Source organism: Sorangium sp. So ce385 (assembly GCF_051474135.1).
Lineage (GTDB): Bacteria > Myxococcota_A > Polyangia > Polyangiales > Polyangiaceae > Sorangium > Sorangium cellulosum_D.
On record NZ_CP150337.1, the window covers coordinates 7,557,360 to 8,018,732 of the forward strand.

Annotated in this window: 362 protein-coding genes (1 of these 362 cut by a window edge); 197 read left to right on the top strand and 165 right to left on the bottom strand. The window is 72.6% G+C overall.

The genetic code is table 11. The features are described 5' to 3' along the window. Together WME83_RS27410 and WME83_RS27415 are read right to left on the bottom strand one after the other, a co-directional pair. Positions 1-3,152 carry the 5' portion of a trifunctional serine/threonine-protein kinase/ATP-binding protein/sensor histidine kinase gene (locus WME83_RS27410; RefSeq protein WP_437312641.1) on the bottom strand. Its footprint begins 2,149 nt before the window's first position, so 3,152 of the gene's 5,301 nt are visible here — the first part of the coding sequence; its start codon is at positions 3,150-3,152; its stop codon lies off the left edge, out of view. Between the two features lie 479 nt (positions 3,153-3,631). Further along, positions 3,632-4,255 carry a TetR/AcrR family transcriptional regulator gene (locus WME83_RS27415; protein ID WP_437312642.1) on the bottom strand — a complete coding sequence of 208 codons (624 nt, stop codon included), beginning with the start codon at positions 4,253-4,255 and terminating at the stop codon, positions 3,632-3,634. 281 nt (positions 4,256-4,536) lie between these two features. On the opposite strand from WME83_RS27415, the gene WME83_RS27420 reads away from it, so the two are divergent. Together WME83_RS27420 and WME83_RS27425 are read left to right on the top strand one after the other, a co-directional pair. Beyond that, positions 4,537-6,045, top strand: a complete 1,509-nt coding sequence (locus WME83_RS27420) for a serine/threonine-protein kinase (protein ID WP_437312643.1) — start codon at positions 4,537-4,539, stop codon at positions 6,043-6,045. Positions 6,046-6,055: 10 nt separating this feature from the next. Continuing rightward, entirely contained in the window at positions 6,056-7,135 is a 1,080-nt protein-coding gene (locus WME83_RS27425; protein ID WP_437312644.1) for a hypothetical protein, read from the top strand. Between the two features lie 6 nt (positions 7,136-7,141). Here the strand turns inward: WME83_RS27425 and WME83_RS27430 are convergent, their stop codons facing one another. Then, on the bottom strand, positions 7,142-8,596 hold the full coding sequence (locus WME83_RS27430; RefSeq protein WP_437312645.1) for a PQQ-dependent sugar dehydrogenase: 1,455 nt from the start codon (positions 8,594-8,596) through the stop codon (positions 7,142-7,144). Between the two features lie 235 nt (positions 8,597-8,831). Between WME83_RS27430 and WME83_RS27435 the strand changes: the two genes are divergently transcribed. The 15 genes from WME83_RS27435 (at position 8,832) to WME83_RS27505 (ending at position 24,256) form a co-directional block, all read left to right on the top strand. After that, complete coding sequence (locus WME83_RS27435; protein WP_437312646.1) at positions 8,832-9,482, top strand: cytochrome c3 family protein; 651 nt, start codon at positions 8,832-8,834, stop codon at positions 9,480-9,482. Positions 9,483-9,577: 95 nt separating this feature from the next. Continuing rightward, positions 9,578-12,604 (top strand): TAT-variant-translocated molybdopterin oxidoreductase, encoded by a 3,027-nt coding sequence (locus tag WME83_RS27440; protein ID WP_437312647.1) that lies wholly within the window; start codon positions 9,578-9,580, stop codon positions 12,602-12,604. Beyond that, the gene (nrfD, locus tag WME83_RS27445; protein WP_437312648.1) at positions 12,601-13,944 is read left to right on the top strand and encodes an NrfD/PsrC family molybdoenzyme membrane anchor subunit; all 1,344 of its coding nucleotides are present in this window, start codon (positions 12,601-12,603) and stop codon (positions 13,942-13,944) included. The genes WME83_RS27440 and nrfD overlap by 4 nt, the downstream gene beginning before the upstream one ends. Next, positions 13,944-14,477 carry a DUF3341 domain-containing protein gene (locus tag WME83_RS27450; protein ID WP_437312649.1) on the top strand — a complete coding sequence of 178 codons (534 nt, stop codon included), beginning with the start codon at positions 13,944-13,946 and terminating at the stop codon, positions 14,475-14,477. Before nrfD ends, WME83_RS27450 begins: the two co-directional genes overlap by 1 nt. Further along, positions 14,474-15,094 carry a c-type cytochrome gene (locus WME83_RS27455; protein ID WP_437312650.1) on the top strand — a complete coding sequence of 207 codons (621 nt, stop codon included), beginning with the start codon at positions 14,474-14,476 and terminating at the stop codon, positions 15,092-15,094. The genes WME83_RS27450 and WME83_RS27455 overlap by 4 nt, the downstream gene beginning before the upstream one ends. Beyond that, positions 15,091-16,278 (top strand): hypothetical protein, encoded by a 1,188-nt coding sequence (locus WME83_RS27460; RefSeq protein WP_437312651.1) that lies wholly within the window; start codon positions 15,091-15,093, stop codon positions 16,276-16,278. Before WME83_RS27455 ends, WME83_RS27460 begins: the two co-directional genes overlap by 4 nt. After that, complete coding sequence (locus tag WME83_RS27465) at positions 16,275-16,667, top strand: hypothetical protein (protein ID WP_437312652.1); 393 nt, start codon at positions 16,275-16,277, stop codon at positions 16,665-16,667. The genes WME83_RS27460 and WME83_RS27465 overlap by 4 nt, the downstream gene beginning before the upstream one ends. Next, entirely contained in the window at positions 16,667-17,503 is an 837-nt protein-coding gene (locus tag WME83_RS27470; RefSeq protein ID WP_437312653.1) for an SCO family protein, read from the top strand. Before WME83_RS27465 ends, WME83_RS27470 begins: the two co-directional genes overlap by 1 nt. Further along, positions 17,500-18,591, top strand: a complete 1,092-nt coding sequence (gene coxB / locus WME83_RS27475; RefSeq protein WP_437312654.1) for a cytochrome c oxidase subunit II — start codon at positions 17,500-17,502, stop codon at positions 18,589-18,591. The genes WME83_RS27470 and coxB overlap by 4 nt, the downstream gene beginning before the upstream one ends. Further along, entirely contained in the window at positions 18,588-20,249 is a 1,662-nt protein-coding gene (locus WME83_RS27480) for a cytochrome c oxidase subunit I (protein ID WP_437312655.1), read from the top strand. The genes coxB and WME83_RS27480 overlap by 4 nt, the downstream gene beginning before the upstream one ends. Then, positions 20,221-20,895 carry a cytochrome c oxidase subunit 3 family protein gene (locus WME83_RS27485; protein WP_437312656.1) on the top strand — a complete coding sequence of 225 codons (675 nt, stop codon included), beginning with the start codon at positions 20,221-20,223 and terminating at the stop codon, positions 20,893-20,895. The genes WME83_RS27480 and WME83_RS27485 overlap by 29 nt, the downstream gene beginning before the upstream one ends. Positions 20,896-20,910: 15 nt before the next feature. Continuing rightward, the gene (locus WME83_RS27490) at positions 20,911-21,249 is read left to right on the top strand and encodes a cytochrome C oxidase subunit IV family protein (RefSeq protein ID WP_437312657.1); all 339 of its coding nucleotides are present in this window, start codon (positions 20,911-20,913) and stop codon (positions 21,247-21,249) included. Between the two features lie 245 nt (positions 21,250-21,494). Further along, the gene (locus tag WME83_RS27495; RefSeq protein ID WP_437312658.1) at positions 21,495-22,202 is read left to right on the top strand and encodes a hypothetical protein; all 708 of its coding nucleotides are present in this window, start codon (positions 21,495-21,497) and stop codon (positions 22,200-22,202) included. Between the two features lie 206 nt (positions 22,203-22,408). Continuing rightward, positions 22,409-23,320 (top strand): hypothetical protein, encoded by a 912-nt coding sequence (locus tag WME83_RS27500; RefSeq protein WP_437312659.1) that lies wholly within the window; start codon positions 22,409-22,411, stop codon positions 23,318-23,320. Between the two features lie 102 nt (positions 23,321-23,422). After that, the gene (locus WME83_RS27505; RefSeq protein WP_437312660.1) at positions 23,423-24,256 is read left to right on the top strand and encodes a ferritin-like domain-containing protein; all 834 of its coding nucleotides are present in this window, start codon (positions 23,423-23,425) and stop codon (positions 24,254-24,256) included. Positions 24,257-24,478: 222 nt separating this feature from the next. Here WME83_RS27505 and WME83_RS27510 read toward each other — a convergent pair whose 3' ends face one another. From WME83_RS27510 to WME83_RS27525, 4 genes are all read right to left on the bottom strand, one after another. Then, positions 24,479-26,260: a glucuronyl esterase domain-containing protein gene (locus WME83_RS27510; RefSeq protein ID WP_437312661.1), complete on the bottom strand. Its 1,782-nt coding sequence runs from the start codon at positions 26,258-26,260 to the stop codon at positions 24,479-24,481. Between the two features lie 909 nt (positions 26,261-27,169). After that, a complete protein-coding gene (locus WME83_RS27515) occupies positions 27,170-28,177 on the bottom strand; it encodes a Rieske 2Fe-2S domain-containing protein (protein ID WP_437312662.1) in 1,008 nt (335 codons plus the stop codon). Between the two features lie 62 nt (positions 28,178-28,239). After that, entirely contained in the window at positions 28,240-28,848 is a 609-nt protein-coding gene (locus tag WME83_RS27520; RefSeq protein ID WP_437312663.1) for a TetR family transcriptional regulator, read from the bottom strand. Between the two features lie 104 nt (positions 28,849-28,952). Next, a complete protein-coding gene (locus tag WME83_RS27525) occupies positions 28,953-29,465 on the bottom strand; it encodes a GNAT family N-acetyltransferase (protein ID WP_437312664.1) in 513 nt (170 codons plus the stop codon). 494 nt (positions 29,466-29,959) lie between these two features. Between WME83_RS27525 and WME83_RS27530 the strand changes: the two genes are divergently transcribed. Next, positions 29,960-30,553 (top strand): hypothetical protein, encoded by a 594-nt coding sequence (locus WME83_RS27530; RefSeq protein ID WP_129577094.1) that lies wholly within the window; start codon positions 29,960-29,962, stop codon positions 30,551-30,553. A 476-nt stretch (positions 30,554-31,029) separates the two neighbouring features. Then, positions 31,030-32,241 (top strand): hypothetical protein, encoded by a 1,212-nt coding sequence (locus tag WME83_RS27535; protein WP_437312665.1) that lies wholly within the window; start codon positions 31,030-31,032, stop codon positions 32,239-32,241. Positions 32,242-32,295: 54 nt separating this feature from the next. Here WME83_RS27535 and WME83_RS27540 read toward each other — a convergent pair whose 3' ends face one another. Then, positions 32,296-33,822 carry an FAD-dependent oxidoreductase gene (locus WME83_RS27540; protein ID WP_437312666.1) on the bottom strand — a complete coding sequence of 509 codons (1,527 nt, stop codon included), beginning with the start codon at positions 33,820-33,822 and terminating at the stop codon, positions 32,296-32,298. Positions 33,823-34,005: 183 nt separating this feature from the next. On the opposite strand from WME83_RS27540, the gene WME83_RS27545 reads away from it, so the two are divergent. Further along, a complete protein-coding gene (locus WME83_RS27545; protein WP_437312667.1) occupies positions 34,006-35,712 on the top strand; it encodes a protein kinase domain-containing protein in 1,707 nt (568 codons plus the stop codon). Positions 35,713-35,914: 202 nt separating this feature from the next. Continuing rightward, positions 35,915-41,086, top strand: coding sequence for a translocation/assembly module TamB domain-containing protein (locus WME83_RS27550; protein ID WP_437312668.1), 5,172 nt, complete (start codon positions 35,915-35,917; stop codon positions 41,084-41,086). A 28-nt stretch (positions 41,087-41,114) separates the two neighbouring features. Here WME83_RS27550 and WME83_RS27555 read toward each other — a convergent pair whose 3' ends face one another. Next, on the bottom strand, positions 41,115-41,612 hold the full coding sequence (locus WME83_RS27555; RefSeq protein ID WP_061621555.1) for a hypothetical protein: 498 nt from the start codon (positions 41,610-41,612) through the stop codon (positions 41,115-41,117). Between the two features lie 78 nt (positions 41,613-41,690). Here WME83_RS27555 and WME83_RS27560 point away from each other — a divergent pair, with 78 nt between their 5' ends. Beyond that, positions 41,691-42,449, top strand: a complete 759-nt coding sequence (locus tag WME83_RS27560) for a class I SAM-dependent methyltransferase (RefSeq protein WP_437312669.1) — start codon at positions 41,691-41,693, stop codon at positions 42,447-42,449. Positions 42,450-42,468: 19 nt separating this feature from the next. Here the strand turns inward: WME83_RS27560 and WME83_RS27565 are convergent, their stop codons facing one another. From WME83_RS27565 to rpsO, 5 genes are all read right to left on the bottom strand, one after another. Beyond that, positions 42,469-43,527, bottom strand: coding sequence for a hypothetical protein (locus WME83_RS27565; protein ID WP_437312670.1), 1,059 nt, complete (start codon positions 43,525-43,527; stop codon positions 42,469-42,471). Between the two features lie 84 nt (positions 43,528-43,611). Continuing rightward, the gene (locus tag WME83_RS27570) at positions 43,612-45,567 is read right to left on the bottom strand and encodes a protein kinase domain-containing protein (RefSeq protein WP_437312671.1); all 1,956 of its coding nucleotides are present in this window, start codon (positions 45,565-45,567) and stop codon (positions 43,612-43,614) included. Further along, complete coding sequence (pyk, locus tag WME83_RS27575) at positions 45,564-46,991, bottom strand: pyruvate kinase (RefSeq protein WP_437312672.1); 1,428 nt, start codon at positions 46,989-46,991, stop codon at positions 45,564-45,566. Before pyk ends, WME83_RS27570 begins: the two co-directional genes overlap by 4 nt. A gap of 332 nt (positions 46,992-47,323) precedes the next feature. Further along, positions 47,324-49,597, bottom strand: coding sequence for a polyribonucleotide nucleotidyltransferase (gene pnp / locus WME83_RS27580; RefSeq protein WP_437312673.1), 2,274 nt, complete (start codon positions 49,595-49,597; stop codon positions 47,324-47,326). Between the two features lie 513 nt (positions 49,598-50,110). Further along, positions 50,111-50,377, bottom strand: coding sequence for a 30S ribosomal protein S15 (gene rpsO / locus WME83_RS27585; RefSeq protein WP_437312674.1), 267 nt, complete (start codon positions 50,375-50,377; stop codon positions 50,111-50,113). Positions 50,378-50,778: 401 nt separating this feature from the next. Here rpsO and WME83_RS27590 point away from each other — a divergent pair, with 401 nt between their 5' ends. Further along, positions 50,779-52,341 carry a serine/threonine-protein kinase gene (locus tag WME83_RS27590; RefSeq protein ID WP_437312675.1) on the top strand — a complete coding sequence of 521 codons (1,563 nt, stop codon included), beginning with the start codon at positions 50,779-50,781 and terminating at the stop codon, positions 52,339-52,341. A gap of 23 nt (positions 52,342-52,364) precedes the next feature. Here WME83_RS27590 and ruvX read toward each other — a convergent pair whose 3' ends face one another. Then, the gene (gene ruvX / locus WME83_RS27595; RefSeq protein ID WP_437312676.1) at positions 52,365-52,793 is read right to left on the bottom strand and encodes a Holliday junction resolvase RuvX; all 429 of its coding nucleotides are present in this window, start codon (positions 52,791-52,793) and stop codon (positions 52,365-52,367) included. A 114-nt stretch (positions 52,794-52,907) separates the two neighbouring features. On the opposite strand from ruvX, the gene hisS reads away from it, so the two are divergent. The 3 genes from hisS (at position 52,908) to WME83_RS27610 (ending at position 56,708) form a co-directional block, all read left to right on the top strand. Further along, complete coding sequence (hisS, locus tag WME83_RS27600; RefSeq protein ID WP_437312677.1) at positions 52,908-54,194, top strand: histidine--tRNA ligase; 1,287 nt, start codon at positions 52,908-52,910, stop codon at positions 54,192-54,194. Continuing rightward, positions 54,191-55,972: a hypothetical protein gene (locus WME83_RS27605; RefSeq protein ID WP_437312678.1), complete on the top strand. Its 1,782-nt coding sequence runs from the start codon at positions 54,191-54,193 to the stop codon at positions 55,970-55,972. Before hisS ends, WME83_RS27605 begins: the two co-directional genes overlap by 4 nt. Positions 55,973-56,075: 103 nt before the next feature. Next, positions 56,076-56,708, top strand: a complete 633-nt coding sequence (locus WME83_RS27610) for a COMM domain-containing protein (protein ID WP_437312679.1) — start codon at positions 56,076-56,078, stop codon at positions 56,706-56,708. Between the two features lie 57 nt (positions 56,709-56,765). Here WME83_RS27610 and WME83_RS27615 read toward each other — a convergent pair whose 3' ends face one another. The 8 genes from WME83_RS27615 to WME83_RS27650 all read right to left on the bottom strand — a co-directional run bounded on the left by WME83_RS27615 (position 56,766) and on the right by WME83_RS27650 (position 66,900). Then, positions 56,766-59,054 carry a SecDF P1 head subdomain-containing protein gene (locus WME83_RS27615; RefSeq protein ID WP_437312680.1) on the bottom strand — a complete coding sequence of 763 codons (2,289 nt, stop codon included), beginning with the start codon at positions 59,052-59,054 and terminating at the stop codon, positions 56,766-56,768. Between the two features lie 190 nt (positions 59,055-59,244). Further along, complete coding sequence (locus tag WME83_RS27620) at positions 59,245-59,922, bottom strand: DNA alkylation repair protein (protein ID WP_437312681.1); 678 nt, start codon at positions 59,920-59,922, stop codon at positions 59,245-59,247. Positions 59,923-59,995: 73 nt separating this feature from the next. Continuing rightward, positions 59,996-60,391 (bottom strand): transposase, encoded by a 396-nt coding sequence (locus WME83_RS27625; RefSeq protein WP_437312682.1) that lies wholly within the window; start codon positions 60,389-60,391, stop codon positions 59,996-59,998. Positions 60,392-60,395: 4 nt separating this feature from the next. Then, positions 60,396-61,046: a hypothetical protein gene (locus WME83_RS27630; protein WP_437312683.1), complete on the bottom strand. Its 651-nt coding sequence runs from the start codon at positions 61,044-61,046 to the stop codon at positions 60,396-60,398. Positions 61,047-61,742: 696 nt separating this feature from the next. Beyond that, on the bottom strand, positions 61,743-63,923 hold the full coding sequence (locus WME83_RS27635; RefSeq protein ID WP_437312684.1) for a hybrid sensor histidine kinase/response regulator: 2,181 nt from the start codon (positions 63,921-63,923) through the stop codon (positions 61,743-61,745). Positions 63,924-63,970: 47 nt separating this feature from the next. Continuing rightward, positions 63,971-66,382 carry a hypothetical protein gene (locus WME83_RS27640; RefSeq protein ID WP_437312685.1) on the bottom strand — a complete coding sequence of 804 codons (2,412 nt, stop codon included), beginning with the start codon at positions 66,380-66,382 and terminating at the stop codon, positions 63,971-63,973. A gap of 56 nt (positions 66,383-66,438) precedes the next feature. Next, positions 66,439-66,633 carry a hypothetical protein gene (locus WME83_RS27645; RefSeq protein ID WP_437312686.1) on the bottom strand — a complete coding sequence of 65 codons (195 nt, stop codon included), beginning with the start codon at positions 66,631-66,633 and terminating at the stop codon, positions 66,439-66,441. A gap of 33 nt (positions 66,634-66,666) precedes the next feature. After that, positions 66,667-66,900: a hypothetical protein gene (locus WME83_RS27650; RefSeq protein WP_437312687.1), complete on the bottom strand. Its 234-nt coding sequence runs from the start codon at positions 66,898-66,900 to the stop codon at positions 66,667-66,669. Positions 66,901-66,999: 99 nt separating this feature from the next. On the opposite strand from WME83_RS27650, the gene WME83_RS27655 reads away from it, so the two are divergent. Beyond that, positions 67,000-68,250 carry an MFS transporter gene (locus WME83_RS27655; protein ID WP_437312688.1) on the top strand — a complete coding sequence of 417 codons (1,251 nt, stop codon included), beginning with the start codon at positions 67,000-67,002 and terminating at the stop codon, positions 68,248-68,250. A gap of 58 nt (positions 68,251-68,308) precedes the next feature. Here the strand turns inward: WME83_RS27655 and WME83_RS27660 are convergent, their stop codons facing one another. After that, entirely contained in the window at positions 68,309-73,030 is a 4,722-nt protein-coding gene (locus WME83_RS27660; RefSeq protein ID WP_437312689.1) for an nSTAND1 domain-containing NTPase, read from the bottom strand. A 1,481-nt stretch (positions 73,031-74,511) separates the two neighbouring features. Further along, positions 74,512-75,411 carry a hypothetical protein gene (locus WME83_RS27665; protein WP_437312690.1) on the bottom strand — a complete coding sequence of 300 codons (900 nt, stop codon included), beginning with the start codon at positions 75,409-75,411 and terminating at the stop codon, positions 74,512-74,514. 173 nt (positions 75,412-75,584) lie between these two features. On the opposite strand from WME83_RS27665, the gene WME83_RS27670 reads away from it, so the two are divergent. The 3 genes from WME83_RS27670 (at position 75,585) to WME83_RS27680 (ending at position 78,495) form a co-directional block, all read left to right on the top strand. Then, positions 75,585-77,015, top strand: coding sequence for an MATE family efflux transporter (locus WME83_RS27670; RefSeq protein ID WP_437312691.1), 1,431 nt, complete (start codon positions 75,585-75,587; stop codon positions 77,013-77,015). A 175-nt stretch (positions 77,016-77,190) separates the two neighbouring features. Next, the gene (locus WME83_RS27675; RefSeq protein WP_437312692.1) at positions 77,191-77,793 is read left to right on the top strand and encodes a carbonic anhydrase; all 603 of its coding nucleotides are present in this window, start codon (positions 77,191-77,193) and stop codon (positions 77,791-77,793) included. A 111-nt stretch (positions 77,794-77,904) separates the two neighbouring features. After that, on the top strand, positions 77,905-78,495 hold the full coding sequence (locus tag WME83_RS27680) for a Uma2 family endonuclease (RefSeq protein WP_437312693.1): 591 nt from the start codon (positions 77,905-77,907) through the stop codon (positions 78,493-78,495). 6 nt (positions 78,496-78,501) lie between these two features. On the opposite strand, the gene WME83_RS27685 is transcribed toward WME83_RS27680, so the two are convergent. Beyond that, entirely contained in the window at positions 78,502-82,116 is a 3,615-nt protein-coding gene (locus WME83_RS27685) for an SNF2-related protein (protein WP_437312694.1), read from the bottom strand. 69 nt (positions 82,117-82,185) lie between these two features. Then, the gene (locus tag WME83_RS27690; protein ID WP_437312695.1) at positions 82,186-83,268 is read right to left on the bottom strand and encodes an NADH:flavin oxidoreductase/NADH oxidase; all 1,083 of its coding nucleotides are present in this window, start codon (positions 83,266-83,268) and stop codon (positions 82,186-82,188) included. A 446-nt stretch (positions 83,269-83,714) separates the two neighbouring features. Between WME83_RS27690 and WME83_RS27695 the strand changes: the two genes are divergently transcribed. After that, the gene (locus tag WME83_RS27695; protein WP_437312696.1) at positions 83,715-84,596 is read left to right on the top strand and encodes a hypothetical protein; all 882 of its coding nucleotides are present in this window, start codon (positions 83,715-83,717) and stop codon (positions 84,594-84,596) included. Positions 84,597-84,712: 116 nt separating this feature from the next. On the opposite strand, the gene WME83_RS27700 is transcribed toward WME83_RS27695, so the two are convergent. Continuing rightward, positions 84,713-85,909: an FAD-dependent oxidoreductase gene (locus tag WME83_RS27700; protein ID WP_437312697.1), complete on the bottom strand. Its 1,197-nt coding sequence runs from the start codon at positions 85,907-85,909 to the stop codon at positions 84,713-84,715. A gap of 123 nt (positions 85,910-86,032) precedes the next feature. Here WME83_RS27700 and WME83_RS27705 point away from each other — a divergent pair, with 123 nt between their 5' ends. Together WME83_RS27705 and WME83_RS27710 are read left to right on the top strand one after the other, a co-directional pair. Then, on the top strand, positions 86,033-87,067 hold the full coding sequence (locus tag WME83_RS27705) for a LysR family transcriptional regulator (protein WP_437312698.1): 1,035 nt from the start codon (positions 86,033-86,035) through the stop codon (positions 87,065-87,067). Between the two features lie 458 nt (positions 87,068-87,525). Beyond that, positions 87,526-88,557, top strand: coding sequence for a serine/threonine-protein kinase (locus tag WME83_RS27710; protein ID WP_437312699.1), 1,032 nt, complete (start codon positions 87,526-87,528; stop codon positions 88,555-88,557). An 85-nt stretch (positions 88,558-88,642) separates the two neighbouring features. On the opposite strand, the gene WME83_RS27715 is transcribed toward WME83_RS27710, so the two are convergent. The 3 genes from WME83_RS27715 to WME83_RS27725 form a co-directional block, all read right to left on the bottom strand. Continuing rightward, positions 88,643-89,308, bottom strand: a complete 666-nt coding sequence (locus WME83_RS27715; RefSeq protein WP_437312700.1) for a hypothetical protein — start codon at positions 89,306-89,308, stop codon at positions 88,643-88,645. 172 nt (positions 89,309-89,480) lie between these two features. Beyond that, the gene (locus WME83_RS27720) at positions 89,481-90,164 is read right to left on the bottom strand and encodes a hypothetical protein (RefSeq protein ID WP_437312701.1); all 684 of its coding nucleotides are present in this window, start codon (positions 90,162-90,164) and stop codon (positions 89,481-89,483) included. 468 nt (positions 90,165-90,632) lie between these two features. After that, positions 90,633-92,060 (bottom strand): serine/threonine-protein kinase, encoded by a 1,428-nt coding sequence (locus WME83_RS27725; protein WP_437312702.1) that lies wholly within the window; start codon positions 92,058-92,060, stop codon positions 90,633-90,635. Between the two features lie 29 nt (positions 92,061-92,089). Between WME83_RS27725 and WME83_RS27730 the strand changes: the two genes are divergently transcribed. Next, positions 92,090-96,145 (top strand): protein kinase domain-containing protein, encoded by a 4,056-nt coding sequence (locus WME83_RS27730; RefSeq protein ID WP_437312703.1) that lies wholly within the window; start codon positions 92,090-92,092, stop codon positions 96,143-96,145. A 44-nt stretch (positions 96,146-96,189) separates the two neighbouring features. Continuing rightward, positions 96,190-97,914, top strand: a complete 1,725-nt coding sequence (locus WME83_RS27735; protein ID WP_437312704.1) for a hypothetical protein — start codon at positions 96,190-96,192, stop codon at positions 97,912-97,914. Between the two features lie 5 nt (positions 97,915-97,919). Here the strand turns inward: WME83_RS27735 and WME83_RS27740 are convergent, their stop codons facing one another. The 4 genes from WME83_RS27740 to WME83_RS27755 form a co-directional block, all read right to left on the bottom strand. Beyond that, complete coding sequence (locus WME83_RS27740; protein WP_437312705.1) at positions 97,920-99,353, bottom strand: sigma 54-interacting transcriptional regulator; 1,434 nt, start codon at positions 99,351-99,353, stop codon at positions 97,920-97,922. Positions 99,354-99,521: 168 nt separating this feature from the next. After that, positions 99,522-100,643, bottom strand: coding sequence for a hypothetical protein (locus WME83_RS27745; RefSeq protein ID WP_437312706.1), 1,122 nt, complete (start codon positions 100,641-100,643; stop codon positions 99,522-99,524). A 52-nt stretch (positions 100,644-100,695) separates the two neighbouring features. Then, positions 100,696-101,802, bottom strand: a complete 1,107-nt coding sequence (locus WME83_RS27750; RefSeq protein ID WP_437312707.1) for a serine/threonine-protein kinase — start codon at positions 101,800-101,802, stop codon at positions 100,696-100,698. A gap of 172 nt (positions 101,803-101,974) precedes the next feature. Beyond that, positions 101,975-104,611 (bottom strand): protein kinase domain-containing protein, encoded by a 2,637-nt coding sequence (locus WME83_RS27755; protein ID WP_437312708.1) that lies wholly within the window; start codon positions 104,609-104,611, stop codon positions 101,975-101,977. A 170-nt stretch (positions 104,612-104,781) separates the two neighbouring features. Between WME83_RS27755 and WME83_RS27760 the strand changes: the two genes are divergently transcribed. Then, a complete protein-coding gene (locus WME83_RS27760) occupies positions 104,782-106,341 on the top strand; it encodes a serine/threonine-protein kinase (RefSeq protein WP_437312709.1) in 1,560 nt (519 codons plus the stop codon). A 443-nt stretch (positions 106,342-106,784) separates the two neighbouring features. Further along, positions 106,785-107,270 (top strand): hypothetical protein, encoded by a 486-nt coding sequence (locus WME83_RS27765; RefSeq protein WP_437312710.1) that lies wholly within the window; start codon positions 106,785-106,787, stop codon positions 107,268-107,270. Positions 107,271-107,528: 258 nt separating this feature from the next. On the opposite strand, the gene WME83_RS27770 is transcribed toward WME83_RS27765, so the two are convergent. After that, positions 107,529-108,686, bottom strand: coding sequence for a hypothetical protein (locus tag WME83_RS27770; protein WP_437312711.1), 1,158 nt, complete (start codon positions 108,684-108,686; stop codon positions 107,529-107,531). A gap of 269 nt (positions 108,687-108,955) precedes the next feature. Here WME83_RS27770 and WME83_RS27775 point away from each other — a divergent pair, with 269 nt between their 5' ends. The 8 genes from WME83_RS27775 (at position 108,956) to WME83_RS27810 (ending at position 118,006) form a co-directional block, all read left to right on the top strand. Then, positions 108,956-109,438 carry a peroxiredoxin gene (locus WME83_RS27775; protein ID WP_437312712.1) on the top strand — a complete coding sequence of 161 codons (483 nt, stop codon included), beginning with the start codon at positions 108,956-108,958 and terminating at the stop codon, positions 109,436-109,438. Between the two features lie 117 nt (positions 109,439-109,555). Continuing rightward, positions 109,556-111,571: a DUF4139 domain-containing protein gene (locus WME83_RS27780; protein WP_437312713.1), complete on the top strand. Its 2,016-nt coding sequence runs from the start codon at positions 109,556-109,558 to the stop codon at positions 111,569-111,571. Between the two features lie 374 nt (positions 111,572-111,945). Further along, positions 111,946-112,515 (top strand): hypothetical protein, encoded by a 570-nt coding sequence (locus WME83_RS27785; RefSeq protein ID WP_437312714.1) that lies wholly within the window; start codon positions 111,946-111,948, stop codon positions 112,513-112,515. A gap of 1 nt (position 112,516) precedes the next feature. After that, positions 112,517-113,740, top strand: a complete 1,224-nt coding sequence (locus WME83_RS27790; RefSeq protein ID WP_437312715.1) for a matrixin family metalloprotease — start codon at positions 112,517-112,519, stop codon at positions 113,738-113,740. 499 nt (positions 113,741-114,239) lie between these two features. Beyond that, positions 114,240-115,160: an SUMF1/EgtB/PvdO family nonheme iron enzyme gene (locus WME83_RS27795; protein WP_437312716.1), complete on the top strand. Its 921-nt coding sequence runs from the start codon at positions 114,240-114,242 to the stop codon at positions 115,158-115,160. A 321-nt stretch (positions 115,161-115,481) separates the two neighbouring features. Next, positions 115,482-116,342, top strand: coding sequence for a mechanosensitive ion channel family protein (locus tag WME83_RS27800; protein ID WP_437312717.1), 861 nt, complete (start codon positions 115,482-115,484; stop codon positions 116,340-116,342). Between the two features lie 123 nt (positions 116,343-116,465). Continuing rightward, on the top strand, positions 116,466-117,278 hold the full coding sequence (locus WME83_RS27805; protein ID WP_437312718.1) for a mechanosensitive ion channel family protein: 813 nt from the start codon (positions 116,466-116,468) through the stop codon (positions 117,276-117,278). An 86-nt stretch (positions 117,279-117,364) separates the two neighbouring features. Further along, a complete protein-coding gene (locus WME83_RS27810; RefSeq protein WP_437312719.1) occupies positions 117,365-118,006 on the top strand; it encodes an HD domain-containing protein in 642 nt (213 codons plus the stop codon). 2 nt (positions 118,007-118,008) lie between these two features. Here the strand turns inward: WME83_RS27810 and WME83_RS27815 are convergent, their stop codons facing one another. Then, entirely contained in the window at positions 118,009-118,968 is a 960-nt protein-coding gene (locus tag WME83_RS27815) for a diacylglycerol/polyprenol kinase family protein (protein ID WP_437312720.1), read from the bottom strand. 807 nt (positions 118,969-119,775) lie between these two features. Here WME83_RS27815 and WME83_RS27820 point away from each other — a divergent pair. Next, the gene (locus tag WME83_RS27820) at positions 119,776-123,726 is read left to right on the top strand and encodes a M36 family metallopeptidase (RefSeq protein WP_437312721.1); all 3,951 of its coding nucleotides are present in this window, start codon (positions 119,776-119,778) and stop codon (positions 123,724-123,726) included. 158 nt (positions 123,727-123,884) lie between these two features. After that, on the top strand, positions 123,885-124,544 hold the full coding sequence (locus tag WME83_RS27825) for a carbonic anhydrase (protein ID WP_437312722.1): 660 nt from the start codon (positions 123,885-123,887) through the stop codon (positions 124,542-124,544). Positions 124,545-124,644: 100 nt separating this feature from the next. On the opposite strand, the gene WME83_RS27830 is transcribed toward WME83_RS27825, so the two are convergent. Beyond that, the gene (locus WME83_RS27830) at positions 124,645-126,864 is read right to left on the bottom strand and encodes a cytochrome c peroxidase (RefSeq protein WP_437312723.1); all 2,220 of its coding nucleotides are present in this window, start codon (positions 126,862-126,864) and stop codon (positions 124,645-124,647) included. Positions 126,865-127,096: 232 nt separating this feature from the next. Continuing rightward, positions 127,097-129,118: a lipoxygenase family protein gene (locus tag WME83_RS27835; RefSeq protein ID WP_437312724.1), complete on the bottom strand. Its 2,022-nt coding sequence runs from the start codon at positions 129,116-129,118 to the stop codon at positions 127,097-127,099. A 667-nt stretch (positions 129,119-129,785) separates the two neighbouring features. Between WME83_RS27835 and WME83_RS27840 the strand changes: the two genes are divergently transcribed. From WME83_RS27840 to WME83_RS27850, 3 genes are all read left to right on the top strand, one after another. Continuing rightward, entirely contained in the window at positions 129,786-130,673 is an 888-nt protein-coding gene (locus WME83_RS27840) for an SCE4755 family polysaccharide monooxygenase-like protein (protein WP_437312725.1), read from the top strand. 290 nt (positions 130,674-130,963) lie between these two features. Continuing rightward, positions 130,964-132,841 (top strand): DUF885 domain-containing protein, encoded by a 1,878-nt coding sequence (locus WME83_RS27845; protein WP_437312726.1) that lies wholly within the window; start codon positions 130,964-130,966, stop codon positions 132,839-132,841. Positions 132,842-132,963: 122 nt separating this feature from the next. Continuing rightward, positions 132,964-133,206 (top strand): hypothetical protein, encoded by a 243-nt coding sequence (locus WME83_RS27850; protein ID WP_437312727.1) that lies wholly within the window; start codon positions 132,964-132,966, stop codon positions 133,204-133,206. A 94-nt stretch (positions 133,207-133,300) separates the two neighbouring features. On the opposite strand, the gene WME83_RS27855 is transcribed toward WME83_RS27850, so the two are convergent. Next, positions 133,301-133,825: a hypothetical protein gene (locus tag WME83_RS27855; RefSeq protein WP_020737493.1), complete on the bottom strand. Its 525-nt coding sequence runs from the start codon at positions 133,823-133,825 to the stop codon at positions 133,301-133,303. 148 nt (positions 133,826-133,973) lie between these two features. On the opposite strand from WME83_RS27855, the gene WME83_RS27860 reads away from it, so the two are divergent. The 3 genes from WME83_RS27860 (at position 133,974) to WME83_RS27870 (ending at position 138,216) form a co-directional block, all read left to right on the top strand. Further along, a complete protein-coding gene (locus WME83_RS27860; protein ID WP_437312728.1) occupies positions 133,974-134,900 on the top strand; it encodes a hypothetical protein in 927 nt (308 codons plus the stop codon). A 69-nt stretch (positions 134,901-134,969) separates the two neighbouring features. After that, positions 134,970-136,532, top strand: a complete 1,563-nt coding sequence (locus WME83_RS27865) for an ATPase domain-containing protein (RefSeq protein WP_437312729.1) — start codon at positions 134,970-134,972, stop codon at positions 136,530-136,532. Further along, positions 136,525-138,216: an ATP-binding protein gene (locus WME83_RS27870; RefSeq protein WP_437312730.1), complete on the top strand. Its 1,692-nt coding sequence runs from the start codon at positions 136,525-136,527 to the stop codon at positions 138,214-138,216. The genes WME83_RS27865 and WME83_RS27870 overlap by 8 nt, the downstream gene beginning before the upstream one ends. Before the next feature lie 36 nt (positions 138,217-138,252). Here the strand turns inward: WME83_RS27870 and WME83_RS27875 are convergent, their stop codons facing one another. Next, complete coding sequence (locus tag WME83_RS27875; RefSeq protein WP_437312731.1) at positions 138,253-138,981, bottom strand: hypothetical protein; 729 nt, start codon at positions 138,979-138,981, stop codon at positions 138,253-138,255. 141 nt (positions 138,982-139,122) lie between these two features. Beyond that, entirely contained in the window at positions 139,123-140,415 is a 1,293-nt protein-coding gene (locus WME83_RS27880) for an ABC1 kinase family protein (protein WP_437312732.1), read from the bottom strand. A 31-nt stretch (positions 140,416-140,446) separates the two neighbouring features. Between WME83_RS27880 and ybaK the strand changes: the two genes are divergently transcribed. From ybaK to WME83_RS27895, 3 genes are all read left to right on the top strand, one after another. Then, positions 140,447-140,935 (top strand): Cys-tRNA(Pro) deacylase, encoded by a 489-nt coding sequence (gene ybaK / locus WME83_RS27885; protein WP_437312733.1) that lies wholly within the window; start codon positions 140,447-140,449, stop codon positions 140,933-140,935. A 127-nt stretch (positions 140,936-141,062) separates the two neighbouring features. After that, positions 141,063-141,887: a hypothetical protein gene (locus tag WME83_RS27890; protein WP_437312734.1), complete on the top strand. Its 825-nt coding sequence runs from the start codon at positions 141,063-141,065 to the stop codon at positions 141,885-141,887. A gap of 204 nt (positions 141,888-142,091) precedes the next feature. Then, positions 142,092-143,309, top strand: coding sequence for a serine/threonine-protein kinase (locus WME83_RS27895; protein ID WP_437312735.1), 1,218 nt, complete (start codon positions 142,092-142,094; stop codon positions 143,307-143,309). Here the strand turns inward: WME83_RS27895 and WME83_RS27900 are convergent. After that, entirely contained in the window at positions 143,298-143,819 is a 522-nt protein-coding gene (locus tag WME83_RS27900) for a DUF2243 domain-containing protein (protein WP_437312736.1), read from the bottom strand. The two genes, WME83_RS27895 and WME83_RS27900, sit on opposite strands and share 12 nt — an antisense overlap. Positions 143,820-144,064: 245 nt before the next feature. Between WME83_RS27900 and WME83_RS27905 the strand changes: the two genes are divergently transcribed. After that, entirely contained in the window at positions 144,065-144,841 is a 777-nt protein-coding gene (locus WME83_RS27905) for a hypothetical protein (RefSeq protein WP_437312737.1), read from the top strand. A 149-nt stretch (positions 144,842-144,990) separates the two neighbouring features. Here the strand turns inward: WME83_RS27905 and WME83_RS27910 are convergent, their stop codons facing one another. Continuing rightward, positions 144,991-145,347 carry a hypothetical protein gene (locus tag WME83_RS27910; protein ID WP_437312738.1) on the bottom strand — a complete coding sequence of 119 codons (357 nt, stop codon included), beginning with the start codon at positions 145,345-145,347 and terminating at the stop codon, positions 144,991-144,993. Between the two features lie 198 nt (positions 145,348-145,545). Further along, positions 145,546-146,334 carry an SDR family NAD(P)-dependent oxidoreductase gene (locus tag WME83_RS27915; protein WP_437312739.1) on the bottom strand — a complete coding sequence of 263 codons (789 nt, stop codon included), beginning with the start codon at positions 146,332-146,334 and terminating at the stop codon, positions 145,546-145,548. Positions 146,335-146,623: 289 nt separating this feature from the next. On the opposite strand from WME83_RS27915, the gene WME83_RS27920 reads away from it, so the two are divergent. The 3 genes from WME83_RS27920 (at position 146,624) to WME83_RS27930 (ending at position 148,480) form a co-directional block, all read left to right on the top strand. Beyond that, positions 146,624-147,115, top strand: a complete 492-nt coding sequence (locus WME83_RS27920; RefSeq protein WP_437312740.1) for a polymorphic toxin-type HINT domain-containing protein — start codon at positions 146,624-146,626, stop codon at positions 147,113-147,115. Next, positions 147,112-147,285, top strand: coding sequence for a MopE-related protein (locus WME83_RS27925; RefSeq protein ID WP_437312741.1), 174 nt, complete (start codon positions 147,112-147,114; stop codon positions 147,283-147,285). Before WME83_RS27920 ends, WME83_RS27925 begins: the two co-directional genes overlap by 4 nt. A 250-nt stretch (positions 147,286-147,535) precedes the next feature. Continuing rightward, the gene (locus WME83_RS27930) at positions 147,536-148,480 is read left to right on the top strand and encodes a hypothetical protein (protein WP_437312742.1); all 945 of its coding nucleotides are present in this window, start codon (positions 147,536-147,538) and stop codon (positions 148,478-148,480) included. Between the two features lie 49 nt (positions 148,481-148,529). Here WME83_RS27930 and WME83_RS27935 read toward each other — a convergent pair whose 3' ends face one another. Together WME83_RS27935 and WME83_RS27940 are read right to left on the bottom strand one after the other, a co-directional pair. Further along, positions 148,530-150,362, bottom strand: a complete 1,833-nt coding sequence (locus tag WME83_RS27935; RefSeq protein ID WP_437312743.1) for a DUF6178 family protein — start codon at positions 150,360-150,362, stop codon at positions 148,530-148,532. 51 nt (positions 150,363-150,413) lie between these two features. Further along, positions 150,414-154,289, bottom strand: a complete 3,876-nt coding sequence (locus tag WME83_RS27940) for a serine/threonine-protein kinase (RefSeq protein ID WP_437312744.1) — start codon at positions 154,287-154,289, stop codon at positions 150,414-150,416. A 446-nt stretch (positions 154,290-154,735) separates the two neighbouring features. Between WME83_RS27940 and WME83_RS27945 the strand changes: the two genes are divergently transcribed. The 12 genes from WME83_RS27945 (at position 154,736) to WME83_RS28000 (ending at position 170,117) form a co-directional block, all read left to right on the top strand. Next, positions 154,736-155,002 (top strand): hypothetical protein, encoded by a 267-nt coding sequence (locus WME83_RS27945; RefSeq protein WP_437312745.1) that lies wholly within the window; start codon positions 154,736-154,738, stop codon positions 155,000-155,002. Continuing rightward, the gene (locus WME83_RS27950) at positions 154,999-155,142 is read left to right on the top strand and encodes a hypothetical protein (RefSeq protein ID WP_437312746.1); all 144 of its coding nucleotides are present in this window, start codon (positions 154,999-155,001) and stop codon (positions 155,140-155,142) included. The genes WME83_RS27945 and WME83_RS27950 overlap by 4 nt, the downstream gene beginning before the upstream one ends. Before the next feature lie 68 nt (positions 155,143-155,210). After that, complete coding sequence (locus tag WME83_RS27955) at positions 155,211-156,035, top strand: SDR family oxidoreductase (protein ID WP_437312747.1); 825 nt, start codon at positions 155,211-155,213, stop codon at positions 156,033-156,035. A 301-nt stretch (positions 156,036-156,336) separates the two neighbouring features. Then, the gene (locus WME83_RS27960) at positions 156,337-157,017 is read left to right on the top strand and encodes a universal stress protein (RefSeq protein WP_437312748.1); all 681 of its coding nucleotides are present in this window, start codon (positions 156,337-156,339) and stop codon (positions 157,015-157,017) included. Positions 157,018-157,173: 156 nt separating this feature from the next. Beyond that, the gene (locus tag WME83_RS27965; protein WP_437312749.1) at positions 157,174-163,938 is read left to right on the top strand and encodes an RHS repeat-associated core domain-containing protein; all 6,765 of its coding nucleotides are present in this window, start codon (positions 157,174-157,176) and stop codon (positions 163,936-163,938) included. Between the two features lie 53 nt (positions 163,939-163,991). Next, positions 163,992-164,531, top strand: coding sequence for an SMI1/KNR4 family protein (locus tag WME83_RS27970; RefSeq protein ID WP_437322050.1), 540 nt, complete (start codon positions 163,992-163,994; stop codon positions 164,529-164,531). A gap of 10 nt (positions 164,532-164,541) precedes the next feature. Further along, positions 164,542-164,802: an HNH endonuclease gene (locus WME83_RS27975; protein ID WP_437312750.1), complete on the top strand. Its 261-nt coding sequence runs from the start codon at positions 164,542-164,544 to the stop codon at positions 164,800-164,802. Continuing rightward, positions 164,799-165,086 (top strand): hypothetical protein, encoded by a 288-nt coding sequence (locus WME83_RS27980; protein WP_437312751.1) that lies wholly within the window; start codon positions 164,799-164,801, stop codon positions 165,084-165,086. The genes WME83_RS27975 and WME83_RS27980 overlap by 4 nt, the downstream gene beginning before the upstream one ends. Positions 165,087-165,094: 8 nt before the next feature. Next, on the top strand, positions 165,095-166,354 hold the full coding sequence (locus WME83_RS27985) for a TonB family protein (RefSeq protein WP_437322051.1): 1,260 nt from the start codon (positions 165,095-165,097) through the stop codon (positions 166,352-166,354). Between the two features lie 516 nt (positions 166,355-166,870). Continuing rightward, positions 166,871-167,560, top strand: coding sequence for a phosphoenolpyruvate--protein phosphotransferase (locus WME83_RS27990; RefSeq protein ID WP_437312752.1), 690 nt, complete (start codon positions 166,871-166,873; stop codon positions 167,558-167,560). A gap of 294 nt (positions 167,561-167,854) precedes the next feature. Continuing rightward, positions 167,855-168,850 (top strand): hypothetical protein, encoded by a 996-nt coding sequence (locus WME83_RS27995; RefSeq protein WP_437312753.1) that lies wholly within the window; start codon positions 167,855-167,857, stop codon positions 168,848-168,850. A gap of 196 nt (positions 168,851-169,046) precedes the next feature. Then, a complete protein-coding gene (locus WME83_RS28000) occupies positions 169,047-170,117 on the top strand; it encodes a hypothetical protein (protein ID WP_437312754.1) in 1,071 nt (356 codons plus the stop codon). 19 nt (positions 170,118-170,136) lie between these two features. On the opposite strand, the gene WME83_RS28005 is transcribed toward WME83_RS28000, so the two are convergent. Next, the gene (locus tag WME83_RS28005; protein ID WP_437312755.1) at positions 170,137-170,859 is read right to left on the bottom strand and encodes an MBL fold metallo-hydrolase; all 723 of its coding nucleotides are present in this window, start codon (positions 170,857-170,859) and stop codon (positions 170,137-170,139) included. A gap of 138 nt (positions 170,860-170,997) precedes the next feature. After that, complete coding sequence (locus tag WME83_RS28010; RefSeq protein ID WP_437312756.1) at positions 170,998-172,980, bottom strand: hypothetical protein; 1,983 nt, start codon at positions 172,978-172,980, stop codon at positions 170,998-171,000. Between the two features lie 344 nt (positions 172,981-173,324). Here WME83_RS28010 and WME83_RS28015 point away from each other — a divergent pair, with 344 nt between their 5' ends. Both WME83_RS28015 and WME83_RS28020 read left to right on the top strand, forming a co-directional pair. Beyond that, positions 173,325-174,335, top strand: coding sequence for an STAS domain-containing protein (locus tag WME83_RS28015; protein ID WP_437312757.1), 1,011 nt, complete (start codon positions 173,325-173,327; stop codon positions 174,333-174,335). 1,441 nt (positions 174,336-175,776) lie between these two features. Further along, on the top strand, positions 175,777-176,412 hold the full coding sequence (locus WME83_RS28020; RefSeq protein WP_437312758.1) for a hypothetical protein: 636 nt from the start codon (positions 175,777-175,779) through the stop codon (positions 176,410-176,412). 114 nt (positions 176,413-176,526) lie between these two features. Here WME83_RS28020 and WME83_RS28025 read toward each other — a convergent pair whose 3' ends face one another. Then, positions 176,527-177,051 carry a hypothetical protein gene (locus WME83_RS28025; protein WP_437312759.1) on the bottom strand — a complete coding sequence of 175 codons (525 nt, stop codon included), beginning with the start codon at positions 177,049-177,051 and terminating at the stop codon, positions 176,527-176,529. Between the two features lie 791 nt (positions 177,052-177,842). On the opposite strand from WME83_RS28025, the gene WME83_RS28030 reads away from it, so the two are divergent. Continuing rightward, positions 177,843-179,402: a sugar ABC transporter ATP-binding protein gene (locus tag WME83_RS28030; protein WP_437312760.1), complete on the top strand. Its 1,560-nt coding sequence runs from the start codon at positions 177,843-177,845 to the stop codon at positions 179,400-179,402. After that, the gene (locus tag WME83_RS28035) at positions 179,399-180,478 is read left to right on the top strand and encodes an ABC transporter permease (protein WP_437312761.1); all 1,080 of its coding nucleotides are present in this window, start codon (positions 179,399-179,401) and stop codon (positions 180,476-180,478) included. Before WME83_RS28030 ends, WME83_RS28035 begins: the two co-directional genes overlap by 4 nt. 49 nt (positions 180,479-180,527) lie before the next feature. On the opposite strand, the gene WME83_RS28040 is transcribed toward WME83_RS28035, so the two are convergent. Then, positions 180,528-182,294, bottom strand: a complete 1,767-nt coding sequence (locus WME83_RS28040; RefSeq protein WP_437312762.1) for an FG-GAP-like repeat-containing protein — start codon at positions 182,292-182,294, stop codon at positions 180,528-180,530. 136 nt (positions 182,295-182,430) lie between these two features. Here WME83_RS28040 and WME83_RS28045 point away from each other — a divergent pair, with 136 nt between their 5' ends. Continuing rightward, complete coding sequence (locus tag WME83_RS28045) at positions 182,431-183,783, top strand: CotH kinase family protein (RefSeq protein WP_437312763.1); 1,353 nt, start codon at positions 182,431-182,433, stop codon at positions 183,781-183,783. Positions 183,784-183,806: 23 nt separating this feature from the next. Here WME83_RS28045 and WME83_RS28050 read toward each other — a convergent pair whose 3' ends face one another. Beyond that, positions 183,807-184,754: a hypothetical protein gene (locus tag WME83_RS28050; protein ID WP_437312764.1), complete on the bottom strand. Its 948-nt coding sequence runs from the start codon at positions 184,752-184,754 to the stop codon at positions 183,807-183,809. 186 nt (positions 184,755-184,940) lie between these two features. On the opposite strand from WME83_RS28050, the gene WME83_RS28055 reads away from it, so the two are divergent. The 4 genes from WME83_RS28055 to WME83_RS28070 are packed head-to-tail and all read left to right on the top strand — an operon-like array spanning position 184,941 to position 189,949. Beyond that, positions 184,941-185,705, top strand: coding sequence for a polyphosphate polymerase domain-containing protein (locus WME83_RS28055; RefSeq protein WP_437322052.1), 765 nt, complete (start codon positions 184,941-184,943; stop codon positions 185,703-185,705). Then, positions 185,702-186,394 carry a DUF4956 domain-containing protein gene (locus tag WME83_RS28060; RefSeq protein WP_437312765.1) on the top strand — a complete coding sequence of 231 codons (693 nt, stop codon included), beginning with the start codon at positions 185,702-185,704 and terminating at the stop codon, positions 186,392-186,394. The genes WME83_RS28055 and WME83_RS28060 overlap by 4 nt, the downstream gene beginning before the upstream one ends. Before the next feature lie 2 nt (positions 186,395-186,396). Continuing rightward, on the top strand, positions 186,397-188,454 hold the full coding sequence (locus WME83_RS28065; RefSeq protein ID WP_437312766.1) for an HlyD family secretion protein: 2,058 nt from the start codon (positions 186,397-186,399) through the stop codon (positions 188,452-188,454). Between the two features lie 55 nt (positions 188,455-188,509). Next, a complete protein-coding gene (locus WME83_RS28070) occupies positions 188,510-189,949 on the top strand; it encodes a TolC family protein (RefSeq protein WP_437312767.1) in 1,440 nt (479 codons plus the stop codon). A gap of 107 nt (positions 189,950-190,056) precedes the next feature. Here WME83_RS28070 and WME83_RS28075 read toward each other — a convergent pair whose 3' ends face one another. Continuing rightward, positions 190,057-191,478, bottom strand: a complete 1,422-nt coding sequence (locus WME83_RS28075; RefSeq protein WP_437312768.1) for a glycoside hydrolase family 5 protein — start codon at positions 191,476-191,478, stop codon at positions 190,057-190,059. Positions 191,479-192,300: 822 nt separating this feature from the next. Here WME83_RS28075 and WME83_RS28080 point away from each other — a divergent pair. The 5 genes from WME83_RS28080 to WME83_RS28100 all read left to right on the top strand — a co-directional run bounded on the left by WME83_RS28080 (position 192,301) and on the right by WME83_RS28100 (position 199,060). Further along, complete coding sequence (locus tag WME83_RS28080; RefSeq protein WP_437312769.1) at positions 192,301-193,455, top strand: hypothetical protein; 1,155 nt, start codon at positions 192,301-192,303, stop codon at positions 193,453-193,455. A 299-nt stretch (positions 193,456-193,754) separates the two neighbouring features. Then, positions 193,755-194,288 (top strand): hypothetical protein, encoded by a 534-nt coding sequence (locus WME83_RS28085; protein ID WP_437312770.1) that lies wholly within the window; start codon positions 193,755-193,757, stop codon positions 194,286-194,288. Between the two features lie 966 nt (positions 194,289-195,254). Beyond that, positions 195,255-195,995, top strand: coding sequence for an alpha/beta hydrolase family esterase (locus WME83_RS28090; RefSeq protein ID WP_437312771.1), 741 nt, complete (start codon positions 195,255-195,257; stop codon positions 195,993-195,995). A gap of 99 nt (positions 195,996-196,094) precedes the next feature. Continuing rightward, positions 196,095-197,441 carry an extracellular catalytic domain type 1 short-chain-length polyhydroxyalkanoate depolymerase gene (locus WME83_RS28095; RefSeq protein ID WP_437312772.1) on the top strand — a complete coding sequence of 449 codons (1,347 nt, stop codon included), beginning with the start codon at positions 196,095-196,097 and terminating at the stop codon, positions 197,439-197,441. Positions 197,442-197,806: 365 nt separating this feature from the next. Beyond that, positions 197,807-199,060: a PAS domain S-box protein gene (locus WME83_RS28100; RefSeq protein WP_437312773.1), complete on the top strand. Its 1,254-nt coding sequence runs from the start codon at positions 197,807-197,809 to the stop codon at positions 199,058-199,060. 174 nt (positions 199,061-199,234) lie between these two features. Here the strand turns inward: WME83_RS28100 and WME83_RS28105 are convergent, their stop codons facing one another. After that, the gene (locus WME83_RS28105; protein WP_437312774.1) at positions 199,235-199,807 is read right to left on the bottom strand and encodes a class I SAM-dependent methyltransferase; all 573 of its coding nucleotides are present in this window, start codon (positions 199,805-199,807) and stop codon (positions 199,235-199,237) included. 58 nt (positions 199,808-199,865) lie between these two features. Here WME83_RS28105 and WME83_RS28110 point away from each other — a divergent pair, with 58 nt between their 5' ends. Further along, the gene (locus WME83_RS28110; protein WP_437312775.1) at positions 199,866-200,336 is read left to right on the top strand and encodes a MarR family winged helix-turn-helix transcriptional regulator; all 471 of its coding nucleotides are present in this window, start codon (positions 199,866-199,868) and stop codon (positions 200,334-200,336) included. Positions 200,337-200,547: 211 nt separating this feature from the next. Here WME83_RS28110 and WME83_RS28115 read toward each other — a convergent pair whose 3' ends face one another. From WME83_RS28115 to WME83_RS28140, 6 genes are all read right to left on the bottom strand, one after another. Continuing rightward, on the bottom strand, positions 200,548-201,399 hold the full coding sequence (locus WME83_RS28115) for a DUF1554 domain-containing protein (protein WP_437312776.1): 852 nt from the start codon (positions 201,397-201,399) through the stop codon (positions 200,548-200,550). Positions 201,400-201,622: 223 nt separating this feature from the next. Beyond that, complete coding sequence (locus tag WME83_RS28120) at positions 201,623-202,858, bottom strand: aldose epimerase family protein (protein ID WP_437312777.1); 1,236 nt, start codon at positions 202,856-202,858, stop codon at positions 201,623-201,625. Positions 202,859-202,957: 99 nt separating this feature from the next. Next, entirely contained in the window at positions 202,958-204,532 is a 1,575-nt protein-coding gene (locus tag WME83_RS28125) for a pectate lyase family protein (RefSeq protein WP_437312778.1), read from the bottom strand. A gap of 251 nt (positions 204,533-204,783) precedes the next feature. After that, positions 204,784-205,650, bottom strand: a complete 867-nt coding sequence (locus WME83_RS28130; protein WP_437312779.1) for an alpha/beta hydrolase family protein — start codon at positions 205,648-205,650, stop codon at positions 204,784-204,786. Between the two features lie 54 nt (positions 205,651-205,704). After that, entirely contained in the window at positions 205,705-206,589 is an 885-nt protein-coding gene (locus tag WME83_RS28135; protein WP_437312780.1) for an AraC family transcriptional regulator, read from the bottom strand. Positions 206,590-206,662: 73 nt separating this feature from the next. After that, positions 206,663-207,766, bottom strand: a complete 1,104-nt coding sequence (locus tag WME83_RS28140; protein ID WP_437312781.1) for an endonuclease/exonuclease/phosphatase family protein — start codon at positions 207,764-207,766, stop codon at positions 206,663-206,665. Between the two features lie 991 nt (positions 207,767-208,757). On the opposite strand from WME83_RS28140, the gene WME83_RS28145 reads away from it, so the two are divergent. After that, positions 208,758-209,249, top strand: a complete 492-nt coding sequence (locus tag WME83_RS28145; RefSeq protein ID WP_437312782.1) for a nucleotidyltransferase — start codon at positions 208,758-208,760, stop codon at positions 209,247-209,249. Positions 209,250-209,251: 2 nt separating this feature from the next. Here the strand turns inward: WME83_RS28145 and WME83_RS28150 are convergent, their stop codons facing one another. After that, positions 209,252-209,941 (bottom strand): MmcQ/YjbR family DNA-binding protein, encoded by a 690-nt coding sequence (locus WME83_RS28150; RefSeq protein WP_437312783.1) that lies wholly within the window; start codon positions 209,939-209,941, stop codon positions 209,252-209,254. Between the two features lie 274 nt (positions 209,942-210,215). On the opposite strand from WME83_RS28150, the gene WME83_RS28155 reads away from it, so the two are divergent. Further along, positions 210,216-211,199: a PAS domain-containing protein gene (locus WME83_RS28155; protein WP_437312784.1), complete on the top strand. Its 984-nt coding sequence runs from the start codon at positions 210,216-210,218 to the stop codon at positions 211,197-211,199. A gap of 46 nt (positions 211,200-211,245) precedes the next feature. After that, complete coding sequence (gene manA / locus WME83_RS28160; protein ID WP_437312785.1) at positions 211,246-212,445, top strand: mannose-6-phosphate isomerase, class I; 1,200 nt, start codon at positions 211,246-211,248, stop codon at positions 212,443-212,445. A 75-nt stretch (positions 212,446-212,520) separates the two neighbouring features. Here manA and WME83_RS28165 read toward each other — a convergent pair whose 3' ends face one another. The 6 genes from WME83_RS28165 to WME83_RS28190 all read right to left on the bottom strand — a co-directional run bounded on the left by WME83_RS28165 (position 212,521) and on the right by WME83_RS28190 (position 219,607). Then, entirely contained in the window at positions 212,521-213,861 is a 1,341-nt protein-coding gene (locus WME83_RS28165) for a GNAT family N-acetyltransferase (RefSeq protein WP_437312786.1), read from the bottom strand. A 72-nt stretch (positions 213,862-213,933) separates the two neighbouring features. Further along, on the bottom strand, positions 213,934-214,716 hold the full coding sequence (locus WME83_RS28170; RefSeq protein ID WP_437312787.1) for a metallophosphoesterase family protein: 783 nt from the start codon (positions 214,714-214,716) through the stop codon (positions 213,934-213,936). Then, complete coding sequence (locus WME83_RS28175) at positions 214,682-215,917, bottom strand: carboxylate--amine ligase (protein ID WP_437312788.1); 1,236 nt, start codon at positions 215,915-215,917, stop codon at positions 214,682-214,684. The genes WME83_RS28170 and WME83_RS28175 overlap by 35 nt, the downstream gene beginning before the upstream one ends. A 2-nt stretch (positions 215,918-215,919) precedes the next feature. Beyond that, on the bottom strand, positions 215,920-217,050 hold the full coding sequence (locus tag WME83_RS28180) for a polysaccharide deacetylase family protein (RefSeq protein ID WP_437312789.1): 1,131 nt from the start codon (positions 217,048-217,050) through the stop codon (positions 215,920-215,922). Between the two features lie 64 nt (positions 217,051-217,114). Then, on the bottom strand, positions 217,115-218,440 hold the full coding sequence (locus tag WME83_RS28185) for a glycosyltransferase (RefSeq protein WP_437312790.1): 1,326 nt from the start codon (positions 218,438-218,440) through the stop codon (positions 217,115-217,117). Between the two features lie 759 nt (positions 218,441-219,199). Next, on the bottom strand, positions 219,200-219,607 hold the full coding sequence (locus WME83_RS28190) for a hypothetical protein (protein WP_437312791.1): 408 nt from the start codon (positions 219,605-219,607) through the stop codon (positions 219,200-219,202). A 691-nt stretch (positions 219,608-220,298) separates the two neighbouring features. Here WME83_RS28190 and WME83_RS28195 point away from each other — a divergent pair. The 3 genes from WME83_RS28195 to WME83_RS28205 all read left to right on the top strand — a co-directional run bounded on the left by WME83_RS28195 (position 220,299) and on the right by WME83_RS28205 (position 226,304). Then, on the top strand, positions 220,299-223,649 hold the full coding sequence (locus WME83_RS28195) for a GAF domain-containing protein (protein WP_437312792.1): 3,351 nt from the start codon (positions 220,299-220,301) through the stop codon (positions 223,647-223,649). A gap of 359 nt (positions 223,650-224,008) precedes the next feature. After that, positions 224,009-225,511, top strand: coding sequence for a carboxylesterase/lipase family protein (locus tag WME83_RS28200; RefSeq protein ID WP_437312793.1), 1,503 nt, complete (start codon positions 224,009-224,011; stop codon positions 225,509-225,511). 160 nt (positions 225,512-225,671) lie between these two features. Continuing rightward, positions 225,672-226,304, top strand: a complete 633-nt coding sequence (locus WME83_RS28205) for an NUDIX hydrolase (RefSeq protein ID WP_437312794.1) — start codon at positions 225,672-225,674, stop codon at positions 226,302-226,304. A gap of 97 nt (positions 226,305-226,401) precedes the next feature. On the opposite strand, the gene WME83_RS28210 is transcribed toward WME83_RS28205, so the two are convergent. Next, positions 226,402-228,522 (bottom strand): TonB-dependent receptor plug domain-containing protein, encoded by a 2,121-nt coding sequence (locus WME83_RS28210; protein WP_437312795.1) that lies wholly within the window; start codon positions 228,520-228,522, stop codon positions 226,402-226,404. Between the two features lie 325 nt (positions 228,523-228,847). Between WME83_RS28210 and WME83_RS28215 the strand changes: the two genes are divergently transcribed. The 8 genes from WME83_RS28215 to WME83_RS28250 all read left to right on the top strand — a co-directional run bounded on the left by WME83_RS28215 (position 228,848) and on the right by WME83_RS28250 (position 239,485). Continuing rightward, complete coding sequence (locus tag WME83_RS28215; RefSeq protein WP_437312796.1) at positions 228,848-230,308, top strand: carotenoid oxygenase family protein; 1,461 nt, start codon at positions 228,848-228,850, stop codon at positions 230,306-230,308. Between the two features lie 883 nt (positions 230,309-231,191). Beyond that, positions 231,192-232,400: an epoxide hydrolase family protein gene (locus tag WME83_RS28220; protein WP_437312797.1), complete on the top strand. Its 1,209-nt coding sequence runs from the start codon at positions 231,192-231,194 to the stop codon at positions 232,398-232,400. A gap of 4 nt (positions 232,401-232,404) precedes the next feature. Further along, positions 232,405-233,115: a hypothetical protein gene (locus WME83_RS28225; RefSeq protein ID WP_437312798.1), complete on the top strand. Its 711-nt coding sequence runs from the start codon at positions 232,405-232,407 to the stop codon at positions 233,113-233,115. A 484-nt stretch (positions 233,116-233,599) separates the two neighbouring features. Beyond that, complete coding sequence (locus WME83_RS28230; protein ID WP_437312799.1) at positions 233,600-234,637, top strand: hypothetical protein; 1,038 nt, start codon at positions 233,600-233,602, stop codon at positions 234,635-234,637. A gap of 153 nt (positions 234,638-234,790) precedes the next feature. Next, a complete protein-coding gene (locus WME83_RS28235) occupies positions 234,791-235,795 on the top strand; it encodes a hypothetical protein (RefSeq protein WP_437312800.1) in 1,005 nt (334 codons plus the stop codon). Between the two features lie 246 nt (positions 235,796-236,041). After that, positions 236,042-236,635 carry a hypothetical protein gene (locus WME83_RS28240; protein ID WP_437312801.1) on the top strand — a complete coding sequence of 198 codons (594 nt, stop codon included), beginning with the start codon at positions 236,042-236,044 and terminating at the stop codon, positions 236,633-236,635. Positions 236,636-236,804: 169 nt separating this feature from the next. Continuing rightward, positions 236,805-238,163 carry an AAA family ATPase gene (locus WME83_RS28245; protein WP_437312802.1) on the top strand — a complete coding sequence of 453 codons (1,359 nt, stop codon included), beginning with the start codon at positions 236,805-236,807 and terminating at the stop codon, positions 238,161-238,163. Then, positions 238,160-239,485, top strand: a complete 1,326-nt coding sequence (locus WME83_RS28250; RefSeq protein WP_437312803.1) for a vWA domain-containing protein — start codon at positions 238,160-238,162, stop codon at positions 239,483-239,485. The genes WME83_RS28245 and WME83_RS28250 overlap by 4 nt, the downstream gene beginning before the upstream one ends. A 108-nt stretch (positions 239,486-239,593) precedes the next feature. Here WME83_RS28250 and WME83_RS28255 read toward each other — a convergent pair whose 3' ends face one another. The 4 genes from WME83_RS28255 to WME83_RS28270 all read right to left on the bottom strand — a co-directional run bounded on the left by WME83_RS28255 (position 239,594) and on the right by WME83_RS28270 (position 242,487). Then, positions 239,594-240,439: a class I SAM-dependent methyltransferase gene (locus tag WME83_RS28255; RefSeq protein WP_437312804.1), complete on the bottom strand. Its 846-nt coding sequence runs from the start codon at positions 240,437-240,439 to the stop codon at positions 239,594-239,596. Between the two features lie 157 nt (positions 240,440-240,596). Next, positions 240,597-241,037: a hypothetical protein gene (locus WME83_RS28260; protein WP_437312805.1), complete on the bottom strand. Its 441-nt coding sequence runs from the start codon at positions 241,035-241,037 to the stop codon at positions 240,597-240,599. Continuing rightward, positions 241,034-241,915: a TIGR02587 family membrane protein gene (locus tag WME83_RS28265; protein ID WP_437312806.1), complete on the bottom strand. Its 882-nt coding sequence runs from the start codon at positions 241,913-241,915 to the stop codon at positions 241,034-241,036. Before WME83_RS28265 ends, WME83_RS28260 begins: the two co-directional genes overlap by 4 nt. A 92-nt stretch (positions 241,916-242,007) precedes the next feature. Next, positions 242,008-242,487 (bottom strand): hypothetical protein, encoded by a 480-nt coding sequence (locus WME83_RS28270; protein WP_437312807.1) that lies wholly within the window; start codon positions 242,485-242,487, stop codon positions 242,008-242,010. Between the two features lie 172 nt (positions 242,488-242,659). Here WME83_RS28270 and WME83_RS28275 point away from each other — a divergent pair, with 172 nt between their 5' ends. Continuing rightward, positions 242,660-243,403: a hypothetical protein gene (locus WME83_RS28275; protein WP_437312808.1), complete on the top strand. Its 744-nt coding sequence runs from the start codon at positions 242,660-242,662 to the stop codon at positions 243,401-243,403. A gap of 67 nt (positions 243,404-243,470) precedes the next feature. On the opposite strand, the gene WME83_RS28280 is transcribed toward WME83_RS28275, so the two are convergent. The 3 genes from WME83_RS28280 to WME83_RS28290 all read right to left on the bottom strand — a co-directional run bounded on the left by WME83_RS28280 (position 243,471) and on the right by WME83_RS28290 (position 246,743). After that, positions 243,471-243,935, bottom strand: a complete 465-nt coding sequence (locus WME83_RS28280; protein ID WP_437312809.1) for a MerR family transcriptional regulator — start codon at positions 243,933-243,935, stop codon at positions 243,471-243,473. A gap of 41 nt (positions 243,936-243,976) precedes the next feature. Next, on the bottom strand, positions 243,977-244,960 hold the full coding sequence (locus WME83_RS28285; RefSeq protein WP_437312810.1) for an aldo/keto reductase: 984 nt from the start codon (positions 244,958-244,960) through the stop codon (positions 243,977-243,979). Positions 244,961-245,072: 112 nt separating this feature from the next. Further along, the gene (locus WME83_RS28290) at positions 245,073-246,743 is read right to left on the bottom strand and encodes an NTP transferase domain-containing protein (RefSeq protein ID WP_437312811.1); all 1,671 of its coding nucleotides are present in this window, start codon (positions 246,741-246,743) and stop codon (positions 245,073-245,075) included. Between the two features lie 215 nt (positions 246,744-246,958). On the opposite strand from WME83_RS28290, the gene WME83_RS28295 reads away from it, so the two are divergent. From WME83_RS28295 to WME83_RS28305, 3 genes are read left to right on the top strand one after another with little or no spacing between them, the layout of a single operon-like run. Further along, a complete protein-coding gene (locus WME83_RS28295; RefSeq protein ID WP_437322053.1) occupies positions 246,959-247,420 on the top strand; it encodes a (2Fe-2S)-binding protein in 462 nt (153 codons plus the stop codon). Continuing rightward, positions 247,417-249,552, top strand: a complete 2,136-nt coding sequence (locus WME83_RS28300; RefSeq protein ID WP_437312812.1) for a molybdopterin cofactor-binding domain-containing protein — start codon at positions 247,417-247,419, stop codon at positions 249,550-249,552. The genes WME83_RS28295 and WME83_RS28300 overlap by 4 nt, the downstream gene beginning before the upstream one ends. Positions 249,553-249,561: 9 nt before the next feature. After that, positions 249,562-250,155: a hypothetical protein gene (locus tag WME83_RS28305; protein WP_437322054.1), complete on the top strand. Its 594-nt coding sequence runs from the start codon at positions 249,562-249,564 to the stop codon at positions 250,153-250,155. Between the two features lie 10 nt (positions 250,156-250,165). On the opposite strand, the gene WME83_RS28310 is transcribed toward WME83_RS28305, so the two are convergent. Continuing rightward, complete coding sequence (locus WME83_RS28310; protein ID WP_437312813.1) at positions 250,166-250,900, bottom strand: SDR family oxidoreductase; 735 nt, start codon at positions 250,898-250,900, stop codon at positions 250,166-250,168. 241 nt (positions 250,901-251,141) lie between these two features. Here WME83_RS28310 and WME83_RS28315 point away from each other — a divergent pair, with 241 nt between their 5' ends. Beyond that, positions 251,142-252,104: an AraC family transcriptional regulator gene (locus WME83_RS28315; protein ID WP_437312814.1), complete on the top strand. Its 963-nt coding sequence runs from the start codon at positions 251,142-251,144 to the stop codon at positions 252,102-252,104. 108 nt (positions 252,105-252,212) lie between these two features. Continuing rightward, positions 252,213-252,746, top strand: a complete 534-nt coding sequence (locus tag WME83_RS28320; protein ID WP_437312815.1) for an EF-hand domain-containing protein — start codon at positions 252,213-252,215, stop codon at positions 252,744-252,746. A 36-nt stretch (positions 252,747-252,782) separates the two neighbouring features. On the opposite strand, the gene WME83_RS28325 is transcribed toward WME83_RS28320, so the two are convergent. Further along, the gene (locus WME83_RS28325) at positions 252,783-253,589 is read right to left on the bottom strand and encodes a hypothetical protein (protein WP_437312816.1); all 807 of its coding nucleotides are present in this window, start codon (positions 253,587-253,589) and stop codon (positions 252,783-252,785) included. 498 nt (positions 253,590-254,087) lie between these two features. Between WME83_RS28325 and WME83_RS28330 the strand changes: the two genes are divergently transcribed. After that, the gene (locus WME83_RS28330) at positions 254,088-254,627 is read left to right on the top strand and encodes an ester cyclase (RefSeq protein ID WP_437312817.1); all 540 of its coding nucleotides are present in this window, start codon (positions 254,088-254,090) and stop codon (positions 254,625-254,627) included. Positions 254,628-254,733: 106 nt separating this feature from the next. On the opposite strand, the gene WME83_RS28335 is transcribed toward WME83_RS28330, so the two are convergent. After that, positions 254,734-257,067 (bottom strand): SdrD B-like domain-containing protein, encoded by a 2,334-nt coding sequence (locus WME83_RS28335; RefSeq protein WP_437312818.1) that lies wholly within the window; start codon positions 257,065-257,067, stop codon positions 254,734-254,736. A 533-nt stretch (positions 257,068-257,600) separates the two neighbouring features. Here WME83_RS28335 and WME83_RS28340 point away from each other — a divergent pair. Further along, entirely contained in the window at positions 257,601-257,741 is a 141-nt protein-coding gene (locus WME83_RS28340; protein ID WP_437312819.1) for a hypothetical protein, read from the top strand. Positions 257,742-257,923: 182 nt separating this feature from the next. Here the strand turns inward: WME83_RS28340 and WME83_RS28345 are convergent, their stop codons facing one another. Next, complete coding sequence (locus tag WME83_RS28345) at positions 257,924-258,760, bottom strand: helix-turn-helix domain-containing protein (protein ID WP_437312820.1); 837 nt, start codon at positions 258,758-258,760, stop codon at positions 257,924-257,926. A 144-nt stretch (positions 258,761-258,904) separates the two neighbouring features. On the opposite strand from WME83_RS28345, the gene WME83_RS28350 reads away from it, so the two are divergent. The 6 genes from WME83_RS28350 to WME83_RS28375 all read left to right on the top strand — a co-directional run bounded on the left by WME83_RS28350 (position 258,905) and on the right by WME83_RS28375 (position 263,845). After that, entirely contained in the window at positions 258,905-259,768 is an 864-nt protein-coding gene (locus tag WME83_RS28350; protein WP_437312821.1) for an SDR family NAD(P)-dependent oxidoreductase, read from the top strand. 58 nt (positions 259,769-259,826) lie between these two features. After that, positions 259,827-260,963: a penicillin-binding transpeptidase domain-containing protein gene (locus WME83_RS28355; protein ID WP_437312822.1), complete on the top strand. Its 1,137-nt coding sequence runs from the start codon at positions 259,827-259,829 to the stop codon at positions 260,961-260,963. 38 nt (positions 260,964-261,001) lie between these two features. Then, positions 261,002-261,634, top strand: a complete 633-nt coding sequence (gene nth, locus WME83_RS28360; protein WP_437312823.1) for an endonuclease III — start codon at positions 261,002-261,004, stop codon at positions 261,632-261,634. Positions 261,635-261,641: 7 nt separating this feature from the next. Continuing rightward, positions 261,642-262,325 (top strand): uracil-DNA glycosylase, encoded by a 684-nt coding sequence (gene ung / locus WME83_RS28365; protein ID WP_437312824.1) that lies wholly within the window; start codon positions 261,642-261,644, stop codon positions 262,323-262,325. Between the two features lie 7 nt (positions 262,326-262,332). After that, the gene (locus tag WME83_RS28370; protein ID WP_437312825.1) at positions 262,333-263,097 is read left to right on the top strand and encodes a YkgJ family cysteine cluster protein; all 765 of its coding nucleotides are present in this window, start codon (positions 262,333-262,335) and stop codon (positions 263,095-263,097) included. Positions 263,098-263,227: 130 nt separating this feature from the next. Then, complete coding sequence (locus WME83_RS28375; RefSeq protein ID WP_437312826.1) at positions 263,228-263,845, top strand: glutathione S-transferase family protein; 618 nt, start codon at positions 263,228-263,230, stop codon at positions 263,843-263,845. Between the two features lie 71 nt (positions 263,846-263,916). Here the strand turns inward: WME83_RS28375 and WME83_RS28380 are convergent, their stop codons facing one another. Together WME83_RS28380 and WME83_RS28385 are read right to left on the bottom strand one after the other, a co-directional pair. After that, entirely contained in the window at positions 263,917-265,539 is a 1,623-nt protein-coding gene (locus WME83_RS28380; protein ID WP_437312827.1) for a DUF1552 domain-containing protein, read from the bottom strand. Between the two features lie 276 nt (positions 265,540-265,815). Further along, positions 265,816-266,709: a phosphotransferase family protein gene (locus WME83_RS28385; RefSeq protein ID WP_437312828.1), complete on the bottom strand. Its 894-nt coding sequence runs from the start codon at positions 266,707-266,709 to the stop codon at positions 265,816-265,818. A 188-nt stretch (positions 266,710-266,897) separates the two neighbouring features. On the opposite strand from WME83_RS28385, the gene WME83_RS28390 reads away from it, so the two are divergent. The 7 genes from WME83_RS28390 (at position 266,898) to WME83_RS28420 (ending at position 273,502) form a co-directional block, all read left to right on the top strand. Beyond that, positions 266,898-267,830 (top strand): PP2C family protein-serine/threonine phosphatase, encoded by a 933-nt coding sequence (locus WME83_RS28390; RefSeq protein WP_437312829.1) that lies wholly within the window; start codon positions 266,898-266,900, stop codon positions 267,828-267,830. A gap of 238 nt (positions 267,831-268,068) precedes the next feature. Further along, positions 268,069-268,914, top strand: coding sequence for an aldo/keto reductase (locus WME83_RS28395; protein ID WP_437312830.1), 846 nt, complete (start codon positions 268,069-268,071; stop codon positions 268,912-268,914). Between the two features lie 290 nt (positions 268,915-269,204). Beyond that, a complete protein-coding gene (locus tag WME83_RS28400) occupies positions 269,205-270,356 on the top strand; it encodes a hypothetical protein (protein ID WP_437312831.1) in 1,152 nt (383 codons plus the stop codon). A gap of 82 nt (positions 270,357-270,438) precedes the next feature. Continuing rightward, the gene (locus WME83_RS28405; protein WP_437312832.1) at positions 270,439-270,972 is read left to right on the top strand and encodes a TetR/AcrR family transcriptional regulator; all 534 of its coding nucleotides are present in this window, start codon (positions 270,439-270,441) and stop codon (positions 270,970-270,972) included. Continuing rightward, a complete protein-coding gene (locus WME83_RS28410) occupies positions 270,969-272,000 on the top strand; it encodes an SDR family NAD(P)-dependent oxidoreductase (RefSeq protein ID WP_437312833.1) in 1,032 nt (343 codons plus the stop codon). The genes WME83_RS28405 and WME83_RS28410 overlap by 4 nt, the downstream gene beginning before the upstream one ends. Positions 272,001-272,018: 18 nt before the next feature. Next, positions 272,019-272,834, top strand: a complete 816-nt coding sequence (locus WME83_RS28415; RefSeq protein WP_437312834.1) for a hypothetical protein — start codon at positions 272,019-272,021, stop codon at positions 272,832-272,834. Between the two features lie 95 nt (positions 272,835-272,929). After that, positions 272,930-273,502: a hypothetical protein gene (locus tag WME83_RS28420; protein ID WP_437312835.1), complete on the top strand. Its 573-nt coding sequence runs from the start codon at positions 272,930-272,932 to the stop codon at positions 273,500-273,502. A gap of 76 nt (positions 273,503-273,578) precedes the next feature. Here WME83_RS28420 and WME83_RS28425 read toward each other — a convergent pair whose 3' ends face one another. Then, the gene (locus tag WME83_RS28425) at positions 273,579-275,042 is read right to left on the bottom strand and encodes a thioredoxin family protein (protein WP_437312836.1); all 1,464 of its coding nucleotides are present in this window, start codon (positions 275,040-275,042) and stop codon (positions 273,579-273,581) included. Positions 275,043-275,221: 179 nt separating this feature from the next. Here WME83_RS28425 and WME83_RS28430 point away from each other — a divergent pair, with 179 nt between their 5' ends. The 5 genes from WME83_RS28430 (at position 275,222) to WME83_RS28450 (ending at position 279,643) form a co-directional block, all read left to right on the top strand. Beyond that, on the top strand, positions 275,222-275,644 hold the full coding sequence (locus WME83_RS28430; RefSeq protein WP_437312837.1) for a hypothetical protein: 423 nt from the start codon (positions 275,222-275,224) through the stop codon (positions 275,642-275,644). Between the two features lie 213 nt (positions 275,645-275,857). Further along, positions 275,858-276,517: a hypothetical protein gene (locus WME83_RS28435; RefSeq protein ID WP_437312838.1), complete on the top strand. Its 660-nt coding sequence runs from the start codon at positions 275,858-275,860 to the stop codon at positions 276,515-276,517. Positions 276,518-276,789: 272 nt separating this feature from the next. Beyond that, the gene (locus WME83_RS28440) at positions 276,790-278,835 is read left to right on the top strand and encodes an OPT family oligopeptide transporter (protein ID WP_437312839.1); all 2,046 of its coding nucleotides are present in this window, start codon (positions 276,790-276,792) and stop codon (positions 278,833-278,835) included. A gap of 272 nt (positions 278,836-279,107) precedes the next feature. Continuing rightward, positions 279,108-279,359, top strand: coding sequence for a hypothetical protein (locus WME83_RS28445; protein ID WP_437312840.1), 252 nt, complete (start codon positions 279,108-279,110; stop codon positions 279,357-279,359). Positions 279,360-279,406: 47 nt separating this feature from the next. Beyond that, positions 279,407-279,643: a hypothetical protein gene (locus WME83_RS28450; protein WP_437312841.1), complete on the top strand. Its 237-nt coding sequence runs from the start codon at positions 279,407-279,409 to the stop codon at positions 279,641-279,643. Between the two features lie 27 nt (positions 279,644-279,670). Here WME83_RS28450 and WME83_RS28455 read toward each other — a convergent pair whose 3' ends face one another. Further along, entirely contained in the window at positions 279,671-280,408 is a 738-nt protein-coding gene (locus tag WME83_RS28455; protein WP_437312842.1) for a cysteine hydrolase family protein, read from the bottom strand. Positions 280,409-280,550: 142 nt separating this feature from the next. Here WME83_RS28455 and WME83_RS28460 point away from each other — a divergent pair, with 142 nt between their 5' ends. Further along, on the top strand, positions 280,551-281,471 hold the full coding sequence (locus tag WME83_RS28460) for a LysR substrate-binding domain-containing protein (RefSeq protein ID WP_437312843.1): 921 nt from the start codon (positions 280,551-280,553) through the stop codon (positions 281,469-281,471). A gap of 150 nt (positions 281,472-281,621) precedes the next feature. Here the strand turns inward: WME83_RS28460 and WME83_RS28465 are convergent, their stop codons facing one another. Then, entirely contained in the window at positions 281,622-282,830 is a 1,209-nt protein-coding gene (locus WME83_RS28465; RefSeq protein WP_437312844.1) for a PAS domain-containing protein, read from the bottom strand. Between the two features lie 566 nt (positions 282,831-283,396). Here WME83_RS28465 and WME83_RS28470 point away from each other — a divergent pair. The 3 genes from WME83_RS28470 to WME83_RS28480 all read left to right on the top strand — a co-directional run bounded on the left by WME83_RS28470 (position 283,397) and on the right by WME83_RS28480 (position 286,084). Beyond that, positions 283,397-284,263 (top strand): ABC transporter ATP-binding protein, encoded by an 867-nt coding sequence (locus WME83_RS28470; RefSeq protein WP_437312845.1) that lies wholly within the window; start codon positions 283,397-283,399, stop codon positions 284,261-284,263. Next, positions 284,256-285,089: an ABC transporter permease gene (locus tag WME83_RS28475; protein WP_061625845.1), complete on the top strand. Its 834-nt coding sequence runs from the start codon at positions 284,256-284,258 to the stop codon at positions 285,087-285,089. Before WME83_RS28470 ends, WME83_RS28475 begins: the two co-directional genes overlap by 8 nt. 65 nt (positions 285,090-285,154) lie before the next feature. Next, a complete protein-coding gene (locus tag WME83_RS28480; RefSeq protein WP_437312846.1) occupies positions 285,155-286,084 on the top strand; it encodes an aldo/keto reductase in 930 nt (309 codons plus the stop codon). A gap of 83 nt (positions 286,085-286,167) precedes the next feature. Here the strand turns inward: WME83_RS28480 and WME83_RS28485 are convergent, their stop codons facing one another. The 9 genes from WME83_RS28485 to WME83_RS28525 form a co-directional block, all read right to left on the bottom strand. Beyond that, complete coding sequence (locus WME83_RS28485) at positions 286,168-287,091, bottom strand: alpha/beta fold hydrolase (protein WP_437312847.1); 924 nt, start codon at positions 287,089-287,091, stop codon at positions 286,168-286,170. After that, complete coding sequence (locus WME83_RS28490; protein ID WP_437312848.1) at positions 287,088-287,720, bottom strand: TetR/AcrR family transcriptional regulator; 633 nt, start codon at positions 287,718-287,720, stop codon at positions 287,088-287,090. Before WME83_RS28490 ends, WME83_RS28485 begins: the two co-directional genes overlap by 4 nt. 279 nt (positions 287,721-287,999) lie before the next feature. Further along, positions 288,000-289,274 (bottom strand): radical SAM/SPASM domain-containing protein, encoded by a 1,275-nt coding sequence (locus WME83_RS28495; protein ID WP_437312849.1) that lies wholly within the window; start codon positions 289,272-289,274, stop codon positions 288,000-288,002. A gap of 4 nt (positions 289,275-289,278) precedes the next feature. Then, positions 289,279-289,728, bottom strand: a complete 450-nt coding sequence (locus WME83_RS28500; protein ID WP_437312850.1) for a hypothetical protein — start codon at positions 289,726-289,728, stop codon at positions 289,279-289,281. A 352-nt stretch (positions 289,729-290,080) separates the two neighbouring features. Next, positions 290,081-291,337, bottom strand: coding sequence for an RNA polymerase sigma factor (locus WME83_RS28505; protein WP_437312851.1), 1,257 nt, complete (start codon positions 291,335-291,337; stop codon positions 290,081-290,083). Beyond that, positions 291,337-291,678: a YciI family protein gene (locus tag WME83_RS28510; protein ID WP_061625839.1), complete on the bottom strand. Its 342-nt coding sequence runs from the start codon at positions 291,676-291,678 to the stop codon at positions 291,337-291,339. Before WME83_RS28510 ends, WME83_RS28505 begins: the two co-directional genes overlap by 1 nt. Positions 291,679-291,762: 84 nt before the next feature. Continuing rightward, the gene (locus tag WME83_RS28515; protein ID WP_437312852.1) at positions 291,763-293,094 is read right to left on the bottom strand and encodes a hypothetical protein; all 1,332 of its coding nucleotides are present in this window, start codon (positions 293,092-293,094) and stop codon (positions 291,763-291,765) included. 220 nt (positions 293,095-293,314) lie between these two features. Further along, complete coding sequence (locus WME83_RS28520) at positions 293,315-294,247, bottom strand: matrixin family metalloprotease (protein ID WP_437312853.1); 933 nt, start codon at positions 294,245-294,247, stop codon at positions 293,315-293,317. A gap of 15 nt (positions 294,248-294,262) precedes the next feature. Next, a complete protein-coding gene (locus WME83_RS28525; RefSeq protein WP_437312854.1) occupies positions 294,263-296,161 on the bottom strand; it encodes a hypothetical protein in 1,899 nt (632 codons plus the stop codon). A gap of 121 nt (positions 296,162-296,282) precedes the next feature. On the opposite strand from WME83_RS28525, the gene WME83_RS28530 reads away from it, so the two are divergent. Next, entirely contained in the window at positions 296,283-296,909 is a 627-nt protein-coding gene (locus WME83_RS28530) for an FKBP-type peptidyl-prolyl cis-trans isomerase (RefSeq protein WP_437312855.1), read from the top strand. Between the two features lie 79 nt (positions 296,910-296,988). Here the strand turns inward: WME83_RS28530 and WME83_RS28535 are convergent, their stop codons facing one another. The 3 genes from WME83_RS28535 to WME83_RS28545 all read right to left on the bottom strand — a co-directional run bounded on the left by WME83_RS28535 (position 296,989) and on the right by WME83_RS28545 (position 299,601). Then, positions 296,989-298,104 (bottom strand): pyridoxal-phosphate-dependent aminotransferase family protein, encoded by a 1,116-nt coding sequence (locus tag WME83_RS28535; RefSeq protein WP_437312856.1) that lies wholly within the window; start codon positions 298,102-298,104, stop codon positions 296,989-296,991. A gap of 48 nt (positions 298,105-298,152) precedes the next feature. After that, positions 298,153-299,010, bottom strand: a complete 858-nt coding sequence (locus WME83_RS28540) for a serine/threonine protein kinase (protein ID WP_437312857.1) — start codon at positions 299,008-299,010, stop codon at positions 298,153-298,155. Positions 299,011-299,175: 165 nt separating this feature from the next. After that, positions 299,176-299,601, bottom strand: a complete 426-nt coding sequence (locus WME83_RS28545) for a tellurite resistance TerB family protein (protein ID WP_437312858.1) — start codon at positions 299,599-299,601, stop codon at positions 299,176-299,178. A 127-nt stretch (positions 299,602-299,728) separates the two neighbouring features. Between WME83_RS28545 and WME83_RS28550 the strand changes: the two genes are divergently transcribed. Then, positions 299,729-300,463, top strand: a complete 735-nt coding sequence (locus WME83_RS28550) for a tetratricopeptide repeat protein (RefSeq protein WP_437312859.1) — start codon at positions 299,729-299,731, stop codon at positions 300,461-300,463. Between the two features lie 28 nt (positions 300,464-300,491). On the opposite strand, the gene WME83_RS28555 is transcribed toward WME83_RS28550, so the two are convergent. Beyond that, positions 300,492-300,860, bottom strand: coding sequence for a hypothetical protein (locus tag WME83_RS28555; RefSeq protein WP_437312860.1), 369 nt, complete (start codon positions 300,858-300,860; stop codon positions 300,492-300,494). A 12-nt stretch (positions 300,861-300,872) separates the two neighbouring features. Further along, positions 300,873-301,229: a hypothetical protein gene (locus WME83_RS28560; RefSeq protein WP_044986239.1), complete on the bottom strand. Its 357-nt coding sequence runs from the start codon at positions 301,227-301,229 to the stop codon at positions 300,873-300,875. Between the two features lie 187 nt (positions 301,230-301,416). On the opposite strand from WME83_RS28560, the gene WME83_RS28565 reads away from it, so the two are divergent. Further along, positions 301,417-302,127 carry a nucleotidyltransferase family protein gene (locus WME83_RS28565; protein ID WP_437312861.1) on the top strand — a complete coding sequence of 237 codons (711 nt, stop codon included), beginning with the start codon at positions 301,417-301,419 and terminating at the stop codon, positions 302,125-302,127. Here WME83_RS28565 and WME83_RS28570 read toward each other — a convergent pair. From WME83_RS28570 to WME83_RS28580, 3 genes are all read right to left on the bottom strand, one after another. Next, positions 302,116-303,261: a DegT/DnrJ/EryC1/StrS family aminotransferase gene (locus WME83_RS28570; RefSeq protein WP_437312862.1), complete on the bottom strand. Its 1,146-nt coding sequence runs from the start codon at positions 303,259-303,261 to the stop codon at positions 302,116-302,118. The genes WME83_RS28565 and WME83_RS28570 overlap by 12 nt on opposite strands. 74 nt (positions 303,262-303,335) lie before the next feature. Next, positions 303,336-304,334, bottom strand: a complete 999-nt coding sequence (locus tag WME83_RS28575; RefSeq protein ID WP_437312863.1) for an SDR family NAD(P)-dependent oxidoreductase — start codon at positions 304,332-304,334, stop codon at positions 303,336-303,338. Positions 304,335-304,493: 159 nt separating this feature from the next. Continuing rightward, entirely contained in the window at positions 304,494-304,805 is a 312-nt protein-coding gene (locus WME83_RS28580) for a hypothetical protein (RefSeq protein WP_437312864.1), read from the bottom strand. Positions 304,806-305,037: 232 nt separating this feature from the next. Between WME83_RS28580 and WME83_RS28585 the strand changes: the two genes are divergently transcribed. Further along, positions 305,038-305,898 (top strand): endonuclease/exonuclease/phosphatase family protein, encoded by an 861-nt coding sequence (locus tag WME83_RS28585; RefSeq protein ID WP_437312865.1) that lies wholly within the window; start codon positions 305,038-305,040, stop codon positions 305,896-305,898. Between the two features lie 208 nt (positions 305,899-306,106). Continuing rightward, positions 306,107-306,997: a cysteine synthase A gene (cysK, locus tag WME83_RS28590; RefSeq protein ID WP_437322055.1), complete on the top strand. Its 891-nt coding sequence runs from the start codon at positions 306,107-306,109 to the stop codon at positions 306,995-306,997. Here the strand turns inward: cysK and WME83_RS28595 are convergent. From WME83_RS28595 to WME83_RS28610, 4 genes are all read right to left on the bottom strand, one after another. Then, a complete protein-coding gene (locus tag WME83_RS28595) occupies positions 306,985-308,589 on the bottom strand; it encodes a complex I subunit 4 family protein (RefSeq protein ID WP_437312866.1) in 1,605 nt (534 codons plus the stop codon). The genes cysK and WME83_RS28595 overlap by 13 nt on opposite strands. After that, positions 308,586-310,034: a proton-conducting transporter transmembrane domain-containing protein gene (locus tag WME83_RS28600; RefSeq protein WP_437312867.1), complete on the bottom strand. Its 1,449-nt coding sequence runs from the start codon at positions 310,032-310,034 to the stop codon at positions 308,586-308,588. Before WME83_RS28600 ends, WME83_RS28595 begins: the two co-directional genes overlap by 4 nt. Beyond that, entirely contained in the window at positions 310,024-313,098 is a 3,075-nt protein-coding gene (locus WME83_RS28605; protein ID WP_437312868.1) for a YbcC family protein, read from the bottom strand. The genes WME83_RS28600 and WME83_RS28605 overlap by 11 nt, the downstream gene beginning before the upstream one ends. A gap of 76 nt (positions 313,099-313,174) precedes the next feature. Continuing rightward, positions 313,175-314,824, bottom strand: a complete 1,650-nt coding sequence (locus WME83_RS28610) for a SulP family inorganic anion transporter (protein ID WP_437312869.1) — start codon at positions 314,822-314,824, stop codon at positions 313,175-313,177. A gap of 291 nt (positions 314,825-315,115) precedes the next feature. Here WME83_RS28610 and WME83_RS28615 point away from each other — a divergent pair, with 291 nt between their 5' ends. Next, complete coding sequence (locus WME83_RS28615) at positions 315,116-315,703, top strand: RNA polymerase sigma factor (RefSeq protein ID WP_437312870.1); 588 nt, start codon at positions 315,116-315,118, stop codon at positions 315,701-315,703. Between the two features lie 17 nt (positions 315,704-315,720). Then, the gene (locus tag WME83_RS28620; protein ID WP_437312871.1) at positions 315,721-316,308 is read left to right on the top strand and encodes a hypothetical protein; all 588 of its coding nucleotides are present in this window, start codon (positions 315,721-315,723) and stop codon (positions 316,306-316,308) included. 289 nt (positions 316,309-316,597) lie between these two features. Here the strand turns inward: WME83_RS28620 and mazG are convergent, their stop codons facing one another. Beyond that, positions 316,598-317,452, bottom strand: a complete 855-nt coding sequence (mazG, locus tag WME83_RS28625; RefSeq protein ID WP_437312872.1) for a nucleoside triphosphate pyrophosphohydrolase — start codon at positions 317,450-317,452, stop codon at positions 316,598-316,600. Between the two features lie 284 nt (positions 317,453-317,736). Between mazG and WME83_RS28630 the strand changes: the two genes are divergently transcribed. Then, complete coding sequence (locus tag WME83_RS28630; protein ID WP_437312873.1) at positions 317,737-318,834, top strand: hypothetical protein; 1,098 nt, start codon at positions 317,737-317,739, stop codon at positions 318,832-318,834. A gap of 340 nt (positions 318,835-319,174) precedes the next feature. On the opposite strand, the gene WME83_RS28635 is transcribed toward WME83_RS28630, so the two are convergent. Together WME83_RS28635 and WME83_RS28640 are read right to left on the bottom strand one after the other, a co-directional pair. Then, complete coding sequence (locus WME83_RS28635; protein ID WP_437322056.1) at positions 319,175-320,092, bottom strand: transposase; 918 nt, start codon at positions 320,090-320,092, stop codon at positions 319,175-319,177. A gap of 382 nt (positions 320,093-320,474) precedes the next feature. Further along, complete coding sequence (locus tag WME83_RS28640; RefSeq protein ID WP_437312874.1) at positions 320,475-321,731, bottom strand: flavin-dependent oxidoreductase; 1,257 nt, start codon at positions 321,729-321,731, stop codon at positions 320,475-320,477. A gap of 101 nt (positions 321,732-321,832) precedes the next feature. On the opposite strand from WME83_RS28640, the gene WME83_RS28645 reads away from it, so the two are divergent. Next, the gene (locus tag WME83_RS28645) at positions 321,833-323,485 is read left to right on the top strand and encodes a ferritin-like domain-containing protein (RefSeq protein ID WP_437312875.1); all 1,653 of its coding nucleotides are present in this window, start codon (positions 321,833-321,835) and stop codon (positions 323,483-323,485) included. Here the strand turns inward: WME83_RS28645 and WME83_RS28650 are convergent. Together WME83_RS28650 and WME83_RS28655 are read right to left on the bottom strand one after the other, a co-directional pair. Then, the gene (locus WME83_RS28650) at positions 323,446-324,909 is read right to left on the bottom strand and encodes a hypothetical protein (RefSeq protein WP_437312876.1); all 1,464 of its coding nucleotides are present in this window, start codon (positions 324,907-324,909) and stop codon (positions 323,446-323,448) included. The genes WME83_RS28645 and WME83_RS28650 overlap by 40 nt on opposite strands. After that, on the bottom strand, positions 324,909-325,976 hold the full coding sequence (locus WME83_RS28655) for a hypothetical protein (RefSeq protein ID WP_437312877.1): 1,068 nt from the start codon (positions 325,974-325,976) through the stop codon (positions 324,909-324,911). The genes WME83_RS28650 and WME83_RS28655 overlap by 1 nt, the downstream gene beginning before the upstream one ends. 292 nt (positions 325,977-326,268) lie before the next feature. On the opposite strand from WME83_RS28655, the gene WME83_RS28660 reads away from it, so the two are divergent. After that, positions 326,269-327,309 carry a hypothetical protein gene (locus tag WME83_RS28660; protein WP_437312878.1) on the top strand — a complete coding sequence of 347 codons (1,041 nt, stop codon included), beginning with the start codon at positions 326,269-326,271 and terminating at the stop codon, positions 327,307-327,309. A gap of 40 nt (positions 327,310-327,349) precedes the next feature. Here WME83_RS28660 and WME83_RS28665 read toward each other — a convergent pair whose 3' ends face one another. Next, positions 327,350-327,886: an FHA domain-containing protein gene (locus WME83_RS28665; protein ID WP_437312879.1), complete on the bottom strand. Its 537-nt coding sequence runs from the start codon at positions 327,884-327,886 to the stop codon at positions 327,350-327,352. A gap of 704 nt (positions 327,887-328,590) precedes the next feature. Here WME83_RS28665 and WME83_RS28670 point away from each other — a divergent pair. Beyond that, complete coding sequence (locus WME83_RS28670; protein WP_437312880.1) at positions 328,591-330,711, top strand: glycoside hydrolase family 52 protein; 2,121 nt, start codon at positions 328,591-328,593, stop codon at positions 330,709-330,711. Then, positions 330,708-331,745, top strand: a complete 1,038-nt coding sequence (locus tag WME83_RS28675) for an NAD-dependent epimerase/dehydratase family protein (RefSeq protein ID WP_437312881.1) — start codon at positions 330,708-330,710, stop codon at positions 331,743-331,745. Before WME83_RS28670 ends, WME83_RS28675 begins: the two co-directional genes overlap by 4 nt. A 166-nt stretch (positions 331,746-331,911) precedes the next feature. Here WME83_RS28675 and WME83_RS28680 read toward each other — a convergent pair whose 3' ends face one another. The 3 genes from WME83_RS28680 to WME83_RS28690 all read right to left on the bottom strand — a co-directional run bounded on the left by WME83_RS28680 (position 331,912) and on the right by WME83_RS28690 (position 335,108). Then, positions 331,912-333,174: a pectate lyase family protein gene (locus WME83_RS28680; protein ID WP_437312882.1), complete on the bottom strand. Its 1,263-nt coding sequence runs from the start codon at positions 333,172-333,174 to the stop codon at positions 331,912-331,914. Positions 333,175-333,524: 350 nt separating this feature from the next. Continuing rightward, entirely contained in the window at positions 333,525-334,055 is a 531-nt protein-coding gene (locus tag WME83_RS28685; protein WP_437322057.1) for a hypothetical protein, read from the bottom strand. 345 nt (positions 334,056-334,400) lie between these two features. After that, complete coding sequence (locus tag WME83_RS28690; protein WP_437312883.1) at positions 334,401-335,108, bottom strand: SDR family NAD(P)-dependent oxidoreductase; 708 nt, start codon at positions 335,106-335,108, stop codon at positions 334,401-334,403. Positions 335,109-335,438: 330 nt separating this feature from the next. Between WME83_RS28690 and WME83_RS28695 the strand changes: the two genes are divergently transcribed. Genes WME83_RS28695 through WME83_RS28705 form a run of 3 tightly spaced genes read left to right on the top strand, consistent with a single transcriptional unit; the run spans position 335,439 to position 338,091 of the window. Further along, the gene (locus tag WME83_RS28695) at positions 335,439-336,479 is read left to right on the top strand and encodes a sulfonate ABC transporter substrate-binding protein (protein WP_437312884.1); all 1,041 of its coding nucleotides are present in this window, start codon (positions 335,439-335,441) and stop codon (positions 336,477-336,479) included. Next, the gene (locus tag WME83_RS28700; RefSeq protein WP_437312885.1) at positions 336,476-337,270 is read left to right on the top strand and encodes an ABC transporter permease subunit; all 795 of its coding nucleotides are present in this window, start codon (positions 336,476-336,478) and stop codon (positions 337,268-337,270) included. The genes WME83_RS28695 and WME83_RS28700 overlap by 4 nt, the downstream gene beginning before the upstream one ends. A gap of 2 nt (positions 337,271-337,272) precedes the next feature. Further along, positions 337,273-338,091 (top strand): ABC transporter ATP-binding protein, encoded by an 819-nt coding sequence (locus WME83_RS28705; RefSeq protein ID WP_437312886.1) that lies wholly within the window; start codon positions 337,273-337,275, stop codon positions 338,089-338,091. Between the two features lie 14 nt (positions 338,092-338,105). Here WME83_RS28705 and WME83_RS28710 read toward each other — a convergent pair whose 3' ends face one another. The 13 genes from WME83_RS28710 to WME83_RS28770 all read right to left on the bottom strand — a co-directional run bounded on the left by WME83_RS28710 (position 338,106) and on the right by WME83_RS28770 (position 355,008). Further along, a complete protein-coding gene (locus WME83_RS28710; RefSeq protein WP_437312887.1) occupies positions 338,106-338,513 on the bottom strand; it encodes a hypothetical protein in 408 nt (135 codons plus the stop codon). Next, a complete protein-coding gene (locus WME83_RS28715) occupies positions 338,513-341,044 on the bottom strand; it encodes a hypothetical protein (RefSeq protein ID WP_437312888.1) in 2,532 nt (843 codons plus the stop codon). The genes WME83_RS28710 and WME83_RS28715 overlap by 1 nt, the downstream gene beginning before the upstream one ends. Positions 341,045-341,127: 83 nt before the next feature. Continuing rightward, positions 341,128-342,750 (bottom strand): hypothetical protein, encoded by a 1,623-nt coding sequence (locus tag WME83_RS28720; RefSeq protein ID WP_437312889.1) that lies wholly within the window; start codon positions 342,748-342,750, stop codon positions 341,128-341,130. Beyond that, a complete protein-coding gene (locus WME83_RS28725) occupies positions 342,747-343,952 on the bottom strand; it encodes an aKG-HExxH-type peptide beta-hydroxylase (protein WP_437312890.1) in 1,206 nt (401 codons plus the stop codon). Before WME83_RS28725 ends, WME83_RS28720 begins: the two co-directional genes overlap by 4 nt. A gap of 16 nt (positions 343,953-343,968) precedes the next feature. Next, a complete protein-coding gene (locus WME83_RS28730) occupies positions 343,969-345,267 on the bottom strand; it encodes an HlyD family efflux transporter periplasmic adaptor subunit (protein WP_437312891.1) in 1,299 nt (432 codons plus the stop codon). 2 nt (positions 345,268-345,269) lie between these two features. After that, a complete protein-coding gene (locus tag WME83_RS28735; protein WP_437312892.1) occupies positions 345,270-347,489 on the bottom strand; it encodes a peptidase domain-containing ABC transporter in 2,220 nt (739 codons plus the stop codon). 101 nt (positions 347,490-347,590) lie between these two features. Continuing rightward, on the bottom strand, positions 347,591-348,094 hold the full coding sequence (locus tag WME83_RS28740) for a hypothetical protein (RefSeq protein WP_437312893.1): 504 nt from the start codon (positions 348,092-348,094) through the stop codon (positions 347,591-347,593). A gap of 50 nt (positions 348,095-348,144) precedes the next feature. Beyond that, entirely contained in the window at positions 348,145-348,288 is a 144-nt protein-coding gene (locus WME83_RS28745) for a hypothetical protein (protein WP_437312894.1), read from the bottom strand. A 592-nt stretch (positions 348,289-348,880) separates the two neighbouring features. Next, positions 348,881-350,032: an STAS domain-containing protein gene (locus tag WME83_RS28750; protein WP_437312895.1), complete on the bottom strand. Its 1,152-nt coding sequence runs from the start codon at positions 350,030-350,032 to the stop codon at positions 348,881-348,883. 48 nt (positions 350,033-350,080) lie between these two features. Then, on the bottom strand, positions 350,081-351,619 hold the full coding sequence (locus WME83_RS28755) for a glycoside hydrolase family 26 protein (RefSeq protein ID WP_437322058.1): 1,539 nt from the start codon (positions 351,617-351,619) through the stop codon (positions 350,081-350,083). A 365-nt stretch (positions 351,620-351,984) separates the two neighbouring features. After that, on the bottom strand, positions 351,985-352,695 hold the full coding sequence (locus tag WME83_RS28760; RefSeq protein ID WP_437312896.1) for a zf-TFIIB domain-containing protein: 711 nt from the start codon (positions 352,693-352,695) through the stop codon (positions 351,985-351,987). 49 nt (positions 352,696-352,744) lie between these two features. Beyond that, positions 352,745-353,227, bottom strand: coding sequence for a hypothetical protein (locus WME83_RS28765; protein ID WP_437312897.1), 483 nt, complete (start codon positions 353,225-353,227; stop codon positions 352,745-352,747). A 245-nt stretch (positions 353,228-353,472) separates the two neighbouring features. Continuing rightward, positions 353,473-355,008, bottom strand: coding sequence for a leucine-rich repeat domain-containing protein (locus WME83_RS28770; RefSeq protein WP_437312898.1), 1,536 nt, complete (start codon positions 355,006-355,008; stop codon positions 353,473-353,475). A 9-nt stretch (positions 355,009-355,017) separates the two neighbouring features. Here WME83_RS28770 and WME83_RS28775 point away from each other — a divergent pair, with 9 nt between their 5' ends. The 3 genes from WME83_RS28775 (at position 355,018) to WME83_RS28785 (ending at position 357,585) form a co-directional block, all read left to right on the top strand. After that, positions 355,018-356,034, top strand: a complete 1,017-nt coding sequence (locus tag WME83_RS28775) for an aldo/keto reductase (RefSeq protein ID WP_437312899.1) — start codon at positions 355,018-355,020, stop codon at positions 356,032-356,034. A 63-nt stretch (positions 356,035-356,097) separates the two neighbouring features. Continuing rightward, positions 356,098-356,898: a helix-turn-helix domain-containing protein gene (locus tag WME83_RS28780; RefSeq protein WP_437312900.1), complete on the top strand. Its 801-nt coding sequence runs from the start codon at positions 356,098-356,100 to the stop codon at positions 356,896-356,898. Between the two features lie 132 nt (positions 356,899-357,030). Beyond that, the gene (locus WME83_RS28785; RefSeq protein WP_437312901.1) at positions 357,031-357,585 is read left to right on the top strand and encodes a dihydrofolate reductase family protein; all 555 of its coding nucleotides are present in this window, start codon (positions 357,031-357,033) and stop codon (positions 357,583-357,585) included. A gap of 138 nt (positions 357,586-357,723) precedes the next feature. On the opposite strand, the gene WME83_RS28790 is transcribed toward WME83_RS28785, so the two are convergent. The 4 genes from WME83_RS28790 to WME83_RS28805 are packed head-to-tail and all read right to left on the bottom strand — an operon-like array spanning position 357,724 to position 362,411. After that, positions 357,724-358,935: an ABC transporter permease gene (locus WME83_RS28790; protein ID WP_437312902.1), complete on the bottom strand. Its 1,212-nt coding sequence runs from the start codon at positions 358,933-358,935 to the stop codon at positions 357,724-357,726. Beyond that, positions 358,929-359,660 (bottom strand): ABC transporter ATP-binding protein, encoded by a 732-nt coding sequence (locus WME83_RS28795; RefSeq protein WP_437312903.1) that lies wholly within the window; start codon positions 359,658-359,660, stop codon positions 358,929-358,931. The genes WME83_RS28790 and WME83_RS28795 overlap by 7 nt, the downstream gene beginning before the upstream one ends. A gap of 1 nt (position 359,661) precedes the next feature. Then, a complete protein-coding gene (locus WME83_RS28800; RefSeq protein WP_437312904.1) occupies positions 359,662-360,909 on the bottom strand; it encodes an efflux RND transporter periplasmic adaptor subunit in 1,248 nt (415 codons plus the stop codon). Further along, positions 360,906-362,411: a TolC family protein gene (locus WME83_RS28805; RefSeq protein ID WP_437312905.1), complete on the bottom strand. Its 1,506-nt coding sequence runs from the start codon at positions 362,409-362,411 to the stop codon at positions 360,906-360,908. The genes WME83_RS28800 and WME83_RS28805 overlap by 4 nt, the downstream gene beginning before the upstream one ends. A gap of 116 nt (positions 362,412-362,527) precedes the next feature. On the opposite strand from WME83_RS28805, the gene WME83_RS28810 reads away from it, so the two are divergent. The 7 genes from WME83_RS28810 to WME83_RS28840 all read left to right on the top strand — a co-directional run bounded on the left by WME83_RS28810 (position 362,528) and on the right by WME83_RS28840 (position 371,460). Then, positions 362,528-363,250: a response regulator transcription factor gene (locus tag WME83_RS28810; protein WP_437312906.1), complete on the top strand. Its 723-nt coding sequence runs from the start codon at positions 362,528-362,530 to the stop codon at positions 363,248-363,250. A gap of 52 nt (positions 363,251-363,302) precedes the next feature. Beyond that, positions 363,303-364,655, top strand: a complete 1,353-nt coding sequence (locus WME83_RS28815) for a sensor histidine kinase (RefSeq protein ID WP_437312907.1) — start codon at positions 363,303-363,305, stop codon at positions 364,653-364,655. 87 nt (positions 364,656-364,742) lie between these two features. Beyond that, positions 364,743-365,981, top strand: coding sequence for a cytochrome P450 (locus WME83_RS28820; protein ID WP_437312908.1), 1,239 nt, complete (start codon positions 364,743-364,745; stop codon positions 365,979-365,981). A 542-nt stretch (positions 365,982-366,523) separates the two neighbouring features. Further along, positions 366,524-367,243, top strand: a complete 720-nt coding sequence (locus WME83_RS28825) for a hypothetical protein (RefSeq protein ID WP_437312909.1) — start codon at positions 366,524-366,526, stop codon at positions 367,241-367,243. Between the two features lie 81 nt (positions 367,244-367,324). Then, the gene (locus tag WME83_RS28830; protein ID WP_437312910.1) at positions 367,325-368,767 is read left to right on the top strand and encodes a DUF2252 domain-containing protein; all 1,443 of its coding nucleotides are present in this window, start codon (positions 367,325-367,327) and stop codon (positions 368,765-368,767) included. Between the two features lie 625 nt (positions 368,768-369,392). Then, positions 369,393-370,154 (top strand): helix-turn-helix domain-containing protein, encoded by a 762-nt coding sequence (locus WME83_RS28835; RefSeq protein ID WP_437312911.1) that lies wholly within the window; start codon positions 369,393-369,395, stop codon positions 370,152-370,154. A 91-nt stretch (positions 370,155-370,245) separates the two neighbouring features. Further along, positions 370,246-371,460, top strand: a complete 1,215-nt coding sequence (locus WME83_RS28840; protein ID WP_437312912.1) for an FAD-dependent monooxygenase — start codon at positions 370,246-370,248, stop codon at positions 371,458-371,460. A gap of 374 nt (positions 371,461-371,834) precedes the next feature. Here WME83_RS28840 and WME83_RS28845 read toward each other — a convergent pair whose 3' ends face one another. Together WME83_RS28845 and eutB are read right to left on the bottom strand one after the other, a co-directional pair. Continuing rightward, complete coding sequence (locus WME83_RS28845; protein WP_437312913.1) at positions 371,835-373,535, bottom strand: tannase/feruloyl esterase family alpha/beta hydrolase; 1,701 nt, start codon at positions 373,533-373,535, stop codon at positions 371,835-371,837. Between the two features lie 198 nt (positions 373,536-373,733). Beyond that, positions 373,734-375,980, bottom strand: coding sequence for an ethanolamine ammonia-lyase subunit EutB (gene eutB, locus WME83_RS28850; RefSeq protein WP_437312914.1), 2,247 nt, complete (start codon positions 375,978-375,980; stop codon positions 373,734-373,736). 744 nt (positions 375,981-376,724) lie between these two features. Here eutB and WME83_RS28855 point away from each other — a divergent pair. Continuing rightward, a complete protein-coding gene (locus WME83_RS28855; RefSeq protein WP_437312915.1) occupies positions 376,725-377,579 on the top strand; it encodes a hypothetical protein in 855 nt (284 codons plus the stop codon). 109 nt (positions 377,580-377,688) lie between these two features. Here the strand turns inward: WME83_RS28855 and WME83_RS28860 are convergent, their stop codons facing one another. Further along, positions 377,689-378,234 (bottom strand): response regulator, encoded by a 546-nt coding sequence (locus tag WME83_RS28860; protein ID WP_437312916.1) that lies wholly within the window; start codon positions 378,232-378,234, stop codon positions 377,689-377,691. A gap of 25 nt (positions 378,235-378,259) precedes the next feature. Here WME83_RS28860 and WME83_RS28865 point away from each other — a divergent pair, with 25 nt between their 5' ends. Beyond that, positions 378,260-379,588 carry an ATP-binding protein gene (locus WME83_RS28865; protein ID WP_437312917.1) on the top strand — a complete coding sequence of 443 codons (1,329 nt, stop codon included), beginning with the start codon at positions 378,260-378,262 and terminating at the stop codon, positions 379,586-379,588. 149 nt (positions 379,589-379,737) lie between these two features. Beyond that, positions 379,738-381,777, top strand: a complete 2,040-nt coding sequence (locus WME83_RS28870; RefSeq protein WP_437312918.1) for a membrane dipeptidase — start codon at positions 379,738-379,740, stop codon at positions 381,775-381,777. Positions 381,778-381,894: 117 nt separating this feature from the next. On the opposite strand, the gene WME83_RS28875 is transcribed toward WME83_RS28870, so the two are convergent. Continuing rightward, positions 381,895-382,299 carry a hypothetical protein gene (locus tag WME83_RS28875; RefSeq protein WP_437312919.1) on the bottom strand — a complete coding sequence of 135 codons (405 nt, stop codon included), beginning with the start codon at positions 382,297-382,299 and terminating at the stop codon, positions 381,895-381,897. A 687-nt stretch (positions 382,300-382,986) separates the two neighbouring features. Between WME83_RS28875 and WME83_RS28880 the strand changes: the two genes are divergently transcribed. After that, complete coding sequence (locus tag WME83_RS28880; protein ID WP_437312920.1) at positions 382,987-383,268, top strand: pyrimidine/purine nucleoside phosphorylase; 282 nt, start codon at positions 382,987-382,989, stop codon at positions 383,266-383,268. Between the two features lie 600 nt (positions 383,269-383,868). On the opposite strand, the gene WME83_RS28885 is transcribed toward WME83_RS28880, so the two are convergent. Together WME83_RS28885 and WME83_RS28890 are read right to left on the bottom strand one after the other, a co-directional pair. Beyond that, positions 383,869-387,732: a serine/threonine-protein kinase gene (locus WME83_RS28885; RefSeq protein ID WP_437312921.1), complete on the bottom strand. Its 3,864-nt coding sequence runs from the start codon at positions 387,730-387,732 to the stop codon at positions 383,869-383,871. 45 nt (positions 387,733-387,777) lie between these two features. After that, positions 387,778-387,921: a hypothetical protein gene (locus tag WME83_RS28890; protein WP_437312922.1), complete on the bottom strand. Its 144-nt coding sequence runs from the start codon at positions 387,919-387,921 to the stop codon at positions 387,778-387,780. Between the two features lie 386 nt (positions 387,922-388,307). Between WME83_RS28890 and WME83_RS28895 the strand changes: the two genes are divergently transcribed. The 6 genes from WME83_RS28895 (at position 388,308) to WME83_RS28920 (ending at position 396,108) form a co-directional block, all read left to right on the top strand. Continuing rightward, entirely contained in the window at positions 388,308-389,198 is an 891-nt protein-coding gene (locus WME83_RS28895) for a serine/threonine-protein kinase (protein WP_437322059.1), read from the top strand. 680 nt (positions 389,199-389,878) lie between these two features. Then, a complete protein-coding gene (locus WME83_RS28900; protein ID WP_437312923.1) occupies positions 389,879-390,043 on the top strand; it encodes a hypothetical protein in 165 nt (54 codons plus the stop codon). Positions 390,044-390,172: 129 nt separating this feature from the next. Further along, the gene (locus WME83_RS28905; protein WP_437312924.1) at positions 390,173-391,324 is read left to right on the top strand and encodes a CgeB family protein; all 1,152 of its coding nucleotides are present in this window, start codon (positions 390,173-390,175) and stop codon (positions 391,322-391,324) included. 93 nt (positions 391,325-391,417) lie between these two features. Then, the gene (gene rlmN / locus WME83_RS28910) at positions 391,418-392,587 is read left to right on the top strand and encodes a 23S rRNA (adenine(2503)-C(2))-methyltransferase RlmN (protein ID WP_437312925.1); all 1,170 of its coding nucleotides are present in this window, start codon (positions 391,418-391,420) and stop codon (positions 392,585-392,587) included. A 186-nt stretch (positions 392,588-392,773) separates the two neighbouring features. Beyond that, positions 392,774-394,174: an acetyl-CoA carboxylase biotin carboxylase subunit gene (locus WME83_RS28915; RefSeq protein WP_437312926.1), complete on the top strand. Its 1,401-nt coding sequence runs from the start codon at positions 392,774-392,776 to the stop codon at positions 394,172-394,174. 137 nt (positions 394,175-394,311) lie between these two features. Continuing rightward, positions 394,312-396,108 carry a phospho-sugar mutase gene (locus WME83_RS28920; RefSeq protein WP_437312927.1) on the top strand — a complete coding sequence of 599 codons (1,797 nt, stop codon included), beginning with the start codon at positions 394,312-394,314 and terminating at the stop codon, positions 396,106-396,108. Positions 396,109-396,213: 105 nt separating this feature from the next. Here the strand turns inward: WME83_RS28920 and WME83_RS28925 are convergent, their stop codons facing one another. Continuing rightward, positions 396,214-396,990 carry a chlorite dismutase family protein gene (locus tag WME83_RS28925; RefSeq protein ID WP_437312928.1) on the bottom strand — a complete coding sequence of 259 codons (777 nt, stop codon included), beginning with the start codon at positions 396,988-396,990 and terminating at the stop codon, positions 396,214-396,216. 528 nt (positions 396,991-397,518) lie between these two features. Here WME83_RS28925 and WME83_RS28930 point away from each other — a divergent pair. After that, entirely contained in the window at positions 397,519-398,124 is a 606-nt protein-coding gene (locus tag WME83_RS28930) for a hypothetical protein (protein WP_237244180.1), read from the top strand. Between the two features lie 304 nt (positions 398,125-398,428). Continuing rightward, positions 398,429-399,175, top strand: coding sequence for a TenA family transcriptional regulator (locus WME83_RS28935; RefSeq protein ID WP_437312929.1), 747 nt, complete (start codon positions 398,429-398,431; stop codon positions 399,173-399,175). Positions 399,176-399,675: 500 nt separating this feature from the next. Here WME83_RS28935 and WME83_RS28940 read toward each other — a convergent pair whose 3' ends face one another. The 5 genes from WME83_RS28940 to WME83_RS28960 all read right to left on the bottom strand — a co-directional run bounded on the left by WME83_RS28940 (position 399,676) and on the right by WME83_RS28960 (position 405,515). After that, the gene (locus WME83_RS28940) at positions 399,676-400,029 is read right to left on the bottom strand and encodes a response regulator transcription factor (RefSeq protein WP_020737686.1); all 354 of its coding nucleotides are present in this window, start codon (positions 400,027-400,029) and stop codon (positions 399,676-399,678) included. A 306-nt stretch (positions 400,030-400,335) separates the two neighbouring features. Further along, positions 400,336-401,946, bottom strand: a complete 1,611-nt coding sequence (gene aroB, locus WME83_RS28945; RefSeq protein ID WP_437312930.1) for a 3-dehydroquinate synthase — start codon at positions 401,944-401,946, stop codon at positions 400,336-400,338. Between the two features lie 5 nt (positions 401,947-401,951). Next, positions 401,952-403,136 carry a chorismate synthase gene (gene aroC, locus WME83_RS28950; protein WP_437312931.1) on the bottom strand — a complete coding sequence of 395 codons (1,185 nt, stop codon included), beginning with the start codon at positions 403,134-403,136 and terminating at the stop codon, positions 401,952-401,954. 52 nt (positions 403,137-403,188) lie between these two features. Beyond that, positions 403,189-404,121, bottom strand: a complete 933-nt coding sequence (gene murI / locus WME83_RS28955; protein WP_437312932.1) for a glutamate racemase — start codon at positions 404,119-404,121, stop codon at positions 403,189-403,191. Continuing rightward, complete coding sequence (locus WME83_RS28960; protein WP_437312933.1) at positions 404,118-405,515, bottom strand: homoserine dehydrogenase; 1,398 nt, start codon at positions 405,513-405,515, stop codon at positions 404,118-404,120. Before WME83_RS28960 ends, murI begins: the two co-directional genes overlap by 4 nt. Before the next feature lie 56 nt (positions 405,516-405,571). Between WME83_RS28960 and WME83_RS28965 the strand changes: the two genes are divergently transcribed. From WME83_RS28965 to ribA, 3 genes are all read left to right on the top strand, one after another. Next, on the top strand, positions 405,572-407,515 hold the full coding sequence (locus WME83_RS28965; RefSeq protein WP_437312934.1) for a type VI secretion system contractile sheath domain-containing protein: 1,944 nt from the start codon (positions 405,572-405,574) through the stop codon (positions 407,513-407,515). Positions 407,516-408,234: 719 nt separating this feature from the next. Next, positions 408,235-409,683, top strand: a complete 1,449-nt coding sequence (locus WME83_RS28970) for an FAD-dependent oxidoreductase (RefSeq protein ID WP_437312935.1) — start codon at positions 408,235-408,237, stop codon at positions 409,681-409,683. A 260-nt stretch (positions 409,684-409,943) separates the two neighbouring features. Next, positions 409,944-410,702, top strand: coding sequence for a GTP cyclohydrolase II (ribA, locus tag WME83_RS28975; RefSeq protein WP_437312936.1), 759 nt, complete (start codon positions 409,944-409,946; stop codon positions 410,700-410,702). Positions 410,703-410,805: 103 nt separating this feature from the next. Here ribA and WME83_RS28980 read toward each other — a convergent pair whose 3' ends face one another. The 3 genes from WME83_RS28980 to WME83_RS28990 all read right to left on the bottom strand — a co-directional run bounded on the left by WME83_RS28980 (position 410,806) and on the right by WME83_RS28990 (position 413,082). Continuing rightward, entirely contained in the window at positions 410,806-411,300 is a 495-nt protein-coding gene (locus WME83_RS28980) for a hypothetical protein (RefSeq protein WP_437312937.1), read from the bottom strand. A gap of 317 nt (positions 411,301-411,617) precedes the next feature. Next, complete coding sequence (locus WME83_RS28985; protein ID WP_437312938.1) at positions 411,618-412,475, bottom strand: phosphatase PAP2 family protein; 858 nt, start codon at positions 412,473-412,475, stop codon at positions 411,618-411,620. A 28-nt stretch (positions 412,476-412,503) separates the two neighbouring features. After that, positions 412,504-413,082, bottom strand: a complete 579-nt coding sequence (locus WME83_RS28990) for a TetR/AcrR family transcriptional regulator (protein WP_437312939.1) — start codon at positions 413,080-413,082, stop codon at positions 412,504-412,506. Positions 413,083-413,373: 291 nt separating this feature from the next. On the opposite strand from WME83_RS28990, the gene WME83_RS28995 reads away from it, so the two are divergent. After that, positions 413,374-414,594 carry an acyl-CoA dehydrogenase family protein gene (locus WME83_RS28995; RefSeq protein WP_437312940.1) on the top strand — a complete coding sequence of 407 codons (1,221 nt, stop codon included), beginning with the start codon at positions 413,374-413,376 and terminating at the stop codon, positions 414,592-414,594. 222 nt (positions 414,595-414,816) lie between these two features. Here the strand turns inward: WME83_RS28995 and WME83_RS29000 are convergent, their stop codons facing one another. From WME83_RS29000 to WME83_RS29020, 5 genes are all read right to left on the bottom strand, one after another. After that, positions 414,817-415,788, bottom strand: coding sequence for a phosphotransferase enzyme family protein (locus tag WME83_RS29000; protein WP_437312941.1), 972 nt, complete (start codon positions 415,786-415,788; stop codon positions 414,817-414,819). Positions 415,789-415,813: 25 nt separating this feature from the next. Continuing rightward, complete coding sequence (locus WME83_RS29005) at positions 415,814-416,338, bottom strand: hypothetical protein (protein ID WP_437312942.1); 525 nt, start codon at positions 416,336-416,338, stop codon at positions 415,814-415,816. A 250-nt stretch (positions 416,339-416,588) separates the two neighbouring features. Next, positions 416,589-417,161: a glutathione S-transferase family protein gene (locus WME83_RS29010; protein WP_437312943.1), complete on the bottom strand. Its 573-nt coding sequence runs from the start codon at positions 417,159-417,161 to the stop codon at positions 416,589-416,591. Between the two features lie 179 nt (positions 417,162-417,340). After that, the gene (locus WME83_RS29015) at positions 417,341-418,012 is read right to left on the bottom strand and encodes a class I SAM-dependent methyltransferase (protein WP_437312944.1); all 672 of its coding nucleotides are present in this window, start codon (positions 418,010-418,012) and stop codon (positions 417,341-417,343) included. A 12-nt stretch (positions 418,013-418,024) separates the two neighbouring features. Beyond that, positions 418,025-418,507 (bottom strand): DUF1348 family protein, encoded by a 483-nt coding sequence (locus WME83_RS29020; RefSeq protein WP_437312945.1) that lies wholly within the window; start codon positions 418,505-418,507, stop codon positions 418,025-418,027. 390 nt (positions 418,508-418,897) lie between these two features. On the opposite strand from WME83_RS29020, the gene WME83_RS29025 reads away from it, so the two are divergent. Beyond that, positions 418,898-419,287 carry a hypothetical protein gene (locus WME83_RS29025; protein ID WP_437312946.1) on the top strand — a complete coding sequence of 130 codons (390 nt, stop codon included), beginning with the start codon at positions 418,898-418,900 and terminating at the stop codon, positions 419,285-419,287. 173 nt (positions 419,288-419,460) lie between these two features. Here WME83_RS29025 and WME83_RS29030 read toward each other — a convergent pair whose 3' ends face one another. From WME83_RS29030 to WME83_RS29040, 3 genes are all read right to left on the bottom strand, one after another. Then, positions 419,461-420,993 carry a dipeptidase gene (locus WME83_RS29030; protein WP_437312947.1) on the bottom strand — a complete coding sequence of 511 codons (1,533 nt, stop codon included), beginning with the start codon at positions 420,991-420,993 and terminating at the stop codon, positions 419,461-419,463. A 119-nt stretch (positions 420,994-421,112) separates the two neighbouring features. After that, positions 421,113-422,195 carry an MBL fold metallo-hydrolase gene (locus WME83_RS29035; RefSeq protein WP_437312948.1) on the bottom strand — a complete coding sequence of 361 codons (1,083 nt, stop codon included), beginning with the start codon at positions 422,193-422,195 and terminating at the stop codon, positions 421,113-421,115. Beyond that, positions 422,192-422,767: a TetR/AcrR family transcriptional regulator gene (locus WME83_RS29040; RefSeq protein ID WP_437312949.1), complete on the bottom strand. Its 576-nt coding sequence runs from the start codon at positions 422,765-422,767 to the stop codon at positions 422,192-422,194. Before WME83_RS29040 ends, WME83_RS29035 begins: the two co-directional genes overlap by 4 nt. A gap of 451 nt (positions 422,768-423,218) precedes the next feature. On the opposite strand from WME83_RS29040, the gene WME83_RS29045 reads away from it, so the two are divergent. Next, positions 423,219-424,598, top strand: coding sequence for a serine/threonine-protein kinase (locus tag WME83_RS29045; protein ID WP_437312950.1), 1,380 nt, complete (start codon positions 423,219-423,221; stop codon positions 424,596-424,598). Between the two features lie 54 nt (positions 424,599-424,652). Here WME83_RS29045 and WME83_RS29050 read toward each other — a convergent pair whose 3' ends face one another. Further along, on the bottom strand, positions 424,653-426,170 hold the full coding sequence (locus WME83_RS29050; RefSeq protein WP_437312951.1) for a dockerin: 1,518 nt from the start codon (positions 426,168-426,170) through the stop codon (positions 424,653-424,655). A gap of 59 nt (positions 426,171-426,229) precedes the next feature. Then, positions 426,230-426,640: a hypothetical protein gene (locus WME83_RS29055; protein WP_437312952.1), complete on the bottom strand. Its 411-nt coding sequence runs from the start codon at positions 426,638-426,640 to the stop codon at positions 426,230-426,232. A 446-nt stretch (positions 426,641-427,086) separates the two neighbouring features. Between WME83_RS29055 and WME83_RS29060 the strand changes: the two genes are divergently transcribed. The 19 genes from WME83_RS29060 to WME83_RS29150 all read left to right on the top strand — a co-directional run bounded on the left by WME83_RS29060 (position 427,087) and on the right by WME83_RS29150 (position 445,920). Beyond that, positions 427,087-428,220, top strand: a complete 1,134-nt coding sequence (locus WME83_RS29060; RefSeq protein WP_437312953.1) for a phosphotransferase — start codon at positions 427,087-427,089, stop codon at positions 428,218-428,220. A 39-nt stretch (positions 428,221-428,259) separates the two neighbouring features. Then, positions 428,260-429,582 (top strand): aminotransferase family protein, encoded by a 1,323-nt coding sequence (locus WME83_RS29065; protein WP_437312954.1) that lies wholly within the window; start codon positions 428,260-428,262, stop codon positions 429,580-429,582. Further along, positions 429,579-431,342 carry a 1-deoxy-D-xylulose-5-phosphate synthase N-terminal domain-containing protein gene (locus tag WME83_RS29070; RefSeq protein ID WP_437312955.1) on the top strand — a complete coding sequence of 588 codons (1,764 nt, stop codon included), beginning with the start codon at positions 429,579-429,581 and terminating at the stop codon, positions 431,340-431,342. The genes WME83_RS29065 and WME83_RS29070 overlap by 4 nt, the downstream gene beginning before the upstream one ends. Next, a complete protein-coding gene (locus tag WME83_RS29075; protein WP_437312956.1) occupies positions 431,323-432,714 on the top strand; it encodes a glycosyltransferase in 1,392 nt (463 codons plus the stop codon). Before WME83_RS29070 ends, WME83_RS29075 begins: the two co-directional genes overlap by 20 nt. A 51-nt stretch (positions 432,715-432,765) precedes the next feature. Continuing rightward, on the top strand, positions 432,766-433,611 hold the full coding sequence (locus tag WME83_RS29080) for an SDR family oxidoreductase (protein ID WP_437312957.1): 846 nt from the start codon (positions 432,766-432,768) through the stop codon (positions 433,609-433,611). Beyond that, positions 433,608-434,303 carry a DUF1349 domain-containing protein gene (locus tag WME83_RS29085; RefSeq protein ID WP_437312958.1) on the top strand — a complete coding sequence of 232 codons (696 nt, stop codon included), beginning with the start codon at positions 433,608-433,610 and terminating at the stop codon, positions 434,301-434,303. Before WME83_RS29080 ends, WME83_RS29085 begins: the two co-directional genes overlap by 4 nt. Before the next feature lie 35 nt (positions 434,304-434,338). After that, positions 434,339-435,535 (top strand): MFS transporter, encoded by a 1,197-nt coding sequence (locus WME83_RS29090; RefSeq protein WP_437312959.1) that lies wholly within the window; start codon positions 434,339-434,341, stop codon positions 435,533-435,535. Continuing rightward, positions 435,532-436,527, top strand: a complete 996-nt coding sequence (locus WME83_RS29095; protein ID WP_437312960.1) for a methyltransferase — start codon at positions 435,532-435,534, stop codon at positions 436,525-436,527. Before WME83_RS29090 ends, WME83_RS29095 begins: the two co-directional genes overlap by 4 nt. A gap of 20 nt (positions 436,528-436,547) precedes the next feature. Continuing rightward, positions 436,548-437,399 carry an endonuclease/exonuclease/phosphatase family protein gene (locus tag WME83_RS29100; RefSeq protein ID WP_437312961.1) on the top strand — a complete coding sequence of 284 codons (852 nt, stop codon included), beginning with the start codon at positions 436,548-436,550 and terminating at the stop codon, positions 437,397-437,399. A 26-nt stretch (positions 437,400-437,425) separates the two neighbouring features. Further along, positions 437,426-438,064: a sugar O-acetyltransferase gene (locus tag WME83_RS29105; RefSeq protein WP_437312962.1), complete on the top strand. Its 639-nt coding sequence runs from the start codon at positions 437,426-437,428 to the stop codon at positions 438,062-438,064. Beyond that, the gene (locus WME83_RS29110; protein WP_437312963.1) at positions 438,061-438,816 is read left to right on the top strand and encodes an HAD family hydrolase; all 756 of its coding nucleotides are present in this window, start codon (positions 438,061-438,063) and stop codon (positions 438,814-438,816) included. Before WME83_RS29105 ends, WME83_RS29110 begins: the two co-directional genes overlap by 4 nt. A 2-nt stretch (positions 438,817-438,818) precedes the next feature. Then, on the top strand, positions 438,819-440,540 hold the full coding sequence (locus WME83_RS29115) for a glycoside hydrolase family 13 protein (protein WP_437312964.1): 1,722 nt from the start codon (positions 438,819-438,821) through the stop codon (positions 440,538-440,540). 274 nt (positions 440,541-440,814) lie between these two features. Further along, positions 440,815-441,279 (top strand): cupin domain-containing protein, encoded by a 465-nt coding sequence (locus tag WME83_RS29120; RefSeq protein ID WP_437312965.1) that lies wholly within the window; start codon positions 440,815-440,817, stop codon positions 441,277-441,279. 177 nt (positions 441,280-441,456) lie between these two features. After that, positions 441,457-441,624, top strand: a complete 168-nt coding sequence (locus WME83_RS29125; protein ID WP_129581665.1) for a ribbon-helix-helix protein, CopG family — start codon at positions 441,457-441,459, stop codon at positions 441,622-441,624. Beyond that, positions 441,614-441,967: a hypothetical protein gene (locus WME83_RS29130; protein WP_061624660.1), complete on the top strand. Its 354-nt coding sequence runs from the start codon at positions 441,614-441,616 to the stop codon at positions 441,965-441,967. Before WME83_RS29125 ends, WME83_RS29130 begins: the two co-directional genes overlap by 11 nt. Positions 441,968-441,981: 14 nt before the next feature. Beyond that, positions 441,982-442,839: a class I SAM-dependent methyltransferase gene (locus WME83_RS29135; protein ID WP_437312966.1), complete on the top strand. Its 858-nt coding sequence runs from the start codon at positions 441,982-441,984 to the stop codon at positions 442,837-442,839. Between the two features lie 21 nt (positions 442,840-442,860). Then, on the top strand, positions 442,861-443,073 hold the full coding sequence (locus WME83_RS29140) for a hypothetical protein (protein WP_437312967.1): 213 nt from the start codon (positions 442,861-442,863) through the stop codon (positions 443,071-443,073). After that, positions 443,070-444,086: a type I glyceraldehyde-3-phosphate dehydrogenase gene (gap, locus tag WME83_RS29145; RefSeq protein WP_437312968.1), complete on the top strand. Its 1,017-nt coding sequence runs from the start codon at positions 443,070-443,072 to the stop codon at positions 444,084-444,086. The genes WME83_RS29140 and gap overlap by 4 nt, the downstream gene beginning before the upstream one ends. Positions 444,087-444,384: 298 nt before the next feature. After that, entirely contained in the window at positions 444,385-445,920 is a 1,536-nt protein-coding gene (locus WME83_RS29150) for a cellulose binding domain-containing protein (RefSeq protein ID WP_437312969.1), read from the top strand. A 60-nt stretch (positions 445,921-445,980) separates the two neighbouring features. Here WME83_RS29150 and WME83_RS29155 read toward each other — a convergent pair whose 3' ends face one another. The 6 genes from WME83_RS29155 to WME83_RS29180 all read right to left on the bottom strand — a co-directional run bounded on the left by WME83_RS29155 (position 445,981) and on the right by WME83_RS29180 (position 453,075). After that, positions 445,981-446,964 (bottom strand): HTTM domain-containing protein, encoded by a 984-nt coding sequence (locus WME83_RS29155; RefSeq protein WP_437312970.1) that lies wholly within the window; start codon positions 446,962-446,964, stop codon positions 445,981-445,983. After that, entirely contained in the window at positions 446,961-447,512 is a 552-nt protein-coding gene (locus WME83_RS29160) for a hypothetical protein (protein WP_437312971.1), read from the bottom strand. Before WME83_RS29160 ends, WME83_RS29155 begins: the two co-directional genes overlap by 4 nt. A gap of 103 nt (positions 447,513-447,615) precedes the next feature. Further along, a complete protein-coding gene (locus tag WME83_RS29165; protein ID WP_437312972.1) occupies positions 447,616-448,101 on the bottom strand; it encodes a hypothetical protein in 486 nt (161 codons plus the stop codon). 260 nt (positions 448,102-448,361) lie between these two features. Continuing rightward, the gene (locus WME83_RS29170) at positions 448,362-449,576 is read right to left on the bottom strand and encodes a serine hydrolase domain-containing protein (RefSeq protein ID WP_437312973.1); all 1,215 of its coding nucleotides are present in this window, start codon (positions 449,574-449,576) and stop codon (positions 448,362-448,364) included. Between the two features lie 328 nt (positions 449,577-449,904). Beyond that, positions 449,905-451,530: a hypothetical protein gene (locus tag WME83_RS29175; RefSeq protein WP_437312974.1), complete on the bottom strand. Its 1,626-nt coding sequence runs from the start codon at positions 451,528-451,530 to the stop codon at positions 449,905-449,907. A gap of 147 nt (positions 451,531-451,677) precedes the next feature. Continuing rightward, a complete protein-coding gene (locus WME83_RS29180; protein WP_437312975.1) occupies positions 451,678-453,075 on the bottom strand; it encodes a hypothetical protein in 1,398 nt (465 codons plus the stop codon). A gap of 52 nt (positions 453,076-453,127) precedes the next feature. On the opposite strand from WME83_RS29180, the gene WME83_RS29185 reads away from it, so the two are divergent. Continuing rightward, the gene (locus WME83_RS29185) at positions 453,128-454,525 is read left to right on the top strand and encodes an amidase (protein ID WP_437312976.1); all 1,398 of its coding nucleotides are present in this window, start codon (positions 453,128-453,130) and stop codon (positions 454,523-454,525) included. Here WME83_RS29185 and WME83_RS29190 read toward each other — a convergent pair. Together WME83_RS29190 and WME83_RS29195 are read right to left on the bottom strand one after the other, a co-directional pair. After that, positions 454,514-455,962: a B12-binding domain-containing radical SAM protein gene (locus WME83_RS29190; protein ID WP_437312977.1), complete on the bottom strand. Its 1,449-nt coding sequence runs from the start codon at positions 455,960-455,962 to the stop codon at positions 454,514-454,516. The two genes, WME83_RS29185 and WME83_RS29190, sit on opposite strands and share 12 nt — an antisense overlap. A 254-nt stretch (positions 455,963-456,216) precedes the next feature. Beyond that, a complete protein-coding gene (locus tag WME83_RS29195) occupies positions 456,217-457,263 on the bottom strand; it encodes a glycosyl hydrolase 53 family protein (protein ID WP_437312978.1) in 1,047 nt (348 codons plus the stop codon). 458 nt (positions 457,264-457,721) lie between these two features. On the opposite strand from WME83_RS29195, the gene WME83_RS29200 reads away from it, so the two are divergent. Continuing rightward, entirely contained in the window at positions 457,722-459,248 is a 1,527-nt protein-coding gene (locus WME83_RS29200) for an amidohydrolase family protein (protein WP_437312979.1), read from the top strand. Positions 459,249-459,291: 43 nt separating this feature from the next. Here the strand turns inward: WME83_RS29200 and WME83_RS29205 are convergent, their stop codons facing one another. Further along, on the bottom strand, positions 459,292-460,137 hold the full coding sequence (locus WME83_RS29205) for a methyltransferase domain-containing protein (RefSeq protein WP_437312980.1): 846 nt from the start codon (positions 460,135-460,137) through the stop codon (positions 459,292-459,294). Between the two features lie 73 nt (positions 460,138-460,210). On the opposite strand from WME83_RS29205, the gene WME83_RS29210 reads away from it, so the two are divergent. After that, positions 460,211-460,681: a helix-turn-helix domain-containing protein gene (locus WME83_RS29210; RefSeq protein WP_437312981.1), complete on the top strand. Its 471-nt coding sequence runs from the start codon at positions 460,211-460,213 to the stop codon at positions 460,679-460,681. 35 nt (positions 460,682-460,716) lie between these two features. Further along, a complete protein-coding gene (locus WME83_RS29215; RefSeq protein ID WP_437312982.1) occupies positions 460,717-461,361 on the top strand; it encodes an SMI1/KNR4 family protein in 645 nt (214 codons plus the stop codon). Positions 461,362-461,373: the final 12 nt, after the last annotated feature.

Below are 461,373 nucleotides of genomic sequence, written 5' to 3' on the forward strand. Positions count from 1 at the left end.
TTGGTGCGCTTGGCGAAGCGCAGCGACGCGGGCAGCTCGTCGAGCAGCCCGCGCGCGCTCGCGCCGCGGAACAGCGGGTTGAGCAGCAGGTAGATGAGGAAGTAGCCCGCGAACTGCAGGTCCCCCGCGTCCAGGCCCGCCCGGTAGCCGTCCCGGAACAGCGCGTCCGTCTCCGACAGCGGCCGCACCCACGACTGGATGTTGTTGCCGAGGATGTAGCAGGCCCGGCAGAAGTCGCCCTGCATCCGGAACCGAAGGCCGATGTCCGCCGCCAGCCGGCCGAACGCGTAGCCCTGGTGGTAGTCGCCGTAGAAGTGCCCGATCAGGCCGCCGTACATGGCGAAGCCGTACGACGCCTCGGGCGTCAGGCCGTGCTCGAGCGAGATCCGCACGATGCTGCAGCACGCGAAGAAGTTCAGCTTCTCGAGCTTGAGCATGTACAGCGGGGCCATCAGCTCGTTGAGCACGCCCACCGCGAGCCGCTGGCTCTCGTCTTCGATCTCCTCCGCCTCGATCAGCGACGCCGGCGCCCGGCCGCCGAGCAGCTGCTCGACCCGCGCCGCCTCGGCCTCGACCAGCGCGTCGAGCTCCGCCGCGCTCGCGCGCGACGGCAGCGCCACGCCGACCAGCGCCAGCGCCTCCCGCCCGGCCTCCACCGTGTCGGTGAAGCGCCCGCGCATCGTGTACTGCACCATCCGCAGCTTCAGCAGGTCGGCCTTCTCCACCGCCGTCCTGGCGTAGCCGAGCGCCTCGGTGACGAGCGCCTCGGCCGCGTCCATCGCCCCGAGCAGGTACTCCACCTCGGCCAGCTGCCGCAGCAGGGCGAACGCGAGCGCGTAGTGCGACGCGAACGCGCCGGCCGGCAGCAGCCCGCGGCCCGCCTCCAGGTAGCGCCGCGCGGCGGCGTACGCGGTCGCCTGCTTGGCGCGAACGGCCGCCTCCAGGTTGAGCTGCGCGATCGCGAGCCGCTCCTCGACCGACTGCACGAGGCCGAGCCCCCCGTCGAGCTGCTCGACGATCTCGAAGATGCGCTCCGAGCGCTCCTCCGGCGCCGCGGCCGCGAGCAGCCGCCGGCCGATCCGCAGGTGGACCGCCTCGCGCTGCGGCCTGTCGATCAGCCCGTAGACGGCCTGCTGCACGCGGTCGTGCAGGAAGCGGTAGCGGCCCGCGGCGGCCTCGCCGGGCGCGCTCGAGGGCTCGCCGACCGGGAGGATGTACTCGTCGCGGATCGCCGGCACGAGGCGGCGCGCGACCTCCGCCCGGTCGAGGCCGGCGATGACCGCGAGCGTCTCCAGGTCGAACGTGTTCCCGATGCACGCGGCGAGCCTCAGGAGCTCGACCGTCCCGGCGTCGAGGCTGCGCACCCGCCCGCTCATCAGCTCGACGACGTTCTCGGTGAACCCGCGCGCCTCGATCTTCTCGATGTCCCACCGGAAGCGCCGCTCCTCCGGGCAGAAGGAGACGAGCCCGTCGGCGTCGAGCGCCTGCAGGAACTGCCGCGCGAAGAACGGGTTCCCCTCGGTCTTGTGCATGACGAGCCAGGCGAGCGGCTCCACCGCCCTCGGATCCTGCCTCAGGGTGTCGGCCACGAGCCGGGTCAGCGACGCGAACGACAGCGGGAAGAGCTTGATCGTGTTCACCGTCACCGAGGTCGCCTGCACGGACCTCAGCGTCAGGTGCAGCGGGTGGCTCTCGTTCACCTCGTTGTCGCGGTACGCGCCGACGAGGAGCAAGGGCCCGAGATCCTCGCCGCCGTGGAGCCCCTCGAGCAGCCAGAGGGAGCCGGCGTCGGCCCATTGCAGGTCGTCGAGGAACAGGACGAGCGGCTGCTCACGGTCGCAGAACGCCTTGAGGACCCCGCGGAACGCCAGCAGGAGGCGGTGCTGCGCCTCCGCCGGGCCGAGCTCGGCCGGCGCGGGCGGGACGTTCCCGGCGCCGAGGACGATCCCGAGCTCGGGCAGCACCTCGACGAGCAGCGACGCGTTCCTCCCGAGGCGCTTCAAGAGCGACTGCCGCGCGGCCTCGACGCGCTCCGCGCTCTCCGCAAGCACCTGCTGGAGCAGGCTCCGGAGCGCCTGGATCACCGCGGAATAGGGGATCCCGCGGTGGAGCCGGTCGAACTTGCCCGAGATGAAATAGCCGTGCTCCCGCGTGAGCGGCTTGTAGATCTCGTGCACGAGCGACGTCTTGCCGATCCCGGAATAGCCCGTGATCATGATCATCTCGCGGCTGCCGGCGAGCGCCCGCTCGAAGATCGACAGGTACTGCTGCGCCTCCCCTTCGCGGCCGTAGAGGCGCTGCGGGATGCGGAAATGACCGGAGACGTCGTGCTCGCCGGGCGGGAACGGGTCGATCCGCCCGGAATCGCGGAGCGCGCGCTGGCACCGCTCCAGGTCCTTCGACAGCCCCTCTGCGCTCTGGTAGCGCTCCTCCGCGTCCTTCGCGAGGAGCTTCATCACGATGGCCGACACGGCCGGAGGGACGGAGTCCTCGGGCAGCGGCGCGGGCGGCCGGGCGAGGTGGGCGTGCATCCACTCGAGCGGCCCCGAGGCGTCGAACGGCAGGCGCCCGGCGAGCATCCCGTAGAACACGACCCCGAGCGAGTAGAGGTCTGTGCGCCAGTCGAGGGTCCGGTTCATCCGGCCCGTCTGCTCCGGCGACATGTAGGGGAGTCTGCCCTCCTCGACCGTGCTCTGCACCTGCGGGTGCTCCTTGCGGAGCCGCGTCGAGAACATGAAATGCGTGAGCCGGACCGCGCCTGTCTCGGGGTCGACGAAGAAGCTCTGCGGCTGGATGTGCTTGTGGATCACGCCGCCGCCGTGCACCTCGGCGAGCGCGTCGGCCATGCGCGCCGCCCACGAGAGGAGCTCCTCGATCCGGAGCGGAGCGCGCGCGAGGAGCGCGTCGAGGGGCACGAGCCCCTCGTCCTCGAAGACGAGCACCGGTGTCTCGCCGGAGAGCTCCACCCGCGCCGGGCTCAGCGCGCGCGCGCCGTCGAGAGAGCGGGTGATCTCGAGTTCGTTGAGCAGCGCAGAGGCGGCCGCAGCAGCCGTGTGACGAGGTGAGTCGAGGTGCCCCTTGAGCAGCACGCGGCGCTCGTCGCTCTCCCGCACGGCGCGCACGAGGCTCCACCGCTCATTTGTCGTCTGCACAACCTCTTCGCTTCGATAGCCCACAGCTGCTTGCAAGGCTCTGCTCCGATCTGGCGAGGCGCTGACTGCCCTCCAGCAAGGGGCGGATAATAAGCCGCCGATCCGCGGCTGTCACAGAAATTGTCGAAACTCCAGGGAGAACTCGGCGTCTGTCGATGTCTGCGCGTGCTTGCCCGAGTTTTCCCGCGTTTTCCCGCGCTTTCCCGCGCTTTCCCGCGCTTGCGCGTGTTTGCGTACGTTTGCGCTCGAGACCATCGAGCCAGGGAGTGCGCACAGAGGCCCTGACGGTGCGCGGATCGAGGTCTCTCGTGCCCGGAGGACGCGAGCTCGCGCCGCGCAGGCGCGTTGCGCGGCCCGTCAGACAGCCTCGCTGGCCCGCGCGGCGGCCGGGGCGGCGACTTGGGATCTCGGGCCCTCCGCGCGGCGCCCGCCGGGGCAGGTGGGCCGGCCCCGCGAGCGGGGATACGCCGGCGCCGCGGTCAGCGCTTCGGCGTGGGGGCGGGCGCGCGGCCGACGAGGCCGTAAAGGACGATCCGGTGGACCGCGGACAGCATCGCCAACGCTTCCTCGCGGGAGCTCTGGAACAGCCACGGAGGGGAGAAGCTCGCGTAGGCGCGGAGGAGCGCGCGCGCGGCGAGCTCGGGGTCCTCGGCGTCGAGCTCGCCCGCGCGGGCGCCGCGGGCGATGAGGTCGCGGAGGAGGGCGCGCTCCTCGTCGAGGAAGCGGGCGTGGGCCGCCTTCACGGCGCGGCTCTGGCAATGCACGAGGTCGCAGGCGTGCGCGCCCGAGCCGGCGAGCTCCAGGAAGGAGCGCGCGCGGGCGTCGAACACCGCGCGCAGCCGGTCGCAGAAGGGCAGGTCGTCCACGGCCGCGGCGGCGCGCATGGCGGCCATGACGGCGCGGTGCTGGCCCTGGGAGAGCTCCTCGACGATGGCGTCCTTCGAGGCGAACTCCAGGTACACGGCGCCGACCGCGATCTCGGCCTCGCGCGCGATGTCGGCGACGGTGGTCTTGGCAGGCCCGTACCGGCGGAGGAGCCGCTCTGTCGCCTCGAGGATCCGCTGACGCCGCTCGCTCGCGCCGCCGGGGTGACCGTGCTCCATGGCGTGAGCGATGTTCTCTCGGATTCACGCCCGGGGGAAGCGTCCCGGCGAGGCGTCGGCGGGAACACCCCGGGGGGCGGCGCGGGCCCCGCGCGGGCGCCGGAGGAGGCGCGGGCCGCGTGGGCGGCGCGCGGGGCCGGGGGAGGCGCGCGACGGAGCCGAGCCATGACGTTGATTGCCGTCCGCCCGGCGGCTATCGTGGGCTGGCTTTGCGCCGGTTTCTCCGCGAAGATCGCGCGTTTCACGCGATCCGCGATCCGGCGTGCCGAAGGGACCGATCGATGACGAGCACCGCGCCGACACACGACGAAGCCGGAGGGCTGGTTCGACAGGGGCAGGTGATCGCCGGCAAATACCGCGTCGAACGGGTGATCGGCGTCGGCGGGATGGGCGTCGTCGTCGCCGCCACCCACCTCCAGCTGGAGGAGCAGGTCGCGATCAAGCTGCTCCTGCCCGCGGCCGCCCACTCGCGCACGCTCGCCGAGCGCTTCGTGCGCGAGGCGCGCGCCGCGGTGAAGGTCAAGAGCGAGCACGTCGCCCGCGTGACCGACGTCGGGACGCTCGAGTCGGGCACGCCGTACATGGTGATGGAGTACCTGTCGGGCAGCGACCTCGCCGACGCGCTCCGCGCCGGCGGGCCCATGCCGCCGCAAATCGCCGTGGAATACGTGCTCCAGGCTTGCGAAGCGCTCGCCGAGGCGCACGCCGCGGGCATCGTCCACCGCGACCTCAAGCCGGCGAACCTGTTCCTGACGCGGCGCGCCGACGGCTCGCCGTGCGTGAAGGTGCTCGACTTCGGGATCTCGAAGGTGGCGACCGGCGGCGCTGATCCGCGGATCACCGACACCACGGCCGTCATGGGCTCGCCGCTCTACATGTCGCCGGAGCAGCTCAAATCCGCGCGCGACGTCGACGCGCGCACCGACATCTGGTCGCTCGGCGTCATCCTGTTCGAGCTGCTCGCGGGCGCGCCGCCGTTCGACGGCGCGACCATGCCGCAGCTCTGCGTGGCGATCATGCAGGGGATCCCGCGCCCGCTCGCCTCGTTCCGCCCCGACGTGCCCCCGGCGCTCGAGGCGGTGATCCAGCGGTGCCTGGAGAAGCTGCCGGAGCGGCGGTTCCGCGACGTCGGGGCGCTGGCCGAGGCGCTCGCGCCGTTCGCGAGCGGGCGCGCGCGGGTCTCCATCGACCGGATCAGCGGGATCTCGCGGAGCTCGGCGCCGTCGCGGCCGGACGCCGCGGCGCGGAGCGGGGCGGTCTCGCCGACGATGGCGAGCACCTCCGCGCCGTGGACGGGGACGGTCGTGCGGCGGAAGCGGCCGGTGGGGCTCGTCGCGCTGGCCGGCATCGGCCTGTCGCTCGCCGTCGCGCTCGGGATCTTCGGCTTCCTGAGCGCCCGCGCGGGCCGCGACGGCGCCCCGGCCGAGCCGTCCGCCAGCGCCGCTGCGGCGCCGTCGCCGGCCGGCTCCGCCGCGCTGCCCGACGCGCCCGCGGGATTGCCGCCGGCCGGCTCCGCGGCGCCGCCCGACGCGCCCGTGGCGCTCTCGCCGGCCGTCACGCCCGGCGGCGTCGAGGCGCCCCCGCCGGCGGAGGCGGCAGCGCCGGGCTCGGCCGCGGCCGCCTCCGCGGCGCCGGCCGGCGGCAAGCCCGCGGCGGCGCGCCCGGCGAGCGCCGCTCCTCGCCCCGCACCCGCGGGCGCCGCGGCCGCGCCGCAGCCCCGGACCCCCCGGCCGGCCGCCGCTCCGGCCGCCGCGCCGGCGAGCGGCAACCTGTTCGACGATCGCAAGTGAGGACACGACCATGACGAGCCTGCCCATGCAGCACCTCGGGCGCCTGCTGGCGCTCGCGATGTTCCTTGCCGCCCTCGTGGGCGGCGGCCGCGACGCCAGGGCCGATACGGCGGCGGCGCAGGCGCTGTTCGACGCGGCCCGGCAGCTGATGGCCCAGGGCAGGCACGCCGAGGCGTGCCCCAAGCTGGAGGAGAGCCAGCGGCTCGATCCCGGCATCGGCACGCAGTTCAACCTCGCGGCCTGCTACGAGCAGGTCGGCCGGACGGCGAGCGCCTGGTCGACGTTCCTCGACGTGGCGGGCGCGGCCAAGGCCGCCGGCCAGCTGGAGCGCGAGAAGGTCGCGCGGCAGCGCGCCACCGCGCTGGAGCCGAAGCTCATCCGGCTGACGATCACGGCGCCCGCGGACGCCCCGGCCGACCTCCAGGTGAAGCGCGACGGCGCCCTCGTGGGGCGCGCGCAGTGGGGCACGCCGGTGCCCGTGGATCCCGGAAAGCACACGGTCGAGGCCTCCGCCGCCGGCCGATCGCCGTTCGTGAAGACCGTCGAGCTCAACAAGGCCGGCGCCTCGGAGACGGTGGCCGTCCCGCCGCTCGCGGGCGCGCCGGCCCGCGCCGCCGCCCCGCCGGTGAGCGGCCCCGCCGCGCCGCCGGCGCGCGCCGCCGCGCCGCCGGCGAGCGCGAGCGGCGCCGCGCTCGCGCCCGTGGCCGGGCGCGCTCCATCCCCCCCGCCGCAGCCGCTGACCCGGCGCCGCAGCAAGGGGATGATGGTCACGGGCATCGTCCTGACGAGCATCGGCGCCGTGGCCCTCCTCGGCGGGGGCCTGGCGCTCGCCGCGAGCTCGGCCACGGACACGGACCCGGAGTACACCGACCCGTTCGAGGAAGAGCTCGGCTACGAGGAAGATGCCAGCGCGACGGAGGCCGGGGTTGCGCTCATCCTCGGCGGGGTCGTCTTCGCCGGCGTCGGCATCCCGCTCGCCATCATCGGCGGCCGCAAGGTGCCGGTCCAGCCGGAGAAGAAGGCCGCCTCCGCGCCGCCGCCCGAGCTCGTCCTCGGCCCGCGCTACGCCGGGCTCCGCTGGTCCATGTGATCGCCATCACTCCGGATCGATGCGGTACACGGTGCCGCCGCCGAAATCCATGACGTAGACCTCGCCCGTGCCGTCCTGCCCGAAGCTGGCGAGCTTGAAGCGGAACGACCCGAGATCATCCGTCCGGTCGACGGGGGCGGACGCCACCCCGCCCTCGTACGTCAGCGTCCAGATCCGGCCGCTGCAGTAGTCGCCGAACAGATAGCTGCCCCGGAGCCAGGGGATCTTGCTGCCCCGGTAGACGTAGCCGCCGGTGACCGAGCAATCCTCGATCACCTGCCCGGCATGGCCGTATTCGGCGGCGGGGAGCGTGGTGGTGCCCTCGGGATCGCAGTCTTCCGCCGGCGAGAAGCAGTGCGCGCCCTCCATGAGGCGCCAGCCGTAGTTCCTCCGGCCCTGCCCCGCCGGCTCGATGTTGATCTCCTCCCAGAGCCGCTGTCCGACGTCGGCGATGTAGAGATCGCCCGTGCACGCGTCGAAGCTGAAGCGGTACGGATTGCGCAGGCCATAGTCCCAGATCTCGGGCAGGACGCCCTCGCCGGTCATGTTCCCTTCCGGGATGCGGTACGGGTGCGTCGAGACGTCGATGCGAAGGATCTTCCCGAGCAGCGTCGTGAGATCCTGGCCATTGCCGATGGGCGAGTGGCCGGCGCCGGTATCGTTGCTGTTCCCGCCGTCGCCGAGCCCGAGATAGAGAAAACCGTCGACCGGGCTGAACTCGAGCGAGCCGCCGTTGTGGTTGCGCGCCGGCTGCGCCTGCTCGAGGTAGGTGGCCACCGGCGTCGGATTGGCCACGTCCGGGCGCTCGCCCCGCGCGAACTCGACGACGCGCGTGTCGCCGCCCGTCTCCTTGTCGGAGTAATGGACGAAGAAGCGGCCGTTGCTCTCGTACTCCGGGTGGAAGGCGAGCCCGAGGAGGCCGCGCTCGTCCGCGAAGACGAGGAGGTGCCGGATGTCGAGGAAGACCGTCGGCTCGGTCGCCCCCGCGTCGAGGACGAGGATCTGACCGGGCTGGGTCACGATGAAGAGCCGCGTGGGGTCGCCCGGCGCGGATTTCACGAGGATCGGGGATTCGAGGCCGGTGACGAGCGGGGTGAGCTTCAGCGCGCCCTCGTCCTCGGACGGCGGCGCGCAGCTCAGCCGCGCGCCGCCCCCGCCGCTCGCGCCAGCGCCGCCGTCACCGCCCGCCCCGCCGTCACCGCCGGCCCCGCCCTCGCCGGCGCCGCCCCCGCCGGAGCTGCCCCCGGCATCGCCGCTTCCGCCGGCGCCGCCGTCACCGCCCTCGCCCGCGCCGCCCCGGCCCGGCCCGCCGGTCGAGGAGGCCGAGGAGGCCGCGCCGCCGGTGCCGAGGGGCAGCGGGGAGAGCGATTCGTCGCCCGCGCACGCGAAGAAGGCGAGCCCGGCCGCCACCGGAAGCGCGATGACCAGGAGGGGCGATAGGGCAGAGTTCGATGGCCTCATCGCGGCAAGATATCGCAGATCTCCGTCCCCCGAGGCGAAGATCTGGTGTTCGCGGCCGGCGCTCGCGCGCACGGCGCAATCGAGCGCACGCCGGACGGCGCTGCTCCGGGATCGCCTGAGCGCCCGGAATCCCGGCGCGCGCGCGAGACGAGATCGCGAAACGACCCCGGCGATCTCCGCATCGATGGAGATGGCCGCCTCGCCGCCCATCGAGCGAGGCCGGCTACACGAGATCATGGCATCCGTCTTCCCGCGCTGGAGCAACACCGCCTTCCGAATCGCCATCGCCGCCGTCCTCCTCGGCGGCGCGGCGGCCGTGGCAGCGCCGATGATCTACGTGCGCACGGACTGGAACACCGGGCGGAACCTGCCCGTGCAGCAGCCGGTGCAGTTCGACCACAGGCACCATGTGCAGGACGACGCGATCGATTGCCGGTTCTGCCATTCCACGGTCGAGCGCGCCGGCACGGCGGGGATGCCGCCGACCGCGCTCTGCATGGAGTGTCACAGCCAGATCTGGAATCAGAGCCCGAAGCTCCAGCTCGTCCGGAGCAGCTTTTTTTCGAACACGCCCATCGTCTGGAACCGCGTCACCAACATCCCCGACTTCGTGTACTTCAGCCACGCGATCCACGTGAACAAGGGGGTGGGCTGCGTGACCTGCCACGGACGCGTGGACCAGATGCCCGACGTCCGGCAGGCGACTCCGATGACGATGGGCTGGTGCCTCGACTGCCACAGGGCGCCGGAGCGGCACCTCCGCCCGCCCTCCGCCGTCGTGGACATGGAGTGGGACGCCGGCCCCGACGCGGAGCGGATCGGCCGCCAGATCGCGCGGGAGCTCGGCGTGAGGCGCCTCGAGCACTGCTCGACCTGCCACAGGTGAGCGCGCGGGAGCAGGCGGAGGCGAGGAGACGGCATGCAGCGAACAGCGGAGAGCACTCGATCCGGCGGCGCCGGCCGCCGAGGACCTGAAGAGGGATGATGGCTGATCAGAGACAGACCCCCTGGAGCGCGGCGCTCGACGGCAAGACGGGCAAGGCATACTGGCGCAGCCTCGCGGACCTCCTCGAATCGCCGGAGCTCCGCGAGGCCGCGGCGCGAGAGCTCCCCGGCGGCGAGGGCGACCCGGGCGCCGTGAGCCGGCGGGGCTGGCTCAAGCTCCTCGGCGCGAGCATGGCGCTCGCGGGCGTCTCCGGGTGCCGATCGAGGCCCGCGGACAAGATCGTGCCTTATGTGACGAACCCGCCGGAGGTGACGCCGGGGATCCTCCGGTACTACGCCACGAGCCTGGAGCTCGACGGGTTCGCCACAGGCATCCTCGTCGAGAACCACGAGGGGCGGCCGACGAAGGTCGAGGGCAACCCGGAGCACCCGGCGAGCCTCGGCGCGACCGGCGTCTACGAGCAAGCGTCGGTGCTCGGCCTCTACGATCAGCACCGGGCGCGCGCGGCGCGGCGCGGCGCGGCGCCGGCGGCGTGGCAGGCGTTCATCGATCAGTTCGGCGCGGCGCGGGGCGACCGCGGCGCCGGGCTCCGGTTCGTCCTCCGGCCGACCGGCTCGCCGCTCGTCCTCGACCTCATCGGCCGCGTCCAGGCGCGCCATCCGGCCGCGCGGTTCACGTTCTACGCGCCCGCCCGGTCGGCCGACCCGGCGCGCGGGGCCGCGCTCGCCTTCGGCGCGCCGCTCCAGGCCCAGTACGACTTCCGGGCGGCGGACGTCATCCTCGCGCTCGACGCCGACTTCCTCGCGTCGATGCCGTTCAGCGTGCCGTATGCGCGCCAGTTCGCCGAGCGCAGGCGCATCGGCTCGCCGACGGGCACCATGAACCGCCTCTACGTCGTCGAGCCCGGGCTGAGCCCGACCGGGAGCATGGCCGACCACCGGCTGCGCAAGCGCCCGAGCGAGGTGCCGGCGCTCGCCGCGGCGATCGCGGCGGAGCTCTTCGCGGTCGGCCCGCGCCCCGGATCCATCCCACCCCAGGCGCTCGGCGCGCTCGAGCCGCTCCGGGCGCACGTGCGCGCCGAGGAGCAGCCGTTCGTCCGGGCGCTCGCGCGCGACCTCGCGCGCGGCGGCGCGGCGAGCGTCGTCGTCGCGGGGGAGCGGCAGCCTCCGCCGGTCCACGCGCTCGCGCACCTCATGAACGCGGCGCTCGGCAACGACCGCGCCGCGTGGGTCACCGGGTCGACCCTGATCTCGGCCGGCGCCGCGGAGCAGGAGCTCGCCGCGCTCGCCGACGAGATCCGGCGCGGCGGCGTCGATACGCTCGTGATCCTCGAGAACAACGTCGCCTACACGGCGCCCGCGGATCTCGAGCTCGCGGCGCTCCTCCGCTCCGTCCCGAACCGCGTCTACCTCGGGCTCTACGAGGACGAGACCGCGGCCGCCTGCAGCTGGTTCGTGCCCGCCGCGCACGAGCTCGAGGCCTGGGGCGACGCCCGCGCCTACGACGGCACGGTCTCGCTGGTCCAGCCGCTCATCGAGCCGTTGTTCGATGGCAAGACCGCCTCCGAGGTGCTCTCCGTGTTCGCGGGCGAGCCGCGCCGGAACGCGCGCGAGCTCCTGCGCGACGCCTGGTCGGCGCGGCGGGGCGGCGCCGACTTCGACGCGTTCTGGGAGGAGGCGCTCCGGCGCGGGCTCGTCGAGGGCACCGCGGCCCCGCGCGAGGCCGCCGCCCTGCGGCCCGACGGGGCGCTCGCGGCGCTCGGGCAGCTCGCCGCGGCGGTCCCGGCGCCGGCGAACGTCCTGGAGGTCGCCTTCTCGGTCGACGCCAACGTCTATGACGGCCGGTTCGCCAACAACCCGTGGCTGCTCGAGCTGCCCGATCCGATGACCAAGCTGACCTGGGACAACGCCGCGCTGCTCAGCCCGGACACGGCCAGAGCGCTCGGCGTCGAGAGCGAGGATGTGGTCGATCTCGAGCTCCGGGGGCGGACGATCTCGATACCGGTCCTCGTCGCGCCGGGACACGCCGACGGCATGGTGTCGCTCGCGCTCGGCTACGGGCGGAGCGGCGCCGAGTCGATCGCCGCCGGCGTGGGGGCCGACGCGTACCGGCTCCGCACCGCGGACGCGCCGTTCTTCGCGGCGGGCCTCTCGGTGCGCAAGCGGCCGGAGGAGAAGCACCGGCTCGCCCTGACGCAGACGCACTTCGGCCTGCGCGGGCGGCCCATCGCGCTCTCGGTCCCCCTCGCCCTCTACCGCGAGCACCCCGATTTCACGGAGGCGTTCAAGGGGCCGGTCCCGTCCCTCCTGCCCGCGGTGCCAGCCTCCGGGGTGGCGCTCGCGCAATGGGGCATGACGATCGATCTCTCGATCTGCACCGGCTGCAGCGCGTGCGTCGCCGCGTGCCAGGCCGAGAACAACGTCCTCGTGGTGGGCAGGGACGAGGTCCTGAACAGCCGCGAGATGCACTGGCTCCGCATCGACACGTATTACTCCGGCGACCCGCGCGACCCTGGCGTCGTCCACCAGCCCATGATGTGCCAGCACTGCGAGAAGGCGCCGTGCGAGTACGTGTGCCCGGTCAACGCGACCACGCACAGCCCCGACGGGCTCAACGAGATGACCTACAACCGCTGCGTCGGGACGCGGTTCTGCTCGAACAACTGCCCCTACAAGGTCCGCCGCTTCAACTGGTTCGATTACCACGAGCTCCACGCCTACAACACGGGGCTCGCGAGGCTCCAGCGCAACCCCGACGTGACCGTGCGGGAGCGCGGCGTCATGGAGAAGTGCACGTACTGCGTCCAGCGGATCCGCCGCGCGGAGATCGCGGCGCGCGTCGAGCAGCGCGGGATCCGCCCGGGCGAGGTCGTCACGGCCTGCCAGCAGGCCTGCCCGACGCGGGCGATCCAGTTCGGGGCGCTCGAGCACGCAGAGACGCCGATGGTCGCGTGGCGGAGCGAGCCGCGGAGCTACGCGGTGCTGCACGACCAGGGGACCCGGCCGAGGACGATGTACCTCGCGCGCGTCGACAACAAGAACCCGGAGCTCGGCGAGCCGTGACACACCCCCTCATCCTCGGGAGGCCCACCGACGAGGCCCTCTCGGAAGAGCTGCTGTCGGTCGTCTGGAAGCCGCGGTCGCGGCTCTGGTGGGCGGCGCTCGCGCTCACCGGCGCAGGGACGATCGTGCTCTTGACGGCCGTCGCCTACACCATCACGAGCGGCATCGGCGTCTGGGGCAACAACATCCCGGTGGGCTGGGCGTTCGGGATCATCAACTTCGTGTTCTGGATCGGGATCGGGCACGCCGGGACGTTCATCTCGGCGATCCTGCTCCTGCTCGAGCAGCGCTGGCGCACGAGCATCAACCGGTTCGCCGAGGCGATGACCCTCTTCGCGGTCCTCCAGGCAGCCATTTACCCGCTCCTGCACCTCGGGCGGCCGTGGTTCGCGTACTGGCTCATCCCCTACCCTTCCACGCTGAGGGTCTGGCCTCAGTTCAAGAGCGCGCTGCCCTGGGACGCGGCGGCGATCTTCACGTACTTCACGGTCTCACTCGTGTTCTGGTACCTCGGGCTCGTCCCCGACTTCGCGTCCCTGCGCGATCGGGCGCCCGATCGCCGCCGCCGGGTGATCTACGGCATCCTGTCGCTCGGCTGGCGCGGCTCCGCGCAAGGCTACCGCCATTACCGCCTCCTCTACGGCCTCCTCGCCGGCCTCGCGACGCCGCTCGTCCTCTCGGTGCACTCGATCGTGAGCAGCGACTTCGCGATATCGCTCGTCCCGGGGTGGCACTCGACCATCTTCCCCCCGTTCTTCGTCGCGGGCGCCATCTTCTCCGGCTTCGCGATGGTGCTCACGCTCCTCATCCCGGCGCGCCGGATCTTCCACCTGGAGCGCGTCGTCACCCAGCGGCACCTCGACAACCTCAGCAAGCTGACGCTCGTCACGGGCTGGATCGTCATCTACTCGTACATCATCGAGCTCTTCGCGGCCTGGTACAGCGGCTCGGAGTACGAGATGTATCAGTTCTTCGTCGCGCGCCCCAGCGGGCCGAACGCCGCCGTGTTCTGGGCGCAGATGTTCTGCAACGTCGCCGTCCCGCAGCTGCTCTGGTCCTCGCGCGTCCGCAGCAACCTGATCCTGCTCTGGATCATCTCGATTCTCGTGAACGTCGGGATGTGGTCGGAGCGGTTCGTGATCATCGTCATGGGGCTCCAGCGCGAGTTCATCCCGTCCGGGTGGCACGCCTACGGCCCGACGTGGGTCGACATCTCGATGTTCGCCGGGACGTTCTGCTTCTTCCTGTTCCTCTTCCTCATCTTCCTGCGCCTGTTGCCGTTCATCCCGGTGGCCGAGGTCAAGGAGCTGAACCGCGAGCTCGGCAAGGAGGAGCACTGATGCGGAGAGGTCTGCTCGCCGAGTTCGAGACGCCGGAGGCGATGCTCCGGGCGATCGCGGAGCTCAGGAGCCGCGGGTACCGGCGCCTCGACGCGTTCACGCCGTACCCGGTGCACGGCCTCGACGAGGCGCTCGGCCTGCGCCGCTCGCCGCTCAACTGGATCGTCCTGCCGTTCGCGCTGGCGGGCGCCGCGGGGGGCTACCTCGTCCAGTGGCACAACAACGCGTACGACTATCCCCTCATCGTGGGCGGGCGGCCGGGGCACGCACCCCCGGCGTTCGTGCCGATCACCTTCGAGATGACGGTGCTCGCCGCCGCCCTGACGGGGTTCGTCGTGATGCTCGTCCTCACGCGGCTGCCCGAGCTCTGGAGCCCGATCTTCGACGTCCCGGGGTTCGAGCGCGCCACCATCGATCGATTCTGGATAGGCATCGACGCCCGCGACCCGGCGCTCATCAGCCCCCTCGCCGAGCGCGATCTCACCGATCTCGGCGCGCTCGCCGTCGCCTGGGCCGGGAAGGAGCGCACATGAAGCGCGGCCGCCTCCTCCTGGCCGCGGCGCTCTGCCTCTCGTGCACCCCGTCGACCCCGGCCGATCCGGAGCCCGGGGACGCCGACGCGCTGGACCTCGAGCGCATGCTCCGCCAGGCGCGCTACGCGCCCTACCAGCCATCGGAGCTCTTCCAAGACGGCGCCGTCATGCGCCGCCCGCCCGAGGGCACCGTGCCGCACGACCGCGTGACCGGCGATCCCGGGCTGACGCGCGGGGTCGCCGGCGGCGCGTACGTCACGCGCATCCCGGTCCCGGTGACGCTCGACCTGCTCCGGTACGGCAAGCAACGCTACGATATCTTCTGCGCCACCTGCCACGGGATCGCCGGAGACGGCGAGTCGGAGGTCGCGCGCAACATGACCCAGCGCCGCCCGCCGTCGCTCGTCGACGCGCGCGCGCAGGCGTTCCCGCCCGGCCGCATCTACCAGTCCATCGTCCAGGGCTACGGGCTCATGCGCTCCTACGAGCCGCAGATCCCGCTCCGCGAGCGCTGGGCGATCGTGGCCTACATCAAGGCGCTCGGGAGGAGCCGCGCCGCCGCGCTCGACGCGCTCCCCGAACCCCTCCGCGAGCGCGCTCGGAAGGAGCTCCCGTGAACCTCCGCATCCCCGTCTTCCGGGGCGGCCGCGCGATCGTGACGCGGTCGCTCGGCCTCGCCCTCGTCGGCGCCGCGCTGCTCGTGGCCGGCGCGTTCGTGGACCGCGAGCGGCTCTTCTACGCCTACCTCGCGGCCTACGCCTACGCCGTGACCACCGCGGTCGGCGCGCTCATCTTTCTCATGATCTGCAACGCCATGGGCGCGACGTGGCCGGTGGCCGTCCGCCGCCTCGCGGAGGCGATCGTCGGGTCATTGCCGCTCCTCGCCGCGCTGTTCATCCCGCTCCTGTTCGGGCTGGACGCGCTCTACGGCGACTGGCTCCACCCCGAGACCATCGGCGAAGAGCACGTGAGGGAGATCGTGCTCCACAAGCGGCCCTACCTGAACCTCCCCTTCTTCCTCGTCAGGACCGCGATCTACTTCGCGGTGTGGCTCGCCTTCGGCGCCCTGCTCCGGCGCGGCTCGCTCCGGGGCGACGCGACGCCCGCGCTCGCGGCCGGCGGCCGCCTCCGCCTGATCAGCGTCGTCGGCCTCCCGCCCGTCGCGCTCGCCCTCTCGTTCGCCTCGTTCGACTGGCTCATGTCCCTCGCGCCGACGTGGGTGTCGACGATGTTCCCCGTCTACGTCTTCGGCGGCGGCTTCGTCGCGGCGATAGCGCTGCTCACGGTGCTCGCGTTCGCCGCCGAGCGCGGTGGGCTCCTGCCCGGGCTCCGCGCGTCGCACTACTACGCCCTCGGCCGGCTGCTCCTCGCGTTCACGATCTTCTGGGCCTACGCCGCCTTCTTCCAGTTCATGCTGATGTGGATCGCGAACAAGCCCGAAGAGGTCGAGTTCTACCTGCGCCGCTCCCACGGCCCGTGGCGGACCGCGACGCTCGTCCTCGTGCTCGCGCGGTTCGTGATCCCCTTCGCGATCCTGCTCAATTACCGGATCAAGCGGCGGCCGGCCTGGCTGTCGGCCGTCGCCGCCTGGGTCCTCGCCGCGCATTACCTCGACATGCACTGGCTCGTCGTGCCCGAGGCCCCCGGCGGCGGCGCGCCGCTGCACTGGCTCGATCTCGCGGCGCTCCTCGCCGTGGTCGGCCCGTGCGTCGCGTTCGCCGCGCTGCGCCTGCGCGGCAAGCCGCTCGCCCCCATCAACGACCCGGCGCTGCCGGCCGCCTTCCGTTACGAGAGCGTATGACGACCCATTACCGCCGTCCCGACGTTCGCCAGGAAGAGGATCTCCTCCCCTGGCGGAGGATCCTCGCCGTCGCGTTCACCGTCGTCGTGATCTTCGTCATCCTGGGCGTCTGGTCGTGGGTGCTCCTGCGCGGCCGCGAGGCCGAGCTCCGCCCCGCGGGCAGGAGCCTCGCCCGCGCCAGGGAGGGCTTCGAGCCGCGCGGCGAGCTGTCCGGGGTGGATCAGCGCGTCTTCCAGCGCGATTCCGTCGGCGAGGAGGGGTTCGGCAAGATGCTGGACCGCAGGAAGCGCGAGGAGCTCGGCCGCTTCGGCTGGGCCGACCGGGGCCGCGGGATCGTGCAGATCCCGATCGAGGACGCGATGAACCTCGTCGTGGAGGAGAGCCGCTGATGAGGATGCACCCCGTGTCCACCGCCGCGCTCTTCGCCCTCGTGTTCTCGCGCGCGCCGCTCGCCGCCGCCGTGGATGCGCCGTCGCTCCCGCCCGCCGCGCGCGAGGCCGACATCGACGAGCGCCTCGGGGGCGCCGTGGACAAGGCCCTTCAGTTCACGGACATGGACGGACGGCGCGCGCCGCTCGCGGAGCACTTCGACGGGCGGCGGCCGGTCCTCCTCGTCCTCGCCTATTACCGCTGCCCGACGCTCTGCGGCCTCGTGCTGCGCGGCCTCGTCGCCGGCATGACGAAGCTCGATTACCGGCTGGGCGAGCAGTACCGCGCGCTCACGGTGAGCTTCGATCCGCGGGATACCCCGGAGTCCGCGGCGCGGAAGCGCGGGGCCACCCTGTCGGCGCTCGGCATGACGGGCGCCCCCGACCGCGGGGCCTGGCCGTTCCTCACCGGCGAGCTCCCGGAGATCCGCGCGCTCGCCGGCGATCTCGGCTTCCGGTTCGCGTACGACGCGCGGACCGAGCAGTACGCGCACCCCGCGGCGGTCTTCGTGCTCACGCCGGACGGCCGCATCTCCCGCTACCTCTATGGCATCGAGTTCTCCGCCCTCGACCTCCGGCTCGCCCTCCTCGAGGCCAGCCGCGGGCAGGTGGGCACCTCGTTCGACCGCGTCATCATGACGTGTTATCGCTACGACCCCGCGAGCCGCCGCTACGGCCCTTATGTGGCCGGCTTCCTGCGGATCGGCGCGGCCTCCATCCTGACCTGGGTCGTCGCGCTGGTCGCCTTTTTCGGCTGGCAAGGGCGGCGGCGCAGGCGGCGGGAGGGCGCGCGATGAACGAGCTCCTGCGTCAGCTGCTCTTCCTGCCCGAGCAGCGCTCCTCGCTGGCCGGCGAGATCGACTGGCTGCACTACTTCGTCATCGTGGTGACGATGGGGGGCGCCTTCCTGATCACGCTGATCGGCGGGTATTTCCTCATCCATTATCGCCGTCGGGTCGGGAGCACCACGCGGCCTCACCCCGGGGTGTTCGCGCGGCCGGCGCTCTTCGTGGAGACGGTGGGGCTCCTCAGCCTCGGCTTCGTGTTCCTCACGTTCTGGAACATCGGCACGCGCCAGTTCGTCGACCTGCGCACGCCGCCGGAGGACGCGCTCGACGTCTACGTCACGGCCAAGCAGTGGATGTGGAAGTTCAGCTATCCGGGGGGAGAGAGCATGATCTCCGCGCTCTACGTGCCTGCGCGCAGGCCGGTGAGGCTCGTCATGACGTCGCGCGACGTCATCCACAGCTTCTTCGTGCCCGCGTTCCGCATCAAGCAAGACGTCCTGCCGGGCCGGTATACCACCGTCTGGTTCGAGGCGAGCGAGCCCGGCGCCTACCCCATCCTCTGCACCGAGTACTGCGGCACGAGCCACTCCGAGATGCGCGGCCAGGTGATCGCGCTCGACCCGGCCGACTACGAGCGCTGGCTCGCGGGCGGCGCGGCGAGCACCCCGGCGTTCGCGCAGCAGGCCGCCGCCCAGGCGGAGCAGGAGCGCGCGGCGGCCGAGCCCACGATGCCGCTCCGCGGCCAGCAGGCCGCCGCCCGGCACGGCTGCTTCCGCTGCCACACCCTCGACGGCACGCTGCACGTCGGCCCCACCTGGGCCGGCCTCTACCGCTCCGTCGTGCCGCTCGAGAACGGCGGCGAGCGCATCGCCGACGAGGCCTACATCACGGAGTCGATCATGGATCCTCTCGCCGTCCGGCACCGCGGCTTCCTGCCGGTCATGCCGTCGTACCTGGGGCAGATCACGCCGCCCGAGGTCGCCGCGATCATCGAGCTCATCAAATCGATCCGCGACGTGCCGCGCGGCCCTGTGGTGCCGTGGGACGGCGTCAGCGGAGGCGGCGCCCCCGCGCCGGGAGGGAGGACGACGCCATGATAGCCCATGAGGTCGAGGGGACAGCGCCCGTTCACGGCTCGCACGAGCTCGATTACCTCCGCGCCGGCGCCGGCGTGCGCTCGTGGCTGCTCACGACCGATCACAAGCGCATCGGGATCATGTTCTACGCGCTGATCATCCCGATGCTCCTGCTCGGCGGCGCCTTCGCGCTCGTCCTCCGGACGGAGCTCTTGACCCCCGGGCCCACGGTGATCGACGCGTCGACCTACAACCGCATGTTCACGCTCCACGGCGTGGTCATGGTGTGGCTCTTCATGATCCCGTCGATCCCGAACATCTTCGGGAACTTCGCCCTCCCGCTCATGATCGGCGCCAAGGACCTCGCCTTCCCGCGCCTCAACCTGGCGAGCCTCTACGTCTACGCGATCGGCGCCGTGGTCACGCTGGCCGCGGCGATCGCCGGGGGCGCGGACACCGGGTGGACGTTCTACCCGCCGTACAGCACGACCACGCCCGCCGGCGTCATGCCGGTCGTCATCGGCATCTTCATCCTCGGCATCTCGTCGATCATGACGTCGGTGAACTTCATCGCCACGACGCACACCATGCGCGCCAGCGGGCTCGACTGGGGCCGCCTGCCGCTCTTCGCGTGGGCGATCTACAGCACGAGCATCATCATCCTGCTCGCGACGCCCGTCCTCGGCCTGACGATCCTGCTCGTCGGGCTGGACCACATCTACCATTTCGGCATCTTCGACCCGACGCTGGGCGGAGATCCGGTGCTGTTCCAGCACCTGTTCTGGTTCTACTCCCACCCTGCCGTCTACATCATGGTGCTCCCGGCGCTCGGGGTCATCAGCGAGGTGGTCTGCACCTTCTCGCAGCGGCAGCCGGCGTCCTACTGGGCGATCGCCCTCTCGTCGCTCGGGATCGCCTTCATCGGGTTCACCGGCTGGGGTCACCACATGTTCGTGGCCGGGATGAGCGAGCTCAACGCCGGGATCTTCGGCGCGCTCTCGATGTTCGTCGCGATCTTCTCCGCCATCAAGGTCTTCACCTGGGTGGCGACGCTGCAGAAGGGGTCCATCCAGTTCAGCACCCCGATGCTCTATTTCTTCTGGTTCCTCTTCCTCTTCGTCTTCGGCGGCATGACCGGCGTCGCCACGGCGACGCAGTCGCTCGACGTGCACTGGCACGACACCTACTTCGTCGTCGCCCACTTCCATTTCATCATGGTGGGCGGCACGCTCACCGCGTTCCTCGCGGCCGCGCACTACTGGTTCCCCAAGATGTTCGGCCGCATGTACTCCGAGTCGATGGGGCTGCTCACCTCGTTCGGCGTGTTCCTGGGGTTCATCCTGACGTTCCTCCCGCAGTTCCTGCTGGGCAACGCCGGGATGCCGCGCCGCTATTACAGCTACCCGGAGCAGTACCAGTGGCTGAACGTCCTCTCGACCGGCGGCGCTTACCTGCTCTCGGGCGCGCTCCTGCTCGCGCTCTTGAACCTCCTCATCGCCCTGCGCTGGGGCAAGCGCGCCCCGGCCAATCCGTGGAGGTCCCGGAGCTACGAGTGGGCGACGCCGCCCCTCCCGCCGGCGCACAACTTCCCCGCGACGCCGATCGTCGAGCGCGGCCCGTACGACTACCACCTGAACGACGAGGAGGCCCATGCCCGAATCTCAGCCGACGCCCGTTGAGCCGCAGCCGCTCGCCCCGGCGCGGCTCGCCATGCAGTTCGAGGATCTCGAGAAGCAGACCCACGCCGCGCACTTCGGGATGTGGATCTTCCTCGCCAGCGAGGTCCTCCTCTTCGGCGGCCTCTTCGGCCTGTACGCCGCCTACCGCGCGGTCTTCGGCGCCGATTTCATGGCGGCGATCGCCCACAACAACGCCGTCATCGGGACGGCCAACACGGCGATCCTCCTCACGAGCAGCCTCCTCGTGGCGATGAGCGTCTACGCCGTGCGCCTCGACCAGCCCGCGAGGGCCGGCCGATTCCTGCTCGGCGCCATCGCGCTCGGCCTCGCCTTCCTCGCGCTGAAGAGCGTCGAGTACGCCGCGCACTTCCGCGAGGGGATCTTCCCCGGCGCCGGCTACCGCTTCGAGGAGCTCCCGCAGGCGGGCGCGAAGGTGTTCTTCACGCTCTATTACCTGACGACCGGGCTCCACGCCATCCACGTCACGGCGGGGCTCGTGGTCCTCGGCTGGCTGGCGTGGGGGTGTTTCCGGCGCCGGTACGGCGCGGGCAACGAGACGCACGTCGAGCTCGGCGGGCTCTACTGGCACCTCGTCGACGTGATCTGGATCTTCCTCTGGCCGATGCTCTACCTGATGCACCGCTAAGGGCACGCAGCGCTCATGATCGTAAAGCACCTCTCCTCGCGGACCTACGTGATCGTCTGGCTCGTCCTGATGGCGCTCACGCTGGCCTCGTACCTCCTCTCGCTGGCCCACCTCGGCCGGGCCGACGTCGTCGCGGCGCTGCTCATCGCCACGGCGAAGACGGTGCTCGTGCTCCTCTTCTTCATGCACCTCATCGAGCAGCGCTTCGCGAACGCCCTGCCCATGATCGTGTCGGCCCTCCTGCTCGGCCTGCTGTTCACGCTGATGCTCACCGACGTGTCGAGGCGCGAGACGTTCTCGCGCGGCCCGGTACCGCCGGCGCCCCCGCCCGCGGCCGCGGCCCCGCCGCGGTGACGCGGGGTCGCCCCGTCGGGGGGCGCACGACGCCGATCTCACGGCGTCGGCCGCCGCCCGGGTGACGCCGATCTCACGGCGTCGGCCGCCGCTCGGGCGATGCCGATCCCACCGCATCGGCCGCCGCTCACGTGGGCTATCCACGGCCCCGGTTCGGTCCTACAAACACGTGCTCTCGGCGCTGCGCGGCGGCCAGGTGGAATGGCGCCTGCGCCAGGGGCATTGCACGTTCGGCAGGAGCGACCATGAAGAGGTGGGTTGGACGGGCCGCGGTCTCGTGCGGTCTCGCCGCGGCGGCGTGCACCGCCGGCCCGGCGGACGCGCCGTGGGTCGCGGAGGGCGACGGGTCTCTGGTGCTCGACTGGGCGGCGCGCGCCCCGGCGGCGCTCCGCGGCGCCCCGGGGAACGACGCCCCGGCGGCGCCGTGCGCCGCGCGGGTCCTCCTCGCGGAGGGCTTCGCCGACAACGCGGCCCGGTGGAGCCTCGCGGCCGGCTGGGAGATCGGCCCGGCGCGGGCGTCCAGCGGCCAGCGCGCGGGGTTCCCCGATCCCGCGAGCGATCACACGGCGTCCGGCGACAACGGGGTCGCCGGCGTGCTCCTCGGCGGCGGCCCGAGCGTCAACGCCTCGCACCCGCAGCGTTACCTGACGAGCCCGGCCGTCGACGCGGCCGTGAGCGGGCGAGTCACGCTGTCGTTCTGGCGCTGGCTGAACACGACCTACCGCAACAAGGCCCGTGTCGAGGTCTTCGACGGCGCGCGCTGGAGGATCCTCTACGAGTCTCCTCTCGAGGACGTCGCCGAGTCCGCGTGGACGAACGTCACGTACGATCTCACGCCCTACAAGAACCGGAGTCTCCGGGTGCGGTTCGGCTACAGCGCCGTGCTCGCCTTCGGCGGCGCGCCCACGTCCGGCTGGAACATCGACGACGTGCAGATCAGCGCGTGCCGGTAGCCGACCGCGGTTTGCCGCAGAGCTCGGGAGCGCGGCAGAAGAGATCGACCACCATCAACTATTTGCGCTCTCATCCGAGCTCGCTCCGGGCACCTGCGACGCTCGCCTTCGGATCGTCCTGGCATCTCGCTTGCTCAGCCCAGCACGAAAAGCGCGCAAGGACAGAGCTTGCGCCGGGTTGTGCCACAGAAAGGACATCGCAGGCCATGGCCATCCAGAAGAAGCGCAAGGTGCTCCGGACCCCCTTCGTCGTGACCGTCGCCGCGGCAGCCTCGTTCGCGGGCGCCGTGGCCCTTCCGGGGTGCGACCCCACCGTGCAGGAGGGCAGCTGCCCCGCGGAGAGGCCGGAAGAAGGGTCGAGCTGCGACGCGGACGACGTGTCCTGCTCGTACCTCGACGACTGCGACAACCCCATCGACTACACGTGTACGGGCGGGGCGTGGCAGATGGGGCCGGAGATGTCCTGCAACCCGCCGCCGCCCCCGGAGTGCCCCGAGGCGTTCCCGGAGACCGGCAGCGCGTGCTGGCAGATCGGGGCGAGCTGCGCCTATGGCAACCCGCCCGACTGCCCCGAGCCGACCATCGTGACCTGCGGCGAGGACGGCACGTGGTCCGTGACGGTCGCGGTCTCCTGCAACCCGCCGCCGCCGGCGTGCCCCGAGGCGACGCCGGAGGACGGGGCTCCCTGCGCGGGAGGGCTCGGGACCTGCGGCTACATGATGCCCACCGGCTGCGGGCCGATGCCGATCGACGCGGCGTGCGTCCTGGAAGGGGACACCTGGCGCTGGCAGGTGCACGAGGTCTTCTGCAACCCGCCGCCGCCGGAGCACTGCCTCACGGCCGCCACCGCGGAGGCGTGCGCGGGCCTCGGGCCGACCTGTCAGTGGCTTGTGCCAGGCTGTGCCGATGGCGACGGAGCGCCGGCGCTGCCCGCGGTGGGCTGCTTCCCGAGCCTGCCGTGCGAGACCGACGCTGCGTGTCCGGCCGGGACGCTCTGCCAGGAGGTCGTCGTCGACCCCTGCGGTGCCGCGTCTGGCGACGGGGCGACCTGCGCCGCGTGCGGGTTGTACAAGAATGTCTGCATGCCGCCCTCCGCGGCGACCGCCGCGGGGAAGTGAGCCCCTCCGCGGCCGGCGCGCCCCGCCAACGGCGCTGCGCCGCGGCCGGCGCGCCCCGCCTCTCGTCTTGCCGCTCCCCGACCCCGCGCATAGCGTGACCCCATGACGGACGCCCCCGACGCAAAGCACGACAGCACCGCGGCCGCGGAGCAGGCGCCGCGCGAGACGCCATCGCCCGTCGCTCGCGCGCCCCTTCCGCTTCCGCCCGCGAGCGACGCCGTGCGCGCCGAGTGGGGGCGGCGCATCGAGGCCGAGTATCGCTCGGCGGCGATCACGCAGCACCTCACGCTCTGGCTCATCCAGATGGGCGCGTCGCCGGATCTCATCGACGACGGCCTGCGCATCGTCAAGGACGAGCTCGCGCACGCGCGCCTCAGCCATCGCGTCCACGGCCGCGCGGGCGGCGGGGCCTTGCCGGCGCTGCGCCGCGAGACCCTCGGCCTCAAGGGCGGCGGCGACGAGCCGCTCGAGGTGGCGGTCGCCCGGGCGGGCGTGGAGGTGTTCTGCCTCGGAGAGACGGTCGCGGTCCCGCTCTTCAAGGTGCTCCGCGAGGGGTGCACCGTCCCGGTCGCGCGCCGGGCGCTCGACCGCATCCTCCGCGACGAGGTGCGGCACCGCGACTTCGGCTGGACGCTGCTCCGCTACCTGCTCGAGCTGCCGTGCGCGCCGGCCGTGCGGCAGCTGGTCGAGCGCGAGCTCCACGCCATGTTCGCACGGCTGCGCAGGAGCTACATGCCCCCCGGCGGCGCGAAGCGCGCGTCGATCTCGGACGACGATCGCGCGTGGGGCCTGATGCCGGTCGCCCGCTACGGCGAGATCCTCGAGCGCGCCATCGAGCGGGACTACGTGCCCCGCTTCGGCGAGCACGGCGTCGACGCGGCCGCCGCGTGGCGCCGCTCGGCGAGCGCGCCGGACCGGGCCGCCGCGCCCACCTGAGGTGGTCGGCGCGCTCGCCGGCGTCCTGAGCCGCGGTGTCCCCCACGGGGATGAGGTGGGGCGTTCGCGAGGCGAAGGGGCGGCGAGGCACGTGGACTCGAGGGGGCCCGAGAAAGCGCGGCCCGTCGGGGTCGAACGGGCCGCTGCCGGCGAGCACGCCGTCGCGTGCGCAGGGTGGGGCGCCGCGCCCGAGAGAGCCCGGCGCTTGGAGCTCGATGACGACTACGGCAGCGTCGGCGTCGTCCAATCCCTCCACTCTGACAGGTTGCCGGTCGCCTTGCTCGATGCCGAGATGACGCCAGAGCTGCTTCCAGTCTTCGTCAAGAATTTACGGATGTTCTGCCGCAGGGGCTCGTTCCACTCGGTGCGCTGCGCGCAGTGAGAGCCGTCCGACACCGCCGAGATGTAGGAGATATTGCCCTGCGCGCCCAGCGCCTTGTACACCTCTGCGCCGGCCAGCGCGGCCACGTGCGCAGACTTGGGACCGAGGTTCGCGATGTGCGGGTTATCCATGATGAAGAGGCCGCGCGGCGCGACCATGGCCACCACTTCATGCGTGTCCAAGGGCAGAGACGTGACCCTGCTGGTGAACGATCCGAACGCGTCACCCAGCCAGTAGGTCTCGCCGTAGGCGCTGCTCGGGCTCTGGGCTCCTTCCCCGGGGATCCCGCGCCAGATCGGGACGCCGCCGCTGCCGGACTCGATCGGCAGGGTCAAGGCGATGCGCTGGTCGAAGGCGCCGATCGTGAATGCCCCCTTGCCGAAGCGGGAGCACCCCGAGACCCCGACGGCATCCGCTTTGAGGATGGCGCCGCCCGATTGCTCGATGACGTCGAGGATCCGGCTGACGCCCCAGGACCACGCGGCCAGGAGGCCCGTGGTGCTGTTCGAGCCGTAGATGTCGTAGAACGCCCCTCGCTTGGCGCTTCGCGACCCAGATTCGCTTCCGACGGCGTAGGGATCGTAGTTGATGATGGCGACGCCTTCGCCCTTGACGAGGCTGGTGTTCAACGGGAATCCGAGGAAGCCTCCCCCCAGGCCGACGATCGCCGGGAAGGGCCCCGAGCCGCTGCCAGGCAGCTCGACGCTGGCCGTGAAGCTGGTCCTCTTGCCTTGATGAGACACGTTGACGGTGATGCTGGTCTTGGAGACGGTCCCCGTGACGCTCTCGGGCTTCGGCGGCTTCGTGCCATAGATGTACTTCTCGGCTTGTTTTTTGATCTCTTGCCTTCGGCAGCGCCAATCGGCCTTGGTGGAGATGCGCGATCCGTCGAGCTTCTTGAACGGGTCGGGCAGCTTGGCGATGGCGGGGAGGCCCCCTGCGTCCGGCAGGCTGGAAACTGCACAATCGGTCCCCTCATCCTCCGCGAAGCCCCCGCCGGAGCCGCCGGAGCCGCCGGAGCCGCCAGCGCCACCGGAGCCGCCAGCGCCACCGGAGCCGCCCGCGCCGCCCGCGCCGCCCGCGCCGCCAGCGCCACCGGTGCCTGAGCTGCTCGACGTGCTGCTGCTGGAGCTGCTCGACGCGCTGCTGCTGGAGCTGCTCGACGTGCTGCTGCTGCTGGAGCTGCTCGACGTGCTCGACCCGCCGCTGCCGCTGACCGACACCAGCGAAGGCCTCCCGGTGCCGTTCGCGCAGAAGCCCCAGCTCGTCGACGCTGCCGCTTTCAGCGTGCCATTATAGGTCTCATTGACCACGCTCAGCTGCCCGCCCGACGGCGTGCCGCGCGCGCCCCAGGAGTTGCTCACCGTGGAGCCGTTGAGCGCGACCACCATCCCCCAGGCGGTGGTCTGGCTGCCGCTCGTGTTGGTCACGGTGACGTTCGCGCAGTAGCCAGTACCCCACTGCGACTGAAGCGCCAGCTCCGCCGATATTGTACCGTCCGGGCTTTTCAGCCCGGAGTCCAGCAACTCGATGTCCTCGTCCTCGAGGTGCTCACCGCCGCACGCCGTCAGGCCGCATGCGAGCGAAGCAGAGAGATAGCCAAGCAAGCGAGTGATGCGCATTCAGGTTCTCCATGTTCGGACCGTTCGAGCCGCGGTCATCCTCTCAAGAAGGGGATGTGCACCAGAGAGACGCCTGCGAGCTCTCCCGATCCATCGGTTAGGGATCAAGATTCCCGGCCAGCGCGCTTTTGATCACGGTTGCGCCCGCGGGCCTGTGCCGACCACATGCCTGGCGCGCATGACGTTGGTCGGAGCGATACTCACATCGCGGTCGCCCTGCGAGGTGAGGCCGGGCCGGGCATCGGAGGAAGCAAGAGAAGCTCGGACGCGGAGCCGCACGAAGCGAGTCCCTCCGGCAGCGACATCACCCCGAATCGGCCCCTGAGCGCCTGGCCGAGAACGGTCCAGGTGACCAAGGGGGATTAGGCCATTTACGCAGACGCGCGTTAAAAGGCAAGACTCTTTTCGTCATCATGGCCGTTTTGCCGCGCAGCGTACGGCCACATTCCTCCCTTGCGGTGAAGCTTCACGAACAACCGCGCTGGACCGTCGCGGTGGCGTTGTACAGCACCTCTGGCAGGGCGATGCCCGGGGGGCGCGGGATACAACAGCATCGCTCGACCGCCGAGCCCGTCGATGCGTGACGGTCCACCACGAGACGACATGTGTCACGCCGCCCACCGGGCTTGGTCGTGCGGCTCTTCATCCATGAGACATTTCCAGTGGAGGGCGCTTTGGTCACGCTCTTCAGCTGCAGCTCGCGTTCCTTGCGGTGCTGGCGCTGAGCCCGACCCCCGATGCAGGGCTGTTGAACACTTCGCGCACTGTCGCAAGAGGGGCGGTCTCGACGATGGGCAAAGCGACTGGACAGCCGAGCTCGGCTCGCTGGTCGAGGCTTCCGCCGGGCGCGGGCGGGTGCAGGCTGCGCGGACGCGGCGGCGGAGGGCGCCCCGTTGGGCCACGCCGGAGCTACGCCATCACCCGGAGCACCCGCCGCTCCGGCAGGCTCGCGCGCCGCTGCTCCCACTCGCCGCGCGCCGCCCACTCGAGGATGCGGCGCAGGAGCAGCGCGGGCGCGTCCGCCTCGACGTGGTGCTCGCGGAGGTCGCCCTGCCCCGCGGCGGCCGCCTCCGCGCTCTCCATCAGGACCCGGTCCTGCCGGAGGATCGCCGGCTCTTCCCGGCGAAAGCGCGCGCGCGCCCCGAAGGGCAGCGCCCTCGCGATCATCCACTCCAGGCGGCACCGGTCGGCCGCCGTCGGGACGAAGTGCAGCACGATCCGGCGCGCGGGCCCGCCCAGCGAGCGGACCTCGACGCGGTCGGGGAGCTTGAACGACAGCAGCGTCTCCGGCGACCGCCGCCCGGCCGCGCCGCCGTCCTCGCGGATCGGCCCGCGCAGCGTCATCCCGTCGGGCGTCGGCCGCATCTCGAGGAGCTCCTCGCGCAGGCCCCGGAGCAGCGCCGTGTAGAACTGCCAGTGCGTCCACGGGTGCGCGAACGCCGGATGACACCAGTCGAGGTTGTTCTCCAGCCCCTTGGCCGACGCACACCCGAGCTCCACCGAGCCCTGGTCCCAGCGGTGCGCCGCGAAGCCCTCGATGCCGGGCACGGGCGGCGGCGCGCCGCCGCCGTCGCCGCCGAGCCAGACCCACACATACCCGTCCTGCTCCGCGCAGGGGAACGCGGGGACACCGCACCTCTCCGGGACGCGCCTGCCGCCCGCGAGCGACGGGATATGCACGCACGCCCCGCCGCCGCCGTACCTCCAGCCGTGGTATCCGCACGCGAGCTCCCCCCGGGTCACGCGCCCGAGCGACAGCCTCACGCCGCGGTGGCAGCAGCGATCGGCGAGCGCGCGGGGGCGGCGGCCGTCTCCGCGGAACACGACGATGTCCTGATCGAGCACCCGGACCGCGCGGGGGGCGTCCCCGAGCTGCGATGAGGGGCAGGCAACATACCAGTACTCCCTGAGGAACATGACCTCACCTCCAGCAAACATTCACGGATGTATGTAAATCGCCAAAAAAAACAGCGCCTGTCTCAGCGCCGGAGCCCGCGGACGAACGTCGCGACCATGCGGCGCACGGCGGCCTTCGACGCCAGCGCCTTCGGGTCCATGAGGTGCAGCGCGGTCGCGCCGTTGACGAGGCTGACGGCCGCGAGCGCGGCCGCCTTCGGGTCGGTGGCGCGGTCGATCTGGCCGGCCGCGATCCCCTTGCGCACGAGGTCGGCGATCGTGTCGACGAGGCGGCGCACGCTCGCGATCTTCTGCTGGAACGCCGGCTCGAGCTCGGGCAGGAGCTCGGTCTTGAACAGCGTGATCGAGACGACCGCGCGGTACTCCGGATCTTCGTCCAGGTACTCCAGCGATCGCGTGAGCAGGCGCTCGATCGACTCGAGCGGCGAGTAGCTCGGGGAGAGCGCCTCGGCGAAGACCTCGTTCGCCCTGGCGAACCGCTCGCCGACGAGCGCCGCGTAGAGCTCCACCTTGCCCTTGAAGTGCCAGTAGACCGCGCCCCGCGTGAGCCCGGCTTCCGCGGCGACGTCCTGGAGCGTCGCCGCCGCGTACCCCTTGCGGCTGAAGACGAGCAGCGCCGCGTCGAGGATCTGCTCGCGGGTCGCGGCCGCCTCCTCCTTCGTCCGTCGCACCCGGAGGTTATACATTCACGGATGTATGTTTGCAAGCCCGGCCGCCGCCCGGGCTGAGGAGCGGCCCGCGGCGGGCCGCCGTCCTTCCGGAGGACCGCGGGAGATCAGGCGTTGAAGAGGTCGAACTCGGGGCCATAGCGCACCACGCCCCGGGCGCGCGAGAGCGCGTGCTCGGCGAGCTCCATCGCCATGAACGCCTCGTCGGCCGCGTACTCGTTGCCGAGGCCGTAGAGGCTGGCCTTCCTGAACCCGAATCGGGCGTAGTACCCCGGCTCGCCGAGCACGACGATGAACGCGTAGCCGGCGCCCCTGCACGCCTCGATCCCTCGCCGCGCCAGCGCGGAGCCCACGCCGCGCCCCTGGAGGTCCGGCAGGACGGCGAGCGGCGCGAGGCCGACGCCCCCCTCGGGCGCGCCGCCTCCGGCGATCGTCACCGGGCTGAACAGGACATGTCCGACGATGCCCCTCTCCGTCTCCGCGACCAGCGAGACCGCGGCGCGCCCCGCGCCCCGGAGCCTGTCCACGAGCTCCGCCTCGAGCGCCGACGGAAACGCGGCGAGGTGCACGCCGCGGATCCCCGCCTCGTCGCCCGCCCGCTCGGGCCGGATGGCCATCATCGCCCCACCCCGCTGCCGCCGGCGCCCGGCGCCATCCTTCGCCCGCGGTCAGCGTCAAGCGCCAAGTCGCCCCCGGCTGTGACAGACCACGTCCGACCCCGCCCACGTGGAGAGAGCGCCCCGAGGACTCCAGTTCTCCACAGGCTTTCTCCACAGGAAAAGCCCAGCGGCAACAGTTGGATTCTGTCGATTACCATCGCAGCGCGCGCCTCCTCTCGTCATGGCCCTCGCGGAGCCTAGCCGAACCTCGCGCGGGCGGGCGAGCCGGCGTCCGAGGCTCGCGCGCAAGTACTCGTATTTGCTTGACTTTTAAGCACCTGGATCCCGGCCGTCCGACCCTGACGGGTTGGGACAATGTCCGTCCGATCGATCCCTTTTCGGACGGGTCGAAGATGGCTATCCATGGTAGACATCAAAAACGCGGCGCGACGGCGTGTCTCTCGCACGACGCGTGTAAATGGCGCGCCGGAACGCTTCGTTTTGGAGGAGACTTCATGGAAAAGATCTCGCTCACGTACTTTGTCGACTTCGTTCTCAAGGCCGGGACGCCCAAGCTGACCGGCGTCAGGGAGTTCAAGGAGCGGAAGGACGAGCTCCACACGGACTTTTACAGGCAGGTGCGAGAGGCGATCGTCGACATGCACAGGAGCGGAAAGCCCACCAGCGTGCTCGACGGCTTCCTCGCCGCCCAGCACGACGAGCGGCGTCGCCGCATCTACCCGTCGGTGGTGAATGGATACCGCAAGTTCCTCGCCTCGGCGAAGATGACGTGGTTCGAGCCGCCGGCGTCGACGTACCGCCTCGGCGATCTCGAGATCAACGTCAATCCGGAGCTCGGGCTCGTCATCGACGGGACGCCGCACGTGATCAAGATGTATTTCCGCGGCGAGCCCCTGTCGTCGAAGCGCGTGTCGGTCGTGCTGAACCTCTTGATGAACGGCCTCGCCGAGAGCACGCCGGGCGGCGCCTTCGCGGTGCTCGACGTGCGGAACGCCAAGATTCACACCTTCAAGGTGCCGAACCCGCGGCTCAACCTGCTGCTCCGCGGCGAGGCGGCCTCCTTCGCCACCATCTACACGGGGCTGTGACCGGCGCCGCGGCGGCGCGCATCGCACCACGTCATCTCCGGGCGTCCACCGGGCCCGGGGCGCCCACCGCGCCGCCGGCGTCGCCGCGCCCTCCGCCGCCCATCCCGGCGGAGGGCGCGGCGCGCGCGCCCGCCCAGCGCGGGGGCCCACGCGGCGGCCCACGCGGTGGCCCACGGCGGTGGACGGTGTGGCGGACGGTCGCTGCGATGCCGCCATGCGGCGTCGCAGCGACGCCGCGGCGCCGTCACGCGGCAGCAGCAGAAACCTGCAGCGCTGCGGCCGCGACGACGCCGCACAGGCAATCAGCTGTAGGAGATCTACGCCTCTGGCCACATCGCAGCACGCACAAGCAGAGCGAAATGACCGATTCCGTGAAAGAGAACTACGATCAAGCCGGTAGCTTCAGTTATCCTCAGTCTGCCATGGACCGTCGCGCGCAGATCACCGCAACCCCGCTTCATGTACCCAGCATTCTTGTGGTCCTTGATCCGGCGTGGCCGGCGCTCTTCAGCCTGTGCCTCGCGGTGGCGCCGGGCTGCGGGGTGCTCCTGCACCGCTGCGACGCGGCCACGGCCGCGACGATCGCCGCCGAGCGGCGGCCGCTCGCGATCGTCCTGTCGAACGGCGTCTACGCGATGGATCCGGCCGAGTTCGACGCGCTCGCCCGCGACGTCCACTCGACGCTGCTGCGGCTCGACGAGGAGGTCAGCGAGCGGGAGCTGGAGGCGATGCTGAGCGGCGCGCTGCGCGAGACGCGCGAGATGAACGCGCAGCGCGAGGCGGCGCGGCGCGACGAGGGCAGCGGGCGCTACACGGTGATCGGCGCGCAACGCAGCGAGACCGTCGGCGCGATGAGCGCCGTGGACGCGCGCGCGGCGTCGCGGCCGGGCGCGAGCGCCGATCCCCGGCTCGCGCCGCGGCACCGCGATTCGTCGCCGGGCCCGAGCACGATGCCGCCGCCGTCGTCGCGCGCCGGCGCCCCGCCCTCGGTCCGGCTGCCGCTGCCGAGCAGCCACCCGGTCACCCCGGTGCCTCCGTCCAGCGTGCCCCCGTCGTTCCGTTCCCCGCCCTCGGTGCGCTCGGCGCCGCCGTCGTCGCGCGCGCAGGCGCCCGCGTACGCCTCGGGCGTGCCTCGCTCGGTCCCGCCGCCCGCCTCGCGCCCGCTCTCGAGCCTGCCGCCGGCCCACCCGACCGTCGCGAGCGCCCCGCTGTCGGTCCCGCCCCCGTCGACCCGCGCGGCGGCCGCCTCGGTGCGCGCCGAGCTGCGGTCGAGCCCGCCCCCGTCGACCCGCGCGCTGCCGAACGCGCCGCCGCCCTCGTCGCGCGCGCCGGGGGGCCCGGTCGCGCGCCGGCCGACGCCGATGCCGCCGTCGAGCTCGCAGGCCGGGCCGCCTTCCTCCACGCGGACGCTGCCGAGCCCGCCGTCCGTGCGGGGCATGTCGACCTCGCCCGCCTCGGTCCGCTCGACCTCGCCCGGCCGGATCCCGGGCACCGAGCCCCCGCCGTCGATCCGGACGATGGGGCCGCTGTCGGCCCGCCTGGCCCCGCCGTCCTCGGTGCGCCCCGAGCTGTCGCCGCGCTCGGGCGTGCGGGAGCGGGGCAGCGAGGAGCTCGACGCCGTGTTCGAGGATCAGAAGCTGCCGCTCGACGCGCTCGCGCGCGGCAACCGGGGCAGCTCGACGCGCTGAAGCGCCGGGGCGACGCTGTCCGGCGAGCGCAGCAGCTCGCCGGACGGCGCCGACCTACGACCCTCGACCCTGGCCGCGCGGGCGCGCGACCCACGACACGGTGGAGGCCGCGACGCGCCCGAGCAGATCGCCGGCGATGTCGATGAGCGCGGGGGGCGCGGGGGCGCCGAGATCGCGGCCCAGGTCGACGAGGATGCGGTCGACGCACTCCATCGCGCTCGAGGCGGCGAGCTCCATGCCGGCGCCGCGCCCGCCGGCGGCGCGCCCCGCGAGGTAGAGCCCGCGCACGGGCGTGTACACCGCCGGCCGCGCGCGGCCGACCTGGCCGGGCGTCTGCGCGGTCCCGGCCGCGAGCTCGGCGCCCGGCCCGCGCTCGTCCCCGGGCGAGCCGTCGACGAAGACCGCCTCGGAGAGCAGGCCGGGCACCGCGCCGGCGAGCGCGCGCAGGAGCTCGTCGACCGTCGCGGGGGGCGCGCCGGGCGAGGCGCCGCCGCTCGCGCCGGACACGGCGCACGCGCAGAGGAGCTCATGCCCGGGCGGCGCGAGCGACGGATCGAAGCGCGTCGGCGCGACGCAGTAGAACGGCAGCGCCGGCGCGCCGCCGCCGAGGCCGGCGAGCGCGCCCGCCGCGGCGAGCCGCCGGCGCAGCCCGATCTTCACCTGGACCTGCCTCGGCTGCGGCCTCAGCGCGCGGACGCGCGCCACGTATGCCTCCGGGAAGTGCGGCTCGCCCACGAGCTCCGCGACGGTGGACGCGAGGCCGGCCGTGCTCACCACGATGCGCGCCGACAGGGTCGTCCCGTCCTCGAGCTCCACGCCGCGCACGCGCCGATCGCGCACGAGCACGCGTCGCACGGCCATGCCCGTCCGCACGGCGGCGCCGAGCTCGCGGGCCAGGCGGCAGAAGACGTCGGGGACCCGGGCCGCGCCGCCCTCGGGGTAGCTCTGCCGTCCGGAGCGGGCGAGCTGGCGCAAGGCGAGGAGCGCCTCGCCGGCCGACGCCTCGGATCCGGGCAGCAGCAGCGGCAGGCCGAGCAGCCCGCCGAGCCGGGCCGCGGCCGCGGCGCGCGGGAGGAAGCGGGCCGCGTACGCCTCGGCCGTGACGTCGTCGCACGCGGCCAGATCCATGTCGCGCATCGCCGTCGCGTGCGCGAGGAGGCGCGCGGCGCGCGCGGCCTCCAGGGGCGTGAGCTCGAGGGCGCGCGCGAGATCCAGCGCGGACGCGGCCAGCCGCCGGAGATCCGCCGGGAGGGCGACGCGACCGCCGCGCTGGGCCCCGCGCGCGGCGCCGGCGAAGCAGAGCGCGGCGGGCTCGCCGCTCTGGCGGAAGGCGATGGCGTCGCCCTGGCCCACGCGGCGGAGCACGTCGCCGAGCGGGCCGTCCTCGCCGCGGCAGAGCATGTGCGTGCCTGTATCGACACGGAAGCCGTCCCTCTCGACCGCCGCAGCGGAGCCGCCCAGGCGGCGCTCCTTCTCGGCGAGGAGGGTCGGGATGCCGGCGTGCGACAGGAGGAGCGCCGCGGCCGCGCCGCCGACGCCCGAGCCGATCACCACCGCGCGCAAGGGGACCTCGTCGTCCATGACGTCGCGAGAACATAACGCGGCGAGCCCGCGCGCGGCGTATCGCGCAGCACCGTCCGGCATCTCGCGAAGGGCGCGACACCCGCCGCGAGGCGCGCGACACCCGGCGCGAGGCGCGCGGCGAGCGTTGACCCTCGAGAGCAGCCGCCCGTAGAGTGTAGCCTTGCAGCCGACGTGCCCGCCATGAAGACCTGCCCGCAGTGCCACCAGCGCTATCCGGCCGAGAGCACCTTCTGCTTCATCGACGGCTCGTCGCTCGTCTCCGAGAAGGACCCCCGCATCGGGATGTCGATCGCGGGCCGCTACGTCATCGAGCAGGCGCTCGGGATCGGCGGGATGGCCACGGTTTACCGGGCCTACAACAAGCTCATCGGCACGCCGTGCGCCATCAAGATCCTGAACCGCGAGTTCGCGCAGGACACGACGACGCGCGAGCGCTTCCGGCGCGAGGCGCGGCACGCGCAGCGGCTCGCGCACCCGAACATCATCGAGATCTTCGATCAGGGCGACACCGACGACGGGCTGCCCTTCCTCGTGATGGAGCTGCTCCAGGGGACGAGCCTCGCCGACGTGGTGGAGCGCAGCCGGGTGCCGCTCGCGCGGGCGCTGCCCATCTGGGTGCAGATGGCGCGCGCCCTCGGCCGCGCGCACGACTTCGACGTCGTGCACCGCGACCTCAAGCCCGAGAACGTGTTCCTGCTGAAGGGCGACTGGGTGAAGCTCCTCGACTTCGGCATCGCCCGGTGCGCGCAGGACGCGCGGCTCACGAACCTCGGCGAGATCTTCGGCACGCCGCAGTACATGGCGCCCGAGCGCAGCACGACCATCGACGCGGGCCCCCCGGCCGACCTCTACTCGCTCGGGGTCATCATGTTCGAGATGATCACGCAGCGGCTGCCGTTCGACGCGCCCGATCCCGCGAGCTGGATCCTGAAGCACCTGAACGAGCAGCCGCCGCACCTCCAGGACCTCGCGCCGGAGATGCCCGACGCGCTCGACCGCCTGGTCAACGCCCTCATGGCGAAGGACCCCTCGGCTCGCCCCGTCGACGCGTACCGCGTGCTCGCGGAGCTCGAGGAGATCGCGGCGGCGAGCGGGATCGCCCTCCCCCCGCCGCCCGAGGCGATGCCGCGCGACTCGGCGGTGCGATCGCGCGGCGCCGGGCGCGATCCGTGGGTCAGCCGGCTCGATCTGTTCGAGAAGATGACGGCCCGCGCCTTCGGCGCGTCCGCGCCGGCGGAGATCCAGCGGCAGCTCGAGGGGCTGCGGGGCCTCGTGCGGGAGCACGTCGAGCTCCGCTCGAGGGCGCTCGACGAGCAGCGGCGCCTCGAGGGCGTCGCCGAGGAGTGGCGCGACGGCCGGCTGCAGATCGGGCGGGCGATGGACGCGCTCACCGTCGACGCCTCGCTCACGCGCGAGGAGGCCCGCTCGTTCCGCGCCAGGGTGGCGCCGCTCAACGCGGCGACGCAGGCGTTCGTCCCCGCGGTGCTGAGCGCGCACAAGGAGGCCGTGCGCTGGGAGGGCCGGTGCGGGTTCGCCGAGCCTTACCTCGAGCTCGCCGCCAGCTACCGCCGGCTGGCCGAGCTCGTCGAGGGCTGGTACGCGTCGCGCAAGGCGGATTACGAGGCGGAGAGCGAGGCGATCGCCCGCGAGCACGAGGTGGCCGAGGTGGACGCGCAGATCAAGAAGCTGCGCGAGCGCCTCGAGGAGCTCGATCGACAGCTCGAGGCGCGGCGCCGGGAGTCCCAGGAGCGCATCGCCGAGATCGGGCGCAGGGCCGATCAGCTCGACGCGGAGCTGCTCCACCTCGCCAGCCGCTTCTGCGCGCCGCTCCGGTCCAAGCCGGAGCTCGGCACGCTCTTCGTGGAGCTCGAGCGGCTCGCCGGCTGAGCGCTCCGGTCCGGCGCGCCCCGGACGCGCCGCCGGCGGTGGGCGAGCCGCCCGGCGGGCGGATCCCCGGCGAAGCGCGCCGATCCGGCGCGGACGCGCCCGCGCCGGGGTCGCGCCGGCGCCGCAGCAAGCCTCCGTCGCCCGGAATCGCGCCGCGCGCCAGCACGGTCGCCGCGCCTCGCGCGTACTAAGCTAACCCCCCGTGACGCCCGCCCCCGCAGAAGAGCCGCGGCGCCCCTCGCCGCGCGCCCCGGGACGCATGCGCCGCGCCGCGTCCGCCGCGGCGGCGGCGCTCGGGCTGGCCCTGGTGTTCACCGGCGCCGCGGCCGTCGGCGTCGCGCTCCACCTCGACACGCCCGCCGCGCGCCGCGTCGCCCGCGACGCCACGAACCGGCTGCTCGGCTCCCTCTTCTACGGGCGGATCGTCGCCGACGAGATCGACAGGCTCGGCCTGAACGGCGTGCGGATCCGCTCCGCGGTCGCGATCGACCCGCGCGGGAACAAGGTGATCCGCGCGAGCGGCATCGCGGCGCGCGCCGACGTGCTCGCGATCGTCCGCGGCGCGCTCCTCGGGACGGGCGCGCTCCGCGTCGAGGTCCCGTCCATCCGGGTCGAGCAGATCGAGGTGCTCGTCCAGGACAACGGCGCCGACGGGGTCACCCTCGGCGACACGTTCGCGCCGCTGCCGCCGAGCCGCCCGCCGTCGTCGGCGCCCGAGGCGCCGCCGCGCGAGGTCGTCGTCGCGCTCTCGCGCATCGAGATCGGGCGGGGGTGGGTCCACGGGCAGCTCGCGCCGCCGCGCGTGCTGGACGCCGACATCAACCGGCTCGTCGGGTCGGTCCACGTCGGCCCGGACGGCGTGGCGGTCGACGTGGACCAGACCGGCCTCGTGGACCGCGCGTTCCTGCCCGCCCGGACCGCGGGCACGGCGAACTACCACCTCCGCGCGGGCGAGAAGGTCCGGATGTGGAGCAGCTTCGCCGGCCGGCTCGCGGACGTCGAGATCACCGCGCGGGCCGTGCTCGACGAGGATCACCTCGAGGCGCACGCGAGCGTCCCGCGCGCCACGCCGGAGCAGCTCCGGAGCCTCCTGCCGGATCACCCCCTCACCGAGCCGGTCGCCGCGCGCGTCGCCCTGAACGGCCACCTCCCCCAGCTCGACGTGACGGCCTCGTTCTCGGCGGATCCGCCCGGCCCGGCGGGGGGCAGCGTCGCCCTCGCGGGGCGGCTCGACGTGACGGGGCCCGTCCGGCTCGACGCCGACGTGCAGGCGCGCGACGTGGATCTGCGGCTCTTCGGCGTGCGCTTCTCGTCCGATACGACGGGCGGCGAGCCCGGCGTGGCGCCCGCACGGACAGGCGCAGCGCCCGCACGGACAGGCGCGGCGCCCGCACGGACAGGCGCGGCGCCCGCACGGACAGGCGCAGCGCCCGCACGGACAGGCGCAGCGCCCGCACGGACAGGCGCAGCGCCCGCACGGACAGGCGCAGCGCCCGCACGGACAGGCGCAGCGCCCGCACGGACAGGCGCCGCCGCGACCAAGGCCGCGCCGGAGACCGGCCGCGCGCCGGAGGAAACGGCGACCTCGATCACCGCCGACGGCCGGGTGCGCGTCGAGCTCGGCGACGAGTTCCGGCTCGCCGTCGAGGCGCGGACGGAGCCGACCGAGCTGCTCGGAGAGCGGGTGCCGGCGGCGGACGTCCACCTCGTGCTCGACCGCGGCGAGCTCCACGTGCGCACGCACCTCCACGAGCCGGGCGCGCCGATCGACGCCGCCGTCGCGCTCCTGCCGGGCGGCCAGGGCATCCGCTTCGCGGCCACCGCCGACATCCCGGCGATCGCCGCGGCCCCGCGCCTCGCCGGGCCCGTCGACGGCGCCGGCCGCGTGCGCGTCGAGGGGAGCCTGCGCGACGGAACGCTCGACGCGCAGGTCGAGGGCGCGTTCGCCAGGCTCCGGGTCGGCCCCGACGTCGCGCTCGCCAGCGCGCGCTTCGCGGGGCGGGTCACCGGGCCGCTCGACGCGCTCGCGGTGAGCGGCTCGCTCTCCGGCCAGGAGGCGCTCGCCGGCGGCCGCACGTTCGACGAGGTCACGGCGCAGATCTCCGGCCCGCTCGCCGCGCCGAAGCTCCGCGCGACGGTCACCGACGGCGACGACGCCCTGGAAGCCTCGGCCCGGCTGAGCTCCGCCACCCTCGCCCTCCGCGACATCGAGCTCCAGCTGAAGCGCGACGGCGCCGTGGTCGCCGGGAAGATCGCGGCCATCGACCCGTCGGCCGGAGGGCTCGCCGTCGAGGGGCTCGAGCTCGCCTCCCCCGAGCTCGGCTCGCTCAAGGGCCGGCTCGCGGTGCGCGGCGACGACGTGACCGGGCGGCTCCAGGGCGATGACATCGACCTCGGCCGCCTCGCGCGGATGCTCGGGGTCCCGCTCCGCGTGCGCGGGCGCGCGGACGTCGACGTCGCGCTCGACCACGACCGCAAGACCGGGCGCTCGGGCCACGTGCGGCTCGATCTCACGGGCGGCGAGGTCGCGTTCCTGTCCGGCGTCTCGGCGCGCCTCACGGCGACCTTCGAGCACGACCAGCTCAAGGCCGACGGGCTCGTGCGCATCGACGCTGCGGCGCCGCAGCCCACCGGAGGACGCGCGGCGAACGGCGCGTCGAGCGATATGTCGAACGGCGCGTCGAGCGGCGCGTGGGCGGGCGCGCTGCCGCGGTGCGCCGGCACCCTCGCGAGCGTGCGGGTGTCCGGCGCCGAGGGCACGCTGAAGGGGCCTCTCCTGCGCGCGGAGACGTGGGCCGGCCTGGTGGGGCAGGCCGAGGTCGCCACGGACGACTGGGACCTCGGGTGCCTCGCGCGGCTCATGCCGATCGCGCACATCGTGAGCGAGGTCCGCGGCAGGCTCACGACCCGCTTCCGGGTGTCGCGCGCGCCCGGCGAGGCGTTCCCCTCGCTGCACGACGTGCTCGTGAGGACGCAGGGCCTCGCGCTCGCGGGGCCTCACCGCCTGGGCGCCGAGCGCCCCGCCTGGGACTCGCGCTTCATCGACGCGCAGCTCAAGGGCTCGCTCGACGGGACGACCGGCAGGGCCGAGGCCGCGCTGACCCTGTACGACGGCGGGCTGCTCGCCGACGCGTCCGGCTCGATCGACCTCGACCTCGCGGCGCTCGCCGGCCCGCCCGCGGGCCGGTGGCCGTCGCTCCTGCGCGCGCCCATCGCCGCGCAGGTCTCCTTCCCGCGGCGCGCCGTGGACGAGCTCACCACCCTCCCCTCGTTCGTGCGCGACGCGCTCCCGCCCCTCGCCGGCGAGCTGCGGATCGACGCCTACGCGGGCGGCACCCTCGCGCGCCCGTCCCTGACCGCGCGCACCCTCTGGTGGGGCCTCACGTACGCGCCGCCGGGCGCGACGGGCGCGACGGAGCTCCTCTTCCCCACCGATCTCGACGCGTGGCTCACGTACGACAGCGAGAAGGCCACGCTGGACGCGCACGTCACGCGCGGCCCGGACGAGATCGCGACCGCGCGCGCCGAGGTGATCGCGCCGCTCGACCGCCTCCTCGCGGACCCCTCGCCGCGCGCGCTGCGCGGCGCGCCCCCGCCCCCGGCGTGGACCGGCCGCTTCCGCGCCACGCTGCGCGACGTCCCGCTCGGCGAGATCCCGCTGCTCGGCGACAGCGGCATCGGCGGGCGCGTGAGCGGCGAGATCGAGATGCGTGACCTCAACGTCGCGCCCGCGCTCACCGCGCACCTCACGCTGCCGGGGGTCACGATCGGGAGCGATCTCGCCTTCGAGCGCGGCGTGCTCTCGCTGCGGATCGATCCAAAGCGCGGCACGGACCGCGGGGAGCTCCGCGTCACCGAGCTCGCGCTCGAGGGCCCGCGCGGCGGCAGGCTCCGGGCCAACGCGTACGCCAGCGTGCGCTTCCGCCACGGGTTCCTCCCGATCCCCGACGGCGAGCGCACCGACCTCGCCCTCTCGGCGGAGCGCTTCCGGCTCGCGGCGCTGCAGCCCCTGGTCGGCGGGCTGCTGAGCAAGATCGACGGCACCCTGGACGGCGACCTGCGCGTCGAGCTCGGCGGCGCGTCCGGCGACGAGGGGGGCAGCGTCCGCGCCCACCTGGAGGTCCGCGACGGGGTCGTGCACATCCCCGAGCTCGGGCAGGAGCTGCGCGACGTCGCCGCCCGCGTCACCGCCGACGGCGGCGTCGTCCGGATCGAGGGCTTACGCGCGGCGGGCACCACCGGGTTGGCGCACGGATGGGCGCTCCTCCGGCTCAACGGGCTCGCGCTGCGCGACGGGGCCGGGGCGCTGACCATCGCCGACGACCAGGCGCTCCCGCTCACGCTCGAGGGGGTGCCGCTCGGGACCGCCTCGGGGATGCTGTCGTTCATCGCGGAGAAGAAGCCCGGCGAGCTCGCGCTCTACGCGACGGTCCCGAGGCTCCGCGTCACGCTGCCGGCGACGAGCAGCCGCGACGTGCAGCCGCTCGGCGACAACCCCGACATCTCCGTCTCCCACCCGCTCGGGCCGGAGAAGCAGAAGCGCGCCGCGGACGCGCTCCGCTACGCGATGACGTTCGACGTGCGCGACGCGGCGGTCAGCGGCGCGGGGCTGCGGCTCTGGCTCCGGAGCGCCGAGGACGCGCCGCCGCGGGTGGTGATCGGCGAGGACGTGCGGGTGTCGGGCGGCATCGTGATCACGCGGGGCGCGCTCGAGATCTACGGCAAGGCGTTCGAGATCGAGGGCGGGCGCGTTCGCCTGCGCGAGGAGGAGGCGTCGAACCCGCACCTGAACGCGACGGCGCACTGGGACGCCCCGGACGGCACGCGCATCCACGTCGCCTTCAACGGCAACCTCCGGCCCATCACGGAGCGGTCGCTGCGCTTCACCTCGAGCCCGCCGAGCTCGCAGCAGGACATCCTCGCGCGCCTCCTGTTCGGCGCCGACTTCTCCGAGGGCGCGCAGGCGGCGGGCGCCGAGACGCCCGCGGGGCTCGCCGCGGGCGGCGTCGCCGCGTCGGTCGGCAGCGAGCTCGCGGCGGCGCAGTTCAACGCGCTCCTGAGCGGCATCGCGCCGCTGCGCGGGCTGTCGACCCGGTTCGGGACGACGGCGGACGGCACGCTGCGGACGAGCCTCGTCTACCGCCTGAACGACGACCTGACCGCGCAGGCCACCTTCCAGGAGGGCTCGGTGCAGGGCACGACCAGCGAGAGCGGGCCGGCCCCGGGGGGGACGGCGAGCGAGCGCGGCACGCGCACCGAGGTCACCATCGACTGGCGCTTCGACGAGCACTGGACGCTGCGCGGCACCGTGGGCGTCGACGAGCGCCAGACGACCTCGGGCATGCTCGACCTGCTCTGGCACTACCGGTACTGAGCGGCGCGCGGGGCGCCAGCGCGCCGCGCTACCCCGCGGCCCGCGCGGGCAGCCGGATCTCGCGCCCGGCGACGCGGAGCGTGGGCGGCTCGGCCTCGACGAGCAGCGGGGCGAGCTGCGACTGCGCGTGGCGCGAGAAGCGCGCCTCGAGCGCGCCGCCGCGGGCGCGCGCGTACACGACGCCGTCCTCGCCGAGGGAGAGCGTCCCCGGATCGAGCGGCTCCTCGGTCCCGTCGAACAGGACCAGCGTGACCGCGCCGCCGTCGCCGATCCGGAGCGCGTCGACGAAGAGCGGGGCGTCGTCGGCCTGGAAGTAGCACCAGTCGTAGCCGTTCGAGAGGATCGGACGGCCGTCGTCCGGGTGCCGCGCGATCCACGCCCTCAGCCCGCGCTCGAGCGCGGGGTGGTCGACGCGGGCGCCGTCGTGCCAGAAGCGGCCCTCGCGGTCGAGCCGGATCGAGCTCTCGCGCGACGTCCCTGGGGGCGGCGCGAACCGGAAGAAGTCAGGATGGTCGCCGGGCTTCATGGGTCACCTCGCAGGAGAGATGCGGCCCGGCGCGGCGCCGCGCAAGCCGCGCGCGCCGGGGAGTACTATAGCGAGCCCATGCGATCCCAGACGGACGAGGCAAAGGCCGACGAGCACCTGCGCGCGACGCGGGCGTACTACGACGAGTTCTCCGCGCGCTACGAGGACCGGCGCGGGGGCCGCGACGTCGGGGGTTACCACGATCTCGTCGACGCGCTCGAGGTCGACTTCGTGCGGCGCTTCGGCGAGGACCGCGACGTGCTCGAGGTCGGGTGCGGCACCGGTCTCCTGCTCGCGCGGATCGGCGCGTTCGCGCGCTCCGCGCGCGGGGTCGACCTCTCGCCCGGCATGCTCGAGCGCGCCCGCGAGCGCGGCCTCGACGTCGTCGAGGGGAGCGCGACCGCCCTGCCCTTCGCCGACGAGAGCTTCGACGTCGCCTGCTCGTTCAAGGTGCTCGCCCACGTCGAGGACGTGCGCCGCGCGCTGTCGGAGATGGCGCGCGTGGTGCGGCCCGGCGGCCACGTGATCGCGGAGTTCTACAACCCCTACAGCCTGCGCGGGCTCGTGAAGAAGCTCGGCCCGGCGGGCGCCATCAGCGACCAGACCCGCGAGAGCGCCGTCTACACGCGCTTCGACGCGCCGCGCGCCGCCGCCGCCTTGATGCCGGAGGGCGTGCGCGTCGTCGCCTCGCGGGGCGTGCGCATCGTGACCCCGTTCGCGGCCGCGATGCGCGTGCCGGGGCTCGGCCGGCTCCTGCGCCGGGCGGAGTGGGCGCTGTGCGACACGAGGCTCGGGGAGCTCGGCGGGTTCTGGATCGCCGCCGCGCAGAAGGCGTGAGCCGCGCCGCCGGCCCCGGTCAGAACCGGCCGAGGAGCCCCGCGTAGAGGCCGCCGGGGAGCGCGGAGATCGTCGGCGCCGCGGAGAAGCCCGGGGGTGGGGGCGGCACGCGGCGCGTGCGGAAGGAGACCCGCTCCGGGATGAACGTGATCTGCGCGTGGGCGATCCCCGCCGCGACGAGCGTCGCGAACGTCCCGAAGGCCACGCGGTTGACCGCGGCCGCGGTCTCGATCCGGCTGTTCAGCGCGTCGATGTCGACGGCCTGCGCGGGGGTGCCCGGCGCCCTGGGCCGCGGCGTGACGTCGACGTTCGTGTAGCTCGACAGCGCCAGGGCCGACACGATCGACGTCCCGCCGGCGACCGCCTGGCCGACCAGGAAGAACCAGCCGAGCCCCTCGTCGCCGTTCTGGAACTGCCCCACGCCGAACGGCAGCATCGCGATCCAGCGGGAGTTCCGCTCCACGACCCGCTCGCGCCCGGCGAGCCGGCGGAGCTCGGCGACCCAGCGGCGCTCGTCGTCGCGGCTCCGCTCGATCCGCAGCCGCTCCGCGCGCTGCGCCTCCGCCTTCTGCCGGGTCATCTCCTCGATCCGCGCCCGGATGCGCGCCCGGACCGCGATGAACCGGTCGATGACCTCGGGCTGGAACACCGCCGGGTTCGGCGAGTACACCGGGTTGTCGAGGAGGATCTGCTCGATGTAGGCGTCGGCCTCGCTCGTGCGCCGCAGCGCCACGAGCGCCGCGGCGGCGAGGCCGCGCGCCCGCTCGACCAGGGCGGGATCCGAGATCCGGCACGGCTTGCCCTCGACCTCGGTCGCGCCGCGCTCGCAGGGCGGGCTCGCGGGGTCGAGCATCGCCGCGAAGCGGGTCACGGCCTCCTCGTAGTGCCCGGCGTCGAAGCGCGTCTTGGCGAGCTCGAACTGCTGCATGTCGTCGGCGGCCGCCGGGCCCGCGCAGAGGAGCGCGAGGGCGCCCGCAGCGGCCGCTGCGAGGCGCCGCGGCGCGAGCAGGGCGCGGCCGCTCCCGACCGATGGGAAGCGAGCGCCGGGAGATTTCCCGCCTGGAGTTCGCGCAGCCATGCGGAGGGGTGCGCCGTGATGTAGCGGAGTTTGGGCGGGGATGCTGAGATTTCCGGCGCCGACGCCGCAATGAAGGCGTCGCCGTCAGCCGGACGGCCAGGAAACGGTGTTCGACTCGCCGGCCACGAGCGTGACGTTGCCGACGAGCGGCGCCGCCTCCGGCGTCGGGGGCGTGAAGATGCAGCGCCCGCTCCAGAACACGTCGCTCAGGGTCACGGTCTGCGGGGCGCCCGCGAAGCCGATCAGGCCGATCTGCGGGCACTGGTACTGCGCGCTCGGCGGCGCGCCGCTCAGGACGACCGTGCTGGGCAGGATCTCCAGCTTGTGGACGATCCGCTGCGGCGCGGCGACCCCGGGCTTGGGCGCGACGACCGAGATGACGCCCGAGTACGGCTTGCAGCACCGCGAGTTGGGCACGCTGATGTCGACGCTGTGCGCGCCGACCTTGAGCGGCGTGACCTTGTTCGCGCCGAACCAGTTGATCTCGACCCCGTCGAGCACCAGCTTGGCGCCGCTCGGGACGATCTGGAAGACGACGTCGCGGACCGCCGGCGCCTCGGCCGGGGAAGCGGCCGCCGACGCGACGGGCGGCGGATGAAACCGCGGGCGGGGCCGCGGCGCGATCGCGACCTCCGCGGCGCTCGGCGGGACCTCCGCGGCGCTCGGCGCGACCGCGCGTACGTTCGGCGGCGGGCTCAGGGCGTCGATCGGCGCGTGCCGCGGCGGCTCGCCCGCGAGGGGCGCGTCGCCCTCCGGCGGTGCCCCCTCCGGCGGTGCCCCCTCCGGCGGTGGAGAATCGCGCAGCGCGCGCGCGACGCCGAACGCGGCGACGCCGAGCCCCACCGACGCGAGCGCCACGAGCAGCGCGCGCCGCGCGAGCTGTCGCCGGCTGCGGCTCGCGTTCAGCTTCGCGATCCGCTTGAGGATGGTGAGGTCGTTCGGCGCGAGGGCGAGGGCCCGGTTGTAATCGGCGGCCGCGCCCGGCACGTCGCCGCGCTTGCGGCCGGCCTCCGCGCGCGCCACGAGGCGCGGGACGAGCCGCGCGGCGTGCCGCTCCGCGTAGCCCGCGGGGTCGGCGAAGTACGCGGCGAGCTCGGCGCGCGGCTCCGCGACGCCGAGCTCGCCGAGCTCGGCGCGGATCAGCTCGGCGAGCGCGCGCGGGCTCGCCGTGCGGCCCGCGATGTCGTGCGCGAGGGCGCCCGCGACGATCCGGCTCCAGCGCGCGCCCACGGCGGGCCGCTCGCGCTCGGCCTCCGGGTAGACCCCCTCGATCACCTTGCGGAGCACCTGCGCCGGGTTCTTGCCCTCGAACGGCAGGTGCCCGACGAGGCACTCGTAGAAGAGCACCCCGAGCGCGAAGACGTCGGTGCGCGCGTCGACCTCGCCCCCCTCGATCTGCTCCGGCGCCATGTGCGCCGGCGAGCCGAGCACCTGCCCGGTCGACGTGACGCCCTGGGCGTCGAGGATCTTGGCGATGCCGAAGTCGGTCAGCTTGATGACGACGCTCGCGCCGTCCCAGCTGCCGCCCGGGCGGTCGGACGGCAGCTCGACGAGCACGTTCTCCGGCTTCACGTCGCGGTGGATGATCCCCGACGCGTGCGCGTGCTCCAGCGCGTCGCACAGCTCGAGCACCACGGCGGCGCCGATCTCGGCCGGCATGTCGCGGTGGGCGCTCAGGATCTTGCGCAGCGTGGAGCCGCGGAGCAGCTCGACGACGAGGTAGCGCTCGCGATCCTGCTCGCTGGAGACGTCGTACACCTCGACGATGCCGGGGTGGCGCAGCTTCGCCGCCGCGCGCGCCTCGGCGACGAAGCGGGCGCCGACCTCGGCGTTCTCGCGGAGGTGCTTGTGGATGATCTTGACGGCGACCTCGCGGCGGAGCCGCGGGTCGCGGGCGCGGTAGACCGTGGCCATCCCGCCGTGGCCGAGCTCCTCGATCAGCTCGTATTTCTCGAGCTTCGGGAGGCCTTCTGCGCCCGCGTGTCTGGAGAGGGATTCCTGCTCGCCCGTCGAGCCCCTATCGCGGGCGAGCACGCTCATTCAACGACCTTCACCCGAATCGCGTTGGTCGACCCCGAGACGCCGACCGGAGCGCCGAAGATGGTGACGAGCTTGTCGCCGGGCGAGACGAGGCCGTTCGCCAGCAGCTGCCCGGTGGCGCGCTCGATCATCTCGTCCGAGTTGCGGAGCGCGTCGACGGGGAACGGCACCACGCCCCAGAGCAGCGCGAGCCGCCGGCGCGTCGTGTCGTTCGGCGAGAAGGCGACGATCGGCACCACGGGGCGCGCCTTCGACGCGTACCGCGCGGTGAGGCCGCTCTCGGTGAACGCGATGATGAGCTTCGCGCCGATGTCCTTCGCGATGTCGCACGCGGCGCGCGCGGTCGCCTCGGCGACGTTCGCGCGCTGGCCGGGCTGCTCGCTCGAGAGGTAGCGGTAGAACGAGCTCTGCTCGGCCTCGGTGACGATGCGGGCCATCATCCGCACGACGAGCGGCGGGTGCGCGCCGGTCGCGGTCTCCTGCGAGAGCATGACCGCGTCGGTGCCGTCGAAGACGGCGGTCGCCACGTCGCTCGCCTCGGCGCGCGTCGGGCGCGTCGCGGTCACCATCGACTGGAGCATCTCGGTCGCGACGATGACCGGCTTCTGGTGCACGCGGGCGAGGCCGAGGATCTCGCGCTGGATGATCGGCACGCGCTCCGGGTTGAACTCCACGCCGAGATCGCCGCGCGCGACCATGACCCCGTCCGAGGCGAGGATGATCGACTCGAGGTTGTCGATGGCGCCTGGCGTCTCGATCTTGGAGACGATCGGCGTCGGGCGGCCCCAGGCCTCGCAGATGTCGCGGACGTGCCGGACCTCGTCCGCGTTGCGCACGAACGAGAGGGCGACGTAATCGACCCCCTGCGCGAGGCCGAAGCTCAGGTCGGCCTTGTCCTTCTCGGTGAGGGCGGAGATCCGCACGCGCCTGGCCGGCAGGTGCACGCCCACGCGATCGCGCAGGCGTCCGCCCTGCGTCACGCCGGCGTGGACGCGCTCGCCCTCGACCTTGGTGACGGTGACCACCACGCGGCCGTCGTCGATGAGGACGACGTCGCCCGGCTGCAGGTCGGAGGCGAGGCCCTCGTAGAGGATCGGGATCTCGCCGGGCGTGGCGACGGGGCTGTCCCGGTTCGCCTCGACCAAGGTAACGGAAGCCCCGTCAGCGACCTCGAAGGTGTTGCCGGGGAAGCGACCGGCTCGGATCTTCGGGCCGCAGAGATCCTGCAGGATCGCCACCGGCTTTCCGCAGGCCTCCGCAGCCGCGCGGACCGTGGCGATTGCTTTGCCATGATCCTCATGCGAGCCGTGAGAGAAGTTGAGTCGAGCGACATCCATACCGGCGCGGATGAGCTGCTCCAGCGTCGTTTGAGAGTCACACGAAGGGCCAATGGTACAGACGATTTTCGCTCTGCGTACGAGCACGGGCGGAGCATGCCACGAGCAGGGGTCGCGACACTACCCTGATTGTGAAGGAGCCATGCGGACTTCATCGGATTCCAACAAAGCCGCGGGATGGACGAGCCCAGACGCCGCGCGCGCGTCGGCGCAGCAGCCGAGCGCGCGGGCCCGCGGCGGGCGGCGCGCGTCACGCAAGGCCGCGGGCGCCACGCAAGGCCGCGGGCGCCGCGCGAGGCCGCAGGCGCCGCGCGAGGCCGCGGAACGCTGAAAATCAGGCGGTCGCTGTGAGGGGGGTGAGCGACGGGGAGGCCGGCGCGCGCCGCAGCGCGGCATGACCTCCCCGCGGGATCTCGTGGCTAGGAGCGTCGCTCGCGGCGCTCGCGCGGCGGCGGCCCGCCGCGATCGCGCTCCATGCCGGGCCGCGGGCCGCGGTCGCGGTCGCCGCCGCGCCCGCCGCCCGGGCCGTCGCGCCGCGGCGGCGGGCCGGCGTCGCGCGCCTGCGCCATGCGCTCGCGCGCCCGATCGCCCTCCTCGCCCTCCGGCAGCGGGAGCAGCTCGCGCCGGCTCAGCCGGATCTTCCCGTCGCGATCGACGCTCAGCACCTTCACGTCGACCGAGTCGCCCTCCTTGAGGACGTCCTCGACGCGCTCGACGCGCGTGTGGGCCATCTCCGAGATGTGCAGCAGGCCGTCGGTGTTCGGGAGAATCTCGATGAACGCGCCGAAGTCGGTGATGCGCTTGACCGTCCCCTTGTACGTCGCGCCGACCTCGGGCTCGGCCGTGAGCCCCTTGATGATGTCGAGCGCCCGCTTCACCGCGTCGGAGTCCGACGACGCGACGTTCACCGTGCCGTCGTCCTCGACGTCGATCGCGACGCCGGTCTGGTCGACGATGCCCTTGATGGTCTTGCCGCCGGGGCCGATGATGAGCCGGATCTGGTCGGGCTTGACGCGCACCGTGGTGATCCGCGGCGCGTACTGGCTGAGCTCGGGCCGCGTGGTCGGCAGCGTCTCCAGCATCCTGTTCAGGATGTGGAGCCGCCCCTCGCGCGCCTGATCCAGCGCCTGCATCAGGATCTGCCGGCTCAGGCCGGCGATCTTGATGTCCATCTGGATCGCGGTCACGCCGCGCGCCGTGCCGCAGACCTTGAAGTCCATGTCGCCGAGGTGATCCTCGTCGCCGAGGATGTCCGAGAGCACCGCGTAGCGCTGGCCCTCCATGATGAGCCCCATCGCGATGCCGGCGACGGGCGACTTGATCGGCACGCCCGCGTCCATGAGCGAGAGGCACCCGCCGCAGACCGCCGCCATCGACGACGAGCCGTTCGACTCGAGCGTCTCCGACACGATCCGGATCGTGTAGGGGAACTGATCCGGCGGCGGGATCATCCGGGAGAGCGCGCGCTCGGCGAGCGCGCCGTGGCCGATCTCGCGACGGCCGGGGCCGCGCAGCGGCTTCGTCTCGCCGGTCGAGAAGGGCGGGAAGTTGTAGTGGAGGTAGAAGCGCTTCCACGTCTCGCCCATCAGGCCGTCGATCTTCTGCTCGTCGGTCGAGGTGCCGAGCGTCGTCGTGACGATCGCCTGCGTCTCGCCGCGCTGGAACAGGGCGCTGCCGTGCACGCGCGGGAGCAGCCCCACCTCGCACATGATCGGCCGGATGCTCTTGCCGTCGCGGCCGTCGATGCGCCGGCCCTCCTCGATCACGTACGTGCGGACGACGTGCGCCTTGCGCTCCTCGAACTCGGCCTTCACGAGCCCCTGGAGGGGCAGGAACTTCTCGGCGCCGAGCTCGGCCGACAGGGTCTCGGTCAGCTTCTTCTTGAGCGTGCTGTAGCCGTCGTAGCGCGCCTTCTTGTCGGTCACCCGCGTCGCCGCCTTGAGGTCCTGGTCGACGATCTGGGCGACGCGCTGCTTGACGTCGTCCGGCAGCGCCGGCGCGACGAACTCGCGCTTCGGCTTGCCCACCGCGGCGCGCATCCTCTCGATGAGGTCGATGACCGGCTGCGCCGTCTCGTGCGCGAACATCAGCGCGTCGATGATCTCGGCCTCGGTCGCCTCCGCGGCGCCGCCCTCGACCATCACGATCGCGTCGCGCGAGCAGGCGACGACGAGGTCGATGTCGCACCGCTCGATGTCGGCGACCGTCGGGTACGCGACGAACTCGCCCTCGAGGCGGCCCACGCGCACGCCGACCACCGGACCGTGCCAGGGGATGTCCGAGATGTGCAGCGCGGCGCTCGCGCCCGTCAGCGCGAGGACGTCGGCCTTGTTCTGCTTGTCGCTGGACAGGACCGTCGCGATGATCTGCGTGTCCCGCTTGAAGCCCTCCGGGAAGAGCGGGCGGAGCGGGCGGTCCATGAGGCGGCTCGAGAGGATCTCCTCCTCGCGCTGGCGCGCCTCGCGCTTGAAGAACCCGCCGGGGATCTTGCCGGCGGCGTACGTCTTCTCGACGAACTCGCAGGTGAGGGGGAAGAAGTCGAGGCCCGGCCGCTCGTCCTGCGAGACGGCGGTCACGAGCACCATGGTATCGCCGTAGGTGACGAGCACGGCCCCGTGGGCCTGCTTCGCCAGGCGGCCGGTCTCGAGGGTGAGGGCGCGGCCGCCCACCATGACGGATTCACGAACGAACATCAGGATTTCAGCTCTCTCTCGCGCGATCGCGAGGGCCGCTGCGTGCGGCGCTACGCCGAGCGCGAGGGGCTGCTCTTCTTCCTCGATTCCTGCGCAGGAGCCGCGCTGCTGCGCACGAAGCGAAGACGAAGACGCGCGGAGCCCGCGCTCGGGAACGGCGAGGCCGAGCGCCCCGCCGTCCCGTGGTCAATGAATGTGCTCCTTAAAGCGTTCGCTCCGCTCTCGCCAGCGCAAAACGCATCCGTTCAGGGGTGCGTGCCGCAAAACCTCACGAACGGAAGGGCCGGGACGCCGGCCGGCGCCGCGGGGGGTGCGCGGGTATTGAGGATGGGGGTCGGCGAGCTGCGCGTGGCGGGCGGACAGGCCGGCCGGCCTCGGCCGATGCTCGCACCTGCCCCGACACGAGGGGCAGGAGGCAGACGGACCGCCGGCAAGAGGCAGACGGGCGCCGCGCGGGCGCGCGGCGCCTCGGGAGCGCGCCGGCGAGACCGGCGCAATCTGCCCGGAAATCCGCTACTTGCGGAGGTTGAGGCGGTTGATGAGGCTGCGGTAGCGCTCGATGTCGACGCGCTTCAGGTAGTCGAGCTGACGGCGGCGCTGGCTCACCAGCTTCAGGAGGCCGCGGCGGGAGTGGTGGTCCTTCTGGTGGGTGCGGAAGTGCTCCTGCAGCTGGTTGATCCGCTCGCTGAGGAGCGCGATCTGGACCTCGGGCGACCCGGTGTCGCCCTCGTGGATCGCGTACTTCTGGATGATGTCCGTCTTCTGGATCGAATGCAGCATGGCTGGCTCTCCATGGCCTCTCCGGTGCGCTGCCGAGCGCCCGGGCCGGCGCGTCTTCACGACGCCGGCGACTGGCCAAGCGACGCCTGAAGGCGAGCCCCGCGCCCGGAGCGGCGGGAGCCCGCGAAATTCAGGCCAGTGAGCTGAGGAGCGCGCGAGTATACGCAGGCGCGCCGGTCCGTCAACGCGCCCGTCAACGCGGTCGACGCGGCCCGCGCGATTTGTCACCCCCAGAACGGCCGATTGGCTACCCTCGGTCAGCGATGCCCGGCACCCTCCGGCCCCCCGAAGACGCTCCCCGACTGCAGTCGGACCCTTCCCGACCGCAGTCGGACCCGCGCGGCTCCCGACCGCAGTCGGACGCACGCGGCTCGCAGTCGGACCTGCATATCGCGCACGCGATGACGAGCCTCTCGACCTCCGCCACCGCGCTCCCGAGCTCCGGGAGCGACAACGCGACGCCCAAGGTTTGCCCCACCTGCGGGGTGCGGTACCCGGCCGAGTTCAGGGTGTGCCCGCGCGACGCCGCGACCCTCGACGACTCCGTGGACGACGCGCTCCGCGACGACCTCGTCGGCAAGACGCTCAACGAGACGTACACGGTCGTGCGCGTCGTCGGCGAGGGCGGCATGGGGCGCGTCTACGAGGCGCGCCACACCCGGATCTCGAGCAAGCGCTTCGCCATCAAGATGCTGCACCCGGAGTACGCGCGGCAGCCGCAGGTGATCTCGCGCTTCCAGCGCGAGGCCGAGGCCGCCGCCGCGGTGCAGAGCCCGTACGTCGTCACCGTCTTCGACGTCCACCGCACCGCGGAGGGGCGGCCGTTCCTCGTCAACGAGTTCCTCGAAGGCAAGGAGCTCGCCGACTACCTCACGGAGGTCGGCAAGATGAAGATCGGCCCCGCCGTGCGCATCGTCCGGCAGATCTGCAAGGCGCTCGCCGCCGCGCACGCGAAGGGCGTGGTGCACCGCGACATGAAGCCGGAGAACGTGTTCCTCACCGGCGACCTCGCCACGCCCACGGCCAAGGTGATCGACTTCGGCATCTCGAAGGTCGACGACGCGCCGGGCGCCGCGCTCACGCAGACCGGCATGATCATGGGCACGCCGTCCTACATGGCCCCGGAGCAAGCCCGCGGCGAGCGGGTCGATCACCGGGCGGACATCTACGCCGTCGGCGCCATCCTCTACTGCGCCCTCACCGGCAGCCGCCCGTTCGACCGCAACGATCCGACCGCGACCCTGACCGCGGTGCTCACCGAGGACCCGCCGCGCCCGCGCTCGCTCGAGCCGAGCATCCCCGAGCCGCTGGAGATGATCATCCAGCGCGCGATGGCGAAGGAGCCCAGCCACCGCTACCAGACGATGGACGAGCTCGACGCGGAGCTCGCGCTCTACGACACGAGCGAGCCCGAGCCGCGGGAGCTGAGCTCCCCCGTCGTCCAGCCCGGGCCGCGCACGTCGCTGCCGTCGGCGCCGCGCGCCGCGACGATGCAGCTCCGCCAGGCGCAGCAGGTGAGCATGGCGAGGCCGCTCATCCTGCTGCTCTCGGTGCTCGGCCTCTTCTGGGTCGCCGGCGGCCTGATCACGCTGGTCACCGCGATCATCCGCCTCTCGCGCGGCGGCACCGTGACCGACAACCTGACCGGCCTCGAGGCGGTCCTGCTCGCGTCCGGCATCGGCTTCGCGCTGATCACCCCCGCGCTGATCGGCGCGCGCCACGTGCGCCGCAACGTGTGGAACAACAGCATGAAGTCGGTCGACCTGGCCGACAACATCCGCCGGCCGATCGTCGTCGGGCTGTGCGCCTACGGCTTCGCGTCGCTGCTCGTGCGGGTCGTCGAGGCCGTCGTCCTCCGGCGCGCGGCCGGCGTCGCCTGGCCCATGTGGGACGTCGTGCTGTTCGCGATCGGCGCGGTCGGGGCCGCCGGGGCGTACCTCTTGCTCCGCAGCGAGAGCCGGTAGCCCGGCCGGCGAGAGGCCCGCGCCTAGCCGCGCCCGCCGTCGAGCCAGGCCTGGAGGAGCAGCGCCGCCGCCGCGCCGTCCACCCGCTCCTTGCTCTTCCGCCCCGAGACGCCCCCGTCGCGCAGCCGCCGTGCCGCCTCGACCGTCGTCAGCCGCTCGTCGATGAGCTCCACCTCGACCCCGGTCGCGTCGGCCAGCGCCTGCGCGAAGGCCGCGGCCCGCCGCGCGGCGGGCCCCTCGTCCCCGTTCATCTCCAGCGGCAGCCCCACCAGGAACCGCGTAATCCCTTCGTCCCGGGCGAGCGCCGCGAGCGCCTCGAGGAGCGCCTTCCGGTTCCGCCCGTCGAGCAGCGGCCGCGGGTGCGCGTAGAGCCCGAGCTCGTCGGTCACCGCCACGCCCACGCGGGCCTTCCCAAGATCGATCGCCGCAGCGCGCGTCTTTGCCTTCGCCATGCCTCTCGGACCCAGCACATAGCCCCAAGACGGTGAGCCGGCGAGACCCGAGCGCACCGGGAAGCCTCCGACCGGCTTGACCCGCTCGCCAGCTCCGACCATAAGCGCCGCGCGATGGAACTGCGCGCGGTACGGGGGATGAACGACATCCTCCCCGAAGAGGTGGAGCGCTGGCACAAGCTCGAGGGGGCCTTCCGCCTCCACGCGGAGCTCCACGGCTATGCCGAGGTGCGCACGCCGCTGCTCGAGCCGACGGAGCTCTTCCAGCACCAGATGGGCGAGACGACGGACGTGGTCGAGAAGGAGATGTACTCCTTCGAGCGCCACGGCGATCGGCTCACGGTGCGGCCGGAGGGCACGGCCGGCGCGGCGCGCGCGTACGTCGAGCACGCGGTCCACGCCAAGGAGCCGGTCACCCGCTGGTACTACCTCGGGCCGATGTTCCGCGGCGAGCGGCCGGCGAAGGGGCGCTACCGCCAGTTCTACCAGGCCGGCTGCGAGCTCTTCGGCGATCCCGGGCCGCTCTGCGACGCCGAGACGATCGACCTCGTCGCGACGTTCCTGCAGCGCATCGGCGTCGGCGACTTCGTCGTCCACGTGAACTCGCTCGGCAGCGCGGGCACGCGCGAGCGCTACCGCGAGGCGCTGCTCGCCTACTTCACGCCGCGCAAGGGCGAGCTCAGCGAGGACTCGCAGCGCCGCCTCGAGAAGAACCCGCTGCGCATCCTCGACTCGAAGGACCCGCGCGACCACGAGGTGTCGCGCGACGCGCCGTCGACGCTCGACCTGCTCGACGACGCCGACCGGGCCCACTGGCAGGGCGTGCTGCGCTGCCTCGACGTGCTCGGCGTGAACTACGTCATCGACCGGTCGCTCGTGCGCGGGCTCGACTACTACACGCGCACGCTCTTCGAGGTGAAGGCGACCTCGAGCGATCTCGGCGCCCAGAGCACGCTCGCGGGCGGCGGCCGCTACGACAACATGGTCGCGGGGCTCGGCGGGCCGAGCGTGCCGGCGATCGGCTTCGCGATGGGGATGGAGCGGCTGCTCACGGTGATGGCCGACGCCCCCGCGCGCCGCAGGCCCGGCTGCTTCCTCGCCCCGCTCGGCCAGAGCGGCGCGGACCGCGCGCTCCTGCTCGCGAAGCAGCTGCGCGCGCTCGGCGTCTCGGTCGAGCTCGACGGGCGCGGCGGCCGGCTCAAATCGATGCTCCGGCGCGCGGACGCCCTCGGCGCGCGGCTCTGCGTGATCCTCGGCGACGCGGAGGTCGAGCGCGGCGTCATCCAGATCAAGGATCTCGTGGCGCACCTGCAGGAGGAGATCCCGCTGGAGGGCGCGGCCCGCGTGCTCGCGGATCGGGCCCTCGAGGCGTCGCCCGGCGGCCAGCGGGGAGCGCGTTGACCTCCGAGGCGATGGGAGCGCAGGGCTGCTCGCGGGGGGCGCGCGGCGCTCCGGCGGACGAGGCGCGGGGCCGGGCGCGGCGCGCGGGCGCGGCGCTCGCGCTCGCCGCGGCGGTGGCCGCGCTGGCGGCGCCGTCGGTCGCGGCGGCGCAGGTCAGCTTCGGTCAGCCCGGCATGGGGCCGCCCCCCTCGAGCGCGCCGCAGAAGCCGCCGCCCGGCACGCCGGAGACGCACGCGGCGCCGACCTCGGAGGAGAGCCCGATCCAGACGCAGGAGCCGACCCTGCCGGAGGACCCGCTGGCGATCCCGCCGCAGGTCAAGAAGCAGATCGGCACGAACGACCCCGGCGAGTGGGAGGTCGGGCGCGCGGCGGAGATCCAGCGCGACTGGTACGGGCTCTACTACGGCGAGAAGAGCGGCAGCTACCAGTTCCGGACGCTCTTCCCCCTGTGGGCGGAGCGCAAGATGCCCGGCGACCGCGCCACGATGGTGACGCCGCTCTACTACAACCGCCGGAGCAAGGACGTCGACGCCGACGTGCTCTTCCCGTTCTTCTGGAAGCTGCGGGACCAGAACACGTACACGACGATCGTCGGCCCGTTCATGCACCGCGAGCGCGAGGGGCGCCCCGCGGGCCCCGGGCGCAAGGCGGAGCCGGGCCGGCACGACAACTGGCTCGCGCCCCTCTTCTTCGAGGGCAAGAGCGACGACGGGAGCGGCTACTTCCACATCCCTCCCCTGCTCACCTTCACGCACCACACGGCGCGGAGCGGCTTCAACCTGGTCGGCCCCCTCTTCTGCAGCTGGAAGGGCGGCCCCGCGTGCGACGCGCGCTCGGCCGACAAGATCGATCTCGGCCTGGCCCCGCTCTACTTCTACGGTCGCGACGAGAGCAGCGAATACGAGGTCATTCCGCCGCTCTTGCACTACTACCATTACAGCGACATCGGAGACCGCTCGACGAACGTCTGGGGTCCTCTGATGTGGCAGCACTCGCGCAAGGGCGACGTGTTCAACGTCATGCCCTTCTACTGGCACAGCTGGGGCAAGAACTACGATCGCACCACGCTGTTCCCGTTCTTCCATTACGGCTACGAGGGCAACTCGAACCTGCTCGTCACGCCGCTCTTCGTGAAGGCGCGCGGCGAGGAGGGAGAGAGCACCTTCGCGACCTGGGGCTACGCCCGCTATCGAGGGCGGACGGAGCTCGACATGATCACGCCGCTCTTCTGGCAGTACCGGGATCCGGACATCGATCTGGAGCGGACGTTCCTGCTCCCGTTCTATTACCGGAACACCTCGCCGCGCAGCGACGATCTCGTGCTCTTCCCGTTCTATGGCCGCTTCAAGCGCCACGGGTTGAGCGACACGACGTGGCTCACGCCGCTGGTCCGCCACACGCGGGATCTCACGGGCTGGGAGACGGACATCTACCCGTTCTTCTATTCGGGTCGAAACCGCAGCTCCACGCACCTCGTGGTCGCGCCGTTCCTCTGGGACTTCGCGTCGCCGACGTCGCGCACCACGATCGCCCTGCCGGTCTACTTCCGGTTCGCGGACCAGAACTCGGTGACGCAGGTCGCGCTCAACACCTTCTACCGGGAGCGGCGGGTTCGGACGGGCATGGAGTGGGAGTTCCATTTCTTCCCCGTGTTCTCGTACGGCGAGACGCCGGGCGGGCACTGGTGGAACCTGCTGTACGGGCTCGCCGGGTACACGCGCGAGGGCACGATGTCGAAGATGCGGGCCCTCTACGTCCCGATCCAGCTGAGCGAGTGATCCGGCCGAGCGCCGCGCTGACGGTCTCGGCCCGCCCGCGCGGCGGGCGGCCGCGCGGCGGTGGACATCGCCGCGGAGGTCGGCAATCGTTGGCGCGGTCGCGATGAGCACCTCCGCGCGCGAAGCGCCCTCCCCCCGCCCCGAGCTCGCGAGCCTCGGCGGCGCGCCGCCGCCCCCGGAGCTCGCCGCCGACCTGCGCCGGCTCCTGGACCTGCCCGAGGGCGCGCGGCAGCGCCTCTGGGAGGCGCTCGGGCCGAGCCTCGGCGAGCCGGTGCCCGCCGCCGTCGAGCGGCTCCTCGACGGGTTCTGCCGCCGGCACGAGGTCGGCTCCGAGGCGCTCGCGCGCGTGCTCAAGGCGTGCCGCTTCCTCGTGCGCGAGGCGAGCAAGCGCGACCTCGACCGCGCCGCGCTCGCGGCCGACCTCGCGGCGCTCGCGCCCGGCGAGGGCGCCGAGGAGATCCAGGCGATCCTGCTCGCCGGCTACGACCAGGCCCGGGCGGTCGTGCGGCGGGAGATCGTGCGCGGCGCGCTGCTCGACCACGGCAAGCTGCTCACCGGCGTCGACTGGCGCGTCGACTCGATCGCGGCCGCGAGCCGCGGGGCGAAGATCGCGGCGCCCGTCGTCCTGCTCACGCTGAGCTACCAGGAGGGCGACCAGCGCTCCCGGATCACCCTGCAGGCCACCCCCGACCTGCTGCGGGAGCTCCAGCAGATCTGCGCGCAGATCCTCGGCTGACACAGGACGCTCAACTCGATCAGGGTCCCTGCTTTCGCGCCGCGTTGCCGGCCTCGATCATTTCGATGAGGACCTCGCGCGAGGCGGCGTCGCTCCGAGCACGGCGGCCAGCTCCTCCGCCTGCGCCATCTGCTCGGCCGGGTCGCCGGGGGCCATCGTGATCTGCACGTGTCCCCCGGTGATCGCCTGCTGGACCACCGGCGCGCTCAGGACGATGCCGTCGACCACGATCGCGATCCGGCGCTTGACGGACTCGCGCGAGAGCTCCGTAAAACGCTCGCCGCCCTCATCTGTGAGCTCGACGGACACATAGGCGCCGCCACGCTCGTCCAGCGCCGCGCGCGCGCTCGCGACGTCGTGCCCGGTGATGGTCGCCGGCCATCGGACGATGTACGTGCGCCAGCCGACGTGCTCGAGGTTGTCCTGCTCGTCGCGCTCGTACAGGTACCCCGCCAGGAAGCGCCGGCCGGACGGCACCGGGTACTTCGCTTCCACCCAGGCCAACAGCCGGGCGCGCGCCGCGTCGAGGGTCTCGGTCTCGCCCGGAACGATGCGCGCGAACGTCCGCGGTGTGGTCCGGCCCGGGCCGACCGGCGTGTTCTCGACCCTCAGCGAGACGCCGGGAGCCAGAGGCTCCGGCGGCGCGCCGAGCGCGGGGACGTCGATCTCGTCGTCGACGGCGAGCACCTGCAGCGCGTCGGGGCGCGGGGACGCGGCGGCCGGGCTCTCCGGGCCGAGCTCGGCGCTCGTCGGGAGCAGCAGGAGCCCCGCGGAGAGCAGCGCGACCGCCCCGATCGGGAGCGCCGCGGCGGACGCCCGCCGCCCCGCGCCCCGCGCCCGCGGCGGCGCGGCAGGCGCGACGGGCGCGTCCTCGTCGGCCTCGCTGGCCGGGTCGTCGTCCTCCTGGTCGCGGGCGCGGGGCAGGAAGGCCGCCGCGAGGCACTCTTCTGCGCGCTTCGCGGCGCCGCGCGGGACCATGAGGACGATGGGCACGTAAGGGCCGAAGAACTGGAGTAGCCGCCGCTGGTGCTCGCCCCGCGCGTGGACCGGGATGCCGGCGGCCTGGAGCGCCGCGCGCGCGGCGTCGAGCGCATAGGGCCGGTGCTCCGGCCACACGGGCGCGAGATCCGGCAGGGCCCGCCGCGCCCGCCACTCGGCGGCGATGTCGAGCGCGAGCGCCGTCGCCAGCGCGAGCGCGACCGCGTTGAGCGCGTGGCCCGACACTCGCCAGGTGACCTCGGAGACCGCGAGCAGCGCGACGACATAGACGAGCGTGCGGGCGACCGCGCGAGGCATGGCGGCGCGCGCCTCGGCTTCGAGGGCGCCGCGCGATCGCCCCTCGGGATCGGTGGCCGCCGCGACGGCGGCGACGCGCGCCGGCGCGTGAAAGGCCCACGAGAGCGCGACGCCAAGCGCGATGACGGCGAGCAACGCAGCGGCTGTGCCCGCGCGCTCGCCGCTCAGGAAGCGCGCCGCGCCGTCGAACGACGCGCCCAGCCAGGTGCCGACCAGGCCCGGCACCGTCACGAGCGACGCGGCCAGCGTGAGCGGGACGATGCCGCTCGCGGGCGTGGCGATCGAGAGCGGCGGCGGCGGCGGGCGCTCCGCCGCGGCCCGGTAGCTCCCGCCGCCCTCGTCCGCCGGAGGCGCCGCGACCGGCGGCGGCGAGCGCAGCGCGTAGCAGGTCGACAGCACCACGAACACGGCGCCGAGCGCGAGCGCGCCGAGCTCCACCGGCGTGAGGGGCTGGGGCAGGAGGCGCGCCGCCGGCGACGCCGCGGCGCGACGGAGGAGGCGCTCCGCGTCGTCGAGCAGCGGGGACAGGGCCGTGAGCACCGCGAGGCCGCTCGCGAGACCATAGGCGCTGACGGCGTCCGCGAGCACGAGCGCGCACACGGCGCCGGCCACGAGCGTCACACCGAGGAGCAGCGACGAGGCGATGCCGACCGCGCCGATGCCCACCGAGGAGGCGAGCGTGGCGATGCCCGATGTCTGGGCGATGGCGATGACCAAGCCGAGCAAGAGCGCGGCGCGCCCGAGCTGGGCCCGGCCGGTTGGGCCCCCGTGCCGCAGCGCCGCCCAGCGGGGGACGACGAGCGCGGCGAGCTCCACGAGCATGGTGGACGCGACGAACGGCATCACGCCGAGCGCGAAGACGCTCATGGATCCCGGCGCGGCTTTCCCTTCGATCTCGGGCGGAAGATCGACGCCGGGCAGCCCGATCTCCTGCCCGAGCCTCAGGAGGAGCGGCGCGGCGAGCGTCAGCGCGAGCCCGCCCCAGAGCGCGGCTGGAGACGCACGGCGCGCAGGGTCATGGACAAGAATCGAGGAGGTCGATCGTGTCATAGGGCCCCACCCCCCGGGGCGACCGAGCTAGGAGAGCAGCGCGCCGGAGCGAGCACAAGGATGCCGTCGCGACGGCCGCGAGCCGCTTGCGTTCGAGGAAACGCCGGTGGGGTCGACGGAGAGGCGGGGCGCGGCAAGACCCGTCGAGCATCGCCGCCGCTACGGCGCTGGATCGGGGCGCGCCGCCCCCTCACCCGACCCGCGTCTTCTCCGCCTTCTGCCGCCGCACCATCTCCGCGATCCAGATCGGCGCGAACGGCGGCGTGCAGCCCGGCGACGCCGGGTAGTCCTTGAGCACCTCGAGCCGCTCGCCGATGGCCACCGCGCGGGCGCGCAGCCCGGGGTTGCGGATGCCGATCTCGGCGAGGCAGTGGTTCATCGACCACTGCTTCGGGCCCGGCGCCGCCTTCATCTCCGCCTCGATCTGGTCGAGCAGCGCGGGGAGATCGAGGCCGGCAGGGCTCTTCACGACGCGGTCCGTCGTCAGGCTCCAGCCGGCGCGCCCGACCAGCGCGCTCGCCGCGTCCTTCCAGCGGAGGCGCAGCTCCTCGACGTGGCGCGACGCCTTCACCACGTTGACGATGAACCAGTCGAGCAGCTTGGGGTAGCCGATCTCCCGGACCATCGCGTCCAGCTCGTCCGCCGAGAGGGCCTTCGGCTTGAACACGAGCGTCGCCAGGAGGCGGGCGTCGGGATCGCCCGTGCGCCACAGCTCGCCGGCCAGGGCGTTGTCCGCCTTCAGCCGCTTCGCGAGCGCGCGGAGCTCGGTGAGGTTCACGCCGTGGGCGTCTCCGGCGCGGGCGTTGACCTCGCGCATCCTCTCGTTGCCCAGCGCGTCGAGTTCCCGCATGACGTCGGAGAGCTTCATGGGCCGTAGCTAGCCGTCCGCGCGGGCGCCGTCCAGCGTCGATCACCCGCGCGCCCGCGCGGACGGCGGGCCCTCACACCACCCGGAATCCGTCGCACGTCTCGCAGCGCCTCGTGAACTCGTCCAGCACCTGACGATTGGTGCTGTCGTTCCCGTGCTGCTCCGCCGGATCGCGGGAGAAGGTCCCGTCATCCGGCTCGGTCGTGCGCCGCCCGTCCAGCAGAAGCCGCTCACCCTCCTGGAGGGTCGGAAGCGATCGGAGCGGGTACTCGTGGTCACGATAGCCGCGGGCCCGGCGCACCAAGGTCTCCCAGTTGTTGTTCAAGGCCTCGGTACGCCCGGTTGCTGGGTGGTGGTCACCCAGCGCCACGATCTGCTCCCAGTTGTCGATGAGCGAATCGTGCAGCTCTCCGTTGGACGCGCGGCTGGTTCGACCACTGCGGTCATCGCGCCAAACGGGGATGAGCACCGCTCTAGATGGAGGCCGGATAGGAGACCTGTGCGCCGACGATGGTGAAACTTCCGGTGTTCGTCTCGCCGTTGCCGGCCGCATTGCCGCGCCCGAAGCCGAAATGCCAGATGTCGTTATCATTCAATGCGCTGCTCACCGTGACGCTGCTACCGAAGTACCACGTGGAGAACGCGCTGCTCCATTTGGCGGTCCAGGTCTGGGACTTCATCAGGTTCAAGTAACCGCTCGCAGCAGGGTACGTGACGAGCGCCCCGTTCTCGGTCTGGCTGAAATCCAACGAGTCCCAGCCCGTTGGCGAGCCGTTGAAGTCCACGATGGCGCCTCCCGCCTTGAGCTGCCAGCGATAGTTGTTGGGGACACTCGCCGACGGAACGGCGAAGTAGAGGGTCACCTTGACAGGTTCGGTGGACTGGTTCAGCGCCGCATCGGACGGTTGTGGCAGCACGAGCGTTACGAGCCCAGCCCCGGTGGCAGGGACGCTGAGCCCGTAGCCCACCCGGGTGATGCTGCTCGAGGAGTACGCCAGCGAGGCGGCGGGGAAATAGACATCCTTCCGGACGGTGGTCTGCGCGAAGGCGCTTTCGGCTCCGATGAGGGTAAGGGTCAGCGCGACAAGGGATGCCAGGAACGTGCTTCGGAGAATGAATTTCATTGTTCGTCCTTGTGTCTGGGCCGTCGGCCATCGGCCGCGAGTCGCCGATAGCGAGCGGCAGATCGATCTCGTCGACGGAGCCCTGCGTCGGGCGCAGTATGGTCATCGGGGTGATATGCGGCTCGACCGGGCGAACCAGGCAGCCCAGGGCGCCCCATATGCCCATGAGGACGAGGCTCCTCGCAAAGTCGCACACTCACGCCCTGCGCGGGTGAGCTCCTATACATGTTCCATAATTTAGCTTTTCTGTTCGCTCAAGGAGATCCGCCCGCTGCCGTAGAATGAGCAAGATTCAGACGTGAATGAAGGAGGGCTGGATTGAATGGCGCGAGCACGCGGCCGAGGGCCTCGAGGGCGCGCCCGACACCCAGCTTCTCCGCCCGCCCAATAGCGTATCTGTCCCGCTGCGGCTCCGAACCCGCGTACGCTCGACCCGGCAAGCTGCTCACCGGCGTCGACTGGCGCATCGACACGATCGCGGCCGCGAGCCGCGGGGCGAAGATCGCGGCGCCGTCGTGCTGCTCACGCTCAGCTACCCGGAGGGCGAGCACCGCTCCCGGATTACCCTCCTGGCCACGCCCGACGTGCTGCGGGAGCTCCAGCAGATCTGCGGCGCAGATCCTCGGCGGATCGCACGCGTCACCGCTGACAGCGCGCGTCAGCGAAGGCCGCGCGCGCCACCGAAGGCCGCGCGCGTCACCGCGACCTCGTGCTCTCCCGCTCCTCGGCCCGGTTCGCCGTGACGACCTCGGCGATCGCGCTCAGCGCGTCCTCGGCGGAGAACGGCTTCTCCAGGAGCGGCCGCCCCGACGAGGCGAGGAACCGCTCCACGTCGGCGCCGAAGCCCACGCCGGTCATGAAGATGAACCCCTGCGCGAGCGCCGGATCGCTCTCGCGGATCCGCGTGTAGAAGACGTCGCCCGACATGCCGGGCATCCGCAGATCGCAGAGCACCACGTCGAACCGCTGGCCGCCCGCGAGCATCCCCATCGCCGCGTCCGCGCTCGGCGCGAGCGCCACCTGGTGCACCCGGCCGAGCTGCTCGGACAGCGCGCGCGCCAGCGACGCCTCGTCCTCGACCACCAGCACCCGCGCCCGCTTCGACACGAGCCGCGGCACCGGCGCGACGCTCGGCGTCGCCTCCTCCGCGCGCCCCGCCGCCGGCAGCGAGATGACGAAGCGCGCCCCGCCCGGCGGCTCGCTCCCCGGCACCGGGCTCTCCGCCGTGATCTGCCCGCCGGCGCGCTCGATGATCTCGCGGCTGATCGACAGCCCGAGCCCCGTGCCGACCTCGGGCCCCTTCGTCGTGAAGAACGGCGTCCAGATGCGCGGCAGGTTCTCCTCCGCGATGCCGCCGCCGGTGTCGGTCACCACGATCTCGACCGTGTCCCCGTCGCTCCGCGTCTCGACCGTCACGGTCTGATCGCGCGCCTCGATCTTCGAGCTCGGCTTCGGGATCGCCTGGGCCGCGTTGACGAGCAGGTTCACGATGACCTGCCCGAGCCGGCCGTCCTCCATCAGGATCGGCGGCACCTCCGACAGGTTCTTCACGATCTGCGCCCGCTCGATGATCTGGCCGCGCGTCAGGCTCAGCGCCGACTCCACGGTCCGGTTCGCGTCCGTCAGCGTGCGCCGCGACCCCTCGGGCTGCGGCGGGCTCGCGAACAGCTTGAGGTCGCGGACGATGTCGACGATGCGCTTGATCGAGTCGCGCAGCTCCCGCAAGAGCTCCGACGCGCTCGAGGCGGCCGCGCCCTCCATGCGCACGTTCGGGCCGCGCAGCAGGCGGTCGAGCATGTCCAGGCCGAGCAGGATGAACGCCGCGGGGTTGTTGATCTCGTGCGCCACGCCGGCCGCCAGCGTGCCGAGCGTCGACAGCCGATCGACCTGGATGAGCCGCGTGCGCGCCGCGTGCTCGGTGCTCACGTCCGCGAGCACGCCCTCGATCGCCACCACGCGGCCGCGATCCGAGACCAGCGGGTACACCGTGCCGCGCGCGGTGATCGCGTCGCCGCCCCGACGCCTGAGGCGCGCCTCGTAGGACGACGAGGGCGCGCCGAGCTTGGCCCGCGCCACCGCGTCCTCGAAGCACATCACGCCCTCCGGGTCGGCGTGGGCCTCGCCGAGGAAGCCCGGCGTCTTCAGCGCCTCGGCCACCGGCACCCCGAGGAGCCGCTCGGCGTGGCGGTTCAGGAACGAGAGCTCGCCGGTCTCGGGATCGAGCCGGAAGATGATGAGCGGCGCGTTGTCGAGGAGGTTCCGGTGCTGCTCCTCGAGCTCGCGGATCCTGAGCAGCCGCTCGGCGGCCTCGCGCTCGCCGGCGACGACGCGCAGCGAGCGATCCAGGCCGGCGCCGAGCGCGCCGGCGATCTCTTCCAGGAGCTCGGCCGGCGCTGCGGCCGCCGCCGCGGCGTCCGCGTAGCCGAGCACGAGCGCCGCCACCACGGTGCCGCCGCCGGCGCGCGCCGCGGCCTCGGCGCCGGGCGGCGCGGCCCGCACCGGGAAGGCGACGTACGCGAGGCACCCCTCGGTCGGCCCCAGCCCAAAGAGCGCGTCCCCCGCGCGGGTGTCGTCGCAGGTGAACGCCTTGCCCTCGCCGAACACCCGCCGGAAGAGCGCCGCCGGCGCGGGGAGCAGCGCGCCGAACGGCGCGGCGGCGAGCGTCTCGCCGCGGATGACCGCGTGCGCGCGGAGCTCGCCCTCGGGCTCCGGGAACAGCACCGCGAAGAGCTGGAACGCGGCGAACCGGGCGACGGCGTCGGCGAGCTCCTCGAACGGCCTCGGCAGGAGGAGGTTCGAGTGGCGGGCCACGACGGTGAGGACAGCGTTCAGCGCGACGAGGCGGCGGGACCTCTCGCTCGCAGGCGCATCGTGCATCGCCACGACATCTCACCACGTCGGCGCGCGGGGACGAGAGGCATTCTTCACTTTTGTCCGTCCGGCCTGTCGGATAGGGTCGCCGGGGGCGCGGGCCGGGGTGCCGCGCGGTCGCACCGCTCGAGCAGCCGGAGGGCGGCGTCCCGGCGCTCCTGGCTCACGGCGGGCCCGGCGCCGGCCGCCCCCTCGTGGGCGGCGTACTGGGCGAACATCCGGCGCGCCGTCTCGGCGTCGCCGACGCCGCACGCCGCCACGAGGCGCAGCCGCTCGGCCTCGATCCAGACCCGCTGGATGGGCAGGTGGGCCCCGAGGGCCCGGTCCAGGCGATCGGCCGCCTCGTCGAAGCGGCCGTCGTTCAGGTACTGGCGGCCGAGGAGGTAGCTCGGCAGGCCGTCGCCGGGCGCCTGCGCGGCCCAGGCGCCGAGCAGCTCGGCCGCCCGGAGCCGGTCCGGCGCGCCGCCGCGGGTCCCGATCAGGAGCTCGACCACGGCCGCGCGGGCCCGCTCGTCGTGGGCGGCGGCGATCTTGACGTCGAGCGTCCGCAGCCGGTCCTCGTCGACGAGGCGGCCGGCGACCTCCTGGTACCACGCGACCGCGCGCTCCCGGTCGCCGGCCGAGAGCGCGACGTCGCCGAGCCGCTCCGCCGCGCGGTCGCGCAGGTGGCGCGGCACCGACGCGTCGCCGGCGATGACCTCCAGCTCGCGCACGCCCTCCCCCCGGCTGCCGGGCGCGTCGCTCGCGAGCCGCGTCTCGGCGATGGCGACGCGCGTCGCGGGGCTCTGGTCGAGCGCGAGGACGCGCCGGTACTCGGCGATGGCGCCCTCGTGGTCGCCGCGCGCGCGCAGCTGCTCCGCCTTCTGCGCGCACGCGTCGACCACGTGCGGGCAGCGCCGCTCGAACACGGCGGGCCGATCGAAGCGGGCCTTCGCCTGCGCCCTGGCCGCGTCCGGGAGCGACAGCGCGTCGAGCTCGGCGTGCCACGCGCGCTCCATCTCGGCCCACGAGGCGCCGGTGAGCTCGGGCAGCGGCTTGCCGCCGTACCAGGCGCGGACCGCGGCGGGCCCGTACGTCGCGCGCACGTGGCCGACGAAGGCGCCGCTCACGGTGTAGGCGGTCGACGAGTTCTCGGCCAGGAACCCGAGCGCGAACAGGCGCGCCAGCGGCGGCAGGATCCCGAGATCTTTCATGGCCTTGGCCCACTCGCTCGGGCTCAGGTCCTCGCCTTCCCTGGGCGAGCCGGCGACGGCGATCCCCTCGATGAGGCCCGGGTCGGGGAGCCACCCGCCGAGCCGCCCGGCGACCTTGAACGGGCCGCGGGCGGAGGCGCCGGCGAGCACGTGCATGATCTCGTGCCCGAGCGTCGGGTGCGGGTAGCCGGCGGCCTGCAGGTACACCTCGCGGCGCCACGGCTTCGCCACGTACGTGCGCGACGCGCCCATGAGCGCGCCCTTCTGCGCCGCGCTCTCGAACAGGTAGGCGCGGACCCGGAGCGGCGCGCCGCCCTGCTCCGCGGGCGCGCCGAGCCAGCGCTCGCCGGCCGCGACGTGGGCGTCGCACTCGCGCACGAAGCGCTGGGCGTCGGCCTCGCGCATGCCGCGCGGGTAGACGACCTCGCAGCGCTGGCCCTGCGAGAGCGCGCCGAGCTCGGCCGCGATGGTCTCGGAGGTCTGGAAGTGGCCGAGGCGCGCGCCTTCGAGGAGGTTCGCGGCGCTGAGGGCGGCGCACGCCGCGCCGAGGAGGAGCAGCCCGGGGCGCCCTTGCAGCTGGAACGACAGCCGGCCGCTCGCGTCGTGGACGAGGTGGTGGGCGAGCGCGGACGCGGCGACCAGGGTGGCGAGCGTCCCGGCGCGGTAGGTGAGCAGCCCGGAGGCGTCGACGATCGTGTCGTAGAGGGTGCCGCTGAAGAAGCCGACGAAGGGGTCGTAGGCGAAGACGATCGGGCTCGTGTAGAAGCGGACGGCGCTCACGCCGATCGAGGCGAGCGGGGCGGCGAGCGCGGCGAGGACGGCGACGAGCCGGCGCCGCCACGTGGGGGGCGCGGGCGGCTGGGGCGCGGCGTCGTCGCGCCGGATGCCGGCGGCGAGCTCGCCCGCGACCGCGCCCCAGGCGCCGCCGAGGGCCGCGCCGAGGCCGGGCCCGAGGGCGAAGTGCGCGGAGCCGCCAAGCACGTCGCAGAAGCCTGCGCGGAGGCCGTGCGCCAGGGTGGTGGCGTACGCGACGACGGCGAGCAGGGCGCCGTTCGCGACGCCGCGGCGGAAGGCGTCGAGCGGCAGGGGCCGGTGGGCGGCGACGTCGAGGGCGGTCGCGATCGCCGCGGCGCTCGGCACGAGCAGGCCTGCGGCGAGCGCGCTCTCGTAGCCGGGGCCGTCGAAGAGGGGCAGGAGGCCGACGAGCGCCATCGCGATCGCGACGAGCGCTGCGGCGAGCCTGGTGGCTGGTGAACGCAGCAGCGGGGGCATGGGCGCGGGGGCTCCAGGGCTGCTTTCGTAGTCGCGCCTGCCCGGAGAGGCGACCCTCATTTCGCGCTGCGGAGAGCGTCCAGGGCCGCGCGCAGCACCGCGGCGTCGGCGCGGTCCTTGTCGCGCATGCCTTCTTTGGTCTTCAGCAACCCTTCGAGCCCGAGGACCCGTAGCCGGACACCGTCGATGAAGCGCTCCTCCACGTAAGGCTCCAGCTCGGCCCATCCGTGGCCGCGGGCCGACGGCATCATGTGACGTCGTCCCACGTTGCCGGGCGCGAGCATTCAGCCACGGCGCGCGCGCTCGATCATGGCCTCGACGGTCCAGCGCAGCCTGTCGACCTCCATCTCGGCGTGGCTGCGGTACATGAAGATCCCTTTGGGGGCCCGTGTTCGGTAGCGGGCCATGGTGGCGAGGGCGTCGCGCGATTCGAGCGGCGGGGGCTCGCCGAGCGGCGGCGCGGTGCGCCGACCCACGACGCGGAGAAAGACTTCGCCAGTACGCTCGTCGCGGTCCATAGCCCTCGTGTAGCACGCCTCTCGGGCCAGCCGGATGGTCGCGGGCCACCGCGGCGCTCCGTCATTCCCTCTTTTCTGCTCTACTCGCGCCCCCGCCCCATGTCCCCTCCCCCCGCCGGCCTCTCCCGCCACCCCGATTTCCTGCGCCTCTGGGCCGCGCAGGCGGTGAGCGCGCTGGGCAGCCGCGTCAGCCGGACGGCGCTGCCGGTGATCGCCATCGTGAGCCTCGGCGCCGACGCGGCCGGCGTCGCGGCGCTCTCGGCGATGTCGACCGCCCCGGGCGTCCTCGTGGGGCTCTTCGCGGGCGGGCTCGTCGACCGCTCGCGCAAGCGGCCGCTGCTCATCGGCGCGGATCTCGCGCGCGCCGCGCTGATCCTCTCGGTGCCGATCGCGGCCTGGGCCGGCGCGCTGACGCTCGTCCAGCTCTCCGCGGTGGCCGCGCTGGTCGGCATGGCCACCTCCCTGTTCCAGATCGCCGACAACGCGTACTTGCCGGCGCTGGTCGGGCAGGATCGCCTGGTCGAGGCGAACGCCCGGCTGGAGGGGACCGAGGCGGCCGCGGAGATCGCCGGCCCCGGCGCCGCGGGCATCCTGATCCAGGTGCTCACCGCGCCGGTGACGATGGTGGCGGACGCGCTGTCCTACCTCGGGTCGGCGGTGCTCCTCGGGCGCATCCGGGCGGTCGAGGCGCCGGCCGCGCCTGCGGGCGACGCGGCCGAGGGGGGCGCCTCGCTGCTCGAGGATCTCCGGGTGGGGCTGCGCCACGGCCTCGGCCACCCCGTGGTCGGCGCGACGTTCCTGGCCATGGGCGCGCAGGCGCTCTTCAGCGGCGGGGTCTTCTCCGCGCTGTACATGCTCTATCTCCTGGAGGGCCTGCGGCTGGATCCCGCCGCGGTCGGGCTGATCATCAGCGCGGGCGGCGTCGGCGCGCTGGGCGGCAGCGTCGTCGCGGGGTGGCTGGGCCGCCGCGTCGGCCCCGGGCCGGCGATGATCCTCAGCCTGGTGGTGGGTCAGGCCGGCGCCGTGCTCATCCCGCTCGCCGCGCACCTCGGGCGGCTCGCGGTCCCTGCCCTCGTGCTGCACCAGCTCCTCGGGGACGCTTTCCTCGTGGCGTTCATGATCCACGCCGTGAGCGCCCGGCAATCGATGCTGCCGCTCCACGTGCTCGGCCGGGTCAACGCCACGCTCCACGCGCTCACCGGCGCGCTCTTGCCGGCGGGCACGCTCGCGGCCGGCTGGCTCGCGGGTCGGATCGGCGTCGAGTCGACGGTGTGGTGCGGCGTCATCGCGGGCCTCGCCGCGCCGCTCCTGCTGCTGCGGCCCGCGGTGTGGCGGCTGCGGGCGGCCTGAGACGACGGCTGTTGCGCGGGCGCGCCCCGCGGCGAGCCGCGTTGTTCGCCAGCCGTTCTTATGGAGATCCCGGAGCGGCCGAACGAGCCTCCTCGACGCGGCGTAGACAGGCATCGTGATGGGCCCGTGCGGTGGCTTCGGGAACCCGGAGGAGCTCAATCCTCCGCTCGATGGGCATGCAGTAGGTGGTCGCAGCCCACAGCTTCGGGTCATCGACGCCGCGGAACGGCTCGAGATCGGTCCACACCCGCGCGGCCTTGTCGTCGGACGCGCTGACGATGCGCTTGCCATCCGGGCTGAACGCCACGCGATTGACCGGGGAATCGGAGCCGCGAAGGACCAGGGGCTCGCCGGTACCATCCGCATTCCACACCCGCGTCGTCTTATCCTTCGACCCAGTGACAACGCGCTCACCGTCGGGGCCGAACGCGGCTGAATAGACCCGATCCTCGTGCCCCCGAAGCACCAGCGGCTCGCCCGTGCCATCGGCGTTCCACACCCGCGCGGTCTTGTCGTACGACGCCGTGACAATGCGCTTGCCGTCAGGGCTGAACGCCGCGCCCAAGACCCAATGCTCGTGCCCCCGAAGCACCAGCGGCTCGCCCGTGCCATCGGCGTTCCACACCCGCGCGGTCTTGTCATACGACGCGGTGACGATACGCTTGCCATCCGGGCTGAACGCCGCCGAAAAGACGCCATTCTCATGCCCTCGAAGCACCAGAGGCTCGCCCGTGCCGTCGGCATTCCACACCCGCGCGGTCTTGTCCCATGACGCGGTGACGACGCGCTCGCCGTCAGGGCTGAACGCAGCCGACCACACTCGATCCTCGTGCCCTCGAAGCACCAGCGGCTCGCCCGTGCCATCGGCGTTCCACACCCGCGCGGTCTTGTCATACGACGCGGTGACAACTCGCCCCCCGTCGGGGCTGAACGCCGCAGAAGAGACCGCGTCTTCGTGCCCTCGAAGCACCAGCGGCTCGCCCGTGCCATCGGCGTTCCACACCCGCGCGGTCTTGTCGTACGACGCGGTGACGACTCGCCCCCCGTCGGGGCTGAACGCCGCAGAAGACACCGCGTCTTCGTGCCCCCGAAGGACCAGCGGCTCGCCTGCATCACCGGCATTCCATACCCGCGCGGTCGCGTCGTATGAGGTGGTAACAATGCTCTTGCCGTCGGGGCTGAACGCCGCGAAATAGACTCCATCCTCGTGGCCGCGAAGCGCCAGCGGCTCGCCCGTGCCGTCGGCGTTCCACACCCGCGCGGTCTTGTCCGCAGACGCCGTGACGATGCGCTTGCCGTCAGGGCTGAACGCCGCCGAATAGACTGGGGCGTCATGGCCGTGAAGCACCAGCGGCTCGCCCGTGCCATCGGCGTTCCACACCCGCGCGGTCTTGTCCGCAGACGCCGTGACGATGCGCTTGCCGTCAGGGCTGAACGCCGCTGAATAGACCCCATCGCCGTGCCCCCGGAGCACCAGCGGCTCGCCCGTGCCGTCGGCGTTCCACACCCGCGCCGTCTCGTCCCATGACGCGGTGACGATGCGCTTGCCGTCAGGGCTGAACGCCGCTGAATAGACCCCATCGCCGTGCCCCCGGAGCACCAACGGCTCCCCCGTGCCGTCGGCGTTCCACACCCGCGCGGTCTTGTCCCATGACGCGGTGACGATGCGCTTGCCGTCAGGGCTGAACGCAGCCTCCAGGACCTCAGCATCGTGACCCCGGAGCACCAGCGGCTCGCCCGTGCCGTCGGCGCTCCAGACCCTCACGGTCCTGTCTTGCGACGCGGTGGCAATGCGTCTGCCGTCGGGGCTGAACACCGCCGACCAGACCCGATCCTCGTGCCCCCGGAGCACCAGCGGCTCGCCCGTGCCGTCGGCATTCCACACCCGCGCGGTCTTGTCCCATGACGCGGTGACGATGCGCTCGCCATCCGGGCTATAGGTCGCATGCACGACTCCATCCGGGTGGATGAGCACTGCGCGAGCCACCCCGCTGCGGAGCGCCCAGCGTGCGAGGACAGACCACTCTCGCGGCACATCAGGTGCCTCGATCTCGCGCAGGATCGCGACCACGGTCGTAGGATCGGCCTGCAGCTCGCGCGCCGCAGCCATACGGGTGGCGTTGCGCGCCTGCAGGGCTTCGGCCTGCGCACGGGCCGTCTCCTGGTCGGCGCGCGCGGCCTGCTGCTCGGCGCGCGTGGCTTGCCGGTCAGCGCGAAGCGCGAGATACGACACCATGAGCGCGATCGCGCTGAGCGCGGCGATCACCCCCATCGCGAGCCGCCGGCGCAGGCGCCGCGCGCGCTCGGACAGGGCCACGACGGCCAGGAGATAGCGCTCCTCGCGCTCGCCGAGCCCGAGGCGCCAATCGGCCCCCTGCTCGGCGCGACGGCGCTCGTACCACGCTCGGGCGTGGTGGGCCGCCTGATCGCGCCAGAGCAGGCCCTCAGCCCAACCGCTCGCCTCCCACTGCGCTGCCGCAGCACGTAGCTGGGCCAAGAATTGCGCGTCTTGCCCGCTCTCGGCGAGCCACTGCCCGAGCTTTGCCCACCGGTCGATCAGGGATTCATGGACGAGCTCCACGGTCGTGCCCTCGCGCTCGCCGCCCGTCTCGATGAGAAGGAGCCGCGCGCTGGCCAGGTGCTGGACGACCTGCGCGATCGCGCCGCCCGTGCGCCTGTCGCCGCCCTGAGCGAGCGCGCAGAGCTGCTCCATGCTCACCACCGCGCGCGTGCGCTCGGGCGTGACCAGCCGCAGGAACACCACCCGGGCCAGCCGCTGCTGGCGCGATGGCAACCCCGAGAGCACCGCGTCCGCGTGGGCGGTCAAGGCACCGGCGACGCCGCCGAGCTGTTCATAGCCGCCTCGCGTCAAGAGCCGACGCTCGCGATCCCGGGCCTCCCAGAGCTTCGCGGCCGTGAATTGAAAGAGCGGCAAGGGGCTGCGCGTGCTCTCCAGCGTGTCCAGCATGTGCTCGACCATCTCCGCGGTCTCGAAGCGATAACCGGCCGCCTCGATCGGCCGCGTCAAGGCTTCGCGCAGGCGCTCGCGCCCGAGGGGCGGCAGGAACGAGAGCCCACCGGTGATGTCGGCCATGAAATGGTGTTCATCGGCCATGCGATCGAGGAAGTCCGAGCGAATGGCGAGCAGGACGCGCAGGGGCGACGAGGCATCATCGGCCGCGCCTTCCAGGCACGCGGCGAACGCGGCCCGCTCCTCGGGCGCGGCGCCGAGCGTGTAGAGCTCTTCGAACTGATCGACGAAGAGCAGAATTCGGTACGTTTTCCCCTCACGGCGACAGCGCGCCCGCAGCCGGGCGCCGAGATAGCCCGGCTGCGCACACAAGGTGGCGACGAGCCCGTCGTGATCGGAGAGCTCGACCGAGCCCTCTGCCCTGCCGGCGAGCTCGGAGTCGGCCACCTGCACGAGCACATCGGCGAGCGCCGACAGCGGCCGGCGCCCCGGGCGCAGGATGAACGTCTCCCAGCGGCTTTCCGAGCGCTTCAAGGCTGGGATCACGCCCGCACGCACGAACGACGACTTGCCCGCCCCGGACGGGCCGGCGACCGTGAGGAGCGGCTGGTTGCGCAGGCGCGCCGTCATGGCGCTGACGTCGCGATCGCGGCCGAAGAAGCGCGCAGCATCCGCCTCCTGAAATGCCGACAGCCCCGCGAACGGGCTCTCACCTTCGCCGAGGTCGGGCGCCTTCCGGCCGGGCAGGAGCGCCTCGAGCCCGGCGAGGAGCTCCTTGGCCGAGCCGATGCGCTCGACCCTTCGCTTCTTCAGGCAGCGGTCGACGAGGGCGCCGAGCGCGCCCACGTCCGGCCGCCGCGCGCTGACGTGGGGCATGGGGGCATCGAGATTCACGACCTCCGCGAGGCGTGCGAGCGAGAATGGGTCGAGGGGGTGCGCCCCCGCGAGCAGCGTGTACAGCACGATTCCCACGGCCCAGAGGTCGGCGCGAGGATCGATGTTCCAGCCCAGCAGCTGCTCGGGCGACATGTAGGCCGGCGTGCCGGCGAACGCGCTCTCCTGGCTCGGGGCACCGCCTCCGAGCGGCGCCAGCGCGCCCGTGATGGTTGATATCATCGCGGCGTCGAGCTGCTTGGCAATGCCGAAGTCGAGCACCTTGATGCATCCTGCGTCGTCGAGGAGAATGTTCTCCGGCTTGAGATCGCGGTGAACAATCCCGAGCTCATGCGCGCATACCAGCGCTCGGACCACCGGAACCATGAGCTCGACCGCCACGCCAGGCGCCATCGGGCCGGGCTGTCCGGGCGCGGCGGGCGCCCCGGATGCGCTGGGGTGCGCGCGGCGGGCCAGCCATTCACTCAGCGTGCGACCCTTGATGTACTCGAGCACGAGGTAGGGGTGTCCACGGATCTCGTCCACCTCGTGAATCACGACGATGTTCTCGTGCCTGCATCGCGCCGTAGCGCGCGCCTCGGCCAGCAAACGCGCGGTCCCAGGCCCACTATGCTCTAGCAGGAGCTTGATCGCGACGAGGCGGCCGAGCTTCGTGTCACGGGCCAGGTACACGATCCCCATGCCGCCCTGGCCCAGCTTACGGATGATCTCATAGTGCTTGATCGTGCCGCCGACGCCCGCGAGCGTCGGCTCCGCCGGCGTCGCGCCAGCCGGCGTCATCGCACCCTGCACCGGCAGGAGTGCGGCCTCATGCGCTCGCTCCTCGGGTATCGGGTTGGCCGCGGGCTCCGTGGGCGCGAGTTCGGAGAGCGCGAGCGTGCGCTCGGCCTCTTCACCAGGAGCTGCGCTCGACATGGGGCAGTCCGGCTGTCGCCACGCAAGAGCCTCGGAGTGAAGGTCCGCCTCCTCGCTCGGCTCCCGGCCCTCCTGTCCGCTCTCCTCCTCGCCGATGCCTACCCCATGATTCCTATAGCGATAGCATGATCTTCATGCATCGTCCGGTGTTGATGGCGCAGGTGCCTCGTTGGCTGCCTTTGCCACCATTTCAGGTCAATCGATGTTCTTGCGATTCCAAAGCAGAAGTCTCTTCCTACGGGCGTCTCGCCACTGGGCTGTGCTCATGGCGACCGAGCGCCGCGGCGCCGATAAGAATCCTCCCTTTGGACCGGGCTGCCTGGCTCGCGGGTCGTACCGGCTGGAGGCGGCAGTCTGGGCTGGCCTAGTCGCAGGCCTCGCCGCGCCGCTCGTGCTGCCTCGACCCGCGGTGTCGAGGCTGCGGGCGGCCTGGCGCAGCTGTCCGTGGACCGACCATGCGGCGAGCAGCCAAGGACGCCGAGAGAGAAGAGCGAGACGAAGCGTTTCTCTCTCTCTTGGCGTCGTTGGCGCCTTGTTCCAATCATCTCGTAGGGACGCCGCCACGGCGCGTCGTTCTCCCTGCCGCGGAGCCCCGAGCTGGTGCGCCCGAGGTGGATCATCCTCGCAATGCGCCCCATTGCACGGCCCTGCGCCGTGCCGCCGGGACGTGCGGCCTCGGCCCGGGGGGCACGAGCATTTGCTCAATGACGCAAACCATTGCGGAAGGGAGCAACCGGTTGCGGAGCCCCACGGTGAGCTGGCGCCGCGAAGGATCCTTTCGGCCGCGCGGCATCTGTGCGCCTCATGGGATCCCGCGCGGCCGGCGTGGTGTCCTGAACCACATCGAAGGGCTCCTGGCCCCCTGGACCGACCGCCTCGGGTGCCGCAGGCGGCTCGGTCGCGCCCGGGCGATAGGCACGGGATCGCTCCCTGCGCAGCGATCGCCCCCGCTGCCGGGTGGGAGGGGTCCCGAGCCGGTCTGGAGAAGCGCCGGTGCGGGGCTGGAGAAGCGCCGGTGCGGGGCTGGAGAAGCGCCGGTGCGGGGCTGGAGAAGCGCCGGTGCGGGGCTGAAGAGCGCTGGAGACGATCTGGCGCGCGCCAGCGCCGCAGCGAAGAGCGCCGGAGCCGGTCTCGAGACCGGCGAGGCGGGGTCTGGACACCGCCGCAGCCGGTCCGGAGAGCGCGGAGCGAGGTCTGCGCACATCTCGAGACCCCCCTCGGCCGTTCTCGAGACCCCCTCGGCCGTTCTCGAGACCCCCCTCGGCCATTCTCGAGACCCCCTCGGCCGTTCTCGAGACCCCCCTCGGCCGTTCTCGAGACCCTCTCGGCCGTTCTCGAGACCCCCCTCGGCCGTTCTCGAGACCCCCTCGGCCCCTCTCGAGACCCCCTCCTCCGGCTCCCCGGACCGGCTTTCCGCTGCCGCCGCGCCGTCCCGCCGGCCTCCCCGGCGCCTGGCGGGCACGGCGGCGCCCGGCGCCGCGTCAGCCGAGCTGCGGCTCCGCGCCCGCGACCTCGCCCTCGGCGCCGTCGTCGTCCCCGTCGAGCGGCGGCTCCTCCTCGACCACCTCCCCGGCGGCGGCCGCCGCGCGCTTCATCACCGTGAGGCCGAGCTGGATCTGCGCCTTGACCGAGAAGACCTGCCGGAGCGTCGTCGCCCAGTCGTTGAACCAGTCGCGCAGCCCCTCGAGCGCCTCCCGCTGCTCCCTCCGGGCCCGCTCCAGCTCCGCCGCCGGCACCCGGGGCGGCTGCTGCTGCGCGCCGGCGCCGGCCTCCAGCCGCGCGAGCTGCTCGCGCACCTGCTGCATCCTCGCCTCGGTCAGCCCGCGCGCCGTGAGCGTCTTGTGGACCTTCTTCGCGTCGCCGTCGCTGTTCCTCGCCAGCCCCTCCACCCGGCGAAGGAACGTCCCGACCGACAGGATCACCGCCGGCCCGAGCGGCTGCTGCTCCAGGTTCTTGAAGAACGCGGCCTCGAACCCGTCGCGCCGCTCGCGCGGCACCACGCGGCGGATGATCGCCCGCGCGCGCGGGAACCACGTGTTCTCGAAGGTATCGACCTCCTGGAGCAGCCGCATCCGCTCCGCCCCCTCCATCACCCCGCCGCTCGAGACCTCCACGAACAGGTGCTCCAGCGGACGCTGCTCGCCCGAGGCGAGCTTGAACAGCCGCCACCCCTCGCGGTGCTCCTCGGCCGTGTAGCCCTCGCGTCGGGCCCGCTCCACGAACGGCGCGGCCTGGACGTTGACCAGGAGCTTGAGGGCGCGGCCCAGGAGATCCTGCTCGGCCGCGGTCAACACCAGCGGCAAGGACACCTCGGACGGCTCCGAGGCCGCGCCCCGCGCCCCCGGCTGCTTGGAGGCGCTGGCGGACTTCGCTTTCGGCATGTCGTTCTCCTCTCGCTGGCGCAACCGCGGGAAGGACCGAAGCGCTCAGCGGCCGGCGCGGACTGCAAGCCGCGCGCCAGCGGGCATGGACTGTCGCCGCGCGTCCGCTACGTTACGCCGCGCCCCACGCCTCCACGACCCCTCTTTCCGCCCGCCCGCGGGCGAGGAGCCCGATGAAACCGACGTTCGGCACCGATCTGACGACCGGCAGCATCCCCCGACACATCGTGACGTTCTCGCTCCCGATGCTCCTCGGGGGCTTCCTCCAGACGACCTACAGCTTCATCAACGCCATCTGGGTCGGCCAGTACCTGGGCACCGTCGCCCTGGCGGCCGTCACCGTGAGCTTCCCCGTCGTCTTCACGATCTTCGGCGTCGGGATGGGGCTGACCCTGGCGACGAACATCCTCGTCTCGCAGACCTTCGGCGCCAAGCGGTTCGACGAGCTGAAGCGCGTGGTGGACGGCTCCACCGTGCTCATCTACGGCGTCGGCGTCCTCTTGACCGTCCTCGGCGAGATCTTCACGCCCGAGATCCTCCGCGCGATGGACACGCCGGCCGAGGTGCTCGAGCCGGCCGCGCACTACCTCCGCGTCTACCTGCTCTCGCTGCCCTTCAGCTTCGGCATGTTCGCGCTGAGGAGCATGCTGCAGGGGACGGGGGACTCGAAGACTCCCCTCTATTTTCAGCTCGGCTCCGTCCTGCTCACGACGGTGCTCGACCCTCTCCTCATCTTCGGGAAGCTGGGGCTGCCGGCGCTCGGCCTGAACGGGACGGCCTGGGCCACGATCGTCTCTCAGGTCCTCGCGCTCGTGGCGCTCAACGCATATCTCCACGTGAAGAGGTCACCGATCTCGCCGAGGTGGCCGCGCTTCGGCCAGCTCGGCCCGACGATCCGGCGGACGCTCCGCATCGGCGTGCCGGCGGCCGTGCAGCAGTCGGTGGTGTCGCTGGGCATGGTGGTGGTGACGGGGATCGTGAACGGGTTCGGAGAGGTCGCGACCGCGGCGTTCGGCGCGGCCTCGCGCATCGACCAGATCGCGTTCCTGCCCGCGATCAACATGGGAATGGCGATATCGACGCTCGCCGGGCAGAACCTGGGCGCGGGGCACCACGGCCGCGTGCGCGAGATCTTCCTGTGGGGCTGCGCCTTCAGCGCCGCGATCACGCTCGCGTGCTCGGCGGCGGCCATCGTCTTCCCCGAGGCGCTCCTCCGGGTGTTCATCGCCGATCCGGTCGTCATCGACCTCGGCGTCTCGTACCTGCACATCGTGGGCGCGTCGTATGTGCTCTTCGGCCTCTCCTTCGTGAGCAACGGCATCATCAACGGCGCCGGCGCCACCCTGGTCACGACTGCGATCTCGCTGCTCGGCCTCTGGGTGGTCCGCGCCCCGCTCGCGTACTTCCTCTCCCGCGAGATGCGCAGCGTGAAGGGGGTCTGGTACGCCATCGCGGCGAGCTTCCTCGTGTCGCTCGCCGCGAGCCTGGCCTACTACGCCTCGGGGCGCTGGAAGCGGGCCGTCGTCCACCCCGCCCCCCCGGCGGACGCGGCGAGGCAAGCCGACCCCGCGAAGGCGTTCGCGAACGAGGCCGGCGAGGCGTGAGCCGCCGGCTGCGCAGGCCGCTCGTCCGGCGGCGCGCGAGGCCCGCCGCCGGCGCCGGGCGGTGACGCGCGGGGCCCGTCGACGGCGCCAGCCGGCGGCGCGCGGTGATCGGGAACCGGAGGCGCGCTCGTTCCGACCCATGCCGGAGGACCGCTCCGGTCCGCGAGGAGAACCGATGCAGCGCTCGTACGACACTTCCCTCGAGGGCCCGGCCTCGCGACGGCGGCGGCGCATCCCCGCCACGCTGGATCCCGGCCGCACGCTGCTGGTCTCGTGCTTCGACGCGGCGCTCCCCCTCGAGCGGATGGGGCTGTCCGCTCGAGGGGTGTCGTGCGCGCAGGTGCGGTCGCCGGCGCACCTCGTGGCGCCCTGGAGCGACAAGATCGCGAGCGAGAACGCGCCGCTCCTGCTCTCGCTCTCGATGCGGGAGACGCACGACGTCGTGATCTGCGGCCACGTCCGGTGCGCGGCGCTCGAGGTGCTCCTCGACGAGGAGCGCGACCGAGGGGCCTTCGGGCTCATGGCGCAGGTGCCCGCGGCGCGGGCGACGATGGACCTCGTGCGGCGCAACTACGGCGGGCTCGACAGGGAGTCGCTCCGCGAGGTGATGGCGCAGGAGAACGTGCTGACGCAGCTCGATCACCTGCTCACCTATCCGCCCCTGTCGCGGGGCGACGGGCCGCGCGTGCACGCCTGGCTCTACGACGAGCGCGACGCGTCGCTCTGGGGCTACTCCTTCGAAGAGTCGCAGTTCGCGCACCAGATCTCGCTCCGGTGAGGAGACGGTACGCGGGGGGCGCGCGCTCAGGCGGGCGCCGGCGCCCCGGTGAGGCGGTGCGCCCGTCGGGCGCGGCTTGCCTGGCCGCGCGCCCGCAGGCAGGCTGGGCCCATGGGCCAGCCCGCCGAGAAGCCCCGCCGCGCCACGTACGCCGACCTGGAGGCCGCGCCGCCGAACAAGGTGGCAGAGCTGATCCGCGGCGTGCTGCACGTCTTCCCCCGGCCGGCGCCGCGGCATGCGCGCGCCGCGTCGAGCCTGGGCATCGAGATCGGCGGCCCCTTCGACCACGGCAGGAATGGCCCAGGCGGATGGTGGATCCTGGATGAGCCCGAGCTGCACTTTCCCGATCCGGAATCGCCGGGCGACGTGGAGGCGGTCGTGCCGGACATCGCCGGCTGGCGCCGCGAGCGCATGCCCGAGCTCCCCGTCACCCCCTACTTCTCGCTCGCTCCGGACTGGATCTGCGAGGTCCTGAGCCCCTCGACAGAGCAGCACGATCGCAAGGAGAAGATGCCGCTCTACGCGCGCGAAGGCGTGCCGCACGCGTGGCTCGTCGATCCCATCCAGCGGACCCTGGAGGTCCTCTCGCTCGGCCCGGACCGCGGCTGGATCCCGATCGCCACCCACCGCGACGCCGCGCGCGTCCGCGCCGCGCCGTTCGAGGCGATCGAGCTGGAGCTCGCCGTGCTCTGGGCGACGTAGCGCTCCTCAGGCGGGCGCGGGCGCCGGCGCCCCGGCGCCGGGATCCTCGTCGAGCGCGGCGGCGCGCTCCACCTCGCCGCCCTCGCCGCCGTCCGGCCCCCGGAGCCGCGCCGAGAGCATCCCCAGGAGCTCCTGCGTCGAGAGCTTGCCCGCCGCGTCCTTGCCGGCGAGGACCTGGGCCGCGAGCGAGCGCTTCTGCTCGTGCAGCGACAGCATCTGCTCCTCGATCGTCCCGAGCGCCACCAGGCGGTAGATGGTGACCGGCCGGCGCTGGCCCAGCCGGTGCGCGCGATCCGAGGCCTGATCCTCGACCGCGGGGTTCCACCAGGGGTCGAGGTGGATCACGTTGGTCGCCGCCGTGAGGTTGATGCCGAAGCCGCCCGCCTTGAGCGAGATGAGGAAGAGCGGCGCCGCCCCCTCCTGGAACTCGCGCACCCGCTCGCCCCGCGCCCGCCGCGGCGTCTCGCCGTCGAGGTAGACGTACGCGACGCCGCGCGCCTCGAGCGCCTCGCGCACCAGCGCGAGGTGCGAGGTGAACTGGCTGAAGACGAGCGCGCGCTGCCCCTCCGCCCGCAGCTCCTCGACGAGCTCGAGGAAGCGCGCGAGCTTGGACGAGGCGAGCGCCGAGCGCTCGTCGTAGAGCCGCGGGTGCGAGGCGAGCAGCCGCAGCCGCGTGAGCGCCGCGAGCACCTCGACGCGCCGCTGCTGCTCCCGACGGACCGACCGGCGCGTCTCGAGATCGGAGAGCGCCGCGAGGCGCGCGTCCTCATACAGCTGCCACTCGGCGCCCGAGAGGACGACCGGCACGCGCACCTCGGTGCGCGCCGGGAGCTCGGCCTCCACCTGCGCCTTGGTCCGCCGCAGGAGGAAGGGGGCGAGCACGCGCCCGAGCGCGGGCGCCGCGGCAGGGTCGCCGTGCCGCTCGATCGGCGCGGCGTACCGATCGCGGAACGCGTCCCAGCTGCCGAGGAGGCCGGGAAAGACGATCGTGAACAGGCTCCAGAGCTCGCCGAGGTGGTTCTCGAGCGGCGTGCCGGAGAGCGCGATCGTGAAGTCCGCCTGGAGCGCCCTCGCGGCGCGCGCGCGCAGGGTGGTCGCGTTCTTCAGGCTCTGGGCCTCGTCGAAGACGACCGTGGCGAAGCGCCGGGCCGAGAGGCGCGCGGCGTCGCGCACGAGCAGGCCGTAGCTGAGCACCAGGACGTCGCCCGGGCCGAGCCGCGCGAGCGCGCCGTCGCGGTCGGCCTCGTCCGCGTAGAGCGTGAGGCGCAGCGAGGGCGCGAAGCGCTGCGCCTCGTCCCGCCAGTTGAAGGCCACCGACGTCGGGGCGAGGACGAGCGCCGGCCCGCGCTCGGCGCGCTCGAGCAGGACGGCCAGCGCCTGCACGGTCTTGCCGAGGCCCATGTCGTCGGCGAGCACGCCCCCGGCCCCCCAGGCCGCGAGCCGCACGAGCCAGCGGTAACCGTCGACCTGGTACGGGCGGAGCTCGGTCCCGAGCGCCGCGGGCACGGCCGGGCAGAGGTCGCCGGCGGCCGCGGCGCGCTCGAGGAGCCGCCGGTAGGCGCCGTCGCCGTCGAGCGCGGCGCCGGCCCGCTCGAGCTCCCACAGCACCCCGGCGGCCGAGGGGCCCACCGCGAGGCCGTGCCGGGTCTCGTGGACATGGTCCGACAGGCGCTCGAGGTGCGCGCGCAGCGCCTCGCCCAGCTCCACGTAGGTCTGCGCCTCGACCTGCACGTAACGCTCGCCGCGCCGCGCGGCGTCGAGCAGCCGCGCGAGCTCCACGCGCTCGCCCCCGACGCTCAGGCCGCCGAGGACGCCGAACCACTCGCGCCGCCGCTCGAGGACGATCTTGAGCGCCTGGGGGCCGCGGTTCGCCACCGCGCGGAGCGGCGCGCCCACCCACTCGAGCTCCGGCGGCGGGTCGCGCGCCGCGCAGGCCGCGAGCAGGTCGAGCGCGCCGTGCGCGCTGGCGAAGCGGTAGTGGAAGCGGCGATCCTCGAGCGGCTCGGCCCCGGCGAGCGGGAGCTCGGCGACGAGCGCGGCGGCGAAGCCCTCTTCCTGGGCGAGGTCGCGCACCGCGTGCAGCGCCTTCTCCCCGCGCCGCACGTGCACGTCGCGGGCGCCCGCGCCCGGCGCGAGGGCCGGGCCATCGGCGAGCGGCCGGATGCGCAGCTCGACCTCGACCGCGCCGCGGGGCTGGGCCGTGAGGCGCAGCACCGGGCTCAGCGCGGGCGGGACCGACTCGCCCATCACGCTGCGCGGCATGGCGACGGGCACGCGCTGCGCCCACCGCGCGAGCGCGGCGAGCAGGGCGGCGTGGCTCTCGGGCGGGAAGACGTTGCCCTCGCGCAGGAGCACGTCGAGGAGCGACCGGACCTCGGCCTTGACGTCGAGCAGCGTGAGCCGGCGCGCGCCCTGGTCCCAGTCCCAGAGGAACAGCACCTCCTCGGGCCGGGCGCGGCGGACGCGCTCGAGCAGCGGAGGGGGCAGCGCGGTGCCCTCGACGCCGGCGCTCACCCGCACGGCGCCGTGGCGCTCCTCGGCCACGAGGCCCACCGGCGTGCGCTCGATGCGCACCGCGACGTCGGGCGCCTCGCCGAGGACGAGGCGCGGGTGGCCGATGAGCGCGTCGAGCAGCGCCCGCGAGGCGAACGCGTCGCCGTCGGGCAGGAGCGCCGCGATGCGGGCGTCCTCGGCGGAGAGCTTCGCGCCGTGCTCCAGGAGGAGGCGCTTCTTGCCGACGCGCGCGCCGGCGCCGCGCTGGCCCTTCTTGCCGACGCGGTGGATCCAGGGGGCGACCGCGACGCCGGCGCCCTCGACGACGTCGAGCCGGAAGGTGAGCTCGACGCCGGCGCGCGCGCCGGGGCCCTCGTCGAACGCGCGGTCGAGCGCCAGCAAGGTGCGCTCCCAGGGGGGGCGCCCGAGCTCGTCGAGCGCCTGGAAGAAGGCCTCGCCCGGGGGCTGGCGGAGCCAGAGCAGCGCCGCGTCGATGGCCGCGAGCACGTGCACGCAGTCGGCCGCGCCGCAGCCGCACTCGGCGCGGGGCGCGCCGGGGGCGAGGGTCAGCCGCGCCTCGGGCCGGACGAAGCCGGCGCCCACGCGCTGCGCTTCGTAGGGCAGCGGGTCGTCGAGGCGGAAGCCGGGCAGCGCCGCGTCGAAGCGCAGGGCGGCGGCCCGGAGCGCGCGCTCGGGGCGCGGGGCCACGGCGTCGGGGACGCGGGCGCGCAGGGCGCAGAGGAGGGCGTGCGCCGGCTGGGCCCGCGGCTCGTCGGGCGCCCGGAGCAGCGCGGGGACGGCGGCGCGCGCGGCGGCGGCGGCGGCGCGCTCGTCCTCCAGGAAGCCGAGGACGGCGGGCGGCAGCGCGTCGCGGAGGCGCGAGGGCGCCAGCCACTCGAGCGAGCGCGCGAGCTCGTCGTCGCTGGCGAGGTCGATGAGGCGCCGCCGCGCGCCGAGGATCCGCAGCTCGGGCCAGAGGGCGGGATCGACGCGCGGGGCCACCGCCTCGAGGTTCAGCCGGGCGACGTGCGCGATGGCGTGGCGCGCGAGCCACGACAGGAGCGCCGCCCGGGTCGCGAACGGCGCCTCCGGCGCTCCGGGGGGGACGGGCTGGGGGTCGCCGGGCATGGTCGGGCCGCGCAACGTGGTGGGAGCGCGGGCGTGGTTCAAGGGGTTTTGGCGCGCCGCCCGGCGCCCTCAGCGCTTGAGCCAGTGGCCGTACGGCGGCGGGAGGACGCGGCTCGGCTGCTCCACGCCGAGCTTCTTCGCCGCGTGGTAGGCCCAGTGCGGGTCGTCGAGCAGGGCGTGGGCCAGCACGATGAGGTCCGCCTGGCCCTCTTTCAGGGCCGCCTCGGCCTGCTCCGGCTCGTTGATGAACCACCCCGCCGCGACCGGCACGCCCGCCTCCTTGCGGAGGCGTCCGGCGTACGGGAGCAGGAAGCCGGGGCCCCAGGGGATCTTGGAGACATCGGGGACCACGAACCCGTGGCTCGCGTCGAGCAGATCGAGGCCGGACGCCTTGAGCCGCTTCGTCAGCTCGATCGACTCCTCGATCGTGACCCCGCCGTCCACCCAGTCCGTGATCGAGAGCCGGACGGTGAGCGGCAGGCGCTCCGGCCAGACGCTCCGCACCGCCTCGAACGTCTCGATCAGGAAGCGGATCCGGTTCTCGAACGCCCCGCCGTACTCGTCGGTGCGCGCGTTCGAGAGCGGCGAGTAGAAGCTGTGCGCCAGGTAGCCGTGCGCGAAGTGCAGCTCGAGCCACTCGTAGCCCGCCTCGACGGCCCGGCGCGCGGCGGCGACGAAGGCGCCCTTCACGCGGTCGATGTCTGCCTTCGACATCTCCCTGGGCACCTGGGGGAGGTACGCGCCGAACGGCTTCGCCGAGGGCGCCAGCGTCTCCCAGGCGCCTTCTTCCTTCGTGAGGTGGTCGTCGCCCTCCCACGGCCGGTTGGCGCTCGCCTTCCTCCCCGCGTGCGCGAGCTGGATGCCCGGCACCGCGCCCTGCTCCTTGACGAACGCGACGATCCGCCGGAGCGGCTCGATCTGACCGTCGTCCCACAGCCCGGCGTCGCGCGGGCTGATCCGGCCCTCCGGGGACACCGCCGTGGCCTCGGCGATGGCGAGGCCGACTCCGCCTCTCGCCATCGAGCCCAGATGGACGAGGTGCCAGTCGGTCGCATGGCCGTTCACGGAGGAGTACTGGCACATGGGAGAGACGACAACGCGGTTGCGCAGCGTAACGTCCTTCAAGCGAAAGGGCTCGAACAAGCTCGCCACAGAAGACCTCCTTGCAAGAGGCGCGCAGCGTTGCAGCCCGGACGCTCGAGCGCAAGCGGAGGGGTCCTCCGGCCGTGGCGCCGCGGCCTCCGTGCGAGGCGCACGAGCCGACTGTCTCACCGTTGGCACACGTGAGACACTTCGAGACAGACGTGAGACACCACGGCCGCGATGTTCCCCCGGCGGCGGGCCGCGATTTGCGCGCGAGCTGTGCCAGATCTCGCTGGCACGGAGGCTGCTCATGAGGGGCGAAGACAGGCGCGACGATGGAGCGCCGCTCCCCGAAGGACGCGCCTCGGGGAGCCGAGACAGAAGAGCCCTGAAGGTGGCCTGGGCGGTGGCGTCAGGGGTGTCCTCCCCTGGCGGCGCCTGCGCGCCAGGCTGCCGCGCGACCGCCGCGCCGGCGGCCGCATGTGGGCTCGAACAAGCACGACGCGGAGGTTCTGATGCGCCACACGGGACTGGCTTTCTTGCTCATGGTGATTGGACTCGTCGGCTGCAAGGCGGAGGGCGACGGCGACGTCGGGGAGACGCAGGATCCGCAAACGAAGCAGGAGTGCGGCGGCTTCCTCGGGACCAGCTGTCCCGACGGGCTCGAGTGCGTCGACGACCCGAGCGACGATTGCGACCCGGAGCACGGCGGCGCCGACTGCATCGGTGTCTGCGTCGAGCCGAAGCCCGTCATGTGCGGCGGCTTCGCGGGCTTCCCCTGCCCCGACGGGCTCGAGTGCGTCGACGACCCGAGCGACGACTGCGACCCGGAGCACGGCGGCGCCGACTGCGCCGGCGTCTGCGTCGAGCCCAAGCCCGCCATGTGCGGCGGCTTCGCGGGCCTCCCCTGCCCCGACGGGCTCGAGTGCGTCGACGACCCGAGCGACGACTGCGACCCGGAGCACGGCGGCGCCGACTGCGCCGGCGTCTGCGTCGAGCCCAAGCCCGCCATGTGCGGCGGCTTCGCGGGCCTCCCCTGCCCCGACGGCCTCGAGTGCGTCGACGACCCGAGCGACGACTGCGACCCGGAGCACGGCGGCGCCGACTGCGCCGGTGTCTGCGTCGAGCCCAAGCCCGCACCCGTCATGTGCGGCGGTATCGCGGGCTTCCCCTGCCCCGACGGGCTCGAGTGCGTCGACGACCCGGCCGACGACTGCGACCCCAAGCACGGCGGCGCCGACTGCGCCGGCGTCTGCGTCGAGCCCAAGCCCATCATGTGCGGCGGCATCGCGGGCTTCTCCTGCCCCGACGGGCTCGAGTGCGTCGACGACCCGAGCGACGACTGCGATACGGCCACCGGCAGCGCCGACTGCGCCGGCATCTGCGTGGCGCGTTGATCCGGCGCGCGCCCCCGGTCGCGCCACAGCCGCCCTGACACGGCACGAAGGTACGCGCTGCCCGTGTACAGACATCCTCGCCGACGCCCTCGCGCCTGCCCGAACGGCGGAGCGAGCTAGACCCGCCCCTCCCAGTCGATCCGGTACGCGTACGCGCGCTGCTGAGCGGCCGCGCCGAGCCGCAGGAACAGCGGCAGCGCCCGGTCGCGGAGCCACTCCGCCACCGGCCCGGAGACGGCCTTGCGGCTGCCGTTCCGGCGCGCCTGCCGGACGATCGCCTCGACGCGCGGCCGCCGGAGGCGCTCGAACGCCGCGAACGCCGGCTCCGGGTCGGGCTCGTCCCGGAGACACCTCGCGAGGAGCATCCCGTCCTCCATGGCGAGCGAGGCGCCCTGGCCGGCGTGCGGGGTCGCCGCGTGCGCCGCGTCCCCGATCAGGCAAACCCGGCCGGCGTGCCAGCGCGGCATCGTCAGGATGTCGTGCAGCAGCCACGGCCCGAGGACCTCCGGGGTCGCGCGCACCACGTCCGCGATCCAGCCCGGATCGCCCTGGTGCAGCGCGAGGATGCGCTCGCGGAGCGCGTCCGGCGGCGCGGCGTCGCCGTGCGCCGGAGCGGGCTCGCCGCTGTTGTGGAACCACCACACCTCGCCGCCGGGCGCCGCGAATGCGCCGAAGAACGCGCGCCGGCCGAACACCATCACGTTCCAGCCAGGCTCGAGCGGCGCGCCGGGGCAACGCGCGAAGCCGCCGAAGTCGATGAGCCCGGTGTAGCGCGGCTCGGGCGCGCCGGGCAGCGCCCGCGCCCGCGTGCGCGAGCGGAACCCGTCGCACCCGAGGAGGACGTCGCCGCGCGCCTCGCCGCCGCCGCTGAAGCGCGCGACGACCTCGCGCGGATCCGAGGCGTCCACGTCCTCGAGCCGCGCGCCGTACCGGATCGCGACGCCGCGCCGGGCCGCCTCCTCCGCGAGCGCGGCGTGCAGCGCCCCGCGGCGGATCATGACGAGCCCCGCGCCGAAGCGGCGCGGCGCCTCCCGTTGATCGATCACCCCGACGCGCCGGCCGCGCGCGTTCTCGAACCGGAGGCCCGCGCACGGCGCGCCGAGCGCCTCCACCGCGCCCGCGATGCCGAGCTCCGAGAGCACGTTCATCCCGTTCGGCGCGATGCCCAGGAACGCGCCCTCCTGCTCCGCAGGCGCCTCGCGCGCCTCGAAGATCGTCACCTCCACGCCGATGCGCCGCAGGAACATCCCGAGCACCGGGCCCGCGATGCCTCCGCCGATCACGATCGCCCGCCGCACGCCTCGCTTCGTCATCTCACCACCTCCACCCTGTCCGCCGGTCGAGCCACGCAAGCTCGATGTCCGATGTCCGGGCCAGCATGCGTGTGACAGGCATTCATTGCCAGTGATGGTTCGTGATGCTAATCGTCACGGATCGTGAACTTACCGGCGCTCGATCTCAACCTCCTGCTGGTGCTCCACGCGGTGCTCGAGGAGCGGAGCGCGGCGCGCGCGGCGCGGCGGCTCCACGTCACGCCGTCGGCCGTGAGCAACTCGCTCGCGCGGCTGCGCGCGCAGCTCGGCGACCCGCTCGTCGTCCGGAGCGGGCGCGGCCTGGTCGCGACGCCCCGCGCGCAGCGGATGATTCCGCGGCTCCGGGCGGCGTTCGGCGAGCTCTCCGGCGCGATCGAGGGCGACCGCGCGTTCGACCCGAAGACGACCTCGCGCGCGTTCGCGATCGCCTGCTCCGACCTCGATCAGATATGCAGCCTGCCGGCCATCGCGCGGGCCTTCGCGGCGGAGATGCCGCGCGCGGTCCTCCGCGTCGCGAGCGTCGACCACCTCGAGGCGGCCGGGGGGCTCGCCGGCGGCGAGATCGACGCGGCGATCGCGCCTGCTCACCCGCTGCCGCCCGGCCACCACGCCGCGGACCTCTACGAGCAGGACAGCGTCTTCGTGGTCCGCCGCGGCCACCCGTGCGCCCGCGGCCCGATGACGCGCGAGGTGTTCAATGCGATGCGCCACATCGACATCCACGTCGCGCTCGGGCGGGGCGGCATCGGCAACCGGGCCGCCCGCGAGCAGCTCGCGGCGCACGGGCTGCGCCGCGAGATCGCCATGACGGTCCCGAGCTTCTCCGCCGCCGCGGTCGCGGCCGCGAATACCGATCTCATCGCCGGCATGCCTCGCCGCCTGGCCGAGGCGCTCGCCCGCCTCGCCCCGCTCGCGATCATCGAGCCGCCGATGCCGGGGTTCTCTTCGAGGATCCAGCTCGTCTGGCACGAGAGGACCCACGAGGACGAAGGCGCGCGCTGCTTCCGCGAGATCGTCATCTCCGCCTTGGGTGAGCCCACGCCCCCGCGCGCGCACCCGCGCCCCCGGGCGGGGCGCTCGCAGGAGGGGGCAGCCTCCCGCGCCCGGCGCGAGCAGAAAGGTGGGAAGACGGGGAGGCGGGTCAATCCCTCTTCCTGACTTCCCACCTTCTGTGATCCGTTCGATGAACGGCAGGCTGCCTGGGGGCCGGGCCGCTCGTCGGAGCGCAGACACCGACGTCGAGCGCCACCGTAGGCCCCTGTGAGCGCAAGTCCGCAGCTGGCGCTCTGCGGGAGGCGCGCTGTCCGGCATTTCCTGAATCCCAACTTCGCGGTACGCTCCGGGCATGCCCCGGTCCCTGGCCCCAGCGCGTCGCCCGAGAGGAGCACCGACGCATCTGGGACACAGAGGCGGCACGGAGGTGCTCGATCGTGTTCCAGCCATCCTCGTTCGATCCCCAGCCCGATTCCCAGAGAAGAGACGGCGCGCGCGCCGCGGCCGCGCTCGCTGACCGACCCGCAGACTCCCGCCCAGCCTCCTCGCGCCGCGCCGGGCGGCTGCGAGGCCGCCTCGTCGGCGGGCGTTACCGGCTCGAGCACCCGCTCGGGCGCGGCGCCATGGGCGAGGTCTGGCGCGCGCACGACTGCGTCCGGCGCGCCGATGTCGCGCTGAAGTTCCTCGTGGTCGCGCGGAGCGGCCGGAACCTCGACGCGATCGAGCGGTTCCGCCTGGAGGCGCGGGTCGCGGCGCGGCTCGGGCAGAGGACCGGCGGCGTCGTCGCCGTCCACGACGCCGGGGAAGACCCGGCGGCAGGGCCGTACCTCGTCATGGAGTACGTGCGCGGCAGGTCGCTGCGGCAGCTGCTGGACGAGCGGGGAAAGATGCCGGCCGTCGAGCTCACGGCGCTGCTGCGGCAGCTCGGAGAGGCGCTGTCGGTGGCGCACGGGCTCGGCATCGTGCACCGGGACATCAAGCCGTCGAACATCCTGCTCGTCGACGGGAGCGACGGGCACCTACGCACCAAGATCACCGATTTCGGGATCGCCAAATGGGTCGGCCAGGATCGGCCGACCGACTTCCGCCGCCGGACCGCGGACGGGGTGGTGCTCGGGACGCCCGCGTACCTGAGCCCGGAGCACACGTGCGACGGGCTGGCGGGCCCGCAGCTCGACCTGTGGTCGCTCGCGGTCGTCGCGCACGAGGCGCTGACCGGGCAGCAGCCGTTCCCGGGCCGCAACCTGGCCGCCGTGCTCGCCTCCATCCTGGTCGGCGCGCGGCCCCCGGTGACCACGCTGTGCCCGGAGGCGCCGCCCGCCCTGGAGGCGTGGTTCGCGCGCGCGTTCGCGATCAGCCCGTCGGAGCGGTTCCCGAGCGTCGAGGCGATGATCGGCGCCTTCGCGGCCGCGGCCGGTGCGCCTGCGGCGTCGACCGCTGCGTCGCGGGCGCGGCCAAGGCGCCTGCGACTCGCGGCGGCCGGCGCCGCAGCGGCGCTCGGGGCGGCGCTCGCCGCGGGCCTCCTGTGGGAAGGGACTGGGGCCGCCGGCGCGCGCGGCAGCGTGGAGGAGGCCCTCCGCGCCGCCGGGCGGGCGGTCCACGCGGCGCAGGCCGCGACGGCGCGCCTCCTGGAACGGCGGGGCGCAGATCCCTGATCGCGCGCCGCAGTGACGGGGCACCGCCCTTACGGTGCGCCGCCTCCCCGGCCGGTCGCCGGGGCCTCCCCGGCCGGTCGCCGGCTCAGCCGAGGAGCGGCCGGAACTCGTCGGGGAGGACGCGCCGCGCGGCGGCGCTCCGGAGCGCGTCGCGGCATGCGTCGCACGCCGGGGCGTGCTCGCGGAAGCTGTCCGTGAGGCCGTCCACGCGGAAGATGCCGGCGGCCGCAGCCTCGGTGTCCGGATGAACATGGAACTCCACCGGCACGCCGAGCGCATAGAGCGGCGCGCCGTCCCGCCGCAGCGCATAGAGCGTGAAGGGCGTGTCGTCGCGCGACCGCCACCCGTCGATGGAGTAGAGACAGGGCGCCTCCCCCGCGGCGCCCGCGTGCCGGCGGAGAAAGCACAGGTCGCCCGCGTACGAGACGAGCTCGTCGAGGTCGGTCGCCACCGAGACGGGGATCGCGCGCTCGAGCCACCGCTCGAGGGCGAGCCACACGGCCGCGAGGACCTTCGGGTCGGAAGCGGCGTGCTCGTCCACCACGAACGCGACGTCGGGGTCGCTCGCCTCCGAGGGGCCGCGCACGCCGTAGAGCGACGCGAGGGCCGAGAGCGCGACCTCGGCGTCGAGCGGCGCGCCGGCGCGCTCCGCGTCGCACGCGGCCGCGAACGCCGCGGCGTCGATCTGGGTCGCGAGCCCGGCGCGGCGCAGGCGCTCGAGCGCGTCCTCGGGGCGCAGGAGGGTCGTCATGGGGTCAGCTCGTCCATCGATGTCATCCGGCCGATGCCGCCGCGGGTCCTCGACTCACCCCGGGGCGGCCTCGCTTGATGATGCCTTATCCGGCCGCGAAAAGAGAACCCCCGCTCGGAGCCGGCGCCGCCGGGCCCCGAGGCCCCGGCGGACGCGCCGGCAGCCGGCCCGCTCAGGGCTGCAGATCTCTGCAGTGGATCTTCAGCGTCCGGATCTTCCCCTCGACCTCGTCGAACCGCAGCGCCAGCCCCGTCATGACACTCTGGGCCGGGCAGCTCAGGCTCACCTTGCTCCCGGCGTACCCGAACGCCCAGCTCGTGACGGAATACGAGCCGAGGGCGAGGGCTGTAGCATTCCAGTTCAGCGGAGCGTACACGATGCGCACGTCCTTCACGTAGTCGTTGTCACCGTCCACCTTGAGATCCAAGCCGATCGGATAGTTGTCGTTCACGACGTCGAGCTGGAACACCCCGGTGCGGAAGAGAGGGGCCTCGAAGATATTGCTCGTCGCGAACCCGCCCGTCCGCGGAAGCGCGGGATCCGTGAGGTCGAACTCCCGGCACTCGCCGGTCATCCTCGCGACGAACTCGTCAGGATCGGCGATGGCTTCCTGATGCACGTTGATGCCAGTCAACATATATCCATCACCATGATCTTCGTAACAGTGGATATGCTTCCAGGCCGAGAGGTTGGCGTTCAGGCCCGAGCTCCAGAGATCGATCGACGGGGTGGAGCTGACGATCCAGCTCTCCGCGAGGGGCGGGGCATCCACCGCGAGATCCGGGGCAGCCGCATCGACGGCGCAGCCGGCAGCGGACAGGGCGAAGAGCGCGAATGCAGAGCGAGCGATGGGCATGACGATGTCTCCTCAGCTATCGTGTTGTCGAGGCCGAGGCGCCCGGCCGCCCGGCGGGCCAGGATGGCCCGGTCGCGGCGGCGCCTCGCGGCGGGGCGCCATCGCAAGCGCCTTGCCAGCGCGCGGGGGACGCGACGCCGCGACATCCGCTGAAAGCCACGAGGCAGCCACCGCGAGCCTCTTTGACGTCTCCGGACGCCGAAAACCTGCGAGACGACGCGCGCACGAGGGCCGCGCGCCCCTCGCCGCGCTGCGACACGGCAGCGCCGCGCTGGCGTCCCTTCTGCCGCACGCGGGCTGTCCCCCTGTCACATCGCCGCTGTCACACCGTCCCCTGTCACACCCCTTGTGGCAGGGACGATGTGACAGCGGGCTCCCTCACCACCCGGCGGCGCTCAGGGCGACGCCGCGCTCGCGCGAAGCCGCGCGGGGCGGCCACCGCGCAGGCACCGCCCCAGACGACGCCGCTCAGGGCGAGACCCGGCGCAGCCCGCCGCCCGCGGCCGTAAAGGGCGGGCGCTCGCGCGCCTCGGCGAGCCCCCCGGCGAACGCGTCGGTCACGAACACGCCGGCCCCGGTCGGCCCCGGCGCCCAGCGGCGCAGCGCCTCGGGCGCGGCCGCGTGCAGCAAGAGGCGCGGGAGGACCTCGGCGCTCGCGCCGGCCCGCGCGCCGAGCTCCGCCCAGAGCTCGAGGACCCACCCGAGCGCCCGAGCCGGCGCGCGCTCGTACGACGCGGGCAGCGTCGCGAGCAGCGCGTCGGCGCTCTCGATCTCGAGCGTCGCCCCGATCCGGAAGAGCGCCGCGCGCGCCGCCTGGAGCAGGCGCTCCACGTCGGCGAGCGCGTCGTCGCCGGCGTCGTCCGGCGCGGCCAGCCGGGCCTCGACGAGCAGCGCGGTGCTCGGCCCGAGCGGCGCGCCGACGCCGCCGGGCGCCGCCGCGCCCCCGGTGGCCGGCGCGGCGACCGCCCCGCGCAAGGCCGCGAGCAGCTCGGGGACGCTCGCGTACCGGTCCGCCGGCTCCTTCGCGAGGCAGCGGCGCACCACGGCGTCGAACGCGGCCGACACCGGCGCGCGCTCGCTCGGGCGGGGCGGCGGCGCGCGCAGGTGCATCTCCTCGGTCTCGACCGCATCGGCGCCCTGGAACGGCAGCTCGGCCGTCACGAGCTGGTAGGCGAGCAGGCCGACGGCGTAGATGTCCGTGCGCGCGTCCACCGCGCCGCCGAGGATCTGCTCCGGCGCCATCGTGAGCGGCGTGCCGAGGATCACGCTGCTGCTCCGCTCGCCCCGCGCGCCGGGCGCAGGGTGGAGGAGCTTGGCGATGCCGAAATCGACGAGCTTGACGCCGCGCGCGCCGCCCCCGCCGGCGGCAGGGCGGATCATGACGTTCTGGGCCTTCACGTCGCGGTGCACGACGCCGATCGCGTGCGCGGCCGCGAGCGCGCCGCAGACCTCCTCGAGCAGCGCGACCGCCTCGGCCGGGGAGAGGGCGCCCCGCGCGCGCAGCTCGTCCGCGAGGGTCCGGCCGTCGACCCACTCCATCGCGATGTACGGCCGGCCGTCGTCGAGCGCGCCGACGCCGCGGACCTCGACGATCGACGGGTGCCTGAGCCGCGCGAGCACCTCGGCCTCCTGCTGGAAGCGCCGGAGCATCGCCGGCAAGAGCGACAGCTCGCGGCGGAGCACCTTCAGCGCGACCGCCGCGCCGCCCCCGATCGGCCAGGCGCGGTGCACGACGCCGAAGCCGCCCGCGAGGCGCACCTCGTCGAGCAGGTAGCCCCCGACCACCGCGCCCGCGGGGAGCGCGCCGCCCGCGACGGTCGTCTGCAGCTCCTCCGGACGGCCGGAGATGACGGCGGTCGCTTCGGGTTCAAGGGCGAGCTCGGCAGGCGTCAGCACGGCAACCTACCCCAGTATACTCGCGCCCCATGCGCTGCCCCGAGTGCCATCGCCGCCTCGCCGCGCGGGCCGGCGCCGCGTGCCCGGGGCATCCGCTGGCGAGGCCGCCGGCGCGCGCCGCGGCCGAGGCGGTCGATCCGGAGCCGCCCCCGCGCGTGCCCGGGTTCCGCGTCGAACAGATGCTCGGGCAGGGCGGGTTCGCGCGCGTCTACGCGGCGACGCGCGAGGGCGACGGCCGCGCGGTGGCGCTCAAGGTGGCGCGGCGGCAGGACGACGGCCGGATCGCGCGCGAGGCCGCGGCGCTCGCCCGCCTCGCGCCCCCGGCGGCGCCCGCGCTGCTCGGCCGCGGCCGCGCCGCCGACCTGCGCCCGTTCCTCGCGCTGGAGCGGCTCGCGGGCAGCTCGCTCGCGTCGCGCCTCGCGGACCTGCCGGGCGCGGGCGCGACGCCGCCCGACGAGGCGGCCGGGCTCGCGCGCGCGATCGCGGCGGCCCTCGACGCGGTGCACGACGCGGGCCTCGTGCACCGCGATCTCAAGCCCGAGAACGTGTGGCTGCGGCCCGGGGGAGAGGTCGCGCTGATCGACTTCGGCCTCGCGGCGCCGGCGCGCGGCGCGGACGACGCCGATGGCGCGACGGGCGCGCTCGGCCCGGACCTGACGCGCACCGGCGCGATCCTCGGGACGGCGGCGTACATGGCGCCGGAGCAGTGCCTCGGCGCGGGCGGCGTGGGCCCGCGGGCGGACGTCTACGCGCTCGGCGCGGTGCTCTTCGAGCTGCTCACCGGCCGGCCGCCGTTCGTGGGCGAGGCGGCGGAGGTGCGGCAGGCCCACGTGGCGCGCCGGCCGGATCCGCCCTCGTCGTTCGCGCGGCTCCCGCCGGCCGTCGACGAGGTCGTCCTCCGCTGCCTGGCGAAAGACCCCGAGGCCCGTCCGGCCCGCGCGGGCGACGTGGCGCGCGCGCTCGCGGCGGCGCTGGAGGCGCGCGCGGCGCCGTGCGGCGGGCGCACGATCTTCTCGGGCGTGCACGCAACCGGCTCCGACGCGCGCGCAACCGGCTCCGACGCGCGCGCAACCGGCTCCGACGCGCGCGCCCCCTCGCCCGCCCAGCGCCGTCCCGTGGCGCTGGTCGCCCTGCGCACGCGCGAGCGCACAGGCGCGGTCGCCGCCGACGTCGCGCGCGCGGAAGGCGGCATCCTGGCGCGGTTCCGCGGGGAGCACACGGTGCTCGCCTTCCCCGCCGCCGCGGACCCCGGCGAGGGGGTGCGCGCGGCGGTGCGCGCGGCCCGGCGCCTCGTCGCCGCCGGCCTGGCGGAGCCATCCCTCGTGGTCCACCTGGCGCCGCTCCGGGTGCGCGAGGGCGCGCACGGCGTCACGCTCGCAGGCACCGCGCTGGAGACCGCGGAGGCGTGGGGGGCCGGCCCGGAGCACGCCGGCGCCACGCCGCCGGCGATCCTCACGCCCGAAGCGCAGCGCGCGCTCGCCGAAGGCCCGCACGGCGCGCACCCAGCCCCCCACGCCGCGCTCGCCGACCCGCGCGACGCGCTTCCCGGCGAGCCCGCCGAACCCCCCCTGCGCGGCCGCGACGCGGCCCTCGCCGCGGCCCTCGCCGCCGCGACCGAGGCGCTCGCCGGCGGCGGGCCAGCGCTCGTCACCGTGCTCGGCGCGGAGGGGCACGGCAAGACCCGCTTCCTCGGCGCGCTCGCGGCCGCGCTCCGCCAGGGCGGCGCGATCGTGCACGCCGCCGCCGCGCCCGGGCCGGAAGCGGCCGAGCGCGGCGCGACCCTCGTCGCGCTGCTCCGGGCGGCCCTCGGCCTCCCGGAGAGCGGCGCGCTCGACGCGACCGTCGGCGCGGCGCTCGCACGCCGCCTTGGCGCGCCGGAGGCCGCCCGCGCGTGGCCGGCCGTGGGGCTCGCCTTCGGGTGGCTCACCGGCCGGCATCCCGCGGCCGCGCCCCTGCTGGAGGCGGCGGGCGCGCGCCGCCACGCCGAGGCCCGGGCGCTCGCGGCCGCCCTCGCCGCCGCCGCGCCGCTCGCGCTGCTGCTCGACGACGCCGACCGCGCGGACGCGGCCGCGCTCGACGCGCTCGAGCTGGCCACCGCGGAGGGCAGCCCGGCGCGCCTCGCGATCGTGCTCGCGGCCCGGCCCTCGATCGCGTCGCTCCGCCCGGGGCTGGGCGAGCGCGCCGCCCGCCGCCTCGCGCTCGACCTCGGGCCCCTCGACGCCGACGCCGCGGGCGCGGTGCTCCAGGACCACCTGCGGCCGGTGGAGTTCGTCCCGCGCGCCGTGCTCGATCACCTGCGCGCGCTCTCGCGCGGCGTCCCGCGCGATCTCGTGGAGGTCGCCTGCGCCCTGCGCGTCGGCGGCGCGATCCGGCGCGCCCGGGGCGGCGAGGGCTGGACCCTCGCGCCGGACGAGCTGCTCTCGCTCTCCGCCGCGCCGCTCGGCGAGCGCCTCGCCGCGCGCGCGCTCGCGGCGCTGCCGCCGCCGCTCGTGGACCTGCTCGAGCGCGCGGCGGTCCTCGGCGACGACCTCTCCCCGGCCGAGCTCGAGGCCGCGCTCGACGCCCCGGGCGCGCCCCCGCCGGTCGGCGCGCTGGACCCCGGCGTCGGCCTCGCGCGCCTCGCCCGGGCCGGCGTGCTCGTCGCGCTGCCGGCGTCGCCGCCGCGGTATGCCTTCCGGCACCCGCTGCTGCGCGAGGCCGTCGAGGCGCGCATCCCGCCCGCCCGCCGCCGCGCGCTGCACGCCGCCGTCCTCCGGCGCCTCGCCGGCGCGCCGCTCGCCGCGGGGTCGCGCGCCCGGATCGCTCGCCACGCCGCGGCGGCGGGCGAGGCGGCCGCCGCGGCGGCGGCGCACGCCGAGCTCGCGGAGGAGGCGCTCGCCCGGCACGACGTCGTCGAGGCCGAGCAGCGCTTCACCGCGGCCCTGCGCCTCTTCGACGGCGGCGACGCCGCGGCCCGCGGCCGGGCGCTCGCGGGCCGCGGCCGGGCGCGCTACCGCCTGCAGCGCTTCGGCGAGTCGCTCGCCGATCTGCGCGCCGCCCGGGCGCTCGCCGAGGCCGCGGGCGACCGCGGCCGCGCGGCCGAGCTCCTGCTCGAGGAGGCGACCGCGCTCGACTGGCTCGAGGACTTCCCCGCCTCGGCGGCGGCCGCGGCGCGCGCGGCGGAGCTCTGCGCGGGCCTCGGGGACGCGCGCCTCGACGCGCGCTGCCTGCTCGCGAGCGGCCGCTCGGACTGCCGCGGCCAGCGCGTCGACGACGGGATCCCCAAGCTGGAGCGGGCCGCCCGCGGCGCGCTCGCCCTCGGCGACCACGAGGCGCACGTCATCGCGCGGCTGTTGCTCGTCGGCGCGCTCTCGGTGGCCGGCCGCCTCGACGAGGCCGAGCGCCACGGCGAGACCGTCACCCGGGCCTGCCTGCGCGCCGGCGACGTCTTCCACCTCTGCACCGCGTACATCAACCGGCTCTTCATGTGGGTGAAGCGGCGCGACGAAGGCCGCGCGCTCGAGGACCAGCGGGAGGCGGTCCGCCTCGCGCGCGAGCTCGGCCACGCCCAGCTCGAGCGCATGGCCACGCTGAACCTGTCCGAGCTGCGCTACTGGATGGGCGCGCTGGACGAGGCCCTCCCCCTCGCGCGCCGGTGCCTCGACCTCCAGCGGCGCTACGTCAACCAGCGCCCTTCGCCGGACGACGCCCTGCTCCTCGCCCGCATCCAGCTCGCCCGCGGCGAGCACGAGGAGGCGGCCCGGCACCTGGCCGAGGCCCGCGCGAGCCTCCCCGAATCCGAGCTGACCCCCTGTGCCCGGACGCTGGCATGCCTGGTGCAACAGACCCTGGACGACCGGGCAGCCGGTCGGTTCGACGCAGCGGGGTGGCGCGCGCTCGTGGAGGAGGCGCGGCGCACCGCGATCCTTCATGAGCACGCGGAGGCGTTGCACGGCGCGGTCCTCTCGGCCCTCCGGGCGGGCGCCGCCGGCGATGCGCTCGTGTTCCTGGAGGAGGCGAGGTCGATCTCGGCGGGGTTCTGGGAGCGGCGCTTCGACGAGCTCGAGCGCGCGCTCCTCGCGCTGAGGGCGAACGTCGGCGCGTGAACCGGTCAGCCGGCTTGCCCGAGCGCAGAAAGGAACCTGACCGCGTGAAGATCTACCGGACTCCTGGGTTGTTCGTGTTCTGTCTCGGGCTCTCGATCGCCGGCGCCGGCGCGGGCTGCGTCGTCGGCGAAGGCGCAGCCTCCTTCGACGCGCCGCCGGTCTCGGTGCGGGCGGCCGGCACCGGGTCGTCCACCACCGGGCCGGCCACCACCGGGCCGGCCACCACCGGGCCGGCCGGCGACCTGGTGGGGACGTGGATCGACGCGGTGCAGGGCGTGTACGGCAACGGCCTCTCCGCCGCGGCGCTCACCCGCAACGCGCTGATCACGAACGTCCGGGCCAACCCCGTCATGGTGACCGTCCCGCTCGCGACCGAGAGCTACGCCGACGAGGGCGGCGAGCCCGAGCTCCGCTTCCAGCTCCGCCACGAGCCCACGCGCGAGGTGATGCGCTATCTCGTCTCCTGCGCCCTGGACGAGGGACAGAGCGTCTCGTACACCGACACGTCGACCGGCGAGGAATACACGTTTCCCGGCGAGATCGGGATATGCCCCCAGTGGGCCGAGGGCGGGATCGGGCCGAAGTGCCGGCAGCTCCTCACGGCGTGCATGCTGTCGCGGGTGAACGCCCTGGGCCGCCATGTCACCCTCTCGATGCGAGGCCAGGCGTTCCAGGAGGATCGGCCGGAGCTCCTCACGCCGGCATCGTCCGTGCGCGTGGTGACCGTCACCGAGGACGGCGAGCCCATCCCGAGCTTCGCGCGGTGCACGACCGAGACCTCGGGCGCATCACGCGACTGCGGCTGGACGGCCGGGCACATCGGGACCTGCACCCCGGGCTCGTACGTGTACATCGGCGTCGGCGGCGAGCCGCTGGGCGACTGCGAGGCCGACCCGTCGAGCGCCGCGGGGCTGCCAGAAGGCGACACGGTGGTCCGCGTCTGCAGCGGCATCCGCGGCTGCGACAGCGGCTCACCCGACCACCTCGAGCCGAGCGAGGTGCGCTGCAGCGGCCGCAGCGAGCCGGCGCTCCACTTCAGATGCCCTGTCAGCGGCCATTTCAGCGTCATGAACGCCCCGCGGACGAGCGGGGGCGGCGGCGCCCCGGGGCTGGGGAAGGTCCTGGGCCCGGCGCTCCAGAAGCACAAGCGTTTCAGCGTCACGAGCCACGTGCAGCCGGTCCCACCGCCGCCGCCCGGCGCCATCTCCATCATCGAGGCGTCGTTCAAGCCCGCGGAGTACCCCGCGCCGGAGGCGCGCGTCTTCCGCTGGCGCGAGGGCGCGTTCTACGGGAGCTTCTGGGGGAACAAACCGCTCCATCACCGGCTCGAGGAGGGGATGAACGAGGTGACGGAAGACGGCGAGTTCCATGGCGCTCCTGGCTCCGGGGAGTCCATCTTTCGACACGCCTTCGCCTGCACGGGCGAATACTGGACCGAGCAAGCTGCCTACGTGGAGGCCCGCCTCTGCGCCGGCGCCGGGGAGGACAAGGACTGCGTCGCGACCTCGGTCGGCGCCTGCGGCGATGCGCATTCCTTCACGGACTGTCCGCCGCTCGACCAATGCTCCGTCGCCGACGGGGGGCGCGTGGAGGGGGACGGCGATTTCCAGCAGTGCAAGGGTATCGCCGGTGGCATATGGCGCCATCCGATCACGGTCTATCTCAACCACCCGTCGGACGTCATCCGGGAATCGCCGATTGCGCGGATGGTCGCCGGCGCGCCGTACGTCAACGCGCCGCTCTGCCCTGGCACGGAGGACGCGCCGTAAAGCGCTCAGCCGTCCCGGTAGTCCGCGGGCTCGATGCCGTAGCGCGCGATCCAGCGGTGGATCTGCGTCCGCCCCTTGCCCATCGCCCTCGCCACCGCGCTGATGTTGCCCCGGTGCTCGCGGAGGAGGCGGATCAGCGCCTCGCGCCGCGCCCCGTCCTCCGCGGCGGGCCGCGGCCGCTCGCTCGGCGGGGCCTCGGGCCTCGAGGCCTCGGGCGGGAGGCTGCCGCGCGAGACGACGACGGGCGGCGGCAGGTGATCGAGCTCCACCCTGCCGCTGCCCGCGAGCACGATCGCGGTCGCCAGGCACTTCTCCAGCTCCCGGACGTTGAGCCGCCACTCGCGCAGGAGGAGCACGCGCGCCGCCTCGCAGCTCAGCGAGATCTCCCCCGCCCGGTCCGGGGCGGCGCGGCGGAGCAGGGCGGCGATCAGCAGGCCGAGGTCCTCCCGGCGCTTTCGCAGGGGCGGCAGCTCGAGCACGAAGCCCGACAGGCGCGCGAAGAGATCGCCGCGGAAGTCGCCGCGCTCCACCATCGCCGGGAGGTCGCGGTGCGTGGCCACGACCACGCGCAGGTCGACCTTCACCGGGCGCGTCGCGCCGACGGCGACGACCTCCGACTCCTGGAGCACGCGCAGGAACGCGGTCTGCGACGCCGCGGGCAGGTCGCCGATCTCGTCGAGGAAGAGCGTGCCCCGATCGGCGGCGCGGATGAGGCCCGGCCGGTCCTCGGCGGCGCCCGAGAAGGCGCCCTTCTTGTGGCCGAACAGCTCGGACTCGATGAGGCTCGCGGGCAGCGCGCCGCAGTTGATGGCGACGAACGGGCCGGGCCGGCCCGAGAGCGCGTGGATGGCGCGCGAGACGACCTCCTTGCCGGTGCCGCTCTCGCCCTGCAGCACGACCGGGATGTTCGCCGGCGCGACGGCCCGGAGCGCGGCGAAGCGCTCGACCAGCGCCGGCGCGAAGGTGGCGAGCCCGAACGGCTGATCCGGCGCCGACGCCGCCTCGCAGAGCGCCTCGCCGGGCGCGGCGACCTCGCGGAACAGAAAGAACGTATGCCCGAGCTCGATCAGGTCCCCCTCGGAGAGGAGCGCGCTCCGCTGCGGCGCGCCGTTCACGAACGTGCCGTTCGTCGAGCCGAGATCCTCCAGGCGCAGCCGGCCGCCCTCGCGTGTGATCCGCGCGTGCCGCGACGACACCCAGCCGTCCTCGAGGCGCACGTCGAGCAGCGCCCGCTCCCCCTCGGTCCGCCGGTCGATCGAGCGCACCGGGCCCCGCCCGAACCGCACCTCGTCGACCCCGTCGAGCGGGAGCCGCGCGGGCGCATCCAGCGGCCGCTGGCACTGCAGGACGAGGAACAGGAACGGCCGCGGCTCGGCGCCCGAGCCGGCGCGCCGCTGGGTGCGGACCAGCGTGGTCGGCTCGTCGCGCGCCGCGCTCACGCGGCCCGCCCCGGGGAGGGCGCGGCCGGAGGAGGCGCCGGGAGTTCGACGTGAGCCTGCATGCTGCAGGCCCACGATCTACCACGCCCCGGCCGGCGGCGGCCGACGACGTGACCGCCGCCGCGCGCCGTCACGCCGGGCTCACGGCGACACGGCGGCTCGGCGCGATCAGCGGTAGGGCCCGTGCGGGCCGGGCGCCGCGAGCGCGGCGACGAGGGCGATGGCGCGCTCGATCCGGTCGCGCCCCGTCTCGAGCGCGCCGAACACCAGCGTGACGGCGGCCTCGTCGCCCAGGATCGCCGCCGGGCGGAGCGCGACGATCTCGCGCTGGAGCTCGTCGCCGAGGCGCCGCGCCAGCCGGTCCGGCGCCTCGGCCTGCACCTCGTAAGCGACGGAGAGGGGCTCGTCGCCGCGCGGGCGGGGCGCCCCCTTCGCCGCGGCGCGCCTGGCCCGGCGCCTCGCGGCGAACCGCTCCGAGGGGGACGCGGCGCGGGCGGCGCGCACCTGGGTGCCGAACGGTCCCTTCTTCCCATCCCGCCCGAACTCGACGGTCACGCGCCGGCCGCGGTGCTCGAGCTCGATGGTCACCTCGCCCTCGGACGAGATGGTGCCGGCGCCGGGCGAGAGGCGCCCGCCGAGCTCGTGCGCCAGCGCCCGCAGCTCCTTCGTGAGCGCCCGCCCGCGGCCGGCGAGGAGCGCGGCGGCGCGGATGGCGCTCGCGAGCCTCTCGGCGTCGTCCTCCAGCCCGGCGCGGACCGCGGTGAGCCGGTGCGACTCGAGCGTGACCTGGTAGTCCGTGGCCGCGCGGAGCGCCGCGCGCAGCTCCGGGGTGAGCCACCAGCGCGCGAGCGTCGCGCTGCTCGCCTTCACGACGAAGGCGCCGTCCTCTGCCCGATCGCCGACGTCCACCCGCCTCGCCCGGAAGGGCCCGCCGCTCGCGCCGCCGAGCCGCTGCTCGTTGACCCGGAGCCTGAGGCCCGACGGGTTCCGCGCGGTGCTCGTGATCCGCGTGCGGTAGCGCACGGCGAGCACGTCGCCGTGATCGATGTCGTGGTCGACGAGCAGCGCGACGTTCTCGAGCACGACGGAGATCTGCATCCGCGGGTCGCCCGACGGGCTCGGGCCCGACCTGAACTGCCCCCCGACGAGGGCCGCGGCGCGCTGCCAGACGGGCCGGGCGAGCCGCCATCGAACCTCGGCTGCCCGCCTCGCCTCCCCTCGCGCCCCCGCGAAGCACCTCGCGAGCCCCGCGATTCCCGAGAGGATCATCAGGAAGAAGACGGGCTCCATCCCCGGACATCCTATCCTCCCGGACGGGCGCGCGCCCCTGCGTGCGCGCCGCTCAGCCGCGCGAGCGTCCCCGCGGCATCAGGAAGCCGCTCGGGTCCCCCTCGCCGACCACCCCCGCCGCGTGCATCGAGCGCAGCGTTGCGATGATCTCCGGCGTGACGACCGGCCCGCCCGGCGCGTAGTACGGCGGCAGCGGCCGCAGCGGCTCCGGGAGGATCTCGGCGACCCGCGCGCCGATGGCCGCGCCCGACGCCGCGTGCCCCTCGCGCTCGGCCGCGTCGCGCAGCGCCCGCGCGAATTCCGCCGCCGTCGGCCAGCGCGCGTCGCGGTCGCGCTCGACCGCCCGCGCCACGGCGGCCGTGACCGCCGGCCCCACGCCCTCGCGCTCGCTCGAGAGCGGCGGCACCTCGCGCTCCAGCACGGCGTGCAGGATCGACAGCATGCTGCTGCCGATGAACAGCCGCCTGCCCGCCAGCACCTCCCACGCCACGACCCCGAGGGAGAACACGTCCGAGCGCCGATCCAGCGGCCGCGCGTGCGCCTGCTCGGGCGAGAGGTAGCTCAGCTTCCCCTTCACGGTCCCGGTCTTCGTCCGCGTCGTGCGGCGCAGGGCGTACGCGAGCCCGAGATCGCAGATGGACGCCCGCCCGTCCACGCCGACGAGGACGTTCGACGGCGAGATGTCCCGGTGGATCACCTGGAGCAGCTCCCCCGAGCTGTCGCGCGCCTCGTGCGCCGCGTGCAGCCCGTCGGCCGCCTGCGCGATGAGCTCGAGCGCGTCGCCGATCTCGATCATCTCCGGCGGCCGCGTGAGGTGCTTCAGGGTCACCCCCACCACGAGCTCCATCACGAGGTAGGGCGCGCCCCCGTCGTCGAGACCGCAATCGAGGATCGGCACGAAATTCGGGCTCGCGATGCGCGACGCGATGCCCGCCTCGTCGAAGAGCATCGCCGCATACCCCGATTCGGACCGCAGATCGGCGCGGATCCGCTTCACCGCGACGAGCGGCTCGCGCGGGGCAGCCGCGCCGCCCGCGCCCCCGTCGCCCAAGCCCGCCGCGCGGGCGCGACGGGCGATGAAGACCTCGGCCATGCCGCCCACGGCCAGCTGCAGCAGCAGCTCGTAGGGACCGACAGTGCCCAGACCAGACGACTCCATGCTCGATACTCTGGACGGCCAGGTATCACGTCAATGGAAATCCATCAACCCGGCCATTTTACGTTACGCGCCGCCGTCGCGTGACGCTTTGTCGCGCGTTGCGCGCTATTCCCCAGCTTCCCAGCTTCCCAGCTTCCCAGCTTCCCTGCCTCCCCCTGCTTCCCTGCCGCCCTCACGCCGGGCCGCGGGCGAGCGCCTCGCCGGCTTCGCGCTCGGGCTCGCCGCCCCGCTCGACGTGCTCGGCCAGGACCCGCTCGTCGGTCTCGCCCACCGAGCGCAGCCAGCGCGCGGCGGCGCGGTGGCCGGCGGCGCGATCGCCGTCGGTGAGCATCCCGTAGGCGGCGTCGCGCACGAGGCCGTGGCGGAACGTGAGCTCCTCGTGCCCCGGGTAGCGCGACACGCCCCGCCGGGCGACGAGCTCTTCCGAGAGCAGGCCCTTCAGCCAGCGATCGAGCGCCTCGGCCGACGTGCCGGCGCCGAGCAGCTGCCGCACCCCGTCGGGCCAGAAGCTGCCGCCGAACAGGCTCGCCGCGCGCAGCGTGCGCCTCGCCTCGGCCGGCAGCGCCTCGATCCGCGTGTGCATCAGCGCCACCACCGTGGGCGGCAGGTCGCTCCGGCCCTCGGCCCGCGCGCGCATCAGCTCCTCGAGGAAGAACGGGTGGCCGTCCGCGTGCTCGACGAGCCGCGCCACCTCGGACGGCGCGAGCTCGTCGCCGAACACGCTGCGGACGAGCCGCTCGGCCGCCCGCGGGCTCAGCGCGCCGAGCTTGATGTGCTGCACGCCGCGCGCCGCCCACAGCCCGGGGAACGTCTCCATCACGCTGTGGCGCGCGAAGCCGAGCACGAGCAGCGGGCGATCCGCGAGCGAGAGGAGCGCCTCGTCCAGCACCGACACCGAGGCGTGATCGCTCCAGTGCATGTCCTCGAGCACCGCCACGACCGGCCCCTCGGCGCACCGCGCGGCGAGCCAGTCGAGCACGGCGCGGCGCGCCTGCTCGCCGAGGAAGACCGCGTCCCCCCGCGCGGCGTCGAGCTCGGGGTCCGGATCGTCGAACGGCGTGCCCGCGATCTCGCCGAGGAAGAACGCGATGCGCCGCGCCTCCGCGGCCGGCACGGCGCGCGCCACGTGCTCGCGGATCTTGCCGCGCCGCGCCTCGATCGCCTCGCCGGGCAGGCATCCCGCGGCCGCGAGGACGATCTCGCCCAGCATGCCGAACGGCGCCCCCGCGCCGATCGGGTCGCCGCGCGCCACGTAGACCGACGCGCGCGCGTCGGCCTCGCGCACCGCGCGGACGAGCTCGCAGCGCAGGCGCGTCTTGCCGATGCCCGCCTCGCCGAGCACCAGCGCGGCGCGCGCCACGGGCTCGTCGGCGCTCTGCTCGTAGAGGCCGCGCAGCATCGCGAGCTCGCGGTCGCGCCCGACGAACGCGGTAACGCGGCCGAGGAGCGTGCGCTCCGGCTCCGTGCCGTCGCGCTCGCCCGTCAGCAGGAACGAGGGGCCGTCGCCGATCACCTCGAAGCGCGGGGCCGCGAGCCCCGCCGTGACCTCGTCGATGCGCACGTCGGCCCCGGCCTCGCGCAGGCAGGCGACCGCGCGGTCGATCACGTCGCCCGCGGGCAGGCGCTCGCCCACCTGCGCCCGGCCGGTGGCGAGCGCGACCGGGCGCCCGGGCAGGCGCGCCTTCATCGCGAGGGCGCACTGCGCGGCGCGCGCCGCGAGGTCGAAGGCGACCATCGTGCCCGAGCCGCCGCGGCCGGTGAACGCCTCGTCGGTCTGCGAGGACAGGAGCACCATCCGCGTGCCGCCCGCGAGCCGCACCCGATCGCCGCCGAACGCCTCGGCGACGTCCGCGACGACGCGCTCGACGCCTCGATCGCTCGCCGGCTCGGGGTCCGCGGCGCCCAGGTCGACGAGGACGACGCTGATGAGCCGCCGCTCGTCGCCCGTGACCGACGCCGGCGCGCCGTCCCCGCCCTCGCCGGGCGCGTGCGCGAGCTGGGCGCGCGTCTCCGCGAGCGCGGCCGCGGCCGCGCGGCCGTCCGCGGGGCGGGCGGACGGGTCCTTCGCCAGGAGGCGCGCGACGAGCTCGTCGATGGCGGGCGGCACGTCGGGGCGCCGATCGGCGAGGCGCGGCGCCTCCTCGAGGAGGATGCGGCACATCTCGGCGAGCGGGTCGTCGGCCGCGAAGGGGCGCTGCCCGGCGAGGCTCTCGAAGAGCAGCACCCCGAGCGCGAAGACGTCGGCGCGCGCGTCGACCTCGGCGTCGCCGCGCGCCTGCTCGGGCGCGACGTAGCCGAGCGAGCCGACGAGCGAGCTGGCCTCCGTGACGAGGGTGGTCGACGCCGCCGCCCGCGCGACGCCGAAGTCGAGCAGGACGACGCCGTCGACCCTGCCGTCGCGGAGGAGCACGTTGCTCGGCTTGAGGTCGCGGTGGGTGATCCCGAGCGCGTGCACGGCGGCGAGCGCGTCGGCGATCTGGTGGGCGACGAGCAGCGCGTCGGCGACGGGGAGCGGCCCCTCGCCGAGGCGCGCGTCGAGCGTGACGCCGTCGAGCCACTCCATCGCGAGCCACAGGGCGCCGTCGTCGCTCGTGCCGTGGGCGATGTGCTGGACGATGAGCGGGTGCTGCACGGCCTCGAGCAGGCGCGCCTCGCGCCGGAAGCGGGCCGCGAGCTCCGGGGGCGCGACCTTGAGCGCCACGGGCCGGCCGGTGAGCTGGTCGGTCGCCCGGTAGACCGTGCCCATCCCGCCGGCGCCGGCAAGGCGGTGCACCTCGAACCGGCCTGCGACCAGCGTGCCCTCGCGCATATGGCGAGAGCTTATCCGAGAGCCCCTGCCACGTCCGCGGCCTACGCGCTCGGTGGTGACGGTTCGGGGTGTTTGTTGTACGCTGTGCGCGTAGACGCCCGGAGGACCGCGCTTCGCGCACAGGACGCCTTCTCGGGTCGGCGGCTCGGCTGAGTGGAGAGGCACCCCCGATGAACCCCGGACAGCAGGTGACGAGCACGCTCAGGCTGGCGCGGGAGCTCGGCAAGGGGGCGATGGGGAGCGTGTGGGTGGCCGATCACCTCGCGCTCGGGACGCAGGTGGCGGTGAAGTTCATGTCGCCGGCCTACGCGGACCAGAGCGGCTTCGTCGAGCGCTTCCGGCGGGAGGCGATGGCGGCCGCGCAGATCAAGAGCCCGCACGTCGCGCAGGTCTTCGATCACGGGGTCACGCCGGACGGCGTGCCGTACATCGTGATGGAGCTGCTCGAGGGGGAGGACCTGAAGAGCCGCATGCAGCGGCTGGGCGCGCTGCCGCCGGTCGAGGTCGCGGCGATCGTGGCGCAGACGGCGAAGGCGCTCGGGCGGGCGCACCAGCTCGGGATCGTCCACCGCGACGTCAAGCCGGACAACATCTTCCTGCTCGACGTCGAGGGCGAGCTGTTCGTGAAGGTGGTCGATTTCGGGGTGGCGAAGCGGGTGCAGGGCGCGCCGCAGGGCGATCTCGGCATGACGTCGACCGGGAGCATGCTCGGCACGCCGCTCTACATGAGCCCCGAGCAGCTGCTCAGCGCGAAGCACGTCGATTTCCGCGCGGATCTCTGGGGTCTCGCGGTGGTCGCCTACCACGCGCTCACCGGGCAGGTGCCGTTCCGGGGCGAGACGCTGGGCGCGCTGTCGGTCGTGCTCCACACCGGGATCTTCACGCCGCCGAGCGCGATCCGGCCGGAGCTCACCCCGGCGATCGACGCCTGGATGAAGCGGGCGCTGGCGCTCGATCCGGCGGCGCGCTTCGCGTCGGCGCGGCAGATGGCCGAGGCGCTGGAGCACGCGGTCCTCGGCCTCGCGCGCACGCCGTTCACGAGCGAGCCGTCGTCCGGCGGGGACCGGGCGAGCCACGGGGGCGCGCCCGGGAGCGGGTCGCAGCCAGTGCTGTTCGGGCCGCCGGTGCCGCCTTCGCCGGGCGCGCGGCTCTCGACCACCGGCACGCCGTCGTCGGCGCCGGGCGCGCGGCTGTCGAGCACGGGCACGCCGGGGCGGACGCTCGCCGGCATGGCGACCTCGGGGACGGACGGGCCCCGCAAGTGGGCGCCGGCCATCCTGGCGGGGGCGCTCGCCGCAGGGGCGGCCCTGTCGGTGGTCGTGTTCCTGGTGGCGAGGCCGCCGTCCAGCGTGGAGGAGCCTTCGCCCTCGGCCGACCCGGCGCCCCAGCAGGCGGCGTCGGGCGCGGCGCAGCCGGCTGGGCCCGCTGCGCAGGGCGGCGCTGTGGCGCCGGGGCAGATCGCGCCGGCGGAGCCCGCGGCGGAAGCCACGGTCGAGCCCGCGAAGGCGGACACGGCCGCGGCCGGCGCCCAGGCGGCCCAGCCGGCCGCGGCCGGCGCCCAGGCGGCCCAGCCGGCCGCGGCAGGACTCCGGACGGGCGCGACCGCGGCCGGGAAGCCCGGCGCAACGGCAGCGCCGCGCGGCGCCGCGGACGGCCGCGGCCGGCCCGCGACGACGGGCCGCCCGGCGGCGACGAAGCCGCCGCCGCTTGAGGACACGATCGGCTTCTGAGGCGACCTCGCGCTGCCGCGCCCCAGCCGGGAGTGCTCAAAATTGACCATGAAGGCGGGAAGAAAAGATCCCTGATCTTCCTGCCTTCTCGCCTTCATGGGAGCTCTCTCCGGGCACATGTGAGCACAACCCTCCAGCCGCCCCAGGCGTTCCGCGAACGCCGGCGCGCGCGGCCGGACCGGCCGGACGAGGCCTCTCGTAACGGCGTTCTTGCGCCGTTCGCTTTCAAAGCTGGAATATCGAGCAGCGCCGGCGAAAGTTGCCATCAGAAGGCGAGGCAGGGCGGGCGCAGTGCGACATCCCGCCTCGCTCGGCCGGCGTCCGGGGGCCGCAAATATCGAAGCAATCGCACGGCTGCGTGCCAATTCCGAATTGGCATGGTCCGTGCGGTATCCGCCGCGGGGGCCCGGAGCGGGGACGCGCTCACGCGAAGGAGGTCTCTCATGGCGAAGCTCGTAATTGGCCTGGTGCAGACGCGCGACGAGGCGGAAGCCGCGGCGGAACGCATCATCGACTGCGGCTACACGCGACAGGACGTCAGCCTGCTGATGACCGACGCCACGCGCCACAGGTGCTTCAGGGTTCCGGACGGAACCCCGCCGGCGCACACGTTCGGCGCCGCCATCGCGATGAGCGCCGTGGTCCCCGACCTCGGATTCGTCGTGGCCGGCCCGCTCGCCGCCGTGGTGGCGACCGCGGTCGGCGCCGGGATCACCGGCGGACTGCGCGAGATCCTCATCTCCGCAGGCGTCCCGAAGCACTGGGCGGAACGCTACGAAAAGGGCGTCAAGCAGGGCGGGATCCTCGTGAGCGTATTCGCCCACGGCGAACGGGACGTGGGCGTGCTCCACATGGTCCTTGACGACCCCAGCATGTACCCGGTCCGCCCCGCCATCACCGGGCGCCAGGCGTACGACACCTATCTCTGATCGGAGCGAGCACACGCACCGAGGCGCCCCACGCCGCAGGCGCGGGGCGCGACGCTCATCACCATCGCTTCAATAGAAATTCGCGTGGCAAAGCGCCCCACGCCCAGGTCGGCGGGCTCGGACGCACGGCCTATCCATTGAATAGAAACGCGCGTGGCGAAGCGCCTCATCGGGAGGTGGGGAGTCGGCGACGGCATCGTTCTCCCACCGTCCTGTTCGACCGTTCCATGGCGGACGCCCAGCCGCCCGCGCGTCGGCTCAGCCCCCGAGGGACCTGAGGCGCGCGCGCAGCATCAGCGCCCCGATGAGGTCTTCCTCCGCGTCGCTCCGGCGCGACCAGCCCAGCGAGAGGTAGCGCAGGAGCTCGCCGAACGTCGGACCGGCCGGCGTCGCGCTCGTGCCGCCGCGGACGACCCAGAGCGCTTCGCCGTCGGCCCCGAGCGCGAGGATCGCCCGCTGGGCCGCGCCGCCGCCGAGCGCCGAGCCCGAGAGCCGCGCGATCGGGTAGAGCTGCCGCGCGGCCGCCGCGTCCCAGCCGGGCTCGCGCTCGTGGCCGAGGAGCTCGTCCTCGCGCAGGAAGCGCAGCGTGCCCTCGACGGCGCCGATCGCGAGCTCCCGGTAGAGATCCTCCGGATCCGCCGGATCGGCCCAGTCGTAGGCGCGCGCGAACGCCGCGTACGTCGCCGGCGGGGCGACGCCGCGGACGGGCGGCGGGGGCTCCGCCTTCGCGCCGCGGCCGTCCTCGCGGCGGAGCACCCGGTTGAGCCGCTTCACCTCCGCGGCGATCGACCCCGGCCCCGGCTCGACGAGGTGCACCGCGACCCGGCGCTCGGGCGCGAAGAGGCCGCCCATGAGCGCGCCGAGCACCGGCGCCCCCAGCTCGGCCGCGAGGAACGTGGAGCCGCGGTGCGGCCGGATCGCGCGATCCGTCGCGTCGCGCTCCTCCTGGGCGGTCGCGGTCTCCGGCAGGTCGACGTCGACGGCGACGAGATCGCTCCGGTCGGGCGTCTCCACGCCGGCCTCGAGGCCGTCCTCCCCTTCCCGCACGAAGTGGCGGACGAACCCGCTCGCCTCGAAGCGCCAGCCGTCGTCGTGGACGACCTCCTCCGAGAACACGAGCGCGAAGATCGTCGCGCCCGCGTGGCCGAGCCCTTCGGCCGCGTCGAGCACGGCGACGGGCGGGGAGAGCTCGTCCTCGAAGAGCTCGGCGAGGTGGTCGAGCTCGTCGCCGCCGCCCGCGGGCTCGCCGCTCGAGTAGTACGCGGCAGCGTAGCCGGGCACGCCCGGGAGCGGCGCGACGAACAGGCGCGGCGAGGCGACGTCCCAGCCGCCGAGCGCCACGGCAAAGCCCTGGGACAGCGCGCGGTCCGGGATCTCGGCGGGTCGAAAGATGAGCGCAGCGAACGTGGTGGCCATGGGGCGCCCAGGGTAGCCCGATCGGCCGCCCGCGGCCGGTGTCCGGCGCGCGCTGCGCGCCTTCGGGGCCGCCGCTCGCTCGAGCTCTCCCGGGCGCGGTCGGGCGCGGGCACGGTCCCCGGGAGACGCCGAGTCCCCCGGCCGGGCGCCTGCCGGGAGATGACGAAGAAGCTCCGGAGCGAGGAACCGCCGCCGCGCGCGCCGCCGGCGGGTCTCCGCGCGGCCCCGCGGCCTTGGACGCGGCGCGGCGCATCGGGTAGAGGACCGCCATGCTCGGCTCCTCCCCCCTGTCCGTCGGTGAGATCGCCCCTGACTTCACCCTGCAATCGCAGAAGCGAGAGGCGGTGAAGCTCTCGGATTTCCGGGGCAAGAAGGCCGTCGTCCTCTTTTTCTATCCCAAGGACGACACCCCGATATGCACCGCGGAGTCGTGCGCTTTCCGCGATCGTTACGACGCGTTCGCGGAGGCCGGCGCCGAGGTCATCGGGGTGAGCGCCGACTCGGAGGGATCCCACGAGCAGTTCGCGCAGAAGCACCGCCTGCCCATGACGCTGCTCAGCGACCCCGGCGGGCAGATCGCGGCGCGCTACGGCGTCAAGCCGCTCTTGGGGCTCCTCCCGGGCCGCGTGACGTTCGTCATCGATCGCGAGGGGGTCGTTCGACATGCCTTTTCTTCCCAGCTCCGCGCGGCGAGGCACGTCGAGGAGGCGCTCGCCGTCGTGAAGCGGATCGAGGCCTCCGGCCGCGGTTGACGGGCGCCGGGGGCGGCGCGCGAACTGCCCTCGTCGCCCGTCGTTGACGCCCTCGAGAGGGGCGTTATGAACCCCCACGGCGGGGCCATCGCACGCCTCCGCCGGGGGGAGGCGACGATGGATCATCACTTGTGGACGACAGCGACGCTGGCGGCCGACGCGACCGGTGTTGCCCCGCCGGGGGCCGCGGTGGGCGCGCTCTCGCTGCGCCGGGTCGTGCTCTCGACCGGCGGCGTCGGCTATTTCGAGTACGAGGCCCGCGTGCGCGGCGACGCCGAGCTCCGGCTCGAGGTGCGGCTCGATCAGGTCGACGATGTCCTGAAGAGCATCGTCGTCTATGACGATCGCGGCGTGACCGGGAACATCACGCTCCCCGGGAGGGAGCCGCTGCGCGACCTGTTCCGCGAGCTCCCGTTCGACGAGGGAGCGCTGGAGTCCGAGGCCGCCCTGCTGAACGCCCTGCGCGGCGCCGAGGTGCGGACCCGCGGGCCCGAGGGGATCGTCGCCGGGCGGATCGTCGCGGTCACGGCGGCGCAGGTGGCGCTGCCGGGCGGCGGCTCGGAGAACCGGCACCGGCTCGCGCTGATGTCGGGCGGCGCGCTGAAGCAGGTCGTCCTGGAGGAGCTCGAGAGCGTGGAGTTCTCCGAGGAGCGGCTGCGGCAGCAGGTCGGCGCGGCGCTGCTCGGGCTCTCGACCCGGCGCCAGCGCAACCGCCGCGAGCTCGTCGTGCGCACGGCCGGCGAGGGCGAGCGGGTGGTCCGGGTGGCCTATGTCATCGAGGTGCCGCTCTGGAAGACCTCGTATCGGCTCACCGTGCCGGAGGACGCGCAGGCGAAGACCGGCGCGCTCTCCGGGTGGGCGGTCGTGGAGAACCAGACCGGCGGCGACTGGGAGAACGTGGATTTCACCCTGGTGTCGGGCAACCCGGTGACGTTCCGCCAGGCGCTCTACGAGATCTACTACGTGTCCCGCCCGGAGGTGCCCGTCGACGTCGCCGAGCGGGTGCTGCCGCGGCTCGACGACGGCGCCGCGGCGCTCGCGGCCAGGGCGGCGCGGCACGCGGGCTACCAAGGCCTCGCGGGCCCCGCCGGGGCCCCCGCGCCCGCCGAGAAGGGCGTGGCCGAGGAGAAGGCCCAGGATCGCGCGCCGGAGCGCAAGGAGGCGGCGACGCAGGTCGTGTTCCACTTCCCGGCGCCCCTCACGATCGCGAGCGGGCAGACGGCGCTCCTCCCGATCGTCGAGCGCGAGATCCCGGCGGAGCGCGTGGGGCTCTACCAGCGGGAGGCGAGCGCGCACCGGCCGCTCGCCTCGGTGCGGCTGCGGAACGACAGCGACACGAGCCTGCCGCCCGGCGCGATGACGGTCTACGAGCGCTCCGCCGGGGGGGTCGTCACCTACGCGGGCGACGCCCGGCTCGCGGCGCTGCCGCCGGGCGAGTCGCGGCTCGTGAGCTTCGCCGTCGACCTGAAGGTGCGCATCGACCGCGAGGAGCGGGCCGAGGAGGCGATCGCCCGCGCGAGGATCCAGGGCGGCGTGCTGGAGCTCGTCCGGACCGCCCGCAAGGTGACGCTCTACACGATCGTCGGCGCCGCGCGCGAGCCGCGCGTCGTGCTCATCGAGCACCCGCGCCTCGCCGGCTGGGAGCTCGCCGAGCCCAAGGAGGGCGTCGAGACGACGCGCGACCGCTACCGCATCCGGCGGGAGGTGGCCGCGGGCGAGACGGCGCGGCTCACGGTCGCGCTGGAGCACCCCGTCTCGCACACGATCACGCTCACGAGCCTCTCCGACGAGCAGATCGGGGTGTACCTGTCCTCGCGCGAGATCCCCGAGGCGCTGCGCGCCGTGTTCGCGCGGATCGCGGAGCTCAGGGCGGCGATCGAAGGCCACCGGCGCGCGCTCTCGGCGCTGGAGGCCGAGCTCGCGGCGCTGCGCAGCGAGCAGGAGCGCGTGCGCGAGAACCTCAAGGTCGTGCCCGCGGGGAGCGCGCTCCAGGAGCGGTACCTCAGGGCGCTGAGCGAGCAGGAAGACCGGATCGCCGCGATATCGGCGAAGCTCCCGGGCGCGCGGGAGGCGCTGGCCAGCGCGGAGCGGGCGCTCGCCGACTACGTGCGCGACCTGTCGCTCGCGCCCTAGGGCTCCCCGGCCGCGGGCCCGACGGTGCGCGGCCCGGGCAGCAGCTCCCGGGCGCGGTGACGATCTCCCTCCCGTCGCAGCGACATGACGAGCTCGCCCTCGAGACGAACAGCACGCCACAGGCACCGCACAAATTTCGGCCCACCACCCGCGCGGTGAGCAACTGCGCGGATGACGGGCGCGGATGACGGGCGCGGATGACGGGCGCGGATGACGCGCGCAGATGACGGCATGACGCCATCCAATCGCGCGATGTTCCGTCTCCACGACAGATGTACTGCACCGCAGCACGGAGAGCACGAACTCCGTCTGATTCCCGTATAGCCGCCGCGCGCGCTTCGAGATAGAACAGAGGGTCTTAAGGAGTCATCGACATGAAGAGAAGCGTGAATGCAGTGCTCTCCCTGTCCGCTGCCGCCGCTCTGCTCTGCCTCGGCGCGCCCGCCGACGCGACGACGGCCGTCCTGCTCTCGCGCGAGGAGCTCGTGCGCAAGTCGGCGACCGTCGCGCGCGTGACCGTCGGCAAGTCGTACACGACGGAGTCCGAGGACGGGAGATCGATCGTGACCCGCACCGAGCTCACGGTCACTCAGCCGCTCAAGGGCGGCGCGGACAACGGGGGTCGGAAGGTGATCGTGCTGGAGCAGATCGGCGGGACCTACAACGGCAAGACGCAGCGCGTGCTCGGCGACGCCAGCCTCTCGCAGGGCGAGGACGCGGTGGTCTTCCTGCGCCCCGGCGACAAGGGGCGATGGCACTTCACGGCGCTCGCGCTGTCGGTCTATCACGTGGACACGAAGGGCCTGGCGCGGCGCAGCCTCGAGGGGCTGCACCTCGTCCGGCGGAACGGCGGCGCGCTGGTGCCCGCGCAGGCGCCGGCCGAGGAGATCGAGCCCGTCGAGAGCCTCATGACGGACGTGGTCCGCCTCGCGGGAGTGAAGTGAGGTGAGGCGCCGCATCGCCCTCGCCGCCGCCCTCGGCGCCCTCTCGTCCCTCGCCGCCGCTGGCGAGGCCGCCGCGTGGACGCCGCTCGACCCCAGCACCCCCCGTTGGGGCCAGATGCCCGTCGGCTACTACATCAACCAGTCGACGATCCCGGGCCCGATCGCCGGCATCGCCGTCTCCCGGATCCAGGCCGGGTTCGAGGCGTGGTCGAGCGTGGGGTGTACTGAGTGGGGGGTCACCCTCCTCGGCGACACCACCGATCGCTACAACTACAGAGACGGCAAGAGCGTGTTCCACTGGATCAGCGACTCCTGGCCGGCGTCGCTCGGCGACGTCAACTCGGTCATCGGCGTCACGACGCCGGCCTGGGGTTTCGGCAACGCCATCGTGGACGCCGACATGGTCTTCAACAACGTCGGGTTCTGCTGGAACGACACCGGCAACGACGGATGTGTCGACACGCAGTCGATCGCCACGCACGAAGAGGGACACTTCCTCGGCCTCGGCCACTCCGACGCGCGGGGCGCGACGATGACCGCGTACTACGTCGCTGGCGCGTCGATCCGCTCCCTCGAGGACGACGACATCGACGGCGTGTGCGCCCTGTACCCCGTCGGCGGGACGACGGCCGCGAGCTCCGCGAGCGCCACGAGCGGCGGCGGCAGCGGGTGCAACAGCTGCTCCAACGACTCCCTCGCGGGCGTGTGCAGGGCGCGGTACGACGCCTGCGGCGCGTCGGTCCCGTGCCGGGAATTCGCCGGCTGTTACTCCGAGTGCGAGGACGACGCGTGCGCGCAGCGCTGCGTGGACGATCATGAGGAGGGCGCCAGCATCTACGTCCGCATCATCGAGTGCATCTGCGGCGAGTGCTCGGCGGAGTGCTCCACCGAGTGCGCCGGCGTCGACGGGGGCGGCGGAGGTGGCGGCGGCGAGGGTGGCGGCGACGGCGGCGCGAGCGCGAGCAGCACGTCGTCGACCTCCTCGGCCGGCGGCGGATCGACCACGAGCGCGACGGCGAGCTCGTCGGCCGCCTCGAGCAGCGCCTCGGGCAGCGGCGTGGGCGGCGGCGGCGCGTCGCCCGACGACGCGCCGACGGGCGACGACGGGGAGTCCGGCAGCGACTCCGGGTGCTCGTGCTCGACGAACGGCCGCTCGGCCGACCTCGGGGGGGTCATGCTCCTCGGCGTGCTCGGCGCGCTGGCCTCGCGACGGCGCCGGCGCTGAGCGCTCGCCCGCGGGCATTCCGGGCGACCGCCGACCGGCCGTGGGCGCGGCGACGCGTCCGCGGCCCTCCAACCCCGCAAAACTGACGTAGGGCGCGCATGTCGCGCGCAAGACGGTGTGCCGCGGTGGCCGGGCGCTGGCCGGCCATCCCGGCCGTCCGGGCGGCCATTCGAGCCGCCCTGGCGGCCACACCGCGGGTCGACGACGGGCCGCGCAGCCGCATGGCCCGCGATACACCGGGCACGGCCGTAGGCCGGGATTTTGCAATCTCTCCACCCGGCTCCCGACGCTCGCGGGACGAACGAGGCGAGCTCGGTACAAGTCTTGGCCCACGCATGTGCGCTGATGTAGGCAAACGTGGGAAGAGGTCATTGTGCGAACCCAGGGCATCACGGTACTACTGACACTGCTTGGCGTTGCGGCCTCTGGCTGCAGCAGTCACCCGGACACGGAGGGAAGGGGCGCTCGAAACGGCGAGATGCGCGAGCTTTCCGGGGGGATGTCCGAACCCCCGCAGTCCGAGCTTCCGCCGTCCGAACCCCCGCAGTCCGAGCTTCCGCCGTCCGAACCCCCCCAGTCCGAACCCCCGCTGGTCGCGTCGCCGGAGATCGAGACCGACGGGCCGCTGGACGAGCCCACGACGGACGAACCCCCGGCGATCGAGGCGCCGGTCACCCTGCCCGGAAGGACCGAGGGGTGCCCCGGCGGTATGGTGCGGGTGGAAGGCGAGTATTGCCCCGCGGTGGTGCAAGAATGCCTCGAATACCACCCCGAGTGGACGAAGCGCCACGGCGAGCCGGGCGTGGCCGCCCGGTGCCTGCGTTTCCGCGAGCCGTCGCGGTGCGTCGCCAAGAAGAACGAGAGCCTCTCGTTCTGCATGGACCGGTACGAGTACCCGAACGTCCCGGGCGAGCTGCCGCGCACCCTGACCTCGTGGGAGCAGGCCGCCGATCTCTGCGAGGCGCAGGGCAAGCGGCTGTGCACCGAGGCCGAGTTCAACTTCGCCTGCGAGGGCCCCGAGGCGCTGCCGTACGTCTATGGCTACGAGCGGAACGCCGAGACGTGCAACCAGGACCGGGAGTACCGCTTTCCAGACCACTCGCAGCGGCTGCTCCACCACGAGGCCTGCATGCAGAACGAGCGATGCGCCGCGGAGCTGGCGCGGCTGGACGGCCGCGAGCCGGCCGGCTCGCGCGCGGAGTGCGCCTCGTGGGCGGGCGTCTACGATCTGAACGGCAACGTCAACGAGTGGGTGGTGCGCACCGACCAGAAGGCCCCCTACCGCAGCGGCCTCAAGGGCGGGTGGTGGGGTCCGATCCGGAGCCAGTGCCGCCCGATGACGACCTTTCACAAGGAAGACGACTACGGCTACGAGGTCGGCTTCCGCTGCTGCGCCGACGTGGAGCCGCAGGCGACGTAGGGCCCAGCGGGTCCGCGGCGCAGATCCCGGCATCCTGACCGCAGAGGGGAGCGACCGTGCGCGGGCGCGGCAGGACCCGCGGGCGCCGGCGCGCGAGGGGGACGCGCCGGCGCCTCGAGGCGCGGCCGGGCGCCGGCCCTGCGGCCGCTGAGGTGCGCAGGCCGCAGGGCTGATGCTCGAAGATCTCTGCCGCCCCTCTCGCGGACCGGCCTCGTGGCGTGATAGAGCTGCCCGCCGGGGGAAGCTCTCTCAGGGCGAGATGCGCACGCGCCTTGCACAGGGCGCCCCGCGAGCGGCGCGCACGTCGCCAGGAGGCTTGAGATGGACGAGAGAGTTCAGCGATACATGGACATGGGGGTCGCGCTCGGGGTGAGCGTCGGCACGAAGATCGTGGGCGCGATCCTGGTCTGGGTCATCGGCCGGATGATCATCCGGGGGGTCCTCTCGGTCATGCAGCGCAGCTCCGCGCTGAAGAAGCTCGACGTCACGCTGGCGCATTACCTGGAGTCGGCGGCGTCCGTGCTGCTGAACATCCTGCTCGTCATCGCGGTGCTCAGCGTCTTCGGCGTCGAGACGACCACCTTCGCCAGCCTGCTCGCCGCGGTCGGCATCGCCATCGGCATGGCGTGGTCCGGGCTCCTCTCGAACCTCGCGGCGGGCATCTTCATGATCCTCCTGCGCCCCTTCAAGACCGGCGATGTCGTGACGGCCGGGGGCGTGACGGGCGCCGTGCACTCGATCGGGCTCTTCGCGACCGCCCTCGACACGGGGGACAACGTCCGCACCATCGTGGGCAACGCCAAGATCTTCAGCGACACGATCCAGAATTTCAGCGCGAACCCGTTCCGCCGCGTCGATTGCACGGCGCAGCTCGCGCACGGCGCGGATCACGAGACGGCGATCGCCCGGCTCAAGGCGCGCCTCCCGCTCATCCCGAACGTGGTCAGCGAGCCCGCGCCCGTCGTCGAGATCCTCGAGTTCAATCTCTCCGGGCCCGTGCTGGCCGTCCGGCCCTTCTGCCACAGCAGTGCTTACGGCGACGTCTTCTTCGCCACCAACAAGGTGATCCGCGAGGAGCTCGGCAAGCTGGGGCTGCCTGTCCCGAGCCAGCACGTGCAGATCAACCAGCTCGCGGCCGCGCCTCCCCGCGGCGCGGGCGCCGAGGCGCACCCGACGGCCTGACGCGCCGCCGGCGGGCCGCGCGCGGCGGCCCGCGCGGGGGCGGCGCGCGACGGGCCTTGAGCCCAAGGGGCAGATCCTCTACGCCCGGGGGGGCCCGTGCTCCGCCCGCGCGGCCATCGCCCCATGAACATCGAGGAACTGGTACCTTCCCTCGCCACGCTCAAGGCGATCGCCACCGCGATCGTCATCCTCGTCGCGGGGTGGCTCGCGAGCAAGTGGGCGTACCGGATCGCCGTCAAGACGCTGTCCAGCACCCACCTGGACCAGGCGCTCGCGCGGTTCCTGGCGTCGATGCTCCGCTACATCGTGCTCGCGGCGACGTTCATCGCGTCGATGGAGACGGTGGGCATCCACACGACGAGCCTCGTGGCCGTGGTCGCCTCGGCCGGGCTGGCCGTGGGGCTGGCGCTGCAAGGGAGCCTGAGCAACTTCGCGAGCGGCGTGCTGATCCTCTTCTTCAAGCACTTCCAGCTCGGGGACAAGGTCGCCATCGGGGACCACAGGGGCATCGTCGAGGATATCGGGCTCTTCAACACCACGCTCGTGTCGACGGACAACGAGAAGATCGTGATCCCGAACGCCTCGGTGACGAACGGCCCCATCGTGAACTACTCGGATCGAGGGCTGCTGCGCGGCGCCGTCACGATCAACGTGGAGGGCCGGCTGCGCGACCTCGGGCCGTCGATGGAGGCCCTGGTGCGCGCGGCCAAGCGGGCCGGCGGCGTGGCGCCGGAGCCGGCGCCGACGGTGCTCTTGACCGACATGGAGGACGGCTCGCTCGACCTCACGCTGACGGCCTGGTATCGCGCCGTCGAAGAGGACGAGAGCATGCACAACCTCCGCGTCGCCGTGCTCGAGGAGCTCGACGCGGTGGGCGTCAAGCTGATGAACCGGACGCAGCTCATCCTCCATCAGCGGAGCAAGATGTCATCCTGACACGGAGTTGCCGTACGAGCCTCGAAAGGCCCTCGCTCTCCCCGTCGATGTTGCTCGCGCTCGTCTCGGTGAGTAAGAGGCGAGGGATGAAGGACTGGGAAGCGCTCTTCGCGAAGAAGCTCGAGCAGACCGATCTCGGCAAGGATCCGGCCCACGATCTGGCGCATTTCACGCGGGTGGTCGCCACGGCCAAGGCCCTCGCGGCGGACGAAGGGGCCAGGCTGGAGGTCGTCGTCCCCGCGGCCTGGCTGCACGACCTCGTGAACGTCCCCAAGAACGATCCCAGGCGCTCCCAGGCCTCGCGGCTCTCCGCGGAGGAGGCGCTGCGCTTCCTCCGGAGCGTCGCGTACCCCGAGGCCTTCCTCGACGACATCGCCCACGCCATCGAGGCCCACAGCTACAGCGCGGGCATCGAGCCGAGGACCCTCGAAGCCAGGGTCGTCCAGGACGCGGACCGGCTCGACGGGCTGGGCGCCATCGGGATCGCCCGCTGCTTCGCCGTGGGCGGGCTGCTCGGGGTGCGGTTCTACGATCCCCAGGATCCGTTCGCCGAGCGGAGGCCGTGGAACGACCGCGAGAACGCGATCGACCACTTCCATGTGAAGCTGTTCAAGACCGCCGAGAGCCTGAGGACGACCGCCGGGCGCCGCGAGGGGGCGCGACGGGCGGAGTTCATGAGGCAGTACCTCGCTCACCTCGCGATCGAGATCGGCGGCGAGGCGCCCTGAGCTCAGCCCGCGCCGGCGACGGTCACCGCGGCCGCCACGGCGACCGGGATCGTGAAGTTGTCGTCCATCCGCGACGAGAACAGCTCGGTGGCCGCCCCGGCCAGGCCGGCGACGGCGGCCAGGAGGAGCCGCGAGGAGAGCGACGCGGGGCCGAGCGCCCACATCACCGCGAGGGAGCTCAGCGCGCCGGCCGCGAAGAAGGCGAGCGTCCCCTCCAGCGAGCGGCCGTCGCGCAGCCGCGTGCGGCCGAAGCGACGGCCGATGAGCGCCGCCGCGGGGTCGGCCACCGCGAGCACCACCACGGCGAGCGACTGGCTCAGCCGCGTCCCGAACAGCGCCAGCAAGAGGAGCGCCGTCATGTACCAGGTCGACGAGTTCACCCGGTAACGCTCATGCGGGTGCGCCACGAGCCGGAAGACCCGCATCAGCCGATCGTTGACCCGCTCGCTCACCCGGCGCGCGATCTCCATCGACCACGCCGCCGCCGCGAAGGCGCCGCTCACGGCCACGAGCCAGCCGCGCTCGGGCAGGAGCTGGACCAGCCCGAGCACCGCCAGCCCCGAGCCCACGTGCCACAGGCTGCGCGCATGGTTCGTCGGCCGGACGCTCGGCGGCGCCGCGACGACCCCGCGCAGCGTCAGCAGCAACGACTCGTAGGCCGGCTGGACCTCGCGCTGGAACGCGATCCACGCCGCCTTGGGCGAGGGCGTCCCGGACGGGGTCGCGCGCTCGACCGCCGCGAGCAGCGCGCGGAGGCGGTCGCGGAGCCGATCGAGCGCGCCCCCCGCGTCGTCGCGCTCGGCCGCCACGACGAGCTCCCGGAGCCGCAACACCACCCGATCGACCCGGGCGCGCACCTCGGGCTCGTCCCGGAAGACGAAGACCGCGGGATCAACCTGACGTAGAAGAGCGCAGAGCTCTTCGGAGACGAGCTTTGTCTCGACGTGCAAGGCGTGGATCACGTTGGCTTTTATGAGAATAGTCTCCGGAGCCCGCGCGGCATGTCAGCGCTTTGTCATACCGCAGGGGCGTACGTGGGCTGGCTCGCCGCGCCGGCGCAGCTGAGGCGGGCGACAGCGCGCACGGCCGCGTAGCCGCCTTCACGCTCGAGCCCTTGCGGCACGGGCGACGCCGCACGAGCCGTGGCTGCGCGGCCGACGCCGCGCGAGCCCGCGCAGCGACGACGCACTGCATGATCCGGGGCCTCCGAGCCAGCCCTCCCCCAGCTTCCCCCTCCTCAGCTCCCCCTCCTCAGCTCCCCCTCCTCAGCTCCCCCTCCTCAGCTCCCCCTCCTCAGCTCCCCCTCCTCAGCTCCCCCTCCTCAGCTCCCCCTCCTCAGCTCCCCCTCCTCAGCTCCCCCTCCCGGCCCGATTCCGGCGGAGGCGGCGGGCGCGACAGCGTCCGCTCCTGCCCAGGTCGGGCGAGCACGGCACGCGCGCGGCCGATGCGCCCACGGCGCAGGCAGCGATCACGACAGTGCAATTCATGGATTCATGGCGTGGAGCGCGACGCTATCCTCTTTATTCCATGCCAGGATCGGAGCCGCCGGACTCGCGCCCTGACGAGCGCTGCGCCGAGATCGCATGAGAGGCGCCTTACGGCTCTGGACAGGGCGCGACCGGTCGCGCTTCCCCTGCACGCACGCTGCGGCTAGGGTGCCCCGCGTCGCTGATTCGACGGGTGGGCGCGAGGCGCCCGGGACGCAGCGCGCGGCCGTCGCGCGCGTGGCCAACAGGCGTCGTTCCCTCGGAATCGGAGAATCGAGGAACATGAAGGTTTCAGTTCGGTACACCGCGCTGTCGTTCGCGCTGCTCGCCGGTCCCCTCGCCCACGCGCGGGAGCGTCCGAATCACGATGCCTACTTCAGGGAGCCGCCGGCGCTGCCCCCCGGCGTGGCGCGCGTCGCCAGCGACGACGCGCCGGGCGCCGTCGTCGCGTCGATCGACCCGCAGCGCGGGGTGCCGACGTTCGTGTGGGCGACCTCGCCGGAGCACCGCCCGCCGGCCGCGACCCACAGCACGGCCGAGGCCGCCGCCCGCTGGTACGCGCAGCAGTACGCGCGCCTCTACCAGCTGCCGCAGGCCGCGCTCGACACGGCCGTGGTGCGCCACGTCCACGACACCGGGCGCGGCGGCATCCTCGTGACGCTGGGCCAGGACGTCGACGGGATCCCGGTCTTCCGCAGCGAGCTCAAGGTGCTCATGAAGCGCGACCTCACGCTCGTCGCCCTCGGCGGCAACCTGCACGCGTCGGCCGTCGCGCTGCCGCCCGGCGCCGGCTCCCTCCGGCCCGGCTCGAAGCGCAGCCGCGCGTTCGCGGGCCCGCCGGCGCAGGCGGTCGTCCGCGCCGTGCGCGACGCGCACCGCATCGACATCAAGACGGCCGATCTCCGCGACCTCGGCGAGGCGAAGGGCGGATATCGGCTCTTCGACATCGCGGACACCGCGCACGCGCGCCAGCGCGCCGGGAGCCTGCGCTTCGCGCAGCCGGCGCGGGTCAGGAAGGTGCTGTTTCCGCTGCCCGACCGGCTCGTGCCCGGCTACTTCGTCGAGCTCGTCTCGGGCGACGCCGGAGGGACGAGCTCCGACGCGACAGCGTGGGTGTTCGGGGCCAGCGACGGGCGGTACCTCTACCGGGAGAACCTCTCCCACGCCGCGACCTTCGATTACCGGGTCTGGGCGGAGGACGACGACAAGCACACCCCGCTCGGCGGGCCCCTCGCGGACATGTCGCCGCACCCGACCGGGCGGCCCGACGGCCATCTCCCGCGGTTCATCGCGCCGAGCCTCATCTCCGTCGAGGGCTTCAACACGAACCCGGACGGCCGGGCCGACCCGTGGCTGCCGGGCGACGCGACCTCGACCCAGGGCAACAACGTCGACGCCTACGCGGATCACAACGCGCCCGACGGGTTCTCCAGCGGCGATACGCGCGCGGAGCTCTCGGGGCCGGGCGCGTTCGACTACACCTACGATCTGCGCGCCGAGCCGCTCGCCGGGCCCGAGCAGATCATGGCGGCCGTCACCCAGGTCTTCTACGTCACGAACTGGCTCCACGACTGGTATTACGACTCCGGCTTCACCGAGGCCGCGGGCAACGCCCAGCGCGACAACCTCGGCCGGGGCGGCCTCGACGGCGACCCGTTCCTCGCCGAGGCGCAGGACGACGCGACCGGCGGCAGCCGCGACAACGCGAACATGGATGCGACGTACGACGGCGCGTCGCCGCGGATGCAGATGTACCTGTGGACCGGGCCGGACCTGCGGTCGCTCAGCGTCACGCCGCAGAACGCCAATTACGCGTCGAACACCGCCATGTTCGGCCCCCAGCGCTACGAGGTGACCGGCGATCTCGCGCTCGGCGAGGACGACGCCGCGCCCCGGGGCGACGCGTGCGGGCCGATCACGAGCGACGTGGCCGGCAAGATCGCCCTCGTCGACCGCGGCGGGTGCACCTTCTCGGAGAAGGCGCGCAACGCGCAGGAGGCCGGCGCGGTCGGCGTCATCATCGCCAACAACCGCGAGAGCGACGGGGCCCCGCGGCTCGCCGGCGACGACCCCGACGTGACGACGCCCGCCCAGAGCGTCTCGCTGGAGGACGGCAGCGCGCTCAAGGCGGCGCTCGCCGGGGCGCAGGCGCCGCTCCGGGTCACGATGACCCGAGAGCCCAGCGTGGAGCGCGACGGGACGATCGACAACACCATCGTGGCGCACGAGTGGGGCCATTACATCCACCTCCGTCTGGTCGCGTGCGGCACCCAGATGTGCGGCGCGCAGAGCGAGGGGTGGGGGGACTTCATCGCGCTGCACATGGCGCTGCGCGACGGCGACGACCTCGACGGCGCTTACCCGCTCTCGAGCTACGGGAGCGCGGCGCTCGGCGACAGCTACTTCGGCATCCGCCGCGCGCCCTACTCCGTCGATTTCGCCAAGAACGGGCTGACGTTCCGGCACATCGCGGACGACGAGCGCCTCCCCGACCACCCGCTCAACGTCACGGCGCCGCAGAACTCCGAGGTGCACAACGCCGGAGAGGTCTGGGCGGCCATGATGTTCGAGGCCTATGTCGCGCTGATCCGGCACGGCAGCGGCCTGACGCCGCCGCGCGCGTTCGAGCAGACCCGGCGGCGGATGAGCGATTACGTGGTGGCCGGGATGAAGCTCGCCCCCGCCAACCCGACCTACACCGAGCAGCGCGACGCGGTGCTGGCCGCCGCGCTCGCCAGCGGTCAGGGCGACTTCCGCGCGATGGCGGAGGCGTTCGCGCGGCGCGGGGCCGGCACGTGCGCCGTGTCGCCGCGCGTCGACGCGCAGGGCCTCTCCGGCGTGGTCGAGAGCTTCAAGGTCCAGCCCGAGATCGCGCTGGTCCGCGCGGAGCTCGACGACAGCGCCGGCTCCTGCGACCGCGACGGGCTGCTCGACGCGGAGGAGTCCGGTACGGTCACGATCGAGATCGTCAATCGCGGCGCGGCGCCCCTGACCGGCGCGGTGGCGTCGATCGAGGGGCCGGGCGGCGGGGTGACCTTCCCGGACGGCGCGCGCGTGTCGTTCGGCGACATCGCGCCGTTCGCGACCGGGACCGCGACCGTGCCGGTGAAGCTCGACCGGAACATGAAGCCCGCCGAGGACCTGAAGCTCAACCTGACGCTGAAGAGCGCCGAGGCCTGCACGCCGACCCGGGTCGAGGCCCTGGTGCGCCGCGTGAACTACGATGAGGTCCCCGGGTCGTCGGCGGTCGACGGCGTGGAGACGCAGAGCACGACGTGGACCGTCGACGGGCTCTCCGGCGAGCTCGTGTGGTCGCGCGCCGAGGGGACCGCGCCGAACCGCGTGTGGCGCGGCGTCGATCTCGGGACCCTGTCCGACGCTGCGCTCGTGTCGCCTCCCCTGGAGGTCAGCGAGACCGAGCGCTTCGCGCTGACGTTCGCGCACCGGCACCAGTTCGAGGCGAGCGACGGCACGTTCTGGGACGGCGCGGTGATCGAGATCAGCGCCGACGGCGGCGAGACGTGGGTCGACGTCGCGAAGACCGCGGATCCGGGCTACGGCGGGAGGATCACGGCCGAGTCGGGCAATCCGCTGGCCAGGCGGAGGGCGTTCGTCGGCGAGAGCGCGTCGTGGCCCGAGCTCGACAGGGTGTCGGTCGATCTGGGGACGGCGTTCGCCGGAAAGACGGTGCGGGTGCGGTTCCGGGTCGGCACCGACGAGGCCGCGGGCGACACCGGCTGGGAGATCGACGACATCGGGTTTGCGGGCGTGAAGAACAAGCCGTTCGCGACGCTCATCGAGGACACCGCCTCTTGTCAGCGAGGGCCGGCGGCCGACGCCGGCGCGGATCAGGCGGTCGCGGTCGGAGAGCTGGTGACGCTCGACGCGTCGGGGAGCTCGGATCCCGAGGAGGACGAGCTGACGTTCTCCTGGACGCAGACGGCGGGGCCGGCGGTCGAGCTGCTGGGCGACGGCGCGCGGGCGACCTTCGTGGCGCCCGAGGTGGCCGCGGCGACGACGCTCGCGTTCGAGGTGAAGGTCAGCGACGGGATCCTGGAGGCGGCCGACCAGGTGAGCGTGGTGGTCGATCCGGCGAGGGAGCCGTCGCCGCCGGAGGAGGGGTGCGGGTGCGCGATCCCGGGGGGAGCGCCGCGCGCTCCGCTGGGCGCGCTCGGGGCGGCGGCCGCCGTCGCGGCGCTCGCGGCGCGGCGGCGGCGCGGCGCGGGGAGGTGATCCCCGCGCGGGCCGCGCCCCCGCGCTGGGCCCGAGCGCGGCGTCGGCGGTGACCAGGTCGCGACCAGGTCGCTCGAAGGCCGAATCCCATGCACGCACCACGGCGGGTGACAGCCCATTGACGCCCGCCGCGCGCTCCACCACGGTGTCCGGCCGTCATGAGCATCACCGACCCCCCGCCCGCCCTGCCCCCCATGTCCGCCGGTCAGGCGCTGGAGCGGCTGATCGAGGGCAACCGGCGCTTCGTGGACAACGATCGCAGCGAGCACGTGGTGCTCGGCCGGCGAGAGCGGGCCGCGCTCGCGGAAGGGCAGCGGCCGTTCGCCATCATCCTCTCCTGCTCGGACTCGCGGGTGCCGTCCGAGCTCATCTTCGACCAGGGCCTCGGCGACCTGTTCGTCATCCGGGTGGCGGGCAACGTGGTGGCGCCTTCGCTGGTCGGCAGCGTGGAGTTCGCCGCCGCCGCCTTCGGGACGCGCCTCGCCGTGGTGATGGGCCACTCGCGCTGCGGCGCCATCAAGGCCACGCTGGGCGAGCTGCTCCAGGAGGAGAGCGGCGGCGTCCTCACCGACAACATCCGCGACATCGTCGAGCGCTGCCGCGCCCCGGTGCAGACGGTGGTGAGCGCCGCCGGCCGCCACGCTCCCAGGGATTTCCTGATGCGCGAGGCGGTCCGCGCCAACGTGCGCAACTCGTGCGATCACCTCCGGCACGGCAGCCGCCTGCTCGAGCGGCTGTGCGCCGAGGAGGGCATGCGCATCGTCGGCGCCGAGTACGCCTTGGAGACCGGCGAGGTGACGTTCCTCGATCGCGCGTGACGCTCGATGACGCGCGATGACGCGCGATGACGCCGACAGCGCGCGATGACGCCTGATTCCGGCGCTTCCCGCGAGGCCGAGCCTCCCGGGGCGCCGGCGCTCACGGCGCCGCGCGGTTCGTCACGATCGCGCGAGACGCCTCGTCGAGCTCGATGTCGGCGCGGGGGATCTCGCCGGTCAGGCTCCCGAACCAGCGGACGATGAGGTAAACCTCCCTGTCGCGCAGCTCCTTCCCGAGCTGGTGTCTCGCCATCATCCTCACGGCCTCCTCGAGCGAGGAGACCGAGCCGTCGTGAAAATAGGGCCCTGTCTGGGCCACGTTGCGCAGGCTGGGCACGCGGAAGACCATCCAGTCGGCCCCGCGCCGCGTGATCTCGTAGCGGCCCCTGTCCTTCGTGTTGGGCCACGGCTTCACGAGCCCGGCCTTCTGGTACATCGTCGCGCCGATGTCGGGCCCGAAGTGGCAGGAAATGCAGCCGGTGTCGACGAACGCGTTGAACCCCGCCTTCTCCTCGCCGCTCAGCGCGGTCTTTTCGCCCTCGAGGAAGGCGTCCCAGCGGCTCCTCGTGAACAGCGTGGCCTCGAAGGCCGCGAGCGCCTCCGCCACGTTGTGGAACGTCACGGCGTCGCGCTGCTCGGGAAACGCGAGCGCGAACGCCCGCGCGTATCCCTCGGACGAGCGCAGCGCCGCCTCGATGCCCTCGGGCGTCGACGCCATCGCGTTCCGGGACAGGAGCACCTCCTTGGCCTGATCGACGAGGCTGTTCTTCCGGCCATCCCACAAGAACGCGAAATAGCCGGCGATGTTGTAGATGCTCAGCGTGTTCCGCGGCGGCTCGCGGCCCTCGCTCCCCCGCGATAGCTTCCTGCGATCCACGCCCCAGGTGTCGAGCGGGTGGCACGAGGTGCAGGCGACGTCGTGGTGCCCGGACAGGCGCGGGTCCTGAAAGAGCATCCGGCCGAGCTTGATCTGCGCTGCGGCGGCCGGATCCAGCGGCGTCGTGGGCCCCGTGGGCAGCGGCGCGAAGCTCTCGAGCCGCTCCGGGGCGATCTCGTCGGGCGGCGGCTCCGGCGGCGCCATGCGCGAGAGCGCCCAGGCGAGCGCCGCGGCGGCGGCCACCGCGAAGGCCAGGACCGCCGAGGACGACCGCCGAGGCCGCGCGGTCGCGAACGCGCTCGCGTCCGCGGTGAGCCGCGCGTCCGGAGCCCCCGCCCCGGCGGCCAACGTGACGACCGGGCTCACCGACCGGTGCGCGCCCGGCGGCGCGTCGGACGCCGTCCGCTGCGCGGCGCTCGCGTGCGGCGGCAGCCGCGCCGTGGCGCCCTCGTCGCGGGCGCGCGCCCGGTCCCCTCGCGCCGGCGAGAGGGGCTCGGTCGGCTCGAGCGACGGCTCGCAGCGGTCGCGCGGCGCCGAGCAGCGGCGGATGTGCTCGACCGAAGCGCGGGCCGCCGGCGTCCCGAACGGCGCGATCGCCTGGGCCAGCTCGGCGATCGTCTGCGGGCGCAGGAGCCGGTCCTTCTCCAGGCAGCGCAGGATCGCGCCCTCGAGCCCCGCCGGCACGTCGATGCCCCACGCGCTGACGGCCGCCGGCGGGGCCTCGTGGCTCACGAGCAGGCTCTCCGGCGTCCGGCCGGCCTCGAAGGGGCGGCGCCCGGTGAGAAGCTCGTAGAGGATCACGCCGAGCGCCCAGATGTCGGCGCGCGCGTCTGCCCACTTCAAGCCGAGCGCCTGCTCGGGCGCCATGTACGGGATCGAGCCCGCGATCAGGTTCGGGCTCGTGAGGCTCCAGGCCTCGTCGTCCGCGGCGCACTTCGAGAGGCCGAAATCGAGCACCTTGAGGAGCGCGACCCCGCGCTCGTCCCTCGTCAGGAACAGGTTCGCCGGCTTGAGGTCGCGGTGGACGATCCCGCGCGCGTGCGCCTCGGCGATCGCCTCGCAGGCCTGCAAAACGAGGTCCACGGCCTCGTCGACCGGGAGGTGGTCGCGCTGGCGGAGCACCTCGCGGAGATCGTGCCCCGTCAAGCGCTCCATGACCAGGTAGGGCGTGCCCGCGTCGAGCAGCCCTGCGTCGAGCACGCGCACCACGTGACTGCCCTGGAGCGACGCGGCCGCGCGGGCCTCGCGCAGGAAGCGCTCCACGGCGCTGGCCGACTGCATGCAGCCCGGGAGCAAGAGCTTCAGCGCGACCGGCTGCCGGAGCGCCAGGTGCTCCGCGGCGAGGACCACGCCCATGCCGCCGCGCCCGAGCACGCGCTCGACTCGATACTTGTCCGCGAGGATCTCGCCCGGCGCTGGGACTCCAGGGATGGATGCGTCCATGTTCTCTCGACGAGGTGGCGACGCGGAGAGGCGGCCGCGGCCTCCCGGGCTCGGCAGCGCGATCGATGCGATCCTGCGGGCGGGAACATGGGCGAGGCGATCCCCACCGGCAAGGGTCCAGAGCGGGCGAGCGGCGATGTCCGGCGGAGCCGGTCTCCCCGCCGAGCCGCCGTATCGGGATCTTCCTCCCGCCCTCCTGCCCGGACGGCGGCGCCGGCCCGCCGCGACAGCGTCAGATATTGATGCTCTGCGGGATCTGCGACGGCAGGAGGACGACGTACGGGTAGCGCTGGAGGTTGCGCTTGCCGATGGTCGCCTCGATCTCCATCAGCTCGCGCTGGAACGCCTCGAGGGGCTCGCGGATCCGCGCGTCGGTGAAATACGCCCCCGGGATGTTCCGGTCGTAGTCGCCGAGCCGCGAGTAGTAGACGCCGCCGAGGAGCATCATCACGTTGATCTGGAGCAGCGCCTGCTGCAGGGGCGGCAGGTGCTGGAAGATCTCCGAGGACGGCAGGCCCTCGGTGATGCTCGGCGCCGGGGCGTAGGCGGCGAGCGGGAGCGCCGGGGTGAAGCTCATGAGGGAGCTCTGCGGGAAGTTCACGGCCGCGTGCTGGGCGCTGGCAGTGAAGATCACGTGCGTCAGCAGGTCCGCCAGGTAAGCGACGGTGCGGATCGCCCCGTCCTCGCCGATGTCTTTCAGGCCGCATCCCGAAGGGGAGGACAGCTCGGCCATCCAGCCTTGCAGCTCGTAATCGCCCAGCACGTCTGCGTCGCTCGTGTAATAGACCGCGAGGTACCGCGACACCCACGTATGAATCGCGTCCCAGAGCAGCATCGCGTCGTCCCGGTAGGGGTAGCTCGGCAGGGTGCTCGGGTCGTCGACGCCGCGGTGCGCGAGCGCCACCGGGAGGAACTGCTGATTGACGCTGTAGCCCAGCACGGCGTCGACCGCGAGCTGGGTGGACGACGCGATCGTCCCGGCGAGCAGGTTGTCCACCGGGCCTCCCGGGGCGATGAGATCGGCCTCGGCGGCGTTGTTGATCGCCAGGGTGCCCTGAAAATGCGGCGTGAGCAGGACGTTGACCGGGTGCTCGGGCGCGAGCTGCCGCGGGGTGGCCATCGCGAACGCCTCCATGACGAGGTGGGTCTGCCCGAGGTGCGAGATCAATTCATGGAAGTTCCCGTCGGCGACCTGCACGTGGAGCTTGGCCACCTCCCACGCCACGCCGTCCGAAGGGGTGAAGATCGGGCTTGCCGCGCCCGGCGTCTGCGCGCACTGGATGGCCACCGCGCGGAGCAGGCGGCTCGGCGAGCCCGCGGCGGGCACCGCGAAGAGCGCGAGCGGCGCCTCGACGTACTTCTGCTGATCCGGCGCGGTCCCGGGCACGAGCTGCGAGAGCAGCTTGTAGTCGGCCAGGTAGAGGCGCCCCTCCTCGCCCGCCCTCGCCAGGGAGTCGTCCTTGCCCATCACCGAGCGATAGTGCGCGTCGGTCACGGGGAAGCTCGCGCCGGGCGACGCGACGCGCTTGAGGACGAGCGGGTTCGGCCCCGCCACCCGCATCCAGGCGAAGATCGAGTCGTCCTGGTAGACGCTCGCGATCTCGGGCAGGCGGAACGTCTGGAACTCCGAGACGTAGTCGTACACGCTGGTCGCCTGCCCGTACATCCCGACCAGACTGAGAAGGAGCTTCCCCGCCGCGCTCAGCAGCGTATCCAGCAGCGATTTGATGATATCGCCCACGTTCTTGGTGGAAAGGTTCGTCGCGCCGAGGACGCTCTCCAGGGCGCGGTCCTCGGCCGCCGCGACGAACTTCTGCGCGAACCCCTCGACCAGCGCGACCGCCGGCGCTCGCGGCGGCGGCGCGGGGGCCCGCTCGGGCTCGCCATGGAGCGGCGTGAGCGTCAGGGTGAGCTCCCGATGGCGTTGCTTGAGATCGTGGAGGACGCCCTGGATCCTGGCGCTCGTCGCGTCGTCCAGCGGGGCGCCCTTCGGGCTGCGGAGCGAGCCGTCGGAGCCCACCAGCTTGGACGCCTTGGCCACCACGTTGCCGACGAGATCGAGGATGACGAGCGCCGCCGATCCCACCAGGATGGGGGCAAACCCCTGTCCGTTCGGAACGCTCTGAGCCACGCCGAGGGGCGATAGACGGGAGTCGTGGTTGTAGACGTACGTCTGCTGGGCCCGAGCGAGCTCGCTCTTGCGCTGCTGCTGCTCCGCGGGAGAGTCGTTTTGCGGCAGGGACGGGTTACTCATGACGCCCTCGATGTTGGAGGAACTGCGAGGAGCACCACGCTACGCCGGGTCCACACGACTGACAATCGGGCGCGTGGCCTGATCTGCAGATCGGCAGTCGAGAGATGCCGGGCGCGCACCTCGCGCTCACGCCCGCACGACTCGCGCTCACGCCCACACGAAACGAGAATCGACCACAGGGCCGCGGAGGCCATGAAGGCAATCCGGTGACATCGCTGCGTCGCCTGGCGGCGAGGTACGGAGCCCGGGCAGCGCGCCCGGCCGGCCCGGGGCGCGAGCCACCCCCTGAGCGAAGGAGGGCGGCGCGGCCGGTCGAGCCCATCGAGCCGTCCGGCGCGGCGGCGTGGCCGACGGCGCGCCACGGCGGCTCCCGGATCGACGGCGCTCTGCCGGCGCCGGCGCTGCCGTCCCGAGGCCGGCGCGAGGCGCGGCGCTGCGCCGCCGCGGTCCGGCGACCGCTGACAGCGGCGAGTTCGAGCTTGGTTGTCGTCGGCGCGGCGATCGCGAGCTCGGGTGTCGTCGCCGCGGCGAGTTCGGGCTTGGCGGCGGACAAGCGGTGGTGGAGAGTAGCCGCCCGCGACGCCCTCGGAGGAGAGGCAACGAGTCTCCACGGGCGCGGCCGCGAGACCACCTCCTGACCTAGAGAATTGCGATGCAAACATCACGAATGAGACCCAGGGCGCCGTGGCGCGCGCCCGCGGCAGCGACCCTCGCCGCGGCGGCCCTCGCCGCGCTCGACCCGGCCGTGGCCCACGCCCACTTCGCCCTGCTCGAGCCCGCTTGCTACTCGGAGCAGAGCAGCCTCGGCGACCCGCAGAAGAGCGCACCCTGCGGCCAGGCAGACCCCGGGAACCCGATCGAGCTGACCGGCGAGGTGACCACGTATGTCCAGGGTCAGACGATCACGCTGAGGATCGACGAGACGATATTCCACCCGGGCCATTACCGCGTGTCGATCGCCGAGAATCCGGAGTCCCTCCCCCCGGATCCGGCGGTGACCGCGGGCGCCACGCCGTGCGGCTCCACCGTCATCGAGACCGATCCTCAGCTCCCCCTCGTGGCGGACGGCCTGCTCGTCCACACGTCGGCGTTCACGGGCGAGCAGACCGTCGAGATCAAGCTCCCCGACGATCTGACCTGCGACAACTGCACGCTGCAGGTCAGCGAGTTCATGTCGAACCACGGGATCAACAACCCGGGCGGCTGCTTCTATCACCACTGCGCGATCGTCACGATCCTCCCGCGCGAGGGTGAGCCCACCGGGTCCGGCGGCGCGGGCGGCGCAGGCGGCGACTCCGGCGAGGGCGGCGCTGCATCGAGCAGCGTGAGCAGCGGCGGCGCCGGCGACGGCGGCAGCACCGCGTCCTCCGGCGGCAGCGCCGGCGACGGCGGCGCCGGCGCGAGCGGCGACGGCGGCAGCGCCGGCGCCGACGCGTCCGACTCCTCCTCTTCGTCGGGTTGCGGCTGCCGCGTCGGCGCCGCCGAGGACCCGACGATCGCCACCGTCGCAGGCCTGCTCGCGCTCGGGCTCCTGCGCTGGCGCCGCCGCCGCTGAGCACATCGGCGCGTGAGCTCGGCGCGCGCGCCTGCGCGGGACGCGCTCCGTGGCGCGTCCCGCAGGCGACCCGCTCCGCGCCGGAGGAGGGCACGCCGTGAGATGCGCCCGATCCGCCGGGCGATCGCCGCGCGCGCGGGTTGGAGAAGCACGCTGTAAACCGCGGAGTTCATGAAGAACAACACAGGTCGCGCGGGCGGCGCGCCACGGCAGCGAAAGGCGCGCTCGCGGAGCCGTCGCGTGTCTTCGTCGTGATTGGCCCGCGGCGGCGCCTGTGCCAGAGGTGCGATATGGCCCTGCGCGCCCTCCGCCCCTTCGCCGTCGTTCCCCTGCTCGTGGCCGCGTGCGCCCGCGAGGCGCCGCCTCCCGCGGCCGCGCCGGCTCCCCTGCCCTCGCCGGCGCCGCCGGCCGTAGCGAACGCGAGCGCGAAGCCGGCGCCGCCCGCCGCGCCCGCGGCCGCCCCGCGCACCCCGGCGTGGGTCGAGCGCAGCAACGAGCACGCGCAGGTGCTCCTCGACGTGCTGGCGCGGTTCTCGCCGGAGCACGCCGGCGCGGCGGGGATCGAGCGCGCGGACGGGGAGATCACCGATCTCTCGCCGGGGGTCGAGGCGCGGGAGCGCGCGGCCTACCGCGCGGCCGTCGTCGAGCTCCAGAAGCGGCGAGAGGCCGAGAAGGACCCGGCGGTCGCCGAAGATCTGCAGATCCTGCTGGACGCCGCCGATCGCGCGGTGCGCGGCTCGGAGCTCGACGAGAAGCACCGGGTCTCGTACGTGCACGTGACGGGGCTCGTGTTCACGGGCATCTCGGTCCTGCTCGACGACCGGAACCCGCCGGCGCGGCGGGCCATGGCCCTCACGCGGCTCCGGCGCTACGCAGGCCTGGAGGCGGGCCACGCGCCCATCGCCGAGCAGGCCAGGGCCAGGCTCACCCAGGACCTCGGGAAACCCGGCTTGCTCGCCCCGTCCAGGATGGAGATCGAGCGGCACCTCGCCACGAACGCCCGCGTGCGGGAGGGCATCGGCGAGCTCTTCCGGAAATACGCGATCAGCGGCCACGAGGAGCCGCTCGCCGCGCTGAACCGCCAGCTCGAGGCGTACGACGCGGCGCTGCGCGCCGACGTGCTCCCCCGGGCGCGGGTCGGCTTCGCGCTGCCGCCGCCGCTCTATGCGTTCGCGCTCGAGTCGTACGGCGTCGATCTCCCGCCCGCCGAGCTCGCGTCCCTGGCCCACGCCGCCTTCGACGATCTGAAGGCGCAGATGCAGAAGCTCTCGGTGTCGGTCGCCGCCGCGCGCAAGCTGCCGAGCGCGGATTACCGCGACGTGATCCGCGCCCTGAAGCGGGAGCAGCTGGTGGGCGAGGCGATCTTGCCGCATTACAAGGAGCGGCTCGCCCAGATCGAGGCCATCCTCCGGAAAGAGCGCCTGGTCACCCTGCCCGAGCGGCCGGCGCGCATCCGGCTCGGCACCGCCGCGGAGAGCGCCGAGATGCCTGCGCCGCACATGCGGCCGCCGCGGCTGCTCGACAACCAGGGCGAACAAGGGGAGTTCGTGCTGCCGCTGAGCCTCCCGGCGCCGCCCGGCGCCGCGGCGGGGCTGCGGAAGGTCGACGATTTCACCCACGCCGCGGCCTCGTGGACGCTCACCGCGCACGAGGCGCGCCCCGGGCACGAGCTCCAGTTCGCCTCGCTGGTCGAGCGGGGCGTCTCGATCGCCCGGGCGATGTTCGCGGACAACAGCGCCAACGTGGAGGGGTGGGGCCTCTACGCCGAGGCCATCCTGCTCCCGTACATGCCGCCCGAGGGTCAGCTCGTCTCGCTGCAATACCGCCTGCTGCGGGCCGCGCGCGCCTTCCTGGACCCGGAGCTCCAGGCCGGCAAGATCACGCCCGCGGCCGCGCGCGCCTTCCTGGAGAAGGACGTGGTGCTGTCGGCGCCGTTCGCGCAGTCCGAGGTGGAGCGCTACACGTTCCGCGCGCCGGGGCAGGCGACGTCGTATTTCTACGGGTTCACCCGGCTGATGGAGCTCCGGGCAGAGGTCGAGTCCAGGATGGGCCCTCGCTTCGACGCGCAGCGGTTCCACGATTTCGTGCTCGCCCAGGGGATCCTGCCGCCGAAGCTGCTGCGCAAGGCGGTGATCGAGCGGTTCGTGGGGGCTCAGCCGGCGCTCTGAGCGAGGGCGAGGCGAGCGCCGGGCGCGAGAGAACGCGGCCTCGATCTCGCCGGGGCTCCCCTTGCGGCGCGCCTCGCCGGCTCCAGCTGTCGAGGAGGGCACCGGAGCGGCGGAGGGGACGCATGGAAAGGAGCAAAAAGGCGGCGGTGAAGCGACAGCCGGAAGCGCCCGAGGGCGCCGCGGCCGGCTCCGAGCAGCCGGAGGAGGCGCGCGAGGAGCGGATCCCGGAGACGCCGGTCGACCGCGGGGGCGCGCTCTCGCCGCGCGAGGCGCCGGACGCGCCGGTCGAGCCGGAGGACGAGGCGTCGGACGAGTCGTTCCCGGCGAGCGATCCGCCGGCCTGGACGACAGGCCATTCCGGCTGAGCCCGGCGCTCGGCGGCCCTCTCGTTCGCGGCCGTCGTTCGCGACCTCGAAGGGCGCGTGACCGGCGAAGGGCGCACGACCGGCTGCGCGCCCGTCAGGCCTCGGGAACGCCCCCTTCGAGCCACCTGCGCGCGCTCTCGGTGGTGAGCTTGAAGTCGGCGGGCACCCGCGACCGCGACACGACCTCCCCCGCGGCGTCGTGCACGGTGAGGATCGCGTGGGGGTCGTCCTCGTCGGGCACCACGTCGAGGTCCACCCGCACCCGCGCGCCGCCCTCGACCGCCACCGTCACGTTCCGGTGGAGCTGCGCCCGGCGCTGCTGGACGTGCCGCGCCAGCACCTCGTTCGCCGTCTTCACCAGCGTGGCGAACGCGCTCGCGTCGAGCGGTTTCGGGTTCTTCTTGTCGCGCCCCATCGTCCACGGCCCCACCAGCGAGGGCTCGCTCTGGCCGTCGCACGTCATCTCGACGGCCCACCCGTCGTCGTCCTCGTTCTTGATGACCCGCGCCGTCCACCCCTGGCCCCTCCACAGCTTCGGGTCCTGGTCCTCGGGGCGAACGGGGCGCGCCTGCCCCACCTCGTCGTGCGTCTCGTCGGTCGCGTCGTGCGTCGTGGCCATGGGCGCCCCGATGTACCCGCTCGGCACGCGCCGCGTCCACCCCGTCCGGCGCGCCTCGGTCATTTCCTGTCAGCCGCCGGAGACCCGCGAGATCCCTGTGGAGCCCCGACGAGCTGGCCCGGAGCAGCCGAGCTGCGACACTCCCCGCATGCTCCTCCCCCGGCGCCCCTTCCTCGCCCTCTGCGCCGCCGCCCTCGCCCCGCGCGCCGCCCTCGCCGACCCGGCCGGCGCCCCTTCCGCCGCGCCGCCGCCTCCGGCGCCCGCCGCCCCGCCGGCCTTCGACGTCCGCGACCTCCAGGTCCCCGGCGAGCGCGCCCTCGGCCGGCGGTTCACGCTGCTCGTCCCGCGGCACCTCGCCCCGGGCGAGCGCGTGCCGCTGCTCGTGCTCCTCCACGGCCTCGGCGAGACCGGCGACGAGCGCCTCGGCGCCTTCGCGTGGCTCGAGCGCTACGGCCTCGGGTCCTCCTACGAGCGGCTCCGCCGCCCGCCGCTCGGCCGCGCGTCGCGCCGCAAGGACTGGACCGACGCGCGGCTCGCCGAGGTCAACGCCGCCCTCGCGGCGCGGCCGTTCCGGGGCCTGGCGGTCGCGTGCCCGTACACGCCCAACGTCCACAAGGCCCCGAACCCCGCCGCGGCGCTCGACGGCTACGCGCGCTGGCTCGCCGAGGTGGTCCTGCCCCGCGCCCGCGCCGAGGCGCCCGTGTTCGACGACGCGGCCCGCACCTCGCTCGACGGCTGCTCCCTCGGCGGCTTCGTCGGCATCGAGGTCTTCCTCCGCAGGCCCGAGCTCTTCGGCGCCTGGGGCGGCGTGCAGTCCGCCATCAGCGCCCACCGCGCCCCCGCCTACGCCGACCGGCTCGCCAGGGCCGTCGCCGCGGCCGGCCCGCGCGATCTCCACCTGCTCACCAGCAAGGGCGACCCGTTCCACGACGCGAACGCCGCCCTCGCGGCGCAGCTCGCGAAGCGATCGATCCCCCACACGCTCCGCGTCCTGCCGGGCCCGCACGACCAGCCGTGGCTCCGCGAGGCCGGCACGATCGAGATGCTCCTCTTCCACGACCGCCGCCCGCGCTGAAGCGTCCTCCCGAGCCCACCGGCCCCGTGCCCGTGGGACACGCACCGGAGGGCAACCCATATTGCCCGGATGGGGCGTCAATCGAACCATCCAACCGAGCTCCGCCATGAACAGGCGAGCTCGGGTGTCGACGGTCTGGACGAGATCCTGAGAGGCGGTTTCCCGCGCGGAGAGGTGCACCTCGTCCAGGGCGGCTCCGGGACCGGCAAGACCACGCTCGTGCTGCAATTCCTGCTCGCCGGCGAGAGGGCCGGCGAGAGCGGCCTGTACATCACGCTCGCCCAGACCAAGAGAGGGCTCGAGGCGATCGCTCGCTCGCACGGGTGGTCGCTGGAGGGCGTGGCCGTGCACGACCTGTCGCTCGGCGACATCGCAGATCAGCTCGCCCCGGAGCAGACGGTCCTGCACACGGCCGAGGTCGAGCTGGGCGAGCTCACCCGGCGGCTGCGCCAAGCGGTCGAGGACACGCGGCCTTGCCGCGTCGTGCTCGACTCGATCGGCGTGCTCGGCCTGCTGGCGGGCAGCAGGTCGCGGTTCCACCGAGAGATGGTGGCGCTGCGGCAGTTCCTGGCCGGGTACGGGTGCACGACGCTGTTCGTCGGCGAAGGGCCGTTGGAGCCGGAGCTGGACCGCCACGGCAGCGCCGAGTTCTACAGCCTGACCGGCGGCGCGATTTACCTGGAGCAGAGGGCGCCGGACTACGGCGAGGTCCGCCGGCGCCTCCGGGTGCTCAAGGTGCGCAGCGTCCCGTTCCAGGGCGGATACCATGATTTCCGGATCCAGACAGGCGGGATCGTGGTCTATCCGCGCCTCGGGATGCGCCACTCCGACGATTACGACGAGTTCCGGCAGATTCGAAGCGGCCTCGGGCCGCTCGACGACCTGCTCGGAGGCGGGCTGGAGCACGGCACCACCTGCTTGTTCATCGGTCCGGCCGGCTCCGGCAAGAGCACGCTCGCCGCGGTCTACGCCGAGGCGGCCGCCCGGGCGGGCGTGGGGGGCGCCGTCTTCCTCCTCGAGGAGCGCCCGGAGACGTTCAAGGCGCGGTCGACGAACGTGGGGCTCGACCTCCAGTCCCACCTGGACAGCGGCCGGCTGACGATCGAGCAGGTCAGGACGGCCGAGATCACCCCGGGCGAGTTCGCGCACAAGGTCCGCGCGGCCGTGGAAGACCGCAGGGCCAGGCTCATCGTGATCGACAGCCTCATGGCGTACTTCAACGCGATGGCGGACACGTCGATGCTTCCGGTGCAGATGCACGAGCTGCTCAATTTCCTGAACCGCAGCGGGGTGCTCACGATCCTGGTCACGTCCCATGAGTGGTTGATGGGCATCGGGTCCAGACAGCCGGTGGACGTCAGCTATCTGTCGGACTCGATCATCGTCCTTCAAATGTTCGAGTCCGACGGGCGCATCCGCCGGTGTCTGGCGGCCGTCAAAAAGCGCCAGGGCGAGCACGACACGACGATCCGGGAGCTCAGCATCAGCCCCCGGGGCGTGCATGTCGGGGAGGAGCCGCTGCGGCACCTGCACAGCATCCTCAGCGGGAATCTGGTGCCTGCCGACCTGGATCCGCGCCGAGACGGCGGCGGGCGCCAGGCGCCAGGCGAGGAGGACGGCGGCGGTGGGTGACGGCGGCGCCGCGACCTGCAGCGAGCGCGTCCTCGTGCTGGCGCCGGTCGGGCGGGACACACCGCTGCTCTGCCAGGTCCTCGTCCGGGCCGGGATCGAGGCCGCCCCGTGCGGCCACGGGGACGAGCTCGCGAGAGGCCTGCTGGACGGCGCCGGCGCCGCGTTGCTGACCGAGGAGGCGCTCTCGCCGATGGCCGTGTCGGCCCTGCTCGCGGGGCTGGCCGCGCAGCCCTCGTGGTCGGATGTGCCCGTCCTGCTGCTGGCCGGCGCGGAGCCGCTCGCGCCCCGCAGCGCGCAGGCCGTCGCGGCGCTGCGCTCGGCCGGCAACCTGACGGTCCTGGAGCGGCCGGTCCGGGAGCTGACCCTGGTGACGGCCGTCCAGGCAGCGCTCCGCGCCCGCCGGCGGCAGCTCGAGGTCCGCGACCTCGTCGAGCGCGAGCGGGCCGCGCGGCAGGCCGCAGAGACGGCGCGGCAGCAGGCGGAGGACGCATCGCGGGTCAAGGACGAGTTCCTCGCGAACGTGTCCCACGAGCTCCGCACCCCGCTGAACGCGATCTTGCTGTGGACCCACCAGCTCACCGGCAATCCTGCGGACGCGCGGAAGGTGGCGCGCGGGCGCCTCGCGATCGAGCGCTGCGCCCGCGCGCAGTCGCGGCTCGTCGAGGACCTGCTCGACCTGGCGCGGATGGCCTCGGGCAAGCTCCGGCTGAGCTTGCAGGACGTGGATCTGGCGCAGATCGCCGAGGCGGCGGTCGAGGTGGTCCGCCCCGCGGCGGAGGCCAGGCGCATCCAGCTCGACGCGGCGCTCGCTGCCGGGCTCGGCCGGGCGCGCGTCGATCCCGAGCGGATCCAGCAGGTGCTCTGGAACCTGCTGAGCAACGCCGTCAAGTTCACCCCGCCGGGCGGGCAGGTGCGGCTCTCGGTACGGCGCGACGGCGGCGAGGTCCGCATCGAGGTCGCCGACACGGGCCGCGGCATCCGCCCCGAGCTCTTGCCGCACATCTTCGAGCGCTTCCGGCAGGGCGACGCGGCGACGCAGCGCCGGCACGGGGGGCTCGGGCTCGGGCTGGCCATCTGCCGCCAGCTCGTCGAGCTGCACGGCGGCACCCTGTCCGCGGACAGCCCCGGGGAGGGGCGCGGCGCGGTGTTCACGGTGGCGCTCCCCCTGGCCGACGCCGTGCCCCGCGACGCCGGATCCCGCGCCGCCTGGCCGGCCGCGGCGGCTCCGCGGGAGGCGGCCGCCGCGCGGGCCGGAGCCGGGCCGGCCGCAGCCGCGCGGCCGCTGGAGGGGGTCCGGGTGCTCCTGGTCGAGGACGACGGCGACGCGCGGGAGGTGCTGGTCTGCACGCTGGAGGCGCAGGGGGCCGAGGTGATGGCCGTCGGCTCGCCCCAGGCGGCGCTGGACGCGCTGGAGCCGGCGGCGAGCCCCGCGGAGAGGCCGCAGGTGCTGCTGAGCGACCTGGGCATGCCGGGGATGGACGGCTACGAGCTGCTCCGCCGGCTGAGGGCGCTGGAGGGCGCGCGGGGCGACCGGCCGCTTCCGGCCGCGCTGCTCACGGCGTACGCCCGCCACGACGACCAGGCGCGGGCGCTCTCGGCGGGGTTCGCCGCGTACCTCGCCAAGCCGATCGAGCCGGAGCGGCTCACCGCGGTCGTCGAGCAGCTCGCCCGACGGCGCGGCTGAGGGCAGGCGCGCCCTCGCGGTCGAGCGCCTCGCGGGTCACGGGTGAAAGCCGCAGTCCTCCGCGCACTCGCCGCGCACCCACTCGAGCAGCGCGTCGAAGCAGGTCGCGCTCAGCGCGGGAACACCGATAGGACAAGAATCCCCCCCGGAACTGATGAAGGTATAGAAGTGCTCGATGTCGTCGTCCGAGGAGCAGGAGGACCCGAGCGGCTCGGCACCCGTGAGGCATTCCGCGCAATACCCCTCGAATTCAACGTGCGAGCAGAAGTTGTCCGACGTGATGGGCGCCTCGGCGGGAAACGGGGCCTCGATCTGGCGCCCGTCGAGCGCGGCGAACACCAGCCGCGCCGGCTCCTGCTCGGCGCTCTTGCTGAAGCCCATCTCGCAGCGCAAGGAGCCCGAGGACGGCAGATTCACCGCCGGGCACGGATTCGTGATCCATCGAAAGGGCACCCAGCCGAGCGAGAACCCATCCGTGCTCGTCACGGAGAAGCTCTCCGGCGTCACCGGCAGCGGCAACGTATCCTGATTCCTGAGGACCAACGAGACCCGCAGCGCCGATGCGTCCTGGTTCCATTCAACGATCTCGAGCGCCAGGATCTCGCCCTCCGGCGCGGTCGTCCCCGTGCAGGCGGTCGTGCCGCCGCCCCCGCCGGAGGTCGTCCCGCCGCTCCCGTCGTCGGGCGCGTCGTCCGACGACCCGCCACAGGCGGCGGCGAGCACGGCGAGCGCGGCGATTGTGCTTCGATGAGCGAGTCTGTTCATGTGACCCTCCAAGGCCTGCCCCGATCGAGGGCCGCGGCCGCCCCTTATAGCGCCGAGCGCTCCCGGCAGAAGCCGTCGAGCCGCTCTCCGACGCGCCCCGCCAGCGGCCGCTCGCGCCGGGTCGCGCACGCGCCGAAGGCCTTACTCGAGCAGCCCCGCCTCCCGCAGGAACGCCCGCTCGACCGCGGCGTAGTCGACCTCCACGTCGAGCCGCGCGAGCACCGAGTAGAACCCGAACTGGAGCCGGTTCAAGAACACCATCCCCGGCGGCAGCTGCACGAACCCGCTGTCCTTCACCAGGATCTGCTCCTTGATCGCCTTCACGCCCTCCACGAGGCTCGTCACGTAAGCCCGCGTGACGCGGAACGGCGCGCTGAACAGCGGCTCGAAGCACCGCCGCGTGTACGCGAGCGACATCTCCTCGAACCGCCCGCCCCGCGTCCCCAGGATCAGCGCCGCGTGCCGCGCGAACGCCGCCTCGTCCTTCCGCAGCGCCGCGAGGTGCATCCCGCGCCCGTGCTCGAGCCGCGCGCCGTCGAGCGGCTCCACACAGCCGAAATCGAGGAACGTGACCCGGCCGTCCGCGTGAAAGAGGTAGTTGCCCGGGTGCGGATCCGCGTTGAACATCCCGCCGACGAGGTTGCCCTTGAAGACGAACCGCCAGAGCGCCTCGGCGTGCGCGCGCCGGGTGCGCTCGTCGCGCGCCGCGGCCTCCTCCAGCGTCGCGCCGCGCGCGAGCTCGGCGGTGAGCACGCGGCGCGACGAGCGAGACGCGATGACCTCGGGGATGTGAATCGTCGGATCGCCGCGGTGCACGCCCGCGAAATACCGCTGTCGCTCCGCCTCGAGGGTGTAGTCGAGCTCCTCGAGGAACCGCGCCCTGACCTCCTCGAGCACGCGCTTCGAGTCGAGCGCCTTGGGCGCCACCGCGCCCACCATCGCCTGGATCATGCCGGCGTTCTCCAGGTCGCTCGCGAGCGCCCGGTCGATCCCCGGGTGCTGGACCTTCACGGCGACCTCGCGCCCGTCCGCGAGCGCCGCGCGGTGCACCTGGCCGATGGACGCGCTCGCGAACGGCGCGTCGTCCCACGCCGCGAAGAGCTCGTCGACCCGGGCCCCGAGGTCCTCCTCGACGACGGCGCGGACGGCCGCGGGCGAGGACGCCGGCGCGGCGGCGCGGAGGGAGCGCAGCGCGGCCTCGTACGCCGCGCGCTGCGGCTCCGGGATGATGCCGTCGACGTAGCTCGCCATCTGGCCGACCTTCGCGGCGAGCCCGCGCATCGTGCCCAGCACCTCGGCGACGTGCGCCGCGGCGTCCGCGGCGGCGTCGCCCCGCCGCGCGAGGAGGTGCGCCGCCCCCGCGCGGGCGCCGAGGCCCGCGAGGCGGACGAAGCGGTTCAGCCGGCCCTCGGGGAGCTTCTTCTCGGTCGTCATCGGCCCGGCCGGCGCGTATAGCATGCCCCGCATGAAGACCAACGCGGCGCGCATCCTCGACAGCCTCGGCGTCCCGTACGAGCTGCGCACCTACGAGGTCGATCCGAGCGACCTGACCGCGAGCACCGTGGCCAGGAAGATCGGCCTGCCGCCGGAGCAGGTGTGGAAGACGCTGGTGGCGCGCGGCGACCGCCACGGCGTCTGCTTCGCGGTGGTGCCGGGCAACGCCCAGCTCGACCTCAAGGCGATCGCGCGGCTCACGGGAGACCGGAAGGTCGACACCGTGCCCCTCAAGGAGGTCCAGCCGCTCACGGGCTACATCCGCGGCGGGGTCACGGCGCTCGGCGCGAAGAAGGCCTATCCCGTCTATGCCGACGAGACGATCGAGCTCTTCGATGTCGTCTCCATCTCGGCCGGCGTGCGGGGCACCCAGATCCTCGTCGCCCCCGGCGACTACCTGCGCGCGACGAAGGCCGCGGTCGGCGCCATCGTCGCCGCCACCGGCGGCGACGCAGATTGACGCCGCCACCGGCGGCGACGCAGATTGACGTCCCCGGCGGCGACGCAGATTGACGGCGCGCGCCGCCGGATCGCGGTATGCTGGCACGGCTCGGCTCCGGGCCGAGCCCGGGGCGGCGACGAGGGATATGACCAGAGCGGCCTGCGACGTGCGCGACCCGAGCGAGCTGACCACCGCCGAGCTGCGGCAGCTGTGCCAGGGCAGCCACCCGTGGGAGCTCGGGCTCGGGGCCGTCCAGCTCGTCGCGTCGGCCGCGGCGGGGGGCGCCGTGCTCGCCGCGGCGGCCGCCTGCATCCCCGGGCTGGTCCAGTGCATCAGCGTGGGCCCGGCGTTCGCGGCGGGGCTCGCGGTGTGGGAGTCGCTCGGGGCGGCCAGATCGTGGCTCCCGGGCGCGGCGTACCGCGAGGAGCTCGCGTTCCGCGCGTGGCACGCGGGGCTCTTCCCCTGGGCGCAGCCCCACGCGCTGCGCCGCTGGGCGAGGCGCGCGATGGCGCGCCGGCCGGCGCCGGACTGGCTCCTCGTCCTCGAAGGCATCGCGCCGGCCGGCGGCGGGCGCCGCTGGGTCAAGGTCGAGCTCTCGCTCTCGCCGTCCTCCGACGGCCCGTTCCGCTCGCAGGCCATCGGGCACGCGCTGCTCCACCCGGGCGGCAGCGGCGCGGCCGAGCCGCGCGAGCGGCGCCTCGCGCCCGAGGAGCTCGACGACCTCGGGCGCGCGCTCGCGGAGCTCCCCGACGGGCTCTCGCTCGCCCCCCCCGCCTGGCCCCGGAGCCCCGCGGCGTTCAGCGGCCACTGCGAGCTGCTCATCGCCAGGAGGGAGCCGTTCGCCGTGGTCCAGCTGACGTGCGCGTTCCCGTCGCGCGAGGCGGGCGTGCAGCCGCCCTCGCTGTCCCTGCTGCACCGCCTCGCGCAGATGGCGTGGGGCGAGGGCAGCCCCGCGCGGGCGGAGCGGTGATGGCGCGGGAGCGCGGCGCCGCGCCGAAACCCATCTCCCCGGCTCGGCGACCCACCTCCAGAGCGCCGCACGGGTCGAGAGGGTGAGCGCTGTTGACGTGTCTCGCACGTGTCTCGCACGTGTCTCGCCAGGGCGCCGGCGGCGCGCCCGTCCACGGGAGACGTCGTTGCCGCACCAGGGTCGCTTCGCTAGGCTGCACTGCGATTGATCGGCCAGACGATTGACCGCAAATACAAGCTCGTGCGCCTCCTCGGCCAGGGGGGGATGGGCTCCGTGTACGAGGCGGAGCACACGACCACGCAGCTGCGCGTCGCGGTCAAGGTCATGAGCACGCGCCACCTCCTGCCCGGCAGCGAGGGGGTGAAGCGCCTCCGCCGCGAGGCGCGGGCGGCGAGCGCGATCGACAGCGAGCACATCGTGCAGGTGCTCGACGCCGGCACCGACGAGGAGACGGACACCTCGTACATCGCGATGGAGCGCCTCCACGGGAAGGACCTCCAGCAGCGCATCGACGCGGTCGGGCCCCTCCCGCCCGACGTGGTGCTGCGCATCGGCGCCCAGGCGCTCGCGGGCCTGCAGAAGGCGCACGAGGCGCGCATCGTCCACCGCGACATCAAGCCGGCGAACCTCTTCCTCGCGAGGCGCCCGGACGGGTCGCTCACGGTCAAGATCCTCGACTTCGGCATCGCCAAGATCCTGGCCGATCCGCTGGCCATGGCGCACACGACGGGGCTGACGCACACCGGCAGCGTGCTCGGCTCGCCGCTGTACATGTCGCCCGAGCAGGTGCAGTGCGGCCGCGACGTCGATCACCGCACCGACCTCTGGTCGCTCGCCAGCGCCCTCTACTGCGCCCTCGCCGGCCACGCCCCGTACCAGCAGGTCGGCACGCTCGGGAAGCTCGTCTACACGATCTGCAGCACGCCGCCGCTGCCGCTCCACGAGATCGCCCCGTGGGTCCCGGTCGAGGTCGCGGCGGTCATCCACGGCGCGCTCGCCCTGGATCCCTCGGCGCGCTACCCGAGCGCCGCGGCCATGCTGGCGGCGATGCGCCCGCTGCTCACGGGCGGCACCGCGCTCGACCCGTCGATGATGAAGGCCGAGCGCCGCGCGAGCGGGCCCGCGTCGAGCGCTCCGTCCCCCGCGCTGGCGTGGCCCGGCGGCGAGCCGCTCGGCAGCTCGATCGAGGCGGCCGCGCCGGCCCCGGGGGGCGAGACCACGGCGTCGCTCGACATGACCTCTGCCGCCGAGGGCGAAGGGGCCGTCGCGCAGGGCGACCCGATGACCACGCTCGCCGTGCCGCTGCCGCTCACGGCGGCCGCCGTGACCGAAGCGCGCGACGTGTCGCTCGACGCCGCCGACCGCGCCGGCGATCCGGCCCGGCGCCTGCCCCCGCCCCGCCGCGCCCCCTCATCCCGCTGACAGCCCGGCACGCGCGCCGCGGGGCGCCGCGCGCATCAGGCGCAGGCCGCCGAGCACGAGCAAGCCCCCGGACGCGAGGAAGGCCAGATCCCAACCCAGCTGGCCTGGCCCTGGACGGACGTGGTGAATCTGGAGGAGGTGATGATCGATCACCCCCTCGACCAGGTTGAACAGCCCCCAGCCCACGGCGGCGGCGCCGGGCAGGAGCCGCCCCGGCAGCAGGGCGCCGCCGCTGCGCAGCGCGCCCCAGAGCTTGCTGACTCCTGCCACGGTGAGACCGAATGCGACAACGCTGAACAGGCCATCTGCGAAGATGTTCCTCCGCACGTCGTCGATGGTCGCGCCCGGATGGCAGCTGAAGCAGATCAGGTGGTGCCACTGCAGGAGCTGATGGAACAGGATTCCATCGATGAGCCCGCCCGCGCCCAACCCGAAGAGCACGCCGGCCGTCTTCACCCCGCGCGATGTCCCCTTGGAAGTGTCGAGATCGAGCGGGCGCGCCGTGCTCATGGGATCCTCCTGGGCGCAGCACCATGCGAGGGCCAAACCACGGCCGCGCGCCGGCGAGGGCGGATCGGCCGGGCCAGCGGGACGGCACGGCGTGCGTCCATGCGACCGCGGGAGCCCGGGTCGACCGCGCCCGGGGCGGTGTCCCGGCCACGTGGACTGGCCGACACGGAGCTGGCACGGAGTTGGCACCGCCGCCGATCCTAGGTTTCGAAGAAATCGTCGAAAGGTGTCAGATGGAGAATCGAATGAACCCGGAACGCGCCGCAGGAACGCCGGAGCCGGAGCACCAGGGTCCCAAGCCGGTCCCTTACACCTACCATGATGGTCGCGAGGACTATCTCCATGTGGGCCGACAAGGGGGTACGGAAGCCGACCAGCCCACGGCGCTGGTCCCCCCTTCGGAGGGGATGTCTCCCCCTGTCCAGACAACCGCCCTTGCGCCGGAGGCGAGCGCCCTGCCGCCCGAGACGGCCGTGCCGGCCGAGGTGGAGTCTCCGCCGGGTCGCGCGAGCGCTCTGCCGCCCGAGGCGACGGCCCTGCCGCCCGAAGCGCCCCGCGCGGCGGCGCAGCGCCCTCAGCAGGGGGCCCGCATGAGCGAGATCGTCACGCGCGGGCTGCGGACCGGCGCCGCGATGACGGCGGCGACGATGTGCACGATGATGGCAGCGTCGACCCTCAGGCGCGGGTCGCCCTGGGCCTCCATGAACGCCATGGCCACGGCGGTCGGGCTCGGGGGGCGCCGGGCGAGCGACCGGTTCGATCCGGTCGTCACGCCCGCCGGGATCGCGGTGCTCGCCGGGGGCCTGCTCGCCTGGGGCATCGGCTACGAGAAGGCGCTCGACGCGACCGGGAAGCGCAGCAGCCCGCTCACCGGCGCGCTGTCGGCGCTCGGCGGCATGCTGCTCGACGAGCTGATCTTGCCCGACCGGCTCATGAAGAACTTCCGCGACAAGATGGGTGTGCTCGGCACCCTCAGCAAATACGTCGCCCTCGGCGTCGCGAGCGCCGCGGCCCCGCGCTGAGCGCGCGAGGCGCCCCTCTGTTAGTAGTGGTCAAATTTGAACATGAAGGCGGGAAGGCGGGAAGAAAACATGAATGATCTTCCCGCCTTCCCGCCTTCATGTGGACTCTCCCCCGGGCAAAGTTGACCACTACCCTCTGTTAGCCCTGATTACCCCTGCCCGGCGGCCCTGCGCTCCTCGGCGCTTCGCTCCTCGTGCTGCGGCAGCGCGCCCGCCACCGGCCGCGCCTCGTCGGCCGCGTCGCCGTCCTGCGCCGGCGGCTCCTCCGGCGGGGCCGCTGCGCCCGCGGACGCGAGGCTGGGGTCCCGCGGCTCGAGCGAGCCCGCAGGGCCGCCGCGCCCGGACTCCTCGTAAGGACCGCCGCCGAGCGTGCCCGGCGCGCGGAGCTCGGCGTCCTTGGGATGCGGCCCGTCGAGCCGGAAGATCCCCTTCGACTGATCGACCTCGTCGACGCGCCCCTTGCCCTGCGCCTGCGGCTCGGGCCGCCCCTCGTCATCGCGCCCCATGGTTCCCCTCCATCGCCGCGCGCCGTGCATCCCCCGCACACGCGCGCTCCGACCCGCTGCGTGCACGCGAGGTGCCGGCGCGCGCCGGCGAGCGGCCGCTCACGCCGGCCGCGCCGCGCGGGGCCATCCCCACGCCCGGCGTCGATCGGCCGCGGCGGTCGCGGCGGAGCGCGGCTCAGCGCGCGCGCTGGGCGCGGCTCAGCCCCCGCCCGCGTAGTTCACGGGCCACGCCGCCGAGAGGCTGCCGCCGTCGACCGCGAGGTCCTGGCCGGTGATGAACGACGCCTTGTCGCCGAGGAGGAACGCGACGGTCGCGGCCACCTCCTCGAGCTTGCCGACGCGGTTCATCGCGTGGAGCGACGAGGCGAAGGCGCGGCCCTGGGGCAGGTCGAGGCGAAAGTGGGTCGTGGACATCTCCGACTCGATGATGCCGGGGCTCACCACGTTCACGCGGATGCCCTTCTGCGCGTACTCGACCGCGGCGTTGCGCGTGAGCGCGACGATGCCCGCCTTGGAGGCGCTGTAGACGCCGAGCCCGGGATAAAAGCGCGACGCGGCCACCGAGGCGCAGTTGACGATGGAGCCCCCGCCGCCGGCGAGCATGGCCTTGATCTGGTGCTTCATGCACCAGAAGGTGCCGCGAAGGTTGGTGTCGACGAGGAAGTCGTAGTCGTCGTTGGTCGTCTCGGCGAGCGGCGCGATCAGGGCGCAGCCCGCGTTGTTGAAGCTGCCGTCGAGGCGGCCATACGTGGAGACCGCGGCGTCCACGAGCGCCTCGATGTCGCGCTCGACGCGCATGTCGGCGGTGACCCAGGTGATCTCCCCGCCGCGGTCCTTGACCTCGGCCACGAGCTCGCGCCCCTGCGCCTCGCGCCGCGCGCTCGCGACGACCTTCGCGCCCTCGGCCGCGAGCGCGACGGCCGTCTCCCTGCCGATGCCCGCGCTCGCGCCCGTGACGATGACGACCTTGTCTTTCAAAGCTCCCATGCCGCACATCCTCTCGCGAAGGTGATCGACGCCGCCGTGATCGGCTCCGGCGCTCGCCATGCCGAGATAAAAGAAGGACAACCGCCCTCGGGCACCGCCGTGCGCGCAGAGCGGGCCGCGACGATGCCAAGGACGCGGCGAAAAGGGAAGCGATTCCAGCGTCCTGCGCGATGTCCAGCGGTGCGCGATGCGCGGATGTGGGGCGCGCAACCTCTGCTTTGGGGCTCGTCTCCCCGGCGGACGACGGGTAGGGTCCGGCCGTCCTGAAGGAGGGACGACGATGAGAGCGATGTGGCGGCCTATCGCGGGGCTCGGGCAGTGGATGGCGGGGGCGGCGTGCGGATCGGACAGCTGCTTCGTGCGCGGCACGCGGATCGTGACGCCGCGGGGCTTCCGGCGCATCGAGGATCTCGACGTGGGGGACGAGGTCTTCAGCCTGAGCCTCGAGCGGCGCGCGCCGGTGGTGCGCCGGGTGGCGCGGGTGCTCCGCGCGCGGGCCACCGAGGTCCTCCACGTCGCCGCGGGGGAGCTGGTCGTCGCCGGCGTGACCGCCGAGCACCCCTTCTACGACGCCGCGTGCGGCGCGTGGGTCGAGGCGGGCGCGCTGCGCGAAGGGACTCGGCTCCTGGCCTGGCTCGGCTCGGCCGACGTCCGCGAGCTCTCCGTGACGGCGCACCGCCCCGCGCCGTCGGCCGGCAAGGTGGATGTCTTCAACCTGACGATCGATGGCCCGGAGCGGAATTACTTTGCCGAGGGACTGCTGGTCCACAACAAGTCGTGATCGGACTGCGATCAGGAGGGGTATCGAGCGCTGGGCTCCGCGACGACCTTCCGTCGGTGCATCCGGGAGCTGAGGCGGTGTGCGGCGACGGCTTGGACGACAACTGCGATGGCATCACGTGCGGCGATGGGCCGGAGGGCGCAGGCGGCTCAGGCGGGACCGGCGGCTGAGCGCTCTTGGCGTCTCGGCGGCTCGAGCTCCGTCGGTGATCCGACGTTCCCTCCGTCCGTCGCTCCAGGTGCGTCGCGCCCCGTCGAGCGCGCGAATCGCCCGAGTTGCCCCGCGAGCGCCGGCGAACGCACACCTGACCGCGCGTGACCCACACCACATGACGCATCGCATCTCTGGCGCGCCGAGCCGCTGCGCGGGCTGCGCAGAGCGCGCCCGGCGGGGGCGGAGTTGGGCTATAGGCCTGCGCCCATGAACCGACCCCGCCTCGTCGCCGGCGCGCTCTTCCTGGCCGGCCACCTCTTCGCGCTCGGTTGCAGCGCCCCCAAGCCGGAGCCCGAGATCGCCTCCTCGGCCCACCAGAGCGGCTACGCCGAGCGTTACCCGGCCGAGCTCCAGGCCACGGCCACGTCGTTCAGCGAGCGCGAGGACCTCGCGAAGCGCGCCACGGGCCAGTTCCAGGGCTACCCGGGCGAGCTCAAGAAGCCGGACTGGAAGGTGGCCGTCGAGGTCGTCGAGCAGGCGGACGCGGCGGGCCGGAGCTACGACTACGTCGAGCGCCTGCGCGTCGTGAACGGCGCCATGGAGTTCTTCAACGAGAACCAGGAGGAGCTCACCCGCAAGGTGAGCGGCGCCGCGCAGTACGTCGTCAAGCAGAAGGGGTGCGACGCCGACGTCACCGGCGCCACCGCGCACGCGCTCGAGGAGGGCGTCGCGCGCCAGCTCGAGAAGTACGTCCGCGATCGCAACGAGGCGCACCGCACCATCGAGCGCCACCGCGCCTCGCTCGGCAAGGAGAACGCGGCGACGCTCGAGCGGCAGGCCGACGCCGTGAGCTTCGCGAGCTACACCGTCCACATCGACATGGTCGAGCACAAGCTCCGGCTCCGCCGGATGCTCGAGGAGATCGAGGCGATCAAGGCGTCGATCGACGAGGCCGTGGCCGCGGAGCGCGCGTTCCAGGCCTCGGGCCGGCGCACCGACGAGGAGAAGAAGGCGTCGGACGAGCGCATCGAGGAGCTCGGGCGCAGCAAGGCGATGCTCGACTCGTCCGCGACCCAGGTGAAGGAGATCGACGCGACGATGGAGGAGCGCATCGCCGCGGCCCAGAAGGGCTACCGCGAGGCGCTGGACCGGCTCATCGCCACGCTCCGCAAGAACGCAGGCCTGCCCGAGGCGCCGCCGCGCGAGGGCTGATCGCGCGCCGCCTCCCCGCCCGGGAGGCGGCGCGGCGGTGGCCGATCCGCTACTTCCGGCGGCCCGCGCCGGGCTGCGCGCGCTTGCGCGCCTTCGCGGGCGCAGCGGCGGCGGCCGCGCGCGGGGCGGCCTTCGCCTCGCGCGCAGCAGGGCCGGCCGCGCGCGGGGCGGCCTTCGCCTCGCGCGCAGCAGGGCCGGCCGCGCGCGGGGCCGGCGTCGCCCCGCGCCCCTCCGGCCGCGCCAGCATCGCCTGGATGGCCCGGATCTGCGCGGCGCTCGAGACGAACCGCGCGCGCTGCGCGCCCGTCGCCCGCGCCCCCTCGCCCGCGCCGTCGGGCAGCGTCGGGAGCTCGTCCAGGAGCGCGCGGTAGGTCGCCGTCGCCTCGGCCCCGAGCGCGCGCTCGATCCGATCGAGCTTGCCGCGCGAGCGCCACGGCTTGCCCGCGTCGGCGTCCGCCGCGAGCCCGGCGGCCACGCGCTCGATCTCCCGCGCCGCCTGCGCGTCGGGCTGTTCGGCGACCAGCCCGGCCAGCGCTTTCCGGAGCGCGCCGGCGGCGAAGAGCACCACCTCGTGGTGCAGGAGGTTCCACCCGGCCATGAACATCTTCACCGCGTCGTGCTCGGTCATCGTCGACGCGAGCTCGTCCGAGCCCGGCTTCTTGCGCCCCGCGCGCTCTCCGAGGAGGCGCTCGAGCCCGAGGCTGCAGGTGCAGAGCACGGCCTCGGCCGCCTCGAACGGCCGGAACGCGCGGCCGTCGTGGCTGCACCCGGAGATGAGGACGTTGACGAGGTAGCTCAGCTCCAGGAGCCGCTTCCCGTAGAGCTCCGCGTCGCGCGCCATCACCTCGCGGATCGCCGACGTGAACAGGAGCTCTTCCCCCTCGCGCCGCGCGCCGCCCGTGAGGAGCCGCGCCTCGGCCGCGGGCGGCACGATCTCCGCCTCGCGCAGCACCTCGAGGAAGCTCTGGAGGTCCTCCGCGGCCGGCGCGCCCTTCTCCCCGCCCCTCTCCACGCCGGAGGCCGGCCGCCGGGGCGCCGCGGCGGGGGGCCGCGCCTTCGCCGCCGCCGCCCGGAAATGCGCGCGCGTCACAGCATCGTACGTCCGGGCCCCGAGGATCTCGTCGAGCGGCGTGACCCGCGCCAGGTTGAGGAAGCTCACGGCCGCGGACGGCGCGACGAACCCCTCCTGCTCGCGCCGGTCCTCCCGCTCCGCGGCGACGTCGGACTCCAGCATCTCCTCGGAGGTGAGGACGTCGTAGAGCCCGCCGGACTCCTCGATGACCTCGGTGGAGATGGCGCAGCACCGCTCGAGCAGCGCCCGCAGGAGCGCGTGGTGCTCCCTGTCGAGCTCGACCAGCACCTGGAGGATGGGATCCCAGCTCCGGTGGTCCTTGGCGATGATGCGGAACTCCTCGAACTCCTGGTACAGGCAGCTCTCGAGCGCCTTGTCCACGAGATCGTCGTCGTCCGAGCGCTCCGAGCTCGACATCTGGACGCTGAGCCCGTCGATGTCGATCACGAGGACGTGCTTGCTCAGCGCCATCGTGACGAAATCCTCGTCGAGCTCGGCGATCTTCCGCGCCGCGAACGCCTCGCCCGCCTCGAGCATGACCTCGATCCAGAGGGCGAACCGATCCGCGTCGAACGCCTCGTCCTTGCCGGGGCGCTCGCTGCGCCACAGGTCCTCGTCGAAGATCCCCTTGAGCTGCTCGGTCGTCGCGAGCGCGACGATCTCCCCCGCGTCCTCCAGGCCGATGTGGTGGATCAGCCGGGTGAGGACCGGGGCCTCCAGCCCCTGCACGAGGCGCACGAGATCCGGCTGCTCGAGGAGCTTCGCCACCAGGTGGCGAGGACGGGTCGACTTGGCGAACGCATTCGTCATTCGAGTGTCACCTCCCTCGCGGTGCTCCACGACGAGCACGCGACCTTTTCCCTACCCCACCCACCGCTCCGCCATCGCGAGCGTCTTCTGGTTGTCCGGCACGGTGAGGAACCTCTCCCGCCACACCGGATCGCTGATCTTCCCCGCCCTCTCCAGCAACCTCTCCCGCGCCGCCGCGATCACCGCCGCGCAGTCCGCCTCCATCCCGTTCGCCGCCAGCGCCTCGGCGTAGACGAGCCGCACCGCGGACTCCCCCTCCTCGATCGCCCCGATCCCCTCCAGCATCGAGAACGCCTCCCCCGCCGCCGAGAGCCCTTCGTCGTACCTCCCGAGGCCGAGGAGCGCCCGCGCCCGCGCCGCCACCGCCGCCGCGCGCAGCGGCGGCGCGCTTTGCAAGATCTCCGCCGCCGTCCTCGCCTCCCGCTCCGCCGCCTCGTAATCCCGGGCGATCAGCGCGATCCGCGCGAGGTACGTCCGCGCGCTCCCCTCCTGGCGCGGATCCCCGAGCCGCTGCGACAGCGCGATCGCCTCCCGCGCGGTCCGCTGCGCCTCCTCGACGCGCCCCCGGTAGCCGAGCACGTGCCCCAGGTTGCTCAGCGTCGCCGCCGCCAGCTCGTGCAGCCCCATCCGCTCCGCGGCCGCGAGGGCGCTGCGCAGCACCTCCTCCGCGCCCGCGAAGTCCCCGAGCTCCGCGTGCATGTAGCCCACGTTCATGCGGACCGCGCAGGCGTTGCCGCGGTCGCCCGCCCGCTCGAACGCCGCGAGCGCCGACGACAGGCCCCTCAGGCAGGCGCCGGGGTCGCCGTTCACGAGCGCCCGGATCGACCGCGCCTCGTGCAGCCGCGCCTCCACCTCGACCTCCCGCTCCGCGAGGTCGGTCCCGTCGCCCTCGACCGCCTCGATGAGCGCGTCCGCGAACGCGTAGCGCCCCCCGAACACGAGCAGGAGCGCGCCCTCGCCGAGGCACATGTGCTTCGCCACGAGCGCGCCCTCCGCCTCGGCCTCGGCGGCCTGCGCCACGCCCATCCAGCGCTCCACCCGCTCGAAGCCGCCGAGCTTGCCCGCGGCGACCGCCACCTGCTTGATCGCCGAGAACCACGGCGCCGAGCCGGCCGGCAGCCGGTCCACCGCCTCGATGCCGCGCTGCTCCGCGAGCGCGAGCTCCCCGCGCCAGACGTGCGCCTCGGCCTCCACGAGGCGCAGCGCGCCCAGCGTCTGCGCCGTCGGGCCGCACGCGACCCCGCGCTCGGCGCGCTCGACGGCGGCGGCGAGGTCCTGCGCCCGGAGCGCCTGCTCGGCCGCGCGGCAGTAGGCGGCCGCCGCCCGCGACAGCTCGCCGCCGCGCTCGAAGTGCTCGCCGAGCGCCATCGCGTCCGCCGCGCCCGCGCGCGAGAGCCACTCGCCCGCCAGCCGGTGCCCGAGCCGCCGATCGCCCTCGGTCAGCATCCCGTAGGCCGCCTCCCGGACGATCGCGTGCTGGAAGCTGTACTCGACCTCGCCGGGGAGGCTCCCCTCGCCGCGCCGCGCGATGACCTCGCGCTGCTCCAGCTCGACGAGCTTCGGCGCCACCTGCGCCCCGCCCACGAGCGCCGAGACGCCGCCCTGCCAGAACGTCTGCCCGAAGATGCTCGCCGCCCGCAGCACGCGCCGCGCCTCGATGTCGAGCGCCTCGATGCGCGCCTGCACCATCGCCAGCACCGTCTCGGGCAGGTCGGCGCCCTTGCCGTCGGCGACCGCGCGGAGCTGCTCCTCCAGGTAGAACGCGTTGCCGTCGGCGCGGTCGACGATCATCGTGAGCAGCTCGGGCGCGACGTCCTCGCCGAGCACCTGGCGCACGAGCCGCTCGCTCGCGCGGCGCGGCAGCCCCGAGAGCTGCACCTCGTGCACGCCGCGCCCCGCCCAGAGCTTCGGGAAGAGCTCGCGCACCTCGGGCCGGCCGAGCGCGAGCACCATCAGCTGCTGGTCGCCGAGGTTGCGCAGCGCCGAGTCGACGAGCATCACGCTCGGCAGGTCGCCCCAGTGCAGGTCCTCGAGCACGAGCAGCAGCGGCCGCGCCGAGCACTCGGCGCGCAGGAGCTCCTCCCAGGCGAGGCGGATCTGGTCGCTCATCAGCACGGGGTTCCGCCGCGCCGCCATGAGCTGCACGCTGTCGCCGTCGGGGAACGGCACGCCCATGAGCTCCCCCAGGAACGCCGCGGTGCGCGGGGACTCGCCCCGGCCGTGCCGCGCGACGCGCGCGCGGATCTTGTGCTGCCGCGCCTCGATCGGCTCGCCGTCGAACAGGCCGATCGCGCGCCGGAGCGCCGACGCGAGCAGGCCGAAGGCCGAGCCGGCGCTCATGGGGTCGCCGCGCCCGATCCACACCTCCATCTCCTCGCCGCGGTCGCGGAGGCGGCGGAGCAGCTCGGTGCGGAGGCGGGATTTGCCGGCGCCCGCGGGCGCGGTCACGAGCACGGCGCTCGGCGTCGACTCGTCGACGCAGTGCGCGAACGCGGCCTCGAGCAGGGCGAGCTCGCGGTCGCGCCCGACGCACGGCGTCGGCTTGCCGAGCAGCGGCGGCGTCGTGGCGAGCGCCTCGCGCTCGCCGTGGAGGCGGAGGCCGCCCTTGTCGCGGGTGATGTCGAACCGGGAGCCGAGCAGCCCCGCCGTCACCTCGTCCATGCGGACGGCGTCCGCGCCCGCCGGGGCGTGGGCCGGCGGCAGCAGGTGGACGGCGCGGTCGATCAGCTCGCCGACCGGCAGCCGCGAGGAGATCTCGGCGCGGCCGGTGACGAGCGCGACGGGCACGCAGCCGAGCAGCGCGTTCAGGGCGAGCGCGCAGCGCGCGGCCTGGGCCGCGAGGTCGGTCGGCGCGCCGCCGGCGGAGAGCACGATGAGCGGGGAGCGCGACTCCAGGATCTCGAGCTCGCCCTGGTAACGCTCGGCCACGGCGATGAGCGCCTTGCTGCGCTCCAGGTCCTCCTCCTGGGAGCGCGTCGCCTCGGCGTCGCCGGTAACGTCGCGGGCGAGCACGAGGCACATCATCTTGCGCTCGTTCGTGGTGATCTCGCTGCCGCGCAGGGTGTTCGACGGGCGGCTGCTCACGGCGCCCGCGCCGAGGTCGTCGAGCTCGAGGAGCTCGGCCGCGACCGCGTCGCCGTCCTTGGGCCGCTCGTTCGGCGGCTTCGCGAGCATGCGCGCGACGAGGTCGTCGAGCGCCTCGGGGATGTCGCCGCGGAGCTCGCGGAGCCGCGGCGGGTCCTCGAGGATGACCTTGATGAGCACCGAGAGCCCGTCGGCGCCCTGGAACGCCGAGCGCCCGGTGAGGCACTTGAAGAGCACGCAGCCGAGCGAGAAGACGTCGGCGCGGGCGTCGATGTTCGGCTCGCTGCGGGCCTGCTCGGGCGCCATGTAGCCCGGGGTGCCGAGCATCGTGCCCGGCATGGTGAGGTGCCGGTCGATGGCGCCGAGGCGCACCACGCCGAAGTCGATGAGGGTGACGCCCTCGACGGCGCCGCCCACGAGGAGCAGGTTGCTCGGCTTGAGGTCGCGGTGGACGATGCCGGCGCGGTGGACGACGCCGAGCGTCGAGGCGACCCGGGAGGCGAGCACGAGGGTCTCGCGGACGGAGAGCGACCGCCTGGCGAGGCGCTCGGTCAGCGTCTCGCCGGCGAGCCACTCCATGGCGAGGTAGGGCTGCCCCGTGTCGGTCGCGCCGTGCGCGACGTAGCGCACGATGCCCGGGTGCCGCAGCGCGGTGAGCGCCTCGAGCGCCTCGGCCTCGCGCGCGAACCGGATCGCCTCCTGGAGCCCGCGGCGCTGCAGGACCTTGAGCGCCACCGGCTCGTTCGCGGCCAGATCGATGGCGCGGTAGACGTCGCCCATCCCGCCGGAGCTGGCGAGGCGCTCGAGCCGGAAGCGACGGTCGATGACGTCTCCCACGCGCATCTCGGCTCCCCGTGTTACCTGAGATCTCGCATGAGCTTGCTTACAACGTGAGTAGACGAACTCGGCGCCGATCGCCAGCGAGTCCGCCCGGAGCGGCCGGGCACGGCAGCTCGTCGGCGGCGTCGACCGCAGACACTGTAACGTAGCAAACGTAACGCGCCCGGGCACGGGCGGCGCGCGCCGTGCCGTGCGGGCGGGTGCTCCCGCGCGCGGATCCCGGGAGCCGGCCACTTCCCCGGAGGCGCCCTCGCTCCCGCGCGCTCGTCCGGCGCGCGCTCGCGGCCCTGTCGCCCCGGCGGGGCGGCGCGCCGGGGGGTTGACCGGGTAGTTTCACCACAGCGGGGCAAAACGTCATATCGGCGTGGCGCGCGTCACGGCGGAGCATCGCTTTCGTTACGGCTGCCTGGACTCGAATGCATGGCATGCAGCGTGCTGGATTGGAGCGCATGAAGGCGAAGCTGTCCAAGAAGCAAAAGAAGAAGCTCAACAAGCTCGGTCGGAAGGTCCTCAAGCCGGTCGCTGCGGTGACGAGCCTCGCCGCCGCGTTCGCGGCCGGGCTCTATGGCGACAGGGCCAAAGGCTACCTGGCCGGCGCGGGCACGACCGTGACCCGCAGGGTGAAGGGCTGGGCGAGCTCGCTGGGTGTCCCCCGGCTGGCCAACGGCATTGCGGAGAGGGCTCATCCCGAGGTTGAGCTCGCGCAGTCGTCATGAAGAAGAAGACGCGGCGAGCCCTGCGGAGGGCGGTGAGGGCGGTGTCGGCGGCGGCGGCGGCCATCGTGGTCGAGACGATCGGCGCCGCCGCGGGGAGCCTGCTGAAGGACGCGCTGAAGGGGCGGCGGCGCGCCCGCTGAGGCGTTCTGGCGCGGGCTTGCACGAGCGTCTCGCGCCTGACGCTCTCCTGGGGTAGGTTCCGCCGTCGATGGACACCCGAACTTACTTTCAGGGCAAGAGCGTCGTCGTGACCGGCGGCTCGAGCGGCATCGGCCTGTCGTTCGCGCGGCTCGTGGCGGGCTACGGCGCGGCGGTGACGCTTGTCGCGCGCCGCCGGGCCCTCCTCGACGAGGCGGCGGTGGGCATCCGGCGGGAGCACCCGTCGGCGCGGGTCGACGTCCTGGAGCTCGACGTCAGCCGGGCGGAGGACGTCGCGCGCGCCATGGAGTCGCTGCTGGCCGAGCGCCCGATCGATCACCTCGTGAACAACGCGGGGGCCGTGATGCCGGGGCGCTTCCTCGAGCTGCCGGTCGAGGAGTTCCGCGGCATGATGGACGTGAATTTCTTCGGCGCCGTCCACCTGTGCAAGGCGGTGCTGCCGGCGATGGTGGCGCGCGGGAGCGGCCATGTGCTCAACGTCTCGTCGCTGGCGGGCGTGATCGGCATCTACGGCTACACGCCGTACGCCGCGAGCAAGTTCGCGCTGATCGGCTTCTCGCAGGCGCTACGCGCGGAGATGTGGCCGCACGGCGTCCGGGTGAGCGTGTGCATGCCGCCCGACACCGACACGCCGCAGCTCGCGTTCGAGAACCGGTACAAGCCCGCGGAGACCAAGGCCATCGCGGGCAACGTGAAGACGCTGGAGCCGGACGCGGTGGCGCGCAGCATGGCCGAGGGCATGGCGCGCGGGCGGTTCGAGATCTACCCCGACGTCGGCTCGCGGGTGAGCGCGATCGCGCAGGGGGTGATCCCGGGCGTGGTCCGCTGGGTCTGCGACAGCGCGCAGCGGAAGGCCGGCCCGGCCGCGGGCTGAGCGCTCCCGGCCGGCGGCGCGGGGCTCGCCCGCCGGTTGAGCGCGCCGGGCCGGCGGCGGGGGGCTCGGCCGCTGGCTGAGCGCGCCAGGCCGGCGGCGCGGGGGCTCGGCCGCCGCCGCTCCCTTCGACACTCCCCTTCGGCACTCCTTTCGTCCACGCATCACGTGCGCGGCGAAGCGCATCGTCTGCGTCCCGGGCTCTTCCCGCGCCGCGCCGAGCGCGACCGCGCGCGGGGCGGCGACAGGCACGCTCGTTGCGACTCGGTCGCGAGCAACCGAGGACATTTCACGGGAGGAAGCCATGGAATCGAATCCTTCGAGCACATCGGCCGCGACCAGGCCGTTCAACGTCCTGGCGGCGGTGGATCTCTCGCCGGCGAGCCGGGGCGTGCTCCTCCGGGCGCTGTGGCTGGCGAACGCGGAGGATACCGGCGGCGAGGTGCACGTCGTGGCGGTGGCGGACAGCGGCCGCGAGATGCTGGGCTTGCAGGGCCTCGCCAAGACCTCGAGCGCGGCCGACGCCGCGGCCCGGCTCCAGGAGCTCGCGACGAGCGTCGTCAACGAGTTCGCCGTGCCGCCGCGGACCCCGCACGTCGAGCGCGTGGTCACGCACCTGCTCACGGGCGATCCGGCCCGGGAGATCGTCTGGCTCGCGGCGCACGTCGACGCGGATCTCATCGTGATGGGGACGCACGGGCGCACCGGCGTGAAGCGCGTGCTGCTCGGCTCGGTCGCCGAGCGCGTGGTGCGGACCGCGGGGTGTCCCGTGTGCGTGGTGCGGGACAAGCACCACGACGACTCGTGGCGTATTCCGGAGATCGAGCCGCCCTGCCCCGACTGCCTCGCGGAGCGCAACCGGACCGGCGGAGCGAGCCTGTGGTGCGCGCGCCACCAGGGGCATGTCCACGCCCATGTCTACTCGGGCGCCGAGACGACGAGGACGGTGCGCCGCGCGGTGAGGCCCTGGGGGTTCTCGACCTGACGTTGCCAGCGGGGAGCTTCTCCTCGTTGTGGGAAGCTCCTCCGTCGCCTCGGCTGGCGCTCGACACGAACGCTTGTGGGAAGCTCCTTCAGCGCTCCGGCGTGCGCTTGACGCGAACTGCCGCCCATGCCCCCCTCCGGGCGACGGAGGTTCGCGATGGCGCCGGTTCCGCAACGTGCTTTGCGTGCGTTGATCCCGCTCTTCATGTTCGTGAGCTGCGTGCTCGCGCAGGCGGGGTGCTCGTGCAGCCCCGAGCTCCCGCCGATTCGTCCTCACGGCATCATCGCCTGCCGGACGCGCGACCCGGGCGCTCCGCCGACGGCCGGCCGCGCGCCGGGGGTGAAGACCGTCGCCGCAGGCGCGATGGCCGGGACGTTCTCGGTCACGAGCAACGGAGAGGCCGTATACGTGATGCCTTTGACCGCCGTCCCGGGGCGGGCAGGCGTGGCGCCCCGGCTCGCGCTCCAGTACGACAGCAGCGCCGGCGAGGGCGTCCTCGGGGCGGGGTTCTCCATTGCCGGGCTGTCCGCGATCACGCGGTGTCCGAAGAACCTGACGCAGGACGGGGAGATCCGGGGCGTCCGGTACGACGCCGAGGATGCGCTCTGCCTCGACGACAAGCGGCTTGTCGCCGTGGGGCGGGCGGCGGGGACGGTCGAGTACCGGACGTTCCCCGACACGATGGTCAAGGTGGTCGGGCACTACGCCGCGGAAGGGGACGCGCCCGCGGAGGCGCTCTTCTTCGAGGCGATGATGCCGTCCGGGCTCGTGATCGAGTACGGCAAGAGCGACAGCGGCAAGCCGCTCGCTCGGGGCGGCGCCGCGCGCGCGTGGCTCGCGACCAAGGCGCGCGACGGCCGCGGCAATGCCATGACGTATGCGTACTGCTCTGCGGACGCCGAGGAGGGCTTCACCGCGGAGTACGCGATCGACGAGATCCGCTACACGAGCTTTGAGGGCGAGCCGGCGCTCGCGCCGTCGCGGGCGGTGCGGTTCGTGTACGCGACGAAGGCGCCGGGCGAGGTCCGCACGCGCTACGCAGGCGGCATGGCGCTCCAGCGCTCCTTGCGGCTCGACGAGATCCAGATGCTCGGCGCGGACGACGCACTGGTGCGGCGCTACGGGTTCACGTACGAGGTCAGCGAGGCGACGAAACGGACGCTCCTGACCGAGGTTGAGGAGTGCGCGGGCGATGGGGTGTGCAAGCCGCCGACGCGGTTTCAGTACAGCCGCGGCGAGGCGGGGTTCCGGAGGATCGCGACGGACGTCGCCGCGCCGACCTCCCGGAGGGCGAGCCCGATGCTGTTCGACATCGACGGCGACGCGCTCGACGATCTCGTGGTCCCGGACGTTGTCGCCGGGCTCAGCACGCCAGAGAACCCGATCACCGGCTGGCTCGCCGCGCGCAATCGCGGGGCGAGCGGTTCCGCGGCCCCCTTCGCACCCGCGACGCTGGCGCTCCTCGAGGACTGGGCCGTGATCGCCAACCCACACGGGCCCTCGGATCCCGAGCTCCTTCAGCCGGAGCTCGGGACGGCCCTGGATTTCAACCAGGATGGCCGGACAGACGTCTTTCTTCACGATGTCCATGACACCGGCAACACCTGGCTTGTCCTCCTGACCCAGCCGGACCTGACGTTCGAGGTCCACGACACGGGCATCCGGAGGCCCTTTCCGCTCGGCGTCCGTCCCGCGCCTCCCGGATTGCGCCTGCCCGAGGGCGCCGTGCACCTCGCGGACGTGGACGGCGACGGCGTACCCGACCTGATCCAGTGCGACGACCACAGCCGCACGTTGACCCAGAACCCGCTTGAGGCGACGTGGACCGTTCACCGCTGGAAGCCGGAGCGCGGCGGGACGCCGGCGGGGTTCGACGTCACCGGGGAGTCGCTGGAGCCGCTCAACGGGTTTCCGTGCGACATGGAGATACAGACGCTCGATCTCAATGCCGACGGCAAGGTCGATCTGGTCGTGGCGACCGTGCTGACGTTCAGCGATGGCACCATGCTCCCCGCGCCGACGTACGGGGCGCTCACCCGGCGACACGACGGGGGCTGGGAGGTGTTCGACACCGAGCTGCCTCAGCCGCCTCGCGGCGGCCGCACCGTGTTCCTCGATGTGAACGGCGACGGCTTGCCCGACGCGGTGCAATCGGGCTTCAGCCACGGCGGGCTCCGCACGATCCTCAATACGGGGCCGACCTTCGACGCGCCGGCGGTCGAGAGCCTCGGCCCGGCGGGCGTCCTCGAGAGCCTCGGCGCGCAGGACGCGTTCTTCCGGCTGGCGGCGCCGCTGGACTACGACGGCGACGGCTTGCAGGATCTGCTCATGCCGGTGCCGCCGGGCATGCTGCCGGGCTCATCGCTCGCGCTGCCCTCCTGGGCGATCCTCCAGGCCACCGGCGCGCGCGACGGGCCGACGTTCGCGCTCGTCGACCCGGGGATCCCGTTCGAGGCGGCGGTCGGCGAGGCCGTCACGCTGGCCGAGCCGCACGGGCCGCGCATCGGGGACGTCGACGGCGACGGGGCGCAGGACGTGGTGTTGCCGCTCGGGGGCGTGTTCAACGTCTTCCAGAACCTCGCGGCCGATCGGGATCTCCTCGTCGCGGTCTCGGATGGGATGAACGCGCACGAACCGAGCGAGGCGGGCTTCGTGCCGAACGTGAGCGTCGCGTATGGCCATCTCACCGACGCCTCGATCACGGACGGCGCCGCCGCGGGAGCTCCGGAGCGGGAGAGCATGCTCTACGTGTCGCGGGACGACGCGGCGAACGCTTGCGATTATCCGCGCCGCTGCGCGGTGGGGCCGCGGCGGGTCGTCCGCGGCTACGCGCTCAACAACGGTGCGGACCGGCCGCGGCGCTTCGAGGTGCGCTATCGCGACGGGCGCTACCACCGGCTCGGGCGGGGGTTTCTCGGGTTCGGGGAGCGCGTGGTCGTCGAGGTCGACACCGGCGCCGCGACGGCCGAGCGGTACGACAACGTCACGTTCGACGAGGAGCTCGAGGTCTTTCCGTTCGCGGGGCAGGTGAAGCAAGAGTGGCGCTGGGCTCCGGGGTTGCCGGACCAGCCCAGGCCGGAGCAGATCGAGCTCTCGTTCCTCGATGTGACGCGGGAGATGGTGCCGACGAACGACGGCGCGACCTACTTCACGCTCCCGACCGAGCGCCGGCTCCGGCGAGCGCAGGGGGTCTATCCGCCCGACGGCGGCGAGGCGCCCAACGTCGAGGCGTACGTCGAGCAGGTCGCGTCGGGCGGCGAGCCCGGGGGCGGGGCGGCCATCCTGCGCGACACGGCGGCGAAGGTGACGGACTTCGATGCGTTCGGCAATGTGCGCGCCGAGGAGGTCTCGACCCGCGGCGTCGACCTGACGCTGGAGACGACGCGCACGTTCAAGAACGACACCGATCGGTGGGTGCTCGGTCAGCTCCAGACCGAGAAGGAATGCAGCGCGGCCGCGGGGCTCTCGCAGTGCCGCCTGCTCGCGCGCACGACCACGATCTACGGCGAGATCGAGACCGAGTCGATCGACAGCGACGAGGGCATCCCGGACACGAAGCTCGATGTCGCGATTGCGCGGGACGACTTCGGCAACGTCACCGGGGTGACGGCCGACGATGCGTTCGGCCATCACCGGGCGTGGAGCACGGCGTACGACGCCGAGGGGCTCTTCCCCGAGACGCACGTCAACCCCGCCGGCCACACCACGCGCGTGACGTTCGATGAGGGTCTCGGCGTGCTGGTCGAGCGGGTCGATCCGAACGGGCTCGTGACCGAGTGGCGGCACGACGGCTTCGGTCGCCTGGGACTCGAGATACGGCCCGACGGCACGCAGACGGCGATCGCGCTGTCGCGCACCAAGGACGGCGGACCGGACCGGGACGCCTGGCGGGTGGTGCAGCGGACCACGACGGCCGGCGGCGCCGACGATACGGTCGAAGTCGACAGCCTCGGCCGCCCGATCCGGTGGTTCTGGTACGGGCCTTCCGTGGAAGGCGCCGCGGGCGGTGCCACGGGCGAGCCGCGGCGCTTGATGCAAGAGATCGCGTACGACGCACGCGGCGAGCGCGTCGCGCGGCGCTCGGTGCCGGTGACCGAGGGCACGCCGGACGACGAGCTCCTCTACGACGTCTACGCGCACGACGCGGTAGGCCGCGAGGTGCGGCACACGACACCGTGGGTCGCGGTCGTGGAGACCGCGTACGACGGCCTGCGGGCCGAGGTCACCGATGCGCTCGGCCACGTGACCGTGGTCGAGCACGATCCGCTGGGACGACCGGTGACGGTCACCGACGCGGCGATGGGGGTCACGCGGTACAAACATGGCCCGTTCGGCGCGCTGTACACGGTCACCGATCCGGGCGGGGCCATCACGCGCACCACGCGCGACGCGCTCGGGCGCGTGCGGCAGCTCGACCATCCCGATCGGGGCACGACCGTCTTCACCAACGACGGCTTCGGCGAGCTGGTCTCGTCGACCGACGCGCTCGGGCGGGAGGCGACGTTTCGCTACGACGACCTCGGGCGCACCACCTCGCGCGTGGACGAGGACGGCGCCGAGCGGCTGACGACCACCTGGACCTGGGACACCGCGGAGCACGGGATCGGCAAGCTCCACGTGCTGGAGAGCCCCGACGGGGACAAGACGTACGGCTACACCGAGCACGGCAAGCTCGAGACGATGGCGCTCCGTATCCACGGAGAGCGCGCCGCACTGAAGAGCAGGCTCGGCTACGACGAGCTCGGCCGCGTCGAGACGATCACCTACCCCACCCCGGCCGGCGCGGCGCCGTTCGTGGTGGCCCACGACCACGACGCGCACGGCCACGTGCTCGCCGTGCGCGACAGCGCGACGCGCTCTGCCTACTGGCGGCTGACCGACGTGGACAGCGCCGGCCGTTACCGCGAGGAGGCGTTCGGCAACGGCGCCGTCACCGAGCGGAGCTACTATGCGGACAAGCAGCGGCTGAAGGGCGTCGTCACCCGCAGCGGCGCGACGGCGGTGCAGGACCTCGGCTACGGCTACGACGACCGGCTCAGCCTCACGCGGCGCACCGACGCGCTGCAACCGCAGCACCGGAACGAGCGCTTTCGGTACGACGCGCTCGAGCGGCTGACGTGCGCGTACTTCAGCGACGTCGAGAGCGCGACCGCGCCGTGCGCGCTCCGCTACGACCACGACCCGAACGGAAACCTCACCTTCACGCCGGACGCTGGGACGCTCTCGTACGACGACCCGCTGCACCCGCACGCCGTCACCGGCGCGGGCGCGGACAGCTTCGGCTACGACGCCGTGGGCAACCAGATCGCGCGCCCGGGCGGGGTGCGGGTGCGCTACACGCCGTTCGATCTGCCGAGGGAGATCACGCAGGGCGCGAGGACCGTCTCGTTCGGCTACGACGGCGACCAGCAGCGGATCCGCAAGACCACGCCGGACGAAGAGACGATCTACTTCGGCGACCTGGTCGAGCGGGTTACCGACGCGGCTACAGGCAGGGCCGAGCACCGGTACTACGTGCGCTCGCCGGAGCGGGTGGTGGCGATCGTGACCCGCGGCGGGCAAGAGCCGGGCACCCGGTATGTGCACGTCGATCACCTCGGCTCGGTCGATGCGATCACGGACGAGGATGGCGACGTGTTCGAGCGGCGGAGCTATGATCCGTTCGGCCAGCGCAGAAACCCGGTGTGGGGAGAGACCACGCCGGCGTCGTTCTCCAGCGAGACGACGCGGGGCTTCACCGGGCACGAGGGCGATGACGAGCTCGGGCTCGTCAACATGAAGGGCCGCATCTACGATCCGAGGCTCGGGCGGTTCTTGACGACCGATCCGATCGTGCAAGCGCCGCTCTCGGGTCAGAGCTGGAACCCGTACAGCTACGTGCGCAACGACCCGCTCAACCACGTGGATCCGAGCGGGTTTCAGGGGGTATCGCCGGAAGCTCACGATCCCGCGGCGCAGCCGCTGACCGGGGTGCTCGATTCAGAAGCGCTCGGCCTGCCACCGATCGAGGTAGAGATCGTCGCGCCTCCGGATTGGGTGGTGTGGGTAGACGCAGGCGCCGACGCCGACACCGCGGGCGCGGACGTCGGAGCGATGACGGCGCCTGTCGATGTGGGCACGACCGGAACCTCGTCGGGCTTCGCGTCGTACTTGGTGACCGCCTCGCCGGAGCACGCAGGCGCCGCCGGCCCGGGCACCCTCGTCAGCCAGGCCTTGCTGGGTGCCGCGGAGGGCACGCGCGACCTCGGTCTCGGCATCGCACGGTCGCTGGTGCTGAACGCGCTGACGTTCGGGATGTACGGCGGCTACGAGCTCGGCGGCGCAATCTGGGCGGGCTACGAGCAGGACGGGATCTTCGGCGCGCTCAACGCCGTGAACCCGCTCTACCATATCGGGCTGGGCGCCGCGGACACGGCCCTCGCGATCGACGGAGGCGACTACCGGGAAGCGGGCGCGGCGGGGACCAAGGCGATGATCCTCGCGGCGGCCACCGTCTTCGGGATGGGGAGGGGGCTGGGAGCGGCGACCGATGAGGCGACGGTTGCGGCGGGGACCGCGAGAGGGGCAGGCGCCACTCGCGAGCTCGCTCAGCACATTGCGAATGTCGAGCGTATGCCTATGAACTTCAGGCGAACGGTTGCGCTCGTCGAAACGGCCGAAGGACCGACGCTGGTTGCTGGAGGTGCAAGCGATCTCTCTGCCGCCCAAATCGCTGCGGCTCAGAAGCTCGGCTTGACTCCGGCACCGCCAATGCCAGGAGTTCATGCGGAGCCAACCGCGATTTTCGGGGCCGGCAGGCTCGGCCTGACGCCGACGCGCGGCGTGACTACCAGTGCCATTTGCACGGGACCTGGTGGATGCACTGAGTTCATCCAAGGCCTCGGAGGTCGCGTCACCGGGAAGCACACGTTCGAGTTCTAGCTATGGAAGAAAACACACTCATCAGAGCAGTCGCGAAGCGAGCAACAGATCCGATGACTCGGACCGACTCGCCGGACCGAGGGGTATCTGAGCTGGCTCCGCCTGCCACACCGCAGCAAGTGGACCAAGCCGAGCGGACACTGAAGTGTAAGCTCCATCCCCTGCACCGAAGACTGCTCCAAGAAATAGGGAACGGCGGATTCGGCCCAGCTGATGGTCTAATCGGCCTGCCGGGAGGTAAAGTCGATGACGACGGCCGGTCAGTCGTGGAGCTCCGCGAACAGCTCTTCGCAGATCATGCAGGTGCTGGAGTACCTGTGCAGATAGTCCCTCTCTGCGATTGGGGAGGAGGCGTGTGGTCGTGTGTAGACGAAGATACCGGACAAGTTCTGATGCTCGATGAAGCCGGCCTCACGGACACCGGCATGTCCCTCCATGATTGGATGAGCGACTGGGCCAATGGCATTTCACTCGCCGAGAAGCTGTTCACGTTCGAGGAACACTCAGGAATCAACCCGTTCACCAAGAGACCGATGACCGCAAGACTTCGAAGCCGTCCCATTGGCACGCCCTACCGTGGGCGGGCCAGCTAAACAGCCCACAATGCTCAAACTACATACAACGCGTGCAGCCGCTCGACCATTCCAATTGCGCAGTCTGGATTCAACGTTGGAGCGCACAGCTAAGCGCACAGCTACCGGAGTCGCGCCTAGGACGCGGCCAGCTGGGTGGACGTGGCACCACGAGCTGGAGCCAGGGGTGATGCGCCTTGTTCCTCGCTCCCAGCACACGCCAGGAAGCCCGCACTGGAACGCGCTTCACCCGAACGGCCGTGGTAGCTGGTTCATCTGGGGAGAACAATGAAACCGACGAAGCTAATCGATGTAGTAGCCAACATTTTCACCTACGACAACAATACAACCATTTACGCTTCGAAGCCGTGGACATGCAACTCAAATACCATATTGGCACAAGAACCGGCGGAAGGTGGTCGACCAGCGGAAGCCGAGCTATGCGGAGCCGAGTATTTGATCGAAGTGTTCATCGCGAAGGAGTTCCTTGAAGATTGGCTTGCACAGGAGGGTCGCCCGATATCGACACAAGAGCAGTGCGAACGGCTAATTCACTACGCCATCTACGATGCGTGAGGTTGCAGATGACGTTCCGGCCCTCACTCAAGCTGGCGACGTTCCTGCTGCTCACAGCCTGCGGTTCCGAAATTCCACCGTCCGCGACGCCCACCGCCATCCGTCACCGGCAGAACATCGAGCCATGGCGCTCCGCGCAGGCGCTCTCCGACGCGTACGTCCCCGAGGTCCGGGCCGGGAACCTCGCCGCGCTCGGCAAGATCCGCCACGTCCCCTTCGCCCTCTACATCAACTCCATGCACGAGCGCATCCATTCCGTATACGAGGAGGAGCTGGCAGCTGCGCGCGAGGCGTACCCGGAGCTCCGCGGCGAGGCGGACATGGCCGTGCTGCTCGAGATCGCCGTGAACCAGGGGGATGGGCGCCTGGCCCGGCTGGGCGTCGCCAGCTCGAGTGGCTCCGTCGCCTTCGACGTGGTCGCGCTTGAGGCGGTGCGGCGCGCGGCCCCGTTCGATGCGCCGCCGCAGCTGCTCGTGTCCCCGGGCGGCAAGGTCTATCTCCACTGGATGTTTCACACCGATCCGTACCAGGCATGCGCGACCTTCAACGCACGGCCGTTCATGCTCGCCAGCGCACCTGCCGCGGCCGCCGCCGGCCAGCAGCCCGTCCCCGGCCACCTGACCGGCCAAGACCGCTCCGCTCCCATGGCAGGTGCCGCGCAACAAGGTGCAGCCCGCCGGCCTCCATCGACTCGTTTCAGGTGGGCCTGTCCGTTCCCAGACGAGGCAGACAAAAACGGCATCGACACGGCGAGCGTTGTCCTCCAGGCTTCCGTGGGAATTGACGGCTCCGCCCGCTCGGTAACGGTCCTACACGATCCTGGGAACGGTTTTGGGCAGGCCGCAGCCGCGTGCGCCATGAGGAAGGATTACACCCCAGGAAAGGACCGACCTGGAGCACCGATCGTGGCCACGACGCCGCCGATCACCGTCCAGTTCGTCAGAGGCGAGGCCACGACGGCCTCCATACCGGGTGCTGTGCAACTGGAAGCAGCGCGTCAGCCTCTATCGGGTAGCTCAAAGTGGGCGTGTCCTTTTCCCGAGGAGGCAGACAAGAACGCCATCGACAGAGGCACCGCCGTCATCAAGGTGTATGTGGAGCCCGACGGTTCCGCGCGCTGGGCGCAGGTCCTGCACGACTCCGGGTACGGCTTCGGGTCGGCCGCAGCCCAGTGCGCCATGGGTCGACGCTACATACCAGCGAAAGCCAGCTCTGGAGCACCGGTTGCTGCCTGGACGCCGCCAATCACCGTTAATTTCATCAGGTAGCGGCCCTGACCACAGACGAATCCCCCGCCTCTCGCACGGAGAGCCGGCGCCCAGCCGCGTCGTGCGGCGCGATGACGAGCGGCCCAGCGGAGCCCCGGCGCGCCACGGGCAGGCCAACCCTGGCTGGCATCGTCGCAGGGCCTCAGCCGCGTGCGGGCAGGATTCATCCAGTCCAGCTGTACGAGCAACCCTGACCACGCCCGCGTGGGGGGACGCGCCAGAACTTGCAGCGCCGCGTGGGGGGACGCGCCGAAACTTGCAGCGCCGCGTGGGGGGACGCGCCGAAACTTGCAGCGCCGCGTGGGGGGACGCGCCGAAACTTGCAGCGCCGCGTGGGGGGACGCGCCCCGCCTCACCTCGACGCGCGGCGCCCCGCCGGATACCTGCTGAGCGCTTGTCGATGCACAGAGGCCGCGTTACCTCGGCCTTATGGCCAACTCCGCATTTCTCGCCCGCCGGCTCACGCCGAGCGGGTGTATCATTGCAGGAACCAAGCTCGCCGCTCACCGGGAGGCGTTGAAGTCGAAGAAGATCAAGCTGTCTGCCAAGGTCGACGCGGCGGTCCACTCCGTCCTCGCGGCCACCGGGGCCATCGAGGCGCTCGGGAGCACCGACGCCACGATGACCGAGATCGACCGCGGCGCCGACCGGTGCATCGGCGCATTCAACAGCGTCCTCGATAGCGTCGAGCGCGCGTTCGATCACGACGGCATCCTGCCGCTCTCGGAGGACGAGGCGGCGCGCCGCAGCGACGCCCTGCTCGTGCGCTCCGAGGTGCTCTCGTCAGGCATCGATTTCGTCCGTCTCGTCTACTCCCAGCAATGGGTGCGCATGAGCGCGATGATCAAGGCGCTCGAGCGCAAGGACGTGAAGGCGGCGGTGGAGCGGCTCGGGCTCTCGGCCGAAGCAGGCCGCCTACGGCGCTGGACCGACCTGTACGGCCAGAAGCTCGGCGTCACCGAGGCGAAGAGCGCGGATCCGGCGATCAAGGCCGTGGAGGCGTGGCACGAGGCCTACGGCACGCTCATGGTCCACGTACACGCCGAGTACGACGACGACAGGGACGAGACGCACGCGCTCCTCCGCGACCGGCTGCTCTCGCCGTACGAAGACGCGGCCGATGAGGTGCGCCGCGCCGAGCAGCGCGCCCGCACGGCCAGCGCCAAGAGAAAGGCGCAGGCAGAGCCCGAGCCCGAGCCGATCTGAACGCTCGCCGCGCCCCACAGCCCCTGCGCGCCATCGATATCCCGACCCGCACAAGCAAGCATCGAGACAGGCGCTGACGAGATCGTCAGGATACGTACGTCTGCGGCCGAGAATTTTCCTCGCGCCGCCGGAATGCGTCTCACGATGCGTCCGACCAGCACTGTCATTCGCGCATCCCGGCGCCTCCCAGGCCTTCCACCGACAGCCCTGCTCTGGTACGTGCGGCTGTCGCCCGCAGGCCTGGCTCGGGCGCGCTCAGTCCGGTCCGAGGCTCGCCCAAGGAGATCCGCACCCGTGCGCAGGAACACCCGCCCCAGCATCGCACTCCCGCTGTGCATGGCCCTGCTGTCCGCCGCCGCGGAGGGCCGCGCCGAGGCGCCGCCGGAGGCGGTCGCCCGGCTCATGGCGCAGGCGAACGCCGCCGCCCGCGAGGACCGGCTCGCCGACTCGCGCGATCTGTGGATGGCGGTCTTTCGGCTCCATCGCTCCCAGGTCGCCGCCTGCAACATCGGGGCGCTGTCGCTCCGCCTCGGCGACGCGCCGGCCGCCGTGCGCTGGCTGTCGATCTGCAAGGAGATCATGCGCGCCCCGCGGACCCCCGAGGAGCGCGCGCTCTACGAATCCCGGCTCAGCGACCTCGCCCGCGCGCGCCAGCTCACCGGCGAGCTGCACGTGATGGCGCCCGCGGGCGCGCGGATCACGATCGACGGCGCGCCCGCCGAGCTCGACGGCGGCAAGCCCGTCCCCGTCGCCCCCGGGCGCCACCTGGTGCGCGCCGTGCTGAACGGTGGCATCGCGACGGCCGAGGTCGACGTGCCGCGCGGCGAGGCGCGGGAGGTGGTGCTCACCCTCCCCGCCCGGCCCGCCGCTCCTCCCGCCCCCTCCGCGGCCCTCCCCGCCCCGCCCGCAGGCCCGCGCGCCGCGCCCGTGAGCCCGGCCCCGCCTTCGCCCCGACCGCGGCCGGACCTCGTCGCCGGCGGCTTCGGGCTCTCCGCCACGCTGGCGGCGATCGGCGGCGTGATGCTCGTCGGCGCGGGGAAGAAGGACGAGGCAGGCCACGCCGCCGCGCGCGCCGCGGGGCCAAACCGTTGTTTCCGGCTCACCCGGCCGATGTGCCAGGAGTCGGCCTCGGCCTACGACGACGCGCGCGCCTACCGGGGCGTGGGCATCGCCGGCCTCATCACGGGCGGCGCCGCGCTGGCTGCCACGCTCGGCTACATCTTTTATCCGCGCGGCCCGGCAGAGATCTCGGTAAACGCGGGTGGACTCACGCTGGCCAGCACCTTTTGATCGGATCTCTCGCTCGGCGGTGCGCCGATCGGACCGAGAGCCGCCGCGCCCGCGCGGCAATCTGGCGAAAACTTGCGTGACGCGCGCGGGTCGAGCGCGGCATACTGCGCGCCTGAGACGACCTGGCAGACGACACCCCGGCGGATTGGGGCCGCCTGGATGTCACCGCCGCAGCCTCGTGCCGGAGGACTGACGCATGGGTAGGCCCATCGCGCATTGCGCCGTAGCTTCCATCTTTCTCATCAGCTCAGCATCGTTCTTTGCCTGTGGTGAGGGCACCTATCAGGGTGGAACCTGCGCGACCACGGACCATTGTCAGTCGGACGACCAGAACGTGCCGGGGACCGTCTGCCTCGACGGACACTGCGAGTGCGGCGAGCCGGGGAAGGTCATCTGCTGCCCGCCCGGCGAGGAGGAGCCGGACTGCTTCCTCGCGTGCCGTCGCTGCGACGAGTGCGCGGAGAACACGGCGGAGTGCTCCGGGGTGCCCGTGCCGCCCGGGGGCTGCGAGGGCGACGCGGAGTGCGCCGGCCCGCCCGATCCGCGCTGCGGTGTGGGGCGGTGCGTGGACGGCGCGTGCGAGGTGGAGATATGGCGCGGCCCGATCGCGTCGCAGCTCCGCGGCGACTGCAAGGACGAGGAGTGCACGGCCGAAGGGCGCGTGGTCAGCGTGCCGGCCTATGACGTCTACGATGACGGCAACCAGTGCACCCTCGACATCTGCGAGGTCGACGAGCCGCGGCATCTCATTCTCGAGGATGTGACCTGTCCGGCCTCGGGTGCGGGGCGATGCCATGAAGGCGCGTGCGTGCAGTGCTTTGCTGAAGATCCCGCGCTGCAGTGTGCCTCCGGGTTGGTGTGCTACGGCGTGTGGTGCGTACCACCGCACTGCGAGAACGGCGCGAGAGACGCGGGGCGCGGGGAGACCGGCTTCGACTGCGGCGGCCCGTGCCGGCCGTGCCCGCCGAGCGAGCGCTGCGGCGCCGCCACCGACTGCGTGAGCGGCGTGTGCACGAACGGCAGCTGCATGATCCCGACGTGCAGCGACGGCGTGAAGAACGGCGACGAGAGCGGCGTCGACTGCGGTACGACGTCGTGCCCGCGCTGCCCGCCGGGCCGGGGCTGCAGGACCGGCGCGGACTGCACGAGCGGCGTGTGCTGGAGCGGCGCCTGCGAGGCGCCCACCTGCAGCGACGGCGTGAAGAACGGCGACGAGACGGGCGTCGACTGCGGGGGCGAGGGATGCGCGGGGCCGTGCCCCGGTTGAGGGCGCCTCCGAGCGCCGCTCAGGTCGCCGCGTCGAGCGCCCGCGACAGCGCGCGCAGCAGCGCGGCCCCGTCGCCCTCGTACGCCCGGCCATGCATGCAGGCGAGCAGGCGAGGCGACGTGGCCGCGAGCTTCTCGAGGAGCCGGGGCGCGTCGGGGCCGTGCGCGTAGTAATCCATCGCCCGGCGCATGGCCTCGCTGGGCTCGAGGATGTCGTCGCGCGTGAGCGCCGGGTGGTCGGCGCCCGGCTGCGTGAAGAGATCGCCGCAGAGCAGCGTCGCGGTGGACTCCTCGAACAGGTAGCCGCACTCCCAGCCGTGCGGCAGGTGGGGCGCGTCGAGCCAGCGCACCCGGCGCCGGCCGAGCTCGAGGACCTCGCCGTCCTTGAGCGCCCGCGGCGCGCGGTCGAACATGTCCCCGTCGACCATCGCGGCGATCCGCCCGCACACCGGCGCCGCCTGCGGGGCCGCGTCGAGCAGCTCGTTCATGGCGCCGCACTCGTCCGACTCGCAGTGGGAGAACGCCACGTAGCGCAGCCGCTCGACCGGCATCACCCGCGCGATCGCCGCGCGCACCGCGGGGAAGAGGCGGCGCGGGCCGGTGTGGAAGAGCAGCGGCGCGTCGTCGACCAGGAGATACTGGTTGAACGAGAACGCAGCTTTGCCCTCCCCCACCGGGGTGTGGAGCTGGTAAATGCCATCGGCCACCTCGGTGACCCGAGCCTCGCTCGGTGAGTCCGCCATCCGCTCCTCCTCTCGCGCGAGAGGCGCCGTTCCGCGCGCTCCCTCGTGAGCGGCCACCGTATCAGGGCGAGCCGCTCGCGGGAAGCGCCACGCCCGCGGAGCGCCGCCGCCGGAGGCGGCGCGCCGCGACGGCCGCGGTCAGTTCGTGAAGCGGAGGTTGTCCAGGTAGTAGGGCCCCGAGCCGGGGTTCACGGAGAGCTCGAGCGTGATCGACACGTCGCTCGGCGACGCGTCCAGCGCGGCCACGGTGGGCGCGGCGAGCGTGAACGTGATGGGCGAGAACGCGTTCCTGGGGAGGGGGGTGAGGCCGGCCGACCCGACGAACTGGTTGTGGATGCCCTTGGAAGGGATCGAGATCAGCGCGACAAGGGTTCCGACCCACGACGGATTGGGCTGGACCGCCGACGTGAAGAAGTCGAGGCGCAGCGTGTTGCCCACCGGCGTCATGCCCGCCGTGCTGAACGGCGCGCTCTTGATCTGGCTCCACGCGTTCGGCGTCCCGACCCGGAGCGACCGGATCCCCTCGGTCACCCAGCCCGTGGCGAACGAGAGCGGCGCCTGCTGCGACGTCCACAGGCCGGACCGCTCGAACCCGAGGACCGGATTGCCGAAGAGGAAGTCGTTCATCACCTGCTGGCGGAACGGGATGAACTCCTCGGCGAGCAGGTTCGAGATCTGGAAGCGCGTCCTGCCGGGCTCGCCGGGGATATCCTCCGTCTGCTCGGAGGTGTGGGTGAAGAAAAAGGTGTTGTCGGGGATCGGCGAGGAGAGGCCGACGTCGTTGTTCGCGCCGCTGCCCTGGCTCTTGACCAGGTGGCACCCCGAGCACGAGATGGACTGGGCGCGCGCGAGGAGCTGGTCGGGCGAGAGCGGGCTGCCCACGGCGGTGAGCTTCTGCTGGATGGCGGTCCTGAAGGCCGAGGGGCCGCTGCCGACGGCGTTCCGGTAGTTGTTCTGCTCGGTGATCAGGAGGGCTTCCCCGGCGCCGAAGGAGGCCGGCACGAGCGTCGGATAGTCGAACCGGTTGAAGTCGCCCGACGAGGCGAGCGCCGCCACCGCGTTGTCGACGAACCACGACCGGAAGCTCGCCGCGCGAGGGTCGGTCGAGGCGGGGTCGAAGAGCAGCGCAGACGGGTTGTCGTCGACGTGCTGCGGCACCACGAGCAGCTGGCAGGCGCTGCCGGTGCAGTCGCGCGAGAGCTTGAACTCCCGGAGCGCCCAGTCGTCCTGCGCGAAGGGGGGAGGCCGCAGGAAGTCGTTGACGCGGATCTGCCCGCCGCCGGCGCTGAACCGGTCGATGTGGATGACGGGCGAGAACCCGGGGAGGCCGTCGAAATAGAAGTCCAGCAGCGCGGCCGTCCGGGCCTCCACGCTCTTCGCGGGATCCGACAGCCCGTGCCAGAACTCGACGACGGGGCGGCAGCCCTCGCGGCCGAGGCTGGGGGTCGGGTTGGGCAGCCTGGACTCGAAGATGATGAAGTTGCGCATTCCGCCGTTCGTCTGGGCGTGCCCTCCCCGCCGCGCGAACACGATGCGGTGCTCGCCGCAATCGGACCCCAGCGGGTCCGCGAGATCGAAGCGGTTCACGAGCGTCGTGGCCATGTAGAGCGACTCGCCCGGCAGCCCCGCGAACGGGTCGGTGTTCGCCTCTTGGCCGACGGCCCGGCTGCAGATCACCGGGAAGCCGTTGATCGACCCGTCGAAGCCCTCGGTGAAGATGCCCTGCGTCGGCGGAGGAGGGTTGGAGAGCACGACATCGTCGCAGTGCGGGCCGAGGGCGAGCCCCTCGCCGGCCTTCCGGTACGTGTCGAACATCTGACGAAACACCTGCAGCGGCGTGAGGCCCGGGACGTCGGCCTGGTCGACGAGCTGCTGCAGCACGTCCTCCAACGTGAACGCAGACACGATGTCCGTATCCGTGACGACGAGGGACTTGCGGGGATCGATCGCGAACGTGAGCGCCTGAGCGTCTGCGCCGACCGCCTCGGCGACGCCGTCCGGCTCGCCCTCCATCGGATCACCCGCCGCGCAGGAGATCGTGGGAAGCGCGAGCGCAAACAGCGCGGCGCGGCGCGCCCACCGCCGCGTCACGGCGGCGGGAGACGCGCTTCGAGAGCGCAAGATCAGGCTGGAGCAAGATGGGCCGGGGACCATGAAACCTCCTGAAAACAATCGAGACGAAGGCTCGATGTGCCGGCCTCATCAGCCGACGAAGCGTGGATGCGGCCATGGCTTTCCGCCCTTCGAAAAATTGTTGAGCTCGCAAGATTTGCGCGCGCGGCCCGACACGGCATGACGCGGCCCGACGCCGCCCGAAGCGGCCCGACGCGGCCCGACGCCGCCCGACGCGGCCTTGCGCTCGTCCAGCGCGGCGCTGGACGCCGCGGCCTCGCTCGGGGAAACTTCGTCGTATGCGACGCGAGGGGGACGAGGATCGCGCTCAGCTGGTTCGCCGCCTGGAAGCGATGGAACGCGAGATGGAGGCGATGCGGGCGGACGCGCTCAGGTGGCGCGCGCTGATGGGCGCGCGCTGTATCAGCGTGTCGCTCCACCGGCCGGACGGCACGAGCTGCGCCGTCAACGCCGGATGGGAAGCGCTCTGGCGGGCCTCGGGCGAGTCGTATCTGCAGTCGAGCTACAACATGCTGGAAGATCAGCAGCTCGTCGACAACGGCATCATGCCCCACATCGAGCGTTTCTTTCGCGGCGAGGAGGTCGCGATCCCGCCGATCAGCTACGACACCGACGCTGTCGATATCCCGGGCAAGGCCGGCGGCGCGGTGTGGGTCTGCGCCTTCGGCGTGCCGGTGCGCGACGCCGGGCGCAGCGCCGAGGGCGTGCTGCTCCAGTTCGCCGTCCCGGAGGCGGCCGAGATCCAGCACAAGTACGAGGCGCTGATCGAGGAGCAGCGCGCGCTCCAGGCGTCGCTCGAGGCGCGGAACCGGGAGCTCGAGGAGACGGTGCGGCTCATCGCGGCGCAGCGGGACGCGATCCAGGCGATGAGCGTCCCGGTGATCCGCGTCGCGGACGGCGTGCTCTGCCTCCCCATCGTGGGCATGATCGACGACGCGCGCGCCGGCGCGCTCCTGGAGCGCCTGCTCGAGGCGATCGCCGCGCAGCAGGCGGCGGAGGTGCTGCTCGACATCACCGGCGTGCCGGCGCTCGACGCGCGGGCCGCCGCGCAGCTCGTCTCGGCGGCGACCGCGGCGCGGCTCCTCGGCGCGTCGTGCACGCTCGTGGGCGTCTCGCCCGCGCTGGCGCGGACGCTGGTCGATCTCGGCATCGACCTCGGCGGCCTCGCCACCGCGGCGACGCTGGCCGAGGGGCTGACCCGGGCCCTCTCCGCGCGCCGCGGGGCGGCGCCGCGGCGCACGGCGGCCGCGGGGCGCGGGCCGGCGCCGGAGCGAGACGAGCGGGGAGAAGCGCCGCGGCCGGCGGCGAAGCTCCCTGGAGAGGCCCCTTCCCGCAGGCGGTGAGCGCGCCTCCTGCTACGGCGAGCAGTGCGGAGGGCGGACCTCTGCGCCGCTGTCCACCACGAGACGCCGCTGCCGTCGTTGCTCCGCAACCACCGCTCGCAGAGCCGCTCGCGCTCGCGGTCGGCCGCGGGCGATTCACCTGGGTAGCCGTCGCGGCAGCGGACGAATCGGCTCACGCCGTAGGCCGACCTGGAAGCGTCGTACTTGCCGTCGTACTCGATCACCATGCGCCCGCCAAAGCCGTCCACGGGATGAAGCCGCCAGAAGCCGAGCCGTAGGTCCGAGAACCCGTGCGTCCTTGTCGGGAGCGGGCGCAGCCGCGCGGGCAAATCGGCCACCACCCTCAGGCAGCGCGGGTATTCCTCCTTCACCAGCAGCCGCGTACCGGGGTTCGTGAAGGCCATCTGGTACTCGACACGGAGGTCCCGCTCGCCGTCGGCGTTCAGATCCAGGTCGGTGTCCACCGCGAACGGGAACTCGCCGTCCCAATCGTGAATACCGCGGGTCGCGAGGTCCGTCGGACAGGCGCGATCGGCCAGCTCGCTGATCCGGTACGCGAACCCCTCGATGCCTGGAGGTACGCCTGACTCGGTGTACTCCGCCGAGCGAACCCGGCCCCGCAAGGCATACCTGCCCGGCGCGAGCTCCACCGACAGCGCCGGGCCGCACCCCAGCACGTCCCCTGGGCCGGTATCGGACATCGTCTGTACGCTGAGCAGCGCGCGCGTGGTCGTGAGCTCAGGCGACGGAGACGGCCCCGTGCTGGCCCACAGCCGCAGGGGCCGCGGCACATCGATGATCCAGAGCGGCGGAGCCGCGGTGTCCGCCGCCATGACGTCGCAGCCGAGCTCGGCTTCCGTGCGCGCGGGCGTGAGCGGCTCGGGTCGCACGGCGTACTCTCCGAGCCGCCACGCGAGCGTGGGGACGGGAGCCGCGCTGCGAGGCGGCATCGCAGCCCCGATCGCAGCGAGAGACGGCGCCCGCCCCGCCAGCGGCGCCGCCGCGCTCGGAACGACGGCTCCAGTCGCCGGGAGGGCTCCGGCCTTTCGTGCGATCGGCGAGGGCGCGTTCGCCGCCGGCCCGCACGCACCGACGGTGACCCCGGCAGCGATCAGGCTCCCCGCCAGACCCGACCCGGACAGGCGCGGAGCCGTGCCCCCCCGCAGACGCTCGCCGCATTTCATGCGGCGACGCGCCTCGGCAACGCACATGCCGCGCGCCGCAGCCCATCGATGACGTCCCTTCCAGGATCCGCGCGCCGGAGCCGTGGCCATCGGAACGCGGCCTCGGTGGGCGTCGAGACACACCTTCGATCGCCCCGAGCAGCGCGCGTACGACACTTCCACACGATACCCAAGTGCAGTGATCCGAAGGCCGCACGGCGCATCTCGGCGGACCGTTGACGCGGGAGGGAGCCATGCCTTCCAATGCAGGGATGGCCTTGCTTCATCGAGCTCTCGCGCTCGTCGCCCTGCCCGCCGCGACTGCAGCGCTGAGCGGGGGGTGTAGCTTTCCCGACGTCGTCTTCACCGAGCCGGCGACCTCGAGCGCCGGCGGCGCGGGCGCCCCCCCGTCGTCGGACGCGGCGGGCGGCGGCGGGGACGCGGCGGGCGGCGGCGGGGGCGCGGCGGGCGGCGGGGGCGCGGCGGCCTCCGGCGGCGGCGGTGGGGGTGAGGCGGCCTCGGGCTCCGGCGGGAGCGGCGGGGCGACGTCGGGCTCCGGCGGGAGCGGCGGCGGGATGGTCGACTGCGACGCGGACGGCGACGGTTACCCGTCGACCGCGTGCGAGGGCGGCACCGACTGCAACGACAAGCACGCGCACGTCCACCCCGACCAGCCCAACACGTTCTATGACACCCCCATCCGCCCCGGAGGCGGCTTCGATTATGACTGCAGCGGCCAGGAGGAGCCGCAGATCCCCGCGATCAACTGCGAGAGCCCCGGGCCCTGCCGGGACGAATCCAACGTGTACCTGGTGGAGGAGGTCGGGTGCGGTGACCCAGGCCCGGTCGGCAGCTGCAACTTCCTCTGCCAGCAAGACGTCATGTACGCCGGGCTCAAGAGAGCCTGTCATTGATCGAGCGCGCGGCGCGCGTCGGCTCGCCTGCCCGGCGGCCCGCGGAGCTGCCGCTGCGCAGCGCGGCCCCGAGCCGCCGCGCGTCGGGCGCGGAGCGGCCCGCGCGCGACGGGCTCACCCGCCGACCTGGCCGCTCGTCCCCCATCGCTCGATCGGCGCGTGCGCGGTGATCGTCAGCTCGTTCCCCTCGATCGTGTAGTCCATGTCGAGCCCGCCCTCGGCCCGGACGCGCGCGAGGCCGAGGCCCGAGATCCCGTCGATCATCGCCGTCTCCGTGATCAGATCGTCGTAATGCTTCACCGGGTCGCTCGCGGTCTTCAGCGCCATCAGCCGCCGCTCGACCTCGCGCAGGCGCTCGGGGGACGCCTCGTTCCGCGCGCGGATCCTCATGACATGCGAGCGCTCGTCCTCCTCCAGCGCGAGCTCGAGGCTGACGCGAGGCCCGGTGGAGTACTTCGTGATGTTCTCCGCGAGCTCGTGCGCGGCCATGTAGAACCGCGAGCTCACATTCGCGTCGTCCAGCACCTGGCCGCAGAAGCTGGACACCAGCCGCAAGACCGCCGTGGCCAGCCGCTCGTTCGGAAAGAACGTCACGCAGAGGAACAAAGAAGCGCTCTGCGCCTGCTTGGGAGATGACACGGAGGGTGATTCTAGAGGTTCTCCCAGGTGAATCCAACCATGACTTCCGCAGCGGCGCGCATTGTCGCGCGGCTCCCGTGTGCCCTCACCATCCCCCTCACGAATCAGCCAGGTGTGTCCGCGTCATCCCGACACGGCCCCCGGTGCGCCTCGCGCGCACCACGTCGCCGCCGCGCGAACACATCGTCTGCGACGACCGCACAGGCAGGTGACGTGCACCTCGAAATCGCCGTAATGCGCCGCACATCGAGGGCAGTATCAACGCTTGTCCTGCAAGGCAGGCGGGCTCGTGCAGGGCTCGTCCCTCGGGCGCGCCGACCCGAACGTGAGCCGGAAGTTTCCGCCTGGGTCGTCCAGACGAGGCGCGACATCGTCGCGGTGAATCGCTAACATCGCTGCGGGAGTTCACCCATGTCGCGGATCGGCGGCATCGTCTCGACGCGCGCTCGTCGCGGACGAACCGAGGAGAGCTGACGTGAAACATGAACAGGGTCTCTGGAAGCTCTCGTGTTCGGCGCTCGCCGTCCTGTCGATGGCTCGCCGGGAAGACCAAGCCGATCACGCTCGACTCCGATGCAGCGAAGTCGAACGCACGTGGATGCACGAGCTCGCGACCCAATGCGACGCGGCCATGGCCGCCATCCCCCCGAACAAGAGGGTCGACACCGGCGTCGACGTGATCGACGAGCAAAACGTCGCGGAGCTCGAGGCCAGGCTCGTCGAGCTGAAGAGGTAGCGCGACCCCGGCGGCGCGAGCGGCGGCCCCGCCGCCCCCGAGCCCCCTCCCGCACATGACATTCGCCCCCGCTCCGCTCCCCCTGCCCGACCCTCCCCCGCTGCTCGCGATGCGCGGGATCGTCAAGCGCTTCCCGGGCGTCACCGCGCTCGCCGGCGTCTCCCTCACCCTGCGCGCCGGCGAGGTGCTCGCGATCGTCGGGGAGAACGGCGCGGGCAAGAGCACGCTCATGAAGATCCTCGGCGGGGCGTTCGCCCCCGACGAGGGGCAGATCGCCATCGACGGCGCGCCCGTCGCGCTGCGCGGGGTGCGCGACGCGAGGCGCCTCGGCGTCGCGCTGATCCACCAGGAGCTGATGCTCGCGCCGAACCTCGACATCGCCGCGAACATCTTCCTCGGCAACGAGGGGTCGCGCGGCCTCCTGGCCCCGCTCCGGCGCGACGCGCTCCGCGCGGGGGCGGCGGCGCTGATGAGGCGCGTCGGCCTCTCGCTGCCAGAGACGACGCCCGTCTCGGCGCTCACCGCGGGGCAGATGCAGATGGTCGAGATCGCCAAGGCGCTCTCCGTGAACGCGCGCATCATCCTCATGGACGAGCCGACGTCCTCGCTCACCGCGGCCGAGTCGCGGGAGCTCTTCGCGATCGTCGAAAGGCTCCGCGCCGAGGGGATCGGCGTCCTCTACATCTCCCACCGCATGGACGACGTGATGCGCCTCGCCGACCGGATCGCCGTGCTGCGCGACGGCAGGCACGTCGGCGACGTCCCGCGGGCCGAGGCGACGCACGACAGGATCGTCGCGATGATGGTCGGGCGGGAGCTCAGCGGCCGCTACTTCCCGGAGAAGCGCGAGCGCCCGCCGCGCGAGCCCGCGCTCGAGGTGCGCGACCTGCTCGTGCCCGGCGCCCCCGCGGGCGTGAGCTTCACCGCGCTCCGCGGCGAGATCCTCGGGTTCGCGGGGCTCGTCGGCTCCGGGCGCACCGAGCTGATGCAGGCCATCTTCGGGGCGACCCGGGCGCTCGGCGGCGCGATGACGCTCGCGGGAGCGCCCTACCTGCCGCGCTCCACGCGCGACGCCATCGACCGCGGCGTGTGCCTCGCGCCCGAGGATCGCAAGCGGCGCGGGCTCGTGCTCCCGATGACCCTCGTCGAGAACACGTCGCTGCCGAGCCTCGCCCGCTTCAGCCGCTTCGGGTGGCTCCGCCGCGACGCCGAGCGCCGCGCCGCGCGGGGCGAGGTGGACCGGCTCCGCATCAAGGCGAAGGGGCTCGATCAGCGGGCGGTGAACCTCTCCGGCGGCAACCAGCAGAAGGTCGTCCTCGGAAAATGGCTGTCGATGCGGCCCCGCGTGCTCATCCTGGACGAGCCGACCCGCGGCATCGACGTGGGCACCAAGGCCGAGATCTACCGGCACATGGCCGCGCTGGTCGACGAGGGGATGACCCTCCTGATGGTCAGCTCCGACATGGAGGAGATCCTCGGCATGAGCGACCGCGTCGTCGTCCTGCACGAGCGGCGGATCACGGGCGTGCTCCCGCGCGAGGGGCTGACCCAGGAGCGCATCGCCGCGCTGATGACGGGGCGCGCGGGCGCCGCGGGAGGCGAGGAGACTGTATGAAGCGTGAGCTGGGCATGGGCCTCGTGCTCGTCCTGATGTGCGCGGGGCTCTGGATCTCGAACCCCGACTTCCTCGGGCAGTCCAACGTCGTCAACACGGCCCGGCAGATCTCGATGCTCGGCATCTTCGCCATGGGCATGGGGATCGTCATCATCACCGGCGGCATCGACCTGTCGATCGGCTCGGTCATCGGCCTGACGGGCGTCCTGCTCGCCAAGCTCTCGTCGTCCGGGATGGGGTGCCTGGGCTACCCGCTCTGGGTCGGCGTGCCGGTCGCGCTCTCCGCCGCCGTGCTGGTGGGGCTCGCGCAGGGGCTTCTCATCACGCGGCTCAAGCTGCAGCCGTTCGTCGTCACGCTCGGCGGCATGCTGCTCGTCCGCGGCGTGTCGCAGTCGGTGGCCGAGGGCGGCACGCTGAGCTTCGGCGACTCGCCGTTCCTCCGCCTCGCGAACGGCGGGCTCCTGCACGTCCGCGGCGACGCGCTGATCCCCTACCCGCTCGTCATCTTCCTCGCCGTCCTCGCGGCCGGCGCCTACGTCCTGCACTTCACCGTGCTCGGGCGCTACATGGTCGCGATCGGCGGCAACCGCGAGGCCGCCGAGTACTCCGGCATCGACGTGAGCCGGGTCGAGGTCCTCACCTACGTGATCTCGTCGGCGACGGGCGGCATCGCCGGCGTCTGCTACGCGTCCTACATCGGCCAGATGTCCCAGCAGGTCGGCATGGGCTACGAGCTCTACGCGATCGCCGCCGTCGTGCTCGGCGGCTGCTCGCTGCGCGGCGGCGAGGGCAGCGCGCTCGGGATCCTCATCGGCTCGGCCATCATGCGGGTCATCGACAACGGCATCAACATGTTCCAGATCCGCTACACCGACGACGGCGTGCGGCGCATCTGGCGCCTCGATCCGAACTGGACGTTCATCATCATCGGCGCCGTCATCCTCATCGCGGTCGTCTTCGACCAGGCGGTGCACCTCGTCCAGGAGCAGCGGCGCGCGCGGCGCGCGCGGCACGCCGAGGAGAGCGCCGCGCCGCCGCGCCCGTTCGAGGCGCCCCCCACCGCCGGGGCCGGGTAGCCGCGACTCGCCGCGCGGCGGCGCGCCGGTCCGCGCCGGTCCGCGCCGGCTAGGGCGACACGGCCGCGCCGAAGCGCTCGTCGCTCATGCCGTCCGCGCCCTGCAGGGAGGCCTGCGCCGCGTCGCCGAGGCTGCCGCCGAGGTAGACGAGCACCTCCCTGCCGCCGCCGAAGGCCACGACAACGTCGCCGAGCCCATCGCGGTTGAAGTCGCCGGCGCGCGAGATCTGCGTCTCCGCCGTGCCCCCGTACCGCGGGTTCATGGCGGCGTCGGGCTCGGTGTCGGGGCTCTCTCCGCCGCGGAACACGTACGCCTTGCCCGCGAAGCCGACCTCCGGCGCGCCCACCAGCATCTCGGCGAAGCCGTCCCCGTCGAGGTCGCCGCTCGACGACACCGTCTGACCGAACCGATCGGACGCCGCTTCGCCGTGGAGCTCCAGGTCGGGGGTCGTGTCGAACGCCTCCCCCGGCCCGCCGAGGAACAGGAAGGCCGCGCTCCTCATCGGGTCTCCCACGAGGAGATCGGCGAAGCCGTCCCCGTTGACGTCGCCCGCGCCCACCGCGCGCCCGAGCTCGCCCTCGCCCACGAGGAGGCCGTCTGGCACCGTGTCGAGCGCGCCGTCCGAGGCGAGATAGACATAGACGCGCTGGCTGCCAGGCGCCCCGACGGCGATGTCCGAGAAGCCATCTCCGTTGAAGTCCGCCGAGGCGACCGAGGCGCCGAACTCGCTCGCGCTCTGCACCCCCGTGAACATCGCGTCAGCGACCGTGTCGAAGGCCTCGGGGCCGCCCAGGTACACATACGCGCTCCCGGGCTCGATGTGATCGGGGCCGCCTCCCGGCGCGCCGATCACGAGATCCGCGTAGCCATCTCCGTTGATGTCCCCGGAGGCCAGCGCGTGGCCGAACCTGCGGTCATCGCCCGGCAAGCTCCCTGACATGTCCGGCTCCAGCGTCCACGTCGCCGGCTCGGACGAGCTCCCGAAGATCACGCGGACCATCCCCTTGCTGTCTGCGAACGTCGTGCCTGCGACCACGGCGTCGGCGAAGCCATCGCCGTTCACGTCCGCGGTCGCCACGGCGCCGCCGAAGCCCGCCGCCTCGATGGCGCCACCGGTCCTGGGGCTCACCGCGGCCAGGATCCCATCCTGCGCCGGATCGACGCTGTCGCCCGCGCCGCCCAGGAACACGTAGGCGGCCCCGCAAGGGATGTACCCCGGGATCGCGTAGTGGGGCGCGCCCACGAGGATGTCGTCGAAGGCGTCGCCGTTGAGATCGTGATGGCCCCGCCCCACGTTGATCCACCGGACCGCGGACGGCTCGGAGCAGGCGCCGGCCGAGCACGCGCGGACGCGCCAGTAGACCCGGCGGCCCACCGGGGGCTCCGCGGAGCCCTCCAGATCGGCGGCCGGCTGCCAGCGTGTCGCCGCCGTCGTCTCGGTCGCGAGGAGGGCGGAGAACGAGGGATCTCCGCTGAGCTCGAGGGCGTACTCGACGCTTTCCCCCGCGGGCGACGCCGACGCCTCCCAGACGAACGTGGGCCTCCGGGTGTCGGGCACGAGCATCGAGCCGACCGGGCCATCCTGGACCGGCAGCCGCGGGACCGGCGTCGACGGAGCAAGCCGCCCTCCGTCGCCCCCGTCGCCCCCGTCGCCCCCGCCGCCGCCGCTCCCGGCGCTGCCGCCGCCGCCGGCGCTCGTCGCGCTGCCGCCGCCGCCCGGACCGGGGTCGCGGGTCACGTCCTCGATCCCGAGGAGATCGGCGCATCCGAGGAAGAGGGTCGCGAGCGCGATGCCCAGGGGAAAAGAGCTCCGCATCCCCGCGAGGGTACGCGAGCCGCGAGGGGCGACAAGAAGAACTGGCGCCCTGCGCGCGCGGCGCGCCGACGTCGATCGCCGATCGTCGACACGCGCGGACCTCACGACTATCGTCGCCGCCCGCGAGGAGCGGCTCATGAGAAGGACTTATCGTATCTTGCTCGCGCTTCAGGTCTCCGCGCTGGGCGCGGGCTGCGGCGACGAGGCCGCCGGGGACGGCGGACAGCCCGTGACGATGCCGTGCTATCCGCCGGATCGCGCGGTGGCCGAAGGCGACCCGGACGCGCTGTACGCGGCCAGCGACATCCCGCGCTTCGACTTCCGGCTCCGCGACGAGGTCTGGGCGGCGCTCCAGGCGAACGCCCGCGATGAGGAGTACGTCGAGGCGGAGGCGTGCTACCGGGGCAGCAGCCTGGGCCTCGTGGGCCTGCGCTTCAAGGGAGGCTACGGCACCCTCGAGATGTGCTTCGAGGAGCGGGAAGAGCTCCCCTGCCCGAAGCTCAGCATGAAGGTGAAGTTCGACGAATACGTCGACGAACAGCGCTTCTACCGGCAAAAGCGCCTGAACTTTCATGCCATGATGCGCGACCCCACGAAGCTCCACGAGCGGATCACCTATGGTCTCTACCGGGACATGGGCGTGGTCGCCCCGAGGAGCGCGTGGGCCACGCTGCACGTGAACGGCGAGCCGCTGGGCCTCTTCGCGATGGTGGAGGAGATCGACGGTCCCTTCACGGAGAACCGGTTCCCCGAGGATCCCGACGGCAAGCTCTACAAGGCAGCCTGGCCGATCACGAAGGAGCCCGGCTACTACGACGAGCGGATCGAGACCAACGAGGAGGGCGCCTCGCACGCGCGGTTCATCGCGTTCGCGGGCGACCTCGCGTCCGCCGAGGGCGCGGACCGCCTCGCCGCGCTGTCGACGTGGACCGACGTCGCGGAGCTGCAGCGCTACATGGCCGTCGACGACGCGATCCTGAACTTCGACGGGATCACGACCTTCTACGTCGACGACGCGGGCTCGGCCGAGAACCACAACTTCTTCTTCTACGAAGAGCCGTCCTCGGGCACGTTCCGCCTCGTCCCGTGGGATCTCGACAACACCCTGAGCTGGGGCAGCTTCCAGTTCTTCGGCGAGGTGCCGCACTGGACGGAGACGCCGGCGATGTGCCCCGCGGACTTCGAGGTGTACCAGGGCAAGGAGCAGGTGCGCGCGCCCGGCTGCGACGTGCTGTTCAGCGCCCTGAGCCAGGATCTCGCCGGCTACCGGAGCGCCGTCCGGGAGCTGCTCGACGGCCCCTTCAGCGAGGGCCGGCTGGAGGAGCAGGTGGACCGCTACGTGGGGCTCATCCGCGCTGCCGTCGAGGAAGACCCGTTCGGGCCCGCCCCGGAGGCGTGGCGCTCGGACGTCGCGATCCTCAAGGGCGACCTGTCGCTGATGCGAGGCCGCATGAAGGCCCTGCTCGGCGCCGCGGAGCGCGGCGACTGACGGGCGCCCCGCGCGGGCGGCGCTCAGGGCGCCTGGCAGGAGACGCGGTGGATCGGCGCCTCGTCCCCTTCGCCGATCGTCACGTAGTCCCACCCGCCCGGCAGCCAGGCGATCCCCTCCCCCTGATCCTCGTCGGCCGCCGGCATGTCGCACGGCGGGCCGGTCAGCGCCTGCGCGACCGTCTGGTCAGGCGCCATCGGATAGAAGAAGACGTGCGAGTACGTGCGGAGCAGCACGCCGGCGCCGTCCGCGCGCACGTCGCCGCCCGTGAACAGCCGGCTCCCGACCGGCGCGGCGATCGAGCCCGCGCCGACGAGCGTCGCCGTCTGGCCGGCGGCGGGCCGCGTCGAGAGCTCGTAGACCCCGGCGCTCTCCTTCTTCTTCTTCACCTTCGTCACCACCGTGATCGCCCCGGTGACCGGGTGGACCAGCAGCGCCTCCGCGTTGTGGCTCCCGTCGGGGTACGCGAGCGAGATCACCTCCGCCGCCACCGCGCGCTGAGCGCCGCCGAGCGCGGCCGGCTCCCTCACCTCGTAGAGCGCGTAGCCGTCGCGCTCCCGGTCGTTGTCGCCGATGTCCCCGAACCAAAGGCAGCTCCCCCCGCCCGCGCTGCACGGGCCCCGCGCGGCGCCCTCCCAGTCGACCGCGCGCGCGCCCGCCACCTCGACCTCGCCCCGCAGCGCGCCGTCAAGCCCGATCGCAAAGAAGCGCGGGCGGTCGCCGGAATCGTTGTGGAGGTACAGCGTGTCCGGGTGCACCGCACCGGCGACCACACCGGAGCACTCGTCCAGATCGCCGCGCGGCAGCGCGCCGACCCGCGCGGCCCCGCCGCAGCGGGGGCAGCCCGCGGTCCGCACCGCCCCCGCCGCCGCCGACGGCGCCCCCGAGCCCTGGCAGCCCGCGGCGAGCAGCGCCGCCGCGAGCCCGAGCCGCGCAAGCCACCCCGCTGTAGCTTTGCCACTCGAATGCAACGCGCGAGGATACCGGGGAGATATCGAGAGCTTGCGCAGGATTCCGCTTGCGGCATTCGGCGGCGGCTGTGTCATTATCGCGTGGATACCGTAACAAATCCGCGACGCATGCAGCGGCGCGACGCAACCCACCCGGGCGCCTGCCCCTGACCCCTGGCGATCGAGGAGGCCGTCATCCTGGACGTCATCGAACGCTACGAGTTCAAGTACCTGGTGCCGGAGCGGCTCGTCCCGGCGATCCGGGCCACGGCGCGGTCCGTCGGCCGGGCGGACAAGTACGCGAACGAGGACGGCTCGTACCGCATCCGCTCGCTCTACTTTGACACGCGCGGGCACGATCTCTACTGGGCCAACGCCCGGGAGCAGCGGGACCGCTTCAAGGTGCGGGCGCGCACGTACCCCGGCAAGAAGAGCCCCGTCTTCCTCGAGGTGAAGCGGCGCGTCCAGGATGTCATCATCAAGTCGCGCGCGTGCGTGCCCGCGGACGAGTGGCGGGCGCTCGTCGAGCGCGGCAGCCCCGCCGCGCTGGAGCGGCTCCCGCCGGGCGTGCGCAAGGGCGCCGAGAAGTTCATCGGCGCGATCCACCGCCACGATCTCCGGCCCACGATGCTCGTCGACTACGAGCGCGAGGCGTACGAGAGCACGCTCGACAGGTACGCGCGCATCACGTTCGACCGGAGGGTCGTCTGCCAGCGCAAGGAAGCGCTGGATCTCGAGGCGTCCGATCGGGGGTGGCGCCCCGTCGACCACCCGGTCCAGACGAACACGCACGAGCCCGTCTGCGTCCTCGAGCTCAAGTTCGAGCGCAGGCCGCCCGCGTGGATGGTGGCGCTCGTGCGTCGCCTCGAGCTCGTCCGGCGCTCGTTCTCCAAGTACTGCTACAGCGTCAACGCGCAGCTGATGCTGCCGGACGTGCGCGCGGCCCGGCTCGAGGGAGGGCCGCTGCTATGACCGAGTGGCTGACGATGCTCACGCACGGCGAGGCCGTCGAGTGGCGCAGGGCGCTCATCTCCCTCCTCGTCGCCTTCGGGCTCACGCAGGGCATCGCCGGCGTCTACATGCTCACGTTCCGCGGCCTCTCGTACTCGCGGACCGTCGTCCAGAGCATGGCGCTCGGCAGCATCATCACGTGCACGCTGATGCTCGCCGTCGGCAACAACATCGCCGCCGGCATCGGCATCGCGGGCGGCGTCACCGCGATCCGGTTCCGCACCACGATGCGCGATCCGCGCGACGTCGTGTTCGTCTTCGCCTCGCTCGCCATCGGCATGGCGAGCGGCGCGCAGGCCTACGGCGCGGCGATCGCGGGGGCGGCGATGTTCGCGGGCGCGACGCTCATGCTCCACGTCACCGGCTACGGGTCGCGCCGGCAGCCCGACGGGCTGCTCCGGTTCGTCGCGCCGGCCGGGCAGGCCGGCGCGGAGCTCGCCGGCGCGATCGCGGGCGTCCTCCGCGAGCACTGCGGCTCCTTCTCGCTCGTCACCCTGCGCGAGGCGGCGCAGGGCACCGTCATGGAGCACGCTTACCAGATCAGCGTGCGCCACCCGGAGCTCCGGGCGCGCCTCGTGACGAGCCTTCAAGCGCTCCCCGGAGTGGAGGACGTGAGTCTGATGCTCCAGGAGCCGACGCTGGACCTCTAGCCATGCATCTCTGGCGAATCCGATCCGCGCTCTCCTCCGCGACCCCCGCGCTCACGATGCTGGGCACGCTCGGCCTCGCGGCGTGGCTGAGCCGCTCCTCCAGCCCGAGCGACGGCATCCTCGCCTTCGCGCAGGCCGACACCGAGATGGTGGCCACGGTCGAGGTCGGGCGGGTGGCCTCGATCGAGGTCGACGTCGGCGACGTGGTCGCGCCGGGTCAGGTGATCGTCGCGCTCGACAGCGGCGCGATCGACGCGGAGCTCGCGGTGGCGCGCGCCGAGGAGGCGCGCCTCCGGGCGATGATCCCCGCGGAGCACGCGCGGCTCGATCAGGAGATCGGGGCGAGCGTCGAGGAGCTGAAGCTCGAGCTCGCGCGCGAGGTCGAGGAGCAGCGCCGCGCGCGCGCCGAGGGCGAGGTGCTCGCCAGCGAGATCTCCCGGGTGAAGAAGCTGATCGAGGACAAGCAGGCGAGCCACGACGCCCTGGGCTCGCTCGACGTGCAGCGCGCGGGCGTCGAGGCGATCGCGACCGAGAAGCCCCGCACCATCCAGCTCCTGCGCGCGCAGATCGCGGCGGCCGAGGAGCGCCGGAAGAGGCTCCTCCAGCAGGCGGGCCCGGAGACCGCGCAGATCGAGGCGGATCTCGCGGTGGCGCGGCGGGACATCGAGCAGCTCGAGGTCCGGCGCGCCCAGCACACGCTGCGCGCGGCGCACGGCGGGCGCGTCTCCGCGGTGCGCAAGCGGCCGGGCGACGTCGCCGTGGCAGGCGACCCGATCGTCGAGATCGCCAGCGCGCCCGGGCGGGTCATCGCCTGCGTCCCGGAGCGCGCGGCGCTCCACGTCGAGGCGGGCGACGCCGCGACGATCTGGGCGCGCGGCCAGGACGGCGCGCCGCTCACGGGCCGGGCCGTCACGGTCGGGCCGGTGGTGGGCCAGCTGCCGCTCCGCTGCTGGACGGATCTGAACGTGCCGGTGTGGGGCCGCGAGGTCACGATCGCGCTGGATCACCCGGTCGAGCTGCTCGCCGGCCAGGCGTTCGACGTCGCCTTCACGCGCGGGGCGGCCCCGCCCCCCGCGCCGCCGGCCCCCGGCGCGCCGGTCGCCGCTGCGGCGCAGGGCGCGCCCGCGGCGGCGCCGCCGGCCGGGGCCGCCGACACGATCCGCATGGCGGTGCCGGCGGCGCTGCGGCAGCGGTCGCGCTTCGAGCCGTCCGGCGTCCTGCCCCGGCCCGCGGAGGGGCGGTACCTCCTCGTCAGCGACGACACGGGCCACAAGGACGCGGAGGACGAGGGCGTGCCCTGGCTGTTCGCGATGTCGGCGGCCGGCGCCGTCGATCCGGAGCCGGTGCCGGTGCTCGGCGTCAAGGAGCTCGCGGACATCGAGTCGATCACCGCCGGCGACGGGGGCGACGTGTACCTGCTCTCGTCGCAGGGCTACAGCGCGAAGGGCAAGCGCAAGAAGGCGCGCACCGCGCTGCTCCGGCTGAAGCAGGATGGCCGCGGCTTCCGCGTCGACGCCGAGGCCTACCTCGCGGAGCTGCTCGACGCGGCGGGCCCCGCGGCCCTCGCGGAGCTCGGGCTGCCGGGCGGCACGCGCCCGCTCGAGATCGAGGGCATGGCCTACCGGGACGGCGCGCTCTACTTCGGGCTGAAGTCGCCGCTCGACGCCGAGGGCAACGCGCTCATCTGGAGGCTCGGCGCGCCGCGCGCGCTCCTCGAGGGGCGGCGGCTCGAGGGCGCCGGCCTCTCGCTGTGGGCGCGCGCGCGCGTCGACGTCGAGCTCAACGGCGCGCCCACGCCGGGGGGGATCTCCGATCTGTGCTTCCTCCCGGACGGCTCGCTGGCGATCGCCTCGACCCCGTCCACCGCCGACGGCGCCGCGGGGTCGCTCTTCCACGTGCTGCGCCCCGAGGGCGGCCTCCTCTCGCCGAGCCTCGTGCGGCGCTTCCCCGGCCAGAAGCCGGAGGGCATCTCGCTCGCGCTGTCCCCCGGCAAGCTGATCGTCGTGTTCGACGCCGGCGCCGAGGCGCCCTCCTTCCTCGAGCTGCCGTGGCAGGGCTGAGCCCGCGCCGCGGCGCCGCCGTCGCCCCGAGAGCTCTCCACGAAACCCGTGAGGCATGAAGATCGCTGAGGTTTTCTCCCTTCGTCGCCGCCGCTCCTCCTCCTGCCCGCGCGCGAGGTCGCCGGTCTGGCCGTCGGTCGCGTGCCTCTCGCTCGCGGCCTGCGCGGCGCCCGCGCAGCTCAAGGGGTCGGAGCGCGCGATCGCGCTCTACCGCGAGTCGCGCGCGGCGGAGGCGCAGGCGGAGGCGCGCGGCGGCGCGGGCCTCGGGGCGGCGCGCCGCGCCGCGCCGCGCGAGCTCACCGCGGACGAGGCGGTGGCCATGGCCAAGGAGCGGAGCGCGACGCTCGCGATGATGCGCGCGCGCGAGGCCACGGCCCGGGCGCGCGTCGACGCCGACGCGGCGGGCACGTACCGGAACCCGGAGATCCGCGTCTCGCAGCTCCGGCTCGATCAGGTGCTCGATCACGAGCCGCGCCTCGCGGCGGGCGTCCGCATCCGCCCTCCCCGGCCCGGCGAGGCCGGCGCGGCCGCGGACGTCGCGCGCGCGGACGTCGACGTGGCGCGCGCGGAGACCCGGGTCTCCGAGCTCGAGCTCGAGGCCGAGGTCCGCTGGCTGTTCGACGACGTGCTGCTGCTCGACGCCGAGATCGAGGCGCTCGAGGCGGTCGCCGCGACGCGCCGCCGCCTCGCGGATCAGGAGCGGGCCCGGGTCAGCGCGTCGCAGGGGACCGCCGTCGATGAGGCGATGGCGGCGCTGTCGGCCGCGGTGGCCGAGGAGGACGGCGCGGCGCCGCGCGCGCGCCGCGAGGTCGCGCGCGCGGCGTTGCTCGAGCGCGTCGGCGTCGACCCCGCCGCGCCGGTCCGCCTCGTGGGCGAGCCGGTCGCGTCCGCGCCGCTGGTCGCCCTCGCGTCCGAGGAGGCGCTGATCGAGGCCGCGCTGAGGAACCGCCCGGAGATCGCGCTCGCGGCCGCCGAGATCGACGGCGCCGGCGCGGAGGGCGCGCTGGCGCGCGCGACGCGCTGGCCGTGGCTCTCGTTCATCGAGTTCGGCTACGAGTTCTCGCCCGCCACGCGCGATCCGCTGGGCTGGACGCTCGAGGCCGGGCTCGAGCTGCCGCTCTTCGACACGCGCGCGAGCGAGATCGCCGCCGCGGACGCCGGCGCGATCTCGGCGCAGCGCACGCTCGCCGCCGAGGTCCAGCGGGTCGCGCGCGAGGTGCGCGATCGCCTCCGGGAGGCGCGCGCGGCGGGGGCGCTCGTCGAGGAGTTCCGGGCGCGCGCGCTCCCGGCCGTCGAGCGCGCCGGGATCGAGGTCGCGCGCGCCCTCGAGAGCCGCCAGATCGACGCGGTGCGCGCGCTCAGCCTGGAGGAGCGGCGCGCCGCCGCGCAGGTCAAGCTCCTGAAGCTCGTGCGCGAGTACCGGACGGCCCTCGCCGAGCTGCGCGTCGTGGTCGGCGGCCCGCTCGACGGGCGCGCGCCGGCGGCCCGGCGCTGAGCCCCGGGCCCCGGCCGCGCTGCGGCGCGGGCCGGCGGCCCGGCGCCGGGCGCCGGGCGCCGGACTTCCTGTTCAGAGGGCCGCGCGCACCGCCGCCGCGCGGCGTGTCACGGCCAGGGGTTCGACGTGAAGCTCGCGGAGACGCCCCGGCTGTCCGTGGCCGTGAAGACGACCCGCGTGCCCGCGGGGACCTCCTTGCTGATGGCGTACTCGCCCTCGCCCCAGGACTGGGGCTCGAGCCTGTGCGTCGTGCTGTTCACCCGCGCCGTGACGCCGGTGATGCGGTATCCCGGCTCCACGACCTTCACCTGGATCCACCACCGGTTGACGTTCGGGGACACGGTGAACTGGAACCCCGAGGTCGTGGTGCCGCCGCCGGAGCCGCCGCCGCCGCCCGCGCCGCCGCCGCCGCCCGAACCGCCGCTGCCGCCCGTCCCGCTGCTGCTGCTGCTGCTCGTGCTGCTGCTGCTTCCGCCGCCCGAGCCGCCGGTGCCTTCCAGCATCCTCGCCTTGACCCACTTGCCCGACTCGGTGAGCTCCGAGTCCGGCCAGTTGCCGGTGGTCCTGGCGCCGGGGGTGAGCGCCGAGGCCGTCTCGTTCTTGTCGAACAGCGACCAGTTGGCCCAGCTGATCTTGTTGGCGTTCAGGAAGTTGATCCAGGTCTGGGACTCGTTGAGGTTGAGCCCGGTGTTCCCGGAGGCGTCGCAGGTGCCGAACTCGGTCACGAACAGGGCGAGGCCCTTGTCCATGGCCGTCCTCGCCTTGGCGCGCAGGCTCTCCTTGTGCGTGTTGGCGTAGAAGTGCAGCGTGTAAGCGATGTTGGAGAACCCGGTGATCGGGTCGTTCGCGGCGATGTCCACGTCCTGCGACCAGGTCGGCGTGCCGACGATGATCACGTTGTTCGAGCCCGCGCTGCGGATCGTGTTGATCACCTCGATCGCGTAGGGCTTGATCGTGCTCCAGGGCTCGTTGTCCGGCTCGTTGTAGATCTCGAAGAGGACGTTGGGCTGGTTCCCGTACGTCTGCGCCATCTCCCGGAAGAAGGCCTTGGCCTGCTCCTTGTGGTCCTGGGCGCTGTGATCGTGCCAGTCGATGATCACGTAGATGCCCCGGGCGATCGCCGCGTCGACGACGGTCTTCACCCGGTTCTTCTCGGCCGTCGGGTTCGTGAGGTACCCGCCCGACTCGACGCCCATCGCGGCGCGGACCACGGTCGCCCCCCAGCTGTCGGCGATCGAGTTGACGACGTTCGCGTTGTAGAACGAGCCGCCCCACTGGCTCCAGAACAGGCTCATGCCCCGCAGCTGGACCGGGGCGTTGTTCTGGTTCCGGAGCTCTTTGCCCACGATCTGGAGCCTGCCGTGCACGTCCACCGGCCTCGTGGAGGCCGCATACGACTGCTCTTCCGTGAGCTCGCCCTCGATCGCCTCGCCTTCGCCCGTGTCCAACGGCGCCACGCAGCCCGCGAGCGCGGCCGCCTGCGCCGCCGCGAAGCACAGCCCGAGCCGGAGGCCCGAGCCCGTCAACATCCCCCAAAGCGCGCTCTTCATCATCCCGTCCTCCCGGAGAGCCAGGGGCACGCAGCGCGCCGGAGCAAGAGAGCACCTCGCGAGCCGCTCTCCCGATCTCGCCGCGGCGCAAGGGAGGCCGACGGCCTGGGGTCCAGGCGCGAGCCGGCGCAGCGCGAAGAGAGGTGACGAGCGTCGCGGGGTCGGAGCGAGAGACGCCGACGCGCGATCGGTTCCTGGCTAAGTAACGTTGATAACGCCCGCTGCCCCGGAGACGACCTCCAGGCGCGGGAAACGAAGCATGAGCAGTCTATTAGCACATTCCCGTCGCACCTTGAAAGATCAATTTCCGAAGGGGCCTATATGCAACAGCGATGAATCTTTCTACCTCGTAGCCCACACTGCCGGGTCGGGGATTTCCGCACTGCGTCAAGACGTGGTGATCGCCCACACCGTGGGAAGGCGTGGTGATGGCCCACACGTAGAAACGCGTGGTGATGGCCCACACGTAGAAACGCGTGGTGATGGCCCGCACCACGTCACGTGCGATGACGGGCCGACGCTCCGCTCCTTGGCTTGGCTTGCCGCGCGCGCTGCGCTGGCTCCGCGGCAGCGATCTGCGCCTCGCTTGAGCGGGCCCCCGCGCAGTTGAGCAGCGCCTCGCGCAACGGCGCCGCTCGGGGCGGCGCGGCGCCGCGAAACGCCGGCTGGATCGCGCTGGTATGCCCGTTGCTCTTGTGACCTCCCGTGCAAGGCGGACGGGGGTGCTCCTGGGTGACAGGGCAGCTCCGTCGTCAGGTCGTGCGGCCGCGGACGGCCGCAATGGCAGGATGGGAGAGAGAGATGATCACGAATCTGAACCATGGGTCGCTCGGTCGTGGGTTCCGTTCTCTTCTGGCGCTGCTCCTCGCGGCGGCGGCGCCCGCGTGCGTCGCGGCGCCCGTGGAGGCGCCGATGGACGAGGGCATCGATGCGAGCGACGAGGCGCTGCGCTCGGGCGACGCCTCCGGCTGGGCCTTCTTCGATGGGACCCGGCTGCTCTCGGCGAGGTCGTTCAACTCGGCGGGCGGCGCGAACCACGTCGCGCTCTCGGGGGTCGGGGTGTACACGGTCACGTTCGACGACCTGGGCGGCAGCGGCGGCAACGTCCAGGTGAACTCGACGGGCGGAGAGGGCCAGCGGTGCAAGGTGTCCTCGTGGCAGACCGTCGACACGGCGCTCAAGGTCCATATCCGCTGCCACACGGCGGCCGGCGCGCCGACGAGCTCTCCGTTCGTCGTCTCCTATGCCCGCCTCGCGGGCGGCACCGCGGTCTCGAGCGCCGGCGCTTATCTCTTGATGAACCGGCCGACGGGCGGCGCGCTCTCCAGCGAGCACCAGTGGGGCGCGCCGGCGTCCGTCACGCGGACGAGCGCGGGCCGCTACACCATCACGCTCACCGGCAACGGAGCGGGCAAGAGCTCCGTGCTCGTGACGGCGGTCGGCGGCGGCCCCGAGTACTGCAAGCCGCTCACCTGGTCGAGCCCGTTCGGGAACACGAACATCGACGTGCTCTGCTTCGGCCAGGGCGGCGCGCCGGCGGACACGAGCTTCTCGCTCCGGTACCTCCGCGAGCCGCGCGAGGCCCCGTACGAGAGCGGCGGCTACGTGGTGGCGAACGAGCCGACGACGGCGGACTACACGCCGGCGAACCAGTACCACCGCATCACGTCCGAGTGCAACGACAGGACCGAGACCGTGGCCGTGCACCGGATCACGCCCGGGCGCTACCAGATCACGTATCCGGAGATGGGCGGCCTCGCGGGGCTCGCGCGCGGCGCGGCCCTGGCCACCGCGGTCGGGGCGGGCTCGGACTACTGCAACGTGGTCGGCTGGGAGCACCCCTCCGCGGATCCGGACGCGATCCGCGTCGGCGTCCGGTGCTTCGACGCGAGCGGGTTCCTCGTGGACGCGCGGTTCTCGCAGGCGTATTTCTCCGAGCTCTACCACATCTGCTGAGCGCCCCGCCGGCGCTCGCGGCGCTCCAGGCTGCGCGCGCCGGCGCTCGCGGCGCCCGTGTCGAGCGGCGCGCCGTGGGAACCTACCGCATCCGATCGACGCCGGCGCGCCGCGCGGGCAAGCGCGCCGGGTCGATCGGATGGCGGAGCGCCCGGTGGAGAGCTCTCACGGGCCGACCCCGCTTCCATTCGTTGCTTCTCCTTCGAAACCAACTACCCTGCCGGACGTCCGGCGGGCGGAGCTAGACGGATCCGTCCTGTGGGGCTGGGCGGCGGATGAACCGGCAGGCCAGAGGGACCATGAGCGCCAAGAACGAACGTCGACGGATGCGCCTCGAAGCCGAGCGGCGCGAAGAGAGGGAAAGTGCCACCACCACGCCGCGCGATCCGCACGATAGGACCTGGGGCTTCTTCGGCGTGGGCAGTTTGCAGGCACAGTTCCTTCGTCGCCCTTCGCGGCAAGCCGGTGTGTGTTACGAGATCCGCGGCGAGCTCGGCGGCCTGCGCCTCTTCCGCTCTGCCTCCGCCCCTGCGGGAGCCGATCTCGTGGTTGGTTACGACCAGATCGCGGCCAAGCCCGCAGCGCTGGGGCGGTTGCTCCGGAGCCTTGAGGAGCTGCGGCTCCCCGTGCGCCGTGAGCTCGAGTCGGTCGGAGTCCTCGACGGCGAGGTCCTCGAGGCGACCGTGTGCGGGGGTGTGCAAGCGATCGCCCGGTTCACGTGGCGGCGTGGGGCAGTACCGGACGGTTGGCAGCCGCTGGCAGAGCTCGTGGAGTCGTCCATCGCGGAGTTCGACGCGCTCGATATCGCCAACGATGAAAGTCCTCATTCATAGATTCCGGGCCGGCCGCGCAAACCACCGCAGTGCGTTTCTGGCTCAAGGGCCTCGACGGTGGCGCGCGACGTCGCTGACGACCCGTCGCAGCGGACGATGACGTCGCTGCGCGCCGCCCTCCCCGCCGAACCGGATCGGTGACGGCGAGGGCGGCGCCGAAGCCCAGGCGATCGGTCGGCTGCTCGGGCTGCCGGCGCACCAGAGGGGTGATCGAGCTTGGCTCGAACGTCGCGCCCGGCGCTCGCGTCGACGCGCTGACGGAGCCCTGTCGCTCGCCCTCCGGCGTCGTCGGCGCGGCAGGCCCGCGCCGCAACGCGTCGGTGTGGCCGGGGGCGGTGACGCGAGCATGACGCTCGAAGGCGCGGTCGCGCCATGCCACCACCTCCGGTCCCCGCCGAACGCGGACCTCGCGCCCGCCGACGAGCACCGCGCGCCAATTTTGGATTGACGCCCGTCATGTGAACGTTCACATTCGGCGCTCCGGATCTTCATTTGTTGAAGCGAGCGCTCCGCGCTGGCGTGACGCAACCAGAGGGGCACTCGTTGAGTGCGCCATGGGACAAGACGCCCGTCCGCGCCGCACCTGGTTCGTACCTCTCGTGGCTTGGATGTGACCCGAGGAGAGCGCCCATGTCGTCCAGCGTTGGCTCTGTGAGCTCCAATTGCCTTCACCATCGCTCGCGTTGGCTGCCACCGCTCTTGGGCGGCTTGGGCCTCTGCGCCGCTCTCAGCCTCGGCTGCAGCGACGACGGCCACGCTGGCGGATCAGCCTCCGGTGAAACCTCGGCGAGCGGCACCGGCGGTGGCGCCGCTTCCGGTGGCACGAGCAGCGGCGATGCAGCTGGCAGCGGCGGGGGGACCGACGGCACGGGCGGAGCGGGCTCGGTTGGAACGGGCGGCGCCGGCGGCGCTGGCGGTGCCGGCGGCGGCGGCGCCGCCGACGGCGGCGGTGGAGGTGGCGGCGACGTGACGAAGTCCGCCGGGTGCGGCAAGACGCGCACGCTCCAGAACGGCGCTGGCACCGTGCAGAGCGGCGGGAAGAGCCGCAAGTACACCCTGCACGCCCCCGACGATTACGATAGCGACCACCCCTACCGGCTCATTCTCTCCTTCCACGGGGCCACGGGCAACAGCGGCCAAGTTGCGCCCTCGTACTTCGGGCTCTGGTCGCTCTCCGCAGGGAGCACCATCTTCATCGCGCCCGATGCCGTCGGCGGGTTCTGGTCAGCCGACGACGATGTGACCTTCGTCGACGACATCCTCAAGCAGGTCACAGACGATCTCTGCATCGATACCTCGCGCATCGAGCTGGAAGGCTTCAGCCAAGGCGGTGCCATGGCTTGGACGCTGGCCTGCGCCCGCCCGAACGTCTACCGCGCCGCCGTGGTCCACTCCGGCGGCGGTCTCGCCCGTCCCGCGAGCTGTCAGCCGGTCGCCTTCATGTCCTCGCTCGGCCAGCAGGAGAGCGGCGGAGCTGGACAAACGTCCAACAGCGATTTCTTCGCCATGCAGAATGGATGCACGGTGAAGACCTTGCCCAAGGCGCCCAGAGGTGGCCACGCCTGCTCTGACTACGAGGGCTGCTCCGCGGGTCACCCCACCCGCTGGTGCGATTACGACGGCGGTCATACTCCGTCGCCGAACGACGCCGGGCAGAACATGTCGTGGATGCCCCAGGAAGTCTGGACGTTTCTGAGTCAATTCTAGAGCGGCCTTCAGCCGAGCCTGGTAGAGCCCGAGTCCACGCCCGAGTCAAAGCGGTATTGGCTTGCGTACCAGGTTGGCGTTGTGTAGCCTTTTCGCCCGATGAACAGATTCAAGATTCATGTCCTCGGGCTCGCATCGCTCTCGTTGGCGCTGCTCGCCGCGCCGCCTGCGCGCGGGGCATCGCTACAAAAAGTCGACCAGGGCGAATGGGGGGCGGACGGCCTCCCCAGCTACGTCAACATGTACATTTACGTGCCTGACGAGCTGGCGACCAAGCCTCCCATCGTCGTCGCTCCCCATCATTGCCAGGGGAATGGCCGGGGGACGTTCAGCGAGATGTCGAGCCTGGTCTCCATCGCGGACGCCAACGGCTTCATCATGATCTTCCCGGAGGCCACGGGGCAGAACTGCTGGGACGCGGGCTCGACCAGATCGCTCAAGCACGGCGGTGGCGGCGACACGGGCGCCATCGTCCAGATGGTGAAACACACGCTCGCGAAGTACGACGGCGATCCGGGCCGCGTGTACGCGGTCGGCGGGTCGTCGGGCGGCATCATGACCGAGGCGCTGCTCGGTGTGTACCCCGACGTGTTCATGGCCGGCGTGTCGCTCATGGGCGTCCCGTGCGGCTGCTGGGCCGAGGGCTACAACGACGTCACCGGAACGGGGAGCACCGCCCAGTGGAGCGGGCCCTGCGGGAGCGGCAGCGTCACGAAGACCGGGCAGGAGTGGGGAGACCTCGTTCGCTCGTACTATCCCGGCTACACCGGCCATCGCCCGCGCCTGCAGCACTGGCATGGCACCGACGATACGATCCTCAGCTACAAGAACATGGCTGAAGATGTCAAAGAGTGGACGAACCTCTTGGGTCTGAGCGAGACCCCGGATGGGACCGACACGCCGAGGACCGGAACCACGCGCCAGTTCTGGAAGAGCGATTGCGGCTACACGGTCTACGAGGCCTTCTCGATGGCCGGCGTCGGGCACTCCGTGCCGTTCGACGGACCCGCCGTCGCCGCCTATTTCGGCCTCGACAGGGCCGGTGGTCAGGATCCAGAGACGGCAGCCTGTCCCGGTGCCGTTCCCGGTGGTGACGACACCGCAGGCGCGGGCGGCGCGGCCGGCACCGGAGGCGCGGGCGGCGCGGGCGGCGCGGCCGGCACCGGAGGCGCGGGCGGCGCGGCCGGCACCGGAGGCGCGGGCGGGGTCATGGACAGCGGCGCTGGCGGCAGCGTGGGCAGCGGCGGCGCGATCGGCACCGGGTCCGGGGGGGCAGGCGGACAAGACGCCGGCGCTGGAGCGGGCGGCTCGACGGGCGGCGAGGGCTCGAGCTCCGGCTGCAGCTGCGCCCTGGGCGACGACGCGCGAGGCTCTGGCACCCAGGCGGGGCTCCTCCTCGCGGCGCTGGGATTGCTGCTCGGTCGCGCGAAGCGCCGCCCGCGCTGAGCCCTCGTTCAGCGAGGGTGCGGGAGAGCCACGGTGATGTAGAGGCGATCTAGGTTTCTCTCGGCCCTGCCTCACCATCACGGGTACCGAGACGGGATTTCTGACGCGCGCGAATCGACACCGGACGGTCCGCCGGGCTGCGCCGTCTCCTTCCTACCGCAACATCGGACAAATCTCTTGCCACCGCAGTCCGCGAGGCGCGCGCTCTCCCCGGCGCGCGCGCAGCACCGTGACGGCCCTCGCCCGAACGCGCGATCGCTCTCGCGCGTCGCACGGGTCGCGCAATGCATGAACGAGCACGATCCCTCGCACCATTTCGCTCGCCCGTCCCGCGCTGCCCGAATACGATGGGGCGGGACGTTTGTATGATAGATAACAATCAGAGCTTCGCCGAGATCGAACGCGAGAACGCGGCGCTGCGCCGGCGTGTGGCCGAGCTGGAGGGAGCTCAGGCGAAGCTGGAAGCGCTCTGCTCGGTGAGCACGGCGTTCATCGCCTTCTTCGATCGGAACGGCGTGGTTCTGGAGATGTTTCCGACGCTCGTCATCCCTGCCGAGATGGCCAGGCACGCGCGGGGCAGACACCTGACCAGCGTGGTGCGAGAGGACTACATCGCGCGCTGCGCCGAGGTCATCCGGGAGTCGCTCGCCAAGCAAACGGTCCTGGGCATCGAGTACCCCATCACGCTTCGCGATCGCCAGCTGTGGATCCAGGCCGCCTGCAAGCCGTTCACCGAGGACAGCGTCCTCTGGGTCGGGCGCGACGTCACGGCGCAACGACACCTCGCGTCCGCCCAGGCGGAGCTGCGCGACTTCCAGGCGCTCGCCGACAGCGCGCCGGACGGCGTGTGCATGGCCTCGCAGGAGGGCGCGATCTTCTATGCCAATCAGGCCTTCCGGGCCATGACGGGCCACGGCGACGGCACGCTCGGCATGCGCCTCGCCGACGTGTACGTGGAGGAGCAGGACCCGCTCTCCGGCATCGTGGGCATCGTGCAGCGGTGCTTCGAGCGCGGGTCGTGGCAAGGCACCCTCGGCCTCGCCCAGCGCGACGGAGGCACCCTCCCGTGCCAGGTCTCGATGGTCGCGCTCGCCGGCGAGGCCGGGCGGCCCCCGGCGCTCGCCACCATCGCGCGCGACCTGACCCCGCTGCGCGAGGCCGAGCTCGAGCGGCTCGCCCTCCAGGAGCAGGTCATCCAGGCGCAGCAGGCCACGCTGCGCGAGCTGTCCACGCCCCTCGTCCCGCTGGCCGAGGGCGTCGTCGCCATGCCCCTCATCGGCGCCCTCGACAGCGCCCGCGCCCAGCAGGCCATGGAGAAGCTCCTGGACGGCATCGTCCAGCACCAGTTCCACACGGCCATCCTCGACGTCACCGGGGTCAAGGACGTCGACGCGGAGTCCGCCGACGCCCTGCTGCGCATCGCGCGCGCCGCGCGCCTGCTCGGCGCCAAGCTCGTGCTCACCGGCATCGGCCCGGACACGGCCCAGACGCTCGTGGATCTCGACGTCGACCTCGAGAGCATCACCACCCACAGCACCCTGCAGAGCGGCATCGCCCACGCCCTCGCCCCGCGGCCGGCCCGCCGCGCTGCGCGCGCGCAGCGCAGGGCGTCGTCCTGACGGCGCTCGGCGCCAGCGCTCTGCAGCCAGGTCGGCGGCGAGCGCGATCGCCGAACCTCGCGTGCAGATCCTCGACGTTCGCGGGCACCACCGCGAGCTTCGCGCCGTACAGGGGCCTGCGCCGATCCGAGCCTTGGCAACCCTATCCATTGCAGCGCGCCGGTGCGCGCGCGCTCAGCCTTCCGGGCGAACGAGCCAGTACCAGTGGGAGGAGAGCAGGCGCCGCCGGCTCGTCCGCGCGTCCTTCAGCCGGAGCTGAGGCGTGAACACGCGCTCCACCGCCGCGGGCGACAGCGCGAAGCCGCTCGGCGCGCGGTCCAGCGCCCAGATCAGGTGCGTACCGCCCGGCCGGAGGAGCCGCGCCACCTCCGCCACGTAGGCGCGCTGCCCGGCGCCGTCGAGGCAGTGAAAGCAGCCCACGTCGTAAGACACGTCGAACGGTCCTGTCAGCATGTCCAGGTGCGTCACGTCGCCGACCAGGAACTCCGGACGTACCTCATCCTTCGCCACCCTCTCCTTCGCCTTGGCGACGGCCACCGGCGAGAAATCGACGCCCGTCGCTCTCACCCCGCGCTGCGCCATGTACCGAGTCAGCCGCCCCAACCCGCACCCGAGCTCGAGCGACGTCTGCGGCCGCTCAGAGCGAACGAGCGCCTCCAGCTCGCTCGGAATGCGGATGTCGCCCCACCACGTGACAGGCGCCTGGTAGGCACGGTCGAAAGTTGTGCTGGTCGTCGGTGCACCCATCGGATACCTCCTCGAGCGCGCATCGCGCTCGGTCTCCACCCAACATAGATAGCATGCTATGAATGTCAAGGCGAAGGCCCCCTGGGAGCCCCAGGCCACCCCGACTTTCTGGATCAACCACGCGTCGCGCCTGCTGATGCGCCACTTCGAGCGGCGGCTGCGCCCGCTCGACTTCGGCATGGCCTACATGCCGGTGGCCGTGGCGCTCGAGGAGAACGGCGCGCTCCTGCAGCGAGAGCTCGCCGAGCGCGCCCACGTCGAACAGCCGACGATGGCCGCCCTCCTCGGCCGCATGGAGCGTGACGGCCTGGTCAAGCGCACGCCGCACCCGGGCGACAAGCGCGCTTTCCACATCTCGCTGTCGGCGAAGGCCGAGGCGCGCCTGCCGCTCGCCAAGGAGGCGCTGCGCGAGGTGGCCGAACGGGCGCTGCAGGGCTTCACCGACCGAGAGCGCGCGACCTTCCTGGCGATGCTCCGGCGCGTCGTGGACAACCTCACCGGGCTAGGTGACGACGAGGACGGCGCCTGAGCCTAGAGCGACAAACGGGTTGAAACCGCTCGAAAGAGCAGAAATTCGAACCGCCAAGCCGCCAAGGACGCCAAGTTCTTGTTCTCTGCTTGGCGTCCTTGGCGGTTCATTTCTCGGTCGATCAGCGTGATCGGTGTTCGAGGGGATCGGTCGAATGACACCACCTCGTGCCATTACCTGCCGCAAACATCGCGCTTGTGCGCTCGTCCGCTCAGTCCGCAGCAAAGCAGTAGACGCGGCCGTTCCCGCCCCCCGGAGCGGTGTCGGCGCAGCTGCCGCTCGCGTGGACCGAGTTCCACGGCCGGTACATGTCGGCGTTGCTTCCACTGGGACCGAGCCCGTCGGAATGCCCGACCGTGGCGGTCTGGTTCGCGTCCTCGGACGTCCAGTCCTCGCAGGTCTGGCCGGCCTTCAAGGTGCCGTCCCGGTTCGTGCCGGTGAGGATGTCGTGCTGGTTCGGCGTCGGGGAGCCCTCCCACTGGCCCGGCACCATCTCGCCCTTCTCGTCGAGGAACACGGTGTGATCGCCGAACCTCGCGTGGAGCTCCTCGATGTTGGCGGCTACCATCACGAGCTTTGCATTGTACCAGGGGCCGGCGCCGATCCGGTCCTTGGCGTGCACCGGCTGATCGTCCGGGCCCTTCTCGGCGCTGAGGTAGGCGCGCCAGGTCTTCGCTCCGGCGCCGGCCGCGGCCGCCAGGTCCTGGCACCGCTTGTCGGCGCCGGCGAGCCCGCCCAGGTTCGCGGTCGGGCTCCCGGTGCTCGATACGAAGAAGCTGAGCGACGGCCCGCCGCTGCCGCCGCCGCCGCCCGTGCCGCCGCCTTCGCCCGCGCCACCGCTGCCGCCTGTGCCGCCGCCGCTGCCGCCCGTGCCGCCGCCGCTGCCGCCCGTGCCGCCGCCGCTGCTGCTGCTGGCGCTGCTGCTGGCGGCGGCGCTCGAGCTGCTGCTTGTGCTGCTGGAACCGCCGTTGTCCTCGTCGCCGCAGCCGGCGATGGCGAGCGAGACGCCGAGGCCGAGGAATATGCCGACCTTGCAAAGATTCTCTGAACTTGATCGCTTCATGGAAGACTCCCGAACAAGATGTCGCGCGTGCCGCGCAGGATAGCCTACGTGGGGTGGATCGAGGCCGGGAGATTGGTTCCTGGGTGCCTTTCGTCACGAGGCCGGCGAGCGCTGCGGCTCCTCCGGGAGCTCGGGGTCGCGAGCGCTTCGTGCCGCTCTCGGTCCGCGAGGGCGAGATCGCCCCGGCTCGCCGCCGCGACGTCGTCCTCGGGGCGACGCGGTATTACCGCGTGGAGAACGCAAAGACGATTTCGCCCTCGTAGGTCGCGCCGGCGGCGAGCTTCGTCGAAGGAAAGCTCGGCTGATTGGGCGAGTCGGGGAAGTGCATCGGCTCCAGGCAGAGCGCCGAGCGGCTCGGATACGGGACGTTGCCTTTGCCCACGTCACGCGGCGCCTGGCCGTTCAGGCCGTTGGCGGTGAAAAGGTGCAGCCCTGGCTCGGTCGACCACACGTCGAGCACGCGCCCGGACTCCGGCTCAACGACCGTTGCGTGCCGCGTAAGCTCGCCCGGCGTGGGCTGCAGGACGGCGAATGTGTGGTCGTAACCGCCCTTCGCAGGGTCGATCCGGGCCAGCATGTCGTAGCTGACATCGCCGATGTCGGCGCCGACAGGCTTGCCCGAGCGGAAGTCCATCGGCGTGGCGTCGACGCTACGCAGGACGCCCGTGGGCACGAGCAGCTCGCTCAGCTCGATGAACTGGTCGGCGTGGATGGTGAGCACGTGATCCGCGACGGGGCTGCCCGGGGTGTTGCTCAGGTTGAAGAACGGGTGGCTGGTGAAGTTGACGACGGTCGTCCGGTCGAGGGCGGCCGCGCGGTAGCCGACGCTCAGCTCGTTCTGCTCCGTCAGCGTGTACACGACCTCAAGGGAGACGGTGCCAGGGAAGCCCGTGAAACCCGGCGCTGCATCCTCGCTGTCGGCGAACGTGAGCGACATCTTCACGCTGGACGTCGAGAGCTGAACCGCGTCGAAGACGCGGAAGCGCGATCCCAGCGGGCCTCCGTGCGAGGTGTTGGGCCGCGCGCCATCGTTGGCGGGGAGGGTGAAGGTCTCCCCCTCAAGGCTGAACGAGCCGCCGGTGTACTCGGCGCCGTCCACCGTGAAGGTGCCTCCAGCGATGCGGTTGGCGTAGCGCCCGATGAAGGCCCCCATCGACGCCTGCCCGGTCGTGACCGCGTCGAGGCTCGGGTACCCGAGCACGACGTCGCCGAACCGGCCGTCCTCGTCGGCGACCACGAGCTGCTGGATCTTGGCGCCCAGGTTCGTGATCTTCGCGAATGCGCCCTGCGCGTTCTCGATCGTGTAGAGATCCACGGCTTTACCGTCGATCACCCCCAGAAAATCCTCGCGGGAGATCTCGAAGTACGACGCCGAAAACTCGCGCGAGGGGCGCTCCTCGCCCGCTCCGCAACCGCAGAGCACGGCATTGCCCGCCACGACCCATGCACCTGCTCGCATCGATGCTCCTTCTGCTCGGCCAGGCGGACCGATCCTTAAGGAATCAGAACGGCTTTGCGCGGGGCCATCCTCGCGGCATCGCGCACAGGCGATGCCAGATCACAGCTTGCCCGCTCCTGCCTTCGAGGTGACCTCGGCTTTCACCTCGGCCGCGGGCTGCTTCGTGTACTCGTAGCTGTTCGCGGGCGTCCACAGGGTGTCGGTCGCGGTGAGCTCCGGCTTGTTCGCCGCCAGGGCGGCCGCTTGCGCGGCGGCGAAGAGATCGACAGCCGCGCCGTTCAATGTGCTCTCGGCGTCGAAGAAGTACGTCTTTTCATCGGCGTGATCGCCGCTGCCGGCTTTGTGGTAGGCCGAGATGACGTCCTTTGCCGCGGGCGGTGGGTCGGCCGGGTCGGCTGCGATCTCGAAGGCGTTCGCTTCGGAGTAGAGCTTGGCGAACTGGCCGATGCCCAGCGCATAGAGGAACGGGTAGTCCGGCGCGGGCTTCGCTCCGTCCGAGGGCGCGAGCGTCCCCTCGTAGTAGTTGTTGTAGACGTGCACCTTGCCGAAGCGCACGCGGGGGAGGCGTTGGGTGGCGTTCTCGTAGACGTTGTGGTGGAGCGTGACGCTCAAGAATCCCCAGCCGTTCTCCGGCGTCGCGGTGTCCGTGCCGCCCAGGAGGTTCGTCTTGTCATGGTCGTGGAACCTGTTGTACGAGATGGTCACGAGATCGGACTGCAGCGTGACGTCCACCGCGCCATCGTGGTGCTGCACTGAGTACTCGTGGCCTGTTCGCGGCGCCTCGAAGACGGAGGGAAACAGCTTGTCCGGCCGGTCGCCGTCGCTGAACGTGTTGTGATCGATCCACACATGGGTGGCGCCGATGACCTGGATCAGATCGTACTCCGAGTTCCAGCGGCCGCCGGGGCACGTGAGCGGGGTTTCGGCTGTGCACCCGGGCACGTTCGTGTCGACGCGGAAAGAGTCGCCCGGATCCCAGGCCGGGAAGAAATCGAACGCGTCCTCGAAGGCGATGTTGCGTATCACCACGTTATCGACGCCCGCGCCGAGCTGCAGCGTGCCGTGGATGATCTTTGCGTCCGTGCCGAGCCCGAGGATCGACGTGTTGGATCCGACCTGGATCAAGGTCGTCGCCTTCTGCTTGTCCGCGGAGCGCGCCCTCGCTTCCTCCAGCGGGCCGGTGAGCGGCGGCGGCTTGCCGTTGACCAGCGTGGTGTTCCAGACGCTCGGCTTGTAGGCGTCGACGTAGGCCTGGAAGTCGTACGCCGGATCCGCGTAATCTTCCTCCGTCAGGGGGTTGTTGTCGTCGTCCGTGCTGAGATCGATCGTCCCTTTGATGTAGATGATCTTCGGCGTGCTGCTCGGCGTTGCCGGTGTGCCGTCCGAATTGACGGCCCCGTTCGGGAAGAGCGCGGCGACGAGCTGTTTGCGCGTCATGACGGTAAAAATATTCTCCTGGGTCGCGCCGTCTCCGCCGGTGGTGCCGGTGGTCGTCGCCGCCCAGCCGTCTGCGCCGAGGGAAGAAGGCCCATCGGGTGGCTGCTGGATGTCGCCGCCGCTGCCGCCGGAGCCGCCGCTGCCGCCGGAGCCGCCGCTGCCGCCGCTGCCGTCGTCAGGCGTTGGGTCCCCAGGATTGGCGGGATCTCCGCCGCAACCAGAAAGCGCAGTGAACATCGCCCATCCGAGCGCGATGGGACCAACGGATCGGTTCATGGATCGGTAGATGTTGCAAGCGGCGATCCATCCGCGATCGGTCCGATGATTCGCGGCGTGGCACGAGGGCGTGCACCGCGTGTGTTAACTGGTGGTGTCAACCGCGGATTGACAAGGGGTGGCTCCCGGGCCTGCGCGCTACGCAGCCCGCAAGGCCCGCGCCGTGCCGCGCCACCAGCTCGCTCGTCAGGGGCCCGAATGGCTCGTCGTTCCTATCCTCTCGGCGCCAAGGTCTTGTCGAGAAACTCGCGCACGTTTTGCGGGAGCTTGCGGTGAAACGCCTCGCGATCGAACCCGGCGGGATCGCTGGCGGGCAGGAAGCCCGGGGTCCGCATCTGGGGAGGGAACGGGCTCAAGAAGGAGAAATGGCCTGCATTCTCGACGACCTCGAAGGTGACCTGAGCCCGGTCGGGGACGAGGTCGAGCACGAGCTGCCCTTGCCATCTCGGCGTGATGCGATCGTGCTCCGCGACGAGCAAGAAGATGGGCACCGTGACGTCCTGCAAGGCGTCGTTGAGGCCGAACCAGCCGGTCGCGGGGGCCATGAGGACCAGCGCCTTCACGCGCGGGTCCTTCGTGACCTCGATCTTCTGCCCGTATCCCGCGAAGGGGCGCCCGCCCGCGACGGCGAGCGCGGTATAGCCTCCCATCGAGTGGCCGATGACCGCCACGCCGTCTTCCCCGAGGCGCGGCCCGATCTCCGCATCGGAGGCGACGGCGTCGATCGCGAGGCGGACGTGCCGCGGTCGATCCCGGAGGTTCTCGAGCGTCTCGGACCTGGATCGATCGTTGCGATTGTCCCCCGGGTGCTCCGGCATCGCGACGACGTATCCGCTCTGCGCGAGGTGGGACGCGAGCGTGCGAACCACGAGCGGCGAGCTGCCGCCGCCGTGCGAGACCACCACGAGCGGCAGCGGGCCGCCGTCGACGGGCGCGCTCGGCGCGACCTCGAGCGAATAAGGCCCCATCGCCACGATCTCGGCGGGGACGCGCGTCGGGTACATCAGCAGGACCGGGAACGAGAGGTCCTTTGCCTCGTCGCGCACGACGAGGCTTCGGCTGCCCACGAATCGACTCATGCGGGGTTCTCCTGCGGAGCTCTGGAGGACGGGAGAGGGTCTGGAGGTGATCGTCTACTGGAGAGGGAGGAAGATGTCGGTGACGCCCTCGTGATCGGGCACCTCCGGGAAGAAGCGCACGCGCTGCAGGAAGAGCGGGTAATCCCGCGGCTCCTCGCCGCTCGCGGGGAGCCAGGCCGCGTAGAGGTGCCTCACGGCGTGGAAGAGCGTGTCATCGCCCCCGATGTGCCGCAGGACGGCGCACCTGCCGCCGGGGATCGTCTTCGCGACGATGCCGAGCGGGTTCTCTGGCACGGGGCGGTGGGTCGCCGCGCAGAGGTCGAGGCGGAAGGCCTCCGGCGGGGTCTCGGCCGGGTCGTCGTAGAGGACGTTGAAGGTCGCGCTGCTCCGCGGCGGCAGCCGGTTCTCCTTGCGCCACCCGATGAAGCGCCGCACCGATTCGAGGACCCGCTTCGGGTCGCCGCGGTGCTCGAGGGCTGCGACGCGGGTCTCCTCGAACCGCGCGATCGTCACGTCTCCGGCGCGGTCGTGGGCACGGAGGGGCAGGGTCCTCGCCTCGCTCAGGCGCTCGTGCATCGCGTGCCACGGGTCCCACCGGGGCTGTTCGCGGAACTCGGACGGGGTCTGGCCGAACACCTTCTTGAAGGCGCGGCAGAACGCTTCGAGGCTCTCGTACCCGCTCGCCAGCGCGATGTCGGTGACCCGGGCCTGATCCCGGAGGGCGAGCCGCTGCGACGCGCGCCGCAGGCGGAGGAGCTTCACGTACTCGTGGACGCCGATGCCGAAGAGCTCGGAGAACTGGCGGTGAAAGTGATATTTCGAGAACGCGGCGACGCCGCTCAGCCGATCGAGCGTCAGGTCCTCGTCCAGGTGCGCGTCGATGTGCTCGAGCACCCTGCGGAACCTGACGAAGCAGGCGTTCTCGGTGGCTTCGGTCAAGGGCGGTGTCCTCCTCGGCGAGCGACAGGATAACGAGGGGGTGCCGGCCGTGCCTGACCGAAGTTGCTGAACTTCAGGGCGACCCTTGGCGCGGGGCGCCGGTCCAGCGCAGGTCGGCGAGGATGGGGAGGTGGTCGGAGCCGAGGTCCGGGCCGATCCAGGCGCGCTCGGTGGTCCAGCCCGGCCCGGCGAGCACGTGGTCGATGCGGACGCCGAACCAGCGCGTCCGCTTGGTCGCGCCGAACCCGAGCCCGGCGCGGGAGAACGCGTTCTCGAAGCCCGACCAGAAGCGCCGGTAGATGGCGCTGTCGACCGGCATGTTGAGATCGCCGACGATGACGGCCGGATAGGGCGCCTCGTCGACCCATCGCCGCGCGAGCTCGGACTCCCACGCGCGCAGCGCGATGACGCGGTCGTGCTCCGCGGCCTGCTTCCAGAGCCCGTGAATGAGCGCCTCGATCGCCTCGCGCGGCGTCTCCAGGTGCAGGTTGACGAGGCTGAAGGTGCGCGCCGCGGGCGCCGCCGGCGCGCCCGGCCGCGCCGCGTCGGGCGCGCCCGCGGCAGCGGTAGCGGCATCGGCGGCCGGAACGGGAGCGTGGTGCGGAGCGCCGGGGGTCGGGCGATCCGGCAGCGCGATCGCGTAGCGGAGGATGGCGCCGTGGCCGCCGGCGCGCCAGACGTCGTTGCGATCTCTCGACTCGGCCTTGAGGACCGGATAGCGGCTCACGAGGCACATGCCGCGGTCGACGTGGACCGACCACCCGGGGAAGGCGGCTGTCAGCTCGGGCTCGGGGATCGAGCACTCCTGCAGGGCGAGCACGTCGGGCCGGGACTCGGCCACGAAGGCCTTGAGTCGCTCGATGCTCATGGCGCGGCTCCCCGTGTTGAAGGACGCGACGCGCAAGTCCCCGCGGCCCGATCCGCCGGTGAGCGCCCGGAGCGAGAGGCGATACCCGAGGATGGGCCCGACCACGATCGCCGCCGCCAGCGCCGCGGGGATGAGGGCGCGCCGCTGGAGCAAGAGCGCGGCGGGGACGATGACGAGCAGAGGGAGGGCGATGACCTGGCGCGGGCCGAAGAGGAAGAGCGTCGCGGGCCAAAAGCGGTCGCCCAGGATGGGCAGGGCGAGCCAGACCGCGGCGACCACGAGGAGGTAGAGCACGGCGGCGGCGAGCACGACGGCCCGGAGACGGCGCCAGCGCCGCGGGGGCGGACGCAGGGGGGCTGGGCCTGGCGGGGCGGAGGGGGATTCCGGGGATGGCTCGCGCTGGGGCATCGATGGGGTTCCGTGGGTGTGGGTGGACCCTGCCGTCAACGGGCGGAGGCGTCGAGGAGCAGCGCATCGGCGAGGGTCGAAGCGGGCGCGGCCATGGCGCCAGGATAGCCCAGACGGATCCGGCGTCACACACCCGGGGGTGTCCGCTGCACGCAGGGGCGACAGGCTGTGTGCTTTCTCACACTGAACAGCACCCGACAGCCTCGGGGCTGAATTGAATCTCAACCTGGAGACTCCCGACGGTAATGGTCCAATTTGAACATGAAGGCGGGAAGGCGGGAAGAACACATGAATGTTCTTCCCGCCTTCGTGTGGACTCTCCCTGGGCAAAGTTGACCACTACCTCCCGACGGCCTCGGGGCTGAATTGAAACTCAACCTGGAGGTTCTTAACTTGCCCAGCGGGGCATGGAGGGATCTGCGGGTCGCAGATCGCGGCGGCGAGGTTCTTGCGTAGCATAGGCCTGTGGAGACGTGCTCTCCTGAGCTCGCCGCCCAGGCTCCGAGTACTGCATGAAGAGAACGTAACCACAGGCGTTTGCTCGAACGCTGGCGCCTGCGAGTCCCTCGAGCTCGAGCAAACGCCTTTCTATTCAGCCGGGCCGCCATCCGATGCTCCTGATCGAGCCTCCTCCGCGTACGGCGCCGCGAGGCGCCTGCAAGCAGAGGCGTTCGCGCCCGCCGCGGCCTTCACGGAGACGGGCGAAGAGCCCGCTGTTCTGCTAAGATGCGGATGATGACGGCAAGCAAGCGCGACTGGGTAGGGGGCCGCGTCGGGAGCCACGCCGAGCTAGACGTGGCTGATCAGGCGTTCTGGGATCAGGCCGGCCCGGCGGCGCGCTTCGCGGCTTCGATCGAGCTTGCGCTGACGGCATGGAGCCTGCGGCATCCCGATGAACCTCCCCCCCGATTTGGTCGAGATGCTTTCGGTGTTCGCAGACGCCGGGGTGCGATACCTGGTGATCGGCGGCCACGCGGTGTCGCTGCACGCACGCCCCCGGACGACGAAGGACCTGGACCTGTGGCTCGACGCCGCGCCTGAGAACATCGGACGCGCGTGCGCGGCGCTGCTGCGCTTCGGCGTGCCGGACGAGATCGTTGCGAACCTCCGGGCGGCGCGACCGGACGAGATCGTCTGGATGGGGCGAGTCCCCGCTCGCATCGATTTCTTGCAAACCGTCCCTGGGGTGGAGTTCGAGACGTCCTGGGAGCGGCGTGTCACTGCCAACGTTGCTGGCATACCGGTGCACTTCATCGGCCGCGACGACCTGCTCGCGAGCAAGCGAGCCGTGGGGCGGCCGCAAGACCTGCGCGACGTGCGTGCGATCGAGCGCGCCGCCGGGGTGGAGCCGCAGAAACGCGCACGAGCGCGCAGAAAGCCCTGAGATCACGTGCGAGTGGACTGCGCTCGCTGCGTCCGAGTTGCCTTCTTCACCGGCGCTGCGGGCTGCACCATCGCCCCCTTCTTCGCCACAGCCCCCTTCTTCGCCACAGCCCCCTTCTTCGCCACAACCTTCTCCCCGGCCGCAGCAGCCCCCTTCTTCGCCCCAACCTTCCCCCCGGCCGCAGCAGCCCCCTTCTTCGCCCCAACCTTCCCCCCGGCCGCAGCAGCCCCCTTCTTCGCCCCAACCTTCCCCCCGGCCGCAGCAGCCTTCTTCCCCTCCCCCTCTCGCTTACTCGCCCCCGCCCCCTTCCCCGTCGCCCCCTCCTCCCGCGCCCGCAACGCCCGCTGCGGCGCCACCGCGCGGTAGCTCTCCTCGATCCACTCGAGCAGCATCGCCTCCGGCACGCGCTCCTTCGACCCGAAGCGCGCTGTCACCCACCCGCTCTTGCCGAGGTTGTACCCGGTCGGCGCCGCGAACGGCAGCAGCAGCGCGGCCTCGCCCGACTGCGGCAGCTTCGCCGTCACGACGAGCTTCCCCTCGTGGAGGTTGAGGAAGACGAAGATCTTCCCGCGCACCTTGGCCACGCGATCGCCCCAGGGGAACTCCTCCACCGCCTCGGGATAGGCCAGCGCGGCGTCGCGCAGCCGCGCAAGGATGGGTGAGAGCCGCGCGTCGTCCTTGGTCGTGGTCATCGTCGACGAGCCTAGGGCGCGCGCCGGACCGCGTAAAGCCGGAGCCGCGCGCCGCGTCGACCGCTGCGCCGACAGCGGCCGAGCAGCGCGAGCCCGAAGCTCTTCTTACGCCCCCAGGGACCTCTCGCTTCCCGCGCGTGACGCCCCCGACAGCCTCGAAGGGACCACCTTGACAGTGTCACCCTGGCGCGCTTACGTGCCTGGTGATTCGCCCGCCCGTTCCGGAAGGGGGCCGAAGCGGCCAGCGGAGCAAACGATGCGAGGCGAGCGGAGCATGGCGGAGGACCGATCCCACCGAGACGATCTACAGCGCGACAACGACGCCCTGCGAGCGCAGAACGAAGAGCTCCGCCGCGAGCTCGCCGAGCTGCGCCGGGCGCTCTCCAGACCCGAGCCCGGAGACGGGTCGCCGCCTGGAGCGCCGCCCCCTGACCCCGGCCCCCGCGCCGCGGAGCGAACGCCGCGCGACGGCGCGCCGCCCGAGGACGTCGACGTGCTCCGCGCGGTCCTCGAGGCCGCGCCCATGCTGCTCTTCGCCAAGGACGCAGGCGGCCGCTACACCCTGGCGAACGGGTACTTCCTGAGCTGGGCGCGCCTCGCGTGGGGCGATGTGGCCGGGAAGACCGATCACGAGATCTTCCCGAACGAACGCGCCGACAGGTTCCGCACCTCCGATCTCGAGGTCCTCACCACGGGCCGGACGCTCTCGTGGGACGAGGGCGACGTGAGCCCCGACGGGCAGCTCCACCACTTCGCCGTGCTCAAGTTCCCGCTCAGGGACGCGGCCGGGGCGGTCCGCGGCGTCTGCGGCGTCTCGACCGATATCACCAGCTACAAGCGCGCAGAGGCCGAGAACCAGGAGCTCCAGGCCGAGATCATCCGCGCTCAGGAGAGGAGCCTGCGCGCCCTCTCCACGCCGCTCCTGCCCATCGCCAAGGGCGTCCTCGTCATGCCGCTCATCGGCGACATCGACCAGCGCCGCGCGCAGAGCGTCCTCGAGGTGCTGCTCGGCGGCATCGTCGCCCACGAGGCCAGACAGGTGATCCTCGACATCACGGGCGTGCCGGCCGTGAACGCCGACGTCGCGAACGCTCTGGTCAAGACGGCCCAGGCGGTCGGGATGCTCGGCGCGACCGTGATCCTGACAGGCATCCAGCCGAAGATCGCGCAGACCCTGGTCGAGCTCGGCGCCGATCTCAGCGGCCTTGTCACGCGGTCGACGCTGGAGAGCGGCATCGCCCACGCGCTCAAGGGCTGACTTCCCCGGGGCCATCCGGTAGGGTGCCCCCCCGCAGGAGCTATCCATGTTCGCGCTCGAGAACCGTGTTCAGGAATATGCCTGGGGCTCGCGGGAGGCCATCGCGGCGCTGCTCGGACAGGGACCCTCCGACAAGCCGCAGGCCGAGCTCTGGATGGGCGCCCACCCGGCGGCCTCCTCGACCATCGAGCTCGACGGAGGCCGCGAGCGCCTGTTCGACGCCATCCCCAGGCACGCGGACGCCTTCCTGGGCGGGCCGACGCGCGATCGCTTCGGCGCGCGGCTCCCGTTCCTGCTCAAGGTGCTCGCGGCCGACCAGCCGCTGTCGCTGCAGGCGCACCCGGACGAAGCGCAGGCGCGGCGCGGGTTCGACGCGGAGAACGCGGCCGGCATCCCCGTCGACGCGCCCGAGCGCACCTACCGCGACCCGCACCACAAGCCCGAGCTCATCTGCGCGCTCACCCCGTTCGACGCGCTCTGCGGCTTCCGGCCGGCCGAGGCCCTGACAGACGCGTTCGAGCTCCTCGCTGGCGGCCCGGGCGACGCGCTCGTCCCGCGCGTCGACGGGCCCGTCGACGCGGCCGCGGTCGCGCGGCTCGTCGAGGGCCTGCTCGCGCTCGGGCCGGCGGCGCGGCGGGAGCTCGTGTCCGCCGTGGTCGAGGCGTGCCGGGCACGCGCCGAGGCGGGCGGACGGCTCGCGCGCGCCGCGGGGTGGGCGCTGCGCCTGCACGAGCTCTACCCGGGCGACGTCGGCGTCGTGATCGCGCTCCTGCTGAACGACGTGCACCTCGAGCCGGGCGAGGCGCTGTACCTGCCGCCGCGCCGGCTGCACGCCTACGTGCAGGGGGTCGGGATCGAGATCATGGCGAGCTCCGACAACGTGCTGCGCGGCGGGCTCACGCCGAAGCACGTGAACGTCGGCGAGCTCCTGCGCGTCCTCGACTTCTCCCCATGGCGCGTGGATCCCGTCGCGCCGCGCCGGGCCGGCGCGGAGTCCATCTACGACACCCCCGCGCCGGAGTTCCGGCTCTCGCGCATCGAGCTCGACGCCGCGTCGTCGTGGCGCACCGACGACCGGCGCGGCCCCGAGATCGTGCTGTGCACCCGGGGACAGGCGTCGCTGGTCGACGCGCGCGGCGCCGCCCAGGGCCTCCGCCAGGGCGGCTCGATCTTCGTCCCGTTCGCCTCGGGGGGCTACGCCATCGAGGGAGAGGGCCAGTTCTTCCGCGCCACGGTCGGCCTCTGAGCCGCGCTGCGGGGCGCCACGCGTCCCTCGGCGCACGGGAGAGGAGCCTGAGCACCCCCGCGCCCGGCGAACGGCTCATGACGAGGCGGCGCGCTCCCGCGCCGCCGGCCGCGGGCTCGATCCGTCGGCTGCGGCGGCGCCGTCGGCCGCGGCGGTCGCCGGCTCGCCGCGCGGGGGCGCCGGCGGGTCCGCCGGGTCGCGGCCGAGCGACCGGGCGGCGGCGCGCCACGTGGCGAGCACGCGCCGCTTCATCACGCGGAGCTCGTGCGCGGCGAGCTCCGCGGCGCGGCGGGCGCTGTCGTTCACCGAGGGCCGCGCGGCCCGGAGCTCGACGAGCGGCCGCGCCGACAGCGACAGGGCCAGCTTGTACTGGCAGGGGCTGTCGAGAAAATCGTACTCGCGCCGCCCCGCCTCGATCGCGGCGCGGATGGCGTACGCGTGAACCGCGATCCCGGGCCGGAGCCCCTTCGGCAGGTCGACCCTGCGCCCGCACTGGTAGAAATAGATCTTGTTGTTCCAGACGAGGTTGTAGAGCGCCGCGACGGGCTCGCCGCGCGCCGAGAGCCACGCGAGATCGAGGGCGCCGCGCTCGAGCATCGCGGGCATCACCTCGTCATGGAAGGCGCGGAAGCGCGGCGAGGCGAAGACGCCCGCGCGCCCGTCGGCCGACCAGCGCTCGGCGTGCAGGCGGAGCAGGATCTCCCGCGCCCCGGCGAGCTCCGCCCGCGTCCTCGCCCGCTCGAGCGTGAGCGCGCCGCCCGCCCACGCCTCGAGATCGCGCATCGAGCGGCGCACGAGGTAACGGCGCGACGCGGAGAGCCCGCGCAGGTACGCCTCCCAGCTGGACGGCAGCGAGATGTAGGGAGAGGCGTCCGTGACCTCGACGCGCGCGTCGATGCCGTGCTGCCGGAGCGCGCGCGCGAGGATCACGGGGAGCGCGCCGTCGGTGCGCATGGCCGGCAGGACGAGCTCGTCCCACGCGCCCAGCGCCCCGCCCGTGAGCGCGCCGGCGAGCGCGTGCGCGACGTCGACCTCGGCGCCCCGCTCGGCGATGACGCCGAGGTTGCAGGAGCAGATCTCGTCGGCCTGGTCCTCGCCCGAAGCGAGGAGCTCCAGCCGGCGGAACGGGATGCCGCTCCTGTGCCGGCAGCGGCGCTCGAGCAGCGGCGCGAGGCCGACCAGGCGGGGCCCGTCGTAGAACAGCGCGGCGCGCAGCGAGCGGCCCTGCGCCCCGAACACCCGCCACCAGGCGAGCATCCAGTCCGGCGCGAGCATCGGCTCGTCCATGTCGCTCCGCCCCATCAGCCCTTCCCACGCCCCCCGCATCGCGGCGAGCTCGGCGACCTCGGTCACCAGGTGAAACCGCAGCATCTCCCCCTCCCCCTCCTCCCCATCGAACACCTCCTCATCGGCCAACTCCCCTCCCCGTGCCCGCCGCGCCGCGCCGCGCCCCCCTCGCGCGGCGCGGCGCGACGGAATCGCCGCCCCTCAGCGCCATCTCGGCCGCAGCTGGGCGATCGCCCCGCGCGCCGCGCCGAAGTGCTTGTCCAGCCACGTCATTCGATATCCCTCCTCGGCGGCGCGCCGCTCGGCGCGCTCGTGATCGTAACGGACCCGGTGAAACCAGACGTCCTGTCGCGACGAGTCGAAGATGGCGAACTCGGCGAGCTTGTCGCGCCTCCGGGCCGCGTCGACCGAGCCGGGGTTGATGAAGAAGCGCCTGCCCCGCGCGCGGTCGAGCGAGGCGCGCTCGCAGGCCGAGCGCAGCGTCGCGACGCCCGCCTCGACCTCGTAGAGCGCCTGGACGTGGGTGTGCCCGAAGAAGCAGATGCGCCCGCTGGGCTCGCGCTCGCTGAGGCTCCGCGCGTTCTCCTCGATGTGCGCGGGGCTCGTCATGTATTCGCACGTATCGTCCACGCCGCCGTGAATGAGGACGATCTCTCCCTCGATGAGGCGCCGCCTGGGCAAGAGGGCGAGCGCCCGCTTGCTGTCCACGGAGAGCGCGGCGCGCGTGCGCCGGAGCGCGAAGGCGGCCTTCGCGCCGCAGCGCTCGACGTCGATCCGCCCGATCGCGACGAGATCGTGGTTGCCCGCGATCGCGAGGGCCGGCGGCCGCGCGAGCAGGCGCACGCACGCGTCCGAGTCGGCGTTGTATCCGACGATGTCCCCGAGGCAGAGCAGGTGCTCCACGCCCCGCTCCGCGAGGAACGCCTGCACGGCGGAGAGGGCCTCGAGGTTACCGTGAACGTCCGCGATGATCCCGTAGAGCATGGCGCGCCACCTTTCGTGTGAGGAATGTGCTGGCCCATCGCGCGAAGGGCCTCGGGTCGTCCCAGGCGAAAGCGTCGTAGACCGTGGGCGCCCCCGCGACCGCGCCGAGCCAGGTCGCGAGGGACGCGCCGCCGCGCTGCTCCCGGAACGCGCGGTAGACGCGGTAGACGTCGAGCCAGCGGTAGCCCGCGGCGGCGCGCGGCGCCTCGGCCGGGCGGCGGCCCTCGACCAGGTAATCGTACGCGACGCGCGGCAGGTTGACGCCCGCCGCGGCGCCCACGTGGTTCCAGAGGGTGTACCGGGCGTTGACCTCGAGCGTGTAGAGCGCGCCGTTCCTCGCGTCGCGCACGAGGTCGATCTTGAACGGCCCCTTGAGCCCGAGCTTCCCGGCGACCTCGCGCCCGGCCGCGGCGACGTCGCGGTCGTCCGTGACCTCGACGAGCGCGCTCTCGCCGGCGAAGGCCGGGTAGGTGCGGAGCTTGCGCCCGCAGAACCACGCGAGCAGCTCCCGCCGCTCGTCGGCGAACCCGTGGAACGACACGAGATCGACGACGCCGCCCGGGATGTGCTCCTGGACGATCAGGTCGCCCTTGAGGCGCTCGAAGTGCGGGTGCGCGAGCAGCTCGGCGCGCGTGCGGAAGCGGCGCGCCTTCCCCGCGCCGCCGAGGAGGTCGCGCTGGATCTCGGCCCAGGCGGACTTGCGGCGCGGCTTCACGAGCAGCGGCTCGCGCAGCCGCGCGAGATCGCCGCCGGGCCGCAGCGTGCGCGGCGCGAGGACCCCCTTCGCCTCGCAGAGGCCATAAAACCCCTCCTTGTCGAGCAGCGACCAGCACACGTCCTCCTCGTTGAGGAGAAAGAGGAAGTGCCGCGCGAGCGCCGCCCGGTGGCGGTAGACGAGCTCGAGCTGCGGGTCCGTGCCGTAGAACAGCGGGATCTTGCGCCCGAGGGCCGCGTGGAGCCGCTCGCCGAGGCCCAGCAAGACCGCCGCGGACGCGTCCCGGCTCGCCTCGTCGAAGCCGGGTACGACGCAGGCGGCGCTCACGTGGCGCGAGCAGAGGACCGCGTCGGACCGATCCTTCGTCGCCGCGATGACCGGGATCCCGGCCATCCCGAGCGGCCGGACCAGGGTGATGTCCCCCAGCACGAGCGCCGGGGGGCGCTCCGGGGAGAAGCGGATGGCGGAGATGTCCTCTCTGTCCATGGTCACTCGAACAGCGAGGTCGACGAGCCGCGGTTTTCGTCCTGAGGGCCTTCGACCGAGAGGCCCGGTTCGGCCGGCGCGGCCGCGCCCCGCCAGGCGACGTGCCGCTTCAGCAGCTGCTTCGTCCGCAGGACGCCCGACACCGAGTGGATGAAGCTCCGGTGATCCGCGCCGAAATCGACCCGGGGCACCGAGAACTGCGCGTCCGGCGAGCTCTGGAATCCCGCGACGGTGGCGTGGTCGCAAGGCCAGTTGGTCACGGCCCCCAGGAAGCCGAGGCGGCGCAGCGTGGCGCACTCGCGAGGACCGAAGTCCGTCCCCACGTGCCCGTTCGGATAACAGAAGATGGGGACCGGGCGCCTGGCCTCGGCGCACAGGCGCGCCCAGGACACGACGATCTCGCGCTTCGACTGCGCGTCGCTCGTCCTGGAGAGCACCGGATGGGTGACCGTGTGCGGGCCGAACGTGATGCCGCGCGCCTCGCACGCGCGGACGTCGTCCCACGACATCGGCGCGTAACGCTCGGGCGGCCGCGCCGGGAGCTCGACCTCGGCGGCGGCGGCGAGCCGCTCGATGGCGCGGAGCTTCTCGATCTCGGGGACGCGCTTGCACTGCTCCATGAAGCGCCGCGCGAGGTGCGCGCGCGGGACGCCCTCGTCCAGGCGGATGACGTGGCGGAGGCCCGCGACCATGACGCTGAGCTCGCGGCGCCGCGTCGACTCGAACACGTGCTCCACGCGGTGCCACCAGCACCACAGCTCGCCGTCCAGATAGCCGGTCACGACGAAGATGGTCGCCGGGCAATCGAACTCCGCGAAGATCGGCGCGGCGACCGTCGCCTGGTCGCTCGTGCCGTCATCCATCGTGAAGGCGACGGCCCGGTCGATGGGCGCCGCCTCGCCCGCGAGGCTCCGGAAGACCCGCTCGAGCGACACGATCGGATACCGCTCCTTCCTCAGGAACTCCAGCGCGCGCCGGAGATCGCGCGGATCGACGCCCGCGATGCCGCGCGCCGGGTCCGCGAGCCGGTGCATGACGATGATGGTCACGTGCCCGCGCATCATCCGCGTGAACGGCCGCGTCGCCCACGGCGCGACCAGGAGATCCGAGAGCCATTTCACCACGTTCGACATGAGTCCTCCCCCCTCGAGAGCCTTACGAAAAGAACGATCGATGACGGCGGCGCGCGGCGGCCGCTCAGCTCGCCAGCGCGGCCGGCGAGGGCGGCGGCGGGTGATCGCCGGAAGGGCGGCCGTCGCCGCGGCCCGGAGCGGCGGTGATCTGGCGCGGCCTCTGGCTCGCGCCCCAGATCCATGCGAGCAGGGAGCTCGGGCGGACGGCGGCGGCGCGGTGCGCGTGCCGCGCGAGCAGCAGCTCGTAGAGAGCCATGTAGCGCTCGGACATCCGGGCGGCGGAGTAGCGCCGGAGGGCGATCGCGCGGCCGCGCCGGCCCATCTGCGCGGCGAGCGCGGGATCGGCGAGGAGCTCCGCGAGCCTCGCGGCGAGGGGCGCGACCTGGCCGGAGGGCACGAGGAAGCCCGTCTCACCGTCGACGAGCGCGGTGGACACGCCGCCCACGTCGGTCGCGACGGCCGGCAGCCCCGCGGCCATGGCCTCGAGGAGCGCGAGCGGCAGGCCCTCGGACAGGGACGGCAGCGCGAACACGTCGAGCGCGGCGAGGAGCGCTGGCACGTCGTGGCGCTCCCCGGCGAACAGCGCGCGATCGGACACGCCGAGATCGCGCGCGAGGGCGACGAGCCGCCCGCGCTCGGGGCCGTCGCCGACGAGGAGGAGCCGCCCGCTCGGGGGCAGCGCCCGCGCGGCGGCGCGCACGAGGAGCGCGTGGTTCTTCACGGGAGAGAGGCGCCCCACGCTCCCGACGACGAAGGCGTCGTGCGGGATCGCGAGCTCGGCCCTCACCCGGGCCCTCGCCGCCGGATCCGGCGCGAACCGCGACAGATCGATGCCGTTCGTCACGACATGCAGCTTCGGCGGGTCGACCTCGCGCCGGCCGAGGACGGCCGCGGCGGTCGGCTGCGACACCGCGACGTGGGCGTCGACGAACGCGGACGCGGCGCCGCGCAGCCACCCTCGTCCTTCCATGTCCTGGGACACGCCGTGCTTCGTGTGGATGACCGGGACCCGGTGCAGCCACCCGGCGGGCGCCGCGTAGATGAGCGACAGCTGGTTGTGCGCGTGGACGAGCATGACGCCCTTCGTCGCGAACAGCGCGGCGAGGCGGGCGGTCAGCGTCCTGTCGAACCCGGGGCCCTTCGGCACGAGGCGCACCTCGACCCCGCGCCGCCGGAGCTGCTCCGCGCGCGGCCCGTCCGGATCCTCGGCGATCGCGACCGCCAGCACGTCATGGCCCGCGGCGCGCTGGGACGCCGCGAGATCGACGACCACCTGCTCGGCGCCGCCGGTCTGGAAGCTGCTCACCACGTGCGCGATGGCGAGCCGCTCGAGCGCCCGCGAGTCCTTGCGAGCGCGATCCTCGATACCGTGAGCGATCTGTGTCTCCATACCCTCTCCCCCCAGACGCGTGGACCGACGATCCCGTCGAGTCGACGGCTCGTACGGCGCCGCCGTACCCGGCTGTCCTCCCATCCCCTCGCACCCGGCCCCTCCTGCGCGGCAAACGCCGTCCAGGGCATCGCCGAGCGGAGCTGAGATGGTCAGTGCCCCGATCCGGCGGATCGACACGAGCGCTGCAACACCCCGCGTGGCTCGATGGCAGACGACGGGGACGCGACTCGAATTGACTATACGGCGGATTCGCAAGCTGACAAGCGGATCGCGCAACAAACGGGAAAACCGAAGTACGAGGGTTGTACAACCCTGATAAGGAGATGGTCCTCGGCGCCGAACAGAGGAGTTCCGTCCCAGTCTTCGACTGGCCACCTCTCCGGAGCGCGGCGCCTCGCCGGGCGGGGCGCCCGCCGAGGGGCGCGCCCCGCCGGCGCGGCGGAGGGCCCGGAAAAGCGGTTCGTTTTCAACCGCTTACGAGGATCGTCTCCGGCCGGTCAAAAAAGGTGAGCCGCCCTCGCAACGCGCGCGCACTGCAGAGGGCGTGCTGCGGCGCGGTCGGGGGGCCGGGCTGCGAGGGAGCGTGGGTGGCCGCCGTTCGCCCTGCGGCGGCGCCGGGCGGCGGCTTCGGAGCGCGGCCGCTTCACCGGACGGGGGGATATCGCGATGCAAACGACCGAACGAAGGACGCGTCGATGAAGATCACGAGCGGCGCCGCGGCGCACGCCCATGAGGCCGTGTCGGCCGCGATCCGCGTCAGCGGGAGCGCGGCCGTCCCTCGCGGAGGTAATCGAGCAGCTGGGCCTCGTCGCTGCCGATCATCCGGTCGATGCCGTCTTCCCGGACATGGCGTTGAATCTGCAGCGCCCCCGCGGTCGTCCGCACGAGGACGGCGACGCGGCGGAAGCCGCTCATCACGGCTGGCCGCAGCCGCTGCATCGCCGCCTCGAACAGCGGGTCGTTCCGCCCCACCGCCTCGCGCAGGTCGACGAGCAAGCACAGCCCGCTGCGGCCGGCGCGGTCCAGCGCGCGGCTCACCTCCATCCACCGCTCCTCGAACATGGCGGCAGACTCGGACGGCGCCGCGCTCCGCGTCACCCGCGCGAGCTGCGCCGCCGGATCGATCGTCACGGTGTAGTGCGCATTGCGCAGGATCTCGAGCATGGTCCACGATCATCTTATCAGAGTGAGCGCCGAATCAGAATGCCCGGCCGAGCGCGCCGAACGCCGAGAGCTGCTGAGTTCGTCGCTCTGGGCCGGCCGGTCCCGCGCTGGTCCCGACGTGAGCCGGTCGGGTCTGGATGGTTTCTTCGGCGCTCCCGGCAAACGGACCTCCGGATACGTCCCGGAAACCGGCGCGGCGCGCCGTCCTCCGGCGTCATCTCGTTGACGCGCGTGGGCAGCCCCTCGCGACAGCGGGTCCGAGGGCATGCGCAGGACCGGTGGAGGCAGCCGCGCGAGACGCGCTCCGACCGTCCCCGGCGAAAGACTGGGCCGCTCATCGCGCTCGCCTCGGCGTGGACGCCCCTCGATCGATCGGACTACGCTCGGCGGGTGTCGAGCCGCAGCAAGGATGACGCGCGCTCCCCGGCCGAGCGCGCTCCCGGCGCCGAGGGCGGCGCGCCAGCCCGGGTGACCCGCCCGTGGACCGCGGGCGACGCCCGGCGCCGAGCGCGCGGCCGACGGCTTGCGGTGGCCTACCCTCCGCCTTAGCAAGGTCCGCCAAACGCATGCAGCATGTAAAGCCGAGCTTGTTCGATCATCAGGACGCCATGACGGCCGGTCCGGCGGCCGAGGTGCTCGGCGTCCCCGCCCTGCCCATGCACGGATCGGATCGGGCGGAGCGTCCCTGCCGATGAGCCTTCCGCGCTGCGACGGCGCCGCCGCGCTCTCGCTTCCGGGGGTCCGCATCGAGGAGGTGCTGGCCGCCGACGCGCTCTCCCTCCGCCCGTCCCGGCTGCCCGATCATGCGGCCGAGAACCGGGCCCTGATCGCCCTCGCCGCGGCGATGGCCGGATCGCTGGAGGACGTCCTCCCGAAGCTCGCGTCGCTGCTCCTCGAGCTTTGCCGGGCCGACTCGGCGGGCGTCAGCGTGCTCGAGGTGGAGGACGGCCGCGAGGTGTTCCGGTGGGTCGCCGTCGCCGGGGCGTTTGCGCACAACATCGGTGGGACGATGCCCCGTCGCCCGAGCCCCTGCGGCGCGGTCCTCGACTGCGATGCGGCGCTCCTCTTCTCGCACCCAGCCCGCCACTTCGCGGCCGGCGCCGCCGTGGAGCCGGCGATCGTCGAGGCGCTGACCGTCCCGTTCCACGCAGGCGGCGCGCCGATCGGCACGGTCTGGGTCATGGCGCACTCCGAGGAGCGGAAGTTCGACGCCGAGGACGCGCGGCTCGTATCCAGCCTGTCGCGGTTCGCCGCCACGGCCGTGCACGCCCTGGCCCAGGCGCGGGATGCGAGACGGGCCAGCGAGGCGCTGCGGGAGAGCGAGGGCCGGCATCGGTTCCTGGCCGAGCTGGCCGCGGCCACCCAGCCGCTCATCGATCCCGGCGAGGTCATGGCCGTGACGGCGCGCCTGCTCGCGGAGCACCTCGGCGTGGACCGGTGCGCCTACGCGGAGGTCGAGGACGAGCGCGTGTTCGTCATCACGGGCGATCACACGCGGGGCGTCCGGAGCATCGTGGGCCGGTGGCCGGTCGCCGATTTCGGCCCCGAGCTGGTGCGGCTCATGCTCGCGAACGAGCCGTACGTCATCGACGATGTCGACGCGGACCCGAGGGCCGGAGGCGACCTCGCGGCGTACCGGGCGACGGAGATCCAGGCGGTCATCTGCGTTCCGTTGCACAAGTCCGGCCGGTTCACGGCGGCGATGGCGGTCCACCAGAAGGTGCCGCGGCGCTGGACGCCCGATGAGGTCGGGCTCGTGCGGCTGGTGGTCGGCCGCTGCTGGGAGGCCATCGAGCGGGCGCGGGCGGCCCGGAGCGTGCGGGAGCGGGACGAGCGGCTCGACTATGCGGTCCGGCTGTCGGGTCTCGGGTTCTGGTACTGCGATCTGCCGTTCGACGAGCTGATCTGGGACGACCGGGTGAAGGAGCACTTCTGGCTGCCGCCGGACGCGCGGGTGACGATTGGCACGTTCTACGAGCGGCTGCACCCGGACGACCGGGAGCCGACGCGGAGGGCGATCGAGGCGTCGATCCGCGAGCGGATCCCCTACGACATGGATTATCGAACGATCGATCCTGCCACGGGGGCGTTCAAGTGGGTCCGGGCGCTGGGCGGGACGGCCTATGCGCCGGACGGCACTCCCCGGCGGTTCGACGGGGTGACGGTCGACGTCACCGCCCGCAAGCTCGACGAGGAGCGGGTCGCGCGGCTGCTCGAGCTGGAGCGGGAGCAGGGCCGGCTGCTCAAGCAGGTGGCGGACGCTGCGCTGACCATCCACGCGTCCGGGTCCCTCGGCAGCGTGCTCCAGGGGATCACCGAGGAGGCCCGGCGGATCATCGGGGCGCACCAGGCGGTGACCCGGCTGAACGCTGGGGTCGACGGGTCGCAGGCGGTCAACACGGCATCCATGTCCGGGAAGTACGACGGCTGGCGTGGCCCGGCGGTTCCGTCCGTAGAAAACCGCGTCTACGCTGTGGTCTGCCGTACAAACCGTCCCGTGCGGCTCACCCAGGTTGAGCTGGAGGCCCCCCCGGCGTGGCTCACCCAGGTTGAGCTGGGGCAGCCGTACCTCAACCAGGTTGAGCCCCCGACGGCACCCCCCACCCAGGTTGCGGCGGCCGCGGCGCCCCCCACCCAGGTTGCGGCCGCGGCGCCCCCCACCCAGGTTGCGCCCCCGCCGCTCCTGCCCCGGGGGCTCGTCAGCGGCGATGCCGACAGGCTCCCGCCGATACGGGGCTGGCTGGTCGCGCCGTTCATCGGCCGGAGCGGCGAGAACCTCGGCCTCATCCACCTCTCCGACAAGCGCGACGGGGAGTTCACCGAGAGCGACGAGGCGATCCTCGTCCAGCTCGCGCACATCGCGTCCGTCGCCATCGAAAACGCCCAGCTCTACGACCAGCTCCGCGACCAGGACCGGCGGAAGGACGAGTTCCTGGCCACGCTCGCCCACGAGCTGCGGAACCCGCTCGCCCCCATCCGGACGGGCCTCGAGATCCTCAAGGTCGCCGGCAGCGCGGACCAGGCCCGCAAAATCCTGGACATGATGGACCGGCAGATCGGGCACATGGTCCGCATGGTGGACGACCTGCTCGACGTCTCCCGGATCACCCGCGGCAAGGTGGAGCTGCGGAAGGAGCGCATCGATCTCCGCGCCGTCCTGAACAGCGCCCTGGAGACGAGCCGCCCGCTGATCGAGGCGGCGGCGCACGAGCTCGCGGTCCGGCTCCCGCCGGCGCCTCTCCTGCTGGACGCCGACCCGACCCGGCTCGCCCAGGTGTTCGCGAACCTCCTCAACAACGCGGCCAAGTACACCCCGGCCGGCGGCAGCATCCGGCTCGCCGCCCAGCGGGACGGGGCCGCGGTGGTCGTCCGGGTCGCCGACAACGGGGTTGGGATCCCGGCCGACATGCTGTCGAACGTGTTCGACATGTTCACCCAGGTTGGCCGCTCGATCGACCGGGCCCAGGGCGGCCTCGGGATCGGGCTCACCCTCGTGAAGCGCCTTGTCGAGCTGCACGGCGGCTCGATCCACGCCGAGAGCGACGGCGCCGGCCGCGGCTCCACGTTCACGATCCGCCTCCCGCTCGCCGCCGTCGAGGAGGCCGCACCGAAGCGATCGTCCGCCGGCCCTGCGACCGGCGCCCCCACGGCCGCCCTTCGCATCCTCGTCGTGGACGACAGCGTCGACGGGGCGGAGAGCCTGGCCCTGCTCCTCCGGATATCGGGTCACGAGACCCGGGCGGTCCACACCGGCCCTGACGCGCTGACCGCGACCCGGGAGCTCGGCGCCGACGTCGTGTTCCTGGACATCGGCTTGCCGGGCATGAACGGCTACGAGGTGGCCCGTCGCCTCCGTGCGGAGCCCGATCTGAGCGGGCTCTTCCTCGTGGCGCTCACCGGCTGGGGCACGGAGGACGACCGGCGGCAGGCCCGCGAGGCGGGGTTCGACCACCACCTGACCAAGCCGGTGGACGCGGCCGAGGTGAAGCGGCTCGTCGCGCGCGTCGCGCGTGTCGCCGCCGCCCGCCGGCAGGGCGGCTGACGGCGGGCGCGCGCCCGGCGCTCACGCGACGACGATCGCGACTTGTAGAGCTCGCGGAATCGGGCGAAGAGCTCCATCATCTCCAGCGCGGTCGCCGTGCCCGCCGCTCTCCCTCGGCGCTGTGCTCTCCTCTTTACCCACGGTCCCGCACTCTCGACTTGCTCTCGACGGAGACGACCATGCCCTTCCGACTTTCATTGTCGTACACCATTCTCCTAGGCCTGTTCGCTGTTGCCTGCAGCTCGAGTGAGCCCGCCCCGGGTGGCCCCGGCGGCGCTGGCGGCGCCGGTGGCTCCGGCGGCGCTGGCGGCGCTGGCGGCGCTGGCGGCGCTGGCGGCGCTGGCGGCGAGCAGGATCCCGTGCTCATCGAGACGGAGGCCGGTCCGGTGGAGGGCACCATCGTCCGCGCGACGCGCGCCTTCCTCGGCATCCCGTACGCCGCGCCGCCGGTCGGGGAGCTGCGCTGGAGATCGCCCGCGCCGCATGAGCCGTGGACCGAGCCGCGCAGGGCGGTAGAGTTCGGCATCCCCTGCTCGCAGCTGAACCTGCTCACGCCGGGCTTCAACGAGAGCTCGGGGGAGGACTGCCTCACCTTGAACGTCTGGACGCCCGCGCGCCCGGCGTCCTCGTCTCTGCCCGTCCTCGTCTGGATCCACGGCGGCGGCTTCGAGCTGGGGAGCAGCGCGGAGGCCGATTACGACGGCTGGACCCTCTCGGAGACGACCGGATCGGTGGTGGTCACCCTCAATTACCGCCTCGGTCCGCTCGGGTTCCTCGCCCTCCCGGAGCTCAAGTCGGAGGATCCCGATCACCCCTCGACGGGCGCGTACGGCCTCGAGGACCAGCGCGCCGCGCTCGAGTGGATCAAGGCCAACATCGACGCCTTCGGCGGGGATGCGGGCAACGTCACCCTGTTCGGCGAGTCCGCGGGCGGCATCAGCGTCTGCATGCACCTGGTGTCGCCGCTGAGCAAAGGCCTGTTCCATCGCGCCATCATCGAGAGCGGGCCGTGCGACTCCGCCGCGGACGAGGCCACGGCCACGGCGCAGGGGCAAGAGCTCGTCGAGGCGCTGGGGTGCGCCGACGAGCCGTCGGTCCTCGAGTGCCTGCGCGGCAGGCCGGCCGAGGAGGTCATGAGCGCGCTCCCGCCGGGCGAAGCCTTCCTCGTGGGCGCCGGCCCGACCTGGTTCCCGGTCATCGACGGCTGGAACCTCCCCGATGTGCCGAGCAAGCTCCTCGAGGCCGGGAGCTTCGAGAAGATGCCGACGATCATCGGCAGCAACGCCGACGAGGGCTCGCTCTTCGTCACGCTCTGGGGCGAGTCCGCGACGGTCGCCGACGAGGCCGAGCTCGTGACGTTCGCGGACGGGCTCGCCCCCGGCCACGGCGAAGAGGTGGCGGCGAATTACCCGAGCGACACGTACGGCTCGGCGCAGGCGGCGGCGACCGCGGCGCTGGGCGATGCGATGTTCGTGTGCCCGACGCGGCGCGCGGCGCGCGCGATCGCGAGCGGCGGCGCGGCGACGTATCTTTATCACTTCACCCACGCGCCCGAGAGCTCGCTGCTCGGCGATCTCGGCGCCTTCCATTCGGCCGAGATCCGGTACGTGTTCGGCAACCCGGGGCTGCTCGTGTCGGAGCCGCTGACCGAGGACGAGCTCGAGCTCTCGCAGACGATCATGGGGTACTGGTCGCGCCACGCGGAGACCGGAGACCCGAACGGCGAAGATGCGTTCGAATGGCCGAGGTACGACGCGGAGACGGACGAGAACATCGTCCTCGACACGACCATCTCTCAGGAGGCCGGGCTGAAGAAGGACCTCTGCGACATGTGGGACAGCTTCGTCACGGCGGCTCCCTGACGGTCGCGCGCCGGGCAGGGCCATGGCGCGCCGGCGCCCTGGCCGCGGCCGCGGCCCGACGCGCGGCCTGCGCGGCGCTCGCGTGCGGGTCCGCGGCCGGCGCGACCGCCGCCGCGCGCGGTCTCTAAGTACCGGTAGACATTGTGCTATCCTCGCCGCCGTGCTCCCCTCCTACGATCTCGCCGCCATCATGGCCCGCCTCGAAGGGCGCGAGGCCGCGCTCGACGCGCTCACGCAGGAGCGTCAGGCCGCAGTGGCCGCGATCCTGCGGGCGCCGGGGGGGCTTCTCGGGACGGCGATCGAGCCTGCGCGGAGCCCGGAGCCCGGCGAGGCCGAGCTCCTCCTGATCCGCCGCGCCGAGCACCCGGGCGATCCGTGGTCGGGGCACATGGCGCTCCCGGGCGGGCGGCGCGAGGAGCGCGACGAGAGCCTGCTCGCCACCGCGATCCGCGAGACGCGCGAGGAGGTGGGGATCGATCTCGCGGCGCACGGCACCCTGCTCGCGCGCCTGCCCGACATCCCGGCGGTCGTCCGCGGGCGACGCGTCGGGATGATCATCGCCCCGTTCGTCTTCGCGCTGCGCTCCACGCCGGATCTCACCCTGAGCGACGAGGTGGCCGAGGCGCTCTGGACGCCGCTCGGGCCGCTCGCGCGCGGCGAGCGCACCTCCAGCTACGCGTATACGCACGAGGGGAACGTCCTCCAGCTCCCGTGCCTGCGCGTCGACGAGCGGGTCGTCTGGGGCCTGACCTACCTCATGCTGGAGCAGCTCTTCGAGCTGATCCACCGGTGAGCCGCCGGCCGGGCGCTCGCGGCCCGGACGACCGCCGGCGCGGGCCGGACCCGGCGTGGCGTCGCCGCGCCCTCGCGCCCCTCGGGGCGCCTCCCCCTCAGAACCCGCCCTCGATCGCGATCCCCGGCATCGTGACCGGCCCGATCGTCTGCGGCGTGCACCCGCTGTCGTCGCAGCTCACGTCGAACACCTCCTTGGCGAGCGTCGCGTTCTGCACGTCGAGCACGAGGCCGAGGTAGCTCCGCGCGCTCAGCGCCCAGCGCTTCGATAGGCGCATATCGAGCCGGTAGAACGGCTGGATCCGATCCGGGTGCTCGCGCGGGGGGCGGCCCGGGGCGGCCTCGTCGGCGGGAAAGCCGGTGTAGAACACGTGACGGATCCCGGCGCGCCACCCCTTGCCGAGGTCGTAGAGCAGCGCGACGTGCGCGACGTGCGTCCGGTCGTAGGCCGAGGGGATCGTCGCCTTGCCGCGCGTGCGCGTGGAGCGCGACAGCGTGTACGACGCCAGGAAGAACATGTCGCGCCGCAGCGCCCCGCGCGCGCCGAGCTCCAGGCCGTAGGTGTCGCCGAGGCTCCGCGTCAGGAAGCGCTCCGTGCTGAGGTTCGTGCCGCGCCCGGTGCCGATCGGATCGCTCAGGCCGAAGGTCACCTGCCGGAACGCCGTGGCGCTGAAATTGACCGGACCCACGCTGGCCTCGACGCCGAAGCTCGACTGCAGGCTGCGCTGCAGGCCCCCCGGGATGCCGCCGATCTGGAGCGCCGGCAGCGGGGCGAGGCCGGGCAGCTGCGAGGCGACGCCGAAGGCCGGGATGAGCCGCACGTGGTCGCCGACGCCGAAGCGACCGACGATCCTCGGATCCACGGCGACGGCGGTGCGGCCGAGCGACGTGTAGTGGTCCACGCGCACGCCGGGCGTGAGGGTCGAGCGCTCGCCGAGCACGAGCAGCGCGTCGGCCCACGCGCCCAGCGCGAGGTCCAGCCGGCTGCGGAAGAGCTCGGGGAAGCTCTCGTCGAGCTGCTCCGTGCCCTCGGCGGGCTCGTCGTCCGCGCCCTCGGCGGGCTCGCCGTCCGTCGGCGGGCTCGGGCGCGGGGTCACCTGGTAGCGGTCGACCGCCGCGTCGGCCCCGACCCGGAGGAGCGCGCGCCCGCCGAGGATCGGCCGGGCCAGGCTCATCCGCGCGTTGAGCTTCCAGGCCTGCGCGCTCTCCACGCCGACCCCGCGCGACTGGTCGAGCCCGAGGGTGAGCGCCGCCCGGACGCGCGCGCCCGAGGCGTCGTCGCGGTCGTAGCGCAGGTCGAGGCGGTGGAAGTCGCTGTCGAGCAGGACGTTGGTCGCCTCGGCGCCGCCGTCCTCGTCGATGCTGGCGAGGTAGTCGTACGCGCCGAAGGCGAAGACGGTGAAGCGCTCCTCCGGGCCGAGCCGGTAGGTCACCCGTCCCTGGTAGTCGGCGTAGCCCACGTCGACGCTCGGCACGAGCGCCGAGGTGAGCGCCGCGCCGGCGGCGTAGTGGCCTCCCACGAGGACGTGCGTGTCCCGGTCCACCGGCCCCTCGACGACGCCGCCGAGGTCGATGAACCGGACGCTCCCCTCCCCGCGCCAGACGTCGGACGGCGGCGCGCTCTCGGCCTCGATCGCCGCGCCGGCGAGCCTCCCGATGTCCGCGGGATAGGGGCCGAGGTGCATCTCGACGCGCTGGACCATCGAGGCCGGGATGACGCTGGGGCCGGCGCCCACGTGGAAGAGGAGCGGGACCTGGATGCCGTTGAAGAAGTAGCCGATGTTCCCGGGCGGCGCGCCGCGGATGTAGTAGTACGGCATGCCGCTCGCGATGGAGGTCACGCCAGGCTGGATCTCGATGGCGCGGTAGGGGTCTCCGAGCGCGCCGGGCAGCTCGCGGATGTCACGCCGCGAGAGCGAGACGGAGCCCGGCGGGGCGCGGTTGCCCTCGACGGTCACCTCGATCCCGGCAGGCGCGGCGGGCGCCTCGGCAGGCGCGGCGGGCGCCTCGGCAGGCGCGGCGGGCGTGCCGGCCGCCTCGACCGGCGCGGTGGGCCTGTCGGCCGACGCGGGGGGCGTGCCGGCCGCCTCGACCGGCGCGGCGGGCTCGTCTGGCGGCGCGGCGGCCCTCGCCGGGGCGGGCTGGGGGTGCGCCTCGCCCGCGTGAGCGGTGGCGGCGGCGGCGATCGCGAAGGCGAGGAGTGCGCTGGAGGATCTCACGCGGATGTCGTCGATGCGCCGCCGGGGAGATGGGAGAGCCGCTCCCCGGCGCCCGGGGAGTTAGCAGCTCCAGCCGCGCGGCGGAAGCCGGCGAGGCACGGCGCGCTCCTGCCGCCTCGGACATCGCCGCCCCGGCCGCCTCTGCGCCCTGCCCGCTTGGGCGCCAGCGCGCGGCGCGCCGATGTAGACAGGGGAAACTTATCGAAGTGACCGATGTCAACATTGGGCGCCCGGTGAACCGCCGTGGGCTTCTTCCCGCAGGCCGGCGCGGAACGCCGCCCGCACGGCATCCAGAGCTTTCGAACGAAACGAGAGGACAACGGTCATGCTTTTCCCGTCTCCCCGCGCTGCCTCCGCCGCTCCTCCCGCAGCCCCTGCCTGGCTCAACGGGTTTCGCAACCTGCGCCGCGAGCACGGGTTCGAGCTGCTGCGCACCGAAGGGACGCTCCCGGACGATCTCTCCGGCACGCTCTTTCGCAACGGCCCTGGCCTCTTCGATCGATTCGGCGAGCGGTACGCGCACTGGTTCGACGGGGACGGCGCGGTGACGGGCGTGCGCTTCGCCGACGGGCGCGCCCGCGGCGCGTGCCGCGTGGTCCAGACGGTGGGCCTCCAGCTGGAGCGGCGCGCCGGGCGACGCCTCTTCGGCGGCTGGAACACGCCGCCGGCGAGGCCGTTTCGCGAGCTGCTCCTCGGAGACGGCAAGAACCCCGTGAACACGCACGTGCTCCTCTACCAGGGCCGGCTGTTCGCGACGTGCGAGGGGGGTTTGCCCGTCGAGCTCTCTCCCGACGATCTCGGGGCGCTCGGCGAGACGGACCTCGACGGGGTGCTCGTGCACGCCTTCTCCGCGCACGCGCACCGCGTCCCGGCGCGGCGCGCGAGCTACAACTTCGGGGCGCGCCTCGGGCCGAAGACGGAGCTCACGGTGTACGAGCTCCCGGACGAGGGCCGCCCGCGGCGGCTCGCGACGTTCGCGGTGGAGGGGGCGCGCGTCCTGCACGACTTCATCGCGACCGAGCGCCACCTCGTGTTCGTCTTCGCGCCCATCTACCTGCAGCTGTGGAAGATGCTCCTCCTCCGGCGCGGCGCCATGGACGCCTCCACGTGGCGCGCCGAGCGCGGCACCGAGATCGTGATCGTGCCCATCGACCGCCCCTCGGACCCGATCCGGATGAAGGTCGATGCCTTCCTGTGCGAGCACACGGCCAACGCGTTCGAGCAGGACGGCACGCTGGTGTTCGACTTCATCCATTACCCGACCCTCGACGCGCTGGAGCGTTTCGTCGGGAGCGTCGCGGGCGGTGCCGTGCGCGGGCCGCTGGGCGGCTCGCTGCGGCGTGGGATCCTCGACCCGGTGCGCAGGACGCTCCGCCTGGAGGCGCGGCTCCCGCTGCCGGTGGACATGCCGCGCGTGTCCCCTCGGGTCGACGCGCGGCCGCACCGGTACATCTACCTGACGGGATACAGCGCCCCGTCGCACGACGGGATGTCGCCGTGGGACGCCGTGGCGAAGCTCGACGTGGAGCGAGGCAGCCTGGAGCGGTACGTGCCCGGACCGGACCAGTTCCCCTCCGAGGCGGTGTTCGTCCCGCGTTCCGGGGCCAGCGCCGAGGACGACGGCTACCTGCTCACGCTGGTGTACGACGCGCGCGCGGACCTGAGCCACGTCGCCGTCCTCGATGCGCGATCCCCCTCCGGCGGGCCGCTGGCCAGGGCCTTCTTCGATCATCCGGTGCCGTTCGGGTTCCACGGCGCCTGGATGCCCGCGGAGCGACCGGGCTGAGGTGCCCGGCGCGGTCCGCCCGCTCGCATCGAGGCTGCGCGGAGCCCCTCGGCGCGCGCCGCGTGAGCAGCGCACAAAAAAACAGAGCGCCTATTCGACGGCGGGGGGGGGAAGCCGTCACAGGCGCTCTGCCCTGCATCCTTAGCAGGACGCGGGCCAGGGCTCATCCCGACATATTTCCGGTGCTTATCCTAAGGGGTTGCCCGACCTCTTTTCGATCCTGAGATCGTCGCTTGCAGATCTGGCAGCTCGGGGCCGAGGGTGCTCGGTTGCGGCGACCGGTGCCCGGAGGCCCGGGCGCTCACCGAGGTTCGGTCTGCGCCGGCGCCGGGCGCTCACCGGGGTTCGGTCTGCGCCGGCGCCGGGCGCTCACCGGGGTTCGGTCTGCGCCGGCGCCGGGCGCTCACCGGGGTTCGGTCTGCGGGAGCGCTCACCGGGGTTGGGCACGCGCAGGCGGGAGCGCTCACCGGGGTTGGGTCGGCACCGAGTGCTCACCCGGGGTTGGGCACGTGCACCGGGGTCGGGCGCAAGCAGCCAGGGGTGCTCACCGGGGTTGGGGTTGCGGCGGCGTCTCGGTGAGCGCTGCGCCGGCCGGACCGGAAGCACAAAAAAACAGAGCGCCCATTCGACGGCGGGGGGGAAGCCGTCACGGGCGCTCTGTCCTCCCTGATTAGCAGGATGCGGGCCAGGGTTCGTCCCCGACGACTTCATGGGGTTACCCCTAAGGATGCCCCCGACGCCTTTCGATCCTGCGACGGCTGCTTTCAGTCCTGGCATGCCGGCAGCCGTGCCCGCATCGCCTCGGCAGCTCCGCCACGACCGAGGACGACCGAGCGAACGCACCCGGGTTGACGAACCGTACATCGTACGTTACATCGTACGCATGAGCTCTCCCTTGCCCGTGGACAGCGACATCCGACCTTTCCGCATCGACATCCCGCAGGCCGCGCTCGACGATCTGCGCGATCGCCTCGCCCGCACCCGCTGGCCCGACGAGCTGCCCTCCGCGGGCTGGTCGTACGGCGTCCCGCTCGGTTACTTGAAGGAGCTCGCCGCGTACTGGCGCACCACCTACGACTGGCGCAGGCACGAGGCGCGGCTGAACGAGCACCCGCAGTTCACGACGACGATCGACGGCCAGCGGATCCACTTCCTCCACGTGCGCTCGCCCGAGCCCGGCGCGCTGCCGCTGATCGTGACGCACGGCTGGCCGAGCTCGGTCGTGGAATACCTCGACGTCATCGGTCCGCTGACCGATCCCCGCGCCCACGGAGGCGACCCGGCGGACGCGTTCCACCTGATCATCCCCTCGCTCCCGGGATACGGGCTCTCCGGGCCGACCCGCGAGGCCGGGTGGGGCGCGCGCCGGATCGCCCGCGCGTGGGCCGAGCTCATGCGAAGGCTCGATTACCCGCGTTACGGCGCCCAGGGCGGCGACTGGGGCACGTGGATCTCCCGCGAGGTCGGCCTCGTCGATCCCGAGCACGTGCTCGGCGTGCACACGAATGGCCTCGTCTCGTGGCCGTCCGGAGATCCCGAGGAGCTCATTGGCCTGACGGACGCCGAGCAAACCCGGTTGAAGGCGGCCGAAACCTACCTGCGGGAGCTGTACGGCTACAAGAAGATCCAGTCGACCCGGCCCCAGACGCTGGCTTACGCCCTCTCGGATTCGCCGGTCGGCCAGCTCGCCTGGATCGTCGGCGTGCTCAAGGAGTGGACCGACTGCAAGGACACCCCCGAGGACGCCATCGATCGCGATCGCATCCTCACGAACGTGATGCTGTACTGGCTCACCAACACGGCGGGCTCGTCGTCCCGCTCCTTCGTGGAGACCCCGGACACGCCGGACGACGCGGATCTCTCCGAGGTGAAGCCCTCGACCCTGCCCACCGGCGTCGCGGTGTTCCCGCGCGACATCATCGCTCCGATCCGCAGGTTCGCCGCCCGCGACAACACGAACATCGTGCACTGGTCCGAGTTCGACCGCGGCGGCACCTTCGCCGCCATGGAAGAGCCCGACCTGTTCATCGGCGACGTGCGCGCCTTCTTCCGCCGCTTCCACGGGGGCGCGCGATCGGCGCAAAAGGGGTGATCTCATGAGCGAGGTGACGACGATTCCCGTGCTTCCGTGCGTGTCGATGCCCGAGACCCTGGCGTTCTACGGCGCCCTGGGCTTCGAGGTCACCCACCAGCAGACGACGCCGAACGTGTACGCGGCGACGCGCCGCGGCGACGTCCACCTGCACTTCATGGGTCTCAAGAGGCTGGATCCCAGGGAGGCATACAGCACGTGCCTCGTGCTCGTCCCCGAGGTCGAGCGCCTCCACGAGACCTTCTCGGAGGGCCTGCGGCAGGCGTATGGCAAGGTGCCGGTCTCCGGCTTTCCCCGGATCTCGCGCATGAAGAAGGGGCAGAGTCGCTTCACGGTGGTCGATGTCGCGGGCAACTCGGTCATCTTCATCCGGCGGGACGCGCCGGACGACGACGACGAGGGGGCCGCCGGGTCGAGCTCGAGGCTGGGCCGGGCGCTGCGCGCGGCGGCGCGGCTGCGCGATTTCAAGAACGACGACGCCGCCGCCGCCAAGGTGCTCGACGTGGCGCTCTCCCGGAAGGAGGAGGCGGACGCCCCGCTCGAGCGAGCGCGCGCCCTCGCGACCCGGCTCGAGCTCGCCGTCGCCCTGGGCGAGGAGGCGCGGGCGCGCGCGCTGCGCGCCGAGCTCGACGAGGCGCCGCTCTCCGAGGAGGAGCGCGCGCAGATAAGGCCTCTGCTGGATACGGTGGACGCGCTCCAGCGATCGCAGCGATAGGAGCGCGGCGCCGAAGCTCGTTGCCGGTCGTGCGGGGCTGCTGCCGAGCCGCCCGTCCTCCTCCCTCCCCGGGATCCTACGTTCCTTTCCCGCCCGTGCCCCTCACGTCCAGCACGTTCCAACGCGATCGAGGGAGCGCTCCCCCTGCGACACGCCTTCCGCCATCCGGAGCGAGATTCTCGCACGCGACGCACGACGCACGAACATTGATAATTTCGTGAGCCGAACCGGAATGACACCGATGCATTGAGGGCTCACAGCAGATTGGGCTTTCCTGTCCTCACCGACCCAAGTATGGAATCGGCGTGCGCGATCTCCGTTCTCCAGATCGACGCTTGCGCCGCGCGCCCCGGCCGCGCGGGCCCGTCGGCGTGAACCGGCGTAAGCGCGAGGAGCGGTTCGAGGGGCAGCGCCGAGAGGTCAGCGCGGTAAAGGGATCCCTTCCGACCGCCGGACCGAAACACGCCAGAAAAGGGCCACGACGATGACGACAAGGAAGTACCCGATCTCGCTTGCGCTCGCGCTCGCTGCTGCCGGGAGCTTCGCGGGCTGCTGGAACGGCGGCCCCGTCCAGATGTTTTCGTGCGACGACCCGTGCTACGGCCTGGACGCTCACGAGTGCGACAAGCCGTGCACCGTGTGCAAGGGCGCATGCGTGGAGCTGCCCTACCTCGGGTTCGACGATCCCATCCTGCTCTGGAGGGGCGAGGGGGCCTCAGCGCCGGAGTGCCCGGCGGAGACGCCAGAGCTCGTGTTCGACGGCTACGGCGGCTTCGCCGACGCGCACAGCTGCCCGACATGCCGGTGCGCGCAGCCCGCCTGCGAGCTGCCGCCGGCCCTCCGGGGGGGCGCCTCGGCCACGTGCGACGGGACGACGCCCATGTCGTTCGACGCCCCCGACGGGTGGAGCGGCGCGTGCGCCCCGATCGCCTCGGGCGAGCTCGGCTCGCTGGTCATCCCGGCGCCGACGGTGAGCCCCTGCGCGCCGACCATCGATCCGGGTGGGCCGCCGGCCGAGCTGCCTGCCCCGTTCAGCGTGCGGGCGCGGGGCTGCGCCGGCTCGGCCGACGCGCACGCATGCGCCGATCCCTCGAAGATGTGCGTCGCTTCCCCCGCGCAGCGACCGGAGGGCTTCGCGATATGCATCCGCTACCTCCGCCAGGGCGAGCCGAAATGCCCGGAGCACTACCCCGAGCTGCAAGCGCTCTACACGGGCTTCGACGATACGCGCAGCTGCTCGCCGTGCGGGTGCGATCCGCCCGAGGACAGCGCGTGCTCCGCGATCGTGTCGGTCTACGAGGACGGCGGCTGCCGCCGGCTGCTCGGCGCCGGGACCGTGACGCTGGCCGGGCAGAAGTGCGTCGCCGGGCCGGACCTGGAGCTCGGGAGCATGACGGCGGAGTGGGTCACGAACGAGCCCGGCACCTGCGCCCCGACCGGCGGAGTCGCCGCGGGGGAAGTGACACTCGAGGGAGCCACGTATTTTTGCTGTCAGTCCGATGAGGTCGTCGCCATCCCCTGATGACCTCGCTCGCCGCTCACGCCCGCTCGACCCGGACGCGCGCCTCTGTCCATCTCAGAGCGCAGGTACCCTTTTCATCCAGAACGCCACTTCGTGTACCCGGGCGCGCGCTTCGCGGCTATAGAAGCGAATCACGCGGAAGGGAGAGCGGATATGCGAATCGCACGATGGTGCTTCTGGATGGCGCTCGCGGCGAGCGGCTGCAGCGCGTCCGGCGACGGTACGTCCCCGGCAGACACCAGCCAGACCACAGGGGCCGGCGATAGCAGCGGCGGCGACGGCGACGGCAGCAGCGGAGGCGACGGAAGCGGCGCGGGCGGCCAGGACGAGACGTTCGGCGCCGGCGCCGGGACCGGCGGGAGCGATGGGGGCGGCGCGAGTGAGGACGCCGACAGCCGGTGCATCGAGCGGGCGGCCCTCGTGTACGTGCTCTCGCAGGACAACGAGCTCTACAGCTTCAGGCCCGATCGCAAGGAGTTCACGAAGATTGGTGTCCTGGGTTGCCAAACCAGCATGCATCCCAACTCGATGGCGGTCGATCGCGACGCGGTCGCGTGGGTCAACTACGTTTATAGCGACGACAGCGAAGGCACGCTGTTCAAGGTCAGCACCGAGGACGCGAGCTGCGAGCCCACGGACATGTCGCTCTCGGAGGGGTGGTCCCGGCTGGGGATGGGCTTCTCGAGCGACCTCTCCCGCCCGGACGCGGAGCAGCTGTTCGTGGCGGGCGCGACCGGCCTGCCGGGCATCGGGCTCGGGAGGATCGACGGCGCGTCGGTGACGCCGGTCGGGGAGTTCAGCGGCTCGCTGCGCGGCGCCTCGGCGGAGCTCACCGGCACGGGCGATGGACGCCTCTTCGGCTTCTTCACCACCACGCCGGTCCAGCTCGCCGAGATCGACAAGGAGACCGGCGAGATCCTCGAGGCCACGGATCTGCCGGGCATCGAGACCCCCAGCGCGTGGGCGTTCTCCTTCTGGGGTGGCGACTTCTACTTCTACACCGCGCCGGATGACTTCCAGTCCCCGTCGCGGACCACCAACGTGAGCCGCTATCGGCCCTCGGACGGCTCGATCGATCCCGACTACATGACGAACATCGGCTTCCGCATCGTCGGCGCCGGCGTCTCGACCTGCGCCCCGCTCGAGGTGCCGCGCTGAGGGTCTGCCGGGCGCGCCATGGCGCGCCTGGCACGCCGTTGCGCGTCGCTGGACGACAGCGCATCACAGCCCGCATCGGGCCGCACGTGCAAGGGTTGCCCCTCGGGCGCTCCCCGACGCCGCGGAGCCATCGGGAACGGATGCGGCCCGGTGAATCCGATCCTCGCGGTACAGACGTCTACCGCTCCGGCATCCCCGGCCTCACGTTCGCTGTGCCCGACCGGGCGTGGAGGTGCTGCGATGCCGATGAGGCTGCTCCCTGTGCTCTCGCTCGCGCTCGCCCTGCCGCTCACCGCAGCGTGCGGGGCGGCGCCCGGCGCCGATCACCCGGCGCGCCAGGACATCTTCGGTGCTGCGGGGCCGAGCGAGTTCATCCTGCTCACCGCCCGGGGCGAGCTCGTGAGCGCCGATGTCGAGCCGGGGCGCGTCGTCGGGCCGGACGTGAGCCTGGGCGTGTACGCGGCGGACGGCGGGCGCGACGGGCAGGCGGTCCGGGGCGTCGCCTTCGACCGGCCCGTGAACGTCACCGCGATCGGCCAGGCCGCGAGCGGCATCGTCGGCGCCATGCCGCTCCAGCTCTCGGTGACCCGGGCGGAGGCAGGGCTCCGCGCGCGCGGCCTCGTGGCCGGCGCCCTCTCCGACTACCGGCTGGACGACCGGCAGCTCACCGGCCGCATCGGGCGATGCAGCTACGAGCTCACCCGGACCGGGCGCACCTACGAGGGCGCGCGCAGCTGCGGAGGCCAGCCTCATCGCGTGACCGTCCTCCTGCCTCGCGCGCTGTCCTCGTGGAACGACGCCGCGCTCGCGACCACGCTGGGGCTGCTCCTCGGCGCCTGAGCGCGCCGCCGGCCGTCGCGTGGCGAATGACAGGCCGCGCAGCGGCTGCTAGAGCTCCGGTCCACCTGGCAGGACGAGAGCCGAGAGCCCGCCGGGCACGGAAAGGCCGAGCCTCCCGGGCCTCAGGCCTCGGAGGTTCTTTCTTCGCGCCGTACCCTCCTCTATCTCCGTGACGAAGCCCAGATCCGATGGAAACGCGCCGGGCAGGCCGGCCGCGGCGACGCCACCCACTCTCCTCGAGGGGCGCTCCGCGCCCATCCCGGTCGGACCGCGGCTCGAGGCCGTGCTCGAGCTCGCGTACCGCGCGCGGCGCGCGGTGCTGCTCGAGGGCCCGACGGGGATCGGCAAGAGCGAGCTCGTCCGGCAGCTCGCCGAGCGGCTCGGCATCGCGACGGTCGTGCTCGACCTGAGCCTCCTCGAGCCGCCCGACCTCGTGGGCCTGCCGGTCATCCGGGACAACCGGACCGCCTACGCGGCGCCGTCGGTGCTGCCCCAGGACGGCGCCGGCATCCTGATGCTCGAGGAGCTCAACCGGGCGGAGCGGTACATCCAGCAGCCGGCGCTCCAGCTGCTCAGCGCCCGGCGGCTGCACGAGTACGAGCTGCCCGCGGGCTGGGTGTGCTTCGCCGCCGTGAACCCCGAGTCGGCCGACTACCAGGTGACCCCGCTCGATCGCGCGCTCCGGGCGCGCTTCCTCAACCTGAACGTCCGCGCGGACCGGGCGTCCTGGCTCGCCTGGGCGCAGGTGAACGGGATCCACCCGGGCGTGATCGCGCTGGCGCAGGCGCACGAGCGCATCCTGGACGACGTCCCGCCGCGCACCTGGACGTACGCGTCGCAGGTGCTGAGCGCGCTCCGCCCCGAGGAGCTCGCGGACGGCGTGCTGCTGCGCGACGCGCTCGGCGGGTACCTGCCGCCGAGCTGGGTGGAGCTCCTGCTCGCGTCGAAGGACTCCTGGTCGACGCGGCTGCCGTTCGACCTGCGCGCGTTGCTGGCCGACTACGGGCCGACGTCGCCCGCGGGCAAGGCGCTGCGCGCCGCGCGCGAGCGCGGGGAGACCGACCGCTTCGACGAGGTGACGACGCGGCTCGCGCCGCTGCTCGAGGGGCCGGAGGTCGGCGTGCTCGCGGCGCAGCGAAAGCTGTCGCTCGCGGCGTTCGAGGCGCTGCTCGCCGACCTGCCCGGCGACCACCGCGAGCGCCTGCAGGACGCGCTCGGCGGCAACGCGACGGCGACGCAGCTCATCGACGTCCGCCCCGAGGAGCTGCTCCAGAACTACGCGGGCAGCGCCGCCGAGCAGAAGGTGCTGGCGTGGCGCGCCGATGCGCTGCGGCAGCACCGGGTGGGGCTCGTGGTGACCGCGCTGTCGGCGCACCTGGCCCAGCAGGCGAAGCTCGTGGAGGTGCGGCGGAGCAACGTCGCGCGGGCGTGCCTGGGCCAGCTGCTCGCGCAGCTGCCGGAGCGCTGGGCCCTCCGGCTGGCGGGGGCGCTGAAGAAGCACGGCGTCACGCCCATCCGGCCGCAATGAGGCGGGGCAACGGGGCCGCGAAGCCGGCGCCGGGGACCGCGAAGCAGGCGCCGGAGGCCGCGAAGCAGGCGCCGGAGGCCGCGAAGCAGGCGCCGGAGCGCACGGAGCGCCGCGAGGTGCCCGCGGACGAGCTCGCGGCGTGGCTCGACGCCTTCGTGCGCGATCCGGGGTTTCTGGAGCGGTATCCCTGCTACGCGGCGATCCTCGCGCGGCTCGCGCCGGTCGCGGACCCGTCGGTGAAGCGCATGGCGGTCTCGATGTTCGAGGGCCGCTTCTTCCTCCACGTCAACGTGGAGTCGTTCATGAACGAGCCCGTGTTCCTGCGCGGCGTGCTCCTGCACGAGGTGCACCACGTGGCGCTCGGGCACCTCTGCCACCCCAAGTTCGCGGGCGCGGACGAGCCCGAGCTCATGGATCTCGCCCTGGAGATGTCGGCCAACGAGTACATCGAGGAGCCGCTGCCCGACCCGATCCGCTGGCAGCCCTACGCCCCGCTCGGGCTGCGCGGCGGCCAGAGCACGCTCGAGCGCTACGAGCTGCTCGTGCGCGCGGCGCGCGAGGGCAAGCTCCCGCAGCGGGGCGGCGAGGCCGTCGACGACCACCGCGTGCTGCGCCGCCCCTCGCGGGAGCCGGGCGCGGTGGAGCAGACGCGGCAGCTCCTGCTGCGCGCCGCCGAGGAGGCGGACGCGCTCGCGGGCGACGGCGACCCGGCGGACCTGCCCGGCCTGACGCTCGCGGGCAAGACGCCCGGCCGGCTCATCGAGGAGCTCACCGACGTGCTCGGCCCGCGCGCGACCCCGCTCGACTGGAAGACCGCGCTGCGGATGTTCGTGGCGCGGGAGCGCGCCCCGGTGCACACGTACGCGCGGCCGAACCGGCGCTTCCCGGGCCGCGTCGGCGAGGTGCCCGGCAGGACGTACGCGCCCCGGGCGATCGCGAAGCCGTCGGTGCTCGTGGCGATCGACACGTCGATGAGCATGCGGCGCGACGAGCTGGAGGAGATCGCGCGGCAGCTCCAGGCGATGAGCGAGGTCGCGCGCATCACCGTGGCCGAGTGCGACACGGAGGTGACGCGCGTGTACGCCTTCGAGGGCCGGCTGGGCGACGTGGCCGGACGCGGCGGGACCGACCTGCGGCCGGTGTTCGCGCCGGAGTTCCTGGCGGCGCGCCGGGTCTCGGGCGTGATCTATTTCACGGACGGCGCGGGGCCCACGCCGCCGGCGCCGCCGCCGCTGCCGGTGCTCTGGGTCCTGACGAAGCCGCTCGAATTCGCGTGCCCGTGGGGCGAGCGGGCGTGGCTGGAGCGGAAGCCGCGGCGGTAGGCGCTGTTGCGCGAGGCGCGGCGCTCCCACGCGGTGGCCCGGGAGGACTCGGACGGCGCCTCTTCTCGATCGTGTCGATCGCGCAAGCAGGCTTCGCCCCGAGGCGGCTCATCCGTGCTTCCGGGCGGTGAACTGGCGCAGGCCGACGGAGCACCCGACCATGCCCTCGGCGTCCCGGAGCGCCTCGACGGCGTCCAGAAAATCGCGTCGCACGCGCTCGACCTCGCCGGGGAAGAGCTGGGCCATGTCGTGCATGTCGTACGTCAGGAGCATCAACTCCCAGAGCCGCGCCGGAGGCTCCCGTCGGGAGACGGCCAGCTCCTCCATGCGCGCGCCCGAGAACCCCGCGGCCTCACCGAGATGGGCCAGCAATGCGTCCTGCGACGCGAAGGTGGGGTGGACGAGCGCGAGGTGCTGTCGACCCGCCTCGCGGGTGATCCGGCGCAAGGAGGCGACGAAGCACGCGAGGCCGTCGCTCGGCGCGGGCCCGCCGTCCACGATCGCCGAGAACACGCCGCCCGGCCGCAGCACGCGGTGGATCTCGACGATCACGCTCGCCGGATCGCCCATGAGCATCAGGGCCATGTGGCTGAGCACCACATCGACGGACGCAGGTGGGAGCGAGATCGCCTGGGCGCGCTCGTTGAGCAGCAGGACATCCGGCCCGAGCCGCCGCGCCGCCGCGGCCAGCTCGTCTGCGGACATGTCGAGCCCGATCAGCCTCGCGCCCGATCCGCGGCGCTGGCGGATCCGCTCGAGCAGCAGGCCATCGCCGCAACCCAGGTCCAGCACGACAGCGTCGTCCCCCTCGGGGACGAGGGCGGCGAGCCGGTCGTACGAGTCGCCGCCTTGAGGCGTCCGAGCGGGGCCGAAGAACTCGGAGGTCGCCCCGGCATGGGACCGGTGAAAATCGAGCAGGAAGCGCTCGTTCGGCGAGAGGGCGGCGGCATCCATGGCGCGAACGTATCACCACAGCGCGTGGAGGAAGGGCGAGGGGCGGACCGGCGGACGCAGGGGCGGACCGGCGGACGCGCGCTGGACGCGGCCTACATGCCTCTCGCAGTGCCGCCGTCGCTGCTGCAGCGCCCCTCGGAGGAGGGCGGCCTGGCCTTCACTTCACCTGGTAGTGCAGCGCCCGCGCCTCGACCGACATGCCGCGTGGATCGCCCGGCACATAGAAATATACCTCCTGCTCGGATCGCTTGCCGAGGTAGTCGATCGTCGCCTCGACGCGCTCCGGCTCGCGGGCGCCCGGCGGCGTGTACCGGAGCTCCACGCCGAGGTCGCCCAGCATCTGCCTGCCCGCGTTCTTCACCCGGACCGGCAGGACCCACACCTCGCCGTGCCGCTCGGCCCGCTCGGGCAGCGCCCGGACCTCCGGCACGACCGAGCCCTCGGCGCTCGTCAGCCCCTCGTACACGAGGAACACGACCAGGGCGAGGATCAACGCCGCGCTGACCGCGAAGGTGACCCACTCGGCCACGCGCCTTCCGATCCGCCGGCCCTCGCGACCCTCGCCGGGCCCCTGCCCCTTCCCCTGCGCCGCGCTCACACCACCAGCCTCCCCGCCGCGCCGCCGACGATCGCCGGCAGGCCGAGCGTGACCACGCTGGCCACCAGCGTCGGGAGGTCGCTCGTCGCCTCGCGCTCCCCGATCAACAGGAGCAGCGCCAGCGCGACCAGCAGCGACACGGCGCACGTCATCAGCGTCTCGAACGCCCGGCTCTGGAACACGCCCTTGACGTATACCTCGTGTCGCTCGAACCCCGAGGCGAACAGGATGACGTAGCAGAGCGCCACGCTCACCCCGAGGATCGCGAGCTGCCGCCAGGGCGAGAGCCGCGACGCGATCATCACGACCTCCTCCGTCGACGCGATGTTCAACGTGAACAGCAGCGAGCCCGCGGCCGCCGCCGAGAAGTCCCGCAGGTCCGCCCTGAGCTGCAGCGCCTCCGGATCCCCCTCCGGGGGCTTCTCCCCTTCCTGATCATCCCCCGTGCGCGATTTGTCCCGGACCTGCGCGTTCGCGAACGCCACCCCGAGGCTCACCGCGGCCGCCTGCAGGATGACCTTGCCGACGACCTCGCGGGGCGCGCGGTCGAGGGTGATCTCGCCGATCAGCGCCAGGATCGCGGCCGAGAGGACGATGCCGATCCCGACCGACGTCACCGATTCCGTGGCGACGCCGACGAGGGTGTCCTCGTTCCGGAAGCCGGACTCCAGCGAGCACAGGAACGTCACGACCAGCGTCAACACGAGGATCCCCCCGAGGTGCCACGGCGGGAGACTCATCCCGTGGAACCACATCTCCATCGTGTACAGGAGGGGCATCCCCACGATCGACCCGCCGGCGACCGCCGCGGTCAGATCCTTCACCTCGCGGCGCCACCCGTGCGGATCGCTGCTCTGCTGCGCTCTCGGTTCAGCCACGTCGCGCCGCTTTGTACACCAACTCCGGCCGGCAGTCGGCCGCGCGGAGGCCCGGGCGGCGCGGCGGCTCGCCCGCTGCTGCGCCCGCGCCGCTACTGCGCCCGTCGAAGCGTGGCCACGCCCTTCCAGGGCGGCGTCTGGGCGTACACGATGAGCTCTCCCTGCTCCGAGAACTCGCACAGCGCCTCGTAGCCGATCCCCGCCTCGTCGTAGGAGATCAGCTTGAACCGATCCCACGCGGGATCGCGGATCTCGTAAGCGCGGTCGACGTGGAGACCCGGCGAGTCCGCGAGGATGCGCTTCCCGTCGAAGCGGACGATCAAGTGCGCGTACTGGAACTCGAGCATCGACGCGAGCATCGGCTCGAGCGGGACCTCGGGCTCGAACCGGACGAGCCGGAAGCTGCCCCGCAGGCGCGCGTCGATCGACGCGATGGCGGCGGCCGCGTCGGGGCCCTGGGACGAGCTGGAGCCGCAGCCGGCGGACTGCGCGGCGAGCACGGCAGCGCAGGCGACGAGGAGGAGGCGGGAAGCGCGGAACGCTCCGGAGGGACGGCTCACCGGGGGCGACATGGGGCGGAGCTTAGGGCGAGCGGGCGAGCAGCGCAAAGCGCAGGACCCGCGCGCGCTTGCGCGGATCTCGCGCGCTCCGCACAATCAAGCGAGCGAGCCGGCCAGCGCTCGACGGCCCGGCCGGACGGCGCCGCGCGGCCCGAGCGAGGCCCGCGCTCGCTCAGGGGGAGCCATGACCGACGTCCTGCGAGGCACCGATTTCGTCGCACGCCTTCCCGAACGCGCCTGCGCCGCGCGCGAGGACGCCCTCCTGGAGGCCGTGCAGGCCGGCCACCTGGCGCCCATCGACTGGATCCCGGTGAACAGCGAGCACGGCGAGCACCGCGCGACCTTCCTCGTGAGCGCCGACGCGCTCCGCGTCGGCGACGCGCAGGACTCCGTGAGGATCAACGCGTCCGCCAGGACGACGCAGCGCATCGCGGACCTGCTCGAGTGCGCGATGCTGACGACCCGCCTCTGCGACCTCGTCTGGGAGCAGGCCACGGTGCGGATCCAGCCGTGCATCGGCGCGCCGGATCCCACGATGGCGAGCACCTCGCGCATGCTGGAGCACCACCGCCGCGTCGAGGAGCGGGTCGCGGGGCGGACCGGGCTCATCGAGAACGTCGGCAAGCACTGGGTGCTCACCAACCGCCTCGCCGGGAGCCGCGATCGCGCCGCCAACTACGGCTGGTACGACCCGCGCGCCGCCCACCGGTACGGCCGGCACACCCTGTGGCAGCCGCTCGGGCTCGCGCACGACCTGGATCACGTGGACTACTCGCAGGTCGTCCGGCTCGTGCGGCGGCGGTGCACGGTCGACGGCGCGGAGCGCGATCTCCTCGAGGTGATGACCGACCCGGCGCTCGCCGGCCTGGTGTCGTCCGAGGGTCCGTTGCGCGTGCTCCGGCAGCCCGGGGTGCCGGAACGGGCGTGATCGCCGCGCGCCGCGGGACGCCCGCGCGCCGCGGGACGCCCGCTCACCGCGGGCGCGGCGGCGCGGGTCACGACGCGCGGCGGCGCGCGCTCTGCTTCTCGAGATCCAGGTACAGGAGCACCTTCTTCTCGATGATCGCGAGGTGCGCCTGCTGCTCGGCGAGCTTCGCGGCCACGTCGTCCCGGTGCGCCTCGAGCAGCGCGCGCCGCTCGGAGATCGTCCCCTCGCCGCGGCGCACGAGCGCCGCGTAGGCGAGCATGCGGCGGATCGGCATGCCGGTCGCGTGCAGCTTGCGGAGGAACTCGACCCACCGCACGTCGTCCGGGCCGTAGCGGCGGTGGCCGCTCCGCGCCCGCGCCACGGGCCGGATGAGCCCGATCCGCTCGTAATAACGGAGCGTGTGCGCGCTCGTCCCGGTCGCCGCGGCGACCTCGGCGATCGTGAGCGCGCCCGACGCGCCGGAGCGCGGCGCGCCGGCCTCCCCGAAGCGCGCCGCGCCGTCCGCGCCGGAGCGCGGCGCGCCAGCTTTCACGGAGCGCGCCGCGCCGAGGCGCGGTCTGCCGGCCGCGCCGCTCACTGGTTCACGAGCCTCATGCCGACCTCCGGATAGCGCGGACCGGCCGCCGCGCCCTTCGGCGCCACCGCGTCGAGGCGGCGCAGATCGCCCTCGGTGAGCTTGATCCCCGCCGCGGCGACGTTCTCCTCGAGGTAGCTGCGGCGCTTCGTGCCGGGGATCGGGACGATGAAATCCCCCTGCGCGAGGACCCAGGCGAGCGCGAGCTGCGACGCCTTCACGCCCTTCTCCCGCGCGATGTCCTCCACCTTCGCGACGAGATCCAGGTTCCGCTGGAAGTTCTCCCCCTGGAAGCGCGGCGCCATGCGGCGGTAGTCGTCGTGCGCGAGGTCCTCGAAGCGCTTGATCTGCCCCGTGAGGAAGCCGCGGCCGAGGGGGCTGTAGGCGAGGAAGCCGATGCCGAGCTCGCGGCACGTGGCGAGCACGTCGTCCTCGGGATCCCGCGTCCAGAGCGAGTACTCGGTCTGCACCGACGCGAGCGGGTGCACCGCGTGGGCGCGCCGGAGCGTCGCCGAGCCCGCCTCCGAGAGGCCGATCGCGCGCACCTTGCCGGCCTTCACGAGGTCCGCCATCGCGCCCACGCTCTCCTCGATGGGCGTCTTCGGATCGACGCGGTGCAGCTGGTAGAGATCGATGACGTCGACGCGGAGGCGCCGCAGGCTCGCGTCGCAGGCCGCCCGGATGTACTCCGGCGTGCCGTTGACGCCCCGGACCGTGACATCGTTGGGATCGCGGACGATGCCGCACTTCGTCGCGAGGACGATCCGATCGCGCCGGCCCTCGATCGCCCGGCCGACGAGCTCCTCGTTCGTGAAAGGCCCGTACATGTCCGCGGTGTCGAGCAGCGTGACGCCGAGCTCGATGGCGCGATGGATCGTGGCGATCGACTCGGCGTCGTCGCGGTTGCTGTAGAAATCGCTCATGCCCATGCAGCCGAGACCGAGGGCGGAGACCTGGAGAGGACCGAGCTTGCGCGTGTGCATGGTTGGGCTCCTTGGGGGCCGCGGGGATGGGCCGCGGCGCTTCGACGCAGGCCACCGTAAGAGTTAGAGCGCGCTCGAAGTCAAGGGCGGCCGGGGCAACTTCCCCGGCGGATCAGCAGCCCGGCGGGTTCGCCGGCGCGTGGCCGCCGAGCGCGCGCACGTCGTCGGCCGTGTCGACGTCGATCGCGCCGCCCGCCCAGTCGATCGCCACGACGCCCTCGGCGCGCAGCAGCCGGCCGGCGCCCTGGTCGCCCTCGAGGCGCGCGAGGGCGTCCCAGCGGGATCGGTCGAACACCGCCGGCGCGCCCACGACGCCGCTGAAGCGCGACGCGGCGACCGGAGCGCCCGCGAGCCAGGCGTTCCGCAGGGCGGTGAGGTGCTCGACCGTGATCAGCGGCTGATCCGCGAGCGCGATCAGGAGCGCGTCGGCCTTCGAGGCCTCCGCCCACCGGACCGCGGCGCGGATCGAGGAGGCGATGCCCTCGTCCCAGCCGTCGTTCGCGATGCGCGCGACGCCCAGATCGCCGAGCGCGCGCGCGACCGCGCCGGCGTGGGCGCCGAGCACGACGCCGACCGGCCCGGATCGCGCCTCGACGCACGCCGCCGCCACGCGCCGGACGAGCGGCGCCCCGTCGAGCTCGACGAGCTGCTTGGGGCGCCCGAGGCGACGTGAGCCGCCCGCGGCGAGCACGGCCAGCGCCAGGCCGGCGTGCAGCGGGCGGACGCGGTCGCGGAGCTTCCCCCCCTGCGCCCTCCGCGCGACCGCCTGGAGCTCGCCCACGACCGAGAGCGCGATCTGCTCGGGCGTCTCGGCGCCGAGATCGAGCCCGATGGGCGCGTGGAGCCGCGGATCGTCGCCGGGGCCCTGGCCGATCTCCGCGAGGAGCTCGCGCGTGCGGCGCGCGGGCCCGAGCACGCCGATGTAGCGGGCGCGCGACGCGAGGACGGCCGCGAGCGCGTCGCGATCCGGCGTGCGCTGGTGGTGCATGATGACGACATACGCCTCGGCGGCCGCGTCGATGAGCGCGCGGAGGCGATCCATGGCGCCGCCGGTGGCGATGACGCGGTCCGCCGCGACGAACCGGGAGCCCTGGCGGAGGACGGGGACCGCGACCGTGACCCGGAAGCCGACCGACGTCGCGAGCGTGACGATGGGCGACGCGTCGTGGCCGCCCCCGAGCACGAAGAGCTGCGGCGACGGCGCGATCTTCTCGACGAGCGCGGTGATCCCCAGCCCGTCCAGCTCGACGACGCCGGCCGGCCCCCGCGCGGCGCGCTCGATCGCGGCGCGCGCGGCGGGATCGGTCACCGGGTGCGCGAGCGCGCACGGCGGGCCGAAGGCGAGGCGCGCGCCGACCCGGACCGTGTCGACGGTCGAGCGGATCACCGTGACCAGCGTGCCGGTGGTCTCCTCGGCGAAGCACGCGCCGGCGAACGCGAGCGCGTCGTGGGTCGCCCCGGCCTCGACGCGCTCGAGCAGGACGTCGACGACGCCGTTGCAGCCGAGCCCCACGCCCCATGGCTCCCCGTCTTCGGTGGTCGAGTCGTACGTGACCACCACGGCGCCATCGCGGCACCGGTGCTCTCCGCGGAGCATGACGTCGCCCTCCAGGCAACCGCCGCTCACGCACCCCGACAGCCAGCGATCACCGGCGACCAGCATCCGCGCGCCGGGGCGCCGGTACGACGACCCCGACACCCGCACGACGGTCGCGAGCAGAAACGGGGACCGGTCCGCCACCAACTTCGTCGCTTCCCGCACGATCCGCTCAAGCTCGTTCATGCGCCTGGCATCATCATCCTTTCGCGATGCTCTCGCCAGGGCGTTCCTCGCCGCCAGACGCAGGCCCTACGCAGGCCCTGCGCAAGCCCCGCGCAACCGAGCGCCCCTTGGGGCGCCGCACGGCGACGGCGAGCCGCCGGCCATGGTGAAGAATTGATAAAACCGAGCGGGCTCGCTTGACGCCGCACGAACGTAAAAGTATGGCGAAAGCGGCCATGAAACTCCATATCAACGGCGTTGTTCGCGAGGTCGAGGCCGCACCGGAGATGCCTCTGCTCTGGGTGCTCCGGGACCTGCTGGGATTGACCGGCACCAAGTATGGCTGTGGCATGGCCCAGTGCGGCGCGTGCACGGTCCACATCGACGGCAAGCCCGCGCGCTCCTGCGTCCTGCCGGTGTCGAACGTCGGGACGCGCAAGGTGACGACGATTGAGGGCCTGTCGGCCGACGGGTCGCACGTCGTGCAACAGGCGTGGGCGCAGGCCGATGTCGTCCAGTGCGGGTACTGCCAGTCCGGGCAAATCATGACCGCGGCCGCGTTGCTCGAGCAGAAACCCGATCCGAGCGACGCCGATATCGATGCGGCGCTGTCCGGAAACGTGTGTCGGTGCGGGACGTATGTGCGCGTGCGCGAGGCGGTGATCCTCGCGTCGCGGCTCAAGCGAGGTGGCAAGTGAGCGTCTCTCGGCGCGACTTCTTGCAGGTGGCCGCGGGCTCTGCGGCAGGGCTCCTGCTCAGCTTCTACGTGCCGCAGGGGGTCCGCGCCGCGCCGAAGGCGGCGCAGCCGCAGCCCCTGTCGCCGAACGCGTTCGTGCGCATCGGAACGGACGAGTCCGTGACCGTGGTGCTCGCGCACTCCGAGATGGGCCAGGGCATCTGGACCGGGCTCGCGATGCTGATCGCCGAGGAGCTCGAGTGCGACTGGTCGAAGGTGCGGTCGGAGCACGCGCCGGCCGCGCCGGTGTACGGCCATCCGGTGATGCACTTCCAGATGACCGGCGGGTCGACGAGCACGAACGGCGAGTTCGATCGGTATCGCACCGTCGGCGCGATGGCGAAGGACATGCTGGTGCGCGCGGCGGCCGCCCGGTGGAAGGTCGCGCCCGCGGCGTGCGTCGCCGCGAAGGGGATCATCACCCACGGCAAGGATCGGCTGACCTACGGCCAGCTCGCCGAGGAGGCGATGAAGCTGACCCCGCCGGCGAAGGTGAAGCTGAAGGATCCCAAGGACTGGAAGCTGATCGGCACCCTGGTGCGCCGCATCGATACGCCGGAGAAGATCACGGGCAAGGCGCAGTTCGGGATCGACGTGCAGTTCCCCGGGCTCCGCACCGCCGTGGTGCTCCGCCCGCCGGCGTTCGGCGCGAAGCTCGCGAAGTACGACGCGGCCGACGCCCTCAAGGTGCCCGGCGTCGAGAAGGTGGTCCCCACCGCGAACGGCGTCGCCGTGGTCGCCGCGCACTTCTGGGCGGCCAAGCTCGGGCGCGACGCGCTCCGCGCCGAGTGGACGAAGCCCGAGGGGGGCGGCGCCGACAGCGCCAAGCTGCTCGACGAGTTCCGCGCGCAGGCGCGCAAGCCGGGCCCGGTCGCCCACCAGGTCGGCAAGGTCGAGGAAGCCCTGGCCGCGGCCAAGTCGCGGATCGAGGCGGAGTACGACGTGCCCTACCTCGCGCACGCGCCGATGGAGCCGCTGAACTGCACGGTCAAGATCGAGGGCGATCGCTGCGAGATCTGGACCGGCACGCAGTTCCAGACCGGCGACCAGATGGCCGCGGCGAAGATCCTCGGGACGGCTCCCGAGAAGGTCCAGATCCACACGACGTTCCTCGGCGGCGGCTTCGGCCGGCGCGCCAGCCCGGTGGCGGATTTCGTGGGGGAGGCCGTGATGGTCGCGAAGGCCGCCGGCGTGCCGGTCAAGGTCGTGTGGACGCGCGAGGACGACATGCGCGGCGGCTATTACCGCCCCGCGTATGTCCATCGGGTCCAGGTCGGCCTCGACGCGCGGGGCATGCCGACGGCGTGGGATCACATGATCGTGGGCCAGTCGATCGTCGCCGGTACGCCGCTCGAGTCGCTCGTCGTCAAGAACGGCATCGACCACACCTCGGTGGAGGGGGTCGGCGACTCGCCGTACCTCGCAGGGATGCCCGCGCTCCGCGTGTCGCTGCACTCGCCGAGGACGCCGGTGACCGTGCTGTGGTGGCGCTCGGTCGGCAACACGCACACCGCCTTCGCGATGGAGAGCATCATCGACGAGCTGGCGCACGCCGCCGGGCAGGATCCGCTCGCGTACCGCCTCGAGCTGCTGAAGGACAAGCCGCGGCACGCCAACGCGCTGAAGGTCGCCGCCGAGAAGGCCGGCTGGGGCACGGCGCCCCCGCCGGGGCGGGCGCGCGGGCTGGCGATGCACGAGTCGTTCGGCTCCATCGTCGCCGAGGTCGCCGAGATCTCGATCGAGAAGGGGCGCATCCGCGTTCACTCGGTCACCTGCAGCGTGGATTGCGGCACCGCGGTGAACCCGCTCGGCATCGAGGCGCAGGTCCAGGGCAGCGTCGCGTTCGGCCTCACGGCGGCGCTCTACGGCAAGCTCAACATCGTCGAGGGGCAGGTCCAGGAGAGCAACTTCCACGACTATCCCATGCTCCGGATGGCCGATATGCCGCGCATCGCCGTCCACATCATCCCGAGCAAGGCCACGATGGGCGGCATCGGGGAGCCGGCGACCGCGCCGATCGCGCCTGCCGTGGCGAACGCGGTGTTCGCGTTGACGAAGCAGCGGCTGCGCTCCCTCCCGTTCCGCCTCGCCTAGGTGCCAATGATGATCCGTTCCTCTCTTGTTCTCGCCTTTCTCCTCGCCGGCTGCGGGGGGCAGACGTCCGGGGCCTCGCAGGCCCCGTCGCCGGCGCCGGTCGACCGCGCGGCCGGCCTCGCCGCGTTCGAGACCGTGCGCAGCGTGCTCCAGCATCCTCGCTGCCAGAACTGTCACCCCGCGGGCGACGTGCCGCTGCAGGGCGACGAGGGCCGCCTCCACAACCAGTTCGTGCTCCGCGGGCCCACGGGCCACGGCATGGCCGGGGCCGAGTGCACGACGTGTCACGGGCCGGCGAACCCGCCGAGCAGCTACGGCGCGCACGTGCCGCCCGGCGTGGCGAAGGGCTGGCACATGCCGCCGCCCGACATGCCGATGGTGTTCGTCGGCGTCGCCCCGGGGGCGCTGTGCGAGCAGATCAAGGATCCGGCGCGCAACGGCGGCAAGGACATGGCGGCGCTGCGCGTCCACCTCGAGGATCCGCTCGTGACCTGGGGCTGGAACCCGGGCGCGGGCCGCACGCCCATCCCGACGCCGTATGCCGAGTTCGTGGCCGCGTGGGAGACGTGGGCCCGCGCGGGCGCGCCCTGCCCGGGCGGGTGATCCCTTCCTGTCAGTGCGGGCTCGCCGTGGGGCGGACGACGATCTCGCTCACGTCGACGTCGTCCGGCTGCTCGATCGCGAACGCGATCGCGCGGGCCACGGCATCCGCAGAGATCGCGGTCTTCCGGAACTCTTTCATGGCCTGCCGCGCGCTGTCGTCCGTGATGGTCTCGGCCAGCTCGGACTCCGTGACGCCGGGGGAGATCACGGTCACCCGGAGGTCGGTGGACTCCTGCCGGAGGCCGTCGGAGATGGCCCAGACCGCGAACTTCGTCGCGCAGTACACGGCGGCCGTCGGGACCACCATGTGTCCGCCGATCGACGAGACGTTGACGAAGTGCCCGTGCCCCTGCGCCTTCATGATCGGCAGCCCGGCGGCGATCCCGTGCAGGACGCCGCGGATGTTCACGTCGATCATGCGATCCCACTCCTCGATCTTCAGCGACGACAGGGGCGAGAGCGGCATGACGCCGGCGTTGTTGACGATCACGTCGACGCGGCCGAACTTCGCCCGCGCGAACTCGACGAAATCGGCCACGTCCTGCCGCCTGGTGACGTCCAGGGCTCGAAGCTCCACGGTGCCGCCCTCCGCGCGGATGGCGGACGCGAGCTTCTCCAGCCGGTCCGTGCGCCTGGCGCCCACCACGACCCGGGCGCCGCGCCGGGCCAGGAGGCGCGCGGCGGCCTCGCCGATACCGCTGCTCGCGCCGGTGATCACAACGACCTTACCCTCGATACCAGGCATGAGAGACTCCTCGATTCACTCGCTCTCCAGCGCGGGATTGCGCCGGTCACGGGGAGAACCTAGGCCTCCACCGCGAGCGCGCGGTAGTCCGTTCCTGGACGGCTCTTGCCCGATCCTGCACGGCGTGCATCCAGCGCGCCCCACGGCTCCCTTGCGCGCGGCAGGGCAGCCAGGCGAGGCCGGAGCGCCCTCGCGGGCCCGCCGGTTGGGCGGAGCGGGCTCGATGAGGTAGCCTGGAACCATGCAGGCAGGCGCCTTGGCGGCAGAGGAGCTGGATCGCGAGGTCGAGCGGCGGCTCGCGGAGCTGGCAGCCCTGATCGAGCGGTTCACCGCCGAGGACGGCATGCACGCGACGACCGTGAAGGGCATGAGCCTGATCCGCGCCTCGCGCCCCTCCGAGCCGCTGCACACCGTCTACAAGCCGATGGTGTGCCTCATCGCCCAGGGCCGCAAGCAGGTGATGCTGGCGGACGAGGTGGTCGTCTACGACCCCGCGCGCTACCTGGTCGTCACGGTCGACCTGCCGCTCGTCGGCCAGGTGCTCGTGGCGTCGCGGGAGCGCCCCTACCTGTGCCTCGCCCTCGAGCTGGAGCCCAGCGACGTCGGCGCGCTCCTCACCGAGCCCGGTCTCCCCAGGCCGAGCGCGGCGTCCGGCGGCGAGCGCGAGGAGCGCGGCCTGTTCGTCAGCCGGACGGACCTCCCGTTGATCGACGCGGCGCTGCGGCTCATCCGCCTGCTCGAGACGCCTCAGGACATCCCCATCCTCGCGCCGCTCGCCGTGCGCGAGATCCACTATCGCCTGCTGAAGGGCGAGCAGGGAGCGCGGGTCCAGCGGATCGCCCTGGCCGGGAGCCAGGCGCAGCGGATCGCCAGGGCGATCAGCATCGTGAAGAGCAACTACACCCGGCCGCTGCGCATCGAGGCCATCGCGCGTGAGGTGCACATGAGCCCCTCGGCGCTGCACCATCAGTTCAAGGCCGTCACGGCCATGAGCCCGCTCCAGTACCAGAAGCAGCTCCGGCTCCAGGAGGCGCGCCGCCTGATGCTCGGCGAGGTCGTGGACGCGGCGACCGCAGGCTACCGCGTCGGCTACGAGAGCCCGTCGCAGTTCAGCCGCGAGTACAGCCGGCTGTTCGGCGCGCCGCCGTCGCGCGACGTCGCGCGGCTCCGGAGCATGATGGGCTCGAAATCGGCCATGGGGTAGCCCCCCAAAAAAATTCGGAGCGCGCGTAGGGAGGGTCGGCCGGGGAGCGTCCCAGGAGCAGAAGCCGGCAAGAACAGGCTGGCCCTTGCACCAAGGAGCACGACCACCATGACCCTCTCCACGTTCTCGAACACGGCCCGCAGCGCGATCCATCGCTTCGTCCTCGGCAGCTTCCTCGCGACGGCCGTGCTCGCCGGCAGCGGAGCGGCGTACGCGGCGAGCGGCGCGGCGGAGACGCAGGCGCCGCGGCAGGGCAAGGACGCCCGGCGCGAGCACCGCGCGAAGGATCCGGCGCGCCTCATCAAGCGCCTGGACAAGAACGGTGACGGCAAGCTGACGGTCGCCGAGCTCCCGGAGAAGGCGCAGAAGCGGCTGGGCAAGGCGGACACGAACAAGGACGGGACGCTCTCCGCCGAGGAGCTCAAGGCGCACGCCGAGCAGCACAAGAAGGCGCGCGCGGCGAAGCAGCAGGCGCGCTTCGCCCGGAGCGACAAGAACGGCGACGGCTTCCTCACCAGGGACGAGGTGGGCGACAAGCGCTGGGAGCGGGTGAAGGCGGCGGACGCGAACCGCGACAACAGGCTGACCGCCGACGAGCTGCGCGCGGCGCGCCTCGCGCGCAAGCAGCCGGCGGCGCGGTAGCGCGTCCCCGCGATCCCCTCCCACGGACCTCGCCGCTCATCGCCGGGAGCGCCCCGGCGCCCGCCTCGCTTGCGCGGGGCGGTCGGCGGCAGGCGCGTCGCTCGCCCCGGGCGCGATGGGCAACGAGGTCTCCTCGCCGGCGGCGGGAGCTCCCTCGTCGCCAGCGCCAGGCGTCGCGTCCGCGGCGGCGGCAAGCGCGGCCGCGTCGCCAGCGAAAGGCGCCGCCTCCGCGGCGGCGGCAGGCGCGGCCGCGTCGCCAGCGCCGGGCGCCGCCTCCGCGGCGGCGGAAGGCGCGGCCGCGTCGCCAGCAAGAGGCGCCGCATCCGCGGATGCACCCGCCGGGGCGGCGGCGCGGCGCTTCCGCGGACGTCTGGGGAAGAGCGGGAGCTGCTGCTCCAGCACCTGGCTCCGCCAGGCGAGCAGCGTCTGCGCGCGCCGGCGCGCCGTCTCCTTCGCGATGCCGGCCGTGGAGCGGTACAGGCGCCGCGCCAGCGCAACCACGGTGGGCGCCGCCGGCTCGAAGAGATCGGGCGCGACCTCCTTCACGACGTCACACGCGAAGATCGCGCGCCGCAGGTGTGTCCGCTCGTCGACGGTGCCCGGCGGGGCGGCGAGCAGCCCGCGTCCAGCGGGCGTGATCGAGGCGTCGTCGTCGCCGAGCCAGCCAAGGACGCGGGCGGCGGCGAGCGCATAGCCGACGTGGCGCAAGGAGATGCCCGTCTGCTGCGCGATCTCTTCCTTCGCGGTCGCCCCTCCCGCGAGCGCCTCGAGCACGCGCCGCACGTTGGCGAGGTTGTCGGCCTGGGGGATCTCGGTGCTGCGGAGCAGGCGGGTCGGCGGCATGGTCGGCGAGGAACCCCCGGCCCCGGCCGGGTGCCGACACCATAGCGCGCACCGGCGCCGCGCGGACCTCGAACGCGTCTGCCCGGCGCGGGCGAGAGGCCGGCGGTGCCGCAGGACCGGCGCCCCTGCCCTCCCGGCCCTCCGAGCGGCGCCCCATCCCGTGAGCGGCGCGGCGCCCCATGGCGTCGAGGCTGCGGCGCCACGCCCCCGCGCCGGCGACGGCCACGCCATCGCCCCCGGGTCCCCCCGCCGAGCGCTCGTCGACGGAGACCCGGCACCGCTGCCTCCACGTCGATGGGCACGCTCCCATGCGCCGCGAGCCGCCGGATCACGCAAAACCCGACACGCGCCGTCGATCGATGCCCGACCCGACGGGTCGACCATCCTCAATCCCTCCACGCAGACGCGCGAATCACGCATCGATTGTCCTCCAGCGCGAACGATTCGTTCGCGTTGACAGGCTTGTTGGCCGTTCCACCGAGGGCCAGAGTGCAGGGCATGGCCCGACCCACGCTGAAACGAGCCGTGCTCTCGCAGCGGCTCCTCTTCTTCTTGGCCCTCGCGATGGTCGCCGGCTGCGCGCCCCTGAAGGCGCGCAGCCCGTCGTCGAGCGGTCCTACCCCTGACGAGGTGCACCACGAAGCAGCCGTGCGCCGCTACTTCGACGAGGTTTGGAGTCAGGGTCGCCTCGAGGTCCTCGATGAGCTGCTCGCCCCTGGCTACATCAACCACACGCCGAGCACACCGAATCCGCCGCCGGGCCCAGATGGCCTCAAGCCCATCGTGGCCGCTTTTCGTGTCGCGTTCCCGAACCTCCACTTCACCATCGAGGACCTCGTCGTGAAAGACGACCGCGTGGCGGTGCGCGTCAGGATGGAGGGCGACCATGAAGGACCGCTCTTCGGGATCGCCGCGACCCATCGCCGTGTGAGCGTGAAACAGATCAACATCGAGCTGTTCCGGGGAGGGAAGATCGCCGAGCACTGGCGCGTCACCGACGAGCTCGGGCTGATGCGGCAGCTCGGCGTCGTCCGATGAGCGGTCCATGGAGAATAAGGCGCATCGGGCGCCGAGGGCGACCTGGCCTTGATGTCCCGGCGCGCGGCGCGCGCCGGCCCCAAGGCCAGCTCGCCTGTCGCGCCTCTTACCGACCGCGGCAGCCGTGGCCGTGGTGGTGGTCGTGGTCGCGGTCGTGGCCGTTGCCGTCGCAATCGACGTCATCCCGATGGGGCGCGCAGAGGCGACCGTTGTTGTACGCGTCGAGCTTGTCCGCCAGCGGCTCGCCGCTCTCCCACGGCGAGTTGCAGCCCCGGTCCTTGACGTTGCTGCCGAGACGGTACTTCTTGAGCCAGGCGTCGGCCGCGGCGATGGTGCGCTCGATGCAGCTCGACTGGTTGCCGATGCCGACGTTGAGCTTGGCGACGATGAGGTGCTTCGCGAGGATGTACGTGACGTCGCCCTTGGTCGGACGGCTGATGATGTCGAGGAGCTGGGCCTTCGTGTAGGTCTTGCCGCCGATGGTCAGCTTCGAGACCTTCCAGGCGTTCGGGTGGTTCTTCCAGTAGCCGGGGGTCCCGGTGCCGGGCGACGCGCACTGGCAGGCGCCGCAGTCGGCCGCGCAGCTCGAGCAGTCCTCGACGCCCGCCTTGCAGACGCCATCGCCGCAGACCGGCGCGCATGCCCCGCAGTCGGCCGCGCAGCTCGAGCAGGTCTCGCCGAACTCGCAGACGCCGCTGCCGCACACCGGCGGGCAGATGCCGCAGTCGCTCGGGCACTCGAGGCAGTTCTCGCCGGCCTCGCATCGGTCGTTGCCGCAGACCGCGGGGCAAGCGCCGCAGTCGCCGGCGCAGTTCGCGCAGTCCTCGCCGGTCTCGCAGACGCTATTGCCGCAGACCGCGGGGCAGGCGCCGCAGTCGTCCGAGCAGGTGCCGCAGTCCTCGCCGGCCTCGCACGTGCCGTTGCCGCACACGGGCGGGCAGGCGCCGCAGTCGGCGCTGCAGCTGCCGCAGGTCTCGCCGGCGTCGCAGGTGCCGTCGCCGCAGGCGGGCGGGCAGACGTCGCAGTCGGCGCTGCAGCTGCCGCAGTCCTCGCCGGCCTCACAGGCGCCGTTGCCGCAGGTGGGCGGGCAGATGCCGCAGTCGACGGCGCAGGTGGAGCAGCTCTCGTCGCCGCCGCAGACGCCGTTGCCGCAGGAGAGCTGGTAGCCGAAGTCCGCGTCGAGCAGGTCCTGGGCCCAGCCGAGCGAGACCGTGCCCACGTTGTCGAGCCCGCCGTCCGGGTCGGCCGTCGGCTCCTGCCCGGCGAGGGGGCCGCTCGTCATGAAGTTGTCGGCAGTGACGACCACCGAGTAGGTGCCCGCCGAGAGCGTGTCGAAGAGGTAGAAGCCGGGCTGGCCGGTGTAGGGGCTGTTGCCGGTGATGGTGAAGTCGATCAGCTGGTCGCCCTGGAACAGCTCGACGCGGACGCCGTTGACGCCGAGCTCGCCTGTCTCCGGCTCGTAGAGCCCGTCGGCGTCGCTGTCGAGCCAGACCGTGTCGCCGATCGATGAGTACGTCACGTAGCCGAAGTCGGCGTCGGACACGTTCTCTCCCGCGTCGAGCGCCACGGCGAGCGGCTCGTCGTCGGTGGTCAGCTGGTGCCCGAGCGGGAGCGTCGCGTCGTCGACGCTGACGACGTAACAGCCTGCGTCGAGCTCGCCGAAGCGGTAGATGCCGTTCGCGTCGGTCGCGGTCGTCTGGAGGGCGGCGCCGTCGGTGGATCCGTCGCAGTTCGTATCGGCGAAGAGGTCGACGACGACGCCGGAGATGCCGAGCTCGGAGGCGTCCTCGAGGCCGTCGGCGTTCGCGTCGAACCACACCTTGTCGCCGATCGATCCCTTCGGCGTCGTGTAGCAGATCTCGAGGAATGGGCGCTGGGACAGATCCGTGTGCGCGCTGCCCCGGTACGAGGTCTTGCCGTTCTCGTCCTCCTCGAGGAGGATCCCGTGGTTGGGCGAGACGCCGCTCACCCACTCCTGGACGAGCTCCGTGAGATCGAGCTCGCGCCACGCCGAGCCGCCGGACTCGAACGACGTGAAGAACGTCGGATCGATGCCGCCGAGGTTGTTCCAGGTGACGTCCGCCTCGCTCCAGGGGGCGAGCACCCGGTGAGCGCGGACGGTCTGGGCCGTGCTGCTGTAGGTCAGGACGTAGAACTTGGCCGACGTGACGAGCGAGCTCGCGGGGATGGCGCCCAGCTCGAAGCCGAACAGGGCTCGTTTCTCGCCGACGGTGCTGGAGTACCCCGTGTTCACCTCGAACGGGGTCGGGACGTGATAGCTCGGGGCGAGGCTCCAGATCTCGGCGTTGTAGACGTCGCCGAGGACGCCCCGCTGGATCACGGTGCACGTGGGCGTCGGCGCGGCGGTGGTGGCGAGGCTCGAGGCGGTGATGAGCAGCGTGGCGAGCGCTGCGGAGGACGCGATGGATATCTGCTTCATGGGTAGCTCCTTGGAGGTCCTTGCGAGGATCGAACCACGATGGAGCGTCATCCGAGCCGCATGCGCCATGACACACGGGTCAGGCGAACGTCGGTTTCGTGGGCTCCGGTCAGACCGCGCCCCGCGCCCTGATCACGATCAGATCAGGCGCGCGAGGCGTCAGCGCGAAATCGGAGAGCGGATGCGCACAGGTCCAGTGTTCTAGTTAGCAATACGATTGTCGAACTGTCCAGACATTTGCGAGGCACAACCCCAAAAAGAAAAATCGCCGCTGCTGACGGTTCGCACGGTTCGCACGATTCGCGGCCACGCGGTGACGTTTTTGGGCACCTCGCCCCAGGCCTTCACGCTCCACAAAAGAGAGCGTTGTGCCCGAGGAGGATCTCGGCGCACTCAGCATCAAACGCTCCTTGCGGCAGCGCCCTGCGTCGCTCGGAGCTCACCAGAACAGGATCGAGTAAAGCGAGCTTGGTCCCGATTTGATGCTGAATGCGCACAGGACCATTTTTCAACTTAATGAATGCTCACTTCGATTGTCCAGATCTTTTTTGTGGGCGAGCGCGTTCTTCGTCTCGCTCGTCTCGCTCGTCTCGCTCGTCTCGCTCGTCTCGCTCGTCTCGCTCGGCGCTCGAGGTGACAACGGCGGCAGGCTCGGTTCGTCCGCCGGGCGGTGAACGCGTGCTGGTTCAGGACGCGCACGCGGGGAGTCCCGGGCGTTCGTCAATTGTCACGGTGCTTTATCGCTCTGAACGGAAACTGCGCCGGGCAATGGAGCCGCCATGACGCCAATGCCTGCTGCAGGGGCGGGCACCGGAAGATCGCGCTCGTGAGGCCGAGTGAACGGGCAATCCCGGCGCTACGGCAGCGGGTGCTCGCCCGCACGGCCAGCGGGCAAAGCGATCGAGCCGCACTGCCCCGCCCGAGGGAAACGGCGCTCCACGAAGCCCCGCGGTGTCACCCCGAGCAGCTCGCGGAACTCGGCATTCAGATGCGGCTGGTCGGAGAAGCCCAGCTCGACGGCGAGCTGCGCCCAGCTCGAGGTGCCGATCTTCGACAGGACGCGCCGGAGGCGCGCGATGCGGGCGTAGCGCTTGGGAGAGACGCCGATCTCGTCCTGGAAGATCCTCCGCAGCTGTCGCTCGCTCAGCCCGAGCCCTTGCGCAAGCGCGTGCACCCGCTCGGGCGGGAGGTCAGCCCCGCCATCGAGCAGCCGGGTGGCGCGGTCCAGGAGCCTCACGCGCGAGGCGTCGTCCAAGGCGCGCTCGCCGCGCGCGCCCTCGAGGACGAGCTCTTCGAGCGTGCGGAGCACCCGGTCGAGGTCGCCTTCCGCCGCCGCCAGCGCGCCGCGAGCCCGCGCGCCGCGCGCGCCCCACAGGTCCTCCAAGGCGACGGCGCGGTCGGCGAGTTCGTGGAGCGCGGCGCCCAGGAGCGGGCGGGCGCAGCCCGCGCGGAGCCCCACGCGCACGAACAGCGGCTTCGACGAGCCTGCCTTGTACGTGGCCCGGGTGCTCGGACCGACGGCCACCAGCTCGCTCGCACCGGCGGTCGGTCTGCAGAAGACGAGCGACGCACCCGTGTCCGGAAGGCGCGCCCACAGCGAGGTGTCGCCCGGTCGAGCCGCCACCACGATGCTCGACACATAAGGTCGCAGCCGCGCCGAAGGCAGCAAGACGCGCTCGAAGGGCACATCCATCGAGGCGAGATCCTACCCGCCGGGGTGTGGCGCCGCAACGCCACCGCGCTGTCCGATTTCTTCAAGATGCCGGCGCGCGCGCGCCGCAAGCTGACCTCTCGAAGGCACGCGAGACGCGTGGACCGTACGACGAGGGAAGCACAGATGATCCTGATCACCGGTGCCACCGGCACCATCGGCAGAGAGGTCGTGAGGCAACTGCTCGAGAGGGGCGCGAAGGTCCGCGCCATGACGCGGGATCCAGCGCGGGCCGCGGCGCTCGGCCGCGAGGTGGACGTGGTCCGCGGCGATTTCGAAGATCCCGGCTCGCTGCGGGCCGCGCTCCGAGGGGTCGAGGCGCTGTTCTTGCTCAGCGCGCCCGGCCCGTCGATCGCGGCGCATGACGTGGCCGCGGTCGATGCAGCGCAGAAGAGCGGCGTGAAGAAGCTGGTGAAGCTCTCGGCGTTCGGCGCCGATCTCCGGTCGCGGGTCGGCGACTGGCACCGGGCCGGCGAGCACGCCGTGCGGACGTCGGAGCTCGCGTGGACCTTGCTCCGGCCCGTGGGGTTCGCGTCGAACGTGCTGCAATGGGCGGCGGCCATCCGCGCGGGCGGCGCGGTGCCCCTCTGGACCGGAGACGGCCGGCAAGGGATCATCGACCCGGGCGACGTGGCGGCCGTCGCCGTCGCGGCGCTGACGTCGGATCGGCATGACGGCAGGGTTTACACGCTCACCGGCCCCGAGCTGCTGAGCGCGCAGGATCAGGTGGCGATCCTGGAGAGGGCGCTGGGGCGCTCCATCGAGACGACCGATGTTCCGCCGGACCGGGTGCGCGATCAGATGCTGGCCGCGGGCGCCGCGCGCGAGCTCGCGGACGCCGTCTTCGAGGGCGTCAGCTTCCTGCGCGAAGGCAGGGCCGCGACGCTGAGCGACGACGTCGAGGCGGTGCTCGGCCGCGAGCCGCGGCGCTTCGAGGCGTGGGCGCGCGAGAACCTCGCGGCGTTCGGCGGCGCCTCGGGCGCGGCCTGACGGCGACGGCGCCGCGCGGAACTTGGCCCGCGCGCGCCCCCTCTGGCATCTGCTCCGCGTGCGATCGCGTCTCTACCTCGCGCTCGCCGCCGCGGCCGCCCTGTGGATCGCGCCGGCGACGGCATCTCCGGCGCCGCCCGGCGTTCGCAAGCTCCACGTCGAGGGCGGCGCGGTTCACGCGGCGGTCGGCGCGTCGAGCAAGCAGGTGCGCCTCACGCTCGACCCCGATCTCCAGCGCGCCGCCGAGCGCCTCCTCGCCCGCTCCGGCGCGCCCGAGGGCGCCATCGTCGCCTCCGACGTCCGCACCGGCCGCATCCTCGTCTGGGCCAGCCGCGGCAAGCGCGACTACGTCGCCACCCCGCTCGCCCCGAGCGCGAGCCTCTTCAAGATCGTCACCGCCGCGGCGCTGCTCGAGGCGGGCAAGGTGAACGTCGCGACGCCCGTCTGCTACACGGGCGGCATGAGCGCGATCACCGCGCGCGACCTCCAGGGCCGCGGCGCCACCTGCACCGTCTTCGGCGAGGCGCTCGGCCGCAGCATCAACGGCGTCTTCGCCCGCCTCGCCGGCCAGCACCTCACGGCCGCCGACCTGCGCCGCAAGGCCCGCGATCTCGGCTTCGACGGCGAGGTCCCCATCGACGTCCCGGTCGCGCCGAGCGCCGCCCAGATCCCGGACGACGCGCTCGGCCTGGCCCGCGCCGGCGCGGGCTTCTGGAGCGGCCGCCTCAGCCCGCTCGGCGCCCTGTTCGCGATGCAGACCATCGCCAACGACGGCGAGCGCGTCCGGCTCTCGCTGCTGGCGCCGCCGGGCGCGCAGGCCGGCGGCGACGCGGCCGCGCCGCGGAGCACCGACGGCCGCGGCCTCCGGCCCGAGGTCGCGCGCACCCTCCGGTCGATGCTCGAGGTCACCACGCGGCGGGGCACCTGCGCCAAGGCGTTCCGCAAGCCGGACGGCACGCGCGCCCTCGGCACCATGCCCGTCGCCGCCAAGACCGGCACGCTGGTCGGCGGCAACCCCTCGCGGATGTTCTCGTGGTTCGCGTCGTTCGCGCCGTCCGATCGCCCGGAGATCGCCGTCTCCGTGATGCTGGCCAACGACATCGCGTGGCGCACCAAGGCGAACCTCGTCGGCCGCGAGCTGCTCGAGATCTACTTCGGCCGGAAGCGCCCGGGCCCCGTCGCCCGGCGGCGCTGACGGGCGGCGCCGAGCTGGGCTACCCTGCGGCGAGCCGCATGAACGCCCGAGACCGCATCCCCCCCCTCCTCCACCACCTGCGCGAGGCCTACCCCGACGCGCGCTACGAGCTCGACTGGGAGACGCCGCTCGACCTGCTCGTCGCGACCATCCTGGCCGCGCAGTGCACGGACGAGCGCGTCAACCGGGTGACCGCCACCCTCTTCAAGAAGTACACGACGGCGCAGGCGTACGCCGACGCCCCCACCGAGGTGCTCGAGGAGGAGCTCAAGCCGACCGGCTTCTACCGGCAGAAGACGAAGACGGTGAAGGCCGCGTGCCAGGCGCTCGTCGCGCGCTTCGGCGGCGAGGTGCCCGGGAACATGGACGACCTCACCTCGCTGCCGGGCGTGGCCAGGAAGACGGCGAACGTCGTGCTCAACACGGCGTTCGGCCTCCCCTCCGGGATCATCGTCGACACCCACGTCGCCCGCCTCAGCGGCCGCATCGGCCTCTCGAAGCGCGAGAAGCCCGAGCAGATCGAGGAGGACCTCATGCGGATCGTGCCGAAGGATCAATGGACCTTCTTCGGCCCTGCCATGGTCCTGCACGGCCGGTACACCTGCGTCGCCAGGAAGCCCAAGTGCGCGGAGTGCCGCATGAGCGATCTCTGCCCGAAGGAAGGGGTCTGAGCGAGCGATGAAGATCGATCTGCCCGGCTCGTGGCAAAGCGTGCTCGCGGAGGAGCTCGAGAAGCCCTATTTCCAGCAGCTGACGCGCTTCCTTTCGACCGAGCGCGAGGCCCACCGGGTCTTCCCGGCCGAGGAGGACGTCTTCGCCGCGTTCAAGCTCACGCCGTACGAGCGCGTGCGCGTGCTGCTCCTCGGCCAGGACCCGTACCACGACGAGGGGCAAGCCCACGGGCTCTGCTTCTCCGTGCGCCCGGGCGTCCCGCCGCCGCCGTCGCTCGCCAACATGTACAAGGAGGCGCTCTCCGATCTGCCGGACTTCAAGGTCCCGAGCCACGGCTGCCTCACCGCCTGGGCGAGCCAGGGCGTGCTGCTGCTGAACACCGTGCTCACCGTCCGCGCGCACACGCCGAACTCGCACAAGAACCAGGGCTGGGAGACGTTCACCGACGCCGTGATCCGGAAGGTCAACGACCGGCCCGATGGCGTCGTGTTCGTCCTCTGGGGCGGCCACGCGCAGAAGAAGGCGAAGCTCATCGACGCGCGCCGCCACACGGTCATCAAGGCGGCCCACCCCTCGCCGCTGTCGGCGAGGAGCGGCTTCTTCGGCAGCAAGCCGTTCTCGACCATCAACGCCGCGCTGCGCGCCCGCGGCGCCGAGGAGATCGACTGGCGCTTGCCGGAGCTCGAGTAGCGCCGCGATGCCCCGGCAGAAGCGCTCCCTGCCGCTCGCCCCGGGCACGCGGTACACCCCCGCCGTCCTCGAGGGCATCGCCGACGGCGAGCGCGCCGCGCTCGCGCTCTCGCTCGGCAAGCGCACCGAGGCCGGCGCCGTGGCGGCCGCGGCCGCGGCGCTCGCGCGCGCCGAGGCGCTGGAGGACGCCGCGGTGGCCGCCGAGCCGCCCGCCCGGCCCATCGCCTGCCGGGCCGGCTGCTCGACCTGCTGCGTGAGCAAGGTGCTCGTGCTGGCGCCGGAGGTGCTGCGCATCGCGGCCCACCTGCGCGCCACCCGGACCGAGACGGAGCTCGCCGCGCTCGCCGAGCGCGTGCGCGCCGCCGACGCCGAGACGCGCGGCCTCTCCCGGCTCGCGCGCGCCGAGGCCCGGGTCCCCTGCCCGCTCCTCGACGAGCGCGGCGCCTGCTCGATCCACGCCGTCCGCCCGATCGTGTGCGCGGGCTGGAGCTCCCTCGACGCCGCGGCGTGCGAGCGCCACTTCGCCGCGCCCGCGGCCGTCGCCACGGCGCCGATGCACCGCCCGAGCTACGAGGTCGCGAACGCCGTGCTCGCCGGCCTGGGCTGGGCCGCGCGGGAGCAGGGCCTCGACGCCGCGCCGCTGGAGCTCATCGCCGCGCTGCGCATCGCGCTCGAGCGCCCGAACGCCGGCGAGCGGTGGCTCGCGCGCCTCCCCGTCTTCGCCGCGGCCCGCGACGCCGAGTGGCAGGCGGACCGCCGGCGCGAGGCGTGATCGCGCGCCCCGCCGCGTCCCGGACCCCATCAGGACGGTTGGCAAGCGACGGAATCCGTCTACTCTGACGCGCCGCGGAGGCCGCCGCCCGCCGGCGCCTCTCGAGAGGACACAGGACAAGGAGGATCCCATGAAGGTCTACGGACATCCCATGAGCACGTGTACGCGCAAGGTGCTGACGGTGCTCGCCGAGAAGGGGCACGAGGCGCAGGTCGTGGTCGTCGACCTGGGGAAGGGCGAGCAGAAGCAGCCCGAGCACCTCGCGCGCCACCCCTTCGGCGTGATCCCGGTGCTCGAGGACGAGGACTTCAAGCTCTACGAGTCGCGGGCGATCATCCGGTACCTCGACCAGAAGCTCCCGGGCCCCTCGCTCACGCCGACCGAGCTCAGGGCGAAGGCGCTCATGGATCAGTGGCTCAGCGTGGAGCAGTCCTATGTCTCCGGGCCCGCCATCAAGATCCTCTACCAGCGCGTCCTGCTCCCGATGCGCGGCCAGCAGGGCGACGAGTCCCTCGTCGCGTCGGCCAAGGCCGATCTCGCGAAGGCGCTCGACATCATCGACAAGGCGCTGGCCGGCCAGGAGTACCTCGCGGGCTCGACCTACTCGCTGGCCGACATCTCGTGGATGCCGTACATGCAGTGTCTCGCGTTCACGAAGGTCGAGGACCTCATCAACGACCGGCCGAACGTCGCGGCCTGGTGGAAGCGCGTCAGCACGCGTCCCGCCTGGGTGAAGGTCTCGTCCTGATCGCCGCGGCCCCGCCCTGAACGGGCGGGCCGCCCCCTCGTCGGCGCTTTCCTTCGTTCGCGCCGGACCGCTCAGGAGCTCGCCTTGAGCGCGGTGAACTCGCCTGGATCGTGGATGGTGGGGGGATGGATCCCACCGCCGATGAAGTCTTCCGTCCGGTCGTACATGCCGAAGTGGGTCACCGGCGCCGAACCGCCCGGCGCCGGGAAACCATCCGGGCCCGCCTTGACGCCGAGGGCGTTCATCAAGCTGCAGAAGTACTTGTTGATCGGCGCGTTGGCGAGCGACGGATCGGTCCCCGTGGCTTGGCTGATCGCGTCGACCTCGTTCGGACCGCCGTCGACACACGTGATCTCGCTGTTGCCGGTCGTGAGATCGGGCGAGCCGTCCTCGACGTTCACGGCCCAGCCGGTCTTGAAATAGCCGCCGGCGCTGCCGACCTGGACGATCGGCAGGTTGTTGAGGTTGCGGGCGCAGCCGTCCGACACGTCCTGGAACCAGACGGCCGCACAGTTGTCGAGGAGCGTCCCGTCGCCCTCGTCGAACCGGTTCAGCTGCTCGACGAGGTGGGCGAACTTCCTCGCGTAGTAGTCGTCGATCGTGAGGAGCATGTCGATCACGCCCGGGACGCAGGTGCCCACCATGCCGGCGCTGTCCAAGCGACCTGAGAGACTGGCGGTCTCTTGTGTCATACCGAGCCCCTTGAAATAGTAGTTCGGGGGGTACTTCAGGAAGATGACGGGGTTCGCGTTGCACGCCGCCGCGAGCACGGCGAGGTTCGAATAGAGATCCGCTCCGTCTAGACTGTCCGAGATTCGCCGCGTCAGCATGTCGTCGGTGCTCGAGGTCGTGGTCACCAGGTCGACGTTCTCTTGCGTCGCGCCGAGCGCCGCGGCGAGGGACGTGGTGCAGTTCGGAGAGGCCACCACGCTCCCCGTCGCGTGGAGGAGCTCCTTCCAGGCTGCGAGCTTCTGCTTGTCGGTACGGCTCATGTCGAACCGCTCGAGCGTCTGCAGATCATCCTTGACGAGGTCGAGGACGCTCTTGCCGCGAATCGCCGCGTACGTGTCCGGAGACGTCGGCTCCCCCGCCCCGAAGAGGCCGGTGAGGCTGCTGAAGGCCTGCGACGCGTTGAGGCCCCGGAAGAGGGTCTCCGCGGCGGAGTAGGAGATCGCCGACGGGGGGTTATCCCGCTGACCAGCCGTGCTCAAGAGCAGCGGAGTGCCTTGCGGGCTGAGCTGTCGTGCGATGACGTGGTCCAGCGAGGGACCGGTCGGCATGGCGTTGAACTTCGTCGCCTGGGCGAAGCTGAACGGATCGTCGCTGTTGGGCGTGACCGGGTGGCACGTGAAGTACGATCCGTTCACCTGCGTGTGGCGATCGTTCCCTTGCCCCCGCGCCATCGTCGCCGTCCACTCGTTCATCGCGCGGATGCCTCGAGGCATGAGGAGCTTGTCGACGTAAGGCGCAAGGTGCTTGAGCGTCGTCGGCTCGAGGTCCGCGGCGGTGAGCGGGCCGTGCGACTTCTTCGGGAAGAACCGCGTCGTGATGCAGCCATAGTGCGTGTACATCACGATCAGGCGCTTCGGCGGCGCGGCCGGCTGCGCCTGCACGGTGCGGTCGAGGATCGAGCTGAGGAACGGCGCTGCGACGCAAGCCCCGCCCAGCCCCCGGAGGAAGATTCTTCGGTTCACGCGCTTTGCCATGGTCGTATTTTCCCAGCCTCAATGAACGCAAACGTCAGGCTGCCACCAGGAACGCCCGCTCAACGCCCGCGTTTGCCACGTCCCCATCCTCCGTAAATGCCCGCTGCGCGCGGACGTGATCCTCGCCCACCCGGAGTATCCGGACGCCGAGCGACATTTTCTCGAGCTGGCTGCCCAGGTCAGGCGCCGGGCGTGCATGCCGCCGCCGGGGGCGGCCGCGCCCAGCGGTCTGACGCGGGCAGCTGTGCCCGCGTCGAGCCCGGCTCAACGCTCCTGTCGAATGGTTTGTAGAATCCGGCCGCGGACTTCCACGGCCCGGCGCGAGCTCGGGTCCACCCCGTCGAGCAGCCCCACCAGGTTGAACAGGTCGAAGGCCGCGGCCCAGCGCTCGAAGTCGTCGGCGAGCGGCGCGTGCGCGCGGTACGCTCCCGCGAACGCCGCCACGAACTCGGCCCCTGGCCCCCAGCGCAGGAGCTGGCCGATGTCCATCAGCCGCGGTCCGGCGTACGCGAACTCCCAATCGAGCACGAGGAGCTCGCCCGACGGGAGCCAGTGCAGGTTGGAGGCCTTGAAGTCCCCATGCAGGAGCACGGGGGCCGACGCGCGCTCGCGGAGCGCCCCTTCGTGCGCGTCGAGAAAGGCGCTCACGCGCTCGCCGAGCTCGCCGCGCAGGGCTGGAGCCAGCCTGTCGAGGACCGAGGCGACGTAGCTCCGAAGCGCGCCCACGCAGTCGGCGAACGGCGCGGCGACGGCGAGATCCGGCCCCAGGAAGCCCGCGCTGTCGAAGCCGACGCCGTGGATCTCCGCGAGCGCGCGCCCGGCCGCGGCGCCGCACGCCGCGGTGTCCTGGAGCGGCCCGTGGTCGACGTGCTCGAGCAGGAGAAAATCGTCGCCCGCCGACAGGACCGCCGGGACGCGGAACGACCTCCAGCCCCGCGCGAGCAGGCTGGCCTCCTTCGACGCCGCGCCCGGATCTCGCCGGTACACGCGCAGCACACGATCGGCGCCGAGGCGCACGTTCACGTTGGCCAGCCCGCCGGCGAGCACCTCCACCTCGCCGGAGAACGGCCCGATGCGCCGCTCGATCTCGGCGGGATCCAGGGTCTGGACGTGCGCGGCGCGCTCCCACGCGCGCTCGGGGTTGCGGACGAGCTTCATGCACCTCTTCATGCACGAAGCGCGCGGCGCGTCGAGCGGCGCACACCGGCGATCCGGCCGCCCAGCGCGACGTGGCGGCCGCGGCGCTCGCCGGCGGCCGCTCCACGCCCGCGCAGCGGCCCCCGACGGCAGCCTTGAGGGGCGCCGGCGCCCTCCCTCGGACGCCGCCCTCGGAGTACGCTACGCGCATGCCCGTGTACCGCTCGTTCGCCATCGAGCACGCCGCGTCGGTCGCCGCGGCGGCCCGGACCGACGTGGGGCTCAGCCGCGAGCACAACGAGGACACCTTCCTGATCAGCGATCTCGCGCGCGGGCTCGCCCACGGGCCCGCGGCGGCCCAGGCGTCGGCGGAGCCGCCGCTCGCCCTGGCGCTCGGCGTCTACGACGGCTCGGGCGGCGCGTCGTCTCCCGACGCGGCGAGCCGGCTCGCCGCGCGCACGGTCCACGCCGCCCTCGCCCGATCCGCGCCCCGCTCGAGCGACGCGCTCGAGCGCGGCCTGCTCGCCGCGCTCGGCGATGCCGGGCGCGCCGTCCGCGACAACGCTCGGAGGAGCCCGCAGCACCGGAGCAGCGGCACCACGGCCACCGTCGCCGCGCTCTGCGACGAGCGCCTGCTGCTCGCGCAGGTCGGCGACAGCCGCGCTTACCTCCTCCGCCGCGGCGCCCTCACGCAGGTGACCCGCGACCAGACCCTGGTCCAGTCGCTGCTCGAGAGCGGCAAGCTCCGGCCCGACGAGGCCGCCACCTTCGAGCACCGGGGCGTGATGCTCCAGGCCCTCGGGCTGCGCGAGCGCCTCAGCGTCGCGCTCTCCGCCGTGGAGCTCCGCCGCGGGGACACCCTGCTGCTCTGCACCGACGGTCTGAGCGACCTCATCGACGACCGGCACATCGCCGCCGCGCTCGACGCCCACCCCGATCCGGCAGAGGCGGCAAGCGCCCTGATCGGCGCCGCGCTCACCGCCGGCGGACGCGACAACGTGACCGCGCTGGTCGCGCGGTTCGACGGCCCGTGGCTCGCCCCGCCGGACGGCGACGGTTCCCTGGAGATCCTCGAGATCGCTCGATTCTCCGAAGGACCTACCCGCCGCTACGACGGCCCGCCGACCTCGGGCGGGACGTGAGCGCGACGGGCGCGCGGCGGGCCATCGGCACAGCCGCTCATCGCCTGTCCGGGTCGTCGTCGAGCGAGGAATTTTTCACGACAGGGCGCCATCGCCGACAGCCGGCCTCGGCCCGATCGGACCGCGCTCGGGCTTGCCTTCCGCGGTGATTTCAGCGATCCCACTCGGACGGGGCTCGCCTCGGAGAGGGGGGGAGCCGCATGCCGTCTTCCGGGACGGAGCGGAGGATCATCGTTCTATGGAGCAGCGCACACTCGGTTCTACGGGCGTCAAGATTCCTGTCGTCGGACAGGGCACCTGGCAGATGGAGGCGGACGACGAGGCGGGCTGCATCGACGCCATCCGGCGGGGGCTCGACGCGGGCATGACGCACATCGACACGGCCGAGATGTACGGCTCTGGCGCGGTCGAGGAGCTCGTGGGAAAGGCGCTCGAGGGGCGCCGCGACGAGGTGTTCCTCGTCTCCAAGGTATTGCCCAGCAACGCGAGCTACTCCGGCACCATCGCCGCGTGCGAGCGCAGCCTGGAGCGGCTCCGCACCGACCGGCTCGATCTCTATCTCCTCCACTGGCCCGGGTCGCACCCGCTGGAGGAGACCTTCCGCGCCTTCAAGGACCTGAGGGCCCAGGGCAAGATCCGGTATTTCGGCGTCAGCAACTTCGACCAGGCGGAGCTCTCGAAGGCCATCGCGATCGCCGGGGTGAACGAGATCGCGTGCAATCAGGTGCTCTATCACCTGCTCGAGCGGGCGGTCGAGCACCGGGTGCTGCCGCTCTGCGAGCGGCACGGCATCGCGGTCGTCGCCTACAGCCCGTTTGGCTCGGGCCGGTTCCCGGCGCCGGACAGCACGGCGGGCAGGGTGCTCGCGTCGATCGCCGCCGCCCACGGCGTGACCGCGCGGCAGGTGGCGCTGCGCTTCCTGCTGCGCCGGCAGCCTGTCTTCGTGATCCCGAAGGCGGCGAGCGCCGCGCACGCGCTCGACAACGCGGCCGCGGGCGATCTGCGCCTCACCGGCGAGGACGTCGCCCGCCTCGAAACGGCGTTCCCGCTCGGGCGCGACCGCGGCGTGCTGCCGACGCTCTGAGGGCTCGAGTCCGCGCCGGCGGCTGCGCGGGAGAGTTGACATCGAAAATGTGAACGCTCACAATGGATCCCTCACCGCGACCGCGGCGAGCGGAGATCCAGCGAGGCGATGGCCATGTCGGAGCTGGATTTTCCGGCCATCGAGCAGCCTGCTCGGCATCGCGCGCCAGCACCCAGCGGCGGAGCGCGCGCGGGTGCGCGCGGTGAAACATCCAACGGAAACGACCTCACGCGGAGGGCGCGCGTCGTGAAACGCTGCCGGTGAGGGCGAAATCGCGCCTGGGAATTCCAATGACCTACCAACCCACCTTCGCTCGAATCACATTTGTCGCGGCACTGCTCGGCTCTTACGCCCTCTCGGGTTGCAGCGGTGACGGGGATCACGGCACGGGCGCGTCGGGCAATACGCCTCAAGCCGGGACGGGCGGGGCCGCGGTCTCAGGCAGCGGCGGCAGCGCCACGACCGGCGCGTCCACGGGAGGCGCTTCGGCGAGCGCGGGAGGTGAAGGAGGCGGCGCCTCGGGCGGTGGGGCGCCCAGCGGCGGAACGACGGCGGCCGGCGGCGAGGCCGGCGCGGGGGGCGAGACGGGGACGGGCGGCCACGACGAATTCGAGCCGGTGACCATCGCGTTCGGGACCGAGCTCGATCCGCGCACCGTGGTGCTCGAGGCGCGAGCGCTCGCCACGTCCGTCGCCGATCCCGGCTCGCCGCAGTGGCGCGCCAAAGGCGACCAGCGCAGGACGTATCGCTTTCCGGCCGCCGGCGCCGACGTTCCTTACCGCGTCTGCGTCCCGGATCGCTGGGACGGCACGTCGGAGCTGCCCCTCGTGATGTTCTTGCACGGCGCTGGGAACGACGAGAGCTCGTACCTGGATCAGAACGACAAGCAGATGGTGACGCTGGCCGACCAGCATGGCGTGCTGCTGGTCTCGCCGCTCGGCTACAACGGCGCGTACGGGAACTTCCTGCGGCTGCCGGCCGTGTTCGGGCAGCCCGAGGAGGCGGAGAAGCTCCTGGCCATGGTGACGCCCGAGCGCGTGCGCGATCAGGAGCTCAGCGAGAAAGACGTCATCAACGTCCTGGAGCTGGTGCTGAACGAGTATCCGATCGATCGCAGCGCGGTGTTCCTCACCGGACACTCGATGGGGAGCGGCGGCACCTGGTACATCGGCGCCAAATACGCCGACTACTGGAAGGCTCTGGCGCCCATGTCCGGCCCCTTCGTCCAGGAGTCGGGCTATCCTTGGGACCGGCTGCGCGACATGCCCATCTTCGTGACGGAAGGGACCGTCGGCACGCCTTCCCTGACCGGCAGCCGGGAGCTGCGCGACTGGATGACGGCTGGCGGCTACGCGATCACGTACAAGGAAGTCGACGCGGACCACGCAGGAATGGTCCCGCTCGTGCTGCCCGACGTCTTCGACTTCTTCGACCGTCCGTAGCCTCCGCGCTCGGCGCGCGCTCGATGGAACGCGCTCGGGGTCGCCCCTTGAAACTGAACCGTCTGGACGGTATAGAAACGGCGTGCCGCGACCCAGCCAGCGCGACCGCATCCTCGCCGCCGCCGCCGTCGTCGTTCGCCGCGACGGCAGCGATGCGCTGACCCTCGATGCCGTCGCGGCCGAGGCCGGGGTGAGCAAGGGCGGGCTGCTCTATCACTTCGCCTCGAAGGAGGCGCTCGTGGAGGGCCTCGTGGGGGCGCTCGTCGCCGACTTCGACCGCCGGCTCGCGCAGCGCGAGGACGGCAAGCCGGGCTCCTTCACGCGCGCCTATCTGCACGCCACCGTCGAGGGCGAGGTGCCCGACCGGACCAGCGCGGCGCTCCTCGCGGCCGTCGCGCTCGCGCCCCACCTGCTCGAGCCGATGCGCGAGCGCTACCGTGCGTGGGCAGAGCGGCTCGATCGCGACGGCATCCATCCGGTCGACGCGCTGGTCGTCCGGCTCGCCGTCGACGGCCTCTGGATGGCGGAGCTGCTCGGGCTGGACCCGCCGCCACCCGAGCGGCGTACCGAGGTCATCCGGCGCCTGCAGCAGCTGAGCGAGGGGCGTGGCCCGTGACGCCGTCTCCTCGCCGCAAGGCCGTCGTGCGCGCGCTCGCCTGGGGCTCGGTGATCGGCTCGTTTCCGGTCTGGTTCTCGGCGTTCCTCGTCGTGCCCTTCCTCCCGCTCTCGGTCGGAGCGCGCGCCGTCCTCGCCGCCGTGCTCATCGGGGCCGGAGAGATCATGTTCTGGGGGGCGGGGCTGGTCCTGGGCGCCGAGGCGCTCGCGCGCTTCCGGCCTCCGAAGGTCGATACCGGCCAGAGCTTCCGCGGCAGGCGGGTCGTGGTGGTCGGGGCCACGGGCGGGCTGGGCGAGGCCGTCGTGCGCGCCTTGATCCGGGAGGGCGCGGAGGTCGTCCTCGTCGCGCGCGACGGCGCGCGCCTCGCTCGGCTCGCAGGGGCGCTCGGCGCGGCGCACCACACGGCCGAGCTCGCGGCGCCGCAGCTGCGCGACGTGGCAGCGCGCGTGGGGCCCGTCGACCACGTGGTGTGTGCGACCGGCGTCGACGTGCGCAAGAGCCTGGACGCCCACACCGACCAGGAGGTCGAGCTGGAGCTGGCGGTCGATCTCGCGGGGCCGATCCATGTGGCGCGCGCCTTCCTGCCCTGCTTGCGCCCGGGGGGCGTGATCGCCCTCTTCGGCGGCTTCGGAGACGGAACCCTCGCGCTGCCGTACTACTCGGTCGACGTGGCGGCGCGGGCCGGGCTGGCGGGCTTCTGCAGCGCGGTGAACCGCGAGCTCGCCGCCGAGGGGCGGGCCGAGCTCCTCTGCTATGTCGGCCCGGCGCCGGCGGACACGGCGGCCGAGCGCCCCTTCGCAGACCTCTGGCGCCGCGCGGGGAGCACGCTCACGCCGCCGGAGAAGGTCGCCGACTTCGTGCTGGCCGCCCTGCTCGCGAGGAAGACGAAGGCCGTGATGGGCGCTTCCACGCGGCTCCTGCTGCTGCTGCAGGCGCTCGCCCCGCCCCTCGTCGACCTCGTGATCGCCCGGCGCATCGGGCCGCACCTGCGGCACGCGTTCGGGGCGTCGGGGCGAGCGAGCGACTGACCGTGGCATACTCCGGTCATGAACCATCGACTCCTGTGCTCCGTGCTCTCCGGCCTTCTCCTCGCCGCCTGCGGCGGCACCGTCGACACCCCGCCCGGCAGCGGCGGCGCGGGCGGCGGCGATGACGGCACCGGCGGCGGCGCGGGCGGCGACGGCGCCACCACGAGCGCGACCTCGGGCGGCGGCGGCGGCGGCGGCGCGCCCGTCGCCTGCGGGGCGCGCAGCGGCGGGATCTGCAGCGCGGAGGAGTTCTGCGACTTCCCCGACGACTCGTGCGGGACCTTCGACACCGTGGGCCGTTGCTCCGCCCGCCCCGAGGTATGTCCCGCGCATTGCCCGGGCGTCTGCGGCTGCGACGGTCAGTTCTATTGCAATGCGTGCTCCGCGCAGCAGGCCGGGGTGGACGTCTCGGAGTCCACCTCCTGCCTGAAGCCCGTGGGCGGCGACTACGCCGCGACCTACTGGGCCGGCGGGCTCGATCACCTCGTCGTCTACAAGGCCGAACCGGAGACGGACCAGTGCGTGACGCTCTACGCCGATGCGCCGGCCGAGAGCGCGCCGGAGGGCTTCGACGTCGCCACGCTCCCGGAGACCTGGGTCGTGACGCGCATCGAGAGGACCAGCGGGGCGGCCGGCTGCGCGCCGGGGGAGTCGAAGCCCGCTGGAGAGGCCGTGCGCGCGATGGGCGCCATCGGGAGCCTGTCGATGGATCTCTCCGGGGGAACCGCCATGCCGTGCACCCTCGACGTGGACATCACCGCCACCTTCCCGAAGGAGCCCGCGACCGCGCTCCTCCGCGCCACGGGCGTGGCCGTGAACGACGGGTGCCTGTAGACGGGCGCCCGACATGAGGGGTGCGCACACCGGCTCACGCGCAGAATGCTGCTGGACGCTCCTCGCCGGCGACCGCGTATGAGAGCCTCCGCTTCATGCACCGCTCTGCTTCCCTTACGCTCGCGCTTTCCTTCGGTCTCGCCCTCGCCGCCTGCGGAAACGTCGTCGTGCCCGCGCCCGGGAGCGGCGATACGGGCGGCGGTGACGGCCAGGGCGAGACGCCGCCCGCCGCCGAGCACGGCGACACGGGCGGCGGCGACGGCCAGGGCGAGGCGCCGCCCGCCGCCGAGTACATCGTGCAGTACTACCCGGGGCCCGACAACCTGCTCGTGCGCAAGGCCGATCGGGAGCGCGACGTGTGCGTGCAGCTCAGCGCGATCACGCCGCCCCTCGTCGAGACGGGCCTCGACATCGAGGCTCCGGAGGGCTGGAGCGCCGCCTATGTGCTGATCACCGACCGGGCGGCCGACTGCGAGGGCCCGGCGGGGCGCTCGAGAGGCCGCAAAGTGAGCGTGACCGGCGCCGCCGGGACCGTCTCGTGGGAGGCCGGTCCGAGCGACTACGTGCTGTGCAACATCAGCGTGGACGTCACCGCGACGACGCGGGGAGAGCCCGAGGCCCACCACCTCTTCGCGACCGGGCTGAGCATCGGCGGCGACTGCCCGTGACCGGGCGCGGGCGCCGCGGAGCCCCGCAGATCTCGGGGATGAACGCCGATCGCGGCGACCTGCCCGCGCCCCTCCGTCAGCGCTTCTTCGCCCCGCGCTGCGCCTTCTCGGCCTCGGCGAGGCGCCGCCGCGCGTCGTCCAGCGCCGCCTGGCTCGCGAGGCCCTTGGGGAGCGCCTCGTAGCCGGCCACCTCCTCGCGCAGCGTCGCCACCTGCTCCGCGCCCTGACCGAGCTTCTGATGGATCTCTGCGCGGAGCTTCAGGTAACGCAGCCGCCGCGGGCCGTAGGCGCGGCCGATGGCGCGCTCGACCGCGGCGAGCGCCTCCGCCTCGCGGCCCATCGCGTGGAGCACCTGCGCGAGCCGCGCGGGCGGCTCGTACGACTCCGGCATCTGCGCCTCGCGCTCCTTCAGCATCGCGACCGCCTCGTCGCCGCGCGACAGCGCGAGGTACGCCATGGCCCGGCCGTAGTCGTACGCGGCGGCCGCCTCGGGCGCCTTCGCCTCCTTCGCGGCCCGCTCCAGCACGGCGAGCTTCGACTCGTTCGCCGCGCGGGCCCCGGCCGCGTCGCCGAGCGCCTGGAGCCCCTCGGCGAGCAGGCCCCACGCGTCGGCCCGGTCGTCCGCGCTCGAGTCCGCGGGCGGGCTCGCGACGATCGACCTGAGCCGGCCGACCGCCGCCTCGCGCGCGGCGCGCTGGGCCTTGGCGTCGGAGAGCGCGGCCGCGCAGGAGAGCAGGACGCTCGCGAAATCGGCGGGCAGCGCCGCGCCCTTCACCTCGGCGACGTGCCGCATGCCGGCCTCCGCGCACCCCGCGGGGTCCCTCCTGCGGAGCGCCGACACGAGGCCGAGCAGCGCCTCGCTGCGCCGCGGCCACGCCTCGCCGCCCCGGGCCAGGGCGCGCACATACGCGACCGCCGCCGCCGCGTGGTCGCCGGCGCTGTGGGCCCGCTTCGCCTCGACCAGCAAGCGGTTCGGGTCGTCCGGAGGCAGCGCCGAGGCCGCCTTGGAATCCATGGCGTGCAGCGCCTCGCGGAGCAGCTCGCGCAGCTCCTGCACCGAGGCGGCGCCCCGCCACAGCCCGACCACCTGGCCGTCCGCCGGCTCGAGGACGAAGAACGTCGGCCACACCGTCACCTCGTGCCGCTCCAGGAACGGCGCGTTCTCCGGTCGATCCGTGTCGATGTCGGCGAACACCACCCGATCCGCGAACGGGCGCAGCGACGGGTCGGTCAGCACGTAATGCTTCATGCTCAGGCACGTGTGGCACCACGGCGCCCACGCATCGACGAACAGCGCCTTGCCCTCGGCCCGGGCCTTCGCGTGCGCCCGCGGCACGTCGTCGCGGATGAACTCGAGCGGCGGCCGCGCCGCCTCGGGCGCTGCCGCGGCGGCGGGCGGAGGCGCCGCGGCGGGGCTGCCGGCCGCCGCGGCGGCGGGCGGGGGCGCCGCGGGCGCCGCGGCGCGGGGGGGCGGATCCGCGGCGCAGGCGGCGAGGGAGACGAGCGCGACGAGGGCGGGGAGCGAGGCCGGGGGACGCACGGGCGACCATGGTAGCAGCCCGATGGCGGCGGTCTCGCCCTCCCAGCGACAGGCGTCCCCCACGTTGACGCGCCGCCGGTGCCGCGCGTAGAACCGTATCCTGGGCCGGCTTCGCGCCCGCCCGCGGCGCGGCGGCGCAGTCTTCCGGGTGCCGGAACATCACATCAGGGGGAGTCCACATGTTCGAGCGCGTGCTGAGGATAGGGGAGCATACCGCCCGCATCGGCGAGCCTGCGGACACCCTGGAGTTGATGATGCGGGGCGACGTCTCGCCGGACGAGGCAGCGCGGTTCTTCGACTTCATGGCATTCCACTTCGCCGGGCAGCGCTACATGCTGATCACCGGCGACGTGTCCCAGCTCGGCCGGGTGCCGGCCGAGTCCCGGAGAACGGTCATGAGGGAGTCGGGCAGGGTGCCCCCCATCCGAGGGCTGGTCTATTACCGCGCGACCTTCACGGGCAGGGTCCTGACCGAGCTGGTGATCCGCGGCTATGCGCTCGCGACCGGGGCCGACGTCGCGGTCCACTTCGTCGAGCACGAGCCGGAGGCGCGGGCGTGGCTGGCCCGGCGGCGGGAGCGGCTCGCCGGCGAGCGTGGATGAGCTCGCCTGGCGCGGCCGAGCGGACGACGAGGCTGCGCGGCGCGACGGGCCGGCGGGCGGCGCGTGAGGTGGGCCCGCGGCGGGAGCGCGGCGGGCCGGCCGGGACGGCGCGCGCGCTGGCCGGGTCGTCGCGCCGCCCGTTTCGGCCTCGACGCGGCCGCGGGCCGACAATGCGCCCCCCGGTTCCGGCAAAGCTGGTAGAGTGGCGCCGCGGTGAACGATTACGCAGGCCGGTGCGGAAGCTGCGCGGCATACACGCGGGTGCATGAGGATCCAGCGCGCGGTCGCGTCGGCGAGTGCGCCCTCGAGGTGTACCCGCCGCCGGTCAAGGCGACCGCGACGTGCGCCCGGTACCGCGCCAAGGGCGCGCCGCCGCCGCCCCCGCCCCCGCGGGCCGCGGGCCAGCCGCGCGGCTCGGGCGGCAGGCCCCGGCCGACCGGAGCGCCGCCGCCGGAGCGCCGGGCCGGCGCCGCGCCGCAGCCCTTCCGTCCGCCGCTGCCAAGGGAGATCGACATCGACATGGATATCGACGAGTTCCGTCGTGTGCTGCGCGAGGTGCTGTCCGAGGAGCTCGGCGTCGGCCGCGCGGAGATGGGCGGCCGCTGGGAAGGTGGGGAGATCGTCCTCCGGCCCGGCAAGGAGGGCACGGCCGAGAAGCGCATCCCGCTCGACGTGTTCTTCCACAAGATCGTCATGATGCGCGACAAGCTCCGCGTGCTGGAGCAGAAGATCAACGCGCACGAGGGGCTGAGCGACGCAGAGAAGGTGCAGCTCCAGGCGTACATCACCGGCTGTTACGGGACGCTCACCACGTTCAACGTGCTCTTCGCCCGCCGGGAAGACGGATTCGCCGGCAGCGGCCGAGACGACTAGAGCGGCGGGCGCCCGCTTCGGATACGGGCCCATCTCGACGTTTTCGGTGCTCGGCGTACGGGAGTACGCCTGCGCGCCGAAAACGCCGATCTGGGCCCGTCTCCTGTGCGGGCGACCGCCGCTCTGCGGCGCGGGCCGCGACACGAGGCCAGCAATTCCGTCACTCTCAGGGTTTCCCTGACTCGATGCCAGGCGCGCGGGCGCGCCGGCGCTCGCCGAAGGCATGCACGGCGCGTGGCTCACCATGGTACAAGGTGCGCGGAGGTCGCCGGATGGCCATCAAGCAGCTCACGCCCGAGCAGGTCCACACCATGTCCCTCGAAGAGAAGGACACATGGTGGCTGAAGAACGTCTACCGCGGCGACATGCCGCAGCTCACGTGGCGTTCCGGGATCACGGGCATGCTCCTCGGCGCCTTCCTCTCGCTCACGAACCTGTACATCGGCGCGCGCACCGGCTGGTCTCTCGGCGTCGGCATCACGAGCGTGATCCTGGCCTTCGGGCTCTTCAAGGTCCTCTCCCGGCTGGGGCTCGGGAGCGACATGACCGTGCTCGAGAACAACGCGATGCAGTCCATCGCGACGTCGGCCGGATACATGAACGCGCCGCTCTTCACGAGCCTCGCGGCCTATTCGATGGTCACGACCACGATCATCCCCATGGGCCGGGCGATGATCTGGATGTTCATCCTCGCCATCCTCGGCGTGCTCTTCGCGTTCCCGATGAAGAAGCGCTTCATCAACGACGAGCAGCTCCCCTTCCCCGAGGGCATGGCCGCCGGCGTGGTCATGGACGCGCTGCACGAGAGCGACGAGAAGGAGGGCCTCTTCAAGGCGAAGCTCCTCCTCGGCGGCGGCCTCGCGAGCGCCCTGCTCGAGCTCCTCCGCGACGACAAGGTGATGCGCGCGCTCTTCGCCTTGAAGAGCATCCCCCATTATTACGACGAGGTCTTTTATCACGGCTGGTTCGCCGACCTGCTCAAGCGATGGGGCCTCTCCCCGGCCATCCGGGGCATCCCCCTGAACGAGCTCACGATCCGCTTCGACACGAGCATCATCTTCGTCGCCACGGGCGGCCTGATGGGGATCCGGACCGGCGCGTCGCTCCTCCTCGGCGGCATCCTCAACTACTGGATCCTGGCCCCCCTCTTGATCCAGCACGGGATCATCCTGCCGCGGAACGGCCATTACGGGTTCGGGCAGATCACGCTCTGGGCGCTCTGGGGCGGCGTCGCGTGCATGACCACGTCGTCGCTTTACGCCTTCTTCTCCAAGCCCAAGGTGATCATCGACGCCTTCCGGGGCCTCTCCAAGAAGGGCGGGGCGAGGGACGTGCTCGCGGACATCGAGCTGCCGGTGAAGCTGTCGCTCATCGGCGTGCCCGTCGTCGGCCTGGTCGTCGTCGTGCTCGGGCAGCTCTGGTTCGGCATCGCCTGGTGGCTCGGGGCCATCGCCGTCCCGCTCGTGTTCGTCTTCTCGCTCATCGCCGTGAACTCGACGGGCATCACGGCGATCACCCCGACCGGGGCGCTCGGCAAGCTGACGCAGCTCACCTATGGCGTCCTCGCGCCGAAGAACATCACGACGAACCTGATGACGGCCGGGATCACGGCCGAGGTCGCGAGCAACACGGCGAACCTGTTGATGGATATCAAGCCGGGCTACATGCTCGGCGGCAAGCCGCGCCACCAGGCGATGGGGCACGTGCTCGGGACGGTCGCGGGGCTCGTGCTCTCGGTCCCCATCTGGTATCTCGTGCTCATCCAGGGGGACATCAGCCGTTACGGGACGGAGCAGCTGCCGGTCCCGAGCGCGCTCACGTGGAAGGCCGTCGCCGAGGTGCTGATGAAGGGACTCGACTTCCTCCACCCGACGGCCAAGTCCGCGGTGGTGGTCGGGGCGATCGTGGGGATCCTCGTCGAGGTCACGAAGCAGCTCACGAAGAACCGATTCCCCCTCTCCGCGGTCGCCCTCGGGCTCGCGTTCATCCTCAACTTCACCGACATCTGGTCGATGTTCCTCGGCTCGTTCCTCTTCTGGCTGGTCGAGCGGCGCGCGGCGGGCTGGCACCGGGCGCGCGAGCGCGAGTCGCGGCTGAGCGAGACCGAGCCGGGCGGGGCGCCCGCCGCGCCGGTCAAGCGGCCCTGGTACGCGCTCGCCGCCGAGAACACCGAGGCGATCTGCGCGGGCGTGATCGCCGGGGGCTCGCTGATGGGCATCGGCCTCAGCGTGCTCGGCGTGCTCGTGCTGCCCGACGTGCTGGAGGCCGCGAGCCTCACCAAGGCGCTCGGGCAGCTCCTCGATTTCCTCCCGAAGTGAAGCGCCCTCGGTCGCCGGCGTGAGGCCGCCCGCCGGGCGGCCCCCCGGATCGCTCGCGGCCGCTCACCAACCCGCCTCATCCACGCAACGGCGCCTCAGTGTGACAGGAATGCGCGCCTTCCCTCCCACGGCGAGGCGCGGTGAGCGCAGCGCGTCGCCCCGTCGAGGCGCTCCGCTCGGATGCGCGCGTGGCGCGGTTCATGCAGCCTGGTCCGCGCCGCGTCGATGCGAGCTCAGCGATCCACGAAGCGCGCGCCAGGAAAGGACCGTGCATGTCGGTGAACGTCCCCCCGTCCCGAGGAACACCCAGCCCCGCGCCGGTCGGCGATCCCGAGCAGGGCCCGCCGGCGCAGGATCCCGCGCCGGGCGAGCCGCCGCGGCGCGACCCGGATCCGGGCGAGCCGCCGCGGCGGGATCCCCCTCCCCCTCCTCCCGCGCCCGGAGAGCCGTCTCCGGAGATCGAGGACCCGCCGGCGCCGGGGCAGCCGCCGAAGGAGCCCGGCGTGATCGCGACGGCCGGCTGAGCTCGAATCGACGCGCAACGTCATCCCGTAACCGTCGAGAGGTCCCCATGAACACGTGTGATTGCTGCGGTAACAGCTACGACAAGGCCTTCCAGATCATGGTGGGCGGCACGACCTACACCTTCGACTGCTTCGAGTGCGCGATTCACAAGCTCGCGCCCGTGTGCGCCCACTGCGCCTGTCGGATCGTGGGGCACGGCGTCGAGGCCCGCGGGGCGTTCTACTGCTGCGCGCACTGTTCCAAGCAGAAGGGTATTCAGGGGGCGATCGATCGCGTGGCGTGAGCCGGCGCCGAGGGGCGGCCGGCGCGCTCACCTCGCGGCGTCGTGGAGCGGCAGCGCGAGGACGGCCTCGGTCGGCAGCACGTCGGCGAAGCGATCGGCCAGCGCCGCGAGCGAGACCTCGTGCAGGGTGCGGTGGTCGACGAGGCGAGCGCCTCGCGCGCCCTGGACGGCGGGTAGATCGCGGCTCGCCGACGCGTCGCTCGGGAGCAGGACGCGGTAGCCGAGCACGAGCCCGTCCCGCACCGTCGAGTCGACGGCGAGGTGGGTCATGAGGCCGCTCACGACGATGGTGTCGACGCCGCGGCGGCGGAGCTCGGCGTCGAGCTCGGTCTTCGTGAAGCCCCCGGCCATCGACTTCGTGATCACGAGCTCTCCGGCGCGCGGCCGCGCCGCGGGGACGAAGTCGGCGCGCGGGCTGCCCTCGGCGAAGAGCCGCGCGCCCTTCGGGCCGATGTTCCGCACGTGCGCGACCGTGATCCCGTTCTCCCGGGCCCAGGCGAGGAGGCGTGTCGCCTTCTCGAGCGCCGCCCGGGCGTCCGGCAGCGTGAGGCCGCCCGAGAAGAACTCTTCCTGGAGATCGACGAGCACGAGCGCCGTGCGCGCCCGGTGGAGCCGGTCGACCGGCTCGAGGCCGTACAGCGCCCGCAGCGTGGTCGGCCCGCCCTGCGCCGGGGGCGGCGCGGCCAGCTGATCCGCGGCCAAGACCGAGGTCAGGATGAAGAGCAGCAGCGCGACTCCGGTGTGTCCGCGAGCCTGCGTAAGCATGGGATCCTCCTTGGCGGCGAGGCAGCCGCCTCGCCATCGCGGCGAGGCAGCCGCCTCGCGCTCCAGGAAAGCTAGATCCGGCGCATGCTCGTGATAATCCTGGTCTGCCGACGAGGATTGCGTCGCGGAAGGAACGAATCGGATGGAGCCGGCGGTCGGTGATCTGGGCGAGATGAGGGCGTTCCTGGAGGTCGCGCGGCTGCAGAGCTTCTCGGCGGCGGCGAGGGCGCTCGGGCTCACGTCGTCGTCGGTCAGCAAGCAGGTCGCGCGGCTGGAGGAGCGCCTGCGGGTGCAGCTGCTCCGGCGCACGACGCGCCGCGTGAGCCTCACGGAGGCGGGGGACCTCTACGCCGAGCGCGCCGGCCGGATCCTCGCGGACGTCGAGGAGGCGCAGCGCGCGGTCGCGGATCTCGACGGGACGCCGCGCGGGACCCTGCGCATCTCGGCGCCCACGATCTTGGGCACGATCCGCGTCGCGCCCGCCGTGCTGGCCTGCCGCGCGAAGTACCCGGAGCTCCGGATCGATCTCGACATCACCGATCGCATCGTCGATCTGGTGGCCGAGCGCGTCGACGTGGCGGTGCGCCAGGCTGCGGGGATCTCGCCGGCGTCGCTGGTCGCGCGGCGGCTCGCCGACGATCGGCGCGTGCTCTGCGCGAGCCCGCGCTACCTGCGGCGCCACGGGACGCCGCGGCGCCTGGAGGACCTGGCCGATCACGACTGCATCACGCACAACATGGAGCCGGTGCCGCGGTGGACGCTGGTGGGTCCCGAGGGGGAGCGCGTCATCCAGGTGAGCGGCACGCTCCGCTCCAGCGACACGCTGACGCTGCGCGACGCCGCGGTCGCGGGGATCGGGGTGGCCAACCTGCCTGATTACGTCGTGGAGGAGCATCTCGAGAGCGGCGCGCTGCGGCGCGTGCTGCCGGAGTACGGCGCGTCGACGCGCGCCATCTTCGCGGTGTACGCGGCGCCCGCGCGGGCGGCGGTCCGGGTCTTCGTGGAGACGCTGGCCAAGGCGCTGGGCGAAGGCGGGGTGAAGAAGGAGAAGACGGCGCGCTAGCCAGAGCGGTTCTTCGTGCGCGTGGGCGCTGATCTGGGGAATCGCGCACGCGCACGCGCACGCGCACGAAGGACGCGCACGGAAGACGAGAGACGAGAGACGAGAGACGAGAGACGAGAGACAGAGGACAGTCGGCGATTGGGAGCGCCGTTATCGGCGCTCGGGCGTGATCTGCGCCGCGCCGGCCGCGCGTTCCTTGCTCATTTGACGGATGCAGTGCTGAAGCGCGGCGCGGAGGTTCCCGAGGGTCGTGATGTTCTTCAGATCGAGGCCGAGGCTCACGATGGTCTGGGCGACGTTCGAACGGATGCCCGTGACGATGCCCTCGGCGCCGAGGAGCCGGATCGCGCCGACCAGATCGAGGAGGTAGCTCGCCGTCTTCGTGTCCACCATGTCGACGCCGGTGAGATCCAGGATCGCGTACCGCGCGCCCATCCGCGAGATCGCCTCGAGGAGCGTGTCCATCACCTCGGCGGTCCGCTGGCTGTCGAGCACCCCGATCATCGGCAGCGTCAGGATGCCGTCCCACACCTGGATGATGGGCGTCGACAGATCGCGGATGACCTGCTGTTGCCGCTCGATGAGCTCCAGCTTGGTCCGGAGCTCCTGCTCCGTGTTCTTCGCCTGGCTGACATCGAGGGTGAGGCCGACGACCGCGTACACCTCTCCGCGCTCGTCGCGGACCGGGATCTCCCAGTTCTCCCAGAACACCCCGTGCGTCGAGTTGAGCGAATGGCTCCCCTCGCCCGCGAGCGCCCGCCGGAGCATGTCGATGCCGTCGCTGCCGGCGTAGATGTCGAACACGTTCTTGCCGACGTGCTCGCCCTCCTGGAGCCCCGCGTTCGCGATCCCGCTGCCCTCGTGGAACGTGAAGATCCCCTCGCGATCGATCGCCCAGATGATGATCGGCAGCGTCTGCGCGACGGTCCGCAGGACCAGCTCCTTCTGCTCGTAGCGGCGGATCTGCTCGACCCGCTCCGTCACGTCGTGACCGAACACGCCGACGCCGACGACCTCCCCGCGCTCGCCGAGGAGGCGCTCATGCCGCCACTCGACGTGCGCCGTGGCGCCATCCCTGGTGACGTGCCGGAAGACCCGCGGCGCCGCGCCGTCCTCCGCCAGCAGCCGCCGCCACGCCTCCGGGTCGCCGGACGCCGGCAGCAGCTCGTCGACGCGCCGGCCACGCGCCTCCCGCCGCGCATGGCCGAACAGGCGCTCGGCCGCCCCGTTCCAGTCCTCGATCGCGAGATCCGCGCCGTACTGGACGATCGCATGCGGCGCTCGCTGAAGAAGGCGCGCGCGCCCCCGTGCAAGACGTTCGTCCTCGACTTCTTCCGGCAACGCAGTGGAGACGGTCATGTACGCGAAAAAATTACCCTGAACGCTCGCCGGTCGTCGAGATCGGTTCCGTCCTTGGGCTCCCCCTCGCGCCGGCCGATCCGCTCCGGGCGGCCCCACTGCTGCCACAGCAACACCCCCGGCGCAGCGCCTGCTGCGCCAGCAGCAGGCAGCTCTCTGCTATAGCGGATTTGCGTCTCGTAGGGCGGCGGGCGGTTGGTACGTCGCGTGCTCAGCGTCTCCGGCACGGTCGACGAGGGCGCCCCGCGGCACGCCTGGAGGAGCACATCCCAGGGTGACGGCGCGCCACGTCGCGGGAGTTGCGGTCGTTCCATGCTGGTTGGGCTTGACTTTCGGATCAACGTTGGACGTCTTCGTCCCACCCCGCGCGGCCGCAGAACCCCCTTCGAGAGCGCCTGGCGTGCGCTCGCAGCGCTGCTCCTCGCGCTCATCGCGATCGGATGCTCCAGGGCGTCCTCGGCGCCGGCGGGCGGCGGCGGCGTGTACATGAACGAGTTCAACCCGTTTTGGAAGGGCGGTCCGTGAAGGCGTCGGGCCCTCATCGAGGATGGGCAGCAGGAGGAGCCATGAGCAAGATTCAGTTCCAGAGCGTGAGCAAGACGTTCGCCGTCAAGGGGCCCGCCGGCTCGAAGGAGGCCGCGCGGTTCACGGCCATCGAGGACCTCTGCCTCGACGTGAGGGCGGGCGAGCTCCTGGTCCTCGTCGGGCCGAGCGGGTGCGGCAAATCGACGCTCATCGATCTCCTCGGCGGGCTGTCGAAGCCGTCCAGCGGGAAGCTCCTGCTCGACGGCAAGCCGATCACGGGCCCGGCCCTCGACCGGGGCATCGTGTTCCAGCAATACGCGCTCTTCCCGTGGCGGACGGCGCGCGGGAACGTCGAGTTCGGCCTCGAGGCCAAGGGCGTCCCGGAGAGCCAGCGCAAGGAGATCGCCCAGCGCTACCTGGAGCTCGTCAGCCTCTCCGGCTTCGAGGACCGGTATCCGCACGAGCTGTCGGGCGGCATGAAGCAGCGCGTGGCCATCGCCAGGAGCCTCGCGTACGACCCGGAGGTGCTGATGATGGACGAGCCGTTCGCGGCGCTGGACGCGCAGACGCGCGAGTCGCTGCAGGAGGAGCTGCTCCGGATCTGGGAGAGGTCGCGCAAGACGATCCTCTTCATCACGCACAGCATCGACGAGGCGGTGTACCTGGGGCAGCGGGTCGCGATCATGACGTCCCGGCCCGGCCGCGTGAAGCGGATCATCGAGATCCCCGAGGAGATCCGGGGCTACGAGGACGCGCGGTCGACGCCGGAGTTCGGCAGGCTGCGGCACGAGATCTGGACGCTCCTGCGCGAGGAGGTGCTGAAGGCCGAGGAGCACGAGCGGCTCAAGAAGCAGAAGCGCGCGGCGGAGGGGCGCCCCGTTGCGGGCGTGGTGGCGGTCAATGGCTAGCGTCCCGCAGTCGATCGCGCTGCCCGAGGAGCCGCAGCAGGCGCAGCTCGTGACCGAGGTGGGGAGGTGGCTCGGCCGCGCCGTCGCGCGCTCCGGGATCCTGCTCCTCGTCGCCGCGCTGTGGGAGACGGCGCCGCGGGTCGGCCTCGTGGAGGCGGCGTTCTTGCCGCCGCTGTCCGAGGTGCTGGCGACCGGCTGGCAGCTCCTCCAGAACGGGCAGCTCCTGAGCCACATCAAGGCGAGCCTGTCGCGCTCCCTCACGGGCTTCTCGCTGGCGATCCTGGTGGGCGTGCCGCTCGGGCTCGCGATCGGGTGGTACAAGGCCGTGGCGGACGCGATCAACCCGCTGCTCGAGGTGCTGCGCAACACCGCGGCGCTCGCGCTCTTGCCCGTGTTCCTCCTGCTGCTCGGGATCGGCGAGGCCTCGAAGATCGCGCTCGTCATCTACTCGTGCACATGGCCGATCCTGCTCAACACGATCAGCGGCGTGCGCGGGGTCGATCCGCTGCTCGTGAAGTCGGCGCGGACGATGGGGCTGTCTCCGATCCAGCTGTTCCGCAAGGTCATCTTGCCGGCGGCGATCCCGACGATCTTCGTGGGCATCCGCCTGGCGGGCGCCTACTCGCTGCTCGTGCTCGTCGCGGCGGAGATGATCGGGGCCAAGGCGGGGCTCGGATACCTGATCATCTACGCGCAATACAACTTCCAGATCCCGAGCATGTATGTCGGCATCCTGACGATCACGACGCTCGGGCTGACGTTCAATCATCTGCTCATGCGGGTCGAGCGGCGCTTCACGTCGTGGAAGGTCGCCCCGAAGGAGTGAGCCCCGGCCGGCGGGGGCCTCGCGCCGGGGAGATCACCGTTCATCGAACAGAGGGAGAGGACCACGTGAATCGCATCATCCTGGGGCGGACCGGCCTGGAGGTCAGCGTGCTCGGTTTGGGCGCGGGCGGCGACAGCCGGCTCGGGTCGGGGCGCGTCGCCGAGGCCGAGTCGCTCCGGCTCGTCCGTGCGGCCATCGAGCGCGGCGTGAGCTTCATCGACACGGCGGAGGCGTACGGGACCGAGGAGCTCATCGGCAAGGCGCTCCGCGAGGTGCCGCGCGATCGCGTGGTGCTCTCGACGAAGAAGACGACGCGCCTCGACGCGCCCCTCCGGCCGGAAGACGTGGTGTCGTCGCTGCACGCGAGCCTCGAGCGGCTCGGCACGGATCACGTCGACGTCTACCACCTTCACGGCGTGCTCCCGGACCGGTACGCCGATCTGCGGGAGCGGATCGTCCCCGTGCTGCTGCGCCTGCGCGAGCAGGGCAAGATCCGCTTCCTCGGCATCACCGAGGCGTTCGCGGCCGATCCGACGCACGCGATGCTGGCGCAGGCGCTCCGCGACGACCTCTGGGACGTGGTGATGGTCGGGTTCAACCTCCTGAACCAGTCGGCGCGCGAGCGGGTCTTCCCGCTGACGCGGGCGAAGGATATCGGGACGCTGATCATGTTCGCGGTCCGGCGCGCGCTGAGCCGGCCCGAGCGGCTGAGGGAGCTGCTCGCCGACCTTGCGGCGCGGGGCAAGGTGTCGCGAGCGCTCGCCGACGAAGGGCTGGAGCGCCTGCTCGCGGGGGAGGACGTCGCGTCGCTCCCGGACGCGGCGTACCGGTTCTGCAGGGACGAGCCCGGCGCGCACGTGATCCTGTCGGGGACGAGCAGCGTGGAGCACCTGCTGGAGAACGTGCGGTCGATCGGGGCGCCGCCGCTGTCGGCGCGGGCCCGCGAGCGCCTCGTCGAGGCCTTCGCGCGGGTCGACGACGTGTCGGGGCACTGAGGCGCCGCAGGGGAGCGCCGAGGGGCGCGCGGCGGCAAAGGGCGCGCGGCGGCAGGGGCGCGCGGCAGGCGCGCGGCGGAAGCTTACGCGGCCGGAGAGGCGAGCCCGGGCGACGCGAGGGGCGCCGCGGCGTCGGGCTCGAGGAAGCGCGCGATGCGATTGCCGAGCCGCGCGCGGAAGGCGTCGTCGGTGGGCGGCGAGTGGCGGCACCCCTCGAGCAGCTCGGTCTCGGCGCGCGGCAGGAGCACCTTCGCGCGCGCGAGCAGCTTCGCGCCGGGGAAGCTCACGTCGTCGTCGGCGCCAAACACGAGCGCGGGCCGCGTGAAGCCGGCGAGCGCCTCCGGCGCGGCGAGCGGCGGGATCCGCATGTCGAGGCGGTAGCTCCGCACGGCGTCGCCGAAGTAGGGGCCCCACATGGCGTCGTGCGTGGAGAACAGCCCGGAGACGAGGCGCGCGAGCCGGTCCTCGGAAGGGAACGCGCGGTAGAGGGCCATGGGGATGGCCACGCGCGTGAGGCCCTGCCACACCGGGCCGGACACGACGCCGCCGGGCACGATCAGGACGAGCCGGTCGATGCGGGCGGGCGCGACCTCGGCCATGCGCAGGGCGACGAAGCCTCCCCAGCTCACGCCGAGGAGGTGGACGCGCGGGAGCCCGAGCGCGTCGAGGACGTCGGTGAGCCACTCGGCGTAGGCGGGGCCCTCGACGGGCACGCGGACGTCGGCGCTCTTGACGGACTGGCCGATCACGTCGACGGCGTAGACGCGGAAGCGGGTGAGGAGCGGGCCGAGCTCGGGCAAGAGGTGCGCGGAGCTCGCCATGGCGCCGTGCACGCAGACGAGCGGCGGGGCGTGCTCGGGGCCGGCGACGAGGACGTGCGTCGCGCCGAAGCGGGTCGAGACCTCGCGCGCGCGGGTCGGGACCGGGGCCTTTTCGCGGAAGCGTTCGAACCACGTGGCGATGCGCGCGCGGGCCTCTGGACTGCGAAAGATGATGGATGACGTCATCGAGCCCTCCTGACGTTGGCTGCGGGGCGGAGGCCGCAGAGGTGCTGAGCGACGAGCCGATCGAGGAGGGCGACGGGCGACGGGTGCGCGCCCTGGACCCACGCGATCAGCGCGAAGTAATAGAAGGAGAAGAAGGCGACGCCGAAGAGCGCGGGGTCGGCGTCGTCGGCGACCTCGCCCTGCGCGCGGGCGGCGTTGAAGAGCTCGACGACGCGGCCGTGCACGGCGGCGATCTGCTCGGTGAAGCGCGCTTGCCACGGCGGGTCGGCGAACAGCGCCTCACGGAGCAGCGTCTTCGACAGCGCCGGGCGGCGGGCGTAGTACGCGAAGAACGCGGCCCCGAGGCGGTGGAGCCGCTGCTCGAGGGTGCCTGGCTCCTCGTCGCGGACGGCCTCGGCCGCGGTGGCGGCGAGGTCGTCGAAGAGGGCGGCGTGGAGCAGGTCGCGCTTGTCGGCGAAGTGGAGGAGGACCGTGCCCGCGGCGACGCCCGCGTCCGCGGCGATGGCGCGGACGTTCGCCGCCTCGAAGCCGTGGCGCTCGAAGTGGTCGCGCGCGGTCTCGAGGATCCGGGCGCGCGTGGCGTCTTTCTGGGCTTCGCGGCGGCCGGGCTTTGGAGTGAACGCGTTCACTGAACGTGTTCATTACATGGAAGCGGAAGATTGGCAAGGGATGGATGAGTCCGGTGCCGACCCGGGTTGAGTCCGACCCGGGTTGAGGCGAGGAGGCCGACCCGGGTTGAGGCGAGGCCGACCCAGGTTGAGGCCGACCCGGGTTGGGGCGGAGCCGACCCGGGTTGAGGCGAGGAGGCCGACCCGGGTTGAGGCGAGGCCGACCCGGGTTGAGGCCGCCCGCGGCGCCGACCCGGGTTGAGGCCGCCCGCCGCCCGGCTCCCCCCGACCTCTACGGCCTTAAATAACCGCCAGCCGCCGGCGCGCGTTCCTCGGCACCACCGGCTCGGGCGGCGGCGGGGGCGGCGCGTCCCACGCCTCCTCGACCAGCTCGAAGACGCCATGGTCGTACGGCACGTGCGGCGCGCGCTGCTTCATGACGAGCCGCTCGCGGATGCCCCGTCGCTTGAGCTGCGTCACGCGGTGGTAGCAGAACGGATTGTTGCCGCGCCTGCCGAGCGTGCAGTGCGCGGTCCACGAGCACCCCGCGCGGCACTCGTCCGCGTAGTAGCACGTCGCGCAGTGACCCCAGAGCTCGCTCGCGTCGCGATCGCGCGCGAACCGGACCTCCTCGGAGCCCTCCCAGATGTGCTCCAGGCCGCGCTCGCGCACGTTGCCCCCGGCATAGGGCACGGTCGGGACCGACGGACACGCCTTCACGGTGCCGTCGGACTCGATGCCGATCGCGTTGATCCCGCCGCGACAGCCGCGCCAGTGCGCGTCGCCGCCGCCGGGCCTCGACCGCAGGAGCTGCTCGTGCGGGCCGAAGTAGCCGATGTTGTTGTTCGCGAACACGTTGAACGGCACGCCCGACACGTGCGTCTCGAGCGCCTCCCGCTGGATGGCGGCGAGGGTGTCGATGACCTCGACCACGCGCCACGGCTCGAGGATCCACTCCGGATGGTCGGCCGCGCGCCCCATCGGCACGGTGATCTGCACCTGCCATGTCTGGATCCCGTGCGAGCGCAGCTCGGCGCACGTCTCGCGCAAGAGGTGCGCGTTGAGGCGGTTGATCTGGGTGTTCGCGGTCGTGATCAGCCCGGCGGCGCGGGCGTTCTCGAGCGCGCGGATGGCGGCCGCGTGGCTGCCCACGTTGCCGCGCAGCTCGTCATGGACGTCCGCCGGCCCATCGACCGAGACCCCGAGCCCGGTGAGCCCTGCGGCCCGGAGCGCCTTCGCGCGCTCGGCGGTGAACGCTCGCCCGCCCGTCTGCATGATGACGCGGATGCCGCTGCGCGCGAGGAACGAGATGATCTCCGTGAGATCCTCGCGCAGGTACGCCTCGCCTCCGATGAGCGCGACCTCGCGGCAGCCCATCCGCGCGAGGCTCGCGGCGACCTCGAGCACCTCCTCGGTCGAGAGCTCCGCGTCGCGCGCGGCGCCAGCGCGCGAGCCGCAGTGCTGGCACGGCTGGTCGCACTTCATCGTGAGCTCCCAGACCGCGTAGATCGGCTTCGCTTCCATCAAGTCCGCAGGCATGAGCGCGCGGACGGGGATCTCGGTCGGCTTGATCATCGGTTCACCCTCCCGATCCGCCCCCGCCGACCGAGGGTCCGCCGCCGTACGCGCCCCCGACCCCGATGTCGCCGCCGGAGCCTCCTGTCCCGCCCGTCGGGTCCGCGCCCCCGACCTCACCGGCCGCGGGTCCGCCGCCGTACTCTTCCCCGATGCCGATATCGCCGCCGGCGCCCCCTGGCCCGCCCGTCGGGTCCGCGCCCCCGGCGGAGCCGACCGAGGGTCCGCCGCCGTACGCCCCCGCCACCGCGATGTCGCCGCCGAAGCCCCCTGGCCCGCCCGTGGGGCTCGCACCCCCGGCGGAGCCGACCGAGGGGCTGCCGCCGTACGCTCCTGCGACCGCGACGTCGCCGCCGAAGCTCGAGCTGCTCGAGCTGCCTTGATCTCGCTCGTCGACGACCTCGCCGTTGCAGCCGAGCGGCTGGAACAACGCGGCCGTCAGACCCATGAGCATGGCGATCTTCGTGCGGGGGACAGCGCCGTCCGGCGCGCGCATGGCTGCGCCGCAGTGCGGGCACTCGCTCTCGCTGGCACGCGCGTGGCAGCCGCAGGAGCTACACGGGACGAGAGAGGGAAAATGGATGGGCACGGGCAAGTCCTTTCAGGTCGAAGCCAAAGCCGTGCTCCCTCCCCGAGCAATCCGCGCACCGTCCTATCCATCTCGACGAATCCACTCGAATTCACTGAGAAATGCCAATTCAGCCTCCGCCCGATCGGGCCCGCCTGACACATCTTGGCATTCGTCCGTCGCATGCCAGGATGTGCCACAAGCCGGCGCCGCGGAACGCTGCGCTGGATTGGATGGGTCAGGGAGCCCCGTCGCCGCACGCCCCCAGGCGTCGCTCGAAGAACCGGCGCTCCATGGCGTTGCGGGCGAGCGCGAGCGCTTCCCGCAGGTGCTGGCTCGCGATCTCGCGCCTGCCGCGGCGGAGCTCCAGCTCGCCGAGCGCCGCGAAATAGAACGGATACGCGGCGAGGCGATCGCGGCCCTCGATGGCGCCGATCTCCTCGAGCCCGCGCTCCGGCCCCTCGTGCTGCGCGACGGCGATGGCGCGGTTGAGGGCGACGACCGGCGACGGGCGGATCGCCATCAGCGTGTCGTAGAGCGACACGATCGCCCCCCAGTCCGTGTCCTCCGGCCGGGCCGCGCGCGCATGCACCGCCGCGATCCCGGCCTCGACGTGGTACTCGGTCAGCTCCGGCCCCTCGGCCGACAGGTCGAGGAGCCGTTGCCCTTCGGCCAAGAGCTGCCGATCCCACCGCGATCGATCCTGGTGGAGGAGCGAGGTGAGGTCGCCGGAGGCGTCGACGCGCGCGGGCAGGCGCGCCGCGTGGAGGCACATCAGCGCAGCGAGCGCGTGCGTGGCGGGCGTCGACGAGGGGGGGTGCTCGAGGAGGAGCGCGGTGAGGCGCATCGCCTCCCTGCAGAGCTCGACCCGGACGGCCTCCTTCGCGCAGGCGCCGTGGTAGCCCTCGTTGAAGAGGAGGTAGAGCGCGCGGCGGACCGCCGAGAGCCGGGCCGAGAACGCGTCGTCCGTGAGCTCGAACAGCCGCGTCGAGCCGGCGAGCACCTTCTTCGCCCGGGAGATGCGCTTCTCGATGGCCGCCTCGGTGGCGAGGAACGCGCCGGCGACCTCGCTCACGCTGAAGCCGCAGAGGACGTGGAGCACGAGCGCGATCTGCGCCTCCTCCGGCAGCCGGGGGTGGCAGCACGAGAACATCATGCGCAGCTGGTCGTCCCGGATCGCGGCCGCCCCGAAGAGCTCGTCGACCGCGGGGTCGAGCGCCCGCTCGCCCTCGATCAGCCGCCCGATCTCGGGCGCGAAGGTGCGCGCGGTCCGCTCGCGCCGGAGGACGTCCAGGGCGCGGTGCTTCGCCGCCGCCATGAGCCAGGCGGCCGGGTTCTCGGGCACCCCCTGGAACTTCCACACCTCCAGCGCGCGGCAGAGGGCGTCCTGCACAACGTCCTCCGCCAGCGCGAGGTTGTGGACCCCGAAGAGGCGCGTCAGCGTGGCGAGCATGCGCCCAGCCTCGCGCCGGAAGACGGGGTCGACCGGATCCACTAATGGCTCAGCTTCCAGATGGGGCGCACCTCGACGCTCCCACCGCGCTCGAGGATCGGGCAACCCTTCGAGAGCTCGACCGCGTGCGCGAGGTCCTCGGCCTCGATGAGCATGTAACCGCCGACCACATCCTTCGCCTCGGCGAACGGCCCGTCGACGACCGCCTTCTGCTTGCCCTGGACGACCTTGCCGGTGGGCTCGAGGGGGCTGCCGGGGCGCTTGAGGTGCCCCTTCTCGGTGAGCTCCTTCGCCCACGCGGTCCACCGCTGCATGTGCTGCTGCATCTCGGCCGGAGAGCCAGAGGCGTCGCTACCGCGGAACAAGTACATAAATTCGTTCATGGTCGTTCTCCTTCCCGGGTCCTTCGCCCCTGCGACGTTCGAGGGGCGCCGCGGCGGACAATTTTTTTTGGGGGAGGTGAGGGCTCAGCTCGCCGCGGCGGGCTGCTGCGCCTGGGAGCGCGCGCGGAGGCGCTGCTTGGCGGAAGGGCCGCCGGGGTGGCGGACCGAGGCGACGGCGCGATCCATGGCGTCGCACCAGTAGCGCGCGACGTCCTCGCGGTCGGTGAGGAGGGCGTCGATGGGGCCGTGGTCGGTGTCGATCTCGACCGCGAAGCGGTCGCCGCGGGGCTGCACGCGGACGGCGTGGACCTCCCCGGCGGAGATGGCGGCCCCGAGCCTGCCCTCGGGGCGCAGATCGATCGCGCCGGTGCGGCTCACCCAGGGGGCGACGACGAAGCGGCCCGGCCCGAACGACGCCACCGGGGCGGAGCGCGCCGCATACCGGGACGAGAACCGGGCGACGCCGAGGAAGGCGTAGCCCGCCAGCGAGAGCAGGGCGGCGGCGCTGCCGACGCCGATCGCGATGCCGCTGTCGCCGGCGGAGGCGCTCCGCATGACCTGGACCCACAGGGCGAGCGCGGCGACGAGCAGCGCGGCGCCGATGAGCGCGTTGCGGGTCGCGGACCCGCGTGGCCCCTGGCTCGCGTGGTCCCGCAGGACGAGGAGCTCCCCCTCGGTCCGGATCGCGAACCGCGCCAGCGCGGCGGCCGTCAGCGCGGGCGCCGGCGCTGGCTCCGGGAGGGGTCGCGGCGCGATCGCGCCGGGCGGCTCGGTCCCGCGCGCCGTGACCAGCGGGACGCGCAGCGCGGCCGCGAGCGGCGCCGCCACCGACTCGACGAGCGCCTCCGCCCGGCCGGGATCGAGATCCTGCGCCTCGGCGACGAGCAGGCGCTGCGCCGCGGCGGCGCGCGCGGGCGCCGACGAGCGCGGGGGCGGGGCGAGCACGAGCCAGGCGGCGACGTGGGTCCGCTCGCGGGTGCACGAGGGGGCGGTGCAGCACGGCCGTTGCGCCGAGGTCACCTCGACCCGCACCGCGTCGCGCGGCTCGGCCGCGCCCTCGCCTGCCCCGGCCGCCTCCCCTGCCCCAGCGGCGCCGTCGGCCCCGGACCGCGGCCGCCCGGCGCCCGCGAGCCGCAGCGGCGCGAGCCGGAGGGCGCTCGCGCCGCGCTCGATCCGGAGCCAGACGGGATCGCGCGGCGCCGGGCCGAAGCGCGCGTCCTTGTCGCGCTGCGGCGCGCCGAGCTCGGGCGCCGCGCGGAGGAGCAGCGGCGCGCCGTCGCCCTCCGCCGAGAGACCGCGCGCCGCGCCGGCCGGATCGCCGAGCGGATCGAGGGCAGGAACGGCGCTGTCGGCCTCGAGGGAGCGGAGGGCACGCGCGACCTCCGCGTCGAATGCTGCGGTGCTCGGCTCGGGCATGGCGGGACGTTTGCCCCGGCTGCGCTGGGTTGTAAAGCAGGCCCGTCCGCGCGACCACGCCGGGCGCTCGCTCTCTTGCCCGGGGCCCCTGCCGCGGATCGTGCGGCGCCGGCCACCGTTCGCGCGGTGCAGGCGGCCGTTCGCGCGGCGCCGGCCACCGTTCGCGAGGTGCAGGCGGCCGTTCGCGCGGTGCCGGCCACCCTTCGCGCGGCATCGGCCGTCATGGGCGCGGCGTCGGCCCCGCGCACCGACGCCGGCGCGACAGCAGCGCGGCGAGCGCGGCGAGCGGCAGCGCTCCCGGAGCGCCCGGCCGCCGGCCGCCACCCGAGCACGAGCAGCCGGCGTCGCGTTCCTCGGCGTCGTTCACGGCGCCGCTCTTCGGCCCATCCCCGGCATCCGGCGCCGCGCCGCCCCCGCCTGCGCTACCGCCCCAGCCCGCGCCGCCGCCCCAGCCCGCGCCGCCGCCCCAGCCCGCGCCGCCGCCCCAGCCCGCGCCGCCGCCCGAGCTCGCGACGGTCGTCCCGCCGATCGGGTAGAGCGCGCAGACCCCCTCGATGTCGTCGCCCTCGAGGGTGCGCGCCGACGTGCCGCCCCGGTACGTCCCCAGCATCGTCGCGCCGCGCACGTTCGAGTGGCCGAGCCCGAGGAAATGCCCTTCTTCGTGGGTAGCGATCGACTGCAGATCGATGCAGTCGCCCTCGCCGCTGTCGTCCCAGCAGAAGCCCACGTTGTTGAACACCATGTCGGCGTCGTCGATGGCGCTGTCGGGATCCCAGACCGGCATCGTGACGGCGATGACCGAGTCGGCCCGGCCGAGCTCGGCAGGCCAGCTGTCGCTGATCCAGAGGAACACGTTCCTGCCGTCGTCGAAGTCGTAGCCCGCGTCCGTGTCGCCGAGCAGCTCGGTCGCCCACGCCGTGCACGCAGGGCTCGACCAGGCCGCGAACCCGGCCTCGATGCCGGCGGCGGCGAAGCCGGAGAGCGGCGCCGGGATCGTCTTGTGGTTGATGTGGTAGCGGACCGGCAGCTCGCTCCACCGGGGGACGACCTCGAGGTCGAGCGGCGACCACGCGGCCGCCTCGCCGGCCCCGACGACCAGCGCGGCGGCGAGCGCCGCGACCGGGGCGAGCGCGGCCCGGGAGCCTCTCTTCATCCCCCCATCATCGTCTCATCGCCCCTGCGGCACCACCTCGAGCTCCGCGGGCGCCGCGCTCCCCTCGAGCGGCAGCGTCACCTCCACCCCCTCGTGGACCGGCAGGGTCGCCGAGATGGGCCACGCGCGCGGCGCCCCGCCCTCGCCCGCCGCGACCTCACGCAGCGTGACGCCGCGCAGCGGAGCCACGCCGCCGTTGAAGAGGCACGCGCGCAGCCGGCCCTCCGCCGCCGTGACCGAGCACGGGATCACATCGGCCGTCGCACGCCGGATCCGCTCGAGCTTCTCCTCCTCCCCGGACGCGGCGGGCAGGAGCGACAGGACCGCGTCGCGGGCACGCGGATCGCGGAGCCAGGCGAGCATCATCGCCGCGTGGATGCGCACCACCCGGTAGCGCGCGCGCGTCAGCTGAAAAAACGCGTCCGGCGACGCAACCCCGGTCTCGCCGTCGAGCATGCCCGTCACCCCAGGCTCGATCTTGACCTCCGTCCCGGGCGCCTCGACGTGCCACTTCACCGCGCGCCCGGGCGCGAGCGCGCCCTCCCAGAACAGCCCGCGCTCGGTGATCCCGGCGCGCTCGCCGCGGAGGTTGCGCCGCGCGAACGTGAGCAGCACACGGAAGTCGCGCACGGGAGCGCCGCTGTTGTTGACGACCGCGAGCTCGAAATCGTAGCGGCCGCGCGCCGGCCGCCGCGCGCGCCCGCCCCCGGCGTCGCCGGCGTCGCCGGCCGGGGCACCGGCGTCGCCCGGCTCCGCGGCGGTCTCGCCCGGCGCCGCGGCGGCCGCGCCCGGCTCCGCGGTTGCGCCCGGCTCCGCGCCGCTCTCGCCGGATTCCGCGGAGGATTCGTCGTCCTCGGCGCGGTCGCGCTCCAGGATCGGCGCGATCACCCCGGCGCCGTCGTCGGGCCCGGTCGAGCCGAGGACGCTGAGGATGGGCACGCCCTGCTGCCAGAGCGGCGAGTCGGCGCGCTCGCAGAGGCAGTGCGGGAACGACGGCGCGGCGCGCTCCCGGACCTCGCCCGCGAGGAGCGCGGCGGCGGCGCCGCGGGCCGCCGGCCCGACGCCGCGCGCCGCCTGCCGCTCGGCCGGCGGCAGGTCGCGCGGCGCCGCGAACCGCTGCACGAACGCCATCGTCGCCACGATGCCGACCACGGCGAGCGCCGCGGGCACGAGCACGCGCGCCCGCAGCGGGAGAGCGTCGAGCCCGTCCTCGCCGCCGCGCTCGCGCCCCGGCCGCGCGGCGAGCGGCGTCGGCCGGGGGGCGAACACGGGCGGAGCCGGCGCGCCGGGGGTCGAGGCCGCGAGCCGGTCCGACGCGAAGCCCATGCGGCGCGACAGCTCCTCCACGAGCGCGTCGCGCAGGCGGTCCGAGGGCGGCCCCCCCCAGGTCGCGAGCCGCGCGGCGAAGCGCAGCGCGAGCCACGTCGCGAGCGCGACGAGGAGCGCGAGCGACGCGGTGCCGAGCGGCCCGCTCGCGAGGTAGTCGGGCGACAGGGCGGCCGCGAGCACGCCGAGCGGCACTGGCGCGACCCAGCTCGCGACGCCGGCGTGGACGCGCGCGCGGTAAGCGGTCTCCATCGCCTCCATCGCCGTCGGCGAGATCACGCCGGGCACGCCGGGGAGATCGCCCTCGAAGCGCGCGAGGACGAAGCAGTTGTGCGGAGAGCACGCGGACGGATCGAGCGCCACGCAGAGCGCCTTGCCGCGCCGGAAGAGGCCGCGGATCGCGGTGTAAGGGACGCCGAAGCGGACCGGCGCCGCCACGGCGCCCAGGGCGAACCCCTCGGCGTAGCCGGCGACGCGGACCAGCTCGACCTCGAGCTCCGCCTCGGCGCAGGTGAAGCGCACGGCGCCGACGGCGTTGGCGCCTCCCTCGGCGATCGCCAGGGCAGCGACGGAGAACGCGCGAGCCAAGGTGGCGGCACCCTAACCGCGCGGGCCCGAGCGCCGCAACGGGAAACCCGGCCCGCCCGGCGCCCCGGACGCCGCGGGAGACCGTTGATCGGGCCGCGCGGGGTGCGTAAGACGTGGCGCCATGAAGCCTTTCCAAATCGTCCTCGCCCTCTCCTGCGCTGTCCTCCTCGGCCCGGTCGCGGGCTGCGAGGACAAGGTCCCCGAGCCGGAGCTGCCCCCGGGCAGCGCCGTGCCGAAGGTGCAGCCCTCCGAGCCGGAGCCGGCCGACCTCATCAAGGAAGACATCGTCGTGGGCGCCGGCCAGGAGGCGAAGGACGGCGACAGGGTCCGCGTCCACTACACGGGGCGCCTGCTGAAGACCAAGGCCGAGTTCGACTCGTCCGTCGGCCGGGAGCCGTTCGAGTTCACGATCGGCAACACCGAGGTCATCAAGGGCTGGGACCTGGGCGTGGTCGGGATGAAGGTGGGCGGCAAGCGCAAGCTCACGATCCCCTCGCACCTCGCTTACGGCGAGGCGGGCAGCCCGCCGAAGATCCCGGGCAAGTCGACGCTCGTCTTCGACATCGAGCTGCTCGGCGTCGGCGACGCCGCCAACGACGCGGCCGCCGCCGCGGACGACAAGGCCGGAAAGACGAAGCCCGCGGCCGACAAGGCGGCCAAGCCGGCGGCCGACAAGGCGGCCAAGCCGGACGCGACCAAGGGCGACAAGCCCGCCGCCGCGCCGGCCGAGAAGACCGAGGCGAAGTGAGCCGCGGGCGCCGCGCGACGCGAGCCGCCGGCGCCGCGCCCGGACGAGCCGCGCGCCCGGCGAGCCGCGGGCGCCGCGCTCAGAGGACGCGGCCGAGGGCCTTGAGGAAGATCTCGTAGACCTCGAGCGGGTACTCGCCCATGTGGAAGATCCTGAACAGCTGGTTCGAGAGCTTCCCCTGGGCCGCGTAGATCTCGAACACGTGGCCGTCGACCGGCTCGCTGGCGAGCCGGCCCGCCATTTCATCGTAGGTCCTCCGCGCCGGCAGGTGCAGCGCCGTCCCGATCGACTGGAGCGGCATGTCGTCCCAGCGCGCGATCGTCAGCCCGAGCCGCTCGTAGCCCGGCCGCAGGATCGCGCAGCGCGCCTGGTAGACGGCGTGCCGCCCGGCGACGCCGCCGGTGGCGGCGAGGTGATCGAGCGCCGCGATCACCTGGCACAGGCTCATCGGATCGATCGTGTAGGGGTGCGCGCCGCCCTGCTGGGCGCGCCAGGTTTTGTGGAGCTCCAGGCTCGGGACGCGCGCGGGGATCCGCTCCATCTCGGCGAGCAGGTCCTTGCGGACGAGCGCCATGGTCAGGTTCGGGTGGCTGTGGAGGCCCTTGTTGCAGGAGCCCATCACCGCGGCGATGCCCGAGCCCTCGAGGGCCAAGGGCTCGACGAAGAGCGCGCTGATGCCGTCGACGAGCAGCTTCTTGCCGTATTTCCGGGCGAGCTCACCGACCTCGGGCACGGGGTTCAGCGTGCACGTCGACGTGCCGCCGTAGACCATGGCCACCGCGTCGGCCTGGTCCGCCGCGAGGACGGCCTCGATCTTCGCCAGATCCGGGCGCTCGCCGTAGGGCAGGCACATGTCCACGACCGGCTGGCCGAGCGTCCCGGCGAACTCGAGGATCCGGTCGCCGTAGGCGCCGTTCCGGACGACGAGGAGCCGCTCGTCGCGCCGCAAGCAGGAGCCGAGCACGGCGGCCATCGACGTGGAGCCCGAGCCCGTGAGGAGGATCGCCTCGTAGCTGGGCGCGCCGAGGGCCTCGACGATGCCGCGCCGGGCGCGGTCGAGCAGCGGCCGGAGCCGGGGTCCGCGCGGGACGATCGGGCTCTCCCCGTAGGTGCGCGAGACCTGGTTCACCGCGTCCGGCAGGTGGAACACCGCGGGCGTGAGCGAGACGACGCGTGGCGTGGCGGAGGCGACCATGCGGCGAGGTGTAGCCCGGAACGCGCGGCGGGCGCAGCGGAGATCGCGCTACGCCCAGCGGACCTGCCGCAGGTCGTCCCAGACGTCGCGCGCGGAGTAGTAGCGGTAAGCGTCGCGGCGGCGCAGCAGCTTGGCGATCACCTGGCTCAGCGGCGTGCCGAGCGCCTCGGCCTTCTGCCGCGGGGCGCCCTCGGCGATCTGCCGCGTGATCTCCTCGTAGGGGGCGTTCACGTCGATGGCCGGCTGGCCGGTGTGCATCTGGTACATGAGCAGCCCGAGCTGGTAGAGGTCGCTCTGCGTCGTCGTGTAGCCCGCCGTCACGAGCTCGGGCACGAGGATCTTCGGGTTCGCGACCTGCGGGCGGAACCAGCGGGTGACGCCGTCGAGCTGGTGGGCCACGCCGAAGTCGGTGAGCTTGACGAGCGGCTTGTGGTCGAGCTGCGAGATGAGGACGTTGCCCGCGTGCAGGTCGGCGTGCACGACGCCGTTGTCGTGCAGGTACTGCAGCGTCATGAGGAGCTGGCGCGCGAGCTCCAGGAGCAGCGGCGGCTGGAACGGGGTGCCGAGCAGCGCTCGGAGGCTCGTGTCGCACCGCTCGAGCGCCAGGTAAAAGAGGTAGTTCACCTCGAACGCATCGTGGATGTAGACGATGTTCGGGTGGCGGAAGCTCTCCAGGCGGAGCATCTCGCGCGACCACTCCTCCTTGACGACCTGGTAGGGCTTGTTCGCCGGCCGCAGCATCTTCAGGGCGTACACCTGGTCGAACGGCCCGCTGCACTCGTAGACCGAGCCGTACTGACCGTCGCCGATGAGCGCTCCGATCACGTAGGTGCCCCGGGTGGAGGTCAGCGCTGAGCCCGGCACCGGAAACGGGATCAGGAAACTGCCAGTGGAGGACCAGGTCACGGCGGACGCCATCGTAACCGAAAACGGCGGCCCCCGTTCACCCCGCGGCGCTCGCCTCGCCCCTCAGCGGCCCCGCGGCGCTCGCCTCGCCCCTTGGCAGCCGCCCCCGCGGCAGAGCCGGCCCCAGGGGCGCCCGGGCGCAGGGCGCCGCGGGCGGCCGGGCGCTCAGGAGGCGGCGAGCCTCCGCACGACGTCCGCCGCCTCGGTCTGATCGAGCTCGAGCGCCGCGGCGACGTCGAGGAGGAGCTCGCGCTCGCTGTTCCTCACGATCCCGTCGGCGACCACGACCTGGGCGGCCAGGGAGAAGGCGACCTTCCGCGCCTGCGGGGTGGGGAGCCGCTCCTTGAGCGACGCGAGCCGGGCGGCCCGCCCCTCCTTCTGGAGCTGCTCCACCACGGTGCGGATGAGCTCGTCCATCGTGCTCTGGGGGATCCGGCGGTCCGTGAGCGACTCGACGCTCCGGGAGAAATGCACCTTCTCCTCCTGGCTGAACTCGCCGTCGGCGAACGCCGCGAGGAACATCAGCTCCACGAGCGCCTCGAGGTTGGGCTCGTCAAGCGTTTGCAGCGGAGGAGGGCTCATGAGCGGCATCGGGTCCGTCTACACCGAGGCCCGGCCGGGGACCAGCCCGGAGCGCCCGCGCCCGTCGGCGCGTCCGGGACGAACGCAGCGGCGGGCTGCGTTGGGAGAGGTCGAGCGGTGTGTCATGAGTTCGAGCATGCACGTGCGCGAACTCGCCCAGACGCTCCTCGGCGCGCTCCTCCTCTGCGGCTGCGGCGGCGCGGCCGCGACCCCGCCACGCCACGCCGCGGGGCCCGCCGGGCCTGCCCCCGCGGCGACGCCGCCCGCCGCGGCGCCGGCCGAAGCGCCCCCACCGCCGCTCCGGCTGCCCTGCGAGCGGAACGATCTCATCGGCTGTACGAACGGCTGCGCCGACCACCAGATCGAGGACTGCGTGACGCTCGGGTCGATGTACCTGGGCGGAGAGATCGTCTCGATCGACGTGGAGCGGGCCGTGGGGCTGTTCAAGGAGGCGTGCACGGAGGGGAGCGCGCGCGGCTGCCTGCGGCTCGGCGACGCGTACCATGACCGGCTCGCGCGCGCGGACGGCGGCGATGGGGCGAGCGGCGCGGACGAGGCGGCGCTCTACTGGCATGCGCGCGCGTGCCACGCGGGCGCGAACCTCGGGTGCCTCGCGGCCGGCAGGGCCTACCTCCGCGGCCAGGGCGCCAGCGCCGATCCCGGGCGCGCGGCCGCGCTGTTCCAGCGCGTCTGCGAGCGCGGCAACGCCCTCGCCTGCGTCGAGCTCGGGCACCTCCACGCGCAGGGCGAGGGCGTGGAGCGCGACGCCCAGAAGGCGGTCGACCTGTTCACGAAGGCGTGCAAGCTCGGCCTCGACGAGGGGTGCTTGCTGGCGAGCAAGTCCGGCGACGTCCTCCCGCCGCGCGAGTGACGCGCCCGCCCCGCGCGCCGGCCGGCCGTCAGTCGGTCCGGCGCCGCTGAGCGATGTCCAGCGCCGCGGTGATCATCGCGGTGAGCTGCGTGTCCGAGACGGCCTCGGACGGGAGCACCACGAGCTCGGCGCCGATGCGCCGCGACAGCTCCATGAACCCCTCGGGATCGAACGCCCGCACGTCCTGGGTCATCACGATGGCCAGCGGGTGCAGCCACGCCGCGCTCCCGCGCAGCGACACGAGATCGCACGCGAGCAGGTCGGCGCCCTCGACGAAGACCAGCCGGCGGCAGCGCTCCGCGAGCTGCTCGCTCGCGCTCACGATCAGCACGACCGAGGCCGACGCCGTCCGCTTGCTGCGCCCCGCTGGGCGCGTGGGTAGCTCTCGAGCGCTCATCAGCGGCCTAGGTCAACGAGCCAGGAGCGGGCGCCGGTAAGGGATGGGCCCGTCCCCCTGAGCCCGGGCCCGCGCGCGCTCCTCGTCGGCGAGGGCGAGATCCATGACGAAGGAGCCGAACGACAGCCGGAAATCCCGATCGTTCGGCTTCGTCGCGTAGAAGGCGAGCAGCGAGAGCACGCTCCCGATCTGCGCCGCGGCCGGGTCGTCCTCGCACGCGGAGAAGCGATCGGCGAGCGTGCAGAGCTGCCGGAACAGCGGGCCGCCCGGGTGCGGGCCGGCGCTGCACATGGCGAAGGTGCCGCTGCCGCGATATCCGAGCTTCCGGCGCTTCCTTCCGGGGGTACGGGACGGGGGTACCATCGTCATGATTGCTGCCCAAGCCACCTGTGAAGGTTGAACCGCGCCGCGCAGGGGATGACCTGCCGCGGGACGCTCTCCATCACTAAAGAGCAGCTGGAAGAGAGTCAATCGGAGAGGATGCGGCGGGCAGGATGAGCGCGAAATTCTGCGGAATGGTCCCCCGTCCGAGCAGCGCGTGGGTATACGTCACCGCATGAAGGCAGTCGTGCTCGCCGGCGGCAAAGGCTCCCGGCTCCGCCCCTACACCGCCCTGATCCCGAAGCCGCTGATGCCGATCGGAGATCACACCATCGTCGAGATCCTCCTCCGGCAGCTCGCGCGCGCCGGGGTGACCGACGTGGTGATGTGCGTCGGCCACCAGGCCGCCCTCATCGAGGCGGTCGTCGGCGAGGGGAGCCGGTACGGGCTGCGCATCTCCTACCAGCGCGAGGAGACGCCGCTCGGGACCGTGGGCCCGCTCCGGGTCATCGAGCGGGACCTGCCGGAGCGCTTCCTCGTGATGAACGGCGACATCCTCAGCGATCTCGACTTCGCGGCGCTCCACCGCACGGGCGAGTCGGCCGGAGCGCCGCTCACCGTCGCTGTGTGCGAGCGCGCCTCGAAGATCGACCTGGGCGTGCTCGACCTCGGCCCGGAGGGGCGCGTCGTCGGCTTCCGCGAGAAGCCCACGTACACGTTCTGGGTCAGCATGGGCATCTACGCGATGAGCCGGGACGTGCTCCGCTTCATCCCGGAGGGCCGGCCGTTCGGGTTCGACAACCTCATGCACGCGCTGCTCGACGCCGGCGAGCAGGTGGCCACCTTCCCCTTCCGGGGCCACTGGCTCGACATCGGCAGGAGCGACGACTTCGCCGAGGCGCAGGAGGAGTTCGAGGAGCACCGGCAGCGGTACCTACCGGAGTGACGCGGCGAGCGCCTCGCACACGGCGTCGACGTCGGCGTCCTCCATGCGCGGGTGCAGCGGGAGCGTGAGCTCGCGGCCGGCGATCGCGTCCGTGCGCGCGAGCCCCTCCTTGCGCACCCGGTCCGAGGCGCCGTGGTGCGAGAAGCGGTGGATCGGCGTGTAGTGCACGCTCGTCTGGACGCCGCGCGCCTTCATGGCCTCCATCACGGCCTCGCGCGAGGCGCCCTCGGGCAGGAGCACCGGCATGAGGTGGTGCGCGCTCTCCCCGACCCCGCGCGCGTAGAAGTCGCGGTACGGGAGCCCGACGCCCGGCACGCCGGCGAGGCGCTCGTGGTAGCGCGCCGCGAGCGCCCGCCGCCGCGCGTTGCCCGCCGCGAGCCGGCCGAGCTGCACGACGCCGATGGCGCTGCGGATCTCGTCGATGCGGTAGTTCATGCCCGCGGCCATGACGTCGTACGTGAAGGCGTGCCCCTTGTGCCGGTCGAGGGTCAGCGTCGTCATCCCGTGCGCGCGGAGGAGCCGCATGCGCGCGAGGAGCGCGTCGTCCTTCGCGATCACGGCGCCCCCCTCGCCGACCGCGAGGTTCTTGTTCGAGAAGAAGCTCAGGCAGCCGACGTCGCCCAGCGTCCCGAGCGCCCTGCCGCGGTAGGTCGCGAGCGGCGCGTGCGCCGCGTCCTCGACCACGGCGATCCCCCGCTCGGCGGCGATCGCGGCGATCGCGTCCATGTCGCAGGGGTAGCCGGCGTAGTGGACGACCGCGATCGCCCGCGTCCTCGGGGTGATCTTGCGGGCGACGTCGGCGGGGTCGACCCCGAGGTCGCCGTCGCCGACGATGTCGGCGAGCACGACGTTCGCGCCGCACAGGAGCGCGGCGTTGGCGGTCGCCACGAACGTGAGGCTCGGGCAGATCACCTCGTCGCCGGGGCCCACGGAGAGCGCCGTGTACGCGAGGTGCAGCGCGGCGGTGCAGTTCGTCACGGCGAGCACCCGCGGGGTGCCGAGCGCCTCGCCGAGCTTCTGCTCGAACTGCGCCGTCCGCTCCCCCATCGTCAGCCAGCCCGACGCGACGACCTGCCGCGCGGCCTCCGCTTCTTCAGGCCCGAACGAGAGATCGCTGAGAGGTATCTTCCACATGGCGTTCCATCCATCCCGCCGGCGCCGCGCGGCCGGCGCGCGGGGCGCGCGCCCTGCCGGCGCGGCGTCGTGCGTCAGATCGCGTACTCGCGGGGCCGGTAATCGGCGAGGTGGCGCTCGATATAAGCGTACGTGCGCGCGAGCCCCTCCTCGAGCGGCACACGGGGCACGTAGCCGACGAGCTCCGCGGCGCGGCGGAAGTCGGCGAGCAGCACCATGACCTCGCTCGCGTCGGGGCGCACCCGGGCCTCGTCCGTCACGAGCTCCGCGCGCTTGCCGGTCACCTCGAAGATGAGCCGGACGAGATCGCCGATGGAGATGGCGCGCCCGCTGCCCACGTTGAGCGTCTGCCCCACGGCGCGCGCGCTCGAGCCGACGAGGAGGAAGCCGGCGACGGTGTCGGTCACGAAGTTGAGGTCCCGCACGGGCGCGGTGCTCCCGATGCGGATCGCGGCGCTCCCGGCGGCGAGCTGCTGCATCACGCTCGGGATGATCGCGCGCGACGACTGCCGCGGGCCGTAGGTGTTGAACGGCCGGATGGTCGCGACCTCGAGGCCGAAGGAGAGGTGGTAGCTCTCGGCGAGCTTGTCGGCGCCGATCTTGGTGGCCGAGTACGGGGACTGCCCGGTCAGGGGGTGGGCCTCGTCGATGGGCGTGTAGCGCGCGGTGCCGTAGGTCTCGCTCGTCGAGGTGTGGACCACGCGCGCGCCGTGCTCGCGCGCCGCCTCGAGGACGTTCAGCGTGCCCTGCACGTTCGTCGCCACGTACTGCTGCGGGGCCACGTACGAGTACGGGATCCCGATCAGGGCCGCGAGGTGGAACACGACGTCGGCGCCGCGCACGAGCGACCGGACCGCGCCCGCGTCCTCGACGTTGCCGGGGACGACCTCCACCTGCGCGAGGACGTCCTCGGGGAGCCGGTCGAGGTGCCCGCGCCGCGAGCTCGACGTGTACCGGACGAGCGCCCGCACGCGCGCGCCCTCCCGGACCAGCGCCTCGACGAGGTGGCTGCCGATGAACCCGCCGGCGCCGGTCACGACGACGCGCTTGCCGCGATAGAAGCCTTCGCTCACGGCGCGTCCGTGGCCCCTGCGGGTGCGCGCGTCAAGCGCGTACCGGGGCGGCGCGCCGGTTCGCGCCCGGGGCCGCGGCGCGGCGGCATGCGCGGCGCCGCCGGGCAGCGCCGCCGCGGCGCACCGCGCAGGGCTCGCCGCCCGGCGGGGCGGCCGCGATCACTGGATCTGGATCTGGTCGGTGGGCGTGTTGCCCGCCCCCTCGGTCGTGCCGAGCTCGCGGTGCACGCAGAGCCCTTGCTTGCAGTAGGACTGCGGCGGGCTCTTGCAGTCGACCTTGGGCTCCTCGCACTTGCCCGTCTTGTAGCTGTCCGCGAGGGGCCTGATCTTGTCGAAGGTCGCATTGCTGATGGGCTTCGCACAGCCCGGCCACTCGCTCTGGCGGCAGTCGGCGTCCGTGTTGCAGTGCTGCGCCTTGTTCACCATCTCGAAGGCGTCGCCGCGGAGCTTGTCGCACTCCTTCGGTTCCATCTTGCTCTCGCAACCGGCGAGCAGCGCGAGCAGGAGCAGGCCCCCGGCCAGGCGGAGCGGGGTTCGAGATCGGGAGGAGGCCGTTCCAGGCCGCCCCCTTCGAGAAGCACACGCGATCATTCAGGGTTCTCCCGGTCAAGATCGCCCTTCCGCGCCGGAAGGGGAGCGGCTTGCGCCGGGGCCCTTCGTATCACGGCTGGATTCGGACGCGCAGCTGGCGTAGCCCGTCGGCATGGATCGTCCTCGAGAAGGCTCCGGGGCCGGCGGCGCCGCGCACGGCGGCTCCGGCGCGGCTGGCCGGAGCTCCCTGCGGGTGCTCACCCTGAACATCTGGAACCGCCACGACCCGTGGGAGGCGCGCCTCGCCCTCATCCGGAAGGGGCTTCGCGAGCTCGATGCCGACGTGGTCGGGCTCCAGGAGGTGATGTCGTACGAGGGCCGGTCGCTGGCCGACGACATCGCCGAGGGGCTCGGCTACGAGATCGCGTTCGGCGCGGCGCACGACCTCGGCGGCGGCGTGCTCTTCGGCAACGCGGTGCTGTCGCGCTGGCCGATCGGGCGGAGCCAGGCGTTCCCCCTGCCCACGGGCGAGACCGACGAGAAGCGCTCGATCCTGCTCGCCGAGCTCGCGTCGCCGCGCGGCGTGATCCCGTTCTTCGTCACCCACCTGAACTGGAAGTTCCACCACGGCGTCGTGCGCGAGGCGCAGGTCGCGGCCGTGGCCGAGATCGTGACGCGCGAGGCGCCCCTGGCGGGCCTGCCGCCCATCGTGGTCGGCGACTTCAACGCGCAGCCCGAGGCCGCGGAGATCCGGTTCATGAAGGGGCTGCAGAGCCTGAACCAGAAGAGCGTGTACTTCGCCGACACCTTCGATCAGGCGGGCACGGGGCCGGGCTTCACCTTCGATCCCGTGCGAAACCCCTTCGCGGCCATCACGAACGAGTACCCGCGCCGCATCGACTACATCTTCGTCCGCGGGCCGAACGAGCAGGGGCGCGGCAAGCCGCTCTCGTCGCGGGTCGTGTTCGAGGAGCTCGAGGACGGCGTCGCCGCCTCGGATCATTACGGGGTGCTGTCGGAGATCTCGATCTAGCGCCGCGCGCGCCGGTGAGCGATCCCTGGCGGGATTTCCGGGGCGGCGCGCGTCAGGGCCCGGGCATCCTCGAGGATGCCCTGTTCACGTGTACACTGACGTCATGTCGTCCCCTCGAGCCCCGGGCGGCGGCCCGCCGAGCCCGCCCGACGCTCCCGGCGAGCGCTCCGCGCCCTCGCCCGCCGCCACCGTGCGCGTCGGCCCGGTCGTGCCGGACGCGCTGGCGCTCATCGGCGGCACGCCGCTCGTCCGCCTCGCCCGGATCTCGCCCGAGGGGGGCGGCGTCATCTACGGCAAGCTCGAGTCGATGAACCCGGGCGGCAGCGTCAAGGACAGGGCCGCGCTCGGCATGGTGCTCTGCGCCGAGCGCGAAGGGGCCCTCGGGAGAGGGTCGACCATCGTCGAGGCGACGAGCGGCAACACCGGGATCAGCCTCGCGATGATCGCCGCCGTCCGCGGCTACCGCTGCGTCGTGGTCATGCCCGAGGACATGAGCGTCGAGCGCCGGCACATCCTCCGCGCGTACGGCGCCGAGATCGTCCTCACGCCCGAGGGCCAGGGCATGGCCGGCGCGGTCGCCCGCGCGGTCGAGATCTGCCAGGCGACCCCCGGCGCCTGGATGAGCCAGCAGTTCCAGAACCCGGCGAACCCCGGCGCGCACGCGCGCGCCACGGGCCTCGAGATCCTCGAGCAGACCGGCGGCGACATCGCGGCGTTCGTCGCCGGCGTGGGCACCGGCGGCACCCTGACCGGCTGCGGGCGCGTGCTCCGGGATCGGCTCGGCAGCGCGGTCCGCATCTGCGCCGTCGAGCCGGCGAAGAGCGCCGTGCTCTCGGGCCGAGGCCCCGGCGCCCACGGCATCCAGGGCCTCGGCCCCGGCTTCGTGCCGGCGATCCTCGAGCGCTCGCTGATCGACGAGATCCTCACCGTGACCGAGGCGGCCGCGTCCCGCATGGGGCGGCGGCTCGCCCGCGAGGAGGGCCTCCTCGTCGGGCCGAGCTCGGGCGCCAACGTCCACGCCGCCGTGGAGATCGCGCGCAAGGTGCACGGCACGATCGTGACCGTCCTGCCCGACTCGGGGGAGCGCTACCTGCTCTGAGCCGCGCCCGGCCCCGGCGCGCGCCGCGCGCCCGCGAGGCCCACCGCGACGCCCGTCCCCGCGGACGAGGAGCCCTGGCCAGGATCGGCGACGGCGCGGCGGCTCGCCGCCGCCGAGGCGCGCGCGGCCGCGGCGTGGGCGACGCCGTGGAGGACCTGGTCGACCATCGGCTCGTGCAGCGCGAGCAGCCGCCCCGGCGCGACGCCGAGCACCACGGTGAGCGCCACCGTCGCCAGCAGGAACGCCCGCTCGCGGAACAGGAGCGCCTCCACCGAGGCGCCCTGCAGGTGGCGCCGCAGCGGGCCCAGGAAGGCGCGCTGGAACGCGCGGAACAGCGTGATCCCGTTGAGCGCCGCGGCCGTCAGCGCCAGCACCGAGAGCACGGGGTGGACGTGCAAGATGCCGTGCAGGAGCAGGTCCTCGCTCACGAACGAGAGCGCCCCCGGCATCCCGATCGCCGCGCACGCGAGCAGGAAGAAGAAGGCGGCCATGCGCGGCGTCCGGGCCACGAGGCCGCCGAGCGCCCGCGTGTCGGCCGTGCCGGCGCGCGCCTCCAGCGCTCCGATGACCATCGCGAGCCCGGTGAGCGCGATCGACGAGGCGACGCTCTGGAGGAGCGCGCCGCTCACGCTCTCCCGGCTCAGCGAGGCGAGCCCGAGGAGCACGAGCCCCTTCTGGCTCGCCACGAGGTAGCCGAGCATCCGGCGCAGATCGGTCTGGACGAGCGCGAGCACGGCGCCGTGCAGGGCGCTGACCAGGCCGAGGACGGCGAGGATGGGCATGCCCTCGGCGCAGCCCGCGGGCAGGAGCGCCGCCCCGACGCGCAGGAGCACGCAGACGCCGACCTGCATCTCGGCGAGCAGGACGGTGACGCCGAGCGGCCCGCGCTCGAGCAGCACGGGCAGCCAGCCGTGGAACGGCACGGCGGCCATGCGCATCAGCACGGCGATCCCGACGAGCGCGAAGAGCGGCGACTGCCACGCCTCGGGGACGCCGGCGCGGGCGATCTCCTCGACGTCGAACGGCAGGGCCGCCCCGCGGCGCGCGGCGAGCGCGGCCATGGCGCCGATCGCCAGGGCGAGCGGCGCCGTGCCGCCCAGCAGGAAGATGCGGCAGGTGCGCCGGAGCAGCGGGTCCAGGGCGCCGCCCTTCCTGGCGATCAGGCGCTCGATCGGCACGAGCGCGGCGATCCACGCAACCGCGAGCACCGCGAGGTCGAGCGCGCAGAAGACGCCGAGGATGGCGCTCGCGGTGGCGAGCAGCGCGGTGGCGGCCGGCCGGTCGACCGCGGCGCGCGGGCCCGCGGCGACTAGGGCGAGCAGGACGAAGCCGAGCAGCGGGAGCAGGGCGATGGTGTAGCCGTCGACGCCGAGCCGGAGGCGCGCGCCGAGGAGCGGCAGGGCGGGCCCCCCGGCGGCGAGCGCGACGCCGGCGCGCGAGAGCGCGAGCGGCGCGAGCGAGAGGAGCAGGGTGAGCGCCGCGCCGACGACGGCCGCGCGGCGCGCGCCCTCGTCGCTGCGCGCCCGGGAGGCGAAGAGCGCCGCGACCGCCGGCGTGAGGACGAGCGCCCCGAGGAGCGGAAAGGCGCTCACGTCCGCGCCCCCTTCCGGTCGCTCGCGGCGGGCTCGAAGGCCATCGCGCGCTCGGGTGCGTCGGGCGCGGCGGGCGCGTGCGCGTCCGGCTCCCCCGGCTCGGCGGCGGCGCGCTCGGGCCAGCCGCTCAGCGCCGCCACCCACCGGCGCTCGAGCCGGTCGAGCACGCGCCCGAGGCGCATCAGCGGCGCGGCGACGAGCCGCTCCTGCAGCGCCTCGAGGTGGAAGCGATCGAGCGCGAGCCAGTACGCGCGCCGCACGAGCGCCGCCGGCAGCGCGCGGGCGGCGAGCCCGAGGGGCGGCAGCGGCTCGCCGGCGTGCGCGGCCCGGATCTCCTGCGCGTCGCGGAGCGCCGACGGGGCGCGCAGCATCTGGAGGCAGCGCAGGCACGCGTGCGCGAACAGGTGGACGAGCGCGAGCCAGTAGAGCCCGAGCCCGATCTCCACGAACATGAGCCCCACCTGCGTCATCGTCGCGTGCGCCAGGGCGCTCTTCACGTCGGCCTGCACGCGCCCCACCATCGTGCCGTAGACGGCCGTCGCCGCCCCGACGCAGGCGATCACCGCGCTCGCGGCCGGCGAGCGCTGGAGCAGCGGGGCCACGCGCAGCATCAGGTACACCCCCGCGTGCACCGAGATCGCGCCGTAGAAGAGCGCGCTCGACGGCGTCGGCCCCTCCATGGCCCGCGGCAGCCAGCTCCCCAGCGGGAACTGCGCGCTCTTGCCCATGGCGGCGAGGAACAGGCACAGCGCGAGCGCCGTGGCCGCGCCGGGGCCGAGCGACGCCGCGGGCCCGGGCCAGGGGGCGCCGCCGAACACCTCGCCCCACTGCGAGGAGTGGGCGAGATCGTGCATGAGCACCGCGCCCCCGAGCAGCCCGACGTCGCAGAGCCGGTAGGTGATGTAGACGCGCACCGCGGCCCGCGGCGGCGCCTCGCGATCGTGGAAGAAGGCCACGAGCAGCACGCTCGTCGCGCCGACGAGCTCCCAGCCGGCGAAGAGCAGATCGACGGTGCCCGCCGACACGAGCCCGAGCATGCCCGTCGAGAACAGCGCGAGGAGCAGGAAGAACCGCGCGAACCCCGGCTCGCGGTGCAGGTACGCCACCGAGAACCGGCCGACCGTGAGCGCGATCAGCGAGACGAGCACCATCATCGTCGCCGACAGCCGATCGACGAGCAGGACGATCTCGAACGCGTAGCTCCTGGTCTCGAACCAGTGTCCGAGCTTCACCGGGACGAACGCGTAGGGCGCCGCGACGGCCGAGCCCCAGATCGCCAGCGACGCCGCGAGCGAGACCGAGAGCGCGGACAGCACGACGCGCGACACGACGCGCTCGCTCGGCGTGCGGAGGAGCAGCAGGTAGGCCCCGAGCGCGGCGAAGGCCGCCGCCGGGGAGAGCACAGCGAGCGCGGCGAGCTCGCCGAGCAGCACGTCAGACAGCATGGTGGGCGACCTCGCGTGGCCGCGTGGACGCGGCGCGGATGAGCGCAGGTGGGACGAAGCCGGACCTCCCGGCGTACCAGTCGGCGGAGCGCTGGACCTCGGGCAAAGGGTCGTCCGGGGGCGAGAACGGCGCGAAGCCGTCCCCCGTGAAATGGGCGATCCGGCGCGTGTCCGGATCGACGCAGGAGAGCTGGATCCAGCCGTTGCAGATGAGCTCGCGGAGGGCCGGCTGCCGCGCGCAGAGCGCGGCGGCCGTCTCCGTGCTCGCCTCCACGACGACGAGCAGGCGCACCGGCTCGTGGATCTCGATCATCTGCTTCGGCAGCCCCGTGCGCAGGTCGCTCAGCGAGCCCTCCATGACCCCGAGCAGCGAGACCAGGTTGTGCGGCAGCTTGGTGCCGGCGCCGTAACGGCGGTTGTCGACGCAGGAGAAGTAGTACTCGAGGTTGATCCCCGCGCCGACCGGGCCGACCGCGAGCAGGATGCGCTCGAGGATCGCGCCGCTCGGGTCCTGGGTCGGGTCGTATGAGACGAGGAACGCCCTGCGATCCAGGAACAGCCCGCGGGTGAGCGCGCGGCGGCCGACCACGCAGACGGCGTTGGTCACGTGCCCGAGCTCGGGCCGGGCCTCGCTGAGGTCGGCGGCGCGCGACTCGACGTGGGCGAGCGCCCGCGCGGGCTCGCCGTCGGCCGGCGCGGACGCGAAGCGACGGCAGCGCTCGTGCGCGTGCAGCGCGCGCGCCGCGTCCAGGGCGCCGGAGAGCGCCGCGAGCTCGGCGCGGTGCGACGCCGGCGCGAGGTGCTGGTCGTAGAGGACGATCTCGTCCGTCGTCGTGTTGTTCATGCCGCCGACGAAGAAGGTCGCGTCCGGGATGTCGATCCCCCGGCCGCGGAGCAGGGCGCGGACCTCGGGGTCGTTCGCCATGGACGCGAACAGCCGCGCGTTCGGGCCGCCATGGCGGCCGCCGCAGGCGCCGCAGTCGTACGCCGACTGGTGCGGGTTGTTCACGCTGGTCGATCCGTGGCCGAGCACCGCCACGATCGGCGCGAAGCCGCGGGTGAGCCCCATGTTCTCCAGCGTGACGGCCACCCGGGCCGCCTTCTCGGCGGCGGTGAACGGCCGCCCCGCGCCGGCCGCGGCGGAGCCGGCCGCGGCGGAGCCCTCGTCGTGCGGGCTGAGGAGCCGCGTCGGCACGGCCGGGAGCAGACGCCGCTCGAGCGCGCGGCGCAGCCGCGCCGTCGCCCGAGGAAACAGGATGCGTCCGACGAGCGGGATCGTGGAGAACAGGCCGAGGGTCGGCGTGAGGAGCACGCCGCGCGCCAGGGTGCGCGAGCCGCGCCCGAGCGCGTGCAGCAGCCGCGCCCAGCGCCTGCGGCGGGCCTGCCGGCGGCGGCCCGCCTCCTCCTCGTGCGGCCGCTCGACGATCTCGTGCGCCGGCTCCACCCCGACCGGGCAGAGGCTCGCGTGGCCGGCGTCGTCGAGCCCGCGGTAGCGGATCGGCACGCCGAAGAACCCGGCCACGCCAAAGGTCTCGTGCCGCGGCGAGAGCTCCTCGAAGTGCCGCCGGAGCCCCTCGCAGCGATCGTCGATGCAGAAGGCGACCTGGAAGCGGGGCTCCTTCACCGCGCGCTCCTCCTCCGGGCGGCGCAGGCTCACGGCGATCCCGTGCAGCGCCTCGACCCGGTGGTGATGCTCGTAGGCCTCGTGCAGGACGCGGCGCCGCGCGATCGCGTCGAACGCCTCGAGCGCCGACAGCGCCCAGACGCGGTCCGCCACGGGCAGCGGCTCGATCTCGGCGGCCGACAGGCCGGCGAGCTGCGCGAGCTGAAACAGGCGGAACGGCCGATCGTGGTCGGGCGAGCAGGGCGGCGGCGCCGGCGGCCGCGCGGCGCGCCGGGCGTGCTCGACGAGCCCGGCGAGGGGCCCCGCGTACCCGAGCCGCCGGCGCGCGACGTCGCGCAGCGCGTACCGGGCGAGGGTCAGGCGGACGGCGAGGTACTCGACCAGCGACGCGGGCGGCGATCCCGGGGGCCGATCGCCCGGGGTGTGCTCGAGGCGGTGGATCATGCCGGCCCAGCCCGGGAGCTCGAGCAGCACGCGGGTCACGTATCCCTCCCAGCGATCCTCGGGCACCCCGAGCTCGTCGAGGGCCCGGACCGCGATCGCGGGCGGCGCGAGCCCTGCCGCGCCGAGCTGGCGGAGCTCCTTGTCGAGCCCCCGGAAGGCCGGGGCAGCGAGCCACGCGCCCTCGAGCGCCATGTCGCGGAAGCAGCGCCACAGCCCCTGCGCTCGATCGGGCATCGCCCAGTGCGCGACGCCCTCGTCGAGGTAGGCGGCGAGGAGCCGGATCAGGAGCGGATCGACGAGCTCGGCCGGATCCTCGCCGGCCAGGGCGAGCAGCAGATCGCGGTGCGACCGGCCTTCACCCACGCGGTCGACGAGCGGCGGCTCCGCGGGCGGGGCGGGCGGCAGCTGCACGGCGCGGCACGCGTCCCAGAGCGCGAGCGCGGCGCGCGACTCCGGATCGAGGCCGCCCTGGTCGCGGAGGTGCGCCGCGGTCTCGGGGCGCGCCTCGAGCCAGCGCTCCGTGCGCTCCAGGATGCGCCAGCGCCGCTCGGCGGGGACGTCGGCCCTGAGCCTCCGCGTCTCCCCCGCCTCGGCGATGCGCCACGCGAGGCCCGCGGCGGTCTCCGCCTCGATCGGATGGCGCAGCGAGAGCCGCTCGATCTCGTGCCGGGACAGCGGGCCTCGCCGCTCGTCCGGGTGCGCGGCGAAGCGCGCCGCGAGGGCCGCCTCGAGGTCCTCGCCGCCGATCCGCCCCGAGGCGATGTGCGCGCGATACTCCGCCTCCGAGAGGTACGGCTCGGCCTCGAAGACGGCGCTCGCCGCGGCGAGCGCGTCGTGGAACGGCAGGTGCTGGAAGGCGTGCAGCGTGTTGTGGTGGACGAACACGCCGATGGGCCCCTGCGCTGGCAGGAAGTGCCCGGCGTGCTCGACCACGTCGCAGAGGCGCGCCTGTCGCGCGGCGCTCGCGCGGAGATCCTGAGAGAGCTCGCTGTCCATGGCGATCCCGGAGATAAGGTGGTTCCTGGGGCCTCACCCGCGATGCGCGGCCGCGGCGGCCGCGCATCGCCGCGGCTCAGCGCTCGGCGACGGGGCTGATGATGGTCCTCTTCCTCGCCGAGAGCGGGTGGGACGACATCTGGAAGTGATCGCCGAGGCCCGAGAGGGTCAATGTCCGCCCGTCTCGCTTCATCACGGCCTCCAGCTCGTGCAGGTTGGACATGACCGTGTGATCGACGAGGCGGGCCTCCGCGAAGTTGATCTCGATGCTGGAGGCGCTCGCGTGGCTCGCGAGCTTCCGCTGGATGCTGAGATAGTTGCTGAAGACCGCCGCGTGCTTGACGCGCAGCACGACGCGCCCTCCCTCGGCGCGCTCCTCCACGTCCGGCCGGAAGAGGACGCGCAGCGGCGCGCCGTTGATCACGTGGATGAGCATCTTCACGACAATGCCGGCCGCGACCCCGACGAGCAGATCGGAGGCGATGCAGAACGCGGCCGTGGTGCCGAAGATGATGAGCTGCTCCCTGCCGATGCGGAGCGTCCGCACGAACTCCTTGGGGGACGCGAGGCGGGTGCCCGTGAACGTGAGCATGGCGGCGAGCGCGGCGAGGGGGATCCGGTGGATCAGCCCCGGCGCGAAGGCGACGAAGAGCAGGAGGAAGGTGCCGTGGAAGAAGTTCGACAGGCGGCTCTTCGCGCCGTAGCCGATGTTCGCGGAGCTGCGGACGATCTCGGAGATCATCGGCAGCCCGCCGAGCAGGCCCGCGATGAGGTTGCCGACGCCCGTGGCGAGCAGATCCCGGTCGAGATCGGAGCGGCGCTTCGCGGGATCGAGCGAGTCGACGGCCTTCGCCGACAGCAGCGACTCGATGCTGCCCACCAGCGAGAACATCACGATGTATTTGATCGACGCGGGCGTGCCGACGTGGCTGAAGTCGGGGAAGACGATCGCCTGGAGGAGGTTGCCCGGCAGGTTGACCAGGAAGCTCGGCCCGATCGCGTACGTCGTGTGGGTCGCCGCGAGCGTGTAGGTGTGCTCGTGCTCGAGATCGAAGACGTACGCGAGCGGTACGGACAGCGCCAGCACCAGCATCGGCGCGGGGATCTTCTGCAGATAGCGCGACCTCTTGGCGACCGCCGGATAGCCGAAGAGGATGATCAGCGAGAGGACGCCGATCAAGGCGATCTCGGGGTTCAGCCGGGACAGGCTGCGCGGGATCTCCAGGATCAGGTGGAGCGGCTCTTTCGCCGCGGGCGTGACGCCGACGAGCGTGTGGATCTGCTTCGAGCAGATGATGATCCCGATGGCCGCCAGCATGCCGTGCACCACCGAGACGGGGAAGAAGTCGCCGAGCTTGCCGGCGCGCGCCAGCGCGAAGGCGATCTGTGTCAGCGCGGCGACAGCGATGCACGCGAGCGCGCGGCGATATCCGACCGCGTTGTCGCCGCCGCCGAGCTCCTGAACGGCGCCCAGGGCGATGACGATGAGGCCCGCCGCCGGTCCCTTGATGGTCAGCGGCGCGCTGCCGAGCCAGGTGGCGACCATCCCGCCGACGACGGCGGTGAGCACGCCGGCGATGGGCGGGAACCCGCTCGCCATGGCGATGCCCAGGCAGAGCGGCAGGGCGATCAGGAAGACGAGGAAGCCTGAAACGAGGTCGTTCTTCCACGAGGCGGACGCGGGCGCCTGCGCCGGCGCGCCTGAAGAAATCATCGGGTTGGACATGGGGTGGTCGGGCCTCGGAGACGCGGGCACCCTGTGGGCCCGCTGTTCGTCAGAACACGCCCCAGGACGGGACCACTCGCCCCGAGGTTCCCGATGGGGGTGACGATTTCATGCGATGTGCAGGAACCTGCGCGGGGGCCCGTTCCGTCCTAGGGGGCGTCGATGTACAGCGCTCCCCTGCTCGAGGCGCCGCTGCTCGCCCCGCCGTGGCCCGAGCGGCGGGCTCTACCTCGCCGTCCATTCCACGCTAGAGTTCCGGGCCTCGACGCTCCAGGCGCTCGAACGGCCCCCATGACCGAATCGCGACCCCTCCTCGGCGAATCGCGCGCGCAGTTCGAGTCGGCGGTGCGCCCGGTGCTGCCGCGCCTGTACCGATTCTGCATCTCCCTCTGCGGCGCCCGCGATCAGGCGGACGATCTGTTCCAGAACGCGTTGCTCAAGGCGTACCTGAACGCGGCGTCGTTCGAGGGGCGCTCGGATCTCGGGGTCTGGCTCTGCGGGATCGCTCGGCACGAGTACCTGGAGGCCTACCGGACCGAGGCGCGGCGCCGCGGCCTGCTCGATCGGCTCGTCGACGTGTGCACCGAGGCGCTCGGCATCCTGCCTCGCGCCGAAGCGCCGAGCCCGGAGGCGGCCGCGATCCTGAGCCAGGACACGGGGATGCTCCTCGCCTGTCTTCAGGAGCTGCCCGAGGAATTCCGCACCGTGGTGGTGCTATGCGACATCGAGGAGCTCGGTTACGATAGTGTGGCCGAGCTCCTCGGAATCCCCAAGGGGACGGTGAAGAGCCGCCACGCCCGGGGGCGCGCGCGGCTGCGCGATGCATACGAGCGCGTGGCGGCGCAACTCGTCGTCGCGGCGCGAGAGGGATCGACGTGAGCGGACAGGACCACGATGTGCCTCCGATTCCGCAGGATCTCGCGGCGAGCATGCGGGCGCTGCGCGCGATGAACCCTTCCGAGGCGCTCGTCGAGCGCGCGCTCAACAAGCTCCCCGAGCGGCCGGAGCGCCCGGCGGCGGAGGGCGGCAAGAGATCGCAGCGGGCGCAGAGCCCCTGGCGATGGGGAGTGATGCTCGCAGCGCCGGCGCTCGCCGCGCTGGCGATCGCCGTCGCGCTGGCGGGCGGCGGGGGCGCGAGCTCTCCCGCGATCGAGCGCTCCGAGGAGCGCGCCGTCGCGTTGCCGGACGACGGTCACGCGTGGATGCACCTCGATTTGTGGACGCACCGCCATGCCGAGGAGCCGGCGGTGGTTCACCTCGAGGTGCCGGAGCACGTGCGCGTGCGGCTGCCCGACGGCGAGGGCGGGGCGCTGGAGGAGCACTGCCAGCAGGAGCGCTGCTCGCATCGGCTCACGCGCTACCGCGGCGACGCGCCGCTCAGCGTGGCGGTCGCGCAGCCGGGCCGTTACGAGATCCACGTCCGTCACGAGTCGAACGAGGCGCGCGTGCGGGAGCGCTTCGTGCTGACCGCGGTGCGTGACTGAGCCCGGGCGCGCCTGAGACCCTGCTCGCGCAGGCGCCGGGCCGACGGGGATGAGCACGGCGGCCTCTGGGAGCCTGGTTGTGCGGCCGCCGAGCGACCGGGGTTGAGCTCGACGCCCACGGCCGCCGCGCGACCGGGGTTGAGCTCGCCGCTGAGCTGAGCTCGCTGAGCTCGCCGACCGGGGTTGAGCTCGCCGCAGCACGACCGGGGTTGAGCTCGCCGCAGCGCGACCGGGGTTGAGCTCGCCGCAGCGCGACCGGGGTTGAGCTCGCCGGAGCTCGACGCAGCGATCAGGTCCGCTGCTCGCCGCGCTTGGCCTCGTCCCAGTAGCCGTCGAGCTCGTCCAGCGTCAGGGTGTCATCCGACGCCCTGGCAGGCCAGCCGCCGTGCCGCTCGATGACCCGCCGCTCGACGTGCTCGAAGCGCCGGGTGAACTTGTCGATCGTGCGGCGCAGCGCCCCCTCCGCGTCGACGCCGGCGTGGCGCGCCAGGTTCCCGAGCGCGAAGAGCACGTCGCCGAGCTCCTCCTCGATGGCGGCGGGGTCGCCGCTCTCGAACGCCCGATCCAGCTCTCCGAGCTCCTCCTCGACCTTCGCGCGCGAGCCCCGCGCGTCGGGCCAGTCGAAGCCCACGCGCGCGACCTTCTCGCCGACCCGCTGCGCCCGGGTCAACGCCGGCAGGCTGCGGGGAACGCCGCCGAGCACCCCGCGGTCCTTGCCCTGCCGGGCCCGCTCCGCCGCCTTGATGCGCTCCCAGTTCTGGAGCACCTCGTCGGCGTTCTCGGCGCTCTCGTCCGCGAACACGTGGGGGTGGCGCCGCACGAGCTTCTCGCAGATCGCGGCGACCACGTCGTCGGGGCCGAACGCCCCCTCGGCCCGGGCGAGCTCGGCCTGGAAGACGACCTGGAGCAGGAGATCCCCGAGCTCGGCGCACAGCTCCTTGCGGTCGCCGCCGTCGATGGCATCGATGACCTCGCAGGCCTCCTCGAGCACGTAGCGCCGCAGCGTCGCGAAGCTCTGCTCGCGGTCCCACGGACATCCGTCGGGCGCAAGGAGCCGCTGCATCAGCTCGACCAGGCGCGGAAACGTACGGCCGGCCTGCTCCGGAAGCGGCGGCGCCTCCACAGGATCGAAGGGGCGAGGCATGCAGTGCTACTAGCGCAAACCGCCCCCGCTGCGGAAGAGCAGGCGAAGCGATGTTACGCAACGCGTCATTGTGGATTCACGGGCGGTACCGTGAGAAAAGTACAGACGTCGTCGAGGTTTCGGCGGCGAGGACGACCATGAAGAGCGCAGGCTATGTGGTGCTGTTCACGATCGCCGGGTGCTCGCAGGGGGTGTGTCGGAGCGTCGGGAGCGCTCTGGGCCCGGGGCCGAGCCCGGCGGCCTCTGCGGGGGGGACCGTGGAGGTGCCGACGGAGGAGCCGACCGTGGTTGAGGCCCAGCCGGCCGACGGGGGGGAGAGGGCAGCGCTTGATGAGCAGATCGCCCCGTTGCGCAAGGGCGGGCGCCACCTCATCGCAGAGCCCCCCAACGACGCGGAAGAGGCCGCTTACGTCACGTGGATCGCAGCGGCGGGGGTCGCCGTCCAGAGCCGGCAGCCACCTCCGGCGGCCCCACCCGGGTTCGCGCTGCGGGCGGTCCCCGGGCGCGACCTCTGGGTGCTGTCCGAGGACGACTCGCGCCGTCGGGGCGCGGCCGCGGTGGTACTGCGCACAGGAGCAGCAGCGCCGCTCATCGTGGAGGCGCCGCACACCTTCTTCGACCAGGGGACGCTGCCCATCGCGCTGGCCATCTTCGAGGCGCAGCGAGCGCGGGCGCTGATCGTCAACACGTCGCACCGATACGGCGGCGGCCCAAAACCAAGCAACGCCGTCGGGGACGACGAAGGCGAAGGAACGGGCGGCGCTAGCGCGGATGAGGCGGACGCTGAGACGCGGGCAACGCGGGGCAGCGCTCGGACGGCTGGCAGCGGGCGGGCGGGGTCCGGGGGCGCCACGGGCGTAGGCGGCAGCGATGGCGTCCAGGGCGCAGGCGGCGGCGCACGGGGGGACATCGTTGCCGCCCGCGCGCGGCCGGCCGCGACCCTTGCTTTCGCAGACGTGGCGCATGCGGAGCGCTCATTTTTCCTGTCGGCCCACCGGGCGCTGCTCCAGAGCTTTCCCGGCATGCCGGCGGTGCAACTGCACGGTTTTCAGGACAGCTCGGCGCCGGACGCCGCCGCCATCGCCAGCGCCGTGGGGCACGGCGCCAACCTTGAGCGGCTGCTCGCCCCGCTGCGGGCGGTCGTCAGTGACGGGAAGGTCCTCGCCTACCCCGCCGACATCAAGAAGCTCGGCGGTGCCACCAACGTGCAGGCCCGGTTGTCGCGCCAGATGGGCGCGCCATTCTACCACCTCGAGCTGTCGCGAGCGCTGCGCGACAAGCTGCTCACGGACGAGGATTTGCGGCGCCGCTTCTCGGCGGCCTTCGCGGGCCTCGTGGCCGGAAAAGGCCAGGAGGAAACCCGACCCGGGTTGTCCCCGTAGTGGTCTTCCCCCGCTTCCGAAGACCCCGGTAATGCTCAGTGGCTCGCAGCACGCAGCGGGCGGCGTTGCCGTCGCACGACCGCCTCGCGGCACAACGGTCCGATCGCCCGAACGGCACTCACGGCCCGTCTACATGAGCCCGTTCGAATTCGAATTGTAGACCTACGTAACCGCGCTCGCGGCAAGTGAGACTATTCGCGTAAGCGAGGGAGGACCGCTGCCCAACCTGCGTCGGCCACCACGTCCGATCTAAGTCGGGCTGGTTGGGTTCTTGGTTTCCAACCTGGGTTGGGTTCGTGAGTTCAACCTGGGCCGGGTTAGTACCGGCTTGGTTCCATAGTCATATCGCGAAAACGACACCCGTCACGCTGGCGCCGTGAAACGCATGCATCCACCACGTTCCTGCCGGGAATAAAACGCTGCGTACGCCGGCGCGCCATCGCTCGAGCGCCGCGCGGTACGACGCGCGAAATGCCCGCACAGCTGCACCTGCGCTTCGCCATGCATCACCCTGCTCACGACCGACCGCAAAAGTAGGATTGCGCTCGCGCAGCGCTTCGAGGCTCGTAGCACGTTCGTAAGGGGAGATCTTACAGGCTCGCTCCGCCCCCAGAAATTTACGGCCAAGCTGCTGCATCTGCGCATGAGCCTGCGCTTCGTGCCGCTCGAGCTCGGCGGCGACCTGTTGACGAAAGCCCTCCGCGTTGTGCTCGATTGCCGGCGGCAACGAGAGCGGAAGCGTCACTTCCTCGGGCCAATGCGGGTTTTCAGGATCGAGATATGCGGAGGGGCGCGTCGCGCTCAACACGCCTCGGCCGAGCTCGCCCACCTCCACCTTGGCGCCCGGCCATTCACGCGCATGCCGTACGAGGCCAGCCGCCACCGGATTGGCGAGGACGTAGGCGATTTTCTCCACCACCGCCGCGGGCGTCAGCAATCGCACCACGCTCGGGGCCTCGTGGTCCCACACTGGTCCTTCCCATGCGCGGATCACCTTCGTCCCGAGCGCGACGATGCGATGATAGAACTGCAGGAAGCGCGGCAATACGCCCGTCACGTCGGTCACGATCAAGTGTAGATGCGTCGACATCGCGCAGAGCGCATGGACCTGGACGCCGTAACGGCGGGCGGAGATCGCGAGGGCATAGATCAGAAGCTGATTGATGACCGCATCAGGTCGGAGGAGCAGGTGCCGACGCAGGATGCGACGGGTGATCATATACGTCGCGCCTGGAGCGATCTCGCGAGGTTGGCTCATGGCCATCGCACAAAACAAACGTCGTGCCAGGCTCGTGATGAATGATTTCAATGAGTTACCACCCTGTCAGGGGTGGCGGCCGCGTTCCGCGGGTGGCGGCCGCCAGGTCGCCAGAACGGCGGTGACCTCCAGCGCCGGTGACCTCAACCTGGGTCGCGTCTTCCAACCTCAACGTGGGTCGGGTCGCTCAACCCGGTCCGAGGTCCCCGCAACCCGGGTCAGATCGCCGCCGCCGAGGTCCCCGCAACCGGGTCCGGTCGCCGCCGCCACCAACCCCAACCCGGGTCGGGTCGCCGCCAACCCCAACCCGGGTCGGGTCGCCGCCACCGCCACCAACCCGGGTCGGGTCGCCGCCACCAACCCGGGTCGGGTCGCCGCCCCCTCACACGCCCCACGACGGCCGCGCGTTGAGCTCCTCGACGTCGGTTCCGACCATCCTCGTGTAGCCGCGGCTCATCTCCTCCAGCTCCTCGCCGCTCAGCACGTCCTCGATCCGCGCAAACCCCTCGGGCGCTCGCTGCTCCACCAGCGCGATGACCCGCTCGGCGCCCATCGCCCGGTTCGCGAGGACGAGCGCGCTCGTGGGTGGCCGGCGCGCGGCCTCATACGCGGACAGCGCCGCTTCCGGATCGCTCGCCCGCGCGAGGTGCCAGGCCAGCACGCGCGCGTCGAGGATCGCCTGGGATGCCCCGTTGGAGCCGACCGGGAACATCGGATGAGCGGCGTCGCCGAGCAGGGTGACCCGGCCAGCGCCCCACCACGGCAGCGGGTCGCGGTCGACCATGGGATACTCGAACAGGACCGGCGCCGCGGCGATGAGCGCCGGGACGTCGAGCCAGGAGAAGCGCCACGCGGCGAAATGGGGCAGCACGTCCTCCAGGCGACCTCGCCGGTCCCAGCTCGCGGGCGCGACGGTCGCCCCCTCCTGCAAGCGCACCTCCGCCACCCAGTTGATCGCGGCCCGGCCGCGGAGCTCCGCGCCGCGCGAGATCGGATATGCGACGAACTTGGCGGCCCGGTTGCTGCCCGCCATGATCATGCTGCGCCCCGTGAGGAACGGCTCGGCCTCGGTCACGCCCCGCCACATGTGAATGCCGTTCCACCGCGGCGGCCCCTCCGCCGGGTGGAGCTGCGCGCGAACCGCCGAGTGAATGCCGTCCGCCCCGATGAGCACGTCCGCGGAGACCACCTCGAGCGCGCCGCTCCGCCGATCCCGCAGCGAGACGCGCACCTCGGCCCCCGTCTGCTCGAACCGCTCGACCGCGAGCCCGGTGCGCACGCCGGCGTCCCCGAGCCGCTGCTGCGCCGCCGCGAGCAGGATCGCCTGGAGCTCGCCGCGGTGAATCGAGATCTGAGGCCAGCGATACCCGGCGGCAATGCCCCGCGGCTGGGCCCAGATCCGGCCGCCGAACCGATCGTAATGCACCAGCTCGGCCGTGGGGATCCCCGTCGCCGCCAGCGCGTCCGCGAGGCCCAGCTCGGTCAGCTCTCGCACGGCATGCGGGAGCAGGTTGATGCCGACGCCCAGCGGCTTGATCTCGCGCGCTGCCTCGACGACGAACGCCTCCACGCCGGCCGATTGCAGGCTCAATGCCGCCGTCAGACCGCCGATCCCGCCGCCGGCAATCAAGACACGCATGGCGCCACGGTCGCACGCCCCGGAGGACGCGGCAAGCGCGCTCGCGGGGGCAGCGACGGCAGCGCCGAACGCGGGTAAGATCCTCGAACGAGGTTGAATCCATGAAATTGCTTGTCTCGATCGACGCTTGGGGTGCGAGGTTGCTCTCGGTGCTGGCGATCGCGCCCGCCCTGAGCTGCGGCGGCGACGTCACGGCCGAAGAGGGCTCTGGCGGCAGCGGTGGAACAGGCTCGAACGCGAGCACGGCAAGCGTAGGCACGGGGAACGGCCCGGCCGCGAGCTCTGGCGCGGGCCCCACGGGGAGCACGGGGAGCGCGCCGCCGGAAGGATTCCCGTTCGCGTGCGACGACCCCGAGCCCGTCCTCGTCGCCGGCCAGAACACCGGGTACGTGCGCTGTGCCGGCGGCTGGATGCACCGCGCCGAGGTCATCACCTGCCCGAGCCCGCTCCCGCGCCCCGAGGCGTGCAAGGACACGGGCGGCGGTGCAAGCAGCTGCTCCTCGGACGCCGACTGCACCGAGCAGCCGCACGGCTTCTGCAGCCCCGGCCTCGGAGGCGAGGCGCCCCCAGGGTGCTTCTGCCACTACGGATGCACGACCGATGCCGATTGCAACGAAGGGCAGATCTGCCTGTGCGGCGATCCCGTCGGGCAGTGTGTGCAGGCGCGGTGCACCAGCGATCAGGACTGCGGCAGGGCGCTCTGCTCGAGCTACGTGCTCAACCCGGGTTGCGGCGGGACCGGCTTCGCCTGCCAGACGGCCACCGACGAGTGCGCCGGGGACGGAGACTGCCCAGGGGAGCAGCAGTGCACGCTCGCGGCGCTGCGCCACGCCTGCGCGGAGCCGCTCTGCGTGATCGGCCGACCCTTCCTCGTGGCCGGGGTCGAGCGCACCGCCGAGCCCGCAGCGCGCGACGACTGGCGGGCCGCCTCGCCGGGAGCGCCGCCTCGCCGCGACACGCTTTCGGCCGAGCAGCAGGCGGCGCTCGCCGAGCACTGGACCCGCGTCGCCCTCCTCGAGCACGCGTCGATCGCCGCGTTCGCCCGCTTCACGCTCCAGCTCCTCTCGCTCGGCGCCCCGCCGGAGCTCGTCGGCGCGGCCCAGGCGGCCATGGGCGACGAGGCCGAGCACGCGCGCCTGTGCTTCGCGCTCGCCAGCGCCTTCGCCGGACGCGGCGTCGGCCCCGGGCCCCTCGCCATCGACGGCGCCCTCGGCGGCGAAGGCGCCCGCGAGATCCTCGTGACCACCCTCCGCGAGGGGTGCATCGGCGAGACCATCGCCGCGATCGAGGCGGCAGAAGCCGCCCTCCACGCGACCGATCCCGCGGTCCGGCGCGCCCTCGAGACGATCGCCGAGGACGAGACGCGGCACGCCGAGCTCGCCTTCCGGTTCGCCGCCTGGGCCATCGAGCGCGACCCCTCCCTGGCGAGCGCGGTCGCCGACGAGCTCGCCGCCGCCTCGGAGCCGGCCCCCTCAACCCCGGTCCCCGCAACCCCGGACGGCGCTGCCGCCGCCTCGGAGCCGGCCCCCTCAACCCCGGTCCCCGCAACCCCGGACGACGACGCGCGCAGCGGCCTGCTCGGCTTCGGCGTGCTGTCGCCGGCGCACCGGCGGGCGCTCCGGGAGCGCGCGCTCGCCCAGGTCGTCGCGCCGTGCGCGCGGGCGCTGCTCGCGCGCGGCGGCGAGCGCAGCGGCCCGCGCCCCGCGGCCGGCCCTCAGCGCGACGAGACCGAGAGCTTGGCGACGAACAGCTGACCGTCCTCTTTCTCGACCTTGCAGTTCAGGAGCGCGAAGTCGTCGCTGGAGGTGCCCGCCAGGTAGACGTCCGTCCCGGAGATCGCGAGCGCCTGGACCTGCTGGAGCCCGGGGCCGCCGAGCGCGCCGAGCCACTCGGTCTCGCCGCCGGGGGCCCCGAGCCGCGCGAGGAAGATGTCCCCCTCGCCGGCGTCCCCGGCGACCTCGGCGTCGTCGGTCATCAGCTGCTGCCGGAAGTGCCCGGCCACGACGACCCGCCCGAACGCGTCGACCCCGACGACCTGCGCCGACTGATCCCCGCTGCCGCCGAGGTGCTTGGCCCACGTGGCGACGCCCTGCCGGTCGAGGTGCGCGACGAAGCCGTCCTCCTCCGTGGCGACGAGCTCGCCGGCGAGATCGATCTGCCCATCGAACGAGCCGGCCAGGGTGACGCCGGCGCCGTTCACCGAGATGGCGCCGGCGCGCTGGTCCCCGGGGAGGGAAGCGTAGTGTCGGTACCAGAGGCCGGCGCCCTCGGCGCTCGATCCATCGCAGATCCAGGACGCCGGGAACGAGGCGAGGACGGAGTCGGTCCCCTCGGCGACCCCGTCGCCGGGCGGCAGCCCGCGCTCGGAGCCGGGGAATCCGACGTTCACGCGGCCCTCGAAATCGGCAACCACGAAGGCCTCGCCGGAGGACACGCGGAGCGCCCGGGGCCGGTAGCGCGCGCCCTCACGGCCCGAGAAGACACCGCTGCACGCGTTCGCGAGGGTCTGTCCATCGTAGCTGGAGAACCCCATGTCCGCCCCGCCCTGGAGCGACGTCAGCACGAAGACGCGATCGCCCTCCACGGCCACCGCCCTCGCCTCGTCGGAGCCGCGCGACCCGTGCACCACGCACGCCGCGACCCCGCCCGGATCGCGCCTGTCGAGCCGCGCCACGAACGCGTCGCCGGCCCCGCCGCCCGCGGGCGCCGCGCAGTCCGCGCCGAACGACAGGCTGCCCGTGAAATCGCCCGCGACATAGACGCTGCCCTCGCCGAGGGCGATCGACGTCGCCTGGTGGGTGTGCGTCGCTGCGTCGTTCTCCGCGTTCCCGAAGCGCTCGCTCCAGAGGTGATTGCCGTCCTGCGCGAGGTGCGCCACGAAGACGTCCTTGCCGGCGCCTCCCGCCGTGAGCGCGCCGCCGGCGACGGTGAGATCGCCCTTGAAGCCGCCCGCCAGCCACAAGGTGCCGTCGCTGTCGGCCGCGAGCCCGCCGAGCGTGGTGTCGGCGTCGCCGAACGACGTCACCCACTGGCACGTGTAGCCGGGCTCGCTGAACGTCCCGCCCCCGACGCCCTGCTCGGCGATCGCCTGGATGCCGGCGATCTCCGCGCAGCCCGCGCCGCTCGCCGCGAAGAGGGCGCTCGCCAGCCAGCGCCGCGCACGCCGTTCGAGCGTCATCAGAACACCCCGAGGACGGCGCCGCCGAGGACGCCCGGCGCGATCTGCACGCGCGCGCTCGCACGCGGGCCGTCCGGGGGCAGCGTCAGCCAGAGAACGGCCGTGCCGGCGAGCGCCGCGCCCGCGGCGATGAAGGAGAAATCGGAGACGGTCGCGTACGACATCGCTCTGCTGGCCAGATCGGGCACCGGCTGCGCGCAGTCCAGGTAACGCTCCGCGTTCCTGCACGCCGTCCCGGCGCTGTTCTCGACCTTGTCCCACGTGGAGATCGCCAGGCCCCCGAAGGTGCTCCCGAGCGCGATGCCCGCGAGCGCGAGCCCGCCGGTCACCCACATCAGGTTCCGGTGGATCGGATCCGGCCTCGGGCCGTACGGCGTCGGCCTGCGCCGCTCCAGGTCGGCGGCAGCGGGCGGCGGCGCGGCCGCGTGCGGCTCGAGCGCCGTGATGCGGACCTCGACGAGCTCGCCCGGCTGCATCGCCTCGACCTCGCGCGAGAACGCCTGCCGGCCCGGCGCGGTCGCGGTGACCCGGTGCTTCCCCGGCTCGACGGGGCGGGCCGCCCCGACCCCCCGCGCCGCCGCGCCGTCGAGCGCCACCTCGAGCCCGGGCAGCGCCTTCACCTCGTCGGACACGAGGATCGAGAGCCTCGGGAGCCGCTGCGCGATCGCCGCCGCGCGCTCGCGCGCCTCGGCGCCCTGCTTCGCGTCGCCGCCCGCCGCCTCGACCTCGGCGTAGAGCGCCCACGCGCTGGCGAGGCGCCCGGTGCGCTCGTGGCACCGCGCCAGCTCGAGCTTCGTCTCGGTCGACGGGCGCAGCCGCTCGCTCTCCTCGAGCTTCGGACAGGCCGCGTCCGGCCGGTCGCTCGCCAGCAGCTCCTGCGCCTCCCGGCGGAGCGCGTCGGCCCGCGCGCGCTCCGCGATCGTCGGCTCGGCCCAGGCCGGGGTCGCCGTCGCCGACGCGGCCAGCGCCGCGAGGAGCCCGAGCGCGGCGCGGCCGAGGCCCCGCCGCGCCGCGCGCCCCGCGCCGCCGGCGCAGCGGCGGGGTCCTCTGCAGATCTCTTCGAGCATCGAGTCCCCTGGACGGCCGGCGAGCAGCACCTGCGTCAGGTCCGCGCGCTGGACCGCGACGACCGATAACAGGGCACCGCGAGGAGCGCCAGGCCCAAAGGCCCGCGCTCGGGCGCCGCCGCGCCGCCGCGCCGGCACCCGAGCGAGGGCCCGGCGACGCAGCCGCGCGCCCGCGTTCCGCTTCGACCCCCGCGGCCTTTGCGCTAGCTTTCCGCTTTCGATTCCGGTCTCGCCCCTGGCTCTCGCGTCATCGAGCGTACCGGCTGGAGCGCTCCCGCGAACAGGTGCCCCGATGTCCTCCGTGCCCGCCCCCAAGAAGAAGCGGTCCAAGAAGCGCGCGCCCTCCCTGCCCCGCCGGGACGAGGAGTGGATCGGCGGCTTCTTCTCCCTGCGCGCGTTCGTGCACGAGGGCGACGAGGCGTACCGCCCCGAGGCGGTCGTCTGGATGACCGAGCGCGGCTTCGTGCTGAGCTGCGCCGCCCTGCGCCCCGGCGACGTCGTCGCGGGGGCGGTCGACAGCTTCGAGGCCGCCGCCAGCGGCCCGCTGGAGGGGAAGCCGCGCCTGCCCGAGCGCGTGCGCGTGGCCTCGCCCGCGCTCGCGGACGCGCTGCGGGCGCGGCTCGGCCCGGCCATCGAGGTCCGCGTCGCGCCGACGCCGGAGATCGACGTCGTGGCCGAGGACCTCGAGGCGCACCTCGGCGCGCGCGACGGCCGCCTGACCCCGAGCTTCCTCGGCGGCGGCATCGAGGCGCCCGCGATGGCGTCGTTCTTCCGCGCGGCGGCCGCGCTCTACCGCGCCACGCCCTGGAAGGCCGTGCCCACCGACGCGGACATCATGGCGCTGTCGATCCCGTCGCTCGGCGCGCGCGACCTCGCGCTGTGCGTCGTCGGGCAGGCCGGCCAGAGCCACGGCGTGCTCCTGTTCGAGAGCGCGCGCGGGTTCGAGCTCTACCTGGCCGAGACCGCGAAGCTCCCGGACGCGCCGCCCGCGTCGCTGCCGGCGAGCTTCTTCTCGCTGAGCTTCGACCGCGCGAACGACCTGCACCCCGCGCTGCGCGACGAGGTCGCCGAGCAGCGCTGGGAGCTGGCCGGGCCGGACGCCTACCCCACGCTCGCGATGGTCGACGAGGACCTGATCGGCCGCAAGCCGACGCCGAAGGAGCTCACGGCCTCGGAGGCGCTCGCGCTCGGCCTGGTCGAGCTGATGAAGCGGCGCAAGGAGATCACGAGGGCCTTCCGCGGCGGCGCCCCGGTGGACGCGAGCTACGTGGTGGAGACGCACGCGGGCCCGGTCGAGGTGCTGTTCCGCGCGCCCCACCCGGAGCGGAGCTGAGCCGGGCGGCCGCGCGCGAGCGGGGCCGGAGGGCCCGACCTCAGCGGGCGATGAGCCGGTAGAGATCGGCGTTCAGGATGAACTCGCAGACGACGTTGCCGAACTGGAGGATGTCGCCGCTGCGGAGCGGGGCGCCGTCCCCGGCCGGCGTGAGGAGCCGGTCGTTCAGGAACGTGCCGTTGGTGCTCTTCCGCGCGTGGAGCATCGGGGTGTCCGCGACCTGGACCGAGATGTGCGCGTGGGCCTTCGATACGGAGGGGTCGCGCAGGACGATATCGCTGTTCGGGGCGCGCCCGATGGTGATGCGATCCTGCCAGGGGCTCTCCGGGCGCTTCGTCACCGGCAGGAGCTCGCAGCCGTGGGACGCGACGCTCATCGCCGACGAGATGCGGTGACGGACCAGGGCCGGTTGGCTGTGCGAGCCGGGCGAGGTGCCGGCAAAGACGGTCTTGAACGACGGAGGGGGCTGGTCCTCGGGGCCGAGCTCCCGGAGCAGCCACGCGTGCGGGTACCTCCGGTCGAAGGCCATCCGTGAGAGCGCCCGGCTCTGGGCACAAAGCGTCGCGAAGGTCAACATGACAAGATCTTCCCCGGGTTCCGTGCTGTTCGAGCAGGCGGCGCCCGGCCGAGCGACGCACCGCCCGCCCGTCGGGTCCCGATAGGCCTTTATACATCAGTCCACGACGGGATCACCGGGCGCCACGCCGCGCCCCTGATTCGGACCTCCGGCGCCGCGCGGACTACACCGTCGGGGCTCGCCACACCCGTGGGCGGGACGCGCATCGACACGGCGCCGACCACGAATCGGTGTTTCTGCGACACGACGCCTCTCGTCAAGAGCCGATATCCGGGTCGAGGCGACCTCCGGCGCAACCACCTTGTGCCGGACGGGAGGACGACGCCGGCGGCCGCACCGCGTTCCGCTCCAGCGAGCACCACGACGCGAGCCAGCGCCCCAGGCCCGACGTCCGTTCCACGCCGCAGTGCCCCCCTGCCCCCTGTCCTGCGCACCGCCCCGGCGGCGGCGCGGCCTCCCCGCCGCCGTCCGGGCCCTGGCAGCCACCGGAGGGCCGCCCCACCCCGGCGGCCCCGCCGGGTGGTACGGAGCCACCTTTGCGACGGCGCCGCACGCGCTCCGCGGGCTCGCCCCGCGAGCTCGCTTCCCGGGAGCGCTCCGCGAGCTCGCTTCCCGGGAGCGCTCCGCGAGCTCGCTTCCCGGGAGCGCTCCGCGAGCTCGCTTCCCGGGAGCGCTCCGCGAGGCGGTTACGGTATGTTGCCGCCGTGACCTCCTCCTACAATGTCCAGCACGCGCCGGTCGGCGCATTTGCCTCCTTCACGCTCGGCAGCTTCAACCGGCGGGGCGGGTTCGCCTCCCAGGTGGGCCGCCCGGGAGAGTCGAACCTCTACATCGGCTACCGCGAGGGCGACGGGGACTTCCTCTGTCTCCCCTACTTCGAGAGCCAGCGCGGCCCGGACGTCCCGTTCGGCGTCACCTTGAGCAACGACACGCGGATGCGCCGCGTCTTCGGCGATCAGGACATCCGCCGCGAGCTCGGGTGGGCGAGCGACACGATCCGCGCCGGGCGCCTGACGCTCGCGATCTACTCGCCGTTCGGCCCCATCCCCGACCCGCGCACGGCGCCGCCCTCCGAGGTCGCCGAGCGCTCGTGCCCGGCCCTCATCGCCCGCCTCGAGCTCGACAACACCGGCAGCGACAAGCCCCTGACGGGCCTCTTCGCGCTCGACGCGCCGAGCCTGCGCGACCTCGAGACCGAGAGCGACGGTCGCCTCGTCGGCGTCGCGCACGGCCGGCGCTGGGGCTTCGCCTGCCGCCCGGAGCCGGGCCTCCGCGCCTTCCAGGCCTTCACGCCCGAGCACGCGTTCGACGGCAGCGCCGACCGGCTCTTCCGCCTCGGCAAGACCGGCGGCCTGGTCATCGAGGTCCCGGCGGGGCAAAAGCGCGAGGTCTGGATCGCGCTCGGCTTCCACGACGCCGGCGCCGTCACGACCGGCGTCGAGGCGCGCTACGCCTACACCCGCTACTTCCGCCGGCTCGAGGACGTCCTCTCCTCCGCGCTCGACCGCCGCGAGGCGCTCGTCCGCGAGGCGGCCCAGCGCGACGCGGAGCTCGCGCAGTCGGCGCTCAGCCCCGCCCAGAAGTGGCTGCTCGCCCAGGCGACGCACGGCTATTTCGGGTCGACCGAGTGGCTGGACACGGCGCTCGACGACGCCTCGCCGCCCGCGCCGCTGTGGGTCGTGAACGAGGGCGAGTACGAGATGATGAACACCTTCGATCTCGCGATCGATCACCTCTTCTTCGAGCTGCGTTACGCGCCCTGGGCCGTGCGCAACATCCTCGACCTCTACGTCGATCGCTACAGCTACCGCGACCAGGTGAAGCGCCCCGGCGCGGGCGGCGAGCTCCTGCCCGGCGGGGTGTCGTTCACGCACGACATGGGCGTCAGCAACCACTTCTCGCCGGCCGGCGACTCCAGCTACGAGCGCCCGAACTTCGACGCCATCTGCTTCAGCTTCATGACGCACGAGCAGCTCACGAACTGGATCTGCTGCGCCGGCGTGTACGTCGCGCGCACCGGCGACGAGGGCTTCCTCGAGCGCCACCGGGGCCTCTTCGCCGAGCTGCTCGCGAGCCTGCTCCACCGCGACGCGCCGGAGCCGGGCGCGCGGACCGGCGTCATGGCGCTCGACAGCAGCCGCTGCGGCACCGGCGCCGAGATCACCACCTACGACTCGCTCGATCACTCGCTCGGCCGCGCGCGCGGCAACCTCTACCTGGCCGGCAAGACGTGGGCGTCGTACGTCGTGCTCGCCCACCTCCTCGAGCGCTGCGGGGACGCCCCCCTCGCCGCCGAGGCCAAGGCGGCGGGCCGGAAGGCCGCGCGCGCGATCGTGTCGGCGTTCCACGAGCCGTCGGGCTACATCCCCGCCCTGCTCGACCGCAGCTCGACGAGCGCGATCATCCCCGCGATCGAGGGGCTCCTCTACCCGCACGTCATGGGCTTGCTCGACGAGGCCGAGCACGGCGAGCTCGTCCGGGTGCTCCGGCGCCACCTCCACGCCATCCTGAAGCCCGGGCTGTGCCTGTTCCCCGAGGGCGGCTGGAAGCTCTCGAGCAGCAGCGACAACTCCTGGGCGAGCAAGATCGCGCTCTGCCAGCACATCGCGCGCGCGATCCTGAAGGCCGATCTCCCCGACCCCGAGCGCCACGAGGAGGCCCACGTCCGCTGGCAGATCGAGGGCTCCGGCTACTGGGCCTACTCCGACCAGATGCAGCGCGGCGTGCCCGTCGGCAGCCGCTACTACCCGCGCGGCGTGACGGCCATCCTCTGGCTGGACGAGCCCGCGGCGGGGGCGGGGCCGAAGGCCGGGGCGCAGTCATGAGGGTCCTCATCGTCGGCGGGACCGGCCTCATCTCGACGGCCATCGTGCAGCAGCTCCTCGAGCGGGGCGATCACGTCACGCTCTACAACCGCGGCGTGACGGCGCGGCGGTTCGAGGGGGACGTCGAGGTCATCGCCGGCGATCGCTGGAAATACGCCGAGTTCGAGCGCGAGATGCAGCAGCGCACGTTCGACGCCGTGATCGACATGGTCGCCTTCGCCCCGGAGAACGCCGACTCGCTGCTCCGGGCGTTCTCGGGCCGCGCGGGCCACCTGGTCGTCTGCTCGACGGTGTGCGTCTACGGCGGGCCGCTCACGCGCTCGCCGGCGACCGACGACGAGCCGCACCGCCCGGTGACGAAGTATGGCCAGAACAAGTCGCGCATCGAGTCGACGCTGCTCGCGGCGAACGGCCAGAACGGGCTCAAGACCACGATCTTGCGCCCGTCGTTCACGACCGGCGAGGGGCACACCGCGCTCGGCGCGCTCTATTTCGACGACTCGATGGCCGATCGCGCCCGGCGCGGCCTCCCGCTCATCGTCCACGACGACGGCAGGGCGCCGTGGGCCATCGCGCACGTCTCCGACGTGGCCCGCGGGTTCGTGAACGCGCTCGGCAACGACAAGGCCTATGGGCAGGCGTACCACCTCACGAGCGACGAGCACACCACGTGGGGCGGCGTCTTCGCCGCGCTAAAGGAGGCCGCCGGCGGCAAGTCGCCCGTCGTCTCGATCCCGACCGACTGGCTCTACGAGGTCGCCCCGCGCCGCATGGTGGGCGTCAAGTTCATCTACCAATACGGGTCGATCTTCGACAACGGCAAGGCGGCGCGCGACCTCGGCTTCCGGACCACGGTGCCGCTCGTCGAGACCTTCCGCCGCCAGATCGCCTGGTCGGAGCGCGCGGGGACCTACCGGCGCGCGGACGAAGAGCCGCTCCAGGACGTCCTGCTCGACGCGTTCACCCGGGGCCAGAGGCCCGCGCCGGGGCAGGTGCACGACTTCAACCCGTGGGGCAACGAGCCCGAGTCCTGATCCCTGCTGCCGTCGCCGTCCGACAGGCCGCCTCGCCGCCTCACGGAGCCGCCCACGCGAGCCTTCGGGTGGGAGCGCTCCGGTGTAGCGCGGGCGCGGCCACGGGCGGCGCTCCAGCGGGCGCCGCGCCGGCCGGAGCGGCGCGCCGGCCGCCGGACGGCCCGCGTCAGGGCAGGTTCTCGAGGGGATCGGTCTTGCCGACGCCCGCGTGCGCGCGGACGATCGCCTTGACGTCGGCCGACCTGTCGAGCGGATAGTCGTACGGCGCCGCCCAGGTGCAGTCCGCGCCGGACGCCTGCGTCCCCGTGGTCTCCTCGAAGAGGTTGTCCTTGCGATCCGTGCCGCCGGCGTCGCTGTCCAGCGTGGTGATGGGGTTCTTCACCTTGTAGAAGTGGTTGCCCTCGACCCGCAGGCAGGCGCCGACGCGCGAGTTGACCCCCGACGTGGGGACGTTCTCGAAGTAGTTGTTGTACACGTGCCCGTTGCCGCCGCGATAGCTCGGGAGGCGGGAGTTCACGTTGTTGATGTAATTATGATGGAACGTGATGCGGCGATCGCTGTCGTCGCTGTCCGACGAGCCGACCAGCATGCCCTTCCAGTGATCGTGCAGGTAGGTCCACGAGATCGTGATGTTCGAGGACTCGTGGGTCGCGTCGATGAGGCCGTCGTACTTGTCCTTGTTGGAGTTCACGGCGGGCGAGTCCGCCCAGAGCTCGCAGTGGTCGATCCAGACGTTGTGGCTCTCGTCCAGGTGGATGCCGTCGCCGTTGCCGCTGCCGGCCAGCACGTGGTGAATCTTCAAGTTGCGGATGATGATGTTGGAGGCTCTCCGCAGGTTGAGCCCGATCCCCTCCAGCTCTCCGCTCGACCCGACCCCCACGATGGTCTTGTTGGAGGCGACGTCCACCTCATCGTCGCTGCCGCTGATCTTGCCGGTGATCTGGATGATCAGGGCCTCGTCCTTCGCGGCCTCGGTTTGGAGCGCGTCGAGCGAGCTCACGGAGACGACCGCCCCGCCCTTGCCGCCGGTGGTGCCGCCGTCGGTCGTGGCGTAGCCGTAGAGCCTGAAGTCGGCGCCGCCGGGGCTGCTGCCGCCCTCACCGCTGCCCGAGCCGCCCTCGCCGCTGTCCGAGCCGCCCTCGCCGCTGTCCGAGCCGCCCTCGCCGCTGTCCGAGCCGCCCTCGCCGCTGCCGGAGCCGCCCGTGCCGCTGCCGGAGCCGCCCGTGCCGCTGCCGGAGCCGCCCGTGCCGCTGCCGGCGCCGATCCCGCCGGAGCTGGCGCTGGTGGTGGAGCTGACGCTCCCGCTGCTCGTCGGCTGGCCGTCGTTCTCTTCCGGATCCGACGCATCGGAGCCGCACCCTGCCGTCGAGAGGCCAGTGATGCCGAGCGCGATCAGCGCAGCCCAAGCGACTCGAGAATCGAACTTCATGCGCAAGTTACCTTTCCGTGATGAGCCAAGCAGCGCGCGCGACGCGGTGGAGAAGCCGGACACCGCACGGGCCGTTCGCGGGAGCTTCTCAGCAACGCATGTGCCACCAGCGCACGAGGGCTCGAGTCCGCCCGGATCGCCACCCTTCACGGCATTTTCCCGCCGGGACGACGGCATCGCGCTTCCGCTTCTCCGGCAGCATCCGCAACGCCGCAACGAGCCTGTCAACCGTGGGTTGACACGGTGGACACGTGAGGCACCGCGTCATCGATCCTGGCGCTGGCAGACACCGTGGCGCCGGGCGCCTCGTGCGCCCCCCGGCCTCGCTGCTGCGGCGCGCCTCGCGGGCCTCAGGGGCCGATTCGCACGAGCTCGATCCAGTCGAGCTTGGACGCGTCCTCGCGGCACCCGAACGTGACGACGTGCATCCCGGGATTGAGCGCGAACTCGAGCAGCGCCCCTGTATCGTCCTGCGAGTCGTGCACGTAATCTTCGTGGAAATCGGTGCCGCTGAAGTCGTACCTGTATGCGGGGTCCGGCTCGTTATCAACGCTGATCCAGAACGAGTTGTCCACGCCGTCGACGGGCCCCTCGGCGACCCTGGCCTTGATTCGGTAGGTGCCGGCCTCGGTGATCCCGAACGAGCAGTCGACCCGGGAGGACTTGCAATCCTCCTCGGTCTCGGGGACGGCCACGTACTGCCCGCCGCTCGCCAGCGGGTCCTCCACACGCACGAAGAGGCCGGAGAGCTCGCATTTCAGCTCGTCCTCGGCCTCGGCCCTGATCCTCAGGGTGCCGCCCTCCCCGCCCCCGGTGGTGGAGGACGACGATGTGTCCCACGCCACGGACAGCCCCTCGAGCGAGCAGCCGCAGATCAGCACCGGCAAGAGCGCAACCCAGCGTCGCCACCGCGATGGACGCGCGCCGACGACCGTCCTGCGCGCCGGGGAAGCTCTCCCCACGTCACCGGCCGCACGACGTCTCGTCTCCGCCCGAGGCTCCGAGATCGCTTTCACCTCCGACGACTTTAGCAACACACGTACCGCGAGCGCGACACAATCTTTCGTGCCGGCCCGAACCCGCGACGAAACGCCGGGTCGAGCTGCGGTCCCGCGGGCGCTCGCCGGCGCGGCCGGAAGCGGAGAGCGTGAGGGGTGACGTCGAGTCCACGCCCTCTGCGCGGCTCGAACGAGCAGGAGACGTTCCGCCGGGGCGCTCGGGGCGCCTCAGCGCGCGGCGGGACGCGCGTAGTCCTGCGCGCGGAACAGCACCCCGTGGACCTCGCCGTCGACCAGCGCCGGCACGAGCGCGCCGGGCAGGACGGACTCCACGTCGTTCGGCGCCCTGGGCCCGCCGAGATCGGTGCGCAGCCAGCCCGGGTCGAGGAGGTTCATCAGCACGCCAGTGCCGCGCAGCGAAGGGACCGTGTCGCGCACGAACTTGTCGAGCGCGGCCTTCGACGCGGCATAGGCCATGAGCTCCGGCTGGTCCTGGATCCCGGAGGTCACCTGGATGATGCGGCCCCAGCGGCGCTCCAGCATCGTCGGCAGCAGCCGATACGTGATCCGGATCGGGCTGATGACGTTCACCTCGAAGCTGAGCCGGTAGTCCTCCGCCGGCGTCTCCGTGGGCGAGGCGCGGAACGGCGTCATGATGGCGGCGTTGTTGAACAGGATGTCGATCCCACCCGACGCGGCGATGGCCCCGTCGACGATCCGGTCGACCGCCGCCTGGTCCGACAGCTCCCCCGAGACGGCGCTCACCCGGATCCCCTTGCCGGCGAGCTCGCCCTCGAGCTCCCGCGTGTGCGCCGCGTCGCGGCTGTGCAGGACGAGGTTGCAGCCGAGGCCGGCCAGGCCCCGCGCGATCTGCTTGCCGATACCCCGGCTCGCGCCGGTGATCAGCGCCCACTTCCCACGAATTTCTACCGTCATGGCGGCGCCTTATCGCAGAGCCGAGGTCGCCTGGCACCTCAAAAGCGAGCCGTCCCGCGCGCGCCGCGTCCGCCCGAGCCGCGCGCCGGGTGGACGCTGCTGCTCCAGCAGCATTCTTTGCTGGTCGGGTGCTGCTGGAGCAGCAGCGCTCGCCGGCCTCCGCCGGGGCGATGGGCCTGTAACCGCGCGAAAGACAAAGGTTTCCTGCGTGGCACGGCGGCTGCCAGGGGCCTGCGGTTGCATCCCGGTGCGCTCGTCTCGCCGGCGCCTCGGCACCTGGAATCGGCCAGCGCTGTCCCAGGCGCGCCGCGGGCGCCCGGAAGAACCTCCATGACCAGGCACACCCCCTTCACGAGGATCCGCTCCGGGCTGCTCGGATGCGCTGCGCTGGCGTGCGCCCTGTTCGGCTGCGACCGCGGCGGCGGTGAGCCGGGCGCCACGCTCGCGGCCGACGCCGCCGCCCCGGCGCCGGCGCAGGACCGGCGCGAGGCGGGGGTCGTGCGCCTCGGCTACCAGAAGATCGGCACCCCCTATCTCCTCAAGGATCGCGCCGACCGCCTGAAGCAGGCGCTCGAGGCGAAGAACGCCCGCGCCGAGTGGATCGAGTTCCCGGCCGGGCCTCCGCTGCTCGAGGCGATGCGCGCCGGCGCCGTGGACGTCGGCCACGTCGGCGAGACGCCCCCGGTCTTCGCGCAGGCGGGCGGCGTGCCCTTCGTGTACGTCGCCACCGACCCGCCGGCCCCGAAGGCCGAGGCGATCGTCGTGCCGAAGGACTCCCCGATCACCAGCGTCGCGGGCCTCAAGGGCAAGCGCGTCGCGGTCAACCGCGGCTCCAACGTGCACTACCTCCTGGTCCGGGCCGTCGAGGGCGCCGGGCTGACGCTCGACGATCTCCAGGTCTCGTTCCTCGCGCCGGCGGACGCCCGCAGCGCGTTCGAGAGCGGCAAGGTCGACGCCTGGGTGATCTGGGATCCGTTCCTGGCCGCGGCGGAGCTCGCCGGCGCGCGCGTCCTCCAGAGCGGCGAGGGGCTCGTGGACAACCACCTCTTCTACGTCGCCCGGCGGGAGTTCGCCGAGCAGCAGCCGGAGCTCCTGCGGATCGTGCTCGACGAGTACCAGGCGCTGAGCGCGTGGGAGCGCGAGCACACGGAGGAGACCGCGCAGATCCTCGCGAAGTCGTCGGGCGTCGCCTACGAGGCGTTCCTCACCTCCGAGCGCCGGCGCGCGTTCGGCCTCCTGCCGATCACGCCCGAGATCCTGAAGAAGCAGCAGGGCATCGCCGACACGCTCCACAAGCTCGAGATCATCCCGCGCGACATCCGCGTGGAGGACGCCTTCCTGTCCGCGGCCGCGTACGGAGGCGTCCGATGACGGCCGGCCGCGCGCCGGGCGCGCTCGGCCGGAGCCTGGCCCCCTGGATCGCCCCGCTCGCGCTGGTGCTCGCCTGGGAGGCCCTGTCGCGGCTCCAGGTCATCCCCAAGAGCCTGCTCCCCTCGCCCTCGGAGGTGGTGCTCGCCGCGGTGCACGCCACGAGGAGCGGCGGCCTCCCGGCGCACCTCGGCGTCAGCGCGCTGCGCGCCCTCGGCGGGCTCGCGATCGGCGCCGGCATCGGGCTCGTGCTGGGCCTGGCCACGGGGCTCTCGCGCTCGCTCCAGCTCGTCGTCGACGGGCCCCTCCAGATGCTCCGCGCGATCCCCGCGCTGGCGCTCGTGCCGCTCGTCATCCTGTGGTTCGGGCTGGGCGAGACGGCCAAGCTCTTCATCGTCGCGGTGACGGTGCTCTTCCCCGTCTACCTGAACACCTTCCACGGCGTGCGCAGCGTCGACCCGCACATCATCGAGATGGCGCGCGTCTACGACGTCCGGGGGCTCGCGCTCTACCGCGAGGTCATCCTCCCCGGCGCGCTCCCGTCGATCCTCGTGGGCCTCCGCTTCGCGCTCGGGCTCTCGTGGCTCGTGCTGATCGTCGCCGAGACGATCGGCGCCACGCAGGGCCTCGGCTACGTCGCGATGAACGCGCGGGAGTTCATGCAGATGGACCTGCTCGTGCTCACGATCGTGCTCTGGGCGCTCCTCGGCAAGCTGGCCGACTCCCTGGCGCGGTGGGCCGAGCGCCGGCTGCTGCCCTGGCAGCCTCGATTGCAGCGGATGGACGCGGGGTGAACATGAGCGTGCCGAAGGATCACCGCAGCGGCGCACGGGTCCTCCTCGAACGGCTCGAGAAGCGGTTCGACGACAAGCCTGTCCTCTCCGGCATCGAGCTCGACGTCCGCCCCGGCGAGTTCCTGACCATCGTCGGGCGGAGCGGATCGGGCAAGAGCACCCTGCTCCGCATCCTGTGCGGCCTCGAGCAGCCCACGGGCGGCGCGGCGCGCGTGCTGACGCGCGAGGGCGTCAGGGGCGACGCGGCCGTGCGCGTCGTCTTCCAGGAGCCGCGGCTGATGCCGTGGCGCACGGTCCTCCAGAACGTCTGCATCGGCCTGCCGAAGGAGCGCCGCGAGCGCGCCCGCGACGTCCTCGCCCGGGTCGGCCTGCTCGACCGCCAGGACGACTACCCCGGCGTGCTCTCGGGCGGCCAGCGGCAGCGCGTCGCCCTCGCGCGCGCGCTCGTCCACGACCCCAAGGTCCTGCTCCTCGACGAGCCGTTCGGGGCGCTCGACGCCCTGACGCGGATCGGCGCGCAGCGCCTCGTCGAGTCGCTGTGGGCCCAGCACGGCTTCACGGCGATCCTGGTGACGCACGACGTCCAGGAGGCGGTCCTGCTCGGCGATCGCGTGCTGGTGTTCGACGAGGGGCGCATCGTGGAGCGCGTCGCGGTGGAGCTGCCGCGGCCGCGCGCGAGGGAGGTCCCGGAGGTCGGCCGCCTCACCGGCGCGCTGCTCGAGGCGATCTTCGCGTCGGGCGATGCCCCGTCGACGCAGCGGCCGTCGCGCGCAACCTTCCCCCCGCCCATGACGTCGCCCCTGCTGGCCGGCGCGGAGTGAGCGCGGCGGGGAGGTCAGGCGAAGCAGCCCTTCAGGCGCGGATCGGTCCGGAGGATCGCCTCGACCTCGGACACGCAGTCGCGGGGCAAGAGGACCGTGTAGTAGCCGGGCTTGATCTCCGGCGCGACGCGGACCGCCTCGAGCCACGCGTCGAGCGAGAACGGGTCGGCCCGGATCACACCCCAGAAGCCGGTCGCGTCGAGGACGGCGGCGATGGGGTCCGTGTCCCGCCCCTGGAGCTGGCTGACCACGTAGGCGGCCGTGCCGACCTGCAGGCCGTGGAGCCGCGGCCGGCCGGAGGTCTGGGAGCTGCGCGCCGATGGCGGGCAGCCGCCGCTCGCCGAGCTCGCCCGCCTGCCGGATCCCCGCGGAGAGGGCCTGCGCTGCGCTGAAGGCGGCGCGCTGCGATCTCCGCCCGACATCAAGCCATCGAGCGGCTTCGCCATCGCGATTGGTCCCATAGCGCCTCCCATGGCGCATCAGCGCTCACCTGCACCGGGGAAGCGCCGGGGGTCGTGATGAGCTCGAAATAGACGTCCAGCAGGTCGGCCACGACGCCGGTGGGATGCCCAGCCGGCACCTGCTCCAAGCACGGCTTCATCCAGCGATGAAGCTGCGGATAACATCCATGGCGCTCGTGCACGTGGAGCATCGCGGCGAGGAGCTCGATCAGGAAGGAACCCACGCGTGTCTCGAACCACACGCGGAGCTCAGGCACCTCGGTAAGCCGAACGAAATGATGAACCTCTGCCAGCAGAGCGTCGGCCGAGCGCTTGCCGTCTGCCTCGGAGATCACACGATAAAGGTCGAGCTGATCCGTGTTGAACGCGCCTCGCGGCTGCCAGCCGCGCTGTATCCGCAGCGGTCCCAGGAAGACCGAGACGCGCAGGATATCGAGGCAATCGGCTGCCTGGACCATCTGACGGGCCCTCGTATTTCTCTTCTCCTTGTTGGCGATGGCGTCGGCGAAGTACGCGCAGTATTCGGGGTCCAGCTCTCCCCGTTCCCGGAGGTACGCGGCGAACCTCGCGCCGCTCGGCTCATCCCATAGATCCGGGCCCTCGTCTTCGCGCGCGCAATCATGGTGCGTGATGGCCAGCAAGAGATCCCTCAGCTGCTCCTCGACATCCCCGGTGTAATATCGATACAGCTCGGAGAGCAGCAAACCCCACATGGTGGCCCGGGCGGCGTGCATGGCGCCGTGAGTCCAGCGGGGGACCTGCTGCCGAACCGGCTCGACGAAGGGGGAATACCGGACCACGACGACTTTCCCCGTCCTCGGGTGGACGTACGTGTCCCGGAACGGCTGCTTGTAAGCCGCGTCGAGGATCTGTTGAACTTGCTGTGACAGCGCGACCACATCGAGCGGCGGGCCCGGCGGCGTCGCATCGGCTCGTCGCCGACGCCGACGATGGACGGCTGCGCTGGGCAAGATCTGCGGCAGCTCCACCTCGACCCACTCGTCGAACCCCTCACGCCAGATCTCCAGTCGGAGCCAGGCGGAACGCTCCACGGGCTCGAGCGCCAGCCAGCAGTCGTCCAGGGTGCTCCGCACGCGCCCGACGACCTCCTGGACCTCTTGGACCTCTGCCGGGGTGACGTCGAACGCGGCGACGAACTCCGGCCACGACAAGAGGTGCGCGTCCGGCTCGACGGTGATCCGCAACAACCCTTCTCCCCACTGCGCGAAGCCGCTCTGGTCGAGCGGCGGCTCGCACAGCTCCGGGCTCGCGAGGGCCGTGGCGGCGGGGTCCCAGCCGGGGCGCCGCGAGAGCAGCACGGCCGGGAGGCTCTGCCCGGCGAACGCGTACGCTACATCCACGGCAGACCGATGGATGATCCGGGGGAGCTGCGCGCACACCCCGTAGATGAACAGCCGCTCCGGCCGAACCTGCGCAGAGAGCCCCCCGGTGAGCGCGCGCGCGGCGGCGGACGAGATCTCCTGCAAATAAATGTATGTCCGAGGCTCGCCTTCGTCCGTACGATCATCCTCGACGTCCTCTTCAATCCTCGTGACGCGGAAGGCGGTCCCCGGCGGAAACACCACCTCGTCTTCGCCGCTCCAGACGCCCTCCACGCTGCCATCGAGACTGCGTCCACGCGAGCCGCAGCCGAGCGAGCGGGCGATGAGCTTGTACTTCTTGCTGCGTCGTGAGAACAGGTTCGCCATGTCCGCGGTGGTCGAGGTGCTCATGAAGGCGTCCTCGACCACCACCGAAGCAGACGATTCCTCTGGAGCGTTCATGCATTCGACATACCTGGCGACCGCTCTCTCCGGGAGATCGGTGATACGAATGAAGAGCTCCCCACCCTGGCACCGCTTCTGTCGAAGGATGGCGCGATGCGCCATGATGTTGTGCAGGAGCTGCTCCTCGACGAGCCGCGCCAGCCGGGGGTCCTCGATCGCCCCGATGTTCGCCGCGTACTCCTGGAGGGCGGCCATGTTGCGTCGGACGGGCTCATGCCGCTGGACGGCGGGCCTGGTCAGCAGCTTCTCCGCTGCGATCCGGACCGACTCGGCGAAGCTCATGGCCGCCCGCGGGTCTCCCGCATCCATCCGACAGAGAAAATTCGCGGGGTAAAACAGGTGGCTCCTGTGCTGACGCAGGCTGATGGCGTCGGCTGGCACCTCTTCATCGCGCAACGCCTCGCCGCGGACGAGCGCCAGACCGGCCCCGTTCAGCGCGTAACGTTCCCGTGGATCCGCCGTAACGAAGCGCTCGCGATGCCGGTCGAGCACATCGATGCCGATCGAGATGTCCTCTGCGCGAACCACGCGGGTGCTCTCGCGCCGGATCACCCCCATGAGGTCGGCGAGCTCGATCGTCTCGCCCCCGTCGTCGAACAGAAAACGCCGCTGCGACGAGCCGTACCTGATGGTCCCCGGACGCTCGACGAGCGTGGATACGATGCGTCCCAGCGTCCATTGAACACGGTCCACATGGTCGATCATGGCGGCTCCTCTCTCTCGATCCTTCGGGCAGGTCGGCCCCGTCGGACGAGGCCGCCGGAGGCACGCTCCAGGCCGTTCGGCGTTCAGGGCGGCGGTGAATCCGTCGTGAGCCGGACGAGATCCTCGTAGGTCGCGATCTTTCTCTGACCGCGAAGTGGCCAGGACTGGACGATGCGCGCGACGTCGAGCTTCAGCCGGCGGATGCCTTCGAGCAGGCCGCGGGCGCGCGGGCTTGGCTTCGACGGCCCGCCGGACTCGGAGAAGTTGGCGAGATCTCCCTCGAACAGGAGGCGCTCGGAGGGCACGTACGTGATCAGGTACTCGTCGGTGTGCTTGGAGCCCGGGCCGAGATCATACACCTCGATGCGGTGGTGAGGGTCCTCGAAGACGTGCCGGTCCTTGACCACGAGCAGCTGCGGCTCGCGCGGCGCGCGGGCGAGCCGGTCGGGCGCGACGCGGTGGTGGCTCGCGACGCGCGCGCGCAACAGCGCCTCGTTGCCCGGCGTGGTCACCAGCGTCACACCGGCGCTGACGAAGGCGCGGGCGCCGCCGATGTAGTGCTCGTGATGATGGCTCATGATCACGTAGCGCACCGGGCGGTCGGGCGCATGCCTGCGGATCGTCGCCAGGATCCGCTCGCCGGTCTCGCTGTCGACCGGCGCCTCCATGGCGATCACGTACTCGTCCATGACGGCGAACAGCACCTTGTTGTCGTGATCGGGCAGCTCGATCATGTAGAGATCACGGCCGATCGGCGTCACGGCGAGCGGCTCGATGGAGCGCTCCTGCACCGTCCAGTCGGCGAAGCCCGCGCGGTGCGGCTCGGGGACGGCGAACGCCGTCGGCTCCGGCCGGGCGCCGAGGTGGAGCTCGCCGTCGGCGATGCGCACGGTCCAGCGACCATGCCCCTCGATCCACGCGATGCTTCGGGGCATCATGATCGACGTGCCGGGCAGCGGGCGGTGATCTCCATAATGCACCCACTCCACCACGTCCCCCTCCTGCGGGTCGCCGCGCAGCGTCTCCATCCGCGTGATTCGATGGCTCGATCGGCTGATGTACAGCGTCACCAGCACGCCGTCATCGTCGGCGAAGGCGATCGCGTCGTGCGCACCGCCGTCGAGCTCGTCCTCGCCAAGCCAGCGCAAGGAAGCGGCGCGCGCATTCGCCAGCTCCAGGAGCTGCGGGGGCATGAACGCGGCGATGCGGCGGCGATGCGCCGCCGGCGTCGTCGTTCCCGGCTTCTCCGGCCCGTCGGAGTCGGCGTGGAAGTGGCGCCCCCGCATCACGATCGTGGTCGCCTGGTCGCCGTCGCCCTCGCCCGTGATCCGGCCCGTGTGCGCCATGGCTTCGAAGCGCCGCGAGAACGTGCACGTGCCGTCGACGCGATACTCCCTCGTCGCGCTGGGAGCGTTGTAGTGCCCCCGGTAGTGGAGCGTCCCGCTATAGGTCAGCGTGGCCTCGGCCGTGCCCGGGGCCTCCGTCCGGGCGCCGTAAGCGTCGAGGCTGCGGTCCAGGATCTCGCGCGCCTTTCGGAAGCTGCGGTAACCGAGGGTCTCCCCCGGCCCGGCAGCGGGGGGCGCCTTGGCCGGCGCGGCGCCGCCGGAGGGAGCCTTCCCCTGCCGGGTGGCGACGACGCAGGAGCACAGGACACACATGCACAGCGCGGAGCACAGCGAGAGCATCGAACGAGCGCTATGTCTCATGGGCGTTGCTCGACGGGGCGCTCGGCGACCGGGGGCGCCGGGTTGAGGGCGGAGAACATGCCATAGTCGAACGCGTACGGCTGGTTGCTCAGGTCGTGCCCGGCGAGCAGCGCGCGGCGGCGCGCCAGCACGTCGTCGTGGACCTCGACCATGCGGCAGTGCATGGCCCATGCCTCCGGGGTGTACAAGCGCTCGTCATCGATCGACTCGAGGCCGGCGCCGAAGCGCTCCATCGCCAGGGCGAATCGGCCGAGCAGCTCATGGCGCAGCCGGGCGTCGAGCTCCCCATCGTCGACGCATGCGTCGAAGAACTGAACCATGCACATGATCGTGTAGTTGCCGTGAAACGCGGCGAAGAGCGTGCGGTGGTCGTCCTTCACCACGGTGAACGCCGAAAGGAGCGTATCCTCGGGGATGGTGAAGCAGGGCTCGGCGGTAACGGCGAAGAACGAGAGGTGGCCGACCTGATGGACCAAATCCTCGCAGAAGAACAGCTCGGTGGGCTCGTCGGGGACGCTGAGGAACGCGGCGCCCAGCATGCCCGTCGTGGCGAACGAGTTGATCTTCTTGCTTCGCAGCACCACCAGCGCCCGACAATCACGCTCGACCTGCGCGCGCTGGCCCGGGCTGACCCGCTCCAGCAGCGCGAAGCCCCGGGTCAGCGCGGGGAGGCTCAGCCGGGCGGTCTCCTCGATCTCGACCTCCTCGTCCGACGGCATGTGGCGGAAGAACGGGGGGAAGAACGGATGCATGTCCGTATGCAGCTCGATCGAGGTGCCGGGTACGACGCACCGCGGGGTGAAGACCACGTTCACCGGCTGGCCGTCTCTCCAGAGCGTCGTGGGAGCGCCGCCGCCTGGAGAGCGCAGCTCGAACGTCCCGTCGGGCAGCCCGGTGCGCAGGGAGCCCAGGTTGGGCAGGTGCACCACGCCGCGGTGGTTGGCGCGCACCGCGAGCCGCGCCGGCCGATCCCCCTCGTCGAGGTACCCGAACAGGATCTGATCGAGGCCGATCGCAGGCGACTCGTGCAGCAGCCACGCCCGGAGGAGCGGCTCGTGCAAGCCCGCGCCGCCGGCGCGGACGACAGACACGAAGAGCTCGGGCGCCGCCTGCTCGAGCTGCTCGGCCGCCTGCCCCGCGAGCAGCCGGCGCCCCGCTTCGAACCGCTCCTCGAAGAACGCCCGTGCCGTCTGATGCGCCATCGTCGCCTCGCTGTGCTCAAGGATGCGTCAGATAGTAGAAGACATGGTGGAGGATACGCTCGATCAGGCGCAGGTCCTCGGTGACGATATCGGCGCTGCCCTGCATACCGTCCTTGAACTCGATCGGCCGCCCGAAGCTGCTGCGGAGCTCGTCGCCGGCGAACGCTACCTGCACCATGTAGTCGTCGCCATGCGACAGCGGTGCGATCGATTGGACCGCGCCGCGGAGTACGCCGTACTCGTGGAATGGATAGCCGTCGAGCTTGATGAGCACGCGCTGGCCCACCTGCACCTTGCCCGAATTACGCTGCCCGAGCTCGATGCGCCCGACCAGATGATTGCGCTCCGGCATCACCGCCAGCACCTCCTCGCCAGCGGACACGTACTGGTGGTCGCTCCAGAAGCTATGCAGCGTCACCCGCCCGTCGACGGGAGATTTGATCACGAAGCGCTGCTCCCAATCGAGCAGCTCGTTATAGACCCGCTTGTAGGACTCCTGGATCGCCAGCGCCAGCTCTTGGCTGCGCTCCTCGCGGTCCCGCCGGAGCTCCATCCGCGTCTTCTCGTATTCCTGGCCTTGCAGCTCCTGGCCGAGCACGCTGACCTGCATCTCTGCCTCTCGCAGCAGCTTTTGCTGGAGCAAGCTCTCGGCGCTCTCCACCTCCGCGACCGGCGCCAGGCCCTCTGCGTGCAGCCGCCTGGCGCGATCGCGCGCGCCCGTCGACTGCGCCTGCTCGGCGGCGACGATCTCGATCTGCTTGCGCATGCGCGCGACGAGCTGGCGCTGACGGGCGAGCTGTTCGTCGAGGAGCGCCAGCTGATGGTCGTAGTACGCCTCGCTGCGGAACAGCCGGTAGACGAGCACGCTGCGCACCAAGGCCGCGTACGCGATGTGCAGCGGCCCGAGCGTCGCCGTCGCCGGCAGCTCGATCGACACCTGAGCCAGCTGGTCGGGATCGTGCAGCCTGCGCTCGATCTCGGGGAGCAGGGCCTCGAGCCGCCGCATGTCCTCGAGCTGCGCCGGGTTCTCCAGCACCGCCAGCCAGGTGCCGCTGGAGACGCTCTCGCCGTCGGCCACCAGCAGCCTCGCGAGGCGCCCGCTCGTGTGCGCCATCAGCCGCACCGGCGGCTCCTGCGCGGTGATCTTCACGCGCGACGGCACCACGTCCGGATATCGAATGAACCAGCTGAGCGCGATCAGGGCGATGAATATCAGCCACAGGACCGAGGTGCCCACGCGCGTCACCCAGGACGGGACCGAGCCGAGGATCTCGTCGACCTCCTCGCTGCGGACGACCTCCTCGGGCGACGGCATGGCTAGGCCCCCAGCTCGAGCTGATTCTTCACGAGGCGGAAGTAAGCGCCGCGCAGGCGCGTCAGCTCCTCGTGACTTCCCCTCTCGACGATCTTCCCCTTCTCGAGCACCACGATCTGGTCAGCGTTCTTGACCGTGCTCAGGCGGTGAGCGATCACCACCGTCGTGCGTCCGCGCATGAACTCGTCGAGATTTTCCATGATGGTGCGCTCGTTGTTGGCGTCGAGTGAGCTGGTGGCCTCGTCGAAGAACAGGTACTCCGGGTCCTTGTACACGGCGCGGGCGATGAGGATACGCTGCCTCTGCCCCTGGCTGAGGCTGTTTCCGCTCTCACCGATGCGCGTGTTGTAGGCGAGCGGCAGCGATTCGACGAACTCATGAATATTGGCCGCTCGCAGCGCGTGCGTGAGCCGCTGCATGTCCGCGCGGTCCTCGCCAAGCGCCACGTTGCGGGCGATCGTATCGGAGAAGATGTAGCCGTCCTGCATCACCACGCCACACCGCTGCCGCCAGAGGCCGGCGTCGAAGTTGGCCAGGTTCATGTTGCCCAGGCGGATCTCGCCGCGCGTCGGCGGGTAGAACTTGAGGAGCAGCTTGAGCAAGGTGGTCTTGCCGCTGCCGCTGGTGCCCACGATGGCCGTGACGCGTCCCGCCGGGATGTGCAGCGAGACGTCCGACAGGACCGGCTCGGCGTTCGGCCCCTCGTATCGGAAGTGGAGGTTCTGCACGTTGATGCTCCGGTCCTCGGGGAGCGTGCGCAGGATCCCTTCACGCTGCGGCTCCTCGTCGGGCTTGCCGTGAATCTCCGCCAGACGCTCGAGGCTGAGCCGGGCGTCCTGGGTGGTCTGGGCGAAGCCCAGCAGCTGCTCGATGGGCTGGTTGACCTGGCCGATGATGTAGGAGACGGCCAGCATCATCCCGAGCGTCATCCGGCCCTCGATCACCTCCGTCGCGGCGAACACCGTGACGAGGATGTTCTTCAGCTCGTTGATCGACTGGCTGCCGGCCTGCTGATACTGCGTCACCGCGAGCTGCCGCTCGTTGATCTTGAACAGCCGCGCCTGGACCCGCTCCCAGCCCCAGCGCTTCTGCCGTTCACAATTGTTGATCTTGATCTCCTCGATCCCGCCGATGAGCTGGATGAGCATTTCTCGGTTGCTGGCGCGCTGCACGAAGCTCCGGTGGTCGAGCTCGTACCGGCGCTTCATGAACCCGAGGATCCACAGCGCCGCGGCGGCGCTCCCGGCCAGGAAGACGGCGAAGATCTTCCAGCTATAGAGGGCGAGCACGCCCGCGAAGACGACGAGGTTCACCGATGCGAACAGGACGTTCAGCGTGGTCGAGGTGAGGAAGCTCTCGACGCGCCGATGGTCGTCGATGCGCTGGAGGAGGTCGCCGGTCATCTTCGTGTTGAAGAACGACATCGGCAGCTTCATCAATTTGATGAGGAAGTCGGAGATGAGCGCGATGTTCATCCGCGAGCTGACGTGCAACAAGAGCCAACCGCGGATGATCTCGATGGCTGTTCGGCCCAAGAACAGCATCAACTGCGCCAGGAGGATGGTGTAGACGAAGCTGAGATCCTGGTTCGTGATGCCGGAGTCGACGAGCGCCTGGGTCAGGAACGGGAACACGAGGCTGAGCATGCTGCCGAACACCATCCCCAGCATCAGCTGGACGACGTATCGCCAGTGAGGCCGGATGTACGGGATCAGCACCTTCAGCCCCGCTTGCTGCTCGTATGGGTCGGTCTCTTCGTTGCTGTAGAAGGTCGCCGAGGGCTCGAGCAGGAGCACGAGGCCGGTCCCCTCAGGCCCGGCGCCCCACTGTTTCATGAACTCGTCGCGCGAGTAGCTGGTCAGCGCGTGCGCCGGGTCGGCCACATACACCTTGTTCCGCTTGACCTTGTAGACGACGACGAAGTGGTTCTGCTGCCAGTGGGCGACGCAGGGGAGAGGGACCTCCTCGGAGAGCTGCGCGAAGTCGAGGCGCACCGCCAGCGTGCGCAGCCCGATCGACTCGGCGCCCTGGCTGATCCCGGCGAAAGAGACCCCTTCCCTGGTCAGATAGCAGCGGTCACGGAGCAGCGGCAGCGAGTACGTGCGTCCGTAATAGCGGGCGATCATCTTCAGGCAGGTGGGCCCACAGTCCATCGCGTCGAACTGGCGATAGAATGGGAACCGACCGGCCTTGACCCGGAGCTCCGGCTGCGCGTCTGCCATACGCCCTCAGCCCTCCAGGGAGCACCGGGCGGTGCTGCGCCTGTGCTCTACCCCCGGCAGGCAAAGCTCCGCGAGCTCCTCGCCAGGGCTGAGCTCGGCCGTCAGAGCTCCACCGGCTGCCATTCGTTCGAGTCGGTGTCCCACAAGGAGAGGGCGCGCCACTCGGCGCGCGGGATGGGTCGAAGCGCAGCGTACCACTCGGTCGGCTCGGCGCCTCGCTTGATGCCCGCGGCCTCGAGGCGGCGCGCAAAATCCGCGTCGAGGCCGCTGCGGAGCACGAACTCCTGCCAAGTACAGATGTGATCGCCGCACGCTACCTCGAAGCGGACCAGCCCTTGGCCCAGCTCGATGATTTCCTGCTTGGATAGGGGGACCCGCGCGCCATCCCGGAGGACGCTCTTGACCACGGATTCCTCCCATACGGGATTGGCCGACAACCAGACCGCGGTCATCTGTGTACCCGCGAACGACTCCGATGGATTCAGCTGACCATCGCCGATGATGCGAGCGAGGTGGCTGCCGATGGAGTAATGGAATAGGCGTAAAGATTCCACGATTGAACCGGCTCGTTGAAAGGGGGCCGCGTGGCTGCGCAGCGCGGGCATGGCTAGCCTGAGGTGCTAACCACGCGCCCCACCCGTCGGCGAGAGCCTTGTCAGGCCGTTACTTTGTGACAACCATCGAGTACTTGAACGGCCTTGCCGCCCCTGACCTTGTCCGTCTCGGTCACGGCCTTCATGCCCTGATCCGTTTGGAGCTTCAGGAGCACGTCATCGAGGGTGAGCTTCTTCTTGTTCATTGGATACCTCCTTCGTTGGGGGTTTATTAATTTTGAAATCCCCCAAGCAGTCATTTGGCTATCCTGACCCATTCGTAGTGTCAACAGGAATCGCGGCGCAGCAGCTTTCTGCCAGCACGGCCCCCGTCGATGGACAACCGCTGACCACATGCGGCGGCATGGCCGGGACGAACCTGAATATTGTCCCGCGCCTGGCGCATAGACCCGTTTAATGCGCTCTCATGGAATTCGTTCGGCTTACCCATCGCCGACTTTGCCGAGCGCAGATCCTGGCGACCTCTCGCGACGCGTGCGACGCGTGCGACGCGTGCGACGCGTCAAAGAAGCGCGGGCATGAGCGCGGAAGTCTCCGTTGTGGACATATGCTGTTCCTCGGCTGAAGAAATCGAGCCGCGCGGTGCACACGGCGCTGCGCCGATACCATCTGGGTCCGGCGACGGCGCGATCCCGAAGACGCGCTCGTGACGAGCGCCCTGATGGCACGCTCGTGACGAGCGCCCTGATGCCAGTCCGTGCACGACCGGCGGGCGCCGCCGGCGCCGGTCAGCTCGGCGGACCCCCCGCCCAACCACGGACGAACGAGGACGACGCGCTACAAAGCCCGCCGCTTCGCCGCGGCGCGCCTGCGGCTGACCTCCAGGCCACTCCCGAGGCTGCGCAGGACGAGCAGGTCCTCGCCGAGATCGACGTCCACGAGCGCGCGGGCGACCTCCGGGCGGACGCCGGTCAGGATCGGCCGCGAGCCGAGCAGCTGGATCGCGCGCGCCAGCTGCTCCAGGGCGGCGGCGCCGTCGGGATCCAGCGCGTCGGCGCCGGTGACGTCGAGGACCACGTACGACGCCCGCTGCGCGACGATCGCGGGCAGGAGCCGCTCGCCGAGCTCGCCGGCGCGCTCGGCGTCGAGGCGCCCGATGAGCGGCACGGCGAGCGTGCCCCGGCCGACGTCGAGGATCGGCGCCGAGAGCGTGAGGATCTGCCGCCGCTGCTCCTCCACGAGGGCGAGCGAGCGGTTCAGCTCGTCGATGAGCCGGCCCTGCTGCTCGATCTGCCCCTCGGCGCGCCGCTGCGCCGTGACGTCGAGCTGCTGGACGAGCACCGCGCGGCCGCCGGTCACGGGATCGGTCGTCGGGCGCGCCTCCACCCGGTGCCACCGCTCGCCCTCGGTCGTGAGGACCTTGAGCTCCCCCGACCAGGGCGCCTCGGCGTCGATCGCCCCGCGGATCGCCGCGCCCGCCCCCTCGTCCGGGAACACCGCGTCGATCTGCGGCGCGTCGCCGAGGGCGCGCAGGGCCGCGGGGTTGTGGAAGAGCGCCTTCCCCGCGCGGTCGACGAGGCTGACCAGCACCGACGAGTGCCGGACCGCCTCCACGCCGCGCACCATGGAGGCGTCGACGTCGGAGGACTGCGGCAGCGCCTGGAACAGGACGGCGAGCCGCCCGTCGTCGAGGCGGATCGCCTGGCCGTGGAGCGTCACCGTGGCGGGCTTCCCGCGCGGGTAGAGCGTCCAGTCCTCCACGACGGTGCCGCCCTCGGCGACGACGCGGACGTAGCCGTCGAGCCGCGCGCGGACGGCCGGCGACAGGTCCGAGAGATCGCGGGCGTAGAGCTCGGCGCGATCGGCCGCGCGCCAGAACTGGACGGCCTTGGCGTTGGCCCAGGGGAAGCGGTACCGGTCGTGGTCGTAGACCCAGGTCGGCAGGATGGACAGCTCGAGGGCCGACAGGCGCTGGTCGAGGGACGTCATGTCGTGGCGGCACGTCATACGACGCCCTCGACCGTCCTGCACGCAGCATCAGTGATGCGGCTGGTTCACGTACGGGTCGCTCCCCGCCGCTGCATAGCCGGCCACGGACTGGCTGCTCGAATCGACGGCCAGCTTGCACGGGCTCCGGTGGGTCACGTTGGAGTTGTAAAACTGCACCGCCTTGATGTCGGGATACCGCTTCAGGGCGTCGACGATGCCGCGCATCCACTGGCCCTTGCGGTTCGGGTCGGCCGGGTCCTCGTGGCTGGAGAACTCGCTCAGGATGTACGGTTTGTCGCCGTGCCAGGCCATCTGCGCGGGCGCGTGCATCCAGTCGTAGTGGCTCCCGAACGTGGTCGCGGGATCTTTCCACCCCGATCCGTTGCACTCGTAGAAGTTGTACGGATCGTATCCGATCCAGTCGACGTAGGTGTCTCCGGGGTAGAGCGCGGGGAGCCGGGCGCGGGTGCCGCTCCAGCCCATCGGGGTCCAGACCCACACCACGTTGGTCGCGCCCGCCGCGCGGAACATGTCGACGATGCGCCGGTACGCGGCGACGTAGTCGGCGTCCGGGCCGTCGGCGCTGTGGACGTCGGTGTTGTCCATCTCGTGGTCGAAGGCGATCATGAATTTTCCGGGCGCGTTCTTGGCGCGCTCCGCGGCCGCCCGGATGACGGCGTCCTGCGAGCCGTTCGCGATCTCGGTCCACGTGACGTTCTGGCCCGCCGAGTAGCGGCGCGACTCCCACGACAGGTGGACGATGTATCCTTCGTTCATCTGCGCCGTCTCGAACCTGTCCGGGAAGACGCCGTTATCGGTGGTCCCCCAGTCGTGGTAGCGGTACACGATGTCGAGCTTGCGGCCGGCCTTCGCCTCGAAGTCCTTGATCGCGAGGCCCCAGTCCCAGCCATAGCTCCTCGACGAGTTGTACGCGCCCCACCAGGCGCCGTTCCTCGGCACGAGCTTGTCCGACACGACGGGCTCCTCGTCCGGGGGCGTGCCGCCGCCGCCGTCGTCGTCCGGCGTCGTGACGTCGATCCAGACGATCGAGGAGACGAGCGAGCCCGCGCCGGCGGTGTTCTGGAAGACGAGCTGGGTCCGCAGCCGTTCGCCGTTCGCGACGGCGAGGTCGCCGAACGTCTCGCTCAGGTTCTGCTGGCTCGCGCTGAGCGCGCGCGCCGGGCCGGAGCCGAGCAGGGTATCGCCGTCGTAGAGGTGGACGCGCACGGTGCCCGCGCCGCCGTTGATCGCCCAGGCCTGGTAATTGACGACGACCTGGCGCGCGCCGCCCGCCGGTGCGCCCGAGTAGCCGAGCGTGATCGACGCCGTGGCGGCGCCCGGCGCGCTCCGCGCGAACGTGCCGCCGCCGTCGCTCGCCGCGAACGAGGTGCCGTCGTCGACGAGCTTGAAGATGGGCGCCGTGCCGCCCCCACCCCAGATCTTGTCGAGCGCGACGTCGCTCGTCGGCACGACGCTCGCCGTCTGGGCCACGGCCGACGCGAGCTGTTCCGACGGCTCCGTTCCGGCGAGCTCTCCCGAGCTGCAGGCGGCGAGGAGCGCGGGCGCCGCGCAGAGGAGGAGTCTCACATCGAGCAAGGCAAAGCGGGTCCGAGAAGTCATCATAGGAGGATAGAGAAAGCACACATCGATGAACGGGCAAGACTTTGATTGAATTTCGCGCCTTCTGCAGCCACGCTGCACGCAGAGCGCTCGACAGTATGCCTTGTCGGACATCGCGCTCACCGCGCTCAGCCGCGCTGTTCCCTGGGGATTTCGCGCGGCGCCTCTGCAACACGCGCACATGCGCACACGCGCGCTGGAGTGTTAAGTAGTGTGATGATCAGGAGAAGAGTTGTAACCGCCGCGCCGGCGGCGCTCCGGGCGTGTGCGGGCCTCTCGTCCGTCGTCCGCCGCCTTTCGCCGGCGGCCGCCGTCGGGCGCCGTGGGCCCGCTCAGCCGGAGATCCGCGACAGGAGCTCGAGCAGCTGCTTCACCGCGTCCAGCCGGGCTCGCCGCGCGTCCCACGACGAGGCCATCGTGGCGACGCTCGTCCGCCGCGCCGTCTCCCTGGCGACCTCCGCCTGCCGCCGCGAGCGCGCCTCGTCCTCGATCTGCTGCTGGCGCGCCCTCAGGGTGCCGCCGGACTCGGCGAAGGCGAGGAGCTGCGGGAGCTCGCCCCGGTCGAACCAGGTGCCGTGTTCCCTGCAGATGTCGACGATGATGCCGCTCTTTCCGGCGAAGTTCTTGCGGTTCATCGGCTGGCCGCAGGCCGGGCAGCGGACGTAGCGCACGCGGACGTCGACGTGCTCCGGTCGCCGCGGCGGTCTCGGCGCGGCCGCGCCATAGCTCTCCCGTCGCTCCAGGAGGTCGCGCAGGAGGGCGTGGTCGACGAGCTGGCCGCCGCATCGGCCGCAGTCGCGCAAGAGGCCAGTCGCGGCGCGGAACGCGGAGAACGGCACGCCGCAATCGGCGCAGAGGAGCGCGTCGGGCTCCGCGACCGGCTCCAGGCCGAGCTCGTGCCCGCATCCGTCGCAGCGCTCGGCGTCGGGCAGGTTCAGCTGGTAGCAGCCGCCGCAGCGCACGGTGGCGAGCGGGCCTGTGCACCCGGGATAGCAGCGCCCGTCGGCGTTGATGAGGAGGCCGCAGCGCGGACACGTGCGCATCGCCTCGATGCTAGGCGAAGGCCGCGCTCGCGAGAAGCGGCGCGGGGGCTCAGCGCACCCGGAGGGGGCGCGCCGAGGGGCGGGAGCTCCGGTCTCGGCCCCCCGGCGGCGTGCTGGAGCGGCGCACCACCTTCCGGAGCTCCTCGACGAGGTATCCCAGGGCGACGTCCTCGTCGTGGACCACGACGACACTGTCGTTGTGCTCCTCACGCAGGAGCCGGTTCACCTGCAAGGCGCCGACGGCCGTCCGGACCAGGATGGCGACGGCGGCGAACTCCTGGACGAGCATGCTGCGGGTGCGCATCGTCGCGGCCTCGAACGACGGATCGTTGTTCATGGCAGGCCGGCGGAGGTCGATGAGGTGGCCGAGGCTCGGGCGATCGAGCGATTCGTAGACCTGGAGCGCCTCGGTGTGGATGCGGATGAACTCGTCGGGGGACGCGTACGGGAGCTCGGAACGGGTGCTCCGGACGATCGAGCGCTCCTGATCGAGCGTGACCGTCAGGTAGTCGTTCTGCAGCAGCGCCGTCATGCCCAGGAAAGGATAGCGGGCCGGCGGCGCGCTGGCACTGAAAAGCTCTGGCGGGATGAAGGCGCGGCGGCGGGGACTGGGCTGCCACACCGTGGTCAGGCGGAGGCACCTCCAGATCCACCGCTAGCGCAACGTGGAGCCTCGCGGGCTCATCTGTAGCGACCGCCGCAACGTCCTCCTCGGCCCGAGCGGCGCCGGGGACCAGGAGCTCAGCGCGCTGGCGCTGCGCTCCTGAGCGGGCGCGCTCATTCGCCGCAGTGAGCACCGTGCTCGCAGGGATCGCACGCGGCGGGCAGGCAGTAGTCCGTGACCACGATGTTCCTCGCGCAGAGCGCGTCCAGCACGTCGCCGAAGGAGCTCTCTCCGGGGTTCCCCGCGATCGAGACCCGCGCGCAGCGGTCGAACGCGATGTCGTTCAGCAGGGACGCGTCCTCGATCAGGTTGTCCGACAGATCCAGCGTGCTGATGCGCGGTACGCCCACGAGCGGCGAGAGGTCGGTGATGGAGTTGGAGGGCGCTTCGATCCACATGAGGTCCGTGAGCCCCGTGACCCAGCTCAGGTCCGCGCCGCTCGGTCCGATATCGCCGATCTGAACCACCTTCAGCTGCGGGTGGCTGGCGAGCGGGGACGTGTCCGTCAGCGGATTGCCGGCGAGCCCCAGGCTGTTCAGGCGGGGCACGTTCGCGGGATCGATCCCTGCGATCGACGCGATGCGATTGTCGCTGAGCATCAGGACCTCGAGGTAAGGAAGAGCCGCTACGATGCTCGCGTCCTCGACCTCGGCCCCCTCCACGTAGAGCATCGTCAGGGAGTCGTGGCTCGGCAGCGTCGCGAGGCTCGTCACCTTGGTATCGGTGAAGTACGCGTTGTTCAGCGCCGGAAACTTGGAGAGGCTCGAGAGGTCGGCGACGAGGGTCCGTTCGACCGAGAGATGGTACAGGGCGTCCAGGCCGTCCAGCCCTTCGAGTGCCTCGATCGGATTTCCCGACAAGGTCAGGTTCTGAAGCTCCGGGAGATCGTTCAGGTCGCTCGTCGACGACACCAGGTTGTCTCTCGCATACAGCGTCATGAGCCCCTGGTGCCCGGAGAGCGCGCCCAGCGAGACGATCCGGTTCGCGTCCAGGTGCAGGTTGTAGAGCCGCGGCAGGCCCGCCAGGATCGAGATGTCCTCGATCCGATTGCCCTGGAGGAACAGCTGCTCGACCGACGTGGCACACTCGAGGCCGCTCAAGTTCTCGATGCCGAGGTTGTCGAGGGAGAGCGATTCAGGCACGGCGAGCGACGCCCCCGGAATCGGCTCGTCGGCATCGAGGCCGAGCACATCTCGCAAGCCCGCGGCGAGCGCTGGATCCGGCACTTCCAGGTAGCCGCTGCAGCCTTCCGGGGCCGGCCTGGGGTCGACGTTCGAAGGGTCCCCCGTGCCCCCGGATAGGCCGCTCGTGCTCCCATCGTCGACGGTGATATGGCAGCCGAAGAAGGAAAGGCACGTGGCCAAGGCGAAGCAGCCCTGCATTCTGGTGAGCATACGGTGGCTCCTCAGCAAACCCGGTGCCGCCGCGGAATACCGCCGATTCTCGAGGATTTCGCGCAGCGCCGTGCCCGATGAGCCAACCTGCGCCACCCCGCTGTGCCACTCTTGCCGCCGGCCTCCGATGGGAAGGACCGGACATCTCGTCATGAGCGGCTCGCGGCGCACGAGCCGGTGCATGACGTGGTTGTCGTCCGCCCGGACCGTCGAGATGTCCGGTTTATCCAATCGAAAGCCGCGGGCGCGTGCCATGAAGATCGCATGACCTACCTCGACGCCACGATGGGCCGCTCCCCCCTCCGATCGACTCCGCTGGGCAAGACCGGGCCCAGCGTCTTTCCCGTCGGCCTCGGCTGCATGGCGATGTCCGGCGCCTACGGCCCGGCCGAAGAGGCCGAGAGCGTGGCGACGATCCGCCACGCCATCGAGCGAGGGATCACCCTGATCGACACCGGAGACTTCTACGGCAACGGGCACAACGAGCTCCTCATCCGGCGCGCGATCGAGGGGGTGCGCGACAAGGTCCAGCTGTCGGTGAAGTTCGGCGCGATGCGCGGCCCGGACGGCGCCATGCTGGGCATCGACACCCGCCCGGCGGCCGTGAAGAACTTCGCGGCGTACAGCCTGCAACGGCTGGGCGTGGAGGTCATCGATGTGTACCGCCCCGCGCGTCTCGACCCGCAGGTGCCCATCGAGGACACCATCGGGGCCATCGCCGACCTCGTCAAGGCCGGCTTCGTCCGGCATATCGGGCTGTCCGAGGTGGGGGTCGAGACGATCCGGCGTGCGAGCGCGGTGCACCCGATCGTGGACCTGCAGATCGAGTACGCGATCGCGACGCGCGGGCCCGAGGCGTCGATCTTCCCTGCCCTCGCGGAGCTCGGGATGAGCGCGACGCTCTACGGGGTCTTTGCGCGGGGGCTGCTCACCGGCAGCAAGCCTTCGGGAAAGGGGGACTTCCGACAGTACATGCCGCGCTTCGCAGGCGAGCAAGGGGCAAAGAACGCGAGCGTCGTCGAGAAGCTCCACGCCTTCGCCGGCGAGCGCGGGATGACGCCGGCTCAGGTCGCGCTCGCGTGGGTGCTGGCGAAGCAGCCCACGCTGGTGCCGATCGTCGGGGCCCGCACGCGAGCCCAGCTCGACGATGCCCTCGTGGCCCTCGACAAGCCGCTGTCGGTGAGCGACGTCGCGGCGATCGAGAGCATCGTGCCAGCGGACGCGATCGGCGGCGCGCGCTACCCCGCCCAGCAAATGAAGGTCCTCGACAGCGAGCGGTAGCCGAACGATGCGGGCCCCCGCGTCGGCTTGAACGGCCGCACGAGAGGCGTAAGAGTAACGTACATGGCCGCAGCGATGGATCTCCCCACCCTCGCGCTCCCGCGCTTCGTCGAGGAAGTCCATGCGGTCGCGCCGCCCCCCGGTCAGGCGATCGACCTCGAGTGGCTTCCCGACGGCAGAACGACCCTCGTTTTTCGAGCGCTCGAGGGCGCGCGCGAGGGGGATGTGTGGGTCGCGGGCCCCCGAACGCGCGCGCTGTTCAAGACCAAGACCGGCGTCGCGCGGACGGTCACGCTTCGGTTCAGGCCAGGCTGGTCGGTTCCGCTGCTCGGCGTGGCGGCGAGCGAGCTCACGGACCGGATGGTTCCGCTGGAGGACGTGTGGGGCCGCGCGGGGCGCGAGCTCGGCGGTGAGCTCCTCGCCGCGAGGAGCCGCGCGGACGTGATGGACCGCGTCGCCCGGGCGCTCGCCGTTCGTGCCGGCCAACCCTTCGAGACGGCATCGGGGAAGCTCGCGCGTCGTGCGGTTCGCCTGCTCGAAGAGGGCGAGGTCCGGGTGGAGGGCGTTGCCGACCGGCTCGGCGTCACGGCGCGGCATCTTCGCCGCGCCTTCGCCGAGAACGTCGGCATCGGCCCGAAGGAGTTCGCGCGGACCGTCCGCCTGCAACGCGCAATGCGAATGGCAGCGACCTCGTGCGACTGGGCGCGCATCGCCGCGGACGCGGGTTACTATGACCAAGCCCACCTCATCGCCGAGTTCCGTCAGCTCGTCGGGCTCACACCGGGCGCGTTCTTCAAACGCGCGGGCGGCCGGATGACCCAACCGAAGCTGATCCTGCCGGAGTTTCCTCTGCCTGCCCTGTAGCTCGCTCGGCACGGCTACCGTCATCGACATCGCAACGGCGTTGGTCCTCCCCCGCTTCCGTCGGGGGTGTCGACGGAAGCGGGGGAGGACCAAAGTCTCCCGCCGCCTGCTCCGCCGTGGTACATCGGCGCCATGGGCCTCTTGACCTTCGGAATCAACGTGACGCTGGACGGGTGCTGCGACCATCGCGAGGGGATCGCGGACGACGAGCTGCACGACTACTTCACGCAGCTGATGGACGCAGCCGGGGCGATGCTGTGGGGGCGCGTCACGTACGAGCTCATGGAGAGCGCCTGGCCGGCGGTGGCGCGCGACGAGAACGCGCCACGCGCGATGCGGGAGTGGGCGCGCAAGCTGGAGGCCAAGCCGAAGTATGTGGTCTCGGCCTCGCGCCGCGACTTCCCGTGGAACAACACCTTCCGCATCGAGGGGGATTTGCGTGAGGCCGTGACGCAGCTGAAGGAGAAGACCCCGCAAGGCGTGCTCGTGGGCAGTCCCACGCTCGCGGCGGCGCTCGAACGGCTGGGGCTGATCGATGAGTACCGTCTCGTCGTCCACCCCGTCTTCGCCGGCCATGGGCCAACCTTGTTTCAGGGCCTGGAGCCCTCGCGGCGCCTCGAGCTCGTCTCGACGAGCCGCCTGAAGTCCGGCCAGGTCGCGCTGCATTACCGCCGCAAAGAGGGATGACCCGATCAGGCGGGGCAGTCCTCGTCACCGGGTGGCTGCCGGTCGCCATAGCGCATGGGCCTGGGCCCTGCGGCTCGACCCGATCCCGATGCACCCATCAAGCGCGCGTCACGCGGCCGCCCCCGGCCCCCCCGGCTCTCACTCAAACCGCAGCGCCTCCACCGGATCGAGCCGCGCCGCGCGCCGCGCCGGCCCCACGCCGAACGTGATCCCGATCAGGATCGACACCCCGAGCGCCAGCCCCACCGCGTACGGCGGCACGATGGTCGCCCACTCCCCGAACCGCGACAGCAGCACCGCCGCCCCGTACCCGAGGCCCACGCCGGCCACCCCGCCCGCGAGCGACACCACCACCGCCTCGACAAGGAACTGCCGCAGGATGTCCTTCCGCCGCGCCCCGACCGCCATCCGCACCCCGATCTCGCGGGTCCGCTCCCGCACCGACACGAGCATGATGTTCATGATCCCGATGCCGCCCACGATCAGCGACACCGCCGCCACGCTGCCCAGCAGCGTCGTGAACGTGCCCGTGATCTGCCCCATCGTCGCCAGCATCTCCGCCTGCGACCGCACCTCGAAATCGCTCGGCTGATCCGAGCGCAGCCGGTGCCGCAGGCGCAGCAGCTGCTCCAGCTGCGCGATCACCACCTCGGACCGGTCCTCGCTCGCGAGCTGCAGCGAGATCGTCGACAGGTGATCCTGCCCGAACAGCACCGACCGGTGCGTCGACAGCGGCACGAACACCCCGTCGTCCGGCGAGCCCATCCCGGACCCCTTCTCCGCCAGCACCCCGACCACCCGGAACGCGCTCCCGTTGATCTGGAGCCGCGTGCCGAGCGGCGACGCGCTCACGTCGGCCGCGTAAAGCTGCCGCGCCACGTTCGCGCCGAGGACCACCACCCGCGCGCGCTGCTGCTCGTCGAGCTCCGAGAACCCCACGCCGCTCGCCACCGACAGCGACCGCACCTCGAGGTACGCCGGCGTGATCCCGGTCACGGACGCGTTCAGGTTGCTCGCCATGTAGCGGAGCTGCGCGCTGCCGCTCCGCTCCGGCGCCACCGCCGCCACGCCGTCGAGCGCCTTCAGCGCCTCGGCGTCCCCCTCGGTCAGCGTCTTCACCGTGCCCGAGCGCACCCCGCTCGCCGACGCCGACCCCGGCCGCACCATCAGCAGGTTCGCGCCGAGCGACCGGATCCGCCCCTCCACGCTGCTGCGCGCGCCCTCGCCGATGCCGAGCACCGCCACGACCGCCGCCGTCCCGATGATCATGCCGAGCATCGTCAGCAGCGTCCGCAGCCGGTTCGAGGCGAGCGACCGCCACGCGCTCTTCGCCGTCTCCTTGATCAGCATGCCGCCTCCATCTCGCTCGCGTGGAACGCCGCCACCACGGTGCTCGACGGGCCGTCGGCCACGATGCGGCCGTCCTTCATGTGGATGGCGCGCGCGAGCGCCCGCGCCACGCCGAGGTCGTGCGTCACCATGACCAGCGTCGTCCCGTCCGCGTTCAGCGACATCAAGAGCTCCAGCACGTCGCGCCCCGTCCGGCTGTCGAGCGCGCCCGTCGGCTCGTCGCACAAGAGGATCGACGGCCGCGTCACGATCGCCCGCGCGATCGCGACGCGCTGCCGCTGCCCGCCCGAGAGCTCGGACGGCAGGTGCCGCGCGCGCGCCGCGAGCCCGACGCGCTCGAGCGCGTGCTCCGCGAGCGCCCGGCTGTCCTTGACCGCCCCGTAGAGCAGCGGCAGCTCGACGTTCTCCGCCGCCGTCATCCGCGGCAGCAGGTTGAAGCTCTGGAACACGAACCCGATGTGCTTGTTCCGGAGCGCCGCGAGCTCGTCGTCGTCGAGCTCCGCCACGTCGCGCCCCCCGAGCCGGTACGTGCCCTCGGTCGGCCGATCCAGGCACCCGAGGATGTTCAGCAGGCTCGACTTCCCGCACCCGGACGGCCCGATGATCGCGACCGACTCGCCGCGCCGCACCTCGAACCCGATCCGGTCCACCGCCCGCACCGCGAGGTCCGCGCGATCGGCGTGGTACACCTTGGAGAGGCCGCTCACGAAGACCGGGACGTCCATCTCAGCGGCCCCCCCGGGCGCCCATGCCCATGCCCATGCCGCGCATCGGGTTCTGCCCGCCCCGCTGCCCCTGCCCGCCCTGCTGCGGGCCCGGCGCGCTCACGACCGGCGCGCTCGCGAGGACGTCGTCGCCCTCGCTCAGCCCCTCGACCACCACCATGCTCGTCCCGTCCGTCGCCCCGGTCTTGATCGGCCGCTCCTCGCCGTTCGCGAGCCGCACGAACCGCCGCTTGCCCGCCGACTGCACGGCCAGGAGCGGCACGAGCAGCACGTCCTTCTGCTCCGCCGTCACGATCTCCACGTCCGCGCTCATCCCCGACCGGAGCAGCGACGCCTCCTTGTCGTTGACGACGATCTCGACGTCGAAGGTCACGACGCTCGACACCTCCTTGCCGAGCGGGCTCACCCGGTCGACCACGCCCTGGAACACCCGGTCGCCATAGGCGTCGACGCGGATCTCGACCCGCTGGCCGGGGGCGACGCGGCCGATCTGCGCCTCGTCGATGGCGCCGACGATGCGCAGGTTCGACAGATCGGCGAGCGTCATCACGGCGCTGCCGCCGCTCACGTTGGTGAGCGCCGACGACACGAGCGTCCCCTTCTCCACCGCCACGTCGAGCACCGTGCCGGCGATCGGCGCGTAGATCTGCATCTCCTTGAGGCGCGTCTCCGCGTCCTGCACCGCGAGCTCGGCCTGCTTGAGCTGCGCCTGCGCCGCGGTCACCTGCGCGCGCCGGAGCGTCATGTTGGCGCCCGCCACCTTGGTCGAGTGCGCGGCCGAGCGCGCGGCGTCGGTCGAGCCCAGGCCGAGCTCGGCGCTCTTCTCGGCGATCTGCTGGCTCACCTCGTTGTTCTTGCGCTCGAGGTCGGCGGCCGCGAGCGACGCCTGCGCCGCGGCGAGGTCCGCCTTCACCCGGTCGCGCGCCACCCGCGCCTCGGCGAGATCGCGCTCCGCGTCGATCGGATCCAGCTTGACCAGGAGCTGCCCGGCCTCGACCTGGTCGCCCTCCTTCACGAGCACCTCGATGACCTGGCCCGCGGCGCGCGACTTCACCTCGACCTGCACGTCGGGCTCGATCTTCCCGGACGCCGCGGCGGTCTCGGTCAGGCTCCCGCGGCGGATCTCGACCGTGGGCCCGGCGGGCGCCTTCGAGGGCGTCTGATACCAGGCGTACCCGCCGATCGCGAACGTCGCGATGGCCGCCGCGGCCACGCCGGACATCAGGTAGCGCTTCTTGTTCCTGTTCATGACGACCTCCTGGGCAGCACCGAAGCGAAGCGATCGAGGAGCGCGCCCGCGGCGTGCTCCAGCTGGAAGCGCGAGGTGAGCGCCGTGACCACGGCCCGCAGCTTGCGGAGCTCCGCCTCGCGCAGCGTCTGCTCCGCCTTCACCACGTCCGCCGACGTCGACGTCCCGAGCAGCAGCCGCTGCCGCTCCGCCTCGGCGAGCTCGCCCGCCAGGCGGGCGGTCTCCGTGGCGAGCGCGACCTGCTCGTCGGACGCCTCGAGGGTCACGCGCAGCGAGGTGAGCTCGGCCGCGATCGCCTCGGCGCGCGCCTGGTAACGCGCCTCCGCGGCCGCCAGCTGCGTGCGCGCGCGCGCCGCGTCGGCCGACGCCCGGCCCCCGCCGAAGGGCAGCTCGAGGTCGAGCCCGCCGAGCACGGTGAACGCCGGCCGCCCGCCCAGGAGCGAGGTCCCCGACGTGCCGTCGTCCGCCCACGGGGTCCGCACCGAGGCGGTCGTGAACACGTCGAGGCGGACCTGGTCGGCGTCCTCCGCGGCGCTCACCCGCGCGCGCTGCGCCTCGAGGTCCGCGCGCAGGGCGGCGAGCTCCTGGGACCGCTCGCGCGCCGCGCGCGTCAGCGCGTCGATCGCGGGGAGCGGCCCGAGCGAGGGCGGCGCGCCGGTCGGCGAGAGCGACGCGGCCTCTCCCGGGGCCATGCCGAGCGCGCGGCCGAGCGCGATCGCCCGCGCCGAGCGCGTCGCGCGGGCCTGCGACAGCGCGTCCGCGATCGACCCGGCCGAGGTCGAGAACTGCAGGACGTCCACCCGCGTGCCGGTGCCGAGCGTCTCGGCGCGGGCCTTGGCGTCGTTCAGCTGCCGCTGCGCGGCCGCGAGCGCCTGCTCCTGCACGAGGGTCGCCTGCTCCGCGTACCAGAGCTCCCAGTACGCCTCGAGCACGTCGAGCGCGGTCTGGCTCGCCGCGAGGTCGCGCTCCTGCTCCGCGGCGATCGCCGACGCCTCCGCCTGCGCGATCGGCGCGAGCACCGCGTCGGTGCCGGCCCCCCGGAGCAGCGGCTGCCGCGCGGAGACGTACGCCTGCGCGGTGGTCGTCGGCCTGAGGACGCCGTTCCCCTCCAGGCTGCGGGCCGCGCCGCCCCACGACCTGTCCGCCGACGCGCCCACCTCGAGGCTGGTCCCGACGTCGGTCGTGTACCGGAGGGCCACGTCCGACGCGACGGTCGTGGTGCCCGAGAGCCCGCGGCCCCCGTTCCCGAGGTCCTCCGCGTACTGACCGGTCACCGAGGCGGACAGCGTGGGCTTGCGGGCGCCTTGCTCGGCGGCGACGGCCTGCCGCGCGGCGGTGGCCTCGAGCAGGGCCGCGCGCAGGGCCGGGTTTTGGGAGGCTGCGCGGCCGACCGCCTGCTCGGCGGTGAGCGTCTCGGCGCGCGCCGCGCTCCCCAGCGTGCACGTGGCGATGACGGCGAGGGACGCCAGCCACGGCAAGGGAACGGAGCGAGTGAGCGTCATGCGGCCCAGGCTAGAGAGCAGTGTCTCAAGAGGTGTCCAGTTCGTGTAAAGATTCGTCAAGAGCCTTTTGACCAGGCCTTACACAGCTTCGTGACGGCCGCGCTACAGTCGCCGACATGGCCGATCCGCCTCAGATCCTGGTCATCGACGACGACGCCGAGCTCTGCGAGCTCCTGGCCGAGCTGCTCGGTCAGGAGGGTTACGCGGTGGAGAGCGCGCGCGACGCGATCTCCGGCCTCGCGCGCGCGCAGGAGAAGCCGTTCACCCTCGTGGTGCTCGACGTGATGCTGCCCGGCCTCAACGGCTTCGAGGTGCTCACGCGGCTCCGGCAGAGCTCCCGGGTGCCGGTCCTGATGCTGACGGCGCGGGGCGAGGACGTCGACCGCATCGTCGGCCTGGAGATGGGCGCCGACGACTACCTGCCGAAGCCGTTCAACCCGCGCGAGCTCGTCGCCCGGGTGCGCGCGCTCCACCGGCGCGCCGCCCACGCGGGCGCGGCCGCGGCGGGGCCGGGCGCCGCCGAGGCGCAGGGCGTCCTCACGGTCGACGACCTCGAGGTGCTCCCCGCGGCGCGGCGGGTCCGGGTCCGCGGCGAGGAGGTCCGGCTCACGACGGCCGAGTACGACCTGCTCGAGGTCCTGGTGCGGCAGGCGGGCACGGTGGTCTCGCGCGAGGACCTCGCGCGGCGCGTCCTCGGCCGCCGCCTCGCGGCGTACGACCGCGGCATCGACATGCACGTCTCGAACCTCCGCCGCAAGCTCGGCCCCGGGCCGAGCGGCGGCGAGCGCATCAAGACGGTCCGCAACGCCGGCTACATCCTGGCCCGGGAGCGCCCGTGAGGCGCCTGCCCCGGAGGGCGCCCGCGCGGCGCCTCGGCCTCGGGGGGCGCGCGTGAAGAGCCTCTTCCTGCGCCTCCTGGTCTCGCTGTGGATCGCGATGGCGCTCCTCGTCGGGCTGTTCGCGGTGATCCACGGCTGGGCGTTCTCCGCCGAGTCGAGCTCGCTGCGCCGCCGCCTGAGCACGCGCAGCGTCGAGCTCCGGGCGGAGAGCGCGCTCTCCTGCGCGCGGGACGGGCTCTCCGGCTGCGAGCAGCGCCTCTCGCCGCTCGAGCCGCGGGATCAGCGCGTCGCGGTCTACCGGTCCGGCGCGCTCGTGAGCGGCGAGCCCATCGAGGGCGCGCCGCTCGTCGAGGAGCGGGCGCGGCGCTCGGCGGACGGCATCGCCGTCGAGGTGGGCGAGCGGGAGCTCGTCGCGGTCGTCCTGCGCCGCGACCCGTCCTTCGTGGCGGTCGCAACCGGTCCGGTCCGGTCGCCGTGGATGTTCTTCATCGTGCCGGAGACGTTGCCGCTCCGGCTGCTCGCGATCGTGGTCGTGACCGGGCTCGTCGCGGTGGTCCTCGCGCGCTACCTGTCCCGCCCGATCCACATCCTGCGCGGCGCCACGCAGCGGATGGCCGCGGGCGATCTCTCGGTCCGCGTCGCGCGGCAGCTCGCGGGCGCGGACGGCGAGACGCTCGCGCTCGGGCGGGACATGGACCGGATGGCCGAGCGCATCGAGGAGCTCCTGGAGACGCAGCGCCGGCTGCTCCGCGACGTCTCGCACGAGCTCCGGTCGCCGCTCGCCCGTCTCAACATCTCGCTCGAGCTCGTCCGCCGCCGGTCGCCGCCGGACGTGGAGCCGGCGTTCGACCGGATCGAGCGGGAGACGGAGCGGCTCAACGGGATGATCGGCGAGCTGCTCACGCTGAGCCGGCTGGAGTCGGCCCGGGGCATGGAGCGGACCGAGCGGGTCGATCTGACGGCGCTCGTGGAGCAGCTTGTCGACGACGCCGCGTTCGAGGCGGAGCAGCAGGGGTGTTCGGTCGAGCTCGGGGCGCGCGACGCGTGCTCCCTGGACGGGAACGAGGAGCTGCTCCGGCGGGCGATCGAGAACGTGGTGCGCAACGCGGTGCGCTTCACCGAGGCGGGCACGACGGTCCGCATCGACCTCGCGTGCTCGGGCGGGGTCGCCGAGGTGCGCGTCCGCGATCGCGGGCCGGGCGTACCCGAGGGGGCGCTCGGGGACATCTTCAAGCCGTTCTACCGGGTCGACGATCACCGGGCGCGCGGCGCGGGCGGCACGGGGATCGGGCTGGCGATCACGCAGCGGGCGGTGCTGCTGCACGGCGGCGAGGTCGAGGCGAGGAACGCCGAGGGCGGCGGGCTCGAGGTCGCGCTGCGGTTGCCGGTCGGCGCGGGGAGCTGAGCCTATCAACACGACCTCGGAAGGTGATATTCGATCAAGCGACCAGAGGACGGCCTCCCCGCCGCCGCTGCCTGGAGCATCGCGAGCATGTCGATCGAGACCACCCGCGCCTTCAACCACCTCGTTTCGCCGCACCTGGAGGACCCTTATCCCCTCTTCGAGGAGCTCCGGCGCGAGGCGCCGGTGGTGTTCAACCCGAGCTTCGGGATGTGGTTCGTCTCGCGCCACGAGGACGTCGCGGCCGTGGTCAAGGATCCGGTGCGCTTCAGCTCGGCGCAGGTCCTCGCGCCGCTCCAGGAGCCCTCGCCCGCGCTGCTCGCGATCCTGGGCAAGGACCGGAGCGGCGTGTATCCGCTCCTGTCGAGCGATCCGCCGGTCCACACGCGGGTGCGCAGCCTCGTGAGCAAGGCGCTCGCGGGGCCGCGCCTCGCGGCGAGGATGGAGCCGTTCATCCGCGCGATCACCACCGAGCTCGTGGGCGGGTTCGAAAAGGACGGGCAGGCGGACCTGATGGCGCGCTTCGCCACGCCGCTGCCGATCCGCGTGACCAGCCAGCTCTTCGGTATCCCGCTCTCGGAGATGGAACGGGTCAAGCGGTGGTGCGACGACGAGACCATGTTCCTCATGGGTTTTTTGCCCGAGGAGCAGCGCGCGGAGCTGGCGCGCAGCATCGTCGCCTACCGCGATTTTCTGCGCGCGCTCGTCGAGGATCACCGGGCGAGCCCTCGCCCCGATCTGGTGACCGAGCTCATCGAGGCGCGCGCGGAGGGCGAGCGCCCGCTCGACACGCAGGAGCTGGTGGGCGCGCTGTGCGTGCTGATCTTCGCGGCGCACCTGACCACGACGAACATGATCGGCAACACGCTCGTGTCGATCCTGCGCGCGCCCGGCGCCTGGCAGACGCTGCGCGACCGGCCGGCGCTGATCCCCGGCGTGCTCGAGGAGGGCATGCGCTTCGATGCGCCCGTGCAGGGGATGACGCGCACCGTGACCGAGGACTGCCAGATCCGCGGGGTCGCCGTGCCGCGCGGCGCGCGGGTGTTCGCGCTGTTCGGGTCCGCCAACCGGGACCTGCCCGGCGTGAAGGACCCCGATCGGTTCGAGCTCGAGCGCGCGGCCGCGCCGAGCCTCGCGTTCGGGCGCGGCCCGCACTTCTGCGTCGGCGCGCAGCTCGCGCGCCTGGAAGGCGCGATCGCGCTCGAGGAGCTGACCCGACGCCTGCGGGGCGCGCGCCTCGCCGGCGACGCGCGGCTCTCGTACATGCCCAACCTCGTGCACCGCGGTCCGGCCGCGCTGAACGTCGCGTGGGACGCGCCGACGTCCTGAGCGCTCCATCGCCATCCTCGTCACGACCATTCGCCCCTGATGTAGGGATGGTCCTCGCCTATCGGCTCAGGCTGCCCCTATCGTGATCGAAGAAACTCCAGATCTTACAGGACTGGGCACCAACGAAGTCGCCGTGACGGGTCGGCTCGTCGCGTGGGGCAGGATCGCGGCCAGGATCGCTTCGAGGGTGCGCGGGCAGCGGGTCCGGTCGCGGCGCACGGCGGGACGCGGACGGACGCTCGACGAGCGAGGGCGGAGCCCCGTGGCTGGCCCAGGAGCGGAGCACGCGGACACCTCAGCTCTTCGCAGTGAAAGAGCTTGACAGATCGAGGGTGGCTTGGTTGACCTCCCGTCTGGGATCGCGACCATGAACCCAGCGCCAGCCGGGCAGTCGCACTGAAAGCGACCGCCCACGTCGGCGCGGCGACGACATGCTCCGTCTTCGCTACGGCGAAGAGCCGTAATTGATGCGAGGTGCGCCGATGCCCGTGGCTGGACCGCTCGATCGCTTTCCGCTCTGGTTGCTCTCGGGGGTCACCCTCGTGGTCCTCCTGCTCGCCGTCGAGGGTGGCTATCGGCTGGGGGCGTACCGGCTGCGTCGCTCCAAGCAGGAGCACGGGGCTCACGTGCTCGCTCTCGTCTCGACCACGATGGGCTTGCTGGCGCTCGTCCTGGCCTTCACGTTCGGCCTCGCGGCGACCCGCTTCGAGGCCAGGAAACAGATGGTCGTCGACGAGGCCAACGCCATCGAGACGACCTACCTGCGCGCCGGCCTGCTCCCCGGCGACCGCGGCGCCAAGGTCCGCGGGTTGCTGCGTGACTACGTGGAGTCGCGTCTGGCGGTGGTGAGGCTCGGCAACGTCGAGCAGGCGATGCGGCGCGCGGAGGAGCTGCACCGGGAGCTATGGAAAGAAGCGGAGGCCGCCGGACGAGACCAACCCAGCTCGCCCGTCGTGGAGCTGTTCATCGAGTCGCTGAACAGGACGATCGAGCTCAACGCAATGCGCGTGAAGGTCGCCGTCCGGGGCGGGATTCCAGGGGTCATGTGGACGGCGCTCTTTACGGTCGCGATCTTGAACCTGGCGGCCGTCGGTTATCACGCCGGTCTGGTCAAGACGCGCCGGTCCCCCACGATGGCGACGCTGGTCATGAGCCTCTCGATCGTCCTGATGTTGACCGCCGACCTCGACCGCCCGCAGGAAGGGGCTCTGACGGTGAGCCAGCAGGCGATGATCGATCTGCGGCGCACGATCGGCGATTGAGCATCGCTCGTGCGTCGGGCGGACCGGCGAGGATCGGAACGGCGCCCCGCCCGACCTGAAAGGAGGAGCGCCGAGGGAGGGATGGAGATGGCCACCGTAGACGGATCATCGACGGTCACGGGGGAGTTGGCGATACCGCACCTCTCCGCCGAGGAGCGCGCGGCTCGCGGCAAGGCGGAGCGCGCGGAGATCCCGCGCGCTGCCCACGCGACCTGGAAGGCGCCGCCCCATCGGCGCGATCCGATCGCGCTGCTGGAGGAGCAAGCGACGACCCGCGTGCCCGAGCTCGTGCCGATCCGCTACGGCCGGATGCTGGTCTCCCCGTTCACGTTCTACCGGGGCGCCGCGTGCGTGATGGCCTCCGATCTGGCGGCCACGACGCGCTCGGGCCTGAGGGTGCAGCTCTGCGGCGACGCACACCTCTCGAACTTCGGGGTGTTCGGATCCGCCGAGCGGCGCCTGATGTTCGACATCAACGACTTCGACGAGACGCTCCCAGGACCATGGGACTGGGACGTGAAGCGGCTGGCCGCCAGCGTGGAGCTGGCCGGGCGCGACAACGGCTTCTCGAAGTCGTCGCGCTCCGACATCGTCCGGGCGACCGTCCGCGAGTACCGCGAGGCGATGCGGAGCTTCGCGGCGCTCCGCGACCTCGACGTCTGGTACGCGAGCCTCGACGTCGAGCAGGTCTTCGACCGGTTCCGCTCGTCGGTGGGTCGCAAGCGTCTGCACGTCACCGAGCGCAACCTCGCGAAGGCTCGGACGAAGGACAGCATCCAGGCCTACGAGACGCTGACCCACGAGGTCGGCGGCCGGCGGCGGATCATCAGCGATCCTCCCCTGATCGTCCCGGTGGACGAGCTCTTGAAGGGCGTGGCCCGCGAGCAGATCGAGCAGCAGATGCGCGAGATCCTGCGCGGTTACCGCCGCACCCTCGAGGCCGATCGGCGGCACCTGCTGGAGCGGTACGAATTCGCGGATATGGCCCACAAGGTCGTCGGGGTCGCGAGCGTCGGCTCGCGCGCCTGGATCATCCTGCTCCTCGGCCGTGACGATCAGGACCCGCTCTTCCTGCAGGCGAAGGAGGCGCAAGCGTCGGTCCTCGAGCCGTTCCTCGGAAAGAGCGAGTACAGCAACAGCGGCCAGCGCGTGGTGGCGGGCCAGCGGCTGATGCAGGCCGCGAGCGACATCTTCCTCGGCTGGCAGCGGGTGGAGGGCGTCGACGGCGTCGCGCGCGACTTCTACGTGCGCCAGCTGCGCGACTGGAAGTTCTCGGTGGACATCGCCGCGCTGGATCGGGTCGTATTGACGACGTACGGCCGTCTCTGCGGTTGGACCCTCGCGCGTGCGCACGCGCGCTCGGGCGATCGGATCGCGATCGCGGCCTACCTCGGGAAAGCGGACTCCTTCGACAAGGCGATCGCCGCGTTCGCGGTCGCCTACGCCGATCAGACGGAGCGCGACCACCAAGCGCTGGCGGCCGCGGTGAAGAACGGACGCATCCAGGCCGAGACCGGGCTCTGAGCGGCGGGCGCGTCGTCGGCCGCACGAAGCCCTCGCTCACCGACACGCGCACGATGCCGGCCACCGCCGCGTCACGGGCGTCGCGCCGCAGCGCCTCGAGGCCCAGCTCGAGGTTTTCCCCCAGCCCCACCAGCCCGAGCGCCTCGGCGTCGACCTGTACGCCGCCCGCGGGCATCGAGTGCGGGCGCGGCCGCTCCGGGCTAGTTCTCTGACACGATTCTGTTGAACCAGTGGGACCCGAAAACTCGCTCGGCGTCGCGGACGGTGAACGTCCAGTTGATCGTGCGACGAGCCCGGTCGGCGGCTGCATTCCACTGCCGGACGCGAGGCCGCAGCTCCGCGAGCGTTGGGATGCGGTTGCGACCGAGGCGGCCAAACGTACTGACTTGCGCCGAGCAGCGCTCGCATCGGCTTGCTGACGCTCAAGCCATGCCGAGCACGCGCAGGCGTCGCATCCCGGAGTATGCTATGCATGCAGGCTATGCGTCGCACGCCTCAGCACCCCCCTCCCCGCGTTCTCACGCTGGACGGGTTCGGCGCCGGGGGCTTGCCCTTGTGTGTCGTTCGCGTCCCACGACAAAGGCGGCCCACCCTGCCGCCCGGGCCGCTCGTCTCGACCTTCTTCATGGTTTTCGTGCTGACGGCGGGAAGGGGGCGAGGCCGTCATCTGGAGCAGGTCAATCTTCATGCCGGGGATATCCACCTCATCCCCGCGGGCGTGGAGCATCAGCCCCTCGATGTCGGCGACCTGGAGGGATGGATCGTGGGCTTTGATCCGACGCTGCTGAGCACTCCGGAGCGGCTGCCGGGACGACCACGAATCCGAGGCGATGCGAAGGACGCGCCGGTGCGCAGCCTCTTTCTCCGGGGACTGCTCCGGCTGCGACCCGGAGAGCCCCGGCGGCAGCGAATCGAGCGCCTGGTGGCGGAGATGGATACCGAGCTGCGAGAGGCCCAGTGGGGCGCGGACAACGCCGCGCTCGCATTGTTTACCCTCCTGATCACGGAGCTCATCCGCGAGCTTTCGGAGCACGCGCCTCTGGCGTCGCCCATGCTCAGCGGGCTCGTGCAAGATGCGCTCAGGTTCATCGAGGCGCACTGTCTGGAGCCCCTCTCGCTTCAGGACGTCGCGTCGGCGGTCGGGCGCACGCCTTCGCACCTGGCCAACGCCATCCGCCGGGAGACAGGGCTGACGGTGGGGGACTGGCTGCGCGAGCATCGCATAGCCGAGGCCCGGCGGCGGCTCCTGGAGACGGACGCGAGCATCGAGAGCATCGCAGACCAGGTTGGCTACGCCGACGTCACCCATTTCATTCGCACCTTCCGGCGCGCCCAAGGGATGACCCCCCGGGCCTTTCGCGATCAGCGCCGCCGCCCCGGGCCTTGAAGGCCCCGCCATCCGACCCCAATCCAGGCCGATATCCGCCCCAAGCCACGCTCTGCCGGCGTGCGCCGTCGATGGCTAGAGTCAAAGCATCATGACGACTTCAGCAACCCACGGGCGCCGCGTTTTGATCGTTGGACTTGGCATCGCCGGCATCGCCACGGCCCTGCGGCTGCACAGGGCCGGCTGGGAGCCCGTGATCATCGAGCGGGCCCCCGAGCGCCGCAAAGGCGGCTACTTCATTGCCCTCTTCGGCACGGGCCAGGCGTCCGCCAAGCGGCTCGGCGTGCTCGAGGCCATGGGCAACCGCAAGCACCCGCAAACCAAGACGTACGAGGTCGACCGGGCCAATCGTCGTCGCAAGGGCATGACCTTCGCCGACGTGCCCGGCGAGCCGCGCATGCTGCTGCGCGGCGACGTCGAGAATGCGTTGTTCAACGCGCTGCCGGAGCGGGTGGAGATCCGCTTCTCGACTGTCCCCACGGGGATGGATCTAGGAGGTCGCGGCGTCGATGTCACGATGACCCACACGAAGACCGGCGAGACCGAGACCGCGCACTTCGACCTCGTGGTGGGGGCTGACGGAATGCGCTCGACCGTCCGGAAGCTCGTCTTCGGCCCGCACGAAGATTTCCTCTACCCGCTAAATTACATGATCGGGGCGGCCATCCTGAGCGAACCCGTCCGCGGCTATCACCTGCATGATGGGCTGGTCCTTGCCGAGGTCGGCCGGTCGGCGTGGGTATTCCCCTTCGCGGACCACAACCCAGGCCTGCTCTTCTCCTACCGCGTGGACGACATCGATGCGCAGTTCCGGGGGACCCCCATCGAGTCGCTGCGCAGGGCTTACGGACCAGAGCCGGCAGGGCCCGTGCTGAGGCAGCTCCTCGACGATTTCGCGGCCGCAGACGAGTACCTGTTCGACTCGGTCAATCAGGTTCGCATGAATTGCTGGCACAAGGGGCGGGTCGTGCTGGTCGGCGACGCTGCGTGGTGCTTGACGCTGTATTCAGGGATGGGCGCTTCGACCGGCATGGCCGGGGGTGAGCTTCTGGGCAACATGCTGGAGAAGTACCCTGAAGACGTGGGGCGCGCGCTCGTCGCCTGGGAGGAGAAGCTGCGCCCGTTCATCACGAGCCTGCAGGCCGACGGGCTGAGAATGAGGGCGCTCTTCACACCGTCCGGGGAAGCTCAGCGGATCCTGCGCGCGGCGTTCGTCCGCCTCGCCAGCTCCCCCGTCACGCGCCCGATCTTCCGACGACTGACCATCGATGACCAGCTGAAGATGCGCGACATCGTCGCGCAGTAGGTCCCTCTGTCTCGCGTGTGGTCGTCGCCACCTCCAGCGACAACGCCGATCGTAGTGCCCCCGCCGACACCGCGGGATCTCGAGGGCCTGGATCCGCCGTGCGACCGGCATGCCGAGCGGTCCCTCCTTCTCGCGTCGGCGCAGTGCCTGCTGGTCCTCCTGGCTGAGCTGGAGTCCCCTGAACCTGGCCCTCGGCTGCTTTCGTTCTTCGCTCACGCCCCCCAGACGCACGAGCCGAACGAAACGGATCGTCAACACCGAGGCGCGGCACTAGTGCTTCGACACGGTTCTGATGAACCGTCGACATGCTCGGAGCCAGCCGTTTCGTAGGGGTTCCGAGCGACAGGATGGCGCACCAGGGCCGCGGTGCGGCACTAGTTCGCCGTGCACGCGAAGGACGCGGCGCTATCCATGTCGCCCGAGCCTTTGTACTGGGGCCATGTTGGATAGGTACAAAGGGGCCTGGTTCGGCCCGGGACGCCCGTCGTGTCGACGACGATCTGGTCCGTCGCCGGATCCGCCCCCTCTTCGACCCAGCTCTCGAGCGCGGTCAAGTAATCCCACCCCGCGGTGAAGACCGCGCTCACGGAGTGACCAAACCCAGGAACCTCATAGTATCGAAGGAAGGAGTCGACCTCGTCCGCCCCCATGTCCGTCCGCAAGCGCGAGTAATAGGCCTGTACGGCGCGCGGGCTGACGAGCAGGTCCTCCGTGCCTTGCAGCATCAAGAGCTTCCCGCCCTTCGCGGCGAAGGCGGTCAGATCGGCGTCCGCGACGTCCAGCGCCGAGAGCTCGGTCACCCGTGACGCGAAGGCGCCGGCGTTCGACACATCGAACGTCAGGTAGTCGAACGCGGCGTCCCTGGCGACGGCGTAGCGGATGAAGCCGTCCGCGAAATGGGCGCCGTACGACATGCTCTCGGTGACCGGGAACCCCGGCGGCGCGCTCCCGAGCCCGATCGCGGCCACGTGCGGCTGGAGCGGCGAGCTGCTCGCCATGCCCAGGTCCGAGATGAACGCGTTGAACCCGGGGAAGCTCGCCTCGCCGCTCGCCAGCGGAATGTCGAAGGGCACCTCTCCATTCGCCTTGCCGAGCGCCGTGAGCTGGGCGTCCGACAGGCAAGTGTCCCCCGCGTCGACGCCGTCCGGGCACCGGACAGGCGCGCCGTTCAGCGACGCGGTCGACGGATCGAACGTCGCGTTGCAACCCCGGACGTCGCTGATCACCCCGTCGCTCGCGCCGTCGAGCGCGTCGCAGGCGGCCACGGCGGCGCGGTACAGCACACCGCGCTCCTCGGGGTTCAGGTAGGCGCCGGGCGCCGCGAACGCCTGGAGCATGGCGAGGCCGCCGACCATCGCGGTCGTCACGTTCCGCGCGGGGTAGAGCGCGACGCAGCCATCCCAATCCGCTGGCCAGCGACCCGCGACCGCCAGGGCTTGCCGTCCCCCCGTCGAGCTGCCCAGGAAGTACGCCTTGGTCGGGGCGTCGCCGTAGGTCGCCTCGACCACGGCGATGGCCGCGTCGCGCGTCTTCTTCAAGGCATCGGACACCCAGTTCGCGTACGCCTCCTGGTTCAGGGCGAAGGATCCGTCGAGGGGATTCGATTGATGACCAGAGTCGCTGGCAAACACCGCATAGCCACGCCCGAGCGGCGTCACCGCGTCGGGCGTGGTGTTCAGCGGATTGCCAGCGACGTCCGGGATGATCCCGCAGAACCCGCCCCCGCCCAGCATGACCGCCTTCGAGTTCCAGTCGGCGGGGAGCGCGACCTGAAACTTGATGTTGGGCGCCGTCGGATCCACAGGCATGATGTCCCCGGACACGAGACAATGCTCGCCGACCGCGCCCTGCGCCGCGTTCAGCTGGGTCGAGGTGACGACGGCGCCGGTCGTGGGCAACCCGATGGAGGCGCTCGAAATCTGCATGTTCGCGAGCTGCGCGCAGCGGACCGCGAGCGGCGGCGCGGTGTCCGGCGCGGGGCTGCCGTCGTCTCCGCTGCAAGCAGCCAGGCACCCGAAGGCCAGCGCGCTCGCGGTGGCGGTCCATAAGCCGTTCTTCGACGCAAAGGAAATCAATGTGGCCTCCGATCCCATCGAGGCTCTCGTGCTCGGCGCTGTCTTGCCCGCGAGACCGAGCGCCCTCATGCCCGTACGATGCTGTCCCGCGCCCTCTTCGGCAAGGAGCAGTCTTGGTAAGCCGATCTCCATCCATGCAAAGCCAAAGCGTGCCGCTCGGCGACGACCTCCGCGCGCTCCGCCGGCCGCAGGCGGCGCTCAGGCGGCGTCGCGCGCGAGCAACGCCTCCAGCCGGTTGCCGGCCGCGCGGCGCGCGAGCACCTGCGCGACCTTCTCGACGATCGCGCCGCCCGCCTCCGCGGCGGGCAGCCCGCCCGCGTGGATGTTCGCGATCACCGTGTACTCGAAGCCGATCGCGGGATTGCCGCTGAAGGCGGCGGCCGCCTCCTGGTCCACGCCGGGCGCGAGGCGGTAGGCGAGGTAGGCCGAGAGGCTGCGCGAGGCGAGCTCTCCGCTGCCCGGACGCTCGCCGAGCAGCATCACGACCAGCCGGGCCCCGAGCCCCTCGGCGACCGCCTCGGCGAGCTTCACACGGCCATGGCGCGCGAGCAGCGGCCGGCCGACGGTCACGCCGCGCGCCCCGAGCCCGTCCAGGAGGACCGGGAGCAGGTCGGGGAGGTTGTGGTGGACGGCCTCGGCGCTCAGGCCGTCCGACACCACGATCTGCACCTGGGCGCCCTCCGGCGCGAGCCGGGCGGCGCTCTCCGGGGAGAGGCGCGCGCCCGCGTCGGCGGAGCCGAGGTGCTCGTCCTTGCTGCCGGCCATCGTGGTGAGGACCCGGAACGCGGCGACGCGCGCCAGCTCGTCCTCGCGCAGCGCGCTCTCGAGGGCCCCCCGCGCGATGGCCTGATCGAGGCGCGCCCGCCGGCTCACCGCGTTCGCCGGGCGCGGGCCGGCCGTGGCGAAGCCGTAGGCCGCGGGCGTCGCCGCGACCAGCGCGGCGAGCTCCGCCTCGTCCCGGCAGAACTGCCGCACGTCGCCGAAGCGCGGCCCGCGGGTGATCGCGCCCGCCGTCGCCTGCCCCTCCCCTTGCTCATTCCCTTGTCCATCCCCCTGTCCATCCGCCGCGCGCGCCAGAATTCCCCGGTCGAGCGCCCACGCCAGGAACTCGTCGCCGGGCGCGCGGCCGTGGAGCTCGCGCAAGGTCTGCACGTCGTGCCCGCTCGTGTCGCAATAGGCGAGCATGCGATCGGTGTTGAGACAGACATCCATGTAGTAGCTGGCGCCGGCGGCCGTGAGGAGCTGGGTCGCCATCTGCTGGCCCTCGAGCGTGACGTGGGCGTGGAGGGTGTAACAAGGGGCCATGCCCATGGGCACGCCGAGGAGCTTGCCCATGAAATGGTCCTGGAGGTTCGCGAGGATCATCTCGCGATCGTCGAGGTGCGTCTCCGGGCCGATGAACCCGGTGACGTTGTTCACCATGAACGGGTCCCACCGGCGGGCGAGCCCGTAACAGAGCGCCTCGGCCGTGGCCATGTCGACGCCGCTGTGCTTGCCATAGGTCAGCTCGCTCCCCTGGCCGGTCTCGAAGTACATGAACTGCTCGGCCTGGCCCGCGAGCGGGCCGCGCGCGGCCAGGCGGCGATAGCCCTCGTCGATGAGGTCGACGGTGATGTCGAACTCGGTGACGCAGCAGGCCTCGGTGCCGGCGAGGCTCTGGAAGAGGATCTCCACGGGCGCGCCCTGGTCGAGCGCGGCGAGCTGCGCCTTGAGGTGCGAGAGGCAGCAGATCTGCGTGGGGACGCCGGTCGCGCGGCGGATGCGGTCGAGGTGGCGGAGGATCGCGGCGGTGCTCTCCACCGTGCCGGCCGCGGGGTTGACGCCGAGCAGCGCGTCGCCGGCGCCGATGGAGAGGCCCCAGTAGGTCAGCAGGGCGATGCCGCGCGGATCGTCGGTGGGGTGGTTCGGCTGGAGGCGCGAGGCGAGCGTGCCGGGGGCGCCGAGGCGCGTGCGCGCCCGGGTGGGGCGGCTGATCTTGCGGGCGATGTAGATGAGCTCGTGCACGTCGCAGAGCTTGGCCAGCGCCGCGGCCATGACCCCGGTCAGCGCGCGGCCGAGGCGCGCCACCTCCGGGCCCGGGGCGCGGAGCAGCGCGTCCTTGAGCTCGCCGAGGCGCAGCGAGGCGATCCGCGCGAAGGCGCCGCGGTCGATGTCGTAATTGACCCGCATCACCGCGTCGACCTCGCCCCGCTCGTCGGTGAGCGGGTGATCGTGGAGGTGCTCCAGGGTCAGCTCGCCGAGCAGCTCCCGGGCGGCCTCCCGCGCCGCCTCGCTGGGCGCCGCGAGGCCGGCCTTGCGGTCGCCGGCCTTGCTGGCGTCGGCGGCGCCGAGGAGCCGCTTCAGGCCGCGGAACGAGGCGTCGTGGCCGGGCAGGCGGGCCGCGTACCTGGCGTCCGGGCGGGCGCGGGGGACCTCGATCCGGTCGAGCGGGATCAACTCCTTCACGGCGCGCGCCTCCCTCCACGGGATATGCCTCGAGGGACGTCACGGCGTCATCCCGCAGAACGCGACCGGCAGGACCTGATCGCGCATCCGGCCAAGCTGCACGTAGTGACCGCCCCGGGCGTGCACCTCCTCCCTTTCCGAGGTCGCCTGTTTCGATCTCGAACCGACCCGCCCCCCTCCCGAGGCCGCCCGTCTCGATCTCGAACCGACCCGCCCCCCTCCCGAGGCCCCCCGTTTCGATCTCGAACCGACCCGCCCCCCTTCCCGAGGCAGCGCCGCCACGTCGCGACCTCCCCGCGCCGCCTCCAGAGGCCCCATTTTCCGGTTCCGCATCGACCCGCCCCCCTTCCGAGGCTGCGCCGCCACGTCGCGACCTCTCCGCGCAGCCCGCCGAGGCCCCGTTTTTCGGTTCCGCACCTGTCCGCTCCCCCTCCCGAGGCGGCGCCGCCACGTCGCGACCTCTCCGCGCCGCCTCCCGAGGCCGCGCGCCTCGGTCCCGCACCGGCCTCCGAGGCCTCCCCAGGCCAGCCGGCACGCGACGACCGCTCCACGCTCCCCTCCCGACCCACGCTCCTCATCGGCAGCGCTTCAACATGCCTGAAAGAGTCCAGCGCACGCGCCAGCAACGCAAGAATCCAGCGCAGCCCCCTGCTTGACGCAAGTGACCACAGGACTTCCCTTACCTGCTCACCAGCAATGCCGCTTCAGGCATTGCCCGCATCACCCCAGCAGGAGGTGTCTCTCATGTTGAAGCATCTGAATCTCGACGAGATGGTCGCGCTCCTCTCCCCCTGGGTCGACGATCCCAAGCAACGCAAGCTGTTCCTGTCGATCCCCGAGATCGCGGCGCTCCACCCGCGGGTCGTGGAGGCCCACGAGGCGGTGGTCGCGGTCCAGCCGAGCAGCGGAGCCGGCGCGGCGTCGAAGCTGCGCGCGCTCGTGGACGAGAGCAACGAGGTGGACCGATGCCACGACCACCTCGCCAGGGCCGTATCGTACGGTATCGACACGCACCGCGAGCTCTGCCTCGCCGAGGCGCCGGCCGACGCCGCCCGCGCCGCGCAGTGCGATGGCGTCCAGAAGAAGCTCTTTCCCAACGGCCTCGCCATCCTCAACGCCTCGCCGCTCGCCGAGGCGGGCAACACCACCCGCATCGCCCGCCTCCTCGAAGAAGAGCCCGAGATCGTCGACTTCCTGAGGTCGATCCCCGCCCGCGGCAAGGCGTCGCTGCTCGACGTCGTGAAGCGCTGGCTCGCCAAGGGCCGGGAGCTCCAGGCGCTCGAGCGCGCCCGCACGGAGATCGAGGCGACCCAGGCCACAACGCCCGTCAACAAGACCACCATCCAGGCCGCACGCAGCCAGTGGTTCAAGGTCGTGTCGCTCGTGCTCTCCAACCTCGAGGTGTCCCGCGCCCCGGCGCGAGACATCGAGATCATCCGCGGGCCCGTGCTCCGGGCCTCGGATCGCGCGGGCAAGCGCTACGCGAGCGCCTCGCCCGACGAGGCGCCGCCGGAGGGCGAGGGGCAAAGCCCCGCTCCCGAGCCGAGCGAGGTTGAACCGGGTGGGGCCGAGATCGGCGACGAGCGCGAGCTGCGCTGATCGATCGACCTCGAGTCGGGTCGCGTCGCGCCGACCAGCACGAGCGGATTCGTCCCTCCGATCCCGCCGCCCTGAGCCGCTGTCGCAGCCCTGAGCCCAGCGCGACCGGCTACGATCGACGCCGGAGGATGTGCTGGAGGAGCTGGCGGGAAATGCTCAGGAGCTGCGCCGCCTTTCGCCGGCTCCCGCCAGCGCGTGCGAGCGCCTCGTCGACCATGATGGCGCGGACCTGCTCCTCGACCTCCTGGATCGATGCCCGGCCCACCGCCGCGCGCACCTGGGGGCGGAGATCCGGGGGCCGCGTGAGCGCGTCATCGATCGCGCGCTCCAGCGCCTCCAGGCTCAGCGGCTTGGCGAGGAACGAACGCACGCCCATCTGCGCGAGATGGAACGACACCGCGGGGCTCGCCGATCCGCTGATGGCCACGATCGTCGGCGCGACCGGGTAGGCCATGGCCCGCTCCACGACGTCGACGGCGTTGCCGTCGGGGAGCATCACGTCGGCGATGATCCCTTGAAATTCCCTGCCAGGGAGCGCGGCGTGGGCCTCGGCCACCGACGCGCAGGCGACGACCTCGACGCCGCGCGCCTCGAGGGCGTCGCACAGCGCGCGCCTGAGCCTCACGTCATCCTCGACCACCAGCCAGCGGGGCATCGTGTGCTAGCGTGCCATCCCGTCGATGCGGGCGCATAGCGCGAAAGTGGCGGAGCCGGCGAGCCTCCCGGCGCTGCTGACCGGCGTTCAGCTCGACGCCCTCATCACGCGCGAGGCGCTGCGAGGCGAGCGCACCGCCTCGATCGCGCGGAGCGTCTTCTGCGCCGCCATCCTCGCGCGGTTCGTCGCCCTCGGCGGCCTGACGCTGCCAGGCTTTTACCCGCGCTCCGTCATCGAGGTGCCGCTGCTCCTCGGCGCGGTGGTCGCCTCGATGTACGTGTGGCGGACGAGCCGACGAACCGACGCGCCCCCCCACCTGCTCCTCGTCTCGGTCGGCCTCGACGCGCTGCTGTGCTTCGTGGCCCTCCTGCCGAACGTGATCTGGCCGTGGGAGGGCTACCCGGGGCTCTTGCAGACCCCGGACATCGCCGCGCTCTTGCTCACGATCGTCGCGAGCGCATTCCGGCTCGTCCGCCGGGCCGTGCTCCTCGCGGCGGCGGCGAATGTGCTCTCCGCGCTCGCGCTCATCGCGCTAGATTTCGCGCTGAACGGCGGCCGCCGCGGGTACTGGACGACGGCCTGGCTGTTCCTGATCCTGCTCCTCGCCGCCGTGTGCGCGGCGCTCCTCGTCACGACGCGCGCGCTCCGGGTCGTCGAGGTGGGGGCGCGCGCCGCGCTGCGCGCGGAGCGCGCGCAGCGGAACCTGAGCTTCGTCCTGCACGAGCACCACGACGTGAAGACCTCGCTCTCCGCCGCCCTCATCGACACGGATCTCCTGCGGCGCGAGCTCGCCCGGGGCGAATCCGCGAGCGCCGAGCGCATGCTGCGGAAGGTGGAGCAGCTCCGCGAGAGCATCGAGGAGGTCGCCTCGGCCATGGGGCACATCCGCGAGCGGACGACGCGCGAGCTCGACGCGCTGCGCGCGACGGCTCCCGCCGAGATCGGCGAGGCGGCGCACGGCGCGCTCCGCGCCGTCCAGCGGCGCTACCAGGCGGTGAAGATCGACATCACGACGCGCGCGGAGCGCACCGCGGTCCTGTTCGCGGGGGGGCACGACGCGCTGGAGCGCGTGCTCCTGAACCTCCTCGTCAACGCGTGCGAGGGGACCGGCGAGCGCGGCGCGTCCAGCGTGACGCTGGACGCGCGCCCGCTCGGCGGCGGACGGGTGGCCGTCGAGGTGAAGGACGACGGCCCGGGGTTCCACGACACGCCGAGCCCGAAGCCGGGCGGGTCCGGACAGGGGCTCGGCTTCGTGGTCGGCATGGTGGAGTCGAGCGGTGGGCTCGTCCTGCGCGCCAACCTGCCGCAAGGCGGCGCCAAGGTCACGCTCGAGCTGCTCGAAGCGCCGGTGTGAGCGCGAGCGCCGCTCCGGCGCACGGTGCGTATCCAGGGCGGCAAGAAAATTTGCCCTTATCGTGCCGCTGGCCCTCCGGTACTTGCTGGCGCCGAAGTGGATCCTCGCCCGGGCTCCGCCGCCCGCAACCCTCTGGAGGATGATTCGGTATGAAGAGAACCGGCCCGATGACAGGTCCTGCATGGGCGACACCCTGGAGCGCGCTCGCCGCGGTCACGCTGACGCTCGCGGCCCCCGGCCCGGCGAGCGCGCAGGCGCGGCGCTCGCCGATCTTCGAGTCCGCGCTGAGCGCTCCCGGCCGACCGCTGCGCGGGTTCGTCGATCTCCACACCCACCCGATGGCGCACCTCGGCTTCGGGGGGCACGTGCTCCACGGCGCTCCCGACGTCGACGTGCTCATGGCGCCGGGGACCATCTACGACCCCAGCGGTCAAGGCACGTCGGGCGCCACGTGCAACGGGTCGATGCGGCGCGCCGCCAGCATCGCGGAGGCGCTGGGGACCAGCTACAGCACGCACCGAGGTCACGATTTCTTGAAGAACAAGTGCGGGAATCACGTCCGCCAGATCGTGCTCGGGGAGATGGCGAAATCCCACGGCATCCGCTCGTTCCAGGTCGAACGCCCCGTGGGCTATCCGACGTTCGCGCACTTCCCGGCGCACAACGATATCCTGCACCAGCAGATGTGGGTCGACTGGATCCGGCGCGCGAAGGAGGGCGGCCTCCGGGTGATGGTCGCGCTGGCCGTCAACAGCCGCACGCTCGCCCACGGCGTCGAAGCAAACCCGCCCATCGACGACAGGGAGTCGGGCAATCTCCAGATCGCCGAGCTCGTCCGCTTCGTGGGCAAGCACGACACGTGGATGGAGATCGCGCGTTCATCCAGCGATCTCCGGCGCATCGTGGAGAAGAACAAGCTCGCGGTGATCGTCGGCGTCGAGCTGGACGACATCGGCAACTTCGTGTGGAACAAGACGGCGCCGACGGAAGCCCAGATCCGCGCGGAGATCAGGCGCCTGCACGGGCTCGGCGTGCGCTACGTGTTCCCGGTCCACCTCACCGACAACCTCTTCGGCGGCACCGCCGCCTACGAGGACGAGGTAGCGCGCGCCAACCGCTTCCAGACGGGGAAATGGTGGGACCTCGAGTGCTCCCGCGGCGAGGGCATCACGAAGCGCATCCGGTCGGGGAACGATCTGTTCAAGCTGATGAAGCTCGGCGACGCCGGCGGTCACATCCCGCTCCCGAGCTGTCAACCGGGTGAAGGCCACAAGAACCGGCTGGGGCTCTTGCCCATGGGCCGCGTCGGCATCAACGAGATGATGAAGCTCGGGATGGTCATCGACATCGATCACATGTCCCAGAGGATGGTGAGCGACGTGCTCGCGTTCACCCGCTCGACGCCCGGCGGCGCGTACCCGCTCGTCTCGGGGCACAACGGGCTCCGCGGCTCGAGCGGCAACGAGAACGGCCGGACCAACGACCAGTACATGGAGATCGCCGCGCGCGGCGGGCTCGCGGGCGTCGGGTTCGGCGGCTCCGACGCCCGGAGCTTCCTGCGGAACGCAGCCGCCGTGGCGGCGATCGCGCCGGGCGGCAAGCCGCTCCAGATCACCCTCGGCTCGGACATCAACGGGATGGTCGTCCTGCCGCGCTCTCCCGAGTGCCAGGCGCCCCGGGACCAGGTGGTGACGGTGCCGGGCGACGCCTGGAGCCACCCGCCCGCGCAGCTCCGGTGCACAGGGGGAGAGATCGACGTGCGCTCCGCGCGCATCGGCTGCCTCGACATCCAGACCAGCGGAAATCTCACGGGCATCGTCGGCCGCGCCTGCAACGCCAGGACGTCCTGCTCTTACAAGGCGCCGTCTCCCGACGAATACAGCCGCGCCGGCGTCCGGGCCGCGACGCGCATGTTCTGTACGCAGGCCATGGAGATCGTGTACCGATGCGTCGATCCGGCCGCCAAGGCGTGCGTCGATTACTCCAGGTTCCCCAAGGCCCAGATGGGGGGCCGCTCGTGGGATTACAACGAGGAGGGGGTCGTCCACATCGGGCTCTTCCCGGACTTCCTCAAGCACATCGAGGCGCTCCCGGGCGGAGAGCAGCTCGTCGACCGGCTCTACAACGGCGCCGAAGGCTTCGCGCAGATGTGGACGAGGGCCGAGGCGGTCGGCCGCTCCGTCCCCTGATCCGTACACGCCCGTCCCGGAGCTGGGGCGATCCGACCGGGGTTGGCCTGTGGGGCGACCCTGGGTCGGGTCGGATCCCGTTCCGCCGCCAACCCGGGTCGGGTCCGGGTCCCGCCGCTACTGGCGCAGCCACGCCACGATGAACTTGGTCGTGTTCGCCCCCGGGTTGAACGCGTCGCCCTCGCGGATGCTCGCCGAGAAATTGATGACCCGGGCCCCGGACTGGGATGCGCTATACCCCAGAGCGCCGTTGTGGCCATCGATCTGCACGGTGATCGAACCGGGGACGATGTCCGTCGCGCTGACGAGCTGCGTGAAGCAGCCCCGCGTACCAGGCCAACCGCTGTTGCACTTCACCGTCGAGAGGCTGATCTGGAGCGCCTGCTCCGCCTCTCCCACGGCCTCATCGCTCAGGGCCTCATCGCTCAGGGCCTCGTCGCTCAGGCCCTCATCGCCCGCCTGTGCGACGCAGCCGCCGAGCGCCATGGAAGAGAGAACGGCGAGCACCCCGCTGATCTTCATGAGAAACCTCGTACCCCGACCCTCCCCGCTCGACCGGGCTCGTCGGTCATCTCTGGGCCGGGCCACGGTGAGGTTGTCCCGGGATTCGAGGAGTGTGCCTTCTTCGCCCTTGATGTCGTGTGTCACGCGCTGCCTCCATTCATACTTCCGGTGTCTGCCGCTTCAGCGGAGTGGCCGTGGTGAGCGTCTCGTCGGTGTCACGCGCTGCCCGCGCGCGGGCCCCGGAATCCGATGTGCCGCCGAACCATAGAAGCCAGGGATCCCCGCCAGGGTCAGCTACCGGCAGTGGTCTCTCTCATGCAGGTTGTCGCCACTGCAGGGCCTGTCACGAGGCGGCTTTGCCCATGACGAGCGGCCCTTCGGGCGTCGCTGCGTCGCGGAGCTCGCGCGAGACCGTGCCTTGGCAACGCGGTAGTACCGCATGGTCAGAGGCACGATAAGGGCAAATTTTCTTGCCCCGCCTGGCAAATCTTCTTGCCCCACCTGCGTGCGCACCGCGCGCCCGAGTGGCGCATGCGTTCACCCCGTGGGCGGCTCCAGGCTGCGCTTCTCCTCGTGAGCCTCGCCGCCGGGGCTGCCCGGCGCGCCCGGACGGCCTGATGCCGGCGGCAGCTCGCGGCCGCGGCCGCGCGGCGACCGGGCGAGTCAGCGCTGGCCTCTGGGCGCGGGACGCGGTAGGAGGGCGCCATGCTCAAGCACAACAGCTACTTCAACGGCAGCGTCCAGAGCGTCGGGTTCGAGCGCCACGGGCGCCGGCAGACGGTGGGAGTCATCGACGCCGGCGAGTTCCATTTCTCGACCGAGGCGCCGGAGCGGATGACCGTCGTCGCGGGCGAGCTCGCCGTCCGGTTCGACGGCTCTCAGGAATGGCGCGCGTACCCGGCGGGGACGTCGTTCGAGGTGGCCGGCAAGAGCGGCTTCGACGTGAAGGCCGCGCAGCCCACCGGGTATTTCTGCGAGTTCCTCTGAGCCGGGCGACCGCCGGCGCGTAGCGAGCCGCGCGTCTGCCGCCTCCCGTCTCCCCTCTCTCGTCTCCCGTCTCCCGTCTCCCGTCTCCCGTCTCCCGTCTCCCGTCTCCCCTCTCCCGTCTCCCCTCTCCCCTCTCCCCTCTCCCGTCTGCGTGCGCGTGCGCGTGCGCGTGCGCGGTTATGCCGCCATTCCTTCACCGGCGACAAATTTCGTGAGCATCGCGACGACTCGATCCAGCAAGATCTTCCCGTCTTCCCATCAGCAGACAGCACGAAGCCCGCCACACGACAGACATCCAGGAGGACACCGCTGCTATCGCGCTTTCATGAGCAATGGCGTAGAAGCGTGCTGAGCTATTCACGGAGCCCCACTCTCCCCGAGGCAGGCGCGAGGGATGACTCCATAAGGAACGGGGACGAACCGGAGCGCGCACGAGCACGCGCACGAGCACGCGCACGAAGAGGAAGACGGAAGACGGAAGACGGAAGACGGGAGACGGAAGACGGGAGACGAGAGAGGGAAGACGGGAGCCGGGTGGCGGCAGGCGGAAGACGATAGTCGGCGGAGTGGGTTCCCGTCCCGGCGCCTTCAAGCGCCGGCCTACGCCCCCAGCCACCTGCGCTCGATCTCCAGCGTCGCCGCGTTGTCCGGCACGTTGCCCAAGAACCTCGCCCGCCACGCCGGATCCCCGATCTTCCTCGCCCGATCGAGCAACCGCTCCCGCGCCGACGCGATCGCCATCATCGCCTCCCGCCGGTGACCGCACGCCGAGAGCGCCTCGGCGTGCGCGAGCCGCACCAGCGACTCGCCCACCTCGGCGCCCACCGACTCGAGCAGGCAGAACGCCTCGGTCGTCGCCGCGAGCGCGTCCACCGCCTGCCCCGCGTCGAGCAGCGCCCGCCCGAGCACCGCGTACGCGAACGCGCGCAGCGGCGGCGCGCCGTACAGGATCGCCACCGCGGCGCGCGCCTCGCGCTCCGCGCCGCCCAGATCGCCCGACTGGAGCAGGATCCTCGCGAGGCACGTCCGCGCGGCGCCCTCCCGGCGCGCGTCGCCGAGGCCCTGCGACGTCGCGATCGCCTCCTCCGCCGTCCGCCGCGCCTCCTCGACGAGGTCGAGCCGCGCCAGCACCGGGCCGAGGCCGAGGAGCGCCCCGAGCCGCGCGTCCGACAGCCCCATCCGCTCCGCGTCCGCGAGCGACGCGCGCAGCGCCGCCTCGGCGCCCTCGAAATCGCCGAGCTCCGCGTAGCAGGAGCCGAGGTTGTTCCGCGCCCAGCAGGCGTTGCGCCGATCGCCGGCCTGCTCGAACGCCGCGAGCGCCGCCTCGAACCCCGCGAAGCTGGCGCCCGGATCGCCGCCCGCCGTCGCCCGGTACGCGCGCGCCTCGTGGAGCCGCGCCAGCACCTCGACCTCCAGATCGGTCTCCTCGGCGTCCTGCTCGATCGCGTCGAGCAGCTCGTCCGCGAGCTGGTACCGCCCGCCGAAGAGGAGGCGCCCGGCGCCCGCGCACAGGCACACGCTGCGCGCCGTCCGCGCCGAGCGCCGCGGCTCCGTGGTCTGCGCGACGCGCAGGAGGCGCTCGACCTGGTCGTGGTTGCCGCGCTTCGAGGCCGCGAGGATCATCTGCGTGAGCGCGGAGAACCACGGCGCCGACCCGGGCGAGAGCCGCTCCAGCGCCTCCATCCCCCGCCGCTCCGCCAGCGCGAACTCGCCGCGCCAGAGGTGCGCTTCGGCCTGGCAGAGCCGCAGCGCCCCCGCCGTCGCCTTCGACGCGCCGCGCGCGATGCCGCGCTCCACCCGCTCGATCACCGCGCCGAGATCGCTGCCGAGCAGCGCCTGCTCGGCCGCGCGCAGGGTCGCCGTCGCCGCCCGCGCCGGCTCGCCGCCGCGCTCGAAGTGCTCGGCCAGCGCCATCGCGTCCGCCGCCCCCGTCCGCTCCAGCCACTCGCCGGCGAGCCGGTGGCCGAGGCGGCGATCGTGGTCGGTCAGCATCCCGTACGCCGCCTCGCGCACGAGCGCGTGCCGGAACCGGTACTCGATCACCTCCGGCGCGCCCTCCACCGAGCGCCGGACGATGAGCTCCCGCGCCTCGAGCTCGGCCAGCAGCCGGTCGACCTCCGCCCGGCCCACCAGCGCGGCGACCCCGTTCCGCGAGAAGCTCTCGCCGAAGATCGCCCCGGCGCGCAGCACCCGCCGGGCGCCGACGTCGAGCGCGTCGAGCTCGGCCTGCACCATCGAGAGCACCGTCTCCGGCAGGTCCGCGCCCTTGCCCGCCGCCGCGGCGCGGATCTGCTCCTCGAGGTAGAACGCGTTGCCGTCCGCGCGCTCCACCAGCGTCGCCACGAGCGCCGGGCTCTCGCGCTCGCCGAGCACCTGGCGCACGAGCCGCTCGCTCGACCGGCGCGAGATCCCCGCGAGGCGGAGCTTGTGCCCGCGCCGCTCGTCCCAGAGCTTCGGGAAGAGCTCGTGCACCTCCGGGCGGCCGAGCGCCATCACCATGAACGGCCGGTCCTTCAGGTTCCGGAGCGCGGCGTCGACCATCGTGATCGTGGGCAGGTCGCCCCAGTGCAGGTCCTCGAGCACGAGCAGGACCGGGTGCACCGCGCACTCGGCGCGCAGGAAGTCCTCCCAGGCGAGGCGCAGCTGGTCGCCCATGAGCATCGGGTTCCGCCGCGCCGCCCGGAGCTGGACGTCGTCGTCCGGGAACGGCGCGCCGACCAGCTCGCCGAGGAACGTCGCCACCCGCGCCGCGTCGAGCGACGCGTGCCGCTCGACCCGCGCCCGCACCTTGCGCCGCCGCTCCTCGACGGCGTCGGTCTCCGAGAGCCCGATCGCCCGCCGGAGCGCGTGCGCGAGCAGGCCGAACGACGAGCCGGCGCTCATCGGGTCCACCTGGCCGAGCCACACCTCGACCGGCTCGCCGTCCTCCCGGATCGCGCGGACGAGCTCGTGGCGGAGCCGCGATTTGCCGATGCCCGCCGGCCCGGTGACGAGCACGACGCTCGGGGTCGACTCCTCGACGCACCGGGCGAGCTCGTCCCGGATCAGCGACAGCTCGCGCTCGCGCCCGACGCACGACGTGGCCTTGCCGAGCAGGAGCGGCACCTCGTCCGGCCCCTCGCGCGCGCCGTGGAGCCACTGGCCGGCCTCGTCCGCGGTGATCTCGAAGCGCGCCCCGAGCAGCCCCGCCGTCACCTCGTCGATGCGGATCGCCGCCGCGCGGGACGGGGCGCGGCGCTCGGGGAGCAGCTGGACGACGCGATCGATGAGGTCGCCGATCGGCATGCGCGAGGCGATCTCGGCCCTGCCCGTGACGACCGCGACCGGCGCGCCGCCGAGCAGCGCCTGCACGGCGAGCGCGCAGCGGGCCGCGCGGGCCGCGAGGTCGGTCGTCGCGCCGGCGCCGGAGAGCACGACGAGCGGCAGCCGCGCCTCGACGAGCTCGAGCTGGCCCTTGTAGCGCGCCGCCGTCGCCGAGAGCGCCTGCGCGCGCGCCTGCTCGTCGACCTCGGGGAGCGCCGCCTCGACGGCGGTGGGGCCGAGGCCGTCGCGCGCGAGCACGAGGCACATCACCTTGCGCTCGCCGGTCGTGAGCTCCGGCGGGCGGATGGAGCTGGCCGGCGGGCGGACCGAGATCGCCGCGGGATCCATGAGCGCGGCGAGCTCGGCCGCGACCGCGTTGCCGTCGCTCGGCCGCCCCTCGGGCGACTTCGACAGCATGCGCGTGACGAGCTCGTCGAGCGCCTCGGGCACGTCCTCGCGGAGCCACCTCAGCGACGGCGGCTCCTCGAGGAGCACCTTGACGAGGACCGCGAGCCCGCGCGCGCCGCGGAACGGGGCGCGCCCCGAGATGCACTTGTAGAGCACGCAGCCGAGCGCGAAGACGTCGGCGCGCGCGTCGACCTGGGCCTCGCCGCGCGCCTGCTCCGGCGCCATGTAGCCGGGGGTGCCGAGGATGGCGCCGGGCATGGTGAGCTGCTGGTCGATGCCGGACATCCGGACCACGCCGAAATCGATGAGCGTGATGCGGTCGATCGCGCCGCCGACGAGGAGCAGGTTGCTCGGCTTGAGGTCGCGGTGGACGACGCCGAGCCGGTGCACCGACCCGAGGGTGGTCGCGACGCGCCGGGCGAGCTTGAGGCTCTCGTCGAGCGTGAACGCCTGCCGGGCGAGGCGCTGCGAGAGGGTCTCGCCGGTGAGCCACTCCATGGCGAGGTACGGGTGGCCGAGATCGGTGACGCCGTGGGCGATGTACCGCACCACCCCCGGCACCCGCAGCGTGGCGAGCGCCTGCGCCTCGCGCGCGAGGCGGCTGGAGTCCTGGGAGGCGGCGTTCTGGAGGACCTTGAGGGCGACCGTCTCGCCGGTCGTGAGGTCGTAGGCGCGGAAGACGTGGCCCATGCCGCCGGCGCCCGCGAGCTCCACGATCTCGAACCGGCCGTCGATGACGTTTCCCGCTCGCATTGCCCCTGCCGCCGCTCCCCGCGGATCGTCCGTCCTGTGTGGGAGCTACGCGAAGTTCACGAGAATGGCCAGCGGTTCGGGGGTGGTGGCCAGTCGCCGGAGCCGCGCGCCGCGAGGCCCCGCCTCCTCGATACAATCACCGCCGATTACCGCGCTCCAGCGCGCATCGTCGCCAGAGAGCGCGGCCACGGGCAACTCTACGGCGTAACTCCACGGCGCAGCGACGCGCCCGCGCGCCCCCCGCCCTCGCGTCCGGCCGCGCCCCGCGGCGCCCCGCCGCGCCCCGCCGCGCCCCGCCGCGCCGCCGCGCCCCGCCGCGACGGCACGCCCGGCCGGCGGCGCTCGCCTCCGCCCTCGCCCACGCCACGAGCCATTTCGTCCAGGCGACCTCGAGCGCAGCGGCCGGGCGATGCGGCGTGGCAGGTGTAGGCATGGCCGCCTTTTCACCCCGCGACGCGCGCGGCGCTTCCTCTGTCGCGCCCGCGTGATAAATGAGCTTGTCTGGGGACTGGGGGGAGGCGACCGGAACGCGCTGGACCCCCTTTGTCAAGCGAAGGAGGCCGCTCTTGTCAATCGTGCCCGGAACCGTACTGCTCCAGCGCTACCGCGTGGTGCGTCATCTCCGCCGCGAAGGCCTCGGTGAAGTGTTCAGCGCCGAGGACGCGAGCGCTGGCCGCCGCGTCGCGGTGAAGGTGCTCGGCGAGCCTCCGGTGCGGCTGGACCCGGGGGGCGTGCTCAGCGCGCCGGAGCGCATGCCCCTGGAGGAGGCCGAGGCGCGCTTCCGGCGCGAGGCGGCGGCGTGCCAGCGGCTGCAGGGCCCGCACACGCTGCCGTCGATCGACGGCGGCAAGGACCCGGAGCACGGCCCCCTCCTCGTCTTCGAGCTGCGGGAGGGCGAGCTCCTCAGCGACCGCCTCGCCCGGCAGGGGCCGATCCCGTTCGCCGCCCTGCACCCGCTGGTCGAGCAGCTCTGGCTGGCGATCGCCGAGCTGCACGAGATTGGCATCATCCACCGCGACATCAGCTCCACGAACGTGCTCCTCGACCGGGGCCCGGACGGCGAGCGGCTGACGCTGCTGGATCTCGGCTCGTGCAAGCTCCCGCCCGCGCTCGCCGACGAGGTGGTGAGCTTCCCGGGCCGGTGTCTCGGCGATTTCAGGTTCGCGCCGCCGGAGCAGCTCGCGAAGGGCAAGACGGTGGATCACCGGGCCGACCTCTATGCGGCCATGACGGTGGTCTTTCAGGCGCTCACGGGCGAGCTCCCGTACGCCGCGCGCAACCTGATGATGCTCGCCGACCTGAAGACGAGGACGCCGCCGCGCCGCCTCGGCAACCTCATGCCGCCGCCGGTCGACAAGCATGTCGAGGTGTTCGTGAACCGCGGTCTCGCCCACAGCCCGGACCGCCGCTTCGCCAACATCGCCGAGGTGATCGACGGCTGGCGGGGGCTGCGCCCCGCCAGCTGAACGTCGCGGCGGCATCCGCGCCGCGCCCCGCCGCTCCAGGCTGGACGACCCCGAAGGCGATCGCGCCGCGCGCCGCGGCAACGCCCTCTCCGAGCAGGAAGGCGGCCCGCGGCGCCGTGCGCCTCCTGCCTTCCCGCTCCCCTGCCGATTTCTCCGCGCGCCCCTCCGCGCCCCACGACACCGGCTGAGCCCGCCGCTCCGACGGCGCGCCCGATCGGACGGCGGCCCCCCAGCGCGCCCGCGCTCCGCTGCGCCTTCATCGAGACCGGCAGCGCAGGGGTCCGTCGCCCTGCGGGCCGCGGCGGCGCGCTCCTCGGGCCGCGCCCGCTCCGGCGACGTCTCACGCGCTGCAGCGGCGTTCCGGTGCGGGAGCTCCCGCCAGCGCTCCGTTCGACCAGCAGCCGCGGCTGACCATTGCGATAGCGGCCCCGGTTTTCTCATCATCTCTTCGAATCTGCTCTTCGCCGCACAGGCCGGTTGCCTCGCCGCGGCCGCGGCGGCGGTTGCGCGAAGCGCGCCCGCCTTGGGGTGCTTTGCGCGATCGAGCCGCTTTATCCCTCAGCACGTTACGATTCTGCGCCGTTCATCGTCTCGCGATCAGTCCGGGCCTTATCGTCTAAGGTCCTGACGGGGAATACGCTTCTTCGGACGAGAAACCGCATCTCGCAGGATTGCAGAGCGTGAGCACGCATGTTAATCCGGGGTTCGCTCGCTCGTCGCCGCGCCCGCTCGCGCGGCGCCAGGGCAACCGGATCGACGTGCTGCTCTCGTTACCGAACCGGGCGACGTGGCCCAGCCTCGTCCAGCCCGGCGTGTCCGCCTGTCCGTCTGTCTGTCTAGGCTAGCCCTAGGCTAGCCTAGCCGCGCGCGGGGCCGGTTCCGGCCTCACGGGCGGCGCCGCGGTGTGTCTCGAGACCGGCCGCTCCGGGCCGGCACGTCGTCTGGGATCTCTCAACCCTCGCCGCCACCACGTTATGACGACACCTACCTACCGCTATGTCTTCCTGGGACTCTCCATCACGTCTTCGTGGGGCAACGGCCACGCCACGACGTACAGAGCGCTCCTCCGGGCGCTCGCGGCGCGCGGCCACCACGTGCTCTTTCTGGAGCGGAACCTCTCCATCTACGATCAGCACCGCGACCTGCCCAACCCGCCTTACGGCGCGATCGAGCAGTACTCGAGCATTACCGAGCTCCGCGATCGATTCTCACGCGCGGTGCGCGAAGCCGATCTCGTGGTGGTCGGCTCCTTCGTCCCGGAGGGGGCGACCGTCGGGGCGTGGATCACGGAGGAGGCCCGCGGCAAGGCCGCGTTCTACGACCTCGACACGCCGGTCACGCTGGGCCGGCTCGCGCACGGGGATCACGCGTATCTCACGCCGGCGCTGATCCCGCGGTACGACCTCTACCTGTCGGCGACGGGCGGCCCGACGCTGGAGCGGCTGGAGCGCAGCCACGGCGCGGTGCGCGCGCGGGCGCTCTACTGCGCGGCCGACACCGACGTGTATTACCCGCAGCCGACGCCGATGCGCTGGGATCTCGGCTACCTCGGCACGTACAGCGACGACCGGCAGGCGGCGGTCGAGCGGCTCCTGCTGGAGCCCGCGCGGCGGATGCGCCGCGGGCGCTTCGCGGTGGCGGGCGCGCAGTACCCGGCGTCGCTCGCGTGGCCCGAGAACGTCACCCGGACCGAGCACCTGCCGCCGGACGAGCACCGCATCTTCTACAACGCCCAGCGCTTCACGCTGAACCTGACCCGCCGGGCGATGGTCGAGTCCGGGTGGTCGCCGAGCGCGCGCCTGTTCGAGGCGGCCGCGTGCGGGACCCCGGTCCTGAGCGACACCTGGCCCGGGATCGAGACGTTCTTCCAGCCCGGCGAGGAGATCCTCCTCGTCCGCACGCCGGAGGACGTGCTCCGGAAGCTCCGGGAGATGAAGGAGGACAAGCGCCTCACCGTGGGCCAGCGGGCGCGGCAGCGCGTGTTCGCCGAGCACACCGCGATGCACCGGGCCGAGGCGCTCGAGCGCTACACCCGCGAGGCGCTCGAGGCCGCGAGCCGGACGCGGGCGCGCCGCGAGCGCGACGGGCAGCTCGCGGCGGCGCACGTCGAGACGCAGAGCGGCTGACGCGGGGCCGGCGCGGGCGCCCGCGCTCGGCGCTGGCGGCCGCGCCGCGCTCGTGCCCTTGCCGCTCGGGGCGGCGCGCAGTACGCCACGGTGGTGCGCTCCACCCCGCTTCACCCCGTCGCCCGCCTGCCCGAGGAGTGGTCGGCCTCGCTGGCCGCCCGCGGAGAGCGGTCGTTCACGGCGAAGCAGGTCTTCCACTGGATCCACCGCCGCGGCGTCCTCGATCCGGCGGCGATGACGAACCTCCCGGCGCGGCTGCGCGAGCACCTCGCCGCGGAGGGGCTCGGCGAGGTGCTGACGCCCGAGCGGGTCCACCGCTCCGAGGACGGCACGCGCAAGCTGCTCCTGCGCCTGCGCGACGGCGCGACGATCGAGACGGTCCTGCTCCCGTCGGTGTCGGGGCCCGGCTCGCAGGCGCAGCTCGACGCCGACGCGGCGGCGGCGCCCGACGACGACGAGGACGACGACGCGGAGGCGGAGGCCGGCGCGGCGCCGCGCGTCCGCGTCACCCAGTGCATCTCGACGCAGGTCGGCTGCGCGATGGGGTGCGGGTTCTGCGCGAGCGGCGTGGCGGGGCTCAAGCGCCACCTCGGCGCCGAGGAGATCGCGGGCCAGGTGCTGCTCGGGCGCGCCATGCTCGAGGAGGGCGAGGACCTCCGCAACGTCGTCTACATGGGCATGGGCGAGCCGCTCCACAACTACGAGAACACCGCGCGCTCGCTGCGCCTGCTCACGCACCCGGAGGGGATCAACCTCTCGACGCGGCGGGTCACGGTGAGCACGTCGGGCCTCGTCCCGGAGATCGCGCGGCTCGGCGCCGATTTCGGCGGGCAGATCGCGCTGGCGATCTCGCTGCACGCCGCGGACGACGAGACCCGCTCGGCGCTGATGCCCATCAACCGCAAGTACCCGCTCGACGAGCTGCTCGGGGCGCTGCGCGCCTACCCGCTGCCGCGGCGCCGGCGCATCACCATCGAGTACACGCTCGTCGCCGGGCAGAACGACGACCCGGCCGAGGCGCGCCGGCTGGCGAAGCTGCTGCGCGGGCTCCCGGTGAAGATCAACCTCATCCCGATGAACCCGATCGAGGCCTCCTCGCTGGGCCCGCCGGCCCAGGAGCGCGTGGCCGCGTTCCAGGAGGTGCTCACCCAGGCGGGGTACTCGTGCTTCGTGCGCCGCCGGCGCGGCGACGACGTCTCGGCGGCCTGCGGCCAGCTCGTGCTGCTCGGGGCCAAGCCGAAGGTGCGGCGCGCGCTCGGCTGACCGCGCGGGCGCGAGGCCCGCGCTGGGGCGAGCGCGCGAGCACGAGGTCCGCGCTGGGGGGGCGAGCGGGCCCGGGCGCGCGCTCGCCAGGCGCCGCCGTACGACGCCGTCAGGGGGCGCACCGGGGGAGCGTCGCCCGCCGCGAGCGCCTTGACGCCCCGCCGCGCGGGGGCGTAGCTGTCGGCCGTGTTGAAGAAGATCCTCGTCGCCAACCGTGGAGAGATCGCCTGCCGCGTCCTCCGGACCTGCAAACGGCTCGGGATCGCGACGGTCGCCGTGTACTCGGACGCGGACGCGGGCGCGCCGCACGTCGCCCTGGCCGACGAGGCGGTGCGCATCGGGCCGCCGCCGGTCAAGGACAGCTACCTGGTCATCCACGCGATCGTCGAGGCGGCCCGCGCGACGGGCGCCGACGGCATCCACCCCGGCTACGGGCTGCTCAGCGAGAACGAGGCGTTCGCCCAGGCGGTCCTCGACGCCGGCGTCACGTTCATCGGCCCGCCGCCCGCGGTGCTCCACGTCTTCGGCGACAAGATCCTCGCGCGCGAGCAGGCGCGCGGCGCGGATGTGTTCCCGCCGCCGGGCACGGGCGGCCCGGTCGACCCGGCCGATCTCGAGTCCGCCCAGCGCGCCGCCGAGAGCATCGGCTTCCCGCTGCTGGTCAAGGCCGCGGGCGGCGGCGGCGGCATCGGGATGCAGATCGTCGCCGAGCCGGGCAAGCTCGCCCGCGCCCTCACCGCGTGCTCGGACCGCGGCCGCTCCGCGTTCGGCGACCCGCGCGTGTACATGGAGCGGTACATCGAGCGCCCGCGCCACATCGAGGTGCAGGTGCTCTGCGACGGGAAGGGCGGCGCGGTCGCGCTCGGCGAGCGCGAGTGCAGCGCGCAGCGCCGGCACCAGAAGATCATCGAGGAGACGCCGTCGCCCGCCGCGTTCTTCGAGGGGGAGGCGGGCGAGGCCCGGCGGCGGTCGCTGCACGAGAGCGCCCTCCGGGTCGTGACCAGCGCCGGCTACGTCGGCGCCGGCACCGTCGAGTTCGTCGCGGCGGAGAGCGGCGAGCTCTACTTCCTCGAGGTCAACGCGCGGCTCCAGGTCGAGCATTGCGTCACCGAGATGTGCACCGGGCTCGACCTCGTCGAGCACCAGATCCGCATCGCCTCGGGCGAGCCGCTTGCGCCGGAGGTCCGGGACCACGCGTACCGCGGCCACGCGATCGAGGCGCGGCTCTACGCCGAGGATCCGGCGAAGAAGTTCGCGCCCCAGCCCGGCCGCATCGCCGCGCTCCGCTGGCCGGCCGCGGGCGACGACCTGCGGATCGAGACCGGCGTCGCCGAGGGGCTCGAGGTGACGCCGTTCTACGATCCGCTGCTCGCCAAGATCGTCGCCCACGGGCCGACGCGCGGCGACGCGATCGCCCGCCTCGACCGGGCGCTCGCCGAGACGACGATCGAGCTCGCCGGCCCGGCGGGCCCCGCCGCGACGAACCTCGCGTTCCTCCGCCAGATCCTGGCGGACGCCGACTTCCGCGGCGGGCAGTACGACACGCGCTTCGCCGAGGCGCTCGCCGCCGGCAAGAAGGCCGGATAGCGCCGGCCCGGGCGGGACCCGGCGCGGCCGCCGCGCGGGGGCAGGCGAGGCGCCGCGCCCGCGCGCCGGCGAGGCGCCGCGCGCCGAATCGCGCGCGCCTGGTGCACACCTCGGCCGGCTTGATTAAAGATGATGTCGTGAGCCACGACTTCGTCCTCGAGCCCGCCGAGCGCTGGCTTGCCCACGACCCCGATCCGGAGACCCAGAGCGAGCTGCGCCGGCTCATCGACGCGGCCAGGGCGGGCGAGGAAGGCGTCCGCGCCGAGCTCGCCGAGCGCTTCGCCGGCCCCCTGGAGTTCGGCACCGCCGGCATCCGGGGCGTCCTCGGCGCCGGCGAGAGCCGGATGAACCGCGCCGTCATCCTGCGGACGACCGCCGGGCTCGCCCGGTACCTCCTCGCCACGCTCGGCGACAAGGCGCGGAGCGCCGGCGTGGTCGTCGGCTACGACGCCCGCCGGAGGAGCCGCGAGTTCGCCGAGGACACCGCCTGCGCCCTCGCCGCCGCGGGCATCCCGAGCCACCTCTCGCCCGCCCCCTGCCCCACCCCGATCGCCGCGTTCGCGGTCGGCCACCTCGGCGCGGCCGCCGGCGTGATGGTGACCGCGAGCCACAACCCGCCCGAGTACAACGGCTACAAGGTCTACTGGGACAACGCCGCACAGATCATCCCACCGCACGACACCGGCATCGCGACGGCGATCGACGCCGCGCCGCCGGCGGATCAGGTCCCGCGCATGCCGCTCGACGAGGCGCGGCAGAAGGGCCTGGTGCGCGACTTCCCCGAGGAGCTCGAGGAGCGCTACCTCCGCGCGATCCTCGGCGCCTCGGCGCGGGGCGACGGCGATCGCGGCCTGCGCATCGTCTACACGCCGCTGCACGGGGTGGGCGACCGCCTCGTCCATAAGGCGCTCGAGCGGGCGGGCTTCACGCGCGTGACGAGCGTGCCCGAGCAGGCCGAGCCGGACGGCGCGTTCCCCACGGTCGCGTTCCCGAACCCGGAGGAGAAGGGCGCCATGGACCTGGCGTTCGCCCTCGCGCGGCAGGAGGGCGCCGACCTCGTCCTCGCCAACGATCCGGACGTCGACCGGCTCGCCGTGGCGGTGCGGCGCCCGGACGGCGAGCTCGTGCAGCTGACGGGCAACCAGGTCGGCGTGCTGCTCGGCCATTACCTGCTCACCGAGGGGGGCGCCGGGGGCGCCGGCGCCGGCGCCGGCGCCGCGAACGCGCGCCGCCTCGTGCTGGCCTCGTGCGTCTCGACCCCGCTGCTCGGCGTGATCGCCGCGTCGCGCGGGGTGCACTACGAGGAGACGCTGACCGGGTTCAAGTGGATCGCCAACCGGGCGATGGACATCGAGCGCTCGACGGGCGCCCGCTTCGTGTTCGGCTTCGAGGAGGCGCTCGGCTACACGATCGGCTCGATCGTGCGCGACAAGGACGGCATCAGCGCCGCGGTGGCGCTCGCCGAGCTCGCGGCGGCGCGCAAGGCCGAGGGCAGGACGCTGCTCGACGAGCTCGAGGCGATCCACCGCGAGCACGGCCTCTACGTGAGCGGGCAGCGCTCCTACACGCTGCGCGGCGTCGACGGGGTCGAGAAGATCGCCGCGATCATGGCCGCGCTCCGGAAGAGCCCGCCGGCCGACATCGGCGGCGTCCCCGTGGCGGCGTGGCGCGATTTCGAGGCGCGCACGCGCACCTTCAGCGACGGCCGGGCCGAGCCGCTCGTCCTGCCGCCGAGCAACGTGCTCGTGTACGAGCTCGACGGCGGCAGCCGGATCATCGCGCGCCCGAGCGGCACCGAGCCGAAGATCAAGTTCTACTTCGACGTGCGCGAGGAGGTCGCCGCCGGCGAGCCGCTGGCGGACGCCGAGGCCCGCGCCGCGGCGCGGCTCGACGCGCTGGCGAGGGCGTTCTCGGCCCTCGCCGGCGTCGGCTGACGGGAACCGTCAGCCGCCTGGCGGCGGACTGACGGGGACCGTCAGCCGCCTGGTCGCGGACCGACGGGGACCGTCAGCCGCCTGGCTGCGGACTGACGGCTCCCGTCAGCCGCCGGGGCTGCGGAAGACGGCGCGGCCGACGAAGAACGGGCCCATCTGGCTGATGAACTCCGAGGTCTGCCGGGTCTTCCGCATCGACTGCACGATGTGCGAGAGCGGGTGGAGCTCCTTGCCGACGAGCCCGATCACGAACTCGTTGTCGCGGGCGTCGAGGCCGTGGCACGCGAGGCGGATGTCGTGCGCGAGGTCCTGCGCGCCGTAGGCGCGGCCGATGGTGCCGTGCTCGCGCAGGATGCTCCCCTGCTCGCGCCCGTCGAGCTTGGCGAAGGCGCCGCTGCGGCGCAGCGGGTACCACACCGCCCACGGCCAGGCGGGGTTGAGCACGGTCTCGGACGGGCGCCGGAGCAGCCAGTACTCGAGGTCCTGCTCGTAGCCGGTCGAGTACGTGCGCCCGAGCATCGTGAAATCCGGGCGGAGCTCCAGCGCGCGGAGCTCGCCGCGGTTGAGCGCCGGCCGGACGGCCTGGACGAAGATAGCCGGGTCCTCGGCCCACGTGAGCACCGCGATCCCGCGCGGATCGCCGAGATCTTCGTAGACGACCGCGCCCACGCGCTGGGAGGACAGCGCCTGGCCGACCGCGGCGGTCAGCTCCGCCGGATCGGCGGCGCCGGGGCAGCGGAACACGAGCAGCTGCATGAACAGGCGGCGGTCGATGACCTGCGGCCGGCCGTCGCGCGGCGCCCCCCGCTCGGCGACGTCGATGTGCGGCAGCTCGGGCTCCGCGTGGCCGGCGGCGGGCCGGCCCGTCGTGGATTCGCTCATGCGCGTAGGGGTACCGAGGTTCGCGGAGGACGGCAACCGCGAGGCGCATCACCTCGACCGCGACGCGCGGGCCCCGCGGCGGCCCGCCCGGCCCGCGCCGCCGCCGCGCCGCCGACGCTCGTCCCCGGGTCGCGGCCCGCTCGTCCGGACGCGCCCCGCAGCGCCGCGGCGCACCGGAGGGCGCGCCGGCGCCCGCCGCCGCACGAAGTCGCGTAATGCGCGTTACACCTCGATTCACCTACGGATCCCGACGGGGCCTCCCTGAGGTATGGCGTGTCGGGTCGAAAGGAAAGCTGGGCAACGGCGTGATCTTGCCCTCGGCCGCGGCGGCCCGTGTCGCGCGCCTGCTCCCGCGTAATCATCTCTTGCCATCGAGCCCGACTCACGCTCCCCTGCAAAGAACAACCACGACTCCTGGAGTTGCCCCGACGATGTGCTCCCGGGAAGAGCTTCCCGCCCGAGACTGCACGCGCCGGGCCCGCGATCGGGCTCGGCGTCGCCGGGGCTTCCCGCCGTAGGTTCGCCGCGATGAAGACGTACGATACGAAGAGCAAATCCTCGATCCCCCCCGGCAAATGCAAAGGGACGTTGCTGGTCAACCTCCGGTCGTTCGTCACGACGAACCGCGACGCGGGGGCCTGGGAGCGGCTGGTGACCTCGCTGCCCAAGTCAGACCGGGACGTACTGAATCAGCCGCTGCTGGCGAGCAGCTGGTACCCGATCGGCGTCTGGAACCGGGCCCTGCGAACGCACGTGCGGACAGCGAACGACCAGGCCGCCGAGATCAAGCGGTTTGCCCGCTACGTCGCGGACCGCGACCTCAATACGGTGTTGAAGTTCGCGCTCTCGATCGCGATGCCCGACACGATCGTCGCCCGCACTGGAATGTTTTGGTCGCGCTACTTCGACGCCGGCAAGGTCTTCCCGCGGATGGTGAAGCCGCGGGAGTGGGTGCTGACCATCACAGGCCCCACCGGGGACGACGAGGGGCCCTCGGCGATGAACTGCGGAGACGGCGTCTGCGGCTGGGTCGAGCAGGCGCTGCTTTTGTGCGGCGCGTCCACCCCGAAGGTGACGCACCAGCGGTGCCGGTTCCGCGGGGCGACCGAGTGCCTCTCCGAGGTGGTCTGGTGAACGACCTGCGGGGGCTCGGCCTTCGCTTCGAGCTTCGTCCTGCCGGTGCCCTCGTTTGCCTATTGACTTCTTCCTCCGCCCCGATCCAGACTGGTGCAGGCGGGACACATATGTACACGAAGCCTCTCATGGTGAGGTCATCGTGCTGGTTCGTTCGTCCAGTGAGCCTGGGCGTCAGCATCGTGCCCGCGCCGCGACTTGTCTCCTGACGGCCGCTGGCCGGTCAGCCTGAGGGGATGGGGTGGGGTGGAGACCGGCGGGCAGTCACGAGGGAGATTGACCCAGCAACCCTCCAGGTAATTTCATGCTCTCACCTCGCTCGCAGCGGCACAAGGAAGTCAAGGACAGCCTCAAGGCGACGCCGCATCCGGTCTGGGTCGAGGACATGCTCGAATCCCTGGCCGATCAGTGGAAGGCGGCGGTGTACACGCCGCCGATCGCGCGGACGTTGACGGAGCCTGTCGACCACGAGACCTGGAGCGTGCTGATCCGGGAGTTCTTCTGTGTGGTCGAGGCGTTCCCGAAGTACATGGGGCTCAGCCTGGCCAAGACGACCTACGGCCAGACGCCGCGCGATTTCCTGGTGCGCGACTGGCTCATCGGCAACATCCGGGTCGAGGCGCTGCACGTGCGCTGGTACCTCGACTGGGCGGCGGGGCACGGCATCAGCGCCTCGGAGATCACGAGCCACCGTCCGACGCCGGAGGTCGCGTCGCTCTTCGAGTGGCTCTGGTCGGTGTCCTACCGCGGCTCGCTCGCGGAGGCGGTCGGCGCGGTCAACTATGCGATCGAGGGGATCACGGGCGAGTGGTCGCGCGTGGTGTTGCCGGCCTTCACGAAGCTCTACGGCGAGGGGAGCAAGTCGCTGACGTGGCTCGCTGCGCATGCGAACTACGACGACGCGCACCCGCGCGAGGCGCTGGAGATCGTGAAGCTCGCGACGACGTCGGCCGAGGAGATCCGCCGGGTGCATTCGAGCATCGCGCGCTCGCTCGAGCTGTTCGAGCGCGCCCTCAAGTCCTGCAGCGTCCCGCTCCGCGGCGGCAGCTGACGCCGTCCCCACCCGCCGCCCCCCACCGCCCTCGCGGCCGGCGCCCCGTCACTGCGCCCGCCCCGTCGCCGCCCCGCACCGGCGCCCGACCTGCGGTGATAGGGATAAGAATTCTCCTGACAGGCCATCAGGAAACAAGGTATTCGCCGACGCATCCAGCCGTATGATGGCTATAGCAACCGTCAAGGTCCCTGGCCGACGGCCCTCCGCCGCTCAGCAGAAACCGCTCGTCTCACGACGAGAAACGTCCCAGACGCCGAGAGTCCCAAGCGATCTTCTTCACGTTCTTCTCGCGGCCTTAGCGCCCGCCCACCGCGCCCCCGCGCTCTCGCACGCGCCCCGCCGTCTCCCCTCCCCCCCGGCTCCCTGGCTCCCAGAGCGGGGCTCACCCGCACAGGAGACGGGCCCAGATCGGCGTTTTCGGCGCACAGGCGTACTCCAGTACGCCGAGCACCGAAAACGTCGAGATGGGCCCGTATCCGCAGCGGGTGAGCCCCGCTCTAGCGGCCGTAGACGGCTTTGCGGACCTTCTTCTTGAGGTCGTCGAGCACGAAGGGCTTCGTGATGTAGTGGCGCGCGCCGGCCTGGATGCCGGCGATGACGTCCATCGGATCCGACTTGGCGGTCAGGAAGATGACCGGCACGCGGCGCATCGAATCGTTCTCGCGGAGCCGCTTCGTCATGCTCACCCCGTCGAGCTTCGGCATCATGATGTCCACGATCACCAGATCCGGCAGCGGCTCCTGCTGGGCCAGCGCGAGACCGTCGACCCCGTTCGTCGCGATCACGGTGTCGAACTCGTCGCTGAGGAACCGGGCGATCATCGTCGCCGTGTCCTCCTCGTCCTCCACCACCAAGACTCTCTTTTTCGTCGAGGGCACCATTGGCGCCGGGAAAGATAGCGCGAAGCGGACGATGGGGGCCGTGTGCCGGGATTTTTTTCGAGGGAATTCAACGCTGAGCGATTTTCTTCATCGTCAGCGCAACCGCCGCGCGCGCCCCCGCGGCGCGCGGCGACGAGGGCGCGCGGCGCCGCACCGCCCGGCCAGGAGCTGGGCAGTCCCGGGCGCACCGCGCGACGCCGCGAGCGCCGGCGGCGCGTCGCGAGCGCCGCCGGCGCCGGCAGCGCTCTCGTCGAGCCCCCTGCGAAGTGACCCGGGTCAGGCCGCGCCGGCCGCCGCGCGCTCGAGGAGCGACGAGAGGCGGTCGAGCGGCATCGGCTCCACGAACGTGCTGCCGATGTCGCGCATCAGCACCGTCCGGACCGACGAGCCGCGGCGCTTCTTGTCGAGCGACAGGAAGCGCAGCGCGGCGGAGACCGGCTCGTCCTCGATCCGCGTGGGCAGCCCGAGCCGGGCGAGCAGGCGGACCACCCGGTCGGCCGCCGCGCGGTCGGTCACGCCGAGCGAGCAGCCGACGCGGAGCATCGCCACCATGCCGAGCGACACCGCCTCGCCGTGCGCCAGCCGGACGAACCCGCCCTCGGCCTCGAGGGCGTGCCCGAGCGTGTGGCCGAAGTTCAGGAGGGCGCGGTCGCCCGACTCGCGCTCGTCGCGGGCGACGATGGCCGCCTTCACGGCGATCGAGCGGCGGATGAGCTCGGCGAGCAGGCCCGGGTCGCGCGCGAGGACGCGGTCGGCCTCGCGCTCGAGCAGCGCGTGCAGCTCCGGGTCGGCGATGCAGGCCGACTTCACCACCTCGGCGAGCCCGCTCCGGAAGGCGCGGTCGGTCTCGGTCGCGAGCGCCGCCGGGCTCGCGACGACCGCGGACGGCTGGTGGAACGTGCCGACGGCGTTCTTCGCGGGGCCGAGGTCGACCCCGGTCTTGCCGCCGACCGAGGCGTCGACCATCGAGAGGAGCGTGGTCGGCGCCGCCACCCAGCGGACGCCGCGCAGGAGCGTGGACGCGGCGAAGCCGCCGATGTCGGTCACCACGCCCCCGCCGTGCGCGAGCACCACCGCGTCGCGATCGGCGCCCGCGTCGAGCATCGCCGTGAGCGCCGCCTCGACGGCGGCGAGCCGCTTGTGCTCCTCGCCGGGCGTGAGCACGGTGACCGCCGCGGCCGGCTTCGCGTGCGCCGCGAGCGCGTCGAGCAGCGGCGCGCCCCAGAGGCGGCTCACGTTCTCGTCCGTGACGACGAAGACCGACGACGGCGAGAGCGCGGCGACGGCGTCGGCCGCGGACGCCGCCCCGTCGGCGGCGATGCGCACCGCGTAGCTCTTGTCGCCGAGCGGCACGAAGAGCGGGCGATCCGCGTAGGCGCGGAGGACGCGCGCGGCGACGTCCTCCGGGGAGACGCCGTCCGTCACGACGCGCGCGTGGACCTCGGCATAGACGGAGGCGCGCGCGGCGAGGAGCTCGCGGATGCGCGCCTCCCGGTCCGGCGCGCCGTCGAGCAGCGGGCGGCCGCCGCTCGGCGTGCGCGCGGCGATCGTGCGCGGGGTCGCGCTGAGCGCGACGACGCAGCCGCGCTCGAGCGCCTCGAGGCGGAGCGCGGGATCGACCAGCGCGCCGCCGCCGAGGGCGACGACGCGCGGGCCGCGTGTGGCGAGGAGCCGGCGCAGGGTCGCCGCCTCGAGCGCGCGGAAGCCGGCCTCGCCGCGGGTGGCGAAGAGCGACGGGACGCTCTCGCCGGCCTCGGCCGCGATGGCGTCGTCGAGGTCGATGAACGGGAGGCCCGCGCGCGCGGCGGCGATGCGGCCCACGGTGGACTTGCCGGTCCCCATGAAGCCGGTGAGCAGGAGCGGCGGAGCGTCGGGGAGGAGTTCCATGGCGTTCAGTACGAGCGGACCTGCTGGAGGTAGGTGTCGACGTTGCGCGAGAGCTCGGTGAGGCTGTCGCTGCCGAACTTCTCGAGCAGGGCGGCGGCGAGCGTGATCGCCACCATCGCCTCGCCGACGACCGAGGCGGCCGCGACGGCGCAGACGTCGCTCCGCTCGAAGGCGGCGTCGAACTGCTCCTTGGTGCGCACGTCGACCGAGGGGAGCGCGCGCTTCAGCGTGGCGATCGGCTTCATGGCGGCGCGGCAGATGAGCGGCATGCCGTTGGTGATGCCGCCCTCGAGGCCGCCCGCGCGGTTCGACGGGCGGGTGAACGCGTGCGCCCCCTGGTCGTACGCGATCGGGTCGTGCACCTCGGAGCCCGAGATGCGCGCGGCCTCGAAGCCGATGCCGATCTCGACGCCCTTGATCGCCTGGATGCTCATCAGCGCCTGCGCGAGCCGGCCGTCGAGCTTGCGGTCCCACTGCACGTGGCTGCCGAGCCCGGGCGGCAGGCCGGTGGCGATCACCTCGAAGACGCCGCCGAGCGTGTCGCCGCGGTGCGCGGCCTCGCGGATGGCGTCGCGCATCGCCTGCGCCGCCTCGGCGTCGACGCACGCGAGGTCCGAGGCGCGGGCGCGCTCGCGGAGCTCCGCGAGCGGGAGGTCGCCCGCGCCCGAGGCCGCGGAGATCGTCGACCTCACGGGGCCGATCGAGAGGACGTGGGCGAACACCTCGACGCCGACCGACCGGAGGAGCTTGCGGCAGACGCCGCCCACCGCGACCCGCGCCGCGGTCTCGCGCGCGCTCGCCCGCTCGAGCACGTCCCGCAGATCCTTCCGGGCGTACTTCAGGCCGCCGGCGAGGTCCGCGTGGCCCGGGCGCGGGCGGGTCAGCGCCTCCGGCGGCTCGGGGAACGGCTCCGGGCCCATCCGCCCCGCCCAGCTCGCGTGATCGCGGTTCTCGATCACCATGGCGATGGGGCCGCCGAGCGTCTCGCCGCCGCGCACGCCGGCGACGAGGCGGACGCGATCGGTCTCGATCTTCATCCGCCCGCCGCGCCCGTAGCCGCGCTGCCGCCGCGCCAGATCCTCGTCGATGTCCTCCGCGAGGAGCGGCATGCCCGCCGGAATACCCTCGACGGTCGCCACGAGCTCCGGCCCGTGCGACTCGCCGGCCGAAAGCCACCTGAGCTGCGTCATCGTGTGGAAAACCTCCTCTGCGCCCGGAACCCCGGGCCAAGCCTGCTGCGTATTACAGGTCGATCTGCTCCACGTCGACGCCCTGGGTGGCGGAACGGCCCGCGCCGCCCTTTTCTGCCCCGGGGGAAGCAGCGGAGAGCGCCGTGGGAGGGGCCGCGGGGGCGGCGGGAGACCGGCCGGCGCCGTCCGCGACGACCGGCTCGCCCAGGAACCGGGTCGCCACCGCGGCGAAGCTCTTCGGCAGATCGGTGACGAGCAGCGCGAGGCCGCCCGGCGCGGTCCGGGACGTGGCGAGCCCCCGCTCGACGAGGAACGACGCCACGTCCTCCGCCGTCGCGGACGCGCTGTCCACGATCGGGAGGGGGCCGCCGGCCAGCGCCGCCGCCTCGGCCTCGATCGCCGAGCGGAGGAGCGGGAAGTGCGTGCACCCGAGCACGACCGAGCGGGCGCCCGCGCCGATGAGCGGCTCCAGGTAGCGCCGCGCGACGAGCCGCGGGACCTCGCCCTCGACCCAGCCCTCCTCCGCCAGCGAGACGAGCAGCGGGGCCGCCTGGCCGGCGACCTCGGTGCGGGTGCTGAGCGACGCCACGGCGCGGGGATAGGCGCCCGACGCGATCGTCCCGGCCGTCCCGAGCACGCCGATCGTGGCGCCGCGCGAGGCGGCGACGGCGGCGCGCGCGCCGGGCAGGATGACCCCGAGGACGGGCAGATCGAGCTCGACCCGGAGCATGTCGATGGCGACGGCGCTCACCGTGTTGCACGCGACGACGATCGCCTTGACGCCGCGCCCGATGAGCACGCGCGCGCAGCCGAGCGCGTAGCGGACCACCGTCTCGGGGGACCGGGTGCCGTACGGGACGCGCGCCGTGTCGCCGAGGTAGACGATGTCCTCCGCGGGGCACCGCTCGCGGAGCGCGCGCACGACCGTGAGGCCGCCGAGGCCCGAGTCGAACACGCCGAGCGGCGCGTCGCGGTGGGACGTCACGGCTCCTCGATGCGGAAGAGGTGCACCGGCTCGCGGAGGAACTCCTCGCGCGCGACGGCGTCGAGCGCGCTCCGCACGAGCCCCTCCTGCGCGTCGTGGGTGATGAGCACCACGTCGACCGCGGGCTCGCGCGCCGCCGCGCCCGAGGTCCGCTTGGTCGGCCCCTGCTGCACGATCTGCTCGATGCTGACGCCGGCGTCGCCGAGCGCGCCGGCGATCCGCCCCATGACGCCCGGGCGGTCCTCGACCGCGAAGCGCAGGTAGTACCGCGAGACGATCTCGCTGAGCGGGCGGACCCGGCGGGGCTTGATCGACATGCCGCGGCCCTGCATGCCCGCGACGCCCGAGGCGATCGAGCGCGCGACGTCGAGGACGTCGGAGACGACGCTGACCGCGGTCGGCAGATCGCCGGCGCCGCGGCCGTAGACGAGCGACGGGCCGACGGCGCGCCCCTCGAGGAGCACGGCGTTGAGCACGCCGGAGACGTTGGCGAGCACGCTCTGCTTCGGGATCAGCGTCGGGTGCACGCGCAGCTCGATGGCGTCGCCGAGGTCGCGGCCGATCGCGAGGTGCTTGATCGTGTAGCCGAACCTGTCGGCGTAGAGGTGGTCGGCCTCCTCGATGGTGCGGATGCCGGAGGTGTGCACGTCGGCGGCGTCGACCTGCGCCCCGAAGGCGAGCATCGCCAGCACGATCAGCTTGTGCGCGGCGTCGTGGCCGTCGACGTCGAGCGACGGATCGGGCTTCTCGGCGTAGCCGAGGTCCTGCGCCTCGCGCAGCGCGGCGTCGAACGACGCGCCGGTGTCGCGCATGCGCGTGAGGATGTAGTTGCAGGTGCCGTTCACGATCGCGGTGACGCGCTCGACCCAGTCGCTCGCGAACGCGTCCCGGAGCGTGCGGATGATCGGGATGCCGCCGCCGACCGCGCCCTCGAACGCGAGGTCGACCTGGCGCGCCGCGGCCCGCGCGAGGAGCGCGGGGCCGTGGGCGGCGAGCAGCAGCTTGTTCGCGGTGACCACGCCCTTGCCGCGATCGATGGCGCGCTCGATGAGCTCGCGCGCGGGCGTCTCGCCGCCCATCACCTCGACGACGAGGTCGATCGAGGGGTCGTCGACCACCTCCGCGGGGTTCGTGGAGAGCAAGCCGCGATCCAGGGCCGAGACGCGCTCCTTCTCGAGGTCGCGCACGACCACGCGCTTCACCACGAGGGGCACGCCAGCGCGCTCCGCCAGGTAGCCGGAGTTCTCGGCGAGGAGGCGGAGGACGCCACCGCCGACCGTCCCGCAGCCGAGGAGGCCGATCTGGATCGGCGCGCCGCCGCGCAGGCGCCTGCGATCGCTGGCGGCGTGGGGTTCAGGGTTCAAGTTCAAGGGCGAGCCGCCTTCCGTCTTCATGCGCGCGGAGCTTAGCGCTTCTCGCGCCGAGAGGTGACGCCTATGCTGCGAGGGCCATGGCGGAAACGATCAAGGGCGTTCTTGGCGACGAGTTCAGGTTCCACGTGGGCGAGGACGGGGGCGCCGTGGAGCGGGGGCCGCTGCTCCCGCTGCGCGTGCTCGTGGTCGCCGATCTCACCCCGCGCGATCCGCACAACGCCGGGGCGAGCCCGCCCGCGGGCGCGGCCCGCGTCGACGCGGGCCGGTTCGACAACCTCTTCGCGGCGCTCCGGCCGCGGATCGCGATCGAGGTGCCGAGCGTGCTCGCGGGCGGCCGGGCGGCGCGCGTCGACCTGTCGCCCACCGGCCTGAAGAGCTTCCGGCCCGACGCGCTCTGCGCCGAGGTGCCGCTCCTGCGCTCGCTCCTCGACGGCCGGCGCGTCCTCGATCGGCTGCGCGACGGCTCGGCCACGCTCGAGCAGGCGCGCGCCGAGCTCGATCGGCTCTGGGGCGGCTCCCCGCTCGTGCGCGACATCCTCGGCCTGCTCCCGGCCGCGGGCGCGGGCGCGCCGCCGGGCCGCCCCGCGGCGCCCGCGGCGGAGCGGCCCGCGACGCCCGCGCCGGCCTCCGACGTGGACGCGCTGCTCTCGATGGTCGACCTCGGCGGCGGCGGCGGGGACGCCGGCGCGGCGCCCGCGGCGCCCGCGGAGGCGGCGCCGGGCGGCCCCGGCGCGAGGCCGGCGGAGGGGGGGCGGTTCGCGGAGCTCATCGCGACCGTGGCGGCGAGCGCCCGCCCGCGCGCGGGGCAGCCCGCGCGCCCCGCCGAGGCGATCGCGCAGCTCGAGCGCGCGATCGGCGCGCAGCTCGGCGCGATCCTGCAGCACCCGGAGGTGCGGCGCCTGGAGGAGGCGTGGCGGGGGCTGAGCCTGCTCGTGGACCGCGTGAAGGCGGCGGACGGCGTCCGGGTCGAGGTCGTCAGCGCGCGGCCGGACGAGGCCGCCGGCGCGCTCGCGCGGGTGCTCGCGCAGACGGCGAGCACCGAGCCGCCGGCGTCGGTCGCGATCGTGGACGTCGCGATCGACGGCAGCGCCGCCGCGCTCGCGCGCCTCGAGGAGATCGCGCGCGTCGCCGAGGCGCACGCGCTCCCCGCCGTGGTGAACGGCGACCCGCGGCTGCTCGGGGTCGAGGGCCTCGGCGCCGTCGAGCGGCTCGACAACAAGGCCGCGCTGTTCGGCGCGCCGCACCGGGCGCCGTGGCGCGCCGCCGCGGCGCGGCCGTGCATGCGGTGGGTCGCGATCGCCATGAACCGCGTGCTCGGCCGCATGCCCTACGACAAGTCGACCTCGCGGATCCGGGAGGCGGCGATCGTCGAGCAGCCGGGCGACGAGGGCGGCCGCGTCTGGCTCTCGCCGGCGTACGTCGTCGGCGCGCTGATCGCGGCGAGCTTCCGCGAGACGGCGTGGCCGTGCCGCATCGCGGGCGCGAAGGGCGGCGGGGTGATCGGGGACCTGCCGGTGCACGAGGTGAAGGGCGCGTACGAGGGCGACGAGGGCGTCGCGATCCCGACCGAGGCGTTCGTGTCGACGGACAGCCAGCGCGATCTCTCGAAGAGCGGCGTGCTCCTGCTCGCGTCGGCCCCGAACAGCGACGCGGTGTACGTCCTCACCGCGCCGACGGCCTATGTCCCGCCGGAGAAGCGCACGTACGACGGCTCCACGGCCGAGCCGGAGGCGCGCCTCGAGCGCGTCTCGCTCGTCGACCAGCTGTTCGTCGCGCGCGTGGTGCAATTCCTGCGCGCGCTCTCCGCGAAGCTGCCCGCGGACAGCGACCCCGCCGAGGTCCAGCCGGTCGTCGAGGGGGCGCTGTGGACGCTGTTCGAGAACGCCCCGCCGGCGAGCATCGAGCTCGCGGTGAAGGCCGGCCGCGGCCAGGGCGGGGCCGAGGTCTCGGTGACGGTGCGCCCGCGCCGCTTCCTCGGCGTCGGGCTCGACGAGGTGTCGCTCGAGGTGCCGCTCGGCTGAGGCAGGATTGACGCCGCCCGGCCGGCGGGTGGAGAATCGCCGCATGCGGCTCCGCGTCGCGATCCTCATCTCCGTCCTGAGCACCTTCTTGATGACGTGCCAGCGGCCGCCGGCCCCGCAGGTGCCCGCGGCCGCGTGCGGCTGCCACAAGAAGAAGTAACGCGCGAAGCGCGACTCCGCGGCTCCCGGGGGGAGAATCAGCCCCTGTCGCCGCGAGGCCAGGGCTCGTCGCGCGGAGCATGCCTGTCGTGCTGCGGGTGAGTCCCGGGAGGACCCGAGATCGCTCCATCCGCCTCGGCAGAGCTCCAAAGAACGAATCCTGCGCGGCGCACTCACACGCACCGCGGGATCGCCCCCCGCCGTCCGGCGGCGCCTCCTCGGCGCGGTCTCTCCGAGGCGGTCGGCCGGAGCTTCTCCTGCGGTGACGACGAAGCGCACGGAATCCTCGACCCTCTCGTCTCGACGGAGCGCATCGGATTGCGGTGTTGCGCATACGCCCGGCGGCGCGGTCGCTCCGTCGCTCCGTCGCTCGGTGACGCGGCGGCGCGCAGTCGCTCCGTTGCGCTGTCGCTCGGTGACGCGGCCGCGCCCGGCGGCGCGCGGTTGCGCGCGAACTGCCCAGCTCGCGCGGCGCGCGCCGATCGACGCGCCGGCGAGCGGGGGTTGCGTCCGCCCTGCCTTCGTCGCGAGCGGCCCGCGGATTGCAATCCCGGCGGCGCATGAAGCCTTGCCCCCAGCAGAATACCCGCTCCAATCACCCGTTCGCCGGCCGCAGGGCCGTGGTGATCGGTGGGAGCATCGCGGGCCTGGTCGCAGCCCGCGTGCTCGCCGACCATTTCGACGAGGTGGACGTCATCGAGCGCGACGGCATCCCCGACGACCTCCGCGAGGCCCGCAAGGGCGCGCCGCAGGCCCGCCACCTCCACGGCCTGCTCGCCCGGGGAGAGCGCATCCTGAACGACCTCTTCCCCGGGTTCACCGAGGACCTGATCCGGGACGGCGCGGTCGCGTACGACTTCGGGGTCGGCCTCGCCTGGCACCACCTCGGCGCGTGGAAGCCGCGCTTCGAGACCGGCGTGCAGACGGTGAGCATGACCCGGCCGCTGCTCGAGGCGCACGTGCGCCGCCGCACGTTCGCGCTGCCCAGGGTGCGGCGCCTGGACCAGCGCGAGGTGATCGAGCTCTCGGCCTCGCGCGACCGCTCCCGGATCACCGGCGTCGTGGTCCGGCGGCGCGGCGCGCCGGGCGGCGTCGAGGAGCTGCCGGCGGACCTCGTGGTGGACGCCAGCGGCCGCGGCTCGCGCGCGCCGGCGTGGCTCGAGGCGCTCGGCTACGGGCGGCCCGACGAGTCGGCCATCCAGGTCCGGGTGGGCTACGCCGGACGGCAGTACCGGCCGCGCAATCCGGCCGAGCTCCCGTGGACGGCGCTGTACGTCCTCGGCTCGCCGTCCGACAGCCGGCGCTTCGGCTGCGTCGCGCCGGTCGAGGGCGGGCGCTGGATCGTGGTGCTCGCGGGCCTGTTCGGCGATCACCCGCCCGCCGATCCCGACGGCTTCCTGGAGTTCGCGCGGGGCCTGCCGAACGACGCGGTCTACCGGGCGCTGCTCACGGCCGAGCCGCTGACGGACGTCGCCACGTACAAGTTCCCGGCGCACCTCCGGCGGCACTACGAGCGCATGGCGCGGATGCCCGAGGGGTTCGCCGTGCTGGGCGACGCGCTCGCGAGCTTCAACCCCGTTTACGGGCAGGGGATGACGTCGGCCTGCCTCCAGGCGCTCGCGCTCGACGCCGCGCTCGCGGAGCAGCGCCGCCGCGCGGGCCCGGGCGCGATCGCGGGGCTCGCGCGCCGCTACCACGCGGCCGCGGCGAAGGCGGTCGATCTGCCGTGGCAGATGTCCACCGGCGAGGACCTCGCCTACCCCGAGACCGAGGGCCGGCGGCCGCTGCTCCAGCCGATCCTGCGCTTGTACACCGGCATGCTGCACCGCGCCGCGCAGGTCGATCGCGAGGTCTACGTGCGGTTCGTGCGGGCGATGCACATGCTCGACGGGCCCGAGGCGCTCCTGGATCCGGGCCTGATCCTGCGCGTGCTGCGCGCGGGGAGGTCGGCCTCCGCGCCCGCGGTCGCGGCGGCCGCCCCGGCCCACCGGCAGCCCGCCGGCGCCTGAGCGGCCCCGGCCGCCGCCCGGCCCGGGCCGCGTGGCGGCGGGAGCCTCCACCGGCGTGGAGGCCGGCGCCGCCAGGCGCGCGCGAGCCTCTCGCGGCGTCGACCTTCGACCCCCGACACCCGCAGGACCTCTGAACGAGCGCCTCCCCGCGGCCCCGCGCGGCGGCGGGGCGTTGCCTGCCCGGCGTGTTCTGGTAAGAGTTGCGCGCCTTTACCCCATCACCGCTCGGCGCGCGAGGCGGCCCCTCGCGGAGGCAGGACATGACCGAACCGATGAATCCGCTGCTGGAGCTCGTCACCCGCGACCGAGAGCACGACTGCGATGGGTATGGGCAGGCGAACGTCTGCGTGCGGGTCGTGGGCGTCGCCGAGCTGCCGACGCGCGCCGGGCATTTCCGCATCGTCGCCTTCTGGAACAACCGCGACGCCAAGGAGCACATCGCGATGGTGCACGGCGACGTCGTCGGCGCCTCGAACGTGCCGACGCGGCTGCACTCCGAGTGCCTGACCGGCGACGTCATGGGCTCGCTGCGCTGCGACTGCCGCGATCAGCTCCTCGAAGGGCTGAAGAAGATCAAGAGCATGGAGCGGGGCATCCTGCTCTATCTGCGTCAGGAGGGGCGCGGCATCGGGCTCATCAACAAGATCCGCGCGTATGCGCTGCAGGACCAGGGGCTCGACACGGTCGAGGCGAACCTGGCCCTCGGCTTCCGCGACGACGAGCGCGACTACGCGGTGGCGGCGCACATGCTGCACAGCCTGAACGTGAGATCGGTCGAGCTCATCACGAACAACCCGAACAAGGTCCAGCAGCTCAAGCAATACGGGGTGTCCGTGACCGGGCGCATCCCGCACGTGATCCCGCCGAACGATCACAACCGCTTTTATCTGGAGACCAAGGCGAAGCGGTCAGGCCATTTCATCGACATGTGGGGCAAGCCGCACCTGACCGAGCAGAGCGATCCGGTGGTGGTCGACGGGATGTCGCCGCCCGACTCCGAGCCGACGCCCGCGAGCTGAGCGCCCGCGGGAGAGGGCCCGGGCCGGGCCTCGTTCGCGCCCGCGGGCCGTCTTCGGCGTCGATCGGGCTTCGCGGGGCGCCGCGCGGCGCCCCGCGATCGTGTCAGGGCGCGTCGATCAGGCGGCGCACCCGGCCCGCGTGGGGGCTCGACGGGAACTGCGCGAGGAACGCCTCGGCGCGGTCGCGCGCGCCGCCCGCGCGCCCGCTGCGCAGCAGCGCGTCGATCGCGACGAGCTCCCGCTCCGCCGCGAGCCGGCCGTCCGGGAACTCGGCCCGGTGCGCGTCGAGCAGGGCGAGCGGCGCCTCCGGCGACCGCGCGAGCGCCGCCCTGATCTCGGCGAGCCGCCCGGCCTCCCGGAGCAGCTCGTCGCGCTCCAGCAGGGCCGCTCCCGACGCGGCCGGCCGGGGCGCGGCCCCGCGCTGGCCCGCGCCCCTCGGGGCCAGCTTCCCGGGCGCGGCGGCCCGAGGCGGCGGCTCGGCGCCGGGCACGGTCGCTCCGAGCGCTTGATCGCTGCAGCCTGCGAGGAGGACGGGGAACGCGGCGGCGAGGCCCCCCGCGATCCATCGATGGCGTGACGAATGATGAACGACGTGCATGTCGCCGGACTCCTTCATGGGCCGAGCTGGCGGATCTCCGCGGACACGGGCGCGCTCGATCGCGCATGCCCATTCCCGGCCGCAGCTCGCCGTCGCCGATGCCGCGGTGGCGGCACGGCGTGGTCGACGTGTTCGGTTCGCGCTCCAGCGACTCCGGCTGGAGCGCCAGCATCCATGGCTGACGGTCGTAGTGTAAAATTGAAGTTGGGATTGTCAACTCTGCTTACATCGATCGTCGGAAAGCAGCGCGATCCCTTGTCGATGGCGTCGATCGGCCCATTGAGCGCCTCTGGCTCAAGGCATGCACGTAAACGTGCTTAAAACGTGCCAGCGACGCCCGCGCCGACGCCGCCCCTCGCGGGTGCGAGCGAGATGCGGAAACCGTGCGTGTCGGGACCGGCAACGCCTCGGCGCGGCCCGTGAAACAGAACCGGAATCAGCACGCCGGCGGCGGAGCCGAAGACGGCGCCCGTGAGCACATCGGAGAAATAATGGCGGTCGCCGGCGATGCGCAGGTAGCCGGACAGCGCGGCGATCGCCATTCCGTTCGCCCATACCCACGGCGCCGCGCGATAGCCGCGCATCGACGCCACGGTGCCGCTCGCGGCGGCGAGGGCGAACGTGGCCGTGGCGTGGCCGGAGAAGAACGAGAGGTTGTCGTCGTTCGGGAGGGGGCCGGAGAGGCCCTCACCGGGGCGGAGCACATCCGGGTTGTCGAAATGGGAATAGGGCCGCTCGCGGCCGACGATGTACTTGGTGACCTGGTTCAGGTTCATCGCCACCACCGTCGCTTCGGTGACGATCACGAGGTCGGCGGCGATGTTCTCGGAGCGCCCGTCGTACCACGCGGCGAGCGCGGTGAGGCCCAGCGCGGCCGCGGGCGCGACGGCGAGGACCGCCACATTGCTGAGATCATGGGCGGTGTTCGGGTTGCCCCTCCACACGAGCGCGTCGCGGACCGACGTGTCGAGCGCGTTCGCCGCGCACCAGCGGCACGGAGCGGGGGCGAGGCCCTTCTTCGCGAGCTCGGAGGCGACCCACGCGGCGCCGCCGACGACGGCGATGGGCAGATCGACCTCCGGCCGGTACGCGAGCTCGGGAGACGGCTCGGCAGCGGCGGCGGCGGGTGACAGGGCGACGAGGAGGGCGGGCAGAGCGATCGCGGCGGTACGCACGAGGGGCGGGAGCGTACCCCGGGGCGGGTCAGGCGCGCGACGGCCCCGGCGCGGCGAGCAGCAACCCGTCGAGCAGGCGCGCGTGGGCGTCGTCGACCACGCGCCGGAGCTCCGCCGGACCGGCCTTGGACAGCGCCCCCGACGCCGCGAGGGTCGCGAGGCCGTGGTGCATCGCCCAGATCGGGACCGCCAGCGCCATCGGATCGCCGGGCGGGAACGCCCCGGCGCGCTGCGCCTCCTCGATGAACCCGAGGAGCAGGCCGAGGCTCCGCGACGTGGCCGCCGCCACCCGCGGGTCCTCGGCGTCCACCTCGCTGGAGTACATCACGTGGAAGGGCGCCGGGTGCTCCAGCGCGAAGCGGACATAGGCGTAGCCGGCGGCCAGGAAGCGCGCCCGGAGCTCGCCCCCGGCCTGCTCGAGGGCGGCCGAGATCTGCGCGGCGAGCCCCGTGCTCGCCTGCACGGCGAGCTCCGTCATCAGGGCGCGCTTGTCCGCGAAGTGGCGGTACGGCGCGGCGTGCGAGACGCCGATCCGCCGCGCGACCTCGCGCAGCGTGAAGCTCGCGTTCCCCTGCTCCTCGATGAGGGCGAGCGCCTCCTCCAGCACCGCGCGCCGGAGGTCGCCATGGTGGTAGGGCCGCTCGGCGGAGCGCGATGCCGGTGCAGGGGGGGTGCGCGCGCGCGGACGGCGGCGCCTTGCGGGGGGAGCCACAGCGCAGGGGCACGATACCACGAAGACCGGCGGCCGGAGGGCCCGCGAGGCGGCCTCGAAGAAAATGTAGACGGCGGAAACTTTCCGGATGTTGTCACTGTCATCATCGGGCGCGCGGACGGCCCGGAGGGGCCGGCGCGCGGCACGTCCCGTCCATCGCACCCCGTCCAGGAAAGGAGCCCCCGTATGTCCGAGCCCCGTCGATCCCCCGAGCGCGAACGCCTCCTCGCCGCCGTGGAGCGCGTCCGCGGCGTCGCCGTCGCCCACGCCGAGGCGTCCGAGCGGCTGCGCACGCTCGCGCCCGCGGTCGTGGACGCGCTGCGGTCGAGCGGCCTCTTCGCGACGGCGGCGCCGCGCGCGGTCGGCGGCGCGGAGAGCGATCCGCTGACGCAGCTGGAGGTCTTCGAGGCGATGGCGCGCGCGGACACGTCGGCGGGGTGGTCGCTGATGATCAGCGCGCTGCTCGCCGCCCTCGCCGGGGGCAGCTTGCCCGACGAGGGGGCGCGGCAGGTGTTCGCGGGGCCGTTCCCCACCTTCGCGGGGCTGCAGGTCCCGAGCGGGCTCGCGCGGCGGGTCTCCGGGGGGTATGTGCTCGAGGGCCGCTGGGCGTTTGGCAGCGGCGTGCGGCACGCGCGCTGGGTGTTCACCAGCGCGATCGTGGCGCCGGAAGGCGGGGCGCCTCCGGCGGGGCCGCCCGAGATGCTCAGCCTCGCGGTCCCGATCGAGCAGGTGGCGATCGAGGACACGTGGGACGTCGCCGGCTTGCGCGGCACCGGGAGCGATCATTACCGGATCGAGGGCGCGTTCGTGCCCGAGGCGCTGACGTGCGCCTTCCCGGGCGCCCCGCGGCGGCGCGGCGGCGCGCTGTATGCGATCCCCCTCCTCGCCCTGCTCGCGGCCGGCCACGTCGGCTTCGCGCTCGGCGTCGGGCGGCGCGCGCTCGACGAGATCGCCGCGGTGGCCCCGCGGCGCATCAAGGCGTGGCCGCAGCTCGCGCTGGGCAGCCACGCGGCCTTCCACATGGACCTCGGGCGCGCGGAGGCGAAGCTCGCCGCGGCGCGCGCGTACGCGTTCGACGCGCTCGGGCGGATGTGGGACCGGGCGCGCGCGGGCGAGGGGCTCGCGATCGAGGACTGGGCGGAGATCCGGCTCGTGCAGACGTACGTGACCGAGGTCGCCGCGGAGGTCGCGGGCTTCGCCTACCGCGCCGGCGGCGGGAGCGCGCTGTACGCGGCGAGCCCGCTGCAGCGCTGCTTCCGCGACATGCACGCGGCGACGCAGCACATCGCCGCGACCGACGATGCGTACGAGTTCGCCGGGCGCGCGCGGCTCGGGATCGCCGAGCTGCACCCGCTGCTCGCCCCACGGGGGGCGGCGGGCGGGGAGCGGGAGCGACAGGGCGGCTAGGTCCGCCCATCAAGGGTCCGGAGAGAGAATTAAACGCAAAGGCGCAAAGGCGCAGAGGCGCAAAAAAAAAAGAAAAGGTCTCATGAACTTTTGATTTTTTGCAATTTTGCGTCTTTGCGTCTTTTCGTTAAAATTTTCTTCGCTCGCGCGGCAGATCTCTGGTGGGATTTCTGACCCGCGGTATTCGTCGCTGCCAGGGGCCGTCCACCCGTGCTGGCTCGCTCAGCCAGCCTCCGACCACACTGGCCGATCGCCGAGGATGCGCGATCTGTGGCGCTCCACGTAGGCGCGGCACCAGGCGTCCAGCGCCTCGCGCCGGCCGACCCGGCGGATCGCCGTGTAGAGCACGAGCTCGCGCAGCTTCATGAACCGATCGATCTCCGCGAGCCACCGCGCGGAGAGCGCGTTTTCCCGGGCATATCCGTCGAGGAACCGGTCGCGAAACCTCCGGAGGAGCTCGATCGGACGGCCGGGGCCGAGCGGATCGATGGCGGCGTAGAAGAGGACGATCCCGAGATCGCTCGCGAACCACTCGTACGCGCAGTCGTCGAAATCGATCAGCGTGAGCGCGTCGCCGTCCTTGAGCACGTTCCCGAAGTGCGCGTCCGTGTGCACCAGACCGAAGGCATCCGGGTCCGTCGGCAAGGCCCGGAGCTCCGCGACGAGCCGCTCGAGCCGGCCGCCGATCGGCTCGCGCTCGTCCTCGGGCAAGAGCTCCCGCGCCCTGGCGAAGTCGCCGTCTTCATGCCACGCGTGGCGCCGCCGCGCCGATGGCGGGACGTACGCCCGGGTCGCGGCGTGCAGTCGGCCCAGGAGGCGCCCCCAGGCGGTCGCCACGCCCGGCGTCAGGTCGCCGGCCGACAGCGGCGCGCCCGGCGCCTTCGCGTACGCGCGCGCGCAGACGGCCTCGCCGGGATCGCCGAGGAGCGCCGCATAGCGGCCGTCGGCCGCCCGGATCGCCGGCGCGGCGCGGACGCCCCGCGCCGTCAGGAACTCCAGCCACTCGCACTCGGCCTCGACCGCATCCGGCGACCGGTGCTCGGGATCCCCGAGCTTCAGGACGAGCGCGCCGCCCGGGCCCCGCGCCTCGAAGACCTGGCTCTCGAAGCCTCCGAGGAACCGGCAGCTGGCCGGATCGGCCCGGTACAGCGCGAGCGCGCGCGCGAGGAGCGCGGGATCGACGCGAGCCGTCACGTCCACACCCGGGGCGGCCACGCGGTCAGCGCTGGCCGCCTTCCGGCGGGCACGCGACCCGCTGGGGCGGCGGCGGGTTGCACATGATGACCACGGGAGGGCCTCCGTCGCGCGAGGGCCGAGGACGCGGGCAGGGGCTGGGGAAGAACTGCCTGCACGAGCCGTCCGGGAATCGGACCACCCTTCCCCCTTCCGCGGGCGGCGGGAGCGGCCCGTCCTCGACCTGCGCCGCCATCGCCCCGGCATCCTGGGGCGCCGTCGCCCCGGCGGCGTCCTGGGGCGCCCCGGCCTCGCCCTGCGCCGCCATCGCCCCGGCGTCCTGCGGTGTCTCCGACGCGTGCGTGTCCTGGGCCGCCGTCGCTACGCCGTCCTGGGGCGCATCGGGAGCGGCCGCGCCCGTCTGAGGGAGGTCCGGGCGCGGCGGATTGACCATCTCCTCCGGCGGAGGGGGCGGCGGCTGGGCCGATCCGCAGGCGGCCGCACCGCCGGCCACGGTCACGAGGAACGAGGACGCGAGCGCGCGGCGGCGCCGGCGCGACGGTGGCTCCATGGCGCGCATCGTAGACCCACGACCCGACCCGCGTCACCCGAACGACGACCGCCGCGGCGCTGTCCACACGGGATGCGCGGGTCGAGGCCGGCGACAGCGCCGCGAGCGCCCGGTGACGCGAGCTCGCGTGGAGAGGACGCGGCGGGAAGAGGCGAAGACCCGCGGCGGGAAGACGGTGGCCGAGATCCGGGCGTGAGGAGGCGCCGCGCTGCGAGAGCGGCGGCCGCGAGGACGGCGACGGGCGAGCGGCCTACTTGAAGATCTTCATGTGCGGACGCGCCATCAAGCGGTCCACGTAGGCCTCCAGCCTGGGCCGCCCCGGCGGCCCGCCCCACAGGCGCTTCCAGATGAACATCGAGCCGATCATCACGTCCGCCGCGGTGAACCAGTCGCCGAACAGGTACGGCCCGTCCCCGAGCTCGCCCTCGACGACGTCCATGGCCGTCTCGAAATTCGTCCACCCCCGCTGCGGCGTCGTCTCGACCTTCATCAGGAAATCGCCCATCGCCGGCTCGAGCTGCGAGGTCGAGTAGACCATCAGCGACAGATAACGCCCCCGCTGCGGCGAGCCGATGGGGGGCGCCAGACGGGCCTCCGGGAACTTGTCCGCCAGATACAGACAGATCGCCGCGTTCTCGAAGAGCTTGGCGTCGCCGTCCACCAGCGCAGGCAGCTTGCCAGCCGGGTTGATCTTCAAGAACTCCGGCGCCTTGTGCTCCCGCTTCTCGAAGTCGATGGGCACGAGGTCGTACGTGGCGCCGCACTCGTCCAGCATCCACCTGGTGATCGCCGCGCGGCTCCGCGGGTTGTAATAGAGCTTCATCGCAATCTCCCTCGAGTGGTCTGATGAAACACGCCGAGCATGCCAGAACCTCAGGATGCATTCCAGCGCTCAGCGACGGTGCTTCAGATCACACCTCCCAGCTTTTCGCGCTCTTGGCGTGGCAGACGCCGACGCGAGCTCGCAATGCAGTGAACGCGAGCCCGAGGGGTTGAGTTCGCTCAGGACGGAGATGTCGCCCGGAGCCGGAGGTGCACGGACAGGAGCCGAGGCGGGTCGTTCCTGGCGGCCTCTGCGTCGCGCCACTCGCCCAGGTGGACGAGCTCGTACCCGGACGACAGGCCCGCATTCACGTACTCGGAGACGTCGTGCAGGAACGCGGGCACCCGCTCGGCCTCGCCCGTCTCCCGGTTGACGAAGTTGGCCTGACCTCCGCGCATCTGCCGCATGGGGTGCAGCTCGCACAGGAAGAGCTCGCCGCCGGCCCGCAGGGCGCGCGCGGCCTCGGCGAAGATCGCGTCGACGTGCTCGATGTGCTCCAGCACGAGCATGGCAATCACCACGTCGGACGAGCCGGCCGCGGCCGGCCAGGGAGAGCGGATGTCGTGCTGCGCGAACCGGACGCGGGGGGAGCCCACGCGCGCCCTCGCCTGCTGCAGCATCCCCTCGGAGAAATCCAGCGCGAGGACGCTCCCCGCGCGCTCGGCGAGCCACTGCGTGTTGAGCCCCGTGCCGCAGCCGATCTCGATCACGTCGCGGCCGGCGAGCGTCAGGCCCCGCTCCCGGAGGACCGCGGCCGAGAGCTCGCGGGTCCGGTTGGGGTCGTTGTCGTACGTCGCGGACCAGCGATCGTACGCCGTGGCGATCTCGGGCTTGCCAGGAGAGGTGGACATCGGCGGACCTCCCTACAACCCGAGCTCGGTCAGCCCCGGATGATCGTCCGGACGGCGTCCGAGCGGCCAGTGAAACTTCCGGTCCTCCGCCGCGATGCGCACGTCATTGATGCTCGCCTCGCGCCGCCGCATCAACCCATGCGCGTCGAACTCCCATTGCTCGTTGCCATGGGACCGGTACCAGTTGCCGCTGTCGTCGTGCCACTCGTAGGCGAAGCGCACCGCGATCCGGTCGCCCGTGAACGCCCAGACCTCCTTGATCAGGCGGTAGTCCAGCTCCCGCTGCCACTTGCGGTGCAGGAACGCCTCGATCGCCTCCCTGCCCTGGAAGAACTCGGCCCGGTTTCGCCAGCGGCTATCGACGGTGTACGCCTGAGCCACGCGCGCGGGCTCCCGGCTGTTCCAGGCGTCCTCGGCCAGCCGCGCTTTGCGGGCGGCGGTCTCGGCGGTGAAGGGCGGCAACGGCGGACGCGACGCGGCGGGATCCTGGCTCACGGTGCACCTGCGCGAACCATCGTCGAATCTCCCGTCCCGGGCAACCCCTTTTCGCGCTCGGGGGGCTCTCCCGCTCTCCTCCTCCAGCCCACACACGCGGCTGCCGCTCGGGCTCGCTGTCCCGGGGAATCGTCGCCGCGGGCCGCGGGCGCGCCGAGAGCCGCGACGGGGCTTGACCCTCGCGCGGTCGAGGAGAACTCGTTAGAGTTGCTCTGCGCTCGGAAGCGCCCGCACGCTCGATGGAACGATGACCCTCCCGAATGCACCTCGGCGACACGACCGCGGCGCGGGCTGCCGGCCCCGCGGCCGCAGCGAGCCCGCTCCTCCGGAGATGGCCGGCCCGAACGGCGCGGCGCCGGCGGCGGGCCCTCGCGCACGGGGCGCGGGGCCGTGAGCTCCGATCCGCCGGGCGCCGACTACCTCGACGCGATCTTCGCGGCGATCCGCGGGGGCGCGGCCCAGCTCACGGCGATGAAGGCGTGGCTCGGCAGCGCCCAGCGCGCCGCGTCCTCGTCGTCGTGGCGCTTTCAGTTCCTCGCCGCCGCGCGCGCGGCGCACCGGCGAGCCGGCGCCTACCTCGACGAGACCGAGGAGCGGCTGCGCCGGCTCGGCCCCGACGATCAGGTCCCGGCCCCGCTCGACCAGCTCCCGAGGAACGTCGCCGCGATGCGCGCGGATCTCCGCGCCGAGGAGCAGCACCTGCATCGCCTCGAGACGGAGGCCACCGCCCGGCACGAGCCGAGCAGCGCTGGCGCGCGAGGGAAGCGGAGCGCGTCCTGATACCGCGGGTCAGGAATCTGCCCCGCGAGAGAAGAGAGATTTCAACGCAATGGCGCCAAGACCGCAAAGACGCAAAATTAACATTGTTGTTTTGCGCCTTTGCGTTGAAATCTCTCCCGGATCCCTGGCCCGACAACTGGCTCGAGCGGCAGCGGCACGGGCCCTGAATGCGCTCAACGCGCCATGATGAGGTCCATGCCTCCTGGGGGGGCCGGCGGGCTCGCGGGCTTCGCGGCCTTCGGGCCCACGGCGGGCGCCGGGGGCGACGGGCCAGGAGGCGGCAAGAGCGGCCTCGGATCCACCGCGGCGGCCGGCTCCGGCGCCGCGGAGGGCAGCTCCGCCGCGGTGAGCTGCCGCGTGCTGCCGTCGCCGGAGAGCGACGTCTCGGTCGAGGCCGCATAGGCCTCGGCCTGCTCGAAGATCCGCAGGAAATTGCCGCCCAGGAGCTTGAGGATGTCCTCGTCCGAATAGCCCCGCCGGACGAGCTCCAGCGCCATCATCGAGCGCCCGTCGATGCCGGCGAGCCCGCCCGGGAGCGCGCCATCGACATCGAAATCCGAGCCGAGCGCCACGTGGTCGACCCCGGCGATCTTCACCAGATCGTCGATGTGGTCGGCGATCCGCGCGCTCGGCGGCAGCTGGATCGGCGCTTCCTGGGCCCTGAGCTTCTCGATCTCGCCGCGGGCGCTCGCCGCGTCGCCCGGGGCGCGCTCGCTCAGCTCCTTGAGGCGCGCCCCGTGCTTCTGCAGAAACCGACCTGCCTGCTCCGCGTACGCCTCGTCGAGGAAGAGGGCCCAGAAGTCCACCATGGCGACACCGCCGTTCGTCGCGAGCGCGCGCAGCAGGTCGTCGCCGAGGCGGCGGCGGTGGTGGGCCTCTGCGCGGACCGAGGAAGAGGCGATGATCGGCGCCTTCGCCACCCGCAGGACGGCCCGGAAGGTGGCCTCGGACGCGTGCGAGACGTCGACGAGCATGCCGATCCGCTGCATCTCGCGCACCACCTCCTCGCCGAAGGGCGAGAGGCCGCGGTGGCGCGCGATCGCGGGCTCGAGGGCGCCGCCCGCGGAGTCCGCCCAGTCGTTCGTGCTGAGGTGCGTGAGGGCCATGTAGCGGACGCCGAGGCGATGAAAGGAGCGCAGCGCAGACAGGGAGTTCTCGATGGCGTGTCCCCCCTCGATGCCCATGAGCGCGGCGACCCGGCCCTCGCGCTTCGCGCGCCGCACGTCCCTGGCGCTCCTGGCGAGCACCAGGTCGGCGCCGTGGCGCTCGATCTGCCGGTGGATCCCGTCGATGAGATCGAGCGCGCGGCGCGCGGCGCCGCCGCGCAGGCCGGCCTGCTGCACGGAGAGCGCGCCGACGTGGATCGGAAAGAGCTCGCCGGCGACGCCGGCCGCCTTGAGCCTGGCGAGATCGGCGCGCGCGGCCTCGCGGCTCAGGTTGGTGACGTCGAACCGGCCGCCGACGACCGGAGACGGGATCCCGTTGTGGCCGTCGACGAGGATCGCCGCCGCGCGCAGGCGCGCCGCCCGCTGCTCCGGGCTCTCCGGGGCCGCGGGGCCCTCCGCGGCGCCCGGCGCCGTTGCGGCCCCGGGCCAGGGCTCCTCGGCGGCCGGCGCGTCGGACAGGGGCGTCGCCGGCGGCGCAGGAGGGGCACAGGCCGCGAGCGCCGCGGCGGCGAGGAGCGCGAGGCGAGACAACGTGCGCACGGCCTCATCGTATCACGCGCACGCGCGGCGCACGCGCGACGCACGGGCGGCGCGAGCGGTCGAGTCCGCTCGCCGCCCGGCGAGATGCGATGCGGCGCCGCGGGCGCGCCGAAGCTGGATCAGCGCGGGAGGGGCATCCACGCGCCGTCGGTCGGAACGTGGATGTGCGCGGGCAGGCGCTTCGTCGCGGCGCGCTGAACGAACGCCGTGACCGGCTCGCGGTAATGGGCAAAGGTGGTGTGGTGGATCGGGATCACGTGGCGCGGGCGGAGGAGCGCTGCGGCCGCGACGGCTTCCTCGGCGTCCATCGTGCGGAGCCCGCGCGCGCCGTCGACGCCGACCGCGCCGAGGTGCGGCAGCCACAGGTCGATGGGCGCGAAGCGGGCCGCCACCGCGCGCATGGGATCGGTGAACACCGAATCGCCGGTCCAGTAGATCGAATACGGCGTCGCGCCCTCCCAGCGCAGCACATACCCGTTGCCCTTTCCGAGCGTCGCGTCGAGCGCCGCATCGTGGGAATGGTTCGCCGGGACGGCGAGGATCCGGAGGCGGCCGGCGCGGGTCGGAATGACCGTCTCGCCGTCCCAGTCGAGCGGCGTCAGCCTGGTGAACCCCGCGGCGCGCGCGGCGTCGGCCGCGTCGGGCGGCAGGACGAAGGTGACGTCCTTCGGGAGGGTCTCTCGCGCGACCGCATCGAAGTGGTCGGCGTGGTTGTGGCTGAGGAGGATGACGTCGAGTCGCCCGAGCGGCTCCGCGGGAGGATCCGTGTAGCGGGCGACGGGCGCGTTCTCGACGCCGGTCGACGGGTGCTTCGGGAGGACGAACGCGGCAGGCCCGCGCGGCCCGAGGACGGGATCGGTGAGGAGCCGGAGCCCGTCGCGCTCGAGGATCGCCGTCGGACCGCCGCGCCACTGGAGGCGCCCGCTCGATGCCTCGGCGTCTGCCGGCGCGCCGGCCGACGGCCCGGCACCCGCGGAAGCGGCGGCCGGCGGGGCGCTGGCGTCGGCGCGGTTCGCCGGCGCGCACGCGGCCAGCAGGAGCGCGAGCAGCGGCGCGGCGAGGGCGGCCGCGCGCGCGGGCGGCGTCCGCGGGGGGCGCGCCGACCGCTGGGCGGGGCGGGGCTGCGCACCGGCGCGGTGAGGGCTAGAGGGCTGCTCGGCATGCGGAACCGACATGCTCGGGACACACGGGATCTGGTTCATCGTCGTCGCCTCCCTGGCCGCGCGGTGGCGAGGAGCACCTCGGCGAGGGAACGCGCGCGCGCGGCCGCGCCCGGTCCCCCCTCGCGGACGGCCGTCACCGTCGCGCCGTCGATCAGAAGCAGGAGCTGCGGCGCCAGCGCGGCGGCGTCCGGCGCGCCGGCCTCGCGCAAGAGCCCCTCGAGATAGTCGATGAGCCGCTGCTTGTGGCGCTGCGACGCCTCGTGGGCGGGGTGGCTCCGGCTCGCGACCTCGACCATCGTGTTGAGGAACGCGCACCCGCGGAAGTCGTTCGCGGCGAACCGCTCGGAGAGCGCGTCGAAGACCGCGAGCGGCCGGTCCACCGGGTCGCTCGCGAGGGCCTCGACGCGCCCGGCCAGCCACGCGCGGAAGCGCGCATCGCGGGCGTCGAGCACCGCCACGAGCAGCTCGTCCTTGGTCCGGAAGTGGCGATAAAAGGTGGCCTTGGCGACGCCCGCCTCGGCGATCAAGCGATCGACGCCGACGGCGCGGTACCCCTCCGCGTAGAAGAGGCGCTCCGCGACCTCGAGGATGTGGCTCCGGGCGTCGCTCACGCCCCTGTTTTAGACAGACAGGTCTGTCTTGTCAAGGGCGCATGATGTCGAGAGGATTCGGGCAGCGTTCGCAGAGAAGCGCCAGGACCGCACAGGGGAACCCCCCCCGCGCCCGGGCGCTGGCCCGCGCGGAGCGCCAGAGCGACGCATGCCACGCGCCGCTCGTCTGAACACATGGCCGCGCGCGAGGCCTCGATATGTCTCAGGCGCAGCCGGTCACCGGGCGGCCGCGGCGCACGGCACGCGCGGTTCCGCGCGGCGACACGAACGTTCGAGCAAAAGCGGCTCGCGAACGCGAAATGCAGCTCGCGCGCGCCGATAAACTGAACAACTTGACTATCGGTCTCGCCGTCCTAACCTGAGCTCGTTCACCATCGTCAAACGCGGCGCGTGACCCGCAGAGGGGTGGCTCGTGAACTCCGGACATCTGGTTACGCCCAAGCTTCGGCTCGTGAGGCCGCTCGGACAAGGGGGGATGGGGAGCGTCTGGGTAGCCGACCACCTCTCCCTCGGGTCGCAGGTCGCCGTGAAGTTCATGGCCCCGGGGATCGCGCAGAGCGCCGCGTTCGCCGAGCGCTTCCGGCGCGAGGCGATGACGGCGGCGCAGCTCAAGAGCCCCCATGTCGCCCAGGTGTTCGATCAGGGCGTGACGGAGGCGGGGGTGCCGTACATCGTCATGGAGCTGCTCGAGGGCGAAGATCTGAAGAGCCGTATTCATCGCCTCGGCCCCATGTCGCTGCACGAGCTCGCGTGCGTCGTGAGGCAGGTCGCCAGGGCGCTGGGGCGCGCGCACCTGCTCGGCATCGTCCACCGCGACATCAAGCCGGAGAACATCTTCCTCACCGACATCGAGGGCGAGGGCGAGCTCTTCGTCAAGGTGCTGGACTTCGGCGTGGCCAAGCAGCCGGTGAGCTGCGATCAGGGCATGACGTCGACGGGGAGCTCGTTCGGGACGCCGCTTTACATGAGCCCGGAGCAGCTCCTCAGCGCCAAGCACGTCGACTTCCGCGCGGATCTGTGGGCGCTCGGCGTCGTCGCGTACTACGCCGTCACCGGCCGGGTGCCGTTCGCAGGAGAGACCCTGGGCGCGCTCTCCGTGGCCATTCACGCCGGCGTGTTCATGCTCCCCAGCGTCATGAGACGGGAGGTGCCGCACGCCTTCGACGCCTGGGTCACGACGGCGCTGCAGCGCGATCCGACGGCGCGGTTCGGGTCGGCCAGAGAGATGGCCGGCGCGCTCGATCAGGCGCTCTTCGGTCTCGCGCTCGCTCCGACGCTCGCGGCCGGCGCGCTCGCCGCGCCGCTGCAGTGGCCGCCCCCGTTCCCGCCGGCAACATGGGCGGCGCAGACGCAGGTCCCCGACAGCGCGGGGCCGCCGCACAGCGGTGGCCGGGCGCGGACGTTCCACGGCCTCGCCCTGTCGCGTCCGCGCGCCGGACGAGGCCGCGCCGGGTTCCGGCTCGCGGCGGGCGCCGCGCTCGCGGGGGCTGCGGCGCTCGGGCTCACCGTCTTCTTCAAGCAGGGTGACCTCCAGGCGCAGGGCTCGCCCGCCGCCGAACGCTCGGCCGCGCTCGACGCGCCCAGGCACCAGGCGGCGCCGCCCGAGCCGCCGCGGCCTGCCCAGGCCACGCCGCTCGCGCGACCCGCAGAGGAGCCCCGGCCAGCACCGACCAGCGCTCCGCCCTCGACGCCGCCCCCGCGCCCGGCCGCCTCTCTCTCGCCGTCCCCTGCCTTGCCTGCGCCCGTGACGGCCAGGCGAGCCGCTCCGCCGAAGCCGGGGCCCGCCGCGACGCCCAGCGCGCGGACCCCCGCGGACAGGATCGGCTTCTGAGCGGCTCGCCTTGGCGCGGCGCCGCGCTTCTTCAGGGGACGCGGATCTCGACCTTCAGGGGACGCTCATCTCGAACGCCACGCTGTAGTTCGGCTGGGCCTTGCCCGTGACCGAGCCGACGAACGGATCCGAGTCGCGCAGCTGACCCCAGCGCGTCGTGCCGCCCGGCATGGCGTTCGCCTCGCCGTCGGTCGTCGCCGCGTAGCCGACCATCACGCCGGAAGCGGGGAGGTTGCGCGCCGTGATCACGACCGAATCGCCGTCGATCTCGACGCCGGAGATCTCGATCCGGGTGTTGCCGCTCCAGAGCTCGAAGCCGCGGCCCTGCGCCCACTCGGTGAGCGCCTTCTGGTGGGGAGACGGCATCGCCGTGTCCCAGACGAGCGGCGGCACCGGGACGTGGAAGCGCACGGTGACGACGTTGCCGCTGCGCTCGACCCGCGTCGGCTGGAGCGGCTGCCAGTCCTTCCCGAGGACGACCTTCTCGAAGTAGACCTGGCCGTATTTCTCGCCGAGCTGCTGGTACCCATTCGCGTTGAGGTGGATGTGATCGTTCGCGTACGGATACTGGTACTTCGGACCCGAGCAGAGGATGTCTCCCGGGTGGCTCACGCCCACGTGCCACTGCGCCAGGGTCGACGTCGACCGCGAGCCCACCTCGAGGTGCACCGAGTGCTGCTGGGACACCAGCATCGGGATGCTCCGCGTCTGCCCGGTGAGCGGCGGGATATCGTGGTTGTAGTCGGACCACACTTTGACCAGATCGTCCTCGTAGGTCGGGCTGCCGGCGTCGGACTCGCCGTGCGTGATGATGATGGCGCCGACGCCGAACGTCTTGCCGGCCTTGCTGGCGAGCTTCGCGATCGCCTCGGCCTCGAACAGGGTCGCCGCGTAGGCGCGGCCCATGGTCGTGTCGCCGCTGACCACCTCGGCGGCGCCCTTCCGGAGGACGCTCATCGGCTGCCCGCTCTCGCCGACGACCGTGTGCACCGTGACGTGGTCGCCGATCATCGCGGCCTTCGCCAGCGACGAGATCTGATCGGCCATCGCCGTGTGCGGCGTCTCGCCGTAGAGGTTCTTCGGGTAAGCGCTCGGGTACGTCGTCGCGAAGGGGCGGATGGGCTCGACGAGCGGCACCAGGGAGAGGGCGCTGCTCTCCGGATCGAACGGGGGCACGCTCGCGTTCCCGAGGGACAGCTTGAGGTTGTCGAAGCGCTGCCGCGTCCCGATGGGCGGGTTCGCCTCCGCGCCGACCGACAGGCTCTGTCCCGTGCCGACGATGCCGGTCCAGTCCCAGGCCGGCGCCGGCGTCACGCTGCCGCCCGAGCCGCCGGTGCCCGCCGCGTCGCCCCCGGTGCCCGCGCCGCCCCCGCCGTCCGCCGCGCCGCCGGAGCCGGTCGAGGCGCTGGCGCCGCCGGCGCCGCTCCCGCTGCTCGTCGCGCTCTGGCCGCCGGAGCCGCCGTCGCCCCCCGCGCCGGAGGAGGAATCGCTCGATGAGTCGCACCCGATCCCCATCAGGAGAAGGACGAGGATACCCGATGAGCCAAGGCCCAAGAACAAAGCTTTTCGCATGAATGACTCCTTGTCGCCCACGAGCTGGTCCGCGCGGTCCCAGCGTCCGTGAGCGTGGATCACCGGTCTCCGCGATCGAGGCGGCCCTGCGGTGCTGCGGGGCGATCCGCGCTGGCGTCAGGCACGGCTGTCGAGGGCCGCGGCGCGGGGCCGCGGGCTATGATGCGTCGTAGGCGCGCAGGAAAACAAAACCGGTTCAGTTTGTCAAGCTTTCTGGCGCCGTGTGGTCGTCGACGTGGCTCATCGCCGGGCAGGCCGCGCAGCTCCCGCTCGCGCCCGACATGGGGGCTCGGCTTGCCGAGGAGCGTGCGCGCCCCCTCGCCGATCTCTCGCTCCTCCTCGATCCAGCAACGCCCGTCCCGCTCCACGACGTGGAAGCGCACGTCGAGCAGCGCCCGCGTCAGCGCGTCGACGTGGACGCCCTCGCGCCGGCTGTCCGCGCGGGCGGGCGCGGCCGCCCGATCCAGCACCTCGCCGATCGGTCGCGCCGTCGCCCGCGCTGGCTGCACGAGCCGTGCCCGTCGAGGTTGGTGGGCGCCGGACCACCGGAGACACCATGCGTGCGGGCGAGAAGCAGGTCAAGCGGTGGATACGAGCTCAAGGACTTGCGGAGGAGGAAGCTCCTATCGGCCGCTCGAGCTCGTGCACATCCTGGGCCCCGGCCTGAAGCGCGGCTGTTGCTCGATGGCGCAAGTCATCGCTCGGCCGCGCCAACCCTACGCCACAACCAGCGGCCACGCGCATCGTTGACGGCGTGGATCCGCGTGGCACGCGGGCTGCCGTGGGTGGCACGCGGGCTGCAGTGGATCGATAGACCTGGCGCGAGGACAGGAGAGCAATCGACGTGATCGGCCGTGGAGCGCGGGAGAACACGTACAGATTCAGGCCTCCCCGGACCAGCCCACCCAAGGACGTCATGCGCAGCGAGACGGAGAGCCGTGCGACGACACGAACAGAAGGCCTGCCAGCAGCGGGCCGTATTCCCCCCGGCACCGAGGAGTGGGTCCGCACCGTGCTCAGGACATGCTGGGGAAGCCGATGGGCCGATCTGCCGGTGAACCCCCTGTCGGTGCAAGACGCCGAGCCACTCAGCCACACAGCCGGCCTGTGGCACATCGGCTCCGGCGGAGCCGGACATGTCCTGAAGGTCCAGCTCAACCGCGACGCGGCGCGCAGGCCCGAGTTCTATCCGCTGAAGGCAAAGGTCATGGCACACTGCCGGGCCCACGGCGTGCCCGCCCCGGAGGCCGTTCCGGCCGTGGACGGCAGCACCAGCGTTTGGTGCCACGGGCTCGTGTGCGAGCTGCTGCCCCTGTGTCCGGGCATCGCGGCCCGCCGCAGCACGCCCGCCCAGGCCGCCGCCGTGGCGCGCGCCGGGCTGGATCTGCGCTACGCCCTGGACCGGCTGCCTGACGGTGTCATGGCGGACCTGGCCTCCATCCCTCTGCCACGGATGGTCGAGGAGGAACGCTGGCCTGCCGCTCTGGCGGACGCCGAGGAACGGCTCCTGCCGATGGCGGAGCGCCGAGACGACGCATGGTCGCGCGCGGCGGCCTCCGCGTTACGCGACCTCATGCCCGCGGGAGCCCTGGTGCGTCAGGCCGGGATCCCCGTGGTCGGCGAGCCGCCCGACAGGCCGTCGGTCGTCCACGGCGACCTGCACTATCACCATTTCCTGCTGTCCGCCCCCGGCGCACAGCCGGCCGTCCTGGCGATCCTGGACTTCGACAACCTGCACGTCGGCGACCGGCTGCTGGATCTGGCCTGGACCGCGGAGACGACCGGACGCGTGGCGGAGCCCTCGGCGCGGCCCGACTGCCTGCGCGCCTTCCTGGCAGCCGCCCGCGCGCGCGGCCTGCTGCAGCCCGGCGAGGAGGGGCTGCTGATGCCGCTGCTGCTGGCCCACTCGCTCCTCACGATCGTGGACATCGCCAAGGACATCCTGGTCCGCGGCATCCTCAGCCGCTTGTGGATTGAGTACTTCGAGCTGCTGTCACCGACCCGAAGGCTTCATCTTCACGCCTTGCTTACGGCCAGTCGAGCCGCCTGAGCCGTCACTCACCATCTCACCCATCACACGGAGTTCATCATGAGCTATGATACGGCTGCGTCCGCCACGTGGCCCGCCGACCTGTCCGCTTATTGCTTCGAGGTGCCGTACTCCTCCGACACGGTGCTGTTCGACTCGGCGAAGGGAATCCGCCTGTTCGACACCGCGGGCCGGGAATACCTCGACGGCCTGTCCGGTGTGTTCGTCACCTGTTTCGGCTACGACTGTCAGCCGATCATCGACGCGATCAGAGACCAGCTGCGCGTGCTGCCCTTCAATCCGCCGCTGCACGGCGTAAACCGCCCCGCGCTGGAGCTGGCCCGCTCCCTGGTCGCGCTGGCTCCGGCCTCGATCACCGCCGCCAAGCTGGTCAACGGCGGCTCGGAGTGCGTCGAAGCGGCCATGCGGCTCGCCCGGCTGTACCACCGCACCCACGGCAATCCCGGCAAAATCAAGGTCCTGAGCCACTACCACGGCTACCACGGCTCCACCTTCGGGTCGCTGTCCTTGACGGGGCGGCCCGACGTCGCGCGGTTCGGCCCCGGCGTCCCGGGCATGGTTCACGTGTGGCCCCCGGACTGCCTGGAGGAGTTCTGGGGCGTCGATGCCGAGGTCGCTCAGCATCTCGCCGCCTCGATGATCGAGCGGACCATCCAGGCGGAAGGTCCGGATTCGGTAGCCGCCGTCATCGTCGAGCCCGTGATCCACCTGCGGGGCATGGCCATCTCCACCACGGCCTACCTCTCCCGGCTGCGGGAGATCTGCGACCGATACGGTGTTCTGCTGGTCTTCGACGAGATCGTGACCGGCTTCGGGCGCACCGGGCAGCCCTTCGCCGCGCAGACCTTCGGCGTCAGCCCGGATCTGCTCTGCGTCGGCAAGGGGATATCCGGAGGATACAGCCCGCTGGCCGCCGTGCTGATGTCCCAGCGGGTCGCGGAGATCCTGGGCGAGCCGGGCAGGCCGCGGTCCTTCGCGCCCTCGCACACGTACGCGGCCAACCCGATCGGGTCCGCCGCCGGTGCCGCCGCCGTGCGGCTGTTCCAGGAAGGCTCCTTCCTGACCCGGATCCGCAGCCTGTCGCACTACATCGAGCCGCGGCTGCGGGCCACGATCGCCGGGCGCGGTGCGCTGCGCGCCATCGGCCTGCTCTACGGTGTCAAGCTGGCCGCCGACGGCGCTGATCGCAGCAGCAGCGGTGCCAAGGTCGCCCGGGCGTGCCTGAAGCGAGGGCTGGTCATCCGCGGTCAGGACGACTGGCTCGCCATGGCCCCGGCCTTCGTCACCAGCGAAGCCGACGCCGACGCCATGCTGGACATCCTGGGCGATGCCCTCGACGAGGTCTTCGGGGGTCGCCCGTGAGCACGCTGAGAGAACGTTTCGAGCAGCCGGCGCTGGCTGCCCTGCCCAAGCTGACGCCGCACGAGCGCGCGCTGGTGCACCGCGAGCTCGCCGAGATCGCCCAAGGAGGTTACGACGGGCCCCTGGTGGAGGAGCTGCGCAAGCTCGCCGCCGCGGTGCCCGAGAGGGCCTATGACGACGGCGCCCAGGTGCTGCTGCGCATGCACGAGATCGCCGGGTCGGGCAATTTCCAAAGCTGCCTGTCGTCCCTGCCGCTGATCCGCGCCTGCTTCGCACTCGACCTGGTGCCCGAGGGCGGAGATGCCCCGGCCGAGCTGATCGTCGGCCGCGGACACATCGCGCCGGGCTTCTATGCCGAGCGCTACGTCCGGGGCTCCTTCCCACTGGCCCCCCTCACCACGCTGCACGAGGGCGGGCTGACCGGGGTGATCCACCGGGACCTCGGCTTCAACAACACCATGCGCTACAGCCTCGGCGTGGGCGTGGCCCAGGCCGTCAGCCTGTCCATGGACCTGGCCCGGCGAGGGGACGATCGCAAGGTGGTCTGCCTCGCCGGCGACGGCGAACTCCAGGAGGGCGTGACCTTCGAATGCCTCCGCTTCGCCTACGAGATGGGCCTGAGCAACCTGATCCTGGTCGTGGACGCCAACGGACGGGGCATCGAACCCTTGCATAAACCGCTCAACCCCAAATACCTGGCGAGCTTCCTGCCCCACGTCGTCGAGGTCGACGGCCAGGATAGCGAGGCCATCCAGCGCGCCCTGGGCGCCCTGCTGAGGCGACCGGGGTCCGCCGCGCTGGTGTGCCGTACCCGCAAGGGCGAACACAGCTTCAAACCGGCCAACGCCGCCGGGAAGCCGGATACACCGTCCTTCGCCGGCACCAGCGGCCGAATGCTTGCGGCATACCAGCGGCGCACGGGCCGGGATCTCGCGGTGTTTACCGCCGACATGGCAGCCCGGTTCGGCCTGCGGGGGCACCTCCCGTACAGCAATACCGGGCTTGCCGAGACCCTCAGCGTGGGCCTGACCCTCCAGCTGCCCGAGGACACCCTCAAGGTCATCGCCACCGATGCGATGTACTACATGGACTCCCTGAGCATGGTCACGGAGGCCAGCACGAGTGTCCGCAATCTGCTGGTGCTGGCAGGCCGCAGCTGGGGCGCCTGGGGCGGCGCGCACAACGCGACAAATCTGCTCGGCCTGCTGCTGGGGGTCCGGGTCTATGAGCCGGTCACGCCCGCGGAGTTCGACGCCGTCCTGGACCGGCTGGCCGCACACCCCGGCACCGCCCACGTGGCCAGCATGATCGACGCCAGGTTCGATCCTCCCGGCATCGATTGCTCCTCACGGCTGGACGGCTCGGTGTGGATGACCCCGCCCGCAATGGCACGCCCGCAGGCGGCGCTGGTGACCTTCGGATATGCGTCCGTCCTCGTCGCCGAGGCCAACCGGGACGTCGGCCTGCCGCATCTGCACTGCGCGGCGCTCGACCCCGAGCTGGACCTCGACACCCGCGCCGCGCTCGCCGGCTGCCGACGGATCATCGGCGTCGAGTACAACGGCGCCCAGGGCGGCTTCGGTGAACGGCTGCGCGCGAAGTACCTCCTGCCCATCGAGGTGCACGGCATCCGGCACGACATCGCCAACCGCGTCCACGCCCGGCAGCTGGCGCTGCACGGCATGGACCCGCAGACGCTGCGCGGGCTGCTCGCTCGGCTCGACGCCAAGGAGGTGGACCATGCGCCTGCACACGCATGATTACCGCTCCGCGGACATCGGGGGCATCGTCGACGGCGCCATCCTCATGCACCAGGAAATGGCGCGCCTGCTCCCCCAGCGCGCCCAGGTATCCTGGCACGATCTGACCCGCGGCCCGGCCAGTATCCACCACGCCAGCCGGGGCGAGACCGTGTACGCGGGCAGCGGCCCGTACGCCTTCCTCTACCACTGCTGGCGCGAGTGGGCCGGCCGGACCTTCCGGATCGTTCGCGAGGTGCACACGGCGCTGTGGTCCGGCTACTGGGCCCAGGAGGAGCTGTGCTCTCCCCTGCTCCAGGACCATGACCTGGTGCTCTTCCCGACCGAGTACACGCGCCGGCTGTACATCCGCGCCTTCCCGTCGATCACCGAGGCCAATTCGGCGGTCGCCTACCCGATGCTGGACCGGTTGCCCCACAGGCCCGCGGCTCCGGTCCGGTCCGCGCGCGAGCCCTTGCGGATCGGCTATCTCGGCGCCCTGTCCCTGGCGAAGAACTTCGACCAGGTGCTGTCGGTCTTCGCCCGCTGCTACCGCGAGAGCGGCGGCCGGGCGAGCTTGGCGTGCGCGGGCAAGCCCAACCATCCGCGGTGGGAACCCGGCCCAGTGCGCGAGCAGCTTGCACAGCAGGGCGTGCCGCACGATGCGGTCCGACGGATCGGGATCCTGGACCAGAGCGAGCTCGCCGCCTTCTTCTCGAGCATCGACGTCCTGCTCTTTCCGAGCACGGCGTCCCGGGAAACCCTCGGTCGGGTGGTGCTCGAGGCCCTCGCCCACGGGGTGCCGGTGCTGGCCGCCGACATCGGCCCGGCCGTCGAGCTGCTGCCCGCCCGCAACCTGGTGCCCACCGTGCTCGACGCCACCACCGAGTTCAGGATGAGCAGGTCCGAACCCCTCGGCCGGATCGACGAGGAGGCCTTGGCCGACAAGCTCCTCGGCCGCGACTTCGCACCGGCCCAGGTGCGCTCTCGGCGACCGTACGAGGAGCGGACGTTCCTGGACGCGCTGGCGGGGACCGCGGCCCTCCCCCAGCCCCGTGCAGACGGCCAGGCGGCGGACCATGACCGAACCGTGGCCGAGCGGCTCAAGGTACTTCCGCGGGCCGACGTCGACCTGTCCAGGGCCCTGCGGCGAGCCGAGCGCCTGTTCATCGACTACTTCCAGCGGCGCGACGCCGATGTCCTCGCGGCGATCGAGGCCCTCGGCGAGGAGACCGGCGGCGATCGCGAGGAGCTGCGCCGGATCGTGACCCAGCCGGAGCGCAACCTGGCCGACTACCGGGCGTTTCCCCGGCTGATGGACGCGCTGGTCCTGCCGCCGCTGACGTACTCGCTCGCTCCCGAGCCGGTCGGCGCGCCCACCCTCACCCGCTGAGCCGCGACCGGCAACACCGCATCACCAGACCTATCAGCCAAGGGAAAAGAGATGAAGGACTCAACGAGCGTACGGGCGCTGAACGACATCGCCGGCAAACGAGCGCTGGTCGTCGGCGGCGGCCGGGGTATCGGCGCCGCCGTGGTGGAGGCGCTGGCCGAGCTGGGCGCCGACGTGGTCGTGGTCGACACCGACCGGCTGCCCTCGGCCTTCAACCAGTACGAATCGACCCAGGTCAGCGGCTTCGCGGACGCCCGGAAGCTGGCGGCTCGGCTGACCAAGGCCGGGCTGAGCGTCCGCGCCGTGGAGACCGACGCCACCGACGAAGCGGCGGTCCGCCGGCTGTACGCGGACCTGGGGCAGGACGTCGGTCGGCTCGACGTGGTGGTCAACGCCTTCGGCGTGACGCATGTCAGCCCGGTCGAGCAGATGGCGCTGGCCGAGTTCCAGCAGGTCATCTCGGGCAACCTCGACGGAGTGTTCCTGTCGTCGAAGTACTCGCTGCCTCTGTTACGGGCCGCCGGCGGCGGGGCGATCGTGAACTTCTCCTCGGTCTCCGGCCGCGCGGGGTTCGGCAAGGTGGCCCACTACTGCGCCGCCAAGTTCGGGGTCATCGGCTTCACCGCCTCCCTCGCCCTGGAGGTGGCCAAGGACCACATCCGCGTCAACGCGGTGTGCCCGGGGATCATCCGCACCAACATGTGGAGCTATCTGCTGTCGGCGTTCACCCGGCCCGGCGAGACCGAGGAGGAGTGCTGGGAGCGCATGCGGCGGATGGTGCCGCAGGGCCAGACACAGACCCCTCAGGACATCGCGCAAGTGGTGGTGTTCCTGGCCTGCGCCACCAAGATCACCGGCCAGGCGATCAGCGTGGATGGAGGGATGACGGCGCCGTGAGCACTGCCCCTCTGAACTCCGCGCACGGCGGACCGTACCCGCCGCAGCAGCACCGCGACGCCACGGCTGACGGGCTGTCCGCCGCCACGGATGGCCCCCCCGGGGACACCACGGAGGACTACGGCGGCCGCTGGTCGTGGTCGCGCGAGCCGGCCCGCTGGTCACGGGCGGACGGATCCCCGGGCTCCCTGACCGTCGTGGCCCCCGGCCGCAGCGATCTGTTCGCGATGCCCGGCCACTACGACGTCGATCGGTTGCCGCTGCTGCAGCGGCCGGTGGACGGCGATTTCGCCGCCTGGAGCAGGATCACGGTCGACGGCGGCGCGTTCGGCGACGCCGGCGGTATCGCCCTGCACGGCGAGGACGGCTGGCTGAAGGTGTGCGTGGAACGGACCCGGACCGGCGGCTGGGCCATGGTGACGGTGCTGTCTCGGCCGGAGTCCGACGAAGCCATGGGACCGGCCCTGGACGGGCCCGCGGCGGATGTGATGGTCACCCGTGAAGGCCGCAGGGTCGCCGTCCTCTTCCGGCAATACCGTCACGAGGACTGGCGCTTCGTACGGACCTACCTCGCCCGGACCACGCGGCAGATGCGGCTCGGCATCTTCGTTCAGGCCCCGTTCTCCGAGGCCGCCTCGGCGCAGTTCGAGCCCATGCGGCTCAGCCCGACGGCATGGCGCGACCAGCGATGACGCCGCCCTCGCCGCTCCCGTGGCTCCTGCTCGCCGTGCAGCTGCTGCTGTCGGTGCTGCTGGGCGTCGTCACCGGGGCCCTGGGGGCCGCGCTGCCGCTGTTCAGAGACGTCTACGAAATGCCCGCGGCGAGCGGGACCGAGCTGGTCGTCCTGTACAACCTCGGTGCGCTGGTCTCGATCGCGCTCTGCGGGCCGAGCCGGAGGCAGGCGCTGACGCGGCGGGCCGTGACGCTGGTGCTGACCGCCTTCGCCGGCGGATGCGCGGGGATGGCCTACGCGCCCACGTGGCCGACGCTCAACATGTGCGCCGCCGTGTGCGGAGCCGGTTACGGCGGGCTGGTCCTGCACCAGAACACGCTCTTTGGCCGGTACCCCGGACGCGCCGGGTTCGTGCTGCTGAACCTGCTGCACGCGAGTTTCGGTGCGGGCGCGGTGCTGGGGCCCGTGCTGGTGGGCGGACTGCACCAGGTCTCGAGCCTGCTGCTGGCCACCGCCGTGCTGGCCGTCGCGCTCGTCCCCTGGGCGGGAGCCGACGGCTCCACGCCCCGGGCGGCAAAAGCCCTCGCTGCGGCGGAGTCGGCCGCCGCACCGGTCGTGGCCGAGCACCCGGCCCCCGGGCGGTTCCTGGCGATCCTCGGCCTCGCCGCACTGGCCTACGCCGGCATCGAGAGCTCGATCGGCGCACTTGAATCCACGCATCTGCACGCCATCGGCCACTCCTCGGCAGACGCAGCACGGCTGAGCGGGCTGTTCTGGGCCGGGCTGGTGGTGGGCCGCCTGGTGCTGCCGTTCACGGCACTTCGCCTCGCCCCGCCCTGCGTGGTCCTGCTCTGCCTGTCGGCCGCGGCCGCGGGTCTGGTCACCGCCGCCAGCGGATGGGCGGCCGGGGCCTACGCGGTGACTGGCGTAGCCCTGGGCCCGGTCTTCTCCACGCTGCTGGCCTGGGCGAACGCCACCCTGCTCGTGCCGCGGCGGGTCAGCACCGTGCTGCTGCTGGCCAACCTGTGCGGCAGCGGCCTGCTGCCGTACCTCATCGGCCTGGTCACCGATCCCCGGCGACCGGTCCTGATCCCCCTGTCGATCGCCGCATTGACGCTGCTCACCGGCATGGCGGTCGCGGCCGCAGCCCGACTCGCCCGGGCCGCGGCCGCGGATCCAGCCGGCCCCTGTCCCCCCGGCGCCGCCGTTCAAGGCGGTCGGCCAATGACGCAAAAGGAGTACACCGCATGACCTCGCCCCAGCCCATCACGGATCTGTTCTGGGCGCACTGGAAGACAAAGACCATGCTCAGCGCCATCGCTCTAGGGGTGTTCACCGAGCTGGGCAAACAGCCGTTGTCCGCCGCCGAAACCGCCGACCGGCTGCGCATCGCCCCCGCGGCGGTGACCGATTTCCTGGACGCGCTGGTGGCCCTCGGCCTGCTCGACCGCGCCGACGGCCGGTACACCAACGCGCCCGGGTCCGCGCAATACCTGGACGCGAACAAGCCGGCCACCTATCTCGGCGACAGCTATCTGGCCCAGTGCTCCGGACTGGCGGACGACCTGACCGGTGTGCTGCGCACCGGTGAAGCGCTGCGCGGAGCACGCGACGGCCAGGACTTCTACCAGACCGTCTACGGCGCCGCCGAATCCACGCGCGCCTTCCAGCGGGACATGACAGCGCTGAGCATGGGGTCGGCGCTCGCGATCGCCGAGCGCTTCCCGTGGCAGCAGTACCGCACCCTGGCCGACATCGGCTGTGCCGAGGGCGCGCTCACCGGCCAGGTGCTGCGGCAGCATCCCCACCTGACCGCGATCGGCTTCGACCTGCCGCAGGCCGGGCCCGGCTTCGAGGACCACACCCGCAGCCTCGGCCTCGCCGACCGGACAGCCTTCCAGCCGGGTGACTTCTTCCGCGACCCGCTTCCTTCCGCCGATGTCCTGGTGCTCGGCCACATCCTGCATAACTGGGGTCGCGAGGAGAAGCTGCTGCTCCTGCGCAAAGCACACCAGGCGCTTCCCCAGGGGGGCGCGCTCCTGATCTACGAGACCCTGATCGACGACGACCGGCGCCGCAACGCGGTGGGCCTCATCCTCAGCCTGATGATGCACGCCGAGGTGCCCGGCGGATACGACTACACCGGCGCGGAATGTCGGGGCTGGCTCGCCGAGGCCGGATTCCGCGAGGTGCGTGTCGAAGAGCTCGACGGTCCCGAAGCCATGATCGTGGCGATCCGGTGAGCCGGCAGGAAGGTGCTCCCGTGATCATCGACCGTGACGCACACACCGATGTGGTGATGTTCTGGAACCTGCACGAGGGTGGCATCGACCGCCTGTACGGCGACAACCGTCGCTGGCACCTGCAGCGCGGCCTCATCTCCGAGCTACGTCCCCGGGTCCTGATGACCGCCGAAGGCTGGGCCTGGCATTTCGGCGAGGAGGCGTACTTCAAGGATGCCAAGGCTGCTCTCGGCATGGACGGCGCCCTGTTCACCGCGAAGACCGGCTGCAACATGGCCATCTTCTGGGAGCGCGGCGCCGAGGTGATCGCGGTGGAGCCGAGCCGGCCGGAGCTGGCAGCCTGGCACGGTCACGGCAGCGTCACCCTGCGCCTGCCCGGCTGGTCCCACCCGCTGCGCTTCGCGGTGGCCCACCTGGATCCGTTCAGCCCCGTGAACCGGTTGATCGAATCCGACCGGCTGCGCCAGTTCGCCGCCCCGGGCACGGCCACGGTGCTGGCGATGGACGCCAACACCGTGCCGCCCGACGACCCGGAACCGGACTGGACCTCCGTACCGCCGCACCGCCGCGCCGACCACCTGATGCCGGGAGACAAGCACGCTGACCGCGCCCCGCTGCAACGGCTGCTCGGGGCCCCCGACGATCCGCTGTTCATCGATGCCGGCGCCCACACCGGCGACCGCAGGCCGACCTACGGACTGCGTCCGCCGGGCGGTGCGGCGCGCCGCAGCGACGTCTTCCTGCTCTCGCCATCGCTGGCGGGATCGCTCGAGTCCTATCAACCGGTGGACGACGCACGGCTGGCCCCCTCCGACGGCACACCGGCCGCCTCCGACCACCTGCCCATCACCCTTCGGCTGCGCCGCCGATGACGACCACGAAAGACCCAGAAACACCCATGGCTGACATCGACACAACCGGCAACACCCCGCGTGAGACGCCCCGGGAGGGGATCGACGCGCTCAAGGCGCGGATGGCCTCCGGCCTGCCGTACAACGCGCTCGACCCGGTGCTGCGCCCGTACCGGAGGCGCTGCATGGAGCTGCTGGACACGTTCAACAGCACCGGCTTACCGGATTTCGCGGCCCGCGAGGACATCCTCGGTGACCTGGTGGACGAGCTCGGGCCGGGAGGCTGGGTGATGCCACGGTTCGTCTGCGAATTCGGCTTCTTCATCCGGATCGGCGCCAGAACGAACATCAACTTCGACGCGGTCCTGCTGGACTGCGCCCCCATCACGGTGGGCTCCCACGTCATGATGGGTCCCAGGTGCCAGCTGCTCACCGGGAATCACAGCCTGGATCCGCAGCTGCGGCGCGCCGGCTGGGAAGAGGCCCGCCCCATCACCATCGAGGACGGGGTGTGGCTCGGCGCGGGCGTCACCGTCCTGCCCGGCGTGACCATCGGTCGGGACACCGTCGTGGGCGCGGGGAGCGTGGTGACCACGAACCTGCCGCCCGGCGTGATCGCGGTGGGCAACCCCGCCCGCCTCGTCCGCCACCTGTCCCCCTCGGACGCGAGGAGCGTGACCCCATGAGCGCACGGGTGCCCGCCGCGACCGACCCGGTGAAGGCGGTGATCTTCGATCACGACGGAGTCCTGGTCAACACCGTCGCAGCCGACTTCCTCGCGTGCTCCGCGCTCTTCGCCGAGCACGGCACCGTTCTCCCGGCGACGCTGTGGGCCCGCGAGGTCTGCGGCCACGCCGACGGCTACTCCCGGCTGTTCGACATCCTGCTGGCCTCCGCCGGCCACGGCCACACCCCAGAGCGGCTGCGCGAACGGCTCACCGAGCTGTGGGACAGGCATTTCGTCCCCGAGCACGTGAGCCTGATGCCCGGCGTGCGGGAGCTGCTGGCCCAGCTGCGCGACGCCGGAACGGCCCTGGCGGTGGCGTCGTCGTCGGACGCGGGCTGGGTGCGCAGGTGGCTGCTGTACTATGATCTCGAGCGCTACTTCGACGCGGTGGTCACCGGAGACCAGGTCCGGCGCAGGAAGCCCGACCCCGCGGTGCACCTCGCAGCAGCAGCCGCGCTCGGCGTGGCTCCCTGCCACTGCGTGGTCGTCGAGGATTCGCTGACCGGGGTCGCCGCCGCACGAGCGGCCGGCATGCGGGTGATCGCCGTACCCACCGAGCTGACCCGGATGTGCGACTACTCGGCCGCCGACCAGGTGCTGCCGGGCCTGACGGACGTGGACCCTGCGCGGTTGTTGCTCGCGCCCCCGGACTCCCGCCCTCCGCGAGCGCATACCGCACGACGGACCGCACCCGATACGGAGGGACCCTGAGCGTGGCGGCGACCACCCCGCATCCGACAGCGACCGTGCCGTCCACCTCCACCGCGGCGCAGTGGTGGCGCAACGCGGTGATCTACCAGATCTACCTGCCCAGCTTCGCCGACGGCGACGGCGACGGGATCGGCGATCTGGCCGGAGTGCGCTCTCGCCTGCCCTACCTCGCCAGCCTTGGCGTCGACGCCCTGTGGTTCACCCCCTGGTACCCCTCTCCGATGGCCGACGGCGGATACGACGTGGCCGACTACCGGGACGTCGCCCCCGTCTTCGGCACCCTGGCCGAGGCCGAGCGGCTCATCGCTGAAGCCCTGGAGCTGGGAATCCGCACGATCATCGACGTCATTCCCAACCACGTCTCCAGCGCACACCCCTGGTTCCGGGCAGCGCTGGCCGCACAGCCGGGCAGCCAGCCCCGTTCGCTGTTCCACTTCCGACCCGGACGCGGACCCGACGGCGGGCTGCCGCCCAACGACTGGCCCTCCGAGTTCGGCGGGTCAGCCTGGAGCCGCAGCGACGGACCCGCCGGCGCCCCAGCCGAGTGGTACCTGCATCTGTTCTCACCCGAGCAGCCGGACCTGAACTGGGCCAGCCCCGCCGTCCGCGCCGAGCACGAAGACGTGCTCCGCTTCTGGTACGACCGCGGCGTCGCCGGCGTCCGCGTCGACTCCGCGAGCCTGCTCACCAAGGATCCCGCGCTGCCGGATCTCGCCGCCAACCCCGATCCCCACCCGTACATCGACCGGGAGGACGTCCACGACATCTACCGCTCCTGGCGCCGGATCGCCGATTCCTACGCCGGCGAGCGGTTCCTGGTAGGGGAGCTGTGGCTGGACGATCCCCGGCGGTTGATCCGCTTTTTGCGGGCCGACGAGCTGCACACCGCCTTCAACCTCGCCTTCCTGCGCAGCGCGTGGGACGCGGCCGGCACGCGCGCCTGCATCGACGCCACCTTGGCCGCTCATGCGGCGGTCGGCGCCCCCGCGACCTGGGTCCTGTGCAACCACGACGTGACTCGGACCGTTACCCGATACGGAAGGATGGACACCTCCTTCGACTTCGCCACCAAGGCGCAGGCCCACGCCGCTCCGGTGGACCTCGCGCTCGGCGCACGACGCGCGAGGGCGGCCGCCCTGCTCACCCTCGCCCTTCCGGGCAGCGTCTACCTGTACCAGGGGGAGGAGCTCGGCCTGCCCGAGGTCGAGGACCTCCCCCCAGGGCGGCGTCGCGACCCCATGCACATCCGCTCCGGCGGCACCGACCCGGGCCGTGATGGCTGCCGCGTTCCCCTGCCCTGGTCCGGCGCGGCTCCGCCGTTCGGCTTCACCCGTCAGGACGCCGAGCCGTGGCTGCCACAGCCGCCCGGCTGGGGCGCGCTCACCGTCGAGGCGCAGGACGGCGTGCCGGGCTCGATGCTGGAGCTCTACCGTGCCGCCCTGCGGCTTCGGCGCTCGCTGCCTGCTCTGCGGGACTCCGCGCTGGAATGGCTCTCCGGCGACCCAGGAGTCCTGGCCTTCGCCCGAGGCGGGCTGCGGTGCATGGTCAACATGTCCAGCCGAAGCCTGCCGGTGCCCGCGGGGTACGAGGTGCTGCTCACGAGCCACGCGCTCGACTGCCGGCGCCCCGGCGACCTGCCACGGCTGCCACCCGACACCGCCGTCTGGCTGACCGACAGGAGGCGCCCGAGCCTGTCGAAGCGCTGGTCGCGCAGCGGAGCCTGACCGCGGTCATCCGTGGCGGCCAGGGTGTTGCCCGGAGGCCGGCCCTTCAAGGGGACGCGGGGCCGGCCCGCCCGACGAGACCGAGGTGAACGGGCCCTGGAGAACGAGGATGCGATAGGTGAACTCCACCGGACATCGCCGCAGTCTCGCCGCCCGTCGGGGTCGACGCCGATCACGCCGATGAAGAGCACGTCGACGATCGATGCGGTTGCCGACCGTCTCTCTGCCTCGGTAAGCTCCGCGCCATCCCAGCCCAGAAGGAGGGCTACTCCCGATGAAGAAGATCGACATCGCTCAGGCCCCGACGCGCCTCGGCACCGCGTATCCGGCGCCGTACGACGCCCCGTGCCGCGAGCGGGCGCGGTGGCGGCTCGGCATGGCGGCGGGGCTGACGCAGTTCGGCGTCAACCTGCTCCGCCTTCCCCCCGGCCAGTGGTCGAGCCAGCGCCACTGGCACCATGCAGAAGACGAGTTCGTCATGGTGCTGGAAGGCGAGGTGGTGCTGGTCACGGACGGGGGCGAAGAGGTGCTGCGCGCGGGCGACTGCGCCGGGTTCCGCGCCGGAGATCCCGACGGACACCACCTGCAGAACCGCTCGGATCGCGAGGCCGTGCTGCTGGAGGTCGGCGCGAGCATCCCCGGCGATGTGGCCGAGTACCCCGACATCGACCTGCGAGCCCTGCCCGACGGCTACGTCCGCAAGGATGGGACGCCCTATGACGGCCGGAGGGTACGCTGACCACCACGACGCCCGCGCCTTCGCGGGCACCATCGTAGCGCTCGACAGCTTCAACAACGACGGCAAGCCCGATCGGTCGCCGCGGCGCCACGGCGGTGCTTCACGCCCGCGGCCGCGCGCCCACCGCCAGCGGATCGCCTTGACGTTAGGATGCTAGCATCCTATCATGCTGTGCACATGGCGGACGACGTGAAGCAGTTCAACGTGTATCTGCCCACCGAGCTGATTCGCGAGGTCAAGCATCACGCGGTCGACACCGAGCAGTCGCTCTCGGCGATCGTGGCCGCCGCGCTGCGCGCCTACCTCGACGAGCAGCGACGCAAGCGGAGGAAGCATGGAGACTGAGGGCATCGAGGGCCTGCTCATCGAGACCCACAACTGGGGCAAGACGGTCGCGTTCTGGCGGGGCCTCGGCTACGAGCTCGATTTCGAGACCGATCACCACTCGGGCCGCCTGCGCCACCCCCGCGGCGGTCCCTACATCTTCGTCGCGGAGCGGCCGCGCGACCGCGCGCTGCAGGTCCTGCCGGTGGTCGCCGTCGCCGACCCCGCGCGGTTCTCGCCGCCGAGCGCCGGCGCCGTCCTTCGCCCGTTCGAACCGCAGCACTGGCGCGCGCTCGAGATGCTGCTCGCCGACCCCGACGGTCGTCCGCTCAGCGTGCAAGCGCCGCTCGCGGCGGCGGAGTAGAGGAGAGGAACATCATGCCTGAGAGGCCGATGACGGGAGCAGATGCAACGGCGGTGCGCGTGGCCCTGTGGCGAGCCATGCACGTCCAGATCGACGCGCCGCCGCACGTCCTCGAAGACGACGTTGGCCTGAAGCTGGCCGACCCGGACGACGGCTGGCGCCAGCGTCCGGACATGAACCCAGGAGCCACGAGCCGCTTCCGGGCCTCCATCGTGGCCCGCGCTCGCTTCATCGAGGACCTCGTCGTGGAGCAGGCGGGCCGCGGCGTCGGCCAGTACGTCATCCTCGGCGCCGGTCTCGACACGTTCGCCCAGCGCCGGCCGGAGATCGCCTCTCGCCTCCGGGTCTTCGAGGTCGACCGGCCTGGCCCTCAGGCCTGGAAGCGGCGGCGCCTCATCGAGCTCGGCTTCGGCGTCCCGGACTGGCTGCGGCTCGTGCCGGTCGACTTCGAGGCGGGCCCCTCCCTCTGGGAGCAGCTGGCGAGCGCCGGCTTCGACGCGTCCCAGCCGGCGATCGTGGCGTCCGCGGGCGTCAGCATGTACCTCACCAGGGACGCGAACCTCGCCTCGCTGCGCCAGGTCGCGGGGCTCGCCTCGGGCTCCACGCTGGCCCTGACGTTCATGCTGCCCCTCGAGCTCGTCGAGCCCGAGGTGCGCCCCGCCACCGAGTGGGCGCACAGGGGAGCGCGAGCGGCCGGCACGCCCTTCCTCAGCTTCTTCACGCCGCCCGAGATCCTGGCGCTCGCGCGCGACGCCGGCTTCAAGGACGCGCAGCACGTATCGGCGGAGAGCCTCGCCCAGCGCTACTTCGCCGGGAGGGCCGACGGCCTCCGGCCGGTGAACGGCGAAGAGCTGCTCGTCGCGACGGCGTAGCCCCGCCGACGCGGTCAGCCCATGCGCCGGCGCGTCGCGGACGCGCGCGGGCGCTTCGCGGCGCGGGTGGTCTCCGCGCTGGACGAGCGCGATCTTGATGACTTCGATCGCATTACCTACAAGCTGTTCGCGGCGTTCGGCGCCCCTCGCGCCGCGGACGAGGCGGCGCGCAGCGACGAGCCGCGCCCCGGGCGGCCCTCCCGCCCCCAACCACGAAGGAAGACTCGCCAATGAGCAAGAGGATCGCGATCAACGGCTTCGGGCGCATCGGGCGCTGCATCGTGCGCGCCCTGTCGCAGCGCGGCGTCTCGGACATCGAGCTCGTGGCGCTCAACGACATGGCGAGCCCCGAAACGCTGGCTCACCTCTACAACTACGACACGGTGCACGGCCGCGCCGAGCGGCCCGCCGTCGCCGCCGATGGGCGCTTGCTGATCGACGAGCGCCCCGTCCGCGTGCTCGCCGAGAAGGATCCGGCCAAGCTCCCGTGGCGCGAGCTCGGCGTGGACATCGTGCTCGAGTGCACCGGTGTGTTCACCGATCGCGACAAGGCGGCCGCGCACCTCGCGGCCGGCGCGCGCAAGGTGATCATCGGCGCCCCGGCCAAGGGCCACGACGCGACGATCGTGCTCGGCGTCAACACCGAGGAATACGACGGCTCGGCGCACACCATCCTGTCGTGCGGCTCCTGCACCACCAACTGCCTCGCCCCCGTGGCCAAGGTGCTGCTCGACGCCTTCGGCCTCGAGCGCGGGCTGATGACGACCACGCACGCTTACACCAACGATCAGGTCCTGCTGGACGTGCCGCACCGCAAGGGCGACCTGCGGCGCGCCCGCGCGGCCGCGCAGAACATCGTGCCCACCTCGTCCGGCGCCGCCAAGGCGCTCAGCGAGTGCCTGCCGGCGCTCGCCGGCAGGTTCGACGGGCTGTCGATGCGGGTGCCCACGATGGACGTCTCCGTCGTCGATCTCACGTTCGAGAGCACCCGGCCGCTCACGAAGGACGCGATCCATGCGGCCATGAAGCGCGCCAGCGAGGGGCCGCTGCGCGGCATCCTCGGCTACACCGAAGAGCCGCTCGTCTCCAGCGACTACCTGGGCGATCCTCGCTCGTCGATCTTCGACGCGACGCTGACGCAGGTGATGGGGGATCGCTTCGCGAAGGTGTTCGCCTGGTACGACAACGAGTGGGGCTTCTCCAACCGGATGGTGGAGCTCGCCCAGCTCGTGGCGGCGAAGCTCTGAAGAGCGCCTGCGTGTCGCTCGAGATGCCGGCGCCCTGACGAGACGAGCCGCAGGCGATCGCCGCTGCCGGCGACACCGCGTCACGCTCACACCCAGCGACGATCGCAGCCTCGGTGCGCGTCCTGGATACATGGATATCTCCAACCATCGCAGATCGTGATCAAAGACCCGTTTCCCGGGCATACTGCCCTATGCGCGGGGCTGCCCGCCCCGCGCGTGAAACGCTGACATAAGATTCTTATTTGATCATCTTTGCCGATTACCTTGCGGCTCACCTGGCCGCTCCAAGGAGAAATTTATGCGTCTTACCAGCTTGCTGGGCTACGGTTCGGTCTCGATCGCCTGCTTTCTTTTCGCTTGTGTCGGGGACCCGTACGGCGAGGGCGACGAGATGGAATCGCTGGAGGGCGATCTCAGCAGCGCGGACTCAGTGCTAGAGGCGGACCTCGCGCTCCAGTCGCAGTGGTCGACGGGGTACTGCGCGAACGTGACCGTCAAGAACACGACCAACAACACGACCCGGACGACCACCACCGCCTGGGGCATGACCGTCGCGCTCAACGGCTCCACGGTGAGCAACGCGTGGGGCGCGCGCACGACGCCGTCGGGCGGGCAGCTCGTCGCCACGAACGAGACCTACAACGGCACGCTGGGCCCGGGAGCGACGACGAGCTGGGGCTTCTGCGCGAACGGCACCGGCAGGCCGTCGCTCGTGTCCGTCACCGGCAGCGGGAACGGCGGCTCGACCTCGGCGAGCTCCAGCAGCAGCAGTAGCAGCAGCGCTTCGAGCAGCAGCTCCTCGGCCAGCTCCGGCGCGGGCGGCGCAGGGGGCGGCGGCGCGGGCGGCGCAGGGGGCTCCGGCGGCGCAGGGGGCAGCGGCGGCGCAGGGGGCGGCGGCGGCGCGGGCGGCGGCGGGAGCTCGGGGCTCCCGGTCCCGCCTGGCGGCGGCGTGCCGAGGCCGACCGGCTCGCCCGGGAACCTCGTCGTGCTCAACTGGGCGGGCTTCCAGGGCGCCGTCTCGTACACCTTCGACGACTCGAACTCGAGCCAGATCCAGAACTACGACCAGCTGAACGCGCTCGACGTGCCGTTCACCTTCTATCTCCAGACCGGCAAGAGCGAATCGAACAACCCGGTGTGGCAGCGGGCGGTGGCGGACGGGCACGAGCTCGGCAACCACACGAAGAGCCACTCGAGCAACGACAGCGGCGCCGACACGGACGCGGCCACGCAGTTCATCGAGAGCAAGTTCGGCGTCAAGGTGTGGACGATGGCGGCCCCGAACGGCTCGTCGGTGTACGGGAACATCGCTCGGTCGCGCTTCCTCATCAACCGCGGCGTGGCCAACGCGCTGATCGGCCCGAACGACTCGACCGATCCGTTCAATCTGCCCTGCTACATCCCCCCGACCGGAGCCTCCACGCAGATGTTCGACGATCAGGTCACGAGCGCGCGGTCCGCCAACAAGTGGCGCACCGTCCTCGTGCACGGCTTCACCGGCGGCAGCGACGGCGCCTATCAGCCCGTCCAGCTCCGGGCCTTCCTCGATCACGTCCAGCACACCAAGGCGCTCGGCGACGTGTGGATCGACAGCGTGGTCAACGTCGGCGCCTACTGGCGCGGCCAGAAGATGCTCTCCTCGGTCACGCCCACGACGTCGGGCAGCGACAGGACGTGGCGGTGGACGCTGCCGGCCCACTTCCCGCCGGGCAAGTACCTGCGCGTCAAGGTGAGCGGCGGGACGCTCAAGCAGGGGGGCCGCACGCTCCAGTGGAACGATCACGGCTATTACGAGATCGCGCTCGACGAGGGCTCGCTCACCCTGTCGCCGTAGCGAGGGAAGAGCGACCGCACGCTGGCCGCGCGCGACGGCGACGGAGCGCGGCCAGCGCGCTCATCCGCCTGCCGCGCGCGGCAGATCCGGCAGCGGCGCCGCGCGCGACGGCGACGGGGCGCGGGGGTCCGCCGGCACGCCGAAGGCGGCGAGGGTGAAGACCGGCATGATCGCGCCGAACACGCCGAGCCCCATGAACGCCGCGATCCCGAGGTGCAGGAGGGCCGTGGCCACGATGACGGCGCGCCGGGTGAGCCGCGGCCAGATGAGGAATGCGTACCCGATCTCCACGCCGAGCACCGCCCACCCCGCGGCCTGCGCGATCCACGGGTGCCAGGCCAACCAGGAGAAATCGAGCTGGCGGTACTCCGGGAGCATGACCGAGCGCCAGATCGCCTCGCCGTTCCACCACGACGCGCCCGACGCCTTTTCCAGCCCGCTGGCCAGGTACGCGATGCAGAGGTGCACTTGGACGACGCGCAGCCCGAGCCGCGCGCCCGGCGTCGGCTCGGCGGCCGCGCGGCTCGGCCCGCGCATCCATCGATCGACGGACAGCGCCGCGCCCGACGGGATCCACACGAGATAGAAGAGAAAGATGTTGGCGAAGAGATCCGCGCCGTACACGGTGGCGTCCGCCGTCACCATGAGCAACCTGTGGGTGATCCACGCGAGCAGGGCAGAGGTCCTGGTCCGGAACCCGCAGAGCAGCGCGGCGAGGGAGAGCGCGTACACGGCGCCGACGCCTGCGAGGAGCGAGGTCTCGCCGATCCCGAGCGGGCCGAGCCGCCCGGCCAGCCAGCCGATCCCCGGCAGCTCGATCTGGGCGAAGGCCTCCCGCAGCGGGCCCTGGAGGATGCCTGCTGGACCGTAGAGCTCGAAGAGCGCGGGCGCGACGAGCGCCGCCTGGACGAGGAGCACGGCCGCGAGGCCGATGCGGAGCGCCGCGAGGGGCTCCGCGGACGCAGGGGCGAGCGCAAAGCGCTCGACGCGCGAGGCGACGCGGGAGAGCCACGCTCTCAAGGAGATCCCGATCGGCGCGATCACGGCGCACCGCCGCTTCTCGGCCGGGCGGCCGTCCCCCTGGACTGCTGGACGAGCTTCGCCTCATAGAGGAGGTTCCACGCGGGCCGGCGGCCCTCGCGGTACTCCTGCATCGAGGGCAGATCGCAGATCTCCAGCCGGACGACCACGCTCTTGGCCCCCGGGTGCCTCGCGAACATCTTGCCTGCCCACGAGGCGACGAGCGACCGCCGCAGCGCCTCGTCCTCCGCCTGCAAGAACAGCGAGAGGATGCTCCGGACGCGGAGATCCGCCTCGTGGTTGGCCCCCGACTCCAGCACCTCGGCGTGGGCCGCGCCGCTCGCGTCCGTGACCTGGAACCTGCCCCAGGGCAGCGCGCTGACCGCGGGAGCGAAGAAGTTGTAGCCGCTGTCGGCGCCGGAGAGCGCGCCATGATAGGCGATCACCCCGCCGAGCCACCCCGCCCTCTCCGGACCGACGTGGAGCGCCCCGAGGACGACGCAGCCGAGGTGCGCTGCGGCGGCGGCCACGATCAGGGCGGTGCGCCCGCGACTTCGTGCTCTTCCAGCCATGGGATCCCTTCCGACGCCGCGCGCCAGCAGGCCCTGTGCAGCCGCGCGGCACCGAGGCGCTGAGGCAGCGCCTCGGTGCCTCGGCCCTGCGAGCAGCGCGCCATCAGCGATCGTCGGGGAGGCTCACCGCAGGCGTGGGAACATCCACTCCCGGAGCCGCCTCAGCCCCCGAGGAGAGCGAACGCCACGGCCGGTGCCACCCGTACGGCCGGAAACCCGGGCGGTAACCGTACGGCCGGAAGCCGTGGCCGTACGGACGATAGCCATAAACGCCATACGGCCGGAAGTCTCCGCCGTACGGACGATAGCCATAAACCCCATACGGCCGGAAGCCTCCGCCGTACGGACGATAGCCATAAACGCCATACGGCCGGAAGCCTCCGCCGTACGGACGGTAGCCGTAAACGCCGTACGGACGGTAGCTGTACGGGGCTATGATCCGAGAGTCGTCGAGATCCGGGCTCGCCGTCTCCTCGACGATCACGAGATCCTGGATCGGTGTCGTGGTCTCCGCTGCAGCGAGTTGCGTCGTGCCGAGGGCGACGCCGGACAGGGCCAGCGCACCGAGCGCTTTCACCAGCTTCATCATGGACTCCTTTGCAATGCGAGCGTCTTGATGGGCATCCCCCATCCAGGCTGCGTCCAGGATGATGCAAGCGTGAGGCCCGTTCGCGGCGTATCGCCGGCGCTCCGCGCCGCCGCGTCGACTCCCGACAACGCCGCCTCCGCGCAGAGCGCCCCGACCGACGGAGGCTCGAGTGTGCAAGCGGCGGTCAGCGCCCGACGCTCGCGGCTCCGGCGTGCACGATCGCGGGTGTCGGGCGCGCGGCGACCGCGCCCCCGCGCGGCTCAGGGCAGGATCAGGACATCCGACAGATCATCGACGATCCTGGCGGCGTCGCCGACCTCGAGGTTGACGAGCACGGTGATGGAAGCGTCGCTGTCGATCGCGTAATAGGACGAGGACGTGAAGCCCCAGATACCGCCGTCATGCCCGACCTGGGCGCCGAGCCGGGATTCCCGGCGGGAGAGCCCGAGCCCGTATCCGGTGACCTCGCCCAGCCGCGCGTCCACCCAGGTGGTCATCTCCGCGAGCTCGGCTGGGCCGAGCAGCTCGCCGCCGAGCACCTTGCGGTAGAAGCGCGTGAGGTCATCGGTCGTCGAGACCAGGGCGCCCGCCGCGCCGGCCGCCGACGGATCCGCCGCGGAGGTCGTGTCGACGAGCTTCCCCCGGTCGACGCCGTAGCCGTGCACGAGGCCCGGCAGGGCCGCCTCGGCGCCGTCGAGGTAGGTGTGCGCGAGCCCCGCCGGCTCCAGGATCCGGGCGCGGAGCAGCTCGCCGACGGGCTCTCCCGACGCGGCTTCGAGGATCAAACCAGCGATGATGTAGTTCGTATTGGAGTAAGCGAAGCCCTCCCCGGGCTCGAAATACGGCGGCTGCGACGCGGCGATCTCGATGAGCTCCCGGGGCGCCCACGCGCGCTCCGGCTCGGAGAGGGCCGCCGACCAGAACGCGTCGCTCTGCGTGAAATCGTAGAGCCCGCTGGTGTGGTTCAGGACCTGCCGGACGGAGATCTGGTCGCCGCCGGGGACGCCCTCCACGTGCTCGGAGACGGCATCGTCGAGCGACAGGCGTCCTTCGGCGCGCAGCATCAGCGCCAGCGTGGCCATGAAGGTCTTGGTGATGCTCCCTACCCGGAAGAGATCATCGGGTCGCAGGGGGACCTCCGCCTCGGCGTCGGCCACCCCGGCGGCGCCGCGCCAGCTGCACGCCCCGAGGCTCACGGCGGCGGCCGCGCCGGGGAGCCGCTGGTCCTCCACGGCCGCCTCGAGCGCGGCCTGGAGCTCGGCCGAGAGCGCGTCGCAATCGACGCTCGCCCCGCCGCCCGCGCCCCCGGCGCCGGCGGTCCCTGCGTCACCGCTCTCGATTCCACCGCTCCCGCCGCCCTCACCGTTCGCGTTGGCCTCTGCCGGCAGCGGCGCGGGCGAGGAGCTGCCGCACCCGGCGAGCAGAACGACCCCAGCGCAGGCGAACAAAGCGGTCCGCCGAAGAACACGGCTCATCGATCCGATCTCCACGATTCCTAATGAAGCTCACTGCTGCGCTCCGCCGCGCCGCGCCCGAGAGCGCCTCAGGGCGGCCCTGCGGAGGGCGCGCATCAAGGCGCAGGTGGTCCGAGCGTGTCAACCCGCGCGAGCAGTAACGGTGCTCTCCCCGACACGATCACAGCAATGCCAAGAGCGAGCAGCTTCGCCGCGGTAGGCCACGCCACTTCAGGGCGCAGGTCAGGAGCTGCCGGGGACGACGCCGGGGATGCGGTGACGGGGAGAGCGAGGCGCCCGCGCGGAGAGGCGCAGGCGCTTCGCTCCGGCGCGGGAGAGGCGCGGGAGATCAGTGCGTCGTCGCGCCGCCGAGCGTGGGGACCGGCTCGTCGCCCTCCGTCGCGAACCCGGCCGCTGCCGCCGCCGGGGAGCACGTGTTCCCGTCGGCGTGCGCCGCGAGGAACGCCTTGAGGATGCCGTCGCGGTGCGGGAGGAACGAATGGGTGAGCGCCTGCGAGAGCGCCCCGTCCTCCCTGACGTGGACGAACCGGAACTCCTGCTGATCCACGGGCCGCTCGGGCTCCTTCCTGGGCCACGTCACGCCGTTGCCGAGCGAGGCGCCGTCGCTCAGCTGATGGCACCCGGCGCACGACTGGGTCGTGGCGCGCGCGGCCACGTCCACGGGCGAGAAGAGGGTGTCCTTCCCGAGGCGCGCGAGCTCGGCCTCGAGGCGGTCGAGCAGCTCGAGGTTCGGCGGGAAGTTCACCGGCGGATCCAGCTGGATCGCGTAATCGTTGTCGCTCCTGACGATGCTCTCGCCCGCGTTGTAGAGGTCCTGCGTCGAGCCCTTGAGCTGGATGTCGTTGATGTCGGCGCTGAGGGTCGTGAGCTTGTCCACCGACTCCATGAAGTCGTCCATGAACGACGCCCTGCGGGGGTCGCTCGGGTCGAAGTTCACGCCGAACAGCTCGGCGAAGGGGTTCTCCTTCACCGGGACCGGCTTGACGTAGAGCCGCGGCTCGCCGCTCGGCCCGTCGAAGGCCTTCGCGAGCTTGAACTCGTGGAGCTGCCACTCCTGGCCTGCCTGGACCTGATTGGGCGCGCCGGCGTTGCCCATGAACTGGTTGGTGCGGATCTGGCCCGTGCCGCGCCGGCCCGCGGGGCCGTGGACCGCGTCGGCGAAGTTGTCCGGGTGGATCACCGGACCGAAGCCGGCGTCGAGCAGGCCGACGGTGAAGAACCGCTCGATCTCCTGGGCGCGCTGGGCGGCGTCCAGGCTCGGGAGGCGCGCCCAGAACTCGGCGACCGGGAGGCATGCGGCGACGCCGCATTCGGGGTGGGGATTCTGGAGCTGGGCCTCGAAGATGATCAGGTTGCGGTCGGCCTGGCCGGCCGACTTCTTGCCATAGACGATCCGGTACTCGCCGCAGTGCGCGCCGTCTTGCGGCGCGAGATCGAAGCGGTTCACGACCGCGAGCGGCTCCATGAAGTCCGGCGAGCTCGGGTCGAACGGCTCGCTCGAGGCGAGGCGCCCCTCCCTCCGGGGGCACGCGATCCGGTAGCCGTTGAGCGTGTGGAAACCTTCGCTGTCGGTGTGCTCGTCGCAATGGATGGCATCGGGGAACTGAGCCCCCGTGGAATGATTGTAGAAGTCCCACCAGCGCCTGTAGAGATCGAGGGCGGTCTGTCGATCCCCGGTCCCCGCCTTCGTGATGAGCTGATCGAGGACGAGCTGGAGCGGGAGCCGGGCCATGGCGAGCGGGTCTGTGGCCTTCGTGAGGATCAGCGAGCGCTGCGCGTCGATGTCCAGCGGGGCCGACAGCGCCTGCGCGCCCTCCGCGGCGAGCTCCTCGGCGTCGACGCCGGCGAGCTCGCCGGGCGCGCTCGCGTCGCCGCACGCGGCCAGAGAGGCGGACGCCGCGAGGCACATGATGGCCGCGGCAAAGGGGGATCTGGGTAGATGACGAAGAGGCATGACGGCTCCTGCGCAGGACGGTCGCGCCGGCGGCGTCGACGCGACGCGGCCCCTCCAGCGATCTGCCTGCTGCTCGGTGGATGTCGGCGTGACGGGAGGTCCTTCGTCAGAACCGCGCGAACCACCGTTGGTTTCCTGCTGCGCTGGCTACGGCGCTGCGGCCCATTCGGACAGCCCACGGCGGACGCGCTCGAGATAACCGCTCTCGCGCACGACCTCCTGGTATCCAGGCACCGCGCCGACCCACGCCCGCATGCGCACGTTCGGCGTATCGGTGAGGTACATCGTCGGGAGCCCCAGGAGCGCGGGGCCATCCATGCCCGCGGTCGTGACGCCGAGCTGGCCGACGAGGCCGTGCGTCCGCTTCAGGTGCTCGAAGAACTGCAGCTGCGCCCGGCGCATGTCGAGCTGCCGGAAGGTGGGGTCCTTCCAGAAGAGGGTCATGTCGACCGCGCCCTCGGGGACCTGTCCGTCGCGAAGGGCGTCGCCGGTCAACACGGGCACGAGCCCCGCGCGTCGAACGAGGTCCGTCAGCTCCAGGAGCTCGGCGAGCGTCGTGTTTCGGTGCGGGTGGTGGGCACACTCGCGGATCCAGAGCAGCACCTTCTTCCGGCACGGCGCTCCGGCCCGCGCGTCCGCGAGCCTGCGATCGACCCAGCCGGCCACCGGCTCCGGGATCGGCGCGTCCCCGAGGAACGCCGCGCGGAGCCTCCGCTGGGCGGAGGACGGATCGGCTTCGAAGGCGCGCGCGACGATCTCCGTCGTCTGCTTCATCGCGCGCGGGCGCGAGCGGTACGCCTGCAGGTGCTCGCTCAGGCCCGCATCGCGGAGAAACGCCTCGGCTTGCGGCGTTCCGGCCCTGCCTGGCTCGATCTGAACGGCCGCGCCCGCGAGGACGGCGGCCGCGGCGACGTGCCACCCCTCGCCGAACGAGAAGCCGTTGTCCGTGTGGAACGTGTACGCGTGGTTTCGCTCCTCGACGATCGTGCGCGCCGCGCGGGCGGCGACCTCGGCCCTGTGCGCCGCCGCGCGCGCCGCGCGGGCGGCTTTCGAGCGCGGCGAGCCGGCTTCGAGCTCCGCGGCGCAGGCCGCGGCCGCGCGGGCCGAGGCCTCTGCGCCGGCCACGATCGCCTCCACGCGCCGCCAGCCCTCGTCGCACGCCTCGCGCGTCGGCGCGCGCTGCGCGCTGAGCGAGAGCTGGCCCGCGCCGTGGAGCGCGTCTTCGGCGCGCGCCGCGTGGGCCCTCGCCAGCGTCGAACGCGCGCCCATCCCCGTCGCGGGGCTGCGCGCTCCTCCAGCGGCGAGCTCCTGTCCCTCGAGCGCGGCGCGCTCCTGCTCGGCGGCGGCCAGCGCGCGATCCGCCTGCGCGATCGCGCGCTCCAGCAGGCCTCGGTACCGCTCGCGCTGCCCCGGCGCGTGCAGCGTGGTCGCCAGGGCGAGCGCGGCGTCGAGGCAGCCTTCGGCGTCGCGCTCGAGGTGCTGCGCGGCGAGCGCCTCGGCGACGGCCACCCCCGTGCACCCCGGCTCGGATCCCTCGGTCCTCATGACCTGCGCCTTCTATCCCAGCGGACGACATGTCCGCTATGGTGGAAACACCATGACCTCCTCGCTGGTGCAAGCGACCGCCCTCGAGCTCCTCGCCCTCTACCGCGCCCGGAGCGCCTCGCCGGTCGAGGTGATGCGGGCCGTCCTCGCGCAGGTGGAGCGCCACGGCGCGCCGCTCAACGCGTTCGTGCTGATCGACGAGGAGCGCGCCCTCGACGCCGCGCGCGCGTCGGAGGCGCGGTGGGTCCGCGGCGCGCCGGCGGGTCGGCTCGACGGGGTGCCCGTCTCGGTGAAGGACCTCTTGCTCACGGCCGGCTGGCCGACCCGGCGCGGCTCGCGCACCGTGGACGCGAGCGGCCCCTGGACCGAGGACGCGCCCGCGGTCGCGCGCCTGCGCGAGCACGGGGCGGTGCTCTTCGGGAAGACGACGACCTCGGAGTTCGGCCTGAAGGGCGCCGGCGACAGCCCGCTGACCGGGATCACCCGCAACCCGTGGGACCCCCGGCACACGCCGGGCGGCAGCAGCGCCGGGGCCGTCACCGCGGTGGCGGCGGGGTTCGGCCCGATCGCGGTGGGCACCGACGGCGGCGGCTCGATCCGCGTCCCCAGCGCGTTCTCCGGGGTGGTGGGGCTCAAGCCGACCTTCGGCCGCGTGCCGGCCCACCCGGCGAGCGTGGTGGGCGTGCCCCCGCACGTGGGGCCGATCGCGCGCAGCGTCGGCGACGCGGCGCTGCTCCTCGCGGTCCTCTCCGGTCCTGACGACCGCGACCCGTTCCGGGCCCCGCCGGCGCCCGGGGACGTGGTGGACGCGCTCGACGGCGCGCCCTTCGCCGGCGCGCTGCGGGGCGTGCGCATCGGCGTGAGCGCCACGCTCGGCGGCATCGAGCCGGCCGGCGAGACGCGGGCCCGCTTCGCCGCCGCAGCGGCGACCCTGGAGGAGCTCGGCGCCGAGGTGGAGGAGGTGGATCCCCCGCTCGCGGACGCAGGGAGCGTGCTGCGGACGCTGTTCGCCGCCCGCGCCGCGCACACCGTGCGGGAGCTCGGACCGGAGCGGCGCGCGCTGCTCGATCCCGCGGTGCGGAGCGCGGCCGCCGAGGGAGAGGCGCTCGGCGCGGTGGCGTACCTCGAGGCCGAGCGGCGCCGCGCGGAGCTGGCCCTCGTCATGGCCGCGCTCCACCGCCGCTTCGATCTGCTGGTGACGCCCACCTCGGCCGGGGCGGCTCCCCTCATCGAGGGCGGCGGCCCGCCCCCCGCGTCCTTCGCCGGCCCGTTCAGCCTGACGCGCCAGCCGGCCATCAGCGTGCCCATGGGCGTGACCGGCGCCGGCCTGCCGCTCGGGCTCCAGATCGTCGGGCGCCACTTCGAGGAGGCGCTGGTGCTGCGCGCCGCCCGCGCCTTCGAGGGCGCCGGCGTCCCGCTCCGGGCGCCGCCGCTGCGCTCACTCCGGTGAGGCGGCGGCGTCGCGTGACCCTCTCGGGGGAGCGACGGCGGCCTCCGCCCGCTTCGGGCCGAGGCGCGCGAGCCGGGCCGGGGCGTCCCCGGGCGCGGGGTGCCGGATCGTCCCTCGGGGCTCGAGCGGCGGCGCCGCCGGCTCGTTGCCGGTGACCTGCTTCAGACCGTAAAATCCGTTCATCGCCGCCGACAGCATCATCCCGCCGCGGCTCAGCGATCGCGCGCCGCGCGCGAGGCGCTCGACCACGGCAGCGGGGCTGAAGGCGCGATTCCACATCTGACGGTGGGCGGCGAGGAGCTGCTCGGGCGACATGCGCGCTGGCCGGAAGGCGACCCCGTAGCCGCTGTAATGGGGCCAGTCGCGCTCTTCGAGGATCCGCCCGTCGCGCCGGTGCTCGTCGTACAGCGGCGTGCCCCGGAACGGCGTGAGGATGCTCAGGAACGGGACGTCGACGCCGATCTCGTTCAGCCGATCGGCGGTGGAGGCGATGACCTCCGGCGTCTGATCGTCGAAGCCCGAGATGAAGCCCGCCATCACGCAGATCCCGCGATCGTGCAGCTTGCGGATGGCCTCGCGGTACTCGCGCGCGCGGTTCTGGCGCTTGTCGACGCTCTTCAGATCGGCCTCGTCGAGGCTCTCGATGCCGAGGAAGATGCCGATGCAGCCGGACCGCTCCATCGCGTCGAGGAGCTCCCGGTCCTTGACGATATCGATGGACGCCTGCGTGAGCCACCAGCGATCGAGCCCGGCGAGCTCGCGCAGGAGCTCCTTGGCCCAGCGGCGCTGGACGAGGAGGTTGTCGTCCCAGAACCAGGCGACCTTCTCCTGCCAGAAGCGGGGGAAATGCGTGGTGGCGATGTCGCGGATCACCTCGTCGACGGGGCGCACGCGGAAGCCGGGGTTGAGGTCGGGCACCGTGCAGAAGCTGCACGTGAACGGGCAGCCGCGCGTCGCCTGGAGCACGCGGGGGACGAGGAAGCGGCCTTCGAGCAGATCGTAGCGAGGGGTCGGCAGCCCGGCGAGCGAGGCCGGTTCGCCGTGATAGACGCGGCGCTGCGTGCCCCGCTCGAGGTCGCGCAGGACGGCGGGCCAGACCGTCTCTGCTTCCCCGGTGACCACCACGTCCACGTGCTGGAGCGCCTCTTCGATCCAGTACGAGACATGCGGCCCGCCGGCGACGACGCGCACGCCGAGGGCGCGGTAGCGGTCGGCGAGCGTGTAGGCGCGGCGCGCGAAGCCGGAGAAGAACGAGAGCGCGACGACGTCCGGCGCGGCGTCGACGGGGACGGGGCGCACCTGCTCGTGGAAGAGCTCGACCTCGTGCTCCGGCGGGGTGATCGCCGCGAGGTGGATCCCGGTGACCGGCGGGACGAAGTGGAAGCGGTGCCCCCTGCGATAGCGGGGGACGTAACTCACGACAATCCTCACCTTCATGGGCGCCTCCTCGGGTCGTGCGCCGCATCGGACCGGCCGCGCCATGACGACGTGAATCCGCGGGCGGACGGAGATCCGATGCGGCGCGCTGAGGATAACGGAAGGCGGCCAGTATCGCTTCCAGGAGCGGGAGGAGCTACCGTGGAGAGACGGTGGTGGACGCGTGCGCGCGTCGAGGAAGCGGGCGCCCGGAGGCCGACTCCCCCGCAGCGCCTCGATCGCGTCGCGAGGTCGCGCCGGCCGAGTCCGCCCACCTACAGGCCGAAGCTCGCCTTGATCGCGTCGAACTCCGCGAAGTCGGCGCTGTTCGCCCTGATCGTGCCGCCCTGCGACGTGAAGAGGGACGAGCCCCAGGAGCCGCTCTGCGTCGGCTCCCAGAAGAACGTCCCGAGCCCCCTGCCGTCCGGCAGATCGCGCATGATCTGATTGGCCTTCGTGCGTTCGGGGTTGTATTCCGCGATCGCGAACGACAGCTCCGGGAATGTCTCGGCCAGTTCAATGAAGGTGCTCTGCCACACCGCAGGCTCCCCCTGAAATGCCGTGTAGCAGGAGAGCCCGAGGACGTCGAACGCGACGCCTCGGGACTTTGCGCTGTTGACCCACCACGTGACGCCGTCGGCGTCCTCGGTGTTCTCGACGTGCAGCATGATCTTGATGGTGTCGTCGACCTCCTTGACCCCGGCGATGCCTGCCTTGAGCAGGGCGGCCAGGTTGTCCCAGTTCTGGTTCGACGCTCGACCGGTGAGGCCGCTCGGATTGACGACCGACTCGTTGCCCCAGCAGTCCGTGTTGGCGGACGGCACGTGGATGAGCATGCCCGGCGTGATCTCGTTGCCGATCTGCACCATGTCCGGGCGGGCGCCCGCGCCGACGAGCGCGGCGACGACCTCCTTCGTGTAGTCCTTCAAGCGGCCCGCCATCTCGTCGATCGACCGGGCGTCCCGCCAGGCCTCGGGGATGATCTGTTTGCCGGGGTCGGCCCAGGTGTCGCTGTAATGGAAGTCGAGCAGGAACCCCATGCCCGCGTCCTTGATCTGCTTGCCGAACTCGATCGTGTGGTCCTTGTCGCAATAGCTCTCTTCCTTCTCGCAAGAGCCGCCGGTCCCGAACGCGTAGCCGTAGGTCGCGCTCGGGTCCACGAACGTCCGGAGCCGGATGTAGTTGAATCCGTGGTTCTTCAGCAGCTCGAGCATCCCTTTTTCGTTGCCGTCCGTATCCACGTACGTCGCACCGTTATCGACGGCCTCCTGGACGCTGGAGATATCGGCGCCCAGGATGAAGCCGGGCTCGAACGGCGCCATTCCCCCGGCTCCGCCCGTTCCGGCGCCGCCCACGCCCACCGACGTGGACGACGTGGCAGAGGACGAGCTCGTTGCGACGGACGCCCCTCCCCCGCTCGAGCTGCCGGCCGTCGCGCTCCCGCCGCCTCCCCCCGAGGCGGATCCCCCCGGACCCGCGCTGCTGGCATCGTCTCCACCCGAGCTTGGCTCTGTGCAGTGACAGAGAAAAATTGGAATGAAGAGGGCAGCAAGCGTGGTGCAGGAGCGTACGGTGGAGCGCATTGTGGACATCATGCCACCATCCTACCCGGGCCCGATCGCCAGAGTCACGCGGTGATCGTTCCGCGCGAGGGCGGCGCAGCGCTCGACGAGGTTCCGTCCCGGATTATCCTGTGCTCGGCCAGATTGTACACGCAGCGTGTCGCGAGGTGTCCCGGCCCGCGACGGGCGCTCGTGGTCTCGGCAGGAGGAACTTAACGATGTGCCAGGAGCTTTGTGGAAACGACACGATCCATGACCGAGAGCCAGCGGAAGCGGGCGCCTCTCGTCGCCGGTTTCTCGCGGTGGGCGCCTCGGTCCTGGGCGCCGCGGCGACGTTTTCGGCGCCCGCATCGGCGCTGGGGAGGGCGGAGCACGACGACGACATGCCGCGGGGGACCGGCGGCAGGCGCCGGCGCACCCTCCTGAAGGGCGGCGCCGTCCTCAGCATGGATCCGAGCGTGGGGGACTTCGCCTGCGGCGACGTGCTCATCGAGGGCAAGACGATCGTCGCGGTCGGGCCCGACCTGCACGCCCCGGGCGCGGAGATCATCGACGCAGCGGGGATGATCGTGATGCCGGGGTTCGTCGATACGCATCATCACCAGTACCAGACCGCGCTGCGGAGCTACCTGGCCGATGGCCTCTTGTTCGACGACGGGCTGCCGCACGGCGAGAAGAACTACTTCGATTACATCAACGCCACCATCACGCCGGTCTACCGGCCGGAGGACGCCTACGTCGCCGTGCTGGCCTCGTCGCTCAGCCAGCTGGACGCCGGGGTGACCACGGTCGTGGACACGTCCCAGGTCGGCCATACCCCGGAGCACACCGATGCCCTCATCGAGGGCCTGCACGCGTCGGGCCGCCGCACGCTCTTCGTGTACTCGCCGGGCGTCGGCCCCGGCAACGTCTTTCCGAACGATCTCCAGCGGATTCAGGGCCAATACTTCTCCTCGACCGACCAGCTCCTGACGCTCGCCATGGGCGCAGAGGCGTTCGACCCTGCGTTCCGCGAGCTCTGGGCGCTCGCGCGCCAGAACGATCTGCCCATCGTGACGCACCTCGTCGCCGGCCTCGGCCAGCAGACGCTGCTCGAGCAGCTCGCGAGCGAGGGGCTGCTCGGGCCGGATGTCGAGCTCATCCACGCCACCGGCGCCTCGGCCGCGTCCTGGCAGGCGATCGCCGATTCGGGCGCGAACGTCTCGATCGCGGCCCCGATCGAGATGACGATGCGGCACGGCACGCCTCCGATCCAGGCCGCGCTCGACGTCGGCGTCCAGCCCGCGCTCAGCACCGACGTCGAGTGCACGATGACCGCGGACTTCTTCACCCAGATGCGGACCGTGTTCACCCTCCAGCGGGCGCTCATCAACGAGCGCGCGCTGGCCGGAGAGACCGGTCTGCCCGCGCTCCTCACGTGCCGCGACGTGATCCGCTTCGCCACGGTCGAGGGGGCCCGGGTGGCCCATCTTTCCCATAAGATCGGCTCGCTGACGCCGGGCAAGGAGGCCGACATCATCCTGCTGCGGGCGGACGCCATCAACGTGGCCCCGCTCAACAACGTGCCTGGGGCCGTGGTGACGTTGATGGACCGCAGCAACGTGGACACGGTCATCGTCGCGGGGAGGATCCGGAAGTGGCGCGGGCGCCTTGTCGACGTGCACCTGCGCCAGCTCCGCGCCGCCCTCGAGGCGTCCAGGGATTACCTCCTCGCGGAGGCGGGCGTCGAGCGCGAGCTCTTCTGAGGCGGACCGCGAAGATGGTGGGGCGGGATCATCGGCCAAGCGATCAGGCGCGCGCGCTCACGAGCCAGCAGGCCCCGGTGAAGCGGGCCGCGCCATCGCGGATGTACGGCTCGAAGGCGGCGCGAACCACCTCGGCCGTCCGGGCGCGCGTCGGCTCGTCCGCGTCCCGCAGCGCCAGCCCCACCGGTCCGAGCTTGATGACGTAGGCGAGCAGGTCTTTCTCCGCGACGCTGGTTGGAACGTCGATCGGGCGAATGGCGACGTCGGTCCAGCCGCTCGCGTCCAGGATCCGCTGCACGCGGTCTCTTTCCGCGAAGGCGAACTGGCCGGGCGCGTCGGGGCCCGGGGCGCGCAGGTTGGGCAGCAGCGGCGCGGCGGCGCGGGCGGCCTCGGTCATGAACGGGTTCTCGGCGGGGCTGCGCCAGGCCACGAACGAGAGCCTGGCGTCGCGCCGCGCGGCGCGCCGGATGTTGGCGAACGCCGCCGCGGGATCGGCGAAGAACATCACGCCGAAGCGGGAGATCACCGCGTCGAAATCGCCGGGCTCGAAGCGATGGGTCTGCGCGTCGGCCTGGACGAAGGCGGCGGACGAAAGGCCCTCGGCGGCGGCGCGGGCCCTGGCGGCCGCCACGAGCGGCCCGGAGATATCGACGCCGAGACAGTGGCCCGTCGGCCCGAGGCGCCGCGCCATCGCGAGGGCCGTGGCGCCCGCGCCGCAGCCGACGTCGAGCACACGGCCGCCCTCGCCGGGGAAGGCTTCTTCCAGGAGCGGCGCCCCGAGCGGCGCCAGCATGGCGTCGAGCACTTGCTGCATCTCCACCCAGATGGGCCCGCCGGCCTCGTTCCACAGGGCGGCCTGGTCGCGGTTCGGCGCATCGGCTTCGGACATCGGAGTCTCCTTTCGCTTGCGATGGGCAATCACGCCCCGTAGTCTGCAACCTCAAGTCGACTTGAGGTCAAGGGTGAAGGACAAAGATCTGGACATCACCGAGGTCGCCCGGCGCTCCGGCGTGCCCGCCTCGGCCCTGCGGTACTACGAAGAGAAGGGGCTCATCGCTTCGACCGGGCGGCGGGGCCTGCGGCGCCTGTTCGCCCCCGGGGTGCTGGAGCGCCTGGCGCTGATCGCCCTCGGCCAGGTGGCGGGGTTCTCGCTGGACGAGATCGCGCAGATGTTCGCGCCCGACGGCCGGGTGCGCATCGATCGCGAGCGGCTGACGGCCAAGGCCGAGGAGCTGGACCAGACCATCCAGCGGCTGGTCTCCATGCGCGACGGCCTGCGCCACGCGGCGGCGTGCTCCGCGCCGAGCCACATGGAGTGCCCGCGCTTCCGCAGCATCGTCCAGCTCGCCGCGGCCGGTCGGCTCGATCTGCCGGAGAGGAGAGCTTCGGGGAAGAGGCGGTCCGGGCCGCCGGCGGAGCCTCGCCGCCGCTAGAGCGACAACCTACGGAGGATAGGGGAAGCGACATCGTGATCCGCGATCTCATCGAATCGATCATGGTGATCGCCTTCGGCGCCTGCCGGCCCGAGGACGGCTGTACCGGGGCGGACATCGGCGCCGCCGAGCAGCGCCTCGGCATCGCCCTGCCGGAAGCGCTGCGGGACTACTACGCCACGGCGGGGCGCCATCGCGGCATGATGGATGCCGGCTTTCACATGCTGCCGCCCGACAAGCTCAGGCTCGCGGGGGGCTGCCTGGTGTTCTGCGAGGAGAACCAATACCTTGCCGAGTGGGGCATCCAGCCGGCCGACGGGGCGTCGCCCAACCCACGGGTGAGCGGCCGCGCCCGTGACACCGAGACGTGGTACAGCGAGGCGTCCAAGCTCTCGGGCTTCCTGATCCATGTGGCGACCTGGCAGGCCGTCATGTCGCTGCCGGAGCGCGCGCGCTGCGAGCTGCCCGAGAAGAAGCTGAAGACGCTGGAGCCGTTTCTGGAGCACATCGGCGAGAAGAAGCTGCGCTCCGGGGGGCACCGCGTCAGCTTCATCGACCGGCACAACCGGCTGCTGGCCACCTATCTCTACAATTCCGAGACCCTGTACGTGGGCGCCACCCGCCCCGAGGCGATCGAGGCCTTCGAGGCGAGGTGCGGGCTGGAGCTGGACGCCCTGTGAGGCCCCGCGAAG

Excerpts from the sequence above, each read along its gene's own strand:
- WME83_RS27415 (WP_437312642.1), bottom strand. The coding sequence starts at position 4,255 with ATGGAGCACGGTCACCCCGGCGGCGCGAGCGAGCGGCGTCAGCGGATC.
- WME83_RS27420 (WP_437312643.1), top strand. The coding sequence starts at position 4,537 with ATGACGAGCACCGCGCCGACACACGACGAAGCCGGAGGGCTGGTTCGA.
- WME83_RS27425 (WP_437312644.1), top strand. The coding sequence starts at position 6,056 with ATGACGAGCCTGCCCATGCAGCACCTCGGGCGCCTGCTGGCGCTCGCG.
- WME83_RS27430 (WP_437312645.1), bottom strand. The coding sequence starts at position 8,596 with ATGAGGCCATCGAACTCTGCCCTATCGCCCCTCCTGGTCATCGCGCTT.
- WME83_RS27435 (WP_437312646.1), top strand. The coding sequence starts at position 8,832 with ATGGCATCCGTCTTCCCGCGCTGGAGCAACACCGCCTTCCGAATCGCC.
- WME83_RS27440 (WP_437312647.1), top strand. The coding sequence starts at position 9,578 with ATGATGGCTGATCAGAGACAGACCCCCTGGAGCGCGGCGCTCGACGGC.
- WME83_RS27450 (WP_437312649.1), top strand. The coding sequence starts at position 13,944 with ATGCGGAGAGGTCTGCTCGCCGAGTTCGAGACGCCGGAGGCGATGCTC.
- WME83_RS27455 (WP_437312650.1), top strand. The coding sequence starts at position 14,474 with ATGAAGCGCGGCCGCCTCCTCCTGGCCGCGGCGCTCTGCCTCTCGTGC.
- WME83_RS27465 (WP_437312652.1), top strand. The coding sequence starts at position 16,275 with ATGACGACCCATTACCGCCGTCCCGACGTTCGCCAGGAAGAGGATCTC.
- WME83_RS27470 (WP_437312653.1), top strand. The coding sequence starts at position 16,667 with ATGAGGATGCACCCCGTGTCCACCGCCGCGCTCTTCGCCCTCGTGTTC.
- coxB (WP_437312654.1), top strand. The coding sequence starts at position 17,500 with ATGAACGAGCTCCTGCGTCAGCTGCTCTTCCTGCCCGAGCAGCGCTCC.
- WME83_RS27480 (WP_437312655.1), top strand. The coding sequence starts at position 18,588 with ATGATAGCCCATGAGGTCGAGGGGACAGCGCCCGTTCACGGCTCGCAC.
- WME83_RS27485 (WP_437312656.1), top strand. The coding sequence starts at position 20,221 with ATGCCCGAATCTCAGCCGACGCCCGTTGAGCCGCAGCCGCTCGCCCCG.
- WME83_RS27490 (WP_437312657.1), top strand. The coding sequence starts at position 20,911 with ATGATCGTAAAGCACCTCTCCTCGCGGACCTACGTGATCGTCTGGCTC.
- WME83_RS27495 (WP_437312658.1), top strand. The coding sequence starts at position 21,495 with ATGAAGAGGTGGGTTGGACGGGCCGCGGTCTCGTGCGGTCTCGCCGCG.
- WME83_RS27500 (WP_437312659.1), top strand. The coding sequence starts at position 22,409 with ATGGCCATCCAGAAGAAGCGCAAGGTGCTCCGGACCCCCTTCGTCGTG.
- WME83_RS27505 (WP_437312660.1), top strand. The coding sequence starts at position 23,423 with ATGACGGACGCCCCCGACGCAAAGCACGACAGCACCGCGGCCGCGGAG.
- WME83_RS27510 (WP_437312661.1), bottom strand. The coding sequence starts at position 26,260 with ATGCGCATCACTCGCTTGCTTGGCTATCTCTCTGCTTCGCTCGCATGC.
- WME83_RS27515 (WP_437312662.1), bottom strand. The coding sequence starts at position 28,177 with ATGTTCCTCAGGGAGTACTGGTATGTTGCCTGCCCCTCATCGCAGCTC.
- WME83_RS27525 (WP_437312664.1), bottom strand. The coding sequence starts at position 29,465 with ATGATGGCCATCCGGCCCGAGCGGGCGGGCGACGAGGCGGGGATCCGC.
- WME83_RS27530 (WP_129577094.1), top strand. The coding sequence starts at position 29,960 with ATGGAAAAGATCTCGCTCACGTACTTTGTCGACTTCGTTCTCAAGGCC.
- WME83_RS27540 (WP_437312666.1), bottom strand. The coding sequence starts at position 33,822 with ATGGACGACGAGGTCCCCTTGCGCGCGGTGGTGATCGGCTCGGGCGTC.
- WME83_RS27545 (WP_437312667.1), top strand. The coding sequence starts at position 34,006 with ATGAAGACCTGCCCGCAGTGCCACCAGCGCTATCCGGCCGAGAGCACC.
- WME83_RS27555 (WP_061621555.1), bottom strand. The coding sequence starts at position 41,612 with ATGAAGCCCGGCGACCATCCTGACTTCTTCCGGTTCGCGCCGCCCCCA.
- WME83_RS27560 (WP_437312669.1), top strand. The coding sequence starts at position 41,691 with ATGCGATCCCAGACGGACGAGGCAAAGGCCGACGAGCACCTGCGCGCG.
- WME83_RS27565 (WP_437312670.1), bottom strand. The coding sequence starts at position 43,527 with ATGGCTGCGCGAACTCCAGGCGGGAAATCTCCCGGCGCTCGCTTCCCA.
- WME83_RS27570 (WP_437312671.1), bottom strand. The coding sequence starts at position 45,567 with ATGAGCGTGCTCGCCCGCGATAGGGGCTCGACGGGCGAGCAGGAATCC.
- pnp (WP_437312673.1), bottom strand. The coding sequence starts at position 49,597 with ATGTTCGTTCGTGAATCCGTCATGGTGGGCGGCCGCGCCCTCACCCTC.
- rpsO (WP_437312674.1), bottom strand. The coding sequence starts at position 50,377 with ATGCTGCATTCGATCCAGAAGACGGACATCATCCAGAAGTACGCGATC.
- WME83_RS27590 (WP_437312675.1), top strand. The coding sequence starts at position 50,779 with ATGACGAGCCTCTCGACCTCCGCCACCGCGCTCCCGAGCTCCGGGAGC.
- ruvX (WP_437312676.1), bottom strand. The coding sequence starts at position 52,793 with ATGGCGAAGGCAAAGACGCGCGCTGCGGCGATCGATCTTGGGAAGGCC.
- hisS (WP_437312677.1), top strand. The coding sequence starts at position 52,908 with ATGGAACTGCGCGCGGTACGGGGGATGAACGACATCCTCCCCGAAGAG.
- WME83_RS27610 (WP_437312679.1), top strand. The coding sequence starts at position 56,076 with ATGAGCACCTCCGCGCGCGAAGCGCCCTCCCCCCGCCCCGAGCTCGCG.
- WME83_RS27615 (WP_437312680.1), bottom strand. The coding sequence starts at position 59,054 with ATGACACGATCGACCTCCTCGATTCTTGTCCATGACCCTGCGCGCCGT.
- WME83_RS27620 (WP_437312681.1), bottom strand. The coding sequence starts at position 59,922 with ATGAAGCTCTCCGACGTCATGCGGGAACTCGACGCGCTGGGCAACGAG.
- WME83_RS27630 (WP_437312683.1), bottom strand. The coding sequence starts at position 61,046 with ATGAAATTCATTCTCCGAAGCACGTTCCTGGCATCCCTTGTCGCGCTG.
- WME83_RS27635 (WP_437312684.1), bottom strand. The coding sequence starts at position 63,923 with ATGCACGATGCGCCTGCGAGCGAGAGGTCCCGCCGCCTCGTCGCGCTG.
- WME83_RS27640 (WP_437312685.1), bottom strand. The coding sequence starts at position 66,382 with ATGCCCCCGCTGCTGCGTTCACCAGCCACCAGGCTCGCCGCAGCGCTC.
- WME83_RS27645 (WP_437312686.1), bottom strand. The coding sequence starts at position 66,633 with ATGATGCCGTCGGCCCGCGGCCACGGATGGGCCGAGCTGGAGCCTTAC.
- WME83_RS27650 (WP_437312687.1), bottom strand. The coding sequence starts at position 66,900 with ATGGACCGCGACGAGCGTACTGGCGAAGTCTTTCTCCGCGTCGTGGGT.
- WME83_RS27655 (WP_437312688.1), top strand. The coding sequence starts at position 67,000 with ATGTCCCCTCCCCCCGCCGGCCTCTCCCGCCACCCCGATTTCCTGCGC.
- WME83_RS27660 (WP_437312689.1), bottom strand. The coding sequence starts at position 73,030 with ATGTCGAGCGCAGCTCCTGGTGAAGAGGCCGAGCGCACGCTCGCGCTC.
- WME83_RS27665 (WP_437312690.1), bottom strand. The coding sequence starts at position 75,411 with ATGCCGAAAGCGAAGTCCGCCAGCGCCTCCAAGCAGCCGGGGGCGCGG.
- WME83_RS27670 (WP_437312691.1), top strand. The coding sequence starts at position 75,585 with ATGAAACCGACGTTCGGCACCGATCTGACGACCGGCAGCATCCCCCGA.
- WME83_RS27675 (WP_437312692.1), top strand. The coding sequence starts at position 77,191 with ATGCAGCGCTCGTACGACACTTCCCTCGAGGGCCCGGCCTCGCGACGG.
- WME83_RS27680 (WP_437312693.1), top strand. The coding sequence starts at position 77,905 with ATGGGCCAGCCCGCCGAGAAGCCCCGCCGCGCCACGTACGCCGACCTG.
- WME83_RS27685 (WP_437312694.1), bottom strand. The coding sequence starts at position 82,116 with ATGCCCGGCGACCCCCAGCCCGTCCCCCCCGGAGCGCCGGAGGCGCCG.
- WME83_RS27695 (WP_437312696.1), top strand. The coding sequence starts at position 83,715 with ATGCGCCACACGGGACTGGCTTTCTTGCTCATGGTGATTGGACTCGTC.
- WME83_RS27700 (WP_437312697.1), bottom strand. The coding sequence starts at position 85,909 with ATGACGAAGCGAGGCGTGCGGCGGGCGATCGTGATCGGCGGAGGCATC.
- WME83_RS27710 (WP_437312699.1), top strand. The coding sequence starts at position 87,526 with ATGGGCGAGGTCTGGCGCGCGCACGACTGCGTCCGGCGCGCCGATGTC.
- WME83_RS27715 (WP_437312700.1), bottom strand. The coding sequence starts at position 89,308 with ATGACGACCCTCCTGCGCCCCGAGGACGCGCTCGAGCGCCTGCGCCGC.
- WME83_RS27720 (WP_437312701.1), bottom strand. The coding sequence starts at position 90,164 with ATGCCCATCGCTCGCTCTGCATTCGCGCTCTTCGCCCTGTCCGCTGCC.
- WME83_RS27730 (WP_437312703.1), top strand. The coding sequence starts at position 92,090 with ATGCGCTGCCCCGAGTGCCATCGCCGCCTCGCCGCGCGGGCCGGCGCC.
- WME83_RS27745 (WP_437312706.1), bottom strand. The coding sequence starts at position 100,643 with ATGGAGCCCGTCTTCTTCCTGATGATCCTCTCGGGAATCGCGGGGCTC.
- WME83_RS27750 (WP_437312707.1), bottom strand. The coding sequence starts at position 101,802 with ATGGAGTCGTCTGGTCTGGGCACTGTCGGTCCCTACGAGCTGCTGCTG.
- WME83_RS27755 (WP_437312708.1), bottom strand. The coding sequence starts at position 104,611 with ATGCGCGAGGGCACGCTGGTCGCAGGCCGGTTCGAGGTGCACCGCCTT.
- WME83_RS27760 (WP_437312709.1), top strand. The coding sequence starts at position 104,782 with ATGAACCCCGGACAGCAGGTGACGAGCACGCTCAGGCTGGCGCGGGAG.
- WME83_RS27765 (WP_437312710.1), top strand. The coding sequence starts at position 106,785 with ATGGCGAAGCTCGTAATTGGCCTGGTGCAGACGCGCGACGAGGCGGAA.
- WME83_RS27770 (WP_437312711.1), bottom strand. The coding sequence starts at position 108,686 with ATGGCCACCACGTTCGCTGCGCTCATCTTTCGACCCGCCGAGATCCCG.
- WME83_RS27775 (WP_437312712.1), top strand. The coding sequence starts at position 108,956 with ATGCTCGGCTCCTCCCCCCTGTCCGTCGGTGAGATCGCCCCTGACTTC.
- WME83_RS27780 (WP_437312713.1), top strand. The coding sequence starts at position 109,556 with ATGGATCATCACTTGTGGACGACAGCGACGCTGGCGGCCGACGCGACC.
- WME83_RS27785 (WP_437312714.1), top strand. The coding sequence starts at position 111,946 with ATGAAGAGAAGCGTGAATGCAGTGCTCTCCCTGTCCGCTGCCGCCGCT.
- WME83_RS27795 (WP_437312716.1), top strand. The coding sequence starts at position 114,240 with ATGTCCGAACCCCCGCAGTCCGAGCTTCCGCCGTCCGAACCCCCGCAG.
- WME83_RS27800 (WP_437312717.1), top strand. The coding sequence starts at position 115,482 with ATGGACGAGAGAGTTCAGCGATACATGGACATGGGGGTCGCGCTCGGG.
- WME83_RS27805 (WP_437312718.1), top strand. The coding sequence starts at position 116,466 with ATGAACATCGAGGAACTGGTACCTTCCCTCGCCACGCTCAAGGCGATC.
- WME83_RS27810 (WP_437312719.1), top strand. The coding sequence starts at position 117,365 with ATGAAGGACTGGGAAGCGCTCTTCGCGAAGAAGCTCGAGCAGACCGAT.
- WME83_RS27820 (WP_437312721.1), top strand. The coding sequence starts at position 119,776 with ATGAAGGTTTCAGTTCGGTACACCGCGCTGTCGTTCGCGCTGCTCGCC.
- WME83_RS27825 (WP_437312722.1), top strand. The coding sequence starts at position 123,885 with ATGAGCATCACCGACCCCCCGCCCGCCCTGCCCCCCATGTCCGCCGGT.
- WME83_RS27830 (WP_437312723.1), bottom strand. The coding sequence starts at position 126,864 with ATGGACGCATCCATCCCTGGAGTCCCAGCGCCGGGCGAGATCCTCGCG.
- WME83_RS27835 (WP_437312724.1), bottom strand. The coding sequence starts at position 129,118 with ATGAGTAACCCGTCCCTGCCGCAAAACGACTCTCCCGCGGAGCAGCAG.
- WME83_RS27840 (WP_437312725.1), top strand. The coding sequence starts at position 129,786 with ATGAGACCCAGGGCGCCGTGGCGCGCGCCCGCGGCAGCGACCCTCGCC.
- WME83_RS27845 (WP_437312726.1), top strand. The coding sequence starts at position 130,964 with ATGGCCCTGCGCGCCCTCCGCCCCTTCGCCGTCGTTCCCCTGCTCGTG.
- WME83_RS27850 (WP_437312727.1), top strand. The coding sequence starts at position 132,964 with ATGGAAAGGAGCAAAAAGGCGGCGGTGAAGCGACAGCCGGAAGCGCCC.
- WME83_RS27855 (WP_020737493.1), bottom strand. The coding sequence starts at position 133,825 with ATGGCCACGACGCACGACGCGACCGACGAGACGCACGACGAGGTGGGG.
- WME83_RS27860 (WP_437312728.1), top strand. The coding sequence starts at position 133,974 with ATGCTCCTCCCCCGGCGCCCCTTCCTCGCCCTCTGCGCCGCCGCCCTC.
- WME83_RS27865 (WP_437312729.1), top strand. The coding sequence starts at position 134,970 with ATGGGGCGTCAATCGAACCATCCAACCGAGCTCCGCCATGAACAGGCG.
- WME83_RS27875 (WP_437312731.1), bottom strand. The coding sequence starts at position 138,981 with ATGAACAGACTCGCTCATCGAAGCACAATCGCCGCGCTCGCCGTGCTC.
- WME83_RS27880 (WP_437312732.1), bottom strand. The coding sequence starts at position 140,415 with ATGACGACCGAGAAGAAGCTCCCCGAGGGCCGGCTGAACCGCTTCGTC.
- ybaK (WP_437312733.1), top strand. The coding sequence starts at position 140,447 with ATGAAGACCAACGCGGCGCGCATCCTCGACAGCCTCGGCGTCCCGTAC.
- WME83_RS27890 (WP_437312734.1), top strand. The coding sequence starts at position 141,063 with ATGACCAGAGCGGCCTGCGACGTGCGCGACCCGAGCGAGCTGACCACC.
- WME83_RS27900 (WP_437312736.1), bottom strand. The coding sequence starts at position 143,819 with ATGAGCACGGCGCGCCCGCTCGATCTCGACACTTCCAAGGGGACATCG.
- WME83_RS27905 (WP_437312737.1), top strand. The coding sequence starts at position 144,065 with ATGAACCCGGAACGCGCCGCAGGAACGCCGGAGCCGGAGCACCAGGGT.
- WME83_RS27910 (WP_437312738.1), bottom strand. The coding sequence starts at position 145,347 with ATGGGGCGCGATGACGAGGGGCGGCCCGAGCCGCAGGCGCAGGGCAAG.
- WME83_RS27915 (WP_437312739.1), bottom strand. The coding sequence starts at position 146,334 with ATGGGAGCTTTGAAAGACAAGGTCGTCATCGTCACGGGCGCGAGCGCG.
- WME83_RS27920 (WP_437312740.1), top strand. The coding sequence starts at position 146,624 with ATGTGGCGGCCTATCGCGGGGCTCGGGCAGTGGATGGCGGGGGCGGCG.
- WME83_RS27930 (WP_437312742.1), top strand. The coding sequence starts at position 147,536 with ATGAACCGACCCCGCCTCGTCGCCGGCGCGCTCTTCCTGGCCGGCCAC.
- WME83_RS27935 (WP_437312743.1), bottom strand. The coding sequence starts at position 150,362 with ATGACGAATGCGTTCGCCAAGTCGACCCGTCCTCGCCACCTGGTGGCG.
- WME83_RS27940 (WP_437312744.1), bottom strand. The coding sequence starts at position 154,289 with ATGCGCGTGGGAGACGTCATCGACCGTCGCTTCCGGCTCGAGCGCCTC.
- WME83_RS27945 (WP_437312745.1), top strand. The coding sequence starts at position 154,736 with ATGAAGGCGAAGCTGTCCAAGAAGCAAAAGAAGAAGCTCAACAAGCTC.
- WME83_RS27950 (WP_437312746.1), top strand. The coding sequence starts at position 154,999 with ATGAAGAAGAAGACGCGGCGAGCCCTGCGGAGGGCGGTGAGGGCGGTG.
- WME83_RS27955 (WP_437312747.1), top strand. The coding sequence starts at position 155,211 with ATGGACACCCGAACTTACTTTCAGGGCAAGAGCGTCGTCGTGACCGGC.
- WME83_RS27960 (WP_437312748.1), top strand. The coding sequence starts at position 156,337 with ATGGAATCGAATCCTTCGAGCACATCGGCCGCGACCAGGCCGTTCAAC.
- WME83_RS27965 (WP_437312749.1), top strand. The coding sequence starts at position 157,174 with ATGGCGCCGGTTCCGCAACGTGCTTTGCGTGCGTTGATCCCGCTCTTC.
- WME83_RS27970 (WP_437322050.1), top strand. The coding sequence starts at position 163,992 with ATGACTCGGACCGACTCGCCGGACCGAGGGGTATCTGAGCTGGCTCCG.
- WME83_RS27975 (WP_437312750.1), top strand. The coding sequence starts at position 164,542 with ATGCTCAAACTACATACAACGCGTGCAGCCGCTCGACCATTCCAATTG.
- WME83_RS27980 (WP_437312751.1), top strand. The coding sequence starts at position 164,799 with ATGAAACCGACGAAGCTAATCGATGTAGTAGCCAACATTTTCACCTAC.
- WME83_RS27985 (WP_437322051.1), top strand. The coding sequence starts at position 165,095 with ATGACGTTCCGGCCCTCACTCAAGCTGGCGACGTTCCTGCTGCTCACA.
- WME83_RS28000 (WP_437312754.1), top strand. The coding sequence starts at position 169,047 with ATGGGTAGGCCCATCGCGCATTGCGCCGTAGCTTCCATCTTTCTCATC.
- WME83_RS28005 (WP_437312755.1), bottom strand. The coding sequence starts at position 170,859 with ATGGCGGACTCACCGAGCGAGGCTCGGGTCACCGAGGTGGCCGATGGC.
- WME83_RS28015 (WP_437312757.1), top strand. The coding sequence starts at position 173,325 with ATGGAACGCGAGATGGAGGCGATGCGGGCGGACGCGCTCAGGTGGCGC.
- WME83_RS28030 (WP_437312760.1), top strand. The coding sequence starts at position 177,843 with ATGACATTCGCCCCCGCTCCGCTCCCCCTGCCCGACCCTCCCCCGCTG.
- WME83_RS28035 (WP_437312761.1), top strand. The coding sequence starts at position 179,399 with ATGAAGCGTGAGCTGGGCATGGGCCTCGTGCTCGTCCTGATGTGCGCG.
- WME83_RS28040 (WP_437312762.1), bottom strand. The coding sequence starts at position 182,294 with ATGCGGAGCTCTTTTCCCCTGGGCATCGCGCTCGCGACCCTCTTCCTC.
- WME83_RS28045 (WP_437312763.1), top strand. The coding sequence starts at position 182,431 with ATGAGAAGGACTTATCGTATCTTGCTCGCGCTTCAGGTCTCCGCGCTG.
- WME83_RS28060 (WP_437312765.1), top strand. The coding sequence starts at position 185,702 with ATGACCGAGTGGCTGACGATGCTCACGCACGGCGAGGCCGTCGAGTGG.
- WME83_RS28065 (WP_437312766.1), top strand. The coding sequence starts at position 186,397 with ATGCATCTCTGGCGAATCCGATCCGCGCTCTCCTCCGCGACCCCCGCG.
- WME83_RS28070 (WP_437312767.1), top strand. The coding sequence starts at position 188,510 with ATGAAGATCGCTGAGGTTTTCTCCCTTCGTCGCCGCCGCTCCTCCTCC.
- WME83_RS28075 (WP_437312768.1), bottom strand. The coding sequence starts at position 191,478 with ATGTTGACGGGCTCGGGCCTCCGGCTCGGGCTGTGCTTCGCGGCGGCG.
- WME83_RS28080 (WP_437312769.1), top strand. The coding sequence starts at position 192,301 with ATGATCACGAATCTGAACCATGGGTCGCTCGGTCGTGGGTTCCGTTCT.
- WME83_RS28085 (WP_437312770.1), top strand. The coding sequence starts at position 193,755 with ATGAGCGCCAAGAACGAACGTCGACGGATGCGCCTCGAAGCCGAGCGG.
- WME83_RS28095 (WP_437312772.1), top strand. The coding sequence starts at position 196,095 with ATGAACAGATTCAAGATTCATGTCCTCGGGCTCGCATCGCTCTCGTTG.
- WME83_RS28100 (WP_437312773.1), top strand. The coding sequence starts at position 197,807 with ATGATAGATAACAATCAGAGCTTCGCCGAGATCGAACGCGAGAACGCG.
- WME83_RS28105 (WP_437312774.1), bottom strand. The coding sequence starts at position 199,807 with ATGGGTGCACCGACGACCAGCACAACTTTCGACCGTGCCTACCAGGCG.
- WME83_RS28110 (WP_437312775.1), top strand. The coding sequence starts at position 199,866 with ATGAATGTCAAGGCGAAGGCCCCCTGGGAGCCCCAGGCCACCCCGACT.
- WME83_RS28115 (WP_437312776.1), bottom strand. The coding sequence starts at position 201,399 with ATGAAGCGATCAAGTTCAGAGAATCTTTGCAAGGTCGGCATATTCCTC.
- WME83_RS28120 (WP_437312777.1), bottom strand. The coding sequence starts at position 202,858 with ATGCGAGCAGGTGCATGGGTCGTGGCGGGCAATGCCGTGCTCTGCGGT.
- WME83_RS28125 (WP_437312778.1), bottom strand. The coding sequence starts at position 204,532 with ATGTTCACTGCGCTTTCTGGTTGCGGCGGAGATCCCGCCAATCCTGGG.
- WME83_RS28130 (WP_437312779.1), bottom strand. The coding sequence starts at position 205,650 with ATGAGTCGATTCGTGGGCAGCCGAAGCCTCGTCGTGCGCGACGAGGCA.
- WME83_RS28145 (WP_437312782.1), top strand. The coding sequence starts at position 208,758 with ATGAACCTCCCCCCCGATTTGGTCGAGATGCTTTCGGTGTTCGCAGAC.
- WME83_RS28150 (WP_437312783.1), bottom strand. The coding sequence starts at position 209,941 with ATGACCACGACCAAGGACGACGCGCGGCTCTCACCCATCCTTGCGCGG.
- WME83_RS28155 (WP_437312784.1), top strand. The coding sequence starts at position 210,216 with ATGGCGGAGGACCGATCCCACCGAGACGATCTACAGCGCGACAACGAC.
- manA (WP_437312785.1), top strand. The coding sequence starts at position 211,246 with ATGTTCGCGCTCGAGAACCGTGTTCAGGAATATGCCTGGGGCTCGCGG.
- WME83_RS28170 (WP_437312787.1), bottom strand. The coding sequence starts at position 214,716 with ATGCTCTACGGGATCATCGCGGACGTTCACGGTAACCTCGAGGCCCTC.
- WME83_RS28175 (WP_437312788.1), bottom strand. The coding sequence starts at position 215,917 with ATGGACAGAGAGGACATCTCCGCCATCCGCTTCTCCCCGGAGCGCCCC.
- WME83_RS28180 (WP_437312789.1), bottom strand. The coding sequence starts at position 217,050 with ATGTCGAACGTGGTGAAATGGCTCTCGGATCTCCTGGTCGCGCCGTGG.
- WME83_RS28185 (WP_437312790.1), bottom strand. The coding sequence starts at position 218,440 with ATGGAGACACAGATCGCTCACGGTATCGAGGATCGCGCTCGCAAGGAC.
- WME83_RS28190 (WP_437312791.1), bottom strand. The coding sequence starts at position 219,607 with ATGCTCGAGATCCTGCGCAATGCGCACTACACCGTGACGATCGATCCG.
- WME83_RS28195 (WP_437312792.1), top strand. The coding sequence starts at position 220,299 with ATGAGCCTTCCGCGCTGCGACGGCGCCGCCGCGCTCTCGCTTCCGGGG.
- WME83_RS28215 (WP_437312796.1), top strand. The coding sequence starts at position 228,848 with ATGCTTTTCCCGTCTCCCCGCGCTGCCTCCGCCGCTCCTCCCGCAGCC.
- WME83_RS28220 (WP_437312797.1), top strand. The coding sequence starts at position 231,192 with ATGAGCTCTCCCTTGCCCGTGGACAGCGACATCCGACCTTTCCGCATC.
- WME83_RS28225 (WP_437312798.1), top strand. The coding sequence starts at position 232,405 with ATGAGCGAGGTGACGACGATTCCCGTGCTTCCGTGCGTGTCGATGCCC.
- WME83_RS28230 (WP_437312799.1), top strand. The coding sequence starts at position 233,600 with ATGACGACAAGGAAGTACCCGATCTCGCTTGCGCTCGCGCTCGCTGCT.
- WME83_RS28235 (WP_437312800.1), top strand. The coding sequence starts at position 234,791 with ATGCGAATCGCACGATGGTGCTTCTGGATGGCGCTCGCGGCGAGCGGC.
- WME83_RS28240 (WP_437312801.1), top strand. The coding sequence starts at position 236,042 with ATGAGGCTGCTCCCTGTGCTCTCGCTCGCGCTCGCCCTGCCGCTCACC.
- WME83_RS28250 (WP_437312803.1), top strand. The coding sequence starts at position 238,160 with ATGAGGCGGGGCAACGGGGCCGCGAAGCCGGCGCCGGGGACCGCGAAG.
- WME83_RS28255 (WP_437312804.1), bottom strand. The coding sequence starts at position 240,439 with ATGGATGCCGCCGCCCTCTCGCCGAACGAGCGCTTCCTGCTCGATTTT.
- WME83_RS28270 (WP_437312807.1), bottom strand. The coding sequence starts at position 242,487 with ATGTCGCCCCCGGTGAGCCGTCCCTCCGGAGCGTTCCGCGCTTCCCGC.
- WME83_RS28275 (WP_437312808.1), top strand. The coding sequence starts at position 242,660 with ATGACCGACGTCCTGCGAGGCACCGATTTCGTCGCACGCCTTCCCGAA.
- WME83_RS28285 (WP_437312810.1), bottom strand. The coding sequence starts at position 244,960 with ATGCACACGCGCAAGCTCGGTCCTCTCCAGGTCTCCGCCCTCGGTCTC.
- WME83_RS28290 (WP_437312811.1), bottom strand. The coding sequence starts at position 246,743 with ATGAACGAGCTTGAGCGGATCGTGCGGGAAGCGACGAAGTTGGTGGCG.
- WME83_RS28295 (WP_437322053.1), top strand. The coding sequence starts at position 246,959 with ATGAAACTCCATATCAACGGCGTTGTTCGCGAGGTCGAGGCCGCACCG.
- WME83_RS28305 (WP_437322054.1), top strand. The coding sequence starts at position 249,562 with ATGATCCGTTCCTCTCTTGTTCTCGCCTTTCTCCTCGCCGGCTGCGGG.
- WME83_RS28310 (WP_437312813.1), bottom strand. The coding sequence starts at position 250,900 with ATGCCTGGTATCGAGGGTAAGGTCGTTGTGATCACCGGCGCGAGCAGC.
- WME83_RS28315 (WP_437312814.1), top strand. The coding sequence starts at position 251,142 with ATGCAGGCAGGCGCCTTGGCGGCAGAGGAGCTGGATCGCGAGGTCGAG.
- WME83_RS28320 (WP_437312815.1), top strand. The coding sequence starts at position 252,213 with ATGACCCTCTCCACGTTCTCGAACACGGCCCGCAGCGCGATCCATCGC.
- WME83_RS28325 (WP_437312816.1), bottom strand. The coding sequence starts at position 253,589 with ATGCCGCCGACCCGCCTGCTCCGCAGCACCGAGATCCCCCAGGCCGAC.
- WME83_RS28330 (WP_437312817.1), top strand. The coding sequence starts at position 254,088 with ATGGCCCGACCCACGCTGAAACGAGCCGTGCTCTCGCAGCGGCTCCTC.
- WME83_RS28335 (WP_437312818.1), bottom strand. The coding sequence starts at position 257,067 with ATGAAGCAGATATCCATCGCGTCCTCCGCAGCGCTCGCCACGCTGCTC.
- WME83_RS28345 (WP_437312820.1), bottom strand. The coding sequence starts at position 258,760 with ATGGATGTGCCCTTCGAGCGCGTCTTGCTGCCTTCGGCGCGGCTGCGA.
- WME83_RS28350 (WP_437312821.1), top strand. The coding sequence starts at position 258,905 with ATGATCCTGATCACCGGTGCCACCGGCACCATCGGCAGAGAGGTCGTG.
- nth (WP_437312823.1), top strand. The coding sequence starts at position 261,002 with ATGAACGCCCGAGACCGCATCCCCCCCCTCCTCCACCACCTGCGCGAG.
- ung (WP_437312824.1), top strand. The coding sequence starts at position 261,642 with ATGAAGATCGATCTGCCCGGCTCGTGGCAAAGCGTGCTCGCGGAGGAG.
- WME83_RS28370 (WP_437312825.1), top strand. The coding sequence starts at position 262,333 with ATGCCCCGGCAGAAGCGCTCCCTGCCGCTCGCCCCGGGCACGCGGTAC.
- WME83_RS28375 (WP_437312826.1), top strand. The coding sequence starts at position 263,228 with ATGAAGGTCTACGGACATCCCATGAGCACGTGTACGCGCAAGGTGCTG.
- WME83_RS28385 (WP_437312828.1), bottom strand. The coding sequence starts at position 266,709 with ATGAAGCTCGTCCGCAACCCCGAGCGCGCGTGGGAGCGCGCCGCGCAC.
- WME83_RS28390 (WP_437312829.1), top strand. The coding sequence starts at position 266,898 with ATGCCCGTGTACCGCTCGTTCGCCATCGAGCACGCCGCGTCGGTCGCC.
- WME83_RS28395 (WP_437312830.1), top strand. The coding sequence starts at position 268,069 with ATGGAGCAGCGCACACTCGGTTCTACGGGCGTCAAGATTCCTGTCGTC.
- WME83_RS28400 (WP_437312831.1), top strand. The coding sequence starts at position 269,205 with ATGACCTACCAACCCACCTTCGCTCGAATCACATTTGTCGCGGCACTG.
- WME83_RS28415 (WP_437312834.1), top strand. The coding sequence starts at position 272,019 with ATGAACCATCGACTCCTGTGCTCCGTGCTCTCCGGCCTTCTCCTCGCC.
- WME83_RS28420 (WP_437312835.1), top strand. The coding sequence starts at position 272,930 with ATGCACCGCTCTGCTTCCCTTACGCTCGCGCTTTCCTTCGGTCTCGCC.
- WME83_RS28430 (WP_437312837.1), top strand. The coding sequence starts at position 275,222 with ATGTTCGAGCGCGTGCTGAGGATAGGGGAGCATACCGCCCGCATCGGC.
- WME83_RS28440 (WP_437312839.1), top strand. The coding sequence starts at position 276,790 with ATGGCCATCAAGCAGCTCACGCCCGAGCAGGTCCACACCATGTCCCTC.
- WME83_RS28445 (WP_437312840.1), top strand. The coding sequence starts at position 279,108 with ATGTCGGTGAACGTCCCCCCGTCCCGAGGAACACCCAGCCCCGCGCCG.
- WME83_RS28450 (WP_437312841.1), top strand. The coding sequence starts at position 279,407 with ATGAACACGTGTGATTGCTGCGGTAACAGCTACGACAAGGCCTTCCAG.
- WME83_RS28455 (WP_437312842.1), bottom strand. The coding sequence starts at position 280,408 with ATGCTTACGCAGGCTCGCGGACACACCGGAGTCGCGCTGCTGCTCTTC.
- WME83_RS28460 (WP_437312843.1), top strand. The coding sequence starts at position 280,551 with ATGGAGCCGGCGGTCGGTGATCTGGGCGAGATGAGGGCGTTCCTGGAG.
- WME83_RS28465 (WP_437312844.1), bottom strand. The coding sequence starts at position 282,830 with ATGACCGTCTCCACTGCGTTGCCGGAAGAAGTCGAGGACGAACGTCTT.
- WME83_RS28470 (WP_437312845.1), top strand. The coding sequence starts at position 283,397 with ATGAGCAAGATTCAGTTCCAGAGCGTGAGCAAGACGTTCGCCGTCAAG.
- WME83_RS28475 (WP_061625845.1), top strand. The coding sequence starts at position 284,256 with ATGGCTAGCGTCCCGCAGTCGATCGCGCTGCCCGAGGAGCCGCAGCAG.
- WME83_RS28485 (WP_437312847.1), bottom strand. The coding sequence starts at position 287,091 with ATGACGTCATCCATCATCTTTCGCAGTCCAGAGGCCCGCGCGCGCATC.
- WME83_RS28495 (WP_437312849.1), bottom strand. The coding sequence starts at position 289,274 with ATGATCAAGCCGACCGAGATCCCCGTCCGCGCGCTCATGCCTGCGGAC.
- WME83_RS28500 (WP_437312850.1), bottom strand. The coding sequence starts at position 289,728 with ATGCTCATGGGTCTGACGGCCGCGTTGTTCCAGCCGCTCGGCTGCAAC.
- WME83_RS28510 (WP_061625839.1), bottom strand. The coding sequence starts at position 291,678 with ATGAACGAATTTATGTACTTGTTCCGCGGTAGCGACGCCTCTGGCTCT.
- WME83_RS28515 (WP_437312852.1), bottom strand. The coding sequence starts at position 293,094 with ATGCCCGAGCCGAGCACCGCAGCATTCGACGCGGAGGTCGCGCGTGCC.
- WME83_RS28520 (WP_437312853.1), bottom strand. The coding sequence starts at position 294,247 with ATGAAGAGAGGCTCCCGGGCCGCGCTCGCCCCGGTCGCGGCGCTCGCC.
- WME83_RS28530 (WP_437312855.1), top strand. The coding sequence starts at position 296,283 with ATGAAGCCTTTCCAAATCGTCCTCGCCCTCTCCTGCGCTGTCCTCCTC.
- WME83_RS28535 (WP_437312856.1), bottom strand. The coding sequence starts at position 298,104 with ATGGTCGCCTCCGCCACGCCACGCGTCGTCTCGCTCACGCCCGCGGTG.
- WME83_RS28545 (WP_437312858.1), bottom strand. The coding sequence starts at position 299,601 with ATGCCGCTCATGAGCCCTCCTCCGCTGCAAACGCTTGACGAGCCCAAC.
- WME83_RS28550 (WP_437312859.1), top strand. The coding sequence starts at position 299,729 with ATGCACGTGCGCGAACTCGCCCAGACGCTCCTCGGCGCGCTCCTCCTC.
- WME83_RS28555 (WP_437312860.1), bottom strand. The coding sequence starts at position 300,860 with ATGAGCGCTCGAGAGCTACCCACGCGCCCAGCGGGGCGCAGCAAGCGG.
- WME83_RS28560 (WP_044986239.1), bottom strand. The coding sequence starts at position 301,229 with ATGACGATGGTACCCCCGTCCCGTACCCCCGGAAGGAAGCGCCGGAAG.
- WME83_RS28565 (WP_437312861.1), top strand. The coding sequence starts at position 301,417 with ATGAAGGCAGTCGTGCTCGCCGGCGGCAAAGGCTCCCGGCTCCGCCCC.
- WME83_RS28570 (WP_437312862.1), bottom strand. The coding sequence starts at position 303,261 with ATGTGGAAGATACCTCTCAGCGATCTCTCGTTCGGGCCTGAAGAAGCG.
- WME83_RS28580 (WP_437312864.1), bottom strand. The coding sequence starts at position 304,805 with ATGGAACCGAAGGAGTGCGACAAGCTCCGCGGCGACGCCTTCGAGATG.
- WME83_RS28585 (WP_437312865.1), top strand. The coding sequence starts at position 305,038 with ATGGATCGTCCTCGAGAAGGCTCCGGGGCCGGCGGCGCCGCGCACGGC.
- WME83_RS28600 (WP_437312867.1), bottom strand. The coding sequence starts at position 310,034 with ATGCTGTCTGACGTGCTGCTCGGCGAGCTCGCCGCGCTCGCTGTGCTC.
- WME83_RS28605 (WP_437312868.1), bottom strand. The coding sequence starts at position 313,098 with ATGGACAGCGAGCTCTCTCAGGATCTCCGCGCGAGCGCCGCGCGACAG.
- WME83_RS28610 (WP_437312869.1), bottom strand. The coding sequence starts at position 314,824 with ATGTCCAACCCGATGATTTCTTCAGGCGCGCCGGCGCAGGCGCCCGCG.
- WME83_RS28615 (WP_437312870.1), top strand. The coding sequence starts at position 315,116 with ATGACCGAATCGCGACCCCTCCTCGGCGAATCGCGCGCGCAGTTCGAG.
- mazG (WP_437312872.1), bottom strand. The coding sequence starts at position 317,452 with ATGCCTCGCCCCTTCGATCCTGTGGAGGCGCCGCCGCTTCCGGAGCAG.
- WME83_RS28635 (WP_437322056.1), bottom strand. The coding sequence starts at position 320,092 with ATGAGCCAACCTCGCGAGATCGCTCCAGGCGCGACGTATATGATCACC.
- WME83_RS28640 (WP_437312874.1), bottom strand. The coding sequence starts at position 321,731 with ATGCGTGTCTTGATTGCCGGCGGCGGGATCGGCGGTCTGACGGCGGCA.
- WME83_RS28645 (WP_437312875.1), top strand. The coding sequence starts at position 321,833 with ATGAAATTGCTTGTCTCGATCGACGCTTGGGGTGCGAGGTTGCTCTCG.
- WME83_RS28650 (WP_437312876.1), bottom strand. The coding sequence starts at position 324,909 with ATGACGCTCGAACGGCGTGCGCGGCGCTGGCTGGCGAGCGCCCTCTTC.
- WME83_RS28655 (WP_437312877.1), bottom strand. The coding sequence starts at position 325,976 with ATGCTCGAAGAGATCTGCAGAGGACCCCGCCGCTGCGCCGGCGGCGCG.
- WME83_RS28660 (WP_437312878.1), top strand. The coding sequence starts at position 326,269 with ATGTCCTCCGTGCCCGCCCCCAAGAAGAAGCGGTCCAAGAAGCGCGCG.
- WME83_RS28665 (WP_437312879.1), bottom strand. The coding sequence starts at position 327,886 with ATGTTGACCTTCGCGACGCTTTGTGCCCAGAGCCGGGCGCTCTCACGG.
- WME83_RS28675 (WP_437312881.1), top strand. The coding sequence starts at position 330,708 with ATGAGGGTCCTCATCGTCGGCGGGACCGGCCTCATCTCGACGGCCATC.
- WME83_RS28680 (WP_437312882.1), bottom strand. The coding sequence starts at position 333,174 with ATGAAGTTCGATTCTCGAGTCGCTTGGGCTGCGCTGATCGCGCTCGGC.
- WME83_RS28690 (WP_437312883.1), bottom strand. The coding sequence starts at position 335,108 with ATGACGGTAGAAATTCGTGGGAAGTGGGCGCTGATCACCGGCGCGAGC.
- WME83_RS28695 (WP_437312884.1), top strand. The coding sequence starts at position 335,439 with ATGACCAGGCACACCCCCTTCACGAGGATCCGCTCCGGGCTGCTCGGA.
- WME83_RS28700 (WP_437312885.1), top strand. The coding sequence starts at position 336,476 with ATGACGGCCGGCCGCGCGCCGGGCGCGCTCGGCCGGAGCCTGGCCCCC.
- WME83_RS28705 (WP_437312886.1), top strand. The coding sequence starts at position 337,273 with ATGAGCGTGCCGAAGGATCACCGCAGCGGCGCACGGGTCCTCCTCGAA.
- WME83_RS28710 (WP_437312887.1), bottom strand. The coding sequence starts at position 338,513 with ATGTCGGGCGGAGATCGCAGCGCGCCGCCTTCAGCGCAGCGCAGGCCC.
- WME83_RS28715 (WP_437312888.1), bottom strand. The coding sequence starts at position 341,044 with ATGATCGACCATGTGGACCGTGTTCAATGGACGCTGGGACGCATCGTA.
- WME83_RS28720 (WP_437312889.1), bottom strand. The coding sequence starts at position 342,750 with ATGAGACATAGCGCTCGTTCGATGCTCTCGCTGTGCTCCGCGCTGTGC.
- WME83_RS28725 (WP_437312890.1), bottom strand. The coding sequence starts at position 343,952 with ATGGCGCATCAGACGGCACGGGCGTTCTTCGAGGAGCGGTTCGAAGCG.
- WME83_RS28730 (WP_437312891.1), bottom strand. The coding sequence starts at position 345,267 with ATGCCGTCGCCCGAGGAGGTCGTCCGCAGCGAGGAGGTCGACGAGATC.
- WME83_RS28735 (WP_437312892.1), bottom strand. The coding sequence starts at position 347,489 with ATGGCAGACGCGCAGCCGGAGCTCCGGGTCAAGGCCGGTCGGTTCCCA.
- WME83_RS28740 (WP_437312893.1), bottom strand. The coding sequence starts at position 348,094 with ATGCCCGCGCTGCGCAGCCACGCGGCCCCCTTTCAACGAGCCGGTTCA.
- WME83_RS28745 (WP_437312894.1), bottom strand. The coding sequence starts at position 348,288 with ATGAACAAGAAGAAGCTCACCCTCGATGACGTGCTCCTGAAGCTCCAA.
- WME83_RS28750 (WP_437312895.1), bottom strand. The coding sequence starts at position 350,032 with ATGACGTCCCTCGACCAGCGCCTGTCGGCCCTCGAGCTGTCCATCCTG.
- WME83_RS28760 (WP_437312896.1), bottom strand. The coding sequence starts at position 352,695 with ATGCGCACGTGTCCGCGCTGCGGCCTCCTCATCAACGCCGACGGGCGC.
- WME83_RS28765 (WP_437312897.1), bottom strand. The coding sequence starts at position 353,227 with ATGACGGCGCTGCTGCAGAACGACTACCTGACGGTCACGCTCGATCAG.
- WME83_RS28770 (WP_437312898.1), bottom strand. The coding sequence starts at position 355,008 with ATGGCACGCGCCCGCGGCTTTCGATTGGATAAACCGGACATCTCGACG.
- WME83_RS28775 (WP_437312899.1), top strand. The coding sequence starts at position 355,018 with ATGACCTACCTCGACGCCACGATGGGCCGCTCCCCCCTCCGATCGACT.
- WME83_RS28780 (WP_437312900.1), top strand. The coding sequence starts at position 356,098 with ATGGCCGCAGCGATGGATCTCCCCACCCTCGCGCTCCCGCGCTTCGTC.
- WME83_RS28785 (WP_437312901.1), top strand. The coding sequence starts at position 357,031 with ATGGGCCTCTTGACCTTCGGAATCAACGTGACGCTGGACGGGTGCTGC.
- WME83_RS28790 (WP_437312902.1), bottom strand. The coding sequence starts at position 358,935 with ATGCTGATCAAGGAGACGGCGAAGAGCGCGTGGCGGTCGCTCGCCTCG.
- WME83_RS28795 (WP_437312903.1), bottom strand. The coding sequence starts at position 359,660 with ATGGACGTCCCGGTCTTCGTGAGCGGCCTCTCCAAGGTGTACCACGCC.
- WME83_RS28800 (WP_437312904.1), bottom strand. The coding sequence starts at position 360,909 with ATGAACAGGAACAAGAAGCGCTACCTGATGTCCGGCGTGGCCGCGGCG.
- WME83_RS28805 (WP_437312905.1), bottom strand. The coding sequence starts at position 362,411 with ATGACGCTCACTCGCTCCGTTCCCTTGCCGTGGCTGGCGTCCCTCGCC.
- WME83_RS28810 (WP_437312906.1), top strand. The coding sequence starts at position 362,528 with ATGGCCGATCCGCCTCAGATCCTGGTCATCGACGACGACGCCGAGCTC.
- WME83_RS28820 (WP_437312908.1), top strand. The coding sequence starts at position 364,743 with ATGTCGATCGAGACCACCCGCGCCTTCAACCACCTCGTTTCGCCGCAC.
- WME83_RS28830 (WP_437312910.1), top strand. The coding sequence starts at position 367,325 with ATGGAGATGGCCACCGTAGACGGATCATCGACGGTCACGGGGGAGTTG.
- WME83_RS28835 (WP_437312911.1), top strand. The coding sequence starts at position 369,393 with ATGGTTTTCGTGCTGACGGCGGGAAGGGGGCGAGGCCGTCATCTGGAG.
- WME83_RS28840 (WP_437312912.1), top strand. The coding sequence starts at position 370,246 with ATGACGACTTCAGCAACCCACGGGCGCCGCGTTTTGATCGTTGGACTT.
- WME83_RS28855 (WP_437312915.1), top strand. The coding sequence starts at position 376,725 with ATGTTGAAGCATCTGAATCTCGACGAGATGGTCGCGCTCCTCTCCCCC.
- WME83_RS28860 (WP_437312916.1), bottom strand. The coding sequence starts at position 378,234 with ATGCCCCGCTGGCTGGTGGTCGAGGATGACGTGAGGCTCAGGCGCGCG.
- WME83_RS28865 (WP_437312917.1), top strand. The coding sequence starts at position 378,260 with ATGCGGGCGCATAGCGCGAAAGTGGCGGAGCCGGCGAGCCTCCCGGCG.
- WME83_RS28870 (WP_437312918.1), top strand. The coding sequence starts at position 379,738 with ATGAAGAGAACCGGCCCGATGACAGGTCCTGCATGGGCGACACCCTGG.
- WME83_RS28875 (WP_437312919.1), bottom strand. The coding sequence starts at position 382,299 with ATGAAGATCAGCGGGGTGCTCGCCGTTCTCTCTTCCATGGCGCTCGGC.
- WME83_RS28880 (WP_437312920.1), top strand. The coding sequence starts at position 382,987 with ATGCTCAAGCACAACAGCTACTTCAACGGCAGCGTCCAGAGCGTCGGG.
- WME83_RS28885 (WP_437312921.1), bottom strand. The coding sequence starts at position 387,732 with ATGCGAGCGGGAAACGTCATCGACGGCCGGTTCGAGATCGTGGAGCTC.
- WME83_RS28905 (WP_437312924.1), top strand. The coding sequence starts at position 390,173 with ATGACGACACCTACCTACCGCTATGTCTTCCTGGGACTCTCCATCACG.
- WME83_RS28925 (WP_437312928.1), bottom strand. The coding sequence starts at position 396,990 with ATGAGCGAATCCACGACGGGCCGGCCCGCCGCCGGCCACGCGGAGCCC.
- WME83_RS28930 (WP_237244180.1), top strand. The coding sequence starts at position 397,519 with ATGAAGACGTACGATACGAAGAGCAAATCCTCGATCCCCCCCGGCAAA.
- WME83_RS28935 (WP_437312929.1), top strand. The coding sequence starts at position 398,429 with ATGCTCTCACCTCGCTCGCAGCGGCACAAGGAAGTCAAGGACAGCCTC.
- aroB (WP_437312930.1), bottom strand. The coding sequence starts at position 401,946 with ATGGAACTCCTCCCCGACGCTCCGCCGCTCCTGCTCACCGGCTTCATG.
- aroC (WP_437312931.1), bottom strand. The coding sequence starts at position 403,136 with ATGACGCAGCTCAGGTGGCTTTCGGCCGGCGAGTCGCACGGGCCGGAG.
- WME83_RS28960 (WP_437312933.1), bottom strand. The coding sequence starts at position 405,515 with ATGAAGACGGAAGGCGGCTCGCCCTTGAACTTGAACCCTGAACCCCAC.
- WME83_RS28965 (WP_437312934.1), top strand. The coding sequence starts at position 405,572 with ATGGCGGAAACGATCAAGGGCGTTCTTGGCGACGAGTTCAGGTTCCAC.
- WME83_RS28970 (WP_437312935.1), top strand. The coding sequence starts at position 408,235 with ATGAAGCCTTGCCCCCAGCAGAATACCCGCTCCAATCACCCGTTCGCC.
- ribA (WP_437312936.1), top strand. The coding sequence starts at position 409,944 with ATGACCGAACCGATGAATCCGCTGCTGGAGCTCGTCACCCGCGACCGA.
- WME83_RS28980 (WP_437312937.1), bottom strand. The coding sequence starts at position 411,300 with ATGCACGTCGTTCATCATTCGTCACGCCATCGATGGATCGCGGGGGGC.
- WME83_RS28995 (WP_437312940.1), top strand. The coding sequence starts at position 413,374 with ATGTCCGAGCCCCGTCGATCCCCCGAGCGCGAACGCCTCCTCGCCGCC.
- WME83_RS29005 (WP_437312942.1), bottom strand. The coding sequence starts at position 416,338 with ATGGAGCCACCGTCGCGCCGGCGCCGCCGCGCGCTCGCGTCCTCGTTC.
- WME83_RS29010 (WP_437312943.1), bottom strand. The coding sequence starts at position 417,161 with ATGAAGCTCTATTACAACCCGCGGAGCCGCGCGGCGATCACCAGGTGG.
- WME83_RS29015 (WP_437312944.1), bottom strand. The coding sequence starts at position 418,012 with ATGTCCACCTCTCCTGGCAAGCCCGAGATCGCCACGGCGTACGATCGC.
- WME83_RS29035 (WP_437312948.1), bottom strand. The coding sequence starts at position 422,195 with ATGAACCAGATCCCGTGTGTCCCGAGCATGTCGGTTCCGCATGCCGAG.
- WME83_RS29050 (WP_437312951.1), bottom strand. The coding sequence starts at position 426,170 with ATGCGAAAAGCTTTGTTCTTGGGCCTTGGCTCATCGGGTATCCTCGTC.
- WME83_RS29060 (WP_437312953.1), top strand. The coding sequence starts at position 427,087 with ATGCGCAGCGAGACGGAGAGCCGTGCGACGACACGAACAGAAGGCCTG.
- WME83_RS29065 (WP_437312954.1), top strand. The coding sequence starts at position 428,260 with ATGAGCTATGATACGGCTGCGTCCGCCACGTGGCCCGCCGACCTGTCC.
- WME83_RS29075 (WP_437312956.1), top strand. The coding sequence starts at position 431,323 with ATGCGCCTGCACACGCATGATTACCGCTCCGCGGACATCGGGGGCATC.
- WME83_RS29080 (WP_437312957.1), top strand. The coding sequence starts at position 432,766 with ATGAAGGACTCAACGAGCGTACGGGCGCTGAACGACATCGCCGGCAAA.
- WME83_RS29095 (WP_437312960.1), top strand. The coding sequence starts at position 435,532 with ATGACCTCGCCCCAGCCCATCACGGATCTGTTCTGGGCGCACTGGAAG.
- WME83_RS29105 (WP_437312962.1), top strand. The coding sequence starts at position 437,426 with ATGGCTGACATCGACACAACCGGCAACACCCCGCGTGAGACGCCCCGG.
- WME83_RS29110 (WP_437312963.1), top strand. The coding sequence starts at position 438,061 with ATGAGCGCACGGGTGCCCGCCGCGACCGACCCGGTGAAGGCGGTGATC.
- WME83_RS29120 (WP_437312965.1), top strand. The coding sequence starts at position 440,815 with ATGAAGAAGATCGACATCGCTCAGGCCCCGACGCGCCTCGGCACCGCG.
- WME83_RS29125 (WP_129581665.1), top strand. The coding sequence starts at position 441,457 with ATGGCGGACGACGTGAAGCAGTTCAACGTGTATCTGCCCACCGAGCTG.
- WME83_RS29130 (WP_061624660.1), top strand. The coding sequence starts at position 441,614 with ATGGAGACTGAGGGCATCGAGGGCCTGCTCATCGAGACCCACAACTGG.
- WME83_RS29135 (WP_437312966.1), top strand. The coding sequence starts at position 441,982 with ATGCCTGAGAGGCCGATGACGGGAGCAGATGCAACGGCGGTGCGCGTG.
- WME83_RS29140 (WP_437312967.1), top strand. The coding sequence starts at position 442,861 with ATGCGCCGGCGCGTCGCGGACGCGCGCGGGCGCTTCGCGGCGCGGGTG.
- gap (WP_437312968.1), top strand. The coding sequence starts at position 443,070 with ATGAGCAAGAGGATCGCGATCAACGGCTTCGGGCGCATCGGGCGCTGC.
- WME83_RS29150 (WP_437312969.1), top strand. The coding sequence starts at position 444,385 with ATGCGTCTTACCAGCTTGCTGGGCTACGGTTCGGTCTCGATCGCCTGC.
- WME83_RS29160 (WP_437312971.1), bottom strand. The coding sequence starts at position 447,512 with ATGGCTGGAAGAGCACGAAGTCGCGGGCGCACCGCCCTGATCGTGGCC.
- WME83_RS29165 (WP_437312972.1), bottom strand. The coding sequence starts at position 448,101 with ATGATGAAGCTGGTGAAAGCGCTCGGTGCGCTGGCCCTGTCCGGCGTC.
- WME83_RS29170 (WP_437312973.1), bottom strand. The coding sequence starts at position 449,576 with ATGAGCCGTGTTCTTCGGCGGACCGCTTTGTTCGCCTGCGCTGGGGTC.
- WME83_RS29175 (WP_437312974.1), bottom strand. The coding sequence starts at position 451,530 with ATGCCTCTTCGTCATCTACCCAGATCCCCCTTTGCCGCGGCCATCATG.
- WME83_RS29180 (WP_437312975.1), bottom strand. The coding sequence starts at position 453,075 with ATGAGGACCGAGGGATCCGAGCCGGGGTGCACGGGGGTGGCCGTCGCC.
- WME83_RS29185 (WP_437312976.1), top strand. The coding sequence starts at position 453,128 with ATGACCTCCTCGCTGGTGCAAGCGACCGCCCTCGAGCTCCTCGCCCTC.
- WME83_RS29190 (WP_437312977.1), bottom strand. The coding sequence starts at position 455,962 with ATGAAGGTGAGGATTGTCGTGAGTTACGTCCCCCGCTATCGCAGGGGG.
- WME83_RS29195 (WP_437312978.1), bottom strand. The coding sequence starts at position 457,263 with ATGGCGCCGTTCGAGCCCGGCTTCATCCTGGGCGCCGATATCTCCAGC.
- WME83_RS29200 (WP_437312979.1), top strand. The coding sequence starts at position 457,722 with ATGTGCCAGGAGCTTTGTGGAAACGACACGATCCATGACCGAGAGCCA.
- WME83_RS29205 (WP_437312980.1), bottom strand. The coding sequence starts at position 460,137 with ATGTCCGAAGCCGATGCGCCGAACCGCGACCAGGCCGCCCTGTGGAAC.